The sequence below is a fragment of the Psychrobacter sp. TWR1-1-1 genome (genome assembly GCF_049895865.1).
GTDB classification, from domain to species: Bacteria; Pseudomonadota; Gammaproteobacteria; order Pseudomonadales; family Moraxellaceae; genus Psychrobacter; species Psychrobacter immobilis_A.
The window spans coordinates 115,343-527,410 of the sequence record NZ_JAFCTE010000001.1; the positions used below are offsets into that span (position 1 = coordinate 115,343).

Genomic DNA, 412,068 nt, shown 5'->3' on the forward strand with positions numbered 1-412,068 from the left:
TATTTTTTTGGTCAATGGTATCAAGCTGCAAGGTCAGATTGAATCATTTGATCAGTACGTGGTATTGCTCAAAAACACTGTCAGTCAAATGGTATACAAACACGCTATCTCAACCGTCGTGCCTGCACGTAATCCACGTAGCAGTACGACGACAGGTACGAGCACCCAATCGCAAAGCGCTGCTCCAGCAGGTTATCAAGGTGGTGGGTTTGAACGCGGTAGTAATCCTGCTAGCACAGGTGGCTTTGAAGAGCGCGGCTTTGCGTCTAATCGCAGTGGTTTTAATCGTGGCGGTTTTAGCCAAGGCCAAGATCGTGGTTTTGAGCGTGGTAGCTTTGGTCAGAGTCAGGAGCGTGGCTTTGAGCGTGGCGGTTTTGGTCAAGACCGTGGCTTCGAAAACCCAGCAGATAATACGGGTTTTGAAGAAAAACCAAATGATGGATCTAATGATAACAATGGTTAGAGACCAAGGGTTAGAGAGAAAGATTCATTATCGAAGGCGCATTACTAATACGTGATTTATCCGATCAAAACCTGCTTTTTATAGTGGGTTTTTTTTGTATAAATAAACGTATAATAATGGTCTAAAATGGCGTGCCGAGTTGTTAGCGATTGGTTTCTTAGATTATTATTAATATTGGGCATAGTATAGTAAAATACAGTATTGATTCATTATAAAATAGAGCGAATCCATGAGTAATACCCAAATCAATCTAACCCATGAGCAGTTTATTAGTAAGGCCATCGAAGCGATTAACACTGAGATATCGGCATTGGCTTTACTAACAGAGCAGATAGACGATAGGTTTGCACAAGCATGCGATATTATTTTGGCTTGTAAGGGTCGAGTCGTGGTCACTGGTATGGGTAAGTCAGGATTGATTGGACGTAAAATAGCGGCGACGTTTGCCTCTACTGGCACGCCAGCCTTTTTTATGCATCCTGGTGAAGCTGGGCATGGCGATTTAGGCATGTTGGTAAAAGGTGATGTACTGCTTGCTATCTCTAACTCTGGTGAGTCCGATGAGATTAAGATGCTGCTGCCAGTGGTCAAACACCTAAATATTCCACTGATTAGTATTAGCCGTGATAAGCGCGGTATGTTGCCTCGTGCCGCGAACATTGTATTGACGCTCGGTAAATCGCAAGAGGCTTGTCCACTTAATCTTGCTCCTACTTCCAGTACCACGGCGACTTTAGCGCTTGGCGATGCATTGGCCGTTGCCTTAGTCCATGCGCGCAACTTTACCTCAGAGGATTTCGCATTATCGCATCCAGCAGGCGCATTAGGTCGTCAGCTGCTAACGCGAGTTGAAGATTTAATGCATACTAAGTCGGAAGATTTACCACTCATTCATCAGCAAGCGCCACTGCAAGAAGCGCTTTTTACTATGTCTGCTGGGCGCTTAGGAATGACGGTGGTGACCGATGATAATGATAAGGTGGTTGGGGTATTTACAGATGGTGACCTACGCCGTGGTCTAGAAAAAGGCATCGATTTGCAAACGCCGATGGGTGAAGTAATGGTTAGTAATCCACGGCACATTAGCAAGACCATGCGCGCATCAGATGCGCTCAGTGTGATGAATGAAAATGGTATTAGCCAGTTGCTAATTATTGACGACCAAGATCGTTTAGAAGCAATTATTACGGTACATGATTTGCTACAAGCCGGTGTAAAATAAATAGCATTAATAAAGATATCGGTTTGTACAGTATAGATTCACACAGTATCTATTTATAACAATAAAATGTAAAAAATAGCCTTAAGAAAGAGGGATATGATGCAAGACTTAATCAAAAAAGCCGGACAAGTAAAGCTGTTGATAATGGATGTCGATGGTATTTTATCAAACGGTCAAATTATCTATGATGCCAATGGTATCGAGACCAAGGCCTTTTCTGTCCATGATGGCGTAGGCGTTAAGTCGTTAGCACGTTATGGCATTTTGACGGCTATTATTACAGGTCGTAGCAGTGCCATGGTAGATAAGCGCGCTGCGGAAATGGGCGTTAATTATGTGGTGCAAGGTCGTGATGATAAGCTGGTTGCTTTAAATGAGCTGCTAACCATAATTGATCCAGCGCTCAATATCACGGCTGCTGATTGCGCTTATATGGGCGATGATTTACCAGACATTAAAGCGATGCAGACCGTTGGATTTGCTGCAACAGTACCCAATGCGCATGCTGAAGTCATCAATCGCAGTGACATGGTCACCACCCGAGCAGGTGGCACTGGCGCTGTACGTGAAGTATGTGACCTCATTTTGAAAGGTCATGGACACTATCAAAACTTCATCGCGCACTATACGCTTGATGCAGCCGAAACTCAGGATAATTTGTCGTGAATACTCGTGTTTTAATAGTTCTTGCCTTAATTATTGCTGGTATTGCAGGTTGGTTTTTTCAACAGCAAGGAGAGATAGCGCCGCCAGTTAGCATGGAAGCGACCGATGTTGATTATGAAGCAACAGATATCAAAGCGGTACAGACTAATGAGAAAGGCGAAACTGAGTATGAGCTGACTGCCAAAACATTGACGCACAATCCAGAGACCAATTTAGACGAGATGTCAGGCATCACTATGAATTGGGAGCCTTCGGCAGAGCAGCGTTATCGTATTGAAGCGGGTAGTGCTGCTATCAGTCAGCAGACGGGTGAACTCAGCTTGTCAGGGGGCTTTTCACTGGTTAGTGAAGGCAATAAAAACGCGCCAGATATTGAACCGATAAAGGTGACAGGTAGTATCCTTAAAGGCAATACTAAATCAGGGCAAGTATATAGTGACGCGCCTGTTAAGATTGAACAAGGCATGAATCGGTTTGAAGCTTCTAGCATGACCGCCAACCTTGAGACCGGTGAATATGAGTTTGGTCAAGTGGCTGTCGCTTTTACTCCAGCTGAACGCCAAGATAAAGCATTGTTTTGATTGCAGTAACTCTTATTGACTATGTAATAAGAATAGCAGCTAGCATAAAGTTTGCAAATCCTACTACCCATTATAAAACGAGTGATTTTTATGACATCTAAATTTTTGCCTACTTTGCGCTCATCATTAGCACGCTTTAATCTAACATCGTGCCGCTTGCGTCAATTACATGTGCTGCCAACGGTTATGCTGCTGGCACTACCACTTTACAGTCATGCGCTGCCATCAGATGCCAATCAAGAAATCAAACTATTGGCTGATAAAGCGACCTATAGTGAGCGTACAGGCGTTACCAGCTACTCGGGTAGTGTCATTATCACTCAAGGTACGTTTAAAATGACCGCTGATAACATTACGGTTAACCTATCACAGGGTCGCAGTATCAACTCGGCAGTAGCGACTGGACGCCCTGCAACCATGCAACAGGTGGTCACACAAGAAAAAGGGCTGGCAAAAGGTCAAGCCAATAAGATTGATTATAATGCGGTCACTGGTATTGTTACATTGACGGGTAATGCTAAGTTGGTTCAAAATGGCGCCAGTTTTGCGGGTAATGTCATTCGTTATAGCCTAAAAGCTGGTGATGTTGAAGCAACTGCTGGCGGTAATCAGCGCGTAGAGTTGGTTTTTCCGCCCAGTAGTAATGGTAGCCAAAGTAGCATCCGCTAAAAAGCTGAATGGTTAATGTAACTGTATCAACACCCCTTAGTGTATTAGTGCTTGAATTCTGCAACCGTATGAGTAAGTTATGAGTGATAATAAAAATATAAACCCTTTGGTAACCAACAATAACGCAGTACCTGCAACGCGACTATCAATGCAAAATCTAGGCAAACGCTATGGTAAGCGCTGGGTTGTGAAAGATGTCTCTTTCTCCGTAGAACAAGGGCAGGTCGTTGGTTTACTAGGTCCAAATGGTGCAGGGAAGACAACCAGCTTTTATATGGTGGTAGGGTTGGTCAATATGGACAAAGGCCGCGTCACTTTAGGAAAAATGGATCTGTCTAAATATGCCATGCATGAGCGTGCGCGTGCAGGAATTGGTTACTTACCACAAGAAGCATCTATCTTTCGCAAATTGTCTATCGAAGACAACATCTTAGCTATTTTAGAAACTCGTAAAGAATTAAATAAAAGCGAGCAAAAGCAAGAGCTGGAAAAACTAATCGGTGAGTTCCATCTAGAGCATGTACGAAAATCATTAGGCATGAGCGTATCAGGTGGTGAGCGTCGTCGCTGTGAAATTGCCCGTGCATTGGCGGCTGACCCAAAATTCATTTTATTAGATGAGCCATTTGCAGGCGTGGATCCTATCTCTGTTGGTGATATCAAAGACGTTATTTTGACACTCAAAAATCGTGGGATTGGTGTTTTGATTACTGATCATAACGTTCGCGATACCTTGGCTATTTGTGAGAAAGCTTATATCGTCTCAGAAGGTGCTATTATTGCTGAGGGTACTTCTAGTGAAGTGTTAGAAAATGAATTGGTGAAAGCCGTTTATTTGGGTAAAGACTTTCACGTATAAATGAGGATGTGTTGAGCATTGTATTTGTCTCTAATACATTTTTGCTAAATGCGCATCGATTAGCTCTGCGTATTTTTAAATGTTCAATACACCCCTAATATCTCAACGTGTTTTTCGCGCTACTATTTACGCTGTCTGTTAGATTTATAATTTCCATTAAGTGCTCAAGACAGCGCTTGCTAATTTTCCTATATCTAGCTATTCATCACATTTAGCATCACCTCTTCTATAAGATCTAGTCCATCATACTGATGGCTAATTTATCTCAAAAATTATTCTCAAATTAACGCTTATCAGAGCGTCACGATATTTTATCAATTAATCTTGATTGGACACTTGAATAAGGTTCATACGTTATGGCAAAAAATAAGAGCAGTTATGTCTGTCAGCATTGCGGCGCGCATTTTGGCAAGTGGGCAGGGCAATGTACCGATTGCGGTGAATGGAATAGCTTGGTCGAAGCACCAAATGTGAGCATGCCGCATCACAATAAAAACGTTTCTAAACCAGTAGCAAATAGATCGGCACCTCGTGAATCAGGCGGTGCACCAGCAGGAAATTATTCAGGTACGCATAGTGCGGTAATGCCGCTCAATGCCGTGAGCGTAACGCTAGACACACGCTTACCAACTGGTATTAGTGAGTTTGATCGTGTACTTGGTGGAGGATTGGTTGCTGGTTCAGTCGTTTTAATCGGCGGTGATCCTGGTATCGGTAAATCGACGATTTTGCTGCAAACTGCGACTAATATGGCACGTGCCGACTCGTTGGCAGGTAGCGCCTTGTATGTGACTGGTGAAGAATCATTGGCACAGGTTGCTATGCGCGCTAGGCGCTTAGATTTACCGGCCGATAGATTACGCGTACTGGCCGAAACCAATGTAGAGACTATTTGTGCCGCCTTGACTCAAGAGCAGCCCGCCATCGCTATTATTGACTCTATTCAAACCATTTATACGGATGCAATCAATTCTGCACCTGGCGGCGTCAGTCAAATTCGAGAGTCTGCGGCCATCTTGACTCGCTACGCCAAACAGACAGGCACCGCGCTATTTTTAGTGGGTCACGTAACCAAGGAAGGCACGCTCGCAGGGCCGCGCGTTCTTGAACACATGGTTGATACTGTCTTATATTTTGAAGGTCAATCAGACTCACGTTTTCGGATGATTCGTGCCGTCAAAAACCGCTTCGGTGCCGTCAACGAATTAGGTATTTTTGGTATGACAGATATGGGACTGAAAGAGGTCGCCAATCCATCAGCGATATTTTTGAGCCGCTATGACAAACCCGTTGCTGGATCTGTCGTCATGGTCAGCCGCGAAGGCACACGACCCTTGTTGGTGGAGGTACAAGCGTTAGTCGATGATTCGCAAGGCTCACCTAGACGAATGGCATTAGGATTGGATTTTCAGCGTCTGTCCATGCTGCTGGCCGTCATGCATCGTCATGGCGGTATTCATACCAGCGGACAAGATGTGTATGTCAACGTCGTCGGTGGTGTCAAGGTTATAGAGACGGGATCTGACTTAGCAGTATTGTTGGCTTGTGCCTCAAGCATTAAAGAAAAAGCCTTGCCATCGTCATTGGCCGTATTTGGTGAAGTGGGATTATCGGGTGAAATCCGTCCTGTACCGAACGGTCAAGAACGTTTAAAGGAAGCGATGAAACATGGATTTAAGCATGCCATTATCCCAAAAGCCAATGCGCCTGCTAAGGATGCTCCTCAATTTAAAGGCATCAATGTGATTGCCGTTGAACGTCTCGATGATGCCATTGAGAGTGCATTTGAACTGTAAGGTGTAAGGGTTAATCATTTTGATTACACCTTGTTTTATAAGTTATTGCTAGGCGCTACAGCTTTATCTGTAGCTTAATGGATACAATAAACTGAAACCACAAAAAAGCGCCTAACACATCAGTGTTAGGCGCTTTTTATAGTCTAATACAAATAGACTGTTTTTTTAGAATTATGGTCCTGAAACGCGCTCAATAGCAACATTACCCACACCTTTACCCGTAATACCGAGTTTTTTGGCAGCACCATAAGACAAATCTAGCACACGGTTACCATGGAATGGACCACGATCATTCACTTTTACCACGACGCTTTTACCATTGGTCTTATTCGTGACTTTAACATAGCAATTCAATGGCAGTGAACGATGCGCCGCTGTCAAACCATTCATATCGAATGTTTCACCACTGGCTGTTTTACGACCATGGAATTTACGACCATACCAAGAGGCTAGGCCTGTTTGCTTGAATTTACTGACCGAGTTAGAGGCTACGGCTGTCAGACGCTCTAATACATCTTCATCATTGGTCAGTTGAGAGGTGTCACTGGCTAACAGTGAGCTGCTAAGTGCCAACGAGGTTGGTTGACGTGCTGACTTCACCAAACTTGATGCGCCATCATGTTGACGGCTAAGCTCACCAAGTACGCGATCGATATGGGAGGCGTTATCTTGTGAAATCATCGCAAGAGAGGTTTTGGCTTCTACAGCATTTGCATTAGTAGCAACCGCGGAGCCAGCAAACAATACTGCTGACATGGTAAGTAAACCAGATAAACGCTTATTCATAGACACCTCTATAACTTATACTTTAAAATCTAACTCTAATAGTTCTAGACTGAGCATGGCAATGTTAGACCAATCTAACAGCGTCACAAACTCTAAAGCCGCATCATCAATATTTTTTTTCATATAATTATTGATACTAAACGTGGCTTTTATAGATTTTAAGGTATGGTAATTTTTCATTTTATTATCATAAGCGGGTCAGGATAATACGACCAAAGATACTTATGAAACGCTCAAATGACAGCTAACGATATTAGTAGAATACCCAATCTGAATACAAAGGTTGAGTACCGAATTCGCTATATGTGCTATTTACAAACTTTCTAACATTGCTAAATTAATAAAGGTTTTAGAAGGCCTTACGTGTGTCTTTGTTATTAAACCGTTAATTAAGTAGTGTATTTGAAAGCTTGGAATCTACAATTCGCTAACTATACGTACGAGCTACAACCAAAATATAATTAAATGCAAAGTTTATTAGTAGCTATGTACGGGTTATGTATCAAAGTACAGTAAAACGAGGTTAACGCAATTATTTGTAAAAAACAAGGATTAAAATCTATCAGTACCAATTGGCAACGAAGTGTTTTAATGAGAAGAAATATGAGGGTATTTTTAATTACTTCAATTAAATCAATGGCTTGTATTTATTATTAAAAATAGATAGAAGGATTTTTATGGCAAGTTATAGGACTTGCCATAAAATGATGAAACAATAAAATTTGTTAGAAACTCTTAATTTGTTGTTGATTTATATTTATTTTTGAGCATTTTGCATGTGACAACACTCTAAATAAAGGCTTTAATTGGCTGGTTTATTTGCCTTACGACTTTTATATAGCCTGTGTTCTTTGATTTTTAACATGAATAGCATTAAGATAAAGTTTGAATGTTCATTAGAGAATCACTGGTAACTGTGCATCAACTGGGCTTATGAGTGTGAATGGACATAAGTAGTCCAAATCCTGCCATCAAAGTGACGATCGCAGTACCGCCATAGCTAATGAAGGGCAGAGGAACGCCAACGACGGGTAAAATACCACCAACCATACCCACATTAACGAACACATAAACAAAGAAAGACATGGCAATTGCACCCGCTAGTAATCTACTGTATACATCAGGATGGGTGAAAGCGATGTATAAGGCGCGCAGGAGTAAACAGGAATAAATGAACATTAATAAAATCACGCCCAACAAGCCAAACTCTTCTGAAAAAGCCGCGATAATAAAATCAGTATGACCTTCTGGTAAAAAATGTAAATGCGACTGCGTGCCTTCTAAATAGCCCTTACCAGTGAGCCCACCCGCACCGATAGCGGTTTTTGACTGAATGATATTCCACCCAGCACCTTGTACATCGGCTTCAGGATTGAGCAGTGTTAAGACACGGGTACGCTGATAATCATGTAATAGAAAGTTCCAAGCAATCGCAATAAGCGGTATCGCTAATATGGCGGCAGCTGAAATCAATCGCCAAGATAATCCTGCCAAAAAAAGCACAAAGATACCACTGGCTGCCACCAATAGCGACGTCCCAAGATCAGGCTCTTTTGCAATTAATAATACAGGGACGATGATTAAGGCTAAGGTAATGACGATGCTAGATAGAGAGGGCGGTAGATCACGCTTGGATAAAAACCAAGCACACATCATTGGCATCCCAAGTTTCATAAATTCTGAGGGCTGCACACTGCCAAACCCCGGTAAATTAATCCAGCGCTGAGCACCCATACGTACTTCACCGATGATATCGACCAATACCAATAAAATTAACCCCATTACATAAAAGATGGGTGTAAAAGTGCGATAAAGGCTAGGCGGTATCTGTGCCATGATAAACATAACCGTAAAGGCCACACCATAGCTGACCATTTGACGTAATACCATACCGACATCTTGACCGGCCGCACTATATAAAATTGTCAAACCAATGCAGCAAACCGTCAATAAGAGGAGGGTCAACCATGGATCGATATGTATACGCTGCCATAACGATGGTGCATGGCCTTGGCCTAAGTGATGGCTCTGACGTGAAAAACGGTATTGCGGATTAGAAGACATAGGCAAAGTGTGTCTGGCAATTGGGGTAAGAGGGAAGTTTCAAATCAGATCAACATTTAAAGGTAATCGCACCGTATCTATATCTATGCAAGTAAAATATCGTAGATAAAGTAACACATAAGAAATAAAGTCACATAATTATAAAAATTATAAGGATAAGTGTTAATTACCAATAACACGCCTCTGATTAGAGGCGATAGTTTAGCTTGCTTGCTGAAAATTTGATAGTATCGATAAAACGTTTTTAGCGGTAGCTTGTTGCAATGACCAATACAAAAAAATATCCTTATAAGCAGATTCACAAGCCTATGCTTGCACTACTTATGTGTGCCAGTAGCATCTCTGTTCATGCCGCTATTATCAGCGACAATAGTGAACGCCGTATCCAAGTACGTCAGGGTAGTAGCAGTAATGCTTACATCAGACCTTCGACGAATAATACAAGCTATAATTCTGGCGTTACCATGCTGAGTGGCGATAGCATGCAAGGATTGATTGCTCAAAAGCAGCGTGATTTTGATTTCGATGACAGTCTGTCTATTGAAGAAAATAAGCGCATGAATATCAATCGGCGCGCGCCTGTTTATAATACAACTTACAGTAATAACAGCTACAGCACTGCGAATAATACTTACAATAGTACTTATACTGATTCTATTAGTATGGATTTTAACGCGTGGTTGAATAGCAATAGCTACCGTGCTAGGCAAGTAGCAGATTTTCAACGCTACTTAAATTCGCGGGTAGGGGTACACAATGTACCGCCTATGTCGCAGTTGCTCACAACAGCGCGAAGCTGGAGCAAATGTGGTTATGAGCCTTATCAGTTGCCACCGCAAGAGTTATGGGCAAATATCGTCCCAACATTACGTTTATACGGCGAATTGAAGCATCAAGGAATTCTACCCATCAGTAGTGAAATACGCTCGGTATATCGCAGTCCTGGTCTTAATGACTGTGCAGGTGGCGCCGATAGTAGCAAGCATATGAATGCCAGTGCTATCGACATCTGGGTACCAGAGTATGAAGATAACTTATGGCGGCTCAGTACGATGCAAGATGGCCTATGCCAGTTTTGGCAATATCAGGGTCAATCTCATAATTTTGGTTTAGGGCTATATGCTACGGGTGCGATACATCTAGACACGGATGGTTATCGTAAATGGGGCTTTAATCATGCCAGCAGCTCATCTTCGTGCCGCTATTAAGTCATTTATGATCTATCAAAAAACCAAATAAATATAAACCAGAGCGAATTAAAGTAGAGTAAAAGCGCTATAATAATACTGAGAAACGTTTTCTGAACAAGGCTCTCTAACGGCAGAAGATTCCGCTACTGATCCTGACAGAAACTTACAGGACGTTGAGGATATTGAAGATAATATTAAGAACTCTTACGCTCGGCTGGCTTCAAAGCGCTCAGATATCTGTCCAAAATTCATACAAGAAGAAGTAGGTAGTCAGGTCGTTGAGCGTACTGCAGAAGTGATGGTGAATAATCATTGTGATTATTTCTTATACCCACGCAGTGGTCAGCAGATCTCGGTTAGCATTAACGACAGTCAAATTGAAGCGCTACTAATAGTGCCAGCGCTGCATGACTTCGCCAATGGTGATTATAAAGTAGACTCTTATGACAAGCACGTGATTCGATTGACCTATAATGGTGCAACTTATAAGCCTGAAAATTTCATGTATGACGTGGCAGTGACTATTTCTGGTTAAGAGCATTATTTTTTGTATGGACAACCCATTATCGACTTTTAGTACCACTCATAAACAGTGCTACTCATAATTTATTACCACTCATAAAGAGTGCCAACCTATAAAGAAATGCTGGGCAATACTAAATAGTGTTGCCCAGCATTTCTTTGTGCGGCTATTTATTGGTCTTTTTATCTTTCCAAGGATCCTCTTGTCCAACGGTGACAATCAGGAAATCATCAGGTTTAAGGGTATCTTGCATGGTTTGATTGACTTCTGATAGCTTTACTTGATCAACACGTTTGACATAATCAGTCAGATAGCTGTTTGGTAATTGATAAAAATTCATCATCCCAAGTAAGCCATTAATTCCTGCATTGCTCGCAAAACCCATCGGAAAGCTATTCTTAAGATTGTCCGTCGTTAAGCGCATCTCAGTGCTGGTGATACCTTTTGCTAAAGTGTCATTGATAACGGCTAAGCTGGCATCAATGGCCGCGCGCGCCTTGTCATTACGCGTTGAAAAACCGATTTGGTACGGTCCTCGTGCCAGCATGGGATTCATAGAGCCTGATATGCCATAAGTGTAGCCCAAGTTTTGTCTAATCTCAGTCATGAGTCGCGCATTAAAATCACCGCCTGCAAGTACCTCATTACCAACCGCAAAGTTGGTTTGCTTCTGCTGAGACTGGGGATCGGTGGCGCGCTTATCTCCCAATTGTCCCATGAGTACGGTGGTTTGAGTACTTGGAAAGGGAATATGAATGTGCTTGGCTTGGCTCAGTGGTTTTGGTTCAGGCAGCTCAGTTGCAGGCTGACCCTTCGGTAATTTGCTAGTGATATCTTCCGCCAGTTTTTTTGCTTGCTCTAAGGTTAGGTTACCAGTGATGGCAACAGAGGCATTTGCTGCGACCAAATAGCGGTTTTTGAAATCTATCAGTTGTTGCTTTTCGATAGTAGGAACGCTTTCAAGCGTACCCGCTGATGGATGGGCGTAAGGATGCTCGCCATACAATGCTTCGCTAAATGCAATGCTAGCAAGGCTGTTGGGATCTTGTTTTTGCTGCTGTAAACCAACCAATAATCGTGCTTTATTACGTGCTAGGATGCTGTCGTCAAAGGCAGGTTCGCTGAGCATCTGAGTCATTAAATCAACGGCTGGAAGTAGATGCTTATCATCAGATAAGCTACGTAGTGAGACAATAAACATGTCTTTATAAGCACTACTGTTTAGGTTGATACCCAAGGTTTCGACAGCACGAGTAAATTCATTTTCGTCTAAGCGTTTAGAGCCTTGCGTCAACATAGTGGCAGTCATATTAGCAATACCAAAACCTGTGTTACTAATACTGCCATCACGGGCGCTACCAGCGTTAAAACGCAAGTCGATATCGACAATCGGTAAGGCTGTTGTTTGTACAAAACGTACGGGAACGCCTGCCTTGGTTTTGAACTGCTGAATCGTTGGGATGGTAACGGTTAACGGTTTATCATCATCAAGGCTGGTTAGCTTTGATAATGCGGCAATTGGTGCGCTGGTATCCACGGCCGCAGAGCCACGATATTCTTCAGCACCTGTTGTGTTTGCTTGTGCTGTCAACGTTGTTAGACCTAGCAAGATGCCAATACTAAGATGCGACAGCTTTTGCATGGTGGCGATTGTTGATGGTATTGAGCTGCACGCTTTTTTTCTATTTTGCAACAAATCACTATTTTGAGTCATGGTTTTCTTCTTATAAATAAGGTCTTTATGATTGGCGCTTGTATCGAATAAAGAGCTAACACGGCGCGATTATTTCTCTGTCGCTGCTTGGTCTTTAGGTGGGATGACATGCATCACTGTTAAATTGTCTTTTACCAAATACTTTTTGCTAGCAGCTTGTATGTCAGCAATCGTCACGCTATCGAGTTTGGTGGGCAATTCAGCAAGCAGCGTATCGTCAAGACCGATAGACTGTAAGGAGCCAATCATCTGCGCCTGACCTTCCATACTGTCTTGCGCATAGACGAGCCCTGTGACCGTATTGGTTTTGGCACGCTCGATTTCATCGGCGGCGATGGGATCGGTTTTGAGCTTTTCTATTTCAGCCATAATGGCTTGTTGTGCTTGCTCTAAGCTGACACCTTCACGTGGAGTCGCTTGTATCAAAAACAGTCCATCTCCACGATCTAGCAAGTCATATGAAGTGCCCACTGTGGTCAGTAGACCTTGCTCGCGTATCAATCGACTCTCAAGGCGCGCAGAGAGACCACCGTCTAATACATCTTGAGCCAGTGAGAGCGCATAAGCTTGTTTTTCATTAGCTGCACCAGCAGTGACGAGACTGGGTACGTTATAACCCATTAACAATACTGGTACTTGTACGGCTTGCTCGGAGTCGACTTGCTGATAGCCACGGAAGCCTTTTTGACTGACGGCAGGACGTTTAGGTAGATCGCTTGGTGTTAGCTCACCAAAGTAACGTTTGACTTGAGCCAACACCTCTTGCGGTTTAACGTCGCCAACGATGACTAACGTTGCATTGTTTGGTGCGTACCATGTTTTATACCAGTCTTTTAAATCTGTAAGGGTAATGGATTCAAGCTCATCCATCGGACCAATAACGGATTCGCCTTTTGGACTATTCGGGAGTGCCAATAAGCGAAATGACTCATAAGCCTTGGCAAGTGGATTATCATCAGTGCGTTGGCGGCGCTCCTCCATGACCACTTGGTGCTCTTTGGTAAATTCCTGCTCATTAAACAGTAGGTTTTTCATACGATCCGCTTCTAGCTCTAATGCCAAAGGAAAACGGTTGGCAGGGAATAGCTCGTAATAGCCCGTATAGTCGTAGCTGGTAAACGCATTATTGACGCCGCCAAATTTAGCAATCAAGCGCTCATAGTCGTCGCTCGAAACGTTAGTAGTGCCTTTAAACATCATATGCTCAAGCAAATGCGAGATGCCCCCTTTATCCAGTGGCTCATCTGCTGACCCAACTCGATACCAGATTTGAGTCATTACTACAGGTGCACGATGGTCTTCTTTTACCACTACCTTTAGACCGTTTTCTAATTGATATTCGTGTCGACCTGACATATCCATGGTCAATGCTGATGAGGGCTGAATGTCTTGACCTGATTTAGCGGTATTTAGCCCATCTTTACCCAAGGTATTTTGAATGACTGGCTTCTGAGCAGTCGACAATGTGTTGGCGCTGATAGTACTGGTTTGGCAAGCAGCAAGAGTCGTTGCTATTGCTAAGGCACAGGCAAGACGTAGAGAGGCGGTAGGTAAGGGCAAAGGTGATAAAGGCAGTGGCATGGTATATTCTACTTATATAAAATGGTAACTTGTAAATTGATCAGTGGTTAGATCACTCTAAATACTAACGATAGATAGCAGGTTTTATAAAGATTTATGTGCCCCAACCATCACACTGGCTGTTGGCTTAAATTCTTGGGTGGTATTACAGCCTGTCGCAGATAGCACCAGTGTTGCTACTAATAAAGCTGCGCTGATGCTGATTGCTTTTTTACCGTACGTTTTGTCAGTATTAGATAGTGATGGCATAGATAATTCCTAAAAATGAGGGTTGAGTGAGCGATAGTGAAGTAGTTGTTAAGTTTTGGAATAAGGCTTGTTCTACAATAAACTCTGGTAGAGTAGGCGAAGTTTAGCATGTGTAAGGTCAGATTTTTGTTGCCAAATCTTAAGCGAAACTTTCTAAATAGATGGTATGACTTGCCAGATTTGCAAAAATTGACGATAGGCTATGATGGTAAGGTCTGAGCACAACTCGAATTATGATAAACTAGGCTAAAAATTGACTGTCGTGGGTCATGGTCCATGACAAAAACATGACGATATACCAACCCATTTAAAATAATCAAATAACTGACCGTGATAACTTTTAGGGCAAGCTTATGAATAACTCCAATAATAGCAGTCGTGTAATCATTAATCTCGATGGCAATCTTGATGACTTAGATGACGATGATATTACCTTACCCAGTCTGCCTTCGCAATCTGTGCCCATTATCGATGAGAAAGAAGATGCAGGCTCCATCCAAGCGTCCAATGATCAAAGCATCGAAGATCAGCAAAAAGACAGCACGATAAACAAAGATGTCTCAAGTGCTGGTGCGGCACAAAACATTGCTTTGGGTGCGCCAATTGTGAGGACAGAAGAGCAAAGCACGTCCAAAAATGCCTCTGAAAGCTTTATAAGCGCTTCATCAGCTGATAACGATAATAATAAAAATATTGATACTAAGCTTAGCACTATTTCTACTGCCCCAACCATGCCATTACAAGAGCAACTTGGCGATAGCCCAAACGTCAGTCCTGCGAGTAGTGCGGTACAAGCGACCACTCAAGCAGAAATCGAATCTACAGAGCTGCAAGAAAATAAGAAAAAAGGCAGCTGGTTTAACCGCATGAAAACGGGGCTAAGTAAGTCGCGTAAAAATCTTGCCGAAGGTATGGTCAGTATTTTGATCGGTGGCAAAGAGATTGATGATGAGCTATTGGAAGAAGTTGAAGACCAACTGTTGGTCGCCGATATCGGTGTCAACGCGACCAATCGTATTATCAAAAGTCTGACCGATCAGACAGACCGTGGTGATTTGATTTATGCGCATTCATTATATAAAGCGTTGCAAACTGAACTGGTTGATATTTTAACGCCAAAAGTCGCACCACTCATTATTGATACCAGCAAAAAACCTTTTGTGATTTTAGTTGTGGGTGTCAACGGTGTCGGTAAAACCACGACGATTGGTAAACTTGCCAAGCGCTTACAAGGTGAAGGCAAATCCGTCATGTTGGCGGCTGGTGATACCTTCCGCGCTGCTGCCACTGAACAGCTACAAATTTGGGGTGAGCGTAATAATATTCCAGTCGTCGCTCAAGGTCATGGCTCTGATAGTGCTTCTGTTATCTTTGATGCCATGCAGTCTGCCAAAGCAAAAAATATCGATGTATTAATCGCTGATACTGCTGGACGCTTGCAAAATAAAACCCACCTAATGGCTGAGCTTGAAAAAGTGGTACGCGTTATGCGTAAAGCTGATCCAAGCGCACCGCACGAAGGCATGATTGTCCTCGATGCTGGCACGGGTCAAAATGCGATTAATCAAGTAGAACTCTTTAACAAAGTTGTACCATTAACCGGTATTACCATTACCAAACTAGATGGCACTGCAAAAGGTGGTGTGGTCTTTAATATTGCCGAAACGACAGATGTGCCTATTCGCTATATTGGGGTCGGTGAATCGATCGATGATTTACGTGCCTTTAGTCCAAAACAATTTGTCGCCGCCTTATTTGAGACCGATGATAAAGAGTAGCGCTCGATAGGTCATTTTAATAGATCATTTTAGTCGATGAATAATTTTTGAAAATATCATCATTTGAAAGGAAGCATCATGATAGTCACCACAGCCGCTTTTGGCGCACACCAGCTAACGTTAATTGCGAGTGTCAATGAGCATAGTAGCCCTAAGCTGGTAGAAGTCAATTGGCTGCTAGCAGGTGACTCTTGGCATAGCTCAAAATCCATTCCCAAACTTAAGAAACACTATGGGCTTGTCGATCAGAGCTTTACGCTTATCAATGAAGATAGCCTAAGCGAAAATGAGCCTGCCCAAGCGCTACTCATAGAGACTATAGCGCAATTAAAATCGTATTTTAAAGGGGATCGTCAGGCATTCGATTTGCCATTAGATATAAGCTTAGGAACCAAGTTTCAGCAACGAGTTTGGCAAGCGTTACAAGATATTGGCTATGGCGAAACAATAAGCTATGCGACACTGGCACAAAATGTCGCTAGTCCCAAAGGGTTTCGCGCGGTTGCTAATGCTAATAGTAAAAACCCTTTTAGCATTATCGTTCCGTGTCATCGAGTCATTGCTAGCGATGGCAAGCTTGGTGGCTATACAGGTGGACTGGATAAGAAAACATACTTGCTAGCTCTCGAAGGTGTCACTTGCAAAACTTAGTAGGAGCGAAGCGCTCGTCACATAATACTAAACAAAAAAAGCCAAACATTTAAAACGTTTGGCTTTTTGATGTGTGAGACATAAAGGGTTGCGGGATAAAACTATTGCTCAAGTTGGGTCATTACCGCATCTGAGAAGTTCACATTGCTATAAACCTCTTGCACATCATCGATATCTTCTAACATATCAATCATTTTCATGACTTTTAGTGCGTCATCGACATTGTCTATTTCAGCACTGGTAGACGGTGCCATGGTCACTTCAGCATTGTCAGAGACCAAACCTGCAGCATTAAGCGCATCTTTGACGTGACCGAAATTTTCCCATTCAGTGATGACGAGCAAGCTTTCACCATCATTCTCGATATCAAGCGCGCCTGCATCTAATGCCACTAGCATGACTTCATCTTCTAGGCTTGTATCATTAAAGATGATTTCACCGCGCTTATTAAATAGATAAGCGACCGAGCCAGTAGTACCCAGATTGCCTTCATTTTTGGTAAAGGCGTGGCGTACTTCACTGACTGTTCGGTTAAGATTGTCAGTCAAGGTTTCGACAAGTACGGCAACGCCGCCGATGCCATAGCCTTCATAGCTTACTTCGTCCATATTGTCATTGTCATCACCGCCTGTACCACGAGCTACTGCACGGTTGATGGTATCTCGTGTCATATTGACAGATAGGGCTTTTTCAATGACAGCACGTAGGCGCGGATTCTTGTTAGGGTCAGGATCACCTTGCTTGGCAGCAGAGACAATTTCACGAATAATTTTAGTGAATACTTTACCTTTTACCGCATCCTGACGGGCTTTACGGTGTTTAATATTTGCCCATTTTGAATGGCCTGCCATATAACATCCTTAAGTTTTGCGTATTATTTATTGTGCTTAAAACAAGTATTTAATAACAATCTTTCACTATGAGTGTGTCATGAATAAGAGTATTTATACATTTTAAGATTTTTCAATCTGCATGATGACACACCTCAGATCACCTGTTTCTATGATATAGCTTGCGCTATCTCTTTGAAGTAACAGAGCTACCGACACGTTAACGATTTGTATTTTGTTGAGAGTGCTTTTTTGCTACACTGTGGCAACTTAGTGATTGTATTCACATGTGACCTGTGAACAATATTATAAACCAATTTTATCTATTTTGACTAACTTGGCCTTATCCAGCGTATTTTAAATCATTGGTTGCCATCAAGCCATTAATTTTATATCGCTACTGACTCGATACTACTGACTATATGAAGCAACCGACGGCTGAAGCCATTACCCACTTGCGCAACCGCATTCATATTATTATTGAAGGCACAGATACCCGTTTGGGTAAACTTTTTGATATTGTATTATTGATTGCGATTTTGACCAGTGTGGCTGTGGTCATGCTTGACAGTGTGCTATACATGCGCCTGCAATATGGCACTATATTCTTTTATGCTGAATGGTTTTTTACCATTTTATTCACGATAGAGTATGCGCTCAGGTTGTTTTCAGCGCCTAACCGCGTGCGTTACGTCTTTAGTTTTTTTGGGGTAGTCGATTTATTGTCTGTGCTGCCAAGTTACCTAAGCCTCATGTTTGTGGGGGTACAGTATCTATTAGTGATACGGGTTTTGCGTATTTTACGTGTGTTTCGCGTACTCAAGCTCAAAGCTTATATGCAGCAAGCGGGATTTTTGGCGTCGGCGCTTAAAACCAGTCAGCAAAAAATCACGGTATTCTTTTTGTCGCTGGTATTATTGGTCACGATTTTCGGCTCGATTATTTACGTGGTAGAAGGTCCTGAAAATGGCTTTACCAGTATTCCGCTGTCTATCTACTGGGCAGTCGTCACCATGACCACGGTCGGTTACGGTGATATGTCACCCAAAACACCGTTAGGTCAAGCGATTGCGAGCATGGTCATGATTACGGGTTATTCGATCATTGCAGTGCCAACGGGGATTTTTACTTCTGAGCTGGCACGTAATATGCGTCCGCAACTCAATCCGGTCACTTGTCCTAATTGTGGCAAATTCGGTCATGCCATTGCAGCAGAATTCTGTGATCGTTGTGGACACGCTTTGCATATTTAGCCGTGTTTGTGCGTTGTCTGCTTTTTTAACACTTTATATTTTATATCGTTATACATCAATATATTCACTAACGAGCGGTGATAAGTCAATCTCAACACCGAGGTTGACCAAGTTCCAGTATTGTCCTGACACTGTGCGATCTAGCATCATGGTGGTTGCAGAAGGTTGGAATTGACCAAAGTACTTCAATGACGTCCGCATTTGAGCAATGACTTCGTGATGAACCTGACTTTGAGCAAAATCAAAAGCGCCTTGTTGATAAGGTTGAATAGACAGAGGCTTTAGCCCAATGGATAGCCATTTCTCATAAAACTCTCCGGGGATATTTTTATCGTCATCACGGCGAATATCAAGAGCGATGAGGTCTTGCTCAAGGGCAGTCACATCTCCTTTAATGGCATGCTTGGCAAAACGGCGGAACAATTGAACTTCGCTGTCACTATAGCTACGAATGCCGCCAAAATCATAAGCCACCACACTACCATCTTTGCGAAAAGCAAAGTTGCCGGGATGTGGATCACAGTGCATACGGTATAAGCCAAATAGTTGTCCTGCGGTAAAGTGGAACAGGCGCTTGGCTATGTCTTGTTTGATGTCATTGTCCCAAGTCGCCGCGACGGTTAGGGTTTCTCCCATCTCTTCTGTTAGGGTTAAAACCCGTTTAGAAGAGTGGCTGCTAATGACTTTAGGAATGATAAGACCCTTGTCTTCTGCATGAAATGCGCCAAACACTCGTAAGTTATGCGCCTCTTTAATATAGTCCAATTCATCATGTAAACTTTGGCGAATCTCGTTGAATAGTTGCTCTTGCAACTGTTTGCTCATATTGAGCACACCCGCAATTTTTAGTGCCATGCGTACTTGTTTGAGGTCACTATCACAGTTTTCATCGACATCAGGATATTGGACCTTAACCACCACTTTTTGACCAGATGGCAAAACGGCTTTATGCACTTGACCGATGGAAGCCGCCGCAAAAGGTGTTTCATCAAATTCGCTAAATAATTCTGCGACAGGCGCTTTAAGCTCGCGCTCAATTTGTGCACGTATCTGCGCATAGGGCATGGGCGGCGCATCTTTTTGCAGCTTTTCTAACGCTGTCGCTACTTCTGGTGGGAACACGTCTTTATATTGTGAGGCAATTTGCCCGACTTTCATCACCGCGCCTTTCATTTCACCCAACGTTTCGGCTATCTGAATGCCCACATCTTGCATCAGCTCTGAGCGTGCTTGCAAACGTTTTTCTTCGTCACTTGAGAGGTGCTTAAATGAGTTTTTAGCTGCTTTGCCGGCAATGCTTGCTGTCATGCCAGCCAATTTCATAAAGCGCTTTCCAGACGATTTTGCCATTCATATCACCATATAGTGGGTTGTTTGCTCAGCCATAATTTTAGTATTTTAGTCAAACAATTGCTGTTTAACTCGTGTGCTATTGATAAAGTATAGTTAGACAATTCATGATTTTCGGTAATCAGGATTAAGCATTAAGCATTAAGCATTAATCGCTGATTGTGACAGAGTAGAGGCTATCAAGCCAGTAGGACAATGCCATTTGATAACCCAGATGCCCCAAACCACAAATAACACCGACGGCGACATCGTTTAGATAAGAATGATGGCGAAAAGGCTCGCGCGCATGCACATTGGATAAGTGTACCTCGATAAACGGTTTTTGTGTGGCCAAGAGCGCATCACGTAACGCAACCGAGGTATGAGTAAAGGCGGCGGGGTTAATGATAATGGCATCTACTTGCAGGGCGGTATCCGCTAAAAGTCCATGATATTGAATGTCATCTATCAGTTTACCTTCATGATTGGATTGTATACATATCAATTCAATACCGTGCTGAGCTGCGCGTGCGATCAGACGTTCCTCGATATCTGCTAATGTCGTATGACCATAAATCTCAGGTTCGCGCTTACCCAATAAATTCAAATTGACCCCATTAACGAGCAATAACTTATGAGTGAGTGTTTTATCGGCATTTTGCTTCGAAGGCGTGACGGTTGGTATAGACTGAGAAGGAGAGGTCATAATGGTCTCTATAACGATGAAACGAGGTTGAGGATTTATTATTTGTTATAAGGTTTAGATACTGTATAAGCATGAAATGGCATAAGCGTAAAATTGCACAGTTTAATCAAACCTTTCTCTTTATGATAACAGCTTGATGGCGAGGTTATAAAAAAATTACAGGAAAAATAAAGCTAAAGCCAAAAAATCATGTTAAAAGTCTTTATGTTGCTAAAAACCCGTGCTATGATATTTTTTATGCAATAATTATTGCAAGTTTGTTGCTACTGCCGAAGTAGAGCAATCAGTAAGACAGTCGTTATGTTTGTAAATACTCACTGTGTTGCTACATACCGTTATTTGCTATAGATGCGGTATGTAGGTGATAGTAGTGAGGGTAGTACTCTTAAGTTTTTGATTTCATCATCTTAGATCCCGTTTATATGCAATGTTGCAAAGGAATTTGGGGCTAAGCGGACTTTTTTAGGAAGCAATATTATGTCAGCTCGTGAGCAAGGTATCGTTAAGTGGTTTAATGACTCAAAAGGCTTTGGCTTCATTCAACGTGACAGCGGAGAAGATATTTTTGTCCATTTCCGCGCGATTCAAGGTGATGGCTATCGTTCTCTAAAAGATGGCGAAAAGGTCGAATTCAGTGTGGTAGAAGGTGATAAAGGCCTTCAAGCTGAAGAAGTCAGAAAAGTAGAGGAGTAATCTATCCAGTCATTAGAGCGGTTTAGCTATAATGTCTGTAGACACTACTGATATACTACTGAGTCAAGCCCGTTTTATCTTACCCATGTTGAGTCAAAATCAGCATTTTTGGTGGGATTAGGCGTTAGGCTTGGCTTTTTTTATGCCCGTATCTCAGTCAGCTATATATAGATTTCATATTGTTGCTGCTTAATTTAGATAGCAATATAACGGGTTATCATGAGCCTATTTATCATGAGTCTACTTATTATTAGTAATGAACAAGTGATTAATTTAAAAGGATATTTTTTTGAGTAATTTTACCACGTTTACTGATTTGCCACTTTCAGCACCGACCTTACGTGCCGTAAGCGATCTAGGTTTTACGGCATTGACGCCCATCCAAGCACAAATATTACCGTATACCTTGGCAAATCAAGATGCTATTGGACAGGCGCAGACGGGTACTGGCAAGACGGCAACCTTTCTATTGACTATTATGGAAGCCTTGCTTAAACGTCCTTTTACCAATGATGAAGAGCGTTATTTGGGTGAGCCACGTGCCGTTGTTATGGCACCAACTCGCGAGCTTGCTCAGCAAATATTTGATGATTGTATCGTTTTGACCAAATATACTTCGCTACACAGTGTTTGTATCATGGGTGGCACCAATTATGAGACTCAGCAGCATGAGCTTGAGCGTCAATACGTTGATATTTTGGTCGCGACACCTGGTCGTTTGATTGATCTTGCCAATAAAGGCATGGTCTATTTAGATCGAGTGGAAGTACTGGTGTTAGATGAAGCAGATCGCATGCTAGATATGGGTTTTATCCCTGACATCAAGCGTTTGGTCGGTCGGATGCCAGCCAATACAGACCGTCAAAGCTTACTGTTTTCTGCCACCTTTAATCAGGATGTGATGAATCTAGCCTATCGCTGGTTGCATGAGCCGCAGTTTGTTGAAATCGAGCCAGAACATAAAACCAGTGAGTTAGTCGATCAGCACTTTTACTTACTGACAGAAGATCAAAAATTAGAAGCGTTGCAGCGTATCATCAGTGATACGGGAGTGGATAAAGTGATTGTCTTTGCCAATCGTAAAGACCAAGTCAAGCGTCTCTATCATAAGCTGCGTCAAGCGCATAAAATTGCGATGTTGTCAGGCGATGTCATTCAACAAAAACGCGAAAAGTATTTACAGCGTTTTAAAGATGGTCATGCTTCTATCTTGGTGGCAACTGATGTCGCAGGACGCGGTATCCATGTCGATGATGTTAGCCACGTGGTTAATTATACTTTGCCTGATCAGCCAGATGATTACGTGCATCGTATTGGTCGTACGGGTCGTGCTGGACAGACAGGCATCAGCATTAGTTTTGTGAGTGAAGATGATGCTTTTAATATACCCGCGCTAGAGAAGCACTTAGATACTAAGTTTACCCTTGAGCAGTGGCAAGAATAGTGATTTATAAGCCGTCAGTTCTACTATAGTGTATAGCTGTTGGAATCATAAAAGCCCTCAACGTCATGATTGATGTTAAGGGCTTTTTTATATGGCAGATTTTGATGTTAAATGATTTTATATTTTAACAATATCTATTGTCGATGATTCTATTGAGCTTGTTCCATCATTTCAGAATGTTCATCGTGGTTCGTGTTGATCGCGCCATCACTCATATCATGCATACTATGATCCATACTTTGGGGAGTTGTGTTGTTATCAGTTGGCATCATATTATGGCTGCTGTGATCCATATTTGTATCCATCGGCATATCCATCATTTGTGAATCGCTCATTTGCATATGATCGCCTTGCATATTGGACATATCATGCCCCCCATGCATGCTAGACATTGCTATAGGGACAAACACAACGGCTAAGCCAGATAATACCATGACAGCGCCATTAAGCTGTCTCAAGCGAAAACGTCCAATCTTGTCACGTAACCAACCAACGGTTTCGTGCGTGGCGACTAGCATCGGTACGGTTCCTAAGCCAAACACAAACATGAGTGCAGCACCGCTTAGTGGATTGTGAGCGACCACTGCAAGTAATAATGCACCATAAACCAATCCGCAAGGCAAAAATCCCCAAAGCAGTCCAGCCGTTAATGCTCGCGGAAAGGTATTGAGTGGAAATACTTTTTGACGAAGTGGGCTGAGATATTGCCAAAATCGCATACCAAAACGCTCAAGATTTTTTAAAAATGGTGCGCCAAGCATGGTCACGCCGACGAATACTAACACCAAGCCTAGCAAGATACGTGGCGTACTATTACCTTTCATTAAGGGTTCTAGTACAGTGGTGCCAATCAGTCCTGCCATCAAACCCAAAAATGCGTAACTGGTCAAACGACCTAAATGGTAAGTTGCCACAAGAGCACGGCGCTTGGTAGGGCTGACGTCTTTCATCGATAGCCCAAATGCTGTTACCAGACCGCCACACATGCCTAAGCAATGCGGTGAACCAAAAAATCCCATCAGTAGTGCCGCAATAAGTAAAGCGGTGGTCATGGGGCGATTCTCCTAAAAAATGAAAAGCAAACCTACGTATACAATCGGCATTTAACCAACACTTAACAGTAGGTTACGCAGATAGTCCAAGCCTTGATAAGTGGTTATGGCATCCACCTCGTTCAATGTACTAAGTCGTACGATTTGCGCTCGGTTGCCATATATTCACACTTTCAATAGCTTCTACTATAGATAAGGTAGCTCAATGCTAGATTTTTGGCTGTTTATCAAGGTCAGCATGATCAATTGACTCTATATCAGGATGGATCACCTTATCATCAGCGACTATATCAGTCACTGTGGTATCGTCATTCTGCGAAATAGGCGCTGAGTAATCATGAGCCTGTATGGTTTGCCGTCGCTCTTGGCGATCATCCAATATGATGCGCTGTGATGCATTGTCCAAATCTTCAAACTGGTTTGATTTGACCGCATAGCGTACTGCCCAAATGGCAACCACAAATAGCATGAGACTTAATGGAATTAACAAAAATATACTGAGCATGGTAACTCTCTTAAATAGCATTTTCTTTTGTTATTATACACTCATCACAAGTATAGTGGATGACCGGTAGTGATTAGGGTGAGTGCTCAAAAGATATTGAACTGGCTACCTGCTTGTATTGAAATCTATTCGTCAGGTTTTTTTGCTGCGTTACCTCTAGGGGTTAACAGCTGCTGTGAGGTCACGTCGTTGGCATGACGACAATTCATTTGAGGACGTATCACATCGCGTAAATAAGCGGCAACTTCATAAACAGCGCGTCGAGAATGACTTAAGTTTTGCGCAGGTCTCATCCAGTCACGGCTCACTGGTAAAGGGGCGCTAAGTGGTGTGCTATTGATACCATTTAAGGCAAACTGTCTACGAGCACGTGCCATATGGTAGCTGTCAGTAATGAGATACACATGATGCAGTGGAATACGTTTGGCGGTAAAACGCGCATTTTCGCAGGTATTCATACTGGCATTTTCGCTTATCAGCCCATCAATACCATGCTCAATGAGCCATTGACCAAGCCATGGCGCTTCAGCACCGCTTAGCACAATAGGTAGGGGTAAGTCGTGATAAGCGCTGGCAGCGGTACGGGCACGGTTGAGGCTGTAGCTATTAAGAATAATTTGATTGTCATGATCATTGGTTAGTCCGCCGCCTAACACCACATAAGCGGTAGGCGGTGAACTCAACGCAGCAGAGGGTAGGCTGGGCAATGGCAAAAGCGTAAATAGATAAACAATCGCTTGGGAGAACAGCGGCGTGAATAGGCTGATGAGTACTAAAATAACAGTCGTTGAACCAAGTAAAAAGGTAATATTAATAATGCGAAATAGCTTTATCATACGCTCAGCTGAACGCAGGTAATAACGCCATAGTCGCTTAGATAATAGCCGCTTAGACCACATGCTCATCATACCCAATAGAGCCGTCAGTATTTACCCAAACTGGCTCACGCGCTAACTGAATCGCAAATTTTTCATAAACCGTATCGACGATATGTCGTTGGGCATCTGCTACATCATCTTGAGTGGCGTGATAAGGGGCATGATTGGTCAGCACCAAGGCTTGCTGCTGATGGGTGACAATCGGTGCAATACCACCACCTTTCAAGCCTGTCTGTTCAATCAACCAGCCTGCCGCAACCTTTACCATGGCATCAGGCATAGCGTAGCCGACGATAGTAGGGTAGGTCGATTGTAAAGCAATAAAGTGCGATTGAGGAATAATGGGGTTTTGAAAAAAGCTACCACAATTTGGCAGATGCTTGGGATTAGGGAGTTTTTGCTGACGAATATCAATAATCGCTTGCATGATATCCGCAGGCACTGGCTGCGTACGATCGTCTTGCTCGGCATAGCGTTGTGCAACGGTTTGCACATCACCATAGCTGGCTAGGATTTTGGTTGCATCGGTATGTAATCTGAATCCAACACAGCTGATTAACCAGGTATTAGGCGCACGTTTAAAAATGCTGTCACGATAGCCAAACTCGCAGTCGGCGGCTGTGAGATGATGCCAAGTTTGAGTGGGTAAGTGATAGGCTCGTACATACTGTAAGCAGTCTTCTAGTTGGACACCATAAGCACCGATATTTTGTACGGGTGCCGCACCAGTTAGCCCCGGGATTAGTGCCAGATTTTCTAGCCCATACCAACCTTGACTGACCGTATATACCACCAAGTCATGCCAGTTTTCGCCTGCCATTACTGCGATATCGACGTGGCTATCTGTCTGAGCGGTTAGGCTGATACCGCGCATTTGGGGCTGCAATACGATAGCATTCAGATGCGCTGGTAATAACACATTACTACCGCCAGACAACACAAATAATGGCTTATTTTGCGCTATGTCTTTTGTATAATTTGCCATAAAATCATCAAGCTGTGCTTCAGCCGTCAGTGTCACGACAGTATCCGCGACACAGGCTAAGGCCATGGTATTACCATGTGACAAATCGACTAGTTTACGGGTCAATAAGCTCGCTGGCAAATCAGTGGTCATGGCAAATTGAGTACTAGAATCCAAGCGTGAAACTGAGGTCATAACATAGCCCATGTGGCAGATAGATAATGGATTACACAGTGTTTATTATAGAGGGTGAAAGACACAAAGGTGGCAGAAAGTTAGCTTTATCGTTAGCAAGCTTTCCAGCTTTCAATCCACGCTTGTGCGCTTGATTCAATACGCTCAATCACCTCTTCAAAGTCATCACCATCGCCTTTATAAGGATCTGGCACATCGCCGCCATAAGTAGGATCTTCCTCACTAAATAAAGCCAACTTAGCCAAATTGTCTTCTGTCTCTATCAAGCTGTCTTTGATGGCTTGTAAATCAGCTAAATTCTGTGTATCCATCGCTAGAATTAAATCAAAATTACGAAAGTCATCGGCACTGACTTGGCGGGCGACCAGTTTATTGATTTTATAACCATGCGCTTTTGCATGGCGTTGCGAGCGAGTGTCGGGCGCATGACCGATATGCGAGTCACTCGTTCCTGCTGAATCTACTTTGATTGACAATCCAGCAATCGCTGCTTGCTGACGAAAGACTTCTTCAGCCGTTGGCGATCGGCAAATATTTCCCAAACAAACCAATAATACAGAAGACGGAGTACAGGTTTTCATCAGCATAATATGACCTTGTATAACAAAAAAACATGCTATAAGAGACCGGCATGTTAGTGCGGCTTTTATTAGCATGCAATTAATTAAGTAAATCGGCTGTCAGCGTAACGTTTAATGCCTTGAATGGCAAGAGTAGAAGCTAAACAATACGGTCATCTGTTCACGAATTTTCGATGATATTATTTATAATCTAAGGTCGTACTTTGACCAGCTTATTCTTGTTTGTGCTTAAAGCGTTGAAGGTCACGGCGCTCTTTTTTGTTGGGTTTATTATCAGGCCGTGCAAGATTGGCAAGTTTGCGCTGCTCAGCATGATAAGCGCGGCGCTCTTCGCTTTCTTCAGTCTCTGAATACAAAATTTTAGCAGCGAGCGCATTACCACGTTGCGCCGTTAGTGCTTCAACGATGACGGTCTTTTCAGTCATGGCAGTGGCTGAGCCTTGACGAATCTGTAGTTCATCGCCAACCATAATCTCTTTACTGGTCTTTACGCGGCTACCCGCATAATGTACCCGTCCGCTTTCGATGGCTTCTTTGGCGAGATTACGTGTCCGATAAAATCGTGCTGCCCACAACCACTTATCGAGGCGCATACGCACGACATCAGGTTGGCTATGGCTAGGCTGATTGTGGTTTTTGTTGTGTTTACTCATCAAAACCTCATCGATATCCATAAAGTAAGATAATAATAATGGTGGCTTTTTTGCAAATTGAAAGAGCCCTGCGCTATCAAAATGTTTAAAAATAGATTTTTATGGTAAAGAGAGAAAGTCTCGTCTTAGCCATTATTCTGATTGGCAACTTTCATCGCCATTTCTGCCGCATCATTTGTCTTTAACTGCGCTAAACCATTAATCACACCTGTGATATTTTCTACGGTTTTATTTTGGCTTAATTTAAATTGGGCTTGTATAGAATCGATGGGCAGCTTAAAGCCAATAATCCCTCGGCACATAGCATCGATATAAGTAGCAGGTGCCTCATCTAATGACCAAGGATGGTCGGATAGCACCTCTTGCCGTGCAGTCATGGTTGCTAATATCCATTTCAACGTATCGGCGTCTTCAAGCAACTCAATTTTGGATTGAATATGAACACTTTGATAGTTCCAAGTGGGCACTTCTTTATGGGTTTTCGCTTTGCTAGGATACCAGTTGGGGCTAATATAATGTCCAGAATCTTGAAAAATAATTAACCACGCAGTATCTGGTAAGGTGTTCTGATAAATAGGATTTTTACGACCGAAATGACCGTAAAGATAGCCGTGCTGAGCATTAGAGTTAATATCAGAATCAACACTAGCATCAGGCATAAAGTTATCGTTATGCCAGAAGAGTGGTATATGGCAGGCTTCGATGCCATCTTTGGTTTGAGCAACCAAGGTTGCTAAGGGATTGGCTGCGATAAATCCAATGATATTTTCTAGGTTTTCTTCGGAAAAAATAGCAGGAGTATGGATGCTGTTCTCAGTTTATATTTGATATAAAATCAGCGACACCACTGCTGCTCACATGGGATACCGTCATTATTACCATCCATTTTGGTATTCGGGCAGTGTTGTACAAAGTAAGTGGCTTCTGCGCATGACGTCATCTGAGAGCAATGCTTCCTGCCATCACAGGTAAAGCTTGATACTGACGACGTGAGTACTGGTTTTACTGCCGAGACTGATGTTGACGTTGCATCTGAGTCGACGTACGTTGGCGGTATATCATCCAGATCAGTTGAGGTAAAATCAGCGTCAACTGGAGTATCAGTCGCAACGTTAGCAATAGGGTTACTGGTCGTGTTGTCAGGTTGCAGCATCTTATAACCCAAAAGTGCTAAAACCAGTAATAATACAAAGATCAATATCTTTTGAGTCACGGTTTATTACCTAGTCATGGTCGCTATGAATTAATGAAAGCTACCAATGCATAATCACTGTTCATTCATCAATGGCGGCTTTTTAGTGATTAACAAACAGCCATTGATGGATTGATAGTCTATTTTTATTTCAAAAATAATTGATAACCGATATTGTCATTGAGCATGGTGCAGTCATAGCCGATATCGAGTAACGCGTCTTGTAATTGACGAGAATTACCTTCAGACGCTTGCAAACCGACCAATACGCGACCTTCGGCGGCACCATGATTGCGATAATGAAACAAAGTGATATTAAAGTCATCACCTAGCTTTTCTAAAAACTTCAGCAATGCCCCTGGACGTTCAGGGAAAACCACACTTAATAATTGCTCGTTTGCAACATGCGCATGACCACCAATCAAGTGGCGGATATGCGATTTGGCAATATCATCATCGGTCAGATCATGAGCCGTGTAGCCATCAGCTGCCAATTGCGTACGAATGGTTTTACGCTCTTTGTCGCCTTCTTTTAGTGCGATACCGACAAAAATTGCCGCAGGTTCCATGGAATCAGGTGATTTTTTACTATCAGCGCGGTAATTAAATTCAGTGATATTGCGTCCATGTAAGCTACGGCAGAAGTTTAAGAAAGCGCCTGTCTGCTCAGGAATTGTCACACCAAAGATGGCTTCTTTTTTCTCACCAATCTCAGTACGCTCAGCGATATAACGTAGGCGGTCAAAGTTCATATTGGCACCGCAAATAATACCGACGCAGTTTTTACCTTGCAGATTATGGGCTTCGATATATTTTTTCATACCAGCAACGGGTAACGCGCCCGCAGGCTCAACGATACTGCGATTTTCTTCAAAGATGTCTTTAACCGCCGCGCATACTTCGTCATTGGTACAAGTCACGACTTCAGGCTCGACTAAAGGGCCTGATTTATCACTCTTTTGCATACGGACAATTTCAAATGGCAATTCGCCGATTTGAGCAACTGCCACGCCGTCGACGAACAGCCCAACTTGCTCAAGCTTAACGCGCTCATTGGCTTCAAGCGCCGCTTTAAGAGAAGCTGATTGCTCTGCTTCCACCGCAATCACTTTGACATGCGGCGCAACTTCACCTAAGAATGCCGCGACACCTGAGATGAGACCACCACCGCCAACCGCGACAAACACATAATCCATATTGCGCCATTGCTGGGTGAGTTCAAGACCAATGGTACCTTGTCCGGCAATCACCAATTCATCATCGTAAGGGGGAATAAAGGTCAGACCTTCTGTTTCAGCGCGATTGATTGCATAACGGTTGGCTTCATCGAAGCTATCACCATACAAATCGACGTTGCCGCCCAGTGCTTTAACCGCATCGACCTTAATGTCAGGTGTGGTGGTCGGCATCACGATGATATTGTTTAGGGCAAGTTTACGCGCAGAATAAGCAACGCCTTGTGCGTGATTACCTGCTGAGGCGCAAATGACGCCACGTGCTTTTTGCTCATCACTTAACTGACTAATTCGGTTATAGGCACCACGCAATTTAAAGGATTTGACCGGTTGCAAGTCTTCGCGTTTAAAACGAATGTCATTAGCAAAACGTTGGGTCAGCTTGGGCGCCGCTTCAAGTGGTGTTTGAATTGCCACGTCATAGACGGTGGCTTGCAAGATGGCTCGTACCCAATGTGACAGCATAATGTTCCCTAATAAAAAGTGTGGATGAATAGAAAAATTAAATAGATTAGCCTATGCTGATTTTAACGGTCTTGCAAGACCCTATTGCAGTTTTTGCAGCGATTTTAAGTTTTGATGAAAGATAGGGTTGGTTTTATCTCAATATTTTTTAAATAAAATATTGAATTATTTCCATATGTCTGTATTATTGGACATATGGAAATAATTAATGCTATCGACAGCTTTGCTGCGCTCTCTCAAGATACTCGTCTCAAGGCCTTTAGGTTGCTTGTCAGCCAAGAGCCCGTTGGTCTGCCAGCGGGTGAAATAGCTCGCAAACTGTCTGTGCCTCATAACACAATGTCAGCTCATCTATCCGTGCTGGCTCGTGCAGGGTGGGTGGTGTCTCAACGGCACAGTCGGCAGATAATTTATCGCGCCTCACTGTCACATATGGAGGAGGTTATTCAGTTTCTATTGCAAGATTGTTGTGCGGGACATCCAGAATTGTGTGCGTCTCTTATGGACAGTTTAAGCGGATGTGGGGTTGTTAATACTAATGACGTAAACAGTGAGTAATATAGCTATATATTCAGAACTCAAACAACATATTCAGACAATAAGTGAGATTGCTATGAAACCATTAATCTTTCACAATCCAAAATGCGGTACGTCTCGCAATACATTGGCCATCATGAAAGCATCAGGCGAAAATCCAGAAGTAATTGAATATCTTAAGACCCCACCAAGCCGTGATTATTTAGTTGAGCTATTGGCAAAAATGCAAATTTCACCAAGAGAGCTGTTACGAAGCAAAGAGCCTGTCAATGATGAGTTAGGATTAGACAATCCTGAATTGTTTGACGATCAAATCATTGATGCGATGATTGCCCATCCCATTTTAATCAATCGCCCTATCGTGGTCACCAATAAAGGCGCAGCATTATGCCGTCCCTCAGAATGCGTATTTGAATTATTAGAGAATCCCGTGAGCAGCTTCACTAAAGAAGATGGGGAAGTGATTTATCATGGCAAATAAAACAGCAGATTTAGATGTGATCGATTTGTGTGATTTGCCCAATATTGATGCAGACAGTATACAGCCTATCGATATTGAGTCTTTAATTGGAACAAATGACCCGCGCCATGCGCCAAGAATATTGGTGCTATATGGCTCTCTACGCCAGCGCTCATTCTCTAAACTGGCCAGTGAAGAGGCGAGCCGTCTATTGCGTTGGTATGGTTGTGAGGTTCGAACCTTTGATCCGACGGGTTTACCATTGCCTGATGCTGCTGATGCAGATCATCCAAAAGTACAAGAGCTGCGAGAGTTGGCGCAGTGGTCAGAAGGTATGCTGTGGGTGAGCCCAGAGCGTCATGGCAGTATGACCAGTATTATGAAAGCACAAATTGACTGGATTCCATTGTCATTAGGTGGTGTACGTCCGACTCAAGGCAAAACTTTGGCAGTGATGCAAGTCAGCGGTGGCAGTCAAAGCTTCAATACGGTTAACCAATTGCGCATTCTTGGGCGTTGGATGCGGATGATTACCATACCCAATCAGTCCTCTATTCCTAAAGCTTTTTTGGAATTTAACGACGATGATCGTATGGATAAGTCTCCTTTATATTTGCGTCTCGTGGATGTTTGTGAGGAGTTGGTGAAATTCACTTGGCTGACCCGTGGACGCTCAGCCTATCTGATTGACCGTTACTCTGAACGGGTAGAAAGCGCAGAGGAGCTGTCGCAGCGCGTCAATCAAAAATCACTCTAATTTATTTTCTAATACTTCATTTTCTAATACTTGCTCTTACATAATTGTTCTTATAATAATTAAGCCTAAAAAGGTTACTCAATGATCGCATTGATTATATTTATCGTGACTTTGGTTTTAGTGATATGGCAGCCCAAAGGACTGGGTATTGGCTGGAGTGCAATGGGCGGTGCGTTGATTGCCTTGGCTTTTGGCGTGGTAAAGCTCTCCGATATTGGCATTGTGTGGGACATCGTTTGGGATGCGACTTTTACCTTTGTGGCGCTTATCATTATCTCGCTTATCTTAGATAAAGCCGGATTTTTTGGCTGGGCAGCACTGCATGTGGCTAGGCTTGGCAATGGGCAAGGACGTTTGCTATTTCCTATGATTGTGATTTTAGGCGCGTTTATCTCGGCGTTTTTTGCCAATGATGGGGCAGCATTGCTACTGACACCGATTGTCATCGCTATCTTACTACGTCTTAAATTCTCACCACCATCCGCTTTGGCTTTTATTATCGCAACAGGTTTCATTGCTGATACCGCAAGTCTGCCGTTAATCACTTCTAATCTGGTCAATATTGTTAGTGCTAATTATTTTGACATTGGTTTTGGTCGTTATGCAGCAGTGATGATACTGGTCAATATTGTCTCTGTATTGGCGACGCTCGCCGTATTATGGGTGGTCTATGCGCGGCACATTCCAAAACACTACTCCATTGCTGATTTGAGTGCACCAGAGTCTGCGATTGAAGATCCGCTGGTCTTTAAAGCGGCCTTTCCACTGCTCGCGTTGCTACTTATTGCCTACTTTACGACTGAGTCATTGGGCATTGCCATCTCCTTGGTGACAGGAGTGGCGGCGTTACTGTTAATGGCTATAGCAGGTCGCTGGTGGCAAGGGGGTCGTGATGCCGTTGTTTCTGTATCCGATGTTTTGAAAAAAGCGCCTTGGCAAATAGTATTATTTTCCATCGGTATGTACTTGGTGGTTTATGGCTTGGGCAATGCAGGATTGACTGCCTATGGTGCTCAAGTATTGAGTTGGTTGGGGCAGCAGGGTACGGTCATCGCAACAGTAGGAACTGGATTCCTCTCTGCTATTGTAGCCTCTGTCATGAATAATATGCCGTCCACTTTGGTTGGTGCACTGGCGATTGATAGTGCGCAAGTACCTGCTGCCACTCGAGAGCTCATGATTTATGCCAATGTGATTGGTAATGATTTGGGGCCGAAATTCACACCTATCGGTAGTTTGGCGACTTTATTGTGGCTCCATGTATTGGCAGAAAAAGACTATAAAATCAGTTGGGGGCAGTATATGAAGATTGGACTGCTCATTACCCCGCCCGTACTATTGGTCACGCTACTGGCTTTGGTTGTTTGGTTGCCTTATCTGTCTTCATTTTAAAATTTGAATCAATGTCAGCGTAATAGCCACGCTAATCGCAAGACATTCATTAAACTCATCGGGTATAATGGCGGCGCATTTTACCTTTTTACCCTTTACTTTTTTTAAAGCGATACGTTTATTTTGCCAAGGATTTATGATGAGTGATCAGCAAGCACAAAAGCAAGCCGCAGCCAAAGCGGCTCTAAGTTATATCGAAGATGACATGATACTTGGAGTAGGCACAGGCAGTACGGTCAACTGTTTGATTGAATTATTGCCAACTGTAAAGCTTGCTGGCGCGGTGGCTAGCTCACAGGTCACTGAAGACAAACTTCGTGCCCTTGGTATTGAGATAGTGGATTTAAACTTTGCTGGTACGCTTGATATTTATATCGATGGGGCAGATGAGGTCAATGAGCATTTGCAATTGATAAAAGGCGGCGGCGGCGCGCTCACTCGTGAGAAAATCGTGGCAGCGGCTTCTAACAAATTTATATGTATGGTTGATGAGAGCAAAAGCGTTGAGGTGCTAGGTCGCGAGTTTCCTGTTCCGATTGAGGTACTGCCGCAAGCACGTTCTTATGTCGCACGGCAATTAGCCGGTATGGGCGGTGAGCCAGTTTACCGCGAAGATTTTGTGACTGATTATGGTAACGTCATCTTAGATACTTATGATTTGGATGTTAGTAATCCGATAGCGCTTGAAAAAGAGCTGAATAATATTGTGGGTGTCGTGTGTAATGGTATTTTTGCGGCCAATCAAGCTGATGTATTGCTTAAAGCAAGTAGCGGTGGGGTCGAGACGTTGATGCGTTAAATGGCTCGTTAGCTGAGTAATAATTGTCGAGCAAAAATTAAAAAGGCAGACCATACTAAATGTGGTCTGCCTTTTTTATACTTATCCTTTGATAAATAGGTTACGACTATATTTTTTAAAGTTTGATTTTGTCTTGTAATAAGAATTCCATCAAGGCTTTTTGTGCATGTAAGCGGTTTTCAGCTTCATCCCATACCACTGAGCGTGGGTCGTCAAGCATATCATGAGAGATCTCCTCACCACGATGCGCGGGCAGACAGTGCATAAATACCACTTCAGGATCGGCTTTATCTAATAGCGATGGCGTTACTTGATAAGCGGCAAAACGGCGCGCACGAGTGTTTTGTTCAGACTCTTGTCCCATGCTTGCCCATACATCAGTGACAATTAAGTTTGAATCTTTCGCTGCCTCTTGCACGTTTTCGACAATACTGACGCAATGCGAGAAACGTTTCATCAGCTCAGGGTCAGGCTCGAAACCATAAGGCGCTGCTACTCGTAGCTCAAAGCCAAACTGATGGGCCGCTTGCATATAGGATGCGCACATATTATTGCCATCACCGACCCAAGTGACGATTTTATTTTCGATACTACCGCGATGCTCATAATAGGTTTGCATGTCTGCCAGTAGCTGGCAAGGATGAAACTCGTCAGTTAAAGCATTAATAATAGGAACACTTGAGTATTCAGCAAAGGTCTCAACTTTTTCGTGGCCAAAGGTACGAATCATGATGATATCGACCATGCTCGATATGACACGAGCGGAGTCTTCTAGTGGCTCACCACGCCCAAGCTGGGTATCATTTGGCGATAAAAATATAGCACTACCACCAAACTGACCCATACCCGTCTCAAACGAGATGCGCGTACGGGTTGAGGATTTTTCAAATATCATGCCAAGCGTACGACCAACAAATGGCTGATATATCTCGCCAGCATGCTGCATCTTACGTAATTCGCTGGCGCGTTTTATAAGGTTTTCTAGTTCTTGTTTGGTTAAATCAGATAAGGTCAAAAAATGGCGCAAACTCATAGTAATCCTAGCAGTCGATCGCAGTCAGTGAAACGTCATCAGTCTTTAATAGCATCGCGTCAGTGCGTATACTGGGGTGACAACAAACTTTTAGTATAGCGCAATTAGGCTTAATGTAAATGTCCAATTTGCCGTGATTTATAAGTCTGGCAAACAGACATTACATGAATAGTGATAAGGTCAGCATAATTATACTTGTATGCGATTTGGGCGAATGCTTAGGCGGCATAGTAGCTCATAGCTAATCGTACCAGCATGTGCGGCGACTTCATCGACGTGCGGGGCATCACCCCACAGTATTACTTTGCTGTCTAATGCAATGTCTTCTGGCGCGGTACTGACATCAATGACAATCATATCCATTGCCACGCGTCCAATGACTGCGCATCGATAGCTTTGATCGTTGGTAGTATCTATAACAGTGACATAGGCTTCATCGCTGATGACACGAGGGTAACCATCACCGTAGCCGACACTCACCAGCGCTGTTCTAGTGTCTTTCTGCGCTGTCCAACGACTGCCATAACCAATAGCATTGTCTGCCTGAACTGTTTGCAGGGCGATAATTTGTGCGCTGAAATCCATCGCTGGCTGTAAGTCTAATTCATGCGCGCTTTTATCAATGACAGGGGCGCTACCATATAAAATAATGCCGGGACGTACCCAATCATAATGATGCTCTGGAAAATTAACGATACCGGCTGAATTGCATAATGAGCCTTTGATATCGTTGCTAACAGTCTCTTGCAAAGTGCTTAATACATCTGAAAAACGCTGAATTTGCATCGTATTTAATGGATGAGTGCTGTCATCGGCATTAGCAAAATGCGTGGTTAGTATCAGCTGATATCCCGCTTCATGCAGACGCTTAGCCGCTGCCATAACACCTTCAGCGTTGAAGCCTAGACGGTTCATACCAGTATTATATTTAAGCCAAACCACTCTGGTCGCACTATTGGCTGGTGGGATATTGTCGAGTGCCCACTGCAACTGCGGCGCATGGTGAATCACGCAGCTAATATCATGCTCAATGGCTTGCTGCCACTCATTATCGGTAAATGCCCCTTCAATCAAACCAATGGTTTTGTCCCAGCCTAACTGCCGAGCTTCTAGCGCCTCAGTCAAGGTTGCAACACCAATACCGTCTGCTTGGTGCAATGCAGGCAATACCGCTGCCACGCCATGTCCGTAAGCGTTGGACTTGACCATGGCCAGGACTTTAGAGTTTGCTGCCATTTTTTTAACTTGGTTTAAGTTGTGAGTAATGGCTTGTGGTTTGATTGTGATAGTACGCATAATTGGCTTCTTTATAAGTAGAATTATGAAGTTATAAAGCCAGTACTGCATCAATTGGGCTAATGCAGCACTGGCTATTTTATTAAAAACTATTTGTTCGCTTATGATGAAGCTTTAGTCTTTATCAGGCTTAGCTTTATTAGGCTTAAGTTTTATAAGATTGATCATTCGTCGTTCTCGAAACTGACATTTTGATAGTATTCTGGTGTTAGGTTAATAAAGCGGGTAAATTGCCCTTCAAAGCCCAAACGTATAGTGCCGATAGGGCCGTTACGCTGCTTACCAATAATGATTTCAGCCACGCCTTTGTGGTCTGTATTCTCATTATAAACCTCATCACGATAGATGAACATAATCAAATCGGCGTCCTGCTCAATCGCACCCGATTCCCGCAAATCCGACATGATAGGGCGCTTGTTAGGGCGGTTTTCTAGACTGCGGTTAAGCTGCGACAAAGCGATAACAGGGCATTCAAGCTCACGTGCTAGCGCTTTGAGACTCCGTGAAATCTCAGAGATTTCCCCAACACGGTTGCCATCTAGGTTTGGCACTTTCATCAATTGCAGATAATCGACGACGATGGCGCCAAGCTTGCCGTCATGGTTTTTGGCGATACGGCGGCAGCGTGAACGCATCTCAGAGGGTGGCAGCGCTGTACTATCGTCAATATAAAGGTGCTTAGATTGCAAGTGCTGAATGGCGTTCATCATTTTTGCCCATTCATCTTCATTCATTTGCCCAGAACGCAGATGCGTCTGATTAATCGCGCCCCATGAGGACAGCAAACGCATGACGATAGACTCAGCAGGCATCTCCATCGAAAACACCACAACAGGCAGATCTTCGTTAAATAAAATACCTTCTGCCAAGTTCATGGCAAAGGTGGTTTTACCCATAGAAGGGCGCGCAGCCACGATGATTAAGTCACCTGCCTGCAAGCCTTGGGTTTTATTATTTAACTCAGCAAACGGCGTCTGTAAACCAATCATGCCATCGGGATTGGATTTTAGCTCTTGAATTTTATCAATAACGTTGGTCAAAACAGCCGTAATACCCACAGGTCCACGCTGTTCAGCGCGTTTATTGTGCTGCTCATTGATGCTAAATATCTTACCCTCAACACTGTCTAAAATATCACTGACGGTCTGGTCCTTAGGATTATAGGCGAGCGTGAGCATCTCATTGCCAGTCGTAATCAGTTGGCGTAGAGTAGATAGTTCACGGACGCGCTGAGCATAGGCGGTCAGGTTAAACAAGGTCGCAGGGCTTTGGCTCAAAATATCTGCCAAGTAGCTATCGCCGCCTGCACTTTTAAGGAGTTTTTGTGCTTCTAGCCAGTCGTGTACCATGACCGTATCATAGGGTTCGTTGACTGCCGCTAAATGAGCAATAGCATCAAAAATATACTGATGTCGCCCTGCATAAAAATCATCTTTGGTAACGATATCAGCAATCTTGTCGTACGCCTCTTCGATACTCATTAAGGACGCGAGCAATGCCTTTTCAATGTCGATATTGTGCGGCGGTGTCTGATTGAGTAAGTCGTCGGTTTTTTCGTTGTCTGCCATGATTGCCTAATGTGTCAAAAGTCGATATAAAAGAGGGTATAAATGGGTATGTGATATCAGGGTTTCATTGGGTGCTGATACAGCAAATAAAACGCCACGTGCCACTATAATTGAAGTACCAAAACCTGATCTCGGTGTTGACTGGTAAATGCTATAATGAAAAGCGAAAGTTTAACACATAATAGGCTTTTTTCGGCACCGATAGACAACTATCTATTCTAGATGACGGTTGTAATAAGTAAAAAATCATCTATACAATATAAGTGTCAGTACTTATTTTTCCCATAAAAAATACAATAAAATTCACGACTCAATATAAATATAAAGGCGTAGTTATGATGCAAGATATACAAAAAAAATTACCATTATTAATCACAACTGGTGAGCCTGCTGGTATTGGGATGGATATCGTGCTGCTATTAGCGGCTGAGGGTAAATTGCAAGATTTTGAACGTCCAATTTGGGTCACTGCCGATAGCACCGCTATGACAAAGCGCGCAGATGAGTTGGTTGCAGCTGATGTATTGAAAAACCCTCCCATCTGGCAAACTATTGATATCGATGCCGATGACTTTAATCTTAACGTTGTAGAGCAGATGTCGCAGCCAGATACGGACGTGGATAGTTCTTTTATTCTACTTAATATATCTTGTGCTGAGCCAGTTGTCTGCGGGAAAATTAACACGCGCAATTCGGCAATGGTTGCTAAGCAGTTAGACATTGCCCATCAGTTGGCAACCAACAAAATAGTGGCTGCTATCGTCACTGGACCATTGCAAAAGTCTGCATTGATAGAAGCTGATATTGAGCTATTAGATGGCACAATGTTTAGCGGTCATACAGAGTTTTTTATGCAGCAAAGTGGCTGTGATAAAGTGGTTATGATGCTCGCTAATCAAGCCATGAAAGTGGCGCTTGTCACCACTCATTTACCACTAAAAGATATCCCTGCTGCAATCACGTCTGACAATGTACGCCAGACCGTACAAATTGTCGTCGATGAGATGAAAGCAAAATTTGGCTTAACGCAGCCACGTATTTTAGTCTGTGGTCTTAATCCACATGCAGGCGAGGGTGGTCATTTAGGTGTTGAGGAGATTGAGATTATCAATCCTGTATTGCGTGAGTTTATCGATGTGGGCGTCGATATATCAGAGGCAATGCCAGCGGATACGTTATTTACACCCAGACATCTAGCCAACTGTGATGCGGTGATTGCTATGTATCATGATCAGGGGTTGCCGGTGCTGAAATCACATGGTTTTGGTGATACCGTCAATCTTACTTTAGGACTGCCGTATATTCGTACTTCGGTTGATCACGGTACGGCGCTTGATTTAGCGGGACGCGGCGGCGCAAGTGCGACTAGCTTATATCAAGCATTGAATATGGCAAACGAGATGGCAGATAAATCGCTTATTAATAGACCTCTTGCATAAGTCGGTGTCTTAGCGAGATTTATCGCGCAGTATTGGGTAACTTTAGTTTGAATAATGGCTATTTATGAATTATCAAACAAGGTTTAATATAAGTGGTTCCATTATACCAGTCTGTTTTAAGTGGTCTATTAATAGGTTTAGAGGGCTGAAATAGCTGGTTCTGCTAGGGTAATCCTAAAAGATCCATTCTATGATACTAAATCGCTAAGATTGTCGGGGATTCAGCATTCTGAGATAATGTAAGATGGCATATCTGAACTGAAAGCAAAGCGCTATTTGCATGCTCACTAAATTATCAGTACATCTATCAGAATAAATGAGAAACACTAGAATGAAACAATCTTTTCAGACCCTGTTAAATCAAGTGGGACTTACCGCTTTAGTGACAGCATCATTACTATCTGGAACAGTACAAGCAGCAGATAACAATGACCATCTAAAGAGCACCGTTGATCAACAAGCCAAATTACTAATGAATGAGCATGATATTTCAGGGATGTCTTTTGGCGTCATCATCGATGGCAAATCACATTTTTATCATTATGGTTTGGCTGATAAGAAAGCCAAAATACCTGTCTCAGAAAACACTATTTTTGAGCTAGGCTCAATCAGTAAGACGTTTGCTGCTACCTTAGCCAGTTATTCAGAATTAAATGGCACACTTACATTAGAAGATACTGCTGATAAATATATTCCCTACCTAAAAAACAGCACCATTGGCAACACCAAGCTTATAAACTTAGCTACCTATTCAGCTGGTGGTCTGCCGTTACAAGTACCTGATGAAGTCAAAAACAATAAAGAGTTGCTTAGTTATTATAAATCTTGGCAGCCAGTCTTTTCTGTCAACTCAAAGCGTTTATATTCCAATGCCAGCATAGGATTGTTTGGTTATATATCGGCATTGAGCATGGATGCTGATTACACACAATTGATGGAAGAAAAAATACTGCCGTCACTCAATATGCCCAACACCTTTATCAATGTGCCTAATGACAAAATGGCGGATTATGCGTTTGGTTATAATGCTGTTGGCGGTGCTATCCGAGTCAATCCTGGCATGTTAGACGCTGAAGCCTATGGCATTAAATCCACCATTAAAGATATGACGCAGTTTATGGCGGCGAATATGGGGCTGGTGCCGCTGGATAAAGATATTCAGCAAGCGTTAGACAATAATAGAAAGGGTTACTATCAGGTGAGTACTTTTACCCAAGGGTTAGGATGGGAGATGTACTCTTATCCTACTCAGCTAAATACCTTACTCGAAGGTAACTCAATGGATGTGGTGCTAAAGCCTCAAGCCATTAAAATAGACAATCATCCAACGTCTATTTTAAACAACGTCTGGGTCAATAAAACAGGCGCTACTAATGGGTTTGGTGGCTATATCGCTTATATTCCTGCCGAAAAATCAGGCATTGTCATTCTGGCAAATAAAAACTATCCCAATGCAGATAGGGTCAAAGCAGCGTATACGATTTTAGAGAGTGTGATAACTCATTGATTAAGCATGAGTCACAAAGCAACCTTATAAAAACGACCTTCCACTAATAACCCAGCTAGATGCTGGGTTTTTTACGTTCAACTTTTAAGAGCAACCTTCCACCAAATAAATCGCTTCTGGTATACCAATATCTATGCTTTCTACCTCACCTTTTAATAGGTTTTTATGCTCTGCTGTCCACTCAGTCGCCTTAATCATAGAATCACTCAGCTTTTGACCACCCTTGACATGATATTCAATTTGTAGGGGTAACTTATCCTGTTTATTATTAAGCTCAATATTGTCATCTTTTAAGAATTCTCCAAGTGGGCTTTCTTTTATTACCTTGAAATTGACATTAGCAATCAGGTTATAGTAGTCACCATCAACCGCATATTTATCGATCTCGTAGCTAAGCTCGTCATTATGTGCTTTCATAACGTCTGTAGCGGAATTGCCAACGTTGATGTCTTTATAAAACGGGATACTTGGATCCTGAATATTAATCAGGGCAACCTTGTTGTCTATGATTTGATACAGCACAGAAGCACGTTTACCGTACTTTTTATCGATATAGCTCAGCTCTGGATTACTGACGTAATAGCATTTTTCGTTATCGCTCTTGGCTTTGGTCATTCCTAGGCTGCTTAGTAGTTCAGGAGTAATAACCTGACCAAAGCTTAGTTTCTGATACCCTGACGGGCTGACGATTTGTTCATCAGCTATATCTGTCGCTTTGTTAGTTTGGGCTTCATCTATAGCACTTGTATCTGTAGGTGCTGGATTGACAGGCATCTCATCATTCTCGATCATATCTTTGTCTATATTATTCGTTTGTGTAGTGTCATCGTTATTTGTAGATGAGGGCTGTAAGTCACAGCCTGTCATCAGTTGTACAGCAGCGATTAATAAAGTAGAAGCCATTGCCGTTCTAATTATCGGCAATGATGATTTTGAATGAAAAGTTAACATGGCTCAATTCCTGAATTCAGATCATTGATATTAATATATACCTCAATGAACCTTGTATAAACTGTTTTTCTTATGCTCAATTTCATTTAAGATAACGTCTAATCGGTGCGTCTATAGCGCACTAAAGACGAATAGAATATGTATGGTAAGCACACCATAAAGTACACCGTGAGTATTTCAGTGAGTTAAAACATTGATATCACTAGCCTACAGCAAAAGCTTCAAGTCCTCACTAGGGAACCATGCTTACTCTCATAATAGTCTTATAATAAACGATTTTAGAACAAAATAAGGCACTGTGTCGATTGCGCTAAGGTATGAGCGGTTTATTAATAAAATGTCTCAAAAATACAGTGCAATTATGAGCTGTGTTATAATTCATCATTATAAAACTAGCACATTGCTGGCATTGCCTTATCGACCCTCTCTTTTTTATCTATGAAGACTTTTTTATGTCCAAAACATCGTTTGATGCTCAGTCTATTACCAACAGCCTACGCGCTGCCAAACACCAACCGCGTAAGCGCTTTGGTCAAAACTTCTTACATGACCGTAGTGTTATCCGTGAAATTGTTGAGAGCATTCGCCTAGAGCGCAATGACAATTTGATTGAAATTGGGCCGGGGATGGGTGCACTGACTGAGCCGTTATTGGCAGAAGTGGATGCGATGACTGTGGTCGAGCTTGATCGTGATTTGGCAGATAGCCTGCGTATTCGTATCGGTGCCAATAGCCATCCAAATTTTACCATTATCAAAGACAATGCCATGCATGTCGACTATCGTGAACTGTATAGCGAGGAGCGCGGCAAGCTCCGCGTGGTCGGTAATCTGCCGTATAACATTTCTACGCCTATCTTATTTCATTTGCTAAGTTATGCCGATGTGATACAAGACATGCACTTTATGCTGCAAAAAGAGGTGGTCGAGCGTATCACCGCTGACGTCGGCAGTAAAACCTATGGTCGCTTATCAGTCATTATGCAGTACCACTGCCATACAGATTATCTGCTGACCGTCCCACGTGGTGCTTTTAATCCGCCACCAAAAGTAACCAGTGCGGTTTTTCGTTTGACGCCGCATATCATTAAGCCAGTCGTCGCGGAGGACGAAGAGTATTTCGCGCTTGTGGTACGTGAAACCTTTAACCATCGTCGTAAGACGCTACGTGCTATCTTTAAAAAATCAACGTTGCTACCGACATTGAGCGAAGAAGATTTTGCAGCGTGTAGCATCGACCCACAAGCACGTCCTGAAGTCTTAAGTGTAAAGGATTTTGTGAATTTGAGTAATCAAGCGCGTAAAGTAGAGGTTTAAATCGAGTTACTGCCGATTCGTCGTCAAAGACATTTATATGGAAATGACGATATAAAATTTTCACATAAAACTATCACGTAAAGACACTGAGGATTTATGAGCTTTCGCCATCAGTATGTCATCGGTGACCTGCAAGGTTGCTATGCGGCGTACCTTCATTTACTTGAAATATTGGATTTTGATCCTGCACAAGACAAGCTATGGTTTGCAGGGGACTTGGTGGCACGTGGTGAAGATTCGTTAAATACCTTGCGTCATGTCAAAGCACTTTGCGAGCAAGGGGCTGCCGCGACAGTACTCGGCAATCATGATATCAATTTGATCGCTGTCTGGCGCGGTGCGGCAAAGATTAAAAAAAAGGATCAGACAGCGCCTATTTTTGCTGCCGATGATTGCGATGAACTGCTTGAATGGTTACGTCATCAGCCAGTATTGGCTTTTCCTGATGAGCAGACGGTCTTGGTTCATGCTGGCATTCCACCGCATTGGACGGTTGAGGCGGCCGCAAATTACGCGCAGCAGTTAGAGTCACAATTGCAAAGTAGTTTAAAACAGCTGGATCGTTTATTGCCGAATTTATATAGCAAGACTGCTGATGACTGGCATCCAGATATTAGCGGCTTTACCAAAATGCGTGCAATTGCCAATTATTTCACTCGTATGCGGCTGTGCAAACAAGATGGCACGTTAGAATTTAGCTTTGCAGCAGGGTTAGAAGCGTCTATGCCAGAGGGGTTTTTGCCTTGGTTTGAATGGCAAGTACCGCGGACTCGCAAGGTATTATTTGGGCATTGGGCAGCGCTGAAAGGTGAGGTAGACTTACCGTATGCGCGTGCACTTGACGGCGGCTGTGTTTGGGGTAATGATCTATTGGCGTATCGCTTGAGTGATGGAAAAATCATCAGGTCAAGTGCCTACTGCTTACAGTTAGAAACATAATATTAGGGCATGGGCTCATTTCTATCTCCGTTTTTAAAATGAGGTCACGCCCCAACTATTTTACTTATCCAAACGATTTATTAAACCACCAAAACCTTCCCATTAGCTGGGTAGGTTTGGTGGTTTTTTGGGTTTAGGTAGTGAGGTTTTAGCATCGCCCGTGGCCTTATTTTCAGGGTTGCTGTTATCGTTTTCAAGATGGGCAGTCGTCTCATTACCCTCAGTAAAGGCGTTATGCGCTTTATCATATTGAATATCACTACTATAAGGGACGCTATTGAGCTCCTCATCTATCAGCCCATCATCGAGTTCAATGGTTTTTTTGGTACTGATATGATTGGTGGTACTGTGTGTTTCCCGACTTTTTAGCGCAGCGTCAGTGTCAGCATTTGAGATGTTATTATCGTAATCTATATCTGTGATAGCCTGTTCATTTTGCATGCTTTTTTGCTTGGATTTAGGTAGGATTTTTACATCAGACAAACGGCGCACGACATAATTATTGGGAATACTTTGTCCTCCTTTATGAGCGCTGGTATCGTCAAAAATCATATGTCCTTGGCTGTCGATACGAGCATACTTCATTGGCTTATCACGTGGCCAGAAAAAGTCTGAAGGATGGGTAAGCATATGGCTGAAAAGCTGCTTGGTTAAACGACTCCACTCCATGAATTTGACTTCTTTAGAGCGCAGTGCCACAAATAAGGCGAGCGAAAAGCTGACCATGAGGTTCACCATGCCGATAAGGGCAACGCCTAAAATAGAAATAAACACAATCTGCCAATCCCACTGGTTGGCAGATATATTAAACAGTCCATGCGCCAAATTCGCCGAGGCAAACGCAATGTGGCGAATATCAATCGGTAAGCCAAATAAATAGCCAATTGTTGCAGTACTACCTAAGAACACCCCGAACAAGAAATTGCCCATAATGGCGCCAAGGTTGGCTTCTATAAAACCGCCTAAACGCTGTAACCAAGTTTTTGGTAGTAGGTATTGAAGTAGTTTGTGGCGCTGAATACGGGCACCGATTTGGTTATAGACCGCCAAGTTATCGTAGTAACCAGCAATAAGACCAGATAAAAATAAATAGACGCCAGCAATGGCCGCGTGGGGCAATGCCAGTGAGTGAAAGGGGTCAAGATCATGCAGTAAGTGTGCAGCCTTATCGGTATTGATCATCGGCGCACCAGTATATTGTAGCCATGCAAAAGAGATAATCAAAGCGACTGGTATCGCTAGCATAATATTACCCATAATTGCCACAAACTGGGTACGTAAAATATCGACCACCAATTCTGATAGTTTATTTAACTGATGTGACTTTTTGCCAGAACCGTCCGATATAGTAGAGGCAATTGCCGCCGCCGTCATAGCAGGCTGTTTGGTAGCAACCGTACCATGAACGATATGGATAAAAACAAAACCCAATCCATAAATCATACTATTTACAAAGGCGCGTCCCATCGGTGCGAGGGCTAGGTTATAGGCTAATATCTTAAGCGTTGCCATAAAGGCAATAATAAAACCACCGATAGAGGCTTTCTTGAACATCTTTTGGTAGCCCGATTTATCGGTACTAATATAATGTTCACCCACGCGGCTGGCGTTTTCAGTGACTTTGCGTGACAGCAGCTTGGTATTATTATCAATTAAGTATCCAATACTATAACGGCGGCTAGCAGTGGTAATCAGCGCTTGAATCAACTCAATGAGCGCCTGATCACGCTTATCATAATTATCTGCTACCAGTTCAGTTAAGATGCGCATACGCTGCAAGCTTTGGTCTAAACGCAGCATCATGTTGGTCAGGCGAATAGAGATTCCCGTTTTATAAATGCGCTTGCGTATGGTGGCAACGATATCTTCGCATTGTTCAATCATGACCAGTAACGGCGCAGGATCTACCGCTTTTTCGGGCGTGATATCCGTTAAAGTATCAAGCTCATGCGCTTCTCGGTACTGATTGACGTATAAGACCGCCTCTTGATTTTGTGCCACAAATGAAGCTGAATAATTCAGCATTTGCGGATAAAATTCCATCAAATCTGGATGCAAGCCAATACCGCTGATACGGTATGACAAAATGATAATCGCGTTCAAAATACTGTTTTTTGCTGTCGCCACTAAGTTTAAATGCTGCTCATCGACTTTGAGTAGCTCAACCAGTTCATCCCATTTGTCTTTTTTAATATTGGCAAGCCAGCGCTCGTCAGAGCGTTTATCAAATAAATAACCGACCAATTCTACGACAGAATCTTCTTGTGGCAGTAGCGGTAAAAAACGGTGTCCGATAAGGCGACGTAGACTATTAAAAAAGCCCTGATCCGACATGATGCCGGTATCGGTATATAAAGCAATTTGGCGATATTCAATAATCAGTTTTAAGACGAAACTTGACAGTCCATCTGCATATTCTGGATGTTGACGTAAAATATCAATCAGCTCTTGAATGTTTTGATTGGCTAACGTGGGCTCTTTATCACTCACTCGTAGCTCATCGATTAAGCGCTTGAGTACCGCAGGATCTGGCACATCACTTAAGGCTGTAATCTGTTGTAAAATGTGTTTTATTTCTGACACATTGCATCCCTTGTGGTGGTTATTTCAATCATTGTTATTATTTAGTATGAGCAAAGATATAAGTGCTTTGAATGGCTATATTGGTTATCAATGTCGCGATATCTACCACTATTGATGGTTAGGTTTCTAATTTATAGCTCACTAATTTGGAAATTATTGGTTCAGAGCTTATTGGTTTCGGCGTTAAAGATATTTGTAGCAATCTTAATGTTGTGACTTTGCGTTATTTTAATCGTAACAATGCCTGAGCGGTTAATTATTTTGTTAGCAGTTATTTTGTGGCGCTCATTATATCGATTGTGGAAACCATCGCTGTGATGATATTTTTGGCAAAAAAAGGGACAGTAGCGTGACTGTCCCCTTATCGTAATGCGGTATGGCTTACTTTATTATAAAAGTAAGAAATTAGCTAGCAGGTACATCAAAGTAGCTAAGATCAAAGTTCATCATTGGGTCACTACCAGCTTGAACCATTTGTGCATGAGCATCAATGCGTGGCAAAATACGCCCGACGAAGTAATCCGCAAGCTTGGCTTTATTGGTATAAAACTCACCTTCTTTATCGTTAGCTGCTTCTACCATCAACGCGAACATGTACGAGTAAGCGAGGTAACCAAAGGCATGCATGTAGTCAACGGCACAGCCATTGACTTCGTTTTTACGTTCGCCAATATTATTTAGCACCGTTGTGGTCAAGGTTTCAATCGTGTCAGCAGCATCTAGCGTTGCTTGCTTGATGCCATGATCTGCTTGCATGTTATTGACGAAATCACGAATTTCACCTAAGAAATGAGTGACGTATTTGCCGTTATTTTTCGCTACTTTACGACCTAGTAGGTCAAGCGCTTGAATACCATTGGTGCCTTCATAAATCTGCGCAATACGGGTATCACGAACGATTTGCTCCATACCCCATTCGCGGATATAGCCGTGACCGCCAAATACTTGCTGGCAATCAATAGTTGCTTCTAGTGCTTTGTCAGTCAAGAACGCTTTAGCAACTGGCGTAAGTAGAGCAACGCGCGCAGCGGCAGCTTGAGCGGCCTCTGGATCGGTACTAAACTTCTCTTCATCAAGATTTTTGGCAACGTACATCGCAAAGCAACGTGACGCTTCAGTGTTGGCTTTGGCATTCAACAGCATACGGCGTACATCGGCATGATGAATGATGGCATCTGCTGGTTTTTCTGGACTTTGCAGTTGGGTATCGCTACGACCTTGACCACGGTCATTGGCGTATAGCGCTGCATTTTGGTAAGCAAGCTCAGAACCACCAAGGCCTTGCAGACCCATGGTGACACGCTCATAGTTCATCATAATGAACATAGAGGATAGACCCGTATTTTCGGCACCAACCATCCAGCCTTTAGCGCTGTCAAAGTTCATGACACATGTGGCTGAGGCTTTGATACCCATTTTATGCTCGATAGAGCCGACTGCTAGGGTGTTACGCTCGCCTAAGCTGCCATCTTCATTCACTAAGAATTTTGGTACGACAAATAGCGAGATCCCTTTTGAGCCTTCTGGCGCATTAGGAGTTTTTGCGAGTACCAAATGAATGATATTTTCGGTTAAGTCATGCTCACCGCCAGTAATAAAGATTTTGGTACCAGAGATATCAAAGCTACCGTCATCGTTAGGAACGGCTTTGGTTTTGATAATACCCAGATCAGTACCAGCATGTGGCTCTGTCAAGCACATGGTGCCCGCCCACTCGCCGTTGTACATTTTTTCTAGGTAGGTTTGCTTTTGTTCTTCAGAAGCCGCTGCGTTTAGGCACAGTGTTGCGCCAACGGTTAGGTTAGGGTAGAGGGCAAATGATTGGTTGGCAGTGAATACCATCTCTTCAGTCAGCATAGTTACCATTTTCGGGAAACCTTGACCACCGTATTCAGCGTTACCACTTAAGCCAACCCAGCCTGATTCAGCATACTGTTTATACGCTTCTTTAAATCCAGTAGGAGTCGTGACGACGCCATTACCTTCAAAGGTTGCGCCTTCTTCATCGCCGCTGCGGTTGATTGGCAAAAGAATGTTTTTTGACAGTTTTGCCATTTCTTCCAAAATCATATCGACTGTTTCCATATCGACATGAGCTAAGTTTTCATTGTTTTGCCAAAATTTAGGCGCGTTAAATACATCATTCAAGATAAAGCGCATGTCATTCAGAGGGGCATTATAAACAGCCATAAACATTCCTTTGGTTCAAATAAATAAAATTAAAGTTGTTAAAGATATCAGTTGTTAAAGATATCAATTGTTCTTTTGGTCTAACCTTAACGGTTAATAATCAAAGTTTAGCAAATAAGCTTGCGCACGGGTGTGTTTCTTCGTGAATTGTGCGTACACCAAAAGTATTGATAAAGGATAGCCTTTATAAAAATAAGGATAGATTTTTAGAAAAGGTTAGGTTTCTTGAAAGTGTTGACTCTACTCGTTATTAATTTTAATAGTGCTAAGAAAATCGGCAACACACCTGAGTATGTTGCCGATAAAAATACAGTATTAGCAGTATTTAACGTCTAATTAAAAAGCGAACTGATCAACGTCCATGCTCATGTATGGTTCAACACCAGTGCTGATACGCTGTACGTGAGTGGTGGTACGTGGCAATAGCTTAGCAAAGTAGAACTGCGCGGTTTTTACTTTCGCGTCGTAGAAGGCTTGTTCGCTAGTACCGTTAGCAAGTTCAGTTTGTGCTACTAATGCCATGCGTGCCCATAAGTAGGCTAGCGTCACATAACCGCTGAAATACATATAATCAACCGCAGCGCCGCCAACTGCATCTGGGTTTTCAGTGGCTTGCATGCCGATGCGTGCAGTCAAATCACCCCATTCTTTAAGATGCTTGGCAAGTGGGCGAATAAACTGACCCATCTCATCGTTTTCTTTGTTTTCTTCACAGAATGTCTGGATGATTTTGACGAAGTTTGCAAGCAGTTTACCTTGTGAACCCAATACTTTACGACCTAGTAGATCGAGTGCTTGGATTTCAGTGGTACCTTCGTATAAGCAAGCAATGCGCGTATCACGGACGTTTTGCTCCATGCCCCATTCGCTGATAAAGCCATGACCACCATAAACCTGTACGCCATGGTTAGCCGCTTCTAGACCCGTTTCAGTCAAGAAAGCTTTAGCGATCGGTGTCAATAGTGACAACATTTGATCAGCAAATTTAAGCGCATCGCCTTCGCCTTTTGCAACAGTATCGGCAAAATGTGAGAGGTAATAGACTAAAGCACGACCACCTTCAGCAAAGGCTTTTTCAGTCAACAGCATGTTACGAACCGCTGGATGTACAATGATAGGGTCAGCGACTTTTTCAGGGGCTTTAACACCAGATAATGAACGCATCGCTAGACGATCTTTAGCATATGTTAATGAGCCTTGGAAGGCATATTCTGCTGCTGTTAAACCTTGAACTGCGGTACCAATACGCGCCACGTTCATAAAGGTAAACATGCACTGTAGACCACGGTTTTCTGGGCCAATTAGATAACCTGTTGCGCCATCAAAGTTCATCACGCAAGTGGCTGAGGCTTTGATACCCATTTTGTGTTCGATAGAGCCACAAACGACGTTATTGTTTTCACCTAGGCTACCATCTTCGTTGACCGTTACCTTAGGAACGATAAACAGTGAGATGCCTTTTGTGCCAGCAGGCGCGCCTGGTAGACGAGCCAATACAATGTGAATGATATTGTCCGTTAAGTCATGCTCACCCGCTGAAATGAAGATTTTTTGACCAGTGATGCTATAGCTGCCGTCTTCTTTAGGCTCAGCTTTGGTGCGGATAATACCCAGATCAGAACCTGCATGTGCTTCAGTCAAGCACATGGTGCCAGACCATTCGCCGCTGACCATTTTTTCTAAGTAGGTTTGTTTTTGCTCGTCCGTACCGTGATGCTCGATGGTTTGAATGGCACCATGCGATAAACCAGGGTACATAGAGAATGACCAGTTCGCTGTACCAACCATTTCATTAATGACGGTCGATAATGAAAACGGCATGTTTTGACCACCGAAGTCTTCTTCAGCAGACAACGCTGGGAAGCCAAGCTCACAATACGCTTTGTATGCTTCTTTAAAGCCTTTTGGCGTAGTGACTTGACCATTGTTAAACTGGCAGCCTTCAGCGTCACCACTTTGATTCAATGGTGATAGCTCATTTTCAGCAAAGCTTGCCGCCATCTCAAACAGACTGTCCATTAGCTCGCGATCCGCTTCTTGGAATGCTGGCAGGGTTTTATAATGGCTTTCGCTGTCGAGTAACTCATGCATCACGAATTGAATGTCACGTAAGGGCGCTTTGTATTGCATAACTTCCTGTCCTTTTGAGAATATAACCAATCATCATCAAGGGTAGGCACATGACTGCACTGTTATTTAGTGCACAAGTCCAGCCCATATTAATCTAACAAGCCCAAATAAATGCTAGGCAATAATGCAGATTGACGATGTTGTCGGCGATATAAAATAGTATTGAAAAGAATGGCGATGGTTAGAGTAAGCTTGAAACTTAATAAGCTCTAACAAATTCACTATAAAAGATAGGCTTTCAGAGGAGATTATACAAGTTTGGTGACAGCACTGATAAGTCATGAACCTATCTTGCATCGGTTATACAATCGACGTTAGGCGTTAAGAGGAAACGCGAATAACCATATGAAAATACTAATGATACTGGATAAATAAACATCCGTTAAATGGGGTTTATTTGGCGGCGTACTGCTGAATCAACATCTCAGTCGCAGCCTCTGCTGGCACTGGTTTGCCAAACCAATAGCCTTGACCCTGTTGACAGCCCATTTTTAGCAACACATCGCGCTGTTGTTGAGTTTCGATACCTTCGGCGACTACCTGCATATCAAGTGCCATCGCCAAGTCTAAAATAGCTTTTACAATGGCATGTTGGGTACGATCAGTGTCGATGTTGGATATAAAACTTTTGTCAATTTTAATGAAATCAAACGGATATTCTTGTAAGTAACTCAAAGAGGCATAACCGGTGCCAAAGTCATCCAACGCCAAACAAATCCCCAGTTCCTTGAGCAAAGTAAGCTGTTTTTTGACATTTGCATGACGCTGAATTAAGGATGACTCGGTGACTTCAATATGTAGCTGATGCGCAGAAATACGATGTTGCACCAGTAAACTGCTCACCATCTCAGAAAACTCAGGGTGGCTAAATTCGGCGGCATCTGCATTGATACAGATATGTTGACAAAACCCTTGCTGTTGCCAAGTCGATAACTGCTTAGCAATTTGAACCGCCATGTGCGAGAACAACTCAAACGACAGTTTATGAGTGATAATGGCATTGATAAAATGTATCGGCTTTAGCAGTCCGCGAGTCGGGTGTTGCCAACGTACCAGCGCTTCAAAACCAATAATGATGCCAGTAGCCAGCTCAAACTTTGGTTGATAATAAGGAACAAACTGATTTTCAGTGGTAGCGGCTCTAAGCTCCGCCTCTAACTGCAAGCTACCCGCAGTGGCTTCGTCAATGGCTGTATCATACCAGCAAATGTCATCACCGCCTTGTTGCTTGACATAATGCAGCGCTTTTTCAGCCTTGGTCAATAATCCTGTCACTTCGTCGTCGTTAGTGGGAAAGTAACTGACCCCGACGGAAATATGACAATAAATCTTAGCGTCTGTCGCAGTGTTTTCATCTAAGGAGAAGGGGCGTTCACACATTTGCATCAAGCTATCTAGCTGATGACGTACCATATTAGCGTCATTGGATTCGAATAATAACGCAAAATCATCGCCGCCAAAATGAGAAAAACACTGTAAATTATCGAGCTTAAGGTTCTTCAGGCGTGTGACAAAGTTTTTTACCAAAGTGTTGATGCCGTCAGGGCCAAGCAAGCTTGCTAGATTGCGATAACGGTCAATATTAAAGCGCACAATCACGACTTCTTGATAACTGTCCAACAATAGGTCGCTGGTCTGACTCAAGAAAACTTTACGATTTGGTAACCCAGTCAATTGATCATAATTGAGCAAATGAGCCACTTGCTTTTGATCTTTGACGACCGCGGACATATCACGCACCATACCGATATAGTAAGTTCTATGATTGACACAGATTTTGCGATAAGTCATGTGACAGTCAAGTATTTGTCCATAACGGTTCAGCATCGAAAAGTCGTTTTCATAAAAACCATTGCAGTCTAGATGGTCAGTGATATCTGCTAAAACGGCCCTTTCCTCATCTGATAAAAATTCTGCTGCATAAACACCAAGTGGTCTGCCAAGCAAAAATGATTCACTGTAGCCAATGATAATCTCATAACTGGCATTGATCGATAGATAACGTAAATGGGCATCCAAGATGAATATGGCATCATCAAGTTGCTCGCATAACTCGACCAGCAGTTGCTGCTTGTCTGCGATTGGAATAGGGGCGAAAGCAGTCATAGTTGGACTCATCATATCGAAATAGAGCAGCAGTTAGGATTACGCATAGGGTATTTACCCATAATAGCTCAAAGCATGCAGAGTCGCCAACGCCACCACGGGTGCGGTCTCGGTGCGTAAGATTCTTGAGCCAATTTGCCAAGGTTCAAAACCAGCTTTGGCTGCTTGCTGGCATTCATCAACACTCAGACCACCTTCAGGGCCTATTAGCAGCTCAATATAAGGAGACTGTTGCGTTAAGACTGTTGGTAGCGACCTAGGCATTGCTGGTTGTCCTGCAGCTGGTACGCTCAGTTGCAGACGCAAATCTGCTGGTTGTTGTAATATTTGATAATAAGGGTCTTGGCTAAGGGTTGTGACAATAGTACTGGTAGTAGGAGGACAAACGTCCATTTGCGCATCGGCAGAGTGAGTCACTGACTTTTGTAACCAGTCGTTTATGGACACAGGTGCAATGATAAGTGGTGGACGGTTAAGACCGCATTGTTCACACGCGGCAATGGCAACTTGCTGCCAATGTGCCAGTTTTTTTTCTACTTGGGCAGGCTTTAGATTGACCTCGCCATGATGGCTACTTAGCAATTGAATGGCAGTGACACCAAGCTCGGTGGATTTTTGAATCGCATAGTCCATGCGTTCACCGCGGCTCATCACTAGACCGATTTTAGTGAAGACAGCGGCACTTCGGTCAGTATCTACATGTGCTAATAATGTCACAGTGGCGTGTTTTTTACTGATGGCTTGTAGCTGCACCTGATACTCGCCGCCAAAGCCATCAAATAATATGCCTTGATCGCCAATATTGGCACGTAATACACGGCACCAATGATGGACGATACTCTCTGTTAATTCGGCACTATCTCCAATAGCCAAGGTGCTAAGTTGAGGATGGAGTGAGCCTCTTTCATCACTGATGTCATTGCTGGTGTCATAAAAAAAACGTCGCACAGTTGCTTAGTCCTATTGTTTGAATAATATATTTCAAATATCTTAGCAGAATATCGTTTGAGAGGGTAAAGGGGTTATCTTTAGTAGAATTTGCATTAGTGCAATTCTTATACTAAAAAGACTGGCGCTCCTAGGAACGCCAGTCTTTAAAAAATACATTTAATAAATACGATGAGCAATTAAGCTAAGCCGAGTGCTTCAACCAAGCACTTGTTTGGCTCAACCTTATTCATGCTATAAAAATGCATGGCAGGTACGCCCTCAGCAATTAAGCGCTCGCATAAACGATAGACGACATCAAAACCAAATTCACGAATGGCTTTGCGGTCATCGCCAAAGTCAGACAACTGCTTACGTACATAACGCGGAATATCAGCGCCACAGCTATCGGCAAAGCGTACCAAATTACTTGAGTTAGTAATTGGCATGATACCAGCGATTAAAGGCTGAGCAACCGTATCGATACCACGCTTCTCTAAGGTATCACGCAAATATAAGTAACTATCAGCGTTATAGAAAAACTGGGTAATCGATGCATTAGCACCTGCTTGGTATTTATTGACCAAGTTGTCAACATCAAACGCAAAGCTACGCGCTTGTGGATGCATTTCAGGATACGCTGCGACCTCGATATGGAAATGATCGCCTGAATATTCACGGATAAACTTCACCAAGTCTAACGCAAACGGCAGCTCGCCCATACCGACTTGACCTGATGGTAAATCACCACGCAGGGCGACTAAGCGCTTGATACCCAAATCTTTATACAGATCGAGCAATTCAGCGATTTCTGCCTTATCATCACCGATACAAGATATATGCGGCGCAATATCAGTATCGCCGCGTGCGCATAGTGCTTGGACGATATCTAAAGTGCGATTTCGGGTTGAACCGCCAGCACCGTAAGTCACCGAAAAATATGCAGGTGATAGCTTATTCAACTCATCATAAGTACTGAGTAGTTTTTCATGACCTAGCTCGGTTTTGGCAGGGAAAAACTCAAAGGAGAAAGCAGGCTTAGTCACAGTCTGGCTCCTTTTAGTATTTGTAAGCGTCAGGCTTAAATGGACCTTCGACAGGCACACCCAAATACTCTGCTTGTTTTTCAGTTAGCTTCGTTAAAGTACCGTTAAAGCCAGCAACCATCGCCGCAGCGACTTCTTCGTCGAGCTTCTTAGGTAGTACTTTTACATATAAGCTGTCAGTACGTGCGTCGGCTGGCAAGTCAGCGAATTTTTCTTCGAACAGGTACATTTGAGCCAATACTTGGTTAGCAAATGAGCCGTCCATCACGCGTGATGGGTGACCAGTCGCATTACCCAAGTTTACCAAACGACCTTCAGCAAGCAAAATTAAGTAATCATTTTCATCATCTGAGCGGAAGATTTGATGGACTTGTGGCTTAATCTCAACCCAGCGCCAGTTATCACGCATGAATTGGGTGTCGATCTCAGTATCAAAGTGACCGATGTTACAAACAACCGCACCAGGTTTCAGGGCTGCTAGCATATGTCTGTCACAAACATGGTAGTTACCAGTGGTGGTAACGATCATGTCAGTGTCTTCAAGCAGACGAGTGTTGATGTTTTCTGCGCCACCAGTGTTATCACCATTGATGTACGGTGATAATACTTCAAAGCCGTCCATACATGCCTGCATGGCACAGATAGGATCAACTTCTGAGACACGGACAATCATGCCTTCTTGACGTAAGCTTTGCGTAGAGCCTTTACCCACATCGCCATAACCGATGACCAAAGCGCGGCGACCAGCAAGGAACATATCGGTAGCACGTTTGATAGCGTCATTTAAGCTATGACGGCAGCCGTATTTATTGTCGTTTTTAGACTTAGTAACCGCATCGTTAACATTGATAGCGGGAACTTTAAGTGTGCCTTTATTTAGCATTTCAACCAAACGATGCACGCCAGTGGTGGTTTCTTCAGAGATACCATGGATGTTATCAAGCATTTGGGCATAATCATTATGGATCAATGCGGTTAAATCACCGCCATCATCCAAGATTAGGTTAGCATCCCAAAGCTGACCTGACTCTTCGCCGCCAACGTGGATTTGCTGACGTAAGCACCATTCGTACTCTTCTTCAGTTTCGCCTTTCCAAGCATAAACAGAGATGCCAGCAGCAGCAATCGCCGCAGCAGCATGGTCTTGAGTTGAGAAGATGTTACATGAGGTCCAACGTACTTCAGCACCTAACGCGACGAGTGTCTCGATAAGAACGGCAGTCTGGATGGTCATGTGGATACAACCAGCGATTTTCGCGCCTTTAAGCGGTTGATCGGCTTCGTAGCGACGACGCAAACCCATAAGGGCAGGCATTTCGGCTTCGGCAAGGGTGATTTCACGGCGACCGTAGTCAGCAAGGCTGATGTCGGCGACTTTATAGTCAGTGAAAGAGGGGTCGATTGTATGGGCAGATGGGGTGTTAGACACTGCGTCCATAATATGCTCCTATCAGTGGTTAAGGTATGATAAAAAGAATAAAAACGCAGGTGTCGTTATTTGCGCTGTCAACAATCAATGAGATGATTGTTTAACAGTTACCGAGCCTAACATAAGGACTGATTAGCATGGCTTTAAAGCTTAAATGCAATACAGATATTATGGCGCAACACCTCTCGGAGGTCGTTATTGTAATTGATGAGTCATGAATTGTCACCTGTTGGATAACATAAATAGCTGACGGTATAGGCACGTAAGAAGGCGAGCAGTAATATGTAGCAATAAAAAAGGCCATCGATGGATGACCTTTTTTATTCTCAGTTCAGGCAGTTTAAATAGTACTAAGAGCAAATTAGTACCAGTTATAGGTTAATGAGGTAAAGAAGTTGGTGCCGTCCGTATTATAGCCCGGTATGGTGGTGTACTTCTCGTTAGTGATATTGTTTAATCGCGCTGTCATAGATAGATTGTTAGTCAATTTATAATTACCACTGATATTGAATAAGCCATAATTATCAACAAATTCTGACTCAGTATTGGCAACACCACTATAATAATCGCCTACGTATTGATACTCAGCGCGGATATCTACGCTTGGTAAGCGATAGCCCAAATACACTAGACCTTTATGTTCGGGACGAATAGATAGGAAGTTGCCATCGTTAGTGCCGCCACTGTTATTTTTTGCTTGCTGATAGTCATAGCTACCACCGAATAAATAATTATCAATTGTCCAATCTGAGGTTAGCGATAACCCTTTGATTTTAGCTTCATCAACATTTTCACTGCTACCCGCCCATTCATTTTCAGGCGTTGGGTTAGCAACATAACCGATTAAGTCATCAACTTTATTATAATAGCCGGTTAATCGAGTCGATTGTAAAGTGGTGTCATATTCGACAAAGGCTTCATAGTTGTCGCTAGTTTCAGGTTTTAAGTTGGGATTGCCTGAGCCAGGATAGTATAAATCATTGAAGGTTGGTGCACGAAAACCCTTAGCATAGTTGATACCAGCGCGTGCATTGGGATTGATATGATAGGCACCGCCTAAGTTATAAGTGGTTTCATTACCATATTGTGAGTCATCATCAAAACGTAAATTGGCTTGCGCATCAAATTGATTATTGGCCAATACGTAACCCAAAAATGCACTGCTCACATCGCGATCATCAACATCATATTCAGTCGTATCAATACTTTGGTTAAGATATTCTATGCCGTATATACCTTGACCAACAGGAAGTAAGTGCTGACCGACTAAGCTGATTTGGTCTTGTTTAGTATCATAAACACTGCTGTAAGTTGGGTTATCAGACTTATCTATAGAATGGCCATATTGCAATTTTACTGAAGAGCCTGGCATATAACGCCAATCGACAAACGCTTGTGCGGCACCATTTTCTTGATCAGAGTAGGTGTTTTCTGCAGCGCCGTTATCAAAGTCAGTGGTAGACTTACTATACAAGGCGCTTGCACCTACAAGTAGCTGCTCGTTGAGACTTTGGGTTAAGGCAAGACTGACATTATCGCTTTCAAAACCATCTTTATCTTTATTGTAACCATAAGAGCCTGGTAACGTCGCATTAAAGCCATCGGTTTCATTATGGCTTGCCGAGATACTTAGTGTCGTTCCGGCTTTATTCGCAAATTGGCCGCTGGCACCATACAGATATTCGTCATGTGACCCTGCACCAACCGTTACTGAAAAAGTGGTTCTGTCAACGTTCGTGCCTTTCGTAAATACTTGAATCACACCGCCCATGGCATCTGAGCCGTAAAGACTAGAACCTGACGCACCGTATAGAATTTCGATACGGTCAATTTGATCAGCAGGTAACAGGCTAAGGGTCGCGCCACCAGCACTAATTGAGCTATAGCGTATACCATCGATTAAGACTAAGATTTGATTACTACCATACCCACGCATATAAAAGTTTGAAGTAGTACCAGGACCACCATTTGTGTAATAGCTTATTCCAGGCTGGTGTTTGAGGACTTCAAGGGCACTTTGACCCTGATAACGTTGTAGCTCTTCACTGTCAACCACACGAGTTTGCGCAATTACATTGCTGGTTTTAGTGGGGGTACGAGTTGCTGTTACGATGATTTCATCAAGCTCAACTTGTGGTAGCTCGCTATCGTTAATAGTAGCAACGTCAGGTGTCACTGCCATTGCTGTGTTAACCGCAAGTAAACCCAATGCGCTTAAGATACTCAAACGAAGGTAGGTACGTGAAGATGAACGTGATAAAGACATAGTCAATTCCAAAATAATCATATTAAAAAATGCAGGGAAAAAAGTAACCATATTGACGTTAATATGGCTAAAAATTACAAAAAACAGTGGACAAGCAAAACTGCGTTCATTATCTACAAAACAGACCGCTTTATAAACCACTTTAACCTAATGTTTATTCACGGTAAGCTGAGGAGTTTTCATGATAGATTGCGGTTTATTCATTTAATGATTGTCACTCTCATTCATAGGAGGTATTTACAAGGAGTGTCGTGAAAGGTAATAAAAAATTAGAAGTCATAAGCAAAGGCGAGAGCAGATAACTCACATAGAAGACCATAAAAACGTGTAATCAAAAGCACTGCTGTTATAAATAATTGCTATTATAGGAAAGCACTCATTTGTTCTTCGTTGTACCATTCATAATGCTAAGAGGTTTGTTTTGTCTATTAAGTATCGCCTGATTCCTATGATTACCAGTCCCGAGTTGTCTTCACCATGCTCAATCATCAAAATGCCACTAATGGTAATTTTGTTTTTGCTTGTGATGCTGTTGAGTGCATTGTTACCCAATAATGCATTTGCTGCTGAAGCTAGCGCATTGGGGATGGGTGGCAGTACCAGTGAGGAGTCGGCGAGTACGCCGATACCAGATTCATTCGGACGCGATACACCGCGCCATACCGTACAGGGTTTTATCAGTGCGTTAGGTGAAAATGACTATCTGCTGGCGAGTAATTATTTAAACCTATCAAAGTCGGATAATCCAACCACAATCGTTCGTCAGTTTAAGCAAGCGCTGGATGCAGGTGGGCGTTTTCAGCCTGATTTGCAGATTAATAATACGCCTGAGGGCAACCTAACTGATCAGTTACCGCCAAGCCAAGAAAACGTCGGTGCGATTAATGTGGGTGAAAAAAGTGTGCCACTGATACTTGAAAGAGTGGTATCTAAGCAAGGAGAGCAGTACTGGCAGTTTTCTACAGATACGCTCAGCTCAATACCAGAAGTCATAGAAAATACCGAACCAACGTTAGTGTCTCGCTATACTTTTGATTCCTTAGAAGGCAAAAAGCTGTTTGGTTATCAAGTGGCGGATTTAGCCGCAGCGTTAATGATGACTGTCGGCAGCTTTGTGTTTACTTATATCATGGTATGGCTGCTGTACCATCTATTACGCATCGTCTATCCTCGTGTGCGCGGCGTACCATTGCCATTACCTGATAAGGTCGTATTGCCACTGGCAGTGGTCATTATGGCGCTGATACTGTCAGAAGTGATGGTGTATGCAGGCGTGTCGGTGACGCTACGTGAACCGATCAATCGTTTTACCGAGATTGCATCTTGGCTTGCATTAACTTGGTTGCTGTTACGAGTCATCGATGCCATATTCACTCGTGCGGTAAATTTAAGTTATAAGAAAAATTATACTGAACGTGTCTCTATCTTGGGGCTGCTACGCAAAGTGGTCAAAGCGTTGCTGCTGATCTTTGCCGTGATTGTTATCTTCGGTAATTTGGGTTTTGATTTGACCACGGGTATTGCCGCCTTGGGTGTGGGTGGTTTGGCATTAGCACTGGGTGCGCAAAAAACCATCGAAAACCTTGTTGGTAGTGTCGTGGTCGTGGCGGATTCGCCCGTACGTATTGGTGATTATTGTAAGTTTGGCACTTATGAAGGCACAGTCATTGATATTGGTATTCGCTCATCACGTGTGCGCACCTTGACGCGCACTGTTGTGACTGTACCAAACGGTGATTTTTCATCAATGCAAATTGAAAACTTTACATCCCGCGATATGTTTCGCTTCTTCCATCAGTTATATATCAAACGCACTGCTGATATTGATGTGGTCTTTAAGATGGTCAAGGACTTGGATGAGTTTATAGATGAGCATTATTTGACCAACCAAGAATGGAATCAGGTCAATATTTTAGAGCTACGTCAAGACTGCTATATCATTCAATTACAAGCGTATGTTAATGCTAATGGCGTGACTGAGTTCTATGACAAACAGAACGTTTTGTTTGTTGATTTATTGAACCAAGTGGCGAAATATGATGTCGAGCATGCCTTGCCAACGCAGCAGCTTATTGTCAATCAAACTGAGCTTGAACATCACATAGAAAATGAAATGGAAAATAAGAATAAGGAAGACAGCGTCGCCGAAACGACAAAAGACATGTCAAACGATGACCATGCTGATGATGATGCTAGCGACAATAAGGATAACAGCAACGATGATAAGCATGCCGTGGACTTGAGTAAAGATAAAGATAACGTCAAGACAGATGAAAAAGGCAGCCAGCGAACCTCTAAATCAGTCAAGAGCAAAAAAGACAATGCGTTAAAGACATTGAGAAATAAAAGCCGTATGATAAAGAAAATCAAGTTCAAGTACGCAAAAAGAAAATCTGGCTTTTCTATATGGAACCAGCCATAAAATTATGGATTAAAAACGGTATAAGATAAGCACTTGAGGTAAGTATCAAGCGTTCATCTTATACCATTCACAAAAATTAGAGCAGCAAAGAAAACAAATACTAAATTCTAGACTAAGCGAGTTTGATAAGGTGAATCATCACTTGGGTATTTGGCATTATAAAGGGACAGCGGTTTGATTACGTAATAAGCCGTAGTATGACCATAGCAACAGACTGGCAGCGCTGCGATGTGGTGACCAATCTTGAGTTAGATTCTTTAACTGTTTCGGCGTTGGGCGTTCCGTTAAGTCTAATAACGCCATCGCCGCTACTTTAATCGCTAGATCATCGACCGCAAGTACGTCTGCACGTTTCAGAGAGAATAATAAATACATCTCAGCCGTCCAGCGACCAATACCAATAACGGCCGTCAGCACTTCTATTGCTTCTTCATCAGGCATAATTTTTAACGCAGCAAAGTCTATATCATGATCGACTAATGAGCGAATATAACGGGTTTTTTGTTTAGATAACCCTTGCGCTCTTAAGTCTTCATCTGTTGCTTTGATAATTGCCTGTGGATTCGTTAAGGCGGCATCAACTAGTCTTTGCCAAATACTGGCTGCTGCTGCCACAGACAGCTGTTGACCAACCATTGCTCGCATCAACTGCTCAAACTCACCGACATTATGCCGTAGACTGGGCATACCAACTTGTTCATAGATAGACAAAAATCTTGGCTCGATAACAATCAAAGCCATGATATGTTCATGTAGCTGTTGTGTGTTCTCAATGGTCTGTATGCTCATAAATGCTTATCCTGATTTATGCAAATATAGCTATCGCTAGATGTTAAATGTAGGGGCTATAGTCGATAAAGATTAAATAATGATTTTATGAGCATAACAAAAAGGACTGCCAATAAGCAGTCCTTTTGATTATTCATACTAACTCTAACACTAAAAATTATTCGCCATCAGCTTTAGGTTTTTTGAGCAGTACCAATACTGCACCGTTACCACCATCTTTTGGCGGTGCAGAGCAAAATGCCAATACTTCTGGTAGTTGACGCAGCCAACCGTTGACGCAGGTTTTTAAAATGGCCTCAGAGCCTTTACCATGAACGATTTTTACCATAGTCTCGTTTTTCTGTTTTGCTTGACTTAGGAGTTGAGTCATTGCCACGCGCGCTTCTTCGATAGTACAACCATGAATATCTACGGCGTCATACCAACGTAGCTTACCTTTTTTAAGTTGATCAAAGATTTTATTCTGCAAAGTCGGCTGTTTGTAAGATAAATAGGCTTCAGCAGCGACAGGGTTGAGTAGTGCTTGCATATCTGACAAGCCAGCTCCCAAATCACTCGCTTCACTACCTTGCGCGGCAGCACGTTTAGACAAGGTAGTCGCATCAGGTTTGCCCGCTTTGCTAGCATTGGCAGGTGAGCGTACGTTTTTGTCTTCAAGCTGATTGACGCCATGCATTGCTTGCATAAACAGCACTTTGTCATCGTCAATATGCTCGCTAGCCATTTGCTTGACGGTCTTGTTTACTTGCTTTTGCGTGGGCAATGATACAGGCTCAGTAGGCTTTTGGTTTTCATCTTCAGGCGAATTGGTATCGCGACCTTTGCTAAGTTGGCCTTTTAGCTCTTTGAGCTGGTCTTGCATTTCTTTTGAAAATAGAGAGTTTGACATAGAAGTTAACGTATCGTTGGTTGATGAATGATGGATTGATTTAAACTGTTTAGTAGACTTAAGCCACTTTACCCGTCTGCTGCGACGCCCGCAAGTAAGGATTGTAACGCTTGTCCAGGATGATCAGTCTTCATGAACTGTTCACCGATTAAAAAGTGCTGAATATTGTGCTTCAACATCAAATGAATATCAGCGCTATTATGAATGCCACTTTCGGTGACGATAAGCGGTTTAAGCGTGCTGTCCATATCAGCCGCCAGTGCGTCGATTAAAATATTTTTTAGATCTAGCGTGGTTTGTAAGTCGACATCGAAAGTATTCAAATCACGATTATTAATACCGTAAATATTATGCGCTGAGCGCGGTAGCTGTAGTGCACGTTCAAGTTCGGCTTTAGTATGGACTTCTATCAATACATCCATACCCAATTCGATACTTAGCGCATGCAGCTCTTGTACTTGGGTGTCGTCAAGGCAGGCCATAATGAGTAAAATACAGTCAGCTCCCATCAGATAAGATTGATAGATCTGGTACACATCTATCATAAAATCTTTACGCAGTATCGGTAGGCTTACCGCATTAGCTGCTTGAATAAGATAGCTATCATCACCTTGGAAATAATCGCGATCAGTCAATACAGACAGACAGCTGGCGCCCGCTTGCTCGTACTGCTTGGCAAATAGGGCAGGCGCGAAGTTGTGATTGATAACGCCCTTAGAAGGAGAGGCTTTTTTAATCTCAGCGATGATACCAATACCATGCTCTTTAGTGCTAGCCGCTCGCAGCGCCGCCGCAAAGCCACGACGTGGTTTGTTATCCGCCGCGACTTGTGCTTGTAATTCCTCAAGAGATAATACCTTGCAAGCGGCGTTTACTTCTTCCACTTTAGTGGCGACAATGCGTTGCAATACGGAAGGAACATCTGTCTTGGTTTCTGTATGAGTCATGCTGGTATCCGAATATCGTTAAATGTAAATAGACAAAATAGCTAGAGTGCGCAGTAATGGTGCTTAGCCGTTAAGCAGGAGTCACCAGTTGCTGCGTGTATGTGGCGAGAGACTCAAGCTTGAGTAGAGCATCACCATTCTGAATGACTTTTTGTGCCCGGCTCACACCATTAGCATAGTTGCTGGCAAGTCCTGCGGTATATATGGCCGCCCCTGCATTTAGTGCAATCATATCACGTGCTTTAAGTACAGCACGGTCTTGAGAGTTCTCTCCTGATAGAGCCGCGCGAATAAGCTCAAGACTTTGCGCTGGAGAATCTACATCGAGACCGATAAGGGTTTGTGACTCAATACCTGCATCTTCTGGCATCATCTCATAAACAGATATCTCACCGTCTTTTAATTCAGCGACAGTGGTTGAGGTAGCGAGACTGATTTCATCCAAACCGTCTTTTGCGCCCACAACCATGACATGACGTGCGCCTAAGTTTTTCATGACTTTAGCGATAGGCTCGCACAGTTGAGCCGTAAAGACACCGATTACCAAATTGGGTGTGCCAGCAGGGTTGGTTAATGGTCCTAAAATATTAAAGATGGTGCGCGCTTTGAGCTCGCGGCGTACTGGATTGGCATAACGCATCGCACTGTGATGATTGGGCGCAAACAAAAAGCCGATACCTTGGTTTTCGATACATTCTTTAGATTGCTCAGGGGTAAGCGCCAGACTGATACCTGCTTGCTCAAGCAAATCTGAGCTGCCAGAGTTGGTGGAGACGCCGCGGTTACCATGTTTGGCCACTTGCGCACCAGCAGCGGCAGCAACCAATGCTGATGCAGTAGAAACGTTGAATAAATTGGCACCATCACCGCCAGTTCCTACAATATCGACTAAGTAATTACAGTCCCGTGGTTCGATATTGGCTGCTAACGCACGCATTGCACTGGCAGAGGCAGTAATCTCATCGATGGACTCACCTTTCATACGCAGACCAGTCAAAATAGCCCCCATCATGGCGTCGCTACATCTGCCTTGCATGATAATCAGCATCACCTGATACATCTCATCAAAGGTTAAATCAATGTGCTGAAAAATTCGCCCCAAAGCCGTCGTCAGTAGCGTATGTGTCTCTTCATCAGACAGTTGAGCAATGTTAGTTGGGGTAGGGCTTTTATTTGTTTTTGTCGTACTCATTATGATCTCTCTTAATATTTTTATACGTTAATCTTAAATTATCAATAGAATAGTTTTGATTTTAATTTTGTTATTAACGCCTTTTTTAGAACATGCTTTAATAAACTATTAGCCGACTTGTGGTAGTTCATCTGAGGTTAGGACTGACAAATGATGCGTTTGCAAAAAATTGTTGAGCAGCTGATAGCCTGCTTCGCTTAAGATAGACTCAGGATGGAATTGTACCCCTTCTATCGCAAACGTTTTATGACGGATACCCATGATTTCTTCAATACTGCCATCACTGTTTTGTGTCCATGCGGTCAGCTCAAGACAGTCGGGCAGGCTGGTTTTATCAATGACAAGCGAATGATAGCGCGTGACTTGTACGGGATTAGGTAAGCCTACAAAGACACCTTGGTCAGTATGATAAACGGCGGATAAGCGGCCATGCATGACTTCGCCAGCCTTGACCACTTGTCCACCGAATGCTTGTCCAATTGCCTGATGTCCTAGGCAAATACCTAGTATCGGTATCACGCCCTGAAAAGTCTTGATAGCTTCTAGAGAGATACCAGCCTGATCAGGATCACAGGGACCGGGGCCAATGACGATCGCATCTGGCGCAAGGGTTCTAATATTTTCAATAGTGGTTTGATCGTTACGCCAGACGGTGATGTCCTGCTGTAATTCACCGAAGTACTGTACAATATTGTACGTAAAGCTGTCGTAATTATCGATCATCAGAATCATTAGCGTTCTACTTATTGAGTTCGACTTATGGAGATGGTTATATAACGCCGTTATCTTACCACTATTTTGTAGACTATCAAATGTAGGGTGCAGGCGACCCAAATAAGCGGTGAATAACAATACATTTTGCTTGTTGGATGACATTCGTTAACATCTCAAACGCACTAAAAAAGTACACAATTTTTATTTATATATTCAATATGCACTAATTTAGTGCGGTCATGCGTTAGTAATGCCTCTGGGTAAATAATTTGCATGACACCTCTGATGATAAATATACGGCTGTAATATTGTCAAAGGTATTATAAGTTGCTGTAATTATTGTTAATAACTGTCCTTTTATCATCTATATTTTCAGCATTATAAAAAGCTGGCATAGCCTTTGCATTATTACTGTTATGATTATCTTTGGTGATAAAGTGGTTCAATAATTATTATTAACGAGTGCCTGAAGAGTTCAGCATAATGAGTGATATGTTGTTAGAATAATATCGAACCAAAACACTGGCGAGTCTTATTAAGCGCATAACTCAGATGGCTATCTTGACTAATAATATTGACAGTGCTGAGAATAAGCATAATATTAAACAGGATATTTAGCGCTAAACGCAGCGCTGACTGTTATCAAACCAGAGATTTTTAACCAACAGATTGTACCTATAATTTTAAATCGCAATAATCTAATCAACACAACGGAGACTATTTATGTCGAACAAATTACTAGATCTTATACAATCCTCTAATGCTAAATGGGTTGATTTTCGCTTCACTGATACACGTGGTAAAGAGCAACATATCAGCTTTCCAGCGCATAGCGTTGATGAAGAAGTGATGGAAGATGGCAAGATGTTTGATGGCTCATCTATTGCTGGTTGGAAAGGTATCGAAGCGTCAGATATGATCTTGCGTCCTGATCCAGAGACGGCTTTTCTTGACCCGTTCTTTGATTCACTTACCGTAGTTGTTACTTGCGATATCATCGAGCCATCAACGCTACAAGGTTATGATCGTGACCCACGTTCTATTGCGCGCCGCGCCGAAGAGTACTTGAAGTCAACGGGCATTGGCGATACTGCTTATTTTGGTCCTGAGCCTGAGTTTTTTATATTTGATGATGTGAAATGGTCAATTGATATGTCTGGCGTTAGCCATAAGATCACAGCCGAAGAAGCGGCATGGTCGACTAACAATGACTATGAGTGGGGCAACATGGGACATCGTCCACGTGTTAAAGGCGCTTACTTCCCAGTACCACCAATCGATAGCTCGCAAGACATGCGCTCTGTTATGTGTGAGCGTTTAGAAGAAATCATCGGTGAAGGCTGTGTCGAAGTTCATCACCATGAAGTTGCGCCTTGCCAGTCAGAAATTGGTGTCGCTTTCAATACGCTAGTCAAAAAAGCCGATGAAGTACAGCAGTTAAAGTATGTTGTGCATAATGTTGCGCATCAGTTTGGCAAAACGGCTACCTTTATGCCAAAACCAATCGTTGGTGACAATGGTTCAGGCATGCATGTGCATATGTCAATCTCCAAAGATGGTGTCAATACTTTCTCAGGTGATGAGTATGCGGGTCTTTCTGAATCTGCACTGTATTTTATCGGTGGTATTATCAAGCATGCGCGTGCGTTGAATGCGATTACCAACCCATCGACTAATAGCTATAAGCGCCTAGTACCGCATTATGAAGCGCCTATCAAACTTGCGTACTCAGCATCTAACCGCTCAGCATCTATCCGTATTCCACATGTTAGCAGCCCAAAAGCGGTACGTGTTGAAGCACGTTTCCCTGATCCAGCGGCCAACCCATATTTAACGTTTGCAGCGTTACTAATGGCAGGTCTTGATGGTATTCAAAATAAAATACATCCGGGTGAAGCTGCTGACAAAAACTTGTATGACTTACCACCAGAAGAAGAAGCACTCATCCCAACCGTTGCGGAGAGCTTAGAAGTTGCATTACAAGCCTTGCGTGATGATCATGAGTTCTTATTAAAAGGTGATGTATTCACTGAAGACATGCTAGAGGCGTTCATCGCTTTGAAAGAAGAAGAAGTGCAACGTGTCAATTTAACCGTGCATCCAGTTGAGTTTGACTTATACTACAGCTGCTAATTTATAGCTAAAACACTCAGTTATTTTGAGTGATAAAAACCAGCTAAGTTATTCTTAGCTGGTTTTTTTTACGTCTCAATAATAATTTGCTAAATCAACGGATCTGTCCTCTTTGAAATTATTACTGATTTAACACCCAAAGTATCGCATAATAGATATTCATAATATTAGGTACTCATTAGGTTGACTGACTATGACTTCATTATCAAAACCGGTTTTTTCAAACAGTAAGTTAGGGTTGGTACTGATTGCTGCTACGATGATTAGTATGGCAACTCTCTATGCCCCTTTGACAAATGCTGCGCCTATTTATAAAGTTATTGACGAAAAAACAGGTCAAGTCACCTTTACCGATCGCCCGCAAAATTATGAGCAGCAGGCGGGTAAAAAAATCAGCCAAACGGGTGTCACGACGAAAGAAAGTCGCATCAGCTCAAGTAACAGTGATAACATGAGTAGTCCACCTCCTTCTAGTAATGTTAATACGACTACGCAAAATACGGCTGCTAAAAATAGCCCTGACGCCAAACCAGTCGTCAATTATCAGCTTAATATTACTGAACCAAGCGCAGAACGTGCATATCGTCGTCCAGCCCAAAGCATTGATGTCAATGTGCAAGTGAAGCCGAACTTACAAGCAGGTGATAGTGTCAGTATTTATTTGGATGGTAATGAAGTCGCGCAAGGTCTTAGCGCCTCGATTGCAACGGTAGATGTTTTACCAGGATCGCACAAGATAAAAGCCGTGTTAAAAAATGAGAAAGGTCAAACACTCAAACAAGTAGAGCGTACGGTGTATGTGATTCAAAACAATACAACATTGCAAAATAATAAGAAAATCGCGCAACAGCTTTTAGCTTATCAGAATCTACCTTGGTATCAAAAAGTACTGTTAAAAATGCGTCAAGAGGGCAAACAACCGAATATGCAATCATTTACTAAGCCTATCGTAGACAAACCTATGACGCTTGAGCAACCGGTGATAAATTAACTTGTAGGCAATGTGTCAATCATGGATAAGTATAAGAACCCATACAAAGTAGAGTAACCTTATAAGTTAATTTCTTCTATATAAACATAAAGGCAAGCGCTGATTGCAGCGCTTGCCTTTATGTTTATCAGGATATTTATTAATTCTATGTATTTACAGCTTATTTAGTCAATTCAATCGTACCATTAGCAGTCACTGAGATAGTGCTATTGCCAGATTCAAAACTTTGGCTAGGTACTGATTCGTCTGCTGCGCCTGCTTTCATACTCATAGCACTATACATCGGACGTGGGTAGTTGCTACCTGTATTTAGATTCACATTGACGACACGATAGCCACGAGCATCCCAAGCGCGTGTTAGGTTTTTAGCTTGTTGCTGAAAAGCACGAGACGCATTGGTCATCAGCTTTTGCTCAAGCGCATCCTTTTTGGTATCTGAGACACCAAAGTTCAGATTGTCCATCACCAACGTTTCTTGTAGGTCAGCGATGAGTTGGCTGGTGGCTGCAAAGTCGGTACTTTTTAAATCGATGTTTGCTTGTCCTGTCCAGCCAATGATTTTGTCATTTTTATCATAGCGAGGGTAGGTGCGCTGTTGTCCGGTGCTTACGGTGACCGTTGGATAGCGCTTAGCAATTTTCATGGCATTATTAATTGAGGTGTTGAGCGTTGTCGCTAGAGTTTTAGAATCCATTGCCTGCGCTTTTTTATATAAGCTGGCTCGTACTTCATCATTCTGGATTTCTTCTTTTACTTCTGTCTGAAAAGTAAGCTGATCGTAGCCTGTTGGTTCTGCATGTGCGCTACCCATCATGGCTGTGAGTAGAAATGCAGTACCAGTCGTTAGAGCGGCTTTATTAAGTAAAGTGGTTTTCACAATGATCTCCTGAGTGAGTTATATCAATAGTATTTAGGTTAGCCATACATAGGTAAGACTCGCCTTTATATGAGAAGCTGTCCATTTTAGTTATTAGTTGATACCGAGTATGCTCAGCTTCCTCAACTAAAATAGCAAAATTTAACAGGCTCGCTGTGAGAATTTTGTCACCTAAGTTACAGGGCGTTTTGAGGTTATAGAAAGAGTTTTACGATAGGGGTTGTAATATTTAAAAATTCTTGTATAATTTGCAACTGGTGGCTCCATTGGTAGCCTCGCAACATTGTTCTATGAACCCCGCCAGGACCGGAAGGTAGCAACGGTAATAGTCACAGTGTGTGCCGAGGATTTGCTTTTGGAGTCGCTTTTTTTTGCCTAAAATTTGATACCTGTTTTGATATTTAATCAGAAATGCTCGTTTGATCTATTAAGCCCTTCATTGTAAAGGGCTTTTTTTTCGACCTTTTTTTGTCCGATTTTGACCTTTGATTGATTAAGATGGGTTAAAATACAATGTATTAACTTTTATTAACATTCTGGACACTTTAGGGTTTTCTTATGAAGATGTTTGTTTGGTTGTTCATTGCCTTCGTGCTACTAGTGATTGTGTTTGGCGTATCTATATTTAATAAATTGGTACGCGCTCGCAACCAAGCGAAAAATGGTTTTGCTCAAATCGATGTACAACTGAAGCGCCGTCATGATTTGATTCCAAATTTGGTTGAAACTGCTAAACGCTATCTGACGCATGAAGAAGAGACGCTGACCCGTGTGATTAGTGCACGTAATCATGCCCAGAGCTTGCAAGACTCCAATACACATCAGCCAGACTCGCTTGAGCATATGGCGCTATTTGCCAAAGCTGAGAGTATGCTGTCTAAAGCGTTAGGGCAGTTTTCAGCGGTTGTGGAAGCTTACCCTGAGCTAAAGGCGGACAGTATGATTAAAGAGTTGATGGATGAGCTGACCAATACTGAGAACCGCATTGGCTTCGCCCGTCAGCACTATAATGACAGCGTGATGTTCTATAACAATGACCGCGAGGTATTTCCCAACAATCTTATTAGTACGACTTTTGGCTTTCGCCCGTTAAGCCCGCTAGTTTTTGAAGACAGAAAGGTGATCGCTCAAGCACCTGTCGTCAATATGGGCTGATATTGAATTATATTCATATGTTCAGATGCGTTTAGCTATTTTTAAGTCAGGCATATAGATGGATTTTTTTGGTGAACAACGCACCCGTACCCAGCGAAGTCTGTTGCTCTATGGGCTATTTTTTCTCATTGTCTTTGCCCATCTGGCAGTAGCGCTGGGTATCATGGCGCTGCTGCTAACGATATTTACTGGTGGCATTTATCATTGGGTGTTGATACTGGTTGCTATCTGGACAATCGGTAGCTTTGTGATCGGTAGTTTTTTAGAGTACAGACGTTTAGAAGCCGGTGGTCGCGCTATTGCTCAGCGTGTGGGCGGGGTTCGGCTGTTTATCGACCACAGCCAAGACGCGTGGGAGCATAGTCAAGGGGTTGCCCATCAGCATGGGCCTATACCAAAGGTTCGTTTCAGCGCCTACCATATCGCCGTGCGTGATGAGCGAGACTTCCCGCCTGTCTACCGTCGTTACTACGAGATTGCCCAGCAGCTAGCCATTGCTTCGGGTGTACGTATGCCGATTCTGTATGTACTGCCTGATGAGCAAGGTATTAACGGCTTCGTTGCTGGTCGTCATAGTCAAGATATGGTATTGGTCGTCACTCAAGGCGCGATTGATAAGCTGTCCGATGAGGGGCTGTATGGGCTGATAGGGCATGAATATGGTCATATCTTGCATGGTGATGCCACTTTTAACTTACAGCTCATGGTGGTGCTGGCAGGCTTGCAATTACTCTATGACTGGAGTGATTCTATTAATAATTTTGGCGCTGGTAATCAACGCAGTCATCAGAATAGCCATCACAATTATTTTGATGATGCGGTCAATCGACGCAATCTCTTGTCACAAAGAGCCGTCGATAGCCATGCGCGTAGCACTGAATCTCAAACAGCAAGCTTTACCACTCATAGTGAATGGGTAAGCTATTGGCAAAGTCAATCACAAAGCCAGCAGTCGTCAGCTAAGAGCCAGTCACGATGGCTACAAAATAATAATAAGTTCGATAGTCAAGCACCGCGCAATATTTGGACGTTGTTAATACATGGATTGAGTTTTTCGAGTATGGCCAGTGCGCAACTGATTAAACACAGCTTTAATCGCCAGCGTGAATTGCTCGCCGATGCCACCAGCGTGCAGCTCACACGCTCGCCGGCTATTATGGAAACCTTACAAGCCATTCATCAAGATTCGCTTGGTTCGCGCTTAACCAGTATCGCCGATATCAATGGTCTTAGTCATTTCTTCTTTGCCAGTAGTGGTGCTGATTTGGGTGACGTCTCTTGGTTTGCTACCCATCCGAGCTTGGCTGAGCGAATGAGTGCCATTAATGCCCACGCTTATCATGACTTTGCGGTAAAAGTAGCTAAAGAAAAGCGCATAAATCAACAGAAAATAAAAGAGATATATGAGCAGCGGCGATTAGGGGATTGGGGCGTCATAAAAGCAAATAGCCTAAGCAAAAATAAACAAGAAAAAAATAGCCAATCATCAATATTTGAAACCCAATCAGCGTTAGATAACAATAAAAGCAATAACAATAAAAGCCTTACTAATAACAGCAATGATGTTATAGACAAAGAAATTACTGCTTTTCCTGCAAATGAAATAAAGAATGAGTTGGACGAAGATCAGGGGCTAGAGTTTGTTATCAAGAAAGATGTCGTTGTTGAAGGACGTTTACAGGTTCAAGCGCAAAATACCGGTATTCATCAGTTGCTCAAGCCATGGCAAGCAAAACCTGATAGCGATTTGCCATCGGATACATTGATTGATATCGACGATAGACAAAAAGTTTCACTGCCGCAGTATATACTCAATCACAGTTATCATCCGCTCGGGGCGCAAGCTTTGATTGAAGCAGTTATGTTGTGCCATCAAGGTCGTATATTATCAACGACTGAGAGTTATGACTTGAGTGATATCTGGCTTGGACTTGCTAACGATAAAACGTCTACTGCTGAAATCAATAATAACGCTAGCGCTAATATTAGCAGCAACCCCCAATTTTTAGTGCATACGATAGATCATAAATTATTAGCGGCAGTGGCACATCTTGATAGGCGTTTAGACAACGCATTGATTGCATTGGCAATAAAGCAACTGAGTCAGCATGACCTGTCAGAAACTGCTATCAATGAATCACGCTTAAGATATGAAGCGAGTCATAGCAATCAAGATCATCAACATTATGTGCAGCAAAAAAAGTGTCGTACAATGCTCATGCGCTATCAACAGGGTATCATTGAGCTATTTGAACACTACCTAACGGCGGATTTAAGTCAACATTTCGCTGATAACATAGCCAGTGAAGATGGTGCTATGGATAAAAATAAGCCAGTATCAACGCACTCAGGAAAAATCGACTCTCGGTTGCCATCGATTTTATCATTATGGCAAGCGCTACAGCTGCAGCAACTATTACCGATATTGTCTACTGTATTGAACGAGACATACGTGCATGCTCAGCCTCAGCTATTATGGTTATGGCAGCAAGCATTGCAAGCGGGTAGAGATGATATTTATGACCAGCTTGACCCTTCAGGACAGGTATTTGATGGTCTCGATGTTGCGGCGAAAACCATGCTTGTTTTATTGGCTTATCGCCTATCAAAAGATGTCAAAGGTCAGGTCGTATCAGCACTAGATAGCTCAGTACACATTTCAGCACCTACTTCAGTACTCGGCTATAATAATGACAGTGTTGCTCACTATATCGTGGATTTGCGGCGTCACGCACTTTTGATTGATATTGACTTAGCCGCTGTTAGTGACGCAAATTTGCAATGGCTACTGTTGACTGCGCAAAATATAAATAGTATCCAATTATTGGCAGTGATAGAAACGGTGCCTATTTTTATAACGCCTGCCAGTCAGTCGCCTGCATCAGAAGCCAAACGTAATGATAATTATAGACAGAGGCAACAGGGCGGCGATCAAATAGATTATAATGTGATTAATAATAAGCCTTATGATTACAATGATTACCGGCAATGGCTGAGCACATTGCATACGGTGATGTTACACGATACGATAGTCAGTCAAGATGAGTATGATTGCTTGACCGAGCTTGCCAATCATTGGCTCGGCGTTCGGCAGCTTTTTTGAACAATGTCATTGACGGCATTTAAGTATTCTTTTTTAAATTGAATGGACTATATTTTTAATCCTTTTTTTTAACATCGTTCTTTAATATCGTTCCTTGCCATTAAAAGTCAGTAAATTCATTTTAGATAAGTAGGATAGTAAATAAGCATGAGTGATATCCGAGACCCGCTAATTGTATTGCAGCAGCGCCAGATTTTAGCGATGATGGGTATCACTCAGTGGGTGCAGCCGAGCTCTAAGACATTGAGTATCGCAGGTATTTCTGCGCCTGCTCTGCTCGAGCAGACTACAGCTAATCCAATTTTAGCTAATCCTAGCACTTCTTCTGCGATTACCACTGAACAGCCAAGTATTGAATCTTCTAATATTGAATCCCCAAATATTAATGCCATATCAGATATAGTAGATGATGAGTCTATCAACCATTATTATAATGACGCTAATGATACAGATTTAAGCTATTCTGACCAGCAAAGCCCTGTTACTTATAGTTTTGACTCGACTACTCCTAATGCCCTTAATATCTCTAAGCCAGCCGTTACCTCCTTTGTAGATACTGTTGTACAGCAAGCTTCTATTACTGATATAAATAAAGCTTCGAGCTTTGAAAATGGCAGTTTTAAAGAAGAGAGCTTTCAAGAGGAAAGCTTTAAAAAGGTAGCACCCTTTGATTTGCAAGGTGGTCGCTATGGCGATTGGGTGATTTTGGTGGACATCCAAGCCCTTAATCATGACAGCCAAAAACTGTGGCAAAATATCACCCAAGCCTTATCCATCAGTTGTGAGACGACCTCATTCCCTATTTGTGAAGGTATGGATACCGCTGAGCTTGCTAATGCCAGCCTTGCTGGATATGTCTTTAAAATTGGTCGCAGCGAAGAGATACAGGTAGTGACATTGACCGCACTTCCTGAAGGTTTGGAACATCCTAACCTGACGACTGCACCCACGTTGGATGAGATGCTTACTGATAGTAATCTCAAACGTCAGCTTTGGGAGCAGTTATCGAGTCACAGTTAAAGGCTTACCACTTACTATGATAGAGATTAAAAAATAACGATAAAATTCACCTTCAACATTCAACCTTTAATAACCACGATGACTTCATCATATTTAGGATATTGATTATGACCACTAAAGCCGCTCCTAACCGCGTACCCAATTTTTCAGCGGGACCTGCCACCATACCGACGGCCGTATTATCACGCGCTCAAGAAGAGTTGCTTGATTGGCAGGGACGCGGCATGTCGGTTATGGAAGTGAGTCACCGTAGTAAAGAATACATCGCCATTACCGAAAAAGCCGAAGCCAAATTGCGCTCGCTAATGGACATTCCAGATAACTATAAAGTTCTATTTTTACAAGGTGGCGCTAGCTTACAGTTTTCAGCGATTCCATTAAACTTGCTAAATGGTGGGCGCGCAGACTATCTAACGACGGGTGCATGGTCTGGTAAAGCGGTCAAAGAAGCCCAGCGCTATGAAAAGCTTGGTCTTGGTGAAGTGAATCAGGTCGCAACGGGTAAAGACAGTAGCTTTACTGACGTACCAGCCCAAAGCGAATGGAACCTGAGCGAAGATGCCGCCTATTTTCATTACTGCGCTAACGAAACCATTCATGGTTTGCAAATATTTGAGCCGCCACAAGTCGATGCACCAATTGTAGTCGATATGTCTTCTTGTATTTTGTCACAGCCCATTGATGTTTCTAAATTTGGCATGATTTACGCAGGTGCGCAAAAAAATATCGGGCCAGCAGGTCTGATTATCGTGATTATCCGTGAAGACCTATTGGGTCAAGCGAGTGAATGGTGCCCACTGCTGATGAACTATGAGCACCAAGCTGAAAAAGAATCCATGTCAAACACACCAGCGACGTATTCTTGGTATTTAGCAGGACTAGTGTTTGATTGGTTAGAGGAGCAGGGCGGCGTTGCTGCTATTGGAAAAACCAACCAACAAAAAGCTGATTTACTCTATAAAACGATTGATGATAGCAGCTTTTATAGCAATCCAGTTGATCCCAAATATCGCTCTATCATGAATGTGCCTTTTACCTTAGCCGACAGCAGCCTTGATAAAGTATTCTTAGAAGAGTCGGAAGCGGCAGGCTTGATGAATCTAAAAGGTCACCGCGATGTGGGCGGTATGCGTGCCAGCATTTACAATGCAGTGTCATTAGATTGGGTGCAGCAGTTGGTTGACTTTATGATTGCGTTTGAGAAAAAACACGCATAAATTAGCATGGATTTTAAAACAAAAGACGCAGCTTATAAAAGTTGCGTCTTTTTTTATACGCGTTAGTATTCTTTTAAGATAAATGATGCATCATGTAGCAACTCTAACGCTGCAAATCATTAGGTTAAAAAACCTAAGTTTGTTATGATAAAATTCTGCAGCACTTACGATACGTCAGATACGACATATTTTTTTAGATTTTATTTCATAAGCGGTCATTAGCCTTTAGTCACTGGTTAAATGTTCAATATATTCATTCGGTCTGGCAAAGGGGTTTGTTATAACTTTATGATGCTAAAAAATACCATGCTAAAAGCCGTCTTGCTTGCCATTACTATTAGCTGGATACCAGCCAGTATTGCGGTGCCAATCACCACTACTGCGCTTGGTCATAATAGTACCACTGAGTATATCGATGTGCCCTTTATGCCTTATGCTAACCCAAAGGCACCGACAGGCGGCACGTTATCGCTCGATGCGCGCGGCACCTTTAATGCGGCCAACAAGTGGATGACCACAGGTGTGGCGATGGTTGGCACCGATTATCTATATGACACCTTGATGACAGGCTCATTAAATGAAGCCTTTACCATGTATCCGCAGCTGGCAACCAAAGTAACTTATGATCCTGATGACACCAGTTGGATTATCTATCATATTAATCCTGCTGCCCGTTTTTGGGATGGCACTCCGGTCACTAGTAGTGACGTCAAAGCGACTTATGATGCACTGTTAAATAAAGGTCCGATGTATATCCGTAGTTATTTGGGTGATATTAAAAATATTGAAATTATTAATAAGCAACAAGTAAAATTCATCTTTAACTCTGATGACAATAAAGAGATTTTATTAACCGTCGGACAGCTTCCTATTTTTGCTAAGTCCTCTATCGATACTGATTTTGAAAAAATAACCTTGACGCCATTGATGGGCAGTGGGCCTTACAAGTTAGGGCGTGTCGATGCAGGGCGCTCGGTCAGCTACGTACGTGACCCCAATTATTGGGGTCGTGATTTGATGGTCAATCGCGGTCGTTATAACTTCGATGTGATTAAGTTTGTTTATTATCAAAGCGATGAGATTGCCTTCGAAGGTTTTAAGTCTGGTCAATATCGTTTTCGCCCTGAGAATAAAGCCTCGAACTGGGCAACGGGTTATAACTTCCCTGCAGTCAAGGCAGGGATGATTAATAAAGAAACGATCAGCAGCGAAAACCCAGTACCGATGCAAGGTCTAGTCATGAATATGCGACGTCCCATCTTTCAAGATATTCGCCTTCGCCAAGCACTGAGCAAGGCTTATGACTTTGAGTGGATGAATAAGACCTTGTTTCATGGGCAGTATGAACGCTTGCAAAGTTTCTTTCATGGCTCCGAGCTTGCTGCAACAGGGATGCCATCTGCTGAAGAGATGCAGGTGCTTACGCCTTTATTACCCAAGCTTGAACCGCTGCAACGTCAAACCGTATTAATGGAGTGGCAATTGCCGACCAGTGACGGTAGCGGCTTTAACCGTAAAGGACTGTTAGAAGCGCGGCAGCTGTTGCTAGATGCAGGGTTTTATTATAACGATATGAAGCTATATCAGCCCAATGGACAACTTGCTCAGATTGAGGTTTTAATGATGGGCGATACTATGGGTCGGGTGCTTCTGCCATATATTCGAAATCTACAGCGCTTAGGATTTGATGCCACGTTACGTCAAGTCGACGGACCACAATATTATGAACGGGTACGCCGTTTTGACTACGACATGATAGTTGATAAATTTGCTCAGAGTTTATCCCCTGATGCGGAACAAGTTGGTTTTTGGGGTAGCTCAGCCGCTGACCAAGCGGGCAATAGAAATACTATCGGCATCAAAAACCCAGAGATTGACGCGGTGATAGAGCAGCTTGGTAATGCTAAAACTCGCGACGATACTATATTATATACTCAGGTGCTCGATCGCCTACTACGTGCTGGTCATTATTTAGTGCCCTTATACGGCAAATCAGCGACCAATGTCGCCTATTGGGATCAATATCGTCATACTGAAAAACTGCCCTCTAATGCCATTGGTATTGACTACTGGTGGACGGACAAAGAAGCAGAAGCACGTGTTAACCAATATTTGAAGCAATAATTTAGAACAATAAATGAAATAACGCTGCATCTTAAAATTTTATTTCGTTTAAAAAATCAATAAAAGACATCAGCAATAAAGATAACTACTGGTAAGGATTTAATATGACTATCCGCATTTATCCAATCAAAGCGTTCAATGATAATTATATTTGGACATTGATTAATGAAAATAATAAACAGGCGATCGTTATTGATCCTGGTCAAGCTGAGCCTGTCATGAGTTATTTGGAAGAAAATAAATTAGAGCTGACGTCTATCTGGACGACTCATCATCATCATGACCATATCGGCGGTGTCGCAGAACTGCAAGAGTCTTATCCGATGACGCATCTGGTTGCGCATACTGAGCATAATGTCGATGAAGATCAGACCATTAAGGACGGCAGTACGGTCAGTGCTTGGGGCTGCGCCGCGCAGGTATGGGATGTGTCCGGTCATACCGCAAGCCATGTGGCTTATATATTAGATATTGACGGGCTTAAACATTGCTTTTGTGGCGATACTTTATTTAGTGCTGGATGCGGACGGGTATTTACGGGGACGATTGAGCAATTACACAACAGCTTTAAGCGTTTAAATGGTTTGCCAGCTGACACGCTGCTATATCCTGCGCATGAATACACTGCCAGTAATCTGCGCTTTGGACTATCTATCGAACCTACTAATGACGCAATGCAGCAAGCACTGGTTCAAGCAGAAGAAAAAACCGCCCAAGGTATTCCGACGTTGCCAGTCTCTCTAGAACATGAACGTGCGATCAATGTGTTTTTACGGACGCAAGAGCCGAGTGTGATAGCAGGGGTGAAGTCTAAAGCAACCATCGATGATGATAAATCTTTGGCTGTATTTGCTGCGCTACGTGAGCTTAAAAATAACTTTTAAACCATAACGGGCGCTTCGACTGACGTTTTGATAGTTATTAGCTGCGTATTCTTTCTGTCGTCATATTTATTATCTTAGGAAGCCACCGTTATGGGTCGTTATATCTTAAAAAGGTTACTGCTGATATTACCGACGCTTTTTTTGATATTGCTCGCAAACTTTGTGATTGTACAAGCAGCGCCTGGTGGTCCTGTCGAGCAGCAACTGGCGCTTATCGAGCAAGGTGCAAAAGACAATGCGCTTGGCGGTAATATTGGCGCGGGTAGTGCGGGAAATAACAGTACCTATCAAGGTACGCGTGGCTTATCTGAGGAAATGGTTGCAGCGATTAATGCCCAATACGGCTTTGATAAATCGGCACCTGAGCGCTTTTGGCTTATGTTAAAGAATTACGCTCAGCTAGATTTCGGTGAGTCTTTTTTTAAAGGACAGTCGGTAACGGATTTGATTATCGAGAAATTACCCGTTTCTATCTCGCTTGGGCTCTGGAGCACGCTGCTGATTTATATGATAGCGATTCCATTAGGTATCTATAAAGCCATGCATCATGGCTCGGGGATTGATAAAGTTACTGCCATGCTACTGGCTATCGGGCATGCAATACCTGTTTTCGTATTTGCCGTTATATTACTGGTGTTTTTTGCAGGTGGTAGCTACTGGAATATCTTTCCACTGCAAGGCTTGACCTCTGAGAACTTCGATCAATTAAGCGCGCTGGGTAAAATCAAAGATTACTTTTGGCATTTGGCGCTACCACTGCTGGCAAGTACGATTGGCGGTTTTGCGGGCTTGACCTATCTGACCAAGTTTAGCTTTTTAGAAGAGCTGGGTAAGCAATATGTACTTACTGCTCGTGCTAAAGGGCTGGGTGAGCGTCAGGTCCTTTACGGGCATGTGTTTCGTAATGCCATGCTGATTATTATTGCAGGTATTCCAGCGGCTATCGTTGGCATTTTCTTTGCCGGAAACTTCTTAATCGAGATTATTTTTAAACTTGATGGTTTGGGTCTCTTAGGCTTCGAAGCCATTCAACAGCGCGATTATCCTGTGATATTCGGTACATTGTTTATTTTTACCTTGGTCGGACTGTTATTACAGTTAATCAGTGATTTGAGTTATCACTTAATTGATCCTCGTATTGATTTTGAGGGGCGCTAATGTCAAGTTATCCATTACCTTCAACGCCTTCATCTGCATCTCCTGTCTCTATGCCAAAAAAACGTCGCCTAAATCCTATCTGGCAGGCACGCCTAAACCGTTTTCGCCAAAATCGTCTTGGCGTCGTATCATTATTCATTTTTGCGCTGATATTCGTCATTTGTATGGCAGCCAATGTGATTGCCAATGACAAGCCGCTACTGGTGCAGTATCAAGGCGATTATTACTTTCCTGTCCTAAAAGCTTATCCTGAAACGGCTTTTGGTGGGGTGTTTGAGACTGAAGCCAATTATAAAGACCCTGCGGTACAGATGCTGATTGATGAGCAAGGTTTTTACATTATGCCGCCGATTCCATTTGCCGATCAGACACCAAACGTTGAGCTGGGTATTCCATATCCAGCAGCGCCCAATAGCCAGAACTGGCTTGGTACTGATGACTTAGGCCGCGATGTGCTGGCACGGATACTTTATGGCATGCGCGTGTCGTTACTTTTTGGTTTAGCATTGACACTTGCTGGGGCAGTGATTGGTATTATCGTCGGTGCAATACAAGGCTATTACGGTGGTTGGATAGATTTGGCAGGGCAGCGCTTCATGGAATTATGGGGCGGTATGCCGCAGCTGTTTATGATTATTATTTTGGTCAGCTTATTCAGCCCTAGTATCTTTATGCTATTTGCAATGATGCTGTTATTTGGTTGGATGGGACTGGTTGGTTTGGTACGGGCAGAGTTTTTGCGCGCGCGTAACTTTGACTATGTACGTGCTGCGCGTAATCTTGGGGTATCCGACAGTCAAATCATGCTAAGGCATATCTTGCCCAATGCCCTAGCGTCAAGTTTGTCACAGCTGCCATTTATATTGACAGCTAATATTATCGCTTTAACGGCACTAGATTTCTTGGGTTATGGCTTGCCACCTGGTTCACCATCGCTTGGTGAGCTTATGGTACAAGGTAAAAACAATCTCGATGCGCCTTGGCTTGCACTATCTGGATTTTTTAGTTTGACCTTTATTTTATCATTGCTGATTTTCGTTGGCGAAGCGCTGCGTGATGCGTTTGATCCGAGGCGTTCTTAAGATGACTATGATTGATACGCAAACTGACAGCCTAAACGTAAATCGTAGCAATACACAGCAAAAGCTAATATTGAGTGTCGATAAGCTTAGTATTCTTACCAATACTGGCGTAACGTTAGTTGATAATCTGTCTTATACGCTTAGGCAAGGACGAACCCTTGCTATCGTAGGTGAATCAGGCTCTGGCAAATCCATTGCAAGTCTCGCGCTATTAGGCTTATTGCCAGACAGTTTGACCGTTAGCGGTGAGGTGAAGCTGGCAGGGTCAGCAGGGTTGACTGTGCTACCGATAGCCAATGCCAATGCCAATGTTAGTGTTAGTGCTAAGGCACGTAACGCTGCGCTGCGCTCTATTCGTGGGCAGCGCAGCGGCATGGTGTTTCAAGAACCGATGACGGCGCTCAATCCACTACATACAGTTGCCAAACAAATTGCTGAATCACTACGTCTAGTTGGTGTGCCCAAGAAACAATGGCAAAGTCAAACAATCGATTTACTAAATGATGTCAATATTACCAATCCGATTGATAAGCTGAACCGCTATCCACATGAGCTATCAGGTGGTCAGCGTCAGCGCGTTATGATTGCCATGGCATTGGCACAGCAGCCTGATATTTTAATCGCTGATGAGCCGACCACCGCGCTTGATGTGACTCTCCAACATGAGATTCTCGCTCTATTAGATGACCTTAAGCGTCAGCATAATATGGCGATGGTGCTTATTAGCCATGACCTCAATCTGGTCAGGCGCTACAGTGATGAAGTAATCGTCATGCACCAAGGTAAAACGATTGAGCAGGGGCAAACCGCAGCGGTGTTTAACCAGCCCAAAGCCGAATATACCCGCTCGCTAATCAAACAAGACTTTGGCCAAGCACTGAACTTCTCTAATGATGATGAAAGTCAGCCACAAACCGTATTGCAAGTCAGCAATTTACAAGTACAGTTTCCCATTGAAAAAAGTCTGTTTGGTAGTACTAAGCGCTGGTTTGATGCAGTAAAAAATGTTGATATGACGCTACAGAAAGGGTGGGCGTTAGGCATTGTAGGTGAGTCAGGCTCTGGAAAAACCACGATAGCGCTTGCATTAAGTCAATTGCTTAGCAATCAAGCGCGTGTGGGTGGCGAAATAATAGTCAATGGACAAGATATTTCAGTATTGTCCAAGGGTGAGCTACGTCAGTTTCGCTCGCAAATTCAAATGGTATTTCAAGACCCATTTGCCAGTATCAATCCACGTATGACAGTGATGCAAATCGTTGAAGAAGGATTGCTCGTACAAGGCGTTGATAAGGCAGCACGGCAGCAGGCAGTGATGGATAGCCTTACTACCGTGCATCTGCCAGCTGAGTTTGCGCATCGTTATCCGCATGAGCTATCAGGTGGTCAGCGTCAGCGTGTCGCACTTGCGCGCGCCCTTATTATGCAGCCGAGTCTATTGATATTAGATGAGCCGACGTCCGCGCTTGATAGTACCACGCAGGTGACCGTCGTTAATTTACTACGTGAAATTCAGGAAAAATTGCAAATCAGTTATGTGTTTATTAGTCATGACTTAAAAGTGGTGCGCGCCTTATGTCAGCATATTATGGTGCTTAAAGATGGCATATGTATTGAGTACGGACGTACTGAAGATGTTTTTAATAGCCCACAGCATCCCTATGCGCAGCAGTTGCTGCAGGCGAGTATGATTTAGCTTAGCCAAAAAGAGTTAAGCAGATATAGCCAAATAAGCAGAACATGGCAGTTCATACTAATTGCGATATCCTAAAAATAGCAGTGATACAATAAGTTAAACAGACGTTCACTTTAGTTGGATGCTTAGATTTGTTTAATTTTTAGTTAAAGAGCCGTTTAAATTGCTGCTTTAAAGGATTGTCATCGCTATTATTACCATCATTAAAAAGGATTTTTACTCATGAAAAAACAAAATAGTATTGTTAAATTAGTAAATAATAAGTTAGTAAATACCAATGGATTGCAGAATGTCGGTTATTTAGCCGTTGCTAAAACACGCGCTAAAGTCTTAAAAGCGTTCGCTTATGTTGTTCCAATTAGAAGACCAATGCTATTTGTTGGTGAGAGCTCTTGTGAAGAGCTATGTGATATGGCTATCAACGAAGGCAGCACCAATGTATTTATCGTCACTGATGCCGTGCTTAATAAGCTAGGCATTCCAGCCAAAGTGACTGATTATCTAGATAGCAAAAATATCAGCTATACCGTTTATGACGGCATTACCCCAGACCCTACTTTTAAGGTTGTCGAAAAAGGACTGCGCAAATCTATCGATGCTAAGTGCGATTCAATTATTGCCATCGGTGGTGGTTCGGTCATTGATGCGGCTAAGATGATTGCGATGTCACAAGGCAATAGCTGCAAGCCGCAACAACTTATCGGCATTCTTAAAGCCAGAAAGCCTTCTATGCCGCTCTATTGTATTCCTACCACGGCTGGCACAGGTTCAGAAGCAACCCTTGGTGCAGTAGTATCAGACGATAAAACGCATCAAAAAGCGCTGTCTATTGACCCAAGAATGGTGCCATTAGCAGCGGCTATTGACCCTGTTATTATGAAAGGCATGCCGGCTCATATCACAGCGGATACGGGTATCGATGTTTTAACGCACGCGCTTGAAGCTTGGATGAGTGCTAATGCGAGCGTAGAGACCGATTATTATGCGGCTTCTGCGGTCAAATCTGTGATGCAAAACCTACCGCTGGTTTATAAAGACGGCGGCAATCTTAAAGCCAGAGAAGAGATGGGTATTGCCGCTCATTACGGCGGTATCGCCTTTAATAAAGCGGGTCTTGGTTACGTCCATGCTATCGCTCACCAGTTAGGGGCGCACTATAGTATTCCTCACGGTCGTGCCAATGCCATCGTGCTGCCGTATGTGCTTGATGTCAATCGTCAAGGAAGTAAAAAAAGACTGGCACAGTTGGCTAGAAAAACAGGTATGGTAAAATCGGGACAAGCTAGCAAGAGTGATGCTGAGATTGCCGACCACCTCATCGCGCAAGTACGCGAACTGATTGCCACCTTGAATATCGATCCAACGGTGAAAGGCATGCAAAGCAGTGATTTTGATAAAATTGCCAAAGCAGCAGCAAAAGAAGTCAGTGATACCTATGCCGTACCAACGTATCTATCAGCGTCTGAAATCAAGGCTATTTTAACCAAGATTCAGCGAGCCAGTGATGAGCATACTGCTGGAAAATGAAAAAGTAACTAAGCTACATAAGCTGCCTAAGATATATTGATGTAATATAAAAGAGCACACTACGCTGTCCGTAATGTGCTCTTTTTTTAGTAATCATACTTTGTAGCAAACTTATCTTATTAAGAAATTGTGTATAATTCAGAATTTTACTGTTTAATTATATTAAATAATATCTAATAACTATTAAATTTTTATAACAATGTAGGTATGGTTTAGTGAGGTCAAAGAGTTACCATGGTTATATTATATTACTTTTAGGAGGTATCGATGAATCATAAATTAAAGACGGGCGCTATTGCGATGGCTGTAGCATCCATCAGTATGGTTTTCGTTGGCTGTGCTGCCACCGAAAATACGCCCGCTGTGAAAAATACTGCCATCGATAATCCTTATGCGCCAACGGACCCAAATCTCGCAGTCGCTACGGTCGCTGGCGGTTGTTTTTGGTGCGTGGAAGCGGGTTATGAAAAAATACCTGGCGTTGTAGAAGTGGTCTCTGGCTATACCGGCGGTCAATCGACAAATCCAACTTATAGCACTGTATCAGCAGGTGGCACAGGGCATACTGAAGCGGCTCAAGTCTATTATGACCCAACGAAAATCACCTATAATGGTATCGTTATGGCGTATCGCCGATCCAACCGACGCTGACGGCCAGTATGTAGATCGTGGAACCCAGTATCGTCCTGCTATTTTTTATAATAATGCACAAGAAAAGCACATAGCGGAAGCTGCTAAGCAATCACTACAAGACTCTGGTATCTATAGCAAACCAGTTGTGATTGAAATTGTTTCTGCTAGCAAGTTTTATCCAGCTGAAGAGTATCATCAAGATTATTATAAGAAAAATCCAATCCGCTATAAGGCTTATACCTTTAATTCTGGGCGCTATCAATTTATCGAAAGTGTCTATGGTAAAGACTACGAGCTGGATTTTACCCAGTTTAAACCTACGGCGGCAGATAGCGTACAGGCAACATCAAACAATGCGTCAGCTGCTAAAGCTAGTACAGGATTCAATCCAGATACCTTTGTGAAGCCTGCACAGGATGAGCTAAAGCAGTCACTCAGTGACATTCAATATAAAGTCACTCAAAAAGACGGCACCGAACGCGCTTTTGATAATGAATACTGGGATAATAAAGCGCCTGGGCTGTATGTCGATGTGATATCGGGGGAGCCACTATATTCCTCTCGTGATCAATACAAATCTGGCACTGGCTGGCCAAGCTTTACCCGCCCATTGAGCACAGATATGGTCGTTGAGAAGGAAGACCGAGGGATATTCGGAAGCCGTACCGAGATTCGTAGTCGCTATGCAGACTCACACGTCGGTCATGTATTTGACGATGGTCCAGCACCGACAGGCAAGCGCTACTGTATGAATTCAGCGGCAATGCGTTTTATTCCACTGGCGCAGATGGAAGCAGAAGGTTATGGCAATTGGATTGCTGAAGTAAGCTAGGTTAGTTAAGCCTCGTTATATTGTAATCAAGGATTGATTGCTAATTATTAATGATATCTATCTTGAAAGGACGCATTAAAAAAGGATACTTAAGTATCCTTTTTTTATTATCTATTGTTATTTGAAGCGTTAGAATGCAGGCTGACGTCTAGGGATCGCACTCAAAAACTCATTGCGCGCTTGATTGTCATGTACGTACTCACCCAACATCGATGTTGTACGTGTGGTGGAGTGCTGCTTATTTACGCCGCGCATCATCATACACATATGCGCTGCATCCATCACTACTGCTACGCCGCGACAGCCAGTGACATCCATGATAGTTTGTGCCACTTGTTCGCTTAAATTTTCTTGAACTTGCAAGCGACGGGCGAACATGTCGACAATACGGGCAAATTTTGATAAGCCTAGTACTTGACCATTGGGTAAATAGCCTACATGAGCGATACCATGAAAAGGCAGCATATGATGTTCGCACAATGAATAAAATTCAATATTTTGTACCAATACCAGCTCGCGATTGCTTGATGGAAACAGGGCGTCGTTGACGACTTCATCCAAGCTTTGATGATAACCTTGGGTTAGATGTGCAAAAGCTTTCGCGGCACGCATCGGCGTTTCTTCAAGACCGGGACGCTGTAAGTCCTCACCAGTTGAGAGAATCAGTTGACGATAAGACTCAACGCTTTCTTGGTAATTTGATGCTATTGTTGGGGTGTTACTCATAAGTTTGGCAGCCATCCAAAATGTGGGTGTAGCTTAACGCTAAATCCCTAATTACGAACAGTTACAAATAACTGTTGTAAAGGATTTTTATAAAAATTGTGCAAGCTGGGAAGGGCTGTGATTATACTTGAAATCTACTTAACTTCATACTGCTGTGGCGAGCAGTTGAGCGTTTAATCGATATTAGACGACATTATAAGGGGATACAGTTTACGACTGTTTACTTAAATTAATTCGTGTATAATGACTTATTTTATAATTTGTACTTTTTACGCTGTGATATTCATCATATCTAATCACTCTAAATAACTTAATATGATTAAACAATTTTGATCGACCCAAAAGGAAATATTATGCTACTACAAGGACAACGATTTGTCGTGACAGGCATTGCGAGCAAACTGTCTATCGCTTGGGCTATCGCTGAGGCACTGCACCGTGAAGGTGCCTCATTAATTCTCACTTATCCTAATGATAAGATCAAAAAGCGTGTCGATATGGCAGCGGAGAAATTCGAAGCAGATTTGGTACTTGAGTGTGACGTGGCGTCTGATGAGTCTATCGCTGCCTGCTTTGAGCAAATCACTGCCCATTGGGGTGATGGAATCGATGGTGTGGTACATGCGATTGGCTTTGCGCCGATGGATCAGCTTGATGGCGATTTTGTTAAGGCGACGACCCGTGAAGGCAGTCAAATTGCCCATGATATCTCAAGCTATAGTTTTGTAGCATTAGCCAAAGAAGCTCGTGCTTTATTGGCCATGCGTCACGGTTCGATGCTGACATTGACATATGAAGGTAGTATCTCGGTATTGCCAAACTACAACGTCATGGGTATGGCAAAGGCCAGCCTTGAAGCCAGTGTTCGCTATTTGGCTACTTCGATGGGTGGTGAAGGCATTCGTGTCAATGCGATCTCAGCAGGTCCTATTCGCACGCTTGCTGCCAGTGGCATCAAATCATTCCGTAAAATGCTCGATATCAGCGAAAAAATCGCGCCGCTACAACGTAATATCACACAAACCGAAGTCGGTAATGCGGCGCTTTTCTTGCTATCACCTTGGGCATCTGGTATTACCGGCGAGATTATGTTTGTTGACGCAGGTTTTAATACCGTTGCTATCAGTGAGCAATTAATGATGCTTGATGAGCCGAAATAATCCACTTCAATAGTCGATTATAGGGTTCTATAGATCAGGAAGGCAGCCAATCGGTTGCCTTTTTTGGTTATAATAGATGCTTTTTGGTGATAAGCCATTAGGCGGCGAATATGATAACCAAATTACCAAAGTGGATATTGTGGGGCGGGGCAGTACTGGCATTCAGTGCTGGCTGTGTTAACACTGCTGCGTTAATGGGGTTTACCAATCTATCGGTTTCTCACGTCACTGGCAACGTAAGCTTATTTGCAGCGGCTATTGCTTACTTGGATGTGCGTAGTATCTTGTATATCGGTGCGCTACTATTGTCTTTTTTGGCAGGTGCGATACTGAGTGGTTATGTGATTGGGCAGACATCATTAAAGTTAGGTAGGCGCTATGGTAGTGCGCTATATATCGAGGCGGCACTGTTAATGGCCAGCTACTGGTTGTATCAGCAGCATGATTATTTAGGACAGTTGGCAGCGGCAATGGCATGCGGATTACAGAATGCCATGGTAGCGACTTATAGTGGCGCGGTTATTCGTACCACCCATTTGACAGGTTTGACATCAGATATGGGCGCAGCGATTGGCAACTGGTTGGCCGGTCGATCGATTAGCAAACCGACATTAGGGTTTCAAGCCATTATTTGGTATTGCTTTTGCGGTGGCAGCGCCGTTGGAGCATTTTTATTCGCCAAGGTTGGCTATGAAGCGCTATTTGTACCCATTGCTATCGTTTTAACAGCAGCATTTATATATAACTACGTCTCAGATCGCTTGCCAGAAAAAAGAGAGCCAAAAAATAAAAGGCACTCATCATAACGATCAGTACCCTTTATTTTTTGCTTTGAGGTAATAATAAAGCTGTGATTTAGTTTTTACCTTCTTCCTTATGGTCTTCATGTTCATGCAACCCTTGCATCATATCGAGTGCAGAGTCATCGGTACGCTGCTGATCTTTTTTAGCCAAACCGTCTTGATTGATATCTCTCGGTGCCATTTTAGTGGTTGAATCTGTTTTATTTGCATCTGTCATAAAGTGCTCCTATTTATTGTTATTCATTTTCCGATATAAATACTAATAAAAAATAGTTGTTAAACTATTACTGGTATTAGAAATTTATTTTGACTTATTTAGTATGAGATAGCACCATACGCTTGTACATACTAAGTGTACGCTTGTTTAGTGACGATGTGTAACTGCAACTCACAAGGCTTGCTGTTTAATTAAAAGCAATTACTTGGTTATAAGTTGCTCTCACTTACTCTCGGCATTCGGTTCAAAAATTAAAAACTCATTAGATAAATATCATCTCTATAAAGTACCGTTTTAAAGTACCTTTCCTAAAACGCATTAAAGTAATTCTTTACCTATGAAACAACCATATTTATTGCAAATTTTATAAGGTTTTTTTTATAAAGGCTTTGTTGCATCAGCTTTTTGTTATATATCTGTTATGATAACGGCGTATTTTTTGTGGTTGCTGGTTGAACAACCGTCAATCGCTAACATGCGTTTTTATTTTAGCGTCTTTTTACACTGTCTTTGGGAAAATAAGGACATTTTATGTCAGAGCAAAAACTAGATAGCCATCTTCCTGATGATGGCAATGAGTATTTATTTACCGATACCTTTCCAAAGGGTACTGGTAAAGGGTTGATAGTGGTCGCTATTGCGGCGATAATCAGTATAATTATTTATAATGTATTGCCATTCGATATCAATGCCAATAAGGGTCTTGCCTTATTGTTCTTCATCGGCGTATTGTGGCTAACGGAAGCGTTGCACGTCACGATTACGGCACTATTGGTAGTCGTGGTTGGTGCCCTAGTTGGCATACCAGAATTCGATGCCGAAATAGGCTTACAAAGCTTTGCCAATCCGACCATTTATTTGTTTTTTGGTGGTTTTGCTTTAGCGGCAGCCTTGCATGTGCAGCAATTGGATAAAAAAATTGCCCTGAAGATTTTATCGATGTCAGGTAGCAAATTAAGCACGGCGGTATTTTTGATATTTGGCGTGACCGCATTTTTGTCGATGTGGATATCGAATACTGCGACGGCGGCGATGATGTTGCCATTAGCACTGGGTATTTTAACGCAGGTTGATCGTGAAAAAGACCGAGGCACTTTTGTATTTGTACTATTAGGTATCGCTTACTCAGCAAGCCTTGGTGGTTTAGGTACGATCGTTGGCTCGCCGCCAAATGCTATCGCTGCAAAGGCGCTCAATATTGCCTTTGTGGACTGGATGAAGTTTGGTGTGCCGATGATGCTGGTATTATTGCCGCTATTGTTAGGCGCGATGTATGTGTTTTTGAAGCCCAACCTGAATCGTAAAATTGTACTGGTTGAAGATGAGCCTATTGTATGGAATAAACCTCGCGTAGTGACGATTATCGTCTTTATTGTCACCGCATTGAGCTGGATTTTCTCCAAAAAGATTGGTGCTGCGCTTGATATTACGGATACTGACGCGGTTATTGCCTTATCAGCCGCTGCCGCTGTGGTCAGCTTAGGCTTGGTATCGTGGAAGCAGGTGTCTGATAATACCGATTGGGGTGTACTCATGCTGTTCGGCGGTGGTATCGCCCTATCGACGATTCTGAAAGTGTCAGGTGCCTCTTTGGTATTGGGGGAGACGGTCGCGAATGCGTTGTCTTCTGCACCGCTTATCGTGGTGATGATTGCGGTATCAGCATTTATTATTTTCTTGACGGAGTTTGCTTCTAATACCGCTTCTGCCGCCCTGCTGGTTCCCGTATTTGCTGCCATTGCAGAGCAGATGGGTTTACCCCACGAAGTGTTAGTATTGGTCATCGGTATTGGTGCATCTTGTGCCTTTATGCTACCCGTTGCGACACCGCCAAATGCGATTGTCTTTGGTACGGGATTGATTAAACAGAGCGAAATGATCCGTACAGGTGTCATTCTTAATATCATTGCTACCTTTGTCGTCGGATTGTGGGCTTATTTCTTCTTAATATAGTTTAGCAATCACATTAATCATAATTTATGAAACCCAATGTCTCAATAATCACGAGCCATTGGGTTTTTTTGTTTCTCTTTTCTGTTCCTTTTTACGGTTAGTCGATGTATAACATAGTGATTTGTTAGGAAAATAAATAGGATGGCGCACTCTAACTCTAATAATAAGCAATTAAATATTATCGCGGCTATTTCCGACATTCATAGTAATGTTTTCGCGCTTGAAGCCGTGCTGACTGATATTAAACAGCGCGATATTGATCAAATTGTTAATCTGGGCGATATTCTATACGGACCGATTGCCCCTAAAGATACCTATGCGCTCTTAATGGCACAGCAGAACGATATTATTACTATTCGAGGTAATCAGGATAGACAGATTTATGAAGCGACAACGGCGGAGATTGGCAACAACGCAACCATGGCTTTTATCATAGAGGACTTGCCTAAAGCAGCGGTTAAGTGGCTGCAGAATTTGCCGTTTGATTGTCATTTGAGTGAGAATGTTTATTTGTGCCATGGGTCACCAACCGATGACATGGTATATTTGTTAGAAAATATTGAGACGGGTCAGCCGACCTTACGTGATAATCTAGATATTTTGGCACAGCTTAACGGTATTGGCAGTTCAGTGATCATATGTGGTCATACTCATATTCCACGTACAGTCACGCTATCGACAGGTCAGATAATCATCAATACAGGTAGCGTGGGTTACCCTGCTTATAAAGATGATTTGCCTATTTTGCATAAGATGCAAACCTATTCGCCCCATGCCAGTTACGCGATTATTAAATGTGTTGATACTGAACAGGGTAAATACTGGCAAACTGAGCATATCAAGGTGCCTTATGATTATGAAGCTGCGGCTAAATTGGCTTCAATGAACGGTCGTAAAGACTAGGCGTTTGCACTGAGAACAGGGCGAGTATTGCCTTGATGAGCAATTAAATATATAAGTATCAGGATTTTGCCTATTTTTAGCATGATTTATTAAGTTGCAAGCTATGATATGCATCAATATCTCTATGACCACACCAAGCCTCTTTCAATGCGGGTAGCGCTTGAATATCTATTTGCCTAAAAAAACCGTCTACATTAAGCTGTCGATAATTTGGTCCTCGCTCCATTAGTTGATTAGAAAATAAAGAAAAGCTTGCAACTGGCGTCTCGGAATGGCTATAGATATGAATACTAATAACATTAGCTCCCTCTTTGCCGCCTAGACCTTCACGCCAAAAACCATGGCTTTGACTGTTTATCTCATCGACTATGGCTTGCATTTTTTCAGGCTGATGCTTTGCGTCGTAAGATAGTAGAATAGGGTTTGAATAAGGGTTCTCAATTTCAACTTTGCTGATGTCATGATAAGTAGCTCTTGATGTTAAGCTTGATTCTTTATTTGTACAGGAAGTCAAACACAACACTATTGGCAAAAATATAGTCGCTATAAACGTCAGCTTAATAGCTATCAGAATGCCCATATTGATCCTTTTTATATGATTTATCTAACATCACACATTTTACTCAGAAGTTATTAACGTACAAGGTAATTCTTTATGCCAACACTCTTTATGGTACAACTTGGTGGTCGCCCCAAAGGTCGTTTGATTGAGCAGCACGATATTTTCTTTGGTGTGGCCAATCAGGTGCGCGAGCTGGTAGACGATATCAATCACCACTGGCCAGAAGTCAAAAACAAATGGCATATTGATTCATACAGAGCGATTACCAAAGTGGGAAACCATACTGTTAAATTGATCGAGTCAAACAATCAAACAGCGAATGATAACGGTTTAAAACTGTTCTTTATTAATTTAGGCGGCTATCAGCAGGGGAGTTTTGAAGAGTTTCATCATAAACTGCTTATCGTCGCTGCTACTCAAGCAGAGGCTATTAAACAAGCCAAACAAAGTACATTTTATAAAGAATTTACTTTTAAAGATAAAGACTCACCTTTTAATGCCGCATCGCACATTGATGATAAATTTCAGGTAGATATCGATGATATATACGACGTGAACGACCTTGTCTCAAACATACAGATTTTAATTGAGCCTACGATTCATAATAGTCACGAACTTACAAATACTGATGAAGATAAAGAGTATGTTGGTTATCTAAGTATCAAGAATTTAAGGAAGTTATTTTAAATTCATTTCATTTTTAGTCTCATCATTTAATTAAGGACACACCCTAATATGGCTTTAAATATGTACTATAAAAATGGAATGATTCGCAAATCGCGTTGCCAACTCTCTGATGAGCTATTACCGACCCTTTATCAGATTCATGATAATGCTAAGTTTCCAAAACTCACTTGGTTGATTGATAATGTGTATGAAAATCCTCAGATTCAACCTGATGTCGCACAAGCATTAGCTGATGAAATGGTAGCGTTTGAGAGGTTAATACTTTCGCTGCATCTACCTTTTCTTAGGCTGCCATTGCAAAAGTTGCAGAATTTCTTTACGGGGGCTGCCATTCGTCAGCAGATTATTTATACAAGCAGCGTTTGAGCTTACAAATAATTTATTCACAAAAATAAAATAGGGCTGGCAGGTTTGAGAAATTTGATAAAATGTCACTACTAAGCCACGAATTTACGAACCTTTTATGATCTATCAATGCATCACAGAAGAGGGTGAGCATTTACGTTTGGATGTGATTAATAGCGATATTGGTTATATGCTTAAGTATTATTTCGCCACCCAAGGCAATACTTTAAGATTAGAGGCGTAGCAAGCTGCTGAGGATACCTATTATACGACTCTTTCTAGTGGTACTAATCTCGTTATGCGGGATCCGAATAATTACTATGAGCTGACACAGTTTGAAGATAGCGATACCTCTTTTTATATTATTAGTGCCATCACTGGTCAGGAGATGAATCATTTTTCTTGTGAGAATAACTCAATTGAAAAGGATCAGTATGCTTTGATTGCTCAGATGGAGCCGAAGCATTTTAAATTTAAGCCTATGACTAATGAGCTTAGAAATATTTTGACTGAGCGTTTTGCAAATAGGCAATAGCCTGCATAGCTGCCAAGCAAACACTATAACCACCTTGAATCACGCCCAAATTACCCTCATAATCTAACCACTTCCAAACAATAAATAGCCTAAGTAAATATGCCGAATACTTCTAAGAAAGCCTCAGTTATGCCGACTGAAAACAACACCAATGAGCTTAGATTCGATGAATTAAGTAAATTAGCAAACACAAGTGACGATAATTCAAATATGACAGAAAACAGTAATGAAGCGTCTTCACAACCTGATATGGTTGTTGATTTACCAGTACTCGCTAAAGACAGTTATTATTTAAGTCGTCTTGAGCGTGAACTGGAAAGGGCTGCCGTGGCTAAAAATAAAAAAGTTTCTGACGATAAAGCGGATGATGGGCTAACTAAAAAACGTGCGCAGTATGAAAAAATCAAGACCCGCTCACAGCAAGCGGTGCAGGCACGTATGGATAGTATTCCAGAAAAACTGGCAGAAAAGCTGAATCTTGATTTGCCCGTGAGTCAACGTGCAGAAGATTTAGTACAGGCAATTATTGATCACCAAGTCATTATTGTTGCAGGGGAGACAGGTTCTGGTAAGACGACGCAATTGCCGAAGCTTGCAATGCTGGCAGGTCGCGGTATCACTGGGCAGATAGGGCATACCCAGCCTCGACGATTGGCCGCGCGCAGTGTGGCAAACCGTATCGCTGAAGAATTGGGCGAGCAGCTCGGTAATACTGTCAGCTTCAAGATTCGCTTTAATGAGCAGGGTACGGCGCAATCTGTTGTTAAGCTGATGACCGATGGTATCTTGCTGGCTGAATTGGGTCACGATAGATTCTTGAGTAAATACGATACCATCATTATTGATGAGGCGCATGAACGTAGCTTAAACATTGATTTCATTATGGGTTATCTGAAAAAGCTACTGCCCAAACGTCCTGATTTAAAAGTGATTATTACCTCAGCAACACTTGATACCAAACGCTTTAGTGAATACTTTAGCCGCTATGATAATAAGCTAAAACGCAACGTACCTGCGCCTATTTTTAATGTCGAAGGTCGTAGTTTTCCAGTGGAAGTTCGTTACCGTCCCCTCACTGATGAGCCAGTCAACAGCTCGGACGATGATAGCTACGATGACTTTGAAGAAAATCTGCCACGTGCGGTCGTTGCCGCCGTCGAAGAATGCTTTAGCGATGCACAAAATAAAGGTCATGCTGACCAAGCGGACATTCTCATATTTGCCGCGACAGAAGCGGAAATTCGTGAGCTCCAAGAGGTGCTTGAGCGTCATGGACCCAAGCACACCGAAGTGCTGCCACTATTTGCACGGCAGACTTATGAAGAGCAGCAGCGCATCTTTCAACCGTCAGGTCGTGGTCGGCGTATCGTTATTGCGACCAACGTTGCCGAGACCGCGCTGACCGTACCGGGTATCCGCTATGTGATTGACTTGGGTTTTGCGCGGATTTCTCGTTATTCGTATCGCTCGCGCGTACAGCGTTTACCGATTGAGGCGATCTCGCAAGCGGCTGCCAATCAGCGTAAAGGTCGCTGCGGTCGTGTTGCGCCGGGTGTTTGTATCCGTCTTTATAGTGAAGAGGACTTTACCGGTCGTCCAGAATTTACCGAACCTGAGATTTTGCGAACTAATTTAGCCTCGGTTATTTTACAAATGGCCAATCTGCGCTTAGGTAGTGTTGATGATTTTGCCTTTATCGAGCCACCCGATAGCCGCTTGGTTACTGATGGGCATAAATTGCTTGATGAGTTAGGCGCTATTACCTCTAAAAATGAAGTAACTGCTGCTCATCAAAACAATAAGCCAAAACCAAAAAAAGGTCTCGACCATTTAAGCCTGACGCCAACTGGACAAAAAATGGCGCGTATGCCAATCGATCCAAGGCTAGCACGTATGTTGGTTGCGGGCAGTGATTTTGATTGTATCCGTGAGATGCTGATTGTAGTAGCGGCTCTTGCTGTACAGGATCCACGCGAGCGTCCTGCCAATAAACGCCAGCAAGCCGACCAAAAGCATGCGGAATTTCGTCAAGATGATTCTGACTTTTTATTCTATCTGAGTCTGTGGAAAGCGCTATTTGAAAAAGATGAAGATGGCAATCAGCTGTCTGGCAATCAGCGTAAGAATTTTACCAAGAAAAACTATCTGAGCTTCCCGCGTGTACGTGAGTGGAATCAAACCCATCGTCAGTTAGTACAAATGGTCACAGACCTCAAGCTGACGGATGTTAAAGAGGCAAAAGCTTCCGATAAAGGAGCTGATAAAAATGCTTCGTTAGAAAACATGACCAGCGACCCTACCGTGATAGAAGATGAAGAACTCAAAGCAGTTAAATATGCCAATTTACACCGCGCATTATTGACAGGTCTATTGTCTACGATTGCGCACAAAACTGAGAATCGTGGTGAATACTTAGCGGCTCGCCAGCAAAAAGCCAAAATCTTCCCAGCCAGTACGGTATTTAAACAAGTACCACCTTGGGTCATGGCTTTTGAAGTGGTCGAAACCTCGCAAGTCTTCATGCGCACTGTTGCCAAAATTGAACCAGAGTGGATTATCTCAGCGGCAGGTGACTTATTAAAGTATCACTACTTTGAGCCGCATTGGTCGAAGAAGACTGGACGAGTGAAAGCTTACGCGCAGATTAGCTTATTTGGGCTGATTATTATTAGTAAGCAGCTGACCAATTATGAGCAAGTAAACTTAGTTGAATCACGAGAAATCTTCATTCGTGATGGTCTGGTGACTGGTAATTTGGGGCGTCAAGCGCCATTTTTACAGCATAATATGGATAAAATTGCCGACATTGAACGCATTGAAGATAAGTTACGTCGCCGTGATTTGTTGGTTGATGAAGAAGCACTGTATCAGTTTTATGATAAAAAAATACCTGAGCATATTGCCAGTCGCAAAGCCTTTGAAGATTGGCGTGCCGAGGTTGAAAAAACTGATGCCAAATATCTATTCTTTACCGATGATGACGTGCTCAATAGCCAAGCACCGACCACAGGCGATTTCCCAGAAGTGTGGAAATTGGGTGATTTAAAACTACCGCTACGTTATGTCTTTGATCCGTCCAGCGATGATGATGGCGTGACCATTCGTGTGCCACTTGCCGCGCTACCGCAGCTTGATGCGATCGAACTATTATGGGGCGTACCCGGTTGGCGTTATGAGCTAGTATTACAATTGCTTAAGTCACTACCAAAGGATATTCGCCGTCAAATTGTACCGATTCCTGATACAGCCGATAGCTTGTTTGATGAATTGCAACCTGCTGGTGGACAAGGATTGCTCAAGCAGCTTTGCCAAGCCCTAAATCGTCGCGGCGTTATGTCAGTAACGCCTGATAGCTTTAATCCCTCTAGCATTGATCGCTATTTGCAGCCGCAAATCTGTGTGGTCGACGACAAAAACCGCATTATCGAAAAGGGTCGCGACCTGCAAACGCTACAGATTCGTCATGCCTCTGAAACCCGCCAAGCGGTGAATGAGCAGCAAGGTACGCATACCGAATTCCCTGAGCATTTTGCCTTTAGCAAAAATCATCATAGTGCAGGCGTGGTGATGAAGCAGTTTGCTGCGCTCGTAGCAGATGCGTCAGGTGAAGCGGTATCTATCCATCAATATACCGATGTCAATGCAGCGTTACAGGCACACCGTATCGGGGTTTTGACCTTGATAAAAGGTAAGCTTGGTGGGAAGAAAAAACAGCTGACCAGCCAAATTGATAAGATATTCAAATTGGCATTTGCACCACTTGGTGATATGGAGAAGCTAAAAACCATCGTCATCGACGTGGCATTGGACGCGTCGCTTGAAGAGCATTATGTATTATTTGATCATAGTGCTGATTTGCCTGAAAGCGCTGATGATACTGCCGTAGCGCTTGCTGAAGAATTACCCTTTACGCCAGAAGAGTACGAGAAAACCTTGGAAGTGGTGTCGGTTAACTTTCTATTGACGGGGCAAAACGTTATAAAAATCCTTAAAAATGTCTATACTCGCTGGCAACGTATTCGCCAAAGCTTACTCATGCTCGATCGAGAGGTATTTGGTGAGTCTATCGAAGATATCGAAGACCAATTAGAAGACTTACACTTGGCTGATTTTGTTTATCGCATGGATTATAGCCAATGGCAGCAGTATCCACGCTATCTAGAGGCGCTTGAAATTCGTATCGAACGGCTTGAGCACAATCTCGAATCCGATCTCGACGGTGTCTATGCCCTTGATGAGCATATGGAACGGCTGGCAAATCGTGCCAATGATAAAGCCATTAGTGAGTATCGATGGATGGTCGAGGAGTATCGTATTCAGCTATTCGCGCAACCGATGAAAACCCGCATGGCAGTGTCACCAAAGCGCCTAAGCAAGATGTGGGATAAAATGAGTTAGGATAGCGTTAGATTTTTAAAATTTGCTAATTAACAATATATGACAATTGTCTTGTATAGCTCTTTGATTTAGTCGATAATATTTGATTAAATCAGAGAGCTATTATTTTTTATACCAACGTTTTTTGGATGTTACCTAATATATTGATGTAAGTTTTTGAGTAGGATAAAGAATAATGATTAAAGGTAGATTGATAATATTAGGATTTGCATCAACTATATTTATGAGTACGGGCTGTGATGAAACACAAGCCAGTAATAATAAAAATTTGAAGGTATTTGCGCCAACAAGCGTAGAAAAAGAAGTGCAGTTACGCGGCAGTTTTAAAAGAAGCTTTGAGATTCATGAGTTCGTTTCTGATAACATTATTTACTATGTGTCAGACCCAAAGCAATTATTAATTAAAGATTCGAAAAGTCTCAATCAAAAAGGCTATTACAAATATTTCGAAACTTGTGTCATTGGTAACATTAGCCCTATCGGTCAATATGGGCCTCTAGGCAAATATCAAAATCAAATAATTATTCGTGAGATTTGCGCGTAGCTTTGATAGAGTAGGTTATCGTATGGATATCCTACTGATTTTAAGTAACCAACCCTCACTCACTATCGATAAAAAGGCTGGATTGGCAATTGCTAACCCAGTCTTTTGTTTATTTACTGTGCATTAAGGCATTTGATTAACTTCTGGATATATTCTATTGCTAGGAGACAAGATGTCGTCTAGCGTTTCTTTATCTATCAGTTTTTCTTTTAATACAATGTCATAAACATTGAACTCGTTTTTTGTGTTCTTCTCACGGCAAAAGAAGACGCATCATAACCAAGATGCAGGTCTTATCGTTTTATTCATCTCATTAAATTGATTTTAAGTATCATTGTTTTTTTGCGAAGGATAAATCTTTTATGAAACAAAAAAGCAAAGGTGGCGTCATGGAGCCTTTGCTCTAAAATTAGTGGCTGATCTTTTCTGTCAGCACACCCATACTATAAAGCACGAATGCTATAACGGTCAGTGTTACAATAAATGGCGTGAGTATCCAAATCACCACGTTGATCAATAATGAGGGCAATAATCCATTAAATAATACCGTGTTTGGTGTAAAAAAATCCGTCATGACATCGACTGCACGCTTAGCTACGGGGAATAACAAAGTGCTTAGTGCCAGCATATAAATATACTTGCTAAAACCAGGGTCGCTCATGACCACCATAAAATAAAACACCAAAAAATAAGTGACACCCAATGCCCAGCATTTGAGAGTATAGCTTAAACGAATCATGTTAGTGCCTCCCGAAATATTCTGACGATCACACGTAGAAAAATTATTATAATAGGTGCTAAATTATGAATATATATATTATATGTTATAATATGAATATATAGACCAAGTCAACTGTTTTTTTCTTGGGTAAGATATTTCGTCGTTTGTTTGGCTGGAAAGAGGGAGGGTGTAGGAATCTGTTAAACAGATAATTACATTGTATACGCAGTTGCTTATGAAGCTGTCAAGACGCAGAGGGATTGCCCTAGTCAGAAACCATTATAGTAGAAGCCTCATTCTAGATATTTATTAACTCACTGCTTGGACTTACTCCAAATAACCGCTTATATTCACGGCTAAATTGGCTGGGACTTTCATAGCCTACTTGCATGGCGATTTGCGATACTTGTGCCTCGCCGAGTTGAATCAGCTGCCGCGCTTTCATCAATCGTAGGCTTTTTTGATATTGAAGCGGGCTTAGTTGAGTGATTTCTTTAAAATGTTGATGAAATCCCGACACACTCATACCGCAGCGACTGGCCAAATCTTCTATGATGACGGGCTCTTCTAAATGCGCTTTTAGCCAATCGGTAGCTTGGGCAATACGGTGGGTGTGACTGCCATTAACCACCAGTTGCCGAAGCTTATGACCTTGCTGTACTGAGAGTAGCCGATAATAAATCTCTTGCTGGATTAAAGGTGATAAAAAATCTATATCATTTGGATAATTAAGCAAGTCTATCAGCCGCTCGAATGCGGTTAATATGGTGTCTTCTAACGGCCATTTTATACCTTGATGCTCATAATCGGCATTTTTCTGAGGTGGTATTTGTGCCATGACCTCACGAATGAGCGCCAAATTTAATTTCATAGACAATACGATGACAGGCTTCTCTACAGTGGCGTGTTTGATATGCATGCTTATAGGAATATTGACAGGGCAGAACATCAGACTGCTGTCATCAAATTTCTGGCAATCTGTACCTAAGTAAATTTCACGCGTGCCTTGTAAGACGATACATATGCTAGGTTCTTGGATATAGCTGATAGTCTTTCTTGGTCTGTCGGCACAATAAAAAAACAAGCCTGAAATGTCTGATTCGATGGTTTGGTTTTTGGGTAACATACTAAGTAGCTGCTCTACCGTTTTCGTTTTCATGATTTATGCTTACTTTATAATTTGCCTAATGATATAAATATTTATAGGATTAGGCAAGGATTCTGGAGTAATGCTCTACCGGATTAGCGTGCTCACTTCTATAATGATGGCATCAAAACGCAGTAAGATTGATTTGCAGCGTATTGCACAATATTAATAACATGCCAATCCATAAGGAATATATGATGAAAATTTTCTATAAAACACGCGCAACGGCAACCGGTGGTCGTTCTGGTCACACAGGTCTTGACGATGGTTCGCTAAGTTTTGACCTGGTCTCTTTTCAAGAAACAGACAAGGAAGGTGTCAATCCAGAGCAGCTTTTTGCAATGGGTTATGCGGCTTGTTTTGATAGTGCTTTAAATCTGACCGCCCAGCAAATGAAACTGCCAATCACTGCCTCAAAAACCTCGACCCAAGTGGGTATTGGTATGAAAGCCGATGGTAGCTATAACTTAGACATAGATTTGTATGTTGAAGTGTCGGGCATTGATGAGGCTCAAGCGCAAACACTGGTCGAAACAGCTCATCAAGTTTGCCCATACTCTAATGCTACTCGCGGTAATGTCGATGCACGTTTGCATGTGACCGTGGTTTAACGGTCAGCAGTAGTTAATACCTAACGACTGATTCAACAGCTGTTTCTAATAACTATAAACAAATATAAAAACGACATGACTTTCAACTGCTTGAGTACATAAAGTATTCAGGCAGTTTTTTATTGAATGATTCAACGTTAGTCATTAAGATCAACTTATCAAGCATAAAAACTTAAGCACAAAAAAGAGCCAGTAGGTTGACTACTGGCCCTTTCGTTTTCAATAGATGAGAATAAAAACATGGGTTTTATTCAAATAACCACCACGTATTATTTACGCTTGTTTCTAGGGTTATTATAGTTGGCAGTTCACTTGGTATTGTTGACCATTGTCTGATTTGATGGTCATGATGCCGTAATCCGCTTTGGTGTGCCAATCGTAAGTGGTTTTAGGGTTAACATTATTGACATAACGAGCGCCAGAACCTGATACCGCTTGCTCCATAGTGATTTTTGCATTGGTCAAGCCAACTTTAGGCAAGGTCACGTTTAGGTTAGCAGTTTGACCATTTTCAGTGTAAGCAGCAGTGAGTTGACCGTTGTCTTCACAAGTGAATGATTGGACTACTGGCTGAGTATTGGTCTCTGGGGTCGTAGTAGTTGGTGCATTAGTGGCGCAGGCAGACAATAATAGAGCAAAAGGTGCTACGGCTAATAATTTTTTCATAATATGCCTCAAAAGTATCGGTAAAAGTAGGTTGTTACTTCAAGCAACATGATACCGTAGAGAATGTAACTTCATGTTGTGTTTGAGGGCTATGGTAGTAATCTTATCTGTCTTTTTTATCACTAAGCATTTTAGTCTTTATTAGCCTATTAATTTTGAATAACGAATGAGGATATTTCACGAAGGGGCTTTTTCTCTATTTAAAATAAATACCAGTACTGCACCCAAGATAACTGAGCTTGCTATAACGAATGGCATGGTCAATTGCTCAGATAAAAACACCACGCCTAATATCGCAGCCAGTATAGGTACACACAATTGTACAACTGCTGCTTGAGTGTTTTTTAACAAAGGCATGGCCATATACCAGATACTGTAGCCCATACCAGATGCGATCGCTCCTGATGCACAGGCCAAAAGTACTCCTTTGATAGTAATATCACCTAGATTGATGTTTTCCAAGCCTATATTTTCTAGATAAGTCATGCTTATCACTAACAGTATGGGCGCTGCTATCAGACTCCGAATGAAATTAAAACCTGTGGCTCGCAGCGGTGACACGCATGATTTGCCGCGTATGCTATATATACCCCAAGCAGCACCACTGATTGCCATAAGCACCGCCGCTAATAACGAAGGCACCGCTGCTGACGGTAGCATCAAATAGACAAACCCTGCTACCGCTACGATAAATGCCAGCCATTGTAAGCCGCTCAATTGCTCTTTCTTATAGATGCCCCAACCAATCATCGTCAGCTGAACCGCTGAAAATAGAATCAGCGCTCCTGTACCAGTATCCAACTCTACATAAGCAATCGAAAAGCATAGCGCATAAATCACTAAGCTCAGACTACTTAACCAGCTACCTTTGTCGTTTAAAATAGCAGCGTGAGCAATACTGTCAGGCTCTCGCACGTGCTGTCGTAACCGATAAGCATGAATGGTCATGATAATACTTAGGCAGACAGCAGCGCTCAGCAGTCGCAAAATGGTAAAGCTCCAAGCATCTATATGACCCTCTGCTAACGCCATCCGGCAAAAGAGAGAGTTTGCAGCAAAGGCGATTAATGCAATAACGGTGTACAAGGTGGCTTTCAAAAATAATTCCTACAATAAAGAAGTTGGTTTTTGAATAAAATAGGCAAATTCGACTTTTAGGGATGTTGTTATTACCGCTTTTTTACCAGAAAAATACTGGCTGAAGTGTGAAAACTGAGTTGCTAGTTGCTAGTTGCTAGTTGCTAGTTGCTAGTTGCCAATTGGGAGGTTTCTCACAACAGAGCATATTTTATTGCACTTGCGGGCAAAAGTATTTTTTAAATTGGACTGATGATAGTTGAATTAACAATAAAGACCGACTGCAAGGGTGGTGGCAGGTCAAGCGCATACTTAGGACAATTGCTGAAGTTAATCGTCATAAATCAAATAAAAACAATAGATAGGAAAAAGTAGTATGGATTGGGCAAGTATCTTTATTCATGACACCACTTGGGCATTTGCGCTTGAGATATTGGTGCGTGTCAGCGTCATGTTTGTGCTGATTATCTCGTTTTTGCGTTTGACGGGCAAACGCGGCGTCCGTCAGCTGTCAATCTTTGAGTTGACCATTATTTTATCATTGGGCTCTATCGCAGGTGACCCTATGTTTAACGAGGATTTGCCGATTATTCAGGCGGTGCTAGTCATGAGCGCTGTTATCGTGCTTTATCGATTGTGCACGTGGATCATGATGGAATTTCAACCTTTTGAAGATCTATTAGAAGGGAAGTCGCTCTATATTGTAGAAGACGGAATGCTGGTACTCGATAAGATTAAAAAGGGTAAAATGTCTCATGATGAGTTTTTTACTGAAATGCGCCAACAAGGGGTTGAGCATTTGGGTCAAGTGCGTACAGGCTTGCTAGAGACAGACGGTAATTTTAGCATATTGTTATATCCGCCTGAAAACACTGGCTATGGTATGCCGCTTTTCCCTAAGCAGTATCAACCTGTCGAAGAGATAGAGTCAGAAACATATTACGCATGTATGCACTGCGGCTATGTCGATTATATATCTGACCCAAATCAGCTCTGTGAACGCTGTGAGAATGGATGTCGAGACTGGGCGAAGGCCTTGAATAGCGAGATCATTAGATGATAATAAATGAGATGATAGCTATATTGAATTATCTATGAGTAGATCGAGCGGTCTTATGTTGACAGGCTTAATAATAGCCAATGATACCAACATAAGACAGCCCTAGACTAAACGCTTTTAACATGCCCTATCTGAGTTAGGCAATTTTATACCAATCAATTTTACGCGTCATGACCATCACGCAAGCGAGTAGCACAAAACAGAAGACAGCACCAAGCAATAAATTCATATCTTCGGTGGTTAATATACCGAAAAACGCCGCATACAATCCTGCCAGTGTGACAGTAAAAATCGCCGCTCGCTTGACGCCGCCCAGTACATAATAAGTATACCAACCAATGAGTCCAACACAGGCGCTGGCAGCAATGGCATACGCTTTCCAAAAGACAATTTGCTCAGCAAGTGGTAATAGTAAGACATAAAACACAAACAGCGCACAACCGACCAACAGATATTGAATAGGGTGGATGCGGCTGGATTTAATTACTTCAAATAAGAAGAAAGTGCCGAATGATACTAAGATTAATAATAAGGCATATTTCATCGTTCTTTCAGTTTGTAAATATACATCATTAGGCTCAGCAAAACTCACACCAAAGCTGTTCAGGCGCACGTTTCGATAGCTATCAGGTATGGCAGTAGCTTCTGCTGTAGCAGCGCCTTCCATTGCTATAAGCGCATCATCAGAAGCCATTGACTGGCTGTTGTTATCAAGAGTGGCTTGACTGGTGACGACACATCGGTTGTTAGCGCTGCTGATACACTGCGACAAATCTTGATTGTTGGCTATTGTTAAATACTGATTTTGCCAACTGGCTTCAAAACCTTTAGCGGTAAGTTTTTTGGCATTGGGAAGCGCCTTACCAATAAAGTTTGGCGCATGCCAATTACTGCGCATCGTTAAGTTAAAGTTTTGTCCAGTCGGTATAGTGTTTACATTGCTAATATCAGCTAACGGTAAATCAATGACGATTTCTGTACTGGTCAATGACTCGCTAGCATCGTTCGTAGCAAGAGCGTTATTGCCATTCTGCTGGCTCGTTATATTTCTTACTGAACGCTGTAATATATCTTGCGGAATAGCTACTTCTACATAGGTCAGATTTTTCAGCAGCGCTGTCTGAGGGTAGGTCGCTTTTATCGGCTTTTTATCAATGGTCACCGTTGGTAGCGTCGCCACGCCGCGCAGATCTGATACTGGAATAATCAATTTTGCTGCATTCCAGTGGATAATGGTTTTTTCGGGCTGGGTGTTATTTTTATTGGTGGGTGTGTTGATGGAGCCTTGTGCGTCACTAGTTTTGCTCGTAGTGTCATATAAGCTACTGATGGCTTGATCAAATGTATAGCGCTGGTCAAATGCCAACGCACCATCATAACTGGTCGCATGATAGATGCCGCGTTTATAGGTATCAGTGCTGACTTCAAGATCTTGTATGGCTTGGGTCTGACTGGCAAAGACAATTTCATTTTTTAAATAGGATGGTGCACACTTACTGGTTGTTTCAGGTGCTGTAATCTGACATTCAGGCGTAATTGTGGTAGGGATGATAATAAATGGGGTGATGACTTCTTGCGGATTGACGTGCTGCTGGGCAATTTCTTTAACCACCGACGCGGCATAATTTTGTCGTTCGTAGATGACTGAGCCAATCATACCGAGACCGATGGCAAAAATAATACAAAGCCCGGCGATGATGAATAATTTAGTCAATAATGTTTTTTGCATGAAAGTTCCTCATATGAATCTTTAATCCAAAACTCAGTAGGTTCAAAGAAAACCATAGAGGAGGAATGAAGAAAACATATGTAACAACTATGAAGTGTGTGAGGAAAAATAAGCCTTATAGTTTTCTACCATCAGTGCCTTTTAGTATCACCAACCACTTTATCCATAATGGCAAATAATAAACCAGACAACACAAAAGTCATATGAATAATGACTTTCCACATGAGTTTATCCGCTTCTGCATCACTCAATTCATTAGGAATATCCATAAATGATTTTAAAAGATCAATAGCAGAAATAGCGACGATGGCACCGATGACTTTTAATTTTAGACCAGAAAAATCTACTTTTCCCATCCAGCTAGGGCGATCAACGTGATCGCCAGTGTCAATTTTTGAGACAAATATTTCATAGCCACTAAATATGATAATTAATAATAAACTGGCTACTAAGGAGAGATCGACTAGCACTAATATATTAACAATGACGTCTGATACAGAAGCGCTAAATACAGTATCAAACATCATGATTGTTTTTTGAATGAACTTTATAAATAATAAAATAATTCCTAAGACCAGCCCTAAATAAAAAGGCGCTAATATCCAGCGGCTGTTAAAGATGGTTTGTTCTAAGTAGTGTTCAAGGTTTTTTAGCATGGACATCTCTTAAGGTTCTTAAAGGTTGTAGGTCATCTACTTACAACGTGGTATAGGATGGGTTTAAGACAGCCATTTGAGCACTTGTTGTACTCGCTCATCTCTGTTACCACCTATGCGATGAAATGGCTTTTGATGACGGATTAGCTGACTTTCAAAATAAGCACTGATTTCACCGCGTTGATGTGGACTATCTCGTAAGTCATCAGCAACCCACGGAGTATCAACTTCGGTTAATAGAATCAAATCATAATGATGTGCTAATGCCGCATTGGTGAGCGCTTTGGGGCAATCGCCATAATACCAGTTGGCGTAAACCATTAACTCAAACAAACTGGTATCACAAAATAAATAATGGTTTTTATCGGTTTGGGCTGCTTGCTCAGCAAGTTTGTTTTCTAACTCAATTTGACCTTGCGCAATAGGGAGTAAATCCTCCCAAGTGCAAGTCAGGTGTTCTTTATCCCATTTTGCTTGTAGGTAGATGCGCATGTATTCTGGCACCCAAGGGCAGCCAAAATGCGTTGCCAAGTCCCGACATAAGGTGGTCTTGCCAGTGCTTTCTGCCCCTAGGACAGCGACATTAATAACCGATTTAGGCGTATGCTGGATGAGACTGTAGGCGGTAACGTCGTTGCCATTCATAATAAGCCCAAATTGCGATAAGAGTGAAGATTACGTATTGTAGCGCAGTGAAAGTAAGACCTTTATAAAAATATAGGGGGACTGAAATGGCATCGGCGACTATCCAGAGTAGCCAATGCTCAATTTTGCGCCGCGCCATCAGCCACATCGCCATCAAAAACAGCGCAGTGGTCAGCATATCGGTATAATCGACCCACGTAAATAAATGCACGCCTAATACCGCACCATCGAAACTAAAGTTGTTATTAATGACTGGTCTGAAGTAATACACTAGGGCGACAAAGGCAATAGTCGCCGTGGCCAGCAATACCAGTATTGGCAAATCTTTTTTATCTAGATGTTCTACGTCAATAGCATTCTGGACATTGGTCTCTGCTAACGATTTATTTTGCTGCTGGCCAGTAGGATTGATATAATCCTGATGTTTTTTTATTGCTGTGTTTTTTTTGTTCTGCGTCCAATTGATCCAGCCATACAGACTCATCACCGTATAATAGGCATTGATAAACATATCGCCAAATAACTGCCATTTCCACAGCAGATAGACAAATATAGCAGTGCTGACGAGACCTATTGGGAACAACAAAATATTGGTTCTGCTGGCGAGTAAGACACTTGCTACCCCAAATAGGACGGCAATCAATTCAAGAGTAATAAAGACAGTGGAATAGTCAGCATATTGTCCAAATAACCAGTTAAAAATTTCTACCATGAGTATTCTCAAATATGAGCGGGTTTATGTCTATCAGGTTTTATGCGCTCGAACTGTGAACGTGTCGCTACCAATGTGCGCCAATTATAACGTAGCTGCTCCAAAATGAAGGCAGACTTTGCTTGTTTTTCACAACAAACAGATTATTTGTAACAAAGTATTAGAAAAATAATTATATTCAGGCATAATAAAGGCTCTGATTTTAAGTTTACAGTTATTCACTGAAATCAAATGACTGTTATTTTCCCACTTTTATGCTTATCCCAAGCCCTATAGTAGTAGACAAGGAAGCTTATCATGACGACTTGTATCACAGGCACTGGCCTGTATATTCCGCCTTATAGCATTAGTAATGAAGAGCTAGTAGATTCATTTAATAAGTACGTTGAGAATTATAATGCAGAGCATGCTCACGAGATAGCAGCAGGAACTTTGACTGCCCTACAGCCTTCATCAGCAGCCTTTATCGAAAAAGTATCTGGTATCAAATCACGCTATGTGATGGAAAAAGAGGGTATCTTAAACCCTGACATCATGGCACCCGTTATCGCTTATCGTAACTTAGGCGAAGAGCTGTCTGTCATGGCAGAAATGGGTACTGCCGCATTACAAGATGCTTTGGCTGATGCTGGTCTTGAGGCCAATGATTTGGATGGTATTATTCTTGCCTGCTCAAGCTTTCAGCGCACTTACCCTGCCGTTGCTATCGAAATTCAAAATGCGATCGGTATGGTTGGCGGCTTTGCTTATGATATGAACGTCGCTTGTAGTGCGGCGACTTTTGGTCTATCACAAGCACATGGTTCTATCGTCTCAGGTCTTGCTAAGCGCGTCGCTGTGGTCAACGTTGAGATTACTTCAGCGCATCTAAACTGGCGTAACCGCGACAGCCACTTTATCTTTGGTGATGCCGCTACTGCTTGTATCGTAGAAGATCTTGACACGCCAAAAGGTTATGAGATCCTTAATGCTAAGCTGTTTACCCAGTTTTCGACCAATATTACTAATGAATATGGGTTTATGGATCGATCAGAGTATTTAGCAGCACAAACGGAGATGTATCCTGATATTAAAGATCCTGTAACTCCTAAGCTATTCTTACAAAATGGTCGTAAAGTATTCCGTGAAGTCTGTCCAAAAGTATCAGAGATCATCACTGAGCATTTACAAGAAAATGATATCCCAACGTCTGACGTTAAGATGATGTGGCTGCACCAAGCCAATGCCAACATGCTAGACTTGATTTTACGTACGGTCATTGGTAAAGAAGCAGATAAAGCGATTGTACCAAGTGTCATTGATGAATTTGCCAATACTAGCTCAGCCAGTCCGATGATTGTGTTCCATCGTTACAAAGATAAGCTAGCATCAGGTGATTTGGGTGTTATTTGTTCATTTGGCGCTGGTTACTCTATCGGTTCAGTATTGGTACGTAAGGTCTAATTTCTACAGCAAAATCTGTTATTAATAAAAAATGGCTAAGAGTAATCTTAGCTATTTTTTTGTCTGTCATCTTTGTTATGAACACTTAACTGCATTATTTAATACAATATATTATTAAAAAATAAAGCGCTGTTTCAGAATATAACGGGCAGAATGCTTAGAATATTGACAAGAATGCTTAGAGGTTTTAATTTACCCCGAAAAATTTGCTATAATCACTGTCTTATTCCTCTCATCCAATTAAAAGTCCTTTTATGAAAGAATCCTTACGCCTGCGTTTAGACCAGATGGTAGACCGTTATGAAGAGGTCACCGCCTTATTATCAGATCCTAGTGTCATCAGCGATAATAATAAATTCCGTGAACTGTCTGTCGAGCACAGCGACTTGATGGATATCACTACTTTATGGCAGAACTATGTGCGTGCGGAGACGGATCAGGCTGAGGCCGAGGCGATGTTAAAAGAAGCCTCAGATCCTGACATGAAAGAGATGATGCAAGAAGAAATTGATAGCGCCCGCGAGACCATCGTAGAGATGGAAGAGGCGCTCAATGTCATGATGTTACCAAAAGATCCCAATGATAAAGTGCCTGCTTTCTTGGAAATTCGAGCGGGTACAGGTGGTGACGAAGCGGCAATTTTCTCTGGCGACTTGTTCCGAATGTACCAAAAATACGCGCAGACTCAAGGCTGGACAGTGGAAGTGCTGTCGGCCAGCGAAGGCGAGCATGGTGGTTATAAAGAAATCATCACTCGCGTATCAGGCAATAGCGTGTATGGTCGCTTAAAGTTTGAATCTGGCGTGCATCGTGTGCAGCGTGTGCCTGAAACCGAAAGCCAAGGCCGCGTACATACTTCAGCTTGTACCGTTGCAGTGATGCCTGAAGTTGAGATTGATGATACAGTGGATCTAAATCCAGCCGATATCCGCTTTGATACTTTCCGTTCAAGCGGTGCCGGTGGTCAGCACGTTAACACCACTGACTCAGCCGTACGTTTGACGCACATTCCAACGGGTACCGTGGTAGAGTGTCAGCAAGAGCGTAGTCAGCACAAAAACCGAGCACAAGCGATGAAAATGCTTGTTTCAAAGATTCAGCAAGTCAAAGTGCAAGCTCAGGTTGATGCGGCAGATACCATCCGTCGAGATTTGGTGGGTAGTGGTGATCGTAGTGAGCGTATCCGCACTTATAATTTCCCGCAAGGTCGTATGACCGATCACCGTATCAATCTGACACTATACAAGCTTGATGCTATTATGGAAGGTGACTTGGATGAGATTCTTGATGCATTATTGCGTGAGCATCAGGCTGACTTGATGGCCAGTATCGGTGGTGAGTAGTTGATTTCTAATAGTCAGTAAATCTATATCTTACATGTGAGAAATATAATGAATAGTCGCTTAGCTGCATATCTTATGGTTTTCTTGTCGTTATTCTTTATATCTGCATGTCAGACATCACCAGTTGCTAGTGATCAAAAAACCACTATTGATTCTTCTGAAACTACTGCAAAAGAATGCCTTGCAAAAGGTGGTAATTATATCAAACAAGGTAGGTCACAGATGTATCGCTGTTTGCAACAGTTTTCAGATGGTGGCAAATCTTGTAGTGACAGTTCTGAGTGTCAAGGTAGCTGTACAAGCTCAGACACCGCTATTGAAGCTGGTACACCAAACGTAACGGGTACATGTGCCGCTAACGATAGCCCTTTTGGTTGCCGACAGATCATTGAAGGCGGCGTTGCTAAAGGATTTTTGTGCGTAGATTAATCATATAATTTTTCCAAATATAAAAACTAACTTATCAAAATTTGAGAGTGTTATGTCAAAGCCCAACAATCAAAACCAGAACCAAGACCAAGCTCCAGTAGAAGACACCAATGAACTGATTGCACAGCTGCAAGCCAAACTAGACGATATCAGTGCTTCAGGTAAACAGCCGTATCCTAATAAGTTTAAACGCACTGATTATGCGCAAGACTTACAGGCAGCTTTCGATGGCGTATCAAAGCAGGAAATTGAAGACAAGGCTGCTAATGGCGAAAAAACACAGGTAAATGTGGCAGGTCGCGTCATGCTGAACCGTGGTGCATTTATTGTTATTCAAGATATGACGGGTCGCATTCAGTTATATGTTGCACGTAAAGAGTTAGATCCAGAGACATTGGCGACTATTAAATCGTTAGATTTGGGTGATATTGTTGGCGTATCAGGTTATATCGGCCGCTCAGGTAAAGGCGACCTATATGTGCATATCGAAGAGTTTCAGTTATTGACTAAAGCATTACGTCCGATGCCAAATAAGTTTCATGGTTTAGCAGATGTCGAAGCGCGCTATCGTAATCGTCATCTTGATTTGATGACCAATGAGACGACTCGTGATACCTTTATGATTCGCAGTCAAGTCATCAGCGGCATTCGCAAGTTTATGTTAAATGAACGTTTCATGGAAGTTGAGACACCGATGATGCATCCTATCCCAGGCGGTGCGGTAGCGCGTCCGTTTGTGACTCACCATAATGCTCTAGATATGCCTTTATATCTGCGTATCGCACCTGAGCTTTACTTGAAGCGCTTAGTCGTTGGTGGTTTTGAAAGAGTGTTTGAGATTAACCGCAGCTTCCGTAACGAAGGCGTATCAACTCGCCATAATCCTGAATTTACTATGATTGAGTTTTATCAAGCGTATGCTGATTATCATGACTTGATGGATTTGACCGAGCGCTTATTTAATGAATTGGCGATGGATATTTTGGGCACGACTGAGATCACTTATCAAGAAGAAGCCATCAGTTTAAAAGCACCATTTATACGTTTATCTATGTCTGATGCAATTGCAAAATATGCAGAAAATTTCGATATGACACGTATCAATGACCGCGATTATCTGGCAGAGTACGCCTCGACGACGCTTAAACAGCAAGTGAAAGATGTATTTGGTGTGGGTAAACTACAAACCATTATCTTTGAAGAAACTGCTGAACACCAATTACGCCAACCAACTTTCATCACTGAATATCCAGCTGAAACTTCACCACTGGCACGCCGTAATGATGAAAATCCTGAAATTACCGATCGTTTTGAGCTGTTCATCGGTGGTCGTGAGCTGGCCAACGGCTTTAGTGAGCTTAATGACCCCGCTGATCAGGCAGAACGCTTCCGTGGGCAAGTCGCTGAAAAAGACGCTGGTGATGATGAAGCCATGCATTTTGATGAAGAATACATCGAAGCGCTGTCTTACGGCTTACCACCAACCGCAGGCGAAGGTATTGGTATTGATCGTTTAGTGATGTTGTTTACCGATTCGGCTAGTATCCGTGATGTGATTTTATTCCCGCATATGCGCCGCAAGTTAGAAAGCTAGTACTGGTTTACTTGCCATAAATCCATGCTGGGACTAAACTGAACATAAAAAAGCTTTGCTGCTTTTAATGGAATGGTCCCAGATTCTTTATGAAGCCGCATTTATAGGGACATCATGGATACTCAGCAGACGTCACCCTCATTTTGGCAACAGATGATTCAACAAAGTTTCTTATCTTTGTATGAAATAACAGCAGATAAAACAACCAACCCAAAGCAGTTTCAGAGTTATGATTTTGTTTTTGAGTTTTCTGGCGCTGTCATCTATTTGATCGTCAATGATGTAGTGATGCAAGCGAATAGGCAAAAAGCAGACAGCGCTCAGATTCGTGAGTGGAAAAAAGAGGTTGTCAACCAACTAATCAAGCGTCACGCTCAGCTTTATTTAAAAAACGATCAGTCGACGGCAGAGAGTAATACTTCAAAAGCTGGTAAAGAGGTTTACTTCATTGGTTTGACGTCACTGTCTACCACGTATCAAAACGATCACACACAAGCATCCTCTCATACGATTGATTATGAATATGGTAGTCAGTTTTTTGCTGAAGACTGTGTTTTAGATCTGGATGATGAGAAAAGTATTTTACAAGTATTTACCCATCAAAACTTTGTCGATACTATCAGCCAATTGGTTACGCCAAGTGATTTGTCCGCATTTTTGGACTTTCATCGAAGACAGCTGACAGGGTTTGAGTCATTCCAAGATGAATCGACATTGCTTACACAGTTCTTACAGTCACCTGACTTTCATCATAGAGCGATTAGGGTGCAAGAACAATTGATTGATCATCAGTTGATCGACCAGATTGAGCAACGTTTGCTCAAAGCAGCAGAACCGGATCAGGCAGTATTTGCCAAAGCACTTATGGCTGAGATTCAGAGAAATACTCGTATGTGGTACAGGCTGTTTAACAGTTTGCTCAAAAATTATTATGAGGCCGGTCAACCACTACCAAAAGAGCCGGTCGATATTTTGGTCGATGAGTCAATGTATACATACGCTTGTTTGGTTGAAAAAATCTTAGCCTACAAAATGATGGATCAAGACTCTCGCTGGCATGGTTATGTTTGCCATGAGCATTCTTATCACATGTTTGGACGCCATTATTTAATGGTTTTTTATGCGCAAGATGACAATAGCTCGCTGAGTGCGAATAAGGTTCGAGAATCTCAGCAAGACTTGTTGTTAGAGCTCAATGCTCAAATGCAGGATCCAGTGATGGAAGATTTGTTTTTGATCGGAGTGGAGTTTAGACCTTGTGATGATAGTGTAAACACCGAGGTGTATTTGGATACCTTTTATCAAAAGGGCACAGTGATTGACGCTTATACTCAGCGCTTATACGAACAACTGGCACAGCTTAAGACCCAATTATGAGTCAGCCAAACCTACTGTAGATCGCTGATCTGATGCTCTATCTTTATTTGTATTATCCACTTTGGCATTTATTATGACGCAGCAATATCAAGTTTTAGCGCGCAAATACCGTCCCAAAAACTTTCACGAGTTGATTGGGCAAACGCATGTTTCTCAAGCATTGATTAATGCGATTGATTATAACCGTCTGCACCACGCTTACCTTTTTACGGGCACACGTGGTGTAGGTAAGACGACGATTGCGCGTATCTTATCTAAATGTTTGAACTGCGATACAGGTATCACGAGTACGCCTTGTGGTGTGTGTGATAACTGCGTGGCCATCGATCAAGGGAGATTCATCGATCTGATTGAGATTGATGCGGCATCTCGCACCAAAGTGGAAGACACTCGCGAGTTACTGGATAACGTGCCTTATGCGCCAAGCCAAGGGCGTTATAAAGTGTACCTGATTGATGAAGTACATATGTTGTCCACTCATAGTTTTAATGCACTTCTTAAAACTTTGGAAGAACCCCCTGAGCATGTAAAGTTTTTACTTGCCACTACTGATCCACAAAAACTGCCGATTACCATTATTTCGCGCTGTTTACAGTTTGTGTTACGTCCATTGCCACAAACGCTACTCAGCGAGCATCTAGCAAATATCCTGACCCAAGAACAAGTAGGCTATACGCAACCTGCACTCTGGCAGTTGGCCAGTGCGGCGAAAGGCTCAGTACGTGATGCGCTGTCACTGGCAGATCAAGCCATTGCTTTTGGTCAAGGTGCGCTCGATGATGTCACTGTAAATGCCATGCTTGGCTTGATCGATGCGGCTGATTTGGTCAGTTTAATTACTGACATCTACAACCATGACAAATCTGCTGTCGCAGCGCATATAGAACAGATGCGCGCGCAAATGGTTGATGCGACGAGTATGTTCGATGGTCTTACCGAGTTACTGCATCAATTGGCGTTGACCCAGCTGTTGCCTGAAGTGGCATTAAATGTAAATGAGGCACAGGCACAAGATATTAACATGCTTGCGCAGCATATGAGTCCAGACGTCCTGCAACTGTATTATGAAATTGTCGTACAAGCACGTGAAGGTGTTAAGCTTGCTAGCACACCGATGCAAGCGCTGGAAATGTGCATTTTACGTCTGCTGGCATTTCGTCCGTTGCCAGTCGATGAGATATTAAATCATGCTTATTCTGGCTCTTTATCACCTGAAGTACCAACTATAGAAGATGGGGCATCTACACCTTCTACACAGTCATCGAATAAGTCATCAAATAGCCACTCGGCTTCTGCACCGCCATTACAGTCTTATGGCGTTGATTATCAAGCACGAGATAATGATGATTTACAAGTCAAAACCTATAACAATTTTGAGCCAAGTTTGGCTCAAAATGATGAGCAAAATCATGATGTATTAGTTACTAGCCCTGAACCAGTTATTGAGCCTGAACCCGTTATTGAGCCTGAACCCGTTGTTGAGCCTGAACCCGTTGTTGAGCCTGAACCCGTTGTTGAGCCTGAACCCGTTGTTGAGCCTGAACCCGTTGTTGAGCCTGAACCCGTTGTTGAGCCTGAACCCATCGTTGAGCCTGAACCCATCGTTGAGCCTGAACCCATCGTTGAGCCTGAACCCATCGTTGAGCCTGAACCCATCGTTGAGCCTGATGCAAATAATTCTCAGTTAACAACGCAACTGGATGATCCTCGTACTTTGCTGCGTTGCTCACCGCAAGAACTGCTTGGTGAGTGGACACCAGAAAAATGGGATTATTGGCTACAAACGGCTCGTGAAGCGGAGATATTGGCTCAAGACGAATTGGCACTTGCGCGTCAAGGCATGATGACGGGCTTATGCGATGGCAAGGCAATATTTATAACAAGTGTAGATAGTCGGCACTTACAAACCACTTTTCAGCAATTAGCGGCTAAACTGCAACAGCAGTTCACCCAAGCAGAAATTGACTTGCAAATCGATGGCAGCGTCATGCAAGCAGAGGATAAGACGCCTGAGCGTCGCCAACAAAAGCGCTTGGTGCAAGCCAAAACGGTTGCAGAAGCAAGACTGCTTGCTACGCCTGTGATGCAGTATTTGAATGAGCGCGGTGAAGGAAAAATGGGTAAGGTTCAGTTGTATTAAACAGTCAGAAAAACTGTTGTTAAAATTATTTAAAAGTCTATATAGTTATTAAATACAACTTTCATATAAAATATCAAGGCGATGTTGTACTATCGCCTTGATATTTTTGTTTTTATTGCAGAGTAAATGGACTTTTTTAAACAAGAGAGAAATATTTAATAACGATAAAATAAATTAAGATTCGCTATAATGGTTAAGTTATATTAAAAACTGAAATGAAGTTTAGGTGAGAATATGTTGGATAATTTACGCGGTATGGCTGTGTTCGCCAGTGTAGTTGGACATGGCTCTTTTAGTGGCTCTGCTCGTGAGCTTGGCATTACAACCAGTGCCGTCAGTCAGCAAATCCGCTCATTAGAAAATGAGCTGGGCGTCGTGCTATTACACCGCTCAACTCGTAAGCTGAGCTTAACAGAAGCTGGTGAAAGCTTTTATGAAGCCGCAAAGGATGTGGTAAGTGCTGCTGAACAAGGGCGGATTAAGGTCAATCAGTTGCGTGATGAGTTGGCAGGTAGCTTACGAGTGGCGACAACACCGGAGCTTGGCGTTAATCATATTTTGCCGGCACTTTCTACGTGGATGGCGGCACATGATGATCTTAGCATTACCTATCTAGCAGACAACCACTATATTGACATGATTGATGAGCGGATCGATATTGCGATTCGTATGAGTCCATCGATTAATGACTCGAGCCTCAGCAGTCATCCATTGACCGATGTGCGCCAAATGTTGGTTGCTTCACCGCAGTATCTACGCCAACATACCAAACTGCAGACGCCTAAAGATTTGGCTGACCATCAGCTGATTTGTATTGAAATCATGAAAGATGCCAATCAAATTGATCTCATCCAGACAGAAACGGGTAAAAAGACGCGCACGAAAATGAATTCACGCATTTATACCAATAATGTCTTTATGGCGACCACCTTGGCAAAAGAAGGTCATGGCTTGGTTAGAATGATGGAAATGGACATCAAAAAAGAGCTTGAAAATGGTGACTTGGTCGAAGTGTTGACCGGTTATCAACTACCAAGTTTTGTACTATATGCCGTCACCTTAAACCGTGATCAACAGCCAGCCAAAATCACTCGCTGTTTAGAGGTGTTAAAAAAGTACTTTCATGCCAATTAGGTGACGTTTGAATAATGCACCATAAAGAGTAGTTTAAAGCCTCCAAAAGCAAAAAGCCTATAGACATATTATCTATAGGCTTTTTTAGTATTAGCGTTTAGTGTGACCAATCATTTAAAATGATGGTTTTAGCAAGTCAATCAAACGCTCAGCCACTTGTGTGCTCTCATCGCGGCTCATATTAAGCGGCGGTAGCAAGCGCACAACATGCCCACTAGTGACATTGATGATTAGCTTTTGTTCATCACGCGCACGATCAACCAACTGACTACAGTCCATGTCTTCAGGTAAGGCGATACCAATCATCATACCTGCACCACGACTGCTGACGCCATATTGTCCTAGTGTATCGACCAGCGTCTCTCGAATAAACAGCCCTTCGGTCACGGCATTGGTCATGATATCACTGTTAGCCAATACGTCATATACGCTATGTACTACACGACTGGCTAGCGGCGTACCACCATAAGTAGAGCCATGACTACCAGCACCAAACAGGCCATTAGCGCGGCCACGTACCATACATGCGCCTACTGGAAAACCGTTACCCAAGCCCTTAGCCGTCGTCAATACATCAGGACGCGCATTACTATGTTGATAAGCGAAGTATTTACCCGTACGGCCATTACCTGTTTGCACTTCATCCAGCATAAATAGCCAGTTGTGGGCTTCACACTCTGCTTGTAGTTCTTCAACATACGTAAATCCGTTAGCAGCAGTATTTAAACCCCCTTCACCTTGAATAGGCTCTACAAAGATGGCGCAAATTTCATCATGATCTTGCGCGGCTTGCTTAATCGCGGCAATATCGCCAAAGGGTACACGGATAAAGTCCTCATCTAATGTGTAAAACCCTTCACGGGCTTTTGGGTTGGCGGTGGCTGACAATGATAATAAGGTACGACCATGGAATGACTGCTCCATAACGATGACTTTTGGGCGTTTAAAACCTTGCTGATAGGCATATAGACGCGCCAATTTGAGCGCCGCCTCGTTCGCTTCAGCACCACTATTGGCAAAAAACACACTGTCCATTTGGGCGGCTGTACACAGCACTTCACCCGCACGCTCTTGCCAGTCGATACCGAATAAATTACTGGTATGTACTAAAGTCGCTGCTTGCTGCTGAATGGCGTCAGTCACTTGCGGGTGGCAATGCCCTAGACCGCATACGGCAATACCAGTCAGGGTATCTAAATAAGGCGTGTCATCTTTGGTATATAGCCAGCTGCCTGAACCGCGTGTAAAGCTGATTGGCTGACGGTTATAAGTGGGCATCAGATAAGTAGCAGACATATAAAACATCCTTAAGATGATAAATTAATTAAAAGAGAAGGTGTTGATTATAGCTCGTCAGAAAAAGGCGTGGTTTCTGCAGGTAAGGTATAGTCTTCATTTGCCCATGCACCTAAGTCGATAAGTTTGCATTGACTGCTACAAAACGGCTTGTATTTATTGTCTTGCCATGCTGTCTTGGTACCACAACGTGGGCAAGGATAGGCTTTAGGGGAGGTGTGGGGGGTAGATTCAGTCATGATAAGGGTGGGAGTATCCTCGATTTATTTGTATGATGAACGTCATTAGCGAGCGGCAGTCGGTAATTGCATCTATTTTCACCTCGTATACGCTTGATAGACTACGATAGCGCGTTACTCACTGTCGCTATATTACTATTGAAGTAGATTGGCTATATAATAGCATGCGCCCGAATAATGGCAAAAGACAAATACTCTAAGGATAGTAGATGACCGATAATATTAAGCTTACACACCAGAAACAGCGAGCATTTCAACCAGAAAAGCTTTCAGCACCACGTGATTTTATTATGCCAAATATCATTCACGACAATAAAAGCACTGTCCCTTTGATATTAGAAATTGGTGCAGGGAAGGGTAAGCATGCGCTTGGTTTCGCCGCAAAAAATACTGATAAGCATTTGATTGCGATCGAACGTACGCGTAATAAATTTGACGCTTTTGCCAAACTGGCAGTGCTACAAGATTCACCGAATTTAACTGCTATTCATGCTGATGCGATCGCATGGATTGTGCATGCCATTAAACCCAATAGTGTCAGTAAAATCTTCATACTGTACCCCAATCCTGAACAGCATAATCCCAACCAGCAATGGCTAAACATGCCTTTCTTCGAGTTTCTATTGTCGCGATTGCAAGTAGGTGGAGAAGTGGTACTAGTAACCAACATTGAAGCCTATATCAATAATGCAGAGCAGCAAGCAACGGAGATATGGTCGTTGCCTAATGAGCGCTATCAAGTCGCTGATGACAGTCAGCGCACGCATTTTGAAATAAAATATTTAGCCCGTGGAGAGGTATGCTGGGAACTTATTATGCGTAAGCCCGAGGGTTATAAAACTAGGTTTGATGAGTGGAAGGTCGACACTGTGAATCAAGTTAAATAGCCTAAGTAATAAATCGAAATAAATCTTGCCGATAATAAGTGCTAATTTATAATATATAAAATAGCCTAAGTAAATAAAATGATAAAAAATAAAACCGCCACAAAAGGGCGGTTCAAAAATTACTTACTATTAGAGAAAATTTTCTTCAATCAAAACTACAAATAAGGTTTTACTAAAGTATCCGAATCAGTATAAGCATCAAGCACCGTCAAAAAGGTATAAGCACCAATAAATTTTCGACTAATAAACATAAATTCTTTTGGTGGTAAGTTAAACTCAAAAGACTGCATCGCTTTTGTGGCTTGTGTTGAGAGGCGAGAGTGGAGTTTGCTGTTCGCCCAAATATAACGGTCGTCCTTATCTAGACAATCGCTAGGAATATCAGGATTGGTCGCCGGATCACTAAACGGTTCGGTTGCCAATAAAAATAGTGACGCCATATCAGAGCGTACTTTATCACTCATACTATCAAAGAAGTCATAACCCGTCATCGCAAGCATCATCGCCTGATGATCATGGCGGTAACCAGCTTTTAGTAAGCCATGCGCAATGGTCAAAAGGTTGTTATCAAATTGACGAATAGCACCAAAATCTAATAATACTAATTTATCGATATCGCCTTCATTTTCACTGACACGAACCAGATAATTACCAAAGTTGGGGTCTGTCTGCATTTCGCCCCACACAAAAATCTCTTGCATCATGATTTCGATGGCTGCCTGACCAATAGCGTTACGACGCTCATGAGGTAATAATTGTAATGCCTCAGAAACTACGGTAATACCTGGCTCATAAGACATACAGAGTAGACGTTTTTTGGAATAAGTGCGATTAATCTTGGGCACTATGTAACGCGGATCATTACTCAGACGGTCATAAAATCGTTCTGTCGTCGCGGCTTCAGCTTCATAGTCCACTTCATGATGGAGTAGGTCACGTATCTCTTCGAACCAAGCATCGAGCGAACGGGTCTGCGGAACGATATTACTCACTCTTAATAGTTGCTTAAATAAAGCAAGATCTGAGTTGATTGCATCAGCAACACCCGGATACTGAATTTTTAATACAACTTGCTCGCCAGTTGCAATCACCGTAGCGCGATGAACTTGAGCGAGAGACGCAGTGCCTATAGGAACCGTATCGACATCTAATTCATGTAGTTTTTCACCCAATAATTGCTGTAGGGTTTGTTGCATGGTTGGCCATGATAACGTAGCGGTATCGTCATTGAGCGTTTGCAAAGCACGGGTAATTTCTGGTGGCAAAATATGTTCGCCATAAATCGCTAGCATTTGACCAATTTTGACGACCGAACCTTTTAGCTTACCTAGCTCTTCTGCGAGGTAATTTGCTTGGGCTTCCATAAATACTTGGTTGCGTGCTGTGCGTGCTTCTTTATTTAAGAACATGCCAGACACACTATTACCCGCCCAGCGGCGACCAATATTTAAGGAGGTTTTAGCAATCGACATTCGTCTATCAAACCCTGAGGTTTTTAAGTTGTCGATGGATTGCTTGGTGCTAGAAGGTTTAGACGTATCATTTGCCATAAATATAATCATTCATCCAGTTGGTATTGATTTGTGGGTTCAAAACCTACAATACAAGGGAGATGCGATGTACGGGTACAAAATTGTATCATATAAAGCACATTTGGTTGATGAGCCTAAGCTTGCCAATAGCAGTTACTTTGTAAGCCGCAGTATATATTTGCAGATTATAACTTCGTAAAAAATAATATTAAAAAATAAGACCTAGCATGATGCTAGGTCGAATCATAAAAGCTAAGAGTAATTTGGTATATCAGACTAAAACTGCGAATAGCTCTTGCCTGAGTAATATTGATTTTTAACTGTTTTCACGAGCAATGGCATGATGACCAATATCACGGCGATACTGTGCACCATCAAAACTAATCGCACCTGTTACCGCAAGTGCGGCTTGCTGAGCATCTGAAATACTATCTGCAAGAGCGGTCACGCATAATACACGTCCGCCATTCGTCACTACTTCTTTCTTACGGTCTATGGCATCACTGTCAGAAAACGCTGTGCCAGCATGGAAGACTTTGACAGCGTTGTCATTATTGTCATCTAGTTCTGGCAAGCCAGCAATTACATCACCTTTTGATGATGTTTCAGGATAGCCTTTTGAAGCAATGACGATACCGAGGGCAGGGCGGCTATCCCATTGAGCATCACTAGGCAACTGTCCTGCTAGACCTTGTGCCACCAAATCTGCCATTGATGATTGTAAACGCATCAAGATAGGCTGAGTTTCTGGATCACCAAAACGGCAGTTAAATTCGATCACATAAGGGTCACCTGCTTCATCAATCATGAGACCTGCATATAAAAATCCCGTATAAGGGTGACCCGCATTATTCATTGCATCAACCACTGGTTGAATGACTTGGGTCATGACTTTTTCATGGACATCTTGAGTGACTACTGGCGCAGGAGAGTATGCTCCCATACCGCCTGTGTTCGGACCTGTATCGCCTTCAAAAGCCCGTTTATGGTCTTGGCTTGTTGCCATTGGCAAGATATTTTTACCATCAATCATGCAGATAAAGCTGGCTTCTTCACCTTGCAAAAACTGCTCAATCACCACGCGGCTGCCTGCATCACCAAACTTATTGTCCGCAAGCATGTCATCGATGGCCTCATATGCCTGTTCGATAGTTTCTGCAACGATGACCCCTTTACCAGCGGCAAGGCCATCGGCTTTGATAACGATGGGTGCGCCTTGTTCATCGATATAAGCTTTGGCAGCTACCGCTTCGGTGAAACCTTTGTAGGCTGCGGTGGGGATATTGTTTTGTTCCATGAATTCTTTGGCGAAGGTTTTGGAACCTTCTAATTGCGCACAGTATGCTGTTGGTCCCCACGCTTGAATCCCAGCATCGCGGCAGGCATCAACGATACCAGTGACCAAAGGCGCTTCTGGTCCAACAATGACCATATCAATGGCATTATTTTGGCAAAAATCGATGATTGCACTATGTTCACTAGCGTTGTCGCCCGTAGATACTGTCGATATTAGGACAACGTTTTGGCATTTAGGTTCAAGCGCTGTACCAGCATTACCAGGCGCGACGTAGACATTATTGACCTTATCGTCTTTTGCACATTGCCATGCTAGCGCGTGTTCGCGACCACCTGAACCAATCACCAAAATATTCATCATACGTCTTGCCCTTAGCATTAAAGTTAGTTATGAGTTAGCCACACACTCTCAAATATACTGGCATATTCTAACAAAAAAGTCGTACCGATTGCCATGAGTATCCACTTGCCAGCAATTAATCATCAATAAACGGAAAAACCTGTCTCATGAGCAAATGTTATCGACATGTTGCTGATTCATGAAATGATGTTGTACGCTTTAGCTGGCGCGCTATGTACGTTACACTTCACTAAATTAATGGTATTAAATCCCAATTGCGACATATTCCTAAAAATAAGGGTGAAAAAAGGAGAGAAACTTAAAATATCAAGAAAAAACAGAATAAATTGCGTAAATGGATATACTGCTCCGCAGCACCAATAATGTTTCACATATTTATGCGCTGCCATTAGTTAGTACGAATCAATAAACTTAAATAAATTATAAATTAAATCTATAAAAAAGGATGAAGGACATGCCAAACTCCCTCAGTATCGCAAAAGAGCGCATCAGCCAGATAAGCGATATTGCTACCAGTTATGTACAAAAAGACAAATCGTTATTTGATCATTTTATTCATAGCTATTATCAGCCATTGCACGCAGAGGCAGCTGAGACTATCAGTAATGCTGACCTAGCGGGCATGGCATTACATCATTTTACGTTGCTTCAAGCCTATGATGGTAGCAAGCCACAACTGAAGGTGCTAAACCCCAAAGCAGAAGAGCAGCATTTTCATAGCTCACATACGGTTATTCAAATTGTTGCCTATGACAGACCGTTTTTAGTCGATACGATTTTGATGAGTCTTGAGTCTGAAGGTATCGATGTTCATCGTACTTATAACATCATTGTCAGTGTTGCACGTGATGATAATGGTCATATTACTCATGTCGAAGGCGCACATGAAAGCGCGACCTCTCATTTGTCTTTGATTCATTGTGAAATTGCCTATCAAGATGATGAAGATCTGGCTGCATTACAGCAAATGTTATTGGCAAAAATTGATACGCTAGATACAGTCGTTGGCGATTGGAAGCAGATGCGTGCGCAGTTGACGGATATCAAAGCTGAGCTATCAAACAAGCCACTGCCAGAAGTTTTTTACTCGCAGCAAGAGATACAAGCGTTTTTAGATTGGATATTAGACGATCATTTTATATTCTTGGGTTATCGTGAATACCGTTTGGAAGGCGGGCAGGCTGTCGAAGTGAATGCTGAACCTGCTGATTTAGATTTATTCGCCATTGGTAATAGTGGTCTTGGTCTATTACGCGGTGCTGAAGAAGATAAACTTTCAGAGAGTTTTAGCCAATTGCCAAAAGTATTAAAGCAACTATTGACTGAACCGCGAGTGTTGATGTTGTCCAAATCAAGCCGTGTATCGCCTGTGCATCGTCCTGTATATATGGACTTTTTGGGTATTCATAAATTTGATGACAACGGTAAACTGGTTGGTGAATATCGATTTATTGGTCTATTGACCTCACAAGCGTATCAACTAACGGTACAGCAAATTCCGCTATTACGTGACAAAGCCAATAAGATTATGGCGATGGCAGAATTGCCGCGTGACGGTCATGCGCACCATAAAATGATGCATGTGATTAACACCTTACCGCGTGACGACCTCTTTCAAGCCAGCGTTGAAGAGCTATATCCTATCGTTTCTGGTATCAGCCAGTTGCAAGATAAAAAGAGCCTGCGCCTATTCAGCCGTGTGGATCATTATCAGCGCTTTGTCTCATGCTTGGTCTATATCCCGCGCGACAAGTTCAACACTGAGCTACGTATCAAAGTACAGAACGTCCTAAAAGAAGCCTACGGTGGCACATCATCAGGGTTTACCACAGAATTCAATGAATCAGCTCACGCACGTGTGCATGTCCATGTGCGTACGGTGCCAGGTCAAGTGAAAGACGTCGATACTGCGGCACTTGAAGCCAAACTATCTGCTTTAATGCAATCATGGAGCGACAGCTATCAAAAGATGCTGCTGGATAATGTGGGTGAGCAACAAGCCAATGCTTTAAACCGTCGCTTTTTGAATTATATCCCTGCCGCTTATCAAGAGCGTTTTGATGCCCGTACTGCGGTTGAAGACACCAAGCGTTTGGCTGTATTGACAGCAGAACAGCCGATGATTTGGCATTTATACCAGTCAACTGGCGATGCAAGCAATCAATTACACCTAAAACTGTATGGTCGTGAACAGCCTGTTATTTTATCCAAAGTCCTGCCAATCCTTGAAAACTTTGGTGTGTCTGTCATTTCAGCCCAAACCTATGAGTTTGATTTGCCAGAGCAGCCCATTTGGATGCAAGAGTATGAACTAACACTAGAGCATGTCGATACTGTCAACATGCAAGTGGTGCGTGGTCAGTTTGAAGACAGTCTCAAGCAGATTTGGGCGGGACATGTTGAGAGTGACTCCTTTAACGAATTGGTATTAACCACCAATTTAGACACTTATGATGTGGTGGTGCTACGAGCATTGTCACGCTATATGATGCAAGCGAAAGCACCATTCTCTAGTACTTATATTCAGCAAACGGTAGTAAAAAATAGCGACATTAGCGTGGCGCTCGGTAGTCTGTTTGATGCCCGTATGAACCCTAAGTACAGTGAAGATGAGCGCACAGAAAAAACTGCGCAGATTCAACAGCAAATCACGGCTGCATTGGCAGGTGTGGATAGCTTGGATGAAGACCGTATCTTGCGTTGGTACTTAGATTTAATTAACGCCATGGTACGCACCAACTTCTATCAAACCGATAGCGATGGTCAGCGTAAAGATCGTTTATCATTTAAGTTTTTGGCAGCAGATATTCCTAATCTACCAAAACCAAAACCGATGTTTGAGATATTCGTGTATTCGCCGCGTGTTGAAGCCGTGCATTTGCGCGGTGGTAAAGTGGCTCGTGGTGGTCTGCGTTGGTCAGATCGTATGGAAGATTTCCGTACCGAAGTGCTTGGTTTGGTCAAAGCACAGATGGTCAAAAACGCGGTGATTGTTCCTGTTGGTTCAAAAGGCGGTTTTATCGTCAAAACCAAAACCATGGCAGATGGCCGCGATGCTTTCCAAGCCGAAGGCATTGCTTGTTATCAAGCATTCTTACGCGGCATGCTTGATGTGACGGATAATATCGTTGATGGAAAAATTGTCCCGCCAGCCAACACCGTGCGTCATGATGAAGATGATCCGTACTTAGTGGTCGCGGCTGATAAAGGAACCGCCAGCTTCTCTGATATTGCGAATGCCTTATCTGCTGAATATGATTTCTGGCTCGACGATGCCTTTGCTTCAGGCGGCTCGGTTGGTTACGACCACAAAGCCATGGGTATCACTGCACGCGGTGGTTGGGAATCGGTCAAACGCCACTTCCGTATGCGCGGCATGGACATTCAAAACCGTGATAACTTTACCGTGGTTGGTATTGGCGATATGAGTGGTGACGTATTCGGCAATGGTATGCTGCTATCAACCCACACCCAGCTGGTCGCTGCATTTAACCATCTACATATCTTTATTGATCCGAATCCAGATGCTGCTGCTTCACACGCAGAACGTGCCCGCTTATTTGACATGCCACGTTCGACGTGGGATGACTATGAAAAGTCGCTTATTAGCCAAGGAGGTGGCGTTTTCTCCCGCCAAGATAAGAGCATCACGCTCAGTGCTGAGATGAAACAGCGTTTTGATATCGCTGAAGATAGCATGGCACCCAACGAGTTAATCAGTGCGTTGTTAAAATCGCCTGTTGATCTTATTTGGAATGGCGGTATTGGTACTTACGTGAAAAGCGTGAATGAGAGTCATGCTGATGTCGGCGACCGTGCCAATGACGCCGTACGGGTCAACGGCAATGAGCTACGTACGTCTATCGTTGGTGAAGGTGGTAACTTAGGCTTCACCCAGCAAGGGCGTATCGAGTATGCACAAATAGGCGGTCGCATTTATACCGACGCTATCGATAACTCAGGCGGCGTAAACTGCTCAGATCATGAAGTGAATATCAAAATCTTACTTGGTAAAGTGGTCGAGCAAGGCGACATGACTTTAAAGCAACGTAATGAGTTGCTTGAGAGCATGACTGATAGCGTGGCAGAACTGGTATTGCGTCAAAACTACCTTCAGCCACAAGCGATCGAGCTTAGCCACATCCGTGCGGCGGCTAACTTAAGCGATCATCAGCGTTTCATTCAGATGTTAGAAGGCGAAGGGCGTCTTGATCGGGCGATTGAATATCTGCCATCAGATGAAGAAATTGCCAAACGTCAAAAAGCAGATACTGGCTTGACCAACCCTGAGCTGGCAGTTGTCATGGCTTATGGCAAAATGTGGGTGTATGACAACTTATTATCATCAGACTTGCCAGATGATGCGTATTTTATCAATGAGCTGCGCAAGTATTTCCCTGATGAGCTGGCGACGCGGTTCTTTGATGAGATGACTGAACACCGCTTACATCGTGAGATTATCAGCACCTATTTGACCAATAGTGTGGTCAATCGTTTGGGCATTGAAGCACTGTTCCGTCTTTATGAAGAAACAGACCAATCGCTGGCGACCATCGTACGTGGTTATGCGATTAGCCGTGATGTCTTCAATGTATCAAAAGCTTGGAACACGCTTGAAGCACTGGACAATCAAGTCGATGCTACATTACTACTAACTCTTGAGCTGCGTTTGCGTGATGCGCTTGAGCAAGGTGTTGTTTGGTTTATCAATGCCTTTGGTCAAGAATTGCAAGTTGCTGACATGATCAGTCGCTTTAGTGATAGTGTTGAGAAATTAACCAAATCAGGCGGCTTTATTGAGCAACAATTTGCAGAATATTTGCAAGAAGATACGACTAGCCTGATGCAGGATGATCTGTCTAATAGTGATGCCGCGTTGTTTGCGATGCTGCCTTATCATGTTGATGCACTTGATGCCGCACTGCTCGCTGAGCAATATGAGCGTCCTGTTGATGAGATTGCAACGTTGTACTTTGATGCCTATCACGTCTTGCAGTTAGATTGGATGATGGACAACATCGCAACGTTACCACAGCAAGACTACTGGGATCGCCGCGCACGCCATGCGTTGATGAACGAGCTGTCACGTAGTCTACGTCTACTGATGGATGCCATATTATCTAAACCAGATGCCAAGCAAGCGTTTGGTGAATGGCGTTCACGTCACTTGGATCATCTGGAGTCTGTCACCACAGAGATGAGCAAGTTAGATAATCTGCATAGCAATGATGAAAATGGTCAAATTGGTCTTTCAACGTTGTCAGTATTGATGAGTGAGCTAAGTGGTTTGGTAACCAAGTAACTAACTAACTAACTAACTAACTAACTAATTAAGCAACTAGTCATTCAATAAACAACAAGATAAAGATCTTTTCAAAAAAAACCACCGTTATTAATTAACGGTGGTTTTTTATTGTCTGGCTAAGCGTAATAAGCGTAAAAAGTAATCAACGGCGTGATGCACGCTCGAATCTTGATGACCGCTTTAGCTTACTAAATTTTTTCATTAGTAATATTGACCACTCGGCGACATCCTTGACCACTAATTTGACTGAAACCACCCGAGATTTTTTCAACCTTGATTTGAGTCAAGATGCGATCTTTTAATGCCTGTACGTGAGAGATTATGCCAATAAGCTTACCTTCTTGTTGTAAGCTCGTTAAAGTATCGAGCGCAATATCAAGCGACTCTTCATCAAGCGTACCAAACCCTTCATCCAAAAACAGTGAATCCACGCGAATATTGTGACTCGCCATCTGCGATAGCCCAAGGGCGAGCGCCAAGCTGATAATAAAGCCTTCACCGCCGGAAAGATTTTTGGTACTGCGAATATCGCCGCCTTGATAGTTGTCGATGACATTAAGCTCAAGTGGATTGCTGTCATCATGAATGAGCAAATAACGGTCACTCATTTTTTGTAGCTGAGTGTTAGCATGACTAATCATGACTTCAAACGTTAAGCCTTGGGCAAAGGTACGGTATTTCTTGCCATCAGCGGAACCAATGAGCGTATGTAGCTGTTGCCAAACTTGTAGTTTCTGTTTTTGCTCATTGATAGCAATGAGCTGTGCCGCTTGTTGGCCTTTTTGACTGTCGTTATCCTTAAGCTTTTGGTCAATCGCACCGATTTTTTGACTTAACTCATCAATATCTATTTGTATTTGATGGTGCTGGCCAGCAAGTATTTCTCGGTCTTCATCGGTCATAGGATTGGCAAGTTTTTGCTCTAATGCTTGCTGGGTGCTATCCAACTGCAACTTAGCTTGATGCAGGGCATTATCAATCGCTAATTTACGTGTCTGTAATGCTTCACGCGCTTCTTTCGGCAGGCGGGCACTCACAAAAGCGGCTTCATCTACGAACTGTGACTCTGCGAGCAAATGAGTAAAGGTGCTTTGCTGCGTATTCAGTGTAGACATCGCCGCCTGTAGCTCTGTGCCTAGCTGTTGTTCTCTAGTCGTTAATTGCTCTAGAGTCTGCTGTACAGTATCTAGCTGCCTTTGTGCGACTACTTGCTTGGCTTTAGCCTCATCAACCGCATGGCGTAATTGATTTTCTTCATTGTCTGTATTTTTATCTGCAAAAACCTCTTTTCTATTCTGCTTTAATTGTTCGATATCCTCTGTTTTATTATCAATTAATGTCTCTAATTCTTTGAGTGCTGTCTCATCATTGGTGAGCTGTGCTTGCTTACTCTCAATATTCGCATTCAGGCTGCTCAGCGTATTTGTGAGTTGCTGTTGGCGGCTACTTTGCTCATGGTGATATTGCTTTAACTGCTTCAAAGCATGACGTTGTGCTCGCAATTGGTCAATATACTCATCATAATCTGCGCTTGCTAATACTGTTTGCTTATGAAGGCTTTCAATGAGTTGCTGCAGTGCGCCTTGAACGTCAGTCGCTTTGATCGCTATCGTTAAATGGTTCTCGTATTTAGCCGTTGGGTACTTACTCACCAAAGATGAAATATTGGTCATCATGGGTATGAGTTCAGAAAAATTAGTGGCAATCTTATCTTCGACACTTTCAATTTTTTGAGCATTTAGCTTGATATCAGTCGTCAGATTATTAATGGCGCGACTAAGTAGCTGTTGCTGCTGTTCATCGGCTTCGATGGCAATACTGAGCGTTGTAGCACTTTCAGCTAGGTTGTCATATTTGACGACTATCGTTTTAAGAGACTGTTTATGCTCAGTCAGTTTGTGTTTGATGATGCTTAATAAGGATAAGCCCTGATCAATATGAATATCAGTATCGTTGTTAATCTGCGCAAGTGGATTGATAATTGCCACAGTCGATTCCGAATAACTATTTTCAGTGTTAAATAGCGAGCAAAGGTTAGACTGAATATCAGCGTGTAAAATTTTAGATTGCTGCTGCAAGGGCGCTAACTGCTGCTGTTGATTATTGATGGCTTCTTTTTTGGTGGCATGGTCAATATGATGTTTAGATAAAGTCTGCTCAAGATTATCAATAATAGTTTCTAATTCAGCTATGTGCTGCTGAGTTAATTGCGCCTTAGTCTGTTTTATTGTGGACGACTGGTTTTGATCGTCATGGGCGTCGGTATTACTATTTTTGCTACTAGGGTCTAATAATGGATGATGTTTGCTATAAGGATGCTCATGTGCGCCGCAAAGCGGGCAGGGCGACCCATCCTCTAGCTCTACTATATAATCTTCAAGCTTAGCGACCTTTTGTAGTAAATGTAGATGCTCTTGTTTCTCTTGCTTTTTGAGCTTAGCCTCTTCAATATTTATCTTGTGACTGGCAATCAAACCTTCTAAAGTCTTAAGCTCTTGATTCAGTTTGGGTAACGTTGCATTGATGTGTTGAATTTGGTTGGTACGCTCAGACAGCTGCTCTAGCTTAATATTGGCTTGCGCAATCTGGGTGCTGATTTGATCAACTTGCTCTTGCTCGCTACGCATATTAGCAATGGGCTGGTTTTGAATGAGTGTGGCTTGCTGCTTTTGTACGTTGGCAAGTTGCTCGCGCTGCTGCGTTATCAATAATTTCTCTGCGTTTTGCTGCTTATATAACTTATCAAAATCAGTCTGTAGCATGCGGGCTTGATTACTATAAGCAAGTTTATCCGCTGTTAGATTGGCATTATCTTCCAACAGCGCCATTAATTGGCGACAGCTGTTATCGAAGGTCACCATATCTGTATCGAGATCATTTAGCTCTTGGTAATCGCGAAAGTACTTTTTTATACTGCTAAGCTGAGTCTGAGTCTTTTGCTCTGTTTGTTTGTGGCTATCTATATCTTGACCTAATTGTTGAGTGTTACTAACTGATACCTCTTTACGCTGATTATCGCTAGCTAAAGAATAAGAGTGCTGTTTTATCTCAGTATCCAACTCGCGCGTCTTTTTAATAATAGGCAAAGTAGCATATAAGCTATCTGTGGCTTGCTTTTCGATGGTATTGATATTCTTTAAATGAGTGTTGGCGTGTGCCAGCGCTTCTTGCTGAGTTGGAATCTTATTAAGCAAATCTTGCTGCTCAACCTCTAACTGCTTGACCAAATTTCGGCTGTAGCTAAGCTCGCGGAAATAGCTATCAGTCTCTAAAGCCTTATTAGCGCCATCTAAACGCTGGGCTTCTGGAATAAAGGTTTGCTGAGTATGCTTTGCCGCTGCAAAATCGGCCTGATAGGTCGAGAGGTTTTGCTGTAGCTGCTGAACACTATCCAGCCACTGTAGCTGTTCACTTAGGGTTTTAAAGGTTTGGCGCTGTGTGTTTTGCTGCTGGTTAAAGCTCTCTAAATCTACTACCAGTAGCTTTTCGTCTTCAATACTTAATAACGACAGGCTATTCACGCCTGCCTGTAGTTTGCCAAGCACGTCTTCCTCAGAGCGTTTTTTTTCATGAACGCTTAACGATATTTTGGCATAAATAGCAGTGCCCGTTATTTTCTCTAAAATCGCGGCTCTATCGCCGATATCAGACTTTAAAAACGCGGCAAAACTGCCCTGTGCGAGCATGATGGAGCGCGTAAATTGATTAAAATCCATGCCAATGAGGTTTTGTATATAGGCAGAAGTTTTGGACTTTTTTTCTTCTAAAATCTTGCCAGTTTTGACTTCACTAATCTCATGCTTAATCGGCAATAAATTGCCCTTGGCTTTTTTGTGGGCACGATGTTGATACCAATAGCATTGATAACGCTTGGAATCAATCTCTATAATGACTTCTGCTGAGCATTCACCTGTACCTTGGGTCATTATCTCGTTCGTTGAACCAGTGATATCGCCCAGTCTTGGCGTCTGGCTATAGAGTGCTAAGCAAATCGCATCCAATATGGTCGTCTTGCCAGCACCCGTTTGCCCAGTAATGGCAAAGATGCCTTCATTAAGAAAAGCGGGGTCACTAAAATCAATGTGCCATTCGCCTTTTAAGGAGTTGAGGTTTTTAAGTCTTAGTTCTATTAGGCGCATGGCAGGGTCTTATTTTTATAGGTAGTAATAAAGAGGGTAATAATGAGAAATGAAGCCTTTATTCTAGTTAGCTTCGATCAAAAGCGTTTATGATTAAATAATACTATTCAGCCTGAGTATCTTCGTGACGTAAGTTATAAACGATTTGATCATAGGCGTCACGTAAGGATGATTTTTGCTCATCAGGAATATCATGAGCAGTCAAGCAACGCTCGAATACTTCTTCCTCATTTAAATCTTGTAGCGTCTCGGAAGTTTGTTGTTGATTTAGTACTTTATTATAGGTACGAGTGTTTTTGATTTTTAACACCTCGCACGGCAAATTATCTACCATCGTTTGGATATGCTCACGTAACTCGCTGATAATCTCCTCACCCGTATAAATAATTTCGAGCCATACAGACTCTGTTGCGTCAAGAGATTGAATGACTTTATCTATAGCCTGATTAATGCACTCCAAATCACCTGAAACTTGCGCCAGTTGTTGAAACTTTGGAATAGGTAGCGATACTACTTGCATCTGATTAGAGTCATCTCGGTGCAGTATTTTTTTGGGATTATCAAGATTTTTGAGCATTGATTGGTTGTTTTGATCTTGCTGATCAGGGATGTTTTCTGTAGCAGCAGTTTTTGTCACCTCATTACTTGCTGATTGCTCGTCAAAACCAAACAAGTCATCCATAAATTCTGTCGTCTGACTGGCTGCTTTCTTAACAGGTTTTTCAATCGGGGCAACGGTATTGGTCAGCTGAGGAATAATGCTTTCAACTGCATTGTTTGAGGCTGATTTTTGATTATTAACATCATTTTCTACTGTACCAAACTGTACCAGTAATACTTGCTTTTGTTGTTTTGCCTCGCCAAATCCCATCGCGATTGGCGAGCCTGAATAGCGAATGCTCTCACGACCACCGACGCGTTGCGGTACGTGCAAATGTCCAAGCGCCACATAGTCAAAACTTTCATCGAACATATCAGCTGATATTTGACCTAGGTTACCTACATAAAGGTCGCGAACACCATCGTCTTCAGTAGTGGTACCACCGGCTGCAAATAGATGCCCTGTGGCAATGATGGGAATGTGACGCTGGTATACTTCAACTAATTTAGCTTTCTTCGCTTTGGCAATGCTAGCTACTTCATCATAATGGGCGCGAATGCCTTTAATGACATTGGCATCTTTGCTATCAGCCGACTCGCCAGCCTGACTGCTACGCACGTCACGATCACGCAAATAGGGGACAGCCGCAATAATACAATGCGGGTTTCCATTTGTATCGTCTAACACCAATACTTCATCGTTTAAGTCTTCACAAGCGGTACCGATAACATGAACGTTTAAAAACTTGAGTACATTGCTTGGTGCATCTAAAAATGTCGGCGAATCGTGGTTGCCTGCGACGATGACAATATGTTGACAGCATGATTTTGAAACTTTTCCTAAAAATTCATAATATAGCGCTTGAGCTCTATTGCTTGGTGTCATGGTGTCAAAAATATCACCAGCAACGATTAATATATCCACTTTCTGCAGGCTAATGGTCTCTTGTAGCCAACTTAAAAAGGCTTCAAATTCCTCATAACGCATGCGCCCATAAAGCCGTCTTCCCAAATGCCAATCGGAAGTATGGAGGATAGTGAGAGGTTTGGTAGTAGATACAGGCATAATTGAGTTTCATGATGGATAAAAGACATCGATTATTCTAGCAAGAATTGGTGCGATTTGCTTTGCTATAAACTTAACAGTAAAGCAAAGTACCTAAGAATGGGTAGTGACATTTAGCCGTAAATGAAACGATGATCGTTTATTAAAAAAAAGGCTATTTAAAAAGGCTATTTAAAAAGGCTATTTAAAAAGGCTGATTAATAAAGCGCGTTGTTAATAGTATTAAGTAACAAATAAATGGTACTAGAAAAGGTCCATATTTAGTAACATCCAAGCCATTATTAATATAAGGGTATGTTATGTCGTTTATTAGATTATGCACATTGGCTTTAATTGCCACTTCCTCTTTGGCTGCTTGTAGCAGTTATGAGCAAGCAAATATGAATAATAAAACCAGTGTGAGTCAAATAAAAGATAGCACCGCGTTTTTCCATTCGATCAAACCGAGTCATTCTGACGCAATCATTGGTCAAGTGATTGACGTCATCTCTCAAGACAGAGAGCAGCAAAAAGTCACTATCGTCGCTCAGGATGGACAGACGTATACCGCAGAAATCAGTAAAGCCAACTTTGCTCAGAAAAACGCCCATCAAATGCAGAAATTAACCATAGGCGATTATGTTGAAGTGATGGGAGAGCAATCGACATCACAATCAGAGATAGATAGTAAGCGCCACATTACTGTCCATGCGATGCCTTATGTTTTACGTAAAATTATCATCGCTGGCCATCAAGTAGACTGTGTCGGTGTTGCGCCGCAATCATGCTTACTGACTAAGCCTGCTGAACAAGCTAACGCCGACTGGGAGTATCGATATAGTGGTATAGAAGGTTTTGATTTTGAACCTAATTATGAATACACTTTGCTCATTAAGAATACACCTATTAGCAATCCGCCTGCTGACGCATCATCAATTCATAGCACGCTAATAAAAGTCATTGAGAAACAAAAGACCAAATCTTAATTGTTAAAAATGAATAGCTCATAAAAGATCAATAGCGTTATACTAAATACTAAAAAGCCCTACTAATCTACTGGCAGGGCTTTTTAGAAACTGGCAGGGCTTTTTAGAAATTGAAGATCATACGTCAACCAATCACTAACTGCTCCAAACCATCATCAGCCGTTGCCAAATTAGCCACCATAGATAACGCATGGGCTTGCTGGCTAGTATGATTTGCCTTTGGTGTAGCCGCTGTGCCACCACGTAGCCAGTTACTAGCTGTAGTGTCACTATTGTTGTTTTTCTGCTGATTTTGCAAATTATACCAAGCTAAGTCATGATGCAATGCGACCACATCTCCCATAATGAGCAAGGCTGGCGTGGGTAACTGGTTTTTTTCTTGCAACTCAACGATGTCGGCAAGCGTTCCCGTTAATACCTGCTGATTGGGCATACTGGCATTGGAGACAATGGCAATCGGGGTGTCGCTACTGCGCCCTGCATCAATCAAGCCTGTCGTCAAACGCGCCAGCGAATGCAACCCCATATAAAATACGACTGTTTCATCAGTATTCAAAAAGCTCTTAAAATTACTATTGGGCGCGCCAGCCTTTAAAAATCCAGTGACAAAACGTACTGACTGCGAATGATCACGATGGGTCAGCGGAATGCCAGCATAGCTTGCGGCGGCATTGGCAGCGGTAATACCAGGTACGACTTGATAAGGGATACTGTGCGCACGCAAACTCTCAATTTCTTCGCCGCCACGACCAAAGATGAAGGGATCACCGCCCTTTAAACGCACCACACGGCGACCTTCTTTAGCGCTATTGACCAACAATTCATTAATGCCCAATTGCGCCACAGCATGATTGCTGCGTTTTTTGCCAACAAATACTTTATCAGCATCACGGCGGCATAGATCTAACACTTGCGGTGAGACGAGCGCATCATAGTAGACGATATCCGCTTGTTGCATCAAACGCAGCGCTTTAAAAGTGAGCAGCTCTGGGTCACCTGGGCCTGCACCAACGATATAGACTTCGCCTACATTATTTTGTAGGGTTTGAGGTTCTGTGGATATATCATTCTCTGTATGTTTTTCAGTGATAATTGATGCTGTTTTATCTAAATCGGCTTGTAATTGTGCCGACGCTTCAGCTTCATTACCAGCAAACATCAGCTGACTGACTGGACCTTCAAATGCCTTTTCCCAAAACTGCCTGCGTCCTGTCAGCGTAGGTATTTTAGTTTTCACTTCGCTACGAAAATCGCCAGCAAGCTTTGCCAATTTACCATAGCCTTGTGGAATCAAGGTTTCGAGGCGAGCGCGCAATAGACGTGCCAACACTGGCGCTTTGCCGTTTGACGATATGCCAATCACGATTGGATTGCGATCAACAATCGCAGGGAAGATAAAATCGCATAAATGCGGCGTATCGACAACGTTTACAGGGATATTTAATGCCGTCGCATCGGCATGAATTTGATGGTTCAGCGCTTCGTCATCCGTGCCAGCGATAATGACGCGTGCACCTGTCATATAAGTTTTATTATAATTCTCATAAATCAGCTCATGCTTACTGTCACTGAGCAAGGCTTGTATTTCGTCGCTAATGCTTGGCGCAAGAACAGTGATGCACGCGCCAGCACGGCTGAGCAAATCCGCTTTACGTAGTGCCACATCACCGCCGCCAACAATCAGTACTTTGCGACCTTCTAATTTAAAAAATAATGGAAAGGTGTTCATAGGATTACCTGTAATTCATTCAATGTAAGGTATGTCGCTATTATGAGGTATCACAGGCATACGCTCACGTAGCGAATTGGCATTAGCATATTCGTTTTTGTCATGTTGGTGAGGGTTTTTGATGTAAAAGGGAATAGGTGAGTCGTGAAATACAGAACTAAAAAAGCCACAGGCTTACGTCAAAGCTTGTGGCTGTCATGTAGATTAGATTTTTGCATTAGATATTAGCAATAACGAGATTTGACAACGTACAAAATCTACTCAAACTCACTCAGCATCTTAGTCATACGGGCATCTTTTTGTTGCCAGATATCCCCTAACCAATCAAACATCATTTTTTTGGTGGTTTCATCACGGTCATAGCCGCCGTCCATGATGGCAGCAAATAATTCGTCTGGTATCTTTAAGCGAGTCACATCGACGCCCAAACGGCGAATATTGCCTTTCCATAAATCATCATAGTCAGGCGCGCCGTCTGGGTAGACAATGGTCACGTCCAAGATAGAATCCAACTCATTGCCTAACGCATTAATTGCTAACGACAAACCGCCAGCCCGTGGTTTTAACAAATGCTGATAAGGGGATTTTTGTTGGTCATGTTTTTCTTTAGTAAAGCGCGTGCCTTCCAAATAGTTTAATAGCGCAAAGGGTTTGTCTTTTAATTGACGACAGGCACGCTTAGCCTCAAGCAAGTTTTGTTTTTTAAGCTCTGGATTCTTGGCCATCGCTTTGGCAGAAAAGCGCTTCATCATCGGAAAGTCTAAGAAATAAAAGGCTTGACCGATGACAGGAATATAAATCAGATTAAACTTGGTAAAAAACCGTGTCAAAGGCAGGGTATCTTGGCTGATATATTGCACAATGCTGGTATCAACCCACGATTGATGGTTGCTTACCAATAGATACTGCTTGTCTTCGCTCAGGTCGTCAGGCAGGTTAATGCGCCAGTCTTTATGAGGTAGGACATGATCAATGACGGCGTTATTACTATTAATCCAGTATTTGGTAATCGCAATCAGCGCATCATCCGCAGCTTTTGCTCCTGTCAATACTTTTGCCGCTCCCAAAGTCCAGATGGGCAGACCCACCATCGCACTATTGGCAGTAAGAACACTCGTACCAGTTAAAAAAGAGGCGGTCTTGCCTACCGCTGGTAGCTTATCGTGCAGTTTTTCATAGAGTGAATCGATTTTTTTTATAAAAGACATAATAAATATCCATATTGATGAGCGCGAGTGCCTATAAGGAAATAAAAAAGGATGAGTAGCTTTGTCCATGATGCGGCTTTATAGCGTCGGTTTAATGCCGAGCAGCCACTGAGGCAAGCCATAGAATACCGCAATGTTAGACAATAAAACGTTCAAGAAACGTTAATTATTCAAATGCTGACTTCTTTATACAGATAGAGATATTCAAAAACTATAGAAAATTGTCTATTGAGCAGACTATTTGCTATAGTTTGGCGGCCTCTAATGAATACTTTATATAATAAGCTATTGTGAGGAAGAGGAGGATGTATGTCATGGTTCACCATAGCGTATTAAGCGAGCTGTTAAAGCAATAAACGGCAGTCAATATGATTGTAGTGCTAATCTAAGGTGTTGAACATTATTCCACGTGGCGCCGCGCTGAGTTTAGCGTCTGCTTTGTTTGGCATACTTTTATTATTGGCTTTTGTACTGACTCATCAAATAAGTTGGTCAATTTCTGGTATCTATCGCTATGATCTGTTGTTGGCTTATGCTTTGATTATTCAGGGTTTTTTGGTTTATTTCAAATTAGAAACGCCGCGTGAGGTATGGGTCATTGCTATTTTTCATATCATGGCCATGGCAATGGAGTTGTTTTTAACCCATCCCAAAATTGGTTCTTGGTACTATCCTGAACCATCCATTTTTAGAGTTGCCACTGTGCCACTCTTCGCCGGATTTATGTATTCGGCCGTAGGTAGTTTTTTAGCGCGTGGCTTAAGATTGTTTAATGTCTCTTTTACCGACTTACCACGTTTACTATGGGTGAGTTTATTGGTTATTTTTTCTTATGCCAACTTCTTCACTAAGTTTTTTGTCCCTGATATTCGCAATATATTGTTCATCGCTTCAGTAGTTTTATTTTGGAAAACCAGAGTGTTTTTTCAAATCCATCACAAAAATAATCTTCAATTGCGTGATACCAAGCAATATCAATGTCCATTTTTACCATTACTGTTGTTCCTCGCTTTTTTGGTTTGGTTGGCAGAAAATATTGCTGCTTTTACCAATATTTGGCGTTATCCGTCACAAGCAAATGCATGGCATATGGTAGGTTGGGGTAAGCTGGGCTCTTGGTACTTATTACTGATGTTAAGTCTAGTGTTGGTTTTGGCAGTCATGGGTGAAAGGGATGAGAAAGGCGGCTGGCAGTTAGTTCGATAATTTTGATACTTGCGTGTGTCCTCATTGTTTTGGCGGTAGCGCTTGAATGATATATTCAAATTTTGTGGGACTAAATATTGAATCTACTATGACAATAAAAAAACACCTCTTATATCTAAGAAGTGTTTTTATCGTAAAACTACGAAATACCTAAAGTTGCGTGTGCAAGCCACACTCACGGCTTTCTTCTACTTTCGTCGGATCAAAGTAATCAAATTCATTCGGTAAGTTATGCTCTTCGAGATAAACATCTAAATCGGCGTCAGTGTTTTCAAACAATGGCGCTACTTTTAACACGCCATCTTTTGATAGGCTAAGTACATCAAGACCTTGGCGGAATTCGGTTTGATCTTTACGAATGGCATTAAACCAAACATCTGGCTTTAACTCATCTAGCGCACGGCGGAATGGCTCTAATTTTACTTGGTCAGTGAATTCATCATGCTGTGGGTTGTCGATACCTGGGATACCGTTCATGGTCGCGTCACGATACGCCGCCGTTTGCTTAGGAATATAGGTGATGACGTTTAAATTTAAATCACGGATGACTTTATTGGCAAATTGATAAGTGGCATCCGTGTTATAACCTGAGTCTACCCACAATACGGTGATGTCAGGGCGCTGTTTGGCAACCAAATGCAGAATCGCTGACTCGTATGGGCGGAAGTTAGTCGTGATGATTGGGTTTTTCGCTTGACTTAATGCCCACTCAACGATTTGCTCAGGCGACTTGCCTTGCAATGCTTGGTTGGCTTGGTCAAGATCTAGGTTCGGATGTAATTGGCTCATAATACCTTCCTTAATGGTTGTTAATATAAAAGTGTCGATTAAAAATTAAAATTTATGGTCAGTGTTAAAACTAGGCGAGTGAGGGTTCTGACGGTTTAGCAAACATCGGTAAATCCGAAGCACTTTGTCCATCATAACTACTGGCAAGGGCAGTAAATGCTTGCTCAATACCGAATTTAGAGTCTGGCTGCATGTCATGCTCGCTCAATACAAAGCTATCAACACCCATGCGCAGTAGATACGCGATTTGATCACGGCCAAACGCGCCAGCCACCCGAATCTCACCTTGGTAGCCAATTTGGCGTAGGGTACGTGCAAAGCTAAAATTGCGACCATCAGCAAATTTAGGTACATCAATCACGATAAGCGCCTGCGTTGATAAGAAATCACCAATACCTTCTAACGCATCAGCATCGGTGTCAGCCGTCATCCACAATCCAAGTCGACTACTGTGCTGTACAATCAGCTCATAAACCTCTTTAACCAGACCACCGACCTGCGCGCCTGATTCGTCTAATAGATCAGCGAGCGGTACAATCACATCGGGCTTTTCTTGCCTTTGTAGCAACTCAAGCAACGTGATGTTTGTCGATACCATACTCTCTGGTAGCGCGTCCGTAGTGAGCACATGCCAGTTATCTTGACTGCTGATATCTGTGCCATGACTGTCCAAAATATGATGATTAGCCATAGACCTTCTCCTTAAATGGATCAATACCAACGCGCTCAACCAATTGACCAAAGCTTTCGACATCATTGTCGGTACTGGCTCGCAAGTCTACATAGACATCGACGATCTGCTGTATGGTATTGGCAACCTCAAGAGCAGGGACAGATTTACCTAATATTTTGCCAAGTTTGGCATCGTCACTGGAATTGCCGCCAATGCTGATCTGATACCAATGCTCACCTTTTTTATCCACACCCAAGATGCCAATGTCACCTGTATGATGGTGCGCACAAGCATTGATACAACCAGACATGTTTAAGCGAATCTCACCCAAATCATACAGATAGTCCAAATCATCGAACTGTTTTTCGATCTGTTCAGCGATGTTGTGTGTCGTCGCATTAGCAAGCGAGCAGTAATCCCAACCTGGGCAGACAATCATATCTGTTAGGGTGTTGATATTAGCGCGTGCTAAATGCAACTCTGCTAGCTGCTGCCACAACTCATAAAGGTTATTGGTTTGCACATCAGCGAATACCAAATTCTGCTGATAAGTACCACGCAGCTCACCAAAACTGTATTTGTCAGACAGATTAGCCAGTGCATCCATCTGCGACTCGCTGACATCACCAGAGGGCACATATTTGCCATCGACCAAGCCTGCTTTGAGCGAAATAACGACCGCACGATAACCAGCGACTTTATGCGCCACCGTGTTTTGGTTGTACCAGTTAGCAAAATCTTTATCAGTGTTTAGTTGCTGTTGTAGCTCAGACTGTACTTGTAGTGCATCGAAGCTTAGGTAATCAGGCTCGGTAAAAAAGCTGCTGGCAGTAGTAAAGTTCTCATCAGTTAAGGTAAGCGAACCATCTTTGGTGTGGGCTTCCCACTCAGCATTGACCAGTTTGGCAAAGGCAGGGCCGCCCATGCTCTCGACCAAAATCTTGATACGTGATCGGTATTTACTGCCTTTATCACGGCGACCATGCAAGTTATAGACACGCAAGATAGCATCTAAATAACTAAGCAGATGCTGACGCGGCAAGAACTTATTGATGACTTTACCCAAGACAGGAATACGTCCGAGACCACCACCGACCAATACTTCAAAGCCAATCTCACCTTCATCGTTGGTTTTGATATGCAGACCCACATCATGTACTTGGGTTGCCGCGCGGTCATCATTGGTACCGATGACGGCAATCTTAAATTTACGTGGTAAAAAAGCAAACTCAGGGTGGAAGGTTGACCACTGACGAATGATTTCGCAATAAGGACGTGGATCAGCAATTTCTTCTTTATGGATACCCGCATAAGGATCCGTTGTGGTGTTACGGATACAGTTACCTGAGGTTTGGATGGCATGCATCTGTACCGTTGCCAATTCTGCCAAAATGTCTGGCACTTCTTCTAGTTTTGGCCAGTTCAGCTGAATATTGGTACGGGTGGTCATGTGCCCATAACCTTTATCATACTTACGGGTAATCTCAGCCAATTTGCGTAGCTGATAGCTGGCAAGCAAGCCGTAAGGAATGGCGATACGCAACATCGGCGCATAACGCTGGATATAGAGGCCGTTTTGCAAACGCAGCGGCAAAAATTGCTCTTCTGGCAGCTCGCCTGCCAAAAACCGTTCGGTTTGGTCGCGAAACTGGGCGACTCGTTCTTCTACCAAGGTTTGGTCAGCGTAGTTATATTGATACATGACGTAATCTCAATTTTTTAAACATAAAAGCAGCGACGAAAATGATTGGCGTGTGTAATCAATCTTATTGCCAGTCGCAAGGTAAACAATTCAGAGTCACATCATATAAGCTTGCGTCTATAAACATAAATTCCTTTAAGACATATGTATATCCAAACACAGCATAAATTTTCATAACGAAAGTTAGGTAGCCTATGCTTATCAAATTTATCACTACCCATAAAGGTTATAAATCAATATGACATCTATCACCTCTAAGCAACCATCAAAACTCGTTCCACCGCATGGCAGCACTGAGCTTAAGCCTTTACTATTACAAGGTGATACCCGCAACCAAGCATTGAAACTTGCCAGCAGCTTGCCGACGATTACCCTGAGCTCGCGTGAGCGTGGTGATTTGATTATGCTCGGTATCGGTGGCTTTACGCCGCTAAATGGCTTTATGAACCAAGCGGATTGGCAAGGGGTGGTTGATGATATGCGCCTGCAAAGTGGCAACAATGCTGGCTTGTTTTGGCCAATTCCCATCACTTTATCAGCGCCGAAAGAAACTGCAGATAGTTTGAGTCAAGGCGATAAAGTAGCCTTGGTCGCTCAAGACGGCGAAATCATGGGTATCTTGACGATAGAAGAAACCTATACCATCGATAAAAAGCATGAGTGTCAGCAAGTATTCACCACAACAGACCCAGCACATCCGGGTGTTCAACAAGTTTTAGAGCAAGGCGAAGTCAATATTGCAGGTAGTGTCGAGGTATTGAGCGAAGGCGAGTTCCCAACCTTATATCCGGAAATTTATAAAACCCCTACTGAAACGCGGGAAATACTGGATGCCAAAGGCTGGAAAACGGTTGCCGCTTTCCAAACGCGTAATCCAATGCATCGCTCACACGAATACCTTGCCAAGATTGCTATCGAGATTTGTGATGGAGTCTTGATTCATTCATTGCTCGGGGCATTGAAGCCAGGCGATATCCCAGCCGAAGTGCGTCAAGAAGCCATTAAAACGCTAATTGATAATTACTTTAGACAAGACACCGTTATTCAAGCCGGTTATCCGCTAGATATGCGCTATGCCGGTCCACGCGAGGCATTACTACATGCCGTATTCCGTCAAAACTATGGCTGTAGCCACTTGATTGTTGGTCGTGACCATGCTGGTGTCGGCGATTATTATGGTGCCTTTGATGCACAAACGATATTTGAACAGGTTGGTAAAGATGATCTTATCACTCAACCACTAAAAATTGGCTGGACGTTCTGGTGTAATGCTTGTAATGCCATGGCATCAGATAAGACTTGCCCGCATGAAGCGTCTGAACACGTTAAAGTATCAGGTACGAAGCTGCGTAAAGCGCTATCAGAAGATGAAGAAGTACCAGACAACTTTAGCCGTCCAGAAGTATTACAAATTTTGCGTGATTATTATGCTGGTATCGCAAGAGAGGAACGTGCTGAAGTGAAATTGGTTGGTGCCTCTGCGGTGTAAACCAAGATTATCAGCATACAAACCAGTATCAAAAAAAGGTGTCAGATAATAAGTCTGACACCTTTTTTTGATAATGGTTTTCAACGCCTCTTGCCTAAACTAGCGTTCGTTATCTATTAAATCTCTAAATCTGTTGTCAGCTTTTGATACTCACCGACCAATGTGCCACCGCCCGAACAAAAATAATTCAACGCGTATTTATCTTGACTATCAATAGTCAGCTTATCATCCTTAAATTGAAAGAATGCCGTACTGTCATTCACTTTGCTTTGGAAAATAATGCCATGCGCGTCATCTTGACCCATTAATATTGCCTTGCCATCAAACTGGCAACTGGGCTTTTTAATATCGCTACGGGCGCGAACCTTTATGTTGATTTGCTGATCACTCTCTGCCCGTACCATAACGCCAACCCAATCATAGCCTTGCGCGCGCTTTTCATAACCTTCATCAGCATAATCTCCAACGACTGCTTGTACAGCTGGCATGACATCGGCTATCGGTTGTTTTATGGCTTGGTGATTCACGCTAGGTGTCACGTTATTACAGCCACTTAAGGCAAACAGAGCCGCCGATGTGGTGAAAAATACCGAAAAAAAGCGTGAGTGACGAGCGGCACGAGGTGGAGACATGATCATTTAAGTACCTTTGATAAAGGAGTGATTAAGAGGAATGGTCGTTATCTAAACGCAACGCCTAACAGCATGGCTGTAAGGATATTAGAGATAGTATCGTTTACATAAAGGCTCGTCTATATAGTAAGCAATACCATTACTTACTCAAAAGTGTCTGCTCATCACTATAGCGCAAAATACTTAGAAAAAATAAGCCTTGTAAAATAATTAATAAAATGACTTATGCCAAGTTAATCACTCGATAAGCGCATTTATCACTAAGCATTTTACTCACATGCTGTTAGCATATTTCTCATTATCCATAGAACCGCATCCAAAGAATTATGAGCATTAATAAGATTGTTAATGCTGTGGAAAACGCTTCTATCAACATTATCGAGAGCACCCATGCAACCAGATAACAAAAGTATTCAGCAAATATCTAAAAAGCGTCATTTTGCTAACCTCCATACACTTATTGAGGATAAAAAGACGCCGACACCGCTCGCCAATGTCAATGTTAAAGTTGGTAGCGTACTAGCCTTTGCCATGCTAATGACAGGCTGTAATCCTACCGAAGTCACTCAACAAGACGGCTCGAACGCAACGGGTGATGCAAAAAATATCAGTTTATTAAATGTCTCTTATGATGTATCACGCGATTTTTATAAAGATTATAACGCTTTATTTAGCGCAGATTATCGGCAAAAGCATTCAGACAGTCAGGTAAATATCAACCAATCACATGGTGGCTCAAGCAAACAAGCATTGTCGGTTGCCAATGGTCTGCAAGCAGATGTAGTCACTTTAAACCAAGAAAGTGATATGAATCTGTTGGTTAAAAAAGGCTTGGTTGCCTCTGACTGGCAGCAAGCGTTCCCAAACAATGCGGTGCCTTATACCAGTACCATGGTGCTATTGGTGCGCGATGGTAACCCCAAAAATATCAAAGACTGGTCTGACTTGGCGCGTAACGATATCGATGTCGTGATACCAAACCCAAAAACCAGTGGTACTGCGCGTTATGCGTTTTTGGGTGCCTATGGTTACGGATTACATCAATTTAAAGAAACAGTGCAAAGTCCTGCCAAAACGGATGATTTTATCAAAAAACTACTGGCAAACGTGGTCACTTATGACAATGGGGCGCGTGCCGCAACGACCAGCTTTACTCAGCGCGGACTGGGCGATGTGCTCATCACGACCGAAAATGAAGCACATTTAGCCGCCAAGCAATTTGCCAAAGGACAGGTCGATATCGTTTATCCCAGTTATTCTATTGTGATTGCTAACCCAGTGGCGGTCGTAACAGCCGTTACTGACAAGGGCGGCAAGACGGCAGCGGCGAATGCTTACTTAAAAGGCTTATGGGACACTCCAGCACAAGAGCTCATGGCAGAGATGTATATGCGTCCAAGTAACCCACAAGTGCTGGCAGCTCACAAAGCAATCTTGCCTGATATTGAGACTTTTGAGCCGGTAGCAGTATTTGGTTCTTGGGAGCAGATTATGGACACTTTCTTTGTCGATGGTGGGCGTTTTGATCAGCTGGCAAGAGTGAAGTAGGGATCCGTTTGTCAAGAGATCGTCAATGGCCTGATACATACTCAAAGTGCTCAATTTGTATGAGCCAGAGCGAGTAATTAGTAGGGTGTCAGCGTTATGTATTAACGATATTATTTAAGTGATTGATAACCTTGTATTTATCCTTTTGTTATTCCATTTTGGCAATAACATACGCATATTCATCATTAAACATAATAAGATGGCACTGTTAGCATACTTGCATTACTTAACAGATACCTTTGAGGGATTTATGACATATGCTTTGCGCTATCAACAAAAAAGTAAAAAACGTCACGTCTTGAGCATTGCAGGCGTTGCATTAACCTTGGGGCTGGCTGGCTGTAGCAATAGCGAGAAAGAGACGACTGCTAATGCAGATGGCACAGTTGCCACAGAAGGTCAAAATATTGAGCTGCTAAACGTCTCTTATGATGTGGCACGTGACTTTTATAAAGACTACAACCCATTATTCGTTGAGCATTATAAAGCTGAAAATCCAAACAGCAATATTCTAATCAAGCAGTCACATGGTGGCTCAAGCAAACAAGCGCTGTCGGTTGCCAATGGTCTGCAAGCAGATGTCGCTACCATGAACCAAGGCTCTGATATTGAGCTACTTGAGAAAAAGGGTTTGGTTGAGTCAGATTGGGAAAGTAAATTCCCAGACAATGCCGTGCCTTTCACCAGTACCATCGTATTCTTAGTCCGTAAAGACAATCCAAAAGGTATCAATGACTGGGAAGATTTGACCAAAGAAGGCGTTGAGATCGTCATGGCCAATCCAAAGGTAACAGGTAATGGTCGTTATGCGTTCTTGGGCGCTTATGGTTATGGCTTGCACGCTTTTGATAAAAACGAGACCAGTGCCAAAAACTACGTGAAAGACATGCTCAAAAACGTCAAAGTTTATGAGAATGGCGGGCGCGCTGCGACCACCACTTTCGTTCAGCGTGGTATCGGTGATGTCCTAGTGACTTTTGAAAATGAAGCCAACTTGGCAGCGACTGATTTTGGTGCTGGTAAAGTTGACATCGTTTATCCTAAATACTCTATTAAATCAGAAAGCCCTGTTGCGATTGTCAAGTCAGTGACAGATAAAAAAGGCACAACGGATGCCGCAAAAGCTTATCTTGACTACTTATGGAGCGAGCCTGCTCAGCAATTAGCCGCGAATCTATACTTGCGTCCTAGCGTCAAAAGCGTCCTTGATAAAAATGGTGATAAATTACCACCAATCGAAACATTCCGTCCAAATGATGCCTTTGGTACGTGGGATGAGATTATGGGTACTTACTTCAGCGATGGCGGTGTATTCGACCAGCTAGCCATTAACGCACCGCAGTAATCATTTGCTAAGTGCATAAGAGAAGCTACTGCGCTAGCAAATGCAGTCAGTCACACCGTTAGTCATGCAGAACCTCATAAAGGACATGGTCATATACGCTATGTCCTTTATACCGTAAGCACACTAATAACTACCTGATAGCATGGTTTTATGGACGACATCATCGTGAAATGCTTTCTGTTAAGTGCTCTTTTTAAGTATCAATAGTGAAAACCCACGTTAAGCAATAACAATAAATAGTAATCATCGCTAAGTACGATTGGTTAGGCAATAGGACATCATTATGAGTGCAAAAACATCTCCTGCCAGCAAAGCCCCTGCAAAAAAAGGGTGGTTAATACGTTTGCGCCAACGCAATGTGCTGCCAGGGTTCGGCCTGAGCATGGGTATCACGGTCTTTAGCTTGTCGCTACTGGTGGTATTACCGTTTGCCATGATGGCCTACACCACGACTCAGATGGGTTGGACTGGATTCTGGGAGACGATTAGTCAGCCGCAAGTCACTGCTGCTATCAAGCTAAGCTTATGGATGTCGTTTTTAGCGATGCTCACCAATATGGTGTTTGGCACATTGGTCGCTTGGGTACTCGTACGCTACGAGTTTTGGGGTAAGTCGTTGATTAATGCGCTAGTTGATTTACCATTTGCATTACCAACGGCGGTCACAGGCATTTCGCTTGCGACCCTTTATGCGCCTAATGGTTTGATTGGTCAGTGGTTTGATAAATTTGGCATTCAGGTCGCCTTTACACCTATAGGTATTTGGCTCGCCTTGGTTGTGGTCAGTTTTCCCTTTATTGTCCGTGCGGTACAGCCTGTACTCGCTGAGCTATCGGTTGAATTTGAAGAGGCAGCCGCGGTATTGGGTGCCAATCGCTTGACGACGTTTCGCAAAGTAATTTTGCCAGAGCTGTTGCCCGCTTTACTCATGGGTGCAGGCATGATGTTTGCTCGTGCCACTGGCGAGTACGGTTCGGTTATCTTTATCGCTGGCAATATTCCCATGCAATCAGAGATTTTACCGCTCATTATCATTAGTAAACTAGAGCAGTTTGATGTTCAAGGGGCTTCTGCAGTTGCATTATTTATGCTACTGATCTCATTTGTGATCTTATTAACTATTAACATCATGCAGTGGAAACTGTCGCGCCGTGTAGGAGCTCGCTAATGCAAATATCTAATAGCTACGACTACCAAAGCAACGCAGCGACTAAAGATACGCCATGGATACGCCTTACCTTTATCGTCATCGCAGTGCTATTTATGGTCATCATGTTGGTCATTCCTTTACTGGCTGTGTTCTATGAAGCTTTTAAAGGTGGCTGGCAGTTGTATATTGCCTCGCTGGTTGATCCAGAAGCCCTGCAAGCCATTAAACTGACGTTAATTACCGCGGCTATCGTCTTGCCCATCAACATGGTGATGGGTATCGCAATCGCATGGCTAGTCACGCGCTATCAGTTTAAAGGTAAGCAGCTCGTTACTACCTTGCTTGATCTGCCATTTTCAGTATCACCCGTCGTTGCAGGTTTGATGTTTGTTTTACTATTCGGACTCAATTCCACCATTGGCGGCTGGCTTGAGAGCATGGGGTTTCAAGTTATTTATGCGGTTCCAGGGATCGTGCTCGCTACTTTATTTGTCACCTTTCCCTTTGTAGCACGTGAGCTGATACCGCTGATGCAGACGCAAGGCGACTCTGAAGAGCAAGCTGCATTGACCTTAGGCGCGACTGGCTGGCAGACGTTTTGGCATGTGACGCTACCCAATATCAAATGGGCACTACTCTATGGTTTGATTTTGACCAATGCGCGGGCAATGGGTGAGTTTGGGGCGGTGAGTGTGGTATCTGGTCATATTCGCGGCGAGACCAACACCATGCCACTACTGGTTGAGATTGCTTACAATGATTATAACTTTACCGCCGCTTTTGCCTTATCAAGCCTACTTGCCGCGCTGGCGCTCGTGACGTTGCTTATTCAACAAGTCATGACTAAGCTACAAGAGCGAAAATTTGCCAAGTCCGAACGGCTGGCAAGTGTGCCCGAGTTACTGGTAAATGCCAACGCTACTAAGGCTACCAATACTACTGATGCAACAACCGCTGAAAGTTCGGATAAATGATAAGCAAAATTATCTACACTTGGTCTGAAAGGGCTGGCATTAGATTTAATTTAATAATGTAAATGCGGTAACCAAAAAATCTGCCACGATACCAAAGATATAATAAGAGAACCCATTATGAGCATCGAGATTCGCAACGTTAATAAAAAATTCGGTCAGTTTACCGCCTTAGATAATATAAATATCACGGTGCCGACTGGCAAGCTGACCACTTTGCTAGGACCATCAGGCTGTGGCAAAACGACGTTGCTACGCATTATCGCCGGCTTAGAATATGCTGACTCAGGGCAAATATTGTTTGATGAGATGGATGTGACCAATACGCCAGTACAAAAGCGCCATATTGGTTTTATGTTTCAGCATTACGCATTGTTTCGTCATAAAAACATTGCCGATAATGTCGCCTTTGGACTGACCTTGTTACCAAAGAATGAGCGACCGAGTAAGGCAGATATCAATAAACGCGTTGCGGAGCTATTAGACTTGGTGCAGCTGCCACAAGTGGCCAATGCTTATCCGCATCAATTATCAGGCGGTCAGCGTCAACGGATTGCGCTGGCACGCGCCTTAGCAGTGAAGCCAAAATTATTGTTGCTCGATGAGCCTTTTGGCGCCCTCGATGCTAAGGTACGTAAAGAGCTGCGCACGTGGTTAAAGAACATCCACCATGAGCTTGGTATTACCAGTATCATGGTCACTCACGATCAAGAAGAAGCCCGCGCCGTCTCAGATGAGATCGTGGTCATGAATCAAGGGCGGGTAGAGCAGGTAGGCACATCGGAGGAGCTGATACACCAGCCAGCCAATGCGTTTATCAGTGATTTTTTAGACTTAGCATAGTGAAATTTGGTGCAGTTCTTCTATTATCACCCATAAAAAAAGACCTATTTATTGTAGGTCTTTTTTTATGGGTTAAAGCAGGTCTCAATTTAATTTGGTATCTAGCGTTATTGAGATCAAATGTTGATAGCAATAATGCTAGATAGTCATCATATCTCAGCAGGCTTGGACATGTCGATGTCTTTGCTAGATATTTGCTTATAAGTAATATCCAAAATCTCTTGGCACCATTCTGGCAAGTCGTCAGCGACTTCATACCACATCCACGTGCCATCGCGAACACAGCTTAAAATACCGAGTTTCTTTAAATGGTTCAAATGACGCGATATCGTTGGCTGTGGTTGATCTAGTATTTCTACCAACTCACCAACACAGCGCGATTCTTTGTTAAATAGAATTTGAAATATTTTTAAGCGCGTCGGGTCAGATAAGACTTTAAATAACTCGATAGGTCGTATCGTAAAATTATTATCAGACATAGAACAATTCCAATTGGGCTTTGTTAATAGGGGTTCAATATAACAGCAGTTATCTACAAAATCGATTAAAAAATGGGCTAAATTACAGTTCGTCGTTAATTTACTACCTTTCATCATATTCGGTTACACGCACGCTTATATTCACTTACATCAATTAACTGTGTGCAATATAACTCTACTTTGATGACTGTACTTTTATACCAATAATATATCAAATGCTATTGCAAATGATAATAGTTATCGTTATTATACATCAAGCCATAAAAATGACCGTGAATATCAAGACAAACACTCTACTCACCATTTTTATCATCAATGCACTAAATTTATGAGCAATAAAAGCAGTTACCGAATAGCGGTATTCAGAGGAGCCAGACCATGTACGTATGCATCTGTAATGACGTAAAAGAAAAGCAAATCAAAGCAGCCATTGCTTCAGGTATCGATACCCTTGACGGTCTAAAAGATACCCTCGATGTTGCGACTTGCTGTGGCTGCTGCGAACCGATGGTTAACGATTACCTAGATGAGTATCATGCAAGACTCGATGTCTTGGCTTACGCTGTTTAAGCGTTATCAAACCAGAGATTTACTACCCAGCTGTTCATCACCTCATTACACCAATATCACTAGTACGCCTCGATATCACATACATTCAATATTCCGCACTTATCCTTTGGTCATTATACATAAAGGGTAAGTTGCGAGCGTCCATATAACTTTACCTATACACCTACTACAATGATATTGAGCATCATTAGCAGCCATTATTGTGATAAACCAGTGACTACTAAAGCTAGTTAATTATGATTCTCAATTAGCATCTTATTCTTAGTTCATAACATTACAAGCTGTATAGCGCCTATATGCTACTATATCTGTCTCACGTTGTAAGACGTTTTGTTGATTTTGATCTTTACTGATCAGTTTACCAATAGTACTATCCTTATATGGGTAATTATGAATGTACGGTGATCTGTAAAATATAAATAGGGGAGTATAGGTTATGATAGGTAGCCCAAAAGTCATTGATTATTTGAATTTTTTGTTAGGCGGTGAGCTTGCTGCCCGTGACCAGTATTTTATTCACTCAGAAATGTATGCTGAGTGGCATTATAGCAAATTGTACGACCGTATCCATCATGAGATGGCAGATGAGACGCTACATGCCCAATCTATTATTCGCCGTATCCTAATGCTGAGCGGCACGCCAAAAATGACGGTCAATGCCATCAATATCGGCGCAACAGTTCCTGAAATGCTTCAACTTGACCTTGAGCTAGAGTATCAAGTGCAGCAGCACTTAAAAGACGGTATTGCTCTCTGTGAAGCAGAGCGCGATTATGTCACGCGTGAGATGTTGGTAGAACAACTAAAAGACACTGAAGAAGATCATGCGCATTGGCTTGAGCAACAGTTGCGCTTAATTGAGATGATCAGTCTGCCCAATTATCTACAAAGCCAAATGGCTGAAGTCACTCCCAATCTTGTTTAATGTCACGAAGATATGAACAATAACCATAGTATTTAGCATAAATAACGACATGAAAGGGAGAGAGATAATGAAAGGGGATAAAGAGGTTATTCGCGCTTTAAATAAAGTGCTCGGACAGTCATTGATTGCCATCAACCAGTATTTTTTACATGCGCGCATTGCGCGCCATTGGGGATTAGAAGCCCTCAATGAAAGTTTCTATAAACAATCCATCGCTGAGATGAAATGGTCTGATGAGCTGATTGCCCGGATTTTATTGCTAGGCGGTTTACCAAACTTGCAAGATTACGGCAAGATGTTCATCGGTGAAGATGTGCCAGAGATTATCGAATGCAATTTGCGCCTAGAAAAACAAAAATTCGATATCATTACCGATGCTATTACTCTATGTGAAACAAAGTCTGACTATGTGTCGCGCCAGCTATTGGTGACGCTAAAAGATGGTAATGAAGAGTATCAAGACTGGTTAGAGACTCAAGAAGACTTGATCGAAAGCATTGGGGTTGAGCGCTATATCCAATCACAAATGGATGATGACGCGCCTTAATGGTTCATTGTTGATACAATGAATCGTACTATGCTCTAAAAATGCCAGCGTGTCGTGTGGTTTATAATCACTCATATGCTGGCATTTTTGTGTCTCATATTTGACAATACGTACTATCTGCACTGCTGACAAAACCAACGCTTAATCAATATTTTTTCAAACTCTTTATCCAAAATCCAAATATCAGCGGCTCAGTATAAGCCGCGCCCATCTTCGGGCTTAAGTCGTAAGAAGTACAGCCCCGAGAGAATGGTTAAGACCCCAAGTATCCAATAGGTGGTTTGAAACGCTGTCAGCGTATCCATTTGTAGGCGTTCACGTAACAGCGTCAGTACCGCTGCCCCAAAAGCAATACCGAAACTAATCGCTAACTGCTGATTGACCGCCATCAAGCTATTGCCGCTACTGGTTTGAGCGCCTTCTAAATCACCGATAGTAATCGTATTCATCGCGCTGAATTGCATAGAATTACAAGCGCCCATTATGGTCAAAATAGGGATAAACCACAGCCACTGTGAGGCATCGGTAAACTGTGCCAACACAATGATGAGCGTGCCCATCAAAAACGTGTTGAAGACCAGCACTTTGCGATAAGTATGACGCTGAATAATTTTACTGACCCAGGGTTTAATCCCGATAGCACCGACCGCGATGGGCGCGAGTAGCCAACCTGCCTGCGACGGTGAGTATTCAAACACCACTTGCAGCAACAGCGGCAGCAAAAATGGTACGGCGCTAATACCTAAGCGCGTGAATAGGTTACCAGTGATGCCAATACGAAAGGTTCGAATGTCAAACAAACTCAAGGGGAACAACGGTGCTTGACAACGCTTGGCGTGCCAAATATAAGCGCCTATCAATAAACTGGCCACCAAACTAAGCAACAACCCATAAAACCCTCGACCAGTCTGTGAGCCGAACTCTACAGCAAGCGTAAACCCACAAGCAGCGGCAGCAAACAATAAAAATCCTGTCCAATCAAGCCGCTTGGTATCCTCAAATAGTGCCGGAACCAGTTTTTTGCCCATGATAAAGCCAAAAATACCCATCGGTATATTGATCAAAAATATCCAATGCCAACTGGTATATTGTACGATATAGCCACCTAAGACCGGTCCTACTAGCGGTGCTACCAAAGCAGGAATTACCGCAAAGTTCATGACAGTCAGCAGCTTATTGCGTGGGTAGGATTTGACCAATATTAAGCGAGCCACAGGCGTCATCATCGCCCCGCCAATACCTTGTATAACCCGTGAACCAATCAAAAAATCCAACGTTGGTGACGCAGCACATAGCAGTGAGCCAATACAAAAGATAATAATCGCTGCCAAAAATACTCGGCGCGTGCCGTATTTATCCGCCAAAAAACCACTGATGGGAATAAATATGGCCAAAGTTAGCGCATAACTGATCACCGCCCACTGCATTTTTAATGGAGACTCACCCAGTGCTTGCGCCATTTGTGGCAATGAGGTGTTCAAAATAGTGGCATCCAAAATTTGCATGAATAGCGCCACCGCTAGCACATAGGGCAAGTATTTATCTTGTGTCGGGGTTAGCGTTACCATGTAAATCTCATTAGATATCCCATCATAAAATGAACAAAATAGTCTATTGATGACTAATTCGCTATACCAACCGAGTAGTATAAGAAAGACTCAATCATAATAAAAGGGAATCAAAGTAACGGCTGGCGGTTGAGGTTATAGAATTCTGTGTTTAGAGATAATAATATTAACACTGCTTACAAGAGAGGACTTTAATATCAGGGTTGGTTATCGTTATAGTAAACCCTCGCTAACGACTTAAGCCAATAGATAAGCAATACAGCCAATCTCATCTCAATCATATGAGATTGGATTGACTACCGACGATATAATAAGTAGAAGCATCAACAATACGATAAAGATAAACTGAGGATATATTATGAGTCAGGAAAATAACAAAGCTTGCAATCATACCAATGGGCAAAACGATAAATATGTACCGCCAAAGGTTTGGACGCAAGACAAAGAAAACGGTGGTAAGTTTGCCAGTATCAATCGCCCAACAGCGGGTGCGCGCTATGAGAAAGCGCTGCCAGTAGGCGATGCTCCATTACAGCTGTACTCGTTGAATACGCCAAACGGCGTCAAGGTTAACATCCTGTTAGAAGAGCTTGCTGAGATTGGTGTTAAAGGTGCTGAATATGATGCCTATAAAATTGATATCTCTCAAGGAGAGCAGTTTGGTTCTGGCTTTGTAGCCATAAACCCTAACTCAAAAATTCCAGCCTTGGTTGATCATTCTTCCGATATAGCTGGCGAGCCGATAGCGCTCTTCGAGTCTGGTGCTATCTTGATGTATCTGGCAGAAAAATTTGACCAATTTATGCCTTTATCACTTGGCAAAGCACGGGCAGAGTGTTTGTCTTGGGTCATGTGGCAGATGGGCAGTGCGCCGTTCTTAGGTGGCGGCTTCGGACATTTTTATGCTTATGCGCCTGAACCGCTAGAGTACCCGATCAACCGCTATACCATGGAAACCAAACGCCAGCTCGATGTGCTAGATACCCATCTAAAAGACAGCACATATATGTGTGGTAACAATGAAGCCGATTATAATATTGCGGATATGATTATTTGGGCATGGTATGGACAATTGGTGCTTGGAAAGCTCTATGATGCCGCCGAGTTCCTGCAAGTTAATGACTACAAGCATGTGAAGCGCTGGGCACAGGCAATTGCTGAACGTCCAGCCGTTAAGCGTGCCGTAGACTTGTCATTAAAGCCTATTGACTAAACCTATCGATAACATACGCATTAATAAAATCAAGGCTGATAAGCAAATAGCCTATCAGCCTTGATTTTATCCGACATCTTGCTATTCTATATTCATATATGGTTATATTAAAATAGAGATATACTTACCTGTTTACACAATGATACATTAGTACAACAGATAGAAACCTTAGTACGTTAAGATAGCTTGAGTGCCTCAAGCAGATAGCACCTTAATAAGCGGGTATTTGTACTGCTCATTTAATTGGCTCAATACCATTGGGATACCAGTAAGGCGAATAGAGCGACTTATAATAGACTGAGTAAGTCACACAGAATATTTGATTGAAATAAGATTGACTATATTGATGGATAATGATTATGAAGGATGATAACCGTAAACGGATCAACTTCTCACGACAGGCGATGGCTAGCGAATTAAAAGTTATTAATACTAAACTCAGCGCCATTCATAACGATCAACAGATAGATGCTAATCGATACTCAATATTGCAATACAAAGCCAACTTAACCACCCATCCTAAAAAAATAAAAAAGATACTCTTATTGATGATAAAAAATAAAATACGATTACCTATGTTTGCTGCTATCAGCGCAGCTTTATTTAGTACAGCAACATTTAGTACAGCAACGATGGCCAGCAATGGCGTTGAATTTACCAATCAAGACTGGCAGGTAGTCTGCGACAATACTCGTACATGCCGGCTGGCAGGCTATCAAGCAGAAAACAATAGCGAATTTCCTATATCGGTATTGCTCATACGCCGTGCTGGCGCAAATGCTGGTGTGGATGGCAAAGTAAAGCTGGGCGGTGCTAAAGAAAGCTCAGCTAAAGCCTTGATGCAACTTGGCAATCGTCATCGTATATCATTGTTCATCAATGGTAGAGACTATGGCGAAACCAAGCCGTTTTCAACTGCAGCAGGTAATGCTGATCTGACCCCAACACAAGTCACAGCGCTACTAGAGGCACTGACTAAGTCAAGCAAAATTGAGCTAGTGCTACGTAACTCACGCTGGCAACTGTCTGATAAAGGGGCTAGCGCCGTCATGCTCAAAGCAGATGAAGCCCAAGGTCGAGTAGGGACATCATCTGCCTTTATCAATACTGATGGTGCCGCCAAATCAAATAGCACTGTATTGCCAGCTAAACCTGCACCAAAACTGCGCTTTGTGGCGCCCAATCCGAAAGCCGTCGCTAGTGACAATAAAAAGTTTGTGATGAAATCGTCGCAGCTAGCGGCGCTGATGAAAAGTACAATGAAAGATGCAGATAGTGACTGTCCCAATCTATCAGATAAATCACCATGGCGTGTGAGCCGACTGAATGGCTCACAGCTGTTGGCACAACACGATTGCTGGACGGGCGCTTATAATACTGGTGCAGGCATCTGGGTCATCAATGACAGTAAACCTTATAAACCGACATTGGTAACTACCAACGCCACTGGCTATGATAAGGGTAAAATCACTTCCGTACAAAAAGGTCGCGGCATCGGTGATTGTTTAACGAAGACTGATTGGGTATGGACAGGTAAGGCATTTGAAAAAAGTCATGAAAGTACCACAGGGCTTTGCCGTATGATTGAAGCGGGCGGTGCGTGGCAGCTGCCGACGTATGTCACCGAAGTTAAAATGGTGCGATAGCCGCCAATAATACTGCTGATTGTCTTATTACTCAGCATATTGAACGCGTACATCTATAAGCAAATTTGCTTTATTTACCGAGAAATTTAATAAATAGCTACATATAATATTTTATTGTGCTATACTGCGTCGCCACGTTAGCTTAGGCTTTCGTGAATTATGAGATTGATAACATCGCCTGCGATTTTGGGTCTAGGATGACCATAAGTAATTGTTGCCGATGATTTTGTGTACTTGAATAACCTGTCATGAAAATAGCAGTTATTTTTGACTCATATCTTATCTACCGAACCATAAATATGGTTTAAATTGGTTGTTATTCGCGATTATTTGCTTTGGACAAAGCATTAATAATACGCTTATATCAAACAAGGATGAGACACTCGGCACTACCACCAAAATACGTCAGACAGCACGAACGCATTTATTGTAGAGGCTCTAAGCTTTATTGGCTTGGCTTCTGATTATCGACACTTACATGTGGTCCGGTAATTCTTTAATAAAGGCAGCGTGGTGAACGGTTATCAGTGGTATGCATCAAGCTTGCTGAATTTACAGCAACTTATACTTACCAAGGATTCTCATGACTGATATTTTATCTGCAATCGCCGCTGAAAACGGCATCATCGAAAACACTGACACTCCAAATACTGATACTAATAATCAAGCGGCTACTACTGACGCGACTGATGAAGATCAAATTACCTTTGCTGAACTAGACATTGCCAAGCCGATTTTGACCGCGCTTGATCGCAGTGGTTATACCAATCCAACACCTATTCAAGCACAAGCGATTCCTTTTGCTCTAGCAGGTCGCGACTTACTATTGTCTGCGCAAACTGGTAGTGGTAAAACAGCGGCATTCGTTATCCCTGTACTTGACCGTTTAAGCCGTGCCACTAGCTTTGATAAACTAACTAAAGCCCTTATCTTAACGCCAACGCGTGAACTTGCTCAGCAAGTACATGATAGCGTACGTACTTATTCTAAAGATATGCGTGGTCTATTCTGCGTACCTTTAGTTGGCGGCGCACCATACAATGGTCAGATCACTGCGTTGAAAAAAGGCGTTCAAGTTATCGTTGCGACCCCAGGTCGTCTACTTGACCATATCAATGCTGGTCGTGTTGACTTATCAAGCCTAGAAATTTTGGTACTTGATGAAGCTGACCGTATGCTAGACATGGGCTTTGCTGATGACATCAGTGATATCCTTCGTGCCGCACCAATTGATCGTCAAACGATCATGTGTTCTGCAACTTGGGATGGCCCAGTAGGTAAAATCGCTGCCAGCTTCACTAAGAACCCTGAGCGTGTATCAATCAAAGTAGAATCTGCACACATCGAAGAAAAAGTGTACTACTGTGATGATTTTGATCATAAAAACCGTTTACTTGACAAAATCGTTTGCCAGCAAGATATGGAACAGATCATTATCTTTGCTGCTACCAAACGTAGCACTGAAAAACTGGCCAAACAGCTACAAGAAGCGGGTCATAAAGCCAGCTTCCTACATGGTGATTTGCCACAAAGCAAGCGTAACCGTATCGTTCAAGACTTGCGTAATGGTAAAGTCAAAATCCTAGTAGCGACTGACGTTGCTGCTCGTGGTCTAGATATCCCAGCTATCTCGCACGTTATTAACTATGATCTTCCACGTCAGACTGAAGATTACGTCCATCGTATCGGTCGTTGTGGGCGTGCTGGTCGTACTGGTATCGCTATCAGCTTATGTAGCATGGATGATCGTCCACAGCTAAACGCTATCAATCGTTACTTAGATCGCAAAATGGAAGTATGTATCATCGAAGGCATGGAGCCTAAGAAGACTTATGTACCTAGCGAAAATAAAGGTAATGGTCGTGGTCGCGGTCGTGGTCGTTCAAACGGCGGCGGTGGTAATGGTCAAGGTCGTGGTCGCGCGGGTGGTGGTTATCAAGGTAATCCTGCTAATGCTCGTGGTCGCTCAAGCGACAGCTCATCAACTGGTCAACGCGCTAGCAATGACAGCGGTTATCAAGGTAAGCCACGTGACACGTCAGGCAAGCCAAATGAGCGTTCAGGTGGCAAGCCGTATCAAGGCAAGCGCACTGGTGCTCCTAGCCGCGGCGATAGCACTGGCGTTCCACGTGGTGAGCGTGCTGCAACAGGTCGTGGTCGTCCAAGTGGCAGCCAAGGTCGCCCAGCAGGTCGTTCTGACAGCCGTGGTCAAGGTCGTCCAAACGGCAGCAACCGTGGTAACAACTCGTAATACTGTTATATTTGGTGATTAAAGTTATTAATTACTTGATCGCTTAAAGATAGCACTAAAAAAGCCAGATACTTGTTATCTGGCTTTTTTGTGTTTATTCGATCGCTGCTTGCGCGTTTTTTTCGCCTTGTCTATACTAACAAGCTTTTATTCATCGTGTGCTGCGGAGCTATTTGATGCCCGATACTTCTCATTTAACCATTGATAGTCTGCCATTAGCCTTTGGTATTATTATGGCTATTATCGGTTTGGTTTTTTATACCCAAGGATTACCCGGTAAATTCTGGCAGCGCTTTTATGCGATATTGCCGGGTATTGTGCTGTGCTGCTTTATACCTGCAACGCTAAACAGTTTAGGCGTCTTCGCTGACGGTATCGGCTCACAGATTTATGGCTTTACCGCCACGTATCTGTTGCCAGCAAGTTTGCTGTTAATGACCTTGTCGATGGATGTACCAAAGATATTGGGGCTAGGCTGGAAAGTCATCGCCATGTTTTTCGCCGCCAGTATCGCGATTATTATTAGTGGTCCAATAAGCTTGGGTGTCGCTAAATGGATATCGCCTGAGATGTTTACCGATGACACGCTATGGCGTGGGTTTTCGGCGGTGGCGGGTAGTTGGATAGGCGGCGCGGCAAATCAAGCAGCGATGAAAGAGTTGTTTGGCGTCAGTGATGATTTATTTGGGATGATGATTTTGGTCGATACCACCAATGCTTCATTATGGTTATTGGCTATCTTGGTATTGGCGAAGCATAGCGATAAGATAGATCGGCTATTGAGGGCAGACACCAGTAGTATTGATAAAGTGATTAAGGCGGTTGAGAATTATGAGCGTGATAATGCTCGTCCAGCCACTTTAAATGACTTGATGGTGATGTTTGGCTTATGCTTTGCTATGGTGGGTGTCGCACACTTTATTGGTGGTCAGATTGCAGGGTTTTTTGCGCCCTATAGCTGGGCTGTACAATATAGCTTTGCCAGCTCATTCTTTTGGATGGTTGTGATTATAACCTTGATAGGGGTAATTTTTTCCTTTACCAAGATTCGTAGGCTCGACCATGTGGGCGCTTCCAAAATTGGTACGGTATTTATCTTTATCTTGATTGCTGCTATTGGTATGCAAATCAATCTTGCGGGTATCGTTTCGCAATGGCGATTGTTACTTATTGGTTTATTATGGATGAGCATTCACGTTGTCATTATCTTTGCTGTGGCTAGGATAATTCGTGCGCCGTTTTTCTTTTTGGCAGTCGGCTCCAATGCCAATACTGGCGGTGCCTCATCAGCACCCATTGTCGCAACGGCATTTCACCCATCACTCGCGCCAGTTGGGGTGTTTTTGGGTATTCTCGGTTATGCGGTAGGTACTTTCGGTGGCTATATTAGTACCCAATTGATGCGCTTGGTAGTAGGGTGAGCGCTAATATAATGCTCAGCATTGGTAACGCTAGACGCTTCTGTAGTAACGCTAACTAGTCTGCGCTGTTAATCGCTATCATATTCATATGAGTCGGACTGGTTAGTATTGGTTGATAAACAACTATGTTGACCCATCATATCTCTACAGAGAGAAAAAATTTTCAATTTATACCAAGTTAATAACAAAAAGTCGACTTCACTGTCGGCTTTTTACTTGTAGTATCAATACATACGAAATTGAGCGAACACTCAAATTTGATATGAAATATTTTTAACCCAAAACTATAAGGATAAAACAATGCAAGCAAACTACAACCCAAAAATAATTGCTGGTGCAACATTCCCCAATATCGAAGTACCCACTTATAATGGTGGCGTGGCGCTATTGGGCAAGCCAGAAAATGGTCACGACTGGAAAATGGTGGTTGTTTACCGAGGTCAACATTGTCCAATTTGTACCAAATACCTCAATCAGTTAGAAACATTAAAATCGGCATTTAATGAAACGGGTGTCGACGTCATCGCTGTTTCAGGTGACAGCAAAGAGCAGGTAAAAAGCCATTTGGAAAAAATAAATGTAAGTTTTCCTATTGCCTATGATCTGACCGTTGAACAAATGAAAATGCTGGGTCTTTATATCTCCAACCCACGTTCAGAGAAAGAAACCGATCATCCATTTGCAGAGCCCGGCTTGTTTGTTATCAATACAGAAGGGGATATTCAGATTGTAGATATCTCCAATGCTCCTTTTACTAGACCTGAGCTGGAAGCTTTAGCAAATGGTCTGGCCTTTATCAGAAATCCAGAAAACAACTATCCTATTCGTGGTACACACGATTATGCTTAAGACTGTATTATTGACGACGGCATTTTTCTTGATGTCAGACATTTAATACGCTTAAGTGTGGCTGTAAACTCAAAACTAAACTAATACATAGTCAAAGACGTAAATTCATAGGGCAGTGCATCATAACCGATGCATTGTCTTTTTTATTGCAAACGCTCTGTATTGTTAACATTCTCTCCAAAAGCTGAAATCACAAGACTTATTCATACAGGTGTGCACTCACAGTCAAAAACTCTGCACTGTCAGTCAATCTATTTGCTAACAACCTCGCTATAGTAAAAAAGCTTCGTCATTAGGATAGATGACGACCAGACAAAGAATGAGTGTAATTGTTAAGTATTGACGGCCACATTGGGCGCTATACTTTACAGAGCCACTCATATCTTCTGATATAAATTTATAGACAGGGAGTCTCACATGAGCAAAGCTCACACTTCAATTGATCCTATTACTTTGTCCGTCGTACGTGGTGCCTTAGAAACGGCGCAGCGCGAGATGACGACAACCTTAGAAAAAACCGCACGCTCTAGCGTCTTCAACTTAGCTCACGATTATAGCAATGCTTTGTTTGATCATTTGCCTGAGATGATTTTACAGGGGCAGGATATTCCTATTCATCTAGGCTCGCTCATGCCAGCCATGAAAGCCGTTGCCGAATATTATGGTGATGATATTCATGAGGGCGACGTTATTTATCATAACGATCCTGTGATGATGGGTAGTCATATCCTAGATTGCTGTATGTATAAGCCAGTGTTTTATAAAGGTGAGTTGGTGTTTTGGACAGTATGCAAAGGTCACGTCACTGATATCGGTGGTCCCGTGCCGGCAGGATATAATCCAGACGCTAAAGAGATATACGCCGAAGGGTTGCGCATTCCGCCTATCAAAATATGGGAAAAAGGCGTTAGACGTCGTGATGTCATTAATTTAATTCATAGTAATATGCGCTCTCGTCGTAACCAAGAAGGCGATCTTAACGCTCAATATGGGGCTTGTGCGGTTGGTGAGCGTAATATGATTGCGCTGCTAGATAAGTATGGGGTAGAGACCGTCCGTGCGGCGATCGAAGAGCTAAAGAATATGGCTGATACCCATATGCGCTCATTGATCTCATCTATCCCAGAGGGTCAGTATCATGGCGAAGCAGTATTAGAAGACTCGGGTCACGGTTTAGGTGATTTGACCATCAGCGCTGATATTAAGATTAAAGACAGCGACGTGCATATTAAGATTACCAGTCCGCCGCAAGTGCCTTACTTTATTAACTCCTATGCGGGTAACTCGATGTCTGGCGTCCTGCTTGGCTTGATGATGTTTGCGCAAGTAGACCCACCGTACAACGAAGGGCTATACCGCTGTGTCAGCGTAGACTTGGGCGAACATGGCACGCTATGTAATGCCAAAGAGCCTGCCCCTCATGTCAACTGTACCACCACGCCGATGGAAACCTTGACCGATGCCGTGCGTATGGCATTTGAAGATGCCGCGCCAGATCGTGTGATTGCTTCTTGGGGTCATGCGTCTGGTATCAACATCTCAGGTATTGACCCAAAAACAGGGGAACAATACGTCACTATGATTTTGGCTTCTATTATCTCTGGTGCTGGCGCAACTCAGCAGATGGACGGCTGGCATGCTTGTGGCCCATTATGCTGCTTCGGCGCGCTAAGCTCCGGTGATATTGAATTGTTAGAGTATCAGTATCCTATTTTGATTCATAAGTATGGCTTGGCAGAAGACAGTGGCGGTGCTGGTGAGTATCGTGGTGGTTGCGGCACCGTATGGGAAGTTGAGCCATTAGGTCATGAGATGACTGTCGTAGCATTTGGTGAAGGACGTGAGCATCCAACAATGGGGGCTGCAGGAGCAGAGCAAATATCACCTGAGCTAAAGTTAGGTCGCTTAGAGATTGTCCATAAAGACGGTGTAACTGACCTATATAAGCAAAATATAATGACTGAAATACAACCGGGTGACCGTGCGCGTAATACCAATCCTGGCGGTGGCGGCTATGGCAGCTCGTTTGCACGGTCGGTACCCGCAGTATTAAAAGATGTAGAAGAAAGAATCATATCAGTAGCAGCGGCTAAGACTGAGTACGGTGTGGTTATTGACCCACAAACGCTGGCGGTCAATGAAGCAGAGACGAATGCTTTACGTCGTAAGCTGACGGCATAGAACCCAAAACTAACTGATGATATTAAATAATTTGAGTTAAGGATGACTTATGAAAAATGATTTCCGTATTGGCGTCGATGCTGGTGGGACATTTACTGACTTTGTTTTGGCTGAAAGAAGTGGCCATGTACATCTGTTCAAAGCACCTTCTACCCCTGAGGATGGTACCTTGGCCATTGCCAACGGGTTACAGCAAATCGCTACCCAGTTTGACCGTCCTATTGAAGATATTATCCAAGCCTGCGACCTATGCATCAACGGTACGACCGTCGCGCTAAACGCCTTGATTCAGATGAAAGGGGTAAAGGTTGGTCTGTTATGCACGGCAGGCCATGAGGACAGTATCGAGATACGTTTAGGTCATAAAGAAGAAGGGCATCGCTATGATGCTAGCTATCCGCCAGCACCGCAAATCGCCACCCGTGATCGTCGCTTTCCTATCCGTGGTCGTATCTTAGCTGATGGCACTGAACACGAGCCGCTAAATGAGCAAGATATCCTCGATGCGATTAAAGTGTTAAAGCAGCAAGACGTTCAGGCTGTTGCTATCTCTTTCGTCTGGTCTATTCGTAATACTCAGCATGAGCAGCGTGCTAAAGAGCTTGTTGAGCAGCATATGCCAGGGGTATTCGTCTGCTGCGGTAGTGATGTCTATCCACAGATTAAGGAATACACCCGTACCTCAACGACCCTAGTAAATGCTTATTTAAGCCCAGTTATGGCATCTTATGTCCATAAGATTGACGACTACTTTAAGGCGCTAGGCGCTGAACAGCCTGTACGTTATTTCCAGTCTAATGGTGGGCTTGCTGTCGGTAGTATCATGCGAGAGCGTGCGGTAAATGCCATTAACTCGGGGCCAGCATCTGCACCACAAGCGGGTCTGTATATTGCTAGCCCTTTTGGGATTGATGATATTATTACGGTAGACATGGGCGGTACTTCTTTTGACATCACCATGGCGAAGGCAGGCAGAACCAGCCTCAACCGCGATATTGATTTCTTACGTAATCGTATTGGCGTGCCTATGATTCATGTAGAGACATTAGGGGCGGGCGGTGGCTCTATTGGGCATGTTAATACCTTTGGTATGCTAGAGGTTGGCCCTCAGAGTGCTGGCGCGACTCCTGGACCGGCATGTTATGGTAAAGGTGGTGACTTGCCAACCGTCACAGATGCAAACTTAGTATTGGGCTATCTACAGCCGAATGCGGTGTTAGGTGGTAGTGTGACTTTAGACAAAGACAAAGACAAAGCGGTACAAGCGGTGCAAACACACATCGCTGATCCGCTAAACATCGAGTTAGATCATGCCGCATTTGGTATCAGTGCTATCGTTAACCAAAACATGTCTAATGCCATTCGCCGTATTACTATCGAAAAAGGCTATGACCCTAGAGACTTTGCGCTAGTCTGCGCAGGCGGAGCAGCTGGCATGCATATTATTGCTCTGGCCGAGGAGATGGGCATTGGAACTATTTTAATACCAAAAATCGCATCCTGTCTCTGTGCCTTTGGTCAGATTATCTCTGATATCAAGTATAACTACTTAGCGACACAAATGATGATCCTTGCGCCAGAGGTAGAACTGCAATCACTCAATGCTAAGCTACAAGAGCTTGAAGAACAGGGTGTACAAAAACTGCTAGAAGATGGCTTTACAGATGAAGATATCACCATCGAACGTACCATGGAGATGCGCTATGTTGGTCAGGTGCATGAATGTAACGTGCTGATACCGAATGGTAAGCTCGATGCTGATAGTGTCAACACCATCTTAGAGTTGTTCCATCATCGCCATCGTGAGCTTTATACCTATGATGAGCGTGATAGTCATGTCGAGCTGGTCAACATTGAGGTATCGGTAATTGGTAAAATCAGTAAGCCAAAACTACCGAGCCTTGTGCCGCAGCAAGGGGATATTAGTAATGCTAAAACGGGTAGTCGCGAGATGCTGTTCGATCAATCCTATGACTGGATTGATACGCCTATCTATGACGGTGAGAAGTTCGGTGCTGGTGCTTTGGTCACAGGTCCTGCGCTCATTCAAGAGCCAACCACTACCGTGGTCATTAAAAATGGCTGGCAAGCAGAGCTGCATGAGACTGGCACTTATAAGCTGACTCGAGCAGCATAGAGATAAGTTGTTAAGCAAAACCTACTAGAGGTTTCACCAACTAAAGGCTTCAGGCATTAAATACTTTTTAATGCCTGAAGCCTTTTTTATTTTATGATATAAAAGAGGATTATTGATCAATAACTGATAGGATATCAGTACAGTTGTATACCATATATTGAGTGTTCAAGGATGAATGCAAATCAAAAGCCAAACCGTTATCAAAATACCTCTCATCAAACCTTGCTAGCAGATAAGACAAAAGACGTCACTGCACATGATTTATCAATGAATAAAAATTTTCTAAGCCTCTCAGGGTTAGAGATGCCAGCAACGGATCGCATGCAAACCTTAGGTGCCTTCGATTGGAAACATACCATCAATGAGACTTATTTTGATCTTGATGTTAGTTTTCGGCAACCGAATAAGTTTTCTGGTTTTTTGCAACATGCTAAGCTTCTAGAGATAGGTGTTTCGCACTATCATGCTAATACTGTGCACTATAATCGCGGCAGACAGAGCTCTGGCTATATTGATGACAGTATTTTAATTACTTTTCCTATGACAGGCGACGTCCGTTTTACCCAAAAAGGACGGCAGCTGACCTCTAAACCCGGTCAATTCTTTATTGAACTGTCCAGCTTACCTTATGAGTTTTATCATTTGCACGAAGCATCACTGTATGTGATTAAAGTGCCTTTAGCGCTACTAACCCCGCAAATGGGTACTATAGAGCGGCAGTTTGCCCGCAGTCTGTCTATTGATGAAGGGGCAGGCAGGTTACTGGTATTTCAAATTGGTCAAATACTGGCGCTTATTCATAACAATCAGCTGGGTGATTTAGAGATAAAAATATTAGAGCAGCAGCTGCTGAATCTTATTGTATTGACATTGAGTGCCCCGAAAGAGGTGATGATGAGTTGCAGCTCGTCCATACAGTCGGTGCACCTAAAGCGCATCGAGAATTACGTTTATTTGCATCTAGAAAACTCCGGTTTAACTCCAGCGATGGTCGCTGCTGCTTGTCATATCTCTGCTAGATACCTACATAAGTTATTTTCTGAGCTACCTTATACTTTTTCAGAATGGGTCAAGGAATTGCGTTTAAAGAAAGCCAATCATATTTTGAAGAGCAAAAGCTACGTGACTATAGATGAGGTCGCTCATAGGGTAGGCTATGCCGATCAAGGTTATTTTTCACGCATTTATAAGCAGCATTTTGGTTATTCGCCGCGAGATACACCAGGCACAGTATAGTCATTGTTATGTACTCTGTCATGCAGTCGCCGTATAATTTATGAATTGAGCATAAGTGCGTATATTAAGTTAAGGAAAAACCAAGATGACTGATACTACAAATCATAAAACAGCAAAAGTAGAGATATATGAAAGCGCTGATGGAAAAGCGCAGGTAGACGTACGTTTTGTACAGGATACGGTCTGGCTGTCACAATCACAAATGACTGAGTTGTTTGGTCGTGACCAATCAGTGATTTCGCGTCATATTGCCAATGCCATAAACGATGAAGAGATCGCTGAGAAAAGCAATATGCAAAAAATGCATATTGCAAATTCTGACCGCCCTGTGACTTTTTATGACTTAGATGTGGTTATCTCAGTAGGTTATCGCATCAAATCTCCCCAAGGTGTGCAGTTTAGACGCTGGGCAACGCAGCGCTTACGTGAATACTTGGTTCAAGGCTATACGCTCAATCAAGAGCGCTTTGATAAAAACTCGAGCGAACTACAACAAGCATTAAATTTAATTCGAAAAACCGCGCAAAGCCCTGAGCTGAATACCGATGAAGGTCGCGGCTTGGTTGAAATTATCAGCCGTTATACACAGACATTCTTATGGTTACAGCGTTATGATGAAGGCTTGCTTGATAATCCTTCAGGGGAGGATGGCGGTATCTTACCCAGTCCGACTGAGGCGATGGCAGCGCTGACGGATTTAAAAGCGCAGCTTATAAATAGAGGTGAAGCGACCGAGCTATTTGCTAAGCCTCGCGGTGATGGTTTGGACAGCGTATTGGGTAATTTACAGCAAACCGTCTTTGGTGAGCCTGCATACCCGACCATCGAGAGTAAAGCGGCGCATCTGCTGTACTTTATGGTCAAAAATCATCCTTTTACCGATGGTAATAAACGCAGCGGCGCTTTTTTGTTTGTAGATTTTTTGCATCGTAATAATCGACTGCTCAATGATAAAGGTGAGATGGTCATCAACAATACCGGGCTTGCCGCATTAACCTTGTTGGTCGCTGAATCTGACCCCAACCAAAAAGAAACCTTGATTAAGTTGATTATGAATATGCTGGCATTAGAGGGTTGATAAACAGGCTTATTGTCAGCATTATTTAACATCATAAAACGCATAACGCTAATAATAAAAAGCACAGTCCAACGATAAAATTAAAGGAAATTCAATATGTTTAGCATGATAAAAGTCTGGCGCGAGCAGCGTATCTTGGACAATAGCGAGTTTACTCATGCTGACTGGATGCAAGCTGCTCAGCGTATTGTCATACTTGATAGGTTGAACGAAGATGAGCTAACACGCTTGTTTGAGCTGGCGACGTTGTTTTTGGCGGATAAGTCGATTACTGGGGCGCAGGGTTTCGAGATTACCAATGCGGTGCGGCAATCCATCGCCTTGCAAGCTTGCTTGCCTATCTTAAACCTTAGCCTTGAGTGGTATGCTGGCTGGTCAGCCATTATTATTTATCCTAGTTCCTACAAGAGCGAAACCACCACTGTCGATGAGCTGGGCATTGTCCATGAGGGCAGTCAGCACCGTAGCGGCGAAGCATGGCTGCGCGGCCCCGTTATTCTGTCGTGGAAGGATGCCAAACACTCAGGGGAGCGCGACGGTCATAATGTCGTCATTCATGAGTTTGTGCATAAACTTGATATGTTAAATGGTCGTGCCAACGGCTTTCCACCGCTACAAGTGGATATGAATCCTGCGCGCTGGACTGAAATTATGACACGAGATTTTGAGGATTTTCAAAGCCATCATAAATCAGGTCTTGATCGTTATGGCGCGACTAATCCTGCGGAGTTTTTTGCGGTACTCAGTGAGGTGTTTTTTGAGACGCCGCAAAAGCTGATCGATGCTTACCCTGATATTTACGACATAATGATGAAGTTTTTTCGCCAAACACCACTTTAATCAAAATCATTAATAGTCACTATTAATGTTCGATAATGAATATATAGGCATGAAAAAGCAATAAAAAAGGGCAGTGCATAGGTTTTATGACACCGCCTTTTTTTTGGCTTATTTTTCCTTTAAGTCTATGTTTTTTTTAGATAAAAACTATTTAAGTTGTCCATTACTCATTCACAATAGCGACCAAATAGCGTTTACCTTCATACTCTTCAAACACTAAACGCATGATGCGCCAATCCATACCAGCGTATTCCTCCGAGCCTTTATGATAAAACTCGACAACCTCTGAATTGGGATAAATTTTCTTTAGGTTATTAATCATATTCCCACTGTGTTGGAACTCATTAATACTGATACTGGCATTGTTAAATTTGCTAGCATCAATCCACGTGTCTAAATATGTAGGTAGTGGCGTGACGAGTAGATCGCCCGTACCGTCTTTTTCACCCCAAGTAAAACGAATTTTGGACTGTTGCAAATATTGGGCGAATTGTTCACGGTTAAAGACTTTATCTGTCTCAGGACGCACATAAGCATACATCGAAAAACGGACGCCACGGGTTGGATGAATATCATTGGTGATGCGAGCGAAGTCTTTATTCGCAAGCGCGCGCTGAATACGTAAGGCTTGCTGCTTAAGGGTTTGCTGACTGATATCGGAGACAACAGGCGTTGATGAATGGCCGTTAGATTGATTTGGAGTGGCTATATTGGATTCAGCAGAAGATTGACAGCCAGTTGCTGCTAGCGCCAAAGCCAATGCGCCGCCAACGGTTAATTTAGATGAACGGTCTTTGAAAGTAGATAGTAGGGTCATAAAGCATCCTTATCGCAGTGGTTATCGAAATATACGTTACTGTGAATATAATTGGGCAAATTTCACAAGATTACTAAGCAAAAAGTTATTAAGTAATAGATCGTTTTTAGTAGATAAACCGGAATGATACGATAATACAGCAGAGTCATAATATGGTTATGATGTAATGGTTTATAACACTTATATCATTGAAGCTCGTAGAGAACGCTATGCCAACACATTATTCACTGACGCTGCTAGCTATGGGACTAATAGCAACCAATTCTGCTATAGCTGATATAGCAGAGTCAACTCAGACTTATGCAGCCATAAAAATAGCGACCATTAGCAACATGTATCAGCAAGATGTCAACAATCAAGGCATGGATAATCCGGTCGTATTGCAACAGTATGCCGACCCAGATCTACAAGCCGCGATGCAGATTGAGCAAGACTATTTTGATAGAGAGCAAATATCTTGTCATGTTGATTATGATGTATTGTGGGATTCGCAAGATCCTGATTATACCCAAGACAAACAGTTTTCGATGACTGACCAAGGATTGGTGCAAGTGAGTTTGGCACATGGCAGCAATGTTTATTATGAGTTGTCATGTAATGGTACCGATGACGATGCTAATTGCCGAGTAGCAGATGTGATTTTAGATGAAGATGGTAAGTCTTTACGCAAGCATCTACTAGAAACCTGTCGCTAGTAAATGTTGAGTATTATTTTTATTAACATCTAAATATAAATATAAAAAGCTATAAACCCTAAATAAAAATCACAGTGCCAATCATGAAAGCTTATAAATGGCACTGTATAAAACTATGAGCCTAACTTCTAAAGCCATTGGTTTGTTTTCGCATAATGTATATTATGTTAAATAAGCAGTATCTGATAGTAAATTCATGGAATTATAATCATAAACCTTTTACCTATGTGTTGTAGATACAGTAATTCTACCATTCATTCAAAGTTAATCTGTTCGATGAACATATTCTGACTATGGTTAATATGTGTATTACCTTCACCATGCATAGCTAACCTTCTGCGTAGTTTCTTATTCTTAATCATCACCAACAGCCAATTTCGCTATCATTCAATTGTTAGCATCTTAATCATCTGGCTTCTTGGTACGAATGCTCTTGCAATACGTTAGGCATATAAAGATATCACTACCTATAGATTATTAGCTTAGCTCAAAAATCATAACTCTTTTGATTTTCTGTTACTTCATATCAGTTCTAATAGCGCATGTATGATCTTACAATACTCTTACTTAGCCTGTCTGCAAGTCTGGTTTGGAACTACCTTATAGTGGCGAATATCATGACCAACTAAGCTGTAATACTTTTTGTTTTAAGTTATCAAAAACCCCTCATTATTCGTAATATAATTTCATCTAAAGCACTAATTTGACAACCGCCAAATTTGCACAGAACAGTACTATGCCCCTAATTTTTGTATTCTGTGCACGTACAGGAGCATGGTTTTTGTCGAAAATATGTGCAATCAAATGCTAGGCAAGGCATCCATCTTATATTAACCCCAATTATTTGACCAAAATAACCAGTAATAATAAGCTACAGCTCAATAAACGCATAGCCTACCCTTCCTTCAGTCGTTATGCTATAATCATCCCCAAGTGAAGGTTGGGGATGATTATACTTTAAAACCTTTCATTTAAAGGGTTTTGCAAAATAACTAATGAATAATAGTGTCCATGTTAGTGTCCAATAGCTATCTGTATTTCTCAGAAGACGCTTTTCAAGATTTATAAAACGTGCGCAAAGATTGCTCTAAATCTAAGTATAGAGTTAATAGATTAACATTCACAATTTACCTAGCTTATAAAACTGACGGATGTACATCATGACTGTCGATAATTTAAATGATATCAATAAACTTGAATGCCGAGATAAAGATTACTCGGTCAGTGTCTCAGGTATCGCGGGTTTAAGTATTCGTACTTATCCAAATGGTAAAAAGGAATACTACTTACGGTACGCTCATCCGCATATCGATGGTAAGCGCCCTAGAATGATGTTAGGTAAGGTCGAAGATGTCAGTCTATATGAAGCTAAGTATAAAGCAGAAACTATACTTAGCACGGTCGCACAAGGCTCCGACCCTAAAGCCATTCATAAAAAAGAACAAGTCAATAAGTATGCTCATCTAAAGAACGCCACATTTTCTGAAATCACACAAGCGTGGCGAGATCACAAAACGTCAAGTCGTCACCATAGTAAATCTAGAAAGCGCGCGTTTAGTGACTCAACCCTTAAATTTTGGGATTTATGTCTAGGATATATGTGTCGTGAGATTGGCGACTTAAGAATGAACGATATCACAAGCGAGATGATATTGAGTGTATGTGAGGCGATTCAAAACAATGAAAATCAAGCAACCTTCGTTGGTGCAAGCACTAGGCTTTATACCGAAAAAGTCTTCTCATTTGCTGTTGCAAGAGGATTATGCGATAGAAATGTAGCTATTGATACACGTGGTGAGCTAGCACCTGCCAGTTCAGGCAACCACTTACCAGCCATCACCAAGCCTGATCAGTTTGCCACTCTCCTAAACGATATGTCCAATTTCAAAGGTGCAAGTAAAATCACATTGGAGGCAATGAACTTACTACCGTATGTCTTTGTGCGTAGTATCGATTTGCGGTCTATGCGTTGGCAAGATATAGATTGGGATAATAAGCTATGGGAGTTTTCTCCTACTAAAGGCGAAGGTCGTGATGACATGGTGTCGCACTTAGTTGTACCACTAGCCACTCAAGTAATTGAGCGCTTAAGAAAAATACAATCAGTCACAGGTCATAAAGAACATGTATTTGCATCGATACGCGCCTCGAGCAATCCTTATATTAGCAAAGCGACTTTAGTACAGATATTTCATAGGCTTGGCTATAAAGATGTGCAATGCGCTCATGGATTTCGAGCATCAGCTAAAACCTTACTTATGGAGCAACCTGAACTGCGTTATTCAGATATCGTGACCGAGCTGCAATTAGGACATCGAATAAAGGATACGCATGGCGGCGCTTATAACCGATTAGATGAAATTGATACTCGAATACTGATGATGCAAGATTGGGCTGATTATATAGATAAGCTCAGGGGTTCAACGTAATGATTGCTTTAAGTTGTGGTTATCGCTCAACAATAATATACCTATTAGCATTCACAATAGCCCTTTGCATAGCGTCTTATTCCCAGTCATCACATAACAACCAAAACACCCTAACATTCGATTGTTGGTAGCTTAGATATTGGAATTTCTGCAACCTCGCGCTTGTGATCAACGACCAAGCTGACGGCTTCTAAGCTCCGGTATCTTATTTGCAATAGCTCATTTCGTATGCTGACAAACTCTATAGCCTCGGTTTAATTATCCAGTTTTACCAAACAGTCAGAATTAATATCAGCAATCGTTTTAGCACCAGTCAAGGTCATTGCGACGCGTATTTCTTTATCTAGCAGTTCTAACAAATTGCTTACCCCTGCACTGCCATCCGCTGCTAAAGCATAAATAAAGGCGCGCCCTAGCATGCAAATATCAGCGCCCAAAGCCAACATACGCACAATATCTAAGCCATTGCGTATTCCAGAGTCGGCTAAGATTTTAATCTCTCCTTTAACCGCATCGGCAATAGGAGGCAGAGCACGTGCACTGGATAAAACACCGTCCAGTTGTCGTCCACCATGATTGGATACGACTATGCCGTCGGCCCCAAAACGTACCGCATCTTTGGCATCTTCTGGGTCCAAAATACCTTTGATGACCATAGGCCCATCCCAGTACTCGCGAATCCAATCTAAATCTTTCCAAGAAATAGAGGGATCAAAGTTATTACCTAGCCAGCCTATATAGTCTTCCAATCCTGTTGGCTTACCTAAATAAGCAGAGATATTGCCCAGATCGTGCGGACGGCCATTTAGTCCTACATCCCATGCCCATTGCGGATGCGTCATAGACTGGAAGTAACGGCGCATAGTGGCATTTTTACCGCTCATACCAGAGTGCATATCTCGGTAGCGTGCCCCTGGTACCGGCATATCCACCGTGAAAACCAAGGTCGAACACCCCGCCGCTTTGGCACGCTCCAAGGCATTTTTCATAAATCCTCGGTCCTTTAATACATAAAGCTGAAACCACATCGGACGGTTGATTTTAGGCACCACTTCTTCAATCGGACAAACCGAAACTGTCGACATGGTAAACGGAATGCCTTTTTGATCGGCTGCCATAGCGGCCTGCACTTCTCCGCGGCGGGCATACATACCTGTCAGACCTACGGGTGACAACGCGACAGGCATAGACAGAGTTTCATTAAATAACTGCGTCTCGAGACTAAGCTGTGACATATCATTCAGTACACGTTGTCTAAGGGCAATTTTTGATAAATCTTCAACATTATGTTTTAAGGTATATTCCTCATAAGCACCGCCATCTATATAATGAAATAGAAATGGTGGCAGTCGGCGCTTGGCAGCAGCCCTGTAGTCGTTTGGAGATGAAATAATCATACGCTTGCCCTTATTCTGTTAGATATCTATGTAATATTTTTGAATCTCTAATTATTTATTGATTAGTGCTAAACGATGGATGCAATTGGCTTGTTTTTGAAGCAGCAAGCTTAGCCCAAACTGCCTATTACAAACAGCACGAGCAGTTACGTTTGGTTTTTGACATTTTACCGATGCCGGGATTAAAGCTATTGGTTGGGTCTAGACTTTTATAGAAATTCTGCAAATCAGGCTCTGCTTCGTATAGATGACCGACATTATGCTCAGCAGGATATTTGGCTCCGCGTGCGCTCAATAGCTCTAACATCATCTTTTTAACAAGCTTGGCATCACTGCCCTTCTTTAATATATAGTCTTGATGAAACACATAACAAAAGAAATGTCCGTAATACAGCTTCTTTTCTAAGTGTTTTTCAATGTCTTCAGGCAAGCTTTCAAGCCACTCTAGCTCGTTACGTGGTATGGCAATATCCAGCGCTAATATCTCACCGACCTCTTTTTCATGTATAACTTCATAGCGTAATGCGGCACCGGCTGCGGCAAAACGATTTAAAAGCGCGCTTTCTGATTCTTCCTGACTACATTCAAAATAGTTACCCGTGTCCGACGCATCAAAAAACGTCTTCAGAAAATCTTGAGCCTCTGCTATACCTTCATCACTCATTTTTATGATGAGGTGATGCTCGTATTGATTACGGTACTCCATCATGCGCTTGGGCAAATGCTTTGGAAATAGAGTAGCGATAAACTGCATGACTTTGTCAGTGAAATGCTTTGGCATCCATGACCACTTATGAAATTTTGCATCCATAGCGCCTTTGATAGAGAACAGTCTAGGTAAAGCATTTGTACCGAGATGCTTGATACTCAAGAACGTGTCTTTACCGTATTTAGCGGAGACATCAAATATATCACGATGCATATACTCGCCCACTTCAGGGATATTGTCGAAGCGGGATAGTATCTGTCTTCTGAGCTGTGCAAGCTCACTCACACTGTTGGTGCCTATGTAGAAAGTTTGCTCTTTTGCCGCTATTGGATAAGTGTCAAGACGTACTGCAAATACGGCAAGCTTGCCAGCACAGCCGCTTGCTTCATACAGTCTGCGCTTGTCCGCATTAAAGCGACTGGGCGTGCTTGCATCAACATCTTTTACTCGGGCGATGTACTCTCTGTCAGATGCGAGCTTACCAGTGTCAGGTAATTCTCTTCTATCAAAATGACCGTTTTGCAAATTCGTTAATATTTCTTCAGGAGTATCACCCAACTTGACGTCTAGATGATTGACTAGCACCAGTTGACCGTGTTCATTTATTTGGGCAAACAATGCAAGCTCGGTGTAAGCAGGCCCTCTTTTAACCAGAGCTCCACCAGAGTTATTAGATATACCACCAATAATAGACGCACCTAACGTCGAGGAACCGATGACAGAGTGAGGCGCTCTATTGACAGCATTAAGCTGACTTTGCAACTGATGCAATGTCGCCCCAGACAAGCTAATCACTTGCTCGCCATCATTCACCAAATACAACTGGTTTATGGCAAGCGTATTAATCACCACAACGGGTCTATCGTAGTCATTACCGCTTGGTGTTGAGCCTTCAGTCAGGCCTGTTTTTGCCGCTTGCATAATGATAATACAGTCGCCTTCAACGCACACTTCTAGGCTACGCCAAATGTCCAGCAATGTTTGCGGAAACAAAACCGCTAAGGCACTGCCGCCACCAGAGCGCCACCCCATTCTATAGTGCTCATTTTTCTCTGGATCAGCTTGTACATTACTCGCGCCTAGCAAGTTGGTTAGTTTATCTAACACCTGATCAGGACTAAGCATGCCTTGAGAAGCTTGATTTGACGAAGATATATGACGCTCCTTATCTTGTAATGGTGTGTCACTCATGATGCCAAGGGACCTTGAAAACCAAAAATATAAATGGCGGCCATGACGATGATGCCACAGAACAACACATAGTATATGGTGGGTAAAATAGTACGCCTAAGTGTGGCGCCCTCCATACCAAGTAAACCCACCGTTGCTGATGCAGCCACCACGTTATGTATGGCAACCATATTACCGGCTGCGGCACCAACCGCTTGCGCTGCGATGATTAGAGAAGGTGAAATATGTAAGCTCATGGCGGCTTCATATTGGAATTGACTGAACATCATATTAGATACGGTATTAGAGCCTGCGATAAATGCACCTAAAGCACCAATGGTTGCACTAATCAATGGAAAAACATTGCCAAAAGTACCTGAAAACAACTCTGCACTGGCGACTGGCATACTCGCCACATCTGATAAGTTTATGCCTGAATTAATAAAAATTCTAACCATTGGAATCGTAAAGATAAGTACAAAACCTGCCCCTAACACAGTCTTACCTGATTCTTTAAAGGCACTGTTTAGTGCGCTGACGGGCTTTCTAGTTTGAAAAGCGGCGGCAACCAAAGCACTAATTAGTAACAAGCCGCCCGGTAAGTATAAAGGACTAAAACTGGCACTGATATCTGTCTCACCTAAAATCGAGGTTAGGTCTACTGCTACACTGTTAAGTAAAGACTGAAAGCCTGTAAATACTCTTGAAAACACCAGTAAAAGGGCAACCAATAAATAAGGGAACCACGCCATAAGGGTGGACATCTTCTTATCACTCAAGGTTAGCGTAATATCTTCTTTACTGACCACTAACTTACCAAGCCATTCACTCGGCCAGTTTTTTTGCGGTTCAAAATCCCATGTGGTTTTTGGTACCAAAAACCCTCTTTTAGCAGCATTAACAACGACAGTAATACTGACCAAGCCACCGACCAGTGACGGAAACTCTGGCCCTAAAAAAACACCGGTTATCATATAAGGGATTGTAAATGCCAAGCCTGCAAAAATTGCAAACGGCCAAATCGCAAAGCCTTCCCGCCAGCTTTTGTTTTTACCAAAGAAGCGAGTGAGCATCATCACCATAAAAAGTGGCATAAACGTACCAATGACACCGTGAATAATGGCGACTTGACTGGTAATCAGTTGTAAAAATTCGCCCCACTGTACTCCTTGTTGTGCCAGTTGAGCACTAATGGCAGCTTTATCTAACCCATCATTTACCCCTATCACAATAGGCGTACCGACCGCACCAAATGATACAGGTGTACTTTGTATCATCATTCCCATCAACACCGCACCCAGCGCCGGAAATCCTACTGCCACCAGCAAAGGCGCTGCAATAGCGGCAGCTGTACCAAAACCAGAGGCGCCCTCAAGAAAGCAACCAAAGCACCATGCAATAATAATGGCTTGCACACGCCTATCTGGCGATACATTAGTAAACCCAGCACGGATAACGGCGATTGCACCAGTATGTTTTAATGTATTCAACAAAAAAATAGCACCAAAGACTATCCACAATACCGAAACCGTAATGACCAAACCCTGAATAATAGATGATGACACTCGGTTAAGCGTCATATCCCATATAAAAATGGCAAGCGCAGCGGTAACCACTAAAATGATAGGCATTGTTTTTTTAGCTGACCATTGCAAACCTATCAGAAAAATACCACAGAGAACGATTGGCAGTAATGCCAAAAGCCCATATATTGTTTGATTCAAAATTACATCCTTTTGATTGTGTGATCTTCCTTGAACTAAGTCATCGAAGCCTTTATTTTGACGAATCTATGATGACTAAGTTGTATTAAATATTCACAAATAGGGACTGCTTATTTACTAAAGCTGTCTTGTAGACAAAGCCGAGCACGACTTGCGACAGTTTATGTCCCAATGTTAAAAATGCCCTGAAATAGTCTACGCCTTGTTAATTCATTGATATATTGCATCAATGGACAATGTTATTTTCCTTTTTTGCTATAATTAGAAACACATTACTAAAATTGGAGAACAAGTGTGACCAAAGCTGACGACATGATTTTATTCGTTCAAGTTGTCGAAGAAGGGTCATTCTCTAGAGTCGCTGAAAAATTATCATTGACGAACTCGGTAGTGAGCAAGCGCATTGCGAGATTAGAAGAGAACTTAAATATACAACTGCTTTATAGAACCACTAGAAAGTTGAGCTTAACCGATGCAGGCAGGGCGCTTTATAACAAAGCTAAAATTGCTAAATCCGCCTTTCAAGAAGCTGAAAATGCTGTCACGGGTTACGGCGAAGATATGAAAGGTCATATACGTATAACCATGCCTGTGGTCTCTGCGAATTTCATATTTAGCGAATCTATTGCCGAATTCTGTAAACAACACCCTGAAGTATCAGTAGAGTTACAAATTACCAATCGATTGGTTGACTTGATAGAGGAAGGATTTGATTTGGCACTAAGGACCGCTGTGCTTGAAGATTCTTCACTCATTGCAAGGCGCCTTATAGATAGCCAGTGGATTATATGCGCGACTCCAGCCTATTTAGAGCAACATGGTGCGCCTCAAACTCCTGAACAGTTACAAAATCATGAGTGCTTGGTTTATAAGTTTGATAATACGGCTAACAGTACATGGCCGCTATATATAGACGGCAAAGAGCAATTAATATCTGTCCCTGGTCGGTTTCATAGCAATCATCTGAGTGCAATTAAACAAGCCGCGCTTAGCGATTTAGGTATCGCTTTTTTACCACAAGTGTTGATCTATGAGGAGATACAGAAAAATACACTCACGCAGATTTTACAATGTTTTACCAGCAAGAAGCTGGGGCTATATGCGGTTTATCCTAAGGCCAGACAACCGGATCAAAAGTTAAAACTGCTCGTTGCACATTTACGAGACTCATTACATCAAAAACAGGCTTACTACTACTAAGTAATAAGCCTGTTTTTGATGTATATAAAAAAACTAATAAAGCGGTCTTAAAATTAAAGAGATAGTGAAGAGTTTTTTATGGGCAATAAAAACTGATTGATGAGCCAAATATAATTATCATATTAGCTACATTGGCAAGTTAGGTAATCAAGTCATAACACATTGCTGTTCTGAATATTAACTTGCTTGCGTATCTATTGTCGTATTATCTTCTTCATTTGCTAGCTCAGACTCAGTGTCAAACTTACGCTGAATCTCCTGATAAAAAGAATGGCCTGCGTTGGTTAATATATAAGCTTTTTTGCTAGGTACTTCAATCATAATATCTCGATGAACCAATAGTTTCATAACCACGTCTTGTAACGTCCGCTCACCTTTTGTGATGAGTTTGGACTTCTCCAATATCTCTTTAACATGAGGCATGTCTGCCATTTTCAAAAAATCATCTTCAGTCAAGCCACCACTTTTTGCATTGGTTAATTTACTGAGTTTAAATTTATGGTGATTAATATATTGACCAATAACAAGCAACATAGTCATCGCTTTCATTGCTAGTTCAGTTTTTGTGCCATCTAGCGTGCCTGTAGCAACGATGCAAATATACTCAGGATCATTTATTGGTGCAATAACCAGATGATAACCGCTCATTTTATACTGTTTAACGTATTCATCTTTATTGTCTATTATCTCAATAAATAATGGATTAACGGTGTCATCACCTGCATTATCAAGGAGATGTTTATTGAGCATCTTTCCATTCATTAAATGGCTATATATCTCTTTGCTTAATGTGTAATTTGCCATAATAGCGTGCTACCTGTCTATTTGAAGTAACGTTAGGATGTTTAAAGTGAGGCTTCTGCATAATCCCAAATGATATAATCAAGATAATAAACACCATCATCAATCCTATCACGATCGTTGCGGCGCTGAGACACACATGCGTCATCCAGTGCACTTAAAAAGTATTCGAGCGCATACAAAAAATCTATTATGCCCGCATTAGGCAATAACTCCTGTAGCTTCTGCCACACATAGCGTTGTACATTCTCAATCATATTATCCACTGCTATCTCATATAACGTTATACTCAATATTTGTTCGCAGCGTTCCTCTTCAATGTCAATCTCTGATGGTAACGCACGTAAGGGATTATCCAGCTTTTGCTTTAACGGACGTCTGAGCATCATCTCATAATAATTATTAAAATGATCCAGTCCCCTACTTGGTGAATAGTTAAAGCGTTTCTCGTACTTTTTTTTATGATCTTCTAAACCATCAAAGGTTGTGGCAAGCTTGAATACCTCGCTGTCCGCATTTAAGTATTTATTCTGATGGCGTCCATGCCTTAAAGGCACTAGCGATTCAACCAACACCCCAAAAGCTCGCTCCATACTCAAAAAAAACTCTCTTTCTTGTGCTAAATTCACCAAATAAGCGTTTAAACGACTGGCAATGGCTCTGATGTCTTTGTAATAACAGAAGATAGCGCCAACGCGAAACTGTAATGTTCTCGCCTTGTCTACTTCCCCTATTTCTTCAAAATAATGCTCAAGATCTTTTAGGGTTTCTGATAGATTTTTAGTCCCTTTTAATTCAAGGCTTGGGTTAATAAACTCAAGGCAAGGCGTGATGTTACGATGATATACATGCTGCGCTCTATGAAATAACTCATCTAAACCCGTCTCTAATGAGCCCATTTCACGGCTTTTATACATATCTGCAACTTCATCGACACGGTAATCTAGAACTCGCATATTTTCAGAGATATCTACTTGAATGTCGCTAAGTTTTTCATAGAAAAAAGCATAAGTCTCTTTAAAGTTAATACCCTCAATGGGCAAAGTCGTCAACTCATTTGCCAGTCGAACAACGTCTTGTCGATGCGATTCAAAAGGTTGAGAATCTAATTGTTTTTTGCGAGAAATATCCAGCCATACTAAAATGTTATAAATGTCTTTGGATAGCGTTACCATATTGGTTAAACCATCAATATTAACGAATACATTCGCCTGCAATAATGCCTCGACACTTAAGATATCTTTTAAGGCATAGTCATCATCTTGATAAATAACTTGTTCGTAAAACTTCAGATACGCTGTCATAGGAAACTGTAACGCTGTCTCGTTGGCATTAATCACATCAACGAATCTAAAAAAATGAGATTTATGCATTTAAAATGCCCTCTAGTATCGCTTCTCGATTAATGACCATGCACAACCCTCCCCTGACGGTTGATTTGGCTTGGCATAATATGGAAGATACAATCACGAGATTTGGGCTTGCCATCGAGCAAGCTTTTATCAACTCGAATGTAATTAGGGATATAGCGTAGGGTGTCTGGATGCAAGCCCGGATTGGCGCATATAATAGTAAAACCAGCATTGCTCACATGCTCAACAATGGTCTTAATATTATCTTTGTCAATGGTGCCCACTTCATCCACAATAATAGGCATACGTAAGCTACTGCCTTTTTGGAAAGCTTCACTAAATAGCAATGTAGCAATTAAGGCGGTAATGGTACTGGTCGTACCGCCTGATTGTGACTTTTGTTCGATTTCACCCGTCGCCTGCGTATACTCGTAGTCAATACTATCAATCAAATTACGCATTTTTAAACGTTGACTGTTTGAATGGCTAGTCTTTTCAACATAGTTAATAAGTGATTCATAAAAGCGCTCATCTAAAAGACTGGTTTGATTGGCATTGTGCTTAGCATAGGTACGTTCCAAATTGGCAAAATCAGGCGCTAAGTTAAGCTTAAGAGAGACTTGATGTAAGTTAGATATCTTATGCTCATTCAATTTTTTATTGAGGGAGCTAATCGTCGTACGTAGTAATCCAGCCGAATCTGTAATTTCTTTTAATAAGTTATCAATCACACTATTATGGGTTTTTATTTTGTCATGATAATTGCTTTTTTGAAATTCAAGCGTATCAAAGGAGTTTTTGTATTGCTGAATCACCTCTCCCAGACTATTGATACCTTCAATACGCTGGTGCGGATTAATACCCTCTACCAAAACCACTTCTGTAAAATCTGACACTTTACTGACAAGCCTATTAATACGCTCACTTAGCCCGCCTATGCTATTGGCGATTGTAGATGCCGCACTTAAATTAATCTCAATATCATTATTTTCTAAATATGATGCTATCTCAGGATCGTCTTCTGCTAAATAAGGCAATCCCTGCGATTTTCTCACACCTGCCAGCAGACTTGTAATGCTTTCAGCCTCTTTACCAAAGCTAATAATGTCATCGAACTGCTCTATGATTTGATTGTACTTACTGTCTGTTGATGCTTTAGATTGATCTTTAATGGCTCGCAGTTCTTGAGCCTCTGCCAGCGCCTTGTCTTTTTGGCTTATTTGCTGTGTTTTATTCTCTATCTGACTTTTGATCAAGGATAACCCTTCAAGTAGCGTAATATTGGCATCAAGCTCTCCTATCTGCTCCTTAAGGGCTTGTTTTTTCCCCTCAGCAATCTTTTTACCTATATCTGTATCAAACTGAGACAGTGCGCTGTTTAACTCTCCAATCTCTTGGCTCAATGTAGACGCTTCTTTCTTATCTTGTGTAATAGTTTTTTCAAACTGGGAGCGCTGTTTATCAGCATCATAAGGGTGATAAAATGTATTAGGTAAAGTGAACGATAAAAAGGACAAATTATTAGCATCATCAACCGTAAACAGCGCCGTAAAATCACTAATTTGACGTAGAGCTTCCTCCGTCAATGGGCTATTAGCGGTAATATTTAAAAAATCCTCATTAATACTGCCTAATATATGCGCGCTATGGGAGGGTAACTGATTGGCAAGTAACAAGTCATGATTATCAAGTCCGTTTTGAGCGGCTTTTATTTTTGCCTCTAAGTCCTGTTTCTGCTTATTTTTTTGCTGAATTAAAATAACCGTATTTTCTTTAGCTTGCATGGCTTTAAAAGTTTCGTCATACCTATGACGTTGGATAGTCATTTCAGCAATAATATCTTGTGGGCTTTCGTGAGAAAATTGACCTAATATTTTCTCAGCTTTGATTTTCTGTTGCTGCAGCTGTGCTACTTCCTCTTTTAATGCTTTGTGCAGTATGCCCAATCTAGTAATCTCATTTGCAACTTGCTTTACTTCTTCTATGGCATGATTGCGTTCTCTTTCAATGTCTTCCTTTCTAGCACCAATAGCGATTTTATCTTTAGCATACTGCTGTTGCTTTAATTTAAATTCTCGTAAAAATGCCGTGTACTCTAAGACCGCATGTTTTGCATCCAGATGTAGAGCATCAAACTGCTTTTGAATAAATTCATAGTCGTCTTTATTCTCCGTTAAGCTTTTAATCTTTAAACTTTCTTCAAATAGCTGCGCGCGCTCTATCTTAAGGTCATGTACATTTTCGTTCAGCTTCTCTTTGTCTCGTCCCCGCTGCATCTCGATAATAGTCGCAATAGCATTGGGCAGTTTCTTTTTCTCATCCTTACCAGCATCAAACGCTAATTCATAAATTTTGACAAAAGAGCGAATAGACGCCTCTTTTTGGTCTTTAATCGGCACCACACAAAAATGGCTGGTTTTAGACCCTCTATTACCGTACATCACATTTTGTAATTCTTGCTTGGTGGTGAGGTGTATCCACCCAGTTTTTTCTGTACCTCTATCAGGCTTTTAATACCTAACTCATCAGCAAAGTAATTGGTCTGCTCATTCCATATGAACGGCTTTATCTCTTCATAAGGCACAGGGAAGAACAAACGATGGTATTTATAATCTCCAACACGGTATAGCAGCATCGTAAATAAACCAGCGTGGTTCTTTACTTCTACGGCGATAAAAGATTCACTGATTGGAAAATAATTTTTGTAAGACTCTTCCTTGCTGTAGGGATCATTTGCTTTGTTCGTAAAGTTAAATTTGCTTTCACAGTTATTAAAATTAACTTCAGGATATAAAATAAGCTTAGTCGCGGCAAGACTAGAGGTTTTGCCGCGGTTATTTTTACCAAGCAGTACTAAAGGCTCATCGATGGGTATCTCTGAGTAAGCATGACTCGCAGAGTTAACCAAAACAATCTTATTAAGACAATAGTTGAGTCTAAAGTCATCATTCAAATAGTCATCAACACCCCTTTCTAAGTCATTTAAGTCATTGTCGATCAATGGACTATCTAACGATTTGTTATCGTTATGATCCATAGTAGGGGCATTTATATTGTGAGCCGTAAGCTCATTAACAGACAGGTGATGAGTATTAAAATCAGTAGCCATACAAATATGCCTCTTGTTCTAAGATAGTATTGTGTTTTTTGATAATGCGTATGCAGGGGAGCAGTGCTTGAGGCATATTCTCATCAAGGTTGTATACCTTTTGCATATATTCGGGCGAACATTTATCAATAACTTGCTTAAGGCGAGACTCGACATCATTTGGAATGACAAAGTGAATCGTCATGCTTGATGGCAAGTTATTAATCAATGAGGTTGCCGTTTTAATGCCGCCCAAGTCAAGATCTAGACATAAATACAAGGTGTTATACAGACTTAAAAATGGAAGGTGTAAGCTATTAGTAATCTCTGTCCCTGCACCAAAGATGACATCAATGTCTTTACGCATATCCTCAGTAATTTGGTAGTGCTCGCTCAAAAACTTAAATGTTTTATCGCTATGAATAAACAGCTCTCTGTTTTCTAATATTAACGCAGACTTATTGGTTTTATATTTAGGAATCCTACCGTCGTCTTTGAATATCAGAACGTCAGGATGGTTTTGGTATTTTTGGATAAGGAGTAGTGATCCATTCACTTTAAATGCATGGCTATTATTTTGCATTGCTCCTGAGACTCTATCTTCGCCTTGACTCTCAGCATAATGGTGTAAAAAAGCCAATTTTTCAGGGTCGATATAACTTAGGATGTAAGTATGTGCACCCTTTTTAACCGATTGTAGGTCAGACTCGGCAAATCCATCAAAGGATGAAATAGACGATATTAATTTCTGAAAAGCTCTAAGATTAATAGCTTCACCAGCGTCTATTTTTTCCAAATAGTTTTTTAAGGTTTTCGCAGCCATATATTAAATCTTTTTAATAGTCATATTAAAAACCGGCAACCGCAGATCATGCAAGTAGTACAATGAAGGGAGCATCATACCTAACAGTTTAGTGGTTTGCTGACTATATCATATCAGCACAGTTTCAGACATTAACAGAATAAAAGTGAGGAATACAATGACTTCACGAAGTAAATAAAAAGTTTATTTTGCTACTCCCTTACTCATAGACAGTGTACTAACTGAAAGGTCTTTTAAAGACTTAAAGACAAAGTTGATACCGAATAACGGCTAGGAGAATGTTGATTAACATAAATGATAGTTATTATGAATCAGGATATAGATAAATTAGATTTTTAATCGTATTTTAGGTTTTGAAAAAAAAATGTAAAAACCTTTCACGCTATCCAATAATTAGCGTGAAAGGTTTTCTGATATTATTTTTAATAATCCACAGTGTAGCTCAAGCCGTAAGTTGTACCTGAGGCAGGCAAACGATTCAAGTCGCCATAGGTTGTTTGATGGTAGACCGTTAGATAATCTTTATTGAGTAAGTTATAAATCCCATAGTCTACTCGACCTACCGGCATTTTGACTTGTCCTAATACATCAAGTGTCATATAACCTGTGACTGGCAATGCGCTAGAATCAGGATCTTTTTGTTGATCCTTAAAGGCTTTATCATCACCGCCAATTGCCAATGCTTGTAGACGTATATTACTGCCTTCATCGAAGTTGTATTGCGCAAATGCGGTGCCTTTAAGTGGTGTCAAGCGTACGGCATCAAGCTCCAACCAATCACCATCTTTATCATACTGGCCACGAGTATAGGCGACACTGCCACCCAATTGCCATTGATCATCAATATCATGGCTGAGCGAACCTTCTATTCCGTAGACTCGCTCATCAGTATCGACCACTTCTACCGTATAGTCATTGGTAAAACGTACCGTTTTGTCTGATTCATTATAAAAACCGCTCAATCGTGCAGCAGTATTGCCATGCTTACCTTGCCAGCCCAACTCGTAATTGTCGATTGCGATAGGTTGTACATTGTCTGAGTTGACGACAAAGCCTGCCCGTACATCACGTAGCGCACGCTGAATATCAGCAGTGGTAAAGCCTTGTGAAAAATTGGCAAATACTTGGTCATTTGGGGTTAATTGATAGCTGGTACCGATAGTAAATAGGGTTTTATCGTGGTCTGTATGGCCCTTTTCCACTTGACCAGCCTGATAGTCAATGCCATAAGCATCACTGACACCGTTGATGAGAGGATCATTAAAATACTCTTCGAGCAATTGCTCATAAATGGGCGTGAAAGTAGCCGTTTCTGCTTTGAGTTTTTGATAGCGCACGCCAGCACTGGTATGCCATTTATCAGTGATATCTATATCGGCATTGACAAAAGCGCCCCATTTATCAATGGTGGTATCTGGTCCGCCATTATAAGTCAGACCATTAGTTTGAGCGCTTAAACCATTACTAGCAATAAACATGTTTAAGTCTTGGCCTTCATAGGTTTGCTCGCTTTTTTCGCGTTCAAAGTCAGCACCATAGCTAAATAGCGTCTTTTTACCTGCGATTTCGCTATCCGTTTGCATGGCTGCGCGTAGACCCATCACTTCAATATCTGCTTCTGATTGAGTGACGAATGTTGCCGCGCCCAACAGCTTACCTAGGGTGTCTTTATCAGTAAGACCATTGGTAGCCCAAACTTCAGCTGCTTGGTCTGCTGCACTTTTCCCAGAAGGATAAAAACGGCCTTTTTCGTCTCGATAGTACCCTGTGACGCTCAAATTTGAGCCTGCAATATCATCATTATTATAGTTAAGGTTCACTGATGTTTTGGTGGTATAAGGCTCGTTTTCTACTTCAGCACCATCAATCGCTTTTAAAGATGGTGGTAGTTTTTTCGGTTTTAATAATACTTGTAAATTTTTACCATAATCTGGACCATAGTCAGTATTCTGCTCATCATTATAGTAAGTCACTGCCAAATCAAGACGTTGGCTGTCAGTGAGCTCTATACCCAAGCTACCGTTAACACTTAGCGACTCGGTATCTTGTTGGTCAGTTTGATTGACGTCTGGACTGATGCGATTATCGTGGCTATCGAATTTGCCGCCCTTACGATCATAATCCACATCTAGGCGACCATAGACTCGCTCACCGCCATAACCCAATGTCTGCCCCACATGATAACCCAATGAATCTGAGTCAAAATTACGACTGCTACTGACGCCGACTCTGGTTTGCCTGATAGAGCCATAACCCACCATAGATTTTGTGACGAGATTAATCAGACCACCAGCCGCGCCAGCCCCATAAATACTGGTCGCACCAGAGAGCACCTCTACCCGCTCAAGCTGCGCAGGGTCGATACTGTTTAGCTCGCGTGAAAGGCTGCGTGAGCCACTCAATGGCACACCATTCAGCAAAAACTGCACGGGACGGCCATGCATGGTCGTGCCGTAGTTACTAGTTGAGCCACTACTTGCCCCCAAACTTGGAATAAGCTGAGCCAATATATCTCCAGTAGTACGATTGCCTGTCGCCTGCATTTGTAGCTCATTTTCGGTAATTACCTGTGTGACGGCGGGCATCTCACTAATTTTTTGTGCCAAAGCCGTTCCTGTCCTTGCTTTAGCAGTGACCGTAATGGTATCTAAAGTCACGTCTGGTAACTCACTTGAGGCGGCGTTGACAGCTAAGTCTTCTGAAAGCCTCGTATTTGAAGCGATGTCCATAGCACTGACATTGTTTTGTGCATATAGTTGCTGGCTGATACAAAGGGTAAGAAAGGATAGAGCAACTTGATGGTGGCGTTTCATATTCACTTCACTTAATTGGAGGATCAAAGAGTGGTAAAAGTTATATTTAGCTAATAATGCTGTGTGTACTAACTTTGTGAACAATATTGTAAATGATAATCATTTTTGTTTCTATAATTATTTACAATATTAAAAACCCTATTGCTTCCAAAAAAATACTGCTCCAGCGTCACTTAAGATTTGATATCTAAGCGGTATCCATAATTCAATTAATAGCTTTCTATATGGCTTAACACTGATATATTATTCATATCACCCAAGCGCCTGAACAAGGCTTCTTAGATCGTATGATGTCCTTGGTACGATAGAAGATGCCAAATTAAATTGCACTGACTATATTGCCGTCCTCTCAAAAGGAAAAATCATTGCTATTTTTATTTCAGCGGCTTTGTTAGTTTGCTTAATTTTGACAACGATTAGCGTAGTAGTCATGAGCTGGATGTTCAAGCTAAGGTGATTGTGATCTTGGGACGAGCGGTGGAAGCTGCTGGCGACGTCGATGTACTATGGATTTAGAACAACAATTACCAGAAGTGGCTCGCCGTGGTAGTACGCTACTGCTGGTTGCAGATGGTCAGCAGATATTAAGTGTCATTGAAATTAAAAATATGGTTAAGTCCACTATCAATTAGCATTAACCAAAGTGACTGTTAGCCTATAAACTTGATTATTTTTCCTCACGGTATAAGATATTTTTTGCTTCTACTCTAAAATCTTCATGACTAATGGCAGGCTCAATGCTAGCTGTATTTAGGTTCACACGTGAGACAGACGCTTCTGCCTCACGATATAAGATATTCTGTGCTTCCTGTCTAAAATCACCATAACTAATAGCATTCTTGGCTTGAGCATGCTTAGCTTCAACATTAGCCTGATTGTGATTATTTTTAACTTTTGCTAGCTGTGAACTATCTGCTGCCGTCTCGTTGATTTGATGAGTAGCTACCGTAACAGGTACATGAACACTTACCATGGATGTTTGAGGGATTGTTGAAAAAAAACGAGCCGACACAAATATAGTCGTTAACAACAAGACGCCCACTATGGCAAACCATTTTACATGACTCAGCAAACTGCCTTTTTCTAGCTTTGCTGTGTCGGTTGCTAATAGTGGCTCGTTATTAGAATTGCTGGATAAGCCAACACTTTTATTGATGTCATTTTTATTGTCTGAGAGAGTCATAATCCAATACCGAGTCAATCCATGTTATGAACGGCCTATCACCGTATCCTTGATCTCAGGATACGGGCTCTCGGGTATGTTGCAATGATTTTTGGTATGAGCGATAGAATTGACTGATAAGCGGCTTGAAAGCACTATTATTGTATGGCTAGTTGCTGATGAGCAATTTGAAAAATGGTAATAAAAATGAGATGAATTGCAGTCTAATAAGCAAAATCGCACAGGTTATCTCGAGGTATTAGGCAGATATTTAACGCTGCTTGGCAAAATTCAGTCCATTTGAATTGATAACATGCCTTAGATTGAATGACTAGTTGAAATTATGAATGTGCAACAGACCCTAATCATTGGTCTCACGATACAAGGTACTTTGGGATTCTTCTCTAAAGTCATCATAAGTGATGGCTGCATCAGCTGCTGGCATGGTCGATGGGGCTTCAGTAGTCTCTACCCCATTAGGATTAGTGTCTGGATTCTCAGTGGGGGATTCATCTGGTTGCGAAATCACTGTCGATTTGTCTACCGCGCCTGTATCAGCAGAAGGTTGGTTATCATCGGTTGCTACTGCTTTGCCAGTGCTAACAGCTGGTGCTGCATCTGTCGTTGTTGTTTTCGTCTCTGTACTATCAGGTGCAATCGTTTTCGTTGAGGTCGATAGAATGCCGGTAAAAATTAGTGTTGCTACAATAATAGCAATCAATAATGAGCCAAAGATCATGCCAATAATAAGCGGTTTTTTGCTACTTACTTGCTTTTCCTTTGATTTTGCTAATTGTTTAGCAATAGCATTGTCATTTACAGCGTCGTTATTATTAGATAGTTGTTCGTTTCTAACTTTTTCAGCTGCTAATCTTTCTGAATCTTGACGTTTTAAATCATCAGCATTCGCGCTGTCAGCGATATATAAAGAAGATTTATCGTTATTTGCATCAGAGTCTAAAGAGTTGTCAGTATTAGCTATCGGTGCATGATTTGTCGAAAAACCCTCGTCTTTATCGTCATCAGAAAAATCTACATGAATACCTGTGCTCACGCTTTCTTGCTCTAAATTAGCAAATAATTCTAGCTCTGTGGCGCTTAATGGCTCGTATGATGAAAGATGATCGGTATTTTTTAGTGGTTTTAATGCATTTTCTTTGAAAGCAGGGTTATCCTCATTACTATCAACATTTTCGACACGCGTGATGAAACGCTCGTAGATATTATCTTTACGCATACGCTTACGTGGCTTAGTATTAGCAATTTTGGCTAAATTTGCCTCTAACTGCGCATTAGGGCTATTTTTTTTGTCGCTCATGAAGTAATACCAAACCAGTTTTTACCGCGAAAAAGTAGATGACGGCTAGAATTAAGAATAAAGTTTTTATTGTTTGCTAAAGTGTAACACTAACGTTAACAAACAATATAGTAGCTCGCCTCGTTCGCTTCAAGCATAATTTGTCGCTTACTGCTCTTATTCGGATAAAATAATCAAAATAGCCAAAAAAATAAGCCACAAGCAACGGTGACATCATAAACAAGTGAGCATAAAGATATGGATTTAAAACAGCTCAACGCTTTTATTGCTATCGCAGATTCACGGAGCTTTAGTGCCGCAGCGACTAAAACTGGATTGTCACAACCAAGCTTGAGTCGCCTGCTTAAACAGCTTGAAACAGATATGGGTGTAGAATTGGTCGATCGCTACCATAGACCGCTACATCTGACCGAAGCTGGTACATTCTTTTACGACAAAATCAGCGCCATATTGACAGAGATTGATACCGTCACCAGCATGACGCAGCGACTATCTACGCCCAGCAGTATGCTGAATATTGGCTTTGTCCCATCCGTGCTTTATGGATTGCTTCCTGAAATCATTGCCATGCTGAAGCAATCCAGCCCCGATATCGACGTCAATCTCAAAGACATCAGCTCATATCAACAAATAGAGGCGCTCAAATCTGGTGAGATAGACATCGGATTTGGGCGTTTCCCCCATCAAGATCCATGGATTCAGCAAATACTAATGCGTCATGAGCGTTATGTCGTCGCCTTACCAAAAGCCCATCCTTTGGCGCATATAAAGGAGCAGCGATTGATAGACTTAGCAAACAATCGACTGATTCTCTACCATCAAACCCATTTACCGATAGCGACGAGCGTAAGGTCAACCAGCGCAAAGCTGGATAATAATACAAAATCCAGACGCACAAGCGCTGAGCAATCCGCACATAGCGCGCCTATTACGGAGCCTTTACTACACTTATTCGCACAATACGGTATTTCGCCTTTTATGACTACGACGGTGAGTGACTTGCAAGTAGCGCTAGGCTTGGTGGCGGCTGGCGAAGGTATTACGCTTGTGCCTGCTAGCCTAAAGACCGTGCGTACCGACCAAATCAGTTATCAACGTTTAGTACACGAAAACGTCACCTCCCCTATTTATCTGCATACGCTCAAAGATTTCGTTCATCCCAGCATTTCTGATTTACTGCGCGCCACCTATCAGGTATATGAGCAGCGCGGCATCACTTATCGGCAGCAAAAATTTGTGTCACAGCCTTAAATTATCAGATATTGAATGGATATTGTGTTATAAAGAACCGCTAAAAAATAATCAGCCTTAATGCTTGATATTAGCAACTGATTATGCTAACTAAAAAGAATGGCAATGCAAACAAATAGTAATAACAACTAGAATAATCATTCTCCTGACTGGCTTCGGTGTGCTAAAGTCGATACAAGATGAATCGTTTTATATTTAAGCAGTTTATAAAGCGCTTCTCTCATGATCATTGGCAAGCTGACACAGGTAAGTGATAATTTGCCGTTTTAACCATTTAGAGGTATTCATGACCACACAACCACTCAATAACCCACGCACCAACCCAAATGCCACTGACGATACTGCGACCTCGCCGCAAGAAGGCTTTAGCTGGCGCATCTTTGGTCCCGGTATTTTGATGGCAACCGCTGCTATCGGTGGCTCACATTTGATTTCATCGACGCAGGCTGGCGCTATATATGGCTGGCAACTGGCCATTATGATTATTTTAGCCAACGTTTTTAAGTATCCATTTTTTCGTTTTGCAACCGACTACGTCTATGACACTGGCGAGAGTTTAATTGCAGGCTATGCCAAACGCTCAAAAGTATATCTGTGGGTATATTTTATACTCTCTATCCTATCAGCCGTCATTAGTACGGGCGCAGTCTCATTAATAGCAGCGGTTATCTTAGGTTTTATGCTACCCGCTTCTCTTGGGCTATCGACGATGGCACTGTCTCTAATCATCGTGGCGGTTTCTTGGTTCTTTTTAATTGCAGGTCACTATAAGCTGCTTGATGGTGTGACCAAATGGATTATGATTGCCTTGACGACTGCGACCGTCGCTGCTGTCATCATTGCTGCTGGCAAGCCAACGGTTATGGCTGCTGACTTTGTCGCGGCCTCTCCTTGGAATTTAGCAACTTTAGGTTTCATCGTGGCACTCATGGGCTGGATGCCAGCACCGCTTGAGTTTGCCGCCATTACCTCGATGTGGACATCCGCCAAAGTCAAAGCTGATCACACCACCCATCGCCAAGGTTTGCTTGATTTTAACGTGGGTTATGCCGTCTCAGCGATTTTGGCATTGTTCTTCTTATCGTTAGGTGTGTTTGTACAGTATGGCTCAGGACAAGAAATTGAGCTGGTTGGTGGCGCTTATATCAATCAGTTGATCAACATGTATACCGCAACTATCGGTGAATGGTCACGTCTATTGGTCGCTTTCGTCGCCTTTATGTGTATGTTTGGCACGACGATCACCTGTGCAGACGGTTATGGCCGCGCCAACGCTGAGTGCTGGCGTCTAATAAAAGGTGAAAGCGAAATCAACAAAAAGCAAATCGCTTTTTGGACGACCTATGCTATCGGTGGTGGGTTGATGATTATCACTTTCTTTACTGGACAATTAGGTACTATGCTTAAGTTTGCCATGATATCAGCATTTGTCTCAGCGCCTATCTTTGGCTGGTTGAATTATTCACTGGTGAAAAACCATAAAAAACTGTCTTTTGGTATGAATGCACTCTCTATCGCGGGACTCATCTTCTTAACGGGTTTTGCGCTGTTATTTTTAGCCAATCTTGCTGGACTATTTGGCTAGGTGTCGGTTTTAAAAATATCTATTTATATCATAAAAGCCCTTTTAGCTTAGCTATTAGGGCTTTTTGGTAAGCTAAAACCATGAATCGATAAAAATAAGCGCAACCGCTATTGTAAATAAATGTAAATAATGGGCTATACGTGTCTTTGTAAATTCAGCAATATGAATAATAGCTTGAACAAACCATTACCTTATAGATAATGCTATTCATATAGTGAATAATGTTAATTTTAATAAATTGTTTATTTAAATTATTTAAATAAAAATACTCAAACAATGCTTTTCACTCACTGATTATTGAGTATAATCGAACACAATAACGATAATACTATCTCTCTATGCAAGGACACTCACATGACTTCACCTTCAGCAGGCGCACGCTTTCGCAGTGCTTTGACCCAAAAAAACGATAATAACCAGCCACTACAAATTGCAGGTGCTATCAATGCCTATACTGCAATGATGGCGACCCAAGTCGGCCATCAAGCGTTGTATCTCTCCGGTGCTGGTGTGGCAAATGCCTCATTTGGTCTTCCTGATTTGGGTATGACTAGCCTTGATAATGTACTAGAAGATGCACGACGTATCACTGACGCAGTTGACACGCCGTTATTAGTAGATATCGACACTGGTTTTGGCGGTGCATTCAACATTGCCCAAACCATTAGAAAAATGGAAAAAGCGGGCGTGGCAGCGGTACATATCGAAGACCAAGTGGCGCAAAAGCGCTGTGGTCATCGCCCTAACAAAGAAATCGTCAGTATTTCAGAAATGGTTGATCGTTTAAAAGCGGCATTGGATGCCAAAACTGACCCTGATTTTGTGGTCATGGCACGTACGGATGCGCTATCGGTAGAAGGTCTTGATGCTGCTGTAGAGCGCGCTGTTGCATTCCAAGAAGCAGGCGCAGACATGATTTTTGCTGAAGCCTTAACCGATATCGAAATGTATCGTAAGTTCACAGATGTACTAGATATTCCAGTACTCGCCAACATGACAGAGTTTGGTCAAACCGACCTTTACACCACTGACCAGCTATATGGCGTGGGTGTCGAGATGGTGTTGTACCCACTATCAGCATTCCGTGCGATGAACAAAGCGGCATTAAACGTTTATCAGCATCTATTGACTGATGGCACCCAAGAAAAAGTTGTTGATACCATGCAAACCCGCATGGAGCTGTATGATTTCTTAAATTATCATGAGTTTGAGCAGACACTAGACAAGCTATTTGCCAATAGTAAGTAGTTAAGCATTCGTCATTGGCAACACTGAAAAGATAGCTCACCTTTGAGTGTGTTATCTTTTCGAAATCCGTCTTCATTTACTTTTAGGTTATTTATGCCATTTTTTACTGCTAATACTGCCCTTAAAGCGTCACTACTGAGCAGCACGCTTGCGGCGCTATTATTCATGACGGGCTGTGATAAAACACCAGAAACCGCCGACGATACGACCAGTGGTGCAAGCACTGCTGAAGTTGATGCTACCAAAGAGGCTCCTGCACCTGTCACTCAAAATGACTTGGTCATGACGACGATTACGCTAGATACCGTCGACAGTCTATTGTTCGCACCAGTTATCAATAGTGGCGCACTCAGTGCTGAGCAAGTCAGCTGCCTTGAATCACGTGACAAAGATTTGGGTAAAGCCGAAGTCGATCGTTTCTATAAGAGTCAGTTTACCGATGCAGAGTTACAAGAGTTGGATAACTTTTATACGTCAGAGGTAGGGAAAAAGCTGATTACGTTTGGTAATGAGCAACTGCGCGTCATGAATGGTGAAGAAATTGCAACACCAATGGCTGACCCTACTCCAGAGGAGATGACTGAGATTCAGACATTCATGGAATCACCACTGGGTGTCAAGTACATGAAAATCAATAATGCAGAAGGCGAAGGCAGCGCAATGGAAGTCTTAAACGGCCCTATCGAAGCGGAGTTTGAGCGCTGTAATGTCGATTTAGATGGTCCACAGCCTGAACAGCCTGCGTAACGCTATCATCAGTCATTAACTGACAAATTCATTATTAGAAGCTTAGAAACGCCGTTTTTCACCCAAAAAGCTACCCACAAAAGGAATTTCATCATGGCAGCACAGAACCCATCAACAAAAGTATTGTCAGGCGCAGGTCTACGCGGACAAGTCGCTGGCAAGACCGCGCTATCTACCGTCGGCAAGTCAGGATCAGGTCTGACGTATCGCGGTTATGACGTGTCAGAACTGGCAGACAAATGCATCTTTGAAGAAGTGGCTTACTTGCTGCTTTATGGCAACTTGCCAAACCAAACTGAGCTTGATGCCTATCAAGCCAAGCTCAAAAGCTTACGTGGTCTACCACAGTCATTAAAAGACGTGCTTGAGCGTATCCCTGCCGAATCGCATCCAATGGATGTATTACGTACCGGTTGCTCTATGCTGGGTAACTTAGAAACCGAAATGAGTTTTGATGAAGAAAACGACCAAGCAGATCGCATGCTTGCGGTATTCCCTTCTATCATCAACTATTGGTATCGTTTTACCCATGACAACGTGCGTATCGAAACTGAAACGGATGATGCGACGATTGGCGGTCATTTCTTACATTTGCTTAAAGGCGAAAAACCAAACGAGCTACACACAAAAGTGATGAACGTCTCGCTTATCCTCTATGCAGAGCATGAGTTCAACGCCTCGACCTTTACCGCTCGTGTGTGTGCCTCTACGCTATCTGATATCCATTCTTGTATCACTGGCGCAATCGGTTCACTACGCGGTCCTCTGCATGGTGGCGCTAATGAGGCGGCGATGGATATGATTGAAGGCTTTAGCTCACCTGATGAAGCCGAAGAAGAAATGATGGGTATGCTAGCGCGTAAAGACAAAATTATGGGCTTTGGTCATGCCATCTATAGCGAATCAGATCCACGTAACGTGGTGATTAAAGGCTGGGCTGAAAAACTGGCAGCGGATGTTGGTGATGAAGTGCTATACCCAGTATCAGTACGCTGTGAAGAGGTCATGTGGCGTGAGAAAAAACTGTTCTGTAATGCTGACTTTTTCCATGCCTCTGCCTATCACTTTATGGGTATCCCAACCAAGCTGTTCACACCAATCTTTGTTTGCTCACGTCTAACAGGTTGGGCGGCTCACGTATTTGAGCAACGTGCCAATAACCGTATTATCCGCCCAAGTGCGGAATATACTGGTGAAGAGCTACGCCCAGTACCAGAGATGAGCGCGCGTTAATTAGTTAAAATAAAATTATTATTTTTAAGAGGTGCTTTGCGTGCTGATAGTTAGATACCCTTTAACTGGCGCGCATAGCACACTCTATAAATAATACTCAAGTTTTTGATATCTATGTTTACGTTTGGAGAAGTATGATGACGGTATGGCCATCATATGTCGTCTGGGTGGCGAGCTTTTTATGGTTAGTAGTATTACTAATAAAACCTATCGTCTATCCTAAGTACCAAAATCAAAAGATATCAAAAGTAGATATATTTATTTTCATCATATCAGCAATTACTCTACTCAGTTTTAGCTATACCAGCATCAAATTTACGATAGATTTTGCTCAGGATAATTTAAGTCGAGAATGGTTAGATTTTTTGCTCAACTTATGGGGCTCTTTATTTGTCATAAATCTAGTGTGCATGATAATGGCTTGGGTCAAATTATTTCGCCCAACCACCCCATCTTCGCATACCAACTGGTTTTTTGTATTCACCACGACATTAGGAGTTGGTCATATACTGGCTTTAGGATCCTATGTTTGAATACTCAATATCGTTTTTTTAGCAAAGTCTTTTTTATTAAAGAAGTTTTTGCTGAAAAAATATCTTTTCAATAAAAATATTCATTCAATCCAGCTAACAGCCAAAGGTGACTTATGGACAACGCACTAGTACAACCAATGAACGAACTCTTTAAAAAGCCACTACCCGATACCGATTTATATTATTTTGATACCCGTGAGGCTGTCGAGAGCATCGAAGCTGGCGCGTATGACAAGCTACCGTTTTGCTCAAAAGTACTATGTGAAAACTTGGTGCGCCGTTGCCCACCAGAAGAGCTAACCGCGGCGCTTAAGCAGCATATCGAAGGTAAGCAAGACCTTGATTTTCCTTGGTACCCTGCCCGCGTCGTCTGCCATGATATCTTAGGTCAGACAGCTTTTGTTGACTTGGCAGGTTTACGTGATGCCATTGCTGAACAAGGTGGTGATCCGTCAAAAGTTAATCCTATCGTGCCAACGCAATTGATTGTCGACCATTCGCTTGCCGTTGAACATGCCGGCTTTGAAGAAAACGCTTTTGAGAAAAACCGTGCTATCGAAGAGCGCCGTAACGATGACCGCTTTCATTTTATCAACTGGTGCCAGTATGCCTTTGATAACGTCAACGTCGTACCGCCCGGTAACGGCATCATGCACCAAATCAACTTAGAGAAAATGTCGCCAGTCGTCCAAGTCGTCCACAATAAAGCCGGTGAACAAGTCGCCTGTGCCGATACCTTGGTTGGCACCGATAGCCATACGCCCATGGTTGATGCGTTGGGGGTTATCTCAATCGGTGTTGGTGGTCTTGAAGCCGAAAGCGTCATGCTAGGCAACCCGTCTTATATGCGCCTACCGGATTACGTTGGGGTTAAATTAACCGGCAAATTGCAAAAAGGCATTACTGGCACCGATTTAGTACTCGCTATGACCGAGTTCTTACGTGATGCTGGCGTAGTCTCTACCTATATCGAGTTCTTCGGTGAAGGTGCGCGCCAACTAAGCGTTGGCGACCGTGCTTCTATCTCAAACATGACGCCAGAATATGGCGCAACCGCGGCGATGTTCTATATCGATGAACAAACCATCGACTATTTACGCCTAACTGGTCGTAGTGAAGCTCAAATAAAATTGGTTGAGCAGTATGCTAAGCAGACTGGTCTATGGGCTGATGGTATGGAAAAAGCTGAATATGCTCGCGTGCTTGAGTTTGATCTATCAGCAGTTGTACGTAATATGGCAGGGCCGTCGCGTCCGCATGCTCGTGTCTCAACCACGGATTTGGTTGCCAAAGGTATTGCTCACGGTGCTGATGAAAAACTACCAGAACCCAAAGACGGCATGATGCCAGATGGCGCAGTTATTATCGCGGCTATCACCAGCTGCACCAACACCTCAAACCCACGCAATATGGTAGCAGCAGGCCTCGTTGCCCGTAACGCCAATGCTAAAGGCTTGTTACGTAAGCCTTGGGTAAAATCATCATTAGCACCAGGCTCTAAAACCGTCAAAATGTACCTAGAAGAAGCAGGCTTGATGTCTGAGCTACAAGAAATCGGCTTTGACGTGGTTGGCTTTGCTTGTACGACGTGTAATGGTATGAGTGGCGCACTTGATCCTGATATCGAAAAAGAAATCATCGATCGTGACTTGTTTAGTACGGCAGTATTATCAGGCAACCGCAATTTCGATGGTCGTATCCATCCATACGCCAAGCAAGCATTTTTAGCGTCACCACCATTGGTGATTGCCTATGCTATTGCCGGTAACATCCGTTTTGATATCGAAAAAGACTCATTAGGAAAAGACCAAAACGGCAATGACGTTTATCTAAAAGACATCTGGTTCGATGATGATGAAGTTGATGCCATCGTGGCTAAAGCGGTAAAACCTGAACAATTTAACGCTGTTTATATTCCGATGTTTGACGAAGCCAAAAAAGACACGGGTAAAGCATTAAGTCCGCTCTATAACTGGCGTGAACAGACGACTTATATCCGCCGTCCGCCGTATTGGGAAGGCAAAATGGCAGCGATGAATAAGCTAAAAGGTATGCGCCCGTTAGCGGTGTTAGGTGACAATATCACTACTGACCATTTATCGCCATCTAATGCGATTTTGGGTGACTCAGCTGCTGGCGAGTACCTTGATACCATGGGTCTGCCGGCGGAAGACTATAACTCATACGCCACGCATCGTGGCGACCACTTAACGGCGCAGCGTGCGACCTTTGCCAATCCTAAGCTATTGAATGAGATGGTACGTGACGAGAAAGGTGAAGTAATACAAGGTTCGCTTGCTAGAGTAGAGCCTGAAGGTCAAGTCATGCGTATGTGGGAAGCAATTGAAACCTATATGAACCGCGAGCAGCCGCTGATCATCATCGCCGGTGACGGCTATGGTCAAGGCTCAAGCCGTGACTGGGCTGCTAAAGGTGTGCGTTTAGCTGGGGTTGAAGTCGTCGTCGCTGAAGATTTTGAGCGTATCCATCGTCAAAACTTAGTCGGTATGGGCGCGCTACCCTTGCAGTTTAAAGAAGGTGTCAATCGTAATACTCTAAATATCGATGGTACTGAAATATTCGATATCGAAGGCGAAGTGTCGGCTGGCGGTGAGATGACATTGGTCATTAACCGCACAGATGGCACTGTCGATAAAGCCTCAGTGAAATGTCGTTTAGATACTGCTGATGAGGTCAAAATGTACAACGCAGGCGGTATGCTGCAGCGCTTTGCTAAAGAGTTTATCGATGGCACGTTAGATATCGTTTAATAGAAACGAATAAACAACAACGATAGCTGCCGTACACGTGACAAAAGCCAATGTTATATTTATATGGCATTGGCTTTTTTAGTAGTCTCACAATAGATTCTGATACTCCTTAGTCTTATTAGGCTTCTATCCATTAAATACATTGCTTATAGTACTTTATTTAAATGAATTTTCTTAAAAAAATAAACATTTGTTTTTCTATTTAGTATAATTGTCATTTTTTATCATAAGAAGTGGCATGAAAAACATCAATAGAACTTTTATTATTTTGATTTCTGTATTGAATCTTAGCGGTTGTAGTAGTCTCACTGATTTATCAATAGTAGACGTCTCTATTTCCATTGTCGTTATTGCTATTATTATTGGTTGTTGGGTTTCTAATGTACGTACCGGTCGCGATATACAAGAGTCCGTTGATAGTATTATACAAATTCGACGGGAACAACTTGAAATGGCTAAGTCCGATTTGAGACCTGGCATTGATGAAGGCGACCCAGTTTCGCAGTATCTCTTGGCGCTTAAATTTCATACTGGTGATGGTGTCGGTCAAGACTTAGTAGCAGCGTGTTACTGGTACAGTTTGTCCGCTGAAAGTGGGTTTATTCATGCCGTGACAACTTTAGCCCTTATGTATATAAAAGGATGGGGTACCAAGCAAGATTTGACTAAAGCTGCTAAGCTTTTGTCTATTGCCTCAAAAGAAGGCGATCTGCAGGCACAGAACTTTTTAGCAGCAGCCTATTTAAACGGATGGGGTGTTCGAAAAAATGAAGAAAAAGCACGTTATTGGCTGCAACAAGCAGCTGCACAAAGCTCTGAAGAAACCAGTGAGTCTTTAAATATGTTGTCGCCGCAATCTATTGAATCATTAACAATGGTCATTCAAAACGGTGATGAATATATCGTACTAAAATAATAGGAATAAAAAAATGACCCTACCAAACCCTGCTTTTGCCCCACAACTATCTGTCCCCGCCACCTATATGCGTGGCGGCACCTCAAAAGGCACGTTTTTTAAACTGTCTGACTTACCAGAGCGTTGCCAAGTCGCTGGCGAGTCGCGTGATAAGTTCCTATTGCGGGTTATCGGTAGCCCTGATCCTTATGGTAAGCAAATCGACGGCTTAGGCAATGGCAGCTCTAGCACTTCAAAAACAGTCATCTTATCTGAGTCTTCTAGATCAGACCACGATGTGAACTACTTGTTTGGACAGGTCAATATCGCCAAACCAATGATTGATTGGGCGGGTAACTGTGGCAATTTGACCGCAGCAGTCGGTGCCTGTGCCATTAATATGGGTCTGGTCGATGCCGACAAAATTACTAATAGTATCGAAGAAGATGCTGAAAGCGGTATTTGTGAGGTGCGTATTTGGCAACAGAATATCAGTAAAACCATCATTGCTCATGTGCCTGTTTACATGGACGCACAAGGCAAAGTGCAAGTACAAGAAACCGGCGATTTTGAATTAGACGGTGTAACCTTCCCAGCGGCTGAAGTCAAAATCGAATTTATCGATCCCGTTGATTCATCAAGTGACATGTTCCCGACAAATAATCTAATCGATGACTTTGATGTATCTGGCTGTGGTTTGGCTGCTGATAGTGTCAAAGCAACCTTTATCAGTGCAGGTATTCCAACCATCTTTATGAAAGCAGAAGATTTAGGCTTTACTGGCACTGAGTTGCAAGGTGATATTAATAGCGATAATGAACTACTTGCCAAGCTTGAAAACATCCGTGCCAAAGGCGGCGTTGCGATGGGGCTGTTTAAAGACGTCAGTGAAGCGCAAACCAGTCAGCATATACCCAAGATTGCATGGGTTGGCGCTGCACAAAGTTACAGCGCATCAAGTGGCAAAGCCGTTGAGGCGAATGAGATTGATCTTGTCGTACGGGCGATGAGCATGGGGCAACTACATCATGCCATGATGGGCACGGCAGCGGTTGCGATTGCCGCAGCGGCAACTACACAAGGTACATTGGTCAATGAAGCGGCAGGTGGCGGTCAATCGAAAAAGCAACTTAGTGAAGTACGTTTTGGTCATCCCTCTGGCACGTTATTAGTAGGCGGAAAAACCGAGCAAGTCGATGGTCGCTGGCAAGCCAAAAAAGTCTCCATGAGCCGCTCAGCACGACGTATTATGGTGGGTGAAGTTTTTGTGCCAGAATATGCATTTTAATTAAGGGTTAATAAATGGAAAGATATTTGTATACAAATACCTTCACTGAAAAAGAGGCACCCGATTATTTGTGTCCCCGCTGTAATAAAGGGTTGCTACGATTAAATAAGGATACGTTAAAATCGGTTGAAACTGTTGATTCAAAACTATATCAACGTAATGAATATTCTGAATTTCAGGACATGCAAATAACTTTTAATTGTATGTTTAAATGTATTAATGATAAATGTGGTGAGGTTGTTGCTTGTATTGGGTATGCAGGTGTAGATATTGAGTGTGCAGTTAATTACGATAATTTTAGTCAGCCTAATGAATATTATACTTATTACAAACCTTTATTCTTCTATCCAAATCTCAAGTTAATCACTATTCCAAAAGATACTCCTGATGATATTAAAAAATTATTAAACAAATCATTTGAATTGTTTTTTACTTCTCCTTCCGCAGCAGCCAATCTAGTAAGAATTTCTATTGAAGAAATCCTTACTGATCAAGGTGTAAATCTGTATTCTAAAAAAGATATAAGTAAAAAAATATCTTTACATAGTAGAATTGAGGAACATCTACCAGATAAATATCAAACTATAAAAGAGCATCTTGAGGCTGTAAAGTGGTTGGGCAACGCTGGAAGTCATTCAGATAATGAATTAAGTTTGAACGATACTATGGATGCTTATGAACTGGTTGAGTACATTCTCTTGCAAGTGTATGCGCCTCCTACTGATAATTTAAATACATTGGCACAAGATATAAATCAATCTAGAGGCCCAATAAAAAACAGACGTCTTAGTAATTAATGTAACTTTGTAATAAGGTATTATGCCAACTATTCCTACACTCAACAAACCTCCGCTAGAGAAGAAGCCCCCTGTCGAGAAAAAAGAACGGCGGGCTCTACTATGGGATATCCTCAAAAAGCTTGCCGTCTTTGCCGCGCCATATAAAGTATTAATTATTGCCACTTTGATATTGACCGTACTGGGTTCATTTACTGCTCAGGTCAATGCCTTTGTATTGCGCTATGCCGTTGATACTTTGACCGAAATCGCCACGCTTGCCGAGCCGTGGCAGGCTGGTCTTCGCATGCTAGGTATCATCAGTGCAGTGCTCTTGACCAAAGAGATACTGTCGATATTTATCTCGTTTGGGCAACGCTTCTTCGGCGAAAAGATTCGTATCAATTTATCACGTGATTTATCACAAAAAATCATTGAGCGCATCCTCACCTACCGCATGGCATTTTATACCAGTAGCGAAAACGACAGCGGCAAGTTGCAAACGCGTATCGATTATGGCGTTAGTAGTCTTACAAGCTTAGTGCAAAACTTCTTTATCGATATGCTACCGCTGTTTGCCAGTGCGATCGTCTCACTCATCATTATGTTTTCGACCAATTTTTGGATAGGCTTGGTCGGTCTTATTATCATTCCCATTTACTTTTTCATCAGTCAAAAACAAGCGCGGCGTCTACAAGGATTCCGTCGGCAGATGCGTGGCTATAGAGAAGCCAAAAGTGGCTTGGTTATCTCCTTGATCAACTCCATCAGCGTGGTGAAATCCTTTGTTCGTGAGTCGATAGAAGCTGAGAAGCACTTAACCATTCAAAAAGACATGACTGACAATCAGCTGCGTATTCGCAGTATTGGTTTTATTTATGATGCGATAAAAACTTTTATTGAGCAAATTGGCGTGGTAGTAATTATTCTGCTAACGTCCTACTTTGTCTTAAAAGGCGAGATGACCATCGGTATGATTTTATTCCATGTCATGCTATTTCAAAACGTCGCCGCCCCTATCCGCCAATTGCATCGTATCTATGATCAGATTAATAATGCCCTGACTTACGCTGAAGGTTTCTTTGATATATTAGAAGATGAAAGCCAAGTTGAAGATATCACGGGCAGAAGTAGTAAAAACTTAAAAGGTCATATTGAGCTGAAAAACGTCGATTTCACGTATCCGAATGGCACGCAAGCGCTAAAAGATGTCAGCTTTACTATCAAGCCCAATCGTATTACTGCGCTGGTGGGTTTAAGCGGTGCTGGCAAGAGTACGATTATCAGCTTATTGGTAAAGTTTTATGCGCCAGATAGCGGCACTATATGGCTAGACGGACATAATTTAGCCGACTGCGATACTCATGAATTGCGTCAAAATATTGGCTTGGTACTACAAAGCAATCATATCTTTTCGGGGACGATTAGCGAAAATATCCGCTATGGTGATATGAATGCGACTGAGGAAGATATTATTATTGCAGCAAAAAAAGCCTCCATTCATGAGCAAATTATTAATTTAGCAAAAGGCTATGAGAGTACAGCAAAGTCATTGTCTGGTGGTCAGCAGCAGCGTATCGCGCTGGCACGGATGTTTTTAAAAGATCCACCTATTGTGTTTTTGGATGAGCCAACCGCTAGCCTCGATGCCATCGCCAGCCAACAAGTGAAGAAAAGTCTAGATCTCATCAAAAAAGATCGTACCGTGATTATGGTCTCGCATAATATTGCCCAAATTATCGATGCGGATGATTTGGTCGTGATAGAAGATGGTCGCGTGGTTGAAACCGGTACGCATGAAGCGCTATATGAGAAACACGGCAAGTATTTTGAGATATTCAATGCCATGTCGGATAGCTTAAATTTGGATAAAATCAGCCAGACTCTAAAGGGTTGATAAGTGGTTAAATAGTAGTATCATAGAGCGCTTTTATATACCGTCTTTAGAGTATCAGAATGTTATATCCATATTAAGGAATAGAAAAGAATGGCACAATCAATAGAACCCAATATTGCGGATTTAGCGAATGGTTGGCTCAAAAACTATAAATTAGACTATAAATTAGAACAAGAGTTTTTAAATACCGAGATAGAAAAAGCGCTGTCTGATTACTTTACCAAGAATGGTGGAACAGGCGCAAATCGTCCTGATGCCAAGCTATTATTACAAGATAAGAATTTAAATTATTTCCCAATACTTATCGAGTATAAAGGTTACAAGGGAAAGTTAATAAAACTCAACATCGACGGTCAAGTTGAAAATCAAACTGCTAAAAACCAGCCAAATTTTAAGAATATTAACTCATTCGCAGTGAATGGCGCAGTACATTATGCTAACGCCTTATTACATCATACCAGTTACACCGATATTATCGCTATTGGTATGACAGGCTATAAAGATGAAGGCGGAGAGATACAGCATGAAATTGGGGTCTACTATGTCTCAAAAAGTAATCTCGGCGCAGGGCAAAAGGTTGGCGAGTTTTCAGATCTATCATTTTTAGCCCCTCAAAACTTTGATAGATTCATAGAAAAAGTAAAAACACTAACCCTCTCACAAGCAGAAATTGATAAGTTAAAAGCGCAAAGAGAAAAAGAGATTGATACGAGTTTAGTCCGACTTAATAATGATATTTACCAAAATGAAAAAGGACTGGGAGAAAATGACCGCGTTTATTTGGTTGCGGCCTCAATCATTGCAACTCTCGGCATACCAGGAAAAGTCACTCCACTTGAAAAGTCTGATTTAAAGTCTTCTATCGAAGAAGGTAACCGTGATGGCGATATCATCCTAAGAAAGATAAAGGCTTTTTTGAATGAGAAAAAGATACCGAAGGAAAAGAAAGATCTGATTGTTAGAACATTAGAGAACACTTTAACCACAGAAAATATAAATAAAGTTATTGGTGGTGAAAGTCAGCTCAAGCGAGTGTTTACTAAAATTGTAGATGACTTAGGCATATATTATAAAATTGGCTTAACCACTGACTTTACAGGTAAGCTGTTTAATGAGATGTACGGCTGGCTTGGTTTTTCACAAGACAAGCTCAATGATGTTGTGCTTACGCCATCTTATGTAGCAAATCTATTGGTCAAGCTGGCTCGCGTCAACAAAGACTCTTATGTGTGGGATTTTGCTACGGGTTCAGCAGGTCTACTAGTTGCTGCCATGAACGAGATGCTAGACGACGCTAAACGCACTATTAATTCACCTGATGAGCTGGCACAAAAAGAAATTCTAATTAAAGCGGAACAACTGCTAGGGTTAGAATTACTATCAAGCGTGTACATGCTCGCTATTCTTAATATGATTCTAATGGGTGACGGTAGCTCCAATATCTTAAATATGGATTCATTAGCTGATTTTGATGGTAATTATGGCTTTGGTAAGACTGAGGACAAATTTCCTGCCGATGCATTCGTACTTAACCCACCCTATTCGGCGAATGGTAACGGCATGAATTTTGTTGAGCGAGCCCTTAGCATGATGAATAAAGGCTACGCCGCTATTATCATTCAGAACTCTGCTGGATCAGGAAAAGCCAAAGACTACACTAAAAAAATACTGACTAAACATACGCTAATCGCCAGCATCAAAATGCCTATAGATATCTTTATTGGCAAAGCAAGTGTACAGACTCAGGTATATGTCTTTAAAGTTAATGAGAAACATCATAAGGATGAAATGGTAAAATTCATTGATTTCTCAAACGATGGTTACACGCGCACCAATCGTAAAAAGGCAAGCAATAACCTAAAAGATACCAATCAAGCCAAAGAGCGTTATGAAGAGCTGGTCAGCCTAGTGCGTTTCGGCAAAAGTAAACTCAATATCTTTACTGAACAAGAGTATTATGAAGGCACAATTGACCCAAATAATGGTGCAGATTGGAATCAATCCGCCCCTATTGATACCAAGCCTACTCTACAAGACTTCAAACATACGGTCAGTGAGTATTTAGCGTGGGAAGTTAGCAATATCCTTAAGCATCAAAATAAAGAGGATGACGGGCTGGGAAAGTAGAGACCTCACTTAATGAGCAGATAGACAATGTTGAGTGGGGTGAGTTTAGAATTGGTGATTTGTTTGAGATCGAGTCATATAAAAAAAGATTTGACTCTAATAAAGTAAATATTTTAGATAACGGGAAATTTCCATATATTGTGAGAATGGGTTCAAGCAATGGGCAAAAAGGATTTATTAACGAAGATGAATCATTTTTGAATGATGGTAATACCATATCTTTTGGACAAGATACTGCAACGATGTATTATCAAGAATTCCCATATTTTACTGGGGATAAGATAAAAATAGTAAAATCAAAAGATAAAAGATTTAATAAAAAAAATGCACAGTTCTTTTTGACAACAATGACAAAGTCTTTTAGCTCTTTTTCTTGGGGTGCTTCTAGTTTTAGTGTAAAAGTTATTGAATCCCAAAAAATAACCCTTCCTATTAAAAACGGTAAACCAGATTTTGATTTTATGGACAGTTTCACAACCACGCTTGAAGCTGAAAGTATGACAAATCTAGACGCTTATCTTTCAGCTACAGGATTAAAGGATTACACCTTGACGGATGACGAACAACAGGCGTTATATACTTTTGAGCAGGGCAAATTAAATTGGAGCGAGTTCACATTAGGTGGATTATTCAATATAGAGCCTACAAAATATTACCGACTTAAAAACGATGAAATAATTTCTAAAGTTGGGGACATACCATTAATTTCAAACTCTTCAACAGATAATGGAATAATGGGCTTCTCTAACTTAAAAGCTTTAAATAAAGGAAATACATTAACCTGCTCTGATACCACCTCAGGATCAGAAACTATGTTTTATCAAAAAAATGATTTTATTGGTTATTCTCACATTCAAAACTTAACACCAAAATTCGAATCATTTACAAGTAATATTGCTTTTATGATTATTTCTACCTGTAGGCTTTCAACCTCCGGAAAATATAATTATGGTAGTAAGTTTAATCGCACAGCAATGAGGAATACTTTTATTCAAATGCCCTCTAAAGATAATATTCCAGACTATGCATTGATAGAAATCTTAATTTCGGCCATCAAAAAGCTAGTTATAAAAGATGTGGTGTTATATGTGACTGAGAAAATGCAGCCGCCAATGCCTTTGAATGAATCAACCAACTCGCTAGAAGTGTCTGAACTATGACTTGTGAATTTTCTATCAAAACCTTTGATGAGCTGACCTCAGTTGATCTCTATCATATTTTAAAAGCCCGATCACAAGTGTTTGTGGTTGAGCAAAACTGCGCTTATCAAGATATGGATGAGATGGACTTTGATTGCCTACATCTTATCGCGCATCAAAACGAGGCGTTGGTAGGCTACTGCCGTATCATTCCGCCTGAATTTAATAAGTTAAAATCCAATCTATCGATCGCTGACCCTACGATTAAGACCAATCATACTGCTATGCCTGCCATCGGTAGAGTGCTGGTATTATCAGAGCACAGAGGTGACGGTATCGCACGGCAGTTGATGATTCATGCCATAGCGCACTGCCGTAAAAAATATGGTAAAAAGCGCCCGATTATACTCTCTGCACAAGCCTACTTACTTAGCTTTTATGAGTCCTTGGGGTTTGTCCCTGAAGGCGATCATTATCTCGAAGACAATATAGAGCATGTGAAAATGGTTCTATACGTTGCCAAGAAAAACAAAGTACAAAAAGAGCGTACTGAGTCTGCCTCCACAACGAACAAAGTCTTAAGTTTTCTGCTGTTTATCATGGCGGCTTTATTTGTGTTAGGTCTGCTATATTTGATGATTTAAGCGTGCCGCAAGGTTTTAATTTTTAACATAATTCAATTTGGTTGTTTCATCTTGAGTATGCTACTTTTAAATGATGGCTAATTTAAAAAGATGACCGATATAATGGGTCAAGGAAGTAGCACACTCAAGGAAGAGGAGACAACCATGTCAAATGATAATTCAGATACAACACATTCAAATAAAAATGATGCAACGGTAGAAAGCAATGTCCGTCCAGAATATGACATTGAGATTCAAAAAATTGCTGATTATGTACTTAATTATTCGATAGATAACGACTCCCCCAATAGCGCAGATGCTTGGAATACCGCACGTCATTGCTTGATGGATACGCTTGGCTGCGGTCTGCTTGCGCTACGTTTCCCTGAATGTACTAAGCATCTGGGTCCTGATTGTGCCGATCAGCTTACACCTAATGGCGCGCGCGTCCCGGGTACAGCCCACAGACTAGATCCTATCAAAGCTGCCTTTGATATCGGCTGTATCGTGCGCTGGCTCGATTATAATGACACGTGGCTGGCTGCTGAATGGGGACACCCTTCGGACAATTTAGGCGGTATCCTAGCGGTCGCCGATTATATTAGCCAACAAAGTGTCAGTCGCAATCACCAGCCATTAACCATGCGTGAGGTGCTCGAGGCTATGATTATGGCACATGAGATTCAGGGGGTAATTGCACTCGAAAACTCATTCAACCGTGTGGGTCTTGATCATGTGTTTTTAGTTAAATTGGCCTCTACTGCTGTGGTCGCCAAGCTCTATAAATTGCCACGTGAGCGTATCATGGCTGCCATCTCGCAGGCGATCGTCGATGGTCAGGCGTTGCGTACCTATCGTCATGCACCCAATGCCGGTAGCCGTAAATCTTGGGCGGCAGGCGACGCTACCAGTCGTGCGGTACGCTTGGTTGATATTACCCGTCGCGGTGAAATGGGTATCCCTGGGGCACTATCCGCACCGCAGTGGGGTTTTTATGATGTATTGTTTAGCCATACCAATAAAGACTTAGCCCTTAAACCTGCAAACGAGCGCCGTTTTACTTTCCAGCGTGAGTTTGGCAGTTACGTGATGGAAAATATCTTATTTAAGTTAAGCTTTCCTGCCGAGTTTCATGCGCAGACTGCTTGTGAGGCTGCGGTGATTTTACATCCACGCATTGACGATAGAATCGACGATATTGAAAAAATTGTCCTGACCACTCATGAATCCGCGATTAGAATCATCTCTAAAGAAGGCACATTGGCCAACCCTGCGGATCGCGATCATTGTTTGCAATATATGGTCGCGGTGCCTCTGCTAACTGGCGATTTAATGGCAGAAAATTATGAAGACGATTATCATGCACAGCACCATCTTTTAATTGATGGTCTACGCCGCAAAATGATCGTAGAAGAAGATGCGGGTTATTCAAAAGATTACCATGACCCAAGCAAGCGCTCGATTGCCAATGCCATTCAGATATTTTTTAAAGACGGTAGCAGTACCGACAAGGTTGTTGTCGAATACCCTATCGGACATAAGCGCCGCCGTACTGAGGGCTTGCCGATATTAGAAGCCAAGTTTCGTGCCAGTTTAGCAACGCGATTTATCGACAGTCGCTGTCAGGATATTTTTGCGCTTTGTAGCGATCAAACACGCTTAGAGCACACACCTGTACATGAGTTTATGGACTTGTTTATGGCGAATTAAGCATGTGCCTATCTAAAAATAAATCTTATCTTATCAATAAAATAGGGCGTGTTCTCATATTAAGGACACGCCCTATTTTTATCTCTTGAATTGGCTTTGTGAACGTTTCAATCATTTATAGCTACCAAGGTATGGATTCCCCTGCCCAGTCAACAAAACTGCCTGATTGCATCGCCTTCATACGGTTAAGCACTTCTAATAAGCATTCCGCACTGTAGGCTGGCGAGAACAACTGACCTTCAGCCACATTGCCTTGAAAAGGGGCTGATAGTTGCGTATTTACCGTTCCTGGCTGCAGGACAACCACGCACACGTCTTTAAGCGAGCGACTCCATTCAATACTCAGGTTTTTCATGCCCATATTGAGTGCCGCTTTACTCATACGATAGCTATACCAGCCGCCCAGCTGATTGTCACTGATACTGCCAACGCGCGCGGATATCGTTGCAAAGATTGCGGGCTTGTCATTACTACGCGCAGATTTGGCTAATAGTAGTCTAAAATGCTTGGCAATGAGTAAGCTGGCTAAGGCATTCACTTGCATGTTTTGTAAAAAGAAATCAGTCTCAACCTGACGCAGCGCTTTTTCTGGCTGCTGCGTCGCCGTATGTAATAACCCTGCACAATTGATAATCCAATCAATATGAGTGGTTTGCTGCTGAATAACCTCGGCTGCTTGTTGGATACTCTGTTCGTCGCAGAGGTTCATGGATATCCAATGCAGATTGTCAGCCTCAAAATCAGGTACATTGCGATGATAAGTCGCAAAAACATGAATACCCTGTTTTCCACCATTATCGGTATTCGCATTCTCATACTTATTGTCACTGGCAGTGCCATCTACTAATTGCTCAATCATCGCTCTACCAATGCCGCCTGTACCACCAACGATTAGATATGTTTTGTTATTCATGATGATTCCTTTTTTGGATTCTCTTTAACAGCCTTTTTTCACCCTTGTCATTATCATTTTGTTCATTATTCATTTTGGCTGATTTTTATTGTCTTTACCATGATAAAAATGCTTAATAAGTGTTCATTTATTAACATTTGGCGAAGGCGTGTCCTCATATATACGCTACAATAATCAAGAATTATCTCCTACATAAACGCCTTTATATGGATGTTATCGCATTATGCTATCACCCCAAGATCAATTGACTGAGTTGGTACGCACGCTTGAGACGCAGCAACATGTCTTTGCCACTGACCCGCTACTTATTACGGAAAAACTACAAGGTGAGGATGGCAAACCCATTCAAAAATTGCACCGCCGAGCCTCACGTATCGATAGTAATGGTGTGCTGGCACGAGTATTGGGCAAAATTGACGGGCGTATCAAAGGCATCATGGTGGTCATGAGCGTGGTGTGGTGTATCTCGGGATTTTTGGGATTATTCACCTTATTACAGACCAATGTGGTGAATTTCTTTTATGTCTTGGTTTGCTTGCTGGGTTTTCATACTATTATGCTGTTAGGCTGGCTGGTGATGACCCTGATTAATCAAGGCAAGCAGTCTTCGAATTGGTTTGCCAATTTTGTCAGTCCCAGTTATCTGATACGTGGTAAAGACGATGTTACCAAGGCGGCAGTCGATTTGTACGAGCGCCAATTACAGCATAGCGGGATGCGCTGGTATTTGGGACGATTTAGTCATCAGTTATGGCTGGCAACGTTGACGGGCATGCTGCTGGCGATTATTTTCCTGTTGATTGTGCGTCAGTATAGCTTTAGCTGGGAGTCGACTTTACTATCCGATCAAGCGCTAATTACTTTGACACAGGTACTTGGCTGGTTACCAAGTATGGTGGGATTCGATGTGCCAGATAGCACCGCTATCGTCCAGAGTCGCTTGGTGACTGATGCGATGCCATTGACTGTTGCGCGGCAATGGGCAGGCTTATTAGTTGGTAGTTTGCTGATGTACGGTATTGTACCAAGAGCGATTGCTTGGGCGTTTTGTGCATTGATGTTCCGTCGTAAAAAGATGCGTTTGGACATCAAGCAGCCCTATTATCAAAAGATTTTAAACTTTTGGCAACGTCAGGTGGTAGATGCTGATGACTTTAATGAAGTGTCCGTTCCTATTGCGCCAAAAGCAGCCGTCAGCGCTGGCAAGAAGCTGGTTGCTTTGCTTGAGTATCCAGCAGAGCAGGATAACTGGTGGCTTGCAGGTCTGGATGCCAATATTAATAATAGCGAGATAGAGAATTTCGGTATCGTTGATGATCGTGAAGATATGGCACGTTTGAAGACGTATTTAGACAGTCACCCAGTGCAGGTCTTACTTGGCATTCATCATAAAGCCTTACCTGACCGTGGTACGCTACGCAAACTTGATCAAATCGCCCGCCATGCAAAAGATGGGCTCATTGTGCAGCTGCTGATTGATGCAAGCGCTTTAGACTTAACCAAGCAGGTTGCAGACCATCAAGATGTTCGTTATCAGCAGTGGCAAACCGCCCTTGCCGCTCGGAAAATTGGTATAGTGAATAATTGATTGACTAGCCAAAATGGGATTATCAGTTACTTAAGACAAATGGTTAGTATTAATACCGAAATAGCACATAATTTGTTCTACAATAAAAGCCACTGTATGTTTTGGTCATTAATAAATATAAGACGATATTATGAATAATGATAATAAAAAAGAGAACTATGAACACAATAAGCCTGCTGGTCTCTTTGCAGATAAGGCTTATGAGGCAACCCCTAATACCGCAAACAGCACTTTAAAATCAGCCGTAACTCAGTCAGTGGAAACTCAAGACAATCAACCTTTATCAACTGAACCATTAACAACAACGACAAGTATGACAAGGAAAACCATCGCCAGTGGTGAACCGCTAAAATTGGCCGTCGTTGGTCATACCAATACGGGCAAGACATCCATACTACGTACACTATTGCGTGACGTCTATTTTGGTGAAGTCAAAAACGAAGCCGCAACTACCCGTCATGTAGAGCAAGCCAAATTAACAGACAGCCAAACGGGCGAAGTGTTGGTGGTATTGTATGACACACCGGGTTTAGAAGATGCGTCAGGATTGATGGATTGGTTAGAGGACAATACCGCCAGTCGGCGTGATGGCATTGAGCGTTTGCAACAGTTTTTGGCAGCAGACATTGCCCAAGGTGGTGATGCGCTAAATATAAATAGCAATGAGGACTATAGCCAAGAGGCCAAAGTGATTCGGCAGCTGCTGGCAAGTGATATGGCCATTTATGTCGTTGATGCACGTGAGCCGGTACTCGGTAAATATAAAGACGAGTTAGCTATTTTATCTTGGGCAGCGATTCCTGTGATGCCAGTATTTAATTTCACTGACGCTCAGGATGCCAATATAGATGAGTGGCAGACCATGCTGGCAAGACGTAATTTGCATATTTCTACACGCTTTGACTCCGTGGCTTTTGAGTTTGCAGATGAAATGCGCTTATGGCAGAATTTAGCCACCATGCTTACCCACTCTGAGATGCTTGAGCAGTTGATGCAGCGCAGGATAGAAAATTGGGCGCAGCTAAATGACGAGGCCAACATTATCATTGCTGATTTTTTAATCAATGTTGCTGCTTTTGTTCGTGAGATTAGTGAAGATGATGACCCAATGCCAGTATTACAGCAAATGCAAGAAGCGGTCAGGCAGAGCGAACGGGCGATGCAGAACAACTTGCTCAATTTATATAAATTTTATGACAATGACGTAGCTGCAACGCCGCTTGAGCTAAAAGCCTATCAACAAGATCCGTTTGACCCTGAACTGCTAAAAAGCTATGGCATACGCACCACTTCTGGAGCAGCAGCTGGTGCACTATTAGGCTTAGGGATTGATGCGGCCGCTCTTGGTACAACCTTGGGGTTGGGTGCTGCCATTGGTGGTATCGCAGGTGGGCTGTTATCTAATACCAGTAGTATTGCCGATAGAATCACTGGGGTAAAACGTTTGTATATCGACCCTGCTACCCTAACCTTGCTGGCCACTCGAGCCATAGATTTATTGACAGCATTGCGCCATCGTGGTCATGCTGCAACTGATGCCACGCAATTGCTGTATAAAGGTGAGAAATCCAGTATTGAACAGTCGTTAGATGACGAAAGCGCCACTGTCACACCATGGCCGACACATAAATTGCCCAGTGAGCTAAAAAAAGCTCGTGGCAAACCGCAATGGTCATCGCTCAGTAGTGGTAAATCTGAACAAGCACAGCTATTACGAGCAGATATGGCATGGTCGCTGGCAAGTAAGCTACAGTTATATAAATCTGAGTAATGATAGCCAAGCTTGACTAAAGTGGTAGATATGGTTGCTTAAGGAGATGGGTGTAATAAAGCACTCAGTGCCTTAGTTCCACGCACATCGGTTTGCTGTAAATAAATGGGATACAGCAGATACTTGGGAAAGCTTTGCTCAATATCTTGCATTAATTGCTGTTGGCGCTCAGCACGACGCTGCCAAAAATCATCAGACTGAGTTGGTGCTATCAACTGATTAATAACTATTGCGGCTGGCATGAGCTTACTGTCTTCTAACTGCTCTATCGCTCGCTTTGTTTCAGCCAGTGGCAATACATCAGCCGTCATCACTAATACAATGGCGGTTTGTGTACGGTCATGCAGTAGCAATCCTGCCTGACGAAACAGCTGCTTGCGTTTTTCTAGTACAGATACTGCTTGCTCCCAGCGATCATTCTTTTTTTCGGCAAACGGATTGGCTAAATCATTTTTGTTATTGTGTTGTTCATGACTGCCCAAATGATTTGCCACTGAGCGAAGTTTTGCTTGCCTTCGCTGCTGTGCCAGTAGCCCATCTGTCCACGCACCCATCATTTCAGGCAGCACTAATAAACGCAGTGTATGTCCCGTCGGTGCGGTATCAAAAACAATATGCTCATAGCCGGCATCTGCTGCTGCAACCAAGTGCTGGCACATAGATTCGAGCATGGCGGCTTCTTGTGCACCAGGCGCTGATTTTGATAGCCGTAGATGCTCGCGAATTTTTGGCATCATGTCTGGATTGGCATAAGAAGTAATGGTACGTTCAACTTGGGCAAAATGCTCATCAACGATGATATCAGGGTTTAGTTCAATAGCATCTAGACAAGGAGTTACTACTGTTTTTTGGTTTTTGAGCGGGACGTTTAACACATCGCCCAAGCTGTGTGCTGGATCGGTCGAGACAATCAGTGTCTTTTTGCCTTGGTTGGCATAATAGCTGGCAAGTGCAGCGGCAGTGGTGGTTTTACCGACACCGCCCTTGCCACCGATAAATATAATTGGCTGCTTTGCCAGTTGCTCTACCAATGCGGGTAAAGGGTGTAATGCCATACTTATATCTCATTTTGATGAATTCAACGTAAACTAGCAGCAACCTACGTGGTCAAAAGGGCATCTATCCATGCCCATACGTGTATGCCACTCATGGAAGTTTTCTAAAAACAATGGCTGCAACTCTAATGTATAAAAGCTTGCCGGATTGTCGATACCCAAGCTTTCCGCAAACATGAGTAGCATGAAAAAATCTTCCTCATCACGCGCGGCGCGTGCCATCGTTTGACGATAAGGCGCATGATAAAACTCATTTAACCCTGCCGCAAATCTTTGCCACCATGGCGCAATATTTTTTATAGATTTTGTCATATCTGCCTTTTCCATAATGACCCTTATTTTGCGTATACTTATTATCTATCATGCCTATATGAGACAAAAAACGCCAGCAATTGCTGCTAGCGTTTTTATCGTATTTCAGTAAGTATCTAACTAGTTATTCAACATGGCTTAGAGGTTGCTTTTACCTCTGTGTATCGACCACTCTTTGCGGAGTACCGATAGACTCTCAAACGTCACTAAAATCGTGGCTATTAAGATAATGACATCCATAATAATAAGCAGCCAATTACCATCATTGAAAAAAGTTTTTAGCTGAATCAATAACGCAAAAACCGTCATGACTAGTAAGAATGACAATGGTCCCAAGGTATACCATACTGGTCTGCCTTTACGTAACAAGATAACGGTAACAATCATCAAGGTTAATGCAGCCATGAGCTGATTCGTCGTACCAAATAACGGCCAAATAATCATACCGCCAGCACCATCGATGCCACCAGCACCAAAGGCTAATAACAAACAGCTACCAACGGCAAGCAATGTTGCCACCACACTTTTATTTAGAACAGGCAGTTTATAAATTTCACCAAACTCTTGGAAGATATAGCGTTGCAAACGTACCCCAGTATCCATCGTAGTACCCGCGAACAATGCTGCCATTACCGTCAGCATCGTCTGTGATAAAACCATATCAATGCCGACACCAGCATTCAATATAGTTGCACCGCCATCAATAAAGGCACCAATAGAGCCATCGCCAAATTTTTGATAAACGGCTTGCCAGTCGCCAAGGGTTGCAAAGCCTGCCGTTGCCGCAAGTATCGCACCCAGTGCCAGCATACCCTCACCCATGGCACCGAAGTAACCAACGAATCGTACATCTTCTTCTTTATCAATCTGCTTAGACGTCGTTCCCGTTGCCACCAAACCATGAAAGCCTGAGATTGCACCACAAGCAATGGTCACAAACAATAAAGGCACCATAGATGGTGTACCGATTGGCAATGCCGTGTTTATCGCTGGCGCGACAATATTCGGCGTCGCAATAAAGATGGCGGCATATAGTAAAATTAGACCGACAAATAACTGTAAGCCATTGATGTAATCGCGCGGCTGCAAGAGCATCCAAACCGGTAATAAAGAAGCGATTGCCGCATAAGCAAACAAGATAATAATCCAAACAGCATTGTCAGGTAAGCCTAAGAATGTCTCAGGCAATACGACAGGGGACATAGGACCAAGATAGATAAGCCCATATAAAGCCGTGACCCCAATGATTGATACCCAAACCAGATTCATCTTGTAGCGATAAATACACTGACCGATAATAAAGGCGACTATCAAAGCCCCCCAAACAGGTAGCACAGCGGACGGGGTTTTTATCATCATATTAGCAATAGCGACACCAAATACCGCATTTACCATGAGTAATAATAGAAAGATAACGATCATCATCAAGCTACGTACACGTGTACCCATGACGGTACCGGCAATCGAACCAATCGACTGACCTCGATTGCGCATACTAGCCCAAATGGCTGACATATCGTGGACACCTGCCATAAAAATCGTGCCCAATACTACCCAAATGATAGCAGGTACCCAGCCCCAAATAACGGCAATGGCAGGACCAATAATCGGCGCCGCTCCTGCGACTGAAGTAAAATGATGTCCCCATAGCACGTATTTATTGGTGGGGATATAATCCACCCCATCTTTCATAGTGTGCGCTGGCGTGGGGATACTGTTATCCAATGCCAAGATTTTAGTAGCGATAAATTTTGAGTAAAACAGATAACCGCAAAGCATCGCGGCAACAGCGAACACGAGCACGATTGCACTATTCATCTTATCTCTCCTTAGACAAGTAATAGGTAGCCTTATAAGTTCAAGCTTTTTAATTTAGAATATAAAAAATATGTTAAATTAGTCGGCGACTAGTGACTTAGCGCACCTGTCCAAAGGCTGTTTATAGAAGTACTGTGGTATCATCATCCATTAATAAGGCTTTACATTCTATCGTTAGCACATGTCACTAGTCAGCATATGGTGAGTCTTTGACTGCAACCCATTTAGATACTAACTGATTTAATGACAAATGTAACGCTGGTTAAACATGAAAAACAACAAATAAAGGAAGCACCATGGCGCATTATTTTGGGTTTTTACCTTCAGATAAATTGAAAGCATTAATCATTGACGCTGAGCAAGTGATTGCCTCAAATGAGGAGGTCGAATACTACCCATATCGTGATGCCCTGACGCATCAAACAGCACGTGATCTAATCGACAATTTGTTGATTGGATTGGTAGACATTATTCCAAACCCTGAACGTCAAGCTTCGATGCGAAAAATTGTTGGTACAGTTGAAAAAGCGACAGATACGCTGCTTAACATCTTACTCGGTAAAGAGAATAACGAAGAAGTGATGCCAAGCTTTCATTTCTTGAGAGATCGGGCGACGTTTATTGATAACGAAGGTGTAAAACGAGTGGGTTTCAAATTATCTGATGCAGATGCACAAACCATCGAAAAAGGCTTTGCTGCTATCACACCTGAGCAAGTAGATATGAAAGCATTTAAAACAGCGCTTGAAACCATGAATGAAGAGACATTGACTCACTTTATCAGCCGCTATGCTGAAACGCTGAAACTTGGCATGATTAAACGCAAAGCTGTCCCAGTTGCCAAAGCCGCCATTGATAAAGGCATGAGTATGGCCTTAAATAAGTTGCTACCCGACCTACCGGATCGCTCTTTAAATCGTTTAGCAAACTATTACCGCCCTTTCATCGTAGAAAAGCCGGAATAAATGCCAGTATTTGATTAATTTTGCCTCAAAAGACAGATGGTATTGGGCAAATTCACTAAAATTTGCTAAAATAAGCGGCACTTTTTACCGAAGGCGCACCCGATGACCCAAATCAGCAACCAAGAAATTGAAAAAACATTACGCAACTCAGAGTGCCTTATCAGTAGCATCGAAGTAGCCGCTGCTTATGAGCGCCTTGCCGCCCAACTTAACCTACATTATGCTGGTTTAAACCCAATCGTTATGGTTGTTATGAATGGTGGACTTATTCCAGCTGGTCAACTTTTGACTCATTTGACGTTCTACCATCGCATGCATTATATTCATGCATCACGCTATCGTGATAATGCAGGCACCAATGAGCTAGATTGGAAATTCAAACCTGATGTTAGTATCGAAGGTGAGCATGTATTGCTGATTGATGATATTTTTGATGAAGGTATCACGCTAAAAACAGTTGTCGAAGAATTAAGCAAAGAAAAACCTTTATCACTTGAATGTTGTGTGTTGCTTAATAAAGAGCATGATCGTAAAGTTGAAGATTTTGATGTTGATTTTGTCGGTATCAATGTTGCAGATCGTTATGTCTATGGCTGTGGTATGGATTTCCATGGTTACTTGCGTCATCTGCCTGGCATCTATGCCATCAAAGAAGACAAAGTTTAATTTCTACATTTGAGTTCAAAAAAAGCATCCAATTTGGATGCTTTTTTATTGCTTATATTTTGCATGTACTGTTAATTTTGCTACTCATACAATGCCCGTATGTTTTCTGTAGGCAGTATATTTGTACCAGTCACCATGAAGAAATAATCGAGTTGCCAATTCTGTGTCTTCTTAGCGGTATTACTGATTGGCTTATCCCAGCTAGGATACACCCTGATGCCCATCTTACCTTTTGTAAAATGAGACTGAAGAATATTATGTCTAAGCAAGACATTTTTTGGAAAAACAAACTGCCCAAATGTATGGTTGTCTTTAAATGTGGTGATTACCAACAAGTCTGGTGACGAATCATATTGAAAAGGTTGATTAATACCTTTGGAATCTTTTTCCCAAAAGGTAACGAACTGCCCTACTTTGGTAGGTGTTTGTTTAGCTACTCTGAATCTGACTGTTTTGACAGTCAGTCTGTTCATTAATTCAAATGTACCAGCAGCGTATTCTAGATTTTGTTGTTCTTCTTGAGTTGAAGCAACAATCAATTGGTTGGGTTTATAAATAATTTCATTAATATGCTCTAGCACCGTATCAAAGGTATACAACTCTAGTCCTCTTTTTATATTTCTGAGCATTTGTCTATTAACGCTGAGAAAACTGTAATGCCAAACCTGTATGGCGCTCAGTAGGTGTTTGAACAGCCTTTTCAAAAGCAGATTTTGTACTATATATGGTTACCTGTTTCTTAGCACGGGTCACAGCCGTATAAATAAGCTCTTTGCTTAGCAATCTAGCATGACTATTATCAAAAGTAATGGCAACGTGCTCAAACTCAGATCCTTGCGATTTATGAATGGTCATCGCATATGCGGTGGCAATTACCTCTTCGTTTAGCAGATTGACGGGAATCCCCTGTATTTTATTCTCGAAAAAAACTTCTAATCGACTTCTTTCATCCGATGTTTGTAAGCAAAAACCAATGTCACCATTAAATAATCCTAGTTCATAGTTATTTTGTAAAACCATCACAGGACGACCATGAAACCATGTGTTTTGGCCCAGTGGTAGCTTTAGTTCAGTTAGGTGCCATTGAGTGAGATAGTTATTAATGTAGTGATCGCCCCATTCACCATTATGACCAGCACTGAGGATTCTAAACTCATTAAATGTCTCCATTAATGATGTAATCGTATTCTTTACTGATTCTGGCATGGATTTTTCTATCGGATTTCTCAGGAGTTCTTCTATTTTATTTATATATTTAATATATTTTAACGACATTTTTGGAATAATTCTTTTATTGCTTAGGCTATTCCTTGTCTTATTATCTTTAAGCTCATTTGTTTGCAGCGTATTTACATACTGAAAACTCAAGACTTCATCCTGCCTTAACAGCTGCCAGATGGCTTGCGTATCTATCTCTGCCTGATTAATTTGGTAGGCAAGTTTGCCAATACCTGATTCTGCGCTGAATCTGCGGCTTTCGGTTAACTCTGCATGAATGGGTTGTAACAGTGGAATACGGCACAAGTCAGCCAACACTGCTCCTGCATCTACCGCTGCTAGCTGGTTTGCATCGCCCAATAGTATCAGCCTTGCACCTGGTTTTACTGCACTTACGAGATAATTAGCCAACTCGACCCCGAGCATCGACGCCTCATCAACGATGATAATATCTTCGCCAAGTGGATTGTTAGTATCGTAGCGCGGTCTGCCCGTCCGACCAATACCTAACAAGCGATGGATGGTTTTAGCTTCTTGCAACTGTAGCTCAACATTCGCTGCGTCTAGCGCTGCCTGCAGAGACTCTTGCATGCGCTGTGCAGCTTTACCCGTTGGTGCTGCTAATGCCAAGCTAGCACTGTCAGTGCTGAACCTAATACTTTTAGACGCACCTTCCCCACTCTCTGTCGCTTGCTGGAGCGCAATGACTAACTGAGCAACGGTATAGGTTTTACCTGTACCTGGACCACCAGTAATAATACTAAACGCGTTGTTATTAGCAACATTAATCGCCTTTACTTGGTGCTCATGAAGATTTTCAGGCATTGCTATCTGTAAAGGACTTACTTGCTGATTTAAAATATTGTTGATATTTTTTGCTAAATTAAACTCGGCTTGCCATGCACGATGTAGCCAAAAAGTTAGTGCTAGCTCTGTTTCATTATTAGTCTGACTTTCTTGAATTTTATATATGATAGGTTTATTTTTGCTTAGGCTATTTATAATATTGCTATTAATGTCAGCATTAACCTCAGCGAATAAATCATGTTCGTTAACTAGGCGTATAAAAAAACTTAAGTCTGTATTTTTCAATAATTGGTATAGCATAGCAATCATGTCAAAACGCTTGGTTAGCACCTCTTTTTCGTGGTTGCTAAGCGCCAATTGCATCCACAGCTGCTCTTTCTTATCAAATAGCGTGTCTAGCAATACGAATAGCGACCTTTCAGTTATAGAGTCATCTTCTGATTGCGTATTTAGTTTGCTATCTATTAGCGCAAAGATTGGCATTGCTAGCATCTCTAATAGCTGTTGCTGCCAAGCATATAGCGTAACTACCTCATTATTGATTTGACCTTGCAATGCTTCTTCATGCTCAGCGTCCTCAATGGTTAATACGGTATGCCCCTCTTCCAAATGAGTCGCTAACATAACGAATAAAGCGGTGAATAAATTACTTTCTTCTGTTTTAGCGACTTGCTTGCTATCAGTATTAGCTTTTGCCTCTGTTGCGTTATAGGCTAAATACGTTTGCTCGCGGCGTAGCAATATATAATCACTGATGTTACTAGCCCAGCTTTGTTGTAGGCCAATTGCTGCCTTGCTCTCTTTTTTATTATTACTCATGGTATGCTTGTCTCTATGTTGAAATAGTTAATCGATATCATGTTTTTTAGCATTTAATCATTACTTATAGCCTACTAGTTGGGCATGCCAAACAACGCATCCAAACCTTTAATAAAATCGATTGGAATATCCCACGTGACTAATCCATAGCGGTCGTTGTGCATTGAGTGGCTATTATCAGCTTCTTTAACATCTTGTGATATATCATCAGCTATTTGAGAATTGGGACTATACACACCTCGTAAAAAGACATACTCCACAGCGCCTAAGTACTTATCTTCATTGCCTGTATAATCATGGATTCTCATTGAAAGGAATCGATGTAACGCTACTTGATAAATCGCTGCTTGTAGCCAGTACCCTGCCTTGGACATTGCTTGCTTAAGTGTATTTTCATTATAATCGCTTAGGCTATTTCCTAGAAAGTTGCTTTTATAATCGACAACGTAATACTTGCCAGCATGTTCGTACACTAAGTCAATTTCGCCGCGTAAATAACGATACAAATGTGCTTTATTTTGCGGAATAAGAGTGACGTGTTTGTCCACCTCATTAGGGAGATACTGTTGGAAGAGTTTACTGATATCCTGTGCTTTAAAGTTCTCTGACAACCCCATATTGAACTCTAACTCAGAAAATCGCTGACCTGCATTAAGAGAAAATAAGGGTTGATTGGAGGCCAATAGCGGCGCATGTAGCACCTCTTCAATCCAATTGATTAATGCCTCATGCTTGGTAGCATCTATTGAAGCAAGATCAAGTGAACTAGTATTAAATGAACCGTCATCGCCTTGCTCTTGCTTCTTCGCTTGTGATCGACGGCCTTGCTGCTCAGCGCTACTATAAACTAGAGGCAGTTGATAGCTGCTGATCGCTCTATCGATAACCTGAGACCACTGCGCTTTATTGCTGAAATCAATTTTTTCAAATATCTCATGCAAGAACGTACCCGCATTAGCACCTTTCACAAAGGTAAAGCGGATATCATCTTCTGATTTGAGATTTAACCCATCGACTTTTTCAAGAGACGCATCACTATTAAGCAAATGCTCAACCGACACTGAAGTGTCTGCCATATCAATGTCTATAGCATCATCAATACGCTCATCCACTATCGCCATTGCTTGTGTAGATTCATCGAGCTGACGAGCCAAAGCGGTAAAGCTAGTCTTAGCCCAGCCATAAAAATAATTGGTTTTCATGACCTCTGCAAAGGGCGCGTACTCGATAGTCTCTGTGGCAGGCTTATGAGCACTTGACTTGGTTGCGGCTAGCTGAACATTGTCATTTACGCCTGCTGATTTAGCATCGTTGCTTGCGTAATTCTTGTCGTAGAACTCATTGACCTTATGCCCTCTGAGCATGCCTATGGTACCTTTGAGTCTATCAGGCAGCTCAAATTTCGCTTCTGGTGATTCAAACCAATAAAACACTGGTTTTCGCTTCATATCTCTTGTGCCATTAGGGTCTATCAGAACAACATAAAGCTGCTCACTGGCACGGGTAAATGCCACATAACCAAGTCGTCGCAGCTCATCAAAGTCTTCTTGAGTTTCGATATTGGTGTAATAGTCCTCTGTAGTCGCTGAGCCTTTCAAAGATGAGAAGCGGCGCTGGTTTCCCGTTGATTCACTATCTATCGACTGCCGCACTAGCGCTGAAGGCGCTTGTTGGGCATTGTACAAGTACAACCCGTAGTCTTCTTTATTGCCTGACTTTCTACTGGCATCACCCATTCCCAGTACATAGACAATGGGAAACTCAAGCCCTTTGGACTTATGAATGGTCATCAGCTGTACGCCAGACTCTGTCGGTAGCGGATATTGCTTAGCCCAATCACTATTGGGCGCGGCATCTATGTTTTGTCTAAACCAAGCCAGTAGCTCATGTTCACCCATACCTAGGCCATACTGCGCCAAGATATCCATCACATGGCGCAAATCCATGATATGACGATCGCCTTCTGGATGAGCCGCTAGCGCTTGCCAAACGCCTTGCGGCTGTATGGGATTTTTATCTAGCAAGTAATGCAATGCCGACAAGATGCCAAAATGCTGCCATCGTTGTGCGCCTTCTTTTAAATAAGTAATGAAATCTTGATAACTTTTTTTATTATCAGTAGCCTCATTAACTGAGGTATCCTTCGAATTAGAATTATTTAAATGGGAGCTCGTTGTACTACTGCCCTCAGTAATGCCTGACTCATGATCCGTCATCATGGCTTTGATATTTTTAATACTCAGTCCATATAGATGACTGGTCAACACCCGATTAATCATGTCATGACGATACGGATATAGCATGGCACTCAGCAGCGCCGCCACATCTTCTGCCATAATCGTTTCAAAGATACTGACATCACTGGTGGTTAAAGTCGGTACATTAAGCTTAACCAACTCATCTTCAACACGCTTTAAGTCTTTTTTAGTACGTGCCAGCACACCAATATCACTGGGCTGAATCGGCTTGCCTTTTAAGGTCTGACCACTACTAAGCAAAGTCACAATATGACGCGCCGTGATTTCATGCTCATCGTACTCAAGCTCTTTGTCTTTATCATAAGGTAAGTGTAATACGCTCACTGGCTGGGCAGAGAGCACCTCAGTCACTAAGGTAATGCTGTGAGCGTCTGGTTCATTAAACCAAGACAGCTGATTTTCTGGTTTTGCCGCTTTGATATGCTGATAATAAATACCTGCGCCTAATTGAGCTAATTTGTTCTCGCCAGTGGTTACATCAGCCATGCCGAACCAACAGTTTAGGGCATTAATCACACCAGCATTTGAGCGGCGGTTAATATCGAGCGTCCAAAGCGTGCTTTTATCAAATTGGGCTTTCATGTAGTTATAGTTGGCCACATCACCACCACGAAACCCATAAATGGCCTGCTTAGGGTCACCAACCAATAGCAAAAACTCATGGCTGGCTTTTTTAGTAGCTGACTGTTTATCATTATCAGCAACCTTGCCCTTTTTCTTTGGCAAATAGATACTTTCAATCATAATGGCTTGCGCGCCATTGATATCTTGTGATTCATCAATGAGGGCGACTGGATAATGGTGACGAATATAACGTGCCAGTTTCTCTCCTTGCCGACCAGTTAATGCTTGGTTTAGACGTACCATTTGCAGGCTAAAGGTCGTCTCACCACGCTCTTCCAAAATAATGGGTAGCCTATCACGTACCGCAAGCACGATATGACGGTTAAGATTGGCTAAGACCAATAAAATATGCTGATTTAACCCTTCGACCATATCTAAGAGCACCATTAATTTACTAATGGTTTCTAGCTCAAAAAGTGTCTGATGCTCTTTTTCTCTATCTTTGTTGAAGTTTTTAATTTTGCCATCTTCATTTGGATATCTCGCATCCTGCAAAGATGTCAGAATCTTATTTTCACGCTCGTTCAAATGGCTGTTAAATGCTAGCTGATATTGCGCTACCTTTTGATGGACATCTACAAGAGCATCAAAATGATTGGTTAAATTAGAATTTCCACGAAATCCTTGAGACTTTCTATAATCAGGGTTTAAATAAGGCTGAATGTCTGCTAAATCTAATTGGGCAAACTCATAAATTAATTTCTCATACGCAGTAAAGTCAAAACCTTGCTCTAGCTTTATCTCATCAATCGGTGCTGAAATAAAGTTAAGCGAGCGAGTCACATATTTTTTATGATCACTCACGGCAGTCAGCTTGCCTTGCTGATCCATAAGCGCATACAGTTTAGGCTGCTCATGATGCAAGCGGCTTTGAAACTGACGCAGCTCATCATGAATAATACTATCAGTCACCTGCTCGATACTGCTGTCTTCGATAATAGACATACCTTGCTGATGACCCGTCTCGCTACTGTACTCCTTCAGCCATTTTTGCGCCAAGCTATCGAGCGTACCCACAAACAGTTTATCCAACGTGGTTAAAACCAGTGCGGTACGCCTGATAGCTTCCGTCATTGGATAGCTGTACACGTGATCCAGCAAATAACCGACGAGATGCAGGTTAATGGGATCTTGCATGATGCCACCCAAGCGCACATATTTAGCCTGTGCTACCAACCAATCTTCACGGTCTTTTTTTGCTTGCGCACGCTTTGTGGCAGCAGCTTGCTTATCAGTAGCAAGGTCTTGGTTTAACTCATCAGCGCCTATCTCAGTATTTAAATCCGTACTTGATTTTTTGCCCTCTTGTTTATCCTTATCGCTTTCAGGCATCACCTGCAATACATTAGGATACAAAGCCTCCTTATTACTGGTGTCAGCACTTAAACCATTGACCCACTGCAATAATTGATAAAAATCCACCAAACGATCATGAATACGCTGACGCATCTCAGCAGCAGCGGCTCGCGTAAAGGTAGTAGCAATAATTTGCTCTGGCGCACGTCGTGCTTCAATTAGCAGGCGCAATACAATGCCTGTTAGCGTCCAAGTTTTACCAGTACCAGCTGAGGCTTCAATCAGGTGCTTGCCCGCTAGGTCAACATCAACTGCTGGTATTACATCAGCCTGACGCTCACTCATAGGATCTGAGTAAGGCTCATCTGAGCACTCATCGAATAAATGTGGCTGTGTAGAAAGTTCAATAGTATTGGTTGGATCAGTCAAGTCTGTCATATGGGCGCATACTTTTAATTATTATTTATTAGATCAAGAGAGCAAAAATTAATTAGAGGCTGTTCTAGATAATGGGCTAGCCATCTAAGTCAATTAACGCAGTAAACATCGGCTCGTACAATGGTCGCGCCAAGGTGGTCAACGCGTCTGACAAAGCCTTAAATCCATCTTGATCACGTAGTACATATTGCCAAATGGCATGCTGAGAGCAAGTATCATATACTGTGTCTGTATGATAGCTAGACCGTAGCCAATCTGAAAAGTCTGCTCGTTTTGGCCAATAACTGCCGCCTTCACCATCTTCAGATTTTGAACACTGATCAAGGTAATTGAGTGCATATTCTGGGAGTAATGTAATAGGCACTTGACCCGTTAACTTGCCAAAAACAGCCCATTTTATCAGCTCAATCACAGCGTCTTCATAGACAATGGGGCTTAGTTTAAATGCGATTACTTTGTCATACTTTTTGACTTGTGAGCTAGGCTTATTAAAACGCCAAATACTCACGCCATCATTTAATGCCACTTGCTGAGCGGTGGTACGTCTGGCCACTTGCCAATATAAATGTGACAACCAAAACTTGAGTAAATGCCTAGGACTTGCAGAATTGGGCAATATATTTAACCACTGCTTGGGTGATTGCTGAGCATAAGGCATGCCCGCCTGAATATGAGAGTGGCTATCATGCGCATCTATCGGCACTGCTGTTGGTAATGATACTGGTGCTAATATGGGTACTAAACCTTTTATTTTAATGGCTTTAGGCAATAACTTAAGCAGTGCGCCCATGCCCGTCATGTCCGTCTCATTGCTTGAATCGTTATTAACACGCTTAAGCAAAACTGCCAGTTCTATCTGGATAGGATGCTCGGCGGTTGGCGTTAGTAGCTGCAAACCTGTAGCACCCTCTGCTCCACTCTCATTGAGAATACTGCTTTCATCAAAACCATTAGCAATTAATTGCTCTTTAAATTCCAAACATTGCTGTTGCAGTTTTTGTTGTTGATTGGGTAGCGTGGTTTGGCGAGCGACACCAGCGGGCATAATTTTTTGATACATCAGAATCGGAGTAGTGCTTTGGGTCGCTGTATTAATGCCATTCGCCTTAGTCTCATCAGTGACCAACTGTTTAATCAAATGCTCTTTAATTTTATAGGTAGTCAAACTGTCTAAAAACAGCGGCTCTTGCTGCGACAGCGCTTCTTCACCTTGCACCACATGTACTTTTTGAGACCGTAAGAACGCTTTGGCAGGATGGCGCACTTGGTAAGCCAACACTCCTTCAATATCAATCTCTCCGATGTTAAATACGCTATCAGATAAAGCTTGGCTGAGCACCTGAGTCATATCACTGATATTGCTAGTATCAACAACGACCTCTAATGCCAACAGTTCAACCAATGCAGACAAGGTTTGATTGTCTACTTGACCTAACTGACCCAACCCTTGACCAAGTATTTGAGCCATTGCTTCGTACTGTGTCTTTGTGGGCAAGCCAACCAGCTGTACCTGCTCACTAGATACTCTGCCCTTTAGTGTATTAAATACAGCTTGCCAAAGCGGCGCAGGCGGAAACTGTTTTTTCTGAGCCAGTTTAGTTTTACGCATGGCTGTATTCAATAAAGCATCCAGCTCATCAATCGTATTGACAGGGCTGGAATCCTGAGCATTGATATTAATGTTGGCATTAGCATTGTCATCAATATCAGAAGACGCTTGCTCAGAAACATTCGTACCTTCAATTTCTGTTTCAAACAGACTCTCATGAAAAGGCAACGCAGGATGCTCAGTCACCAACCACTGCTTAATCAATTTTGGTAAGTAGCGCTTGAGACTTTCGGTGGTGGGATCAATATTCTCAGGTAATGTCGCCAGCGAGTTCACCTGCCATTGCACTTCACCTTGCAAGAACTGTAGCAATTCGCTTACTGGGTTGGCTGGCAGGTGCTCATGAGTGTCCGTCAGGCTTTGACCATTGTAGAACATCCAACAAGCACTACGTGCGCACAGCATGGCATCTAAAAATGCGCCATTATCATCATCTTCACTGACTCTGTCGCCGCGACGTGAATTAGTCGCTTTCATCAAATCATAGCGGTTATCACGGTCACGCCCAGGGAACTCTGAGAGATCCATATTTAGCATGACCACCAACTCAAAAGGCACGTTTCTTAGTGCACCGAATCGACCAAAGGTAATCACACCTGTCGGTTCCGCACTGACTTGCTGACTTTCAAGCTCGTTTTCGATACTGTCTAGCATAAAGCTTAGCTTGAGCGGCAATTGCTCCACACCTGCCAGCCTTTGCTCTACTTCTCTGTTGTCGATATCACCACTAGCGTACTGTCTATAGTGACGATTGGCTCGTAGACTTGATTTAAAGCCATTCATCGCATTGTAGATGGCTCGCATGGTACGTGTTTGATCCACATCACCAAAGTAACGATGAATCACTTGTCTCTCAATCTGATCGAGCCAATCTTCCGCTTTCATTTTTTGTATATGGTCATCCCGTCGTGCGACCAAACCGGTATAAATGCGGCAAAGCGCTTCAACAATCAACGCATCATTTAAGCTGACTTGTGGTAGCGGTAAAGTCATTTCTGGTAAGGCAGTGCTTGGCCATACATCTTCATTTAGAGCATATAAGCAATCACTCAACTCAGCTTCTGGCATGACCAGACCTAGGGTCAATCTGTCTAACGCTTGCGCAAAACTAAAGCGATAGTCATAGTCATTACTATCCAAAGTTTGCTTAAGATGCAGCTCATCAAAACCGCGAATAAAGCCTGCCTCTACCAATAAATCACAGCCACGGCTCATTTGCTCATGAGTCAGTCCAAAGCTTTCAAACAAGGGCGGCAACATCAACCAGTCTAAGACTTCAGCCGCTTCAAAACGGGCGCTATGGCTACCCAATAGCTTATAAAAACCAATAATAGCTTCCCATAACTGGCGAATGTCCGCATCAACAACACCTGTCACTTTAGCGGGCAAGGTCAAACCATCTTGACCTTTACCATTAACAAAGATAGAACCAATCAGCGCATGATGACGCTCGACATCGGGTAGCAGCACAACAATGTCAGATATATGACGTTTCTTTTCACCAAGTTTGATAGGTTCATTTAACCAGCGACCAATCATAATACGCAACACTTCAAGCTGGCGCTGCAAACTATGACACGAATGAATGCTTAGGCTATTATCTTGAGAAGAGATTGCCCAAAAACGGTCTTTCTCAAAGCGTTTATTCTCTAACGCTTCATCTTCATACCAGGCCGCTCCTTGCTTCTCTTCATTGAAGCTTGGCTCTATCTGCTTACTTACCGCTTGCGAGACTTTAGCAGCCGTTGCTTGTTGGGTAGATTGCTCATCAAGCATCAAAACGTCATTTTGCAAACGCCTTAATAAGCTTAGACCATGTTGCGCATCTTGCGTGCTGTTAATATTATCAATGTCAGAGTCCCTTTCATCTACATTAACGCCAAAACCATCACTCAAACCATGATCAAAATTATCTTGCCACTCTACTATTTCTTCTTGGTATTGTTCATTGCCCGATAAATTAGCAAGCATGGCAAAGGTATCGCGCGACTGCTTGCCCAAACGTGACAGCAAACTATGACCATAATCACGTAAAAACACACTTTCTGGATTGATAATTTGTTGACGCTGTAACCAAGATTTATCGACGATATCGGCCCAAAACAGCTTTGATGGGTTGTAATGCAATAGCGTGATATCCATGTACTTCGATAAGCGCTGCAAAAAGTCGAGCTCAGTCTGTGGCAGTTGCTGAATGGTAAAAATGCGCAGTACTTTGGGTAACTGAGCACGCTCATTCGCCTTGTTATCTTTTAAAGCCGACCAGAATACATCTTCAAGTGCCACACGGTGTAGATGAACGTCAGCAAATAAGTGCGACCATAAGAAGCGCTGTGCAGCTTCCAACTCAACATAATGCTCTACCAACCATTCAGGCGTGCCGCGTGCATACTTATCAAAACGCAGTGACAATGCATCTTTCTCTGCGATCAATTCATCTACATTTAGCGGTTTGTTATACGACCATAACGTTAGCCAATCCTCACGATGGGTCAAGTAGCGGTTAAACACTCTTGCCAAATCGCTTGCCAGCTGCCAAATACGGGCATCTTGTTGTGACTTGTCCTTTATAATGTCCTGTCGCACATTGTCTTGATGAGTATCTGCCTGCGGCTCATCAAGACAATGTGCTAGTAATGGATTAACCGGATGTTTTTCATCTGCAACAATCGCCTCTTGGTAATAAGTCAAATAACCAAACAATCGCCACTGCATGACCGTTGGTGACAACACCGCCACTTCTGGCACATTTAAGGTTGCAGCTTCAGCGTCATTCTCTAACAAATACGCGTTATGGCGGGTTAACACATCCTGCATGAGCGTCCATTGATACTGACCCCAAAACTTAGTACGCACCAAGGTACTAATCCCAGCACGACTGGCAATGGTTTTGTCCAACCAATCGCCCAATACCATTGAGGGAACAATGACAATAAAAGGCTCAAAAACAGGCTGATCCTTAGACTGATATTGCACAAGCAGTTGATCAACAAGGTTTTCGGTGCGGTGCGATTGAATAATGGTAAACATAGAGGATAGTCTGATTGAAGTTATAATATGAGTGATAGTGTGATGTAGACGGTCGTGAATGCCTGAAATGGAATAACATTTGCGTTAACTCTCTAATGCATATTGATGGCTGCTAAGGAATACCACGAAGGATACTCACCAATCTATGTTTCGCGGTCGTTACTACAATGTATTTCTGCTAGCATGGCTGTCATAAACACGATTCAAATGACAACAACGATTAACTATCATTGCATCATCAGTGATTATTTATAACAATCATAAAATAGGCTGCTGATTAGTGTGCCATCGATAGCTATCGTTTACTAGTATATGTGCCTCTATTATAATATCTTACGACAGATAGTGTCGCATTGATAAGTCTCATATTTATGAATAGAGAAGTCAGTGCTGCTGTCAGATTAATTGCTGTAATTTTTATGTCCATAACCCTTTTTTAACGGAATAATTTAATACTATGCCCTTGCGTCCCATTGATGCCATTTTCGTTCATCCTAAACGACGTTTATATGTTGTATACTATCGCGGTGAATTATGGCAATTGCCACGTATGAAAATTGACGACAGATCGTGGCAAAACAGACAGCCCTATACTGATGACAGTCGCTCGCTTTATTTGAGCATCCATCAAGCCATTAATGACCCCATACTTGCACAAAAACTGCGAACATTGAATCTGCCTGTCGCGGTGCGTGGGAGCACGCTGCCACGCTTTGAAGCATGGTGGGAGGCCCATGGTTTTGAATGGCTTAAAGACAAGCTTACGATGGGCGAATCGCCATTGGCTGCACACCAAATAAAAGCCCTTGACAATGATGTTACCTCGCCTTCAAACGATCAACCTGTGCTATCCAATCAAAATAGTACAATTGGTCATAAGAATAATAGCGAGAAAAAACTTTTATCTGATTCAGAAACCGATGTTTTTGCAGATATGCTTGCGGACTTAGCAGATGAAGTGTTGCACCAACAGCTTTAAAAATAATACGTCACACACCGCATTTTATGTAAACTTGACACAAACCCATTAAGAGAAGAGCAGTAACATATGAGAGAATACAAGCTGCTACTGGCTGGGCTAATTTTGCTGCTGCTGATAATCTTTACGTGGTTATGGAGCAGTAACCGTAAAAATATAGATCCCCTACCGATCATGGCAAATGCAAATGAGCCGTCAGCCGCCACTCAAGACGAGGTAAATACTCTCACCGACAGTACGCTGTATATAAAGGCTGAAGAGGATTTACAAGCACCCTTGGACGATATCATCGTTAGCTTCGAATCTCGTTATCCTCATGTGCAGGTTGTGCCAAGTTATGTACCTGCCAGCGACCTCTTAACATTATCAAACGCCAATCCTAGCCATGATAAACGCTCAGAATTAGGCGCTGATATAGACATTATCATCGCTAACGACAGCCTATCTGCAGACCGTCTGACACCGTTACAAGCAGAGCTAAAAGCGGCTCACGATAAAATAAACCAAGACAAAGCAAATATCAGCAATACTGATGATAAAAAAGTAGATACTGCTGAGACTGGTGCCATTGAAACTGATAATGCAGAGGCACGTACCCTAAATTCTTTCAGCTATGCATTGAAAGAAAAGCAAGCGCTTGAAGGGGTTATTTTAACAGAGAATACTGCTGCTATTAACTTCCGTAATTTTTTACTTTCGAGTACCGGACAAGATATATTAGAAAAGTACGATTATTATAATATCGAAGGTTATAAAAACAGTGTAAACGACTTGTTTAATCCAACATCACGTGCACAAGAAGCAGCAAATGCCAACACTGTGAATGTCGCTGACGCCTTGAGTAATAGCAAGTAATGATAAAATCTTTATATTTTGTTGATTGCTTTTATTAGCGATTTTTCCTACAATGTTATTCCAAAATGCGCCTATAGCTCAACAGGATAGAGCAGTTGCCTCCTAAGCGATCGATCGGGGTTCGAGTCCCTGTAGGCGCACCATCAAACATTGTCAAAAGACATTAAAAGACCTCACAGCCTATCAGTTGTGGGGTCTTTTAGTATCTTATCGCATCATAACATTGCATAACTTACAATATATTTTCATACAGCATACCGTCAAAACACAAAAAAGCCTTCCAAGCTTGATATTTCATAGCTTGAAAGGCTTTTTCGCTCACATGTTTTTATCTAGGTAAGGGTTTTAAAATTGTGGTTTGCCCAAATCCGCTCTTAATCTATGTTCAACATCGATTTTGCCACAGCTTCGGCCACTTTAATGCCATCAATTCCTGCTGATAATATGCCGCCTGCGTAGCCAGCGCCTTCGCCTGCAGGGAATAAGCCTTTGGTATTAATGCTTTGGAATTCTTTATTGCGTTTAATGCTGATTGGTGACGATGTTCTGGTTTCTACGCCAGTTAGTAAACCGTCGTCAGATGAAAACCCTTTGATTTTTTTATTAAACGCTGGAATGGCTTCACGTATGGCATGCACGGCAAAGTCTGGCAGTGCTTTGCTTAAGTCAGTCAAGGTAATGCCCGGTGTGTAAGACGGTTTTACATCGCCCAATTCTGAGTCTGGTTTGCCTTTTAAGAAATCGCCAATGGTTTGCGCTGGTGCACTGTAGTCTTTGCCGCCCAATTCAAACGCTAAGGTTTCTAGCTGTCTTTGTAATTCGATACCAGCAAGAGGATGGTTTGGATAATCTCGCTCTGGGTCGATGCCGACAACAATAGCACTGTTGGCGTTACGCTCGTTCCTTGAATATTGGCTCATGCCGTTAGTGACCACACGGTCTTCTTCTGATGCTGCGGCAACCACCGTTCCACCTGGACACATGCAGAAGCTATAAACAGAACGACCATTTTTACAATGATGAACCAGTTTGTAATCCGCAGCGCCAAGTATTTCGTTGCCAGCATTGTCACCAAAGCGTGCTTGGTCTATGGTTGACTGTTTATGTTCAATCCTAAAGCCAATTGAAAAAGGTTTTGCTTCAACATACACGCCTTTATCATGGATCATTTTAAAAGTGTCTCGGGCGCTATGACCAACAGCAAGAACAACATGGTTCGTTTTTAAGGTTTCGCCAGTATTAAGTGTCACGCCAGTTACTTTTGAGTCAGTGATATGCAAGTCGTCTAAACGAGTCGCAAAACGAACTTCCCCACCGAGTGCTATGATCTCGGCACGCATTTTTTCTACCATGGTGACTAATTTATAAGTACCTATGTGCGGTTTACTTACAAATAAAATCTCTTCTGGTGCGCCAGCTTTTACAAATTCAGTCATGACTTTACGGCCATAATGATTGGGATCTTTCACTTGGCTATACAGTTTGCCGTCAGAGAAAGTACCTGCTCCGCCTTCACCGAATTGTACGTTAGATTCTGTGTTTAATTTACGCTGACGCCAAAAGCCAAAGGTGTCTTTGGTACGTTGTCTGACTTCATTACCGCGTTCAATGATAATAGGTTTGAAACCCATTTGAGCAAGGGTAAGTGCTGCTAACAAACCACAAGGTCCAAAACCAATAACAACAGGACGCTCAGTTAAATTTTCTGGCGCTGCGCCTACATATTTGTAGCTGGTATCTGGTGTTGCTTTAACATGATTATCTGACTCAAACTGAACCAGTAAATCATTGGTCAAATTTGAGTCGGTCAGGGTGATGTCTAGCGTATAAATTAATTGGATATTTCTTTTATTACGAGCATCATAACCACGTTTAAACATCACAAATGACGCCATTTGCTCAGCAGAGATTTTAAGTTTTGTCGTTATCGCAGTCGTTAGATCTTCAGGCGCATGATTTAATGGCAATTTAATTTCAGTTAAACGTATCATTGGTTACTCATAAACTCGTGTAAAAAACAGTCTCGCATTTTACTGGTACTGATACAAATAAGCGAATAAATATTTTACTTACTCAGGGTAAATTTACGGTTTCTTAAACATAGATCAGCATCCTATTATAAAAACTAAATGTCAGACTTCATCCCAAGCTAGCTACCAAGCCTAATGGCTAACGTGCTTTAGCTAAAAAAAACCTACCTTTAGTTAAGTTGACATCATTTAGTACGTTTGCTTCTTAATTTCCTTCTGTTCACACTTTCTGAACTCAAAAAAACATTGCTTCTGATGTCGTCATTTTTTATACCACTTTAGCATTTCTTAACCAGACATAAATGGTGCATAGAAAATCATAAAAACCATCATGGTGCGAAAAAAGTGCAATATCTCCTAAAAAGACCGATATTGGTGCATTTGTCTTGTATTTTATATTGGCATAGATATTGAAGTATTAATCATAGTTAGGAATGGCTCGTTCACTCGGCCTACCAAGCTGCTACTTTATCTTTTTGGAGAAATATATGTCTTTATTGCCAACGCTTATCACTGCTACTCCTATAAGTACAAATTATCGTATCGACTCAAAATTAACATCACGTTTGTCTCTGCTAGCAGTAGCCGTTGTAGGTAGCTTAAGTCTTATGGGTTGTCAAAAACCTGCAGAAACCAGTGCAGAAACCAATTCTACCGCCACAAAAACGGACACCTCTGCGACGACTGCAGCAGATGGTGACACCATCAAAGTGGGTATCTTGCATTCTTTATCTGGAACGATGGCCATCTCTGAAACATCATTAAAAGATACTGCGCTCATGACCATTGATGAAATTAATGCCAATGGCGGTGTGTTGGGTAAGCAGCTAGAGCCAATCGTCGTAGATCCCGCTTCTGATTGGCCGTTATTCGCTGAAAAAGCTCGTCAGCTGTTAACCCAAGATAAAGTGGATGTGATATTTGGAGGTTGGACATCGGTGTCACGTAAGTCCGTGCTGCCTGTCGTTGAAGAGTTAAATGGTTTGATGTTCTACCCTGTGCAGTACGAAGGTCAAGAACAATCAGAAAACATCTTCTACACTGGTGCTGCACCGAACCAACAAGCCATTCCTGCCGTTGAATATTTAATGAGTCCGGAAGGTGGTAGTGCAGAACGCTTTGTCTTACTTGGGACAGATTATGTTTATCCTCGGACTACTAACCAGATACTGCGGGCTTTCTTAAAATCTAAAGGCGTCGCTGAAACAGACATCATGGAAGAGTACACCCCTTTCGGTTTTAGCAACTATCAGACCATCGTTGGCAATATTAAAAGCTTCTCTACCGGTAAAAAGACGGCGGTTATTTCTACCATTAATGGGGATTCAAACGTACCTTTTTATCGTGAACTTGCCAATCAGGGTATTAAAGCATCTGATATCCCAGTCATGGCATTCTCAGTAGGAGAAGAAGAGCTTCGCGGTATCGATACCAGCTTATTGCAAGGGCATTTGGCGTCATGGAACTACTTTATGTCGGTTAAAAATCCTGTCAATAGCGGCTTCACCAAAAAGTATAAGAAATATGCGCTAGATCATAAGCTACCGAATGCTGAAAAGGTCGTGACCAATGATCCTATGGAAGCCACCTACGTGGGTATCAATATGTGGAAACAAGCAGTCGAAAAAGCAGGTACCACTAATGTCGACAAAGTGCGTATTAGTATGGGAGGTCAGACTTTTGACGCGCCATCAGGGTATACATTAAAAATGGATGAGGAAAACCATCACTTATGGAAGCCTGTCATGATCGGTCAAATCCGTGCCGATGGTCAGTTCGATGTGATCAGCAAAACGCCAAAAGTCATTCGTGCTGAGCCATGGAGTCAGTACATTCCTAAATAAGGTGTTGTCACCTAAACCGCAATCCTTAGCCCTTAGCCCCTTAATGGTATCAATACCAGCAACCCTTTAGCTCCTCTACTGATAAAACAGTTTTTCAGTAGAGGTTAGAGGAGTGTTGACTGCAAAAAGGAACCATCATGTCACATTACCCTTCCTATTACAAAAGTGACGCGCCAGCCAATGATTCTAATAAGACTTTTGTCATCGCCTTACTATCTTTACTCCTCCTCATTGCTATCACATCAGCTGCTCATGCTCACGAGACGCCAGCAGTACACAGCCACGATCACAATGAGGCAGTATCGACTAATACTGTGGCAGCGACATCCAATGCTGTAAGGGAAGAGACCTTACTTGCTCAAGACGACACCTTACTTGCTCAAAACAAGCAGTCTCTGACTACGCCTGCTAATCTTGCGGTAAGTAAAGGAGATGCTATCGAGCAGTTCGTTGCTGCTGACTTCACCAAGCGCCAAACCATGCTCAATCAGTGGCCGGGGTCAGTTGAGAGTTTGGATGCTTTAGTTGAGCTGATAAAAAACGATGAGCTATATCAAGGCAATGGCGGGCAAACCTACCTACTTAACAGCGAAGATGAGCTATTTACTTATCCTGCTAAACAGCTGACCACCGAGTGGCCTAGCGACTTGGCGCAAGTGACTTTAACCAATACGCTACACTCAGCCTTAGTCTTTGGACAAACCAAGGTTAAGCTTGAGTCAAACGATCCTACGCAACGTGTGCAGGCAGTTGCCATCTTAGCAGACAATATCGAACAGCTAGATCCAGTACTTATAAGTACTGCTGCCGCTAATGAGCAAGACGACGATGTCAAAACGGCGCTGAGTATTTTACAAGCAAGAATTGATTTTAGAGATGGCGACGTCACCAAGCAAATTGCCGCGCTTACCGTGCTTGCTGATAGCGATAGCCCACAAGTATTAGTGGATGTCAAAAAAGCATTGGCGGCAGATAATATCGATCCTGTACTCAAATCTGCGCTGTTAGACGCTGAGGATAGTATTGAGCAGCGCATTACCATCAGTACTTGGATAGGTCATCTGTTCACGGGACTTAGTACGGCAAGTATCTTACTACTCGCGGCATTAGGGCTTGCCATTACTTTTGGGCTACTGGGTGTCATCAATATGGCTCATGGTGAGCTCATTATGATTGGCGCTTACGCCACTTATATGGTGCAAAATCTCTTTCAAGCATATTTTCCTAGTATGACTGGATGGTATCTGGTTGCTGCTATACCCGTCGCTTTCTTAGTCAGTGCCATTATCGGCATGATTATTGAACGAATCATTATTCGCCCGCTTTATGGTCGTGAGCTTGAAACCTTACTGGCAACCTTTGGTGTCAGTCTGATTCTTATGCAGTTGGTTCGGATGATATTTGGCGCGCAAAACGTCGAAGTCAGCAATGTCGACTGGTTGAGCGGGGCCTATCAAGTGTCCTCAAGCCTTGTACTCCCCTTTAACCGTATCGCTATTATCGGCTTTACCATCATCATTCTTATGCTGTTGGTGTACTTACTTAACAAGACTCGCTTTGGGCTATTTGTGCGCGCTGTGACTCAAAACCGGCAAATGGCACGTGCAGTTGGTATCTCCTCTGCTCGCATCGACATGTTGGCATTCGGCCTTGGTTCAGGGTTGGCCGGTCTCGCTGGCTGCGCTCTAGCACAAGTGGGCAACGTCGGACCCGACTTAGGTCAAACTTATATTATTGATGCGTTCTTAGTCGTCGTGGTTGGCGGTGTTGGGCAAGTATGGGGCGCGGTATTGGCATCTTTAGGTCTTGGTGTCAGTGGTACGGTGCTTGAGATTGGCATTGGTGCTGTGATGGCTAAGATTGTATTACTGGTTCTTGTGATTTTGTTTATTCAAAAACGTCCACAAGGTTTATTCGCCCTCAAAGGCCGTTTTGTGGATTAAGGAGAACCTCATGCGTTTGACTCAATTATTATCTGATTCTCCACGTAATGCCATTTTGATTGGTTTGTGTTTTTTAGTGCTACTGATATTGCCTTGGCTCCATTTACTACCTGAAACCTCTAGTTTTCACCTGTCTGCTTACTGGATAACTTTGATTGGTAAAATAATGGCGCTCGCCATGGTAGCACTGGCTTTAGACTTGGTCTGGGGCTATGCCGGCATTCTAAGCTTAGGTCATGGTCTTTATTTTGCGCTAGGAGGCTATGCTTTTGGTATGTATTTGACGCGTGAAACTGCTGGCACAGGCTTGCCAGACTTTATGCGTTTCTTAAGTTGGACAGAGCTACCGTGGTATTGGGCAGGCACTCAACATTTCTGGTGGGCGATGGCTCTAGTGGTGCTAGTTCCCGGTCTGGTCGCTTTTATCTTTGGCTATTTTGCTTTTCGCTCAAAGATTAAAGGGGTTTATTTTTCGATTATTACTCAGGCCATGACTTACGCGGCAGCCTTATTATTCTTCCGTAACGAAACAGGCTTTGGTGGTAATAATGGTTTCACAGGTTTTACGACGCTATTAGGCTATGACATCACCGCCTCTTCAACGAGGGCTGTACTGTGTTTTACGACCGCTTTGGCGCTGCTACTGTCATATCTTGGACTACGCTATCTGATGAGCCAGCCTTATGGGCGCGTGCTCGGTGCCATTCGTGATAGTGAAAATCGCTTGCAGTATTTAGGCTATCGCACGCTTTGGTACAAGCTTTCAGCTTGGGTGTTGTCTGCAGTCATTGCTGGTATCGCTGGTGCTCTATATGTACCGCAAGTTGGTATCATTAACCCAGGCGAGATGAACCCCGTCAACTCTATCGAGATGGCAGTCTGGGTGGCTGCTGGAGGCAGAGGTTCATTAATCGGTGCCATTGTAGGCGCTGGTACAGTCAATGTGATTAAAACCTATTTTACCGTCGCCTACCCAGAGTTCTGGTTGCTTATCCTAGGTGGATTATTTGTAGTGGTTACTATATTTCTCCCTAACGGCATCATTGGTGTACTCGATCGTTTTAAAAAGGAAAAAGAATAATGTTAATAACTAATGCTGCTACTTCTAATGTTGCTACTTCCCAAAAAGTTACTAACGATGCGCTTGTTAAAAACAATCCTATTATCAATAATCCAATGAAAAACTCTAAAAATACACCACACATAACGGTCGCAGAAAACACGCCTACCCGACCAGTCACTACTCTGACTGAAGATTACGGAGATAGCGGAGGCTTGGCGCATCTTGTTCCCAAATCAGGGCCGGATATGAGACATGGTATTGCGCTGTATTTAGAAGGCGTTAGCGTGTGGTTTGACTCGTTCCGTGCACTCAATGATTTATCTTTATACATTGAGGCAGGCGAGCTACGCTGCATCATCGGCCCTAATGGCGCAGGTAAGACGACTTTAATAGATGTCATCACTGGAAAAACGCGTCCCACTAAAGGCAGTGCATTTTTCGGTCAAGTACATAATTTAGCCAAACTATCTACCGAAGAAATCGCCGAAGCAGGCATTGGCCGTAAGTTTCAAAAACCTACCGTATTTGAGAAATTTACCGTACTCGACAACTTAATGCTGGCGGCGCCAAAAGACAAACGGGTGTCAAAAAGCTGGTTTACTAAAATTGATGCTGAAATCAAAGATACGCTTGACTCAACATTAGATCAAATACGCTTAAAAGATATGATCAACAAGCCAGCTGGACTTTTATCTCACGGTCAAAAACAGTGGCTAGAGATTGGGATGTTACTGATGCAAAGACCAAAACTTATCTTACTTGATGAGCCAGTAGCAGGCATGACAGATGCCGAAACCGAACATACCGCTGAGTTGTGTCTGCGTCTTAAAAAGAATCATACTTTAATCGTGGTTGAGCATGACATGACTTTCATTGATGCCATAAGTGAAAAAGTAACGGTCTTAGCAAATGGCGCTATTTTGGCTGAAGGCACGTTGAGTGAAGTACAGAATAATGAGGCCGTTATTGAGACTTACTTGGGTCGATAATTGGTAGTAGTGCTTAGAAATAGACCTAAAAAATAGAGGTGTTTATATGTTAGAAATTAATGCCATAAATCAATATTACGGTGGCAGTCACATTTTACGTGATGTCACCCTCGCCGCACCGGTAGGAGAATGTAGCGTGGTACTGGGTCGTAATGGCGTCGGTAAAACCACCTTGCTTAAATGCTTGATGGGCATCCTACCAATAAAATCAGGTGAAATTTTATTAGACGGTAAGGACATTAGTCAGATGACGCCTGAGCAGCGTGTGCGCGCAGGACTCGCTTATGTACCGCAAGGACGTGATATATTTTCCACCTTGACCGTTGAAGAAAACATTCTGATTGGAATGGCGAAATTCTCTCAACGTAAAGCAAGTAAAGTACCCAAACACTTGTATGATATATTTCCAGTGCTGGACGAAATGAAGCATCGCCGTGGTGGCGATCTATCTGGCGGTCAGCAGCAGCAACTTGCTATTGCTCGGGCGCTTGCCTCCGAGCCGTCTGTGCTGGTACTCGATGAGCCGACTGAAGGTATTCAGCCCTCTATCATCAAGGACATCGGGCGGGTCATTAGGGATTTAGGTTATCAAGGTGAAATGGCCATTGTACTGGTCGAGCAGTTTTATGAGTTTGCAGAAGAGCTTGCCGATAACTATACCGTGCTCTCTAGAGGACAAGTGGTAGCTCAAGGGGCTGGAGTTGACATGGCAAAAAACAATATTCAAGAGTTGGTGGCAATCTAAAAGGACACTTTATAAAAAGACACTTTATAAAAGGGAATACAATTTTGACTTGGCAATCCTCACTACAGCTCCATTTCGACTGCGCCTCTACTGCTGCAAAAACTCGGCTGTGTCATCGTGCCCATACTGGCGCACTCATGGTGCAGCGCGCGCTGTATCCTGAGCCTGATAGTACTGATAACAGCCAAGCAGGGATTTGCCATATTTATGTGTTGTATCCTCCTGCTGGTATTGCTGATGATGACCGCTTAACATTGGAGTTTAACCTACACTCTAATAGCCATGCGGTGATTACCACCCCTGGAGCCGGCAAATGGTACGGGCAACGCAAATCATTACGATCCTCTAGACCTAGCGACTCATCAAAATTTCCCAACGGGGCTCAGGATACAACTAGCAATGACTCTGACCATCCTCTCTACAATAGCTCCTGTTCCCATATTATCCACAATACCGTTAGCGCAGAACAATCTATCGACGCCCGCCTCGATGACCGCGCTGTCCTTGAATGGCTACCTCAAGAAAGTATCTATTACGATCACTCTGTCTCTACTGCCAATAATCGCTTTTATTTGGCTAAGACAGCAAGTTTGTTGACTTGGGATATTGCGGTATTTGGACGTCAAGCGTATCAAGAGACGTTTGCTAATGGTCATTATGTTAACCGCTTAGAGATATGGCGTGAGAGTAATTTATTGGTCAGTGAGTGCACCTCCCAGCAAGCAAATACGCGCTGGTTTACCTCACCATTAGGACTGAATAATCAACATGTGCATGGCTCTTTTTGGGCAATACCTAGCACAGAGATCATTGCGCCTGAGTTACAGAATAATCCGCTCAAGCTCGGCCAATATTTAGATGCCACTATTACCGAGCTACGCCATCTCATTGATCAGCAGTCACTACCTATTCACTGTACTCACAATTTTCAAGGTATTAATTGCCGTTATTTAGGAGCAGATGTGCGCGCTTGCTTCGAGGCTTTTTACCAAGTCCGCGAGCTTATTAGGTCTAAATGGTACACGCTTGAGCCTCATCGACCAAGGATTTGGGACACTTAATATCATGTGCTCCTGCATACTCTCATCCCTGAACAATGCTTAATAAAATCAGAATGACTCTACTTAGCCTATTTACTTTATAAAGATTAAAGACGAATCATAACCTTCAAAAGACAATAATTATTAAGGAAGTTTTATGCAGTTAAATCCTACCGAAAAAGATAAGCTCTTACTATTTACCGCAGGCATGGTGGCGGAACGTCGTAAAAACCGCGGCGTCAAGCTCAATTATCCTGAGTCTATCGCTTATATCAGCATGTTACTGATGGAAGGCGCGCGTGATGGCAAAACCGTGGCGCAACTGATGAGTGAAGGAGCCACTTATCTCTCTGCCGATGACGTCATGGAAGGCATTGCAGAGATGATACATGATGTCCAAGTTGAAGCCACTTTCCCCGATGGCACTAAGCTGGTGACAGTGCACAATCCCATCGTATAGCTTGTTTGTTGTAAAGCCGTATAAAACGATATTGAACAAGAGCCATTGCCATAAGACGATTAAGGATAATAAAAATGACGATGAAAGCAGGCGAATATAATATTAAAGCAGGCGATATGGCTTTGAACGCTGGTCGATATGTTCAAACCATAACGGTAATCAATACCGGCGACCGCCCTATTCAAATCGGTTCTCATTATCACTTCTATGAAGTCAATGCAGCACTGAGCTTTGATCGAGAGTCGACGCTTGGCTATCGACTCAATATCTTATCTGGTACTGCGGTACGCTTTGAGCCGGGCCAAGCGCGTGAAGTGGAGCTGGTTGCCATTTCAGGTAGACAGCACATTTATGGTTTTTCAGGCGAGGTTATGGGCCTTGTAAACCCTAAAATCTCTCAAAATACCTCGAAAAAACGCATTGACCGACGTATCTATGCCGAGCATTTTGGCCCTACCACAGGGGATAAAGTACGCTTAGCCGATACGAATTTATGGCTTGAGGTTGAGTATGATTTGACCAGTCATATTGATCACCAGCGTGATATTGATAGCATCAGCATTGGTGAAGAGGTTAAATTTGGTGGCGGCAAGGTAATCCGCGATGGTATGGGTCAATCACAGCTAATAGGTGAGCAAGTTGCCGATACTATTATTACCAATGCTTTGATTGTGGACTACAGCGGTATCTATAAGGCAGATGTCGCTATTAAGGGCGGTCGCATTAGCGGTATCGGTAAAGCCGGTAACCCTGATATTCAGCCTAACGTGACGTTACCTATTGGCGCTGCTACCGAAATTATCGCAGGAGAAGGTAAAATATTAACTGCTGGTGGGATCGATAGTCATATTCACTTCATTGCACCGCAGCAGTGTGAGACGGCATTGATGTCTGGTGTAACCACGATGTTAGGCGGTGGTACGGGACCTGCTGAAGGTACTCTTGCCACCACTTGTACGCCTGGTGCTTATCATATTCACAGCATGCTAAAAGCCACTGATGCTATTCCGATGAACATCGGATTCTTAGGTAAAGGCAACGTCAGTTTACCTGCTCCCATTGTTGAGCAGATTGAAGCGGGTGCTATCGGGCTTAAGCTTCATGAAGACTGGGGCTCCACGCCCAAAGCCATTGATAACTGCCTTAGCGTGGCTGAAGAATACGACGTGCAAGTGGCTATTCATACTGATACGTTAAACGAAAGCGGCTATTTAGATAGTACTCTAGGCGCGTTTAAAGACCGCTGTATTCACACCTTCCATACCGAAGGCGCTGGCGGCGGTCATGCCCCAGATATCTTAAAAGCTATTGGCGAAACCAATGTTTTACCCTCATCAACCAACCCGACGCGCCCTTTCACCATTAATACCATTGACGAGCATCTCGACATGCTCATGGTTTGTCACCACTTAAGCCCAGCCATTGCTGAAGATGTCGCTTTTGCCGAAAGTCGTATTCGTAAAGAAACCATTGCCGCCGAAGACATTTTACAAGATATGGGTGCCATCTCCATGATGAGTAGTGATTCGCAAGCGATGGGACGCGTGGGAGAAGTCATTATTCGCACGTGGCAAACGGCTGATAAAATGAAAACCCAACGTGGTCATCTGGCTCCTGATCAATCGGCTAAAACTGAGCAAGCATTAGAAAATATCATGCTAAGTCCCACTGACTCTGATAGCAGCAATGATAATTTTCGTATCAAACGCTACCTCGCAAAATACACCATCAACCCTGCCATCACTCATGGCATTAGTGATGAAGTGGGATCCATTGAAATAGATAAATGGGCGGATTTAATTTTATGGTCGCCTGCATTTTTTGGCGTAAAGCCTGACCTTATCATTAAAGGCGGCTTGATTGCGGCAGCGTCCATGGGCGACCTCAATGCTTCCATTTCAACCCCGCAGCCTGTGCACTATCGCAGCATGTTTGGCAGCTTCCCCAAAACAGTGGCGCAGACTTGCATCACCTTTATGTCAAGTGCGGCTATTGATAAGGGTATTGATAGGCAATTAGGACTAGAAAAGGTCATTAAAGCGGTACACAACATTCGTAAGGTACGTAAACAAGACATGAAGTTTAATAGCTACTGTCCTAAGATGGAGGTTAACCCAGAAACCTATGAAGTGTACGCCGATGGTGAGCTGTTGACCTGTGAGCCTGCCGACTATCTACCGATGGCACAGCGCTATTTTTTATTCTAGCTGCTTTTTATTGTCGTGCTGATAATCCACCATCAGCTGTCAACCATCTACTTTAACGGACTATAAACATAATTATGAACATTTATACGCAACGTCTTGATCTATCAACCCTTAGCGCTGAACAACAAGCGATTATTGAGAGGCAAAAAAAGGCAGAAAACTTTTTATATTTAGATTTCGATACCCGTCAGCGTAGCCGGTTTAAAGCAGACACTCAGCATCAAGAAACCATTGGTGTCGATTTGCCACGTATAGAAACCATTAAGAATGGCAGTGTACTGGCAGACCATCAAGGCAACTTGATACAGATTATGGCCGCTAATCAAGCCTTAATCGAAGTGACTGCTGATAATGATTTTGACCTTATGAAAGGCGCTTACCATTTAGGCAACCGCCATGTGCCTTTAATGCTGACCCCTACTGCCCTCTACTTTGAGCCTGACCATGTTTTAGAAGCGATGTTACATCAACTTGGCCTACATACCCAAGCCGTACAAGTGCCGTTTGAGCCAGAAACGGGTGCTTATAAAGGCAATCAAGGCGGACATTCTCACTCTCATGGTCATAATCATAGTCATCACGACCACAACCATTCACACACCCACGGCAATTCTCATGACTAATCATGCCACGCACTCCCAGCATCCTGCTAGTACACCACAAGGTATGAATGATTTGAATCATGCAGAGGTAACTGGACGTTTGCTCATGCTGGCGTCAAGCAACTTACCTATTGGCAGTTATACCTACTCGCAAGGCATAGAACCTGCTATTGAGTCAGGGCTCATTCACGACGAAAGCAGTGGTTTAGCGTTTATGAGTGACTATTTGGAGCTGGCATTGTGTCGTTATGAGCTACCGCTACTGGCGCTGATGATAGAGGCAATTATGATTAATGATGTGGCGCTGACTGATGCTTTAGGTGCCGATTATCACGCTAGCCGCGAAACCAAGGAGTTCGTCTATGAGTCAAGTCAATTGGCACTGTCTTTATCCGCATGGCTTGATAATGTCCTTGAGCTCAATGTGCCTGATAGCTTACTCGCTCATGGATTTTTGCCACTGTTTGCCCATATTAGCTCGCACTGGCAATTTAACCCTGTACAAGCCATGACCACTTACGCCTTTGGTCAAATCGAAAATATGGTGCTGGCGGCGGTCAAAACCGTACCGCTTGGACAAATGGCAGGACAGCGCATCATTTGGCAGCTGCAACAGTTATTAAGTCAGCAAATACAGCCACTGGCTGCTAATGTCCAGCAAAAATTTTCGCACGTTCAACATATGGCGTTAATGACTGATCGCTCTGATATAACAACATTTAAGCTAAATCTTCTCTATCAACAGCTACATATGTCCGCCAACCTACCAAATTTAGCCATACTGTCTTGCCAGCATGAAAGGCAATACAGCCGCCTATTTCGCTCTTAATCGCTAATAAACACAACTCTCATCAAGGAACTTTATCTATGGCACTGACACCCAAAGCCGAAAACAAAAATTTAGAAACGACGCTCTCTCCGCTACGCTTAGGCATTGGTGGCCCTGTAGGCTCAGGAAAAACGGCGTTGACGCTGAGACTATGTCAACGCCTGCGGGATGATATCAATATGGCCGTGGTAACTAATGATATTTATACCAAAGAAGACTCTGAATTTTTAACCCGCAATGAGGCGATGCCAGCTGAGCGCATTCGCGGTGTTGAAACCGGTGGCTGCCCGCATACTGCCATCCGTGAAGATGCCTCAATTAACTTGTCTGCCATCGCCGAATTACAGCAGCAATTTGCAGGTCTTGAGCTTATTATCATCGAGTCTGGTGGCGATAATTTGGCAGCAACTTTTAGCCCTGAATTGTCCGACTTGACACTATATGTCATTGACGTGTCTGCAGGCGATAAAATTCCTCGTAAAGGCGGCCCTGGTATCATGAAATCGGACTTGCTCATTATCAATAAAACTGACCTTGCCCCTTTCGTAGGCGCGTCACTTGAGGTGATGGCACATGATGCCAAAAAAATGCGCGGTGATAAGCCTGTGGTATTCAGCAACATGAAAATAGGCGAAGGTCTTGATGACATTGTTGCTTTTATCTTAGATAAAGGCATGTTAAGTGTGGCGTAGAATGCCTTAGGTGATAGCATCAATAAGTACTCTACAAACCGCTGATGGATCAGTGGATTATCAGTCAGTTTTTATATCGATTTGTTTATTTATTAAGGATTTATCATGACAACAGACACAGCCAAAACGATGATACGCAAAAACCTCTTCCAAAAAACCACCATAATCAGTGGCTTAGCACTGTTATCATTGCTACCAACACTCGCGTTTGCTCACCCTGGGCATGGCTTGATGGCAGCAGATGGCTCATTTAGCCTTTCAATATTGTCTGGTATATTGCACCCTTTGACTGGGTTCGACCATCTGATGTTAGCGCTGGGCATGGGGATGCTATTTACTCAAATGCACAGCTTTAAAAAAGGCTTTGTAGCACTGTTAATTGGTCTAGTAGCAGGATTTGTACTGAGTTTAAGTGTGAGCTTGAATAGTGTGTTTATTGAATATGGCATTCTACTCTCTATCGTACTACTGACCATGGCACTTATGAGCCGCTACTTTAATGTGGCATTGAATCAAAACCACGAGATGTCCGTCAAAACCGTGTATAAATCCTTAGTCATTGGCTTTGGTGCGCTTGCTATGTTCCACGGTGCTGCTCATGCAATCGAAGTGCCTGCAAACAGTAATACCGCTGGCTTCTTTATGGGTATGATTGTTGCCATGCTAGGTCTATATACTATCGGCAAAGGATTTGCCACTTATCTAAACACTCACCTGCAAGACAGTTTGATTATTCAACGTGTTATAGCTGTTGTCGGTTTATGCGGTGTGCTGTTAGGGTAACTTTGTTAGTTTATACACAGAGTTATTGAACACGGCAGTAAGTTGAAGGGGCTGGCTGTGCAGCGATCTATCATAACAATGAGTATTGATGCCATACTTACCAAAATGCACGCAGGTGACATTATATAAATTGCCTTATGCCCCTGAGCTTATGACAGCTCTTAAAGAAACTCTTAAAGAAATAAGGCCGCTCAAGCGACCGCTTAGCTCACAGCAAGATTGGCATTCAAAAAGGTTTGGGCTATAAGAAGCTTTAGATAATAAGTATGAAATGGTCATCAGAAAAAAAGGACAAATTAATGTCCTTTTTTTGGCTTTTGGTTTACTCAATGCTTACCAGCTAAAGCCCATACCCATGCCACCAGAGTTCTCATCTTTCGTGAAAGCGCCACCGAGACTAAAGCTGGTATTGGGATTAATGACACGCTGATATCCTAAGGAAACCGCTTGCTCGGAACCCTGAAAACCTGCGCCCACGCCTATACGGTTCTTACCTTGTAGACCTGACGTGCTAGTTGCCATGTTTAACATCGCAGCACTCATCGCACCTTGACGATCAAAACGATCATCAATTTCCTTAAAACGCTGTCCATTGTCTTGCAGATAATTGTGAATAGAGTCATTTAGAGCATTAAATTTAGTATCAGTATAAGTGTTCGAGGTTTCGATAGCGCTTGTTTTTGCGTCTTGTAACTGGCTGACATTGACTGCGTCATTATCAGCGGTACCATTAGCAACATTGATAATCTGACGTTGGTTAATATCCGAACCAACCGACACTGTGTTTTCACGGTTGGAGCTAGAGTCATTGCCGAGTACCACGGCGTTTTTTGCCGTAGTATTGACATTATTGCCGAGCACAAAAGTATTGTCGCCAGACACGGTATTATTATTGCCCATACTATAGCTGTTATTGCCACTGACCGTACTTGGATCGCCAATTGCACCTGAATGATTTCCAGTCACTTTATTACCAGTGCCAATGCTGATAGCTTGCTCGCCGATTGCTTGAGCACCATCTCCTATTGCAATAGATTGCTTGCCCTGCGCCGCCGCGTTAGCGCCTAAAGCCATTGCGTTGTCTCCACTAGCAATCGCTTCTGCAGACGTACCACCATTGATGCTTAGGTATTTATGCTGTGCAGCAATGTCCTGTTTAACGATTAGCACCTGATCATTTGTATAACTTTGTGACAATGCTAGAGTCTCGGTGGCTTTGCCATCAGTATAACTTTGTGACGATGCTAGAGTCTCGGTTGCTTTGCCATCGGTGTAACCTTTAGAGGCGGTTAAAGTTTCAGTTGCTTTGCCATCGGTGTAACCTTTGGAGGCAGTTAAAGTCTCAGTTGCTTTGCCATCGGTGTAACCTTTAGAGGCGGTTAAAGTTTCAGTTGCTTTGCCGTCGGTGTAACCTTTAGAGGCGGTTAAAGTTTCAGTTGCTTTGCCGTCGGTATAGCCTTTGGAGGCGGTTAAAGTCTCGGTTGCTTTGCCATCGGTGTAGCCTTTTGAGACAGTCAAAGTCTCGGTTGCTTTACCATCGGTATAACCTTTGGAGGCGGTTAAAGTCTCGGTTGCTTTACCATCGGTATAGCCTTTGGAGGCGGTCAAAGTCTCGGTTGCTTTACCATCGGTATAACCTTTGGAGGCGGTTAAAGTCTCGGTTGCTTTACCATCGGTATAGCCTTTGGAGGCGGTCAAAGTCTCGGTTGCTTTGCCGTCGGTATAGCCTTTGGAGGCGGTCAAAGTCTCGGTTGCTTTGTCGTCGGTGTAACCTTTGGAGGCGGTTAAAGTTTCAGTCGCTTTGTCGTCGGTGTATCGTTTATTTACCGCATCTGTATCATTTGTTGCATCTGCCACATTAGTGATACGTTTTTCGAAACCCTTGCTGCCAACTGAAATTGTATCTCTTTCATTTGCAATGGAGAAACTACCGATGGCGGTTGCGCCTGTCGCGGTGGCTTGGCTATTACTGCCAAACACGCTGCTGTCTGTACCTGATGCGGTATTCTGATAACCAACTGCAACACTATAGTCACCCTCTGATGTATTTTCAAAACCGACGGCACTACTGTTCTCACCTGATGCTGTATTATTATAACCGACGGCGCTGCTATTTACATTCGAGGCGGTATTTTTATAGCCAATTGCACTGCTATTTATGTTCGATGCCGTGTTGTTATAACCAAATGCACTACTATAACCATCTGAGGCGATATTATTAGATCCTATCGCACTGCTATTGATACGCGATGCGGTATTGTTATAACCAACGGCACTACTGTACTCAACTGAAGCTTCATTATTAGCGCCTAATGCACTACTATAATCACCTGATGCTGCATTAGTATAACCAACCGCACTGCTATAACTACCCGAAGACTTATTGAAAAACCCCACTGCATTGCTAGAGTTACCTGTTGCTTCATTTGCATAACCTAGCGCACTAGTCGCTTCATTTGAAGCTTTATTGTCAATACCTAAGGCACTACTATTAATACCGCCTGCTGCATTATTTATTCCACAGGCTAGTGCAATTGCACCTCTTGCCGTACTTCCTCCAGAAACAGGATCCGTTACGCATACCACGCCTGCCCACACTGTCGAACCACTGATCGCTGCGATACTGAAGGCAAGCCCTTTTAGGGTCAACATCTTATAGTCATTTGAGCGAGCTATTTGGGCGATAGTGCCAGTCGTGCCGCTAGTCTTACCCGCGCTCTTAGTATTTTCAGACACCACCACTATACAACCTAGTGATTGACTCCAAATCTTTTTAAATACTTTATTCATCGCTCGATCCATAAGTCCAAAAACTAATCGTCGATAAAATCAAGGCTATCTATGTCACTTACATTAACCATGCTCATAAATGACAACTGTCATTTATTAAAACATAAAGCTAACATACCTGTATATTTATATTAAAGGATATTCAATCTTCAGGGCTGTCTTAGATAAGCAAAATAATCTGGGATAGTTTTATGAGAAAATAGCGTTATGAGTAAGATTCGCCTACCCAAACGCTCACTACACAGTGAGTATAACGATTGTTATATCGGTAAGAGTGAGCGCGTCTGGTAGGATTGCAAGTGCCGTTATGGCACTCGCAAGGTCTGGTAGCAGATAAATCTGAGGGCGTATCTAAGGAGATTTGGAGTGGCATAGAGAATGTTGAACAAGTAACCCTTGAGTGCATAGACTTATTTCATAACCCAAACAATCCACCTAAATGATTCACTCACGTAAATCATCCACGACTGCCAACATAGCCACTAATGAGGCTTCCCCTAATTTCATAGAGCGCTCTGGTGACCAACCCGTATCCGCATCGGGGACATTATTGTTGTCTATAAATGGCATCTCCAAGGTATTGGCAAGGCAGTCAAAGCGTTCGGCAACCCAGTGAGTCGCAAGCGTCATATTCGCTGTACCCGGTGCATCTACGTCATAGCCCTCGTCCGTCTGAAAGTCAGCACTGGCGATCTTTAACACTTCTGAGAATCTATCGCGTAGACGTGCGAGGCGGTCGCTATAATTTGGCGTACCCTGCGAGCCAGCAAGGAATACAAAAGGTATTTCTTCATCACCGTGTACATCATAAAACAGGTCAACGCCCGTTTCTTCCATTTTATTAATGACATGAAAGACTTCAGGGCTGGTTTCCAAACTTGGATTTGACCAAGCACGGTTTAGGTTAGTCCCAACTGCATTGGTACGCAGATGACCTCGCACGCTACCATCTGGGTTCATATTGGGCACGATGTAGAAATTGGCTTTATCTAATAATAATTTACCCGTGGCATTATCACCATCTAACAGGCTATGCAGTAGACCATCGACCAACCATTCGGCCATCGTCTCACCAGGATGTTGACGCGCCGTAATCCAAATATTGCGTTTAGGCGCATCGCTATTGCTAGCGCCATCACTAATTTTGACTAAGGTTAAATCGCGATTATCAAGGGTTTCTCCCAAATGCTCTAACGTCACTAATGGATGCATTTGCACCGCTGCTAATAAATCTTGATGACGCTCATCACTGTAAGGGGCAAAAAAAGCAATTTGAATGGTTTCACATTCCAACTCTGCCGTTATGGTTAGTTTGCCGTCTTTATAAGAGGTGGGCAGACGAAACCAATAGTCACGATCGTACGACGCCACCGCTTGGTAATTCTCCCACCCTGCAGGAAATGCCGCATCCCCTGCATTTATAATATTGAGCACATATTGCTCGCCCACCTGTCCTGTCAGGCGAAAATTAAACCACTGAAAAAACTCGCCGCCGACGTCCGGACGAATAGCCAATTGGATATTTTTTTTATCTTCTAAATTAATAACCTCAATATTACCAGCATCGAAATTAGCAGTGATATGCATAAATTTTCCTTAATTGTTTTTTAGATATCTTAGTGAGTATTTGTAAAGTACCTCAGCATAAACGATTAAAAACAAGCACGATAGAGACGCTAACAAATCATCTTAAAAAATAGTAAAAATAATTAATGATTGTAGCATCGCTGCTTTTTTTAATTAAAAGAACATAAAAACATTCCAAGCACTATGTCAGATATAGCATTAGCCAATTTTCTATATTTATCACATTGCTGAATGAATATGCCAGATATTGGATATTATAGCTCATGATCCTATATAGCACTGTTCATCATATATAGTACTGTTGTCTATAGCTACAAAAGCCACTTAACTGGTAGCCATCCTACTATCGTCAAGATAATGTTAAGCAGGGCACTTTGTCCAGGCTCCGAGACGCTCATCGATCCAGACGAGCCTTCCATTACGCTGCTCTACTCGCCAAGTAAGACCAACTATGCCCTTATCAAATGCTTTGTGCAGTTTCTGTGCCATCTGTTCACTGTTGATCATTAAACCCATTTCGGTATTGAGCGCAGTCGAACGGGGGTCAAAATTGAACGAGCCAATAAAAATGCGCTTTCCATCTACCGCAAAGGTTTTCGCGTGAAGACTGGCTTTTGACGATCTGAACGGTTCTAGATGGTCAGCGGGTGCACCAGACGCAGCTTGGCTACGTAGCTCAAAAAGGCTGACGCCACTTTCAAGCATGGCCTTGCTTTGTTGTTATTTTATTAGCTAGCTAGCTGAAGCTTTTTTACGTTACCCATAAGTGCGCTAAGATTTTTCTCAAGTTTACTTTTTTCTAGCTTCATTCTAACGACAACCTTAATAATCTCATCAGCTATCTCTTTATTGCCTTCAGCCACTGCCTGCTGCAATGCTAGACTTTCACGCATAATAGCAACCCTTAAAGGCTCGATCTTATAAATAATACGATTGATAGATTTATGCAGATCCGACTGTCTATAGCACTCTTTTACCTTAGATGATTTATATAAGAGACTGTTTTTATCACTTTTTGCGCGGGCTAACGTCTCGATATAATCAGCCGCTATCTTGTCAGCATAATCATCTTGAATACCAATCTCTAAAATATTTTTTACTAATATGATATCGATTTTTTCTAATTCAGTCTCTTTAATGGCACTTTTTAACATTTCAAACAGTCCTTCGTAAATGTTGGGATTAGGGGTGAATTAAGTGGTTATCGCGTATAAAAAGCAAAGCTATCGGCGTCACTATAATTGGCACGTGGATTCGTTGTTTGCGCACTCTTATATTCACACTCGTATAAAAGTTACTTTCACAACCATGCCAATCAATTCGTAATTGAGCTCACTCAAGAATATTTATATAATGATACACTTATGTTCATTCTAACCTAAGAGTACAAGTGTACACAATAGGCACTCAACCCTTTTGATACAAAGGTTATGAAAAGCGGCTATCAAACCGCCATAGATTGATATTTATTTTGAGAATAGTGCTGTTGAGGTCTATCAAGATAGTGAGGGTAAACAACTCCCTCACTATTAGGGATTGTTTAATGACGCGTGGATTCGTGCTGGACATATCTAAAATAGATTGATGAAATATTTACAAAGCAAAGAATGAGCCACTTTTGCTAAGAAGAGAAAATCACTGGCGCATCGCCATCTTGCCAAGGTTGAAACTTGGTCATGGCTTGTATAAATAATGGATGCGCTAGCCAGTTTTTTAGCCATATTTGCAGTTTAGGATAAGGCAAACTGTAAAAAATGTCGCGATCTACATGAGCAAATTGGCGGATAAATGGCATAATACCGATATCGGCAATGGTCACACTGTCTCCTAGCAAATAAGTATTTTTAGTAAGCAGTGCTTCTAAAATCTGTAGAAATGCTTCACCTTTTTGCCGATATTCTGTTTGGGTCATTTCAAGATGACGGTCAGCATATTTATAGCGATCTAGCCAATGCTTAAACTCCTGATCGTTTTGCTCAATTAACGTATTACCTTGATGCAAAGTCTTAGGGTTCAACAGCTCTTGTGGATCTTGCTGTTCAAGCACCCACTCCACTATTTCCCGACTCTCTTCAATCACAACACCATCAGCGAGCTGTAAAACTGGCACGGTGCCTTTTGGGCTAATCGCTAGCATTTTCGCAGGCTTATTTTTTAGCGTTATCTCCCGTAGCTCTACTGGCAACTCGGCAAACAACAGACCGAGACGCGCGCGCATGGCATAAGGACAGCGACGAAAAGAGTAAAGACAAGAAAGGGAGTAAGCAGTCATATTTTTTTTCACAGTTAAAACGAGATCAGTAGCCTTAGAGTCACTGACATCAAGAGTCATTTAGTTTCGTTACTGATCTCTATTAAGGGTTGGTATAATTAATACTTCAAAGCATTGAACAAAGCCAGTATCATAGCGACATTGAAAAACCCTTACCTTATTTATTATAAAACAAAAGGAAGATATAGTGTCGCAGGCTCAGACAACTACCACAGAAACACCTCATCTAACAAAAGATCAGAACTCTGTATTAAAGATTCTTACGATCATGGGTTACTTGGAAGGTACGTCCTTCTTATTATTACTTTGCATCGCCATGCCGCTAAAGTACATGATGGGTATTGCAGAAGCGGTCACCTACATAGGGATGGCTCATGGCGGATTGTTCATCGCGTATATTTTAATGCTGTTGATAGCCACCACCAAAATAAAAATGCCGCTTTGGGCAATGCCAGCAGGGGTACTCGGATCCTTTTTGCCCCTTGGTCCATTTATATTCGATCATTTATTAAAAAAGAGCTTGAATAAAAAAGCTTAAAGCCCCTTAAAAGTAATGTCAAATGACTTACTGAATATGACGAACATTGGTGATTTTAAGATATAGCGCTATTTAAGCGCTGGACGGTATGTATTAATGACTGATCATGATGGCTGATTATAGTTATTCGTCAGTCATTAATTTTCCTATAAAAACTATTCACTTACTGCAACTGGCACTTTACGAATCAGCCATAAAAAGTACGCACCGCCAATGATAGCCGCAATCGTACCCGCAGGCAGCTCATAAGGGAAAATGACATAACGCCCAATCCAGTCTGCTATTACCATCACCCCTGCGCCTAACAAAGCCGCTAATGGCAATTGGCGCTCAAGCCTTACCGCACCAAGTGACGTCGCCAAATGTGGCACCATTAGACCAATAAAGCTCAATGGCCCAACCGCAAGCGTACTGGCAGTACTTAGCGCCGCCACCAACACCAATAACGCGAGTGTCACTGGTGTCACTGCCACCCCTAAATTACGAGCGACCCCTGTACCCAAACCAAGCACTCTTAAGGGTTTGATAAGTAGTAAGCTGAGGGTGAATAAAATGAGAGCAATGCCGATAAGATACCACACGGTACTAGGCTGAGCGCTATAAGTGGTTCCCGATAGCCAGCTAAGCATCGCTTCTAGGCGTGGATCACCAGACAGCTTGACCATGTGCATCACCCCATCCATCATCGCGGCAATACCGATACCGACCAGTAATAGATAGCCAGAGCTTACCTTACGTGCTAGCCAAATAACCAGCAATAACACAGCCATCGCTCCTGATAATCCTGAGATTAATAAAGTACCAGCTCCGGCAGATAGCCCTAAGCTTGGTAGTAGTAAAAACCCTAAGATAACCCCAAGCGCCGCGCCCGAGCTCACACCCAACACTTCTGGACTTGCCATCGGATTGCGGGTGAGCGTTTGCAATAATACACCAGCGATGGCCAACATCAGACCCGTTGCCGCAGCGCTCAAACTGCGCGGTAGCCGATACTGCTGGGTGATCGCCCAATCGGTACTTAGTCCCCAACCACTGACGTCTTGGACAAAAACACAGGCAAGTATGATTATCATTACCACACCAATACCCCAGCGCCACCATGCCACAGGTGCATGCTTGCCCGTTAGCATCGGGGTTACTGTTTCTATCCGCTCACGGCGCTGACGCAAAATCAGCCAAATAATCAGTGGTGCACCAAGAATACCCGTCATCGCCCCTGCTGGAATTTGCATATTTAGTATGGGTTCGAGTAATAAAGCAACATTGCTAGTCAGCCATAAAAGCAGCGCCCCTAAGACAAAGGCTGCAAGCAGACGTTTGCTAATAGAAGCGACACCCAGTGCATTGACCAGACTGGCAGCGCCAAGACCGATAAAACCGATTAGACCAACTTCGCTGACCACCAAAGCGGTAACGACCGCCACAATAAGCACCACCAATGCACGGATACCGTTAATCGGCACGCCCAAGCGCTTGGCTTGTGAGTCATCGAGACTCATCAAGGTTAATGGTTTTAACAAGGGTAGACAGACAACCGCCATCACGACGGCCGTTATCGCTAGCATCGTACTGGTATGCCAGCTATTCTGTGCCAAAAATCCCGCCGCCCACGACAGCATACCATTACTACGTTCAGCAAAAAACAACACCAAGACATTAGCCACGGCAGCAAGTAGAATGTTTACCACTAAGCCCGCCAATATTAAAATGAGCGGATTAAAACGACTGGGTGCTGACAACGCAAAGACTAGTCCCATACTAATAAGCGCGCCGACAAAGGCCACATAAAGTCCACCATAAATCGCTAAGCTTGGCAAAAACAAGGTCACAATGAGCATGGCTAATTGTGCACCAACGCCGACGCCCAATGTGGTGTCTGACGCTAATGGATTTTTGACCAATTGCTGTAGCAAAATACTGACAACCCCAAGCAGACCACCTGCCAATAGCGCCACTATACTGGTCGCCACTATATGCAGCTGCGTCGCAAGACTGATAATATCCAATTGCGAGCTTGGAATAAACAAATCACTGATCGGGCGTGTCCACTCCTGAGCGATTAATGCCCACGTGCTCCATACTGAGAATACTACAAGGATAATCATTACTGCCCAGATGCGCCATGTATCCGCAAATACCGAAGGTGGTTGCCGAGGTGGTTTTGGTGCTGGATTGGGAGGTTTTTGCATAAGCTTGGAGTGTTGCTCTGATGGTGTTTTCAATGTGGGCGACTGAGACGCTGCAAGTGAAGTCATAGGTTTGACATAATCAGTAGTATTATTGGTATGAGAGTGATGAGTCTGTGCGGCAGTATTAATAGTCATGATGCTGCCCCACCTTTTAATGTCACTGTTGATAAATTATTTGCCAAGCCGACCAGTGACGACATGCCACCATAAATCCATATGGGTGGCAGTTCACCCACGCAGCGCTCATCGCCATAGCCTAGACGCTGCCAAACCAAACTGTCTTTAATCTCAGCTCGGGTTATCGGACTCAGCGGGTCGATGATTAATAGGCAGGTCTCATTATCCAATTGAGCCAAGTCGCCCATTCGAATAGGGACAAACCCCCATTGATTGCCTTTGCCTAATACATCCAGCTCTCTGCCCATCTCTTTTAGCACGGGCTGAAACAAACTATTTTTGACATACATGCGCATGTTATTGGCATCAGCAAACTGCACAACGGCAAATCTCTTTACTTTTGGATAGCGCTGCTGCAGACGCTCACTTGCCAGTTTGATATCTGTCTGACTTTTTTTAATATAGCTTTCAGCCAAGGCTGGTTCATCAATTAGCTGTCCCAGCTGACGAGTTGGCTCAGTATAATCTGCCCAAGTTGCAGTATCACCTTTGGCGGCGAACATGACCGACTCAGAGGGCACATCTCCATAGAGATTGCGGGCATGCTCATAAAAAAAGTTATCGACGACCAAATCGACAGGCAATTGGGCAACCAATTCCGCATTAGGCTGATAGCGAATGCCCAAATCAATGATTGAGGTTGGCAATTCAGGCGTACCTACCCATCTGTCCCACACCCTCACATCACCCGTCGCTATCGGGGGGTAACCCATGGCGATCAAGGTTGCCGCATTGCCCCAATCAGGTGAGACTATATTGATGTTAGCGTTATCTGCATTGCCCACTCGAGCGTCTTTTTGCGCCGTTATTGGTTGGTGACAGGCAGTCAGCACGGTGGTCAGTGTTAAGCTTGCTATGAGCGGCAGCCACTTATATTTACTGATAGTGAGATTTGAGCCAGTTTTTATGCAAGGTTTTATGGCTATTAAAGAGAACAGAGATTTATAAAGAGCAGGAAACATAGCGGCCTATCTTTTGCGCGAATAAGAGAAAATAAGAAATGAAAAAGATGAGGCAAATACTAGGGCATGCCCTCATTTTAAAAACGGTCATAAAAATTTAACCATTTTTAGCCTACTTATTCATTTTCGTTCAGATTGATGATATGCCCTACTAGGCAACGGCGACTGGCTGCCCCGTTATAGGATGACTAAGCAGCTGCATATCTACGTTAAAAATCTTGTGCAATACTGTCGGTTGCATGGTGCTGCCGATATCACCGTTATGGCAAATACGTCCGTTTTTTAAGGCGATAACTCGATCGGCATACTGCGCGGCCAAATTAATATCATGCAAAATAATCACCACACTCAAGCCCTGCTCATCCACCAAACGACGGATAAGCTGGATAACTTCAAGCTGATAGTGCATATCAAGCGCAGCTAATGGCTCATCAAGTAATAAATATCTGGTGTCTTGTGCCAGACACATAGCAAGCCAAACGCGAGCGCGCTCGCCACCTGAAAGCGTGGCCGTAATTCGGTCAGCGAACGCCTCTGTTTGGGTGATGCGCATGGCTTCTATTACTTTATCTTTGTCCATTTGGTTGGGCTTTTGCAGCCATTTTTGATGCGGATAACGTCCTAGCATGACCAGCTCACGTACTGAAAACCCAGCGGCTTCTGGTAGTTGCTGTGGCAAATATGCCATTTGTCGCGCCAGCGCTTTGCTACTGTAATCACTGATACGCCGATCATCCAAGCTGATGCTACCGCCATTACTCATCATCTCGCCTGCCAACGCTTTGATTAAAGTCGATTTTCCTGAACCATTATGTCCAACCAAAGCGACCAATTGGTTGCTATCAATCTCACAGCTTACATTGTCTAGTAAGGTATTTCCTTGGCGACTGATGGTCAATTGGTTTGCACGTAACATATCGGTACTCATCATTAATTTAAATCGTTGTATGTATATTGGACAGCCAATAAAAACCGATTTTACTCGTAAACGATAATAAAAACAATTATCATTAACTTAAAATATTATTCTTTTTGTTCCCGCTCGCTGTTGCTTGTAAGTATCTATACGACCGATTTTCTTTTATCTGTGACAAGTAACCCTTAAATACAAGCATAATTCTTTATCACCTTTATCATTTTTGAACTCGCACAAACCATTACTCATATCAATGAGTTGAGATAAGCTGATTGGGTTTTTAGTCGCTTTTATTTCTTTAACCACCAAAGAGCTATCTAGTACCAACGTCAGTAACGACTATCTATGCCGAAGCAATGGCTGTACAAGTATTATTGAAAGACACAAAAAAACGTCTGCTCAATTTCTTGAACAAACGTTTTTAATCCCCTGTACAGCGCCTACCACACAACTTAGCGAGCTACAAATCTGGTATATCGTACTCAACACCTATCAGCTTGTCTCAAATGATTGCAAGGGTATAAATAAAAACTAGGGCTTGTTGTGTTGTCTTAGAAGACACAAGCCCTAGCGTTTTAATGCAGAGTTTAGAGACAAAAGCTTTTCGGGTCACTGACTCTTGAGTCGGCTGATGGTAATTCCCGTAAAACCAAACAATATCGTTAGTAACAGCGATAAATAACAGAAGAACGCATAAGGCAGATAATCAAGCACGGGCACGCCTAATGCTTGGCTGATAAACACGCCGCACACACTCCAAGGCACTAGAGGATTGATAACCGTACCTGCATCTTCAATAGTACGCGATAGGTTTTTTGGGTGTAAATTCAAACGCTCAAACGTCGGACGAAAGGCAGTACCAGATAATAAAATACTCAAATACTGCTCGCCAATAAGCACGTTAATACTCAGAGCAGACATGGCAGCGGCAAATATGGCGCGTCCTGATGTGGTCAATGTGTCTTTAATCCCTAATAACAGTGCTGGCAAAATACCCAATGCTGTGAGCAAGCCACCAAGACTGAGTGCCAATATCACAATCGCTTGAGTGAAGAACATACTCTGCACACCGCCACGCGATAGCATACCACCGACTTCACCCAGCTCTAACGATTCAGCCGGTGCATAGCCTGCAAATAAATAGCCGCCTAATTGTCCAAAGCTCGGCGAGCTGTGCAAATAAGTAATAATCAATGCTGCCACAATGGTACAGATAATCGTATAAATGGCATTGACACGAAAAACCGCCAACCCAACCAGTACCACAAATGGCAATACCGCATAACCATGTACCAAGCCACTTTCAATCAACTGACCTTGCAATACGGTTACTTGACTCAAGTCAGAGCCTGCGGTCTGCCCAGAGAAAAACCAAAAAATAATGACCGTGAGTATCCACGCTGGTACCGTGGTATACATCATATTGCGAATATGCTCAAACAAATCAATACCCACCACCGATGAAGCAATGGTACAGGTGTCTGATAACGGCGACATTTTATCACCGAAAAACGCCCCTGAAACCACCGCACCAGCCGCAATCGCCACGTTGGCATCAAAGGCATTACTCATACCAATAAAAGCCACACCCAATGTCGCCGCGGTGGTCAAACTACTGCCCAAGGCAATACCAATAATAGAGGTCAATACAAAGGCTGAAATGTAATAATACTCTGGTGAAATCAACTGAAAACCAAAATACATCAGCGTTGGAATAGCACCAGACATCATTAAAGCGGCGACCATCAAACCAATAAAGAAGAATAGATAGATCGCACCGATACCACGCATGACACCCGATGCCATTTGCGCTTGCATGTCATCAAAGGTCAAGCCTTTAAACAGACCAATGCCCAGCAAGACACAAATAGCGAGTATCAATGATAAATGCGGTACCCAGCCAAAACCTATCATGGTAACGCCCATAATAGCGATGACAATGGCAGAAATCATAAATGCCAGTTGAGGTGAAATTTGGGTTAATATTTTTGGAGGCATCACACATCCTTAGCTTGCCAGTCAAATCTGGCGTTAGGGTTGGCTTTGAGTCGGACAAGTTTAATGAGTTGCAATAGCGATTGCTACCCTCATTATTGATCCAGCAGACTATCGGTCTTAGCTGCCATGACAAAATCATTGCGATGCAGACCTTTAATGCTGTGTGACCACCACGTAACCGTCACCTTGCCCCACTCTACCAATATGCCAGGATGATGCCCTTCTGCTTCGGCGATGTCTGCTAATTGATTGGCAAACTCCATCGCCTTGACGAAGTTTTTGAATTTATATTGACGTTGTAATTGCTTGATGCCATCAACCTCGATCAATGACCAATCTGGAATTTGCTGTAATAACTCTTGTGCTTCGATGTCGCTGACCGTTGGCGCGCCAATGCGGCAGGCCTCACAGCTGGCTTGTGATAATGTCGTCATTATAATGTCCTTTTATGTTAACTATTCATTTTTTTAATACTGTTACGTTTAATACAGTTACGTCCATGTTGACGCTGTCATTTACGACTACATCATTCAAATGATGCCGTTTTTCTTAACCATGCATTCGGCGTTTTTTACTGCATAACTAGGCTCGAACAATCCTAGCGACATGGCTTGTTTGACCATTCCCATGATATCGCTATTGACGATATCAAATAATGTATCCAAATCATCAATGACATAATAAATCGGCTGGATATGATCGATACGATAAGGGGTACGCAACACATCAAGCAAGTCAAACGCTCGGTGCTCTGGTTGATTTTGCGGTTGATGCTGAGGTTCTGCTTGCTGCTCAGAACCAGCATTGAGTGCATAAACCGTCTCAGACGGTGAGCTTAAGATGCCTCCGCCATAGATACGGCGACTGCTCTGATTTTGTCCCACCAAACCAAACTCGATGGTAAACCAATAGAGCCGTGCCAAAAACCACCGTTCTTCTTTAGTGGCATTAAGACCCAGCTTGCCATAAGTTTCATTGAACATCGCAAAGGCAGGATGGGTCAAAAGCGGACAATGTCCAACGATTTCATGAAAAATATCAGGCTCTTCGATATAGTCCATATCATCAAATCGACGGATAAAAGTTGCCACCGGAAAGGATTTATTGGCAAGCAATTTAAAAAACTTACCAAAACTGATTAATGCAGGGACAGCGGCAGTTTGCCAGCCAGTCGTAGCTTGCAATACCTCATCAATATCATGCAATTGCGGAATACGCGTAGCGGGCAAATTCAGCTTTTTTAAACCGTCTAGATAGGCTGGGCAGGCACGGTTAGGTATTTGCTCGGCTTGACGCTCAAGCAATGCCTTCCACATACCATTTTCATCATCACTATAGTGAATATGACCATGACTATCTGGCTGATGCGACACGTAAGGTTGTTTTTTAGGCATAGAATCCTGCTTTTTATGAGCAGAATCATCGTGACTGGCAGCATCAGTGCCTAGCGTTTTGCAAGCAACGCTGTTGGTACCGATAGCTTTATTAACAGAATTCGTATGTGGTAGGCGTTCCATGCCTGTATTCCTTTTATTGCCATTGGCACTCTGAATGGCACTCTTAATTTTGCTAGTCGTTTTCAATCATGACTGAACCATAGCTCAGTCATCGCATTGAACACACGGCATTACAGAGCGCAGTGGTTATTAGGGACAAGACAAACTCCTTTTGCCCTGCCCGTTTATTTTATGGATTTTTCCCTAAAGGTAGGGGCGCTTACGGTGTTTCAGTTTCTGGCTGACCAACCGTGCCACGACGGACTTGATCGCGCTCGATGGATTCAAATAGGGCTTTGAAATTACCTTCGCCAAAGCCATCTTCGTAATCACCTTTACGCTGGATAAACTCGAAGAAGACCGGGCTACCTAAGATAGTTTCAGAGAAAATTTGTAGCAGCAGACGCGGTGTGCCGCCTTCAGTGGTGCCATCTAACAAGATACCGCGCATCTGTAGCTCAGAGACATTTTCGCCATGATTGGGTAGACGCTCACTCAGCATTTCATAGTAAGTCGCGGTTGGAGCGGTCATGAGCGGGATACCCTCTGCTTTTAATTTATCGATGCTGGCAAACAAATCATCGCTGGCTAAAGCAATATGCTGAATACCTTCACCGTTGAAATGCATCAAGTATTCTTCAATTTGACCGCCGCCCTGCTTTGACTCTTCGTTCAATGGAATACGGATTTTGCCATCAGGCGCTGTCATGGCTTTACTGGTCAAACCCGTATATTCACCTTTGATGTCAAAAAAGCGGATTTCGCGGAAGTTAAAGATGCGCTCATAAAAGTTTGCCCAATAAGCCATACGACCACGGTAAACGTTATGGGTTAAATGGTCGATGACTTTAAAACCATGCCCGACAGGACGACGGTCTACATCAGCAAAAAATTCGAAATCAACGTCATAAATAGACTCACCATCTTTATAACGATCAATAAGATAAATCAGTGAGCCACCGATACCTTTGATAGCAGGCAAGCGCAGCTCCATCACACCAGTTGGTACGTCTACTGGCTGTGCGCCATTTTCAACCGCTAACTCATAAGCTTTTTTGGCATCTCGAACGCGAAAGCCTAGGCTACAAGCGCCAGCACCATGCTCTTCAACGAAATAGCTGGCTTGGCTTTTTGGTTCACGATTTAGAATAAGATTGATGTCACCTTGACGGTACAGCGCAACATCCTTTGAGCGATGGTTGGCCACATGTGCAAAGCCAAGCTGTTTAAACAATGCGTCAACCGCGTCCGGTTGAGGTGAGGCGAATTCAACAAAATCAAACCCATTCAGGCTCATTGGGTTGTCAAATAAATCTGCCATTGTAATCATCCTTAATTTCAATTGGTGGTAAAAATGCGATAAAAAATGTCTTCAATCAATAATTCTTATTGACGATGTATTTATATTAGATTAGGTTTATTTATAAGACTAATTGTTTTTTATGATTTATTTATCAGGTTTACTTATGAATATCAGCATTCGCCAATTAACCGCTTTCATTCAAGTCGCTGACAATGGCAGTTTTACCCGTGCCAGCGATCAGATGCATTTGACCCAATCTGCCGTTAGCGGCTTGATTAAGGAGCTAGAGTCCAGCCTCGGTATCGTGCTGTTCGACCGTACTACCCGCCAGCTGTCGTTGTCGGTAGTAGGACGGCATTTATTGCCGCAAGCACGGCGTATCTTGAATGAGATGCAGCTGTTTGAAAATGAGGCAAGCAGCTTAACGAGCTTGGCGCAAGGTCAAGTCCGACTCGCTGTTTCGCAGTTTGCAGCCTCCTCTATGCCAGCGGTCATCGCCCAGTTTTCCAAACAACACCCCGAGATTAGCGTGTCGTTATTAGATTGTTCGGCAGAAAACTTACTCAGACATATTCAGGACATTGAAGTAGACTTGGGTGTCGGTACTGAGCTTGGTTTTATGGAGGCTGAGGACGACATCAATGCTGATTTGTTATATCAGCTGCCATTTTGTGTGGTGATGCCTGACAACCATGCGCTGGCACAAAAGCATGAAATAACGTGGCAGGATTTATTAGACATTCCGCTCATCACGCTGCAAGGCCCTTTCATTGAACAAGTGACAGCCGAATTGGACGACCAGATCGCCAGTCATATTCAACAGGCGCGTTACAAGGTCAATTTTATGTCCACCGCGCTTGAGATGACCCGTCAAGGCTTCGGCATTACCTTATGTTTGCCCTACATGCCCGAAGTCATCGACTGGGTTAGCGCCAATGGCTTACAAATGAGGCCGCTGGCACAACCCGTTAAAATGCGGCAGTTTTTTATCTATCAGCGTTCTTCTCGTGCGTTATCGCCTGCTACCATTGCTTTCAAAGACTTCTTGCAGAGCTATTTTTCCAGTCATTTTAATGACTTACAGCATACTTAAGTATCGCTGATACAGACATCATCGGTGCTTAAAAAGCCTTGAAACACAATGGCTTTAACCAACTATTTTATTAATTATGCAAGATAATTGAATCTCATATTGAGTTAACCGTCAATTTGCTCTATGATTTTTGGCGGCTTGATTTATATTTCATAAGGAAACAACATGTTTGAACGTATCGACTATTACGCTGGTGATCCAATTTTAGGGCTGATGGAAAAATATACAGCAGATAACAATCCTAAAAAGGTCAATTTAGGCATTGGTATTTATTATGATGAAAATGGTGTATTGCCTGTACTTGACTGTGTAAAAACAGCCGAAGAACGCATTGCCGATCCTATTGCGCCGCGTCCATATCTGCCGATGGCAGGCTTACCAGGACATCGTAAAGGCTGTCAGGAATTACTGTTCGGTAAAGACGCACAGATTTTAAAAGATGGTTTGGTCGCCACTATCGCTACGATTGGCGGTTCTGGCGCGTTAAAAGTCGGCGCTGAGTTCATCCATGAATGGTTCCCACGATCTAAATGCTATGTGAGTGATCCAACATGGGGCAACCACATTGCTATTTTTGAAGGCTCTGATGTCGAAGTGGGTAAATACCCGTACTACGACAAAGCCAACAGCAGCATCAAGTTCGATGAAATGATTGCGTTTTTTGAGACGTTGAACAAAAATGATGTAATCTTGCTGCATCCTTGTTGCCACAATCCAACAGGTCTAGATTTGACCCGTGAGCAATGGGATACCGTGCTGAACGTCATTCAAGCGCGCGAACTGATTCCATTTATGGATATTGCCTACCAAGGCTTTGGCGAAGACATGGACAGCGATGCTTATGCGATTCGTAAAGCTGTCGATATGGGCTTGCCATTGTTTGTCAGCAACTCATTCTCTAAAAACTTATCGCTATATGGCGAGCGTGTCGGCGGTCTATCAGTTGTTTGTCCAACGGTTGACGAGACAGAGCGCGTCTTCGGTCAGCTAAATGCTACCGTACGCCGTATTTACTCAAGCCCGCCATCACATGGTGGTCGTGTGGTCGATATCGTTATGAACGACGAAGCACTGCACAAGCAATGGGTTGGCGAAGTTTATGCGATGCGCGACCGTATCAAAGCCATGCGCTTAAAGCTAAAATCAGTGTTAGAAGCCAAAATCCCGAACCGCAACTTTGACTATATTACCCGTCAAAACGGCATGTTTAGCTTTACTGGTCTAACGCCTGAACAAGTCGAACGCTTACAAAGCGAGTTTGGCATTTACATGGTTTCCAACTCACGTATGTGTGTGGCTGGACTGAACACCAGCAACATCGACTATGTTGCCAATGCCATGGCAGACGTCTTGAAAGACTGAGTGAGCACGCATTAAAACGGTGCGGTAGTCAGTAATAGCGATTCACAAAAAGGTTGAGCGAGTGCTCAGCCTTTTTTTATGTCCTGCGTTTTTCCTATTTGTTTTACCAAAGAACATCAACGTTCCTAGTATCACGTCTATTTTAAGAAAACACTGCACAAAAACCCTTGCAATCTCCACTTTGATAAATTACATTATGCGTAAGTAGTTAATTATAACGTAATTCATTATATGCTTTAGCAAGGAGCAACCTATGTCAACGATTGACAACACCCTCACATCCTTTATCGATATCGCCGCCAATTCTGACTTCTCCATTCATAACCTACCTTATGGTATTTTTAGTGATGCCAAAGACGCTGCTAGTAATAGCAAGCGCCGCGCTGGTGTGGCTATCGGTGAGTACGTGTTGGATTTGGCTGTGCTCGAAGCAGAAGGTTTACTGAGCTTAGAGGGCGGTCCATATTTTGATCAAGCAACGCTAAATGCTTTTATTGACTCAGGTCGAGACAATTGGACGCAGGCACGCTCAACCATCCAAACCCTACTATCTAGTGCTAGCGACACCTTGCGTGATAATCAAGACTTGCAGAAAAAAGCGCTATTTAATCAAGCAGACGTCACCATGCATCTGCCTGTTCACGTCCCAGGTTTTACTGACTTCTATTCGTCTAAAGAGCACGCTACCAACGTCGGCACTATGTTCCGTGATCCAAACAACGCCCTGCTCCCTAACTGGACTGAAATGCCAGTCGGCTATAACGGACGCGCCAGCACCGTCATCGTCAGTGGCACTGATGTGATACGCCCCTCTGGTCAATTAAAGCCAAATGCTGACGCCCGCCCTATTTTCTCAGCCTGTAAGCGTTTAGATTTTGAACTTGAGACTGCTTTTGTGGTTGGTAAAGGTAATAGCATTGGTCAACCGATTGCAGTAGACAATGCCTTTGAGCATATTTTTGGCATGGTCTTGCTCAACGACTGGTCAGCCCGTGACATTCAAAAATGGGAATATGTGCCTTTAGGTCCATTTAATGCCAAAACCTTTGCTTCTGAAGTCTCGCCTTGGATTGTGACTATGGATGCGTTGGCACCTTTTAAAACAGCATGCCCGATTCAAGAGCCAAAACCATTGGCATATCTAAACGAAAAAGACAGCAATAATAGCTATGACATCCATCTATCAGTTGAGTTATTGCCTGAAAACTCAGATAGCGCCACTGTGGTTTGTGAGACCAACTTCAAACATATGTATTGGTCAATGGCGCAGCAGCTCACCCACCACACCATCACTGGCTGTAAAGTGGAAGTTGGCGATATGATGGGCTCAGGGACGATTTCAGGACCAACGCCAGATTCTTATGGCTCAATGCTAGAGATTGCTTGGAATGCGACCAAACCTGTCACTTTAAAAGGCGGCGAGACCCGCAGTTTTATTGAAGATGGTGACACAGTAATCATGAAAGGCTATAGCGAAAAAGACGGCATTCGTGTCGGGTTTGGTGAAGTACGCGGCAAAGTACTGCCCGCGCTTAACTTTGATTTTGACAAATAGTCTAGAAAAAATGTGAGCACAGTGGTTTTGAGCTGCCAAGCAACCATCGACCTATAGTCAATCGGTACTGGCAGCCTATTACTCACTGCATTCCCTATCAAAAGGAGTTTGATATGAGCTTTAAAATTGAAAAAATCCATCATGTGGCCTATCGCTGCAAAGACGCTAAAGAAACCGTTGAATGGTATCAAAAATACCTAAACATGGATTTCATCCTTGCATTCGCTGAAGACCACGTGCCTTCGACCAAAGCCTTTGATCCTTATATGCATGTTTTTTTAGACGCAGGTAATGGCAACGTATTGGCGTTTTTTGAAGTGCCCAATCAGCCTGAAATGGGTTTTGATCCGAATACCCCGAATTGGGTGCAACACTTAGCCATGAAGGTAAAAGACCGTGATGCCTTAATGGCAGCAAAAAAGCATTTAGAAGAAAATGGTATTGATGTGGTCGGCGTGACCAATCACGGTATCTTCCATTCTATCTATTTCTTTGATCCTAACGGCCATCGTATGGAACTCACCTACGATGATATTACCTCAGAAGAAAAAGTCTCGATGATTACTGAAGCCATGAAGTATGAGATGTTAGAAGAATGGTCACGTACCAAACGCGCACCAGCTCATACCCAGTTTTTACATGCAGAAGAACTGGCTGAAGCAAGAGAAGTCGCGCCTGTCGGTGAGTAATTGACCTGTTATTGTGTTCGTTATCTCTTTTTATATGACTAATTAGGGCGTGCCGTCATTTTAAGACCATTAAATGTATCAATATACTAATTGATGACACGCCCTAGGTAGCGAACAATATCCAACCATCATGAAAGGATTCAATGATGAAAATAAAAACCCCTTTAGGAATACTCTTAGCGACTTCGATCGCGATGACTGGTTGCTCTAATAACGACCCAGCAGTAAACGCTGATGTAGATACAGGCGATGTGACTACTCTAAGATTCTCACACTTTATGACTGCCAATGACAACATAAACACCGAAGCATTGCAGCCATGGGCAAAGAAAATTGAAGAAGAATCAAAAGGCCGCTTAAAGATTGAGATCTACCCTTCTGCTACTCTTAGCAAACCGGGTGCTACCTATGATGCTACCGCGAAAGGTATTGTTGATATTGGTATGCAAGCGCAAGGATATACAGCAGGGCGATTTCCTTTAACTCAAATTGTAGAGCTGCCAGGTATCACAAATACTGCACAGCAGCAGAGCTGCATACTTCATAAACTGTATGATGATGGTGTCATTAAAAATGAGTACGAAGATACTCACCTGCTCGCGCTGATAGGCACTGGACAAGGTGCGCTGCATACCGTAGATAAGCCTATTCGCACGCCAGCTGATATGAAAGGTTTGCGTATTCGCCAACCTTCTGCCGTTGCGAGTCATATTATCGAAGCGACTGGCGCGGCGCCCGTTGGCATGCCTGCCAGTGATACTTATACTTCCCTTCAACGCGGTGTCATTGACGGACTCAGCTTTACTTGGCAGCCCATTCAAGCATTTCGTCTTGATGATTTAATCAATACGCACACCAATATTCCTTTTTATAACTCTACTTTTGTTATCAGTATGAATAAAGAGAAATACGACAATTTGCCCGATGATCTCAAGAAAGTAATTGATGACAATTCAGGAGCGGAGATGGCAGCACGTGTCTCCAAAGTATTTGACGTCAGTAATGCCAAAGCAATGGCTGCCGCTAAAGAAAAAGGCGATATCATGATCGATATTCCTGACCCACTCAATGACCCAGACTGGAAAGGTCCATTAATGGAAGGCTCACAGCACTATCTAGATGAAGTCAATGCCACTGGTCTAGACGCTGACAACGTGTACGAAAAAGCAAAAGCTGCCAGTAGCGCCTGTATGGTCTAAAGGTTGAATATCATTTAATGATATTCAACCTTTACGCGATAGTCGGTCAATTTACATGATCAAAACTTATATAGTAAAAAAACCAGCTACGCAATTTGATAACGCTGCGCGATTGCTAGAATTTTCTCAACCACGTTGTGTTGCTCACTCATGGGCAATTGCTGTGTCGTTCCAATGATAGTGATAGCGTATTCTAGTGGTAGTCCTTTGCTAGCAGTTTTGCCACTAATAGCAGATAGATTAACAGCGCTATTAGCAAGCTGCGGCAATATGACAGGAATCGTAATGGCATTAATCCCCATCAGCATATCACCCGTGACTGTCGCATAGCCTTGGTTACGAATCTTGGCTTGCAAGTGACTGAAATTCTGCCATTTTTCTGTGATTATTGCTTCATTGTCTGTCTGCCATTCAGCTGTGACCAATGGCTGAATGACGGCATCTGGCTGATAACTGGCAAATAATTGCCCCGTCGCCGATGTCGTCAGCGGCATACGTGAACCGATACGAGTGATAATACTAATCGGGCTATCTGGTTCAACGGACTGAATAATAATAGGACCTTCGCTAAACCATTTGGCAATCTGAACACCGCAATTCAGGGTGTCTTTGATTTCATTAGCGATGTGCGTCAGCCGCTCTAAAATATTGTTTTGACTAAACCCAGAGTGCCCCAATGCTGCCAATGTGTTAATCCTATCGCCTAGCCCGTAGCGACCATCATCAAGCTTACGCGCATAGTTTTTACGTATGAGGCTGACCAAATAGCGGTGACACTTTGCTGGATGCATTTGCATCACTTGCGCAATATCTTTTAGCATCATCGGCTCGTTATGATCAATAAGAACGTCTAATACCGACAAGCCAATCTCCAGTGACTGGACGCCACTTTGACTTTTATTGGTTGTCACGGGATTGTCTAAAGGGTTTTCAGCTGCTGGCATGTTTTGCTCAATGAGTAATTTACTTGGCATATTAATCTAACATATTCATGAAAAACTGAAATAAAGAGGTAACGTCATAAGAGTTCTTTAATTATATAACATACATTTCGTATTATTAATTATAACTGCTTATCTCATTCACAACCTACCATAATAAAAGGAATTCACAATGATGACACTTTATGGCTACTTTCGCAGCAGCACCTCGTATCGTACTCGTATCGCGATGAATCTCAAAGGCTTAGATTATGACTATATTTCGGTCAATTTAGCAAAAGATGAGCAGTTAGCAGATGCCTTTAAATCACTCAACCCACAAGGATTGGTGCCTGTTTTACAGACCGATGATTTATTACTATATCAAAGCCCAGCCATTTTAGAATGGTTAGAAGAGGTTCATTCAGAAAACCCGCTATTGCCTAAAGACGCGGCTGGACGTATGCAAGTACGTGCCATTAGCGCTATGATTGGTTGTGATATTCATCCTATTAATAACCGCCGTATCTTACAATACCTACGCAATGAGCTGGCAGTAGACGAAGAAAAAGTCATGGCGTGGTGCAACCGTTGGATGAGTGAGGGCTTTGCGGCGTTAGAGAAAATACTAGCAAAAGACAAAAGCCGTGGAAAATTTTGCTACGGTGACAGCCCTACTTTTGCAGATTGCTATTTGATTCCTCAGGTCTCTTCGGCGCGACGTTTTAACGTGGATTTAAGTGCTTATCCCAATATCGTCGAAATTGACACGCATTGCCGTACGCTCAAAGCATTTGCCGACGCTGATCCTAGTATGCAGCCTGATGCACCCAAGTCTCAATAAATAATCAAACAGGGTGCTTTCAGTAAGGGTGTTTTACTATTAAATGACTAGAAAACTAAATGATTAGAGAATTAAATAACAAAACGCCCTTATAATTTCTGGGCTCATGGCTCAGACAAAGCAATCAAAGCGAATGACTGCCTGAAAACAGGCAAAGCATTGATACTCTTAAGCCAAATATAGTATGCAATATTTCATCGAATCATCATCTCTACTTTTCATCTCAATATAATATTTAATATATGCAAATTATTGGTTGTATAGCAGTCAACTGTTGGCTATTCTTGGTATAGGCGTTGTTATATCTCAAATTTAGAATTAATTTTAGATAGACATACTGTTTTACTCATTAAACTAAGGTTGGATATTATGAGTTATACACCTTTATCAAATAACAAAGACGCTCTACCATCCCATGCCGCTCAAGATATTTATGATTTAGCCCTATCGGCTAGAGAAGAAACAGAAACCTGTAGAAAAATTGCACCGACAGTGGTCAAAAAGCTGTCAGAGTTGTCGCTATTTAGGATGGGACTGCCAAAATCGTTGGGAGGATGGCAAGGCAACCCTGTGGAAACATTAAAAGTTTATGAGACGCTAGCCAGTGCTGAAGCCTCAGTTGCTTGGATCGTTTGGAACAACCATTTGGCCTGCACATTTGGACGGTTTTTAGACGAGCCTAGCATGAAGGAGATATACAGTGACCCCTCTCATGTCTATGCCAACTCAGCACGCCCTGAAGGGATTGCTAAACAAACCGCTGAAGGATATACGGTCTCAGGTCAATGGACATTAGTATCAGGTTGTGAATTGGCAGACTGGTTTGTGCTGCGCTGCTTGGTAATATCCGAAGGCTCGCCTACTACCCTTGGACCGGGTGCAAATTTAAAGCTGTTCTTTATTCCAAAAGAAGATGTGGAAGTGATTGATACTTGGCATGTTGGTGGACTAAATGGTACAGGCAGTCACGACGTCGTTATCAAAGACGCGTTTGTGCAGGAGCGTTATGCGGTCGATTTTGATAGCCCTGTCGCCATCGATAATGCGTATAGCCGCCTACCAATCGGCTGTATTAATGCCGCTGGCTGTGCAGCGATGGCACTGGGTGTCTTAAAAGCAGCGACAGATGAGTTAATCCAAATTTGCCTTGAGAAAGTAACGCCCGGTAAAAGCCCAGATTTGCGTGATCGTGCAGCAGTACAAGCGACTATCGCTAAAAGCAAAACACTATTAGCGTCTAGGCGCGCACAACTACACAATAGTGTCGAGATATTATGGAACGAAGCACAGCAACAGAATGCCTTTACCGATATACAGCTGGCTGATGTGTGGGCAGCAGCCTGTGAGGCAGCGAGAGAAGCCAGAGCCATGGTATCGGAGATTTATGCGGTCGCTGGTACGGTCTCGCTATATAAAAAACATAGAATAGAAAGAGCGCATCGAGACATTCATGCTATTTTACAACATGGTATCGTGCAGCCACATTGGATGGAGCAAGCTGGCATGGCTTATGTCGGATTGACCCCAAATGCAGCCATGTTCAGAGTATAGAGTTGCTTTTATAAAAATAAGTAAGCCCTCATAGAGTGAGGGCTTTTTATCGCTTGGCTATTGAGCCAAAGAAAAACAAATCATTGGTAAAAATCATATAGTGACTACCAAATAGTGACTACCAAATAGTGACTACCAAATAGTGATTACCCAATCATCACGCTGAAAACGTCTTCATGCTCATGTCGCAAAAAAGCAAAGCATCTGATGCCTTGCTTTTTTATGACTAATTTTTATAACTAACAAATCACTTTACTTGATAGTAGGCTTGATTGCTTTAATCAAAATGGAAGCCTGCACCAATCGAGCCGCCAGCATTACCTTGGGTATCAGCGGTGCCGTTTACCTTCATGACCCAACGACCATCATTGGATAACTTCGAGAAGCCAATAGCAACTGCACTTTCCCCATTGTACGTTCCTATACCGCCACCGATTAAGGATTTACCAGCGATGTAAGCTTGCGGTAGTGAAGACATTGCCATGGCGGCTGAGATACCAGCATTTGCATCGTCTTCGACTTCACCAATCTTATAACCTAGCTCATTCATGTTGTTGCCAAGTCTTTGACTAACAGCATCCAATTGACCCATATTCACAGCGTCTCTGGGTGCCATGCCATCAGCCACATCAGTGATCTTGTTGCCAGCGGCGTTGATACCGCTTGCAGTCATACTAGGACCACCGACAATGCTGACGCCATTATTATTAATTGTCGTATTGCCAGTTTTGACGCTATCGATATTAATATCACCGTTTAGATCAAACTTAATACTACTGCCTGCTGCTGTTGTGGTGATGTTATTACCACCTGTGAAGCTGAGGACACTGCCATCGCCTACTGGTTTGTTGATGATAGCACCGCTATCAGCACCAAAATTGAGACCCGCATCTATTTTATCCTTGTTCACTTTGATATTGGTCGTATTGGTGTTGATGTTTGTTTTATTCGTGGCAATATTCGTGGTATTGGTTTGGATATTGGTAGTGTTGGCTTGGATGTTTTCATTGATAACGACTTCTCCTTGCTTAATAGAAGCAATCGCACCATCGATACTATTTTGACCAGTACCACCAATATTACTATTGGTAAAGGTGCCATCTACAGGATTGTAGACTGTCTCACCGCCAATGATACTACTGATGCCACTACCTTGTGCATAGAGCTGACCACCATTGATAGCATCTTTGCTACCTTCAGAGACATCGCCGTTCACAACGTTTGTAATCTTAGTGTCAGCAGCATTGATACCCGCTTTGGTGACACTAGGTCCACCTGTAATAGTCAGCCCATTATTATTCATAATGGTATCACCCGTCGTTACGCTATCTAAATTCAGGTCTGGATTTAAATCGAAGCTAATGTCATTGACGCCCGCCAATGGTGCAGCAGCACGTAGGTCAGGGCTAACATTATTGTCCGCTGATCTAGACACTTTAATATTACCATCTGTACTGTTCAAATCGATGGCGCTGCCTTGTTTGATCATAGTGGCAACATCACCCTGAGCCGTTAGTCCCCAACCTTGATCAAGGGCAAACGTCGTGGCGTTCAACTGTCCGACAGTCGCCGCATCTGTATCTGCAATACCAGCAGCTACATTGGTGATTCTGTTAAAACCATTGTCAAGACCACTACTGCTCAGTCTAACCGTTCTACCCGGACCATTACCAGTAAAGGTAAAGCCATTACTATTCATAATGCTATTACCAATCTGCATGCTACCCTCATTGCCTAAATTCAACTGGTTATTCAGTTTCACCTGAACACCCGTTGCTGAGGCCATCGTCGTAATGTTGCTATCACCAGTGACGTTGATGGTATCACCTAAAGCAAACTGCTGGTCGTTGGCACTATTGCCATCACCGATTTTGATGCCTTTGGCCACGAGACTATTGGTTACTGACAATTGGTCGAAGTTTACCGCATCCTTACCTGTGGTCGCTTCTGCAACGTTAGTAATTTTATTGCCACCATTGTTCAGACCATTGGCTGAGATGCTGACACCGCTACCAAAGTTTGCGCTGTTAAGACCAGTTAAATCTTTCGCAAGTTTCACGGTCAATGTGCTGGTACCGTCAGCAACGACGCCAATGTTGTTGCCATTTGACAAATCACTTGCCACGGTCGCGCCACCTTTGATTGTCAGCTTGTCACCAAGCTGACGATTAACGGTAGTACCCGTGTCACCATCGAAATCAAAACCTTTATCGATGGTCGTGGTCGTGGCTTGTAGTTGACCAAAGTTTACGGCATCGCTGGCTATTGTACCGTTAGCGACATTGGTAATTTGATTGCCACCATTGTCTAGCCCACTATTACTGAGTCTGACCGTTTGATTAGTCCCACCCATAAATGTGACACCATCAGCGTTGACGACTGTAGTTCCTGTGGTCAAGCTGGTTGAGACTAAGTCGGCAGCAGTAGCAACTTTGATACCGCCATTGTCAGCGGTCAAGACAATATTGTCACCAGTAATAAAGTTGGCTGTATTATTGTCTTTATCCAGAGTTTTGACTTCAGAACCATTGATTTGTGTCACTACCGTTTGCATCGCACTATCAGCTTTTACCAAGCTTGCCTTACTACCTTCGCTTAGATCAACTTGATAGTCGGTGATATTGGTATCAGGATCTTTGACACTAGTGCTAACTGTTAGTGCATTAGCATCTGCAGTAGAAACACTGGTGCCATTGGCATTGACAGTATAGACATCCTGTCCAGTATCGCTATCGGTTGAAAAGTCAACACTGGCAACATTCGTACCTTTAACTACTTTGGTTCTCGCTCCTGCGGCTGCCATCTGTACATCACCGATGTTTGCTGCATTGGTTACTGTATTACCACCGCTTTTTACGCCCTTGATCTGGGTGTCGTTGGCATTGATACCAGTAGTAGAGATACTAACACCACCAAAATCTGCACTAGTGAGGCCCGTTAAAGTTGGAGACAGACCGAGAGCAATTCCATCACCCGTTGATAAGCCGGTAGTGGTTAAATTGCTATCCGTATCAAACTTAATTTCTTCACCCAAGGCAAAGGTTTTTTTAAGAGTGCCCCCGCTGCTTGCATCATTCACATTAAAATTGATGCCTTTAGCAATATTGTCAGTGTTGGTGCCAATATTGGTGGTATTCGTTGAGATGTTGCTAGTATTGGTCGTGACTTGTTGGTTGGTATTAAATAACTGACCACCATTGATGGCGTCTTTGCTATTTAGACTGACCGTACCATTAGAGACATTGACGACCTTCTTATTACCCGCATTGACCCCGCTTTTGGTGATGCTTGGGCCATTTAAAATGGTCAGACCATTGCTGGTTAACGTGGCATTGGTAGGGTTAAATATGCTTCCACCCGTTACTGTAACACCTGCACCACTAACGGTAGTGACGCCAGTAAGCACGCCGCCAGTGACAATACCTAGACCATTGACCGTTGTGCCATTTAGCAAGTTACCTGTGCTAACGCTGCCTGTTGTGCCTAGGCTTAAGTTGTCATTGAGCTCAACTTCGATTTTGCCATTTTTTACTCGGGTGTCGATGTTGCTGTTAGAACCAACCACTTCGACGGCTTGTCCCAATGGTTTCTGTACTGTATTACCATCAGCGGCTTTTAGCGCAAAGCCTTTGTTAATAGTCGTGGTATTATTTCCGACCGCTTCATTGGTCGCATATAATTGACTACCATTCACGGCATCTGTACTAGCCGCAGTGACAGCTCCACCAGCGACGTTTTTGATCTGACGCTCAGATCCTACTACGCCCACGGATACTTGCGCACCCTCTCGTAGCATACCCTTATCATCAATGACATTACCGGCGATATCATATACCACGCCACCAACTGTCATCGTCTTTTCAGAGCTTGCACTTGTTGCTGTTGTTGAGCCTGCACCAAGAGAGACTGAACCATCTTTGCTAGCTGATGCACCAACACCGAACGCTGAAGAAGCAGTTCCCGAGGTATTGGAATGAACACCAATGGCTGTAGACAGATCACCTTTAGACAGCGATTTTGCACCAATGGCTATCGACGCAGCACCTCCAGCTTCGGTATTGACATCGTACTGATTGGTTTCTACCAAATCTTTACCTACGTAGGATTTGAAAACATCGTTAACTGTGCCACTATTTAATGGTGACAATGGACTACCATCGATATTGGTTTTCGATGCAAAATCTAGATCATCACCGCCTATTGCGATAGACGATGCCCCTCTAGACACGACATTAGCACCGATAGCAATCGATTGCTCACCACTTGCCATCGTCTGTTGCCCAAATTCTGAGCTGCCAATCGCAATGGTTTGGCTGCCTGTGGCTTTTGCATTTCCGCCCAGCGCCATGGCGTTATAACCTGTCGCTCCGTCGTTATTAGCATTACCGATAGCGGTTGAGTCTACGCTATAATACTTGGTTTTATTATTAGCGACAGTATTCGACAGCCCTGTTAGCTGAGCCACATTGACAGCATCACTGTCACTGCTACCTGCTGCGACGTTTACAATCTGACGGTTGCCACCCGCTGCTCCTGTTCCTACAGAGACCGCGCCAAGTGTAACGCTATCCGTTGCTTGGATGACTGAGCTATCTGCTCCTACTGGCACAAAACCACTGGCACCACCAGCACGATTTGCAATAGAGTTTGAACCTAATGCGATGCCATTTACCGCGTTAGATCGAGAGCCGACACCAAAAGCAAGGCTGTTATCAGCGGTCGCTTTTGCATTACTACCAAAGGCAATCGTATCATTGCCAACTGCTTGAGTCTGTCCATTCGCTCTATAACCTACATTTGCTTGATCAGCCACTGTACCTGCATTTTCAAAATCAGTTGAACCAATCGCAATACCACGTTTGCCTGAGGCAAGTGCTGAATGACCAACAGCAAGAGAGCCTTGACCCGTTGCTGAGGAGACGTTACCAATAGCCTGAGCAAAGTCAGCAGTCGCTGCCGATTGACGTCCAAGCGCTAACGAGGTATTTCCATTAGAATACGCTGCCGCCCCAATTGCCACAGATGACCGACCAATAGCTTTTGCTTGAGTGCCTAGAGCAGTAGCGACGTCACCGGCTTCTGTCCCAGTGCCAATGGCGGTACTACCAGAGTTGTTTTGTGAACCACCCGTCCAAGTAAATGACGGATTGCCTCTATCGACCAGATTGAAGTTTTGCCCAGCGTCCGCTTCACAGCCAATGGCAACCGAATAGCTGCCTTCAGCATTCGCTTCAGTACTGTTTGTATTACAAGAAGAAATTGCTGTACCAGATCCTGTACCACCGCCGACATTCACTTGCGCAAAAGCTTGCGGTGACATTGTAAATCCAGCCGCCAGCATCCCTATGGCGATCGTGGATAGTCGGAAAAATTGGGTAGAAGAAAGATTAGAAGTCGTATTGATGGTCGCGTTTGCGCTCACGCTAGATTTGGAAGATTTGCCGCGCCCCTTTGCATATTCACCAACTGCGGTAAAACAGCTCAAGGCTTCATTCCATATTACTTTATAGATGCGGTTCATAGTGTGCACTCCCTTACAGACTGGTCAGATTTAAAAATCAGAGATAATATCCATCTTGCAGAGAGTCGATATCACAAAATAAAACACGTTATCGGCTGGCAATGAGTAAATGTTTTTTGTTCATCATTTATCTTGTTAACCAACAACTAACACTTTTTATCTTGAAAAGCCCTAATCGCTCTCTCTATATATTAGTATTACCGAATATACAGAGAGAGACAATGCCGCTCATCGGGCATTTATTACCGTTCATCCAATTATATAACAAAAAATGAATATATAGATGTTTTTTGCTCCTTGCTTATATTGAATGCTCCCACTTTTTTTGAAATAATCCGCTTTGAAACTTAATAAAACACACGCTTATACACACACTTTAGAGATGTTTTAAGCGCGTGTTCGCCACTTTATGCTGCTCTTAGTCCCCTTCAGAGTTAACAGGCAATGTTATTTGCATCACCAGCCCTTGGATATCATCTTGGCGATTATAGACATGAATCTGACCCTTGTGTGCCATTACCACGGCATGAACGATTGCCAGCCCCAAACCATAACCCCCCGTTTCACGATGGCGAGCCGAGTCAAGCCGTACAAAGGGCTGAAAAATACGCGCCAAGTCATTATCCGCGATGCCACCACCCTCGTCTGTGATGCTGATTTGAAGTGCAGGCTTATTGCCCTCCATCTCCACTTTTTTAATGTCAGCAATGACTGTTGAATCAGAGGCCGTATGCATAAAAGCATTACGAATGACATTCTCAAGCGCACTATGCAGCTGTTCTTGATTGCCAAGCACTGTCCAAGGCGTTGTTGAATCAGTGGTAGATGAAGCGTCTGCCACCAATGCATGACTCGGCTGCCATTGCCAACGCACGTTTTTATGCTGAAACTCAAAGCAAACGTCTTGTCCAATTTCACTGATGATGTCAGAAATATCAACCACTTCGTTTTCTATATTGTCGATCGTATATTGCTGCATTTGTAGAGATTGAATATGAATGATTTGCTCAATCAACTCATTCATCCGCGCCGACTCTTTATCTATACGGTCGAGATAACGACTGGCATTCGGTGCAAAGTCGCGAGTCAGCTCAGTCGCAACGTCTAGACGTGCCAGTGGCGATCGTAGCTCGTGCGAGATATCACTGAGCATCTGTTTGCGTGCCAGCTCACTCTCAGCCAACCGTTTTGATAGTTTAGCCACATCTTTCGCGAGTAAACCAAGCTCATCATCTCCCATTTTTGATAGGTCTGGATGGGTCTGATAATCGCCATCAATCATACGGTGTACGGTATTTTGTACACGGCGGATACGCTGAGTCATTGTACGGCTCAGCCAAATACAAACCAAGACGCTAAAAACGAGAATAAATAGCAAACGTATGGGAAAATTGCCACGTTGCAGCGCCATAACATCAGCAAAACGCAAATGCGGACGTAATTGTATAATGACAGACTGCTCATCTGGTAAGACGACCGTCACATCAGCCAGCTCAGGGCGACTGTCGAAATCAGCTAGCGTAGCGCTATTTGGCATCATCGGTTGCAGAATATGGTTTAAGAATGACGACTTATCATTCGACATTTTATTATTATTATTATCGTGACTATTAGTCCTGTTATTGTCCACATTGGGCTGAGCTGCCATTGATTGCATTGAGGGTTGTATTGATAGTTGATCTACTTCACGCCGACTACCCTGCATACCTTTTTGCCTACGCTCATCTCTATTGCGATAACGCGGAAATATAATCGCCCCTTCTTCATCGTAAACTCTTATCTGATTCATGAGTTGACGGTCCTGACGATACATCTGCTTAACTGTACTTAAATCACCCGCTCTTAATGCCTCAACCATTTCTTGACGCTTAATCAATAAACTATCAATTTGTACGTTCATGCGAGCCGTTAATGCTTTTTCAACCAGCCAACGCTCCACCATGATCGATAAAATAGAGGTGATTATAATTGTTAATAATAGACTTAGAAACAAACGCCAAAATAGTGTGATTCGCACTTTAAACTTTGGTGTTTGCTTAAGCATTTTATGGTTAATAGCTTTCTTGGAAGCGTTCATCGATGAGTCCATCATTACAATACCAGCTGATAACCTTTACCACGAACCGCTTTGATCGGCTCATCATGAAAAGGTTGGAGTTTTTTGCGGAGTCGTGAGACATGCACATCAAGGCTACGGTCGAAGGGTTGTAATTCACGTTGTAAAACATGCTCTGACAGCCACGCTTTGCTCACCACCTCACCTTTTTGTTTCAGTAGCGCAACCAGTAAATCAAATTCTGTCCCCGTCACTTGTAGTTCTATGCCATCTATCTGACAAAGCCGCTGGTTTTGATCCAGATGCAAACGGCTCTCTGGTAGCGGCGTATGCTCTGATGTCGCTGCGCTAGTACGTTTGATGACGGCATTAATACGTGCCAGCAGTTCTCTAGGATTGCAGGGTTTGGTAATATAATCATCAGCACCAAGTTCAAGCCCAATGATACGATCAATCTCCTCCCCTTTTGCGGTCAGCATAATGACAGGGATATCACTGATATTGGGCAATTGACGCAAGACACTCAATCCATCGATTTTTGGCATCATAATATCTAGCACTAAAAGGTCGTAAGCAGCAGTACCATTAAGCACATTATTGCTCGCAGTTTTGAGTTTCTGTATGACAGCCTCACCATCGTGAACGCAGTCGCATGTCACCCCATGATTGTGCAAGTATTCTTGTAATAACTGGGTCAACTCTTCGTCATCATCGCCTAGTAGTATGTTTGGCACATCTTTCTCCTTAAGCGTTAAATCGCTTTATGAGCCATATTATCAGTCAATTGCTTATCGATTCGCTATAAACGTTACCTTTCTTAATACTTCATAAATGTTCGTAACCTCTAACTGTCGTAATATAGCGTCTATCAGCGACAAATACTGATAACAAGCTGTGATGGATAGTGGCTATCCGGGACACTTAGCATTCATAAGCTGATCAGATAAAAACTGACTTTTTCGCAACCAATAACGTATGCACCATAAATTAAGGTAACGATGATGAAAAAATTATTAATGGGCTCAGTATTAGCAATGTCTAGCATTTTCACCGTAACAGCTTGTACCAGTGTTAATGCAACCACTGATACCACACCAACGACCAGTAAAATGCAGCATAAAGATGGCATGAAAAAAGGTGGTATGAAAAAAGGCGGCATGAGAGGTCCAATGTCGCAACTAGATCTAACAGCAACGCAACAAGCGCAAATCAAAGCCATCATGCAAGCACAACACGGCGATCGTAAAGCTGACCGTACAAAAAACAAATTGGAACGGGCGCAAATGCAGCAACAGATGCAAGCATTGACTAATAGTAGCACTCTAAATACAGCCGCAGTTAATCGCTTAGCTGATCAGCAAGCGGCTAAAACCAAGCAGCGCTTCATTGAGCGAGTACAGACTCAACATGCTATCTCTCAAGTATTGACTGCTGAGCAACGAGCAAAACTTGCTACATTAAAAGCTGAAAAAATAGCGAAAGGTCATAAAGGCTCAGAGCACGGTAAAATGCATGGCAAACCACATCAAGGCATGTAATTCGTCATTAATAGGCTATTTTGCATTCATACTGAATGTCCTATAAGACTGATTATGAACACATAAAAAAGCGCATCGTATAAACGGTGCGCTTTTTGGTTCCAGATATTTAGATTCAAATAAACCTGTCATTTTAAAGATCTTTCTGGCGCCGTACTGAATTATTCAATCGCTCCAAACTTCTCTTTAGCCAGTGGCATGACACTAAACATCATCTTACCCATTGCAGTACCATTGCCATCACGATAATACTGCATCAGCTCGCTACCATACTCGCGCATATCAATACTATTACTGGCATTAGGCACTTGTACATCGTTTGGTAAATTGGGAAATACCATGTTTTTGGCGCTTATAGCGGAATACTGTTGCAAAACATCTATGACCATGTTCTTACTAGCGGCGGTTTCGCTCGGAAGCTCACTGCGCATATGCTGCCATTTGAGCTGACCACGCTTATCAAATCCATACAACTCTTGCGTATCTACATTTGATAGTATTACACTTTCTGCCGTCTTTTCTTTTGCCTCTGCCATTGTTTCCTCTATTGTCTCACTGCCACTATCCACATCACTATCCATGTCACTTTTTATCATTGCTAGCATCTGCTGCACTAAAGCTTTACTGGTAAATTTATCAGCATCTGTGTTGCCTACCTCGTCAGCCGCGCTTTCTTTGACCAGTTCTGGATATCGCTGACTCATCCGCTCGTAAACGATGCGCATATAATCTTGATAAAACTGCTCATAACTCTCAGCACTTTGTACACGGCGAATGACTTGGTTGCTTGCTAGCATTGCTGGTAGCTGATGCGCGGGCAGCTTGGGAGAGAACGAGGCTAGCGTATTAGGGGCGACATAATCAAACTGGCTAACCGGTGCGGCATCAAATGTGGCATCTAACGCGGCAAAGTGGCTTTTTATCAACTCGCTACCAAAGCCTTTAGGTAAGGTGCCATCATCAATGGCTAGCTTTAACCACTTGTTGCGCCATTTTGTACCGAGCTTGTCATCTAATAGCTCTGAATTAAACATCGCAAAATTATCTGCCCACAGATAAATAGTACCGTTTTTCAAATCCAGATAAATTGGCTGATTGATACTGCTTTGATGATTGCGTGCTTGATACTGCATGCTCGCCAGCATCGTCGCCTTGCCAGCCATTGGCTGATAAACGCCTTGCGCATTGATGGACAGCGGCTTTAGCACATAAGCATCTAGCAACTTTGCTTTTTTGATATCTTGCGCTGTCGATCGGTCGTTGTAATTGTCAAATAACTGTTGGTAAAATACTGGCACAGTGATTTCACTATCATATTTACCCTCTACCCATGCCTCATAGGCATCCGTACACTCAAGATAAGTGTCTTTGAGCACCGTTCGCTGAGCATCATAATCTGCCGCCAAAATATCTTTATTTTGCGCTTCTGCTTGGGTAATTAATGCGGCATACGCTTGATCGTGTGTGTCTTCGCAATATTCATCGATATAGCCTGAGGCGACTGGCGCTTTAGCATCTATTTTAGTATTAATATCACTAAACTGCTGCTCGTTACTGATCTCCAGATTGCTATGGTAACTAAAAGACTGTCGGCGCTGTTTCTGTAACGCCGTCGCCAACGCTTTCTTTGCTGCCGCTGGCGTTTGCTTAGCAGTCATAGCATTAGATTGGTCAAGACTGGTAGATTGGCAGCCCGTTAACAATAATGCCCCTGTGACCAACGCACCAGCAAATAGGCGATTGCCCTTAAGAACTGACGCAAGGCTCGCTGACGGAAGATGACTTGCAATGATTTGATGTGCTTTTTTCATTTTTTATCCTTAATAAATATGGGCTTGAACATAACAAGATAGCGTTATTGATCGTCTACCCTGTTGTCAGCATCATCTGCGGCATCGTCTTCGATATCAGTGTCATATTCTGCTGCCTCATAGCCACTATCACCATCTGCATAATCGCTACTATAGTCATCATCATTGTAATCATCACTGCTCCCACTATAGTCATAGCGGGCATCACGTGCCGTTTGCAGTCTGTCTTTTTGTTGGCGTTGCTCTGCTATCCATGCATTGCCATCGATAGCGGCTTTAGCATTTGCGCCAAAAGACTCGGTCAATAAAGGCGTTAGTGCATGTTTATTAAAACTGCTTTTATCGTAGCGTATTTGGTTTAGCACGCTGGTTGTAGAACCCATCAAATCGCCACCGATATTTACCCGCTGCTGCTTAGCAAGCAGGCGATCTGAGCGGTCTAAATAATAGTAATTTATCTGATTAAAAGAGATCGGACCGATGGCTTCAATTAGCTGCAAAAGCGAACCTACATCCGCACTTTGGTAGCCTTTATTGTATAGCTGCACTTTCGCAAGCGCAGTTTTTAGCATAGCGCCATCAGGATATTTCTGTGGATTGGCATCGACATAATCCTGTAGCGACTTTGTCATGTATTTTAGGGTTTTGCCGATCATCTCACCACTTTGCTTGCTGCCAAAATAGACTTTTACCGCACGACTCGCCCCGACTTCTTTGGCAAAGGCATCACTGCGAATATCTACCGCGCTAAAATGCTCGGGCGCTAGCTCTGCCATGCTGCTCTGTATGGCAGCGATGGCGGCATCATAAAGCACTGCTGGCGGTAGCTGCGCGGTAATACTCTCGGGCAACCCAAAACTAACGGTATGCGAGGCCATTTGGTTAGGTAAAGGGGTGTTTTCAGGATTAACCAATGCTACGATAGGCAGGATTGCTGATGGGTCTACCGTAACTGTACTATGGTTAAAATCGAACGCTAGCGGTATCTGTATAGATGAGCTAATCGTCGGTGTCACATAATCATAGCTATAGACGCTTTGCATTTGTCGTTGTTTGGGTTTGTACTGACTGACACTATTAAACGTTAAATTCTGATATTGATAAACATTTGACGCGGCTATCTGTTCCGGCGTGCGATGGAACATACTCAGCATTTGACCAATGACGCCCGTAGATGTTGCTGATTGGCTACCTTGTTCTACATCCTCTGGTTGTTGTTTAGCCGTTTGTATGGCTTCATACTGCTCTATCATGCTTTTTGGGTTTAATTTTGATAACTTTGAAAAAGCACTGTCTGATTCATAATCATCGGTGTCATAGTTCCCTTCGCCGTAACTCTCTGATTGATAGTCACTGCGACTATAACCGTTTTCGTCATAGTTAACATCCTCTACAACACAGACTTCATAAGCGTCATCGTCCTCATTGTCATTGCATTTCTTCGACTCTGCACTTACCGCTGCTAACTCTGCCATAGCCTCAGTTTGCCTGTCCTCATAATCACTTTCATCATAGTCACCGTCAGGCTTATAAGCATAGGCTTCTATAATTGTTCTAAGCAAGCTACTAGAACCGGCATCGATACTATCTGGATCAATAAAAGGAACGGCTTGATAATTGGCTTGCGCGACTGATACGTGTTCTGTTGCCAAATGCTGACGAATAGCTGCCAGTAAATGTGATTTGGCTTGATTGTCCGTATTGGGATATTTTTCTTGGTAAAATAATTGCTGATAACGCTCAGATTTGGCTGTGAGGCTGGCATTAAATGCGCGTCCTTGTGCTTGGCTCTGCGCGCTATCAGCGGTACTAAAATCAATCATACTTTTTGATGCCGCAGTCGACGATACCGCTGGGCTTGATTGACAGCCCAAAAGAGCCAGAGACGTAGTGCCAACCAGCAAGGCGATAGACGTCAATTTACCTACCTGATATACATGGTCGTTATTATTGATAGACGAATGATGACTCGTCATCTCAGAGTAGCGCTGTCGATTATGATTATTAATATGATTTGATGACATAGTAATCTCTTTGTATAAATAGCCAGTCTATAATTAGTGTACATTAGTACCGTTATTTATATCACAATGCGTTACAATTTAGTAGGGCGTGTTGAACATTGGGAATAAAACGATGGCAAAAAAACAGCAAACGGTTAGTCTTTAAGTTCTCACACAAAAAAGACCTCGTTTGCTATGCCTCGTACAATGCTCAAAGATCAACACTGGACAAGACTAAGACCTATATTACTAGAACTTAATATCTATGACAAAGGGAATCTTAGACAAACAGTCGAAGGCGTATTATATCGTATGCGTGTTGGCTGTCCTTGGCGTGATCTGCCACCTTACTTTGGTAAGCCTAATACCGTCTACAAGGCTTATCAGCGCTGGTTTCGTAGCAATAAACTGATTGCACTGTTCGCTTTATTAATTAAAGACTCAGACTGTGAATGGGTATTTATCGATGGCACACACATTAAAGCGCATCAGCACAGTAATGGTAGCAATGAGGTGGAACAAGCCATTAGTAAAAGTGTGGCAGGACGCGCCACCAAGATTCATTTAGCGGTTGATGCTCACGGTAACCCTATTACTTTTATCTTATCAGATGGTACGACTCACGATGTAAAGGTGGCTCCAGACTTAGTTGATAAGATTAATTTAAGTGGTACAGACATGCTATGTGCCGATAAGGGCTATGATTCTGATCCGCTGCGAGACCATATTGAACAAGCGGGTTGCTTCAATAATATTCCTAGAAAACAGAATACTAAGTTCACCAATAACCATATGGACTGGCACTTGTACAAGGCTCGACACTTAGTAGAAAATGCTTTTGCTAAGTTAAAAAACTACAGGGCGGTTGCAACTAGATTTGATAAGCTCAAACAAAGTTATGAGAACACAGTGGCTCTCGCTTGTGCCTATATCTGGCTGAAATTATGAATGTTCAACACGCCCTAATATTAGAACCTATTTATTAAGAAAATACTTTGGTTTTTTTATACAAAACAACTTTCTCACTACTGCTTTCTCGCCCAAGTAAAAAGGACTTTACAATGCCAACCTCTATATCAAAAAACAACATACGCACTGCTGACAATAATCCTCAAGGTAGAGCAAATATTAAAGCGGCTATTTTGTTAATCAGTAGCACATTTTTAGTATCACTATCTGCTCACGCGCTTGAGCCGACAACCAATCAATCAACTACTATCAACCAAACATCGATTAACACTAGCGCCATCAATCTCGCGATTATGGCTGATAATCCTACTGTAATATCTGAAACTCAGCGTGTGACAAGAACCAAAACCAATGCCCTCACTTCCACGATCAACAATACCAATGCCGATCAAGCCATCTATTCTGCAGATGCGATTCACCACCCTGTTTGGGCAAAGAACGGCATGGTCGCCACCCAAGAAGCCCTCGCCTCTGATATTGGACTCAAGATTTTAAAAGACGGTGGTAATGCGGTTGATGCTGGAGTCGCCGTTGGCTTTGCCTTAGCAGTGACCTTACCGCGCGCAGGCAACATTGGCGGTGGTGGTTTTATGATGATTTATGATGCCAAGCAAGGCAAAACGGTGGCACTCGATTACCGTGAAAAAGCACCGAGTAGCGCCTCACGTGATATGTATCTCGATGAGGATGGCAATGCGGTCAGCGACTTGTCTCGTTATCACGGTCTAGCAGTTGGCGTACCGGGAACGGTTGCAGGATTACTTAAAGCATTAGAAGAACATGGCACGATGAGCCGCGGACAGGTGATGGCACCAGCCATTGCACTGGCTGAAAATGGTATTGAAGTTACCGCAGGCTTGTCCGAGTCGTTAGAAGCGTTGAGCGATCGCATGCAAAAATGGCCAAGTACTAAAAAGGTATTTTTTAAACCTGATGGTAGCGCCTATCAGCCGGGCGAACGCTTAAAGCAACCTGAACTTGCTCGCTCGCTAAAACTAATCGCTGCAAAAGGTGCTGATGGATTTTATAAAGGCGAAACGGCCAAAAAATTGGTAAAAGCGGTCAATGATGCGGGTGGTCGTATGAGCTTACAGGATTTAGCCAATTATGAAGCCATCGCTCGCGTGCCCGTCAAAGGCGATTATCGTGGTTATGAGATTGTCTCCATGCCACCACCGTCTTCTGGTGGTATTCATATCGTGCAGATTTTAAATATCTTAGAAGGTTATCCGCTAAAAGACTACGGTCAAAACAGCGCGCAAACCATTCATTTAATGGCCGAGGCGATGCAGTTGGCTTATGCGGATCGCGCAGAGTACTTAGGTGATTCTGACTTTATCGATGTGCCTGCCAGCGGTTTAGCTTCTCAGGCTTATGCGGATAAACTACGCACCTTAATCAATCCAGACAAAGCCACACCAGCGTCTACCATCAAAGCCAACAACCCTCTACCCTATGAGAGTGATCAAACCACACACTTCTCTATCGTTGATAAAGACGGCAATGCGATAGCCAATACTTATACGCTGAACTTTTCTTATGGCACAGGTCTTGTCGCTGAAGGTACGGGGATATTGCTCAATAATGAGATGGACGATTTTTCTGCCAAACCGGGTGTGCCTAATGGTTATGGATTATTGGGCGGTGAAGCAAATGCCGTTGAAGCCAATAAACGCCCATTATCTTCTATGAGTCCGACACTGGTATTTAAAGACAGTAAACCATATATCGTCACGGGTAGCCCTGGTGGTAGCCGCATCATCACCACCGTTACCCAAATAATATCAAACGTCATCGATCATGATATGAATATCGCTGAGGCCACTCACGCACCGCGTATCCATGACCAATGGCTGCCTGATGAGATTCGGGTCGAAAAAGCACTGAATATTGATACGGTTAAAAAGCTTGAATCAATGGGTCATACGGTCAGTCCAAAATCAGCCATGGGCTCAACCCAGTCGATTATGATCACGCCAAATGGTGTCTACGGCTCGTCAGACCCACGTATCGTCGATGCGGCGGTGGTTGGATACTAATTTAACTTTTACTTGATATGTATAAATAAAAAACGCTCTCTATCATAATAAAGAGCGTTTTTTTAATAGATATGAAAAGTATTGAAAGATACTATCAATACAACTTGATCTTGTTAAAGAAGTCATTGTCTAATAATAATTTCGGTCTGGCATTGACCTCTTTTAGACCCACCTTATGTTGCATCATAAGCTCTATGAGATTCATTTGATCGATGAGTATCAGACTGTGCGAATCCGTTGCATTGGCATATTCCTGCGCAGGCTTGGTAAAGCTTGTCGTGGTAATAAACAAGCCATGATGATTGGTTTTTTGTGGTGGATAAGCCCCTATGAAGTTTCTCAAATCGCCATTAGATATATTATTACCGGCACTATATAATTTGGCTTGAATATAATAGTTATGCACCTCACCATCTGGGAAATCCTGAATAATCAGCCCATCAATGCCATTGTCATTCGAGCGTCCAGTATGACGCGAGGTCAAATTACTCTCAGGACTTTCAATCTCTAAAGATCGTTCAATCATTTTTAGACAAAACCACTCAAACTGCAGAGGTGACAAGCTTTCAAGCTGCGCCATAATCATATCAGGCGTTACTTTGACAAAATCATTGCCCACAGTAGCATCTGCATAATTGTTCATAAACATAGACGTTCGGCGCTGAGTTTCTTCTATCAAATGATTAATAAGTGCATCGCCATTTTTACCATAAGCCGCAATATTGACTTTTTGCAGATCAGCAAAGGCTTTATTATCAAAACGGGTCAAGTTAGCAATATAATCACTATTTGGAATGCCTTCGTTAATGTATTGAGTAAAATTGCTTCCTGCTAACCAAAAATAGACTTTGCCAAACGGGTCTAAACGTATGATGTTTTTAGGCGTTACTTTTTCATCAAAAGTAATAAAATTAGCAAAATTCTGATTTAAATTGGGTACCAAGCTGAACTTGTCTTCTTTGACCAGCCCCATCGCGGACAAGCACAACAAAATTAGATCAACGATGTCATCATAACAGGGTGAGCCGTTATGACACTCATGGCGTATATCATAATTACTCATGTAATTGATTTCTTTATGATCATTGACAATTTGTGCTAACTTTTCAAACTCTCTATAAAATACCGTGCGACCAACGGTGTTCCGCGTACTCAAATTTTTTATGGTTTGTATACCCGCATTTAACATGTCACCAAATGCGGGCAGCTTCGTAATGTTACTCATAATATTATCGTCTTTGTTTGATTACATGAACATTATTGTGTGAAATAAGGCGTCAAATGGGCTTTGTTTCGCAATAACTTAAGGACAAATGTTTATGCTACCAACTATTGAGACAAAACACAGCAAAATTTCACCTTTATAAATAAGAAAAACAAATCCTCTCACTCAGATTAAACCCTTTGAACCAGTGGCTGTCTACGGCAAATAATGCTATTATTGACGACCCCATTTAAAACGTATCAACATGGCTATCGAGGTCTTATTTACCTTTGAACATCCATATAAATAACGGATACACATCCTTTATTTTATCGATAGCTTATTGCTTTTGATCGTACTAGTAAGAGTCTTCTATGGCATTTGTACACCTTGGCATCCACAGCGAATATTCAATCACTGATTCTATCGTGCGTATCAAGCCGCTAGTGAAAGCTGCGGCGGCTGACCATCAGCGCGCGCTGGCATTGACCGATTTGTCCAATCTGTATGCCACGGTGAAGTTTTATCGTGCTTGCCTAGGTGCGGGTATCAAGCCCATTATCGGCAGTGAAGTCATCATGGAAAATGAAGACACACGGCTCACCCTACTCGCGATGGACAACGAGGGCTATCAAAACATCACTCGTATCGTATCGCTCGGCTTTACCGAAGGACGCGCCGACGATGCCAATCATGGTGTACCAGTCGTCAAGCGCAGTCATATTTTAGCGCATGCGGCAGGCGTGATTGTCTTATTTACTGAAAAATCAGATGTCGGTCAGGCACTGGTTGGATCTATGCCAGAAAAAGCCGATGAGCTGCTAATAGAATGGCAAGCGCAATTTGCTGATCGCTTATATTTTGCGATTAAGCGTACCAATCGCTCAGGTGAAGACGCCTTTATTAAAGCGGCTATTCATTCGGGTGCTAAGCATCATATTCCTATCATTGCTCATAATGACGTGCGTTTCTTAGAGCAAGACGATTTTGATGCCCATGAAGCACGCGTCTGTATTGCAGGATCTTACGTCCTTGCCGACCAAAATCGCCCGCAAACTTATTCCGATGCGCAATACCTTAAAACCCAAGCGCAAATGCAGCAGTTATTTGCTGATATTCCGCAGGTTATAGATAATACTTTGCGCTTAGCAAGCCGTTGTAATGTGACGTTGACGCTTGGTATCAACGTACTACCTGACTTTCCTGTGCCTGAAGGTGAGACCATTGAATCGTTTTTCCGTGCAGAATCAATCCGTGGGCTTAATAATCGACTAGATAAACTATTTCCCATCGAAAAACGTAGCGATAATTGGAGCGAGTTTCGCCAAAGATATGATGACCGCTTAGAGTATGAGCTAAAAGTTATTCTTTCAATGGGTTTTCCTGGTTACTTCCTCATCGTCATGGACTTCATCCGCTGGGCAAAAGCCAATGGCGTACCAGTCGGTCCTGGTCGTGGTTCTGGTGCAGGCTCGCTCGTTGCTTATTCGCTCAATATTACCGACCTCGACCCTATTCATTACGACTTATTATTTGAGCGCTTTTTGAATCCCGAGCGTGTGTCCATGCCCGATTTCGATATTGACTTCTGTATCGAAGGTCGCGACCGCGTTATTGATTATGTAGCACAAACCTATGGTCGTGAAGCGGTCTCGCAAATCATTACCTTTGGTACGATGGCAGCAAAAGCGGTAGTTCGAGATGTCGCGCGCGCGCAAAGTAAATCGTACTTCCTTGCCAGCAAAATGTCGAAACTTATTCCCAAAACACCGGGGATTACTTTAAGCCAAGCGCTTGAACAAGAGCCGCAGCTCAAAGACTTAATCTCCAATCCTGACAATATGGATTATGAAGATGCCACTGAAGTGTGGGAAATGGCGATTAAGCTTGAAGGTATTTGCCGGAACGTGGGTAAACATGCTGGTGGCGTATTGATTGCGCCGCACAGAATCACAGATTTTAGCGCAATTTATTGTGATGATGAAGGTCACCGTGTCAGCCAGTTTGATAAGGATGACGTTGAAGCGGTTGGGCTAGTAAAATTTGACTTTTTGGGTCTACGTAACTTGACCGTGATTGATGCCGCTGTCAGAAATATCAATCTGCGCCGTGCCAAAGAAGGCAAAGATGCGTTGGTGTTAGAAGACCTACCGTTAGATGATAAAAAAGCCTACAAGCTCTTGCAAGATGCTAAGACCACTGCCGTCTTTCAGCTAGAAAGTATGGGCATGAAAAAGTATCTGGCGAAATTACAACCGACCAACATCGAAGATGTGATCGCCATGTGTGCGCTCTATCGCCCAGGTCCGCTTGATGCTGGCATGGTAGAGATGTATATCGACCGTAAGCACGGTCGCGAGGAAGTGATTTATGACCATCCCAATCTTGAGCCGATTTTAGAAAATACCAATGGCGTTATTGTCTATCAAGAACAGGTCATGCAAATCTCGCAGGTCATGGCAGGCTATAGCTTGGGCGGCGCGGATATGTTACGCCGAGCCATGGGTAAAAAGAAACCTGAGGAAATGGCCAAACAGCGCGATATCTTTATCACTGGTGCAACCGCGCAAGGTATCGACGAAGCGACGTCAGGTGGTGTTTTTGATTTGATGGAGAAGTTCGCAGGTTACGGTTTTAACCGCTCGCATTCGGCTGCTTATGGCGTACTGGCTTATCAGACCGCTTACCTAAAACAATACTACCCTGCTGAGTTTATGGCAGCCGTACTCACATCAGATATGAACAACACTGACAACGTGGTGTTCTTTATCAATGATTGCCGTGAAAACTTTGATTTAACCGTCGTTAATCCATCGGTAAATCGCAGTGAGTGGCATTTTGTTGCCGATACACCGACCAATATTATTTATGGCTTAGGTGCGATTAAAGGCGTTGGTGAAGGTGCGGTTGAGTCTATCGTTGATGCACGCCGCCGTGAAGGTCCGTTTAAAGATCTCTATGATTTTTGTCGCCGCGTTGATATTAAAAAGGTCAATAAACGCACTTTAGAGGGACTGATAAACGCAGGTTGTTTTGATGACTTTGCAGCCACCCTGCGACCAGATTTACCAGCCGATGAAGCGTACGAGATTCGCGGCGCATTAATGAGCCAGCTGCCAAGTGCCGTACAAGCTGCTGAACAAGACCGTCAGAACCGTGAAATCGGCATGATGGATTTGTTTGGTGAAATGGATGGTGTCGTCGCCGCGCCGCCACTGGTTATGACGCCAGAGCTGATTTGGGGTGATAAACATCGTTTAAAAGCAGAAAAGAACACGTTAGGATTGTATTTGACGGGTCATCCAATCAATGAATACTTGGATGAGTTAAAACGCTATACCTCAGGCACTCGTCTCGACAAACTGACTGACACGGGCTATAACGGTAGCTGTTATTTCGCCGGATTGATTATTGATATTGCCAACTTTGGTAATCGCAACGTCATTATCTTAGATGACGGCACTTCAAGGCTGGAAGTAAGCTGCTATGCCGAGCGTTTCAATCGTGTCAAAGAACAGTTGAAAATTGATGAAGTCGTCATCATCAAAGGCAGCATTCGTGAGCGTGATGGGCGTTTATTTGCCCGTCTTGATAGTGCGATGAGCATGGTCGATGCGCGCCTAAGATGGATGAAAAAAATCAGTATTAAAATTCATGGCAGCGATATCAATCTGCTGACACGACTGCAACCGTTACTCAAGTCTGCACAAGCCAGCATTATTCCAGCACCAAAACTTTCTCATGACAACGAGCAAGACGAGCAAAGTGGCAGCTTTAATGGCAACAGTGGCTACGATGCTGCGATGGGCGGAAGTTTATATGATGAAAATGGCAATGATTTATTGGCGCTAGAAAATGACATGAATCAAAATAGTGCTAGTCAAAGTTATGCCAATAATGCTTTGAGCAATACCGACACCTCGATTAATGATAATTGTCTGCCACTGGGACTGAGCATTTATGAGGAATTTGGCATCGCTAACGTAGGGCTATCTGAGCACTGGCGCATCTACCCCAACGATGATAACTTACAGCAATTAAAGAATATGGTTAGTGAAGACAATTTGCATTTCCATTATAGCTAGGGCGTATCCTCATACCTGAAGAACATTGACGTATTTATTACAAACCCTTTACCGTTTTAACTTTTAGAATTGGACATAAAACCATGGATGAAACCCCAAATAAAAATATGGCTCACCAAGCTGAAGAAATCATTAATCATGAGCAATTTGAAGACATGCGTGATTTGTTAGAAGAAGACTTTGCTGACTTGATACAAGTGTATATCACTGACAGTCAGCAGCGAGTAAGTGCGCTGCGAGTCGCTCAGCAAGAAAATGACAATGCCAATGGTTTTGAGGTTGCTCATGCGTTAAAAGGGGCTAGCGCCAACTTGGGTACGACCCAATTAATGAACTTGAGCAGCCAGTTACAAGAGCGCTGCCGCGAGCGTCTTATCAGCGAGCAATCGGCACTGATTGAAAGTATCGCCGCCGCATTGCAACGCGCAGAACAAGAAATCAATCTAAGACTGGGGTTGTAATGAGTAATGATTCCACCCCTATATTAGCAGCATCTACTCTCCACCATACAGTGAGCGACTATTTGTCTTGTGTGCAAATTGTCATGGTTAATACCACTTTGCCTGCCAATATTGGCTCAGCAGCGCGCGCCATGCACACAATGGGCTTGTCTCGTTTGACAGTTGTCGATCCCAAGCTACCAATTGATGAAACCAGTGTGTCTCATGCAGCAGGTGGAAGCGAGCTGCTATCATCAGCCTTGATTGCACCTACTTTAGAATCTGCTATTGCGAATTGCCAGTTGGTATTTGCTGCAAGTAGTCGCAGTCGTCATTTGCCCCGTCCTGTCGTGACACCCACGCAAGCTGCTAAGATTATGTTTGATTTTATCGATAAACAGTCGGCGTCGAGCAAAGACGATAGCAACGCTGATACCCTATCGGCTGCTACTGCTAGTAAACCAAATATCGCTATCCTATTTGGGCGTGAAGATCGTGGATTGACCAATGAAGAGTTGGCTTATGCCGATTATCATATCCAAATCGATGCCAACCCTGCTTATCCTGTACTCAATGTCGCGTCAGCCGTGCAAGTAATCGCTAGCTTTATTTTTGCTTACGCGCAATCACACATTCAGACAGCGGATAGTTTAGATACTGCTTTGGGCACTACTACTCAGCCAATGCTCGATGTACATTTACGTCAGCAATGGGATGAACCCGCCATTACCCAGCAGCAATTGCAACAGCTGACTCATCGCACCACTGAACTGATGGTTCAACGAGGTTTAGCCGATAGCGAAAACTTGAAGTCTTTACCATCGCGACTGTCACGACTGGGCTCACGCCTACAGCTTGATCAAAAAGAGTATCAGCTATTAAGCGCATTAATTGCCAAACTTGCAAAAGACTAAAGATTTTAATATGCCAGGTTTCTGGCGTTGAGTTGCTATTGCAATAACAGCAGTAGCATTTACAAATGCTATGATTTTAAAAATGATAGGATTCAATAATAAAAAGGAATTGATGATGAATTGGAACGTTTATTTGTCTGGAGAAATACACACCGACTGGCGACAAAAAATCATGCAAGGCGCGAAAGACCAAGGTTTAGATATTACCTTTACCTCAGCAGTGACTGAACATGAAGCCAGCGATGCCGCCGGTGACGTACTCGGTAAAAATGACAATGGGTTCTGGCGCGACCATAAATCATCAAAAGTTAATGCGATTCGCACCAAAAACATGATTCAAAAATGCGATATTGCTATCATTCGCTTTGGTGATAAATATAAGCAGTGGAACGCTGCATTCGATGCTGGCTACTGCGCGGCTTTAGGCAAGACGTACATTACCCTTCATGCTGAAGATATTATCCATCCGCTAAAAGAAGTCGATGCGGCGGCAATGGCATGGGCGCAAACGCCAGAGCAAGTTGTTGAACTGCTAAAATATGTTGTCAGTGATAGCTAAATCATAAATAATTGCCTGTAGATAAATTGTCAATGACTGGCATTTTATCTGTCAGTCGTCCGTTTTTATTTATCGCTCATCGCTATATTTTGTGCTGCAAAGCTGCTATAACTAAATAGATTGTAATCAAAAATACGATAGGACAATTTATGTCATTGCCAACTGCCTTATTCAAATCACTTTCACGCATCAAAAAAGACCTAAAAGAAGATATCGATGCGGTATTTAACCGTGACCCTGCTGCACGTAATAGCTTAGAAGTTATCCTGACCTATCCTGGTATTCATGCACTTATTTTGCATCGCGGTGCACATTGTCTGTGGCAAAACGACCAAAAGCTGGCGGCGCGAGTAATTTCTTATGGCTCACGCATCATCACAGGTATTGAGATACACCCTGCTGCCAAAATCGGTCGACGGTTTTTTATTGACCATGGTATGGGCATTGTCATTGGCGAAACGGCAGAGATTGGCAATGATGTGACCCTTTATCACGGGGTCACACTTGGCGGCGTCTCTTGGAACAATGGCAAGCGCCACCCTACTTTGGAAGATGGGGTTATCGTTGGTGCTGGTGCTAAAGTATTGGGGCCATTTACTGTCGGTAAAGGCGCCAAAATTGGCTCAAATGCCGTCGTAGTAAAGGCAGTACCAGCAGGTGCGACCATGGTCGGCAGCGCCGCTCGGATGATATCAGACCATCATGATGAAAAGGGCAATCCAATTGTCAAAAAAGTCGATGATGCCAAGCAACAAGAAAAAGTGGCGCAAGCTGCTTCTACAGATAATGGCATAAATAAAAAAGCAGTAGATAAAAAATCAATAGATGAAAAATCCACTAATCATTTAGCACGCGAAAACGCGTTTCGGGCTTATGGCATCGACCCATCCTCACAAGATCCTGTGGCTGAAGCGTTTGCTAAAATGCTAGAACATATCCAACAATCAGAAAATCGCCTCGATCAACTACAAACAGCGATGTGCAAAATCGATCCTAACTTTTGTAAAAAAGAATATGACAAACTGTGCTTAGAGGATATCGATGTGATTGGCCGTGCTGATATGGATGAGATAGGCGCTGAGCAGAAGTAATCCTCTAGCTGTCGTCGATACTGAATAAAAAAGAGGCTATTTAGCCTCTTTTTCTATTTTAACCAATTGATAAATAACGCTTTACTGACTAGCTATTTAACAGACAATATTTATAAAAAAGATGAGTCAGGCTGCGTCAAACACGCTATTTCTTCGCTACTTGAAACCCGTCCTAAAATGTCATTACGATGCGGATAACGACCAAAACGATCGATAATCACTTTATGTTTAAGCTCAGCATCCACGGTATCTGCATTGGTATATTGCTTAAATAGCTTTTCTGCTTGCTGATGAATCAGTTTTAATTCGCTGTGCATATAAGGCATCAATAAAAACTTACGTTCATCCATCGTTTCAAGTGCCTCTAATGCACCGGCAGCCACCGCCTTTTGCGCGAGCGCGAGACTCATCGCATCTTGGGCAAAAGCCGCTGGCGTATCACGGTAAATGTTGCGCGAAAATTGATCCAATATAATAATTTCTGCTAAACGCCCCTTTATGCTGCTTCGCCATGTATAAAACTCTGCATCCTTCGCTTGCTCAAGTATATCGCTGTATCGCTCTATTAGTAATTTATCAAACGCTATGTCTTTCTCAAAAAACTTCTCACTACCCGCCTCCCACCTCATCAAAACAGAAATTTAATATGTCGTTATACATCATTTCCTCACTACATTATTTAAAACAGTCAGCCAAAAGCATTATTCAAAGCTGTGTTTAAAACTATCTTTTAAAAACATCAAGTATTGACTTTTGGTTTCATAATCACTAAAGAGTATTTAGCGATTGTGTCCTATACTCTTTCATTATTCATAACTAAAAAAACAGGAAAACTCATGGCGCGTTTACAAGATAAAGTTATTATTATCACAGGTGCCGCCCAAGGCATGGGCGAAACGCATGCGCGTTTGTGTATGCAAGAAGGCGCTAAAGTCGTCTTGACCGATATTAATTCTGATAAAGGCGACGCATTAGCAAAAGAGCTTGGTGATAGCGCTCTATTTATTAAGCATGACGTTACTAGTGAAGAAGATTGGACGCAAGTTGTTACAGCCACCCAAGATAAATTTGGCAAAATTGATGTACTGGTTAATAATGCAGGTATCACTACGCACAAATCTATTTTAGATACCTCGGTAGAAGCGTATCGCAAGATTCTAGAGATTAATCAGGTGTCGGTCTTTTTAGGCATGAAAGCAGTCATTCCAACGATGAAAGCCGCCAAACAAGGTTCTATCATCAATATCTCATCAATTAATGGCTTGGTTGGCGGCGCTATCGGTTATACCGATTCTAAGTTTGCGGTACGCGGTATGACCAAAGCGGCAGCATTAGAGTGTGCCCCTCATGGCATTCGCGTGAACTCCATTCATCCAGGCGTCATTGCCACACCGATGATTATGCAAGGCGATACCAAAGATGCGGTTGAAGCATTTGCCAAAACTATTCCGATGAAACGCGTGGCTCAGCCAGAAGAAGTCAGCGGCATGGTGTTATTTTTAGCCTCTGATGACTCAAGCTACTCGACGGGTTCAGAGTTTGTCGTTGATGGTGGTTTGACCGCACAGTAGGCATAATAGTTAAACTTTTTAAATGTGATATAGGCTGGGCATTTTGCTCAGCTTCTATTTTGAGAGGTTTTAAGAAAAACACTAGGGCGTGTCCTCAATAACTTTTACTTATTTAGAATAGCATTTGGGCTGCTTCATGTGACCTCTTAAAAAATGACCTTTAATCAACTCCTCTACCCCTGCTCTTTCATGCACTTTGAATGGGTAACGATCTGCCATTACAATCCAATTAGATTCTTCAAAGCCCTTATTTTTGCTTAGGCTATTTTTATCAGAAACAACTTCTATTAATAGCGTTTCTATCAATAGAATATCGATATCCATCGTAACTTTTTTTATTGGCGTCTGAGCTTCTGTTAGACGCTGCCTATGACAGTCACCTTCAAGATCTTTAAAAACCTGCTGTAACTGTTGCAGTGTCATGGGCTCTACTAAGCGCAAATAAACGCACTGATTAGTATAATCGGGCTTTGGTTGCGCTTCGGTCGATGTAAAATCAGGATTTTCAAACGCAGTAGATAACTGTATTTCCCCTAGCGCCGCTAGATCTTTTCGGACAAGCGGCAGATAATGTTCAGCTTGATAATTACTGCCTAAAGCCAATAATACTGCCGTCACAGACTGCGTTTGCAACTGTTCAGGCGTCTGCTTTTTTAGCGTTTCAAGACTCAAATCAGCCAAATTTTTATGCATATTATGCATCATCGTCCTTGCTTACAACTGGCTTATCTTCGATGACCGTTGCATAACGCGTGATTTGGACCCCAACCGCATCGGCTTGCTTTATAGCAGTAGGCTTAGCAATGCTTAAAGTGATTTTATGACAGCTATATTTGGCAAGCAACTTATCAGCGATTTGCCCCGCTAAATGCTCTAGCAACTGCGCTTTAATGGCTTGGCACCACGCGCTCACATCATCGCAAACCGCTTTATAATTCAGCGCATCATTGACATCATCTGAGATAGCCGCACGGCTGATATCTGTTTCAAGTGCTATATCAATCAGCAGCGGCTGCGTGATTGCACGCTCCCACGCGTAAACACCGATGACTGCTTCTACTGTCAAGCCTTTAACGAATACTACATCAGATTCGGTATGAAACATGCTCTCATCCTTGTTTGCTAAATTTTAATTAGATTTTGAACTCAGGTTTTTTAATTGGTTTTCTGCAACGCCTCTTCACGCAAACGCGCGGCTTTTAGCGCTTTACTAGGGCGATGACGCCATAAGTCAATGCTGAATAATAACAGACCAAACCAAATCAGACCAAATACTGCAAGACGCTGTAAATCAAATGGCTCGTTATAATAGAACACCGCTAAAAAGAAAATAAAGGTCGGCGTCAAATAATTCATAAAACTTAAAATACTATAAGCAACGAGTTTGGTAGATTTATTAAACAATAATAGCGGTATCAAGGTAATCGGCCCTGCGATCATTAGTAGCCAAATATTCGGACTAAACCAAAAACTCAATTGACTGCTGACCACATCTGCTTGCCAGAACCACCATAAGCAAATCGGCACCAACATCGTTGTTTCGACAAACATGGCATCGACAGCTGTCAAAGGCGTCTGCCGTTGAATGGTGCCATAAGTACTAAAACTAAAGGCTAAAATCAGTGATATCCATGGCAAGCTACCAATCATAACTACTTGAATGACCACGGATAATAAGGCGAAACCGATGGCAACCCATTGCAGCGTACGTAAGCGCTCTTTGAATAAAATCATCGATAGCGCAACGCCCACCAATGGTCCGATAAAATAACCCAAACTGGCTTCGAGAATACGGTCGTGATTGACGGCCCATACATAAGTGAGCCAGTTGGTGGCAATAATCAAACCCGATATAAATGAGAACGCGATCCATCTCGGATTTTTCTTTAAGGTATCGATCCATTGCCAGCGCTTGGTGACTACCAACACAATAAGCAAGCAAGCAAACGTCCAAATAATACGGTGACCGATAATCTCGGTCGCATCGTAGGCGGCCAATTGTTTAAAATATAATGGAAACCCACCCCAGATAAAAAAGGCAATGAGTGCGGTGATGATGCCACGTCTGGTTGTTTTAATGGGCGTAACTGGTTTTTTGATGACGTTTTGGGTGGTCATAGTACAGTACAACTTTTTAGAGCAAAGCGCACTCTTGCCCCATATTAATTTTTATATCAATTCAATGGCAAAAGCGCAGGGTCACTACAGATAGGATACAAGTTAAAAAGCAATGCGCTCATGCCAATATAGGCATCAACACATTGCTAACGATAACAACTTTAAAAACAACATTTACATCAAGGCTAACGAGTAACTTTTTAGACTTTATTGAATGCTGTAGCCAGCATTTTACAATTCAGTACTTTAAAGCTCAACCTTGCAAAAGCCAATAATACTATTCAGCAAGTTAATAGAGTTTGTGGTATTAAACCGCAGCATTATCAACTTTAACAGACATTCCAATGTGATTGGCAAGCTCTGCAAATCCTGGGAAACTGGTATTGACGGTCTCAACACCTTCAATAGTAATTTTCTTGGATGCACGTAAGCTGGCAATTGCAAAACTCATGGCAATACGATGATCATGATGCGAGGTAATATGACCGCCACCAAAGACAGGCTGGCTATTATTGACATTGCTATTTTGACCCTCAATACCTTCGCCTTCAATACCCTTACCTTCAATAATCAAACCATCTTCCGTCACTGTACAATCAATACCCAGTGTTTGTAATCCTTCTGCCATGACTGCAATACGATCAGACTCTTTTACGCGCAGCTCTTTAGCACCAGTTAACACCGTACGACCTTGCGCACAGCTGGCAGCAATGAACAATACTGGAAATTCGTCAATCGCTAATGGCACTAAATGCTCTGGGATTTCAATACCGACTAAGTTTGAGCTACGAATAGTGATATCTGCGACTGGTTCGCCGCCCACATGTGTCTCATTACTTAGGCTAATATTTGCTTGCATTAATTTTAAGATATCGATAATGCCCGTGCGTGTCGGATTAATACCTACTTGCGTCAAAGTCAGCTCGCTATTTTGGCTGATCGCAGCAGCTACCATAAAAAATGCCGCAGAGGATATATCAGCAGGGACCGCGATATCACCACCTGTGAGTTGCCCGCCACCTGCTACACTGATGCGGTTGCCATCAACCGTTACTGGATAACCAAAAGCTGAAAGCATACGCTCGGTATGGTCACGACTGACTTCCGGTTGGGTAACGGTTGTGGTGCCTTCCGCCCAAAGTCCAGCCAGCAATAAGCAAGATTTAATCTGCGCAGAAGCCACAGGCATCTCATAATCGATACCTTGTAATGGCTTACCGATAGTCGCTCGACCAGTAATACTAAGTGGCGCCGTACCACTATGACCCGTGCTTTGAATGACTGCACCCATCTCGCGTAAAGGTGCGGCCACACGCTCCATTGGGCGCTTGTTCAGGCTGGTATCACCTGTCAACACGCTGTCAAATGATTGCGCCGCTAAAATACCAGCCAGCAGGCGCATGCTAGTACCTGAGTTGCCCATATACAATGGTGTTTTACTCGGTTTCAGACCGTTCATACCCACGCCATGAATGGTCAATTTTCCGTTATCAGGCCCTTCAATGGTCACACCCATATCACGGAAGGCTTGCAAGGTGGCAAGCGCATCCTCCCCTTCCAAAAACCCAGTGACCTTGGTCACGCCTGTCGCAAGGCTGCCCAGCATAATGCTGCGGTGGGAGATAGACTTGTCACCAGGAATGGCAATAGTGCCCAATACCGTATTGCTAGGAGTAATATTATAAGAAGCTGACATGGCAGAAGTATCCGTATAAGGAGTGCTGGCTAACATATGGCCAAAATGTCGCCGTGCGGCTTGCGCGCGGCCCAAAAGTCCCATCAGGGCGGTTGAATCTTTATCGATGATAAGCTGACGCATGGTCTGTAGGTAAACGCCATACTCATCAAGGGCGCTAACAATCGCGCTTTCGTTGGCAAAAAATATATCGTGCCACATTTTAGGATCACTGGCAGCGATACGGCTAAAGTCGCGGAAGCCGCCAGCTGCATAACGAAACATATCTAAATTGTCATCATGGCTCGCCAATTGCTCAACCAAATTGAAGGCTAGCAGATGTGGCAGATGACTGGTGTGTGCCAATATGCGATCGTGGTGTTCCGCATCCATTGACATAACGTTTGCACCCACCGCTTCCCATAACTGCCGCAGCTTGGTAATCGCTACATTGCTTGTAGTAGGTAGCTCACAAATAATGACACTATGATTAACAAACAATGTCGCGCGTCTGGCATGATATCCTGAATTCTCAGCACCCGCAATCGGATGCGCTGGAACAAGACCTATAGGCAATGAGCCAAAGACGGCTTTTGCAGCGTCAATAATATTTACCTTTGTGCTACAAACATCAGTAATGATGCAATCAGTGGCAAGTTGTCCATTATCCATCGCTGCTTTGATATCAATAAATACGGCTTGCACCGCTTGTACTGGTACGGCGATAACAATCAAATCACTACCAAACACTACTTCACTTAAGACAGCACTACCAATGTCTAATAAGCCGTGCTGAATGGCTTCGTCGATGCTTGGTGTATGTCTATCAACCGCCACCAAACGCTCACTTAAACCATTGTCTTTAATGGCTTGGGCAAGGCTCGCACCGATAAGCCCTAGACCAATCACACAAATCTGTTTAAATAACGGCGGCTGAGTATTCATAGACTGCATATTATTATTTTGATTGCTTATGTTTTGATTGCTTATATTGTTTTGCTGGCGACTCACGGCTTTTCTCGTTAAACAAACTAGCGTCAGAATGACTAAAACAAGCCGACACTAGTGTCATAAAAATGATTAATAAATTATTTACTTATCCAAAACGACCTAACATACTTCTGATCAATTATCAGTCAAGATTGAGCGCAGTGTATCAATCAGGCGCATATTTTCTTCTGCTACCCCTACTGTGATACGCAGCCAATGAGGTAAGCCATAGCTCTCTAATGGACGGACGATAACACCCTGCTCTAGCAATGCTTGATGAATAGAAGCAGCGGTGATGTCTTCCATCTCAACGGCTATTTCTACCATAATAAAGTTGGCATGCGACTTAATGAAACCCAACCCTAATGCGTCAAACTGCTTTTCTAACCAGCGCATTTGCTCATCATTCATCAGACGAGTTTTTTCGATAAAGTCTGAGTCAGCAAGTGCAGCCGCCGCCGCAGCCAAAGCCACCCTACTCACGTTAAATGGCTGACGGATTCGGTTGAGTAAGTCCGCGACAGCCACTGAGCTAAGCGCATAACCGACACGTAAACCCGCCAGTCCATAAGCTTTGGAAAAAGTGCGCACGATGACGACATTATCAAATTCATCTAACAACGCCCTATTATTACTTTCAGGGCTATATTCGATATACGCTTCATCTAATACCACCAATACCGAGCTTGGTATACTAGCCATAAATGCTCGTAACTCTTGAGGCTCAAGCTGCGTGCCAGTTGGATTATTAGGATTGGCGATAAAGACTATTTTAGTATTGGGGTTGTCTTGAACCGCTTGACTCATTGCTTTTAGATCATGCCCAAAGCGATGGGCAGGCACTTCTATACCTATGGCCCCTTGTATTTTAGCCAACATCGCATAAACGATAAAGGCATATTGACTGTAAACGATAGCATCGTCAGCACCAGCAAAACTACGCGCTAAAATATCAAGCAAATCGTCAGAGCCATTACCCAAAGTAATCTGCTCCACACTGACATCATTGAAGTCAGCCAGTGCTTGTTTTAGATAGTAACCGTTGCCATCAGGATAACGTGCCAACTGACTCAATTGCTCAGTAATCGCTAGCGTGACGTGCGGTGAGCAGCCTCTTGGGTTTTCATTACTGGCAAGTTTTACCACATCTGAGACGCCATACTCACGCGTCAACTCTTCAATCGGCTTGCCCGTTTGATAAGGCACCAGCTCTAAAATACTATCGTAGGCAGGTACAAGCGGTGATAAATTTGACTCTACTGAATGAGATGACGGCATGATTTATCCTTAGATATGATTTTGGCAAGTGATGTGACCCATTCGGCGTTATATCGTTGGTTCAATTTCAAAGCGAGTCAAGGGTAACCAAGTGCAGATGATTATGTGATACTTCACGCAAGGTAAACGCCATGACTCTTTTACAGTAGAAGGACTATAGCACTGCTTTTGGATAAGAACCTAGAACACGCACATCTTTTACCAACGGACGGATATCAGCGATAGCAGCGCTGACGTTTGGCTCGTCAATATGACCATTCATGTCGATGAAAAATACGTATGCCCACTTATTCGGACGCTCAGGACGGGTTTCGATACTGGTCATCGACACGCCATGATAAGACAAAGGCTTCAAAATCTCGATCAATGCGCCCGCTTTATCATGTGCTGATACGACGATAGACGTTTTATCCTGACCTGATGGCGCAATCGCTTCGTGACCGATGATAAGGAATCGCGTGGTATTGCTCGGGTTGTCTTCGATATTTGAATATAGCTTATGCAAGCCATATTCTGCAGCAGCCACATCACCAGCTATTGCTGCTGAATGCCATTCATTTTTCAAGCGGCGGGCAGCTTCGCCGTTGCTCGATACCGCCACGCGCTCGACATTAGGATAATTGACATCGAGCCAATGACGACACTGCGCTAGTGACTGCTGATGCGAGTAAATACGGCTTAAACCATCAAGTTTGGTATGTTCAGCGACCAAGAAATTCTGATGAATCGGCAGCTCAACCTCTCCGATTATCTTTAAGGTAGAAGACAAAAAGCCATCTAACGTATGGTTGACCACACCTTCAGACGAGTTTTCGACTGGCACCACACCATACATCGCTGTGCCTGCTTCAACTTCACGAAATACATCAGTGATGGTGGTCATTGGTACGGTATCAGCAGCTTTACCGAAATGCTTGAGCGCAGCAGCATGAGTAAAAGTGCCTACTGGTCCCAAGAAAGCAATGCGCTGCGGTGCTTCTAAGTCGAGACAGACCGACATAATTTCACGGAACAATCGCGCCATTTTGTCATCAGCGATCGGACCTGTGTTACGTTCCATCACCGCTTTTAGCACTTGCGCTTCACGCTCAGGGCGATAAAAAATAGGATTGCTATTGTCGGCAGTCGGGTTATTGACAATGTGTTGTTTCTTTACTGCGGCCACTTGCTGAGCCAACTTGGCACGGTTATTAATCAGTGTCTGGATTTCGCAGTCTACTGTATCAATACTTTGGCGAATATCGTCCAAAAACGCTTTTTCAGTTGCAGTATCGTTAGCCCCTGCGATGGCTTGATTTAGCTTATCCATGTTTTGCTCTGATGACTGCTCACTCATTACCGCCTATCCTTTTTCTAAAATTATTACTGAGTTTTTTACTAGTTAGGTACTGCTTTTTTAACTTTGAAGGCTTTAAATATTGCTAATTATCGACAACCAATCATCTCATTATTGAATCAGCACTCAATGACGGTCAAAGGTGTCAAGCATACTAGCAATGATATTCGATAGAAATCACACTAAATAGCAGATAGTTTCTCAAAACACCCTGTACTGCTAGCGTTGTCGTCTACTATTGCCGCATGTTAGTCATACACCAACATGCAAATGTAGCAGCCAGATCGCTGACCCGCTCTACTATAACAAAAACTATCGACAGTGCCCATGTGTAAATGCGCGTAAATTCGTCAATATTGGCAAACAGAGGCAATATGGCAGCGATGCACGGCAAAACTATGAAGGAACATCCACTCAAAACTATGTTACAGTCTAAAACTGATAGCAAATAGCACTATAAAGTAGAAAATCACCACGTAACTGAACACAATCTGTTTTTGATCAAAAAGGATATCTGATGAGCGCATTACAACAGCTTCGTACCATGACCACCATTGTCGCTGATACTGGTGACCTTGCCGCCATTGCGCGCTTAAAACCTATCGATGCGACCACCAATCCAAGCCTCATTACCAAAGCACTCCTCCATCCTGACAACCAAGGCATGCTGTCAGAAACCATGAGTCGTCATAATGGCAATATAGATGCAGTGATTGACACGCTGACCATTCAGGTTGGCTGTGATATTTTAGAGCTTATCCAAGGCCGCGTCTCTACCGAAGTGGATGCTCGTTTGTCTTATGACACTCAGGCGACGATTGATAAAGCCTTAGCATTTATGGAAGCTTACCAAAAAGCAGGGGTTAACTCAGAGCGCGTATTAATTAAAATGGCCGCGACATGGCAAGGTATTGAGGCAGCACGCTATCTTGAAACCCAAAATATTCACTGCAATTTAACGTTGTTATTTGGACAGCATCAAGCAATTGCCTGTGCGGATGCAGGCGTGACATTGATATCGCCTTTCGTTGGTCGTATTTTAGACTGGCAAAAACGCCAACAAAATCGTCAAAACGTGCCCGCTTCTGATGATATGGGCGTGCAGTCTGTGAAGCGCATTTATCAATACTACAAGCAGCATAACTATAATACGCAAGTGATGGGCGCAAGCTTCCGCTCGACTGAACAGATATTGGCGCTAGCAGGATGTGATCTCTTGACCATCGCGCCTGACCTTATCGACGCGCTGGCAGCGATGGATACTGAGGTGATACAGCAACTGTCACCTAGCATGTCATTAGATGTAGCAGACATGAAACGCGTGAGTCTAACGCGAGAGGAATATAGTAGCGCCTATCAGCAAGACACGGTTACACAAGATTTATTACCAAAAGGTATCGATGGCTTTATTGGTGCTCGTGATGAGCTTGCTCAGATGTTAGCAGCGATGCGTCATTGATATGAGCGTCGAGCGTTATAAACGGTGATGAGTATGATCAGCACTTTACAAACCTCAGTCGCAGGTTATAAAAGAAATTTGCCTGCTAATAGTAAGTTGGCTATCATGGCTCACTTCTCACAACAAGAAGCAAGGCTTGATTATGAAACGGCTATCAGTGTTATTAGTGGGTGGTGTTCTAGCAGTCAGCACGCATGCAGTGAACTGGTCAAAAATATCAGAAAGTCCTACTGGATCAATTTTTAGCTTAGACTTGGACTCTATTGAAAGCTCCGACATCAATATCATAGACGAAAAAAGTGTCGAAAACATCACCGTATCTATCCGCAGAACATACCCTGCACAAAAAGATGAAACAAAAGTAGATAAGGAAGGTCAAGAAAAAGCGATTCATCATAGCGATCAGCAATTGCTCATCTCTTGTAAAGACGCCAGTTACTATAGACGCGCTTACGTTAACTATGATGCCAATAACAAGGTGTTAGAATCTTGGCAATCAGAAAAACCCATATTAACCACCAAAGATTTTAAGATAACCAAGCCAAAAACGATCAGTCGCATGCTAATAGAACAGGCGTGTAAAACTTACCTTACCAGCAAGACAAGCAACGTACGTTAAGACAAAGCAAATACAGGCAATCAAAAAAGCGCGCTAAATTCATTCAGCGCGCTTTTTTGATTGCCTCATTTCACGCTATTCACTAAGCGTTGCCAGTTTTAAGCCTTTAAAACCGTATAGACAGGCACTGGAAATTCGCCATGCAAATCAACCAAATCTAGCAATACTAACGCCCCCACCACGGTATGGTCTGCCGATTTACACAGCTCATAAGCGGTGGTTAAAGTGCCGCCTGTGGCTAAAATATCATCGACCAATAGCACGCGCTCAGGCGGTAGATTGTTTTGCATCTCAAGCGTGTCTTTACCATATTCTAGAGCATACGCTTTATTGGCAACGGGCGGTGGCAGCTTACCGGGTTTACGTAGCAAAATCATCCCTTTGCCTAATCGACCTGCGAGCAAACTTGCAAAGACAAAACCACGCGCTTCAACTGCACCTAGACAATCTACCTCGTCCATCACCCCTTCAGGCAGTGCGGCGAGCAATGCATCTATCACCTCATTAATATGACTGCGCAGTAACGGCGTAATATCATAAAAATCAATACCCACTTTCGGGAAGTCTGGTACTGTGCGAATCACTTGCCAAAAGGGATGATCCGTATTGAGCTTATTAGATGACTCATTTTCGACATTTTTAGATGTAGCGGCAGCATTAATGCTCATGATAACCCTTAGCTTATATGACTTAGATAATGTAATTTAGATAATAATATGTCAACGATAAATGATGGCTAATACCGTGAATTTAGCGGCGCTTATTATAACATAATTGATAGAAATATCGCAGTTGGGCACGTAAGCGTACAGGTGCTTACTGACAGACAGAAGACCTAAACCCCTTGATAAAAACCAATCAATCTCAATATACAAGTGTAAACTTAACGACGAAAATCACGGTTATATGCTAAACTATGTGCGCTTTTACAGTCTCATCTAACGGCTATGATTGTAAATATGAACGTCAAAAACACCCTGTAACACGGATTATAAACACTGATAATGCTCGATAGGACTATTTATGAAACGTTATGAATGTATCGTCTGCGGCTGGATATATGATGAAGCATTAGGCTGTCCCGAAGAAGGGATTGCCCCAGGCACCAAATGGGATGACATCCCTGATGATTGGACCTGCCCAGAATGCGGTGTGGGCAAGCTTGATTTTGAGATGCTTGAGCTGTAATAGACGACCCTCTAATTAGGACACTTCATGACAACATCGAATGACATCAAACCATCGGCAACCCTACCAGAAGACTTAGGTGGCTACCCTACTCCTGAGTGGCAAAAGTTTGGCGCGCACCAATGGCGAGACTCTGACCTTAGCAAGCATCTGTATCAATCAATGATTGATATCGGCGATGGCATTGAGCTGTGTGTTGAGGCAGGTGGCAATCCTAATAATCCACCACTGCTCATGATTATGGGACTTGGCTCACAGATGATATTTTGGCCAGATAATTTTATCAAGCGCCTTATTGACGCCGGTTTTTTTGTCATTCGTTTTGATAATCGTGATATTGGTCTGTCTTCTAAAGTGCAGATTGATGGACTACCGCGTATCAGTCAGCTAAAAATGATGATGCGCCTGCAAACGGGGTTGTCTAATAAAGGTACGCAAGTCGCTTATAATTTAACGGATATGGCAGAAGATACCGCTCGTTTGATTAAGGCGTTGCAGTTGGGAAAAACCCATCTGATTGGGGCTTCGATGGGCGGCATGATTGCACAAATCGTAGCGGCACGTTATCCAAGTTTAGTGCAGCGTATGGCGTTGATGTTTACCACGACCAACCGTGCATTTTTAAAACCACCAAAACCTAAGCAGCTATATACCCTGATCAACCGCCCTGAAAGTCATTCTGAGCGCGATATCGTGCGTCATAGTGTGTGGTTTATGAAGACAGTCGGTACGCCTGGGCATGTCAACGTACGTATGGTGCGTGAAATTGCCAAATTGCGTTATCAGCGCAATTTTCATCCGCTCGGCACGGTACAACAGCTCAATGCTATCTTGGCATCAGGCTCTATTAGCAGGTTTAGCAAGCAAGTCAAAGCACCGACTATCGTACTGCATGGTAGCGCAGATGGACTACTGCCCGCCTCACAAGGTCGCGTAGTTGCCAAGACCATTCCGAATGCCAAGTTTCATTTAATCGAAGGCATGGCACATGATATTCCTGAATACTATCAACCTTATATGGTCGATTTAATCAGCAATCATTTATTAGACGAATAGTTTTAGTTGTCACACAATTCATAAAAAAGAGCGTAAATCCTACTACTGACTCATAGGGTTTACGCTCTTTTTTATACTGGTTATTTTACGTAGGTCTTTATATTATGTAGGTCTTAAGTTTGGACACGCAGCTTAATCACAACCCACCCCTGTACCCTCTTTATCGATACACATTTTATTGCCATTTTTTAGGTTGCCAATCCACGCTTTACCACCAGTAAAGGTAAAGGCGGGTTTACCTTGGTAAAGATTACCAGCTAACACACCACTATTGGCGAAGCGAAAAGGAATCACCAACTCACCACCAAGATTAACAAAGCCCCAGTTTTCATCGATACGCACGCCAGCCAACCCTTCGGCAAAGGGGCGTACTTCATCAAAAGAATAAGTAATCATGGTCACATTATTATCATCAATAAATCCCCATTTGCCATCTTGCTGACGCGGTTGCAGCATCGTAAAGCGATTGGGAAGTGCTTGATTGGATGAGGATACGTCGCCATTAGCGCTAGCAGGTGCTCGTTGCATCGTGGATTGCTCGTTGTCTTTACTGTTTGAGTCACTGGTCGTTTTGCCGTTTTCATCTATCCAGCTGATCGCTTGGTTTTTACGTACACGTGCGACACCATTCTGGTAATCATCAATACTACTAATCGCTGACGAAAACGGCACAATGGTTTTATTACTGGTATTAATAACCCCATATTTACCATCTTGCTTTACCACGATACGCCCGTTAGATACTGGACGCGCCCAACCCTGTCCTTCTTTGAGCACATCATACATCGCAGGCACCACTTCACGACCTTGCATATTCAGATAACCGACATGACCATTACGCAGTACAGGAAGTAGACCAGCCGATATCTTATCGGCATCGACTTTTTGATAACGCGATAAATCAACGACGCTTTTGCCTTGACTATTAATCAGAGCTACTGGCGCGCCGAAATCTTTTGTCGCCAAAAAATAGCCGCTATTTGCCGTACAAGCCACGTTTTTATAATAACTTTTTGGAATCTTGCAACTGGCCGCTTGCGTACTTGGTATCATAAATACTGTACTAGCTAAGAGGAATATAGCAAAACCAGATGTCGATAGTCGTTGTTGTAAAGATAATGAGCGTTGCAACATAGATGAACCTAGGCTAATGATATTGAAGTACTTGATGTAAAGACTAATAAGAAACCGTCCTGTTTTATTGGGTCACTACAATGATTATAAACCACTAGATTAACAAATAGTGATATTCACGCCAACATCGTTCCTGTAAGAATATCTCCATCATATCTTCGCATTGTTATAGAGATTTTCTTATATGAGTGAAGCTTAAGGTCATCATTGATTTCATACCTAGCATATACAGAGATAAAACCTGATATCGTGATAATAAATCAAACAATAAGCATAAATGATGGTTTGACCATTTCATTTTAGCGTCAAAACCTAGACAATACGGCTTGTATTAGCGTCAGTATTCATTGGCGTCATCGTTGATACAGTAAGATAAAATAATAATACGGATATAAGGATATTGTATGGCGATTGCTTCTTCACGCTCTGCCTCTACTGGGTTGGTCATTGGTTGTATTATCTTTGGTTTAGGTAGTTTGATTGTCGCTCACGTTGATATTGGCGGTTGGGCAATGGCATTTTGGCGCTTGGCTATTTCAGGTGTCGTATTCGCTGTATTGGCCAAAATCATGGGACAGCGTCTACCCCGCTCAAGGCGCGCTATTTTTTATGGCTTATTATCAGGTGTCTTTTTAGGCTTAGATCTGGCGCTCTGGCACGAGAGTATTTATGCGGTCGGCCCTGGTATCTCGACTTTATTGAATAGCCTACAGATTTTCTTTTTAGCCGCCATTGGGTTCTTATATTTTAACGAACGCCAATCTATATTGCAGCTCATCAGTTTATTTTTAGCCATGTTTGGTGTGGCCATGATAGGCAGTCCTGAGTTTGCGCATAACAGCGCCGCCACTTGGGGGTTCATCACTGGTATCGTCTCAGGGGCAATGCTAGCGGCATCGATGACTTTTATCCGTAAGACGCATGATACTGAACCCACACCCATATTTATGCTGATGCAGCTGATTAGTATCGGTGGTGTATTGGCGATGATTATTCCTATGTTTGTGTTTGATATGGGTCATATTTTGCCAAATACTTGGTCTGAAATTGGCTGGGTGCTTATCTACGGCACAGTGATGCAATGCTTGGCGTGGGGACTAATTGCCTATTCCATTCCTAAGCTGTCTTTGGCGTTAACTGGATTATTATTATTATCAGAACCGATTGCTGCATTGGTCATTGATTATAGCTGGCTGGACAAACCGATTAATAGCTTACAGTGGAGCGGTGCTCTGTTGACTATGTTTGCAATCTATTTGGGTTCACTGAAACCTAAGCCGCGCGCCCTACGACGTTATCGGTTTTTCTCAAAATTTTATAAGCGAGACTACAAGTAGCTTTTATTCTGCATTTTTATCGTGCACTTGCTGCCACTCCATAAAAAGCGCCCATGCTACCGATAGCATGGGCGCTTTTTATGGAATGATATACGCTGTGACCGTCATTAACTGATAGGTATAAAACCTCAGCATCATAAAAGCTGATTACTTAGCCAATGATTGATGAGTGGCTTTCGCTTCAGATCCTTGATTAAATAACGCATTTAAGACAATCGCTGCCAAAGTCGCCGTACCGATACCGCCCAAATCAAAGCCGCCTAAATGCAAACTAAAGTTACCCGTACCCATGATAACGGTCACAGCCGCGATAATTAGATTGCTGTTTTTGCTAAAGTCGATACGACTGTCTATCCAGATTTTGACGCCTGCAATAGCAATCAAACCGAACACCACAATGGACGCACCGCCCAATAAAGCGGCTGGTATCGTCTGAATGATGGCACCAAATTTTGGTGATAGCCCCAATAAAATAGCTACCACACCTGCCACGACAAATATTGTTGTGCTATACACCTTAGTCACCGCCATCACACCGATGTTTTCGGCATAAGTCGTCACACCAGTACCGCCAAATCCTGCTGAAAAAGTGGTTGCCAAACCATCAGCAAAAAATGCTCGACCCATATAAGGCGTTACACGAGCTTTGGTCATACCTTCGACAGCCTTAAAATGCCCTAAGTTTTCAGCCACCAAAATAAAGGCCACAGGCGCAATCAGAATAATGGCACTCATCTCAAAGCGAGGCGTATGGATACTAGGTAAGCCAAACCACGAAGCAGCTGCCACACCACTAAAGTCAATCGCCGTACCAAAACCCATGACGTTGGTCATGATAAAATAGGCAAAATAGGATAATATTAAACCAACCAGTAATAACAGACGACGCAGCATACCACGTGTAAAAACAGCCACACCACTGATGAGTAATACGGTCAAGGTAGCCATCCAAGCATCAAACTGATTGGCAGACACCCCTTGAATGGTCACTGGCGCTAAATTAAGACCAATAATCATCACGATAGCACCAGTAACGATAGGCGGCATCAAACGCTCAATCCAGCCAGTACCCGTTTTCATCACCAGCAGCCCGATTAACGCATAAATGATACCGCAAGCCATGATGCCGCCCAAAGCGACATTCAAGTTACCATTGAACCCTGCGCCTGCATAAGCTGTCACAGCGATAACAGGACCAATGAAAGCAAAACTTGAGCCCAAATAGCTCGGCATGCGCCCACCAGTGATCAGAAAGAACATCACCGTACAGATACCTGACATCAAAATGGCTAAGTTGGGATCAAAGCCCATTAACAGCGGCGCAAGCACAGTCGCACCAAACATCGCAAAAGTATGCTGTACACCTAATAGCAGGCTTTTTGACGGTGGCAAATATTCATTGATACCGACCGGATCACGATCTAAATCGCCTTGATACGGACGCCATGTCGGAAACCAGCGTCCATTTTCAAAGTCTGGATTGTACGGAGGACTGATCGCCGCAGCCTCTAATCCATGTTCAGCAGATGGTGCTTGAGCGCTGTTTTCTAAAGGCGAGGAAGGGTCTTTTTGAGAGGGCATACACGCTTGTCCTATGTAAACTGGGCTAAAATAATAGACAACAGTAAATGAAAAATAAAAATTGAGTTAAATCAGAGCATCAATCGGCAAGAATATGTGGCTAGAAATTACGATAACGAGTAAAATCCGCATCTTTTCATTTATAATATGTCGCTCTGACTCATTCATTTATGTTGCAATATGGCAAACCAAAAGTATTATTTGGTATGATGACCATGTTTTGGTAGATGTATGTGGTCGGATATGTTTAACTAAAAAATGGTTATGGTCGCTTATGACTCAGTGTACTCTGCAGCGACAATCAACTTACAGGATGTTACATAGCCATTAGCTCCGAGCATGATAGCGGAGTTTCAAAACAAATAAAAGTTATTATTCAATCACCATTTTTCCTCTTTTGCGTTAATACTTCCATGGGCGGTGCTTCCTCTACACCTTTGTCGGTGCTATAAGCGAGAGCTGCCTGTTATATTCTCAATGAAAGTGCCTAAAGCAGCTATACAACATGTTAGTGCACTTAAAAAACTTGGTAAGTTATTATGATTAGTGTTTTTGATTTATTTAAAATCGGTATTGGCCCATCAAGCTCACACACGGTAGGACCCATGGTCGCCGCCAATCTTTTTTTGGGCTCATTAACCAAGCAAACAGAGCTGACGGCTATTACAGGCGTTGAAATTGAGCTTTATGGCTCTTTGGCAGCCACTGGCAAAGGGCATGCAACCGATACTGCTATATTGTTAGGGCTGCTTGGGCATGCTCCTAGTACGATCGATACCCGTTTGACCAGTCAATATTTGTCACCGATTTTTTCAGACAAACAGCTAAATATAGCAGGCACGCATGTTATTGCCTTTGAGACAGAGCGCGATATTCATTGGTATGACGAAACCGTTTTACCCTACCATCCTAATGCCTTGACTATCCGTGCATTATTGACCGACGGCAGTCATTATCAACAAACCTATTATTCGGTAGGTGGCGGCTTTGTTATCAATGAAGAAGATGCCACCAATCCGGATGAAGATAACGCCACGCCGACCATTGACGCCATTCCTTACCCCTTTAATAGCGCCGCAGAATTGCTGGAGCAATGTCGTCAACACCACTTAAGCGTTAGTGAATTGGTGCTGGCGAATGAATGTCATTACCGCAATCAATCAGAAGTTTTTGTTTATTTAGACTCTATTTGGGAGTCAATGCAGGACTGCGTGACGCGAGGCTGTCAAAACAGTGGCATATTACCTGGTGGCTTGGATGTAAAACGCCGTGCCCAAGCGTTACATCTACAATTGTGCGCCGAGAAAAACCAACCCATTACCAAAAATGACAAACTCGCTGCCATGGACTGGATTGATTTATATGCCTTGGCGGTCAATGAAGAAAATGCCAATGGTGGAAATGTCGTCACTGCCCCCACCAACGGTGCAGCAGGTATTATTCCTGCGGTGATGCATTACTATCGCGACTTTTTATCAAGCTATAGCCAAGATGGTGCACGCAAGTTTTTGTTAAATGCGACTGCTATTGGCAGTTTAATCAAACAAAATGCCTCCATCTCTGGTGCTGAAGTTGGTTGCCAAGGTGAAGTTGGTTCTGCTTGCGCCATGGCAGCTTCTGCATTGGCAGAAATCTTAGGCGGTGATCCAGCTAAATGCCTTAATGCGGCCGAAATTGGTATCGAACATAACTTAGGTCTGACATGCGACCCTGTAGGCGGTCTAGTGCAAGTGCCTTGTATCGAGCGCAATGCCATGGGCGCCGTCAAAGCTGTCAATGCGGCGCGACTTGCTTGCCGTGGTAATGGACAGCACTTTGTCTCTTTAGATAAAGTGATTGAAACCATGAAAGTCACTGGTGCGGATATGCTAGATAAATACAAAGAAACCTCACGAGGCGGTCTTGCCGTTTATGCAGACAATCGCATCCCTACTGCCACTCATGGCGTCAGTGTAAAATATAGTCAGTGCTAACATAACGATTGTTTAATATAGCTTATCCTGACATCACACTCCCAAATATTTTCTGAAATAAAAAAAGACCCCTAATATAGAATTAGAGGTCTTTTTTATTCTGGTTAAATATGCTCGTTAACTAGACATACTCAATGATTCATTACTCAGCTGTTTTTGAAACCACTTCGTTTAGAATCCAAACTGGCTTAGCCATGTTACTATTTTCATCCATCATTACTTCTTGGCGAACATCTAGAATATAACGATAGTTTGGCTCATAAGTGAAGCCCTGAATATTGCCGTTTAAAGGTGTGTAGTTTTTCTGATAAGTCTGACGATACTGTAAGCATTCTGCTTCAACTTTAGTACCCTCAGCTGTTGACAGCTCACAGACAGCTTTCAGTGGTGCTACTTCTATTTCAAAACTTGGAATGTTAACCACTTTAACATTCATAGGTTGCCCATCGACAACCATCGTACGTTCGTTATCCATACCCATGGTAGAACAACCTGACAGGGCAAAGGCGGTCATTACTGCTGCAAGTACTAATTTTTTCATTATTAAATCCTCAGTTAATTGTTATAAATACATTATTAATGGTTTGAGATTATTGTTTTGGACACATCATGCTGGTAAATATATATTTGAAAATATCAGTCAATTTTTGCGATGGGTGTAATACTGGTGTAATGCTACTGTCGATATGGAGCTAAGCAAGAGTATTCACCTGATTTAGCTTTACCAAAGAAACCTATTACGTCTCAATAATGTCGTCTATTGTTTGTTTACTGAGGTCAGTATAGAGCGCAACTCGTCTTCTGCTCTATAACTGCTTTGTAAAGTAACGTCAGCTTTTGCAACTGATGTTAATGGAACGTATGAAATAACAGGGTAAATTGATACATACTTATTGACACATACTTAATGTGCACAATAAAAAGCCAGAGCAATACATGCCCTGGCTTGATGATAAATAGACCAAAAAAATGGTTGGTTTTAGTTTTTAATAATTATCAATAGTTTTTAACTGCGATAATCCGCATTAATTTTGACGTAGTCATAGGACAAATCACAAGTATAAACGGTGTCACTGGCATCGCCGCGAGCAAGATCGATATGAATGGTAATCTCAGGGCGACTCATGACGGTCTTACCTGCCGCTTCCGTATAACTAGGAGCGACGCCACCATTCTGGCAAATCATGACTTCATCTAAATAGACATCCACTTGTTCCGTATCCAAGTCTTCGATACCAGCATAACCCACTGCCGCTAAGATACGACCCCAGTTGGCATCGCTAGCAAAGAACGCGGTTTTGACCAACGGTGAATGCGCGACCGCATATGCCACATCGCAGCACTCTTGCATTGTCTTGCCACCAGTGACGTTGACGGTCATAAACTTGGTAGCACCCTCGCCATCACGTACGATTAATTGCGCCAGACGGACAAACACCTCGGTCAAAGCCGAAAATATAGCCTGATAATGCGGATGTTCTGGACTATCAATGATATCTGAGCTGGCAGCACCCGTGGCGATCAACACACAGCAATCATTGGTTGAAGTGTCGCCATCGACAGTGATGCGGTTAAAAGACTGCTCATTGATGGCACTTAGCATTTCTTGTAATAAGTCAGCGGCGATATTGGCGTCAGTTGCCACATAACCCAGCATGGTTGCCATATTAGGGCGTATCATGCCTGAGCCTTTCGACATACCTGTCACATGATAGCTGACACCCGCCACATCGATTTTTTGGCTAGCGAGCTTCGGAATCGTATCTGTAGTGCGAATACCATTCGCCGCGGCAAGCCAATTATCAGCCCCCAAATTGGCAAGTGCATTATCTAAGCCCGCGATGACCGCATCGCTATTTAATGGCTCGCCAATGACACCCGTCGAGAATGGCAATATTGCATTACTATCCACGCCAGCCTTACTCGCCAGAGCGGCACAGATATCAACGGCTCGACGTTTGCCATCAGCACCCGTCCCAGCATTAGCATTACCTGTGTTAGTGACCAAATAACGCGGACTCATCTTGGCAAAATGCTCACGCAACACCCGTACAGGCGCAGCACAAAAGGTGTTTTTGGTGGTCACAACCGCAGTGGTCGCGGTATCAGCGATCTCAACCACCACTAAATCATCTCGGTCTTTATAGCGTACGCCTGCGGCTGTGGCGCTTAGCTTGATTCCTTCGATAGGATAAATAATATCAGGTACTGCAACATTTCCGACTGCCATGGTTCAATCCTTATTGTAAAATTTTTATCATTATTTATAACAGATGATGTGGTAAATACTAAGATGCGTTGAGCCTTCAACCATGACGCTACTGCTGGTGAAGTATCAAACGCGACCTATATAAATATTACCGTTTTTTTAAATCAAATGCCGACCAAATTGGCGCATGATCAGACGGTTTTTCCATCGCCCGTAGCTCATAACTAATCCCAGCATCAACACAGGCCTCAACAAGATCCGAGCTGCACAAAATATGATCGATACGCAAGCCACGTTTCGGCTCATCATTGAACCCACGACTGCGATAATCAAACCAGCTATATAGCTCTGTGCTTTTTGGATAATGTAAGCGATAGGTATCTGTCAGCTCGCGTGACATCAGCGCCGCATACCACTCGCGTTCTTCTGGTAAAAATGAGGTCTTTCTATTTTTCAACCAGCGCTTAGCATTGACGTCGCCGATGCCAATATCAGTATCTTCTGGGGCAATATTCATATCACCCATGATTATGAGCGAGCGACCTTCTGCTTTTAGGGTATCGATATACGCCATTAAATCTGCATAATAAGCCCGCTTCATCGGGAATTTAGTCGGATGGTCTTGGCTCTCTCCTTGTGGAAAATAACCATTGAGCACATCAATTTCACGACCGTCAAATTCATATCGTGCATGAATAAAACGCTTCTGTGCCTCGTCATCTTCACCAGGAAAACCCTTTTGCACAAATATAGGTGCAACCTTGGATAGTAATGCCACGCCATAATGGGCTTTTTGACCAAAGTACTCTACGTGATAGCCCAGACTCTCTATGTTTTCCAAGGGAAACTGTTCATCATGTACTTTGGTTTCCTGTAGACCCATCACATCAGGATCGATCACTTCTCGCACGGCCTCAAGCTGATGTTGACGAGCGCGAATACCATTGATATTAAAACTGACAAAACGGGTCATAAATTATCCTATACTAATTGATGAAAATACGGTGCTAATATAAAGAAATGGGCTATGAAAATGCATAATCCACTATCATAACAGACGTCGACCGACCTAACTGTTGCGCGCCCTGATATCTTAAGCTAGAGTAGTTGTGGTTAATATGGCTGCTATCAAATTTTGGCCATCGAATCATGAACATCGAACAATATTTATTAAAACAATGACCGAGCATCTTTATGATAAAAAATAACAGCAAAAACACAGTGGCAAGTGTAGACGGCGAATATACGCCATTGTTTACCAAAAATTATAATGTCTATATTAACCATACTGATGCAGGCGGTATAGTCTACCATGCCAATCATTTGGTGTTTTTTGAAAACTGCCGCCGTGATTGGTTTGGGGAACTGAATTTAAACGGGTATTTTTTGCAGACTGACGATGGAGAAATCCAGCATTTTGTCGTCAGTCAAGCAGACTTGCAATATAAAAGAGCTATTTTGTTAGATGAAGTCATCAGTGTGCGCATCGATAAAGTCGAGTTAAAACCTGCCAGCATTATCTTTTACCAGAGCATTCATCGTCACAGCCCAGACAGCCTTTCTCCTGATCATGCTAATAGCAATGCCAATAATGCTAGCAGTTTATTAAGTAGTGGCAAAATCGTCATTGCTTGTGTGCAAAACCAAGTCAAAACCAAACCGCTATCCAATAGTAAGGTAGATACTGCGGTTGCTAGTGCCATGCCCATGCGCCCTATTCGTGTTCCAAAGCATTTACGCGATGCCATTGAGCAAGCGATCCACGAGCAGTTGAATGCTTAGTGGTTGGATAATTAGTGGTTGGATAATTGGCGATAACGACTTATGCATCTTCATAATAATAAACCGATACTGATATTCGAGAATATTCAGGTACATAGTAAACATACAGCCAGCATACCTGCCTATAATGAGAATAAGGTTGGCGATAAAAATATTAATGACAAAAATATGGAGGCCACAGAAGCCACAACATCTGCGCTATCTACCATTTGTCAAAGATGGATCGGCAAACTAAGACCAAACTCTGTCTCTCAGCCAATCATACCTGCACATCAACGATTATTAATCGATGGCGCCACAGGCAAGCTGTTAGCAGGTCAAGTAACCGTGTTAACAGGCGCTTCTGGCAGTGGTAAATCGGTATTATTACGGGTATTGGCTGGACTACTGCCAATGAGCGGCGGCAATGTGCGTTTGCGCTCTGATGACCAATCAACCAGTAGTGCTTATTGTAGTATCCATGATACTGCACCGATACAGTGGCGCACGCACGTTGCCCTACTCGCCCAGCACCCACAATTATTAGAAGGCAGTGTGCTTGAGAACTTGCAAATGCCTTATCAGCTACAAGCGCATCAGCATCGCAGGTTTGATATCGACTGGCATATCGCACAGCTTGAGCAATTGCAACGCAGCGCTGACTTTTTACAGCAAGATGCCTATCATCTATCGGGCGGTGAGCGGCAGCTGGTCAATACATTACGTCTCTTACAATTGAACCCACGGGTGTTGTTACTAGATGAGCCTACTGCGGCTCTAGATAGTGACACATCAGCCCAGCTCGTCAATCTACTCATGAACTGGTTACAGGCAGATAGTCAGCGTACATTACTGTGGGTAACTCACGATATAAAAGACATCATGCCGTTAGCCGATCAGCATTGGCAGATGCAAGCAGGGATATTAACTGAGATATTCTAACGTTGAGTTAAGCATGTCATGTCACTCTTTAAGATGACTTTTTTTAACAAATTCGCATTAACGTCTATCTTATATTCGTCAGTTTATATAATGAGCCACTATGAGCGGTACAGATGACATACAAGTATTTTTAACTTACGGTGATATTGCCCTTGCCAGCAGCTTAATTATCATCCTTCTTATTATCTCTTGGCGGCTACGCTTACAGCTGACCAAAACGCTGTTAATCGCGGCTATCCGCACGGTGCTCCAGCTTAGTTTTATCGGTTTGATATTGGCATGGATTTTTGCTCGTGAACAGTGGTATGAAGTCCTGTTAATTTTGACCATCATGACCTTGATTGCAGGCGCTGCTGCCAAAAATCGCGTCAAACGTAGCTATAAAGGTTTGTTAACTGACACTTTGCTGGCAGTAAGCGCTTCGGCTATATTAGTCACTGCGATAGCCATCATGATTATTTTAAAGGTACAGCCTTGGTACACACCGCAATTCGTTATTCCTATATTGGGGCTAATATTGGGCAATTCGCTCACCGCTATCTCATTGACCAGCAACCAGTTGATTGAATCCTTTCATGAGCAGCAAGGACGTATAGAGATGATGCTCAGCCTATCTGCTCGCCCATTTGAAGCGGTGCATGAACCAATACGTGCCGCCATTGTCAATGGCATGACTCCAACGCTGAACTCTATGCTAGTCGTCGGTATCGTTAGCTTGCCCGGAATGATGACGGGTCAAATATTGGCTGGCGCTGACCCCACTCAAGCGATTCGCTATCAGATAGTCACTATGTTTTTGATATGTGTGAGCAGTACGCTCGGCTGTACGATCAGCGCTTTACTCATTTATCGACGCTTTTTTAATAAAAACAAGCAGCTTATATTACCTGAATAATTGAGCATAACTACATTCAGTTGGAGTGCTGACAAATCTATAGTTGATATATTGATGTTGGCTATGATAACTTTTTTGCTTCACTCATCCTTCTATACTCATTCATTTCTATACTTATTAAGTGGCGGATAGCGTATCTTAAATGACAAACAGCGCATCTATCTAGTCACGTGAAATTCCATAAAAATCATATTTTTCAGCTTTATTTATGCACTGCTCAGTATTTCATACTAATATAGTATTTGATGACATTCATGCTACTGTATTGCTTAAATGTATCATTATTTTCTGATACCTTAGTGTTAGATAACAGGTAGAGCTTATTTAAGAGCAAAAATGCTTTTACAATTAAGCGATCTGTTTGTTCAATTGACTTCATTATCCTTTAATAATGATTAAGTCGTTTTGTACGATAGCAATAAAACCTAGCAGCCAGTCAATAGATAAGGATATTATCACGCTCAGCGGCAAACGGTTTACGTCAGCGCTGATGTGTTTTATTGACACGGATATGACTGCTTTACGACAGAATTCACCCTATTTTAAACTTCAAGGACGCTGACTATGACGCCGAATAAACCTTGGCTTGCCCATTATCCTAATGGTGTACCAAAAACTATCAACCCCGATAGATATAGCAGCATCATGGAGCTGTACGAAGAATGCTTTGAGCGCTTTCGTCTGCACCCTATGAGTATCTGTATGGGCGTGACCCATACCTACGATGATGTTGATAAAGCTTCACTTGCCGTTGCTGCATGGTTGCAGGCGCAGGGGCTGCCTCAAGGCAGTGTGGTTGCACTTATGATGCCAAACGTGCCGCAATATCTGCCAACGATGATTGGTATTTTGCGGGCGGGTTATGTGTGTACCCCAGTTAACCCACTGTATACTGGTCGTGAATTACGCCATCAATTAAATGATTCTGGCGCTCAGGTTATTTTTGTGGTTGATAACTTTGCTCAAGCGCTCGAACAAGTCATTGATGAGACCAATATTAAGCGTATTGTCCTCTCGAAAATGGGCGACATGATGGGCTTAAAAGGTATCTTGGTGAATACTATCATTCGTCAGGTCAAACGCTTAGTGCCTAAGTACAAGTTAAATGACCCTAAACACGAAGTGACCAAGTTTCCTGATGTGCTGAAGAAAGGCAAAAGCCTGCCGTTCCACAAACCAAAAATGCAGTTAGATCAAAAAGCATTTTTACAGTATACAGGTGGCACAACAGGACTATCTAAAGGGGCTATCTTAACGCAGCGTAATATCGTCGCCGCGGCGATGCAATCAGAAGCATGGACCAAACCTATTACATCAGAGATTAATGAAGTCTATATCAATATGGTCATGGCGTTACCGCTATATCATATTTTCGCCTTTATGCTCAGTCTACTCGGCATGCGCTCAGGCTACACCTTTATCTTGATACCTAATCCACGTGATATACCAGGATTTATTAAAACGCTGTCAAAACAGCCGTTCCATATATTGCCAGCGGTGAATACCTTGTTTAAAGGCTTACTTGATCATCCAAACTTTAAAGATTTGGACTTTAGCTCACTACGCATCTCACAAGCAGGCGGTATGGCAGCAACTGAGCAGACAGCGGCACGCTGGTTGGAAGTCACTGGTTGCGCTATGATTGAAGGTTGGGGTATGACAGAAGGTGTCGCTGTAGGTACCGCTAACGTCATCACTGATCGCAAGTTTAACGGTACAATTGGCGTCCCTGTTCCTAGTGTCGATGTCATTGTCATCGATGATGAAGGCAAGCGCGTTGGTGTCAACGAAGCTGGTGAGATGTGTGTAAAAGGTCCTAACGTAACCTCAGGTTATCTTAACAGAGACAGTAGTGATGACTTTACGGCAGATGGCTACTTTCGCACTGGCGATATCGTCAGCATGGATGAAAAAGGATACTTTAGATTATTAGACCGTAAAAAAGACATGATTTTGGTTTCAGGCTTTAATGTCTTCCCAAATGAGGTTGAATCAGTGATGCTAGATTGTGATGGTATTATTGATTGTGCGGTGATCGGCATTCCCGATGAGCATCAAGGTGAAGCAGTCAAAATTTATATCGTTCCTGCCGATAACAATGTCACCAAGGACGTCATTAAAGAATTTGCATTGGACAATATGACTGGCTATAAATGCCCGCGTCATATCGAATTTGTCAGTGAGTTGCCAAAGAGTAATGTGGGTAAAGTACTACGTCAAAAACTGCGTGAAAAGCATATGTCTGACAACCCACAATTGTAAATAAAGAAATCATTATCAAAAAGCGTTTTACATCATATGTAGAGCGCTTTTTTTATGTGAATCTATGATTCTTATACAGAAAATCATTGCTTTGTAACTACAATGTTAATGCTTTTACGTAACAACTTTTTTTACAAAATAGATGATTCTTATAATGATTCACAAATTTCCAAGGAAAATGCCGTTCGCACCTTGTTGCTAACCGCTTATCCTCCATACTGTTACAACATATATTTTTTGCTTTATCAAACTTAATTATAAACTATCAAGTTCTTGTATAAAAATAACAATATCAATTGTAGTTATGTTAATGTGTTGCCAAAATAAGTCACGCTATTTTTTATTAGTGTGAGTCGATAGTCGTTCAATTCAGATCAGTTTATGAGCAAGTGGTGCTTTTCTCAGTAAGGATAATAGTAACCAGCTGTTTACTGTATTTAGAGCACTGCTTTTTATAGCGAAATGAGCTTGTAGTTAAATAATTTATATAGAGGTCACCGTATTTTAGCAGTCTGTGAATCGATAGGATAGCACGCGACAATCCATTGCTCTCAAGGCGATGATTTATATTGTTGACAAGGATGTGACTACTCTTTTATAGAACCTTAACGTATCACAACATTTAAGGACGCTAAGTATGACAGTAGATAAGCCTTGGCTGGCGCAATATCCAGAAAACGTACCCAAGACCATTAATCCTGATCAATATGAGAGCCTCATAGAGCTGTATGAGGAATGTTTCAATCGTTTTCGTATGCATCCTATGACTATTTGTATGGGTGTCACTCATACTTATGGTGACGTGGATAAAGCCTCACTTGCCGTTGCAGCATGGTTACAAGCGCAAGGCATTCCTAAAGGCAGTGTGGTCGCACTCATGATGCCAAACGTGCCGCAATATCTGCCAACGATGATTGGTATTTTGCGGGCGGGTTATGTGTGCACCCCAGTGAACCCACTTTATACTGGTCGTGAGCTGCGCCATCAATTAAATGATTCTGGCGCTCAGGTTATTTTTGTGGTTGATAACTTTGCTCAAGCGCTCGAACAAGTCATTGAAGAAACCGACATCAAGCGTATTGTCCTCTCAAAAATGGGCGATATGATGGGGCTAAAGGGTATTTTGGTCAATACGGTTATCCGTCAGGTCAAACGCTTAGTGCCTAAATATAACCTAAATGACCCTAAATACGATGTGACCAAGTTTCCTGATGTGCTGAAGAAAGGCAAAAATTTGCCTATCCAAGCACCAAAAACCACATTACAACAAAAAGCAATTTTGCAATATACTGGTGGAACGACTGGTTTGTCGAAAGGCGCTGTTTTGACTCAGCGTAACGTAGTCGCCGCTGCGATGCAGTCAGAAGCTTGGTACCGCCCTATCACCTCAGATATTAATGAGGTCTATATCAATATGGTCATGGCGTTACCGCTCTATCATATTTTTGCCTTTATGCTGACCCTGTTAGGCATGCGCTCAGGTTACACCTTTATCTTGATTCCTAACCCACGCGATATGCCAGGCTTTGTTAAAACGCTGTCAAAACAGCCGTTCCATATATTGCCAGCGGTGAATACCTTGTTTAAAGGCTTACTTGACCAACCAACCTTTAAAGATTTGGACTTTAGCTCACTACGCATCTCACAAGCAGGTGGTATGGCAGCAACTGAACAAACAGCGGCGCGCTGGTTAGAAGTCACTGGTTGCCCGATGGTCGAAGGTTGGGGGATGACTGAAGGGGTTGCAGCTGGTACGGCCAACGTCATCACTGATCGCAAGTTTAACGGTACGATTGGTATACCAGTCCCTAGCGTAGATATCATTGTCGTTGATGATGAAGGTAATCGTGTCGGCTTACATCAAGCTGGCGAGATGTGTATTAAAGGCCCAAACATCACTTCAGGCTATTTTAATAAAGACAATAGCAATGACTTTACCAGTGATGGTTACTTCCGTACTGGCGATATCATCAGTATGGATGAACAGGGCTATATCACTTTACTTGATCGCAAAAAAGATATGATTTTGGTTTCAGGCTTTAACGTCTTCCCAAATGAAATCGAGTCAGTCATGCTAGATTATAAAGGCATCATTGATTGCGCAGTGATCGGTATTCCTGATGACCACCAAGGCGAAGCAGTCAAAATTTATATCGTCCCTGCTGATAATAATGTTACCAAGAGTGATATTAAAGAATTTGCTTTGGACAATTTGACTGGTTATAAATGCCCACGTCATATCGAATTTGTGAGTGAGTTACCAAAGAGTAATGTGGGTAAAATATTGCGTCAAAAGCTACGTGAAAAGCATATGTCCGATAATCCTCAAACCCTGTAGTGCATAGATTTTAGATTTTTAAAAAGAAGACAATAAAAAACCCTCAACCTTAATGCTGAGGGTTTTTTATTGTCTTCTTTTTGACTTCATTGCTGTTGATACCAAAGCAATGAAGTCAAATAGTTACTAATTGACTTTATTGACCACCTGTAATGGCAAATGCTTCATTGCTTGACCGACGATAGACCACGGTAGACTTGGTACACAAGCTTCATCGACTCCAGCCTCAATCGCTGCAACGATGGATTTGGTGCCCGTATCTGCATCCACTTCAAACGGTAGTGGTTTGGCATTTTCATTAATTTCAGTACGGATATAACCCGGATAAATGGTCGAGACTTTAATGGGCAATTTGGTTAATAACATATCAGCACGAATGCCTTCTGCCAGATGAGCCAGACCTGCCTTACTTGCGCCATAAGCGGTCAAATGCTTAGGTAGTCCACGCATTGCTGACATGCTTGATATCACCACCAGATGACCGCTGTTTTGTGCGCGGAATATATTCATCGCCGCTTCACATTGCGCGAGCGCAGAGACAAAGTTAATCTCAACGGTGCGGCGGTTGGTATCGAAGCGCCCTTTACCAATACGGCGACTATCCCCGACTCCTGCATTGACCACGACACGATCGATATGACCAAAGTCATTAGCGAACGCATCAAATACATCGAATATGGCATCATAGTCACTGACATCTAATGCTCGATATTCAACACGAATATCAGGATACGCTGCCATCAGCTCTGCTTGTAGACTTTCTAGACGATCGGTACGACGCGCGCAAATCGCCAAATTATAGCCAAGCTTAGCAAACAATCTTGCCATGCCTTCGCCCAGTCCTGAGCTGGCACCCGTGATTAATACTGTTTTACCACGACCAATCTGCTGCTTATTTAAACCTTTTAGGTATCGTGCGGGCTGAATCGCGCTAAATAGCTGATTTTTACTTTGTTTGGCGCTTTTAGTGACTAAATTGATCAATTTATTTTGCATAGAACGTCCTGTTTACATCCATATTATATGAAGTTGACAGTCTATAATATCGCAAATTGATAAGTGCGGCTTGTCTGTCATAAAAATACACAAAAAGTATTCAACAATTATCATAGCCGATTTTAATAACATAAAAATCGGCTACGTGTTTAGAATAGACATTTTATCCTGATGTTAATCATGGCTTAATTATGACCTTGATGTCTCACCGCTATCAAATGCTATGTTATCGCCACGTCACGAAGCGTTTGCCATCAGCAAATAAGTGACTGTACTCATTTAAAGACAATAGCCGTGTACTCTGCGCTTTTAAAGTAATAGACGTCACGCCCGTATTAACCAAGCTTTTATTAATTTGATACGCAGTCTGACTGCCTTGTTGTAATAACTGCGCGGTAATAGCCGAAATAATGCCGCCCGAAGTAAACACCAGCACCGTACTATCACGCTCTAAATTCAGATTAGCCACTTGCAAACTCACTTGCTCAAGCGCTTGTTTTGCCCGCTCATTAAATTGTGACCAGCTCTCAATATAATCACTGTCATTGTCACCTGCATGCCAGCGCTGCATCGCAGCATCAAACAGCTCCGCTAAACGCATAGATGGCACTTCTGCTTGCGCAATCTCAGCCGCAATAGCACCTTTACTCATAAAAGCAGGATTAGACTTTATAAACACGTCTTTATGATTAAATTCATCAAATTGTGGCAGTACATAGCTATCCGGCGCACTTATATCGATCGCAGGCTTACTAGAGATATTGCTATCGCTATCAACAAATGACTGATAACGCTGCCAAAAATGATATGCAGAGTCTTGCTGCCTAACCAAACTACCAGTAAAAATCGCATCAATTCGACGCTGAGTCGTCGCGTAATGCTGACCTAGCATCTTCGCTTGCTTGCCACCCAGCTCTGAGAGTTGATCGTAATTCTCTTGTCCAAATGACGCTTGACCATGACGGGCCAAAAGTATGGTTGTCATAAAATATTGCCTTATTAATCGCACTCTTATAATTTTTAAAAGCTCTAGATTTTCAATTTTTAAACTGCTTACTCTTCAGCTTTAGGTGCGCTTTGTCCAAAATAGCTCTTTGGCAAAATACCTTTAATAACAGCCTGTATAGGACTTGGCAACTGCTCAATCATCGCAGCATCAACACCCATATCTTGCAAATGCGGCTGTACTCGGCTAGTAAACAAAATCTCACCTTCATATTGAGCAATCAGTTTAAGACATTTGGCATGTAATACGTGCACAATAATCCAGAAATTTTTAAAGGCTGGATTGGTCGTTTGTTTATGATAGTAGCGGTAATAAATCTGCTGAACGATACCCGCTAGACGGAATAGACCAAACACTTCATAAAACGTCCAGTTGTCTATCTCTAGACCTGTCTGCTCAAGATAATAAGCAACCACCTCATCGCGAGTCATCATGCCTTTTAAATGGGTGGGCTGACGGCGTGACTGCTGCATAATGATGTTGTCATCTTCTTCAATCCAATACGCCAATGCGCTGCCCAAATCCATCAAAGGATCGCCCAAGGTCGCCATTTCCCAGTCAAGTACGCCGATCACCTTGGTCGGATCTGCTGCATCCAAAATCACATTATCAAAGCGCCAATCGTTATGAATGAGACAAGTCTTACTGTCAGCAGGCGTATGCTTACCAAGCCATTGACGTACTAAGGCAAAACTTGGGACGTTAGGCGTTTTGGCTTTGACATAACGCTTGTCCCAGCCAGTTACTTGACGCTCGCAATAACCTTCGCCGCGTCCAAGATTGACCAAATCAGGATGCGCTTTATAATCGACTTGATGCAACTCAATCAAAGCATCGATGACATTGGTACATAATGCACGCGTTTGCTCTTCATTTAAATCGATGCCTTTTGGCAAATTAGCACGAGGAATGATACCTTCCATACGCTCCATGACATAAAAGTCGGCACCGATGACGGACTCATCCGTACATAACGCTATCATTTTTGGCACATAAGGATAAGCATCTTTTAAGAATTTTTGCACCGTATATTCGCGCACCATGTCGTGTGCTGATTTTGCTTTGGTGCCTTTTGGTGGACGGCGTAAAATTAAATCTTGGCTTTTACCTTCGCCTTCATATTGCAAACGATAGGTCCAGTTTGATGCGCCACCTGAAAATTGAGTAACGGTAGGCTCGCCTTCTATATCGACGCCTTGAGCACGTAGCCATGAGCTGACCGCTTTGGCATCAAGCTCTTCGCCCTCACGAACCTCGCCGCCTTTATCTAAGATTTTATTAGCTACTTCTTTGACGGTAGTGTTGCTTTGATTAGCAGTTGCCATATGACATTCCTTATCGTGTGCTCAATTATGTTTATCAATGAATATAGGGCTGAAAATTCACTATTAACGGTATAATAGTGAATTTCAATGAGAAATTAATTCAAGAAAATGCTCATTTAAACCAGTTTCTATACGATTATTGCCAATGAAAATTAGGCTTTCACAGGCTTTGAGGAACGGCTAAAACCTTGACGCTTTAATTCTAACTTAGCAATCATCGTTTTATGCACTTCATCAGGACCATCAGCTAAGCGCAGCGCTCGTGCTTGCGCAAAGAATGCAGGCAACATCGTATCTTGGCAAACGCCCATGCCACCATGAATCTGAATCGCCATATCGACCACTTCTTGTAGCACGGTTGGCGCAACCACTTTAATAGCAGAAATTTCAGTCAATGCTGCTTTTGTGCCTTGCGCATCCATTTTTTGCGCTGCATATAGTGTCAATAAACGCGCTTGGTCAATCTTAATACGCGCCTCAGCGATACGCTCAAAGTTACCACCCAGTTGTAATAATGGCTTACCAAAAGCCGTACGCTCCATGCCGCGCTTAACAGCCAGCTCTAGCGACTTTTCGGCAGCGCCAATACAGCGCATGCAATGGTGAATACGACCTGGTCCTAGGCGACCTTGTGCAATCTCAAAGCCCATACCCGCTCCACCGATAAAGTGACTGACGGGCACACGTACATTATCAAAGCTGACTTCACCATGGCCGTGCGGCGCATCATAATCACCAAAGACTTTGAGCATACGCTCGATGTTGACACCCGCTGTCTTTGCTGGGACCAATACCATCGAATGTTGATGATGACGGTCTTTATTCTCATCAGGCGTATACGCCATCACAATCAAAATATCGACCGCAGGGTCACCCAGACCTGATGACCACCATTTACTGCCATTGATAATAATCTCATCGCCATCAACCACAGCTGTCGCTTGCATATTGGTCGCATCACTGGAGGCGACATCAGGCTCAGTCATACAAAATACCGAACGCGTCTTACCTTGTAGTATTGGCGTCAACCATTTGTCCTGCTGCTCCTCTGAACCATAGCGCCATAATAGCTCCATGTTGCCACTATCGGGGGCATTACAGTTAAACACATAAGGCGCTAATAAACTACGTCCAGTGAGCTCGGCAATCGGTGCATAATCGGTCACCGACAGCCCTGCCCCTAGCGTGTCATCTGGCAAAAATAAATTCCATAGACCGGCTTCGCGTGCTTGTTTACGCAAACTCTCGTATTTTTCTGGCCATTGCCAATTTTTCCAATTGCCGTCTGGGTTTTGCGCATGACAATCCGCCCAAAACTGTGCTTCTATCGGCTCAATATGGGTTTCGATAAATGCTTTGACTTTGGCATGCATGGCTTGACCATGTTCGGTGGCGGTAAACATCAATGTATTTTCAGACATAGCTGGCATCCTTTTCCTTGCTGATGGTTAATGATTTTCATCACGTTCACATAAAGCTTTTATAAAAAGCCCAATGCTAATTTTATAGTGTACGTACGTATACTCTGTTCTGTATGCCACATTTATAACACAGCATTTATGAATAAACAGTAAAAAGGCGCGACCCGCTAGGACACGCCTTTTACAAAATACAAACAATGCATCTATTTAAAGTGGAAAACTGAAAACTACTTTAGGATATTTAAACGGCTATTAAAATCAAAACGTGCTAGTGCATCTGGCAGCTTATCAATAGCTATGCTGAGTGTTGCTTCCGCTGCTTGTGATAGCCCTAACTTCTCTGCCAGCGTCGGCTTTTGACGTGAATGCAAGGCATAGACTTCATTGTCTTCCATACGCTCTAAAATATAACTGTCTGAGGTTTGCAGACTGTCAATTAAATTCAATTTTAGTGCATCTTCGCCATACCAATGCTCGCCTGTTGCTACTTTCGCGACATCCAATGCTGGACGATACGTGTTCACGAAATGTTTGAATAACTCATGCGTTTGCTCAAGCTCTTCTTGGTATTTGGCACGGTCGTCAGCGTCATTTTCACCAAACATAGTGACAGTACGTTTATAGTCACCAGCGGTAAACATCTCATAATCGACGTCATGATTTTTTAGCCATTTATGAAAGTTTGGCAACTGTGATACCACACCGATTGAGCCAATAATGGCAAAGGGCGCAGCCACTACGTTATCCGCCACACACGCCATCATATAACCACCACTGGCCGCGACTTTATCGACACAGACTGTTAGTTTTAAACCAGCCTCTTTTAGACGTGCCAATTGCGCTGCTGCCAAACCATAACCATGAACCAAGCCGCCACCTGATTCAAGACGTACCACGACTTCATCACCTTTATTTGCGCTGCTGATTAATGTGCTGATTTCTTCGCGTAAATGTTTAACTGCCGAGGCTTTGATATCACCGTCAAAGTCGAGAACGAAAACTTGTGATTTATTATCACTGTTTTTTTTCTTATTTTTGCTTTTTGCCTTCAATGCTTGCTTGGCTTTCTTAGCCATTACTTTTTTGAATTGCTTAAGCGCGGCTTTACCTTGAGTTGCCTCCATTAAGTCTTCACGGCGTTGTTCTTGGCTTTTATTTAGATGAACAACTTGTAGCTCAACAGGGTTCTTAGCAGGGTGAAAAAGCATGAGTAGCATTCCTTACATGATTAGAATAATTTTAATAAGATTTTATAAGTGAGCCTGATATGTGCACAGTGGCTGATATTTTCAAGCAAAATGACAATATTTAACCCAATGCAAATGTTACTGAATAAATACGCCCATTACTGATACTTTCCTACGCTTTGATTGGACGCCACTGGTTGTATAACAAGGGCAGATTAGGCATAATATGCGTTTACACCAAATTTTCTGTAGCCAACGTGATGACCATTTGTCTTAATCGCGGTGTTTGTGCGTTTTTAGCGGATAGCTTGAATCGTACAGCAATGGCTGCATTATTGTATTTCGAATTGGGCTGACAACTGGATAATTATATTATGACGCAAAGCACTATGACGCATAGCGAATATCGAGACGAATATTGCGGAGCCGTAACCGAAAGCTTCATCGATCAAACCATCAGTATCGTAGGCTGGGTACATCGTCGTCGCGATCACGGTGGCGTGATTTTTTTAGACATGCGTGACCGCGCTGGTATCTTGCAGGTCGTCGTTGACCCTGATACACCAGAAGCCTTTGCTACTGCTGATGCGGTACGTCCTGAATATGTGCTAAAAATCACTGGTCGCGTACGTCAACGCTACGCGGGTACTGAAAACAATAATATGACCAGTGGTCAGATTGAGCTGTTGGGCAAAGAAATTGAAGTATTGGCGAAATCTGAAACACCGCCTTTCCCATTAAATGATGAGAAAACCACGGTATCAGAAGACTTGCGTTTAAAATATCGCTATCTTGATATGCGCCGTCCGCAAATGCAAGAGCGTATGGTTTTCCGTGCTAAAGCCACGTCAGCCATTCGTCGTTACTTAGATGACCATGGTTTCTTAGACGTTGAGACCCCTATCTTGACTCGTGCAACGCCAGAAGGCGCGCGTGATTATCTTGTGCCATCACGCACACGCCCAGGTAACTTTTTCGCATTGCCACAATCACCACAGTTATTTAAACAGCTATTGATGGTGTCAGGTTTTGATCGTTATTATCAAATCGCTAAATGTTTCCGTGACGAAGACTTACGTGCTGACCGTCAGCCTGAATTTACCCAAGTGGATATTGAGACTTCTTTCTTAAACGAAGAAGAAATCATGAACATCAACGAAGGTTTGATTAAGCATTTATTCAAAACCATGATGGATGTTGAGTTTGAGCAATTTCCACGCATGACTTACGCAGAAGCTATGCGTGACTATGCCTCAGACAAGCCTGACTTACGTATTCCATTAAAGCTCATCGACGTTGCTGATTTAATGAAAGACGTTGATTTTAAAGTATTTGCCGGTCCTGCTAACGATCCTAAAGGTCGCGTTGCTGCCCTACGCATCCCTGGTGGTGCTTCATTAAGCCGTAAGCAAATCGATGCTTATACCAAATTCGTTAGCATCTATGGTGCACGTGGTTTGGCTTATATCAAAGTCAATGATGCGAGCAACATTAACAACGGCGTTGACCAAGAATCTGGTCTTCAGTCTCCTATCATCAAAAATATGACCGATGACGTATTGGTAAGCTTGATTGAGCGTACTGGTGCAGAAAGCAACGATATTATTTTCTTTGGTGCGGATAAAGCCAGTGTCGTCAATGACGCAATCGGCGCACTACGTCAAAAAATTGGACTAGACCTTGAGATGACCACTTGTCAGTGGGCACCACTTTGGGTCACTGATTTCCCAATGTTTGAGCAAACGGACGATGGTCGTTGGACGTCAATGCATCACCCGTTTACTAAACCTAAAGGTTCTGTTGATGAATTGAAAAACAACCCAGAATCTGCCCTCTCTATCGCTTATGACATGGTATTGAACGGTACAGAAGTTGGCGGTGGTAGCTTACGTATCAATACCTTTGATATGCAGCAAGCGGTACTTGATGCTTTAGGTATCGGCGAGCAAGAAGCTCAAGACAAGTTTGGCTTCTTACTTGACGCCCTAAAATTCGGTGCGCCTCCACATGGTGGCTTGGCCTTTGGTTTGGATCGTCTGATTATGCTCATGGTAGGCGCAGACTCTATCCGTGATGTTATCGCTTTCCCAAAAACCAAAACTGCTGAATGCCCACTAACTCAAGCACCTGCTGAAGTCGATAGCAAACAGCTACGTGATCTTGGTATCCGTGTGCGCGAAAAAGCACAGGCTGACACTAACAAACCTGCGCAATAAATGGTCTAACGATGTCCGGATATTTTTTTCAGTACTTATTACGTGATTCATCACTGTGTGAATGGTTATGAATCCGTATCATATTTTTAAAATCGTGCCATTGTCTGTCTTGCAGATACTGGCACGTTTTGTTGCGTGGGTGATTATCAAGATACCCAATTTGAGTATCATGCGTACAGTCAGTATCAATATGGCGTTAATTGCTCCTAAGCTGACTGATGTGCAAAAACAAGTGTTAACCAAAGAGATTATTTATCATCAGTGTTTGACCAGTATTGAATCGATCAAAAGCTGGGCCATGCCACCTGAGTGGAGTATCGCTCAGATTCGCGACGTTCATAATAAAGACATTTTATTAGAAGGACTTGCGAGTGCCAACGGCATGCTCGCTATCGTGCCGCATCTCGGTACATGGGAGATGATGAACGCTTGGCTCAATCAATTTGGCTCCCCAACCATTATGTACAAACCTGTCAAAGGTGACATTACCAACAATTTTGTGTTACAAGGGCGTTCAAGGCTTAATGCGACCTTAGTGCCAACCGATGGTAGCGGTGTCAAAGCCATATTTAAAACACTTAAACAAGGTGGCTTTAGTATCGTCTTACCCGATCATGTTCCTGATCCTTCGGGCGGCGTGGTTGTGCCCTTTTTTGGTATTAAAACGCTAACCAGTACGCTTGCTTCTAAACTTGCTAGTAAAACCAGATGTGCGTTGGTCGGCTTATCTTGTATTCGCCGTGACGATGGTCGTGGATTTGACATCTATTGTTATAAGCTCGATGATCCAGCACTTTATGATCGTCATGCCGAGACCGCCGCTTATGCACTTAACCAAGCCATGCAACAGATGATTGAAGAAAAGTGCAGTCACTATATGTGGGGCTATCGTCGTTTTAAGCATATTCCTGTTTTAGACAACCCTTATATCGCAGATAAAGCCAGTCTAGAGGCGTTTATCCATAAAAATCATACCAGCTCGACCTCTGGTGTCAAAAATACTGAGAGTATTAATTAAATCGCCCAAAACTAAAACCTTTAGAATCAAAGTTAGCATTAAAATTATACCAATCCTTAAGCGTTCAGATATATCACACCTTTGAGCTATGTTAATATTGTGTGGTTCTACATTCATTTTTGTCGACTTTAATACGAGTGCCCCATGGTAATAGACGCAATCGATACCTCATCAACACCCCAAGGACAAGACTCAAGCCCATCTGATGAGCAGCGCTATGTCATCTGTATGAAATGGGGCGATAAATACGGTTCAGAATATGTCAACCGTCTTTACAACATGGTCAGTCGACACTTGACTTTAGATTTCCAAATGGTCTGTCTCACTGATGACAGCACTGGTATTGACCTTGCCGTTCAATGTTACCCAATTCCCGAGATGGATCTGCCAGCTGGTCCTGAGCGTGGTTGGAAAAAACTTACGACTTTTAAGCCAGAATTATATGACCTAAAAGGTGTTGCCTTATTCTTAGACATCGATATCGTTATCGTTGATAATATCGATGTTTTTTTCACGTATAAAGCTGAGCATGAAGACAGTGTCGTCATCATTCGTGACTGGAAAAAGCCATGGCGCATGATTGGTAATAGCTCGGTTTATCGCTTTAATATTGGTATGGGCACTTATCCTGATTTACTGGCAAACTTTGAGCGCAACTTCGACAGCATTCGTCAGCAAGTTCGCCATGAGCAGGCTTACTTATCTAACTATCTGCGTGAGCACCATCACCTAGAGTATTGGGATAAAGACTGGTGTGTCAGTTTTAAATATCAGTGTATTGCCCCTATCCCATTCAACTTGTTACGTGCCCCAACGCTGCCTGAGGGTGCCAAAATTGTTATCTTTCATGGTGAAATTAATCCACCAGATGCCATTAAAGGCGGCGGCGGTAAGTGGTATCGTCATGTAAAACCAAGCCCTTGGTTGAAGGAGCATTGGCAGTAAGCTTTTAAAAGCCTTATTTACTAAAAATTTCTTTCTTAAAGAAGCCATAATAGGTTAAATTGCCAAATATATCATTTTCTTTAAGTTCTTCGTGTAGGCTTAGTTTATGTAAGGAAGCTTGGCCTACAATAGATTCATATTCCTCTTGTTTAAATTTCTTATTCATTTTAGTCTGCAGTAAATGCGGTAGCGTATCATCCTCTGCTGGAAAATTAAAATTGACAACATTCATATCTTTCAATTCATTAATCATTATTTGGAAGAAAAAATAGTGAGGGATTTTCTCTTCATTTTTCCAGAAAAATAATAATAAATCTAATATCACTGAGGATAACTCACTTTTTTTATGTCCATAGATGATACTACTTAAATGTTTAACTTTAAACTCTTCACGCCAGCTGAAATAAAAATGCTGGTCGCCTTTACCCCAATCCTTATTAGCAGAATCAGCATCTCTTGAAAACATAAAAAAATCATACTCTTCGTACTTAGTAGGAATATCATCGGTCATTAGTATTGATGCATCTAACCATATACCTCCATACACGTTTATTAACGCAACCCTTAATAAGTCAGAAAAGAATACTGGACGAAATTCAGGATTTCTTCTTTTCTCTTTAATAAATGCTGGCAATTCCAGATATTCATCTATGTTATCGTCTGTAATACGTATAACCTCGTAATCACCTTTGTATTTATCTACAGATGCGAAACAAAGCTTGGCAGTGTCTTTTGCATTCTCTACTCCTTGTGCCCAGTACTGCCAAATAATTTTTTTATTTTTTATGTCTTTTTTGGGCTGGATATTATATTTTTCGATCTCACCATTAAAATACGCTTCTATAATATGATGCCAGTATGTGGCTACTTGAGCTTGCACAGGAAGTTCTGAGTATCTAAAACCCCACTCCTTTCTTTTACTGCGAGGTACAAGACCGTTATAGAATATTTTAAAGGGCTTATTACTGATAACGTTAAAGATCTTTTCCATGGTCTATATACCTTTCAGAATTCTATCTAATTTAGAACGTTTAATATTCAGGATTATTCTTTGATGTATTGGCAGCTCTTTATTAGCAACCAGATAGAGCTCTGAGAAGTACTTATTATATTGATCATAAGTATCTTTTAACAAATCTTCCTGATTGTTTTTAGCTATTTTATTTAACAGCCCTATATAACGCTTATATACTTTATACAGTAAATAATGATAGCCGTCTTTTCCCTCGTCTCTCTGATAGTTTTCAACGCGATAAGTGAAAGCATATAAATAATCATCTACGTATTTTTTGTCGAGATTTTTTAAAATAGACCCTTCACGCTCACGATACTTTATGACTGGATACTTCAAATAGCTATATTTAAAACTCTTTAATGAGATATCAGTCATATACAAAATATCTTCAAAATTCAATCCTTCTTTAAACCTTATGTCTTGTATTATCTGTCTTCTAAAAACCTTATTCCAAACATGATTACTATTATTTTCAATAATATTATCTAAGAAGCTATTTCTCTTATTGATATAATTTTTATTAGCCTTGCCTATAAAAGCTTTTTTCTTTACCTCTTTTTTCCCTCGTAATGATACATAATCAGCACATAGCACATCCGAGTTCAATTTTTCTATTTGAGACATGACAGATTTATAAGCACCTTCGTACATAACATCATCAGAGTCAATAAACCAGATATACTCTGTTTGGGTCATATCAAAAAGCGCATTACGTGTGGCTGACAAACCTCTATTATGAGGCGCATCGAAGATTTGCACTTGAGGGTAATTTTCAAAACGCTTGATAATAGCTGCACTATTATCTGTCGAAGCATCGTTCATTATTAAAATAGATGCTCTAGTATCGATTTGAGTGAGTATGGATTCTATACACTCTTCTACATAATCCGCTACATTATAAACAGGTATTAAAATACCAATTGTTAGATCTTCTTTATTCATACAGCACTCACATTAAAAACTTTATAATAATTAACAGCTCGTTAATAAATTCTGAAATAATTGATAATACGCTTGAGTGACCTGTTTTTTATCATAATGAACTAAAACTTTCTCTCTAGCTGCCGTTGCTAGTGCTTGGTAGTTTGATGGATTAGATAGAACAGTCTCGATGATATCTGCCAGCTCTGTTACTGCTCCGATAGGAAACAAAAAACCATCCTTTTTGTCATCAATTAATTCTTTCACGCCCATTGCAGTACTTCCCACTACGATACAGCCACTTGCCATCGCTTCTAGCACCGCTAGGTTCAGCCCCTCAAAACGGCTCGACATGACAAACACCTTATGTTGCAGCAATAGTTTTTCAACTTCACTACTGTACTCTATAAAGGTCACTTGATTGTGCAGCTCATAGCGATCAACCAAATCATGTACTTCTTTTTGGTAATGCTTGCGCCCACTACCAACCAAAGTAAGGGTAGGACTGACTCCTTTTTTCTTTAAATGCTTCAGTGCTTCAATTAGAGTTACGTGATCCTTACTTTTAGCATACCTTCCCACCATAATAAGATCTTGTGATCTCTCCTCAACAGGTAAGAGATTAGCACCACCAAATCGAGTGGTGTCGATACCATTTGGAATGGCTTGAATGGGTGCGTGAAGATCTTGCTCAGACAATACCTGAGCCACACCTTCAGAGACTGCCACAATACTGGCTGTAGATTTGCTTAGTTTACGCGTTTGGTATAGCTTCCATGGTGTATAGCGCTCTTTAGAGTTGTGTTCCACTTGTACTAGGTAAGGTACTTGTGCCAATAGCCCTGCTCGTCTTCCCAATAAATGCTCAGGAAATCCATGCGCAACTAATATATCAGGTCGCCATTGCTCACATAGTTTTTTTAATTCATGGACAGTCGCAAGATGGGTAGTACCTGTGACAACCTTGTAATCGATACCTTTATCTTCAAGTTCAGCTAGCTTTTCTGGTACGGTCGTTTTTTTACGACGCAGTACTAATAGGTTGTCCGTTGATTCGATTTGATTGTGAGCCTCGACCAAATCAATAGCAACTTTTGTGGCTCCTGAAAAGCCACCAGTGACAAAATGTAAGACTCTCAATGGCTTCTCCATTAATCTATTCAAAGTAAAACCAGACTTAGCTAAAAAACAAGATCCTATGACGCTCGCAATTTGAACGCACCTGCTTTAAGAATCGACATGCTAAGCAGCCGTGTTTATAAATGGACACCATAGCAATATATAGCTTGAAACTAAGCGACGTTATGATACCGCATCCATAAATTATGTGCGAGCTTATCGTTAGTAGTTATAGTGTATGAACTTCACTTTAGAATACCGATTAATATCACTCAACAAAAAAGCTAAGACTTAAAACAGCCTTAGCTTTTTTGTTCATACAATATAGTTTTAAAAATAAAATGCAGTTTTAAAATCAGTCAATAAAGCTTAACCAATCCATATACTGCTCATTGCGACCATGAACCACATCAAAGTACAAGGTCTGTAGCTGCTCAGTCAAAGGTCCTCGGCCACCATTTCCGATATTACGATCATCATATTCACGGATAGGTGTGACTTCAGCCGCCGTACCCGTCATAAATATCTCATCCGCCAAATAAAACTCATCACGAGTGATGCGACGTTCAACGACCTTGATGCCTAGATCATCAGCAAATTGAATGATAGTACGACGCGTGATACCGTCAAGTGCACCGCCCGCTAAATCTGGCGTATGTAGCACACCATCTTTGACTAAGAATAAGTTTTCGCCTGCCCCTTGGCAAACATAACCCTGCGGATCCATCAAGATAGCTTCGTCATAGCCATTACGAGTGACTTCTTGGTTCGCCATGATAGACACAGGATAGTTGCTCGAGGCTTTTGCCTTACACATGGTCACATTGGTCATATGGTGAGTAAATGAAGAGGTTTTTACACGGATACCGTTTTTGATACCCTCTTCACCCAGATAAGCGCCCCAATGCCAAGCAGCAACCATCGCATTGATACTATTATCACGTGACGATAAACCAAGCTTTTCTGCACCGACCCAAATGAGCGGACGAATATAGGCTTCTGCCAAGTTGTTTTGCTTGACCACATCTTTGTGCGCCTGCTCCAGAGTCGCTGCATCAAACGGTACATTCATTTGAAAGATTTTTGCAGAGCCTAACAGACGCTCGGTATGCTCTTTTAGGCGAAAAATTGCCGTACGATTATCAGCGGTTTGGTAAGCACGCACACCTTCAAACACAGCCATGCCATAATGCAAGCTATGCGTCAGCACATGGACTTTGGCATCTGGCTGCTCAATCATTGTGCCATTCATCCAAAGCTTACCATCTTGTGTTGCCATATTCATTTTATAATCCTTATGTTAGCACTAACGGCTATTTTTTTAGGTATAGTCGACGCACGTATAAATGCTTCGACTAGAGGTTTTAATTAATCGTATCTATCAACATCATATGATAACACCGCAGCGTCAAATTTTATTGCTAAAATATAGTGTTATCCTTACTAAGAAATAACCAACAACTGACAGCTTTATCGTAATGTGTCGCCGATTATATCACTGGCGGTGCTAGCAAATGAAATCTTTTAGTTTGAGTATCACAGGCTATTATTTATAAGCAAAAACCTTCTTAAGAATTGGGCGAATCGTCATCTGCCAAATTAACACCCATCAAATGTTGCCATTGCGCTTGTACTAATGCTCGTGTTTCTTTCCACAGTGACTCATCCACCAATAGCGATTGCTCTGATAGTGCCAATTGATGAGTAGCAGCACGAATTCTGAGGTAGGCATCCGTTAAATCTTGGCAGACTTGCTCCTCCCAAATACCCAGTGATGCCACTTCTTCGAAAATACGAACGTTGTCGCTCCATTTGGTCAGGCTTGGATGCTCATGCGAATAAGCCAATACTGCAAATTGCGCTAAGAACTCGATGTCGATGATCCCGCCTGCATCTTGTTTAAGATGAAACTTACCTGCTTGTTGTTGCCATTGACTGGTGCCCAGATGTTTTTGCATCTTAATACGCATACTGGTGACCTCTGTACGCACCTGCTCTATCGTGCGCGGTAATGATAATACGTCTCGGCGAATATCACAAAAGCGTGCCGTCACTCGTTTGTCACCGCAAATCGCTCGCGCCCGTACCAAGGCTTGATGCTCCCACGACCATGCCTTTTCTAGCTGATAGGTTTCAAAAGCATGACAAGACACCACCATCATGCCAGCATTACCTGAGGGGCGCAGACGCATATCAATCTCATAAGCGCGGCCATCTCGAGTTTGGGTATTGAGATAGTTCATCAGCTTTTGTACCAAACGGGCAGCAAACTTCATACCGCTGACTGATTTTTCACCCGTAGTCATGCCCTGCTCTTTTATCTTATGCAAAAACACCAGATCCAAATCTGAAGAATACGAAAGCTCTAGCCCGCCAAGCTTGCCATAACCAATGATGGCAAAACCGCAGTCTGCCTCGGTCACTGGATCGCCATCTTGACCAATAGGATAGCCGTAGCGTTTGACAATTTCTGCAAAAGCCCGTTCTAATGCGGCTTCTAGTACCACCGCTGCAATATACGTAAGAGAATCCGACACCTTCATAATCGGACGCTCAGCCAACACATCACTAGCGGCGACCGCCAATACTTGGTTCTTTTTAAACAGTCTTAATACGCTGAGCAGTTCTTCTTCGTCATTAGGCTCTACGCGCAATAGCTGTTGACGCAAAATATCACGCAACTCAGGCTTGTCCGGCAAGTGGCGATAGCGCTGCTGTAAAAAAGTATCTAAAAGCACAGGGTAATGTGCCAACTCTTTGGCAATCCAAGGACTGGCCGACAGCATGGGTATCAGCTCAATCGTTGCATTGGGGTTTTCTGCAATCATCACCAAATAGATAGAACGACGACAAATCGCTTCGAGCAATGTAATGAGACGCGGCAAAGCAGTATTGGCCAATTGCTGCTGCTCTTGATGAGCGAGTAACGCATGGATAATTACAGGATAAGCGTCATCCAACCGCTCACGAGCCTCATCGCTTAAGTTAGCGACCATCTTTGACTGCCAAAAATCTTGTAACAGCACTCGATTTTCTGCCGTTAACACATCATTCAATCGTGCAATCTGTTCATCAAGATGTTCGGGCTCAAGATTTGTGTCTTCATGATCCGGTACCTGACGTTCGGTCACCATACGCTCAAAGGGAACATTGACATTGTCTCGGTGGTGGTTAAGGGTATCTAACAGTGCGTTCCAATCGTCAAACCCAAGGGTAACTGCCAAGTTATGCTGCCACTGCGGATCATGTGGCAAACGCTGAGTCTGTTGATCATTAATCGCTTGAATGGCGTGTTCAAGCCGACGTAAAAAACGATAAGCGGCTTGGAGCTCTTGATAGGTAGTCCTCTCTAGATACTCAAGCTTATGTAATACCTGCATCGCTTGTAAACAAGATTTCACCTGTAATTGAGGATGCCTGCCACCATAAATCAACTGAAAGGCCTGCACAATAAATTCAATGTCCCTGATACCACCAGCACCCAGCTTGATGTTATCCAAATCCTCCCGCTGAGCGACTTGGTTTTGGATAAGGGATTTCATCTCCCTGAGCGCTGAAAAAGCACTATAATCCACGTAATAACGGAAAACAAAGGGTTTGATGAGCGCTTGTATCTCATCATAAAACGGCTGTTCTATCTGCCCGACTACTCGCGCTTTTAGCCATGCAAAACGCTCCCATGAACGTCCATGTTGAGAGAAGTACTTCTGCAATGCGGACAGATGAATGGCCAAATCACTACCATCACCCCAAGGGCGCAGACGCATATCGACCCGAAAGACAAAGCCATCAGCCGTCTTTTGATCCAGTAATTTAATAATACCTTGACCGAGCCTTGTCATAAACCGCTTATTATCTATGCTGCGCGTGCCTTTTGATTTATCACCGTTGGTTACACCGCGAGCCTGATGAACAAAGATAAGGTCGATATCACTCGATAGATTCAGCTCATGAGCACCAAGCTTACCCATCGCCATAATCGCCATATCATCAATTTGCACGTTACCTTTAGCATTGATAAAAGTCGGTTCGCCGTACTGTTTAATCAAATGCTGGTAGGTATAATCTTTGGCAAATGAGATACAGCCATCTGCAAACTCAGACAGCTCGTCGGTCAATTGCTCAAGTGCTATCAGTTGTAAGGCATCTTGCCAAATCCAGCGCATCATCAGCAGTGTACGTAGATGACGCAGGCCACTCATCACCTTCACTTCATCAGCAAGTTGGTAATTATCATCTAACGTATAATCTTGAATCAAATCATCGATTTGCTGCCGAGTTAAGGTTCGATCTAACGGGTAGCTGCGTAAAAACGTTTGGCATGAAACCGTTCGACTCTCCCAAATCTGATAAGCGAACTCGCTTGCCGTCTGCAATATTTGCAGCTGTTCGGCTGTATACTGACAATCTGTACCATGGGTCGCACGTGAAGGCATAGCGGGTGACATAGGGAACATAACTCCTTGCATAGAGTGATAAGACTACGTGAACTTAGCGCATAAGTTTATCGTTTTTTCTTACGAAGCAGTCACAGCATCAACTAACGATACGCAATATGTCAGTATTTAATATAAAACTACGTTTAATGACAGTGACCCTATTTGCTTTTGAGCACTTTATGGTAGCATAAACAACTTTAGCGCAGATGATTGAAAAGAGCTCTTATGACCACCATGACCCCATTGCTTCTGATTACTGCTGATCCTAGCCACCCACTTGCCCATTTAGCGCTACGCTATGCACGCGCTTACCTGATAAATGCCGCCAATAATAAAGATACCAATGACAATGTCACCTTAGATAATATCACCTTAAACGTGTTTTTTTATGGCGATGCGGCGCATACGGCCAATGGTTTACGCTGGCAGTCGGCGGATCAAATTAATTTGACCAAAGAGTGGCAAACGCTCGCTGAGCAGTTCCAGTTAGCGCTGCCTGTCTGTGTCAGTACTGCACTCAGTCGCGGCATTAGCGACACGGATAACAGCAAACGCCATCAACTTAATGGTGACAACCTTGCCACTGGCTTTTCACTGGTCGGACTGAGTGAGCTGGCGATGATGATGCAAGGCGACTGTCGTTTGATGCAGTTTTGATGACTTGCCGTGCAGACAGATTACATCTTATGATAATAATTGTCAGCGACCAATTAGATTAGGAATTAACCATGAAATTATTAATTCAGCTGCTCACGCCGACTGAAATGGCGAGTTATGAAGGCTGTGCGCTTGCATTAACGCTAGCGACCTTTGGTCATGAAGTACAGCTGTATTTGGATGCGCCTGTTTTTGGCTTGTTGATGCAGCCTGCGTCGCGTTTGCATGGCATGATTCAGTCGCTTGAGCTATATGACATGCCAGCCGCTTGGCTACCTGACGATGTCTTTAGCGGGTGGATCACGGGTATGCTGCCTATTGATTTGGCTTCACAATTGACATTGATACCTGAAGTGGTGAACGCTTCAGACTTTGAGCAAATACTACGCTTTTAGCCTCGCAATTTTATTTGTAATACTTTAAATACTAGGGCGTGTCCTCATTTTAAAAATAGAGATGAGAATGAGTACACATCTTATCCTAAATCTAGCAACGAATCGGACACTGTTATGGCAACTTTATATCAAATACACAGCACAATGGATACGCTCAGGCGCAGTGTCGATGAGATGTCACGGACATGGCGCACTGGTGACAGTATTCTCTTGCTTGGTAGCACCGTGGCTTTTATCAGTTGGCTTGATGCCTATTTGAGTGACAGTGAAATACAAGGCATCGCAAATATTTATGCCTTAGCCGATGATGTGGCGCAGCTGAGTAACAATACCAGTGCGAAGCTCAATCTAGAAACCAAGTTGAGTGGGCTGTTAACGGATGAAGAATGGGTCAATCTAACTCAGAGTGCCAATTTTAGTAATAACAGTGTTAGTAATACCGATGCTAATAATGCGGGGTTTGACAAAGTAGTGACCATCGCCCTATGAATAACGATAATACGATCAATCACGATATAACCAATCATGATATAACAGCGGCAATCAACGTTGAATTAGATCAAGACGGTCATTTATGTGACCATAATATCTGGACCCCTGATGTCGCTCAGCAATTGGCCGATACTCTAGAGGTGCATCTAGAAACTGAGCATTTAGAAATTTTACAACAGGTACGGGCATTTTTTACTCAGTTTAATCACGCACCAGCCACGCGCCCACTGATTAAATGGTTACAGAAAACCTTACCCGAGCATGATATCAGCAATCAGAAACTGCAGCAGTTATTCAACACTGGCTTGGTTGCCCGCCATGTCAATCGCCTTGCCGGTCTGCCCAAACCACCCAACTGTTTATAAGATATATGGCTTATAAGATATATGATTGCTAAGGTGTTATGAATGGCGATGAATACCTGAATGTTGGATCATCGCCTGCAATCAGTAAAAAATGCATGGCTACTTTGGATCATATACCGTTAAGGTTTCATAGCCAATACTACGACCTTCGTCACCAGTGAAGCCTTGCTGACGCCAGACCTCATACAGACATATCGCCACACTATTCGATAAGTTCAAACTGCGTGAATCAGCCAGCATAGGCAAGCGCAACCAGTGATCAGCGCCGATATCTTCACGTATATCATCTGCCAGACCTGCTGTTTCAGAGCCAAATACTAAGGCGACATTAGGTATCTGCTCAGGCATCAGAGCACGATCAGATTCGGCAGCCATCTGTTGTCCACCAAAGTCATAGTCATAAAAAGGCTTGCTCAGTTTGGTGGTCAATGCTGTGACAATATGACAATCCGCTGCCTGTAGCGCCAGTTTTGCTGTCGCCCAATCATCATGTACTTGTAGGTGCGCGTATTCATGATAATCCAAACCTGCACGCCGCAGCTTTTTATCATCAAGCTCAAACCCTAATGGCCTGACCAAGTGTAGCTGCGCGCCCGTGTTGGCACATAAGCGGATAATATTGCCCGTGTTACTAGGCATTTTTGGCGCTACCAACACAATATGGGTGGTCATATCGACTCCTTAAGTCGTCAAATCTGCGTATTATCGTCGATCCGAGATAACGTGGACAGACTCTACTAAAATGATGGTTATTTGAATTTCTGAGCAAAAGGTAATTAAAAGTTACAGTTTACTGCCAATAATTACATTTTGATACTTTGCACAGTTTTTAACTTTCACTATGATGTCTCTAACGGATATCGAGATAGTATTTATCTATTATTATCTTATCCAATAACCCCTCAGTGAGGCTCAAGCCTAATGCTTAGAGTATCACTGTTATTATTTATAACGACCCATTTTTGAGGATTCTATTATGAAAAAATTAATCATCGCATCTTTAACTGCTATGTTTGTTCTAACTGGTTGCAACACTTTTAAAGGTTTGGGCCAAGACGTATCAAGCGCTGGCGAAGCTGTTACTGGCGGCGCACAAGACGTACAAAATAAAATCTAAGTATTGATTTTTTTGCGTATTTGAAAGGCTTATCATTTATGTGATAAGCCTTTTTTTATAACTTTATTTTTCGATCGTAAAGACTGACATTAAAGACACCATGAATATCTCTAATTATAAAAAGGCTCGCAATATCTGATTGAGATAACGTTGACCCAATAGCGTTGGCTGTAGCCGCTCAGTATTGTCTACCAGCAATCCCTGAGTACTCAATTGCGCCACTTGTACAGCAATATCATCGTAACTCAGCCCTGTCCTTGCGGTAAACATCGACCAAGCGACGCCATCATGTAGACGTAGCGCGTTCAGCATAAACTCACTCACCAACTCCTCACTGTCAATTTCCTGCCAACCCACCATTTTTGGTGCGTTTCGTTTAACAGAAGAGTCAGTGTTATCTTGATAATCCACATAATCTTTAGGCAATCGTGATTTACTAAAACGATAAATACCAGAATATGCTAGCAAGTCATTCTTTAAGCCATTCTCTGTTAATGCTGATGCTTCATGAGCAATCGTTACTTTACCATGTGCACCCGCACCAATCGCTAGGTAGTCACCAAATTGCCAGTAATTAACATTGTGACGGCATGCTTTATCTGACGCGCCTGCCCACGCGGATACTTCGTAATTGCGGTAGCCCAAATGTTGCAACAACGCTTGACCTGCCTGCTCAATATCTGCCAAGTTATCCTCATCTGGCAAAATCGGCTGGCTACGGTAAAATACAGTATTGGGCTCAATCGTTAATTGATACCAAGAAATATGCGTCGCCCCAGCATCATGCGCCATCTGGATATCGTTCAGCGCCTCATTCATCGTTTGCTGCGGTAGCCCATGCATCAAATCGACATTGACTCGCTCAAACCCAGCCTCGCGAGCCGCACGAATCGCTGACAATGCTTGTGCAGGGTCATGTATGCGACCAAGGGTTTTGAGCTTATCAGCAGCAAAGCTTTGTACACCTATCGACAAACGATTGATACCCACCTCTAAATATTGGAAAAAAGGCGCATGCTCAAGCGTGCCCGGATTGGCTTCCATCGTCACTTCAATGTCATCAGCAAACTTAAAGATGTTACGTAGGCCAGTAAACAATCGCTGGTATTGCGCAATGGGTAGCAGTGAAGGCGTACCACCACCGATAAAAATCGAACTGATTTCACGCGCTTGGGTTAACGACTGCTGCATGGCGGCATCTGACAGCAGCGCATCCACATATTCGTCATACATAGATAGCTGCATATCCATCGGCAGCTCATGCGAATTAAAATCACAATAGGGGCATTTTTTGACACACCACGGGATATGAATATAAAGCGCCAGCGGGATGGCGCTTACCTGTATCCCACTCGCAGTATTATTAGAGATGCTGAGATTATCAGAAAAATGAGCAGGTGTAATATTTGACATAAACGAAGGTATCTATAAAAAAGGTTACATAAATGGATGACTGCTGTCACTAGCAGAAAGTAGCGCTAGGATAACGGCTAATGTAATTAAAAAAAAGGCTATCTTAAAGAAAAGCCGATCAATAACAAAACCAGTCACAAATATGCATGTTAACCCTGTATTTTTATAGGCAAAATAGTGAAGAATGATGGCATAAAATGGCATTGTATTAGATGACATTGCATACAGTTATATTGCAAATAATGAATGGCTAATAATGATAAATAGGATAAAGATATGGCTTATTGGTTAATGAAGTCCAACCCCAAGTTTTTTGGTATTGATGATTTGCAACGCCTAGAGACAGACAGTTGGGATGGTGTACGCAATTACCGCGCTCGTAACTTCATGCGTGACGAGATGCAGGTCGGCGACAAGGTGTTCTTTTATCACTCTAGCGCTAAGCCGTCTGGCGTCGCTGGCATCATGACGGTAAGCAAAGCAGGCTACCCTGACCCTTGCCAGTTCCATCCTGAGCACCGTCATTACGATCCTATTGCCACCGAAGATGAGCCACGATGGTATATGGTAGACGTCACTTTTGAGCAAGCATTTATTGATATTCTACCACTATCAGCCCTTAAATTTTTACCCGCACTTGAGGATTCATTATTAATGAGAAAAGGCTGTGAGCAACTTACCGTGATTCCACTAGACGCCAAACACTGGTACGCCATTATGAATATGGCAGAAACCCTTCATCTACTATCTGAGTAACCAGTGGTTAGATAGTAACGATTGAGTAAGGTTTTTAGTGTTATCAACGAACACTTATTGATGCGCTTCCTGCAAAAAATTTGCTATATTTGCCATTTATGCTCAACAATTCATTTCTCGATTTTCTTTATCACACCTTTATCCCCATTATCAGGACCCGCTTATGAGCGCACCCAAACTGCTATTATCTGTATTAACTGTCAGCATATTCAGTCTTACCCTTAGCGCCTGTGGCAGTGACGGGGACAAGGTCAAAGAGGAATATGACCGAATAGAAGATCAGGTGAAAGATGAATATGATCGTGTGGAAGACAAGGTCAAAGAGAAGTATAAAGAAGTCGAAGATAAGCTGAGCGATGATGAAAAATCCATGGCTGAGATTTTGGAGTCGGTATTTTTACCAGAAGAATCACTCGATAATTTCTTGGATAAAATAACCCCAGAAGGCGGTCGCGGTGGTTTATATGTCGGACACTTCATTGAGATTGAAGATGGTGACAACGACGATATCGATATCGGTGCCGTCTACTTTGACATCAGCAAAGATGGCGCTGGCAGCGTCGATGGTAGCGTTAGTTATCAGCAGCAAGCCTGCCAAGAAAATAACACTTTGGGTATCAACTCAGCCATTAAGGTTGACAACTATATCGCGGGTAAAATAACAGGCAGTCTCGATACGTTAGCGTTTTTAGACATTAAATATGTCAATGATTTGGGCATAGAAACACCCAACTTATTAACCACCTTTGCGGGGAGCTTTGAGGAAAAAGAAGCAGGATCACCTTGGAGAGGTAGCTTTGAGTATCAGGATGGCCTTGGCGGTAAAAAACTGACCAGTAGCGAAAAAAATTGCAACGTCACCTACACCATCAGCGATCGCTCTAATTTTAAGACTTACCCACTTGATTATAGTCTGGGCAAAATGACTCTTGATGTCATCGGTAATGGCAGTCAAAAGACCGTCACTTGGCAAAATCCTGCCAATACCAAGTATTTACTGGTCAGCCAAATTGATGTCAATAAAGCCGAGTCTGGTGCCAATGGCTATGTGCAGAACGTGATATTAAGTAATCTTGAAACGCAGTTTGCCCCTGTCATTCTAGCCATGTCCACCAATTACGTGATTGTCGTGCAAGCATTTGATGCCAATAATACCTTGATTGGCTATCAAGCGGTGGTGCAAGATTTACCTGAGTCGCTATAAATGTCTGCTGATGTGCCTATAAGTTAGAATAGTTATCGTCCAGTGCACACTCTATTGAATCGATTACCTTTCACAGTCAGTTTTTAAGATCGATACAACGCTTTTAAAGCGTTGACATCATAGCGTGGCTTCTTTACCATTCTATTTATTTATGACCTGTCAATCCACTGCTTGGATTGACGGGTTATTTTTATTTTTGTGCCTGACTTTTTTTGCATACTCTGTCTATATGGGCTTGCTCATATTATTTATCGGAGTATTATCGTCGGCACGACTCCCCCTTTTACATCCAGCCAAAAAACTGGATTGGCTTGGTTAAACTTGCTTAGGGCGTGTCCTCATTCTCATTTGCTTTTCTGCTCAAATTTTTGGTCATGGTATGACCGTCTCGCTATTGTTTTGTTGATGGCAATATTTGCTCATCTATCATAATTACCGCAAAGAATAAAAAGTTGCTCACTATGGTTTTCCCATTATCTTTTAGAGATTTTAAAAGCTACAGCTTACGCTTAGGCGTGCTCGCGCTTCCTATTTTAATTACTCAGTTTTGCCAAGCAGCACTTGGTGTGGTCGATGCTATCATGGCAGGTCAAGTCTCCGCGCTTGATTTGGCTGCCGTCGCCGTTGGCTCTGGTATTTGGCTGCCGCTGTTTTTATTAGCCACTGGTACTTTAATCGCCACCACCCCTCTTATTGGTGAGGCGATTGGTCAAAATAAGCACCATCAAGTACCGCATATCACGCAGCAGTCTTTATGGACCGCTAGTGTCATTGGTATTATGGGCTTTATCATCGTTAATTTAGCACCCAATGTACTTGGGGTCATGGGTGTGCCTGAAAACATCCAACCGATAGCAACGCAATATTTGCATGGCGTGTCGTTTGGTTTTCCCGCACTGGCTGTCTATGCGGTACTACGCAGTTATTGCGAAGCACTTGGGCGACCTGAGCCGGTGACAGTAATTAGTATTATCGGACTACTTGCCGATATTCCCCTTAACTATATTTTTATCCACGGTCTGTTTGGTATGCCCGAAATGGGCGGCGCAGGCTGCGGGGTCGCAACGGCAATAGTGTTATGGATAAATGTTTTATTACTGGCGGCTTATACCAGCTTTACTAAGCGACAGCAGTTTGCCAGCACGCGCTTCTTTTATGCCTTTGCCAGTCCTAATCGTGCACAGATTAAAAAGCTCCTTAAACTTGGTATTCCGATTGGTATCTCTATCTTTTTTGAAGCCAGTTTGTTCAGCTTGGGCGCTCTCGTTATCAGTCCATTAGGTGAGCTCGCAACCGCATCGCATCAGGTGGCATTAGCGGTGACCTCCCAGCTGTTTATGATTCCTATATCGGTCGCTATGGCACTGACAATCATGGTATCCAATCGTTTTGGCGAAAAAAACCTCCTGGCGTTACGTCAAGTGCAAGCTACTGGTCTTATCTGGACAGTATTGATTGCACTCACGTGTATGCTTGGTATTTGGCTATTTAGGCCACAATTGGCAGCCGCATTCTCTGATAATCCAGCCGTTATCACGCAATCTATGCATTTACTTATTTTTGCCCTTGGTTATCAGCTATTCGATGGCTGGCAAGTCAACGTCGCTGGTATATTGCGCGGCATGCAAGACACCACGATCCCAATGTGGGTCACGTTGTTTTGTTACTGGCTGGTGGCATTGCCACTCGGTGTTTATTTGGTGCGCTTCACCGATATAGGCGCACAAGGGTTTTGGATGGCATTAATCACAGGTTTATTCTTATCGTCTATTCTACTCACCCTACGCCTGCGCTATCAACAAAAGCGTCTGACGACGATGTGGGGTTAATGCATCAGCTATACTGATGTAAATGCAGTATCTACTAACCATGACTAGCGCTACATGGTCACATAGACTATGATAAATCATTAAGCATTTCTTACTCGTAAGAAATGCTTACGTCATAATATGTAAAAAAACTCAGTTAACAACTGTACATCGATTGCTCATTGCCATGAATATAGGTATCATTAGCAATTACCTACACAATATTTAGTTACACTATTTCTTGAAATTAGTAGAAGGCAAAATTAAAACTATGGATATTGAAAAAATACGCACCCTAATCGCCCTCATGGAAGAAAGTGAACTGGTTAATTTAGAAATCAGCTCAGATGATGAACACATCAGCTTAACTCGTCACTATGATGCGCCTGCACCGACCATGATGGCCGCACCTGCTGCTGGCATTGCCCCTATCACTGCTGAAGAAAAGCCAGCGGTAAAAGCAGGTAGCGTTGAGACATCACCGATGGTTGGTGTTTATTACTCAGCCCCTAGCCCTAATGATCCGCCATTCGTAAAGGTCGGACAAAAGGTGCAAGCTGGTGACACATTGGGCATCATCGAAGCCATGAAAATTATGAATCCTCTTGAGGCAACGCAAAGTGGTGTCGTTGACGAAATCTTAGTCGATAACTCTGAAGTGGTACAGTTTGGTCAACCCGTCATACGCTATAGAGCTTAACGACACTGTTTACCAACCTTTACCTCATTATGATAGAGATTTCGTTATCATTTGGCATTTTAGCTTGAGTTATTTTATCTTTATCGTAGCTCGATTTAATGGTGCCTAAAATAACGACTCTATCAATGACCGCCGCTTCGACAAGGATGACCCCATGATAAAAAAACTGCTCATCGCCAATAGAGGTGAGATTGCCCTACGTATCGTTCGAGCCTGCAAAGCCCTTGGCATAGAGACCGTCGGTGTCTACTCTACAGCTGATGCAAACTTGATGCACCTGCGCTTTGTTGATGAGGCAATCTGTATTGGCAAACCCAATGCCAATCAAAGCTATCTTGATATCAATACTATTTTAACCGCAGCTGAAATCACTGGTGCCGACGCTATCCATCCGGGTTATGGTTTTTTGGCTGAAAATGCTGAATTCGCTGAACGCGTCGAAGAAGCAGGTCTCACTTTCGTTGGTCCTAATGCTGACCATATTCGATTAATGGGCAATAAAGTCTCTGCCATTAATGCAATGAAAAAAGCTGGCGTACCGACCGTCCCTGGTTCAGTGGGCGCGGTAACGTTGCATAATGCTGAAGAGCAAGCACGCCATATCGGCTTTCCGTTATTGATTAAAGCCGCTTCTGGCGGCGGCGGTCGCGGCATGCGCGTGGTTGAGCGCTTCGAAGAAGTCATTGGTCAAGTACAAGCTGCTAAGCAAGAAGCTGAGCTGTGGTTTGGTGATGATACCGTGTATATGGAACGCTACCTACAAAATCCACGCCACGTAGAGATACAAGTGCTTGGCGATGGTAATGGTAATGCCATCCATCTATATGACCGCGATTGTTCATTGCAACGTCGCCACCAAAAAGTATTAGAAGAAGCCCCTGCGCCTGATATCCCTGATGATGTACGTCAGCCTATCTTGGACGCTTGCGTCAAAGCATGTGAGTTGGTGAAATATCGCGGTGCGGGTACTTTTGAGTTTTTATTTGAAAATAATGAATACTTTTTTATTGAGATGAATACTCGTGTGCAAGTTGAGCATCCGGTAACTGAGATGATTACTGGCATCGACGTGGTCGTCGAACAGCTAAAAATCGCAGCAGGCTACGGTTTGTCTTATCGTCAAAGCGAGATTGAGATTCAAGGCCATGCCATTGAATGTCGTATCAATGCTGAAGACCCAGCGACCTTTATGCCTTGTCCTGGCACAGTCACTCAGTTATTTGCCCCCAGTGGTGCTGGTGTACGCTTTGACTCGCATCTCTACCCGGGCTATGAGATTCCAAGCTATTATGACTCATTGATTGGCAAGCTTATCTGCCATGGTCAAACACGCCAGCAAGCCGTCTCTAAGACGCTGCATGCACTCGATGAATTGGTGATTGAGGGTATTAAAACCAATATCCCGCTGCATCGCGATGTCATTTTGGCAGATGACAATTTTATTCACGAAGCACAAAATATTCATTACCTTGAAAGAGAGCTTCTAACTGGCAATAAAAAGAACGCGGATGTATAACCTGCTTTGATTTATTGTTAAACACAAAAAAACCGCTACCTATTTAGATAGCGGTTTTTTTATGTTTCTATTTTAGGAAAAATGGTTTTAAGTTTTATAAATAAAGAAAATGCTACGGTAACACTCTATTAAAATTCATAAAGCATTCATTACCATCAGGATCCGCACACCATTGCATTTGGTTGCCATCGTGGTTTAAAAACGCAATCAACGCTTCGTCAGTTTGGTCGATTTGGTTACCTGAACAATCTACCTCATTGTTGTCATAGACTGTTTTTAGCGCAATAATGGGCAGCCCTTCTTCGCGGTGCGTGATTAGGTAACGACCATATGTCCACTCTTTGCCACTCACTGCCCACATCTCATTATCAGCCGCAAAATTATACAGCTCGCGGCACTGGTTTGCTTTTTTAGCAGAGACCTTTAACTGGTTGTTGGTATTTGGCTTAATATTAAGGACGCGCTTTTCACTTTGCACAAGGACACCGCCTTCTGTGCCAGCAGTCACTTCTGGCTCATCACTTTTTGTCTGGTTCAGCTCTTTAGCTACAGCTTGTCTGGCTTTGGCTTCTTTGGTCATCGTGATACTACTGTCTAAGTCGATTTCCCATTGTCCCGCGATAGCTGGGCTGATATGAGTGGTAATAGTCGGTTTAGTGACCACTTCGCCATTTACTGGCAATGACGCCAAAATAGCAGCCAATGAAAATGAAGCAAGTGAGATAGGTTCCATAATTAACCTTTTGTTTATAATAATATAATAGTATGAGTTATGTACATTAGCGTAAGTCTTAGACATCAAAAACACAAGTAACATTATGCTATTAGTCGCGATGCTTTAGCCAACTGCAAGATAGGCGATAGTTATAAATGTCTACTTCCTGCATATAGAATGTCGTTTTTCATGCAAAAAATAACGCCATCGCTTTACTTGCCAAAGACAAGAAGCGACAGCGTTATAGCGACAAGTTATTAAGACGATCATAAAAACATTAAGCAGTGGCAGTACTAACTGCTTGAGCAAACGCTGATAATGCGCCTTTAAGCATCGCTGATACAGTACTGCTACAAGTGCCAATGCCAGAATAAACCTCACCATCTACATTTAGTTGGATATAAGCCGCCGCATTCGCATTGGTTTTGTTGTCATTATTGGTATCATCATCGATGCCATCACCGCTATTGTGCTGCGGATTAATCGCATGCTCAGCGTAATTAATAACATGGATAGATTTACCAGTATGCTGGGCAAGGCCGTCTATAAACGATGATAATGGACCATTACCAGTGCCATCAATATTAATGATGTCCCCATTCATTTGTACTTGACCATTAAAGTAGACTTCACCGCCTTTATTATTGACCGTATAATCTAATAGCTCAAAACTGCCTTGCTGTAGATACGTGTCTTCAAAGGTCTGTAAAATTTCATCATTCTGCAATTCACGAGCAGCTGATTCAGCTTGCTTCTGTACCACGCCGCTGAAGTCAATTTGCATCCAGCGCGGCAAATTAAAGCCATAGTTGCGCTGCAAGATATAAGCCACACCGCCTTTACCAGACTGGCTATTGATACGTACCACATCCTGATAACTACGACCAATATGCGCCGGATCAATTGGCAAGTAAGCCACATCCCAAACGTTATCCGTCTCGTTTTGATGCTTTTCGTTATAGTCGAGAGATTTTTTGATGGCATCTTGATGTGAGCCACTAAAGGCCGTAAAGACCAATTCGCCGACGTATGGATGACGCGGATGTAAGGGCAAATTGTTACATTCGCTGACCACTTGTACAATTTCGCTCATGTTACTAAAATCAAGCTCTGGATCGATACCTTGACTAAACAAGTTCATCGCCATGACCATGATATCCATATTACCCGTGCGCTCACCGTTACCCAATAGCGTACCTTCGATACGATCGGCACCCGCTAACACCCCAAGCTCTGCTGCTGCAACCGCACAGCCACGGTCATTATGTGTATGCAAGCTGATAATGACATGCTCACGCTGGGCAAGATGACGGCAGAAATACTCGACTTGGTCGGCAAAAACATTGGGCATAGACGCTTCAACCGTCGCTGGCAAGTTTAAAATTACTTCCTGCCCTTGTTGTGGTTGCCATACTTCACAGACCGCATCACAGACTTCTACGGCATATTCAGTTTCTGTTTGACTAAAGCTTTCTGGTGAATACTGGAACACCCACTCTGTTTCTGGGTATTTAGCCGCATATTCAACCAATAATTTAGCACCAGTAACAGCAATTTCTTTAATCTCAGCTTTGTCTTTACCGTAGACCTTTTCACGTTGGATACGGCACGTTGAATTATAAACATGGACAATCGCACGCTTCGCGCCTTTCAATGACTCAAACGTACGGGCGATCAAATGCTCACGAGCCTGTACCAATACCTGCAAAGTCACATCGTCTGGGACGTGATTTTCTTCGATAAGTTTACGAGCAAAATCAAACTCAACCTGCGCCGCTGATGGAAAGCCAATTTCAATCTCTTTAAAACCAACCTCAACCAACGTTTTAAAAAAACGCATTTTTTGTTCGATCGTCATCGGGTCAATCAGTGCTTGATTGCCATCACGCAGATCCACACTTGCCCAAATTGGTGACTTTTCAATCGTTTTGCTTGGCCAAGTACGATCTGACAGCGATGGCGCAAAAGCAAATGGACGATACTTTTTATAATCAAAAGCGGCATTTTTGGGTGTAATCTTTGCAGTCGTTGAGGCTACAGTGCGTTTGGCTTGGTCAGACATAATCAATCCTTAGATGATATGGGAATTTATGTTTTTAGCTGGACGGCTGGTGATTAGATCAATGTTTATCATACGAGATAACCAATGTTTATACCATAATAATATCAGAGTTTATGCAATAGAAATCAGCTTTCTTTGATAATATATGGCGCTATTTTAGTGAAAAAATACAATTTACTCAGTATAATTAGCTGAATTCACTAACAAAGCAACAGATTATGCCAAACAGTCATCTTGATAGTCCACATTTAACCGATATTGATGAGATCGATCGACAGCTCTTGCGCGTATTGCAAACTCAGGCACGCATGAGTATCACCGAGCTTGCCGAACGCGTCAACCTGTCAGCCACGCCTTGTGCACGCCGTATTAAACGCTTAGAAGATGCTGGTATTATCACGGGTTATCACACCAAAACGGATGCGCAGAAACTTGGCTACCCGCTCGCTGTCTTTATTGCGATTAGTATGGATCGCCATACGGCTGAGCGTTTTGAGCAATTTGAGCGTAAGATTCAGAGCTTTGATGAAGTCATTAGCTGTAGCATTGTCACGGGTCGTACGGAAGACTACCTTATCAAGGTAAGAGTACGCGATATGGCACATTATGAGGAGTTTTTATTACATAGGCTCAATCGTATCGAAGGTGTCGCTCAAGTGCATACCAGTTTTGAGTTGCGAGAAATATTTAATCGTAGTGTGGTTTAAATGGTAGTCGGTGGCTGTCGACGAAACAATAGCAACAGCACCAGTCCAACCATCAATCCAGCGGCGGCAACGAGTAGCCCTGCGTTGAAATTGTCGTCCTGCCCTGCCAATGCTACCGTCACCAATGGCCCCAAGAACTGACCCAATGCATAAGCCAAAGTTGCCAATCCTATCAGCAAATTTGAGTAAGCAGGATTGATATTTTTAATCAAAGTGAGCGTCATCGAAACCATACCCACAAAGGTCAAACCTAAAATAGCAGCATTGCCGTACAAACCAATAGCGCCGTCGAACCATATGGGCAGGCACATCCCAAATGCTTGTAATATCGTTAAGCCTATTAACGTTTTAATTTCACCAATTCGCTTGGCAAGTGCGCCCCACAGTGGATTTGATAACATCGCAAATACACCAACGACTAGCCAAATGAGCAATCCAGCGTACGTCTGCGTCGTGAGGCGCTGTGCTGCCATGACTGGCAAAAAAGTCGCAGAGGTAATATAACCAAAGCCTGCCAGTACATAGCTCGCTGACAGCAAAGCAATAGCCTTACGATGACCAGCAATGGCCTCATACAAAGCGCGCTTAAAGCTCAAATAGGTTTGATGCACTGACACGTGCTGTTTAAGATCAGTCTGCAGCAAGTCGGGACCCTGTGCTTGTCTTGGTTTTACCGCATAGAGTAGCCATACCAGAGGTAAGCTTGTAAAGCCTGCTACTAACCAAATGACATCAAAATGATAGCCCAATATTAACAACCACCACGTCAGTATGGCTGAGGCACTGATACCGACGCCAATACCTGCGTAGTGTACTGCCGACAGTACAGAGCGGCGTTCAGGACTTAAGCTTTGAATAACAAACGATGAGCTTAAAATCATCGCTACCCCGCTTGCAATACCTGCGATTAGACGAATGAGATACCATAGAGTTAATGACATATCAGGTACGACAAGTAGCATCGTTGTGACGACACTTATCATTGCCCACAGTGTCAGCTCTTGCCACGTCGAACGCTGAGGCACAAACATGGCGATGAGGGCACCGATAAAATAACCGATGTAATTGATAGAGGCAAGCCAGCCTGCAATCGTCGTTGAAATCGACAGTTGCACCATAATATCGGGCAAGGTGGCAGTAAAGAGGAAGCGTCCATAGCCCATGACGACTGCCATGCAGTACATACCGATACAGGCAATGGCAGCTTCATTGGTAATATGAGGAAAAGCACGGCTTTTGAAAGCAGTCATCATGACAGAGCCATTTTTGCGGCCATTAGCACACAATCCTTTGTGTTAGAGCATTCAAGAGCAGCAGCGGATTAATAATCAAACATACAAGCGAAAACTACGATACGTTTACTGTTGGTGGCATGGTCACATCTGTTTCTGTGTGTCCTAGCATTTGTACGCGTTGATCACTAAACATATCCATATCAGGTGCCAGCGTACGCATAAAGCGATCAAAATAGAGCATCTGCTTGGTCAATAAAGCAAAGTCACGTGGGAAATGAATACCATGGCGCTTACCGACTTCTACAATCTCAAGCATCATTTTATTTAACTCATCGGCTTGCTCTTTACTATTAAAAGGCACACCACTGGTAAAGGACTTGTCCTCCGCCATAATAGTCTTCATCATACGCTGCAAATCATTACCCAACGCCACTACATCGACTTTATTGCCACCATGGGTCATTTCCATATCAATCATATGGCGCGCCATCGCTTGATAGTCACTGTCCTGCATGGCTTGCATCATACCCATGCACGCACGCCAACTCTCAGCTTTTAGCTTACCGACAATACCAAAATCCAAGAAGCCGATACGACCATCGGTTAATAGCATCAAATTGCCCGCATGCAGGTCAGCATGGAAACTGTTGCACAGCATGAGACTGGCAAACCACGTATTCAAGGTATCCGCCATGACTTGCGCAGGATCAGCACAATACTGACGCATGAGCGACTCATCGACCATAGATACGCCGTACAAGCGGCTCATGGTTAATACACGCTTGGTCGTCAGCTCTTCATATACTTTGGGTGCTACCACGCGCGTATTGCCTGATACGGCTAAGAACTGCTGAAAATCGCGGATGTTTTGTGCCTCAGCGATAAAGTCCGTCTCGGCAAGCATGCGCAGGCGAATCTCATCGATAATCGGCGCAATACTGGCAAACTTCATCGACGGCATCAGAATCTCAAGTAATTTAGTCACCCCATGCAATACGCCCAAATCGGTTTGCATAATGGTCTCGACGTCAGGCTTTTGTACCTTTAATACGACTTCATCGCCATTATGCAACCGTGCCGCATGCACTTGCGCAATAGAGGCTGATGCTAGTGGCTTTGAGTCGATATGGGCGAACTTATCAGCGAGCGTCATGCCATCAACCGCCAACTCTTCTTTCAATACCTGCTCGATATAAGCATAAGACAGTGGCGTGGTCTGATCCAAACAGCTCTGGAAAGCTTTTACATATTCGCGTGGAAACAGTGACGGCGTACTGGCGATAAACTGACCAATCTTGATATAAGTCGTGCCCAACTGCTCAAACGTTTCTTTTAATAATGTGGCATCAGGCTTTTCACCTTTTGCCACTCTCAGCGCAGATAAACCTGCCACGCTGGCTGTTTGGCGAACACGGTTCATAACATTGAAGGTATGCTTTAATAAATGCGGACGATGAATTTTCATAAAAAAACAACTATGGTCATAAGAAAGGTTTTTGAGAATAGGTGATTGTAAATAATGACAAGTTACACAGCTCCTAATGAACAATCACTAATGACTACTACAGACAGGACACGCAGCATCTTGGCGATAGCCCATCAGCCGTTGCTGCATCTGGCTACCATCCCATATTAATAGCTTATTTGTCAGTGGATTTTTGGTTAATCCCAAATACTGCAGGGCAGTATTCGCTTGCAAATTACCCATGATAGCAGTGGTACTCGCTAGCACACCTGAGTTGGCACACGTACGCTCATCAGCCGCTGCATCAAGTACTACCGAACCAAACACGCAGTGATAACAACCAGTGTTTAGTTGCGGCTCAAACAGCGCCAACTGACCTTGCATCGCAATCGCTGAGGCAGATAATAGCGGGATTTTATAGCGCACGCTAATACGATTGATGACATCACGCGTCGCAAAATTATCGGTGCAATCTAAAAGCAAATCAGGCTTGCCTGTCGCCATATCGAGCAATTCATAAGCATTGTCTTCGCTTAATCTTGCAACTGTACCGCGAGCGGTAATTAAAGGATTAATACACTCTAGCATTTGCGCCGCTGTTAGCGCTTTAGTTTTACCGATATCCTCAGGTAAAAACAGCGTTTGGCGCTGCAAGTTGCTGGCTTCAATGATATCATCATCTATCAGATGAATTTGTCCAAGTCCTGCACGCACCAGCGTCTCAGAAGCAGGACAACCAAGCCCGCCTGCCCCTATCATGACTACACGAGCTGATTTTAAGCGTAGTTGAGCGTCAATATCCCAATCGTCTAATAATATTTGCCTTGCATAACGCAGCAGCTCTTCATCCAACAACTGCCCTTCATCTGATGTGTGCGCCATATTTATTACCAATAACCTATTATTAAAGAAGTCTACTAACAAAAATCTGATGACTTAATTTGACCCAGCGTAACACGATCATTACCACCATAATCTTGTACTGTACGCACAGATTCAAAGTCACTGTCTACAAACAACTTGCGAACGGCATCACCTTGGTCAAAACCATGTTCGATAGCCAGTAGCCCACCGACACGCAAGTATTTCGGTGCCTGTCCTACGATATGCTCTATATCGGCAAGCCCATGATTGGGGGCACTTAAGGCACTAATAGGTTCGGCTACAAGGCGTGCCAAATGCTCATCTTCCTCATCAATATAAGGAGGATTAGACACAATGACATCGAATAGCTGACTGTCATCAGTAGGCAAACTGTCATACCAACTGCTTTGTATAAACTTAATATCAGCGACGTCATTGATAGCCGCATTGTGCTCAGCTACTTTCAGCGCCTCTAGCGACAAATCAACTGCAACCACTTGCCAGCTATCGGATGTATGACCAATATCCTTTGACTTTAACTCATGCGCAAGGCTGATTGCGATACAACCTGACCCTGTACCCAAGTCAAGCAAGCGCTTCGGCTGATTATTACCTGCACGATTTGATTGAGTTGCTATCCAGCCTAATACTTGCTCAATCAACACTTCAGTATCAGGTCTAGGAATCAACGTATGCTTATTAACAGTAAATATCAGCGACCAGAACTCTTGCTGACCCGTCAAATACGCAAGTGGCATTCCTTGCTGCATCTTCGTTACACCTGCATTGAATTGCTCAAATTCGCTGTCTGTTAGCTGATAACCTTCATCTGTCATCAACGCTATCGCAGGCTTATCAACGACATACAACAGCCAGTCCGTTAGCCAAAATGACGGTAGCTTGCTGTTCTCAGCCTCATTCATCCATTGCTGGATGTGCTGCTTTATCTGACGAATATTTGATGCGGTCATATATAGTTCTTAAAAATAACGTACATAGCGAATAATAAGATAAAAACCAGATACAACCACCGCTCTGAAACACGTGGCCGCTCTTTGGTATCACTTAAGTTTGGATTAGACTTGGATAACTTATCCCCCATACCATTACTACTGTTTCCATCACTGTTGTCATCATCACCATAAATGTCGTCGTTGTCACCAATGACGATATGCTTATCGACATAGTAAATCAGCGCTAGAATCGGAATACCAATCGCAAAGGTAAAAATGAAGAAAAATGGATAGCCCATATTATCGACGATAGCACCTGAATAACCGCCCATCACCTTGGGAATGAGCGTCATTAATGAAGAAAAAATCGCATACTGCACTGCCGTAAAACGAATAGACGTTAGAGCAGATAAGAAAGCAATAAACACGGCACTCGCCAGCCCTGCGGCTAAGTTATCAAATATGACCGCAACATACATAAATGGCAAACTGCCTGGGTTGTAAGTTAGTAGTACAAACAACAAATTGGTCGCACACGCAAGAATTGCCCCAATCATCATGGCATGCATCATACGGAAACGCTGTGCCAATAGCCCACCTAAGAACCCACCTGCAATTGCCATAATCACGCCGACGAGTTTCACTGCATTGGCAATGTCTGTTTTACTAAAGCCCATGTCTTGATAGAAGACGTTGGAAATAACGCCTGCCACAATGTCTGAGATACGATATAGCCCAATGAGCGCCAATAGTAATAACGCCTTTGTGCCATAGCGTCTAAAAAAGTCCAGGATCGGCTCGACCCAAGTTGCCATGGCTACTTCTTTTTTCACCAACCCCACTTGTACCAATGCATAACCTGCTACTATCGCTACACCCAAGCTTATCAGCAGATGCAATGTTTCAACAAAGAAGCTGGAGAATGCTCCTTCAAACTCTGGCAGTACTGGTCCCATCAATATATAAGCGGCGATAAATGCGATCACAGAAAATACGAATAGCGCCACCAATCTCACATAATCTTCACGAGTTTCCGCAACCAATGGGGCTTTATTAATAATTTTTGGTTGATTGATGATGAAATACAACAACAACAACGGTGCGCAAGCGACCAGTGCCAAAAAGTAAAACTTAATCGCTGGCATGACCATTAACGGTATCATCGCCAATGTGCTATCGAACACTGTATTAATCAAAATATTGATCAGATAAATAATGCCAAAAATCAGACCTGGGATAAGTAATAAAGCAGAATAAATAAGAAATACTTTTAAATTGCCCTTTTGCTTTTTACTTTGCAACGTTTCAGCCGTTGGCTCATAGCTGGCAAACGTGGTTAATACTCCTAAGGTCATGACACCTGCCATAATGTAGTAAGTATTTCGCCATGCCTCATAACTATAAAAAGTCTCATTCGAGCCAAAAAAATCTGCCAAATATAACGCGCCTGCCCCCGCAACGATCATGCCGATACGATAACCCGACACATAAATAGAGGATAGAATGGACTGCATCGATGGCGGCGCAAGCTCGATGCGGTAAGCATCAATCACGATATCTTGGGTGGCAGAAGAAAAGCCAAGCAAAACCGCAGCGCCTGCCATGTAGACTAAAACGTCTTCACTAACTGGATTAACATTTGCCATCAAAAAGATAGCCAATATGATAAGCAGCTGTGATACCACCATCCAACTGCGACGACGACCCAACCATTTAGTCAAAAATGGCACAGGAAGCGCATCTATTAATGGCGCCCAAATAAATTTAAACGAATAACCCAGTGCCGCCCAGCTAAACATGGTCACAACACTACGATCAATGCCTGCCTCTCTAAGCCAAAGTGATAAACTTGAAAAAATAAGCAGTATAGGAATACCCGCTGAAAAGCCCAAAAACAACATGATAATGACACGAGGGTCTAAATAAGCCTTTGCAGCCTCTCCCCATGATTTTTTGACAGCTGGTTGATTGGGTGGCACAGATTTGACAGCAGACATAATCGCTCACTAGCACTTAAGAAAAAGAACACAACCGCGCACAATTTTTATCAATCATTAGCATCATCTATCGGTAACTGATACTGATAAATAGCACTGATAAACGGGATCGATAAAAATTGCTTAACGTTGCACAAATACAGCCATTACAACAAAATTGAATTATGGTACTTGAGAACGCTGACCTTGACTAGACATTCTAACGATATTTTTGCATTAACCGTTGTTTCTACTGGTTAATAAAACCTAGCTTATAGACTAGGGTTTACTTTCATATTGAGCATGGGTATAAAAATAAGGAAAATATCGCATTTTGCATCACAACCGTTTTATATAAACCTCTTTCTCTTGTGATTAGCCAATTATTATGCTGATAAGTTATTAATAATTCATGATTTAACAACCAGAAATTCTTGCTACATTCTTACTTTTATATATTCATAAATTGAAACGTTATTTGATATATCATTTATTTTATAAAACAACGCGTTTGTATAAATCGCTTCCCTAAATCAATCATTATTCTATATGCTAGAGATGACAAATAATTTTTGCAAATAATAGTAAATAACACACTCGATTGCCATTTATCTGATTACTGCCTAGGAGCCACATGATGACTAACTCAAACTCAACATCAGATGCTGCAAGTAACACCACTTATGATAAAGGAGATGGTCATGGACCAACCATTCATAGTGAAAATGTAGATACTTCGCACGAGCCACAACGTCCAAGCATGGGTGGCTGTCCTGTCATGCACCAAGCACATACTACGAACGCCTCGGCAGCAACCGACTGGTGGCCGAATAGCTTAAACTTAGATATCTTGCATCAGCAGGATCACAAAACCAATCCAATGGGTCCTGACTTTGATTATGCAGAAGCCTTTAAGCAATTAGATTTAGAAGCCGTCAAGCAAGATTTAAAAAATCTAATGACTGAGTCACAAGCATGGTGGCCAGCAGATTGGGGTCATTATGGTGGGTTGATGATTCGTATGGCTTGGCATTCTGCCGGTACTTATCGGCGCTCTGACGGCCGCGGTGGTTCTAACACTGGTAATCAACGCTTTGCGCCATTAAACAGTTGGCCGGACAATGTCAACTTGGACAAAGCACGTCGTCTATTATGGCCGATCAAGAAAAAGTATGGTAATAAACTTTCTTGGGCAGATTTGATGATCCTAGCGGGTAATATGGCTTATGAATCTATGGGCTTTAAGACGTTAGGTTTTGCTGGTGGACGCGCTGATATTTGGCATCCAGAAAAAGATATCTATTGGGGTTCTGAGCGTGAATGGCTTGCTGCTACTAAAAATCGTTATGAAGATGATGATAAGCGTGAATCGCTAGAGAATCCTTTAGCCGCTGTGCAAATGGGCTTGATCTACGTCAACCCAGAAGGTGTCGATGGCAACCCTGATCCAATCAAAACAGCACAAGACATCCGCACCACTTTTGCTCGCATGTCAATGAATGATGAAGAAACGGTCGCCTTGACGGCTGGTGGTCACACAGTTGGTAAATGTCATGGTAATGGTGACGCTACCTTATTAGAAGATGAGCCAGAAGCGGCTGACATCAAAGAGCAAGGTCTAGGTTGGCGCAACCCTAAAGGCACAGGCAATGCTGGCGATACCGTCTCAAGTGGTATCGAGGGCGCATGGACCACGCATCCAACCCAATGGGATTATGAATATTTTGAGTTATTGCTAAATCATGAGTGGGCACTGACTAAGAGTCCTGCTGGTGCTTGGCAATGGGAACCTATCGATATCAAGGAAGAGGATCGTCCTTTAGATGCACATGATCCAAGTGTACGCCACAACCCAATCATGACCGATGCTGATATGGCAATGATTAAAGACCCTGCTTATCGTAAAATTTCAGAGAACTTTCATCAAAATCCAGAATATTTCGATGAAGTATTTGCAAAAGCTTGGTTTAAGCTTACCCATCGTGATTTGGGGCCAAAATCTCGCTATTTAGGGGCGGATGTGCCAAGCGAGGACTTCACTTGGCAGGATCCAATTCCACAAGGCAATGTTAATCTGAGCGCTGATGATATTGCAATCTTAAAAGCACAGATACTAGGCAGTGGTATCGACCATCGCGAATTTATTATTACCGCTTGGGATAGCGCTCGTACATTCCGCGCCTCAGACTATCGCGGCGGCGCCAATGGTGCACGCATTCGTTTAGCCCCGCAAAAAGACTGGCTAGGTAATGAGCCTGAGCAATTGGCTCGCGTACTTGAGGCGCTCACTGACATTCAAACGAACTTTGATAAAGACGTCAGCATCGCAGATTTAGTGGTACTCGCTGGTAACACCGCCATTGAAAAAGCAGCAGCTAATGCAGGCATTCAAATTGAAGTGCCATTCGATGCGGGTCGTGGCGATGCGAGCGATGAGATGACTGACACAGAAAGCTTCTCTGATTTAGAGCCACGACATGATGGCTACCGTAACTGGATCAAAGGCAGCTATGCCATATCACCTGAAGAGATGCTATTAGATCGTAATCAGCTGATGGGCTTGACTGCACCCGAAATGGTCGTTTTAATCGGTGGTATGCGTGTCTTGGATACCAACTACGCTCAGAGCCAACAAGGGATCTTTACTGAGCGTGCTGGGACACTTAGCAATGACTTCTTTGTGAACTTGACAGACATGAGCTATTCTTGGCATCCCGTTAAGACAGACAATAATGACGCCCCTGCTCTCTATGAAGTGCGTGAGCGTGCTACTGGCAATGTAAAATGGCAAGCCAGCCGCGTAGACCTAGTGTTTGGCTCAAACTCCATACTACGCGCTTACGCTGAGCTTTACGCACAAGACGATAACCTAGAAAAATTCGTTCATGACTTTGTAAATGCTTGGAATAAAGTGATGAATGCGGATCTTTTTCGCTAAAACCCACTGAAATAGATACGCCTTTATCTTAAAAAAGCCCTCTTTAATCGAGGGCTTTTTTATTGTAATGGTTTGCTTCTAGCAACGGACAAACGACTTATTCTATATTCCAAATAAATATAAATAGATAACCATTAAGTATATACAAGAATAAACACTTTGTTTTACACTACCTTCTTACTGCATATTTGTACATTTTCACTTTTGTATACAGACAGGGTTTGTATATTTATACAATAGGATTTAGTTATGGCAATCGACGTAGTGGTCAATCAGCGGCATTTACAGATTCAGCTCAAGCAGTTGGAGACAGTATGGCATACGGTGATTAATGGCTATAACTTAAGTCAGGCGGCGACCGTACTGCACACCAGTCAATCTAGCCTATCAAAACATATTGCGGCACTTGAAAATCAGCTCAAAACGGAAGTATTCGTCCGTCAAGGCAAACGCCTAACGGGTCTTACGACCATGGGCACAGCACTAATGCCGCATATCGAATCTATCTTCGCCGAAATCCGTACGATTGAAAACCTAAGTCTCGATTTTAATAATCCGAATATTGGCACGCTGACGATTGCCACCACTCACACGCAAGCGCGATATGTATTGCCGCAAGTCGTCAAAGAGTTTAAAGAGCGTTTCCCCAAAGTCAACCTAATACTACAACAAGCAGATCCAGAGACCATCGCGCAGATGGTCATTCGCGGGCAGGCAGATATTGGCATTGCAACCGAGTCTTTACTTCATAACAATTATTTACGCTGCTATCGCTATTATGACTGGACGCATCGCGTCATTGTGCCAAGCGATCACGAACTGGCCAATCACGAGTCTGTGGATTTGCCGACCCTCGCTAGCTATCCGATTGTGACCTATCACGGTGGCTTTACGGGGCGCGGTGCGATTGACAAAACTTTTGAAGAAGCAGGATTGGAGCCAGATATCGTACTAGCAGCACTCGATGCTGATGTAATCAGTACTTACGTAGGTCTGGGCTTGGGTATCGGCATTATTGCAGAGATGGCGTTTGAACCGAGTCACTATCAAAATTTAACTGCGATACCTGTAGATCACTTTGGGCGCTTTACCAGTTGGATGGCGGTGCGTGATGATGCAGAAATTCGTCAGTATGGTCGAGCATTTATGGAACTGTGTCAAAAACAATTTAGCCAGTAAAGAACCATTCATTCATATTTTCACTAAACGTCAATGGCATCGTTATCAACAGATAATGATGCCATTTTCTATTCTCATTTCTACTCAAAATCAACTGCCGCGCATGTGATTATTATAACTCTACCCCATTATTAAGATTTGTTATCGTCTTAACTTCTGACCTTTATATTCAATAGAACCGCCCCATTATATGAACTATTGAACGACTAGTTACAGCAATATTGAATTAGCACTAGATTCTTGAGGTGCTGGTTCATCATTGCTGTTGCTAGTCTCTTTTATAACTAGCATCAAATACCAATATAACCATGTCGTTGAAAGGCGGCATCATAAAAACAGGTGATTTATGAGTAACGCTATTCCCTTATCCTTTTTAGATCTAGCACCCGTGCCTGAAGGTAAAACCATCGCTGAAGGCATTGCCCAAACGGTTGAGACAGCACAGCAAGCAGAAAAAGTCGGCTTAAACCGTTATTGGATGGCAGAGCACCATAATATGCCGGGCATCGCCAGTGCAGCGACGTCAGTACTACTAGCGCATATCGGCAGCCAAACCAAGCATATACGTATTGGTGCGGGTGGTGTGATGCTTCCGAACCATGCACCGCTCGTCATCGCTGAGCAATTCGGCACTTTGCAGGCATTATATGGCGATCGCATAGATTTAGGGCTGGGTCGTGCGCCGGGTACTGATGGCGCAACCTTTCAGGCACTACGCCGTCAGATGCAAGATGCTGATCGCTTTCCGCAAGACGTCCAAGAATTGATGTACTTTTTAGGGAACGGTACAGATAATAGCCCAGTACAGGCATTTCCTGGGGCAAAGTCAAACGTTCCTATCTGGATATTAGGCTCTTCTCTTTTTGGGGCTACGTTAGCGGCGCATCTAGGACTTCCTTATGTGTTTGCCTCACACTTTGCACCGCAAATGCTTGGGCAAGCGATTACAGCTTATCGAGAACAGTTCAGACCATCAGCCTATTTAGATAAGCCTTATGTCATGCTGGCAGCCAATTTATTACTCGCCGATGACGATGCTACTGCACAGTATCATTTTACCTCTGCGCAGCAAAGTTTCGTACGCTTGCGCCGTGGTGAGACAGGTCAAATGCCGAAACCTACTCACGATATGGACAGTATCTGGAGCCCTGCTGAAAAAATGATGGTGGATAGCGCATTGTCAGTGTCATTCATCGGCTCTGTAGAAACTGTCAAACCGAGACTAGCGGCATTCCTTGCCCAGTATCAGCCAGACGAGCTGATTGTGACGGCTAACGTTTACGATCAGGCAGCGCGCATGCGTTCACTGGAACTTACACCTGAGTTAAATTTATTTACTTTACAATGAAATCAGACACTTGCATAATTATTGATAAACCTTAGCTGGATGTTTGACATGGACGCAACTCCTATTATCGGTGCCTCACTGCTTATCGGCTCATCAATATTTATGTACATTGTTGCCTTTCTTGCGGTGATGGCTGTCGGTGGTTATTTGACCTACCGCACCAGCCCAAAGCGTAAGCAGCGGCGCGAAGACCAACGTAATAAAGACAATTCAAATTAATAACCGCTCTAAAAATATGCTGGGACTATAATTTAACGTCTAAAGCAATATAAAAAACCCTCTTTTCTTATTTAGAAAGAGGGCTTTTTTTGGCTTGCTACATAAGAAAAATACAGCAATCTTTACGTACGGTCACTATAAATGGCTTTACCATTCAACTGACGAGCCAAGATTTTTTTGTGCGGCTTGTTGTGCGACATATAGAGCGACTGCTGCATCAAAACTGGCTGCACCAACCGATTTAAATAACGTAACACCATTATTAGACCTAGCGGTTTTTTCTTGTAGCGCCCCAGTGACTAGCGCTTGTAAGTCACCACTGAGGTCGTCCCATGTCCATGCACAATCGATACTATCGTGAGCTTGGATCAAATCGCCCGCTTCATGACGACTGCCAACCAAATCATCGACGACGACCATGCGACTGTTTGCAATGACATCATTGCTTATCTCTTTCATTGAAGGCTGATAAGCACCGACTGCGTTGATGTGTACATCAGATTTAATATGGTTGAGATCAAACAAACCTTCTGTTGCGCGGGTTGCGACATTAATAACATCTGCATCACGGATAGCATCATTGATATTTTCGCAAACCGTTATAGTAACGTCCCATTGCGGATAATCACGAGTAAATTTCACTTTGAAAATCTCAGCGCCTTCCCTGCTTCTATTCCATAAATATACTTTTTTAATCTCAGGACGTACTGTCATTACCGCATGTAATTGCTCATAAGCCATGCCACCACAACCGACCACCGCCACACTTTGACAGTCAGCGCTTGCCATATATTTGGTCGCAATGCCTGACAATGCCGCCGTACGCACTTGGGTAATATAAACCCCATCCATAATTGCCAATATCTCACCAGTATCATTGTTTGACACGGTAATAATCGCCGTTGTGGTTGGTAAATTTCGGCTCGGATTATCAGGACAAATGGTGACCAATTTTACGGCTGTATACTCGTTCTTACCATCATAAATCGTCGCAGGCATTGATAAATGCGAACCTGGGCGATGAGTGTCATCTTCACTAAAAGTTTCAATGACCAAACGTTCAGGCGCTTTGATCCAATTGGGATGCGCTGCCTGTTTATGTAACAATGCTTCTATCGCCCCAATGGCAGATTGCATATTGAGATGTTCGGTCACGATTGCTTGGTTTAGTAATTGCAATTTGAGTACTCCTATTTATAGATTTACTATTAGAACATGTTTTATCACGCCAAAACGGCTACTACATTAATCCTAACCCGCGTAATATTGCCGCACCAATCGCCATTCCAAACATACCTACCACGGTGGTAAAAGCCAAAATATTAGCAGCTAACACATCATTGCCACCCATGGCTTTTGCCATTACATAGCTGGCGGCGGCTGTTGGTGAGGCTGCCATCAAAAACAACACACCCATATGCACACCTGATAGACCAAATCCCAATCCAATAGCGATGGCAATCAATGGCGCAACGACAATACGTCCGATACTCGCCTGCATTGACAGCCCTGAAGGGTGCAACATCGACTTCAAATCAATACTGGCACCGGCGCAAATCAATGCTAAAGGCAATGCCACCGCGGCCATTAGATCGCCAGTCGTATGAATCACACCTGTAATAGGCGGCAGCGGTGACGCTTTATAAACAAATGCTGCTACCAGTGCGATAATCAGTGGGTTGGTAAATAGTTTTTTGATAATCATGGTACTGCGACTGAGCCAAGTATCATCCACACTTTTGGATACACGGCTGAGAGTGATAACCGCTAAGATATTAAACAGTATCGTCACCACACCCATATAGACAGCGCCGATGCTTAAGCCACGTTCTCCGTAGGCATTAGCAACCGTTGCCAGTCCAATAATAGCCATATTACTCCGAAATATCCCTTGTACAAACACCCCTTGATCAGCCGGTTTGCTCACAAAATATTTGGCGTAAATCTCTGCACCTATAAACAAGATGAATGTCACCAGAATACCAGCCACTATCAGCGTGATTTGTTTGCTGTAATCGACATCACTATCAACGACGCTAAAAAAAAGCAAACAGGGTAAACAGTAATTAAAGACAAAGCTCGATGCTTGGTCAATAAAAGTCTGGCTCGCCTCACCGCGTCTCTGCATAAAAAAACCCAACCACATTAAGGCAAGGTTGGGTAAGACAATGGTAATAGCAAAGACAATAGCATCAATCATAAATAGGCTCAGTTCGTTAACAAGCCCATCATGATATGGACATCAGCGAGATAAATTGACAAGTAATCATTAAAATTTCTAACCTATAGTCAGAGCACTTTTAAACCGCTACGGTGTTACCCGCCCTAGATGTACTCAGTGTACTATCTGCGGTCGGTCGCCTTGTAGCTATTCTAAAATTCCTTGACTATAGTATAGAGACAAAATAGCAAGTAAGACAAGCGCCTGCTCTATTTTCTTTTAACAGCGGCTGTATTTTTAACAAACAAAAGCCCATAAAGATATATCGCTATGGGCTTTTGTTATACTAGTTATACTACTATTACGAATCTAGCGCGGCCTTTGCTTTTTTATGTTTTTTCACTGTCATGGCTAGCAATTGAACGGCCGCAGGCGTCACACCGCTCACGCGTCCTGCTTGAGCAAGCGTCGCAGGACGTATTTGCGTCAATTTCTGTACAATCTCATTTGATAAGCCTGATACTACTCTATAATCAAAGTCCAGTGGCAGCGCTGTATTTTCTAGGCGCTTCATCTGATCAATATCTTCTTGCTGACGGTCAATATAGCCTGCGTATTTGACAGAAATCTCTATCTGCTCACCCACTTGCGCATCTACTTGCGAATCAGTGATGGCAGCGATATCAGCAAAATGAATCTGCGGACGCTTGAGCAAATCAAAAGCAGTCGATTCTTTTGACAGCACCTCGCCCGTTTGCTCTGTGACTTTTTTGCCTAGCGCGTTGGCAGGGGTTGCCCACATATCTTTGAGACGTGAGGTCTCTGTGGCAATTGCTTCCATTTTTTGTTGGTAAGCCTGCCAGCGCACATCGTCAACTAGACCAAGCTTACGACCTGTTTCAGTTAGGCGTTGATCGGCATTGTCTTCACGTAATAGTAGACGATATTCTGCGCGGCTCGTAAACATACGATATGGCTCAGTCGTACCATGGGTAATCAAATCATCAACGAGCACGCCAAGATAGGCTTCATCACGGCGCGGTGTCCACACGTCAAACTCACTATTATTAGTCGTAACCAATGCCGCATTAGTACCTGCTAGCAAACCTTGCACGCCCGCTTCTTCATAGCCAGTCGTACCGTTGATCTGACCAGCAAAATATAAGCGATCGATGGACTTAGTTTCGAGCGTTGGCTTTAGATTTTGTGGATCAAAATAATCATACTCAATCGCATAACCGGGGCGGGTAATGTGCGCGTTTTCTAAGCCTTTCATACTATGAATAAACTCTAACTGCACATCAAACGGCAAACTCGTTGAGATACCATTTGGATATAACTCATGGGTGGTCAAACCTTCTGGCTCGATAAATATCTGATGGCTGTCTTTATCTGCAAAACGGTGAATCTTGTCTTCGATAGACGGGCAATAACGTGGACCCACACCTTCGATTTTGCCAGAGAACATCGGTGAACGGTCTAAGTTTTCACGGATAATATCATGGGTGCGCGCATTGGTATGCGTGATGTAGCAATTGACCTGCTCAGGGTGCATCGATACGTCACCCATATAGCTCATGACTGGTAGCGGCGTATCACCCGGCTGTACGGTCATCACACTAAAGTCAACGCTACGCGCATCAATACGCGCGGGCGTACCTGTCTTTAGACGACCGACTGGCAGCTTAAGCTCACGCAAACGATCTGCCAACTTGATAGAAGGTTGATCCCCTGCGCGACCACCTTTTGAGCTTTCGAGACCAATATGAATAACCCCGCCCAAGAACGTTCCTGAGGTCAGTACCACCGTTTGCGTATTAAAGATAATACCCGTTGCAGTAACCACTGCCGTCGCACGACCATTTTCAACTAAGATATCATCAGCTGCTTGTTGAAATATATCAAGATTTGGCTGATTCTCAAGCGTATGGCGAATGGCGGCTTTATATAAAATACGATCTGCTTGCGCACGCGTAGCACGAACGGCCGCACCTTTACGACTGTTAAGCACACGAAACTGAATGCCTGACTTATCCGTTGCCAATGCCATTGCACCGCCAAGCGCATCAATCTCACGTACCAGATGGGATTTGCCGATACCACCAATTGCAGGGTTACAGCTCATCTGCCCGAGCGTCTCAATATTATGTGTCAACAGCAAGGTCTGCGCGCCCATACGTGCGGCTGCCAAAGCAGCTTCTGTGCCAGCATGACCACCACCGATCACTACCACGTCGTAATTTTTTGGGTATTGCATATACGCCTCACTTGACTCATAACGCCGCTTTTAGCCAAAAACTATTATTACCAGAATTTTATGGCTAAATAGCATGGTCATCAGCAAATAAACGTCAGTCGGATTTAAAAAGTTAACGACTTGGAAAAGCCGCTAGATATTGGATTGCTAACCCACCATTATAACAATTTTTTGATGCTTAAAAAACGCCGCAGTAGAAACTATTTACATTAAGTGTTAAGCATTATTTTTAAACTTAATAACTAGCAACTTAATAACTAGCGCCTAGTTACCAGGGCTCAGCGGTACGATTTGATCTGATTGACCACTGCTCAGCATATGCTGACTGCCATAACCTTCTGGATTTATCTGCAAATAAGCATTCATCAAGCCAATGGCATCGCCATCATTACTGGCCAGAATTTGCTCTTTAATCATGTCCACTGGCGGTAGCAGCAAGTTTTTTAGCAATGCCAAACGCTGCTGGTTATCGCCTTTATTAACGACCATCTCGATAAGTTGACGCGCATCGATGGGTAAATCTGGCGTATTCTGTGCCAATAATGCCAAATGATAAGCGCCCGCAGAATCTTGATCCGCAACGATACGCTGCTCAATCGCAATATAAGTGGCTTCTGTTGCGCCGCCTGCCACGCTAAGCTGATGAATACATTTCAGCGCTGAATGTGGCTCATTGCCAGCAATTTCAATGATGCGCGTGGATTCATTTTTTAAATGCTCACGGCGTTTTTCGATTGCCGCTTGCTCAGTAGCTTCTTTTTGCACGTCCGGCTGTTCTGTTGCTTGACTATTCATAAAGCTCTCTCACTCGTATGATAATTATTATTTGTATCGCTGATATCTTGCACACTATATGGGAGTAAATTCGATAAAAACAACGAAGCCTAAAGACACTAAAGCGTAAAGACAATAAAAAACCCAAATAGCCATTAACTGACCATTTGGGTTTACTGTGCTTTATCTTATCAAGTTTATTTGAATATCAAAGACATCCAAAGCATACTCTCAAGTATTAAGCAGCAGGGCTATTTGCTTCAACCAATGGCTTAAGCTCGCCTGATTGATACATTTGCAAAATAATGTCTGATCCGCCCATCAATTCGCCGTCAATCCACAACTGTGGAAAAGTCGGCCAATTAGCCACTTTAGGTAACGTCGCACGGATTTCTGGGTTTTCTAAAATATTTACAAACGCAAATGGGCGACCGATTTGAGTAAGCACTTCAATCGATTTAGCAGAAAAACCGCACTGCGGAAATTGCGGCGTGCCTTTCATATAAATAATAACTTTATTGTCACGGATTTGATCACGGATCAATTGTTCAACGTCGTTTGCAGCAGTATTTGGGGTTTGCTCACTCATAAAAGCTCCTATTGATAAAGCGGTTCATTGAAAACAGTGATTGATATTACAAAATGATTGAGAAAAGAGATGGCTGATACATGGGGCAAGCGCCACGGTATTACAAGTACAAATCTATAGACTATATATATAAAATCTGCATATATAAAATCTGCGCTCAACTCACCAAGTCAATATGACTCGGAGTGCTCAAGCAGCGATGACACCCGATCCAAGCTATCTAGATTCGACAACATTAGGGACTAATAATACCACGGCATTGGCCATAATGCCCTCTTGCCGACCGGTAAAGCCTAACTTTTCAGTGGTAGTGGCTTTAACGCTGATATTATTGACCGCCGTCTGCAAATCACTGGCAATATTATCACGCATGGCTTGGCTGTGCGGTGCCAGCTTTGGACGCTCACACATCACAGTGATATCAGCATTGCCTAGACTATAACCAGCCTCTTGCACTTTACTGTAGACATAACGTAGCAGCACCCGCGAGTCCAACCCTGCATGGGCGGCATCTGTATCAGGAAAATGCTGACCGATATCGCCAAGCGCCAATGCGCCAAGCAGTGCATCAGCAAGCGCATGCAGCACCACATCTCCATCAGAGTGTGCCAGCAAACTGTGCGTGTGTTCAATAGGCACACCTGCTAGCACCACATATTGCTGCTGACCATTATTATGAAAAGCGTGAACATCGATACCTTGACCAATTTTTATCATTATTATTCCAAGATGAGTGAAACGTGATTAAAATAATTCAAAACCACTATCTAAATTTCTAAAGCGATTTTACCAATGCCTAGACACCATCGGTCGCCACCAGTTTCAATTAACTGGTATAATATGACGTTTATTTTATCATAATACCAGATCCAAAAGATAAGCTGACGTCGTTCTGCTGAGACTACCTATTGTAGCAATGGCATAATTTTTGGCGTCAATATCTATTTTGGAGAACGTACAAATAGTTGAGCCGCTTTATGTCAGCCATACAAGATACCTCAAGCATAGCCGTTTCTGAGTCTTTTACGCCTCATCGTCCATTAACACTTGCCGATATCGAGAATCCTAGCGCCAAGCACGTGATTGTCGGTATGTCAGGTGGCGTCGATTCTTCTGTATCAGCCGTTTTACTTCAGCAAGCAGGCTTTAAAGTCGAAGGTCTGTTTATGAAGAACTGGGAAGAAGATGACGGCACCGAATACTGTACGGCAATGGACGACCTAGCGGACGCACAAGCGGTATGTGACAAAATCGGTATGAAGCTACATACGGCTAATTTTGCCATGGAATATTGGGATCGGGTTTTTGAGCATTTTTTAGCGGAATACAAAGCAGGACGCACGCCCAATCCAGATATTTTGTGCAACAAAGAAATCAAGTTTAAAGCGTTTTTAGACTATGCTTTGACGTTGGGTGCAGATTATATCGCCACCGGTCACTACACGCGCCGTAGTATGAACTATACGAATGCTAATGGCACTGAGGTTGCGCAGCTGTTACGCGGGCTTGATAACAATAAAGACCAAAGTTACTTTTTACATGCGGTTGGCGGCGATAAAATCGCTAAGACGCTGTTCCCAGTGGGTGAGCTTGAAAAACCAGTGGTTCGTCAAATCGCTGAAGAACATGATCTTATTACCGCCAATAAAAAGGATTCAACCGGTATTTGCTTTATTGGTGAGCGCCGTTTTAAAGACTTTTTACAACAGTACTTGCCCGCTCAAAAAGGCGATATCGTCACGGATGATGGTCATACCATTGGTACGCATGACGGGCTAATGTATTATACCTTAGGTCAGCGTGGTGGTATCGGTATCGGCGGTGTCAAAGATCGCCCAGAAGAGCCTTGGTTTGTATTGGCAAAAGACTTGGATAACAACCGTTTGATCGTTGGACAAGGTCATGAGCATCCCATGATGCTGAGTAATGAGCTGCAAGCTTATAAGCTCGATTGGGTCGATGGTTTACCGCCTACAGATATATTTAGCGAAGACGGCTTACGTTGTATGGCAAAATCGCGCTACCGTCAGCCAGACCAAGCGTGCCGAGTGTTTGCTGTTGATGATAAAGGTTTAGAAGTACGAGTGATATTTGATGCGCCGCAACGTGCAGTGACGCCAGGTCAATCAGCAGTATTTTATATCGATGAGGTTTGTTTGGGCGGCGGTGTCATTGCCTCCATTGATGCGCCTTGCGGGATTTGACATCTCATTTAACATTAATTAATACAATGATTTGTCTTTTTTTAGGATACTGAATGACCGCTTGCCTTTTCGCCCTGCTGAATATCTCATTTTCTTGTTCGATATGGGTAAAGCGAGGTCTTACGCTTACTTTCATTGCTGCGTCATTTAGTGCACAGTCAGCACCAGCAGAGATGGGTAGTATTATGGTGACCAGCTCTAATGCTTCGACTGGTAGTGCTTCTGGCACATATGTAGCAGCAGGTTCTGGTGCTACCGGTAGTTTTACTTTAGTCCGCAATGAAAATATTGGTTATAGCAATAGCGCTGAGATAACACCAGCTAGTGGTACGCGCACCAATGGTATTGAAATCAGGAATGATTCTAATACTAGTATTGATAGAGATAAGTTCAAGTACACCTTTACTATTACTCCTGATGACAATGCTTCTATACATACCATAAAAATTGGTCAAGCCAGCTATTCAATGGGTGGTAACTCAGAAATTGCACGTCAAACGTTAAATTTTACCCAAAATAGTCAAATTAGTCTACCTGCGCAAGCCACTATCAAAAACAACCCAGATGTCCCCTATTACTATAATGCAATGGGTGATTATTTTATGGGCAGCAAAGTCAATAGTACCCAGCTGAATTCACAAAATGCTGTGTTCAACCCGCAGCTGCGTACCGATAGCTCAAATGTGAATGGTAGTGGTTTATTTTATTATAATATTACTAATCTAGCGGGTGCTACTGGTAGCCAAAATCCATATAGTCCTACCTTGAATACGAATAAACAAGTAAGCCTCAGTTCAAATAACGGGGTTTTACCATCGACGCCAACTTTTGAAAATATTATTAAAAGTATCAATAATGGCAGCACGTATTCTGCACTCTCACCTAATACTGCTATTTCCAATGGCGATACTTATGTCAGTTATGGCATTGAAAACAGTCAAAGCAATTATGTTGTCGCGGTAAGAAACGCGAACGCCGTGACTTTGACTTATGAAGGGATTATGAATGGTAATATCGGCATTGCGCGTAACGTAATCGGTGAAACCTATAACGAATGGATCAGCTTTGGGGTAGAAAGTGAACCGTTGAATTACGTCTTTTCAGGCACTGTATTCAATGATAATGGCGGTATAAACGATAGCGACATCAATGTCAAAAAAGATAACGCTACGATAGGCAGCGGTATATATAACAATACCAACTTCTTCAATGGTACTTTTGACTCTGCTGAAAGTGGTATTGCAGGTAGCACAGTCAAACTGGTTGACTGTACTACTAATGCTCCTCTTGAAACTATCAATATTCCTACTAATATTGTCGGTAAATATGAGATTAAAATACCTATCGCTTCTCTATCTGGCAAAAGTACTGTCTGCCTGATTGAAGAAAATAGTGGTAGCACTTATCCCATTCGTACTACTAATGAAAAAACTGTTATTTCCTTAACTACTAACAAGTATAACTATGAAAATAATAACTTTGGCAGAGTGATTGATAAAAATTCAGCTTTAGTCCTTGAAAAAGAACAAGCACTTAATGATTGCAAAATCGCCTCATTGTTACCAAATCTAGAAAACAAGCTTGCCTATAGTAAAGCCGCCCTATCTGAAGTAACTCCAGGACAATGTATTGCCTACAAAATTACTGCGACCAATCGAGCCAACCTTAGTATCAATCACTTTGTTCTACAAGATGTCTTGCAAGAAAAAAATGTGAATGGCGCGATAGTGACGTCAAAACTTGCGAATCCAATCCACCAAGCAAGCGAGTATGCCGCAGACAGTGTCGCTATCGGCAATAACGGTACTGTCAAAACGGTAACCTCAATTTTAGATCCAAGGACAAAACGTAGTTTTTACTTTAATACTAAGTATGGCTCGACACACTCTAATACACCCGATACCCCTTAATAATAGCGTTATATGCATATTTTGATTTTATCAACGGCTACATTTGTTACACTACCCGTATTTTTTTGACCACAGTCTTATATGATGTGTTCATTTGTGGGATTTCACAGTTTTCATCACTTTTACTTTTTTAATTTAAAGGCATTATTATGAATTTACTTACCGCACTCTCCCCAATCGATGGTCGTTACGCCTCCAAAGCTGACAGCTTGCGTCCTTATTTATCTGAATTTGGTCTCATTAAAGCCCGCGTCACTGTCGAGATTCGCTGGTTACAGTCATTGGCTGATAACAATGCGATTGGTGAATTGGCAGCATTTGATACCGATACCAATGCCTTTTTAAACAGTATCGTTGATGACTTTAGTGAAGCAGATGCCCAAGCCATCAAAGACATCGAAGCGACGACCAATCATGATGTAAAAGCCGTTGAGTACTTTATCAAAGACAAGTTCCGTGGTCAGGCAACGCTTGAGGATTCATTAGAATTTATTCATTTTGCGTGTACTAGTGAAGATATCAACAACTTGTCTTATGCGTTAATGCTAAAAGACAGCCGCGAGGTTGTGGTTGCGAAAATGCAGCAATTGACTGATAGCATCGTTGATTTGGCGATTGCTCATGCTGACCAACCCATGCTATCACGCACCCATGGTCAAACCGCTAGCCCAACGACGCTAGGCAAAGAAATGGCAAACGTCGCTTATCGCCTAGCCCGTCAAATTAAGCAAGTGAATCAAGTAGAGCTGTTAGGTAAAATTAATGGCGCGGTTGGTAACTATAACGCTCATTACGCCTCATACCCTGACGTCGATTGGCAAGCACATGCAGAACGCTTCATTGATGAAAGTCTTGAGCTGACTTTTAACCCTTATACCACGCAAATTGAGCCGCATGATTATATCGCTGAGCTATTTGATGCTGTCAAACGTTTTAATACTATCTTAATCGATTTTAACCGTGATATTTGGCAATACATTAGCTTAGGCTATTTTAAACAGCGCCTAAAAGATGGCGAAGTCGGTTCTTCTACCATGCCGCATAAAGTGAACCCGATTGATTTTGAAAACTCAGAAGGTAACTTGGGCGTTGCTAATGCCATGCTGGCTCATTTGGGTGAAAAACTGCCAATTTCACGTATGCAGCGCGATTTATCAGACTCTACCGTACTTCGTAATATCGGTGTTGGTCTGGCGCAAAGTATGATTGCTTATGATGCTTGTTTAAAAGGTGTCAGCAAACTTGAATTGAATGCCCAGCGCTTAAACGGCGATTTGGATAATGCACAAGAAGTATTGGCAGAGCCGATTCAAACCGTCATGCGCCGCTACCGTGTTGAAAACCCGTATGAGAAGCTTAAAGCTCTGACTCGTGGTAATGCTATGACTCGCGAAGCCATGCTAACATTCGTTGAAAGTGATGAGCTATCTGCGGTGAGCGATGCGGATAAAGCGCGCCTACGTGAGATGACACCAGCCACTTATATCGGTAATGCAGCGGAGCAAGCGCGCACGATTAAAGAGTGGATTGCTAAGATTTAACTGGTAACAATCTTATCTTTATAAAATGTAAAAAAGATATAAACGAGCATTCATTTATATCTTTTAAAAAAACCTTACTCGAAACACTATGATTTTTTTAAATACATAGTTAATGGGTGAGGTTTTATTCTTTATCGTCTTCATCTTTTTTATCACTGCTATCACCCGGTATAATCGCTTTGGTAACAGCAACAGTACCTTTAACGACGCCTTTAGTGGTTTTGTAGGCGACTTTTACAGGTACAGTGACGATTTTATGCACACAAGCTTGCAGCATAAACATACTGGCGATGATGACGATAAACTGTAATTTTTTCATAAATTTCCTACGGATAATGAGAGGCACTGATGGCTATATTTTGACCATCAGCTAGACGTTAATCATAAACCAATACACGTCAGCTATAAAGCACTGTTCTAGTTTTATATTCTGTCTACTTTGATATCCTTTCTACTTAAACACACGGATCTACCCATGACTTCTATACCGCTTTGTTTACCCGACTCTATCACGCCTGAGCAATTTTTAAGCGAATACTGGCAAAAAAAGCCACTCTTAATTAAACAAGGCTTACCACAGCTAATTGGCATGTTTGAACCTGACGACATGCTCGGTCTAGCCCTAGAAGAAGATGCCGCAGCGCGCCTGCTGACTCAAGCAGCAAGTAAAAAAGAAGGTCAGGCGCAGTGGCAACTTAAAAAAAGCCCATTGACTGAAGCTGATTTCGATAGCCTACCTGAGCAATGGACCGTACTGGTGCAGAATATGGAACAGTGGTCGCCTGAGCTCGGTCAATTGTGGCAAGCCTTTGACTTTATTCCACAATGGCAACGTGATGACATCATGGTTTCTTATGCGCCAAAAGGTGGCTCAGTCGGCAAACACTATGACGATTATGATGTGTTTCTTGCGCAAGGCTACGGCACTAGACGTTGGCAACTGGGCAAATTCTGTGATAAAAATACCGAGTTTGTCGCTGATGAGCCGATTCGCCTCTTTGATGATATGGGTGAGATTATCTTTGATGAGATTTTAGAAGCGGGTGATGTGCTGTATGTGCCACCAAAATTGTCTCATTTTGGTGTGGCACAAGACGATTGCCTAACCTTTTCTTTTGGCTGCCGTCGTCCCAACTTGATGCAAATCATCGACAGCTTGGCTGATATTGCCACCAACGACAGCGATTTATTTATCCCAATGCTGCTGCCACAAGCGCTGCAAGCGTCAGGTGAATTGCAAGCGAGCAGCATCAATGCGATCAAAGATCAGCTATTACAAATGCTACAGTCTGAGCGTGGTGATGATATCATTCGTCAAGCAGTTTCTGAAGTCGTCAGCAAACGCCAGTATGATGCGCTGATGCCAGAGGATACATTGGATACGGATGAGCTCATGCAAGCTCTTGCAGAAGGTGCCACCTTGCAAGCGGATTATAGCAATCGTTTGCTCTATAGCCAGACTAATGATGGCATTGTGCTATATGCCAATGGTCAGCGCATTGACGGGCTTGACGAGAACACAGTAGCGGTATTGGTGCGTTTGGCTAATGGCGAACACCTAAATAGTCAAGATGTCACCGATGTTGATGCAGATGATTTGAGCGAATGGCTAGAGAACGGCTGGGTGTGGATTGATATTGCTGAATAACATCTATTAATCAGACATTAATCAAATAACGCAAATAAAAAAACCGCTATCCGACAATTACTCAGATAGCGGTTTTTTCTTATAAATCGTATTCGGTATTTATAGCTATACCAAACACTGCTTAGCACTTATCAAAACGGATATAAGAGCCAAGCGGGTTTGTAATTAATACGGTTATTCTGTACCAAGTTCAAGCAAGCTAGCATTACCACCGATCGCTGTGGTATTGATTGTTTTGACACGCTCAGTGACAAAACGATGCAAATAATCAGGCGTTAGCATCTCTGATAAGCCTTCCATATCGGTGACGCTAATGACTTGCGTTAAGATACCGTCTGTATTGGCAAGCTCTTGACTGATAGTCTGCACTTCGCTTCGATTGCCAGAGACTGCAACCTGTGCCAGACGATCGATATATAAAAGCGTGACGGTTTGCGAGTCATTCGCCACACTCAATACATCTTCGCTGATACCTGTATCGTATAATATCTTGGCAGCTTCATTGCACATCTCATCTTGGCTTGGGCAATGCAGAATGACTTCATTACCTGTCAATAGTGCGGCTACCAGCTGTCCCAATACCGCCATGGCTCTAGCAGATTCACCACCAACAACCATCGTCTTACCACGACCAGTGACATATAGATCGTTGGACTCACCAGTTGCACCAGTCATACGATGCACCTCATCCAAGCTAGGCGCGGCGCTCAATAGATGATTGAACAAACGCTTTGCTTTATTGGCATCACCAGTCAGCAGCGCCAACTTTGGAATAGCCGCTTGCAGATATGTTGCGCGATTCACTGCGCCAAGTAATCGCCAAGATTCACAAACCTGGGCATGATTTTTTTTGAATTCAGTCGCCATGTTGCTACTCCTTATGCGAGTTCTGTTTGAGTGGTGGTTTGGGTAATAGTATTAGCAGTTGTCTGGTTGCCGCTATTTGACTCTGAGCTAAGCTGCATCAAACGTGCGACATAATGCGGGCCACCAGCTTTAGGACCCGTACCAGACAGACCACAACCACCGAATGGTTGTACGTTTACGACGGCACCGATTTGGTTGCGGTTAATATAAGTATTACCTACAAACGCACGGCGCTCGATGTGCTCAACGGTATTTTCGATACGGCTATGAATACCCAAGGTCAAACCAAAGCCTGTCGCGTTGATGGCATCAATCAGCTTATTCAGATCACGTGCTTGATAACGCAGTACGTGCAAAATTGGACCAAAATGCTCGCCACCGATCACGTCGATACTTTTCACTTCGATCGCGGTTGGCAATACAAAGGTAGACTGTTCTTGACTGACAACTGAGCTTGAGCTCATTGGCGTCTGTGCCAAGATAGTCGCCGTTGGCTCAGCGTCCATACGCTCGATATGAGCTTCAAGACTACGTTTGGCATCCGCATCAATCACTGGACCCACATCTGTAGCAGCATATAAAGGATTGCCGACCGATAGCTCAGCCATATTACCTTGTAATAGCTCAATTAAATTATCGGCCATTTCTTCTTGCACGCACAATATACGACAAGCTGAGCAACGCTGACCTGCTGAACCAAATGCAGATAAGACAGCGTCTCTAACCACTTGTTCTGGCAATGCCGTTGAATCAACAATCATAGCATTCTGACCACCAGTTTCGGCGATAAAGACAGGTAGCTCACCACTGGCTTGGGCATGATCATTTAGGCTTTGGTTAATACGTTGAGCCGTTTGGGTTGAACCCGTAAATATCACACCTGCTATATTGTCAGCCGCTGTCAATGCACCACCAACATCGCCAGCACCGATCACTAACTGTAAGGCTTGTGTTGGTACGCCTGCTTGGTACATTAGCTGAGCACCAAAATGAGCAATCAAGCTGGTTTGTTCGGCAGGTTTCGCCACCACCGTATTACCTGCTGCTAGCGCCGCTACGATTTGGCCAGTATAGATAGCCAATGGGAAGTTCCATGGGCTAATACAGACAAAGGTGCCACGTGCTTTATAAACTTGACGAGATTGCTTGCCAGCCAAATCGGTAAATTCATGCACGACATCGTCTAAACGCTCTGCTTCATCAGCATAGAAACGGCAGAAATCAACCGCTTCTTTGATTTCATCAATACCGTCTTGAAGGGTTTTTCCCGCTTCGATTTGGCATAGCGCCATTAGCTCAGCGTAGTTTTCTTCATAGAGATCAGCTATCTTACGCAATATTTCAGCACGCTTAGCAGCTGATACTGCTTGCCAGACACGTTGCCCTGCCACTGCCGCATCGATCGCTTGACCAGCTATTTCAGCATTGGCATAAGTGACTTCACCAGCACTTACTTCGTGGTTCCAAGGTGCACGTACGGTTTGAGCCGCAAGCTTATGCGTTACGCCCTCTACTTCATATTCATCAACTGCTTTGCCATTGACGATGGACGTCGCTGACCAAGTTTTATGCAAATGGCTATCGATAGCAGATTTAAAGGGCAGCCATTGTGACTCTACGAATATATTAGAGCCAAAACTGGCACGACGCGCACCATAAATCTCTAACGGCAACGGAATCTCTGGATTGTGTAACGTCGCATTGGCCAGCAGCTTGTCATAAGGATGTACTGTCAGCTTTTCAATCGGATAAGACTTGTCTAGTAGCTGATGGACAAACGAGCTGTTGGCACCGTTCTCTAACAAACGACGTACCAAGTACGGCAGCAAGTCTTTATGCGCGCCAACTGGGGCATAGATACGTACCGGAATTTTATAGGCTTGTAAGATATGATCATAAAGCGCATCGCCCATACCATGCAAACGCTGAAACTCAAACTCTCTATGCTTACTCATGGTCATAATTGACGCTAGGGTGTGCGCATTGTGTGTCGCAAACTGTGGCCAAATCAAGCCGCGCAGATGATCTGACAATAAGAAACGCGCACAGGCAAGATAAGCAGTATCCGTGCCTTCTTTGCGTGTCCAGACAGGATAGCCTGACAGACCTTTTTGCTGGGCAAGCTTGATCTCAGTATCCCAATAGGCACCCTTTACCAGACGTACTGGAATACGGTCTCCCACCTCAGTCGATAGACGAGCCAACCACACTAAAATAGCGATGGCGCGCTTAGAATAACCTTGCACGACCAAGCCAAGACCATCCCAGTCAGCCGTCAAATTGTCACGGTACAAAGACTCAAACAGTTTCAAAGAAATTTCAAGGCGGTCGGCTTCTTCGGCATCGATACTAAGATCCACATTGACTTCACGTGCCGCTTCAATGAGCAGCAAGCAGCGTTGACGCAATAAACCCATGACTTGGGCTTCTTGCGTGGCTTCATAGCGAGGGTGCAATGCTGACAGCTTGATAGATACTGATGGCTTAGGCATGCCTTCTTTGACTTTGATACTGGCAGTGGCTCTGATCGCATGCAGGTAGTCATTGAAGTATTTTTCAGCGTCTTTATGCGCAATAGCCGCTTCACCAAGCATATCAAACGAATAGGTATAGCCTTTATTACGATAAGGTTGGCTGTTTTTATTGGCGTCTTCGATGGTCTCGCCCAATACAAACTGATGACCCATGATACGCATGGCTTTTTGCATGGCACTACGAATAACAGGCTCGCCCATCTTTTTAGTCATGCGATCCAAAAAGCCTGACGCTGTGGTGCTACTGTCAATACTGACGACACGGCCTGTCATCATCATGCCCCATGTTGAGGCATTGACCATAAAACCGTTGTCATTTTTGATGTGCTTTTTCCAATCAGCCACACTCATTTTGTCATGAATCAAGGCATCAGCAGTATAATTGTCTGGCACTCGAATCAAGGCTTCTGCCAAGCTCATCAGCAAGATACCTTCTTGGGTATCAAGACTATACTCAAGCAATAACGAGTCGACCATCTTGACCGCTTTGCCATCATTACGTACATGCTCAACCAGCTGGCGCGTTTGCTCAGCAGCGGCGTCACGTTCTTCTGTGCTGGGTTTAGCAAGTGGCAATAATTTGGACAACCAGCGCTCTTCATCGACGCTATACAACGGCGAAATACGGGCGTGCAGAGTTTCTGCCGACTGGTCAATATAATCTGGCGATAGCAAATCGACAGGATTAAACAAAATCGGCTCTTGCGGGGTAAACTGGTCTACTGGGTTCATAACAACTCCATAACTATCGTTTAAAAACCATCATAAATAGTGCTTTAGGAAGTCTGATCGTCTGGTATAACTAGCCATCACCATCATTCATTTAGATGATGGCTATCGATAGATACTTATAACAATAATCAAAAGTCCAAACGGCGCCATCACAAAACGAGAAAATCCAGCGTAGGCTGGAAGCGGTTAAGTAGGTCGTTCGACTGTTAAACGGGCTACGTTAACAATACAAAGGCAACAACGAACAGCTAAGCGGCATTAGTGCCTTCTTCTTGTTTGTAGTGAAAGGAGTGTGATGATCAGATATCGCTATTAAAACGAAAAAATCGCTTTAGCAAAAAAATCTGCCATCTTGGGTGCTGCTAATTCACTGTAAGAAAAACCTCTACGGCGTTGATTGAGGTGATGCGCTTAACTCGGCTATAATATCATGAAAAAAAATTTCAAACTAACGATATTGCTTATTTTCACAAATTAATATATTTCTAAAAAACAATCAGTTAACAGCACTTTATCCCTTATGACGCACTGGTTATACTTTTCTATTTACTATTGGCGATTAATTGTTTTATTAAATCAAACACTTGAATATATTTAGGGAAATTTGAGCCATTTTAAATCAAAAAAACCCCTTTATCGTTTCCGAATAAAGAGGAATTTAATGTAACAAAACTCAAAAGCAGTAAAGTAATATCGAACGCTCACTGCATCCTAGTAAAACTTATAAAACCACCAACTTGGTCAGCAAAATAACGGTCAATACCCAAACTGGGATCGTAATTTCGGAGAATTTACCGGTCATCAGTTTTACCGCGGTAAAGGTGATAAAACCAAGCGCAATACCATCAGCGATAGAGTACGTCAGCGGAGTCAATAACAGAACAACCGCTACAGGAGCCGCTTCTGTCAAATCTTCCCAGTTGATTTCTTTCAGGGTAAATAACATCAGTACCGACACATAGAAAATCGCGCCAGCTGTGGCGTAAGCAGGAATCATACCAGCCAATGGTGCAAAGAAAATACTCAGTACAAACAATACGCCAACCGTCACTGCCATCAGACCTGTACGACCACCTGATGCCACTCCAGAAGCACTCTCAATATAACTGGTGGTCGATGACGTACCCAACATTGCACCAGCGACCGTAGCGGTAGAATCCGCCAGTAACGCTTTGTCCATATTAGGAATATTGCCGTCTTTATCAATCAAACCCGCTTTATTGGCAATACCAACCAAACTACCTGTCGTATCAAATAAATCGACGAATAAGAAGGCAAAAATAACGCTGATCATACCAACGTCAAACGCACCGGCAATATCAAGCTCCATCAATGTTGGTGTGATAGATGGCGGCGCAGACATGATGCCAGCAAACTGTGTATGGCCTGTCAACAAGCTAATCACGGTGATAACCAAGATACCAATCGTCACGGCACCTGGGACTTTTTTATAGACCAAACCAATAATAATAAAGAAACCCAAAGCAGCCATCATAGGTGCAAATGAGGTCATGTCACCAAGCATCACCAATGTCGCATCACGACCGACAATGATACCTGAGCTCTGTAGCGCAATAAATGCTAAGAAAGCACCAATACCTGCCACAATACCTTGCTTAAGGCTGTTTGGAATGGCATTGATAACCCATTCGCGAATCTTGAATAAACTCAAAATGATAAACAAGCAACCCGATAAGAAAACAGCACCTAGCGCAGTTTGCCAAGCGTAGCCCATACCCAATACAACGCCGTAGGTAAAAAAGGCGTTCAAACCCATACCTGGTGCGAGTGCCACCGGCAGTCTGGCATAAATACCCATAATAAAGCAGCCTATTGCCGCTGCTAAACAGGTAGCAACAAATACCGCCCCTTTATCCATACCAGCTTCCGCCAATACGTTGGGGTTGACAAAGATGATATAAGCCATGGTCAAAAAGGTGGTTATACCGGCAAGGATTTCCGTTTTGACTGTGGTGTTTTCACCATTAATCCCAAAATAGCGTTCAATTGCATTCATAAGTGTCGCGCCCAGCTTGCTAGTGAAAGAACAAATTTATTGATGCCTAAAATAAATATGACGTCAGCCAATGGATGGCGACGTCATTATCAAAAGACAGCGGTAACAAGGTGCAACATTTTAGAGAAGTTGCGGTAAAAATTCAATCATTACCAGTGCCTTATGGGTACAAACCCACCTTTTCAGTCAATTGAGACATAACAGCCAGACAATATTTCAGACATCCGCATATAAATTAACCTTATACTATGAATTCTACAAACAGCTGTTAATTATTTGGTATTTAACACTTTAACAAATGACCTTTTCGACATTTAGCAGTACACTAGGCGGCTGATAGCAATATGCATCATGACTGTCATATTATATTTTCATTATTAAAGATCCTATCTGGTCTGCGTGTCGCGCCATACCAGCTATTATTAATTATCCATGAGTCCCATACATGCCTGAATCATTAAATATTATCGACCTTATTACCCAAGCCAGTCTCTTGGTGCAGATTGTGATGGCATTATTGTTATTGGCGTCTTTAGTCAGCTGGGTAATTATCTTTCGTATGAGCGCGCGGCTTGGTACGGCCAAAAATTTCGATCAACAGTTTGAAACTTGGTTTTGGTCAGGTGAAGACTTAGCCAAGCTTTACCAAGGCGTGCAAGGCTCGCCTGAACGCCAAGGACTTGAGCAAATATTTTATGTGGGATTTTCTGAATACTTAAGAATGCATAAAAAGCGCCAACCCAAAGATGACATCATCGATGGTGTTGAGCGAAAGCTACGAGTCGGTTTAGGACGTCAGCAGCAACTATTAGAATCAGGACTGACTACGCTAGCGAGCATTGGCTCAGTCGCGCCTTATGTTGGATTGTTCGGTACAGTTTGGGGCATCATGAACGCCTTTTTAGGGTTGTCACAAACGGAACAAGCAACCCTCGCCTCTGTCGCACCTGGTATTGCCGAAGCACTAATCGCAACCGCTATGGGCTTGTTTGCAGCGATTCCTGCCGTACTGGCGTATAACCACTTTACCGCCAAATCTAGTCGCTTGTACGATTCACGTGCTTTATTTTGCGATGAAATGACGGGCATGCTCCAGCGCGAGACCAGTGCAGAAAGCACTGTTGATAGAGACGTTGGTAGAGACAATGTCGCTACGAGAGAAACGACATCTACGGCCAATCAGGCACAAGGACTATGAAATCATGAAACAGAGTCCCTATCGCCGTGAAAGAAAAGCGCTCAATGCGGAGATGAATGTCGTTCCTTATATCGATGTGATGTTGGTGCTGCTCGTCATATTTATGGTCACAGCGCCCATGCTGATTACGGGCGTCGATGTTGACTTGCCAAAAGAGCAAACCAATACCATGAGCCAAAGCCAACTACCCGTCATTGTGTCCTTGACCGATAGTGGCGATATTTTTATCAGCTATGAGAATAATGTTGATCTGCCGATTAGTGAACCAGAATTGATTGATACGCTCGCCAATCTGCAAAGCCAAAGCAGCAATGTAGGCGCTCAGCCCGTACAAGTGATGATTAATGCCGATCAAAACAATCAATATGGCGCTATCATGACACTCATGGCCACCTTACAACAAGCGGGCATTCAAAAGGTGGGATTATTAACAGGCGCACCCTTGCCCACACCATCATTGTAATAAATCCTATTCCTCGCTCAGCTTGCTATAATAAAGTAGATAATTTGATGAACCTCGTCCTTGAGTATCTTTAACATGCATAATGCCCCTGTCGTTTATGTACCGACCCAACCTGAAGGCAATGGGCTAACATTGCCTACGCTACTTAGCGTGCTGGCACATGGTCTGGTGATTGGGATACTCGTTTATACTTATCAACACACTAAAACCGACACTGTGGAAAGTATTGAGACGGTCATGGTCTCCCCTGAGCAATTGGCTGAAATGCAAGGTCAAATCCTTGCCAATCGTGCAGCGGCAGCTAGCGCGATGCAAGCTGAAACTAGCACAAGCAGTGCACCGAGTACCTCATCATCAGAAAGCTTTAGCGATAGTGCCAGTCAGCCAATGCTGATGAGCGAGGAACAAAATCAGCGTCTGCTTGAGCAAAATCAAGAATACGAGCGCAATATGGCTGAGTTTGCAGCACAATTAGATGAGTCGGTGACAGAAGAGCATAGTCAGGTGGAGCAAAACAAAAATGAAAAGCTGATAGAAGAACAAAATCAGCTGGGCGATTTCCGTCATAAACAAAATAATCCGCCTCATATTCCACGCCCGACTGCGACTGATAAAAATTTAAAGATTAATACAGGTAATTCTGGTAGCGCAGGTCAGAGATATGATCTAGAAGCAGACGGCAACTCAACAACATCTAATGGTGGTAGTGGCAGTACCTCTCGTTCTACTGGTGAGTTCAAAAGTGCTATATTAAGTAAAATACAAAGCAAACTTGATACCCCAATCGAAACACAGGGTCTAACCACGTCATTGTCGCTCAAATTAGATACCAAAGGCAACGTGAAATATGCAAAGGCTAATGGTCCAAATGCTGTCGTCAACCAAGCAGTTGAACAAGCTGCACGCGCTGCTAGCCCATTGCCAATTGATTTAGACAATCCTGAAAGTTTTACAAATTTGACAATCAACGTTACTATTAATTGATTTTGTATAGCCTCTAATCTTATATCATTAATGATTTTCTACTATCTTAAGGTTCTGGTTTATGAGTTTAAGCAAGTGTCATATATTACGTAATACCTCAACTTTGCTGCTATTGCTATCTTTCTCTATACTATCTAGCTACTCTGTCGCTGGCACATTACCAGAAAGCCATAATGTCCAAAATAAGTTTATGGATCAAAAAGCCTTGTTTGCCGCTATTACTACTAGAAAAAATGATTTAAGTAATGAGAGTCATGTAACAACAGCTATATTAGAAAAAATTAAACGTAATATTACTCTACCCACTGCTACCCCAGAATCAACAACTACTTTATACTTTAAGTTGGATGAAAAAGGTAATGTGTTATCTGTTAAGGCTCAAGGTTCAAATATCATTGTAAACCGAGCAGTAAAAAGAGCAGCCTTATCTGCTAGTCCGTTACCGATTGACTTAAATAAACCTGACAGCTTTAGAGACTTGGTAATTAAAATTAATGTTACTAAGGCGTGTCCTCATTTTAAAAATGGCGATAAAAATGAGATAAATTGCAGTCAAACAAGGAAAATAGCGCAGATAATATCGAGATATTAGTCAGCTATTTGACGCCGTTTGGCAAGATTTAGCCATTTTTAACCCATTTAGATAACTGTCGATTGAATTGAGGACACGCCCTAATAATAACCTCTCAAAAGCTGTTGAAAGTAATGTGATAACCGCTATTTTAGACAAAATTAGTCGTAATATCACTTTACCAGCTGCTACTCAAGGATCGGCTGTTATTTTATACTTTAAGTTGGATGAAAAAGGCAATGTGTTATCTGTTAAGGCTCAAGGTGCAAATCCTGCTGTAAATCAAGTAGTAAAAAGAGCAGCCTTATCTGCTAGTCCGTTACCGATTGACTTAAATAAACCTGAAAACTTTAAAGACTTGATAATTAAAATTAACGTTCAATAAAAAACACCTAACGTTGTACAGTTAATCTCACTATAAATAATAATTAAGCCTGTATGATGAACCAATTATTTCTATTTTAGGATATTACTTCATGAAGCTATCTACACATTCTATCCTTCGTGCCACTTCAAGCCTGTTGTTAATCACTCCCTTGTTATCAGTGCCTGCTTATGCCGCTGAATCAATGGTGCTCGATATGACTGTTACCGCGCCAAGACAACAAAACCAAGTCGCCTTTGTGCCATTTGCTGGTGATTCTGTATTATCGCCGATTATCGTCAACGACTTAAGCAAAGAAGGTCTAAAAATTACTAGCCAAAACCTACCGCAGCAGCCACGCAGTAGTAGCGAGCTGGCGGGTACTTTGCCAGTATGGCAAAATTTAGGTATTCCGTACTTAGTAATCGGTAGCACGCGTACCAACCGAGGTAAAATTATCACAGATTATGAAGTGATTGATGTCAAATCGGGGCGAATTCTTGAGGGTAAGCAAACCTCGACAACAAATAAAGATCCTGACAGTATGCGTCGTGCTGGACACGTCATTGCCAATAAAATCTACGCATTGATTACTGGTACGCCAGGTGACTTTTCAGGACGTATTGCTTATATTGAAGAGACTGGTGCTGGTAAAGAAAAAGTCTCACGTTTAAAAGTGATGGATGCCGATGGCGAAAATGCCAAAACCATTACTGAAGTAACCGGTTCTATCTTTTCACCAACATGGTCGCCAGATGGCAATCGCATTGCTTATTCCGTACAACGCGATAAATCTTATCCCGTTATTTATGTACAAAGTGTGAGCGGTGGCGGTGCAACCCCGTTAACGCCCTTCCCTGGCAGCAATCTCAGTCCATCATTCTCTCCTGATGGCAGCAAGATATTATTCTCTAGTAGCTTTGAAGGTAGCGCAGGTATTTATGAGATGAGTGCCAGTGGTGGTCAACCTAGAAGGCTTATCAATTGGCCAAGCAGCGAAGTGCAACCAAGTTATGCGCCTGATGGCAAATCCTTTGTTTTTGTATCAGACAAAACTGGATTTAACAAACCACAGATTTATCGTTATGAGTTTGGTTCAGGACGTACGACTAAGGTATCAAGTAGCGGTTATGCCACTAGCCCGCAATTTAGTAACGATGGCTCACAAATTGCCTTTTTAAGTGGTCGCTCAGCGGCGATCATGAATAGTGGCGGCGCTGTTACTACTAACTTGGGCAATACCGGTATCGATGAAGCACCAAGCTTTTCACCCAGTGGCAGAAATGTAATTTATGCTTCAAAACAAGGCGGCAAAGGTAAATTAACAATTAAATCTTTGAGTAGTGGTCAATCGTTTGACATACCTGTACAAGGCATTGCTCGCTCACCAATTTGGTCATCTAGCCCTAAATAAACCATATTTATCATTATCTTTCTTAATTCATAAAGTCTTGCTCATAAAAAAGCGCCTAATAAATAATTAGGCGCTTTTTTATATTGCGAAGCACGGTTAAATCATTTTGTGACTAGCATGTATTGGACAATTATTGACTAAAGTAGTAAACACGATTAATCATCACTCGGATCACCCGCTGATGGATTGGGATGCCGCAGTTTTGCCACGTCGTCAGCGGTAACGGTATCGGTAAAACCATTTAGGTCACTGACCACATATTGAGTAACCGCCGCCATCTGCGCATCGTTCATCATTCCATGGAATGAGGGCATGCCACGAAAGCCATTAATCAAGATATCGATGATGTAATATTTTGATTGCATCTTACTGTTATTCGCCAGTGGCGGATAATAGCCTGCACCGTAAGCACCCTCGCCTTTGTGCATATGACAAGCCGCACAAGAGTCGTGATACAGCTTTTTGCCATCTGTCGTTACAAAGCCATTTGTGCCTTCAAACTTTGCGTCCCATTCAGTAATACTTGGGTCGTCTTCCATATTGGGCAATGAGCTGTCGTCTACAATATTGATAGCAGGTGCAGTAAGCTCCTCACGGCTCATATAAACGCCGCCCCATGCACCCGTATTTCGGCTTGCTTGATAGTCATTGGTTGTTAAGGAATCCTGATCTTGTACACTGGAAACCGTCACTTCATCATCTGACTGTTGACTACAGCCCAACAGTGCTGCACTGCTGATCCCACTCAGCAGCATCACCGTCAGCAGTTTGAGTGTCATGTTTTTCATGACTTTTCTCTTCAAGATTGCTTTCTCCACGATTGCCTTCTTCACAATTGCATTGTCCATGATAGCCTCTGAATCTTATTGTTATTTATATAACCCAAGCGTTATTAAACCAGCATTTTTGCTTTTTTATGTAGGCGCTTTGCGGCATCCATACCAGATAAAATAGCGCCTTCTTGCCATGCTGGAATATGTGAACAATGCTCGCCCGCCAGCACAATACGATTATCAATACTGCACAAGGTATCGTAATGCTGACGACGAGTCGACTCATTCCAAATACCGTAACAGCCGAGCGTCCATGGGATGCGGTGCCAGACAACTGATGTCCCTGCGCGGAATTCTTTTGGATACTGAGGATGGATGTATTTACCATAAGCAAGCGCAACATTAATACGTTCTTGCGGCGTTAAGGTATTAAACTTATAAGACGTCGGACCATAACCATATGCACCGAGTAGCACGCCCGTACCATCTTTAAACATATTTTGTGACGGGTAGGCAATCTGAGCAATGGGCATGTCGGTATAAGTCAGACCACCAAATATCCATTCATCTTCTTCCCAAAAGCGGCGGTTGAACTCTAGACCAACTTTATAAGAGGTTTCATAAGGCACGGCGGCCATCGCCTGCTTCATTGGCTTTGAGACATTGATATCCATCTGCGTTAATACAGTTAATGGAATATTGCACACGCACCAGTCTGCACGAATGGTCTTGGTGGCACCATCTGGGCTGTTGCTGTCTACATAATCGACCGTTACGCCACTGTCATCTTGATGAATTTTAGTGACCTTTGCATTAAACTCAATCATATCGCGGCATTCACGGGTGAACGCATCACCAATTTTCCCCATACCACCCACTGGCTGAAACATCGTTGGTTGATGACCATAAATCATATGGTTGCCATAAATATCTGCCCACATACCTGAATCTAGTATCTCACTAATCGGCAAAGGTTTTGATGGTGTCGCATCAGGCATCAAGCCACCACCTGGAAACACACTAAAGCCGCGATGTTTACTGGTCTCATTACTGGCGCGGTAACGATAATCTTTATCTAGCACCCCCCAGCCTTTTAAACCTTCTAATAGCTTTTCTTTGTCCTCAGTATTGACCGAGCGATCAAGACCACCGACGTTAACTGATTTCGATAGCAGCTCCGCAACATGACCTTGGATATCGTTTTTCACATCACCCAAACGCTGCGGCACGCCGTCGAAATGAGTACTGCGATGCAAATAAGCACGATCATTGGTTTGAATAAAGGGCTGCATCTCAACGCCGAACTGTTTGCAATAATGGAAGACGGCATAATGATGGCTTGGCAGACGCCACGGTCCACCATTAAAGTAATTGCCCTCTTCAAAATCGCAGGTGACTTCTTCGCCGCCAAGCTCAGTATATTTATCACCGCTATTGAGCGTCCAGCTACGCCCGCCGCCACGATTTTGATATTCGAGCACTTTGACATCGTAGCCTGCTTTACGTAACTCATAAGCCGCGGTCAGCCCGCCAAGACCCGCACCAAGAATGACAATACTAGCGCCAGGAGGTGCACCTTTGAGATCCATGGTCTCTTTAAAACTCGACTCTGACGCAAATCCTAATGTCGTCATCGCCTGATACATCGCAGTCGCGCCCGCTGTTTTACCAATCATCGAGAGCAGTTGGCGCCGCGTTGGTGATTGAAGCATGTCTTTCATAATAATGTCCTTAAAGTAGACGTTCCTGCAAGACGGTAGGCATATATATTATTAATCAACTCGACTTAGTTCTACGTCTGTTTTTCGAGCTGTTGTGCCTTACCAGGTTGCCTGTAGATCTTGTCCTATAATAAATATGTAAATCGTCTTTATAGAATCAATGAATTAACGACGGCGCCTAGACCGCAAGATTGCTCGTATAATAAACACAATGATAATAATGGCCACGATGATGCCGATTACTGCCAGTAAGCCCGCATATTTTATTAAAAAAGGCTTATCAGTACCTGTCGTTGCGATACGATCAACATCATTAGCACTCACCTCACTACTGTTGAGACCACCAAAATTCACACGCACATAATTGGTAATACCAGCGATTTGCTCGCTATTTAGCTCATCTGAGAACCCTGGCATGATAGGTGACGTGTTAGTCGCGCCTTCTACCCCATGAAGGATCATATTGACCAGCGCATCAGGTTTCTCACGGCGAATACTGCTGAGTCCAACGATAGGAGCGTAACGCGCATCAGGCTGACCATAACCGTCAACGCCGTGACAGCTACCACAGGCTGCCAAATATAGCGATTCTGGTGAATTGCTGCCATTACTCACCTGCGCTTTGGCTTGGGCTAAATAATTTTTTTGCGCCAGTAAATCATGAGTGATAGATTCGCTAATGGGTGTTGGCAAACGCGAGACATCAACGGCTGCGACTTTATCATCTGTTTGGATAGCAGGCACCGCTTTTAGATAAGAAGCAATGGCATTCAAATCTTCATTTTTTAAGTAGCGCGTACTATGTGCAACCGCCTCGCCCATAGGACCACCCGCATAGGCACGCTGGTCAAGCTCACCAGTACGCAGATAAGTGACGATATCTTGTTCACTCCAACTACCGATACCGCTCGACTCGTCAGGCGTGATATTTGGTGCATGCCAATGACCAAGCTGAGCACCTGATAGATACATTTTTTTATCGAAACCCATAGTGCTATTACGCGGGGTATGGCAAGTACCGCAGTGCTCTAAGTTATTGACAATATATTCACCACGTTGCTGCATCTCGGTGAGACCATCACGGCTTTCAGTAGACGGGACATTGAGAAAATTCCAGCCAATCATTAAGCTGCGAATGTTAAAGGGAAATGGCAGGTCAGTTTTATATTCTGGTGCTTCATCTACAGTAGGTACGGTTTGCAGATAAGCAAACAACGCACTGATATCTTCTTCTTTCATGCCGCTATAAGAAGGATATGGCATGGCAGGGTAAAGCATATGGCTTGGCGTACGACCTTTTTGCAACGCGTTCTTTAGGTCTGTTTCGGTATAATTACCGATACCATAACGTTTAGACGGGGTGATATTGGTTGAATAGATATCTCCCATCGGCGTTTCGATCGCTGTACCGCCAGTATAGTCTTCGCCATGACATGCCATGCAATCAGCCGCACTGGCAATGTAAGCACCGCGATTGACAAGCTCGCTATTGGCTGGACTAATATTAGGTAAACTGGCATTAGGCAAGCTAGCATTGGCTAGGCTGGTATTGACGACGCTTGCGCCTTCAGCCATCGCAGCGCTAGAGGTCATACCAATGACGAGCATCGATAACATCACAGAAAGTGGCTTCATAATATCCTCATATAGCTGGCACCTAGGGTGTTGTAATTATTATTAGGATGAATGATTGAGATGAAACATTTAGTATTGAGCAAGCCTTAATGAGTGACGACTTGTTATCCTCAATTGATAGTCCATTAACTGAAGTAGCAAACCATCCAGTAAATGCTTAATACAGTAGCGTGGTAAAAGTAATTTCATAAGCGTGGTTACTAAGCATAGTTACTAAATGATGTCTACTCACTCTACTAATGTAAGACTATTTCGCTACTATTACTTGAGGAGTAACGTATTGGTCTCAAATTTTTACAAAACGTAAAGAACTGCATTATCATTATCAGTTTTTGATAACGTAATATATTTTTTTATATTATAATAATAAGCTATTTGAATAATATCTTTAAAATCAGTAACTAAAGTTCTATTTTTTGGGCGCATATCTTTTACAAAAAACCTATCATTATAGATAATTGTCATATATGCGCTTCATTTTTTGTCATCATCGATTTTAGTTGTACATAATAGATACATAGACTTAAGTTAGCACTCGCTTTTTTTACCAGTCAGATTTTTATAATGCTACGAAACAAACTATTGCACCGCACTATATTTTGTTTATGATAGGCGCTATTTCCACGTTGCCGATCGCCGCCTGAGACACCACTATGAAGTTACCAATCCTTGCTTATATACTTACATCAGTCCTGTTACTGACAGGCTGCCAATCATTTCAATTTGTCGACAGCCCTATCCCTGTGAATACCACCCCTACCAATAGCATCTTGGTCAAAAATACGCCTGCCACCACCGTGCAGATTCAAAATAATACCAGTACAAAAAATCAAAAATAGTGCCATCACACTCATAGAATAAGCAAAAAAAAGGCAGATATCGGTTTGATATCTGCCTTTAATGTTTAATAAATTACCTTAAATGATTCAATAGCCATTCATTTCAAGGGCGCGCCGCTGGCTGATGCTTGATAATTGTCTTAGCCAAATGATCGCCGAACCAAATAGCTGTATCAATATCCCCACGTCCTGGCGTTTCCTCAGGGGGACCATCAAGCGACTGGGTCATCAATCCCAAAAAGCTAGATAAACGGTTTAAATCATGAGCCTCATGACCTGTCGGCATCAGCGGTAATCCAATCCAGTTCATGCCATGCTGCATCGCATACAAAGAAATCTGCTGTAATACCGCCAGCTTATCACCGCTCAGTCCACCAGAGTTGGCAAAAGCGGCTGCCCACTTGCCTTCCCATTTACGATGATACCAGCGCTTTGAGGTTTCATCCATAAAAGTCTTAAATTCAGCAGTGACACTACCCATATATACGGCACTACCGAAAACCAGCAAATCCGCCTGATCCAAATAATCCCAGTCAACCTTGTGGACATCAACGGCTTTGGCCTGTGCTGCTGGCAATTGCTGGCGCGCCCCTTTAACGATCGCTTCAGCGACGCGCTTGGTATGACCGTAGTTGCTATGATAAATAACAGCAATAGCTACAGTCGGTATGCTATCAGTAATGGACGATTTGGCAGGTGTATTCATACAAACTCTAATAATGGCTATAAATGGTTAAATAAAAACAATATAAGTTCAACAGTTAATCGCGCGCAACAGCAAATAGCGTAATCCTACGCAGCGACACGTACAATGACCAGCGCCATTCGACCTGTAGCAGGCTGCTGCAAATGCGTTTGACGCCGATAAGAATAATAGTGGTCATCAGTATAACTACAGCTGCTAGATAAGGTGTCATCTACTATAACGCCCGCCGCACTAAGCTGATCCGCTGCCAACTTTGGTAAGTTTAGCTTGATTTTCATTGCGTCAACTTTGTCACAGCTTGACAGCTTATCAACCGTATCCTGTACATCTTGAGTATTGCTATCGCCTTTAATAGTAGCCACAGAATCTATGACATATAACGAATCAAAATGTTCAATACTTGCTGTGTTCAATAACTTATTTTCTGTGCAACCTTTCAATAATTGATTGCGAACTTGAGCGCCAACTTCATAGCTGTCTTGACTGATACAAACACCAATCCAAGCTTTGATTTGTCCCGATTGCGTAAAACAATGCACAGTCGCTTGAATAACCCCGCAAGCCAGACCTTGCCAACCCGCGTGAATTGCTGCTATTTGACCACTAGCTGGCTGATATAAAACTATCGGCACGCAGTCAGCCGTCATTATCGCAAGCCCAAGCCCTTGTTGCCGACTGACCATCGCGTCAGCAGATATTGGCGTCATACCTAGCGCCGTGCCATCAACATCATGAATTTGCTTACCGTGAACTTGGTTAACCCAGTGTAAGCGTTTGATGGGTACCTGTTGGCAGGCAGTCAACGATAAGGGTGCAAGCTGCTCATTGATGGCAGATAATAAACGCATGCGATTGCTCAGTACTTTTGCAGCATCGTCATTGACATGCAAACCTAAATTTAGCTCACCGTAATTCGCTTGACGTTGCTGTCGTACTAGCTGTTCTGTAGGCTGGTCTTGTGAGTCAACATCATCGCTTGAAAAGGCCGCTGTTTGAAAAACAGCCACATCATCAATCTGTGCAAGCAATGTCATAGGAAACTGATGAGTCATGGCTGATTTACCGTCTTAATGAGTCATTTTTATGTCACGGATCGCTATTTACTACTAAGCTCTGTTTTTTACAAGCGACTTTACGCTCTCGTCTGCAAGGAGCGGTCTACTCGTCATCATAGCCATCACTTAGCACAGCCATCAACTGCTGCATATCTTCAGGCAGTGGTGTGGCGACTTCAATATCTTCACCAGTCGTTGGATGTACGAAACCCAGTGTATAAGCATGCAAGGCTTGACGTGGAAAATTATTAATCGCTTGACGCTGGGCTTCTGTCAGTCCTGCCCGCAGTTGACGACGACCACCGTAGACACGATCACCCACTATCGGATAAGTCACATGACTTAAATGCACACGAATTTGGTGAGTGCGTCCCGTTTCAAGACCTACATCCAACAGGCAATAATTGCCATTAAGCGCGGTCACATTCAGTAAATGAGTCACAGCTTCGCGTCCTGCCGTCATTACCGTCATTTTAGTACGCTGATTACGGTGACGACCGATTGGGGCGTCAATACGGCGATGGCGCGATAGACTCGCTGCATCCCCTGCTACCACACATTGATAGTGACGATAGACCGACTTGTCCTTTAGTTGCTCCATCAGCGCAAGCTGTGCTGGCTTGGTTTTACCAATCAACAATAGCCCTGAGGTATCTTTATCAATACGGTGCACCAGACCTGCACGCGGCAGATGGTGCTGCTGCGGATAGTGATACAGCAGTGCATTGACCAAGGTGCCGGTTTGGTTGCCCGCACCAGGATGCACTACCATGCCAACAGGTTTATTGATGACCAATACGTCATCATCTTCATAGACCACATCGATGTCTATGTTTTCTGGTTGATCTTCACTATGCTGCTCTAATGTGGTGGTTAACTGCAGCACATCACCCGCTCTGACACGAATTTTCGGTTTTTGCACGCCACCGTTATACAGCAGGCTGCCATCACTGATCCAACCTTGTAATTGAACACGTGAGAAATCGGTAAATATTTTTGAAGCCAATTTATCAATACGTAAACCAGCTTCGTCTTCTATAACCGTATGCGTCATATTAATAATTACTGGCACCACTTGACCGGCGGCTGACGCTTTATCATCGTCGCTATCATCAATGTCGTCAGCATCTTCATCGCTGCTATCTATCATATCGTCGTCAAGCACATCACTATCTTTTAACGTAGCTTCTTCTGACACAGCGTCTTCTAAAACATGATCGCTATGGCTTTGCTCATCAAGCATCGACTGATTATTGTCAGGTAATTCACTATTATTTAAAACGTCATTTGGCATCGGTGACTCTTGTGCTGATGAATCAGTCTGTCGTGATTGATTCGGTGGTAAATGGGTAGTCATAGCATTATTATTCATAGCAGATTTATATATGGCAAAGCGCCTGACATAGTTTTGAAAGGTAGCTTTTGAGAAAATTTCTAATAAAGTGTTAAGCGTAACGCTATAAAAAACAAAAGGCCATTCGCTATCAATCGCTTATCATAAAAGCGATCGTCGTCGAAAAAAGCGGAGGCAATACCGTGCTAGTGTATCACGCCAAGCGCCTAAGCCCTATAGAAGCTGTGTGTTATCTGTCATTTTTTGATTATACCGCAGTGAGCCTCAGCGCCGTACTTAACTCTCTAAAATATGACATTGCTGTAATTTACTGTATATTTGTCAGTGTCAGCGACATTCGATATCGCTCGTGACAGCAGCTCATGTTAAAATGCCAAACTGACATGCGCTAGTGTACAGCTCATTGCGAGCATCAGCATATCGCATCTGTGTTGCAGTAGACTAATAACTATACGATACTGACTCAAATCCGATGAGCACGATTGGATTAAGTACAATATAGATGGCGAAAAAATAGACGAAGCAAACGTTATTCTATAAAGTATAGCCATATTTTGCTGTATGCTATGCCACTGTATGCTTATCGAATTTTTATTAAAAGCATTTGGTTTGATATAAACCCTATGCCATCAAGCGTTTTTTAATAACGATAACTGGTATGTCCGATGATTGACATAGTAGATGACAGACCACTATTGATGCCTACGCATCGTTTTTTATCATTAACCTAATATCTAGTATGATAGCGTCGCTGCTATTATACGTCTTGTGTCGGAGAAGAAGTATGCAAGCTGTTGGCAATACGTTTATCAAACTGTCCTCAATAACCCTACTTGCGCTAAGCGTAAACTTAGTGGGCTGTCAGACTTTCAAAAATCTGACTGGCGGTAAAGACGTCGATGCGGTAGAAACTGCCGAAAAATCAGAGCAGAACTATTATAACGACGCCATTACCCAGATTGATAAAGGCCGCTATACACAAGCCATCGAAGATTTGACCAATCTGCGCACTTTTTATCCTACTGGACAGTACGCTGAGCAAGCATTACTCGACATGATGTACGCACAATATGCCAGTGGTAAGTATGAAATGGCAGCTGCCAGCGCTGAGCAATTTATTAACCTATATCCTTCTAATCCGCAAGTCAGCTACGCTTACTATGTGCGCGGCGTTGCCAATATGCAGGGCTCATCAGAAGGTCTAAAACTGTTTAAGCTCAATCAAGCTGAGCGTGATACCGCCTATTTACGTATTGCCTTCGCTAACTTTCAAGAGCTTATTAATAAGTACCCTAACAGCCCTTACGCGCCAGATGCCGCTCAGCGCATGACTTTCATTTACAATCAGTTTGCTGAAAGTGAGATGAGTGCAGCCAACTGGTATATCGAGCGCGAAGCTTATGTCGCTGCTGTTAACCGTGCCAAATGGGTGTTTCAATACTATCCACTCAGTGAATCCATCCCAGACGCAATCGCGGTCTTAGCTTATAGCTATGATAAATTGGGTATGTCTGATTTGGCAGCAGAATACAAAACTCTATTACAGATTAATTATCCCAACATGTTAAGTGCTGATGGACGCGTTAAACTCGACACCAAACGTGAGCGTTCTTTCATCAACAAATTGACTTTTGGACAGTTAAGTCGTTTTAACAAAGATACTTCATCAGTTGCGACAGGCGACTATAACGGCGCGACCAAAACTCAGGTTATTCGTAACGCCAGTCAATTGAGACTGCCAAGCGATAATGCAGCAGCAGCCAGTGCAGCGCAAGGTACTTCACCTGTGCGCGCCAATAGTGGCATCAATGTCGGCTTGGGTCTGCCTGAAGCATCCGCTGAGCGCATTACTAGCCAATCGAGCACTGGCTCTACGGCAAGAGAAGCCAATGTCGATCCGCAAAACACCAATCCTGTACGCCGTACGACATTGCCTGTTCAAGGGATTGATATCCTGCCAGCAGATGTCGATATGAATGATGAATAAATGCGCTAAATTTGAGGCAACGTCTCTCTTTTAATTAAGAGAACCTCTCTTCTTTTTAGTACATCAACGCACATCATGAAAAAAATAAGGTCAACAACAGAGTTGGCCTTATTTTTTCTGTTTCTGTTTCATTATCTATGCCCAATATTGTTTGTGCCCAATATTGCCTATGCTTAAGATAATACACCTATGGTAAACTGTTTTTTGCATGAGTATTCCAAATCACATTCTCGACCAATTAAATAGCCAAGCTGACTTAATCAGTATCATTGGGCGTCATACGACGCTTAAACGTGCTGGTAGTGAGTTTAAAGGCTGCTGTCCATTTCATGGCGAAAAATCGCCCTCTTTTTATGTCAATCCACAAAAAAACATCTATCATTGCTTTGGCTGTAGCGTCGGCGGTAATGCCATCAGTTTTTTACGCGATTATGAAAACTTAACTTTTATTGAAGCGGTTAATGAGCTATCAAAGCAGACGGGTATCGAAGTTCCAAAAGAAGAACAACAAAACGTCAGCTATCAGCGCCGTGCACCAAAACCGATTGCACCACCGTCAATACCTAGTCCGACTATCAACGCTAAAAGTGACGCTAAAAGTCCTGCTCAAGCAATTAATGCGCCTTCTATTAACGCTACTTCGGCTATTCAGCAACAAAACCAGTACGGCGATACCGATCAGCCCGTTTATCACGACAGTAGCAACGGCTACGATGAGTATCCACCGCTAGATGCTTACGACTCAGCGTCTTATCCAGAAGATTCTTATGGCGCAGACTACCAAGATGATAATAGCTATCCGCCAGCATGGTTGACAGGTGGCGATACTGACGCTGCGGCATTGTACGATGATCATAGCGTTTCCGATAAAGACGGTAACCTGTATGAGCTGTTAGAGCAAATCCAGCAGTTTTATCAGCACAATCTCACCCTTCATCCGCATGCTAAGCACTATTTTTTATCGCGTGGTATTACAGAAGACATCTTTGAAACCTTTGGCTTAGGCTATGCACCATTTGGGTGGCAGCATCTTGAGCATCAGTTTCCACAAGATATTGAAGGGCTAAAGGCGCTTGGCTTGGTGCGCCAATCAAAGTCAGGACGCGATTATGATCTACTCCGTGATCGGGTCATTTTCCCGATTCGAGACAATCAAGGACGCACCATTGGTTTTGGTGGTCGCGCGCTCGATGATGAAGTAAAACCCAAATATATCAACTCCTCTGACTCACCCGTTTTTCATAAACAGCATGTGCTGTATGGCTATTACGAATCACGCCAACAACGTGCCGACAGCTGGCTGGTGGTCGAAGGCTATATGGATGTGATCGCCCTTTACCAAGCGGGTATTTATGGCGCTATTGCTTCTATGGGTACGGCGATTAATGAGAGTCAAATATCACGATTACTGACGCTGAACCCAACCCTAACCTTGAGCTTTGATGGCGATAGCGCGGGACAAAAAGCCGCTTGGCGTACCCTTGAAGTGGCTTTGCCAGTACTGGCCGATGACAAAGAGTTGCGGTTTTTGACCCTACCAAATAATCATGATCCTGATACGTTTATTAAGAGTCAGGGCGGCGATGCCATGCGTGAGCAAATTGCGAATGCCATGCCGCTATCGCAATATATTTTTGCCTATTTAAGCGAGCGTTACGATTTAACCTTGGCAGAAGGCAAAGCCAAGCTCATGTCACAAGTACGTGCCTTGACCACTGCATTACCTAAAGGCAGTAGCTTTCGCTACCTGCTCAATAATGACGTCTATCAGAAGCTGGGTGGTAAACGTAGCCAAAATATCGAAGCCAAAGATGCGCTGCTAGATTTTGATGGTGACATGACCATCAGTCAGCAATTGCAACTTTGTTTTTTGTTTCAGCCACGTGCCTTAATTGAAGACCCTATCGAAGCCATTTGGCAGCAGGCAGGTATTAATGATTTACAGCTGCCAGCACACATCAAGCAAAAAGCCGTGCCTGACATCTTGCGTCCGCTTGCTTGGGAAGATTTGCAAGATATCGCCTTGCTGGATATCGTTAGCACCATCAAACGCTGCCTGAATCATTTACCCAAAGATGCCAACGCTGCCGCGCACTTTATATTGTCTAATGTCAAGCCAATCACCCAAGAGACACTTAGCCGTAGCTGGGGCGGATTTTATAAGACATTGATTGGCAGAAATATTTTGAGCTTGGATGAGTTGATCGAAAACTTGGTGATGCAGTTGCTCAAGTTACATCTGCAAAAAAAGATGCAAGAGCTCATCAAAAATCCTGATCATATCAAGCTGGCGATTGTCCGTAAGCAGTCGCAATTATTAAATGATTGGCTACGCGCACAGCAAGCTGAGCAGTCAGCGCAGATGGTTACCGTCAAATCTTAACGTTTGCCATTATTTTTGCTAAAAAATCTCCAACCCTTTAAAAGTATAGCGGCTGCCCCCACTACTAATGATTATGCCCAATAGCATGTATTGCCATTTAATCATTTGGCTGATATAAAATAATCAGTAAAAAAACGGTCGGTAGATATCACTACCTCGTGCTTGATTACGCTGGTGTGTGTTAAACTGTGTCGCTAACTATTTATAGCCCGATTTAATAGATGGTGATAAATCCGCCTCATTAAGCACAAATTTTAGATATTATTTTGAAGTATCCGTTTTTAGGAACCGTTATTTTTATATATTATTTTTTAGATAATGTTATCTTGAAGAGTTTTTAGCATTACTAATTTCTAGCAGTTTTTTAGCATTGTAATTGTAGTATTTTGAGCCTTTATTCATATCAACTCATTTTTGATATTATTGACAACCTCTACGCCATATTTTGATGAATCGATTGATTATATCAACGCACTGAGCGAGCGATAGCGCGTCACAATATAAAAATGTCCGATGCAAGTAAGCGAGTATTTATGAACGATAAGTCAGTTTCTAAGTCCACATCTCAACTGGCCACCTTAATCCAAATGGGTAAAGAGCAAGGCTATCTCACCTATGCTGAGGTGAATGACCAACTGCCCGACTCTATTACCGAAAGCGATCAGATCGAAGATATTGTGCAAATGCTGACCGACGTTGGTATCAAAATCTTTGAATCTGCGCCTGATGCCGATGACATCTTGATGAACGACGATTCAAGCGATGATGACATGGCAGCGGATGAGGCAGCGGCGGTATTGGCCTCTGTTGAGACTGAGCCAGGTCGCACCACTGACCCTGTGCGTATGTATATGCGTGAAATGGGTACGGTTGATCTATTGACCCGTGAAGGTGAGATCGCCATTGCCAAGCGTATCGAAGAAGGTATTCGTGACGTACAGCATGCGATGTCTTACTGGCCGGGTACCGTACAGTTCGTCCTTGATGAATATCAAAAAGTACAAGATGGCGAAAAAAAGCTTTCTGACGTCATTACTGGCTTTTTAGATCCTGAGACCGAAGCAGACAAAATCGCTGCCCAAGAAGCAAAAGAGGCAGCAAAAGAAGAACGCGAACGCATCAAAGAAGAAAAAGAAAATCCACCTGTGATCAAAGCAAAAGCCAAAGCAGCGGCGCTTGATGATGAGGACGAGGATGAAGACGACGTTGAAGAGGAAGCTGAAGAAGAAACCAGCGGTATCGATCCTGAAGAAGTACGTCTGCGTCTAGAAGAAATCGAACACTTATTTATTAAAGCCAAGCAAGCCTTGCTAGATTATGGCCGTGGTAGCACAGAAGCAGATACTGCTTATGCCCTACTTGCCGAACGCTTTATGATGCTAAAGTTGAACAATCGCTTGTCAGATCAAGTCATGGCTATCATGCATGATGTCTATGACGACGTGCGTAAGCAAGAGCGTCAAATCATGCGTTTGGTGATTCGCCGTGGTCGTATGCCGCGTGAAGAGTTCCGTAAGACTTTCCCTAGCAACGAAACCAACGTCGATTGGCTGATTGAGCGCATCAAGGGCAAACCTGCATTTGCTGGTACGCTAGAAAAAGTCACTGATGATGTTATTTTATTGCAACGTCGCATTCGTGACTACGAGCAACAGCTCGACATGAAAATCCACGATATGAAAGACGTGGCGCGCCGTATGGCAGTCGGTGAAGCAAAAGCTCGCCGCGCCAAAAAAGAAATGGTCGAAGCTAACTTGCGTTTGGTTATTTCTATCGCGAAGAAATATACCAACCGTGGTCTACAATTCTTGGATTTAATCCAAGAAGGTAATATTGGTCTGATGAAAGCCGTCGATAAATTTGAATATCGCCGTGGTTATAAGTTCTCGACCTATGCGACATGGTGGATCCGTCAGGCAATTACCCGCTCTATCGCTGACCAAGCGCGTACCATCCGTATTCCTGTACATATGATCGAGACCATTAACAAAATAAACCGTGTTTCTCGTCAGTTGCTACAAGAAATGGGACGCGAGCCAACGCCTGAGGAATTAGGTGAACGCTTAGAGATGGACGAAGTTAAAGTCCGTAAAGTACTGAAAATCGCTAAAGAACCTATCTCTATGGAGACACCAATCGGTGATGATGAAGACTCGCATCTAGGTGATTTCATCGAAGATGGTACGATCTCAAGCCCTGTTGATGATGCGACCGCAGCTGGTCTGCGTGAAGCGACTCGTGATGTATTGGGCAATCTGACTGAGCGTGAAGCACGCGTACTAAAAATGCGCTTCGGTATCGATATGCCAACCGACCATACCTTGGAAGAAGTGGGTAAGCAGTTTGACGTAACACGTGAACGTATTCGTCAGATTGAGGCTAAAGCACTGCGTAAATTGCGTCATCCGTCACGCTCTGAGCATCTGCGTTCTTTCTTAGAGAATGACTAATCATAAAGCAAACTAAGCACCAATAAAAAGGCCGAGTTTATCTCGGCTTTTTTTATACTTTAAAAGCTCTAGTTAATTATTTAGCATATTGAAGAATGCAAAAATCACGGTTTGAACCGCCCCGACTTTATCGGAGGCTTATTTACTTGAGTCAGGCAGCAACACCTGACAGGATTAAATTATCATAATACTGCTTTTCAAACTCAAAAGGTGACACATAACCAATCGTGC

Annotated in this window: 321 protein-coding genes, 1 tRNA gene, 1 other RNA gene and 4 pseudogenes (1 of these 327 running past the window's edge); 178 read left to right on the forward strand and 149 right to left on the reverse strand. The window is 42.9% G+C overall.

Going from position 1 to position 412,068, the window contains the following annotated elements:
• From hfq to radA, 7 genes are all read left to right on the forward strand, one after another.
• On the forward strand, positions 1 to 463 hold the 3' portion of the coding sequence (gene hfq / locus ACP69U_RS00455) for an RNA chaperone Hfq (RefSeq protein ID WP_426137469.1). The gene continues 68 nt to the left of window position 1, outside the view; the window shows 463 of its 531 coding nt (coding positions 69-531); the start codon falls outside the window, past its left edge; the stop codon is at positions 461 to 463.
• Positions 464 to 692: 229 nt separating this feature from the next.
• Positions 693 to 1,685 (forward strand): KpsF/GutQ family sugar-phosphate isomerase, encoded by a 993-nt coding sequence (locus ACP69U_RS00460; RefSeq protein ID WP_314885075.1) that lies wholly within the window; start codon positions 693 to 695, stop codon positions 1,683 to 1,685.
• A 99-nt stretch (positions 1,686 to 1,784) separates the two neighbouring features.
• Complete coding sequence (locus ACP69U_RS00465) at positions 1,785 to 2,351, forward strand: KdsC family phosphatase (protein WP_426137670.1); 567 nt, start codon at positions 1,785 to 1,787, stop codon at positions 2,349 to 2,351.
• The gene (gene lptC, locus ACP69U_RS00470) at positions 2,348 to 2,932 is read left to right on the forward strand and encodes an LPS export ABC transporter periplasmic protein LptC (protein ID WP_426137470.1); all 585 of its coding nucleotides are present in this window, start codon (positions 2,348 to 2,350) and stop codon (positions 2,930 to 2,932) included. The genes ACP69U_RS00465 and lptC overlap by 4 nt, the downstream gene beginning before the upstream one ends.
• A 90-nt stretch (positions 2,933 to 3,022) precedes the next feature.
• On the forward strand, positions 3,023 to 3,601 hold the full coding sequence (gene lptA / locus ACP69U_RS00475) for a lipopolysaccharide transport periplasmic protein LptA (protein WP_045452840.1): 579 nt from the start codon (positions 3,023 to 3,025) through the stop codon (positions 3,599 to 3,601).
• Positions 3,602 to 3,680: 79 nt separating this feature from the next.
• Positions 3,681 to 4,460, forward strand: coding sequence for an LPS export ABC transporter ATP-binding protein (gene lptB / locus ACP69U_RS00480; protein WP_426137471.1), 780 nt, complete (start codon positions 3,681 to 3,683; stop codon positions 4,458 to 4,460).
• A 356-nt stretch (positions 4,461 to 4,816) separates the two neighbouring features.
• On the forward strand, positions 4,817 to 6,256 hold the full coding sequence (gene radA / locus ACP69U_RS00485) for a DNA repair protein RadA (protein ID WP_109590006.1): 1,440 nt from the start codon (positions 4,817 to 4,819) through the stop codon (positions 6,254 to 6,256).
• A 171-nt stretch (positions 6,257 to 6,427) separates the two neighbouring features.
• On the opposite strand, the pseudogene ACP69U_RS00490 reads toward radA, so the two are convergent.
• From ACP69U_RS00490 to rodA, 3 genes and pseudogenes are all read right to left on the reverse strand, one after another.
• Positions 6,428 to 6,769 (reverse strand): annotated as a pseudogene (locus tag ACP69U_RS00490) (septal ring lytic transglycosylase RlpA family protein); the annotation flags it as partial.
• 288 nt (positions 6,770 to 7,057) lie between these two features.
• Entirely contained in the window at positions 7,058 to 7,222 is a 165-nt protein-coding gene (locus tag ACP69U_RS00495) for a hypothetical protein (protein ID WP_426137472.1), read from the reverse strand.
• Positions 7,223 to 7,963: 741 nt separating this feature from the next.
• Positions 7,964 to 9,106: a rod shape-determining protein RodA gene (gene rodA, locus ACP69U_RS00500; protein WP_055124925.1), complete on the reverse strand. Its 1,143-nt coding sequence runs from the start codon at positions 9,104 to 9,106 to the stop codon at positions 7,964 to 7,966.
• Between the two features lie 263 nt (positions 9,107 to 9,369).
• Here rodA and ACP69U_RS00505 point away from each other — a divergent pair, with 263 nt between their 5' ends.
• Both ACP69U_RS00505 and ACP69U_RS00510 read left to right on the forward strand, forming a co-directional pair.
• Complete coding sequence (locus ACP69U_RS00505) at positions 9,370 to 10,314, forward strand: D-Ala-D-Ala carboxypeptidase family metallohydrolase (RefSeq protein WP_426137473.1); 945 nt, start codon at positions 9,370 to 9,372, stop codon at positions 10,312 to 10,314.
• Positions 10,315 to 10,594: 280 nt separating this feature from the next.
• On the forward strand, positions 10,595 to 10,831 hold the full coding sequence (locus ACP69U_RS00510; protein ID WP_426137474.1) for a hypothetical protein: 237 nt from the start codon (positions 10,595 to 10,597) through the stop codon (positions 10,829 to 10,831).
• A 154-nt stretch (positions 10,832 to 10,985) separates the two neighbouring features.
• On the opposite strand, the gene ACP69U_RS00515 is transcribed toward ACP69U_RS00510, so the two are convergent.
• The 3 genes from ACP69U_RS00515 to ACP69U_RS00525 all read right to left on the reverse strand — a co-directional run bounded on the left by ACP69U_RS00515 (position 10,986) and on the right by ACP69U_RS00525 (position 14,363).
• A complete protein-coding gene (locus ACP69U_RS00515) occupies positions 10,986 to 12,533 on the reverse strand; it encodes a M16 family metallopeptidase (protein ID WP_426137475.1) in 1,548 nt (515 codons plus the stop codon).
• Between the two features lie 69 nt (positions 12,534 to 12,602).
• Complete coding sequence (locus tag ACP69U_RS00520; protein ID WP_426137476.1) at positions 12,603 to 14,114, reverse strand: M16 family metallopeptidase; 1,512 nt, start codon at positions 14,112 to 14,114, stop codon at positions 12,603 to 12,605.
• Positions 14,115 to 14,198: 84 nt separating this feature from the next.
• Positions 14,199 to 14,363, reverse strand: a complete 165-nt coding sequence (locus ACP69U_RS00525) for a hypothetical protein (protein ID WP_157908393.1) — start codon at positions 14,361 to 14,363, stop codon at positions 14,199 to 14,201.
• 353 nt (positions 14,364 to 14,716) lie between these two features.
• On the opposite strand from ACP69U_RS00525, the gene ftsY reads away from it, so the two are divergent.
• Positions 14,717 to 16,141 carry a signal recognition particle-docking protein FtsY gene (gene ftsY / locus ACP69U_RS00530; RefSeq protein ID WP_426137477.1) on the forward strand — a complete coding sequence of 475 codons (1,425 nt, stop codon included), beginning with the start codon at positions 14,717 to 14,719 and terminating at the stop codon, positions 16,139 to 16,141.
• 78 nt (positions 16,142 to 16,219) lie between these two features.
• Positions 16,220 to 16,792, forward strand: coding sequence for a methylated-DNA--[protein]-cysteine S-methyltransferase (locus ACP69U_RS00535; protein WP_109589990.1), 573 nt, complete (start codon positions 16,220 to 16,222; stop codon positions 16,790 to 16,792).
• A 101-nt stretch (positions 16,793 to 16,893) separates the two neighbouring features.
• On the opposite strand, the gene ACP69U_RS00540 is transcribed toward ACP69U_RS00535, so the two are convergent.
• Entirely contained in the window at positions 16,894 to 17,643 is a 750-nt protein-coding gene (locus tag ACP69U_RS00540) for a YebC/PmpR family DNA-binding transcriptional regulator (RefSeq protein ID WP_193008138.1), read from the reverse strand.
• Between the two features lie 401 nt (positions 17,644 to 18,044).
• Between ACP69U_RS00540 and ACP69U_RS00545 the strand changes: the two genes are divergently transcribed.
• Positions 18,045 to 18,875: an ion transporter gene (locus ACP69U_RS00545; protein WP_045446426.1), complete on the forward strand. Its 831-nt coding sequence runs from the start codon at positions 18,045 to 18,047 to the stop codon at positions 18,873 to 18,875.
• Positions 18,876 to 18,923: 48 nt separating this feature from the next.
• On the opposite strand, the gene ACP69U_RS00550 is transcribed toward ACP69U_RS00545, so the two are convergent.
• Together ACP69U_RS00550 and aroQ are read right to left on the reverse strand one after the other, a co-directional pair.
• Positions 18,924 to 20,225 (reverse strand): ABC1 kinase family protein, encoded by a 1,302-nt coding sequence (locus tag ACP69U_RS00550; protein ID WP_426137478.1) that lies wholly within the window; start codon positions 20,223 to 20,225, stop codon positions 18,924 to 18,926.
• A gap of 148 nt (positions 20,226 to 20,373) precedes the next feature.
• Positions 20,374 to 20,910: a type II 3-dehydroquinate dehydratase gene (gene aroQ / locus ACP69U_RS00555; RefSeq protein ID WP_109589984.1), complete on the reverse strand. Its 537-nt coding sequence runs from the start codon at positions 20,908 to 20,910 to the stop codon at positions 20,374 to 20,376.
• A 477-nt stretch (positions 20,911 to 21,387) separates the two neighbouring features.
• On the opposite strand from aroQ, the gene ACP69U_RS00560 reads away from it, so the two are divergent.
• Positions 21,388 to 21,603: a cold-shock protein gene (locus ACP69U_RS00560; protein ID WP_011513806.1), complete on the forward strand. Its 216-nt coding sequence runs from the start codon at positions 21,388 to 21,390 to the stop codon at positions 21,601 to 21,603.
• 289 nt (positions 21,604 to 21,892) lie between these two features.
• Positions 21,893 to 23,047 (forward strand): DEAD/DEAH box helicase, encoded by a 1,155-nt coding sequence (locus ACP69U_RS00565; protein ID WP_426137479.1) that lies wholly within the window; start codon positions 21,893 to 21,895, stop codon positions 23,045 to 23,047.
• A gap of 149 nt (positions 23,048 to 23,196) precedes the next feature.
• Here the strand turns inward: ACP69U_RS00565 and ACP69U_RS00570 are convergent, their stop codons facing one another.
• The 9 genes and pseudogenes from ACP69U_RS00570 to ilvA all read right to left on the reverse strand — a co-directional run bounded on the left by ACP69U_RS00570 (position 23,197) and on the right by ilvA (position 30,767).
• Positions 23,197 to 24,099 carry a sulfite exporter TauE/SafE family protein gene (locus ACP69U_RS00570; protein WP_109589982.1) on the reverse strand — a complete coding sequence of 301 codons (903 nt, stop codon included), beginning with the start codon at positions 24,097 to 24,099 and terminating at the stop codon, positions 23,197 to 23,199.
• Positions 24,100 to 24,307: 208 nt separating this feature from the next.
• On the reverse strand, positions 24,308 to 24,604 hold the full coding sequence (gene ccoS, locus ACP69U_RS00575) for a cbb3-type cytochrome oxidase assembly protein CcoS (RefSeq protein ID WP_109589980.1): 297 nt from the start codon (positions 24,602 to 24,604) through the stop codon (positions 24,308 to 24,310).
• Between the two features lie 125 nt (positions 24,605 to 24,729).
• Positions 24,730 to 25,503: a YdcF family protein gene (locus tag ACP69U_RS00580; protein WP_201605788.1), complete on the reverse strand. Its 774-nt coding sequence runs from the start codon at positions 25,501 to 25,503 to the stop codon at positions 24,730 to 24,732.
• Entirely contained in the window at positions 25,493 to 26,599 is a 1,107-nt protein-coding gene (gene murB, locus ACP69U_RS00585; RefSeq protein WP_426137671.1) for a UDP-N-acetylmuramate dehydrogenase, read from the reverse strand. The genes ACP69U_RS00580 and murB overlap by 11 nt, the downstream gene beginning before the upstream one ends.
• 134 nt (positions 26,600 to 26,733) lie before the next feature.
• Positions 26,734 to 27,228 (reverse strand): low molecular weight protein-tyrosine-phosphatase, encoded by a 495-nt coding sequence (locus ACP69U_RS00590; protein ID WP_426137480.1) that lies wholly within the window; start codon positions 27,226 to 27,228, stop codon positions 26,734 to 26,736.
• Positions 27,229 to 27,434: 206 nt separating this feature from the next.
• On the reverse strand, positions 27,435 to 27,875 hold the full coding sequence (locus tag ACP69U_RS00595) for an RNA-binding S4 domain-containing protein (RefSeq protein WP_238048500.1): 441 nt from the start codon (positions 27,873 to 27,875) through the stop codon (positions 27,435 to 27,437).
• A gap of 125 nt (positions 27,876 to 28,000) precedes the next feature.
• Positions 28,001 to 28,681 (reverse strand): FMN-binding negative transcriptional regulator, encoded by a 681-nt coding sequence (locus tag ACP69U_RS00600; RefSeq protein WP_426137672.1) that lies wholly within the window; start codon positions 28,679 to 28,681, stop codon positions 28,001 to 28,003.
• A 29-nt stretch (positions 28,682 to 28,710) separates the two neighbouring features.
• Positions 28,711 to 28,863 (reverse strand): annotated as a pseudogene (locus ACP69U_RS00605) (excalibur calcium-binding domain-containing protein); the annotation flags it as partial.
• A 350-nt stretch (positions 28,864 to 29,213) separates the two neighbouring features.
• Positions 29,214 to 30,767: a threonine ammonia-lyase, biosynthetic gene (gene ilvA / locus ACP69U_RS00610; protein ID WP_238033878.1), complete on the reverse strand. Its 1,554-nt coding sequence runs from the start codon at positions 30,765 to 30,767 to the stop codon at positions 29,214 to 29,216.
• A 195-nt stretch (positions 30,768 to 30,962) separates the two neighbouring features.
• Here ilvA and ACP69U_RS00615 point away from each other — a divergent pair, with 195 nt between their 5' ends.
• The 5 genes from ACP69U_RS00615 (at position 30,963) to rpiA (ending at position 34,712) form a co-directional block, all read left to right on the forward strand.
• On the forward strand, positions 30,963 to 31,325 hold the full coding sequence (locus ACP69U_RS00615) for an ArsR/SmtB family transcription factor (protein ID WP_238048499.1): 363 nt from the start codon (positions 30,963 to 30,965) through the stop codon (positions 31,323 to 31,325).
• Between the two features lie 55 nt (positions 31,326 to 31,380).
• Positions 31,381 to 31,785 carry an arsenate reductase (glutaredoxin) gene (gene arsC, locus ACP69U_RS00620; protein ID WP_426137481.1) on the forward strand — a complete coding sequence of 135 codons (405 nt, stop codon included), beginning with the start codon at positions 31,381 to 31,383 and terminating at the stop codon, positions 31,783 to 31,785.
• Positions 31,775 to 32,521, forward strand: coding sequence for an arsenical resistance protein ArsH (gene arsH, locus ACP69U_RS00625; RefSeq protein ID WP_426137482.1), 747 nt, complete (start codon positions 31,775 to 31,777; stop codon positions 32,519 to 32,521). Before arsC ends, arsH begins: the two co-directional genes overlap by 11 nt.
• 81 nt (positions 32,522 to 32,602) lie before the next feature.
• Positions 32,603 to 33,913 (forward strand): arsenic transporter, encoded by a 1,311-nt coding sequence (locus ACP69U_RS00630; RefSeq protein ID WP_426137483.1) that lies wholly within the window; start codon positions 32,603 to 32,605, stop codon positions 33,911 to 33,913.
• Positions 33,914 to 34,052: 139 nt separating this feature from the next.
• Entirely contained in the window at positions 34,053 to 34,712 is a 660-nt protein-coding gene (rpiA, locus tag ACP69U_RS00635; RefSeq protein ID WP_426137484.1) for a ribose-5-phosphate isomerase RpiA, read from the forward strand.
• A gap of 115 nt (positions 34,713 to 34,827) precedes the next feature.
• On the opposite strand, the gene argF is transcribed toward rpiA, so the two are convergent.
• The 3 genes from argF to dnaB all read right to left on the reverse strand — a co-directional run bounded on the left by argF (position 34,828) and on the right by dnaB (position 38,609).
• Positions 34,828 to 35,745 (reverse strand): ornithine carbamoyltransferase, encoded by a 918-nt coding sequence (gene argF / locus ACP69U_RS00640; RefSeq protein WP_193012283.1) that lies wholly within the window; start codon positions 35,743 to 35,745, stop codon positions 34,828 to 34,830.
• 189 nt (positions 35,746 to 35,934) lie between these two features.
• A complete protein-coding gene (gene alr / locus ACP69U_RS00645) occupies positions 35,935 to 37,041 on the reverse strand; it encodes an alanine racemase (protein WP_426137485.1) in 1,107 nt (368 codons plus the stop codon).
• Between the two features lie 164 nt (positions 37,042 to 37,205).
• On the reverse strand, positions 37,206 to 38,609 hold the full coding sequence (gene dnaB, locus ACP69U_RS00650) for a replicative DNA helicase (protein ID WP_055124901.1): 1,404 nt from the start codon (positions 38,607 to 38,609) through the stop codon (positions 37,206 to 37,208).
• Between the two features lie 335 nt (positions 38,610 to 38,944).
• On the opposite strand from dnaB, the gene pdxA reads away from it, so the two are divergent.
• Together pdxA and ampC are read left to right on the forward strand one after the other, a co-directional pair.
• Positions 38,945 to 40,048: a 4-hydroxythreonine-4-phosphate dehydrogenase PdxA gene (gene pdxA / locus ACP69U_RS00655; protein ID WP_426137486.1), complete on the forward strand. Its 1,104-nt coding sequence runs from the start codon at positions 38,945 to 38,947 to the stop codon at positions 40,046 to 40,048.
• Between the two features lie 331 nt (positions 40,049 to 40,379).
• The gene (gene ampC, locus ACP69U_RS00660) at positions 40,380 to 41,555 is read left to right on the forward strand and encodes a class C beta-lactamase (RefSeq protein WP_426137487.1); all 1,176 of its coding nucleotides are present in this window, start codon (positions 40,380 to 40,382) and stop codon (positions 41,553 to 41,555) included.
• A gap of 84 nt (positions 41,556 to 41,639) precedes the next feature.
• Here the strand turns inward: ampC and ACP69U_RS00665 are convergent, their stop codons facing one another.
• A complete protein-coding gene (locus tag ACP69U_RS00665; protein ID WP_404642516.1) occupies positions 41,640 to 42,506 on the reverse strand; it encodes a hypothetical protein in 867 nt (288 codons plus the stop codon).
• A gap of 452 nt (positions 42,507 to 42,958) precedes the next feature.
• Here ACP69U_RS00665 and rsmA point away from each other — a divergent pair, with 452 nt between their 5' ends.
• Positions 42,959 to 43,822: a 16S rRNA (adenine(1518)-N(6)/adenine(1519)-N(6))-dimethyltransferase RsmA gene (gene rsmA / locus ACP69U_RS00670; RefSeq protein WP_426137488.1), complete on the forward strand. Its 864-nt coding sequence runs from the start codon at positions 42,959 to 42,961 to the stop codon at positions 43,820 to 43,822.
• Between the two features lie 96 nt (positions 43,823 to 43,918).
• Complete coding sequence (locus ACP69U_RS00675; RefSeq protein WP_426137489.1) at positions 43,919 to 44,761, forward strand: symmetrical bis(5'-nucleosyl)-tetraphosphatase; 843 nt, start codon at positions 43,919 to 43,921, stop codon at positions 44,759 to 44,761.
• Between the two features lie 102 nt (positions 44,762 to 44,863).
• Here ACP69U_RS00675 and ACP69U_RS00680 read toward each other — a convergent pair whose 3' ends face one another.
• The 8 genes from ACP69U_RS00680 to ACP69U_RS00715 form a co-directional block, all read right to left on the reverse strand.
• On the reverse strand, positions 44,864 to 47,344 hold the full coding sequence (locus ACP69U_RS00680; RefSeq protein WP_426137490.1) for a site-specific recombinase: 2,481 nt from the start codon (positions 47,342 to 47,344) through the stop codon (positions 44,864 to 44,866).
• Positions 47,345 to 47,749: 405 nt separating this feature from the next.
• A complete protein-coding gene (locus tag ACP69U_RS00685) occupies positions 47,750 to 49,534 on the reverse strand; it encodes an acyl-CoA dehydrogenase C-terminal domain-containing protein (protein WP_426137491.1) in 1,785 nt (594 codons plus the stop codon).
• Positions 49,535 to 49,870: 336 nt separating this feature from the next.
• A complete protein-coding gene (locus tag ACP69U_RS00690) occupies positions 49,871 to 51,664 on the reverse strand; it encodes an acyl-CoA dehydrogenase C-terminal domain-containing protein (protein WP_201553794.1) in 1,794 nt (597 codons plus the stop codon).
• A 393-nt stretch (positions 51,665 to 52,057) separates the two neighbouring features.
• Complete coding sequence (locus ACP69U_RS00695; protein ID WP_426137492.1) at positions 52,058 to 53,770, reverse strand: putative bifunctional diguanylate cyclase/phosphodiesterase; 1,713 nt, start codon at positions 53,768 to 53,770, stop codon at positions 52,058 to 52,060.
• A 54-nt stretch (positions 53,771 to 53,824) separates the two neighbouring features.
• Entirely contained in the window at positions 53,825 to 54,718 is an 894-nt protein-coding gene (locus tag ACP69U_RS00700; protein WP_426137493.1) for a 16S rRNA (uracil(1498)-N(3))-methyltransferase, read from the reverse strand.
• Positions 54,719 to 54,897: 179 nt separating this feature from the next.
• Positions 54,898 to 55,743, reverse strand: coding sequence for a methylenetetrahydrofolate reductase (locus tag ACP69U_RS00705; protein WP_426137494.1), 846 nt, complete (start codon positions 55,741 to 55,743; stop codon positions 54,898 to 54,900).
• Positions 55,744 to 55,756: 13 nt separating this feature from the next.
• A complete protein-coding gene (gene ahcY / locus ACP69U_RS00710; RefSeq protein WP_426137495.1) occupies positions 55,757 to 57,181 on the reverse strand; it encodes an adenosylhomocysteinase in 1,425 nt (474 codons plus the stop codon).
• A 352-nt stretch (positions 57,182 to 57,533) separates the two neighbouring features.
• Complete coding sequence (locus tag ACP69U_RS00715) at positions 57,534 to 59,438, reverse strand: TonB-dependent receptor domain-containing protein (protein ID WP_426137496.1); 1,905 nt, start codon at positions 59,436 to 59,438, stop codon at positions 57,534 to 57,536.
• 448 nt (positions 59,439 to 59,886) lie between these two features.
• On the opposite strand from ACP69U_RS00715, the gene ACP69U_RS00720 reads away from it, so the two are divergent.
• Positions 59,887 to 61,860 (forward strand): mechanosensitive ion channel family protein, encoded by a 1,974-nt coding sequence (locus ACP69U_RS00720; protein ID WP_426137673.1) that lies wholly within the window; start codon positions 59,887 to 59,889, stop codon positions 61,858 to 61,860.
• Between the two features lie 156 nt (positions 61,861 to 62,016).
• Here the strand turns inward: ACP69U_RS00720 and ACP69U_RS00725 are convergent, their stop codons facing one another.
• From ACP69U_RS00725 to ACP69U_RS00745, 5 genes are all read right to left on the reverse strand, one after another.
• Complete coding sequence (locus ACP69U_RS00725) at positions 62,017 to 62,649, reverse strand: DNA-3-methyladenine glycosylase family protein (protein ID WP_426137497.1); 633 nt, start codon at positions 62,647 to 62,649, stop codon at positions 62,017 to 62,019.
• A 157-nt stretch (positions 62,650 to 62,806) separates the two neighbouring features.
• Complete coding sequence (locus ACP69U_RS00730; RefSeq protein ID WP_198331559.1) at positions 62,807 to 63,538, reverse strand: Smr/MutS family protein; 732 nt, start codon at positions 63,536 to 63,538, stop codon at positions 62,807 to 62,809.
• A gap of 68 nt (positions 63,539 to 63,606) precedes the next feature.
• The gene (gene trpC, locus ACP69U_RS00735; protein WP_426137498.1) at positions 63,607 to 64,485 is read right to left on the reverse strand and encodes an indole-3-glycerol phosphate synthase TrpC; all 879 of its coding nucleotides are present in this window, start codon (positions 64,483 to 64,485) and stop codon (positions 63,607 to 63,609) included.
• A 70-nt stretch (positions 64,486 to 64,555) separates the two neighbouring features.
• On the reverse strand, positions 64,556 to 65,677 hold the full coding sequence (gene trpD, locus ACP69U_RS00740) for an anthranilate phosphoribosyltransferase (RefSeq protein ID WP_426137499.1): 1,122 nt from the start codon (positions 65,675 to 65,677) through the stop codon (positions 64,556 to 64,558).
• Between the two features lie 108 nt (positions 65,678 to 65,785).
• Positions 65,786 to 66,409, reverse strand: coding sequence for an aminodeoxychorismate/anthranilate synthase component II (locus ACP69U_RS00745; RefSeq protein WP_314885678.1), 624 nt, complete (start codon positions 66,407 to 66,409; stop codon positions 65,786 to 65,788).
• Between the two features lie 705 nt (positions 66,410 to 67,114).
• On the opposite strand from ACP69U_RS00745, the gene glnA reads away from it, so the two are divergent.
• Together glnA and ACP69U_RS00755 are read left to right on the forward strand one after the other, a co-directional pair.
• Positions 67,115 to 68,524 carry a type I glutamate--ammonia ligase gene (glnA, locus tag ACP69U_RS00750; RefSeq protein WP_426137500.1) on the forward strand — a complete coding sequence of 470 codons (1,410 nt, stop codon included), beginning with the start codon at positions 67,115 to 67,117 and terminating at the stop codon, positions 68,522 to 68,524.
• Positions 68,525 to 68,717: 193 nt separating this feature from the next.
• Complete coding sequence (locus tag ACP69U_RS00755) at positions 68,718 to 69,515, forward strand: DUF4124 domain-containing protein (RefSeq protein WP_426137501.1); 798 nt, start codon at positions 68,718 to 68,720, stop codon at positions 69,513 to 69,515.
• Positions 69,516 to 69,675: 160 nt separating this feature from the next.
• Here ACP69U_RS00755 and ACP69U_RS00760 read toward each other — a convergent pair whose 3' ends face one another.
• Entirely contained in the window at positions 69,676 to 70,329 is a 654-nt protein-coding gene (locus ACP69U_RS00760; RefSeq protein ID WP_390890587.1) for an SIMPL domain-containing protein, read from the reverse strand.
• A gap of 327 nt (positions 70,330 to 70,656) precedes the next feature.
• Between ACP69U_RS00760 and ffs the strand changes: the two genes are divergently transcribed.
• From ffs to msrB, 13 genes and pseudogenes are all read left to right on the forward strand, one after another.
• An RNA gene (gene ffs / locus ACP69U_RS00765) (signal recognition particle sRNA small type) lies at positions 70,657 to 70,753 on the forward strand.
• 197 nt (positions 70,754 to 70,950) lie between these two features.
• On the forward strand, positions 70,951 to 71,547 hold the full coding sequence (locus tag ACP69U_RS00770) for a LemA family protein (protein WP_083475715.1): 597 nt from the start codon (positions 70,951 to 70,953) through the stop codon (positions 71,545 to 71,547).
• Between the two features lie 58 nt (positions 71,548 to 71,605).
• Positions 71,606 to 74,650: a M48 family metalloprotease gene (locus ACP69U_RS00775; RefSeq protein ID WP_426137502.1), complete on the forward strand. Its 3,045-nt coding sequence runs from the start codon at positions 71,606 to 71,608 to the stop codon at positions 74,648 to 74,650.
• 147 nt (positions 74,651 to 74,797) lie between these two features.
• The gene (locus ACP69U_RS00780; RefSeq protein WP_426137503.1) at positions 74,798 to 75,670 is read left to right on the forward strand and encodes a hypothetical protein; all 873 of its coding nucleotides are present in this window, start codon (positions 74,798 to 74,800) and stop codon (positions 75,668 to 75,670) included.
• A gap of 107 nt (positions 75,671 to 75,777) precedes the next feature.
• Positions 75,778 to 76,887, forward strand: coding sequence for a 3-phosphoserine/phosphohydroxythreonine transaminase (serC, locus tag ACP69U_RS00785; protein ID WP_109589897.1), 1,110 nt, complete (start codon positions 75,778 to 75,780; stop codon positions 76,885 to 76,887).
• Positions 76,888 to 77,178: 291 nt separating this feature from the next.
• A complete protein-coding gene (locus tag ACP69U_RS00790) occupies positions 77,179 to 79,011 on the forward strand; it encodes an extracellular solute-binding protein (protein ID WP_426137674.1) in 1,833 nt (610 codons plus the stop codon).
• A gap of 104 nt (positions 79,012 to 79,115) precedes the next feature.
• Positions 79,116 to 79,895 carry a hydroxyacylglutathione hydrolase gene (gloB, locus tag ACP69U_RS00795; protein WP_426137504.1) on the forward strand — a complete coding sequence of 260 codons (780 nt, stop codon included), beginning with the start codon at positions 79,116 to 79,118 and terminating at the stop codon, positions 79,893 to 79,895.
• 90 nt (positions 79,896 to 79,985) lie between these two features.
• Positions 79,986 to 81,053, forward strand: a complete 1,068-nt coding sequence (locus ACP69U_RS00800; protein ID WP_201539648.1) for a microcin C ABC transporter permease YejB — start codon at positions 79,986 to 79,988, stop codon at positions 81,051 to 81,053.
• A gap of 50 nt (positions 81,054 to 81,103) precedes the next feature.
• Positions 81,104 to 82,135 carry an ABC transporter permease gene (locus tag ACP69U_RS00805; RefSeq protein WP_426137675.1) on the forward strand — a complete coding sequence of 344 codons (1,032 nt, stop codon included), beginning with the start codon at positions 81,104 to 81,106 and terminating at the stop codon, positions 82,133 to 82,135.
• Between the two features lie 7 nt (positions 82,136 to 82,142).
• A complete protein-coding gene (locus ACP69U_RS00810; RefSeq protein WP_426137676.1) occupies positions 82,143 to 83,831 on the forward strand; it encodes an ABC transporter ATP-binding protein in 1,689 nt (562 codons plus the stop codon).
• A gap of 222 nt (positions 83,832 to 84,053) precedes the next feature.
• Complete coding sequence (locus tag ACP69U_RS00815) at positions 84,054 to 85,358, forward strand: iron-containing alcohol dehydrogenase (protein ID WP_426137505.1); 1,305 nt, start codon at positions 84,054 to 84,056, stop codon at positions 85,356 to 85,358.
• A 321-nt stretch (positions 85,359 to 85,679) separates the two neighbouring features.
• Positions 85,680 to 86,163, forward strand: a pseudogene (gene msrA / locus ACP69U_RS00820) (peptide-methionine (S)-S-oxide reductase MsrA); the annotation flags it as partial.
• 228 nt (positions 86,164 to 86,391) lie between these two features.
• Positions 86,392 to 86,823, forward strand: a complete 432-nt coding sequence (gene msrB / locus ACP69U_RS00825) for a peptide-methionine (R)-S-oxide reductase MsrB (RefSeq protein WP_426137677.1) — start codon at positions 86,392 to 86,394, stop codon at positions 86,821 to 86,823.
• A gap of 129 nt (positions 86,824 to 86,952) precedes the next feature.
• Here the strand turns inward: msrB and folE are convergent, their stop codons facing one another.
• Entirely contained in the window at positions 86,953 to 87,549 is a 597-nt protein-coding gene (gene folE, locus ACP69U_RS00830; RefSeq protein WP_193008042.1) for a GTP cyclohydrolase I FolE, read from the reverse strand.
• A 353-nt stretch (positions 87,550 to 87,902) separates the two neighbouring features.
• Here folE and ACP69U_RS00835 point away from each other — a divergent pair, with 353 nt between their 5' ends.
• Together ACP69U_RS00835 and ACP69U_RS00840 are read left to right on the forward strand one after the other, a co-directional pair.
• The gene (locus tag ACP69U_RS00835) at positions 87,903 to 88,709 is read left to right on the forward strand and encodes an enoyl-ACP reductase FabI (RefSeq protein ID WP_045447404.1); all 807 of its coding nucleotides are present in this window, start codon (positions 87,903 to 87,905) and stop codon (positions 88,707 to 88,709) included.
• Positions 88,710 to 88,819: 110 nt separating this feature from the next.
• Positions 88,820 to 89,515, forward strand: a complete 696-nt coding sequence (locus tag ACP69U_RS00840; protein WP_198329879.1) for a YoaK family protein — start codon at positions 88,820 to 88,822, stop codon at positions 89,513 to 89,515.
• Between the two features lie 49 nt (positions 89,516 to 89,564).
• Here ACP69U_RS00840 and ACP69U_RS00845 read toward each other — a convergent pair whose 3' ends face one another.
• Complete coding sequence (locus ACP69U_RS00845; protein ID WP_201553811.1) at positions 89,565 to 89,729, reverse strand: hypothetical protein; 165 nt, start codon at positions 89,727 to 89,729, stop codon at positions 89,565 to 89,567.
• A 531-nt stretch (positions 89,730 to 90,260) separates the two neighbouring features.
• Here ACP69U_RS00845 and ACP69U_RS00850 point away from each other — a divergent pair.
• Positions 90,261 to 91,682 (forward strand): SLC13 family permease, encoded by a 1,422-nt coding sequence (locus ACP69U_RS00850; RefSeq protein ID WP_426137506.1) that lies wholly within the window; start codon positions 90,261 to 90,263, stop codon positions 91,680 to 91,682.
• Between the two features lie 141 nt (positions 91,683 to 91,823).
• Entirely contained in the window at positions 91,824 to 92,585 is a 762-nt protein-coding gene (locus ACP69U_RS00855; protein ID WP_193008038.1) for a metallophosphoesterase family protein, read from the forward strand.
• A 76-nt stretch (positions 92,586 to 92,661) separates the two neighbouring features.
• Here the strand turns inward: ACP69U_RS00855 and ACP69U_RS00860 are convergent, their stop codons facing one another.
• A complete protein-coding gene (locus ACP69U_RS00860; RefSeq protein WP_201560262.1) occupies positions 92,662 to 93,165 on the reverse strand; it encodes a hypothetical protein in 504 nt (167 codons plus the stop codon).
• 75 nt (positions 93,166 to 93,240) lie between these two features.
• On the opposite strand from ACP69U_RS00860, the gene ACP69U_RS00865 reads away from it, so the two are divergent.
• The 6 genes from ACP69U_RS00865 (at position 93,241) to ACP69U_RS00890 (ending at position 99,656) form a co-directional block, all read left to right on the forward strand.
• Positions 93,241 to 93,834 (forward strand): DUF1543 domain-containing protein, encoded by a 594-nt coding sequence (locus ACP69U_RS00865; protein ID WP_193008035.1) that lies wholly within the window; start codon positions 93,241 to 93,243, stop codon positions 93,832 to 93,834.
• A gap of 48 nt (positions 93,835 to 93,882) precedes the next feature.
• Positions 93,883 to 94,200, forward strand: coding sequence for a hypothetical protein (locus ACP69U_RS00870; protein WP_193008033.1), 318 nt, complete (start codon positions 93,883 to 93,885; stop codon positions 94,198 to 94,200).
• Positions 94,201 to 94,297: 97 nt separating this feature from the next.
• A complete protein-coding gene (locus ACP69U_RS00875) occupies positions 94,298 to 94,423 on the forward strand; it encodes a hypothetical protein (protein WP_264298282.1) in 126 nt (41 codons plus the stop codon).
• Positions 94,424 to 94,477: 54 nt separating this feature from the next.
• Complete coding sequence (locus ACP69U_RS00880; RefSeq protein ID WP_193008031.1) at positions 94,478 to 94,714, forward strand: hypothetical protein; 237 nt, start codon at positions 94,478 to 94,480, stop codon at positions 94,712 to 94,714.
• A gap of 210 nt (positions 94,715 to 94,924) precedes the next feature.
• Positions 94,925 to 99,112 carry an ATP-dependent RNA helicase HrpA gene (gene hrpA / locus ACP69U_RS00885; protein ID WP_426137678.1) on the forward strand — a complete coding sequence of 1,396 codons (4,188 nt, stop codon included), beginning with the start codon at positions 94,925 to 94,927 and terminating at the stop codon, positions 99,110 to 99,112.
• 175 nt (positions 99,113 to 99,287) lie between these two features.
• Positions 99,288 to 99,656, forward strand: a complete 369-nt coding sequence (locus tag ACP69U_RS00890) for a hypothetical protein (RefSeq protein WP_426137507.1) — start codon at positions 99,288 to 99,290, stop codon at positions 99,654 to 99,656.
• Positions 99,657 to 100,065: 409 nt separating this feature from the next.
• Here ACP69U_RS00890 and ACP69U_RS00895 read toward each other — a convergent pair whose 3' ends face one another.
• Positions 100,066 to 100,395, reverse strand: coding sequence for a hypothetical protein (locus tag ACP69U_RS00895; protein ID WP_426137508.1), 330 nt, complete (start codon positions 100,393 to 100,395; stop codon positions 100,066 to 100,068).
• 280 nt (positions 100,396 to 100,675) lie between these two features.
• Positions 100,676 to 101,536, reverse strand: coding sequence for an AraC family transcriptional regulator N-terminal domain-containing protein (locus tag ACP69U_RS00900; protein ID WP_426137509.1), 861 nt, complete (start codon positions 101,534 to 101,536; stop codon positions 100,676 to 100,678).
• Between the two features lie 185 nt (positions 101,537 to 101,721).
• On the opposite strand from ACP69U_RS00900, the gene ACP69U_RS00905 reads away from it, so the two are divergent.
• Entirely contained in the window at positions 101,722 to 102,135 is a 414-nt protein-coding gene (locus ACP69U_RS00905; protein WP_426137510.1) for an organic hydroperoxide resistance protein, read from the forward strand.
• 294 nt (positions 102,136 to 102,429) lie between these two features.
• On the opposite strand, the gene ACP69U_RS00910 is transcribed toward ACP69U_RS00905, so the two are convergent.
• Positions 102,430 to 102,801 (reverse strand): MliC family protein, encoded by a 372-nt coding sequence (locus ACP69U_RS00910; protein WP_426137511.1) that lies wholly within the window; start codon positions 102,799 to 102,801, stop codon positions 102,430 to 102,432.
• A 177-nt stretch (positions 102,802 to 102,978) separates the two neighbouring features.
• Entirely contained in the window at positions 102,979 to 103,899 is a 921-nt protein-coding gene (locus tag ACP69U_RS00915; RefSeq protein WP_426137512.1) for a DMT family transporter, read from the reverse strand.
• Between the two features lie 355 nt (positions 103,900 to 104,254).
• Between ACP69U_RS00915 and ACP69U_RS00920 the strand changes: the two genes are divergently transcribed.
• Entirely contained in the window at positions 104,255 to 104,938 is a 684-nt protein-coding gene (locus ACP69U_RS00920; RefSeq protein WP_426137513.1) for a DUF421 domain-containing protein, read from the forward strand.
• Positions 104,939 to 105,074: 136 nt separating this feature from the next.
• On the opposite strand, the gene creD is transcribed toward ACP69U_RS00920, so the two are convergent.
• The 4 genes from creD to pnuC all read right to left on the reverse strand — a co-directional run bounded on the left by creD (position 105,075) and on the right by pnuC (position 108,680).
• A complete protein-coding gene (gene creD / locus ACP69U_RS00925) occupies positions 105,075 to 106,667 on the reverse strand; it encodes a cell envelope integrity protein CreD (protein WP_426137514.1) in 1,593 nt (530 codons plus the stop codon).
• A gap of 131 nt (positions 106,668 to 106,798) precedes the next feature.
• Entirely contained in the window at positions 106,799 to 107,323 is a 525-nt protein-coding gene (locus ACP69U_RS00930; RefSeq protein ID WP_426137515.1) for a TIGR00645 family protein, read from the reverse strand.
• Positions 107,324 to 107,386: 63 nt separating this feature from the next.
• The gene (locus tag ACP69U_RS00935; RefSeq protein ID WP_426137516.1) at positions 107,387 to 107,968 is read right to left on the reverse strand and encodes an AAA family ATPase; all 582 of its coding nucleotides are present in this window, start codon (positions 107,966 to 107,968) and stop codon (positions 107,387 to 107,389) included.
• Positions 107,919 to 108,680 carry a nicotinamide riboside transporter PnuC gene (pnuC, locus tag ACP69U_RS00940; RefSeq protein WP_426137517.1) on the reverse strand — a complete coding sequence of 254 codons (762 nt, stop codon included), beginning with the start codon at positions 108,678 to 108,680 and terminating at the stop codon, positions 107,919 to 107,921. The genes ACP69U_RS00935 and pnuC overlap by 50 nt, the downstream gene beginning before the upstream one ends.
• A 297-nt stretch (positions 108,681 to 108,977) precedes the next feature.
• Here pnuC and ACP69U_RS00945 point away from each other — a divergent pair, with 297 nt between their 5' ends.
• The 7 genes from ACP69U_RS00945 to ACP69U_RS00975 all read left to right on the forward strand — a co-directional run bounded on the left by ACP69U_RS00945 (position 108,978) and on the right by ACP69U_RS00975 (position 118,140).
• Complete coding sequence (locus ACP69U_RS00945; protein WP_426137518.1) at positions 108,978 to 110,123, forward strand: beta-ketoacyl-ACP synthase III; 1,146 nt, start codon at positions 108,978 to 108,980, stop codon at positions 110,121 to 110,123.
• A gap of 254 nt (positions 110,124 to 110,377) precedes the next feature.
• Complete coding sequence (gene prfA / locus ACP69U_RS00950) at positions 110,378 to 111,466, forward strand: peptide chain release factor 1 (protein WP_426137519.1); 1,089 nt, start codon at positions 110,378 to 110,380, stop codon at positions 111,464 to 111,466.
• Positions 111,467 to 111,514: 48 nt separating this feature from the next.
• Positions 111,515 to 111,895: a hypothetical protein gene (locus tag ACP69U_RS00955; protein ID WP_426137520.1), complete on the forward strand. Its 381-nt coding sequence runs from the start codon at positions 111,515 to 111,517 to the stop codon at positions 111,893 to 111,895.
• 52 nt (positions 111,896 to 111,947) lie between these two features.
• The gene (lysS, locus tag ACP69U_RS00960; RefSeq protein WP_426137521.1) at positions 111,948 to 113,489 is read left to right on the forward strand and encodes a lysine--tRNA ligase; all 1,542 of its coding nucleotides are present in this window, start codon (positions 111,948 to 111,950) and stop codon (positions 113,487 to 113,489) included.
• Positions 113,490 to 113,603: 114 nt separating this feature from the next.
• The gene (locus tag ACP69U_RS00965; protein WP_426137522.1) at positions 113,604 to 114,866 is read left to right on the forward strand and encodes a hypothetical protein; all 1,263 of its coding nucleotides are present in this window, start codon (positions 113,604 to 113,606) and stop codon (positions 114,864 to 114,866) included.
• 73 nt (positions 114,867 to 114,939) lie between these two features.
• Positions 114,940 to 117,006 (forward strand): DNA polymerase III subunit gamma/tau, encoded by a 2,067-nt coding sequence (dnaX, locus tag ACP69U_RS00970; protein ID WP_426137523.1) that lies wholly within the window; start codon positions 114,940 to 114,942, stop codon positions 117,004 to 117,006.
• Positions 117,007 to 117,240: 234 nt separating this feature from the next.
• On the forward strand, positions 117,241 to 118,140 hold the full coding sequence (locus tag ACP69U_RS00975) for a LysR family transcriptional regulator (RefSeq protein ID WP_045448120.1): 900 nt from the start codon (positions 117,241 to 117,243) through the stop codon (positions 118,138 to 118,140).
• A gap of 114 nt (positions 118,141 to 118,254) precedes the next feature.
• On the opposite strand, the gene ACP69U_RS00980 is transcribed toward ACP69U_RS00975, so the two are convergent.
• Both ACP69U_RS00980 and ACP69U_RS00985 read right to left on the reverse strand, forming a co-directional pair.
• On the reverse strand, positions 118,255 to 119,436 hold the full coding sequence (locus ACP69U_RS00980) for an aspartate aminotransferase family protein (RefSeq protein WP_426137524.1): 1,182 nt from the start codon (positions 119,434 to 119,436) through the stop codon (positions 118,255 to 118,257).
• Between the two features lie 47 nt (positions 119,437 to 119,483).
• Positions 119,484 to 119,675, reverse strand: coding sequence for a DNA gyrase inhibitor YacG (locus tag ACP69U_RS00985; RefSeq protein ID WP_426137525.1), 192 nt, complete (start codon positions 119,673 to 119,675; stop codon positions 119,484 to 119,486).
• A gap of 209 nt (positions 119,676 to 119,884) precedes the next feature.
• Here ACP69U_RS00985 and ACP69U_RS00990 point away from each other — a divergent pair, with 209 nt between their 5' ends.
• Positions 119,885 to 120,562 carry an SAM-dependent methyltransferase gene (locus ACP69U_RS00990; protein ID WP_426137526.1) on the forward strand — a complete coding sequence of 226 codons (678 nt, stop codon included), beginning with the start codon at positions 119,885 to 119,887 and terminating at the stop codon, positions 120,560 to 120,562.
• A gap of 155 nt (positions 120,563 to 120,717) precedes the next feature.
• Here ACP69U_RS00990 and ACP69U_RS00995 read toward each other — a convergent pair whose 3' ends face one another.
• Together ACP69U_RS00995 and purD are read right to left on the reverse strand one after the other, a co-directional pair.
• Entirely contained in the window at positions 120,718 to 122,112 is a 1,395-nt protein-coding gene (locus ACP69U_RS00995) for an ABC1 kinase family protein (RefSeq protein ID WP_109589844.1), read from the reverse strand.
• 298 nt (positions 122,113 to 122,410) lie between these two features.
• The gene (gene purD, locus ACP69U_RS01000) at positions 122,411 to 123,748 is read right to left on the reverse strand and encodes a phosphoribosylamine--glycine ligase (protein WP_426137679.1); all 1,338 of its coding nucleotides are present in this window, start codon (positions 123,746 to 123,748) and stop codon (positions 122,411 to 122,413) included.
• A 457-nt stretch (positions 123,749 to 124,205) separates the two neighbouring features.
• On the opposite strand from purD, the gene ACP69U_RS01005 reads away from it, so the two are divergent.
• A complete protein-coding gene (locus ACP69U_RS01005) occupies positions 124,206 to 129,053 on the forward strand; it encodes an NAD-glutamate dehydrogenase (protein ID WP_426137527.1) in 4,848 nt (1,615 codons plus the stop codon).
• Between the two features lie 191 nt (positions 129,054 to 129,244).
• On the opposite strand, the gene ACP69U_RS01010 is transcribed toward ACP69U_RS01005, so the two are convergent.
• Both ACP69U_RS01010 and ACP69U_RS01015 read right to left on the reverse strand, forming a co-directional pair.
• The gene (locus ACP69U_RS01010; protein ID WP_426137528.1) at positions 129,245 to 133,195 is read right to left on the reverse strand and encodes an AAA family ATPase; all 3,951 of its coding nucleotides are present in this window, start codon (positions 133,193 to 133,195) and stop codon (positions 129,245 to 129,247) included.
• Between the two features lie 103 nt (positions 133,196 to 133,298).
• The gene (locus ACP69U_RS01015; protein WP_426137529.1) at positions 133,299 to 134,861 is read right to left on the reverse strand and encodes an exonuclease SbcCD subunit D C-terminal domain-containing protein; all 1,563 of its coding nucleotides are present in this window, start codon (positions 134,859 to 134,861) and stop codon (positions 133,299 to 133,301) included.
• A gap of 299 nt (positions 134,862 to 135,160) precedes the next feature.
• Between ACP69U_RS01015 and ACP69U_RS01020 the strand changes: the two genes are divergently transcribed.
• Positions 135,161 to 135,826: a DUF4377 domain-containing protein gene (locus ACP69U_RS01020; protein ID WP_426137530.1), complete on the forward strand. Its 666-nt coding sequence runs from the start codon at positions 135,161 to 135,163 to the stop codon at positions 135,824 to 135,826.
• Between the two features lie 124 nt (positions 135,827 to 135,950).
• Here ACP69U_RS01020 and cysG read toward each other — a convergent pair whose 3' ends face one another.
• Positions 135,951 to 137,555, reverse strand: coding sequence for a siroheme synthase CysG (gene cysG / locus ACP69U_RS01025; protein ID WP_426137531.1), 1,605 nt, complete (start codon positions 137,553 to 137,555; stop codon positions 135,951 to 135,953).
• A 257-nt stretch (positions 137,556 to 137,812) separates the two neighbouring features.
• On the reverse strand, positions 137,813 to 138,763 hold the full coding sequence (locus ACP69U_RS01030) for an acetyltransferase (RefSeq protein ID WP_426137532.1): 951 nt from the start codon (positions 138,761 to 138,763) through the stop codon (positions 137,813 to 137,815).
• A gap of 390 nt (positions 138,764 to 139,153) precedes the next feature.
• On the opposite strand from ACP69U_RS01030, the gene ACP69U_RS01035 reads away from it, so the two are divergent.
• Positions 139,154 to 139,969 (forward strand): DUF817 family protein, encoded by an 816-nt coding sequence (locus ACP69U_RS01035; protein ID WP_426137533.1) that lies wholly within the window; start codon positions 139,154 to 139,156, stop codon positions 139,967 to 139,969.
• A gap of 150 nt (positions 139,970 to 140,119) precedes the next feature.
• Here the strand turns inward: ACP69U_RS01035 and ACP69U_RS01040 are convergent, their stop codons facing one another.
• From ACP69U_RS01040 to ACP69U_RS01050, 3 genes are all read right to left on the reverse strand, one after another.
• Positions 140,120 to 140,758, reverse strand: a complete 639-nt coding sequence (locus ACP69U_RS01040) for a phosphoadenosine phosphosulfate reductase family protein (RefSeq protein ID WP_087814249.1) — start codon at positions 140,756 to 140,758, stop codon at positions 140,120 to 140,122.
• 70 nt (positions 140,759 to 140,828) lie between these two features.
• A complete protein-coding gene (locus ACP69U_RS01045; RefSeq protein WP_426137534.1) occupies positions 140,829 to 141,449 on the reverse strand; it encodes a DUF934 domain-containing protein in 621 nt (206 codons plus the stop codon).
• Positions 141,442 to 143,133, reverse strand: a complete 1,692-nt coding sequence (locus ACP69U_RS01050; protein ID WP_426137535.1) for a nitrite/sulfite reductase — start codon at positions 143,131 to 143,133, stop codon at positions 141,442 to 141,444. The genes ACP69U_RS01045 and ACP69U_RS01050 overlap by 8 nt, the downstream gene beginning before the upstream one ends.
• A 238-nt stretch (positions 143,134 to 143,371) precedes the next feature.
• On the opposite strand from ACP69U_RS01050, the gene sat reads away from it, so the two are divergent.
• Positions 143,372 to 144,622 (forward strand): sulfate adenylyltransferase, encoded by a 1,251-nt coding sequence (sat, locus tag ACP69U_RS01055; RefSeq protein ID WP_426137536.1) that lies wholly within the window; start codon positions 143,372 to 143,374, stop codon positions 144,620 to 144,622.
• Positions 144,623 to 144,738: 116 nt separating this feature from the next.
• On the opposite strand, the gene ACP69U_RS01060 is transcribed toward sat, so the two are convergent.
• A complete protein-coding gene (locus ACP69U_RS01060) occupies positions 144,739 to 145,260 on the reverse strand; it encodes a hypothetical protein (RefSeq protein ID WP_426137537.1) in 522 nt (173 codons plus the stop codon).
• Positions 145,261 to 145,644: 384 nt separating this feature from the next.
• Between ACP69U_RS01060 and ACP69U_RS01065 the strand changes: the two genes are divergently transcribed.
• From ACP69U_RS01065 to ACP69U_RS01085, 5 genes and pseudogenes are all read left to right on the forward strand, one after another.
• The gene (locus ACP69U_RS01065; RefSeq protein ID WP_426137538.1) at positions 145,645 to 146,802 is read left to right on the forward strand and encodes a sulfate ABC transporter substrate-binding protein; all 1,158 of its coding nucleotides are present in this window, start codon (positions 145,645 to 145,647) and stop codon (positions 146,800 to 146,802) included.
• A gap of 250 nt (positions 146,803 to 147,052) precedes the next feature.
• Positions 147,053 to 148,147: a sulfate ABC transporter substrate-binding protein gene (locus ACP69U_RS01070; protein ID WP_426137539.1), complete on the forward strand. Its 1,095-nt coding sequence runs from the start codon at positions 147,053 to 147,055 to the stop codon at positions 148,145 to 148,147.
• 283 nt (positions 148,148 to 148,430) lie between these two features.
• Entirely contained in the window at positions 148,431 to 149,315 is an 885-nt protein-coding gene (cysT, locus tag ACP69U_RS01075) for a sulfate ABC transporter permease subunit CysT (RefSeq protein ID WP_426137540.1), read from the forward strand.
• On the forward strand, positions 149,315 to 150,271 hold the full coding sequence (gene cysW, locus ACP69U_RS01080; RefSeq protein ID WP_314885462.1) for a sulfate ABC transporter permease subunit CysW: 957 nt from the start codon (positions 149,315 to 149,317) through the stop codon (positions 150,269 to 150,271). The genes cysT and cysW overlap by 1 nt, the downstream gene beginning before the upstream one ends.
• 117 nt (positions 150,272 to 150,388) lie before the next feature.
• A pseudogene (locus tag ACP69U_RS01085) lies at positions 150,389 to 151,108 on the forward strand (sulfate/molybdate ABC transporter ATP-binding protein); the annotation flags it as partial.
• 152 nt (positions 151,109 to 151,260) lie between these two features.
• On the opposite strand, the gene ACP69U_RS01090 reads toward ACP69U_RS01085, so the two are convergent.
• Positions 151,261 to 151,590, reverse strand: a complete 330-nt coding sequence (locus ACP69U_RS01090; protein WP_045456178.1) for an ArsR/SmtB family transcription factor — start codon at positions 151,588 to 151,590, stop codon at positions 151,261 to 151,263.
• Positions 151,591 to 151,968: 378 nt separating this feature from the next.
• On the opposite strand from ACP69U_RS01090, the gene ACP69U_RS01095 reads away from it, so the two are divergent.
• From ACP69U_RS01095 to bfr (ACP69U_RS01105), 3 genes are all read left to right on the forward strand, one after another.
• Positions 151,969 to 152,160, forward strand: a complete 192-nt coding sequence (locus ACP69U_RS01095) for a (2Fe-2S)-binding protein (RefSeq protein ID WP_198329921.1) — start codon at positions 151,969 to 151,971, stop codon at positions 152,158 to 152,160.
• Between the two features lie 436 nt (positions 152,161 to 152,596).
• Complete coding sequence (gene bfr / locus ACP69U_RS01100; protein ID WP_426137541.1) at positions 152,597 to 153,085, forward strand: bacterioferritin; 489 nt, start codon at positions 152,597 to 152,599, stop codon at positions 153,083 to 153,085.
• A 67-nt stretch (positions 153,086 to 153,152) separates the two neighbouring features.
• Entirely contained in the window at positions 153,153 to 153,632 is a 480-nt protein-coding gene (bfr, locus tag ACP69U_RS01105) for a bacterioferritin (RefSeq protein WP_296239912.1), read from the forward strand.
• Between the two features lie 191 nt (positions 153,633 to 153,823).
• On the opposite strand, the gene ACP69U_RS01110 is transcribed toward bfr (ACP69U_RS01105), so the two are convergent.
• Positions 153,824 to 155,200 (reverse strand): DHA2 family efflux MFS transporter permease subunit, encoded by a 1,377-nt coding sequence (locus ACP69U_RS01110; RefSeq protein ID WP_426137542.1) that lies wholly within the window; start codon positions 155,198 to 155,200, stop codon positions 153,824 to 153,826.
• Between the two features lie 358 nt (positions 155,201 to 155,558).
• On the opposite strand from ACP69U_RS01110, the gene yghU reads away from it, so the two are divergent.
• The 10 genes from yghU (at position 155,559) to ACP69U_RS01160 (ending at position 170,052) form a co-directional block, all read left to right on the forward strand.
• Positions 155,559 to 156,413 carry a glutathione-dependent disulfide-bond oxidoreductase gene (yghU, locus tag ACP69U_RS01115; RefSeq protein WP_426137543.1) on the forward strand — a complete coding sequence of 285 codons (855 nt, stop codon included), beginning with the start codon at positions 155,559 to 155,561 and terminating at the stop codon, positions 156,411 to 156,413.
• Between the two features lie 359 nt (positions 156,414 to 156,772).
• A complete protein-coding gene (locus ACP69U_RS01120) occupies positions 156,773 to 158,059 on the forward strand; it encodes a DUF1176 domain-containing protein (RefSeq protein ID WP_426137544.1) in 1,287 nt (428 codons plus the stop codon).
• Between the two features lie 583 nt (positions 158,060 to 158,642).
• Complete coding sequence (locus ACP69U_RS01125) at positions 158,643 to 160,310, forward strand: DEAD/DEAH box helicase (protein ID WP_426137545.1); 1,668 nt, start codon at positions 158,643 to 158,645, stop codon at positions 160,308 to 160,310.
• A 176-nt stretch (positions 160,311 to 160,486) separates the two neighbouring features.
• Positions 160,487 to 161,731 carry a DUF819 domain-containing protein gene (locus ACP69U_RS01130; protein ID WP_426137546.1) on the forward strand — a complete coding sequence of 415 codons (1,245 nt, stop codon included), beginning with the start codon at positions 160,487 to 160,489 and terminating at the stop codon, positions 161,729 to 161,731.
• Between the two features lie 300 nt (positions 161,732 to 162,031).
• A complete protein-coding gene (locus tag ACP69U_RS01135) occupies positions 162,032 to 162,580 on the forward strand; it encodes a peroxiredoxin-like family protein (protein WP_426137547.1) in 549 nt (182 codons plus the stop codon).
• Positions 162,581 to 162,997: 417 nt separating this feature from the next.
• A complete protein-coding gene (locus ACP69U_RS01140; RefSeq protein ID WP_426137548.1) occupies positions 162,998 to 164,761 on the forward strand; it encodes a hydantoinase B/oxoprolinase family protein in 1,764 nt (587 codons plus the stop codon).
• Between the two features lie 49 nt (positions 164,762 to 164,810).
• Positions 164,811 to 166,898, forward strand: a complete 2,088-nt coding sequence (locus ACP69U_RS01145) for a hydantoinase/oxoprolinase family protein (protein WP_426137549.1) — start codon at positions 164,811 to 164,813, stop codon at positions 166,896 to 166,898.
• Positions 166,899 to 167,069: 171 nt separating this feature from the next.
• The gene (locus tag ACP69U_RS01150; RefSeq protein WP_426137550.1) at positions 167,070 to 168,134 is read left to right on the forward strand and encodes an AraC family transcriptional regulator; all 1,065 of its coding nucleotides are present in this window, start codon (positions 167,070 to 167,072) and stop codon (positions 168,132 to 168,134) included.
• 85 nt (positions 168,135 to 168,219) lie between these two features.
• A complete protein-coding gene (gene rhuM / locus ACP69U_RS01155) occupies positions 168,220 to 169,212 on the forward strand; it encodes a RhuM family protein (RefSeq protein WP_404642628.1) in 993 nt (330 codons plus the stop codon).
• A 96-nt stretch (positions 169,213 to 169,308) separates the two neighbouring features.
• Positions 169,309 to 170,052 carry a zinc-dependent peptidase gene (locus tag ACP69U_RS01160; RefSeq protein ID WP_426137551.1) on the forward strand — a complete coding sequence of 248 codons (744 nt, stop codon included), beginning with the start codon at positions 169,309 to 169,311 and terminating at the stop codon, positions 170,050 to 170,052.
• Between the two features lie 163 nt (positions 170,053 to 170,215).
• On the opposite strand, the gene ACP69U_RS01165 is transcribed toward ACP69U_RS01160, so the two are convergent.
• Entirely contained in the window at positions 170,216 to 170,869 is a 654-nt protein-coding gene (locus tag ACP69U_RS01165) for a hypothetical protein (RefSeq protein ID WP_426137552.1), read from the reverse strand.
• A gap of 209 nt (positions 170,870 to 171,078) precedes the next feature.
• Here ACP69U_RS01165 and ACP69U_RS01170 point away from each other — a divergent pair, with 209 nt between their 5' ends.
• Positions 171,079 to 171,564 (forward strand): hypothetical protein, encoded by a 486-nt coding sequence (locus tag ACP69U_RS01170; RefSeq protein WP_426137553.1) that lies wholly within the window; start codon positions 171,079 to 171,081, stop codon positions 171,562 to 171,564.
• 1,160 nt (positions 171,565 to 172,724) lie between these two features.
• Positions 172,725 to 173,993: a tyrosine-type recombinase/integrase gene (locus ACP69U_RS01175; protein WP_426137554.1), complete on the forward strand. Its 1,269-nt coding sequence runs from the start codon at positions 172,725 to 172,727 to the stop codon at positions 173,991 to 173,993.
• Between the two features lie 254 nt (positions 173,994 to 174,247).
• Here the strand turns inward: ACP69U_RS01175 and lldD are convergent, their stop codons facing one another.
• The 3 genes from lldD to ACP69U_RS01190 form a co-directional block, all read right to left on the reverse strand.
• Positions 174,248 to 175,390: an FMN-dependent L-lactate dehydrogenase LldD gene (gene lldD / locus ACP69U_RS01180; protein WP_426137555.1), complete on the reverse strand. Its 1,143-nt coding sequence runs from the start codon at positions 175,388 to 175,390 to the stop codon at positions 174,248 to 174,250.
• A gap of 127 nt (positions 175,391 to 175,517) precedes the next feature.
• On the reverse strand, positions 175,518 to 177,224 hold the full coding sequence (dld, locus tag ACP69U_RS01185) for a D-lactate dehydrogenase (RefSeq protein WP_198329965.1): 1,707 nt from the start codon (positions 177,222 to 177,224) through the stop codon (positions 175,518 to 175,520).
• A 62-nt stretch (positions 177,225 to 177,286) separates the two neighbouring features.
• Positions 177,287 to 178,993, reverse strand: a complete 1,707-nt coding sequence (locus ACP69U_RS01190; RefSeq protein WP_193007398.1) for an L-lactate permease — start codon at positions 178,991 to 178,993, stop codon at positions 177,287 to 177,289.
• 294 nt (positions 178,994 to 179,287) lie between these two features.
• Here ACP69U_RS01190 and ACP69U_RS01195 point away from each other — a divergent pair, with 294 nt between their 5' ends.
• A complete protein-coding gene (locus tag ACP69U_RS01195) occupies positions 179,288 to 180,193 on the forward strand; it encodes a LysR family transcriptional regulator (RefSeq protein WP_201501268.1) in 906 nt (301 codons plus the stop codon).
• A gap of 177 nt (positions 180,194 to 180,370) precedes the next feature.
• Here the strand turns inward: ACP69U_RS01195 and ACP69U_RS01200 are convergent, their stop codons facing one another.
• The 6 genes from ACP69U_RS01200 to ACP69U_RS01225 form a co-directional block, all read right to left on the reverse strand.
• Positions 180,371 to 180,997 carry a condensin complex protein MksE gene (locus ACP69U_RS01200; protein WP_201553847.1) on the reverse strand — a complete coding sequence of 209 codons (627 nt, stop codon included), beginning with the start codon at positions 180,995 to 180,997 and terminating at the stop codon, positions 180,371 to 180,373.
• Positions 180,998 to 181,038: 41 nt separating this feature from the next.
• Entirely contained in the window at positions 181,039 to 182,367 is a 1,329-nt protein-coding gene (locus ACP69U_RS01205; RefSeq protein WP_426137556.1) for a hypothetical protein, read from the reverse strand.
• Positions 182,368 to 182,396: 29 nt separating this feature from the next.
• The gene (locus ACP69U_RS01210) at positions 182,397 to 184,790 is read right to left on the reverse strand and encodes a hypothetical protein (RefSeq protein WP_426137557.1); all 2,394 of its coding nucleotides are present in this window, start codon (positions 184,788 to 184,790) and stop codon (positions 182,397 to 182,399) included.
• Entirely contained in the window at positions 184,787 to 185,455 is a 669-nt protein-coding gene (locus ACP69U_RS01215; protein WP_426137558.1) for a hypothetical protein, read from the reverse strand. The genes ACP69U_RS01210 and ACP69U_RS01215 overlap by 4 nt, the downstream gene beginning before the upstream one ends.
• Complete coding sequence (locus tag ACP69U_RS01220; RefSeq protein WP_426137559.1) at positions 185,445 to 186,257, reverse strand: hypothetical protein; 813 nt, start codon at positions 186,255 to 186,257, stop codon at positions 185,445 to 185,447. Before ACP69U_RS01220 ends, ACP69U_RS01215 begins: the two co-directional genes overlap by 11 nt.
• Positions 186,258 to 186,679: 422 nt before the next feature.
• Positions 186,680 to 189,070 carry a TonB-dependent receptor gene (locus ACP69U_RS01225; protein ID WP_426137560.1) on the reverse strand — a complete coding sequence of 797 codons (2,391 nt, stop codon included), beginning with the start codon at positions 189,068 to 189,070 and terminating at the stop codon, positions 186,680 to 186,682.
• A gap of 506 nt (positions 189,071 to 189,576) precedes the next feature.
• On the opposite strand from ACP69U_RS01225, the gene ACP69U_RS01230 reads away from it, so the two are divergent.
• Positions 189,577 to 189,702: a hypothetical protein gene (locus ACP69U_RS01230; RefSeq protein ID WP_265088312.1), complete on the forward strand. Its 126-nt coding sequence runs from the start codon at positions 189,577 to 189,579 to the stop codon at positions 189,700 to 189,702.
• A 35-nt stretch (positions 189,703 to 189,737) separates the two neighbouring features.
• Here ACP69U_RS01230 and ACP69U_RS01235 read toward each other — a convergent pair whose 3' ends face one another.
• Positions 189,738 to 190,253 (reverse strand): hypothetical protein, encoded by a 516-nt coding sequence (locus tag ACP69U_RS01235; RefSeq protein ID WP_426137561.1) that lies wholly within the window; start codon positions 190,251 to 190,253, stop codon positions 189,738 to 189,740.
• 340 nt (positions 190,254 to 190,593) lie between these two features.
• Positions 190,594 to 191,550, reverse strand: coding sequence for a hypothetical protein (locus ACP69U_RS01240; protein WP_426137562.1), 957 nt, complete (start codon positions 191,548 to 191,550; stop codon positions 190,594 to 190,596).
• Between the two features lie 237 nt (positions 191,551 to 191,787).
• Between ACP69U_RS01240 and ACP69U_RS01245 the strand changes: the two genes are divergently transcribed.
• The 14 genes from ACP69U_RS01245 to ACP69U_RS01310 all read left to right on the forward strand — a co-directional run bounded on the left by ACP69U_RS01245 (position 191,788) and on the right by ACP69U_RS01310 (position 211,373).
• Complete coding sequence (locus ACP69U_RS01245; RefSeq protein ID WP_198329942.1) at positions 191,788 to 192,801, forward strand: LysR family transcriptional regulator; 1,014 nt, start codon at positions 191,788 to 191,790, stop codon at positions 192,799 to 192,801.
• 286 nt (positions 192,802 to 193,087) lie between these two features.
• Positions 193,088 to 194,386, forward strand: a complete 1,299-nt coding sequence (locus ACP69U_RS01250) for an NRAMP family divalent metal transporter (RefSeq protein WP_045454703.1) — start codon at positions 193,088 to 193,090, stop codon at positions 194,384 to 194,386.
• A gap of 354 nt (positions 194,387 to 194,740) precedes the next feature.
• Positions 194,741 to 195,634 (forward strand): methylisocitrate lyase, encoded by an 894-nt coding sequence (gene prpB, locus ACP69U_RS01255; RefSeq protein WP_426137563.1) that lies wholly within the window; start codon positions 194,741 to 194,743, stop codon positions 195,632 to 195,634.
• Between the two features lie 93 nt (positions 195,635 to 195,727).
• Positions 195,728 to 196,381 (forward strand): DUF2059 domain-containing protein, encoded by a 654-nt coding sequence (locus ACP69U_RS01260; RefSeq protein ID WP_426137564.1) that lies wholly within the window; start codon positions 195,728 to 195,730, stop codon positions 196,379 to 196,381.
• Positions 196,382 to 196,474: 93 nt separating this feature from the next.
• On the forward strand, positions 196,475 to 197,614 hold the full coding sequence (gene prpC / locus ACP69U_RS01265) for a bifunctional 2-methylcitrate synthase/citrate synthase (protein WP_426137565.1): 1,140 nt from the start codon (positions 196,475 to 196,477) through the stop codon (positions 197,612 to 197,614).
• 670 nt (positions 197,615 to 198,284) lie between these two features.
• On the forward strand, positions 198,285 to 200,918 hold the full coding sequence (gene acnD / locus ACP69U_RS01270; RefSeq protein WP_426137680.1) for a Fe/S-dependent 2-methylisocitrate dehydratase AcnD: 2,634 nt from the start codon (positions 198,285 to 198,287) through the stop codon (positions 200,916 to 200,918).
• 238 nt (positions 200,919 to 201,156) lie between these two features.
• A complete protein-coding gene (locus ACP69U_RS01275) occupies positions 201,157 to 201,834 on the forward strand; it encodes a tetratricopeptide repeat protein (protein ID WP_426137566.1) in 678 nt (225 codons plus the stop codon).
• Positions 201,835 to 201,847: 13 nt separating this feature from the next.
• On the forward strand, positions 201,848 to 203,101 hold the full coding sequence (gene prpF / locus ACP69U_RS01280; protein ID WP_426137567.1) for a 2-methylaconitate cis-trans isomerase PrpF: 1,254 nt from the start codon (positions 201,848 to 201,850) through the stop codon (positions 203,099 to 203,101).
• Positions 203,102 to 203,127: 26 nt separating this feature from the next.
• Positions 203,128 to 203,898 (forward strand): DUF4145 domain-containing protein, encoded by a 771-nt coding sequence (locus tag ACP69U_RS01285; protein WP_270894066.1) that lies wholly within the window; start codon positions 203,128 to 203,130, stop codon positions 203,896 to 203,898.
• 22 nt (positions 203,899 to 203,920) lie between these two features.
• A complete protein-coding gene (locus tag ACP69U_RS01290) occupies positions 203,921 to 205,774 on the forward strand; it encodes an ABC transporter ATP-binding protein (RefSeq protein WP_426137568.1) in 1,854 nt (617 codons plus the stop codon).
• Between the two features lie 90 nt (positions 205,775 to 205,864).
• Positions 205,865 to 207,901, forward strand: a complete 2,037-nt coding sequence (locus ACP69U_RS01295) for an HsdM family class I SAM-dependent methyltransferase (protein ID WP_426137569.1) — start codon at positions 205,865 to 205,867, stop codon at positions 207,899 to 207,901.
• 20 nt (positions 207,902 to 207,921) lie between these two features.
• On the forward strand, positions 207,922 to 209,061 hold the full coding sequence (locus tag ACP69U_RS01300) for a restriction endonuclease subunit S (RefSeq protein ID WP_426137681.1): 1,140 nt from the start codon (positions 207,922 to 207,924) through the stop codon (positions 209,059 to 209,061).
• Positions 209,058 to 209,684, forward strand: a complete 627-nt coding sequence (locus tag ACP69U_RS01305; protein ID WP_426137570.1) for a GNAT family N-acetyltransferase — start codon at positions 209,058 to 209,060, stop codon at positions 209,682 to 209,684. The genes ACP69U_RS01300 and ACP69U_RS01305 overlap by 4 nt, the downstream gene beginning before the upstream one ends.
• Positions 209,685 to 209,828: 144 nt before the next feature.
• Positions 209,829 to 211,373 carry a bifunctional 2-methylcitrate dehydratase/aconitate hydratase gene (locus tag ACP69U_RS01310; RefSeq protein WP_426137571.1) on the forward strand — a complete coding sequence of 515 codons (1,545 nt, stop codon included), beginning with the start codon at positions 209,829 to 209,831 and terminating at the stop codon, positions 211,371 to 211,373.
• Positions 211,374 to 211,494: 121 nt separating this feature from the next.
• Here ACP69U_RS01310 and ACP69U_RS01315 read toward each other — a convergent pair whose 3' ends face one another.
• Positions 211,495 to 212,286, reverse strand: a complete 792-nt coding sequence (locus ACP69U_RS01315) for an SDR family oxidoreductase (protein WP_426137572.1) — start codon at positions 212,284 to 212,286, stop codon at positions 211,495 to 211,497.
• Between the two features lie 223 nt (positions 212,287 to 212,509).
• Here ACP69U_RS01315 and ACP69U_RS01320 point away from each other — a divergent pair, with 223 nt between their 5' ends.
• A complete protein-coding gene (locus ACP69U_RS01320) occupies positions 212,510 to 213,874 on the forward strand; it encodes a DUF2868 domain-containing protein (RefSeq protein ID WP_426137573.1) in 1,365 nt (454 codons plus the stop codon).
• 130 nt (positions 213,875 to 214,004) lie between these two features.
• Positions 214,005 to 215,645: a DUF3482 domain-containing protein gene (locus ACP69U_RS01325; protein WP_426137574.1), complete on the forward strand. Its 1,641-nt coding sequence runs from the start codon at positions 214,005 to 214,007 to the stop codon at positions 215,643 to 215,645.
• Positions 215,646 to 215,683: 38 nt separating this feature from the next.
• Here the strand turns inward: ACP69U_RS01325 and ACP69U_RS01330 are convergent, their stop codons facing one another.
• The 3 genes from ACP69U_RS01330 to ACP69U_RS01340 form a co-directional block, all read right to left on the reverse strand.
• Positions 215,684 to 216,700: an ArsA family ATPase gene (locus ACP69U_RS01330; protein ID WP_426137575.1), complete on the reverse strand. Its 1,017-nt coding sequence runs from the start codon at positions 216,698 to 216,700 to the stop codon at positions 215,684 to 215,686.
• A 33-nt stretch (positions 216,701 to 216,733) separates the two neighbouring features.
• Complete coding sequence (locus tag ACP69U_RS01335; RefSeq protein WP_055125816.1) at positions 216,734 to 217,027, reverse strand: cory-CC-star protein; 294 nt, start codon at positions 217,025 to 217,027, stop codon at positions 216,734 to 216,736.
• A 123-nt stretch (positions 217,028 to 217,150) separates the two neighbouring features.
• Positions 217,151 to 218,830, reverse strand: a complete 1,680-nt coding sequence (locus ACP69U_RS01340) for a carbon starvation CstA family protein (RefSeq protein ID WP_426137576.1) — start codon at positions 218,828 to 218,830, stop codon at positions 217,151 to 217,153.
• A 296-nt stretch (positions 218,831 to 219,126) separates the two neighbouring features.
• Between ACP69U_RS01340 and ACP69U_RS01345 the strand changes: the two genes are divergently transcribed.
• Both ACP69U_RS01345 and ACP69U_RS01350 read left to right on the forward strand, forming a co-directional pair.
• A complete protein-coding gene (locus ACP69U_RS01345; RefSeq protein ID WP_426137577.1) occupies positions 219,127 to 219,795 on the forward strand; it encodes a hypothetical protein in 669 nt (222 codons plus the stop codon).
• A gap of 102 nt (positions 219,796 to 219,897) precedes the next feature.
• A complete protein-coding gene (locus ACP69U_RS01350) occupies positions 219,898 to 220,461 on the forward strand; it encodes a hypoxanthine-guanine phosphoribosyltransferase (protein WP_045447249.1) in 564 nt (187 codons plus the stop codon).
• A gap of 80 nt (positions 220,462 to 220,541) precedes the next feature.
• On the opposite strand, the gene ACP69U_RS01355 is transcribed toward ACP69U_RS01350, so the two are convergent.
• The 4 genes from ACP69U_RS01355 to ACP69U_RS01370 all read right to left on the reverse strand — a co-directional run bounded on the left by ACP69U_RS01355 (position 220,542) and on the right by ACP69U_RS01370 (position 232,560).
• Positions 220,542 to 221,060, reverse strand: a complete 519-nt coding sequence (locus tag ACP69U_RS01355; protein ID WP_426137578.1) for a MepB family protein — start codon at positions 221,058 to 221,060, stop codon at positions 220,542 to 220,544.
• Positions 221,061 to 221,097: 37 nt separating this feature from the next.
• A complete protein-coding gene (gene recD / locus ACP69U_RS01360) occupies positions 221,098 to 223,305 on the reverse strand; it encodes an exodeoxyribonuclease V subunit alpha (protein ID WP_426137579.1) in 2,208 nt (735 codons plus the stop codon).
• Between the two features lie 74 nt (positions 223,306 to 223,379).
• Positions 223,380 to 227,921, reverse strand: coding sequence for a UvrD-helicase domain-containing protein (locus ACP69U_RS01365; RefSeq protein ID WP_426137580.1), 4,542 nt, complete (start codon positions 227,919 to 227,921; stop codon positions 223,380 to 223,382).
• 76 nt (positions 227,922 to 227,997) lie between these two features.
• Positions 227,998 to 232,560: an exodeoxyribonuclease V subunit gamma gene (locus ACP69U_RS01370; protein ID WP_426137581.1), complete on the reverse strand. Its 4,563-nt coding sequence runs from the start codon at positions 232,558 to 232,560 to the stop codon at positions 227,998 to 228,000.
• A 457-nt stretch (positions 232,561 to 233,017) separates the two neighbouring features.
• Here ACP69U_RS01370 and ACP69U_RS01375 point away from each other — a divergent pair, with 457 nt between their 5' ends.
• From ACP69U_RS01375 to ACP69U_RS01385, 3 genes are all read left to right on the forward strand, one after another.
• The gene (locus ACP69U_RS01375) at positions 233,018 to 233,539 is read left to right on the forward strand and encodes a hypothetical protein (protein WP_426137582.1); all 522 of its coding nucleotides are present in this window, start codon (positions 233,018 to 233,020) and stop codon (positions 233,537 to 233,539) included.
• Between the two features lie 69 nt (positions 233,540 to 233,608).
• On the forward strand, positions 233,609 to 234,394 hold the full coding sequence (locus ACP69U_RS01380) for a hypothetical protein (RefSeq protein ID WP_426137583.1): 786 nt from the start codon (positions 233,609 to 233,611) through the stop codon (positions 234,392 to 234,394).
• A 67-nt stretch (positions 234,395 to 234,461) separates the two neighbouring features.
• A tRNA-Arg gene (locus ACP69U_RS01385) sits at positions 234,462 to 234,537 on the forward strand.
• 231 nt (positions 234,538 to 234,768) lie between these two features.
• On the opposite strand, the gene ACP69U_RS01390 is transcribed toward ACP69U_RS01385, so the two are convergent.
• On the reverse strand, positions 234,769 to 236,385 hold the full coding sequence (locus ACP69U_RS01390) for an NAD(P)/FAD-dependent oxidoreductase (protein ID WP_198330919.1): 1,617 nt from the start codon (positions 236,383 to 236,385) through the stop codon (positions 234,769 to 234,771).
• 581 nt (positions 236,386 to 236,966) lie between these two features.
• Between ACP69U_RS01390 and urtA the strand changes: the two genes are divergently transcribed.
• The 12 genes from urtA (at position 236,967) to ACP69U_RS01450 (ending at position 249,621) form a co-directional block, all read left to right on the forward strand.
• On the forward strand, positions 236,967 to 238,268 hold the full coding sequence (gene urtA, locus ACP69U_RS01395) for an urea ABC transporter substrate-binding protein (protein ID WP_198330927.1): 1,302 nt from the start codon (positions 236,967 to 236,969) through the stop codon (positions 238,266 to 238,268).
• Between the two features lie 137 nt (positions 238,269 to 238,405).
• On the forward strand, positions 238,406 to 240,211 hold the full coding sequence (gene urtB, locus ACP69U_RS01400; protein ID WP_426137584.1) for an urea ABC transporter permease subunit UrtB: 1,806 nt from the start codon (positions 238,406 to 238,408) through the stop codon (positions 240,209 to 240,211).
• Between the two features lie 10 nt (positions 240,212 to 240,221).
• Positions 240,222 to 241,292: an urea ABC transporter permease subunit UrtC gene (gene urtC, locus ACP69U_RS01405; RefSeq protein WP_055124061.1), complete on the forward strand. Its 1,071-nt coding sequence runs from the start codon at positions 240,222 to 240,224 to the stop codon at positions 241,290 to 241,292.
• Positions 241,292 to 242,263: an urea ABC transporter ATP-binding protein UrtD gene (gene urtD / locus ACP69U_RS01410; RefSeq protein ID WP_426137585.1), complete on the forward strand. Its 972-nt coding sequence runs from the start codon at positions 241,292 to 241,294 to the stop codon at positions 242,261 to 242,263. The genes urtC and urtD overlap by 1 nt, the downstream gene beginning before the upstream one ends.
• Positions 242,264 to 242,309: 46 nt before the next feature.
• Positions 242,310 to 243,008: an urea ABC transporter ATP-binding subunit UrtE gene (urtE, locus tag ACP69U_RS01415; protein ID WP_010200556.1), complete on the forward strand. Its 699-nt coding sequence runs from the start codon at positions 242,310 to 242,312 to the stop codon at positions 243,006 to 243,008.
• Between the two features lie 44 nt (positions 243,009 to 243,052).
• Complete coding sequence (locus ACP69U_RS01420; RefSeq protein WP_426137586.1) at positions 243,053 to 244,069, forward strand: urease accessory protein UreD; 1,017 nt, start codon at positions 243,053 to 243,055, stop codon at positions 244,067 to 244,069.
• A gap of 136 nt (positions 244,070 to 244,205) precedes the next feature.
• Positions 244,206 to 244,508, forward strand: a complete 303-nt coding sequence (ureA, locus tag ACP69U_RS01425; protein ID WP_010200554.1) for an urease subunit gamma — start codon at positions 244,206 to 244,208, stop codon at positions 244,506 to 244,508.
• A 74-nt stretch (positions 244,509 to 244,582) separates the two neighbouring features.
• Positions 244,583 to 246,715: an urease subunit alpha gene (ureC, locus tag ACP69U_RS01430; protein ID WP_426137587.1), complete on the forward strand. Its 2,133-nt coding sequence runs from the start codon at positions 244,583 to 244,585 to the stop codon at positions 246,713 to 246,715.
• A 74-nt stretch (positions 246,716 to 246,789) separates the two neighbouring features.
• On the forward strand, positions 246,790 to 247,338 hold the full coding sequence (ureE, locus tag ACP69U_RS01435; RefSeq protein WP_426137588.1) for an urease accessory protein UreE: 549 nt from the start codon (positions 246,790 to 246,792) through the stop codon (positions 247,336 to 247,338).
• Positions 247,331 to 248,146, forward strand: a complete 816-nt coding sequence (locus tag ACP69U_RS01440) for an urease accessory protein UreF (RefSeq protein ID WP_426137589.1) — start codon at positions 247,331 to 247,333, stop codon at positions 248,144 to 248,146. The genes ureE and ACP69U_RS01440 overlap by 8 nt, the downstream gene beginning before the upstream one ends.
• A gap of 38 nt (positions 248,147 to 248,184) precedes the next feature.
• Entirely contained in the window at positions 248,185 to 248,838 is a 654-nt protein-coding gene (gene ureG / locus ACP69U_RS01445; RefSeq protein WP_426137590.1) for an urease accessory protein UreG, read from the forward strand.
• Positions 248,839 to 248,943: 105 nt separating this feature from the next.
• Positions 248,944 to 249,621, forward strand: coding sequence for a HupE/UreJ family protein (locus tag ACP69U_RS01450; RefSeq protein WP_426137591.1), 678 nt, complete (start codon positions 248,944 to 248,946; stop codon positions 249,619 to 249,621).
• Positions 249,622 to 249,954: 333 nt separating this feature from the next.
• Here ACP69U_RS01450 and ACP69U_RS01455 read toward each other — a convergent pair whose 3' ends face one another.
• From ACP69U_RS01455 to ACP69U_RS01475, 5 genes are all read right to left on the reverse strand, one after another.
• A complete protein-coding gene (locus ACP69U_RS01455; protein WP_426137592.1) occupies positions 249,955 to 252,411 on the reverse strand; it encodes an ESPR-type extended signal peptide-containing protein in 2,457 nt (818 codons plus the stop codon).
• Between the two features lie 444 nt (positions 252,412 to 252,855).
• Complete coding sequence (locus ACP69U_RS01460) at positions 252,856 to 253,998, reverse strand: M14 family metallopeptidase (protein WP_426137593.1); 1,143 nt, start codon at positions 253,996 to 253,998, stop codon at positions 252,856 to 252,858.
• Positions 253,999 to 254,358: 360 nt separating this feature from the next.
• Positions 254,359 to 254,703, reverse strand: a complete 345-nt coding sequence (locus tag ACP69U_RS01465; RefSeq protein ID WP_426137594.1) for a phospholipase D-like domain-containing protein — start codon at positions 254,701 to 254,703, stop codon at positions 254,359 to 254,361.
• A gap of 23 nt (positions 254,704 to 254,726) precedes the next feature.
• Positions 254,727 to 255,152, reverse strand: coding sequence for a hypothetical protein (locus ACP69U_RS01470; protein ID WP_426137595.1), 426 nt, complete (start codon positions 255,150 to 255,152; stop codon positions 254,727 to 254,729).
• Between the two features lie 467 nt (positions 255,153 to 255,619).
• Positions 255,620 to 256,270, reverse strand: a complete 651-nt coding sequence (locus ACP69U_RS01475; protein ID WP_426137596.1) for a glutathione S-transferase — start codon at positions 256,268 to 256,270, stop codon at positions 255,620 to 255,622.
• Between the two features lie 187 nt (positions 256,271 to 256,457).
• Here ACP69U_RS01475 and ACP69U_RS01480 point away from each other — a divergent pair, with 187 nt between their 5' ends.
• A complete protein-coding gene (locus ACP69U_RS01480) occupies positions 256,458 to 256,808 on the forward strand; it encodes a DUF3817 domain-containing protein (RefSeq protein WP_426137597.1) in 351 nt (116 codons plus the stop codon).
• 155 nt (positions 256,809 to 256,963) lie between these two features.
• Here the strand turns inward: ACP69U_RS01480 and fhuB are convergent, their stop codons facing one another.
• The 7 genes from fhuB to hppD form a co-directional block, all read right to left on the reverse strand.
• Positions 256,964 to 259,132, reverse strand: a complete 2,169-nt coding sequence (gene fhuB, locus ACP69U_RS01485; RefSeq protein ID WP_426137598.1) for a Fe(3+)-hydroxamate ABC transporter permease FhuB — start codon at positions 259,130 to 259,132, stop codon at positions 256,964 to 256,966.
• Positions 259,129 to 260,136 (reverse strand): ABC transporter substrate-binding protein, encoded by a 1,008-nt coding sequence (locus tag ACP69U_RS01490; RefSeq protein WP_426137599.1) that lies wholly within the window; start codon positions 260,134 to 260,136, stop codon positions 259,129 to 259,131. Before ACP69U_RS01490 ends, fhuB begins: the two co-directional genes overlap by 4 nt.
• 151 nt (positions 260,137 to 260,287) lie before the next feature.
• Positions 260,288 to 261,052: an ABC transporter ATP-binding protein gene (locus ACP69U_RS01495; RefSeq protein WP_404642986.1), complete on the reverse strand. Its 765-nt coding sequence runs from the start codon at positions 261,050 to 261,052 to the stop codon at positions 260,288 to 260,290.
• A gap of 609 nt (positions 261,053 to 261,661) precedes the next feature.
• Positions 261,662 to 263,050, reverse strand: coding sequence for a Na+/H+ antiporter NhaC family protein (locus ACP69U_RS01500; RefSeq protein WP_426137600.1), 1,389 nt, complete (start codon positions 263,048 to 263,050; stop codon positions 261,662 to 261,664).
• 92 nt (positions 263,051 to 263,142) lie between these two features.
• The gene (locus ACP69U_RS01505; RefSeq protein WP_201501314.1) at positions 263,143 to 263,484 is read right to left on the reverse strand and encodes a 4a-hydroxytetrahydrobiopterin dehydratase; all 342 of its coding nucleotides are present in this window, start codon (positions 263,482 to 263,484) and stop codon (positions 263,143 to 263,145) included.
• A 96-nt stretch (positions 263,485 to 263,580) separates the two neighbouring features.
• Positions 263,581 to 264,567 carry a phenylalanine 4-monooxygenase gene (gene phhA, locus ACP69U_RS01510; RefSeq protein WP_426137601.1) on the reverse strand — a complete coding sequence of 329 codons (987 nt, stop codon included), beginning with the start codon at positions 264,565 to 264,567 and terminating at the stop codon, positions 263,581 to 263,583.
• Positions 264,568 to 264,766: 199 nt separating this feature from the next.
• Positions 264,767 to 265,867, reverse strand: coding sequence for a 4-hydroxyphenylpyruvate dioxygenase (gene hppD, locus ACP69U_RS01515; protein ID WP_426137602.1), 1,101 nt, complete (start codon positions 265,865 to 265,867; stop codon positions 264,767 to 264,769).
• 145 nt (positions 265,868 to 266,012) lie between these two features.
• Between hppD and ACP69U_RS01520 the strand changes: the two genes are divergently transcribed.
• The 5 genes from ACP69U_RS01520 to ACP69U_RS01540 all read left to right on the forward strand — a co-directional run bounded on the left by ACP69U_RS01520 (position 266,013) and on the right by ACP69U_RS01540 (position 271,747).
• On the forward strand, positions 266,013 to 266,942 hold the full coding sequence (locus ACP69U_RS01520) for a LysR family transcriptional regulator (RefSeq protein ID WP_426137603.1): 930 nt from the start codon (positions 266,013 to 266,015) through the stop codon (positions 266,940 to 266,942).
• Positions 266,943 to 267,107: 165 nt separating this feature from the next.
• Complete coding sequence (locus tag ACP69U_RS01525; RefSeq protein WP_426137604.1) at positions 267,108 to 268,304, forward strand: aromatic amino acid transaminase; 1,197 nt, start codon at positions 267,108 to 267,110, stop codon at positions 268,302 to 268,304.
• Between the two features lie 253 nt (positions 268,305 to 268,557).
• On the forward strand, positions 268,558 to 269,859 hold the full coding sequence (gene fahA / locus ACP69U_RS01530) for a fumarylacetoacetase (RefSeq protein ID WP_426137605.1): 1,302 nt from the start codon (positions 268,558 to 268,560) through the stop codon (positions 269,857 to 269,859).
• A 113-nt stretch (positions 269,860 to 269,972) separates the two neighbouring features.
• Positions 269,973 to 270,548 (forward strand): VOC family protein, encoded by a 576-nt coding sequence (locus tag ACP69U_RS01535; RefSeq protein ID WP_055124084.1) that lies wholly within the window; start codon positions 269,973 to 269,975, stop codon positions 270,546 to 270,548.
• A gap of 146 nt (positions 270,549 to 270,694) precedes the next feature.
• Entirely contained in the window at positions 270,695 to 271,747 is a 1,053-nt protein-coding gene (locus ACP69U_RS01540) for a TRAP transporter substrate-binding protein (protein WP_372860856.1), read from the forward strand.
• Positions 271,748 to 271,833: 86 nt separating this feature from the next.
• Here ACP69U_RS01540 and ACP69U_RS01545 read toward each other — a convergent pair whose 3' ends face one another.
• Positions 271,834 to 272,721 (reverse strand): IclR family transcriptional regulator, encoded by an 888-nt coding sequence (locus ACP69U_RS01545; protein WP_426137606.1) that lies wholly within the window; start codon positions 272,719 to 272,721, stop codon positions 271,834 to 271,836.
• A 142-nt stretch (positions 272,722 to 272,863) separates the two neighbouring features.
• Between ACP69U_RS01545 and maiA the strand changes: the two genes are divergently transcribed.
• The gene (gene maiA / locus ACP69U_RS01550; protein WP_426137682.1) at positions 272,864 to 273,511 is read left to right on the forward strand and encodes a maleylacetoacetate isomerase; all 648 of its coding nucleotides are present in this window, start codon (positions 272,864 to 272,866) and stop codon (positions 273,509 to 273,511) included.
• A gap of 369 nt (positions 273,512 to 273,880) precedes the next feature.
• Positions 273,881 to 275,062, forward strand: a complete 1,182-nt coding sequence (locus tag ACP69U_RS01555) for an acyl-CoA dehydrogenase family protein (protein WP_426137607.1) — start codon at positions 273,881 to 273,883, stop codon at positions 275,060 to 275,062.
• Between the two features lie 277 nt (positions 275,063 to 275,339).
• On the opposite strand, the gene ACP69U_RS01560 is transcribed toward ACP69U_RS01555, so the two are convergent.
• From ACP69U_RS01560 to ACP69U_RS01570, 3 genes are all read right to left on the reverse strand, one after another.
• Positions 275,340 to 280,583, reverse strand: coding sequence for a YadA-like family protein (locus tag ACP69U_RS01560; protein ID WP_426137608.1), 5,244 nt, complete (start codon positions 280,581 to 280,583; stop codon positions 275,340 to 275,342).
• Positions 280,584 to 281,001: 418 nt separating this feature from the next.
• A complete protein-coding gene (locus ACP69U_RS01565; protein WP_227685404.1) occupies positions 281,002 to 282,660 on the reverse strand; it encodes a sensor histidine kinase in 1,659 nt (552 codons plus the stop codon).
• A gap of 14 nt (positions 282,661 to 282,674) precedes the next feature.
• Positions 282,675 to 283,373: a response regulator transcription factor gene (locus ACP69U_RS01570; protein ID WP_201601406.1), complete on the reverse strand. Its 699-nt coding sequence runs from the start codon at positions 283,371 to 283,373 to the stop codon at positions 282,675 to 282,677.
• 267 nt (positions 283,374 to 283,640) lie between these two features.
• Between ACP69U_RS01570 and ACP69U_RS01575 the strand changes: the two genes are divergently transcribed.
• On the forward strand, positions 283,641 to 284,177 hold the full coding sequence (locus ACP69U_RS01575) for a Spy/CpxP family protein refolding chaperone (RefSeq protein WP_045455519.1): 537 nt from the start codon (positions 283,641 to 283,643) through the stop codon (positions 284,175 to 284,177).
• A gap of 161 nt (positions 284,178 to 284,338) precedes the next feature.
• Here the strand turns inward: ACP69U_RS01575 and ACP69U_RS01580 are convergent, their stop codons facing one another.
• A complete protein-coding gene (locus tag ACP69U_RS01580; protein ID WP_426137609.1) occupies positions 284,339 to 285,988 on the reverse strand; it encodes a hypothetical protein in 1,650 nt (549 codons plus the stop codon).
• Positions 285,989 to 286,032: 44 nt separating this feature from the next.
• Positions 286,033 to 288,012 carry a hypothetical protein gene (locus ACP69U_RS01585; RefSeq protein WP_426137610.1) on the reverse strand — a complete coding sequence of 660 codons (1,980 nt, stop codon included), beginning with the start codon at positions 288,010 to 288,012 and terminating at the stop codon, positions 286,033 to 286,035.
• Positions 288,013 to 288,186: 174 nt separating this feature from the next.
• Between ACP69U_RS01585 and ACP69U_RS01590 the strand changes: the two genes are divergently transcribed.
• The gene (locus tag ACP69U_RS01590) at positions 288,187 to 288,939 is read left to right on the forward strand and encodes an IS5 family transposase (RefSeq protein ID WP_193217037.1); all 753 of its coding nucleotides are present in this window, start codon (positions 288,187 to 288,189) and stop codon (positions 288,937 to 288,939) included.
• Positions 288,940 to 289,052: 113 nt separating this feature from the next.
• Complete coding sequence (gene ggt / locus ACP69U_RS01595) at positions 289,053 to 290,999, forward strand: gamma-glutamyltransferase (RefSeq protein ID WP_426137611.1); 1,947 nt, start codon at positions 289,053 to 289,055, stop codon at positions 290,997 to 290,999.
• Positions 291,000 to 291,093: 94 nt separating this feature from the next.
• On the opposite strand, the gene ACP69U_RS01600 is transcribed toward ggt, so the two are convergent.
• Positions 291,094 to 292,224: a restriction endonuclease gene (locus ACP69U_RS01600; RefSeq protein WP_201553751.1), complete on the reverse strand. Its 1,131-nt coding sequence runs from the start codon at positions 292,222 to 292,224 to the stop codon at positions 291,094 to 291,096.
• Positions 292,225 to 292,577: 353 nt separating this feature from the next.
• On the opposite strand from ACP69U_RS01600, the gene dnaE reads away from it, so the two are divergent.
• The 5 genes from dnaE (at position 292,578) to cysE (ending at position 299,292) form a co-directional block, all read left to right on the forward strand.
• Positions 292,578 to 296,288: a DNA polymerase III subunit alpha gene (dnaE, locus tag ACP69U_RS01605; protein WP_426137612.1), complete on the forward strand. Its 3,711-nt coding sequence runs from the start codon at positions 292,578 to 292,580 to the stop codon at positions 296,286 to 296,288.
• Positions 296,289 to 296,371: 83 nt separating this feature from the next.
• Positions 296,372 to 296,749 (forward strand): Hpt domain-containing protein, encoded by a 378-nt coding sequence (locus ACP69U_RS01610; RefSeq protein WP_045447903.1) that lies wholly within the window; start codon positions 296,372 to 296,374, stop codon positions 296,747 to 296,749.
• Entirely contained in the window at positions 296,749 to 297,642 is an 894-nt protein-coding gene (locus ACP69U_RS01615; RefSeq protein WP_426137613.1) for an RNA methyltransferase, read from the forward strand. Before ACP69U_RS01610 ends, ACP69U_RS01615 begins: the two co-directional genes overlap by 1 nt.
• A 115-nt stretch (positions 297,643 to 297,757) precedes the next feature.
• Entirely contained in the window at positions 297,758 to 298,201 is a 444-nt protein-coding gene (locus ACP69U_RS01620; RefSeq protein ID WP_426137614.1) for a YtoQ family protein, read from the forward strand.
• A gap of 188 nt (positions 298,202 to 298,389) precedes the next feature.
• Positions 298,390 to 299,292: a serine O-acetyltransferase gene (gene cysE, locus ACP69U_RS01625; RefSeq protein WP_426137683.1), complete on the forward strand. Its 903-nt coding sequence runs from the start codon at positions 298,390 to 298,392 to the stop codon at positions 299,290 to 299,292.
• Between the two features lie 110 nt (positions 299,293 to 299,402).
• Here the strand turns inward: cysE and ACP69U_RS01630 are convergent, their stop codons facing one another.
• Positions 299,403 to 299,921, reverse strand: coding sequence for a DUF924 family protein (locus ACP69U_RS01630; protein ID WP_426137615.1), 519 nt, complete (start codon positions 299,919 to 299,921; stop codon positions 299,403 to 299,405).
• A 207-nt stretch (positions 299,922 to 300,128) separates the two neighbouring features.
• On the opposite strand from ACP69U_RS01630, the gene ACP69U_RS01635 reads away from it, so the two are divergent.
• Positions 300,129 to 300,863, forward strand: coding sequence for a glucose 1-dehydrogenase (locus ACP69U_RS01635; protein WP_426137616.1), 735 nt, complete (start codon positions 300,129 to 300,131; stop codon positions 300,861 to 300,863).
• Positions 300,864 to 300,971: 108 nt separating this feature from the next.
• Here ACP69U_RS01635 and ACP69U_RS01640 read toward each other — a convergent pair whose 3' ends face one another.
• From ACP69U_RS01640 to pheA, 6 genes are all read right to left on the reverse strand, one after another.
• Complete coding sequence (locus tag ACP69U_RS01640) at positions 300,972 to 301,565, reverse strand: 2-amino-4-hydroxy-6-hydroxymethyldihydropteridine diphosphokinase (protein ID WP_426137617.1); 594 nt, start codon at positions 301,563 to 301,565, stop codon at positions 300,972 to 300,974.
• Positions 301,558 to 301,968 (reverse strand): dihydroneopterin aldolase, encoded by a 411-nt coding sequence (folB, locus tag ACP69U_RS01645; protein WP_045455477.1) that lies wholly within the window; start codon positions 301,966 to 301,968, stop codon positions 301,558 to 301,560. The genes ACP69U_RS01640 and folB overlap by 8 nt, the downstream gene beginning before the upstream one ends.
• A 50-nt stretch (positions 301,969 to 302,018) precedes the next feature.
• Positions 302,019 to 302,981, reverse strand: coding sequence for an EamA family transporter RarD (gene rarD, locus ACP69U_RS01650; protein WP_055124102.1), 963 nt, complete (start codon positions 302,979 to 302,981; stop codon positions 302,019 to 302,021).
• Positions 302,982 to 303,288: 307 nt separating this feature from the next.
• Positions 303,289 to 305,610: a bifunctional prephenate dehydrogenase/3-phosphoshikimate 1-carboxyvinyltransferase gene (locus tag ACP69U_RS01655; RefSeq protein ID WP_426137684.1), complete on the reverse strand. Its 2,322-nt coding sequence runs from the start codon at positions 305,608 to 305,610 to the stop codon at positions 303,289 to 303,291.
• Between the two features lie 171 nt (positions 305,611 to 305,781).
• Positions 305,782 to 306,924, reverse strand: a complete 1,143-nt coding sequence (gene hisC / locus ACP69U_RS01660) for a histidinol-phosphate transaminase (protein ID WP_314885890.1) — start codon at positions 306,922 to 306,924, stop codon at positions 305,782 to 305,784.
• 154 nt (positions 306,925 to 307,078) lie between these two features.
• Entirely contained in the window at positions 307,079 to 308,260 is a 1,182-nt protein-coding gene (gene pheA, locus ACP69U_RS01665; protein ID WP_045455471.1) for a prephenate dehydratase, read from the reverse strand.
• Between the two features lie 517 nt (positions 308,261 to 308,777).
• Here pheA and ACP69U_RS01670 point away from each other — a divergent pair.
• Positions 308,778 to 309,719: a transaldolase gene (locus ACP69U_RS01670; RefSeq protein ID WP_314885887.1), complete on the forward strand. Its 942-nt coding sequence runs from the start codon at positions 308,778 to 308,780 to the stop codon at positions 309,717 to 309,719.
• Positions 309,720 to 309,861: 142 nt separating this feature from the next.
• On the forward strand, positions 309,862 to 310,338 hold the full coding sequence (locus tag ACP69U_RS01675) for a hypothetical protein (RefSeq protein WP_426137618.1): 477 nt from the start codon (positions 309,862 to 309,864) through the stop codon (positions 310,336 to 310,338).
• 98 nt (positions 310,339 to 310,436) lie between these two features.
• Here ACP69U_RS01675 and ACP69U_RS01680 read toward each other — a convergent pair whose 3' ends face one another.
• Positions 310,437 to 311,006, reverse strand: a complete 570-nt coding sequence (locus ACP69U_RS01680) for an adenine phosphoribosyltransferase (RefSeq protein ID WP_055124107.1) — start codon at positions 311,004 to 311,006, stop codon at positions 310,437 to 310,439.
• 355 nt (positions 311,007 to 311,361) lie between these two features.
• Between ACP69U_RS01680 and ACP69U_RS01685 the strand changes: the two genes are divergently transcribed.
• Entirely contained in the window at positions 311,362 to 311,526 is a 165-nt protein-coding gene (locus tag ACP69U_RS01685) for a rubredoxin (RefSeq protein ID WP_011280463.1), read from the forward strand.
• Positions 311,527 to 311,553: 27 nt separating this feature from the next.
• A complete protein-coding gene (locus ACP69U_RS01690) occupies positions 311,554 to 312,582 on the forward strand; it encodes an alpha/beta fold hydrolase (protein WP_201553742.1) in 1,029 nt (342 codons plus the stop codon).
• A 132-nt stretch (positions 312,583 to 312,714) separates the two neighbouring features.
• Here ACP69U_RS01690 and ACP69U_RS01695 read toward each other — a convergent pair whose 3' ends face one another.
• Positions 312,715 to 313,635: a WG repeat-containing protein gene (locus ACP69U_RS01695; RefSeq protein WP_426137685.1), complete on the reverse strand. Its 921-nt coding sequence runs from the start codon at positions 313,633 to 313,635 to the stop codon at positions 312,715 to 312,717.
• A 485-nt stretch (positions 313,636 to 314,120) separates the two neighbouring features.
• On the opposite strand from ACP69U_RS01695, the gene ACP69U_RS01700 reads away from it, so the two are divergent.
• Positions 314,121 to 315,053 (forward strand): DMT family transporter, encoded by a 933-nt coding sequence (locus ACP69U_RS01700; RefSeq protein ID WP_055124111.1) that lies wholly within the window; start codon positions 314,121 to 314,123, stop codon positions 315,051 to 315,053.
• 147 nt (positions 315,054 to 315,200) lie between these two features.
• Here ACP69U_RS01700 and ACP69U_RS01705 read toward each other — a convergent pair whose 3' ends face one another.
• Complete coding sequence (locus ACP69U_RS01705) at positions 315,201 to 316,634, reverse strand: solute carrier family 23 protein (RefSeq protein ID WP_426137619.1); 1,434 nt, start codon at positions 316,632 to 316,634, stop codon at positions 315,201 to 315,203.
• 539 nt (positions 316,635 to 317,173) lie between these two features.
• Between ACP69U_RS01705 and ACP69U_RS01710 the strand changes: the two genes are divergently transcribed.
• On the forward strand, positions 317,174 to 318,607 hold the full coding sequence (locus ACP69U_RS01710; RefSeq protein WP_226950274.1) for an L-serine ammonia-lyase: 1,434 nt from the start codon (positions 317,174 to 317,176) through the stop codon (positions 318,605 to 318,607).
• 142 nt (positions 318,608 to 318,749) lie between these two features.
• Here ACP69U_RS01710 and ACP69U_RS01715 read toward each other — a convergent pair whose 3' ends face one another.
• From ACP69U_RS01715 to xthA, 3 genes are all read right to left on the reverse strand, one after another.
• Entirely contained in the window at positions 318,750 to 319,148 is a 399-nt protein-coding gene (locus ACP69U_RS01715) for a DUF4377 domain-containing protein (protein WP_426137620.1), read from the reverse strand.
• 465 nt (positions 319,149 to 319,613) lie between these two features.
• Positions 319,614 to 320,837 (reverse strand): bifunctional glutamate N-acetyltransferase/amino-acid acetyltransferase ArgJ, encoded by a 1,224-nt coding sequence (gene argJ / locus ACP69U_RS01720; protein ID WP_193008987.1) that lies wholly within the window; start codon positions 320,835 to 320,837, stop codon positions 319,614 to 319,616.
• A 127-nt stretch (positions 320,838 to 320,964) separates the two neighbouring features.
• Positions 320,965 to 321,789: an exodeoxyribonuclease III gene (xthA, locus tag ACP69U_RS01725; protein ID WP_426137621.1), complete on the reverse strand. Its 825-nt coding sequence runs from the start codon at positions 321,787 to 321,789 to the stop codon at positions 320,965 to 320,967.
• Between the two features lie 221 nt (positions 321,790 to 322,010).
• On the opposite strand from xthA, the gene ACP69U_RS01730 reads away from it, so the two are divergent.
• The 5 genes from ACP69U_RS01730 to ACP69U_RS01750 all read left to right on the forward strand — a co-directional run bounded on the left by ACP69U_RS01730 (position 322,011) and on the right by ACP69U_RS01750 (position 329,014).
• Complete coding sequence (locus ACP69U_RS01730) at positions 322,011 to 322,598, forward strand: acyl-CoA thioesterase (RefSeq protein WP_193008985.1); 588 nt, start codon at positions 322,011 to 322,013, stop codon at positions 322,596 to 322,598.
• 42 nt (positions 322,599 to 322,640) lie between these two features.
• On the forward strand, positions 322,641 to 323,519 hold the full coding sequence (locus tag ACP69U_RS01735) for an ABC transporter ATP-binding protein (RefSeq protein WP_426137622.1): 879 nt from the start codon (positions 322,641 to 322,643) through the stop codon (positions 323,517 to 323,519).
• Between the two features lie 100 nt (positions 323,520 to 323,619).
• The gene (locus ACP69U_RS01740) at positions 323,620 to 324,414 is read left to right on the forward strand and encodes an ABC transporter permease (protein WP_426137623.1); all 795 of its coding nucleotides are present in this window, start codon (positions 323,620 to 323,622) and stop codon (positions 324,412 to 324,414) included.
• Between the two features lie 564 nt (positions 324,415 to 324,978).
• Positions 324,979 to 326,676, forward strand: a complete 1,698-nt coding sequence (locus ACP69U_RS01745; protein WP_426137624.1) for an AMP-binding protein — start codon at positions 324,979 to 324,981, stop codon at positions 326,674 to 326,676.
• 637 nt (positions 326,677 to 327,313) lie between these two features.
• On the forward strand, positions 327,314 to 329,014 hold the full coding sequence (locus tag ACP69U_RS01750; RefSeq protein WP_060490965.1) for an AMP-binding protein: 1,701 nt from the start codon (positions 327,314 to 327,316) through the stop codon (positions 329,012 to 329,014).
• A 126-nt stretch (positions 329,015 to 329,140) separates the two neighbouring features.
• Here ACP69U_RS01750 and ACP69U_RS01755 read toward each other — a convergent pair whose 3' ends face one another.
• From ACP69U_RS01755 to sohB, 5 genes are all read right to left on the reverse strand, one after another.
• Positions 329,141 to 330,010 (reverse strand): SDR family oxidoreductase, encoded by an 870-nt coding sequence (locus ACP69U_RS01755; protein WP_314886181.1) that lies wholly within the window; start codon positions 330,008 to 330,010, stop codon positions 329,141 to 329,143.
• Between the two features lie 226 nt (positions 330,011 to 330,236).
• Positions 330,237 to 330,995, reverse strand: coding sequence for a histidine phosphatase family protein (locus tag ACP69U_RS01760; protein ID WP_426137625.1), 759 nt, complete (start codon positions 330,993 to 330,995; stop codon positions 330,237 to 330,239).
• A 68-nt stretch (positions 330,996 to 331,063) separates the two neighbouring features.
• A complete protein-coding gene (locus ACP69U_RS01765) occupies positions 331,064 to 332,341 on the reverse strand; it encodes a phosphotransferase family protein (protein ID WP_314884955.1) in 1,278 nt (425 codons plus the stop codon).
• A gap of 152 nt (positions 332,342 to 332,493) precedes the next feature.
• Positions 332,494 to 333,744 (reverse strand): acyl-CoA dehydrogenase family protein, encoded by a 1,251-nt coding sequence (locus ACP69U_RS01770; RefSeq protein WP_314884956.1) that lies wholly within the window; start codon positions 333,742 to 333,744, stop codon positions 332,494 to 332,496.
• A gap of 245 nt (positions 333,745 to 333,989) precedes the next feature.
• Complete coding sequence (gene sohB / locus ACP69U_RS01775) at positions 333,990 to 334,970, reverse strand: protease SohB (RefSeq protein ID WP_314884954.1); 981 nt, start codon at positions 334,968 to 334,970, stop codon at positions 333,990 to 333,992.
• A gap of 368 nt (positions 334,971 to 335,338) precedes the next feature.
• Here sohB and aspS point away from each other — a divergent pair, with 368 nt between their 5' ends.
• The 3 genes from aspS (at position 335,339) to ACP69U_RS01790 (ending at position 339,128) form a co-directional block, all read left to right on the forward strand.
• Positions 335,339 to 337,165 carry an aspartate--tRNA ligase gene (aspS, locus tag ACP69U_RS01780; protein ID WP_109591409.1) on the forward strand — a complete coding sequence of 609 codons (1,827 nt, stop codon included), beginning with the start codon at positions 335,339 to 335,341 and terminating at the stop codon, positions 337,163 to 337,165.
• A gap of 67 nt (positions 337,166 to 337,232) precedes the next feature.
• Positions 337,233 to 338,183, forward strand: a complete 951-nt coding sequence (locus tag ACP69U_RS01785) for a lysophospholipid acyltransferase family protein (protein ID WP_426137626.1) — start codon at positions 337,233 to 337,235, stop codon at positions 338,181 to 338,183.
• A 228-nt stretch (positions 338,184 to 338,411) separates the two neighbouring features.
• Positions 338,412 to 339,128: a glycosyltransferase gene (locus ACP69U_RS01790; protein WP_426137686.1), complete on the forward strand. Its 717-nt coding sequence runs from the start codon at positions 338,412 to 338,414 to the stop codon at positions 339,126 to 339,128.
• A gap of 13 nt (positions 339,129 to 339,141) precedes the next feature.
• Here the strand turns inward: ACP69U_RS01790 and ACP69U_RS01795 are convergent, their stop codons facing one another.
• The 5 genes from ACP69U_RS01795 to glnE all read right to left on the reverse strand — a co-directional run bounded on the left by ACP69U_RS01795 (position 339,142) and on the right by glnE (position 346,631).
• Positions 339,142 to 340,119 carry a capsular polysaccharide synthesis protein gene (locus tag ACP69U_RS01795; protein WP_290189568.1) on the reverse strand — a complete coding sequence of 326 codons (978 nt, stop codon included), beginning with the start codon at positions 340,117 to 340,119 and terminating at the stop codon, positions 339,142 to 339,144.
• Positions 340,120 to 340,122: 3 nt separating this feature from the next.
• Positions 340,123 to 341,085, reverse strand: a complete 963-nt coding sequence (locus ACP69U_RS01800) for a glycosyltransferase family 2 protein (RefSeq protein ID WP_426137627.1) — start codon at positions 341,083 to 341,085, stop codon at positions 340,123 to 340,125.
• 30 nt (positions 341,086 to 341,115) lie between these two features.
• Entirely contained in the window at positions 341,116 to 342,204 is a 1,089-nt protein-coding gene (locus ACP69U_RS01805) for a glycosyltransferase family 4 protein (protein ID WP_290189570.1), read from the reverse strand.
• Positions 342,205 to 342,538: 334 nt separating this feature from the next.
• Positions 342,539 to 343,468 carry a branched-chain amino acid transaminase gene (locus ACP69U_RS01810; RefSeq protein ID WP_045447800.1) on the reverse strand — a complete coding sequence of 310 codons (930 nt, stop codon included), beginning with the start codon at positions 343,466 to 343,468 and terminating at the stop codon, positions 342,539 to 342,541.
• Between the two features lie 283 nt (positions 343,469 to 343,751).
• Complete coding sequence (glnE, locus tag ACP69U_RS01815) at positions 343,752 to 346,631, reverse strand: bifunctional [glutamate--ammonia ligase]-adenylyl-L-tyrosine phosphorylase/[glutamate--ammonia-ligase] adenylyltransferase (RefSeq protein WP_426137628.1); 2,880 nt, start codon at positions 346,629 to 346,631, stop codon at positions 343,752 to 343,754.
• A gap of 216 nt (positions 346,632 to 346,847) precedes the next feature.
• Between glnE and tusD the strand changes: the two genes are divergently transcribed.
• From tusD to ACP69U_RS01835, 4 genes are all read left to right on the forward strand, one after another.
• The gene (gene tusD, locus ACP69U_RS01820; protein WP_426137629.1) at positions 346,848 to 347,279 is read left to right on the forward strand and encodes a sulfurtransferase complex subunit TusD; all 432 of its coding nucleotides are present in this window, start codon (positions 346,848 to 346,850) and stop codon (positions 347,277 to 347,279) included.
• Positions 347,280 to 347,350: 71 nt separating this feature from the next.
• Positions 347,351 to 347,674, forward strand: coding sequence for a hypothetical protein (locus tag ACP69U_RS01825; protein ID WP_426137630.1), 324 nt, complete (start codon positions 347,351 to 347,353; stop codon positions 347,672 to 347,674).
• Between the two features lie 114 nt (positions 347,675 to 347,788).
• A complete protein-coding gene (locus ACP69U_RS01830; protein WP_426137631.1) occupies positions 347,789 to 348,163 on the forward strand; it encodes a hypothetical protein in 375 nt (124 codons plus the stop codon).
• Positions 348,160 to 348,531, forward strand: a complete 372-nt coding sequence (locus ACP69U_RS01835; RefSeq protein WP_426137632.1) for a TusE/DsrC/DsvC family sulfur relay protein — start codon at positions 348,160 to 348,162, stop codon at positions 348,529 to 348,531. The genes ACP69U_RS01830 and ACP69U_RS01835 overlap by 4 nt, the downstream gene beginning before the upstream one ends.
• 99 nt (positions 348,532 to 348,630) lie before the next feature.
• Here the strand turns inward: ACP69U_RS01835 and ACP69U_RS01840 are convergent, their stop codons facing one another.
• Positions 348,631 to 349,203 carry a tRNA (cytidine(34)-2'-O)-methyltransferase gene (locus tag ACP69U_RS01840; protein WP_193009162.1) on the reverse strand — a complete coding sequence of 191 codons (573 nt, stop codon included), beginning with the start codon at positions 349,201 to 349,203 and terminating at the stop codon, positions 348,631 to 348,633.
• Positions 349,204 to 349,507: 304 nt separating this feature from the next.
• Here ACP69U_RS01840 and ACP69U_RS01845 point away from each other — a divergent pair, with 304 nt between their 5' ends.
• Entirely contained in the window at positions 349,508 to 349,648 is a 141-nt protein-coding gene (locus tag ACP69U_RS01845) for an entericidin A/B family lipoprotein (protein ID WP_045447789.1), read from the forward strand.
• Positions 349,649 to 349,762: 114 nt separating this feature from the next.
• Here ACP69U_RS01845 and hemW read toward each other — a convergent pair whose 3' ends face one another.
• Positions 349,763 to 351,061, reverse strand: coding sequence for a radical SAM family heme chaperone HemW (gene hemW, locus ACP69U_RS01850; protein ID WP_426137633.1), 1,299 nt, complete (start codon positions 351,059 to 351,061; stop codon positions 349,763 to 349,765).
• Between the two features lie 276 nt (positions 351,062 to 351,337).
• On the opposite strand from hemW, the gene ACP69U_RS01855 reads away from it, so the two are divergent.
• From ACP69U_RS01855 to accC, 5 genes are all read left to right on the forward strand, one after another.
• The gene (locus tag ACP69U_RS01855; RefSeq protein WP_426137634.1) at positions 351,338 to 351,817 is read left to right on the forward strand and encodes an EVE domain-containing protein; all 480 of its coding nucleotides are present in this window, start codon (positions 351,338 to 351,340) and stop codon (positions 351,815 to 351,817) included.
• A gap of 163 nt (positions 351,818 to 351,980) precedes the next feature.
• Positions 351,981 to 353,021, forward strand: a complete 1,041-nt coding sequence (locus tag ACP69U_RS01860) for a hypothetical protein (protein ID WP_426137635.1) — start codon at positions 351,981 to 351,983, stop codon at positions 353,019 to 353,021.
• Between the two features lie 461 nt (positions 353,022 to 353,482).
• Entirely contained in the window at positions 353,483 to 354,850 is a 1,368-nt protein-coding gene (locus ACP69U_RS01865; RefSeq protein ID WP_426137636.1) for an MATE family efflux transporter, read from the forward strand.
• A 250-nt stretch (positions 354,851 to 355,100) separates the two neighbouring features.
• Complete coding sequence (gene accB / locus ACP69U_RS01870; RefSeq protein WP_426137637.1) at positions 355,101 to 355,529, forward strand: acetyl-CoA carboxylase biotin carboxyl carrier protein; 429 nt, start codon at positions 355,101 to 355,103, stop codon at positions 355,527 to 355,529.
• A gap of 154 nt (positions 355,530 to 355,683) precedes the next feature.
• Positions 355,684 to 357,045 carry an acetyl-CoA carboxylase biotin carboxylase subunit gene (gene accC / locus ACP69U_RS01875; RefSeq protein WP_193216889.1) on the forward strand — a complete coding sequence of 454 codons (1,362 nt, stop codon included), beginning with the start codon at positions 355,684 to 355,686 and terminating at the stop codon, positions 357,043 to 357,045.
• A 112-nt stretch (positions 357,046 to 357,157) separates the two neighbouring features.
• On the opposite strand, the gene ACP69U_RS01880 is transcribed toward accC, so the two are convergent.
• Together ACP69U_RS01880 and leuA are read right to left on the reverse strand one after the other, a co-directional pair.
• Entirely contained in the window at positions 357,158 to 357,778 is a 621-nt protein-coding gene (locus ACP69U_RS01880; RefSeq protein ID WP_296242346.1) for a hypothetical protein, read from the reverse strand.
• A 259-nt stretch (positions 357,779 to 358,037) separates the two neighbouring features.
• Positions 358,038 to 359,822: a 2-isopropylmalate synthase gene (gene leuA / locus ACP69U_RS01885; protein ID WP_426137638.1), complete on the reverse strand. Its 1,785-nt coding sequence runs from the start codon at positions 359,820 to 359,822 to the stop codon at positions 358,038 to 358,040.
• Positions 359,823 to 360,040: 218 nt separating this feature from the next.
• On the opposite strand from leuA, the gene ACP69U_RS01890 reads away from it, so the two are divergent.
• Complete coding sequence (locus ACP69U_RS01890; RefSeq protein ID WP_060490942.1) at positions 360,041 to 360,529, forward strand: Lrp/AsnC family transcriptional regulator; 489 nt, start codon at positions 360,041 to 360,043, stop codon at positions 360,527 to 360,529.
• Here ACP69U_RS01890 and ACP69U_RS01895 read toward each other — a convergent pair.
• From ACP69U_RS01895 to ACP69U_RS01915, 5 genes are all read right to left on the reverse strand, one after another.
• Positions 360,526 to 361,782 (reverse strand): YbfB/YjiJ family MFS transporter, encoded by a 1,257-nt coding sequence (locus ACP69U_RS01895; protein WP_372862786.1) that lies wholly within the window; start codon positions 361,780 to 361,782, stop codon positions 360,526 to 360,528. The genes ACP69U_RS01890 and ACP69U_RS01895 overlap by 4 nt on opposite strands.
• A gap of 94 nt (positions 361,783 to 361,876) precedes the next feature.
• Positions 361,877 to 363,229 carry an ABC1 kinase family protein gene (locus ACP69U_RS01900; protein WP_109591308.1) on the reverse strand — a complete coding sequence of 451 codons (1,353 nt, stop codon included), beginning with the start codon at positions 363,227 to 363,229 and terminating at the stop codon, positions 361,877 to 361,879.
• Positions 363,230 to 363,316: 87 nt separating this feature from the next.
• Complete coding sequence (locus ACP69U_RS01905) at positions 363,317 to 364,111, reverse strand: HesA/MoeB/ThiF family protein (protein ID WP_426137639.1); 795 nt, start codon at positions 364,109 to 364,111, stop codon at positions 363,317 to 363,319.
• Between the two features lie 35 nt (positions 364,112 to 364,146).
• Complete coding sequence (gene prmC, locus ACP69U_RS01910) at positions 364,147 to 365,064, reverse strand: peptide chain release factor N(5)-glutamine methyltransferase (RefSeq protein WP_426137640.1); 918 nt, start codon at positions 365,062 to 365,064, stop codon at positions 364,147 to 364,149.
• On the reverse strand, positions 365,061 to 367,043 hold the full coding sequence (locus ACP69U_RS01915) for an AmpG family muropeptide MFS transporter (RefSeq protein WP_426137641.1): 1,983 nt from the start codon (positions 367,041 to 367,043) through the stop codon (positions 365,061 to 365,063). Before ACP69U_RS01915 ends, prmC begins: the two co-directional genes overlap by 4 nt.
• Positions 367,044 to 367,782: 739 nt before the next feature.
• On the opposite strand from ACP69U_RS01915, the gene katG reads away from it, so the two are divergent.
• The 4 genes from katG (at position 367,783) to ACP69U_RS01935 (ending at position 372,706) form a co-directional block, all read left to right on the forward strand.
• Complete coding sequence (gene katG, locus ACP69U_RS01920; protein WP_426137687.1) at positions 367,783 to 369,960, forward strand: catalase/peroxidase HPI; 2,178 nt, start codon at positions 367,783 to 367,785, stop codon at positions 369,958 to 369,960.
• Positions 369,961 to 370,209: 249 nt separating this feature from the next.
• The gene (locus tag ACP69U_RS01925; protein WP_045446223.1) at positions 370,210 to 371,139 is read left to right on the forward strand and encodes a LysR substrate-binding domain-containing protein; all 930 of its coding nucleotides are present in this window, start codon (positions 370,210 to 370,212) and stop codon (positions 371,137 to 371,139) included.
• Between the two features lie 346 nt (positions 371,140 to 371,485).
• Positions 371,486 to 372,487: an LLM class flavin-dependent oxidoreductase gene (locus ACP69U_RS01930; RefSeq protein ID WP_426137642.1), complete on the forward strand. Its 1,002-nt coding sequence runs from the start codon at positions 371,486 to 371,488 to the stop codon at positions 372,485 to 372,487.
• A gap of 48 nt (positions 372,488 to 372,535) precedes the next feature.
• A complete protein-coding gene (locus ACP69U_RS01935; protein WP_157292364.1) occupies positions 372,536 to 372,706 on the forward strand; it encodes a hypothetical protein in 171 nt (56 codons plus the stop codon).
• A 147-nt stretch (positions 372,707 to 372,853) separates the two neighbouring features.
• On the opposite strand, the gene ACP69U_RS01940 is transcribed toward ACP69U_RS01935, so the two are convergent.
• The 6 genes from ACP69U_RS01940 to ispF form a co-directional block, all read right to left on the reverse strand.
• On the reverse strand, positions 372,854 to 373,885 hold the full coding sequence (locus tag ACP69U_RS01940) for an ornithine cyclodeaminase family protein (protein WP_426137643.1): 1,032 nt from the start codon (positions 373,883 to 373,885) through the stop codon (positions 372,854 to 372,856).
• Between the two features lie 61 nt (positions 373,886 to 373,946).
• A complete protein-coding gene (locus ACP69U_RS01945; RefSeq protein WP_296242362.1) occupies positions 373,947 to 374,906 on the reverse strand; it encodes an AEC family transporter in 960 nt (319 codons plus the stop codon).
• A 322-nt stretch (positions 374,907 to 375,228) separates the two neighbouring features.
• The gene (gene mnmG / locus ACP69U_RS01950; protein ID WP_426137644.1) at positions 375,229 to 377,124 is read right to left on the reverse strand and encodes a tRNA uridine-5-carboxymethylaminomethyl(34) synthesis enzyme MnmG; all 1,896 of its coding nucleotides are present in this window, start codon (positions 377,122 to 377,124) and stop codon (positions 375,229 to 375,231) included.
• Between the two features lie 264 nt (positions 377,125 to 377,388).
• Positions 377,389 to 377,919 carry a hypothetical protein gene (locus ACP69U_RS01955; RefSeq protein WP_426137645.1) on the reverse strand — a complete coding sequence of 177 codons (531 nt, stop codon included), beginning with the start codon at positions 377,917 to 377,919 and terminating at the stop codon, positions 377,389 to 377,391.
• A gap of 217 nt (positions 377,920 to 378,136) precedes the next feature.
• The gene (grxD, locus tag ACP69U_RS01960) at positions 378,137 to 378,487 is read right to left on the reverse strand and encodes a Grx4 family monothiol glutaredoxin (RefSeq protein WP_045446215.1); all 351 of its coding nucleotides are present in this window, start codon (positions 378,485 to 378,487) and stop codon (positions 378,137 to 378,139) included.
• Between the two features lie 216 nt (positions 378,488 to 378,703).
• Positions 378,704 to 379,204, reverse strand: a complete 501-nt coding sequence (ispF, locus tag ACP69U_RS01965; protein WP_426137646.1) for a 2-C-methyl-D-erythritol 2,4-cyclodiphosphate synthase — start codon at positions 379,202 to 379,204, stop codon at positions 378,704 to 378,706.
• A gap of 260 nt (positions 379,205 to 379,464) precedes the next feature.
• Between ispF and mnmA the strand changes: the two genes are divergently transcribed.
• The 3 genes from mnmA (at position 379,465) to purB (ending at position 384,142) form a co-directional block, all read left to right on the forward strand.
• Positions 379,465 to 380,691 (forward strand): tRNA 2-thiouridine(34) synthase MnmA, encoded by a 1,227-nt coding sequence (gene mnmA, locus ACP69U_RS01970; RefSeq protein ID WP_426137647.1) that lies wholly within the window; start codon positions 379,465 to 379,467, stop codon positions 380,689 to 380,691.
• A 53-nt stretch (positions 380,692 to 380,744) separates the two neighbouring features.
• Complete coding sequence (locus tag ACP69U_RS01975; RefSeq protein WP_426137648.1) at positions 380,745 to 382,601, forward strand: hypothetical protein; 1,857 nt, start codon at positions 380,745 to 380,747, stop codon at positions 382,599 to 382,601.
• A gap of 149 nt (positions 382,602 to 382,750) precedes the next feature.
• Positions 382,751 to 384,142, forward strand: coding sequence for an adenylosuccinate lyase (gene purB / locus ACP69U_RS01980; RefSeq protein WP_426137649.1), 1,392 nt, complete (start codon positions 382,751 to 382,753; stop codon positions 384,140 to 384,142).
• 124 nt (positions 384,143 to 384,266) lie between these two features.
• Here the strand turns inward: purB and ACP69U_RS01985 are convergent, their stop codons facing one another.
• Positions 384,267 to 384,461 (reverse strand): NF038104 family lipoprotein, encoded by a 195-nt coding sequence (locus ACP69U_RS01985; RefSeq protein ID WP_109591335.1) that lies wholly within the window; start codon positions 384,459 to 384,461, stop codon positions 384,267 to 384,269.
• Between the two features lie 156 nt (positions 384,462 to 384,617).
• On the opposite strand from ACP69U_RS01985, the gene ACP69U_RS01990 reads away from it, so the two are divergent.
• Positions 384,618 to 385,790, forward strand: a complete 1,173-nt coding sequence (locus ACP69U_RS01990; RefSeq protein WP_426137650.1) for a JmjC domain-containing protein — start codon at positions 384,618 to 384,620, stop codon at positions 385,788 to 385,790.
• 174 nt (positions 385,791 to 385,964) lie between these two features.
• Here ACP69U_RS01990 and ACP69U_RS01995 read toward each other — a convergent pair whose 3' ends face one another.
• The 3 genes from ACP69U_RS01995 to ACP69U_RS02005 all read right to left on the reverse strand — a co-directional run bounded on the left by ACP69U_RS01995 (position 385,965) and on the right by ACP69U_RS02005 (position 391,940).
• Positions 385,965 to 386,657 (reverse strand): 1-pyrroline-5-carboxylate dehydrogenase, encoded by a 693-nt coding sequence (locus ACP69U_RS01995; protein WP_201601569.1) that lies wholly within the window; start codon positions 386,655 to 386,657, stop codon positions 385,965 to 385,967.
• 11 nt (positions 386,658 to 386,668) lie between these two features.
• A complete protein-coding gene (putA, locus tag ACP69U_RS02000) occupies positions 386,669 to 389,923 on the reverse strand; it encodes a bifunctional proline dehydrogenase/L-glutamate gamma-semialdehyde dehydrogenase PutA (RefSeq protein WP_426137651.1) in 3,255 nt (1,084 codons plus the stop codon).
• Between the two features lie 721 nt (positions 389,924 to 390,644).
• The gene (locus ACP69U_RS02005; protein ID WP_055124161.1) at positions 390,645 to 391,940 is read right to left on the reverse strand and encodes an NCS2 family permease; all 1,296 of its coding nucleotides are present in this window, start codon (positions 391,938 to 391,940) and stop codon (positions 390,645 to 390,647) included.
• 445 nt (positions 391,941 to 392,385) lie between these two features.
• Between ACP69U_RS02005 and tolQ the strand changes: the two genes are divergently transcribed.
• The 6 genes from tolQ (at position 392,386) to ACP69U_RS02035 (ending at position 396,934) form a co-directional block, all read left to right on the forward strand.
• Positions 392,386 to 393,138: a protein TolQ gene (tolQ, locus tag ACP69U_RS02010; protein WP_426137652.1), complete on the forward strand. Its 753-nt coding sequence runs from the start codon at positions 392,386 to 392,388 to the stop codon at positions 393,136 to 393,138.
• 4 nt (positions 393,139 to 393,142) lie between these two features.
• Positions 393,143 to 393,601: a protein TolR gene (tolR, locus tag ACP69U_RS02015; RefSeq protein ID WP_426137653.1), complete on the forward strand. Its 459-nt coding sequence runs from the start codon at positions 393,143 to 393,145 to the stop codon at positions 393,599 to 393,601.
• A gap of 75 nt (positions 393,602 to 393,676) precedes the next feature.
• Positions 393,677 to 394,585, forward strand: coding sequence for an energy transducer TonB (locus ACP69U_RS02020; RefSeq protein WP_426137654.1), 909 nt, complete (start codon positions 393,677 to 393,679; stop codon positions 394,583 to 394,585).
• Positions 394,586 to 394,646: 61 nt separating this feature from the next.
• Positions 394,647 to 395,177: a hypothetical protein gene (locus ACP69U_RS02025; RefSeq protein WP_426137655.1), complete on the forward strand. Its 531-nt coding sequence runs from the start codon at positions 394,647 to 394,649 to the stop codon at positions 395,175 to 395,177.
• A 115-nt stretch (positions 395,178 to 395,292) separates the two neighbouring features.
• Positions 395,293 to 395,541: a hypothetical protein gene (locus ACP69U_RS02030; protein WP_426137656.1), complete on the forward strand. Its 249-nt coding sequence runs from the start codon at positions 395,293 to 395,295 to the stop codon at positions 395,539 to 395,541.
• Positions 395,542 to 395,632: 91 nt separating this feature from the next.
• Positions 395,633 to 396,934, forward strand: a complete 1,302-nt coding sequence (locus ACP69U_RS02035; RefSeq protein ID WP_426137657.1) for a translocation protein TolB — start codon at positions 395,633 to 395,635, stop codon at positions 396,932 to 396,934.
• Between the two features lie 155 nt (positions 396,935 to 397,089).
• On the opposite strand, the gene ACP69U_RS02040 is transcribed toward ACP69U_RS02035, so the two are convergent.
• From ACP69U_RS02040 to ACP69U_RS02050, 3 genes are all read right to left on the reverse strand, one after another.
• Entirely contained in the window at positions 397,090 to 397,722 is a 633-nt protein-coding gene (locus tag ACP69U_RS02040; RefSeq protein ID WP_426137658.1) for a c-type cytochrome, read from the reverse strand.
• A 104-nt stretch (positions 397,723 to 397,826) separates the two neighbouring features.
• The gene (locus tag ACP69U_RS02045) at positions 397,827 to 399,428 is read right to left on the reverse strand and encodes a flavin monoamine oxidase family protein (protein ID WP_426137659.1); all 1,602 of its coding nucleotides are present in this window, start codon (positions 399,426 to 399,428) and stop codon (positions 397,827 to 397,829) included.
• A gap of 165 nt (positions 399,429 to 399,593) precedes the next feature.
• Positions 399,594 to 401,063: a c-type cytochrome gene (locus ACP69U_RS02050; RefSeq protein WP_426137660.1), complete on the reverse strand. Its 1,470-nt coding sequence runs from the start codon at positions 401,061 to 401,063 to the stop codon at positions 399,594 to 399,596.
• Between the two features lie 653 nt (positions 401,064 to 401,716).
• Between ACP69U_RS02050 and ACP69U_RS02055 the strand changes: the two genes are divergently transcribed.
• On the forward strand, positions 401,717 to 401,902 hold the full coding sequence (locus ACP69U_RS02055) for a hypothetical protein (protein ID WP_426137661.1): 186 nt from the start codon (positions 401,717 to 401,719) through the stop codon (positions 401,900 to 401,902).
• A gap of 103 nt (positions 401,903 to 402,005) precedes the next feature.
• On the opposite strand, the gene ACP69U_RS02060 is transcribed toward ACP69U_RS02055, so the two are convergent.
• The 3 genes from ACP69U_RS02060 to ACP69U_RS02070 form a co-directional block, all read right to left on the reverse strand.
• Positions 402,006 to 402,608, reverse strand: a complete 603-nt coding sequence (locus ACP69U_RS02060) for a flavodoxin family protein (protein WP_426137662.1) — start codon at positions 402,606 to 402,608, stop codon at positions 402,006 to 402,008.
• 86 nt (positions 402,609 to 402,694) lie between these two features.
• Entirely contained in the window at positions 402,695 to 403,660 is a 966-nt protein-coding gene (locus ACP69U_RS02065) for a polyphenol oxidase family protein (protein WP_426137663.1), read from the reverse strand.
• 106 nt (positions 403,661 to 403,766) lie between these two features.
• Positions 403,767 to 405,020: an RluA family pseudouridine synthase gene (locus tag ACP69U_RS02070; protein WP_426137664.1), complete on the reverse strand. Its 1,254-nt coding sequence runs from the start codon at positions 405,018 to 405,020 to the stop codon at positions 403,767 to 403,769.
• A 781-nt stretch (positions 405,021 to 405,801) separates the two neighbouring features.
• On the opposite strand from ACP69U_RS02070, the gene ACP69U_RS02075 reads away from it, so the two are divergent.
• From ACP69U_RS02075 to rpoD, 3 genes are all read left to right on the forward strand, one after another.
• Complete coding sequence (locus tag ACP69U_RS02075) at positions 405,802 to 407,004, forward strand: outer membrane protein assembly factor BamD (RefSeq protein ID WP_372860986.1); 1,203 nt, start codon at positions 405,802 to 405,804, stop codon at positions 407,002 to 407,004.
• Between the two features lie 208 nt (positions 407,005 to 407,212).
• A complete protein-coding gene (locus tag ACP69U_RS02080; RefSeq protein ID WP_426137665.1) occupies positions 407,213 to 409,387 on the forward strand; it encodes a DNA primase in 2,175 nt (724 codons plus the stop codon).
• A 533-nt stretch (positions 409,388 to 409,920) separates the two neighbouring features.
• Positions 409,921 to 411,837, forward strand: a complete 1,917-nt coding sequence (gene rpoD / locus ACP69U_RS02085; protein ID WP_045452235.1) for an RNA polymerase sigma factor RpoD — start codon at positions 409,921 to 409,923, stop codon at positions 411,835 to 411,837.
• Positions 411,838 to 412,068 lie beyond the last annotated feature (231 nt).

Bases quoted from the DNA above. Each gene is read 5' to 3' on its own strand.
- ACP69U_RS00945 (WP_426137518.1), top strand. From the start codon at position 108,978: ATGACGACTTGTATCACAGGCACTGGCCTGTATATTCCGCCTTATAGC.
- mnmG (WP_426137644.1), bottom strand. From the start codon at position 377,124: ATGCAATACCCAAAAAATTACGACGTGGTAGTGATCGGTGGTGGTCAT.
- ACP69U_RS00630 (WP_426137483.1), top strand. From the start codon at position 32,603: ATGATCGCATTGATTATATTTATCGTGACTTTGGTTTTAGTGATATGG.
- ACP69U_RS01390 (WP_198330919.1), bottom strand. From the start codon at position 236,385: ATGATACGTTTAACTGAAATTAAATTGCCATTAAATCATGCGCCTGAA.
- ACP69U_RS01890 (WP_060490942.1), top strand. From the start codon at position 360,041: ATGCCAAACAGTCATCTTGATAGTCCACATTTAACCGATATTGATGAG.
- ACP69U_RS01620 (WP_426137614.1), top strand. From the start codon at position 297,758: ATGAATTGGAACGTTTATTTGTCTGGAGAAATACACACCGACTGGCGA.
- serC (WP_109589897.1), top strand. From the start codon at position 75,778: ATGACCACTAAAGCCGCTCCTAACCGCGTACCCAATTTTTCAGCGGGA.
- ACP69U_RS00745 (WP_314885678.1), bottom strand. From the start codon at position 66,409: ATGATTCTGATGATCGATAATTACGACAGCTTTACGTACAATATTGTA.
- ACP69U_RS01760 (WP_426137625.1), bottom strand. From the start codon at position 330,995: ATGACAACCATACTTTTGGCCCGTCATGGTCAAGCGTCATTTGGACAA.
- tolQ (WP_426137652.1), top strand. From the start codon at position 392,386: ATGCCTGAATCATTAAATATTATCGACCTTATTACCCAAGCCAGTCTC.
- ACP69U_RS01600 (WP_201553751.1), bottom strand. From the start codon at position 292,224: ATGAGTAACATTACGAAGCTGCCCGCATTTGGTGACATGTTAAATGCG.
- ACP69U_RS01810 (WP_045447800.1), bottom strand. From the start codon at position 343,468: ATGAATATGGCAACACAAGATGGTAAGCTTTGGATGAATGGCACAATG.
- ACP69U_RS02025 (WP_426137655.1), top strand. From the start codon at position 394,647: ATGAGTTTAAGCAAGTGTCATATATTACGTAATACCTCAACTTTGCTG.
- ACP69U_RS00695 (WP_426137492.1), bottom strand. From the start codon at position 53,770: ATGACTGCTTTCGCCCCTATTCCAATCGCAGACAAGCAGCAACTGCTG.
- purB (WP_426137649.1), top strand. From the start codon at position 382,751: ATGAATTTACTTACCGCACTCTCCCCAATCGATGGTCGTTACGCCTCC.
- leuA (WP_426137638.1), bottom strand. From the start codon at position 359,822: ATGTCTGACCAAGCCAAACGCACTGTAGCCTCAACGACTGCAAAGATT.
- ACP69U_RS02035 (WP_426137657.1), top strand. From the start codon at position 395,633: ATGAAGCTATCTACACATTCTATCCTTCGTGCCACTTCAAGCCTGTTG.
- ACP69U_RS00810 (WP_426137676.1), top strand. From the start codon at position 82,143: ATGATTGATACGCAAACTGACAGCCTAAACGTAAATCGTAGCAATACA.
- ACP69U_RS01135 (WP_426137547.1), top strand. From the start codon at position 162,032: ATGCAAGCAAACTACAACCCAAAAATAATTGCTGGTGCAACATTCCCC.
- glnA (WP_426137500.1), top strand. From the start codon at position 67,115: ATGTCGAACAAATTACTAGATCTTATACAATCCTCTAATGCTAAATGG.
- ACP69U_RS02005 (WP_055124161.1), bottom strand. From the start codon at position 391,940: ATGAATGCAATTGAACGCTATTTTGGGATTAATGGTGAAAACACCACA.
- ACP69U_RS01440 (WP_426137589.1), top strand. From the start codon at position 247,331: ATGACTAATCATGCCACGCACTCCCAGCATCCTGCTAGTACACCACAA.
- ACP69U_RS01895 (WP_372862786.1), bottom strand. From the start codon at position 361,782: ATGATGACTGCTTTCAAAAGCCGTGCTTTTCCTCATATTACCAATGAA.
- ACP69U_RS01325 (WP_426137574.1), top strand. From the start codon at position 214,005: ATGAATAATGATAATAAAAAAGAGAACTATGAACACAATAAGCCTGCT.
- hppD (WP_426137602.1), bottom strand. From the start codon at position 265,867: ATGGCAGATTTATTTGACAACCCAATGAGCCTGAATGGGTTTGATTTT.
- ACP69U_RS01755 (WP_314886181.1), bottom strand. From the start codon at position 330,010: ATGCAAAATAAATTGATCAATTTAGTCACTAAAAGCGCCAAACAAAGT.
- ACP69U_RS01575 (WP_045455519.1), top strand. From the start codon at position 283,641: ATGAAAAAATTATTAATGGGCTCAGTATTAGCAATGTCTAGCATTTTC.
- ACP69U_RS02070 (WP_426137664.1), bottom strand. From the start codon at position 405,020: ATGACTACCCATTTACCACCGAATCAATCACGACAGACTGATTCATCA.
- arsH (WP_426137482.1), top strand. From the start codon at position 31,775: ATGGCAAATAAAACAGCAGATTTAGATGTGATCGATTTGTGTGATTTG.
- ACP69U_RS01225 (WP_426137560.1), bottom strand. From the start codon at position 189,070: ATGAAACGCCACCATCAAGTTGCTCTATCCTTTCTTACCCTTTGTATC.
- ACP69U_RS01290 (WP_426137568.1), top strand. From the start codon at position 203,921: ATGCCAACTATTCCTACACTCAACAAACCTCCGCTAGAGAAGAAGCCC.
- ACP69U_RS01835 (WP_426137632.1), top strand. From the start codon at position 348,160: ATGAATAACGATAATACGATCAATCACGATATAACCAATCATGATATA.
- dnaB (WP_055124901.1), bottom strand. From the start codon at position 38,609: ATGGCAGACAACGAAAAAACCGACGACTTACTCAATCAGACACCGCCG.
- ACP69U_RS00800 (WP_201539648.1), top strand. From the start codon at position 79,986: ATGGGTCGTTATATCTTAAAAAGGTTACTGCTGATATTACCGACGCTT.
- prfA (WP_426137519.1), top strand. From the start codon at position 110,378: ATGAAAGAATCCTTACGCCTGCGTTTAGACCAGATGGTAGACCGTTAT.
- urtD (WP_426137585.1), top strand. From the start codon at position 241,292: ATGTTAATAACTAATGCTGCTACTTCTAATGTTGCTACTTCCCAAAAA.
- ACP69U_RS01565 (WP_227685404.1), bottom strand. From the start codon at position 282,660: ATGAACGCTTCCAAGAAAGCTATTAACCATAAAATGCTTAAGCAAACA.
- ACP69U_RS01615 (WP_426137613.1), top strand. From the start codon at position 296,749: ATGAGTAATGATTCCACCCCTATATTAGCAGCATCTACTCTCCACCAT.
- pdxA (WP_426137486.1), top strand. From the start codon at position 38,945: ATGATGCAAGATATACAAAAAAAATTACCATTATTAATCACAACTGGT.
- ACP69U_RS00890 (WP_426137507.1), top strand. From the start codon at position 99,288: ATGATTAAAGGTAGATTGATAATATTAGGATTTGCATCAACTATATTT.
- sat (WP_426137536.1), top strand. From the start codon at position 143,372: ATGACATCTATCACCTCTAAGCAACCATCAAAACTCGTTCCACCGCAT.
- ACP69U_RS01320 (WP_426137573.1), top strand. From the start codon at position 212,510: ATGCTATCACCCCAAGATCAATTGACTGAGTTGGTACGCACGCTTGAG.
- putA (WP_426137651.1), bottom strand. From the start codon at position 389,923: ATGAACCCAGTAGACCAGTTTACCCCGCAAGAGCCGATTTTGTTTAAT.
- ACP69U_RS01170 (WP_426137553.1), top strand. From the start codon at position 171,079: ATGCCAACACATTATTCACTGACGCTGCTAGCTATGGGACTAATAGCA.
- ACP69U_RS01540 (WP_372860856.1), top strand. From the start codon at position 270,695: ATGAAAATAAAAACCCCTTTAGGAATACTCTTAGCGACTTCGATCGCG.
- fhuB (WP_426137598.1), bottom strand. From the start codon at position 259,132: ATGACTATTAATACTGCCGCACAGACTCATCACTCTCATACCAATAAT.
- ACP69U_RS01785 (WP_426137626.1), top strand. From the start codon at position 337,233: ATGAATCCGTATCATATTTTTAAAATCGTGCCATTGTCTGTCTTGCAG.
- ACP69U_RS01450 (WP_426137591.1), top strand. From the start codon at position 248,944: ATGACAACAGACACAGCCAAAACGATGATACGCAAAAACCTCTTCCAA.
- pnuC (WP_426137517.1), bottom strand. From the start codon at position 108,680: ATGGTAGAAATTTTTAACTGGTTATTTGGACAATATGCTGACTATTCC.
- dld (WP_198329965.1), bottom strand. From the start codon at position 177,224: ATGCTTAGTCCTGATCAGGTGTTAGATAAACTAACCAACTTGCTAGGC.
- ACP69U_RS00870 (WP_193008033.1), top strand. From the start codon at position 93,883: ATGGCTTTAAATATGTACTATAAAAATGGAATGATTCGCAAATCGCGT.
- ACP69U_RS01065 (WP_426137538.1), top strand. From the start codon at position 145,645: ATGCAACCAGATAACAAAAGTATTCAGCAAATATCTAAAAAGCGTCAT.
- ACP69U_RS01800 (WP_426137627.1), bottom strand. From the start codon at position 341,085: ATGAATAAAGAAGATCTAACAATTGGTATTTTAATACCTGTTTATAAT.
- ACP69U_RS01930 (WP_426137642.1), top strand. From the start codon at position 371,486: ATGAGTAACGCTATTCCCTTATCCTTTTTAGATCTAGCACCCGTGCCT.
- ACP69U_RS01455 (WP_426137592.1), bottom strand. From the start codon at position 252,411: ATGAATAAAGTATTTAAAAAGATTTGGAGTCAATCACTAGGTTGTATA.
- ACP69U_RS01140 (WP_426137548.1), top strand. From the start codon at position 162,998: ATGAGCAAAGCTCACACTTCAATTGATCCTATTACTTTGTCCGTCGTA.
- ACP69U_RS00955 (WP_426137520.1), top strand. From the start codon at position 111,515: ATGAATAGTCGCTTAGCTGCATATCTTATGGTTTTCTTGTCGTTATTC.
- ACP69U_RS01030 (WP_426137532.1), bottom strand. From the start codon at position 138,763: ATGTCTTTTATAAAAAAAATCGATTCACTCTATGAAAAACTGCACGAT.
- ACP69U_RS00545 (WP_045446426.1), top strand. From the start codon at position 18,045: ATGAAGCAACCGACGGCTGAAGCCATTACCCACTTGCGCAACCGCATT.
- ACP69U_RS00880 (WP_193008031.1), top strand. From the start codon at position 94,478: ATGCGGGATCCGAATAATTACTATGAGCTGACACAGTTTGAAGATAGC.
- ACP69U_RS01525 (WP_426137604.1), top strand. From the start codon at position 267,108: ATGTTTGAACGTATCGACTATTACGCTGGTGATCCAATTTTAGGGCTG.
- ACP69U_RS00515 (WP_426137475.1), bottom strand. From the start codon at position 12,533: ATGACTCAAAATAGTGATTTGTTGCAAAATAGAAAAAAAGCGTGCAGC.
- ACP69U_RS01995 (WP_201601569.1), bottom strand. From the start codon at position 386,657: ATGGCGACTGAATTCAAAAAAAATCATGCCCAGGTTTGTGAATCTTGG.
- accB (WP_426137637.1), top strand. From the start codon at position 355,101: ATGGATATTGAAAAAATACGCACCCTAATCGCCCTCATGGAAGAAAGT.
- acnD (WP_426137680.1), top strand. From the start codon at position 198,285: ATGAACGAACTCTTTAAAAAGCCACTACCCGATACCGATTTATATTAT.
- ACP69U_RS01865 (WP_426137636.1), top strand. From the start codon at position 353,483: ATGGTTTTCCCATTATCTTTTAGAGATTTTAAAAGCTACAGCTTACGC.
- prpB (WP_426137563.1), top strand. From the start codon at position 194,741: ATGACTTCACCTTCAGCAGGCGCACGCTTTCGCAGTGCTTTGACCCAA.
- ACP69U_RS00855 (WP_193008038.1), top strand. From the start codon at position 91,824: ATGGCGCACTCTAACTCTAATAATAAGCAATTAAATATTATCGCGGCT.
- ACP69U_RS01335 (WP_055125816.1), bottom strand. From the start codon at position 217,027: ATGGAAAAGGCAGATATGACAAAATCTATAAAAAATATTGCGCCATGG.
- urtB (WP_426137584.1), top strand. From the start codon at position 238,406: ATGTCACATTACCCTTCCTATTACAAAAGTGACGCGCCAGCCAATGAT.
- ACP69U_RS01120 (WP_426137544.1), top strand. From the start codon at position 156,773: ATGAAGGATGATAACCGTAAACGGATCAACTTCTCACGACAGGCGATG.
- accC (WP_193216889.1), top strand. From the start codon at position 355,684: ATGATAAAAAAACTGCTCATCGCCAATAGAGGTGAGATTGCCCTACGT.
- ACP69U_RS01045 (WP_426137534.1), bottom strand. From the start codon at position 141,449: ATGGCTAATCATCATATTTTGGACAGTCATGGCACAGATATCAGCAGT.
- lptA (WP_045452840.1), top strand. From the start codon at position 3,023: ATGACATCTAAATTTTTGCCTACTTTGCGCTCATCATTAGCACGCTTT.
- ACP69U_RS01370 (WP_426137581.1), bottom strand. From the start codon at position 232,560: ATGTTTACCATTATTCAATCGCACCGCACCGAAAACCTTGTTGATCAA.
- ACP69U_RS00460 (WP_314885075.1), top strand. From the start codon at position 693: ATGAGTAATACCCAAATCAATCTAACCCATGAGCAGTTTATTAGTAAG.
- ACP69U_RS00805 (WP_426137675.1), top strand. From the start codon at position 81,104: ATGCCAAAAAAACGTCGCCTAAATCCTATCTGGCAGGCACGCCTAAAC.
- ACP69U_RS01670 (WP_314885887.1), top strand. From the start codon at position 308,778: ATGAGCGCATTACAACAGCTTCGTACCATGACCACCATTGTCGCTGAT.
- ACP69U_RS01490 (WP_426137599.1), bottom strand. From the start codon at position 260,136: ATGTTTCCTGCTCTTTATAAATCTCTGTTCTCTTTAATAGCCATAAAA.
- folB (WP_045455477.1), bottom strand. From the start codon at position 301,968: ATGTTTCATACCGAATCTGATGTAGTATTCGTTAAAGGCTTGACAGTA.
- rarD (WP_055124102.1), bottom strand. From the start codon at position 302,981: ATGACCACCCAAAACGTCATCAAAAAACCAGTTACGCCCATTAAAACA.
- ureE (WP_426137588.1), top strand. From the start codon at position 246,790: ATGAACATTTATACGCAACGTCTTGATCTATCAACCCTTAGCGCTGAA.
- ACP69U_RS01460 (WP_426137593.1), bottom strand. From the start codon at position 253,998: ATGCATATCACTGCTAATTTCGATGCTGGTAATATTGAGGTTATTAAT.
- ACP69U_RS01905 (WP_426137639.1), bottom strand. From the start codon at position 364,111: ATGGCGCACACATCAGATGAAGGGCAGTTGTTGGATGAAGAGCTGCTG.
- ACP69U_RS00935 (WP_426137516.1), bottom strand. From the start codon at position 107,968: ATGAATGGCAACGACGTTACCGCCTACAGTCTCATCCAGCATACGCCT.
- ACP69U_RS01635 (WP_426137616.1), top strand. From the start codon at position 300,129: ATGGCGCGTTTACAAGATAAAGTTATTATTATCACAGGTGCCGCCCAA.
- ACP69U_RS01715 (WP_426137620.1), bottom strand. From the start codon at position 319,148: ATGAAAAAATTAGTACTTGCAGCAGTAATGACCGCCTTTGCCCTGTCA.
- ACP69U_RS01015 (WP_426137529.1), bottom strand. From the start codon at position 134,861: ATGCCTGTATCTACTACCAAACCTCTCACTATCCTCCATACTTCCGAT.
- creD (WP_426137514.1), bottom strand. From the start codon at position 106,667: ATGCAAAAAACATTATTGACTAAATTATTCATCATCGCCGGGCTTTGT.
- ACP69U_RS01630 (WP_426137615.1), bottom strand. From the start codon at position 299,921: ATGAGGTGGGAGGCGGGTAGTGAGAAGTTTTTTGAGAAAGACATAGCG.
- ACP69U_RS00775 (WP_426137502.1), top strand. From the start codon at position 71,606: ATGGATTTTTTTGGTGAACAACGCACCCGTACCCAGCGAAGTCTGTTG.
- ACP69U_RS02050 (WP_426137660.1), bottom strand. From the start codon at position 401,063: ATGAAGCCACTTTCTGTGATGTTATCGATGCTCGTCATTGGTATGACC.
- ACP69U_RS01585 (WP_426137610.1), bottom strand. From the start codon at position 288,012: ATGTCATCAAATCATATTAATAATCATAATCGACAGCGCTACTCTGAG.
- ACP69U_RS00505 (WP_426137473.1), top strand. From the start codon at position 9,370: ATGACCAATACAAAAAAATATCCTTATAAGCAGATTCACAAGCCTATG.
- ilvA (WP_238033878.1), bottom strand. From the start codon at position 30,767: ATGCTGTCACATTGGGTACGAGCCATCTTGCAAGCCACCGTCTATGAC.
- ACP69U_RS01955 (WP_426137645.1), bottom strand. From the start codon at position 377,919: ATGAATAGTCAAGCAACAGAACAGCCGGACGTGCAAAAAGAAGCTACT.
- ACP69U_RS01990 (WP_426137650.1), top strand. From the start codon at position 384,618: ATGACTTCTATACCGCTTTGTTTACCCGACTCTATCACGCCTGAGCAA.
- pheA (WP_045455471.1), bottom strand. From the start codon at position 308,260: ATGAGTGAGCAGTCATCAGAGCAAAACATGGATAAGCTAAATCAAGCC.
- ACP69U_RS01840 (WP_193009162.1), bottom strand. From the start codon at position 349,203: ATGACCACCCATATTGTGTTGGTAGCGCCAAAAATGCCTAGTAACACG.
- ACP69U_RS01695 (WP_426137685.1), bottom strand. From the start codon at position 313,635: ATGATACCAAGTACGCAAGCGGCCAGTTGCAAGATTCCAAAAAGTTAT.
- ACP69U_RS01690 (WP_201553742.1), top strand. From the start codon at position 311,554: ATGACAACATCGAATGACATCAAACCATCGGCAACCCTACCAGAAGAC.
- ACP69U_RS01150 (WP_426137550.1), top strand. From the start codon at position 167,070: ATGAATGCAAATCAAAAGCCAAACCGTTATCAAAATACCTCTCATCAA.
- rpiA (WP_426137484.1), top strand. From the start codon at position 34,053: ATGAGTGATCAGCAAGCACAAAAGCAAGCCGCAGCCAAAGCGGCTCTA.
- ACP69U_RS01240 (WP_426137562.1), bottom strand. From the start codon at position 191,550: ATGAGCGACAAAAAAAATAGCCCTAATGCGCAGTTAGAGGCAAATTTA.
- ACP69U_RS01235 (WP_426137561.1), bottom strand. From the start codon at position 190,253: ATGACTCTCTCAGACAATAAAAATGACATCAATAAAAGTGTTGGCTTA.
- ACP69U_RS02065 (WP_426137663.1), bottom strand. From the start codon at position 403,660: ATGACTCATCAGTTTCCTATGACATTGCTTGCACAGATTGATGATGTG.
- ACP69U_RS01295 (WP_426137569.1), top strand. From the start codon at position 205,865: ATGGCACAATCAATAGAACCCAATATTGCGGATTTAGCGAATGGTTGG.
- ACP69U_RS01680 (WP_055124107.1), bottom strand. From the start codon at position 311,006: ATGAGCATTAATGCTGCCGCTACATCTAAAAATGTCGAAAATGAGTCA.
- ACP69U_RS00985 (WP_426137525.1), bottom strand. From the start codon at position 119,675: ATGACTGAATCTACCCCCCACACCTCCCCTAAAGCCTATCCTTGCCCA.
- ACP69U_RS00685 (WP_426137491.1), bottom strand. From the start codon at position 49,534: ATGGCTGTTTATAATGCCCCTCTGAATGACATGCGCTTTATCTTGAAT.
- ACP69U_RS01730 (WP_193008985.1), top strand. From the start codon at position 322,011: ATGATAAAAAATAACAGCAAAAACACAGTGGCAAGTGTAGACGGCGAA.
- ACP69U_RS00900 (WP_426137509.1), bottom strand. From the start codon at position 101,536: ATGAAAACGAAAACGGTAGAGCAGCTACTTAGTATGTTACCCAAAAAC.
- ACP69U_RS00615 (WP_238048499.1), top strand. From the start codon at position 30,963: ATGGAAATAATTAATGCTATCGACAGCTTTGCTGCGCTCTCTCAAGAT.
- ampC (WP_426137487.1), top strand. From the start codon at position 40,380: ATGAAACAATCTTTTCAGACCCTGTTAAATCAAGTGGGACTTACCGCT.
- ACP69U_RS00875 (WP_264298282.1), top strand. From the start codon at position 94,298: ATGATCTATCAATGCATCACAGAAGAGGGTGAGCATTTACGTTTGGAT.
- ACP69U_RS01740 (WP_426137623.1), top strand. From the start codon at position 323,620: ATGAGCGGTACAGATGACATACAAGTATTTTTAACTTACGGTGATATT.
- cysW (WP_314885462.1), top strand. From the start codon at position 149,315: ATGCAAATATCTAATAGCTACGACTACCAAAGCAACGCAGCGACTAAA.
- ACP69U_RS01200 (WP_201553847.1), bottom strand. From the start codon at position 180,997: ATGGCAAATTACACATTAAGCAAAGAGATATATAGCCATTTAATGAAT.
- ACP69U_RS01700 (WP_055124111.1), top strand. From the start codon at position 314,121: ATGGCGATTGCTTCTTCACGCTCTGCCTCTACTGGGTTGGTCATTGGT.
- ACP69U_RS01465 (WP_426137594.1), bottom strand. From the start codon at position 254,703: ATGCTTGAAAGTGGCGTCAGCCTTTTTGAGCTACGTAGCCAAGCTGCG.
- ahcY (WP_426137495.1), bottom strand. From the start codon at position 57,181: ATGGACGCAGTGTCTAACACCCCATCTGCCCATACAATCGACCCCTCT.
- ACP69U_RS01765 (WP_314884955.1), bottom strand. From the start codon at position 332,341: ATGGCAACTGCTAATCAAAGCAACACTACCGTCAAAGAAGTAGCTAAT.
- ACP69U_RS01845 (WP_045447789.1), top strand. From the start codon at position 349,508: ATGAAAAAATTAATCATCGCATCTTTAACTGCTATGTTTGTTCTAACT.
- ACP69U_RS00690 (WP_201553794.1), bottom strand. From the start codon at position 51,664: ATGCAATACAAAGCGCCCTTACGTGACATTCAATTCGTGATGCATGAG.
- ACP69U_RS00675 (WP_426137489.1), top strand. From the start codon at position 43,919: ATGAGCTTTCGCCATCAGTATGTCATCGGTGACCTGCAAGGTTGCTAT.
- prpF (WP_426137567.1), top strand. From the start codon at position 201,848: ATGACCCTACCAAACCCTGCTTTTGCCCCACAACTATCTGTCCCCGCC.
- ACP69U_RS00995 (WP_109589844.1), bottom strand. From the start codon at position 122,112: ATGGCAAATGATACGTCTAAACCTTCTAGCACCAAGCAATCCATCGAC.
- ACP69U_RS01230 (WP_265088312.1), top strand. From the start codon at position 189,577: ATGGATTTAGAACAACAATTACCAGAAGTGGCTCGCCGTGGTAGTACG.
- ACP69U_RS00895 (WP_426137508.1), bottom strand. From the start codon at position 100,395: ATGATTCGTTTAAGCTATACTCTCAAATGCTGGGCATTGGGTGTCACT.
- urtE (WP_010200556.1), top strand. From the start codon at position 242,310: ATGTTAGAAATTAATGCCATAAATCAATATTACGGTGGCAGTCACATT.
- folE (WP_193008042.1), bottom strand. From the start codon at position 87,549: ATGAGTAACACCCCAACAATAGCATCAAATTACCAAGAAAGCGTTGAG.
- ACP69U_RS00770 (WP_083475715.1), top strand. From the start codon at position 70,951: ATGAAGATGTTTGTTTGGTTGTTCATTGCCTTCGTGCTACTAGTGATT.
- ACP69U_RS00790 (WP_426137674.1), top strand. From the start codon at position 77,179: ATGCTAAAAAATACCATGCTAAAAGCCGTCTTGCTTGCCATTACTATT.
- ACP69U_RS01350 (WP_045447249.1), top strand. From the start codon at position 219,898: ATGACCCAAATCAGCAACCAAGAAATTGAAAAAACATTACGCAACTCA.
- ACP69U_RS00930 (WP_426137515.1), bottom strand. From the start codon at position 107,323: ATGCTAAAAAACCTTGAACACTACTTAGAACAAACCATCTTTAACAGC.
- katG (WP_426137687.1), top strand. From the start codon at position 367,783: ATGGGTGGCTGTCCTGTCATGCACCAAGCACATACTACGAACGCCTCG.
- ACP69U_RS01365 (WP_426137580.1), bottom strand. From the start codon at position 227,921: ATGACAGACTTGACTGATCCAACCAATACTATTGAACTTTCTACACAG.
- arsC (WP_426137481.1), top strand. From the start codon at position 31,381: ATGAAACCATTAATCTTTCACAATCCAAAATGCGGTACGTCTCGCAAT.
- ACP69U_RS00905 (WP_426137510.1), top strand. From the start codon at position 101,722: ATGAAAATTTTCTATAAAACACGCGCAACGGCAACCGGTGGTCGTTCT.
- ACP69U_RS01735 (WP_426137622.1), top strand. From the start codon at position 322,641: ATGCATCTTCATAATAATAAACCGATACTGATATTCGAGAATATTCAG.
- ACP69U_RS00865 (WP_193008035.1), top strand. From the start codon at position 93,241: ATGCCAACACTCTTTATGGTACAACTTGGTGGTCGCCCCAAAGGTCGT.
- ACP69U_RS01555 (WP_426137607.1), top strand. From the start codon at position 273,881: ATGAGTTATACACCTTTATCAAATAACAAAGACGCTCTACCATCCCAT.
- ACP69U_RS00595 (WP_238048500.1), bottom strand. From the start codon at position 27,875: ATGAGTAAACACAACAAAAACCACAATCAGCCTAGCCATAGCCAACCT.
- aspS (WP_109591409.1), top strand. From the start codon at position 335,339: ATGACGCATAGCGAATATCGAGACGAATATTGCGGAGCCGTAACCGAA.
- ACP69U_RS01580 (WP_426137609.1), bottom strand. From the start codon at position 285,988: ATGAAAAAAGCACATCAAATCATTGCAAGTCATCTTCCGTCAGCGAGC.
- ACP69U_RS01275 (WP_426137566.1), top strand. From the start codon at position 201,157: ATGAAAAACATCAATAGAACTTTTATTATTTTGATTTCTGTATTGAAT.
- purD (WP_426137679.1), bottom strand. From the start codon at position 123,748: ATGAATATTTTGGTGATTGGTTCAGGTGGTCGCGAACACGCGCTAGCA.
- ureG (WP_426137590.1), top strand. From the start codon at position 248,185: ATGGCACTGACACCCAAAGCCGAAAACAAAAATTTAGAAACGACGCTC.
- ACP69U_RS00550 (WP_426137478.1), bottom strand. From the start codon at position 20,225: ATGGCAAAATCGTCTGGAAAGCGCTTTATGAAATTGGCTGGCATGACA.
- ACP69U_RS01130 (WP_426137546.1), top strand. From the start codon at position 160,487: ATGCCCGATACTTCTCATTTAACCATTGATAGTCTGCCATTAGCCTTT.
- fahA (WP_426137605.1), top strand. From the start codon at position 268,558: ATGTCAACGATTGACAACACCCTCACATCCTTTATCGATATCGCCGCC.
- ACP69U_RS01330 (WP_426137575.1), bottom strand. From the start codon at position 216,700: ATGGCATTACACCCTTTACCCGCATTGGTAGAGCAACTGGCAAAGCAG.
- hemW (WP_426137633.1), bottom strand. From the start codon at position 351,061: ATGTCAAATATTACACCTGCTCATTTTTCTGATAATCTCAGCATCTCT.
- ccoS (WP_109589980.1), bottom strand. From the start codon at position 24,604: ATGCTCAGTATATTTTTGTTAATTCCATTAAGTCTCATGCTATTTGTG.
- ACP69U_RS01640 (WP_426137617.1), bottom strand. From the start codon at position 301,565: ATGCATAATATGCATAAAAATTTGGCTGATTTGAGTCTTGAAACGCTA.
- argF (WP_193012283.1), bottom strand. From the start codon at position 35,745: ATGAGTTTGCGCCATTTTTTGACCTTATCTGATTTAACCAAACAAGAA.
- ACP69U_RS01160 (WP_426137551.1), top strand. From the start codon at position 169,309: ATGTTTAGCATGATAAAAGTCTGGCGCGAGCAGCGTATCTTGGACAAT.
- ispF (WP_426137646.1), bottom strand. From the start codon at position 379,204: ATGATAAAAATTGGTCAAGGTATCGATGTTCACGCTTTTCATAATAAT.
- alr (WP_426137485.1), bottom strand. From the start codon at position 37,041: ATGCGTACTATCACAATCAAACCACAAGCCATTACTCACAACTTAAAC.
- ACP69U_RS00845 (WP_201553811.1), bottom strand. From the start codon at position 89,729: ATGACAGATGCAAATAAAACAGATTCAACCACTAAAATGGCACCGAGA.
- ACP69U_RS01470 (WP_426137595.1), bottom strand. From the start codon at position 255,152: ATGTTAAAAAGTGCCATTAAAGAGACTGAATTAGAAAAAATCGATATC.
- ACP69U_RS00835 (WP_045447404.1), top strand. From the start codon at position 87,903: ATGCTACTACAAGGACAACGATTTGTCGTGACAGGCATTGCGAGCAAA.
- ACP69U_RS01220 (WP_426137559.1), bottom strand. From the start codon at position 186,257: ATGGCTGCGAAAACCTTAAAAAACTATTTGGAAAAAATAGACGCTGGT.
- ACP69U_RS00975 (WP_045448120.1), top strand. From the start codon at position 117,241: ATGTTGGATAATTTACGCGGTATGGCTGTGTTCGCCAGTGTAGTTGGA.
- ACP69U_RS01305 (WP_426137570.1), top strand. From the start codon at position 209,058: ATGACTTGTGAATTTTCTATCAAAACCTTTGATGAGCTGACCTCAGTT.
- ACP69U_RS01880 (WP_296242346.1), bottom strand. From the start codon at position 357,778: ATGGAACCTATCTCACTTGCTTCATTTTCATTGGCTGCTATTTTGGCG.
- ACP69U_RS02055 (WP_426137661.1), top strand. From the start codon at position 401,717: ATGAAGTTACCAATCCTTGCTTATATACTTACATCAGTCCTGTTACTG.
- ACP69U_RS01500 (WP_426137600.1), bottom strand. From the start codon at position 263,050: ATGCCTCCAAAAATATTAACCCAAATTTCACCTCAACTGGCATTTATG.
- trpD (WP_426137499.1), bottom strand. From the start codon at position 65,677: ATGAGTACGACAAAAACAAATAAAAGCCCTACCCCAACTAACATTGCT.
- yghU (WP_426137543.1), top strand. From the start codon at position 155,559: ATGAGTCAGGAAAATAACAAAGCTTGCAATCATACCAATGGGCAAAAC.
- ACP69U_RS01560 (WP_426137608.1), bottom strand. From the start codon at position 280,583: ATGAACCGCATCTATAAAGTAATATGGAATGAAGCCTTGAGCTGTTTT.
- ACP69U_RS01925 (WP_045446223.1), top strand. From the start codon at position 370,210: ATGGCAATCGACGTAGTGGTCAATCAGCGGCATTTACAGATTCAGCTC.
- aroQ (WP_109589984.1), bottom strand. From the start codon at position 20,910: ATGACCTCTCCTTCTCAGTCTATACCAACCGTCACGCCTTCGAAGCAA.
- ACP69U_RS01985 (WP_109591335.1), bottom strand. From the start codon at position 384,461: ATGAAAAAATTACAGTTTATCGTCATCATCGCCAGTATGTTTATGCTG.
- hrpA (WP_426137678.1), top strand. From the start codon at position 94,925: ATGACAGAAAACAGTAATGAAGCGTCTTCACAACCTGATATGGTTGTT.
- ACP69U_RS01090 (WP_045456178.1), bottom strand. From the start codon at position 151,590: ATGTCTGATAATAATTTTACGATACGACCTATCGAGTTATTTAAAGTC.
- lysS (WP_426137521.1), top strand. From the start codon at position 111,948: ATGTCAAAGCCCAACAATCAAAACCAGAACCAAGACCAAGCTCCAGTA.
- rodA (WP_055124925.1), bottom strand. From the start codon at position 9,106: ATGTCTTCTAATCCGCAATACCGTTTTTCACGTCAGAGCCATCACTTA.
- ACP69U_RS00850 (WP_426137506.1), top strand. From the start codon at position 90,261: ATGTCAGAGCAAAAACTAGATAGCCATCTTCCTGATGATGGCAATGAG.
- ACP69U_RS01345 (WP_426137577.1), top strand. From the start codon at position 219,127: ATGGCGCATTATTTTGGGTTTTTACCTTCAGATAAATTGAAAGCATTA.
- ACP69U_RS01790 (WP_426137686.1), top strand. From the start codon at position 338,412: ATGAAATGGGGCGATAAATACGGTTCAGAATATGTCAACCGTCTTTAC.
- ACP69U_RS00780 (WP_426137503.1), top strand. From the start codon at position 74,798: ATGAGTGATATCCGAGACCCGCTAATTGTATTGCAGCAGCGCCAGATT.
- ACP69U_RS00965 (WP_426137522.1), top strand. From the start codon at position 113,604: ATGGATACTCAGCAGACGTCACCCTCATTTTGGCAACAGATGATTCAA.
- ACP69U_RS01745 (WP_426137624.1), top strand. From the start codon at position 324,979: ATGACGCCGAATAAACCTTGGCTTGCCCATTATCCTAATGGTGTACCA.
- ACP69U_RS01095 (WP_198329921.1), top strand. From the start codon at position 151,969: ATGTACGTATGCATCTGTAATGACGTAAAAGAAAAGCAAATCAAAGCA.
- cysG (WP_426137531.1), bottom strand. From the start codon at position 137,555: ATGAACACCTTTCCATTATTTTTTAAATTAGAAGGTCGCAAAGTACTG.
- sohB (WP_314884954.1), bottom strand. From the start codon at position 334,970: ATGCTTTTTCACCCTGCTAAGAACCCTGTTGAGCTACAAGTTGTTCAT.
- ACP69U_RS01260 (WP_426137564.1), top strand. From the start codon at position 195,728: ATGCCATTTTTTACTGCTAATACTGCCCTTAAAGCGTCACTACTGAGC.
- ACP69U_RS01125 (WP_426137545.1), top strand. From the start codon at position 158,643: ATGACTGATATTTTATCTGCAATCGCCGCTGAAAACGGCATCATCGAA.
- ACP69U_RS00560 (WP_011513806.1), top strand. From the start codon at position 21,388: ATGTCAGCTCGTGAGCAAGGTATCGTTAAGTGGTTTAATGACTCAAAA.
- ACP69U_RS01040 (WP_087814249.1), bottom strand. From the start codon at position 140,758: ATGAGCCAATTACATCCGAACCTAGATCTTGACCAAGCCAACCAAGCA.
- ACP69U_RS00720 (WP_426137673.1), top strand. From the start codon at position 59,887: ATGATTACCAGTCCCGAGTTGTCTTCACCATGCTCAATCATCAAAATG.
- trpC (WP_426137498.1), bottom strand. From the start codon at position 64,485: ATGACTCATACAGAAACCAAGACAGATGTTCCTTCCGTATTGCAACGC.
- ACP69U_RS02040 (WP_426137658.1), bottom strand. From the start codon at position 397,722: ATGAAAAACATGACACTCAAACTGCTGACGGTGATGCTGCTGAGTGGG.
- ACP69U_RS00465 (WP_426137670.1), top strand. From the start codon at position 1,785: ATGCAAGACTTAATCAAAAAAGCCGGACAAGTAAAGCTGTTGATAATG.
- lldD (WP_426137555.1), bottom strand. From the start codon at position 175,390: ATGATTATTTCATCTCCAAACGACTACAGGGCTGCTGCCAAGCGCCGA.
- ACP69U_RS00920 (WP_426137513.1), top strand. From the start codon at position 104,255: ATGGATTGGGCAAGTATCTTTATTCATGACACCACTTGGGCATTTGCG.
- ACP69U_RS01935 (WP_157292364.1), top strand. From the start codon at position 372,536: ATGGACGCAACTCCTATTATCGGTGCCTCACTGCTTATCGGCTCATCA.
- ACP69U_RS01795 (WP_290189568.1), bottom strand. From the start codon at position 340,119: ATGGAAAAGATCTTTAACGTTATCAGTAATAAGCCCTTTAAAATATTC.
- ACP69U_RS00860 (WP_201560262.1), bottom strand. From the start codon at position 93,165: ATGGGCATTCTGATAGCTATTAAGCTGACGTTTATAGCGACTATATTT.
- rsmA (WP_426137488.1), top strand. From the start codon at position 42,959: ATGTCCAAAACATCGTTTGATGCTCAGTCTATTACCAACAGCCTACGC.
- ACP69U_RS01380 (WP_426137583.1), top strand. From the start codon at position 233,609: ATGAGAGAATACAAGCTGCTACTGGCTGGGCTAATTTTGCTGCTGCTG.
- ACP69U_RS01165 (WP_426137552.1), bottom strand. From the start codon at position 170,869: ATGACCCTACTATCTACTTTCAAAGACCGTTCATCTAAATTAACCGTT.
- dnaE (WP_426137612.1), top strand. From the start codon at position 292,578: ATGGCATTTGTACACCTTGGCATCCACAGCGAATATTCAATCACTGAT.
- recD (WP_426137579.1), bottom strand. From the start codon at position 223,305: ATGAGTAATAATAAAAAAGAGAGCAAGGCAGCAATTGGCCTACAACAA.
- glnE (WP_426137628.1), bottom strand. From the start codon at position 346,631: ATGTCACCCGCTATGCCTTCACGTGCGACCCATGGTACAGATTGTCAG.
- lptB (WP_426137471.1), top strand. From the start codon at position 3,681: ATGAGTGATAATAAAAATATAAACCCTTTGGTAACCAACAATAACGCA.
- ureC (WP_426137587.1), top strand. From the start codon at position 244,583: ATGACGATGAAAGCAGGCGAATATAATATTAAAGCAGGCGATATGGCT.
- ACP69U_RS00815 (WP_426137505.1), top strand. From the start codon at position 84,054: ATGAAAAAACAAAATAGTATTGTTAAATTAGTAAATAATAAGTTAGTA.
- ACP69U_RS01770 (WP_314884956.1), bottom strand. From the start codon at position 333,744: ATGTTTACCGCCACCGAACATGGTCAAGCCATGCATGCCAAAGTCAAA.
- ACP69U_RS02045 (WP_426137659.1), bottom strand. From the start codon at position 399,428: ATGAAAGACATGCTTCAATCACCAACGCGGCGCCAACTGCTCTCGATG.
- ACP69U_RS01545 (WP_426137606.1), bottom strand. From the start codon at position 272,721: ATGCCAAGTAAATTACTCATTGAGCAAAACATGCCAGCAGCTGAAAAC.
- ACP69U_RS01010 (WP_426137528.1), bottom strand. From the start codon at position 133,195: ATGCGCCTAATAGAACTAAGACTTAAAAACCTCAACTCCTTAAAAGGC.
- ACP69U_RS00840 (WP_198329879.1), top strand. From the start codon at position 88,820: ATGATAACCAAATTACCAAAGTGGATATTGTGGGGCGGGGCAGTACTG.
- ACP69U_RS01005 (WP_426137527.1), top strand. From the start codon at position 124,206: ATGCCAAACTCCCTCAGTATCGCAAAAGAGCGCATCAGCCAGATAAGC.
- ftsY (WP_426137477.1), top strand. From the start codon at position 14,717: ATGAATAACTCCAATAATAGCAGTCGTGTAATCATTAATCTCGATGGC.
- rpoD (WP_045452235.1), top strand. From the start codon at position 409,921: ATGAACGATAAGTCAGTTTCTAAGTCCACATCTCAACTGGCCACCTTA.
- ACP69U_RS01310 (WP_426137571.1), top strand. From the start codon at position 209,829: ATGTCAAATGATAATTCAGATACAACACATTCAAATAAAAATGATGCA.
- ACP69U_RS02060 (WP_426137662.1), bottom strand. From the start codon at position 402,608: ATGAATACACCTGCCAAATCGTCCATTACTGATAGCATACCGACTGTA.
- argJ (WP_193008987.1), bottom strand. From the start codon at position 320,837: ATGGCAGTCGGAAATGTTGCAGTACCTGATATTATTTATCCTATCGAA.
- ACP69U_RS00910 (WP_426137511.1), bottom strand. From the start codon at position 102,801: ATGAAAAAATTATTAGCCGTAGCACCTTTTGCTCTATTATTGTCTGCC.
- ACP69U_RS01520 (WP_426137603.1), top strand. From the start codon at position 266,013: ATGAATATCAGCATTCGCCAATTAACCGCTTTCATTCAAGTCGCTGAC.
- ACP69U_RS00980 (WP_426137524.1), bottom strand. From the start codon at position 119,436: ATGTCTGCTACTTATCTGATGCCCACTTATAACCGTCAGCCAATCAGC.
- cysT (WP_426137540.1), top strand. From the start codon at position 148,431: ATGAGTGCAAAAACATCTCCTGCCAGCAAAGCCCCTGCAAAAAAAGGG.
- mnmA (WP_426137647.1), top strand. From the start codon at position 379,465: ATGTCAGCCATACAAGATACCTCAAGCATAGCCGTTTCTGAGTCTTTT.
- urtC (WP_055124061.1), top strand. From the start codon at position 240,222: ATGCGTTTGACTCAATTATTATCTGATTCTCCACGTAATGCCATTTTG.
- bfr (WP_296239912.1), top strand. From the start codon at position 153,153: ATGAAAGGGGATAAAGAGGTTATTCGCGCTTTAAATAAAGTGCTCGGA.
- radA (WP_109590006.1), top strand. From the start codon at position 4,817: ATGGCAAAAAATAAGAGCAGTTATGTCTGTCAGCATTGCGGCGCGCAT.
- gloB (WP_426137504.1), top strand. From the start codon at position 79,116: ATGACTATCCGCATTTATCCAATCAAAGCGTTCAATGATAATTATATT.
- hisC (WP_314885890.1), bottom strand. From the start codon at position 306,924: ATGCCGTCATCTCATTCAGTAGAGTCAAATTTATCACCGCTTGTACCT.
- ACP69U_RS01060 (WP_426137537.1), bottom strand. From the start codon at position 145,260: ATGATCATGTCTCCACCTCGTGCCGCTCGTCACTCACGCTTTTTTTCG.
- ACP69U_RS01750 (WP_060490965.1), top strand. From the start codon at position 327,314: ATGACAGTAGATAAGCCTTGGCTGGCGCAATATCCAGAAAACGTACCC.
- ureA (WP_010200554.1), top strand. From the start codon at position 244,206: ATGCAGTTAAATCCTACCGAAAAAGATAAGCTCTTACTATTTACCGCA.
- ACP69U_RS01175 (WP_426137554.1), top strand. From the start codon at position 172,725: ATGACTGTCGATAATTTAAATGATATCAATAAACTTGAATGCCGAGAT.
- xthA (WP_426137621.1), bottom strand. From the start codon at position 321,789: ATGACCCGTTTTGTCAGTTTTAATATCAATGGTATTCGCGCTCGTCAA.
- ACP69U_RS00755 (WP_426137501.1), top strand. From the start codon at position 68,718: ATGACTTCATTATCAAAACCGGTTTTTTCAAACAGTAAGTTAGGGTTG.
- ACP69U_RS01705 (WP_426137619.1), bottom strand. From the start codon at position 316,634: ATGCCCTCTCAAAAAGACCCTTCCTCGCCTTTAGAAAACAGCGCTCAA.
- ACP69U_RS00730 (WP_198331559.1), bottom strand. From the start codon at position 63,538: ATGTCAAACTCTCTATTTTCAAAAGAAATGCAAGACCAGCTCAAAGAG.
- ACP69U_RS00760 (WP_390890587.1), bottom strand. From the start codon at position 70,329: ATGATGGGTAGCGCACATGCAGAACCAACAGGCTACGATCAGCTTACT.
- ACP69U_RS01245 (WP_198329942.1), top strand. From the start codon at position 191,788: ATGGATTTAAAACAGCTCAACGCTTTTATTGCTATCGCAGATTCACGG.
- ACP69U_RS00510 (WP_426137474.1), top strand. From the start codon at position 10,595: ATGGTGAATAATCATTGTGATTATTTCTTATACCCACGCAGTGGTCAG.
- ACP69U_RS01535 (WP_055124084.1), top strand. From the start codon at position 269,973: ATGAGCTTTAAAATTGAAAAAATCCATCATGTGGCCTATCGCTGCAAA.
- ACP69U_RS01505 (WP_201501314.1), bottom strand. From the start codon at position 263,484: ATGACGACATTATCACAAGCCAGCTGTGAGGCCTGCCGCATTGGCGCG.
- ACP69U_RS01825 (WP_426137630.1), top strand. From the start codon at position 347,351: ATGAAATTATTAATTCAGCTGCTCACGCCGACTGAAATGGCGAGTTAT.
- ACP69U_RS00990 (WP_426137526.1), top strand. From the start codon at position 119,885: ATGACCGATAATATTAAGCTTACACACCAGAAACAGCGAGCATTTCAA.
- maiA (WP_426137682.1), top strand. From the start codon at position 272,864: ATGACACTTTATGGCTACTTTCGCAGCAGCACCTCGTATCGTACTCGT.
- prpC (WP_426137565.1), top strand. From the start codon at position 196,475: ATGGCAGCACAGAACCCATCAACAAAAGTATTGTCAGGCGCAGGTCTA.
- ACP69U_RS00570 (WP_109589982.1), bottom strand. From the start codon at position 24,099: ATGACCACCGCTTTACTTATTGCGGCACTACTGATGGGATTTTTTGGT.
- ACP69U_RS00495 (WP_426137472.1), bottom strand. From the start codon at position 7,222: ATGAAAAATTACCATACCTTAAAATCTATAAAAGCCACGTTTAGTATC.
- grxD (WP_045446215.1), bottom strand. From the start codon at position 378,487: ATGAGTGAGCAAACCCCAAATACTGCTGCAAACGACGTTGAACAATTG.
- ACP69U_RS01145 (WP_426137549.1), top strand. From the start codon at position 164,811: ATGAAAAATGATTTCCGTATTGGCGTCGATGCTGGTGGGACATTTACT.
- ACP69U_RS01830 (WP_426137631.1), top strand. From the start codon at position 347,789: ATGGCAACTTTATATCAAATACACAGCACAATGGATACGCTCAGGCGC.
- ACP69U_RS01855 (WP_426137634.1), top strand. From the start codon at position 351,338: ATGGCTTATTGGTTAATGAAGTCCAACCCCAAGTTTTTTGGTATTGAT.
- tusD (WP_426137629.1), top strand. From the start codon at position 346,848: ATGACCACCATGACCCCATTGCTTCTGATTACTGCTGATCCTAGCCAC.
- phhA (WP_426137601.1), bottom strand. From the start codon at position 264,567: ATGGAACGCCTACCACATACGAATTCTGTTAATAAAGCTATCGGTACC.
- ACP69U_RS00580 (WP_201605788.1), bottom strand. From the start codon at position 25,503: ATGTGGTCTAAGCGGCTATTATCTAAGCGACTATGGCGTTATTACCTG.
- ACP69U_RS01710 (WP_226950274.1), top strand. From the start codon at position 317,174: ATGATTAGTGTTTTTGATTTATTTAAAATCGGTATTGGCCCATCAAGC.
- ggt (WP_426137611.1), top strand. From the start codon at position 289,053: ATGCCAACCTCTATATCAAAAAACAACATACGCACTGCTGACAATAAT.
- ACP69U_RS01205 (WP_426137556.1), bottom strand. From the start codon at position 182,367: ATGCATAAATCTCATTTTTTTAGATTCGTTGATGTGATTAATGCCAAC.
- ACP69U_RS01050 (WP_426137535.1), bottom strand. From the start codon at position 143,133: ATGTATCAATATAACTACGCTGACCAAACCTTGGTAGAAGAACGAGTC.
- ACP69U_RS02020 (WP_426137654.1), top strand. From the start codon at position 393,677: ATGCATAATGCCCCTGTCGTTTATGTACCGACCCAACCTGAAGGCAAT.
- ACP69U_RS01900 (WP_109591308.1), bottom strand. From the start codon at position 363,229: ATGAAAATTCATCGTCCGCATTTATTAAAGCATACCTTCAATGTTATG.
- ACP69U_RS01215 (WP_426137558.1), bottom strand. From the start codon at position 185,455: ATGGCTACTGATTTTAATACTCATCACCTGTCTGTTAATGAGCTTACG.
- ACP69U_RS01475 (WP_426137596.1), bottom strand. From the start codon at position 256,270: ATGACTGCTTACTCCCTTTCTTGTCTTTACTCTTTTCGTCGCTGTCCT.
- ACP69U_RS02080 (WP_426137665.1), top strand. From the start codon at position 407,213: ATGAGTATTCCAAATCACATTCTCGACCAATTAAATAGCCAAGCTGAC.
- ACP69U_RS01495 (WP_404642986.1), bottom strand. From the start codon at position 261,052: ATGTTACGTGCAAACCAATTGACCATCAGTCGCCAAGGAAATACCTTA.
- ACP69U_RS00715 (WP_426137496.1), bottom strand. From the start codon at position 59,438: ATGTCTTTATCACGTTCATCTTCACGTACCTACCTTCGTTTGAGTATC.
- ACP69U_RS01945 (WP_296242362.1), bottom strand. From the start codon at position 374,906: ATGATTGATGCTATTGTCTTTGCTATTACCATTGTCTTACCCAACCTT.
- ACP69U_RS00525 (WP_157908393.1), bottom strand. From the start codon at position 14,363: ATGCCATCACTATCTAATACTGACAAAACGTACGGTAAAAAAGCAATC.
- bfr (WP_426137541.1), top strand. From the start codon at position 152,597: ATGATAGGTAGCCCAAAAGTCATTGATTATTTGAATTTTTTGTTAGGC.
- ACP69U_RS00725 (WP_426137497.1), bottom strand. From the start codon at position 62,649: ATGAGCATACAGACCATTGAGAACACACAACAGCTACATGAACATATC.
- rhuM (WP_404642628.1), top strand. From the start codon at position 168,220: ATGACTGATACTACAAATCATAAAACAGCAAAAGTAGAGATATATGAA.
- ACP69U_RS01315 (WP_426137572.1), bottom strand. From the start codon at position 212,286: ATGAATAACAAAACATATCTAATCGTTGGTGGTACAGGCGGCATTGGT.
- ACP69U_RS01020 (WP_426137530.1), top strand. From the start codon at position 135,161: ATGTCGTTTATTAGATTATGCACATTGGCTTTAATTGCCACTTCCTCT.
- ACP69U_RS01110 (WP_426137542.1), bottom strand. From the start codon at position 155,200: ATGGTAACGCTAACCCCGACACAAGATAAATACTTGCCCTATGTGCTA.
- ACP69U_RS00590 (WP_426137480.1), bottom strand. From the start codon at position 27,228: ATGCTGATGAAAACCTGTACTCCGTCTTCTGTATTATTGGTTTGTTTG.
- ACP69U_RS02075 (WP_372860986.1), top strand. From the start codon at position 405,802: ATGCAAGCTGTTGGCAATACGTTTATCAAACTGTCCTCAATAACCCTA.
- ACP69U_RS01860 (WP_426137635.1), top strand. From the start codon at position 351,981: ATGAGCGCACCCAAACTGCTATTATCTGTATTAACTGTCAGCATATTC.
- ACP69U_RS01610 (WP_045447903.1), top strand. From the start codon at position 296,372: ATGGATGAAACCCCAAATAAAAATATGGCTCACCAAGCTGAAGAAATC.
- ACP69U_RS01975 (WP_426137648.1), top strand. From the start codon at position 380,745: ATGACCGCTTGCCTTTTCGCCCTGCTGAATATCTCATTTTCTTGTTCG.
- ACP69U_RS00665 (WP_404642516.1), bottom strand. From the start codon at position 42,506: ATGTTAACTTTTCATTCAAAATCATCATTGCCGATAATTAGAACGGCA.
- ACP69U_RS01675 (WP_426137618.1), top strand. From the start codon at position 309,862: ATGAAACGGCTATCAGTGTTATTAGTGGGTGGTGTTCTAGCAGTCAGC.
- ACP69U_RS01915 (WP_426137641.1), bottom strand. From the start codon at position 367,043: ATGTCTGCTGTCAAATCTGTGCCACCCAATCAACCAGCTGTCAAAAAA.
- ACP69U_RS01655 (WP_426137684.1), bottom strand. From the start codon at position 305,610: ATGCAGTCTATGAATACTCAGCCGCCGTTATTTAAACAGATTTGTGTG.
- tolR (WP_426137653.1), top strand. From the start codon at position 393,143: ATGAAACAGAGTCCCTATCGCCGTGAAAGAAAAGCGCTCAATGCGGAG.
- ACP69U_RS00520 (WP_426137476.1), bottom strand. From the start codon at position 14,114: ATGCCACTGCCTTTATCACCTTTGCCCTTACCTACCGCCTCTCTACGT.
- ACP69U_RS01340 (WP_426137576.1), bottom strand. From the start codon at position 218,830: ATGAATAGTGCAATCGTGCTCGTGTTCGCTGTTGCCGCGATGCTTTGC.
- ACP69U_RS00535 (WP_109589990.1), top strand. From the start codon at position 16,220: ATGATAGTCACCACAGCCGCTTTTGGCGCACACCAGCTAACGTTAATT.
- ACP69U_RS01590 (WP_193217037.1), top strand. From the start codon at position 288,187: ATGCCTCGTACAATGCTCAAAGATCAACACTGGACAAGACTAAGACCT.
- ACP69U_RS00540 (WP_193008138.1), bottom strand. From the start codon at position 17,643: ATGGCAGGCCATTCAAAATGGGCAAATATTAAACACCGTAAAGCCCGT.
- ACP69U_RS01685 (WP_011280463.1), top strand. From the start codon at position 311,362: ATGAAACGTTATGAATGTATCGTCTGCGGCTGGATATATGATGAAGCA.
- ACP69U_RS01375 (WP_426137582.1), top strand. From the start codon at position 233,018: ATGCCCTTGCGTCCCATTGATGCCATTTTCGTTCATCCTAAACGACGT.
- murB (WP_426137671.1), bottom strand. From the start codon at position 26,599: ATGACCACTGATTTGCCAGCGAGCTTATTGACCCGTAAACTAGTCGAT.
- prmC (WP_426137640.1), bottom strand. From the start codon at position 365,064: ATGACCGCATCAAATATTCGTCAGATAAAGCAGCACATCCAGCAATGG.
- ACP69U_RS01070 (WP_426137539.1), top strand. From the start codon at position 147,053: ATGACATATGCTTTGCGCTATCAACAAAAAAGTAAAAAACGTCACGTC.
- dnaX (WP_426137523.1), top strand. From the start codon at position 114,940: ATGACGCAGCAATATCAAGTTTTAGCGCGCAAATACCGTCCCAAAAAC.
- ACP69U_RS01250 (WP_045454703.1), top strand. From the start codon at position 193,088: ATGACCACACAACCACTCAATAACCCACGCACCAACCCAAATGCCACT.